This window comes from Aeromonas sp. S41-2 (assembly GCF_027705845.1).
GTDB lineage: Bacteria > Pseudomonadota > Gammaproteobacteria > Enterobacterales > Aeromonadaceae > Aeromonas > Aeromonas hydrophila.
This window is the reverse complement of record NZ_JAPDCG010000001.1, coordinates 173,015-604,673: the sequence shown is the minus strand read 5'-3', so window position 1 is coordinate 604,673 and position 431,659 is coordinate 173,015. Positions and strand designations below refer to the sequence as shown.

Annotated in this window: 389 protein-coding genes, 4 tRNA genes, 1 other RNA gene, 2 pseudogenes and 3 riboswitches (1 of these 399 only partly in view); of the genes and pseudogenes, 206 read left to right on the top strand and 190 right to left on the bottom strand. The window is 62.2% G+C overall.

Translation table 11 applies throughout. The features are described from left to right. From OKC44_RS02740 to OKC44_RS02715, 5 genes and pseudogenes are all read left to right on the top strand, one after another. Positions 1–194, top strand: a pseudogene (locus OKC44_RS02740) (hypothetical protein); the annotation flags it as partial. Positions 195–506: 312 nt separating this feature from the next. Further along, positions 507–1,118, top strand: coding sequence for an FKBP-type peptidyl-prolyl cis-trans isomerase (locus OKC44_RS02730; RefSeq protein WP_043124444.1), 612 nt, complete (start codon positions 507–509; stop codon positions 1,116–1,118). Between the two features lie 129 nt (positions 1,119–1,247). Continuing rightward, positions 1,248–2,129 (top strand): ABC transporter ATP-binding protein, encoded by an 882-nt coding sequence (locus tag OKC44_RS02725; RefSeq protein ID WP_252376707.1) that lies wholly within the window; start codon positions 1,248–1,250, stop codon positions 2,127–2,129. 73 nt (positions 2,130–2,202) lie between these two features. Beyond that, the gene (locus OKC44_RS02720; protein WP_270810899.1) at positions 2,203–3,216 is read left to right on the top strand and encodes an ABC transporter permease; all 1,014 of its coding nucleotides are present in this window, start codon (positions 2,203–2,205) and stop codon (positions 3,214–3,216) included. Beyond that, positions 3,201–3,527, top strand: a complete 327-nt coding sequence (locus OKC44_RS02715) for a DUF2845 domain-containing protein (RefSeq protein WP_029303666.1) — start codon at positions 3,201–3,203, stop codon at positions 3,525–3,527. The genes OKC44_RS02720 and OKC44_RS02715 overlap by 16 nt, the downstream gene beginning before the upstream one ends. 56 nt (positions 3,528–3,583) lie before the next feature. Here the strand turns inward: OKC44_RS02715 and OKC44_RS02710 are convergent, their stop codons facing one another. Beyond that, complete coding sequence (locus OKC44_RS02710; protein WP_016349931.1) at positions 3,584–3,799, bottom strand: DUF1107 domain-containing protein; 216 nt, start codon at positions 3,797–3,799, stop codon at positions 3,584–3,586. A 188-nt stretch (positions 3,800–3,987) separates the two neighbouring features. On the opposite strand from OKC44_RS02710, the gene yfcD reads away from it, so the two are divergent. Next, positions 3,988–4,491 (top strand): NUDIX hydrolase YfcD, encoded by a 504-nt coding sequence (gene yfcD, locus OKC44_RS02705; RefSeq protein ID WP_270810897.1) that lies wholly within the window; start codon positions 3,988–3,990, stop codon positions 4,489–4,491. Between the two features lie 63 nt (positions 4,492–4,554). On the opposite strand, the gene OKC44_RS02700 is transcribed toward yfcD, so the two are convergent. Then, on the bottom strand, positions 4,555–5,481 hold the full coding sequence (locus tag OKC44_RS02700; protein WP_270810895.1) for a phenylacetate--CoA ligase family protein: 927 nt from the start codon (positions 5,479–5,481) through the stop codon (positions 4,555–4,557). 126 nt (positions 5,482–5,607) lie between these two features. On the opposite strand from OKC44_RS02700, the gene OKC44_RS02695 reads away from it, so the two are divergent. Next, a complete protein-coding gene (locus OKC44_RS02695) occupies positions 5,608–6,081 on the top strand; it encodes a peroxiredoxin (protein ID WP_270810893.1) in 474 nt (157 codons plus the stop codon). A gap of 124 nt (positions 6,082–6,205) precedes the next feature. Beyond that, positions 6,206–7,174 carry a calcium/sodium antiporter gene (locus tag OKC44_RS02690; RefSeq protein WP_270810891.1) on the top strand — a complete coding sequence of 323 codons (969 nt, stop codon included), beginning with the start codon at positions 6,206–6,208 and terminating at the stop codon, positions 7,172–7,174. Between the two features lie 69 nt (positions 7,175–7,243). Here the strand turns inward: OKC44_RS02690 and OKC44_RS02685 are convergent, their stop codons facing one another. Beyond that, a complete protein-coding gene (locus OKC44_RS02685; RefSeq protein ID WP_011705184.1) occupies positions 7,244–8,395 on the bottom strand; it encodes a type III PLP-dependent enzyme in 1,152 nt (383 codons plus the stop codon). Between the two features lie 497 nt (positions 8,396–8,892). After that, a riboswitch (glycine riboswitch) is annotated at positions 8,893–9,003 on the top strand. Between the two features lie 249 nt (positions 9,004–9,252). Between OKC44_RS02685 and OKC44_RS02680 the strand changes: the two genes are divergently transcribed. Next, positions 9,253–10,629: an alanine/glycine:cation symporter family protein gene (locus OKC44_RS02680; protein ID WP_011705185.1), complete on the top strand. Its 1,377-nt coding sequence runs from the start codon at positions 9,253–9,255 to the stop codon at positions 10,627–10,629. Between the two features lie 107 nt (positions 10,630–10,736). Here the strand turns inward: OKC44_RS02680 and OKC44_RS02675 are convergent, their stop codons facing one another. Then, on the bottom strand, positions 10,737–11,438 hold the full coding sequence (locus OKC44_RS02675) for a lipoyl protein ligase domain-containing protein (protein WP_270810889.1): 702 nt from the start codon (positions 11,436–11,438) through the stop codon (positions 10,737–10,739). A gap of 99 nt (positions 11,439–11,537) precedes the next feature. Then, positions 11,538–12,935: a nucleobase:cation symporter-2 family protein gene (locus OKC44_RS02670; RefSeq protein WP_270810888.1), complete on the bottom strand. Its 1,398-nt coding sequence runs from the start codon at positions 12,933–12,935 to the stop codon at positions 11,538–11,540. A gap of 244 nt (positions 12,936–13,179) precedes the next feature. Here OKC44_RS02670 and OKC44_RS02665 point away from each other — a divergent pair, with 244 nt between their 5' ends. After that, a complete protein-coding gene (locus OKC44_RS02665) occupies positions 13,180–14,319 on the top strand; it encodes a GGDEF domain-containing protein (protein ID WP_270810886.1) in 1,140 nt (379 codons plus the stop codon). Between the two features lie 34 nt (positions 14,320–14,353). Here the strand turns inward: OKC44_RS02665 and OKC44_RS02660 are convergent, their stop codons facing one another. Both OKC44_RS02660 and OKC44_RS02655 read right to left on the bottom strand, forming a co-directional pair. Continuing rightward, positions 14,354–14,602 (bottom strand): YciN family protein, encoded by a 249-nt coding sequence (locus tag OKC44_RS02660; RefSeq protein ID WP_005298586.1) that lies wholly within the window; start codon positions 14,600–14,602, stop codon positions 14,354–14,356. Positions 14,603–14,754: 152 nt separating this feature from the next. Next, positions 14,755–16,134 (bottom strand): MATE family efflux transporter, encoded by a 1,380-nt coding sequence (locus OKC44_RS02655; RefSeq protein WP_139388629.1) that lies wholly within the window; start codon positions 16,132–16,134, stop codon positions 14,755–14,757. A 120-nt stretch (positions 16,135–16,254) separates the two neighbouring features. Between OKC44_RS02655 and OKC44_RS02650 the strand changes: the two genes are divergently transcribed. Both OKC44_RS02650 and OKC44_RS02645 read left to right on the top strand, forming a co-directional pair. Continuing rightward, positions 16,255–17,112, top strand: coding sequence for a helix-turn-helix transcriptional regulator (locus OKC44_RS02650; RefSeq protein WP_168756122.1), 858 nt, complete (start codon positions 16,255–16,257; stop codon positions 17,110–17,112). A gap of 68 nt (positions 17,113–17,180) precedes the next feature. Continuing rightward, on the top strand, positions 17,181–18,875 hold the full coding sequence (locus tag OKC44_RS02645) for an NAD-dependent malic enzyme (RefSeq protein ID WP_011705191.1): 1,695 nt from the start codon (positions 17,181–17,183) through the stop codon (positions 18,873–18,875). 140 nt (positions 18,876–19,015) lie between these two features. Here OKC44_RS02645 and OKC44_RS02640 read toward each other — a convergent pair whose 3' ends face one another. The 4 genes from OKC44_RS02640 to OKC44_RS02625 form a co-directional block, all read right to left on the bottom strand. Further along, positions 19,016–20,071 carry an OmpA family protein gene (locus OKC44_RS02640; RefSeq protein WP_011705192.1) on the bottom strand — a complete coding sequence of 352 codons (1,056 nt, stop codon included), beginning with the start codon at positions 20,069–20,071 and terminating at the stop codon, positions 19,016–19,018. 211 nt (positions 20,072–20,282) lie between these two features. After that, on the bottom strand, positions 20,283–21,284 hold the full coding sequence (gene ompA / locus OKC44_RS02635; RefSeq protein WP_016349943.1) for a porin OmpA: 1,002 nt from the start codon (positions 21,282–21,284) through the stop codon (positions 20,283–20,285). Positions 21,285–21,715: 431 nt separating this feature from the next. After that, positions 21,716–22,750 (bottom strand): OmpA family protein, encoded by a 1,035-nt coding sequence (locus OKC44_RS02630; RefSeq protein WP_011705194.1) that lies wholly within the window; start codon positions 22,748–22,750, stop codon positions 21,716–21,718. 308 nt (positions 22,751–23,058) lie between these two features. Beyond that, complete coding sequence (locus tag OKC44_RS02625) at positions 23,059–23,655, bottom strand: hypothetical protein (protein ID WP_073349322.1); 597 nt, start codon at positions 23,653–23,655, stop codon at positions 23,059–23,061. 258 nt (positions 23,656–23,913) lie between these two features. Between OKC44_RS02625 and OKC44_RS02620 the strand changes: the two genes are divergently transcribed. Then, positions 23,914–24,180 (top strand): helix-turn-helix domain-containing protein, encoded by a 267-nt coding sequence (locus OKC44_RS02620; RefSeq protein WP_005298604.1) that lies wholly within the window; start codon positions 23,914–23,916, stop codon positions 24,178–24,180. 205 nt (positions 24,181–24,385) lie between these two features. Next, positions 24,386–25,747, top strand: a complete 1,362-nt coding sequence (locus OKC44_RS02615) for a sodium-dependent transporter (RefSeq protein ID WP_011705197.1) — start codon at positions 24,386–24,388, stop codon at positions 25,745–25,747. 94 nt (positions 25,748–25,841) lie between these two features. Here the strand turns inward: OKC44_RS02615 and OKC44_RS02610 are convergent, their stop codons facing one another. Next, entirely contained in the window at positions 25,842–26,708 is an 867-nt protein-coding gene (locus tag OKC44_RS02610; RefSeq protein ID WP_011705198.1) for a patatin-like phospholipase family protein, read from the bottom strand. Between the two features lie 33 nt (positions 26,709–26,741). Beyond that, on the bottom strand, positions 26,742–28,295 hold the full coding sequence (locus tag OKC44_RS02605) for a sensor domain-containing diguanylate cyclase (RefSeq protein ID WP_270810880.1): 1,554 nt from the start codon (positions 28,293–28,295) through the stop codon (positions 26,742–26,744). Between the two features lie 208 nt (positions 28,296–28,503). On the opposite strand from OKC44_RS02605, the gene OKC44_RS02600 reads away from it, so the two are divergent. From OKC44_RS02600 to OKC44_RS02585, 4 genes are all read left to right on the top strand, one after another. Next, positions 28,504–29,553, top strand: a complete 1,050-nt coding sequence (locus tag OKC44_RS02600; RefSeq protein WP_164470736.1) for an efflux RND transporter periplasmic adaptor subunit — start codon at positions 28,504–28,506, stop codon at positions 29,551–29,553. Then, positions 29,553–32,672, top strand: coding sequence for an efflux RND transporter permease subunit (locus OKC44_RS02595; protein ID WP_270810877.1), 3,120 nt, complete (start codon positions 29,553–29,555; stop codon positions 32,670–32,672). Before OKC44_RS02600 ends, OKC44_RS02595 begins: the two co-directional genes overlap by 1 nt. A gap of 93 nt (positions 32,673–32,765) precedes the next feature. Further along, positions 32,766–33,134, top strand: coding sequence for a hypothetical protein (locus OKC44_RS02590; RefSeq protein WP_011705202.1), 369 nt, complete (start codon positions 32,766–32,768; stop codon positions 33,132–33,134). A gap of 137 nt (positions 33,135–33,271) precedes the next feature. Beyond that, entirely contained in the window at positions 33,272–35,671 is a 2,400-nt protein-coding gene (locus OKC44_RS02585) for a YgiQ family radical SAM protein (RefSeq protein WP_270810876.1), read from the top strand. A 54-nt stretch (positions 35,672–35,725) separates the two neighbouring features. On the opposite strand, the gene OKC44_RS02580 is transcribed toward OKC44_RS02585, so the two are convergent. Continuing rightward, positions 35,726–37,123 carry a hypothetical protein gene (locus OKC44_RS02580; RefSeq protein WP_270810873.1) on the bottom strand — a complete coding sequence of 466 codons (1,398 nt, stop codon included), beginning with the start codon at positions 37,121–37,123 and terminating at the stop codon, positions 35,726–35,728. A 398-nt stretch (positions 37,124–37,521) separates the two neighbouring features. Between OKC44_RS02580 and OKC44_RS02575 the strand changes: the two genes are divergently transcribed. Further along, positions 37,522–37,749 (top strand): hypothetical protein, encoded by a 228-nt coding sequence (locus OKC44_RS02575; protein WP_270810871.1) that lies wholly within the window; start codon positions 37,522–37,524, stop codon positions 37,747–37,749. A gap of 1 nt (position 37,750) precedes the next feature. Here OKC44_RS02575 and OKC44_RS02570 read toward each other — a convergent pair whose 3' ends face one another. Next, positions 37,751–38,791 (bottom strand): helix-turn-helix transcriptional regulator, encoded by a 1,041-nt coding sequence (locus OKC44_RS02570; protein WP_270810868.1) that lies wholly within the window; start codon positions 38,789–38,791, stop codon positions 37,751–37,753. Between the two features lie 191 nt (positions 38,792–38,982). Here OKC44_RS02570 and OKC44_RS02565 point away from each other — a divergent pair, with 191 nt between their 5' ends. Further along, on the top strand, positions 38,983–39,324 hold the full coding sequence (locus tag OKC44_RS02565; protein WP_029303648.1) for a DUF805 domain-containing protein: 342 nt from the start codon (positions 38,983–38,985) through the stop codon (positions 39,322–39,324). Continuing rightward, a complete protein-coding gene (locus tag OKC44_RS02560; RefSeq protein WP_270810863.1) occupies positions 39,321–39,803 on the top strand; it encodes a hypothetical protein in 483 nt (160 codons plus the stop codon). Before OKC44_RS02565 ends, OKC44_RS02560 begins: the two co-directional genes overlap by 4 nt. A 54-nt stretch (positions 39,804–39,857) precedes the next feature. Here OKC44_RS02560 and OKC44_RS02555 read toward each other — a convergent pair whose 3' ends face one another. Then, positions 39,858–40,292, bottom strand: a complete 435-nt coding sequence (locus OKC44_RS02555; protein ID WP_270810861.1) for a hypothetical protein — start codon at positions 40,290–40,292, stop codon at positions 39,858–39,860. After that, complete coding sequence (locus OKC44_RS02550) at positions 40,289–40,822, bottom strand: DinB family protein (protein ID WP_270810860.1); 534 nt, start codon at positions 40,820–40,822, stop codon at positions 40,289–40,291. Before OKC44_RS02550 ends, OKC44_RS02555 begins: the two co-directional genes overlap by 4 nt. A gap of 187 nt (positions 40,823–41,009) precedes the next feature. On the opposite strand from OKC44_RS02550, the gene OKC44_RS02545 reads away from it, so the two are divergent. From OKC44_RS02545 to aqpZ, 3 genes are all read left to right on the top strand, one after another. Further along, positions 41,010–41,918, top strand: a complete 909-nt coding sequence (locus OKC44_RS02545) for a Gfo/Idh/MocA family protein (RefSeq protein WP_270810858.1) — start codon at positions 41,010–41,012, stop codon at positions 41,916–41,918. 273 nt (positions 41,919–42,191) lie between these two features. After that, positions 42,192–42,713, top strand: coding sequence for a crossover junction endodeoxyribonuclease RuvC (gene ruvC, locus OKC44_RS02540; protein ID WP_005298649.1), 522 nt, complete (start codon positions 42,192–42,194; stop codon positions 42,711–42,713). Positions 42,714–43,038: 325 nt separating this feature from the next. Then, a complete protein-coding gene (gene aqpZ / locus OKC44_RS02535; RefSeq protein WP_270810856.1) occupies positions 43,039–43,725 on the top strand; it encodes an aquaporin Z in 687 nt (228 codons plus the stop codon). A gap of 255 nt (positions 43,726–43,980) precedes the next feature. Here the strand turns inward: aqpZ and OKC44_RS02530 are convergent, their stop codons facing one another. From OKC44_RS02530 to OKC44_RS02520, 3 genes are all read right to left on the bottom strand, one after another. Further along, positions 43,981–44,730, bottom strand: coding sequence for a lytic transglycosylase domain-containing protein (locus OKC44_RS02530; RefSeq protein ID WP_162275815.1), 750 nt, complete (start codon positions 44,728–44,730; stop codon positions 43,981–43,983). 172 nt (positions 44,731–44,902) lie between these two features. Next, the gene (locus tag OKC44_RS02525; protein ID WP_270810854.1) at positions 44,903–46,300 is read right to left on the bottom strand and encodes an alpha-amylase family protein; all 1,398 of its coding nucleotides are present in this window, start codon (positions 46,298–46,300) and stop codon (positions 44,903–44,905) included. Between the two features lie 193 nt (positions 46,301–46,493). Further along, positions 46,494–47,657, bottom strand: a complete 1,164-nt coding sequence (locus OKC44_RS02520; protein WP_270810851.1) for a M23 family metallopeptidase — start codon at positions 47,655–47,657, stop codon at positions 46,494–46,496. Between the two features lie 428 nt (positions 47,658–48,085). Here OKC44_RS02520 and OKC44_RS02515 point away from each other — a divergent pair, with 428 nt between their 5' ends. After that, complete coding sequence (locus OKC44_RS02515) at positions 48,086–48,565, top strand: GNAT family N-acetyltransferase (RefSeq protein ID WP_011705218.1); 480 nt, start codon at positions 48,086–48,088, stop codon at positions 48,563–48,565. Between the two features lie 4 nt (positions 48,566–48,569). On the opposite strand, the gene OKC44_RS02510 is transcribed toward OKC44_RS02515, so the two are convergent. Further along, on the bottom strand, positions 48,570–49,112 hold the full coding sequence (locus OKC44_RS02510; RefSeq protein ID WP_270810850.1) for a DUF1439 domain-containing protein: 543 nt from the start codon (positions 49,110–49,112) through the stop codon (positions 48,570–48,572). 97 nt (positions 49,113–49,209) lie between these two features. On the opposite strand from OKC44_RS02510, the gene cls reads away from it, so the two are divergent. After that, complete coding sequence (gene cls / locus OKC44_RS02505; protein ID WP_011705220.1) at positions 49,210–50,691, top strand: cardiolipin synthase; 1,482 nt, start codon at positions 49,210–49,212, stop codon at positions 50,689–50,691. Positions 50,692–50,786: 95 nt separating this feature from the next. Continuing rightward, the gene (locus OKC44_RS02500) at positions 50,787–52,049 is read left to right on the top strand and encodes a DUF945 family protein (RefSeq protein WP_270810848.1); all 1,263 of its coding nucleotides are present in this window, start codon (positions 50,787–50,789) and stop codon (positions 52,047–52,049) included. Positions 52,050–52,118: 69 nt separating this feature from the next. Here the strand turns inward: OKC44_RS02500 and purU are convergent, their stop codons facing one another. Next, positions 52,119–52,955 (bottom strand): formyltetrahydrofolate deformylase, encoded by an 837-nt coding sequence (gene purU / locus OKC44_RS02495; protein ID WP_270810846.1) that lies wholly within the window; start codon positions 52,953–52,955, stop codon positions 52,119–52,121. A 198-nt stretch (positions 52,956–53,153) separates the two neighbouring features. Beyond that, positions 53,154–53,311: riboswitch (FMN riboswitch) on the top strand. A 102-nt stretch (positions 53,312–53,413) separates the two neighbouring features. Here purU and ribB point away from each other — a divergent pair. Next, a complete protein-coding gene (gene ribB, locus OKC44_RS02490) occupies positions 53,414–54,067 on the top strand; it encodes a 3,4-dihydroxy-2-butanone-4-phosphate synthase (RefSeq protein ID WP_011705223.1) in 654 nt (217 codons plus the stop codon). 224 nt (positions 54,068–54,291) lie between these two features. Next, the gene (locus OKC44_RS02485; RefSeq protein ID WP_010634682.1) at positions 54,292–54,534 is read left to right on the top strand and encodes an Lpp/OprI family alanine-zipper lipoprotein; all 243 of its coding nucleotides are present in this window, start codon (positions 54,292–54,294) and stop codon (positions 54,532–54,534) included. A gap of 141 nt (positions 54,535–54,675) precedes the next feature. Here OKC44_RS02485 and OKC44_RS02480 read toward each other — a convergent pair whose 3' ends face one another. Together OKC44_RS02480 and OKC44_RS02475 are read right to left on the bottom strand one after the other, a co-directional pair. After that, positions 54,676–55,524 carry a tetratricopeptide repeat protein gene (locus OKC44_RS02480; protein WP_270810843.1) on the bottom strand — a complete coding sequence of 283 codons (849 nt, stop codon included), beginning with the start codon at positions 55,522–55,524 and terminating at the stop codon, positions 54,676–54,678. Next, positions 55,521–56,243 (bottom strand): 4'-phosphopantetheinyl transferase family protein, encoded by a 723-nt coding sequence (locus tag OKC44_RS02475; protein WP_270810841.1) that lies wholly within the window; start codon positions 56,241–56,243, stop codon positions 55,521–55,523. Before OKC44_RS02475 ends, OKC44_RS02480 begins: the two co-directional genes overlap by 4 nt. Positions 56,244–56,518: 275 nt before the next feature. Here OKC44_RS02475 and OKC44_RS02470 point away from each other — a divergent pair, with 275 nt between their 5' ends. The 3 genes from OKC44_RS02470 (at position 56,519) to OKC44_RS02460 (ending at position 59,102) form a co-directional block, all read left to right on the top strand. After that, a complete protein-coding gene (locus OKC44_RS02470; RefSeq protein WP_005298673.1) occupies positions 56,519–57,007 on the top strand; it encodes a C40 family peptidase in 489 nt (162 codons plus the stop codon). A 148-nt stretch (positions 57,008–57,155) separates the two neighbouring features. After that, entirely contained in the window at positions 57,156–58,112 is a 957-nt protein-coding gene (gene rlmF / locus OKC44_RS02465; protein ID WP_270810838.1) for a 23S rRNA (adenine(1618)-N(6))-methyltransferase RlmF, read from the top strand. Positions 58,113–58,382: 270 nt separating this feature from the next. After that, positions 58,383–59,102 carry a MaoC family dehydratase gene (locus tag OKC44_RS02460; protein ID WP_011705228.1) on the top strand — a complete coding sequence of 240 codons (720 nt, stop codon included), beginning with the start codon at positions 58,383–58,385 and terminating at the stop codon, positions 59,100–59,102. A gap of 151 nt (positions 59,103–59,253) precedes the next feature. On the opposite strand, the gene OKC44_RS02455 is transcribed toward OKC44_RS02460, so the two are convergent. Both OKC44_RS02455 and OKC44_RS02450 read right to left on the bottom strand, forming a co-directional pair. Beyond that, positions 59,254–60,252, bottom strand: a complete 999-nt coding sequence (locus OKC44_RS02455; protein ID WP_270810836.1) for a DUF481 domain-containing protein — start codon at positions 60,250–60,252, stop codon at positions 59,254–59,256. 27 nt (positions 60,253–60,279) lie between these two features. Then, positions 60,280–61,197 carry a L,D-transpeptidase family protein gene (locus OKC44_RS02450; RefSeq protein WP_270810833.1) on the bottom strand — a complete coding sequence of 306 codons (918 nt, stop codon included), beginning with the start codon at positions 61,195–61,197 and terminating at the stop codon, positions 60,280–60,282. 421 nt (positions 61,198–61,618) lie between these two features. Between OKC44_RS02450 and OKC44_RS02445 the strand changes: the two genes are divergently transcribed. After that, positions 61,619–61,708 (top strand) — tRNA-Ser (locus tag OKC44_RS02445). Positions 61,709–61,853: 145 nt separating this feature from the next. Here OKC44_RS02445 and OKC44_RS02440 read toward each other — a convergent pair. The 17 genes from OKC44_RS02440 to OKC44_RS02360 all read right to left on the bottom strand — a co-directional run bounded on the left by OKC44_RS02440 (position 61,854) and on the right by OKC44_RS02360 (position 76,831). Continuing rightward, a complete protein-coding gene (locus OKC44_RS02440) occupies positions 61,854–62,183 on the bottom strand; it encodes a DMT family transporter (protein ID WP_010634671.1) in 330 nt (109 codons plus the stop codon). Positions 62,184–62,200: 17 nt separating this feature from the next. Continuing rightward, the gene (locus OKC44_RS02435) at positions 62,201–62,614 is read right to left on the bottom strand and encodes a DMT family transporter (RefSeq protein WP_270810829.1); all 414 of its coding nucleotides are present in this window, start codon (positions 62,612–62,614) and stop codon (positions 62,201–62,203) included. Positions 62,615–62,633: 19 nt separating this feature from the next. Continuing rightward, the gene (locus OKC44_RS02430; RefSeq protein ID WP_270810826.1) at positions 62,634–63,326 is read right to left on the bottom strand and encodes a hypothetical protein; all 693 of its coding nucleotides are present in this window, start codon (positions 63,324–63,326) and stop codon (positions 62,634–62,636) included. A gap of 11 nt (positions 63,327–63,337) precedes the next feature. After that, complete coding sequence (locus OKC44_RS02425; RefSeq protein WP_270810825.1) at positions 63,338–63,958, bottom strand: phosphate propanoyltransferase; 621 nt, start codon at positions 63,956–63,958, stop codon at positions 63,338–63,340. After that, positions 63,955–64,407 carry a BMC domain-containing protein gene (locus OKC44_RS22175; protein WP_270810823.1) on the bottom strand — a complete coding sequence of 151 codons (453 nt, stop codon included), beginning with the start codon at positions 64,405–64,407 and terminating at the stop codon, positions 63,955–63,957. Before OKC44_RS22175 ends, OKC44_RS02425 begins: the two co-directional genes overlap by 4 nt. A 12-nt stretch (positions 64,408–64,419) precedes the next feature. Continuing rightward, positions 64,420–65,367: a choline TMA-lyase-activating enzyme gene (cutD, locus tag OKC44_RS02415; RefSeq protein ID WP_024946444.1), complete on the bottom strand. Its 948-nt coding sequence runs from the start codon at positions 65,365–65,367 to the stop codon at positions 64,420–64,422. Between the two features lie 113 nt (positions 65,368–65,480). Beyond that, positions 65,481–68,867: a choline trimethylamine-lyase gene (gene cutC / locus OKC44_RS02410; RefSeq protein WP_270810820.1), complete on the bottom strand. Its 3,387-nt coding sequence runs from the start codon at positions 68,865–68,867 to the stop codon at positions 65,481–65,483. 25 nt (positions 68,868–68,892) lie between these two features. Further along, positions 68,893–70,047: a 1-propanol dehydrogenase PduQ gene (locus OKC44_RS02405; RefSeq protein WP_270810819.1), complete on the bottom strand. Its 1,155-nt coding sequence runs from the start codon at positions 70,045–70,047 to the stop codon at positions 68,893–68,895. A gap of 15 nt (positions 70,048–70,062) precedes the next feature. Then, on the bottom strand, positions 70,063–70,320 hold the full coding sequence (locus OKC44_RS02400; protein ID WP_010634663.1) for a EutN/CcmL family microcompartment protein: 258 nt from the start codon (positions 70,318–70,320) through the stop codon (positions 70,063–70,065). Positions 70,321–70,346: 26 nt separating this feature from the next. Further along, complete coding sequence (locus tag OKC44_RS02395) at positions 70,347–71,933, bottom strand: acetaldehyde dehydrogenase (acetylating) (protein ID WP_270810817.1); 1,587 nt, start codon at positions 71,931–71,933, stop codon at positions 70,347–70,349. A gap of 53 nt (positions 71,934–71,986) precedes the next feature. Continuing rightward, a complete protein-coding gene (locus tag OKC44_RS02390; protein ID WP_017408466.1) occupies positions 71,987–72,268 on the bottom strand; it encodes a BMC domain-containing protein in 282 nt (93 codons plus the stop codon). A gap of 11 nt (positions 72,269–72,279) precedes the next feature. Continuing rightward, positions 72,280–72,564 (bottom strand): BMC domain-containing protein, encoded by a 285-nt coding sequence (locus OKC44_RS02385; RefSeq protein ID WP_011705244.1) that lies wholly within the window; start codon positions 72,562–72,564, stop codon positions 72,280–72,282. 16 nt (positions 72,565–72,580) lie between these two features. After that, positions 72,581–72,859 carry a BMC domain-containing protein gene (locus tag OKC44_RS02380; protein ID WP_010634659.1) on the bottom strand — a complete coding sequence of 93 codons (279 nt, stop codon included), beginning with the start codon at positions 72,857–72,859 and terminating at the stop codon, positions 72,581–72,583. A 724-nt stretch (positions 72,860–73,583) separates the two neighbouring features. After that, positions 73,584–74,099 (bottom strand): FidL-like protein, encoded by a 516-nt coding sequence (locus OKC44_RS02375; RefSeq protein ID WP_270810815.1) that lies wholly within the window; start codon positions 74,097–74,099, stop codon positions 73,584–73,586. Then, positions 74,099–74,908: a winged helix-turn-helix domain-containing protein gene (locus OKC44_RS02370; RefSeq protein WP_124252224.1), complete on the bottom strand. Its 810-nt coding sequence runs from the start codon at positions 74,906–74,908 to the stop codon at positions 74,099–74,101. The genes OKC44_RS02375 and OKC44_RS02370 overlap by 1 nt, the downstream gene beginning before the upstream one ends. A gap of 21 nt (positions 74,909–74,929) precedes the next feature. Next, positions 74,930–75,502 carry a TetR/AcrR family transcriptional regulator gene (locus tag OKC44_RS02365; RefSeq protein ID WP_270810811.1) on the bottom strand — a complete coding sequence of 191 codons (573 nt, stop codon included), beginning with the start codon at positions 75,500–75,502 and terminating at the stop codon, positions 74,930–74,932. Between the two features lie 414 nt (positions 75,503–75,916). After that, positions 75,917–76,831: a LysR family transcriptional regulator gene (locus OKC44_RS02360; protein ID WP_270810808.1), complete on the bottom strand. Its 915-nt coding sequence runs from the start codon at positions 76,829–76,831 to the stop codon at positions 75,917–75,919. Between the two features lie 148 nt (positions 76,832–76,979). Here OKC44_RS02360 and fdhD point away from each other — a divergent pair, with 148 nt between their 5' ends. Then, a complete protein-coding gene (gene fdhD, locus OKC44_RS02355; RefSeq protein WP_270810807.1) occupies positions 76,980–77,786 on the top strand; it encodes a formate dehydrogenase accessory sulfurtransferase FdhD in 807 nt (268 codons plus the stop codon). Next, a complete protein-coding gene (locus OKC44_RS02350) occupies positions 77,773–80,061 on the top strand; it encodes an FdhF/YdeP family oxidoreductase (protein ID WP_270810805.1) in 2,289 nt (762 codons plus the stop codon). Before fdhD ends, OKC44_RS02350 begins: the two co-directional genes overlap by 14 nt. Positions 80,062–80,177: 116 nt before the next feature. On the opposite strand, the gene OKC44_RS02345 is transcribed toward OKC44_RS02350, so the two are convergent. Further along, a tRNA-Thr gene (locus OKC44_RS02345) sits at positions 80,178–80,253 on the bottom strand. A gap of 85 nt (positions 80,254–80,338) precedes the next feature. Further along, on the bottom strand, positions 80,339–81,079 hold the full coding sequence (locus OKC44_RS02340; RefSeq protein WP_011705251.1) for a phosphatase: 741 nt from the start codon (positions 81,077–81,079) through the stop codon (positions 80,339–80,341). 469 nt (positions 81,080–81,548) lie between these two features. Here OKC44_RS02340 and OKC44_RS02335 point away from each other — a divergent pair, with 469 nt between their 5' ends. The 4 genes from OKC44_RS02335 to OKC44_RS02320 all read left to right on the top strand — a co-directional run bounded on the left by OKC44_RS02335 (position 81,549) and on the right by OKC44_RS02320 (position 88,870). Next, positions 81,549–82,202: a TetR/AcrR family transcriptional regulator gene (locus OKC44_RS02335; RefSeq protein WP_011705252.1), complete on the top strand. Its 654-nt coding sequence runs from the start codon at positions 81,549–81,551 to the stop codon at positions 82,200–82,202. 48 nt (positions 82,203–82,250) lie between these two features. Then, positions 82,251–84,575 carry an acyl-CoA dehydrogenase gene (locus tag OKC44_RS02330; protein ID WP_270810803.1) on the top strand — a complete coding sequence of 775 codons (2,325 nt, stop codon included), beginning with the start codon at positions 82,251–82,253 and terminating at the stop codon, positions 84,573–84,575. A gap of 170 nt (positions 84,576–84,745) precedes the next feature. Next, entirely contained in the window at positions 84,746–87,808 is a 3,063-nt protein-coding gene (locus OKC44_RS02325) for an efflux RND transporter permease subunit (protein ID WP_270810802.1), read from the top strand. Between the two features lie 15 nt (positions 87,809–87,823). Then, on the top strand, positions 87,824–88,870 hold the full coding sequence (locus OKC44_RS02320; RefSeq protein ID WP_270810800.1) for an efflux RND transporter periplasmic adaptor subunit: 1,047 nt from the start codon (positions 87,824–87,826) through the stop codon (positions 88,868–88,870). A 65-nt stretch (positions 88,871–88,935) separates the two neighbouring features. On the opposite strand, the gene pyk is transcribed toward OKC44_RS02320, so the two are convergent. Both pyk and OKC44_RS02310 read right to left on the bottom strand, forming a co-directional pair. Beyond that, positions 88,936–90,375: a pyruvate kinase gene (gene pyk, locus OKC44_RS02315; RefSeq protein ID WP_270810798.1), complete on the bottom strand. Its 1,440-nt coding sequence runs from the start codon at positions 90,373–90,375 to the stop codon at positions 88,936–88,938. Between the two features lie 163 nt (positions 90,376–90,538). Next, the gene (locus tag OKC44_RS02310) at positions 90,539–91,393 is read right to left on the bottom strand and encodes a MurR/RpiR family transcriptional regulator (RefSeq protein WP_005298732.1); all 855 of its coding nucleotides are present in this window, start codon (positions 91,391–91,393) and stop codon (positions 90,539–90,541) included. 349 nt (positions 91,394–91,742) lie between these two features. On the opposite strand from OKC44_RS02310, the gene glk reads away from it, so the two are divergent. Beyond that, complete coding sequence (glk, locus tag OKC44_RS02305; protein WP_011705258.1) at positions 91,743–92,711, top strand: glucokinase; 969 nt, start codon at positions 91,743–91,745, stop codon at positions 92,709–92,711. A 298-nt stretch (positions 92,712–93,009) separates the two neighbouring features. Here the strand turns inward: glk and OKC44_RS02300 are convergent, their stop codons facing one another. The 5 genes from OKC44_RS02300 to OKC44_RS02280 form a co-directional block, all read right to left on the bottom strand. After that, complete coding sequence (locus tag OKC44_RS02300) at positions 93,010–94,392, bottom strand: ATP-binding protein (RefSeq protein WP_016350039.1); 1,383 nt, start codon at positions 94,390–94,392, stop codon at positions 93,010–93,012. Further along, a complete protein-coding gene (locus OKC44_RS02295; protein ID WP_016350040.1) occupies positions 94,392–95,066 on the bottom strand; it encodes a response regulator in 675 nt (224 codons plus the stop codon). Before OKC44_RS02295 ends, OKC44_RS02300 begins: the two co-directional genes overlap by 1 nt. 138 nt (positions 95,067–95,204) lie before the next feature. Then, positions 95,205–97,364: a type I secretion system permease/ATPase gene (locus tag OKC44_RS02290; protein ID WP_270810796.1), complete on the bottom strand. Its 2,160-nt coding sequence runs from the start codon at positions 97,362–97,364 to the stop codon at positions 95,205–95,207. A gap of 2 nt (positions 97,365–97,366) precedes the next feature. Beyond that, complete coding sequence (locus OKC44_RS02285) at positions 97,367–98,731, bottom strand: HlyD family type I secretion periplasmic adaptor subunit (RefSeq protein ID WP_270810793.1); 1,365 nt, start codon at positions 98,729–98,731, stop codon at positions 97,367–97,369. Further along, the gene (locus tag OKC44_RS02280) at positions 98,728–100,791 is read right to left on the bottom strand and encodes a peptidase domain-containing ABC transporter (protein WP_270810791.1); all 2,064 of its coding nucleotides are present in this window, start codon (positions 100,789–100,791) and stop codon (positions 98,728–98,730) included. The genes OKC44_RS02285 and OKC44_RS02280 overlap by 4 nt, the downstream gene beginning before the upstream one ends. Before the next feature lie 332 nt (positions 100,792–101,123). Between OKC44_RS02280 and rtxH the strand changes: the two genes are divergently transcribed. The 4 genes from rtxH (at position 101,124) to OKC44_RS02260 (ending at position 116,956) form a co-directional block, all read left to right on the top strand. Next, entirely contained in the window at positions 101,124–101,522 is a 399-nt protein-coding gene (rtxH, locus tag OKC44_RS02275) for a protein RtxH (RefSeq protein WP_270810789.1), read from the top strand. 20 nt (positions 101,523–101,542) lie between these two features. Beyond that, positions 101,543–102,004 (top strand): RTX toxin-activating lysine-acyltransferase RtxC, encoded by a 462-nt coding sequence (gene rtxC, locus OKC44_RS02270; protein ID WP_161772470.1) that lies wholly within the window; start codon positions 101,543–101,545, stop codon positions 102,002–102,004. Between the two features lie 17 nt (positions 102,005–102,021). Beyond that, a complete protein-coding gene (gene rtxA / locus OKC44_RS02265; RefSeq protein WP_270810786.1) occupies positions 102,022–116,085 on the top strand; it encodes an MARTX multifunctional-autoprocessing repeats-in-toxin holotoxin RtxA in 14,064 nt (4,687 codons plus the stop codon). 376 nt (positions 116,086–116,461) lie between these two features. Further along, entirely contained in the window at positions 116,462–116,956 is a 495-nt protein-coding gene (locus OKC44_RS02260; protein ID WP_270810784.1) for a GNAT family N-acetyltransferase, read from the top strand. A 99-nt stretch (positions 116,957–117,055) separates the two neighbouring features. Here the strand turns inward: OKC44_RS02260 and rimO are convergent, their stop codons facing one another. Further along, positions 117,056–118,483: a 30S ribosomal protein S12 methylthiotransferase RimO gene (rimO, locus tag OKC44_RS02255; protein WP_270810782.1), complete on the bottom strand. Its 1,428-nt coding sequence runs from the start codon at positions 118,481–118,483 to the stop codon at positions 117,056–117,058. Positions 118,484–119,086: 603 nt separating this feature from the next. Between rimO and kduI the strand changes: the two genes are divergently transcribed. The 3 genes from kduI to OKC44_RS02240 are packed head-to-tail and all read left to right on the top strand — an operon-like array spanning position 119,087 to position 121,360. Beyond that, complete coding sequence (gene kduI, locus OKC44_RS02250) at positions 119,087–119,923, top strand: 5-dehydro-4-deoxy-D-glucuronate isomerase (protein ID WP_042020308.1); 837 nt, start codon at positions 119,087–119,089, stop codon at positions 119,921–119,923. Positions 119,924–119,950: 27 nt separating this feature from the next. Continuing rightward, positions 119,951–120,769: a 2-dehydro-3-deoxy-D-gluconate 5-dehydrogenase KduD gene (gene kduD / locus OKC44_RS02245; protein WP_255912564.1), complete on the top strand. Its 819-nt coding sequence runs from the start codon at positions 119,951–119,953 to the stop codon at positions 120,767–120,769. A 9-nt stretch (positions 120,770–120,778) separates the two neighbouring features. Next, positions 120,779–121,360 (top strand): YgjV family protein, encoded by a 582-nt coding sequence (locus tag OKC44_RS02240; RefSeq protein WP_255912562.1) that lies wholly within the window; start codon positions 120,779–120,781, stop codon positions 121,358–121,360. A 70-nt stretch (positions 121,361–121,430) separates the two neighbouring features. Here the strand turns inward: OKC44_RS02240 and kdgR are convergent, their stop codons facing one another. Then, on the bottom strand, positions 121,431–122,225 hold the full coding sequence (kdgR, locus tag OKC44_RS02235) for a DNA-binding transcriptional regulator KdgR (RefSeq protein WP_255912560.1): 795 nt from the start codon (positions 122,223–122,225) through the stop codon (positions 121,431–121,433). A gap of 249 nt (positions 122,226–122,474) precedes the next feature. On the opposite strand from kdgR, the gene OKC44_RS02230 reads away from it, so the two are divergent. The 45 genes from OKC44_RS02230 to OKC44_RS02010 all read left to right on the top strand — a co-directional run bounded on the left by OKC44_RS02230 (position 122,475) and on the right by OKC44_RS02010 (position 164,739). After that, positions 122,475–123,434, top strand: coding sequence for a sugar kinase (locus tag OKC44_RS02230; protein WP_042657844.1), 960 nt, complete (start codon positions 122,475–122,477; stop codon positions 123,432–123,434). After that, positions 123,418–124,038, top strand: a complete 621-nt coding sequence (locus OKC44_RS02225; protein WP_270810767.1) for a bifunctional 4-hydroxy-2-oxoglutarate aldolase/2-dehydro-3-deoxy-phosphogluconate aldolase — start codon at positions 123,418–123,420, stop codon at positions 124,036–124,038. Before OKC44_RS02230 ends, OKC44_RS02225 begins: the two co-directional genes overlap by 17 nt. A gap of 135 nt (positions 124,039–124,173) precedes the next feature. Further along, a complete protein-coding gene (locus tag OKC44_RS02220; RefSeq protein ID WP_255912558.1) occupies positions 124,174–124,647 on the top strand; it encodes a YhcH/YjgK/YiaL family protein in 474 nt (157 codons plus the stop codon). A gap of 63 nt (positions 124,648–124,710) precedes the next feature. Beyond that, the gene (gene kdgT, locus OKC44_RS02215) at positions 124,711–125,706 is read left to right on the top strand and encodes a 2-keto-3-deoxygluconate transporter (RefSeq protein WP_270810765.1); all 996 of its coding nucleotides are present in this window, start codon (positions 124,711–124,713) and stop codon (positions 125,704–125,706) included. Positions 125,707–126,233: 527 nt separating this feature from the next. After that, positions 126,234–127,325 carry an HD domain-containing phosphohydrolase gene (locus tag OKC44_RS02210; RefSeq protein WP_270810763.1) on the top strand — a complete coding sequence of 364 codons (1,092 nt, stop codon included), beginning with the start codon at positions 126,234–126,236 and terminating at the stop codon, positions 127,323–127,325. Between the two features lie 228 nt (positions 127,326–127,553). Beyond that, on the top strand, positions 127,554–128,330 hold the full coding sequence (befA, locus tag OKC44_RS02205) for a beta cell expansion factor BefA (protein WP_043124314.1): 777 nt from the start codon (positions 127,554–127,556) through the stop codon (positions 128,328–128,330). 201 nt (positions 128,331–128,531) lie between these two features. Further along, positions 128,532–128,849, top strand: a complete 318-nt coding sequence (fliE, locus tag OKC44_RS02200; RefSeq protein WP_011705271.1) for a flagellar hook-basal body complex protein FliE — start codon at positions 128,532–128,534, stop codon at positions 128,847–128,849. Between the two features lie 57 nt (positions 128,850–128,906). Then, positions 128,907–130,619, top strand: a complete 1,713-nt coding sequence (fliF, locus tag OKC44_RS02195; protein ID WP_016350050.1) for a flagellar basal-body MS-ring/collar protein FliF — start codon at positions 128,907–128,909, stop codon at positions 130,617–130,619. Continuing rightward, positions 130,612–131,673: a flagellar motor switch protein FliG gene (gene fliG / locus OKC44_RS02190; protein WP_011705273.1), complete on the top strand. Its 1,062-nt coding sequence runs from the start codon at positions 130,612–130,614 to the stop codon at positions 131,671–131,673. The genes fliF and fliG overlap by 8 nt, the downstream gene beginning before the upstream one ends. 64 nt (positions 131,674–131,737) lie before the next feature. Continuing rightward, entirely contained in the window at positions 131,738–132,544 is an 807-nt protein-coding gene (gene fliH / locus OKC44_RS02185; RefSeq protein WP_270810761.1) for a flagellar assembly protein FliH, read from the top strand. A gap of 72 nt (positions 132,545–132,616) precedes the next feature. Further along, positions 132,617–133,948 (top strand): flagellar protein export ATPase FliI, encoded by a 1,332-nt coding sequence (fliI, locus tag OKC44_RS02180; RefSeq protein WP_011705275.1) that lies wholly within the window; start codon positions 132,617–132,619, stop codon positions 133,946–133,948. 26 nt (positions 133,949–133,974) lie between these two features. Further along, positions 133,975–134,415 carry a flagellar export protein FliJ gene (gene fliJ, locus OKC44_RS02175; protein WP_011705276.1) on the top strand — a complete coding sequence of 147 codons (441 nt, stop codon included), beginning with the start codon at positions 133,975–133,977 and terminating at the stop codon, positions 134,413–134,415. Between the two features lie 91 nt (positions 134,416–134,506). Beyond that, positions 134,507–136,534 (top strand): flagellar hook-length control protein FliK, encoded by a 2,028-nt coding sequence (locus tag OKC44_RS02170; protein WP_270810758.1) that lies wholly within the window; start codon positions 134,507–134,509, stop codon positions 136,532–136,534. Between the two features lie 57 nt (positions 136,535–136,591). After that, positions 136,592–137,110, top strand: coding sequence for a flagellar basal body-associated protein FliL (gene fliL, locus OKC44_RS02165; protein ID WP_011705278.1), 519 nt, complete (start codon positions 136,592–136,594; stop codon positions 137,108–137,110). A 9-nt stretch (positions 137,111–137,119) separates the two neighbouring features. Continuing rightward, complete coding sequence (gene fliM, locus OKC44_RS02160) at positions 137,120–138,190, top strand: flagellar motor switch protein FliM (protein WP_011705279.1); 1,071 nt, start codon at positions 137,120–137,122, stop codon at positions 138,188–138,190. A gap of 51 nt (positions 138,191–138,241) precedes the next feature. Then, positions 138,242–138,634, top strand: coding sequence for a flagellar motor switch protein FliN (gene fliN / locus OKC44_RS02155; RefSeq protein WP_011705280.1), 393 nt, complete (start codon positions 138,242–138,244; stop codon positions 138,632–138,634). Between the two features lie 112 nt (positions 138,635–138,746). Continuing rightward, on the top strand, positions 138,747–139,130 hold the full coding sequence (fliO, locus tag OKC44_RS02150; protein ID WP_017778741.1) for a flagellar biosynthetic protein FliO: 384 nt from the start codon (positions 138,747–138,749) through the stop codon (positions 139,128–139,130). Then, the gene (gene fliP / locus OKC44_RS02145; RefSeq protein ID WP_016350054.1) at positions 139,117–139,896 is read left to right on the top strand and encodes a flagellar type III secretion system pore protein FliP; all 780 of its coding nucleotides are present in this window, start codon (positions 139,117–139,119) and stop codon (positions 139,894–139,896) included. The genes fliO and fliP overlap by 14 nt, the downstream gene beginning before the upstream one ends. A gap of 27 nt (positions 139,897–139,923) precedes the next feature. Beyond that, on the top strand, positions 139,924–140,193 hold the full coding sequence (fliQ, locus tag OKC44_RS02140) for a flagellar biosynthesis protein FliQ (RefSeq protein ID WP_011705282.1): 270 nt from the start codon (positions 139,924–139,926) through the stop codon (positions 140,191–140,193). Between the two features lie 67 nt (positions 140,194–140,260). Further along, complete coding sequence (fliR, locus tag OKC44_RS02135) at positions 140,261–141,052, top strand: flagellar biosynthetic protein FliR (protein WP_011705283.1); 792 nt, start codon at positions 140,261–140,263, stop codon at positions 141,050–141,052. Between the two features lie 134 nt (positions 141,053–141,186). After that, positions 141,187–142,317 (top strand): flagellar biosynthesis protein FlhB, encoded by a 1,131-nt coding sequence (flhB, locus tag OKC44_RS02130; RefSeq protein WP_270810756.1) that lies wholly within the window; start codon positions 141,187–141,189, stop codon positions 142,315–142,317. 107 nt (positions 142,318–142,424) lie between these two features. Next, complete coding sequence (flhA, locus tag OKC44_RS02125; protein ID WP_011705285.1) at positions 142,425–144,527, top strand: flagellar biosynthesis protein FlhA; 2,103 nt, start codon at positions 142,425–142,427, stop codon at positions 144,525–144,527. 16 nt (positions 144,528–144,543) lie between these two features. Beyond that, the gene (gene flhF, locus OKC44_RS02120; RefSeq protein ID WP_241870974.1) at positions 144,544–145,965 is read left to right on the top strand and encodes a flagellar biosynthesis protein FlhF; all 1,422 of its coding nucleotides are present in this window, start codon (positions 144,544–144,546) and stop codon (positions 145,963–145,965) included. Between the two features lies 1 nt (position 145,966). Beyond that, complete coding sequence (locus tag OKC44_RS02115; protein WP_010634619.1) at positions 145,967–146,842, top strand: MinD/ParA family protein; 876 nt, start codon at positions 145,967–145,969, stop codon at positions 146,840–146,842. Further along, on the top strand, positions 146,835–147,554 hold the full coding sequence (locus OKC44_RS02110; protein ID WP_017409955.1) for an RNA polymerase sigma factor FliA: 720 nt from the start codon (positions 146,835–146,837) through the stop codon (positions 147,552–147,554). The genes OKC44_RS02115 and OKC44_RS02110 overlap by 8 nt, the downstream gene beginning before the upstream one ends. Positions 147,555–147,677: 123 nt before the next feature. Continuing rightward, positions 147,678–148,049: a chemotaxis response regulator CheY gene (gene cheY, locus OKC44_RS02105; protein WP_005298814.1), complete on the top strand. Its 372-nt coding sequence runs from the start codon at positions 147,678–147,680 to the stop codon at positions 148,047–148,049. 12 nt (positions 148,050–148,061) lie between these two features. Then, on the top strand, positions 148,062–148,802 hold the full coding sequence (locus tag OKC44_RS02100) for a protein phosphatase CheZ (RefSeq protein ID WP_270810750.1): 741 nt from the start codon (positions 148,062–148,064) through the stop codon (positions 148,800–148,802). An 11-nt stretch (positions 148,803–148,813) separates the two neighbouring features. Continuing rightward, the gene (locus OKC44_RS02095) at positions 148,814–151,006 is read left to right on the top strand and encodes a chemotaxis protein CheA (protein WP_270810747.1); all 2,193 of its coding nucleotides are present in this window, start codon (positions 148,814–148,816) and stop codon (positions 151,004–151,006) included. A 32-nt stretch (positions 151,007–151,038) separates the two neighbouring features. Then, positions 151,039–152,154 (top strand): protein-glutamate methylesterase/protein-glutamine glutaminase, encoded by a 1,116-nt coding sequence (locus tag OKC44_RS02090; protein WP_270810745.1) that lies wholly within the window; start codon positions 151,039–151,041, stop codon positions 152,152–152,154. Positions 152,155–152,156: 2 nt separating this feature from the next. Beyond that, positions 152,157–152,894 (top strand): flagellar motor protein, encoded by a 738-nt coding sequence (locus OKC44_RS02085; RefSeq protein ID WP_024943899.1) that lies wholly within the window; start codon positions 152,157–152,159, stop codon positions 152,892–152,894. 2 nt (positions 152,895–152,896) lie between these two features. Next, the gene (locus OKC44_RS02080; protein ID WP_017409958.1) at positions 152,897–153,823 is read left to right on the top strand and encodes an OmpA family protein; all 927 of its coding nucleotides are present in this window, start codon (positions 152,897–152,899) and stop codon (positions 153,821–153,823) included. A 4-nt stretch (positions 153,824–153,827) separates the two neighbouring features. Next, positions 153,828–154,622 (top strand): ParA family protein, encoded by a 795-nt coding sequence (locus OKC44_RS02075; protein ID WP_011705294.1) that lies wholly within the window; start codon positions 153,828–153,830, stop codon positions 154,620–154,622. Continuing rightward, the gene (locus OKC44_RS02070) at positions 154,619–155,491 is read left to right on the top strand and encodes a chemotaxis protein CheW (protein WP_270810742.1); all 873 of its coding nucleotides are present in this window, start codon (positions 154,619–154,621) and stop codon (positions 155,489–155,491) included. Before OKC44_RS02075 ends, OKC44_RS02070 begins: the two co-directional genes overlap by 4 nt. A gap of 69 nt (positions 155,492–155,560) precedes the next feature. Beyond that, on the top strand, positions 155,561–156,049 hold the full coding sequence (locus OKC44_RS02065) for a chemotaxis protein CheW (protein ID WP_005298836.1): 489 nt from the start codon (positions 155,561–155,563) through the stop codon (positions 156,047–156,049). Positions 156,050–156,067: 18 nt separating this feature from the next. Next, complete coding sequence (locus tag OKC44_RS02060; RefSeq protein ID WP_270811303.1) at positions 156,068–156,454, top strand: DUF2802 domain-containing protein; 387 nt, start codon at positions 156,068–156,070, stop codon at positions 156,452–156,454. A 154-nt stretch (positions 156,455–156,608) separates the two neighbouring features. Further along, positions 156,609–157,244: a cytochrome c biogenesis heme-transporting ATPase CcmA gene (gene ccmA, locus OKC44_RS02055; protein ID WP_270810741.1), complete on the top strand. Its 636-nt coding sequence runs from the start codon at positions 156,609–156,611 to the stop codon at positions 157,242–157,244. Positions 157,245–157,249: 5 nt separating this feature from the next. Then, positions 157,250–157,918 carry a heme exporter protein CcmB gene (ccmB, locus tag OKC44_RS02050; protein WP_011705298.1) on the top strand — a complete coding sequence of 223 codons (669 nt, stop codon included), beginning with the start codon at positions 157,250–157,252 and terminating at the stop codon, positions 157,916–157,918. Positions 157,919–158,081: 163 nt separating this feature from the next. Beyond that, on the top strand, positions 158,082–158,822 hold the full coding sequence (locus OKC44_RS02045; RefSeq protein WP_011705299.1) for a heme ABC transporter permease: 741 nt from the start codon (positions 158,082–158,084) through the stop codon (positions 158,820–158,822). A gap of 2 nt (positions 158,823–158,824) precedes the next feature. Continuing rightward, positions 158,825–159,031 (top strand): heme exporter protein CcmD, encoded by a 207-nt coding sequence (gene ccmD / locus OKC44_RS02040; RefSeq protein ID WP_011705300.1) that lies wholly within the window; start codon positions 158,825–158,827, stop codon positions 159,029–159,031. Continuing rightward, complete coding sequence (gene ccmE / locus OKC44_RS02035; protein WP_011705301.1) at positions 159,028–159,519, top strand: cytochrome c maturation protein CcmE; 492 nt, start codon at positions 159,028–159,030, stop codon at positions 159,517–159,519. The genes ccmD and ccmE overlap by 4 nt, the downstream gene beginning before the upstream one ends. An 82-nt stretch (positions 159,520–159,601) precedes the next feature. Next, on the top strand, positions 159,602–161,557 hold the full coding sequence (locus OKC44_RS02030) for a heme lyase CcmF/NrfE family subunit (protein WP_045790303.1): 1,956 nt from the start codon (positions 159,602–159,604) through the stop codon (positions 161,555–161,557). Then, positions 161,554–162,084, top strand: a complete 531-nt coding sequence (locus OKC44_RS02025) for a DsbE family thiol:disulfide interchange protein (RefSeq protein ID WP_005298853.1) — start codon at positions 161,554–161,556, stop codon at positions 162,082–162,084. The genes OKC44_RS02030 and OKC44_RS02025 overlap by 4 nt, the downstream gene beginning before the upstream one ends. Positions 162,085–162,095: 11 nt before the next feature. After that, a complete protein-coding gene (locus OKC44_RS02020) occupies positions 162,096–162,575 on the top strand; it encodes a cytochrome c-type biogenesis protein (RefSeq protein ID WP_011705303.1) in 480 nt (159 codons plus the stop codon). Then, positions 162,572–163,846, top strand: coding sequence for a c-type cytochrome biogenesis protein CcmI (gene ccmI, locus OKC44_RS02015; protein ID WP_270810738.1), 1,275 nt, complete (start codon positions 162,572–162,574; stop codon positions 163,844–163,846). The genes OKC44_RS02020 and ccmI overlap by 4 nt, the downstream gene beginning before the upstream one ends. 80 nt (positions 163,847–163,926) lie before the next feature. Further along, positions 163,927–164,739 (top strand): MlaA family lipoprotein, encoded by an 813-nt coding sequence (locus OKC44_RS02010; RefSeq protein WP_016350065.1) that lies wholly within the window; start codon positions 163,927–163,929, stop codon positions 164,737–164,739. A gap of 125 nt (positions 164,740–164,864) precedes the next feature. Here OKC44_RS02010 and sodB read toward each other — a convergent pair whose 3' ends face one another. After that, positions 164,865–165,449, bottom strand: a complete 585-nt coding sequence (sodB, locus tag OKC44_RS02005) for a superoxide dismutase [Fe] (RefSeq protein WP_270810736.1) — start codon at positions 165,447–165,449, stop codon at positions 164,865–164,867. 286 nt (positions 165,450–165,735) lie between these two features. On the opposite strand from sodB, the gene OKC44_RS02000 reads away from it, so the two are divergent. Continuing rightward, positions 165,736–166,080 carry a Grx4 family monothiol glutaredoxin gene (locus OKC44_RS02000; protein WP_010673955.1) on the top strand — a complete coding sequence of 115 codons (345 nt, stop codon included), beginning with the start codon at positions 165,736–165,738 and terminating at the stop codon, positions 166,078–166,080. A gap of 77 nt (positions 166,081–166,157) precedes the next feature. Here the strand turns inward: OKC44_RS02000 and OKC44_RS01995 are convergent, their stop codons facing one another. Beyond that, the gene (locus OKC44_RS01995; RefSeq protein ID WP_270810734.1) at positions 166,158–167,369 is read right to left on the bottom strand and encodes an RsmB/NOP family class I SAM-dependent RNA methyltransferase; all 1,212 of its coding nucleotides are present in this window, start codon (positions 167,367–167,369) and stop codon (positions 166,158–166,160) included. Between the two features lie 209 nt (positions 167,370–167,578). Between OKC44_RS01995 and OKC44_RS01990 the strand changes: the two genes are divergently transcribed. From OKC44_RS01990 to OKC44_RS01965, 6 genes are all read left to right on the top strand, one after another. Beyond that, a complete protein-coding gene (locus OKC44_RS01990) occupies positions 167,579–169,558 on the top strand; it encodes a reprolysin-like metallopeptidase (RefSeq protein ID WP_270810732.1) in 1,980 nt (659 codons plus the stop codon). Further along, complete coding sequence (locus OKC44_RS01985) at positions 169,555–169,878, top strand: hypothetical protein (protein WP_270810731.1); 324 nt, start codon at positions 169,555–169,557, stop codon at positions 169,876–169,878. The genes OKC44_RS01990 and OKC44_RS01985 overlap by 4 nt, the downstream gene beginning before the upstream one ends. Before the next feature lie 172 nt (positions 169,879–170,050). Then, on the top strand, positions 170,051–170,689 hold the full coding sequence (pdxH, locus tag OKC44_RS01980) for a pyridoxamine 5'-phosphate oxidase (RefSeq protein WP_011705310.1): 639 nt from the start codon (positions 170,051–170,053) through the stop codon (positions 170,687–170,689). 29 nt (positions 170,690–170,718) lie between these two features. Then, positions 170,719–171,333, top strand: a complete 615-nt coding sequence (locus OKC44_RS01975; protein WP_270810729.1) for a glutathione S-transferase family protein — start codon at positions 170,719–170,721, stop codon at positions 171,331–171,333. Then, on the top strand, positions 171,333–172,949 hold the full coding sequence (locus OKC44_RS01970; RefSeq protein WP_270810727.1) for a GNAT family N-acetyltransferase: 1,617 nt from the start codon (positions 171,333–171,335) through the stop codon (positions 172,947–172,949). The genes OKC44_RS01975 and OKC44_RS01970 overlap by 1 nt, the downstream gene beginning before the upstream one ends. A 32-nt stretch (positions 172,950–172,981) precedes the next feature. Continuing rightward, positions 172,982–173,503, top strand: a complete 522-nt coding sequence (locus tag OKC44_RS01965) for a GNAT family N-acetyltransferase (protein WP_011705313.1) — start codon at positions 172,982–172,984, stop codon at positions 173,501–173,503. Positions 173,504–173,561: 58 nt separating this feature from the next. On the opposite strand, the gene OKC44_RS01960 is transcribed toward OKC44_RS01965, so the two are convergent. The 13 genes from OKC44_RS01960 to OKC44_RS01900 all read right to left on the bottom strand — a co-directional run bounded on the left by OKC44_RS01960 (position 173,562) and on the right by OKC44_RS01900 (position 186,949). Then, entirely contained in the window at positions 173,562–174,692 is a 1,131-nt protein-coding gene (locus tag OKC44_RS01960; protein ID WP_270810724.1) for a ribosomal protein uL16 3-hydroxylase, read from the bottom strand. 165 nt (positions 174,693–174,857) lie between these two features. Continuing rightward, the gene (gene purB, locus OKC44_RS01955; RefSeq protein WP_201354471.1) at positions 174,858–176,228 is read right to left on the bottom strand and encodes an adenylosuccinate lyase; all 1,371 of its coding nucleotides are present in this window, start codon (positions 176,226–176,228) and stop codon (positions 174,858–174,860) included. A gap of 126 nt (positions 176,229–176,354) precedes the next feature. Further along, positions 176,355–176,969 (bottom strand): high frequency lysogenization protein HflD, encoded by a 615-nt coding sequence (gene hflD / locus OKC44_RS01950; RefSeq protein ID WP_005334622.1) that lies wholly within the window; start codon positions 176,967–176,969, stop codon positions 176,355–176,357. Between the two features lie 212 nt (positions 176,970–177,181). After that, the gene (mnmA, locus tag OKC44_RS01945) at positions 177,182–178,288 is read right to left on the bottom strand and encodes a tRNA 2-thiouridine(34) synthase MnmA (protein WP_139749851.1); all 1,107 of its coding nucleotides are present in this window, start codon (positions 178,286–178,288) and stop codon (positions 177,182–177,184) included. 158 nt (positions 178,289–178,446) lie between these two features. After that, a complete protein-coding gene (locus OKC44_RS01940; RefSeq protein ID WP_044799537.1) occupies positions 178,447–178,914 on the bottom strand; it encodes an NUDIX hydrolase in 468 nt (155 codons plus the stop codon). 95 nt (positions 178,915–179,009) lie between these two features. Beyond that, the gene (locus tag OKC44_RS01935; RefSeq protein WP_270810719.1) at positions 179,010–179,954 is read right to left on the bottom strand and encodes a pseudouridine synthase; all 945 of its coding nucleotides are present in this window, start codon (positions 179,952–179,954) and stop codon (positions 179,010–179,012) included. 77 nt (positions 179,955–180,031) lie between these two features. Continuing rightward, positions 180,032–180,799, bottom strand: coding sequence for a PTS sugar transporter subunit IIA (locus tag OKC44_RS01930; protein WP_044799539.1), 768 nt, complete (start codon positions 180,797–180,799; stop codon positions 180,032–180,034). After that, positions 180,800–181,105, bottom strand: a complete 306-nt coding sequence (locus tag OKC44_RS01925; RefSeq protein WP_041217721.1) for a PTS fructose transporter subunit IIB — start codon at positions 181,103–181,105, stop codon at positions 180,800–180,802. A 312-nt stretch (positions 181,106–181,417) separates the two neighbouring features. Then, a complete protein-coding gene (gene uhpT, locus OKC44_RS01920) occupies positions 181,418–182,824 on the bottom strand; it encodes a hexose-6-phosphate:phosphate antiporter (RefSeq protein WP_043124246.1) in 1,407 nt (468 codons plus the stop codon). Between the two features lie 415 nt (positions 182,825–183,239). After that, positions 183,240–185,147, bottom strand: coding sequence for a PTS fructose transporter subunit IIABC (locus tag OKC44_RS01915; protein WP_270810715.1), 1,908 nt, complete (start codon positions 185,145–185,147; stop codon positions 183,240–183,242). A gap of 444 nt (positions 185,148–185,591) precedes the next feature. Next, the gene (locus OKC44_RS01910; RefSeq protein ID WP_270810712.1) at positions 185,592–186,068 is read right to left on the bottom strand and encodes a GNAT family N-acetyltransferase; all 477 of its coding nucleotides are present in this window, start codon (positions 186,066–186,068) and stop codon (positions 185,592–185,594) included. A gap of 45 nt (positions 186,069–186,113) precedes the next feature. Continuing rightward, on the bottom strand, positions 186,114–186,389 hold the full coding sequence (locus tag OKC44_RS01905) for a hypothetical protein (protein WP_043124233.1): 276 nt from the start codon (positions 186,387–186,389) through the stop codon (positions 186,114–186,116). A gap of 95 nt (positions 186,390–186,484) precedes the next feature. Further along, the gene (locus tag OKC44_RS01900) at positions 186,485–186,949 is read right to left on the bottom strand and encodes a MerR family transcriptional regulator (RefSeq protein ID WP_270810708.1); all 465 of its coding nucleotides are present in this window, start codon (positions 186,947–186,949) and stop codon (positions 186,485–186,487) included. Positions 186,950–187,161: 212 nt separating this feature from the next. On the opposite strand from OKC44_RS01900, the gene OKC44_RS01895 reads away from it, so the two are divergent. After that, positions 187,162–188,406, top strand: a complete 1,245-nt coding sequence (locus OKC44_RS01895) for an NADH:flavin oxidoreductase/NADH oxidase family protein (RefSeq protein ID WP_270810706.1) — start codon at positions 187,162–187,164, stop codon at positions 188,404–188,406. A 25-nt stretch (positions 188,407–188,431) separates the two neighbouring features. Here OKC44_RS01895 and OKC44_RS01890 read toward each other — a convergent pair whose 3' ends face one another. Next, positions 188,432–189,469: a Mal regulon transcriptional regulator MalI gene (locus OKC44_RS01890; protein WP_101617577.1), complete on the bottom strand. Its 1,038-nt coding sequence runs from the start codon at positions 189,467–189,469 to the stop codon at positions 188,432–188,434. Between the two features lie 275 nt (positions 189,470–189,744). Here OKC44_RS01890 and malX point away from each other — a divergent pair, with 275 nt between their 5' ends. After that, on the top strand, positions 189,745–191,331 hold the full coding sequence (malX, locus tag OKC44_RS01885; protein WP_270810702.1) for a maltose/glucose-specific PTS transporter subunit IIBC: 1,587 nt from the start codon (positions 189,745–189,747) through the stop codon (positions 191,329–191,331). Between the two features lie 73 nt (positions 191,332–191,404). After that, positions 191,405–192,607: a MalY/PatB family protein gene (locus OKC44_RS01880; protein ID WP_270810700.1), complete on the top strand. Its 1,203-nt coding sequence runs from the start codon at positions 191,405–191,407 to the stop codon at positions 192,605–192,607. Between the two features lie 64 nt (positions 192,608–192,671). Here the strand turns inward: OKC44_RS01880 and OKC44_RS01875 are convergent, their stop codons facing one another. Together OKC44_RS01875 and OKC44_RS01870 are read right to left on the bottom strand one after the other, a co-directional pair. Beyond that, positions 192,672–192,959: a hypothetical protein gene (locus OKC44_RS01875; protein WP_118881612.1), complete on the bottom strand. Its 288-nt coding sequence runs from the start codon at positions 192,957–192,959 to the stop codon at positions 192,672–192,674. Between the two features lie 201 nt (positions 192,960–193,160). Further along, positions 193,161–195,047: pseudogene (locus OKC44_RS01870) on the bottom strand (PTS fructose transporter subunit EIIC). Positions 195,048–195,782: 735 nt separating this feature from the next. Between OKC44_RS01870 and OKC44_RS01865 the strand changes: the two are divergent. Beyond that, entirely contained in the window at positions 195,783–195,932 is a 150-nt protein-coding gene (locus tag OKC44_RS01865) for a hypothetical protein (RefSeq protein ID WP_011705333.1), read from the top strand. Between the two features lie 76 nt (positions 195,933–196,008). Here OKC44_RS01865 and OKC44_RS01860 read toward each other — a convergent pair whose 3' ends face one another. Then, entirely contained in the window at positions 196,009–196,515 is a 507-nt protein-coding gene (locus tag OKC44_RS01860) for a hypothetical protein (protein WP_026080359.1), read from the bottom strand. A gap of 239 nt (positions 196,516–196,754) precedes the next feature. Further along, the gene (gene manA, locus OKC44_RS01855) at positions 196,755–197,954 is read right to left on the bottom strand and encodes a mannose-6-phosphate isomerase, class I (protein WP_270810697.1); all 1,200 of its coding nucleotides are present in this window, start codon (positions 197,952–197,954) and stop codon (positions 196,755–196,757) included. Between the two features lie 129 nt (positions 197,955–198,083). Between manA and OKC44_RS01850 the strand changes: the two genes are divergently transcribed. Both OKC44_RS01850 and icd read left to right on the top strand, forming a co-directional pair. Beyond that, positions 198,084–198,959 (top strand): helix-turn-helix transcriptional regulator, encoded by an 876-nt coding sequence (locus tag OKC44_RS01850; RefSeq protein ID WP_005298937.1) that lies wholly within the window; start codon positions 198,084–198,086, stop codon positions 198,957–198,959. A gap of 202 nt (positions 198,960–199,161) precedes the next feature. Further along, positions 199,162–200,415, top strand: coding sequence for an NADP-dependent isocitrate dehydrogenase (gene icd / locus OKC44_RS01845; protein WP_011705337.1), 1,254 nt, complete (start codon positions 199,162–199,164; stop codon positions 200,413–200,415). 87 nt (positions 200,416–200,502) lie between these two features. On the opposite strand, the gene OKC44_RS01840 is transcribed toward icd, so the two are convergent. The 3 genes from OKC44_RS01840 to dsdX form a co-directional block, all read right to left on the bottom strand. Next, on the bottom strand, positions 200,503–200,679 hold the full coding sequence (locus OKC44_RS01840) for a hypothetical protein (RefSeq protein ID WP_011705338.1): 177 nt from the start codon (positions 200,677–200,679) through the stop codon (positions 200,503–200,505). 333 nt (positions 200,680–201,012) lie between these two features. After that, positions 201,013–202,344, bottom strand: a complete 1,332-nt coding sequence (locus OKC44_RS01835; protein WP_270810695.1) for a D-serine ammonia-lyase — start codon at positions 202,342–202,344, stop codon at positions 201,013–201,015. A gap of 16 nt (positions 202,345–202,360) precedes the next feature. Beyond that, entirely contained in the window at positions 202,361–203,698 is a 1,338-nt protein-coding gene (gene dsdX, locus OKC44_RS01830; protein ID WP_187268259.1) for a D-serine transporter DsdX, read from the bottom strand. A gap of 221 nt (positions 203,699–203,919) precedes the next feature. Between dsdX and dsdC the strand changes: the two genes are divergently transcribed. After that, complete coding sequence (gene dsdC / locus OKC44_RS01825; RefSeq protein ID WP_270810692.1) at positions 203,920–204,873, top strand: DNA-binding transcriptional regulator DsdC; 954 nt, start codon at positions 203,920–203,922, stop codon at positions 204,871–204,873. A gap of 21 nt (positions 204,874–204,894) precedes the next feature. On the opposite strand, the gene OKC44_RS01820 is transcribed toward dsdC, so the two are convergent. Continuing rightward, positions 204,895–206,088: an ROK family transcriptional regulator gene (locus tag OKC44_RS01820; RefSeq protein ID WP_270810691.1), complete on the bottom strand. Its 1,194-nt coding sequence runs from the start codon at positions 206,086–206,088 to the stop codon at positions 204,895–204,897. Positions 206,089–206,207: 119 nt separating this feature from the next. Between OKC44_RS01820 and OKC44_RS01815 the strand changes: the two genes are divergently transcribed. From OKC44_RS01815 to OKC44_RS01805, 3 genes are all read left to right on the top strand, one after another. After that, a complete protein-coding gene (locus OKC44_RS01815) occupies positions 206,208–209,495 on the top strand; it encodes a DUF5107 domain-containing protein (RefSeq protein ID WP_270810689.1) in 3,288 nt (1,095 codons plus the stop codon). Positions 209,496–209,567: 72 nt separating this feature from the next. Beyond that, a complete protein-coding gene (locus tag OKC44_RS01810) occupies positions 209,568–211,022 on the top strand; it encodes a sugar porter family MFS transporter (RefSeq protein ID WP_270810687.1) in 1,455 nt (484 codons plus the stop codon). After that, positions 211,019–211,909 carry an aldose 1-epimerase gene (locus tag OKC44_RS01805; protein WP_270810684.1) on the top strand — a complete coding sequence of 297 codons (891 nt, stop codon included), beginning with the start codon at positions 211,019–211,021 and terminating at the stop codon, positions 211,907–211,909. The genes OKC44_RS01810 and OKC44_RS01805 overlap by 4 nt, the downstream gene beginning before the upstream one ends. Before the next feature lie 94 nt (positions 211,910–212,003). Here OKC44_RS01805 and ssrA read toward each other — a convergent pair. Together ssrA and smpB are read right to left on the bottom strand one after the other, a co-directional pair. Beyond that, positions 212,004–212,363: a transfer-messenger RNA gene (gene ssrA / locus OKC44_RS01800) on the bottom strand. A 119-nt stretch (positions 212,364–212,482) separates the two neighbouring features. Continuing rightward, positions 212,483–212,971: an SsrA-binding protein SmpB gene (gene smpB, locus OKC44_RS01795; RefSeq protein ID WP_011705343.1), complete on the bottom strand. Its 489-nt coding sequence runs from the start codon at positions 212,969–212,971 to the stop codon at positions 212,483–212,485. Positions 212,972–213,140: 169 nt separating this feature from the next. Between smpB and OKC44_RS01790 the strand changes: the two genes are divergently transcribed. Both OKC44_RS01790 and OKC44_RS01785 read left to right on the top strand, forming a co-directional pair. Then, a complete protein-coding gene (locus OKC44_RS01790; protein ID WP_011705344.1) occupies positions 213,141–213,575 on the top strand; it encodes an SRPBCC family protein in 435 nt (144 codons plus the stop codon). Next, positions 213,568–213,915 (top strand): RnfH family protein, encoded by a 348-nt coding sequence (locus OKC44_RS01785; protein ID WP_024943861.1) that lies wholly within the window; start codon positions 213,568–213,570, stop codon positions 213,913–213,915. Before OKC44_RS01790 ends, OKC44_RS01785 begins: the two co-directional genes overlap by 8 nt. An 89-nt stretch (positions 213,916–214,004) precedes the next feature. On the opposite strand, the gene OKC44_RS01780 is transcribed toward OKC44_RS01785, so the two are convergent. The 3 genes from OKC44_RS01780 to yiaY all read right to left on the bottom strand — a co-directional run bounded on the left by OKC44_RS01780 (position 214,005) and on the right by yiaY (position 216,388). After that, a complete protein-coding gene (locus OKC44_RS01780; RefSeq protein WP_270810682.1) occupies positions 214,005–214,640 on the bottom strand; it encodes an NAD(P)H-binding protein in 636 nt (211 codons plus the stop codon). 122 nt (positions 214,641–214,762) lie between these two features. Further along, positions 214,763–215,101, bottom strand: coding sequence for an outer membrane protein assembly factor BamE (locus OKC44_RS01775; RefSeq protein WP_011705347.1), 339 nt, complete (start codon positions 215,099–215,101; stop codon positions 214,763–214,765). A 135-nt stretch (positions 215,102–215,236) separates the two neighbouring features. After that, positions 215,237–216,388 carry an L-threonine dehydrogenase gene (gene yiaY / locus OKC44_RS01770; RefSeq protein ID WP_270810680.1) on the bottom strand — a complete coding sequence of 384 codons (1,152 nt, stop codon included), beginning with the start codon at positions 216,386–216,388 and terminating at the stop codon, positions 215,237–215,239. A gap of 392 nt (positions 216,389–216,780) precedes the next feature. Between yiaY and udp the strand changes: the two genes are divergently transcribed. Then, positions 216,781–217,536 (top strand): uridine phosphorylase, encoded by a 756-nt coding sequence (udp, locus tag OKC44_RS01765; RefSeq protein WP_011705364.1) that lies wholly within the window; start codon positions 216,781–216,783, stop codon positions 217,534–217,536. A 168-nt stretch (positions 217,537–217,704) separates the two neighbouring features. On the opposite strand, the gene OKC44_RS01760 is transcribed toward udp, so the two are convergent. Next, positions 217,705–218,433 carry an RluA family pseudouridine synthase gene (locus OKC44_RS01760; protein WP_270810678.1) on the bottom strand — a complete coding sequence of 243 codons (729 nt, stop codon included), beginning with the start codon at positions 218,431–218,433 and terminating at the stop codon, positions 217,705–217,707. Positions 218,434–218,584: 151 nt separating this feature from the next. Here OKC44_RS01760 and rihA point away from each other — a divergent pair, with 151 nt between their 5' ends. Continuing rightward, a complete protein-coding gene (gene rihA, locus OKC44_RS01755; RefSeq protein WP_019838592.1) occupies positions 218,585–219,520 on the top strand; it encodes a pyrimidine-specific ribonucleoside hydrolase RihA in 936 nt (311 codons plus the stop codon). Positions 219,521–219,554: 34 nt separating this feature from the next. Then, positions 219,555–220,025, top strand: a complete 471-nt coding sequence (locus OKC44_RS01750; protein ID WP_270810675.1) for a hypothetical protein — start codon at positions 219,555–219,557, stop codon at positions 220,023–220,025. 238 nt (positions 220,026–220,263) lie between these two features. Here OKC44_RS01750 and OKC44_RS01745 read toward each other — a convergent pair whose 3' ends face one another. From OKC44_RS01745 to OKC44_RS01735, 3 genes are all read right to left on the bottom strand, one after another. After that, entirely contained in the window at positions 220,264–220,560 is a 297-nt protein-coding gene (locus OKC44_RS01745; protein WP_270810673.1) for a winged helix-turn-helix domain-containing protein, read from the bottom strand. Then, the gene (locus OKC44_RS01740) at positions 220,557–221,087 is read right to left on the bottom strand and encodes a DUF1523 family protein (RefSeq protein ID WP_005298974.1); all 531 of its coding nucleotides are present in this window, start codon (positions 221,085–221,087) and stop codon (positions 220,557–220,559) included. Before OKC44_RS01740 ends, OKC44_RS01745 begins: the two co-directional genes overlap by 4 nt. Before the next feature lie 178 nt (positions 221,088–221,265). Further along, positions 221,266–222,888: a methyl-accepting chemotaxis protein gene (locus tag OKC44_RS01735; protein ID WP_270810671.1), complete on the bottom strand. Its 1,623-nt coding sequence runs from the start codon at positions 222,886–222,888 to the stop codon at positions 221,266–221,268. A gap of 164 nt (positions 222,889–223,052) precedes the next feature. Between OKC44_RS01735 and OKC44_RS01730 the strand changes: the two genes are divergently transcribed. Beyond that, positions 223,053–223,685 carry a LysE family translocator gene (locus OKC44_RS01730; protein WP_011705371.1) on the top strand — a complete coding sequence of 211 codons (633 nt, stop codon included), beginning with the start codon at positions 223,053–223,055 and terminating at the stop codon, positions 223,683–223,685. A gap of 249 nt (positions 223,686–223,934) precedes the next feature. Then, positions 223,935–224,723 (top strand): DUF1460 domain-containing protein, encoded by a 789-nt coding sequence (locus OKC44_RS01725; RefSeq protein WP_270810669.1) that lies wholly within the window; start codon positions 223,935–223,937, stop codon positions 224,721–224,723. Positions 224,724–224,844: 121 nt separating this feature from the next. Here the strand turns inward: OKC44_RS01725 and OKC44_RS01720 are convergent, their stop codons facing one another. The 9 genes from OKC44_RS01720 to OKC44_RS01680 all read right to left on the bottom strand — a co-directional run bounded on the left by OKC44_RS01720 (position 224,845) and on the right by OKC44_RS01680 (position 233,272). After that, the gene (locus OKC44_RS01720) at positions 224,845–226,053 is read right to left on the bottom strand and encodes a cation:proton antiporter (RefSeq protein WP_270810666.1); all 1,209 of its coding nucleotides are present in this window, start codon (positions 226,051–226,053) and stop codon (positions 224,845–224,847) included. 33 nt (positions 226,054–226,086) lie between these two features. Then, positions 226,087–227,190 (bottom strand): beta-N-acetylglucosaminidase domain-containing protein, encoded by a 1,104-nt coding sequence (locus OKC44_RS01715; RefSeq protein WP_270810664.1) that lies wholly within the window; start codon positions 227,188–227,190, stop codon positions 226,087–226,089. A gap of 42 nt (positions 227,191–227,232) precedes the next feature. Beyond that, a complete protein-coding gene (locus tag OKC44_RS01710; RefSeq protein ID WP_270810662.1) occupies positions 227,233–228,960 on the bottom strand; it encodes a potassium/proton antiporter in 1,728 nt (575 codons plus the stop codon). Positions 228,961–229,203: 243 nt separating this feature from the next. After that, positions 229,204–229,350, bottom strand: a complete 147-nt coding sequence (locus OKC44_RS01705) for a hypothetical protein (protein ID WP_005298986.1) — start codon at positions 229,348–229,350, stop codon at positions 229,204–229,206. Then, a complete protein-coding gene (locus OKC44_RS01700; protein ID WP_049049210.1) occupies positions 229,347–230,036 on the bottom strand; it encodes a M15 family metallopeptidase in 690 nt (229 codons plus the stop codon). The genes OKC44_RS01705 and OKC44_RS01700 overlap by 4 nt, the downstream gene beginning before the upstream one ends. Next, the gene (gene dapE / locus OKC44_RS01695; protein ID WP_270810657.1) at positions 230,033–231,160 is read right to left on the bottom strand and encodes a succinyl-diaminopimelate desuccinylase; all 1,128 of its coding nucleotides are present in this window, start codon (positions 231,158–231,160) and stop codon (positions 230,033–230,035) included. Before dapE ends, OKC44_RS01700 begins: the two co-directional genes overlap by 4 nt. 22 nt (positions 231,161–231,182) lie before the next feature. Continuing rightward, positions 231,183–231,533: an ArsC family reductase gene (locus tag OKC44_RS01690; protein WP_039213134.1), complete on the bottom strand. Its 351-nt coding sequence runs from the start codon at positions 231,531–231,533 to the stop codon at positions 231,183–231,185. A gap of 195 nt (positions 231,534–231,728) precedes the next feature. Continuing rightward, positions 231,729–232,640, bottom strand: coding sequence for a LysR family transcriptional regulator (locus tag OKC44_RS01685; RefSeq protein ID WP_005298997.1), 912 nt, complete (start codon positions 232,638–232,640; stop codon positions 231,729–231,731). Between the two features lie 317 nt (positions 232,641–232,957). Then, a complete protein-coding gene (locus tag OKC44_RS01680) occupies positions 232,958–233,272 on the bottom strand; it encodes a hypothetical protein (protein ID WP_024943845.1) in 315 nt (104 codons plus the stop codon). 286 nt (positions 233,273–233,558) lie between these two features. On the opposite strand from OKC44_RS01680, the gene dcuC reads away from it, so the two are divergent. Together dcuC and OKC44_RS01670 are read left to right on the top strand one after the other, a co-directional pair. Next, positions 233,559–234,935: a C4-dicarboxylate transporter DcuC gene (gene dcuC, locus OKC44_RS01675; RefSeq protein ID WP_270810654.1), complete on the top strand. Its 1,377-nt coding sequence runs from the start codon at positions 233,559–233,561 to the stop codon at positions 234,933–234,935. An 84-nt stretch (positions 234,936–235,019) separates the two neighbouring features. Then, positions 235,020–236,159 carry a M20 family metallopeptidase gene (locus tag OKC44_RS01670; RefSeq protein ID WP_270810652.1) on the top strand — a complete coding sequence of 380 codons (1,140 nt, stop codon included), beginning with the start codon at positions 235,020–235,022 and terminating at the stop codon, positions 236,157–236,159. Between the two features lie 91 nt (positions 236,160–236,250). Here OKC44_RS01670 and OKC44_RS01665 read toward each other — a convergent pair whose 3' ends face one another. The 3 genes from OKC44_RS01665 to asnS form a co-directional block, all read right to left on the bottom strand. Next, complete coding sequence (locus OKC44_RS01665) at positions 236,251–236,907, bottom strand: adenine nucleotide alpha hydrolase (RefSeq protein WP_270810650.1); 657 nt, start codon at positions 236,905–236,907, stop codon at positions 236,251–236,253. 135 nt (positions 236,908–237,042) lie between these two features. Next, positions 237,043–238,386 (bottom strand): anaerobic C4-dicarboxylate transporter, encoded by a 1,344-nt coding sequence (locus tag OKC44_RS01660; protein WP_017410023.1) that lies wholly within the window; start codon positions 238,384–238,386, stop codon positions 237,043–237,045. A 377-nt stretch (positions 238,387–238,763) separates the two neighbouring features. Continuing rightward, entirely contained in the window at positions 238,764–240,164 is a 1,401-nt protein-coding gene (gene asnS / locus OKC44_RS01655; protein ID WP_073349576.1) for an asparagine--tRNA ligase, read from the bottom strand. A gap of 193 nt (positions 240,165–240,357) precedes the next feature. Between asnS and OKC44_RS01650 the strand changes: the two genes are divergently transcribed. Further along, positions 240,358–240,708 carry a hypothetical protein gene (locus OKC44_RS01650; protein ID WP_270810649.1) on the top strand — a complete coding sequence of 117 codons (351 nt, stop codon included), beginning with the start codon at positions 240,358–240,360 and terminating at the stop codon, positions 240,706–240,708. Here OKC44_RS01650 and OKC44_RS01645 read toward each other — a convergent pair. Together OKC44_RS01645 and bioA are read right to left on the bottom strand one after the other, a co-directional pair. Continuing rightward, entirely contained in the window at positions 240,705–241,538 is an 834-nt protein-coding gene (locus tag OKC44_RS01645) for a HAMP domain-containing protein (RefSeq protein WP_270810647.1), read from the bottom strand. The two genes, OKC44_RS01650 and OKC44_RS01645, sit on opposite strands and share 4 nt — an antisense overlap. A 135-nt stretch (positions 241,539–241,673) precedes the next feature. After that, on the bottom strand, positions 241,674–242,948 hold the full coding sequence (gene bioA, locus OKC44_RS01640) for an adenosylmethionine--8-amino-7-oxononanoate transaminase (RefSeq protein ID WP_270810645.1): 1,275 nt from the start codon (positions 242,946–242,948) through the stop codon (positions 241,674–241,676). A 191-nt stretch (positions 242,949–243,139) separates the two neighbouring features. Here bioA and bioB point away from each other — a divergent pair, with 191 nt between their 5' ends. From bioB to htpX, 5 genes are all read left to right on the top strand, one after another. Further along, the gene (bioB, locus tag OKC44_RS01635; protein ID WP_270810643.1) at positions 243,140–244,240 is read left to right on the top strand and encodes a biotin synthase BioB; all 1,101 of its coding nucleotides are present in this window, start codon (positions 243,140–243,142) and stop codon (positions 244,238–244,240) included. Next, complete coding sequence (gene bioF / locus OKC44_RS01630) at positions 244,237–245,433, top strand: 8-amino-7-oxononanoate synthase (protein ID WP_270810639.1); 1,197 nt, start codon at positions 244,237–244,239, stop codon at positions 245,431–245,433. Before bioB ends, bioF begins: the two co-directional genes overlap by 4 nt. Next, entirely contained in the window at positions 245,423–246,226 is an 804-nt protein-coding gene (gene bioC / locus OKC44_RS01625) for a malonyl-ACP O-methyltransferase BioC (protein WP_270810637.1), read from the top strand. The genes bioF and bioC overlap by 11 nt, the downstream gene beginning before the upstream one ends. An 82-nt stretch (positions 246,227–246,308) precedes the next feature. Next, entirely contained in the window at positions 246,309–246,989 is a 681-nt protein-coding gene (bioD, locus tag OKC44_RS01620; protein WP_011705390.1) for a dethiobiotin synthase, read from the top strand. Positions 246,990–247,101: 112 nt separating this feature from the next. Next, a complete protein-coding gene (gene htpX / locus OKC44_RS01615; RefSeq protein ID WP_065017442.1) occupies positions 247,102–247,974 on the top strand; it encodes a protease HtpX in 873 nt (290 codons plus the stop codon). A gap of 59 nt (positions 247,975–248,033) precedes the next feature. Here htpX and OKC44_RS01610 read toward each other — a convergent pair whose 3' ends face one another. After that, positions 248,034–249,746 (bottom strand): methyl-accepting chemotaxis protein, encoded by a 1,713-nt coding sequence (locus tag OKC44_RS01610; protein ID WP_270810634.1) that lies wholly within the window; start codon positions 249,744–249,746, stop codon positions 248,034–248,036. A gap of 222 nt (positions 249,747–249,968) precedes the next feature. Next, on the bottom strand, positions 249,969–251,798 hold the full coding sequence (locus OKC44_RS01605) for a hybrid-cluster NAD(P)-dependent oxidoreductase (RefSeq protein WP_270810633.1): 1,830 nt from the start codon (positions 251,796–251,798) through the stop codon (positions 249,969–249,971). Positions 251,799–252,188: 390 nt separating this feature from the next. On the opposite strand from OKC44_RS01605, the gene OKC44_RS01600 reads away from it, so the two are divergent. Together OKC44_RS01600 and nifJ are read left to right on the top strand one after the other, a co-directional pair. Next, positions 252,189–253,835: an NAD(P)-binding protein gene (locus tag OKC44_RS01600; RefSeq protein ID WP_270810631.1), complete on the top strand. Its 1,647-nt coding sequence runs from the start codon at positions 252,189–252,191 to the stop codon at positions 253,833–253,835. Further along, positions 253,832–257,407: a pyruvate:ferredoxin (flavodoxin) oxidoreductase gene (gene nifJ, locus OKC44_RS01595; RefSeq protein ID WP_270810630.1), complete on the top strand. Its 3,576-nt coding sequence runs from the start codon at positions 253,832–253,834 to the stop codon at positions 257,405–257,407. The genes OKC44_RS01600 and nifJ overlap by 4 nt, the downstream gene beginning before the upstream one ends. A gap of 74 nt (positions 257,408–257,481) precedes the next feature. Here nifJ and OKC44_RS01590 read toward each other — a convergent pair whose 3' ends face one another. Then, entirely contained in the window at positions 257,482–259,983 is a 2,502-nt protein-coding gene (locus OKC44_RS01590) for a penicillin acylase family protein (RefSeq protein ID WP_270810629.1), read from the bottom strand. A 187-nt stretch (positions 259,984–260,170) separates the two neighbouring features. Here OKC44_RS01590 and OKC44_RS01585 point away from each other — a divergent pair, with 187 nt between their 5' ends. Beyond that, positions 260,171–261,286 (top strand): helix-turn-helix domain-containing protein, encoded by a 1,116-nt coding sequence (locus OKC44_RS01585; RefSeq protein WP_270810626.1) that lies wholly within the window; start codon positions 260,171–260,173, stop codon positions 261,284–261,286. Positions 261,287–261,362: 76 nt separating this feature from the next. Here OKC44_RS01585 and OKC44_RS01580 read toward each other — a convergent pair whose 3' ends face one another. From OKC44_RS01580 to OKC44_RS01555, 6 genes are all read right to left on the bottom strand, one after another. Beyond that, positions 261,363–261,578 (bottom strand): YdcH family protein, encoded by a 216-nt coding sequence (locus tag OKC44_RS01580; RefSeq protein ID WP_011705396.1) that lies wholly within the window; start codon positions 261,576–261,578, stop codon positions 261,363–261,365. 286 nt (positions 261,579–261,864) lie between these two features. Next, on the bottom strand, positions 261,865–262,455 hold the full coding sequence (locus OKC44_RS01575; protein ID WP_270810624.1) for a hypothetical protein: 591 nt from the start codon (positions 262,453–262,455) through the stop codon (positions 261,865–261,867). An 11-nt stretch (positions 262,456–262,466) separates the two neighbouring features. Continuing rightward, on the bottom strand, positions 262,467–263,813 hold the full coding sequence (locus OKC44_RS01570) for an MATE family efflux transporter (RefSeq protein WP_011705398.1): 1,347 nt from the start codon (positions 263,811–263,813) through the stop codon (positions 262,467–262,469). Between the two features lie 146 nt (positions 263,814–263,959). Then, complete coding sequence (locus OKC44_RS01565) at positions 263,960–265,783, bottom strand: SulP family inorganic anion transporter (RefSeq protein ID WP_017410037.1); 1,824 nt, start codon at positions 265,781–265,783, stop codon at positions 263,960–263,962. A gap of 70 nt (positions 265,784–265,853) precedes the next feature. Next, the gene (locus OKC44_RS01560) at positions 265,854–266,474 is read right to left on the bottom strand and encodes a nucleotidyltransferase family protein (RefSeq protein WP_270810622.1); all 621 of its coding nucleotides are present in this window, start codon (positions 266,472–266,474) and stop codon (positions 265,854–265,856) included. Next, positions 266,464–266,721: a GNAT family N-acetyltransferase gene (locus OKC44_RS01555; RefSeq protein WP_011705401.1), complete on the bottom strand. Its 258-nt coding sequence runs from the start codon at positions 266,719–266,721 to the stop codon at positions 266,464–266,466. Before OKC44_RS01555 ends, OKC44_RS01560 begins: the two co-directional genes overlap by 11 nt. Before the next feature lie 134 nt (positions 266,722–266,855). On the opposite strand from OKC44_RS01555, the gene cysM reads away from it, so the two are divergent. Both cysM and OKC44_RS01545 read left to right on the top strand, forming a co-directional pair. Next, positions 266,856–267,761 (top strand): cysteine synthase CysM, encoded by a 906-nt coding sequence (cysM, locus tag OKC44_RS01550; protein ID WP_270810619.1) that lies wholly within the window; start codon positions 266,856–266,858, stop codon positions 267,759–267,761. Positions 267,762–267,927: 166 nt separating this feature from the next. Beyond that, a complete protein-coding gene (locus OKC44_RS01545; RefSeq protein ID WP_017410040.1) occupies positions 267,928–268,209 on the top strand; it encodes a hypothetical protein in 282 nt (93 codons plus the stop codon). 33 nt (positions 268,210–268,242) lie between these two features. On the opposite strand, the gene OKC44_RS01540 is transcribed toward OKC44_RS01545, so the two are convergent. The 4 genes from OKC44_RS01540 to OKC44_RS01525 are packed head-to-tail and all read right to left on the bottom strand — an operon-like array spanning position 268,243 to position 271,984. Further along, positions 268,243–269,427: an iron-containing alcohol dehydrogenase gene (locus OKC44_RS01540; protein ID WP_270810616.1), complete on the bottom strand. Its 1,185-nt coding sequence runs from the start codon at positions 269,425–269,427 to the stop codon at positions 268,243–268,245. Between the two features lie 17 nt (positions 269,428–269,444). Next, positions 269,445–269,960 carry an SCP2 sterol-binding domain-containing protein gene (locus OKC44_RS01535; protein WP_270810614.1) on the bottom strand — a complete coding sequence of 172 codons (516 nt, stop codon included), beginning with the start codon at positions 269,958–269,960 and terminating at the stop codon, positions 269,445–269,447. Further along, positions 269,941–270,543, bottom strand: coding sequence for a TetR/AcrR family transcriptional regulator (locus OKC44_RS01530; protein WP_029301400.1), 603 nt, complete (start codon positions 270,541–270,543; stop codon positions 269,941–269,943). Before OKC44_RS01530 ends, OKC44_RS01535 begins: the two co-directional genes overlap by 20 nt. A 10-nt stretch (positions 270,544–270,553) precedes the next feature. Further along, positions 270,554–271,984 (bottom strand): coniferyl aldehyde dehydrogenase, encoded by a 1,431-nt coding sequence (locus OKC44_RS01525; protein ID WP_039213163.1) that lies wholly within the window; start codon positions 271,982–271,984, stop codon positions 270,554–270,556. Between the two features lie 211 nt (positions 271,985–272,195). Here OKC44_RS01525 and OKC44_RS01520 point away from each other — a divergent pair, with 211 nt between their 5' ends. Then, positions 272,196–272,489 carry a hypothetical protein gene (locus OKC44_RS01520; RefSeq protein ID WP_005299095.1) on the top strand — a complete coding sequence of 98 codons (294 nt, stop codon included), beginning with the start codon at positions 272,196–272,198 and terminating at the stop codon, positions 272,487–272,489. A 58-nt stretch (positions 272,490–272,547) separates the two neighbouring features. Here OKC44_RS01520 and OKC44_RS01515 read toward each other — a convergent pair whose 3' ends face one another. After that, entirely contained in the window at positions 272,548–272,997 is a 450-nt protein-coding gene (locus OKC44_RS01515) for a C40 family peptidase (RefSeq protein WP_011705408.1), read from the bottom strand. An 854-nt stretch (positions 272,998–273,851) separates the two neighbouring features. Here OKC44_RS01515 and ahh1 point away from each other — a divergent pair. After that, positions 273,852–275,717 carry a hemolysin Ahh1 gene (ahh1, locus tag OKC44_RS01510; RefSeq protein WP_270810611.1) on the top strand — a complete coding sequence of 622 codons (1,866 nt, stop codon included), beginning with the start codon at positions 273,852–273,854 and terminating at the stop codon, positions 275,715–275,717. A 66-nt stretch (positions 275,718–275,783) separates the two neighbouring features. On the opposite strand, the gene OKC44_RS01505 is transcribed toward ahh1, so the two are convergent. After that, the gene (locus tag OKC44_RS01505) at positions 275,784–276,692 is read right to left on the bottom strand and encodes a hydrogen peroxide-inducible genes activator (protein WP_011705410.1); all 909 of its coding nucleotides are present in this window, start codon (positions 276,690–276,692) and stop codon (positions 275,784–275,786) included. Between the two features lie 146 nt (positions 276,693–276,838). On the opposite strand from OKC44_RS01505, the gene OKC44_RS01500 reads away from it, so the two are divergent. Beyond that, positions 276,839–277,441 carry a peroxiredoxin C gene (locus OKC44_RS01500; RefSeq protein ID WP_005299113.1) on the top strand — a complete coding sequence of 201 codons (603 nt, stop codon included), beginning with the start codon at positions 276,839–276,841 and terminating at the stop codon, positions 277,439–277,441. A 208-nt stretch (positions 277,442–277,649) separates the two neighbouring features. Here the strand turns inward: OKC44_RS01500 and OKC44_RS01495 are convergent, their stop codons facing one another. The 6 genes from OKC44_RS01495 to OKC44_RS01470 form a co-directional block, all read right to left on the bottom strand. Then, a complete protein-coding gene (locus OKC44_RS01495; RefSeq protein WP_270810610.1) occupies positions 277,650–278,615 on the bottom strand; it encodes an alpha-L-glutamate ligase-like protein in 966 nt (321 codons plus the stop codon). Positions 278,616–278,618: 3 nt separating this feature from the next. After that, positions 278,619–280,157, bottom strand: a complete 1,539-nt coding sequence (locus OKC44_RS01490) for an inactive transglutaminase family protein (RefSeq protein ID WP_011705413.1) — start codon at positions 280,155–280,157, stop codon at positions 278,619–278,621. A gap of 3 nt (positions 280,158–280,160) precedes the next feature. Continuing rightward, positions 280,161–280,949 (bottom strand): ATP-dependent zinc protease family protein, encoded by a 789-nt coding sequence (locus OKC44_RS01485; protein WP_039213166.1) that lies wholly within the window; start codon positions 280,947–280,949, stop codon positions 280,161–280,163. A gap of 52 nt (positions 280,950–281,001) precedes the next feature. Continuing rightward, on the bottom strand, positions 281,002–281,979 hold the full coding sequence (gene cmoB, locus OKC44_RS01480) for a tRNA 5-methoxyuridine(34)/uridine 5-oxyacetic acid(34) synthase CmoB (protein WP_227289864.1): 978 nt from the start codon (positions 281,977–281,979) through the stop codon (positions 281,002–281,004). Continuing rightward, the gene (gene cmoA, locus OKC44_RS01475; RefSeq protein ID WP_146062362.1) at positions 281,976–282,722 is read right to left on the bottom strand and encodes a carboxy-S-adenosyl-L-methionine synthase CmoA; all 747 of its coding nucleotides are present in this window, start codon (positions 282,720–282,722) and stop codon (positions 281,976–281,978) included. The genes cmoB and cmoA overlap by 4 nt, the downstream gene beginning before the upstream one ends. A gap of 393 nt (positions 282,723–283,115) precedes the next feature. Further along, positions 283,116–283,964 carry a DUF72 domain-containing protein gene (locus tag OKC44_RS01470; RefSeq protein WP_270810605.1) on the bottom strand — a complete coding sequence of 283 codons (849 nt, stop codon included), beginning with the start codon at positions 283,962–283,964 and terminating at the stop codon, positions 283,116–283,118. Positions 283,965–284,396: 432 nt separating this feature from the next. On the opposite strand from OKC44_RS01470, the gene aspS reads away from it, so the two are divergent. The 3 genes from aspS (at position 284,397) to OKC44_RS01455 (ending at position 288,898) form a co-directional block, all read left to right on the top strand. Next, entirely contained in the window at positions 284,397–286,163 is a 1,767-nt protein-coding gene (gene aspS, locus OKC44_RS01465) for an aspartate--tRNA ligase (protein ID WP_223950981.1), read from the top strand. A gap of 95 nt (positions 286,164–286,258) precedes the next feature. Next, positions 286,259–286,999 (top strand): YebC/PmpR family DNA-binding transcriptional regulator, encoded by a 741-nt coding sequence (locus OKC44_RS01460; protein WP_011705419.1) that lies wholly within the window; start codon positions 286,259–286,261, stop codon positions 286,997–286,999. A 282-nt stretch (positions 287,000–287,281) separates the two neighbouring features. Further along, on the top strand, positions 287,282–288,898 hold the full coding sequence (locus tag OKC44_RS01455) for a phosphoethanolamine transferase (RefSeq protein ID WP_270810602.1): 1,617 nt from the start codon (positions 287,282–287,284) through the stop codon (positions 288,896–288,898). 98 nt (positions 288,899–288,996) lie between these two features. Here OKC44_RS01455 and nagC read toward each other — a convergent pair whose 3' ends face one another. From nagC to nagB, 3 genes are read right to left on the bottom strand one after another with little or no spacing between them, the layout of a single operon-like run. Continuing rightward, on the bottom strand, positions 288,997–290,211 hold the full coding sequence (gene nagC, locus OKC44_RS01450) for a DNA-binding transcriptional regulator NagC (protein WP_016350209.1): 1,215 nt from the start codon (positions 290,209–290,211) through the stop codon (positions 288,997–288,999). A 4-nt stretch (positions 290,212–290,215) separates the two neighbouring features. After that, complete coding sequence (nagA, locus tag OKC44_RS01445) at positions 290,216–291,361, bottom strand: N-acetylglucosamine-6-phosphate deacetylase (protein ID WP_024943812.1); 1,146 nt, start codon at positions 291,359–291,361, stop codon at positions 290,216–290,218. A 9-nt stretch (positions 291,362–291,370) separates the two neighbouring features. Then, entirely contained in the window at positions 291,371–292,171 is an 801-nt protein-coding gene (gene nagB, locus OKC44_RS01440) for a glucosamine-6-phosphate deaminase (RefSeq protein ID WP_011705423.1), read from the bottom strand. A gap of 273 nt (positions 292,172–292,444) precedes the next feature. Between nagB and nagE the strand changes: the two genes are divergently transcribed. From nagE to glnS, 3 genes are all read left to right on the top strand, one after another. Further along, a complete protein-coding gene (gene nagE / locus OKC44_RS01435; RefSeq protein ID WP_016350212.1) occupies positions 292,445–293,923 on the top strand; it encodes an N-acetylglucosamine-specific PTS transporter subunit IIBC in 1,479 nt (492 codons plus the stop codon). Positions 293,924–294,045: 122 nt separating this feature from the next. Next, positions 294,046–296,709 carry a beta-N-acetylhexosaminidase gene (locus OKC44_RS01430; RefSeq protein WP_270810598.1) on the top strand — a complete coding sequence of 888 codons (2,664 nt, stop codon included), beginning with the start codon at positions 294,046–294,048 and terminating at the stop codon, positions 296,707–296,709. A 350-nt stretch (positions 296,710–297,059) separates the two neighbouring features. After that, entirely contained in the window at positions 297,060–298,721 is a 1,662-nt protein-coding gene (glnS, locus tag OKC44_RS01425) for a glutamine--tRNA ligase (protein ID WP_270810596.1), read from the top strand. Between the two features lie 245 nt (positions 298,722–298,966). On the opposite strand, the gene fur is transcribed toward glnS, so the two are convergent. After that, positions 298,967–299,395 carry a ferric iron uptake transcriptional regulator gene (fur, locus tag OKC44_RS01420; protein WP_011705427.1) on the bottom strand — a complete coding sequence of 143 codons (429 nt, stop codon included), beginning with the start codon at positions 299,393–299,395 and terminating at the stop codon, positions 298,967–298,969. A 244-nt stretch (positions 299,396–299,639) separates the two neighbouring features. On the opposite strand from fur, the gene OKC44_RS01415 reads away from it, so the two are divergent. Continuing rightward, complete coding sequence (locus tag OKC44_RS01415) at positions 299,640–300,122, top strand: DUF4442 domain-containing protein (protein WP_024943809.1); 483 nt, start codon at positions 299,640–299,642, stop codon at positions 300,120–300,122. A gap of 60 nt (positions 300,123–300,182) precedes the next feature. Here the strand turns inward: OKC44_RS01415 and fldA are convergent, their stop codons facing one another. The 4 genes from fldA to OKC44_RS01395 are packed head-to-tail and all read right to left on the bottom strand — an operon-like array spanning position 300,183 to position 302,105. Beyond that, on the bottom strand, positions 300,183–300,707 hold the full coding sequence (gene fldA, locus OKC44_RS01410; RefSeq protein WP_011705429.1) for a flavodoxin FldA: 525 nt from the start codon (positions 300,705–300,707) through the stop codon (positions 300,183–300,185). Between the two features lie 39 nt (positions 300,708–300,746). Beyond that, positions 300,747–301,043: a LexA regulated protein gene (gene ybfE, locus OKC44_RS01405; protein ID WP_011705430.1), complete on the bottom strand. Its 297-nt coding sequence runs from the start codon at positions 301,041–301,043 to the stop codon at positions 300,747–300,749. A gap of 20 nt (positions 301,044–301,063) precedes the next feature. Beyond that, positions 301,064–301,285 (bottom strand): DUF2788 domain-containing protein, encoded by a 222-nt coding sequence (locus tag OKC44_RS01400; protein ID WP_011705431.1) that lies wholly within the window; start codon positions 301,283–301,285, stop codon positions 301,064–301,066. Between the two features lie 55 nt (positions 301,286–301,340). After that, entirely contained in the window at positions 301,341–302,105 is a 765-nt protein-coding gene (locus OKC44_RS01395; protein WP_130633414.1) for an alpha/beta fold hydrolase, read from the bottom strand. 291 nt (positions 302,106–302,396) lie between these two features. Here OKC44_RS01395 and seqA point away from each other — a divergent pair, with 291 nt between their 5' ends. Together seqA and pgm are read left to right on the top strand one after the other, a co-directional pair. Beyond that, complete coding sequence (gene seqA / locus OKC44_RS01390; protein WP_077095586.1) at positions 302,397–302,906, top strand: replication initiation negative regulator SeqA; 510 nt, start codon at positions 302,397–302,399, stop codon at positions 302,904–302,906. A gap of 57 nt (positions 302,907–302,963) precedes the next feature. Beyond that, the gene (gene pgm / locus OKC44_RS01385; RefSeq protein WP_270810593.1) at positions 302,964–304,613 is read left to right on the top strand and encodes a phosphoglucomutase (alpha-D-glucose-1,6-bisphosphate-dependent); all 1,650 of its coding nucleotides are present in this window, start codon (positions 302,964–302,966) and stop codon (positions 304,611–304,613) included. 76 nt (positions 304,614–304,689) lie between these two features. Here the strand turns inward: pgm and OKC44_RS01380 are convergent, their stop codons facing one another. Then, positions 304,690–305,571, bottom strand: a complete 882-nt coding sequence (locus OKC44_RS01380; RefSeq protein WP_270810591.1) for a DMT family transporter — start codon at positions 305,569–305,571, stop codon at positions 304,690–304,692. Between the two features lie 96 nt (positions 305,572–305,667). Here OKC44_RS01380 and OKC44_RS01375 point away from each other — a divergent pair, with 96 nt between their 5' ends. Then, positions 305,668–306,150, top strand: a complete 483-nt coding sequence (locus OKC44_RS01375) for a MarR family winged helix-turn-helix transcriptional regulator (protein WP_171280347.1) — start codon at positions 305,668–305,670, stop codon at positions 306,148–306,150. 24 nt (positions 306,151–306,174) lie between these two features. Here the strand turns inward: OKC44_RS01375 and OKC44_RS01370 are convergent, their stop codons facing one another. Then, a complete protein-coding gene (locus OKC44_RS01370; protein WP_270810588.1) occupies positions 306,175–306,765 on the bottom strand; it encodes a TetR/AcrR family transcriptional regulator in 591 nt (196 codons plus the stop codon). Between the two features lie 112 nt (positions 306,766–306,877). On the opposite strand from OKC44_RS01370, the gene OKC44_RS01365 reads away from it, so the two are divergent. Beyond that, positions 306,878–307,543, top strand: coding sequence for a peroxiredoxin-like family protein (locus tag OKC44_RS01365; protein ID WP_333563234.1), 666 nt, complete (start codon positions 306,878–306,880; stop codon positions 307,541–307,543). A gap of 77 nt (positions 307,544–307,620) precedes the next feature. On the opposite strand, the gene mltB is transcribed toward OKC44_RS01365, so the two are convergent. From mltB to OKC44_RS01325, 8 genes are all read right to left on the bottom strand, one after another. Continuing rightward, on the bottom strand, positions 307,621–308,724 hold the full coding sequence (gene mltB, locus OKC44_RS01360; RefSeq protein ID WP_270810584.1) for a lytic murein transglycosylase B: 1,104 nt from the start codon (positions 308,722–308,724) through the stop codon (positions 307,621–307,623). Positions 308,725–308,819: 95 nt separating this feature from the next. Further along, a complete protein-coding gene (locus OKC44_RS01355; RefSeq protein WP_270810582.1) occupies positions 308,820–309,422 on the bottom strand; it encodes a CDP-alcohol phosphatidyltransferase family protein in 603 nt (200 codons plus the stop codon). Between the two features lie 14 nt (positions 309,423–309,436). Next, a complete protein-coding gene (locus OKC44_RS01350) occupies positions 309,437–310,075 on the bottom strand; it encodes an ATP-binding cassette domain-containing protein (protein WP_270811295.1) in 639 nt (212 codons plus the stop codon). Positions 310,076–310,104: 29 nt separating this feature from the next. After that, a complete protein-coding gene (locus tag OKC44_RS01345; protein WP_270810580.1) occupies positions 310,105–311,775 on the bottom strand; it encodes an ABC transporter permease in 1,671 nt (556 codons plus the stop codon). Further along, a complete protein-coding gene (locus tag OKC44_RS01340) occupies positions 311,775–312,959 on the bottom strand; it encodes an ABC transporter substrate-binding protein (RefSeq protein ID WP_270810579.1) in 1,185 nt (394 codons plus the stop codon). Before OKC44_RS01340 ends, OKC44_RS01345 begins: the two co-directional genes overlap by 1 nt. Before the next feature lie 20 nt (positions 312,960–312,979). After that, a complete protein-coding gene (locus OKC44_RS01335; protein ID WP_270810577.1) occupies positions 312,980–315,133 on the bottom strand; it encodes an FAD-dependent oxidoreductase in 2,154 nt (717 codons plus the stop codon). Beyond that, on the bottom strand, positions 315,133–315,711 hold the full coding sequence (locus tag OKC44_RS01330) for a carboxymuconolactone decarboxylase family protein (RefSeq protein ID WP_270810576.1): 579 nt from the start codon (positions 315,709–315,711) through the stop codon (positions 315,133–315,135). Before OKC44_RS01330 ends, OKC44_RS01335 begins: the two co-directional genes overlap by 1 nt. Positions 315,712–315,722: 11 nt before the next feature. Further along, complete coding sequence (locus OKC44_RS01325; RefSeq protein ID WP_270810575.1) at positions 315,723–316,397, bottom strand: DUF1499 domain-containing protein; 675 nt, start codon at positions 316,395–316,397, stop codon at positions 315,723–315,725. Between the two features lie 51 nt (positions 316,398–316,448). Here OKC44_RS01325 and OKC44_RS01320 point away from each other — a divergent pair, with 51 nt between their 5' ends. Next, entirely contained in the window at positions 316,449–317,009 is a 561-nt protein-coding gene (locus OKC44_RS01320; protein ID WP_049049293.1) for a peptide-methionine (S)-S-oxide reductase, read from the top strand. Positions 317,010–317,023: 14 nt separating this feature from the next. Here the strand turns inward: OKC44_RS01320 and OKC44_RS01315 are convergent, their stop codons facing one another. Together OKC44_RS01315 and OKC44_RS01310 are read right to left on the bottom strand one after the other, a co-directional pair. Beyond that, positions 317,024–317,302 carry a peptidylprolyl isomerase gene (locus tag OKC44_RS01315; RefSeq protein WP_011705448.1) on the bottom strand — a complete coding sequence of 93 codons (279 nt, stop codon included), beginning with the start codon at positions 317,300–317,302 and terminating at the stop codon, positions 317,024–317,026. Between the two features lie 81 nt (positions 317,303–317,383). Continuing rightward, positions 317,384–317,758: a hypothetical protein gene (locus tag OKC44_RS01310; RefSeq protein ID WP_024943794.1), complete on the bottom strand. Its 375-nt coding sequence runs from the start codon at positions 317,756–317,758 to the stop codon at positions 317,384–317,386. A gap of 574 nt (positions 317,759–318,332) precedes the next feature. Here OKC44_RS01310 and tamA point away from each other — a divergent pair. Both tamA and tamB read left to right on the top strand, forming a co-directional pair. Further along, positions 318,333–320,108 carry an autotransporter assembly complex protein TamA gene (tamA, locus tag OKC44_RS01305; protein WP_024943793.1) on the top strand — a complete coding sequence of 592 codons (1,776 nt, stop codon included), beginning with the start codon at positions 318,333–318,335 and terminating at the stop codon, positions 320,106–320,108. A gap of 209 nt (positions 320,109–320,317) precedes the next feature. After that, positions 320,318–324,103 carry an autotransporter assembly complex protein TamB gene (gene tamB, locus OKC44_RS01300; protein ID WP_270810574.1) on the top strand — a complete coding sequence of 1,262 codons (3,786 nt, stop codon included), beginning with the start codon at positions 320,318–320,320 and terminating at the stop codon, positions 324,101–324,103. 124 nt (positions 324,104–324,227) lie between these two features. On the opposite strand, the gene OKC44_RS01295 is transcribed toward tamB, so the two are convergent. Together OKC44_RS01295 and OKC44_RS01290 are read right to left on the bottom strand one after the other, a co-directional pair. Continuing rightward, positions 324,228–324,312: transfer RNA gene (locus OKC44_RS01295), tRNA-Tyr, on the bottom strand. A 52-nt stretch (positions 324,313–324,364) separates the two neighbouring features. Further along, positions 324,365–324,449: transfer RNA gene (locus tag OKC44_RS01290), tRNA-Tyr, on the bottom strand. A gap of 125 nt (positions 324,450–324,574) precedes the next feature. On the opposite strand from OKC44_RS01290, the gene OKC44_RS01285 reads away from it, so the two are divergent. Next, positions 324,575–325,090 (top strand): VC2046/SO_2500 family protein, encoded by a 516-nt coding sequence (locus OKC44_RS01285; protein WP_270810573.1) that lies wholly within the window; start codon positions 324,575–324,577, stop codon positions 325,088–325,090. 81 nt (positions 325,091–325,171) lie between these two features. Here OKC44_RS01285 and hpf read toward each other — a convergent pair whose 3' ends face one another. Further along, the gene (hpf, locus tag OKC44_RS01280; RefSeq protein WP_011705453.1) at positions 325,172–325,510 is read right to left on the bottom strand and encodes a ribosome hibernation-promoting factor, HPF/YfiA family; all 339 of its coding nucleotides are present in this window, start codon (positions 325,508–325,510) and stop codon (positions 325,172–325,174) included. Between the two features lie 371 nt (positions 325,511–325,881). On the opposite strand from hpf, the gene OKC44_RS01275 reads away from it, so the two are divergent. The 5 genes from OKC44_RS01275 to yciA all read left to right on the top strand — a co-directional run bounded on the left by OKC44_RS01275 (position 325,882) and on the right by yciA (position 333,173). Next, positions 325,882–328,398, top strand: a complete 2,517-nt coding sequence (locus tag OKC44_RS01275) for a putative bifunctional diguanylate cyclase/phosphodiesterase (protein WP_270810572.1) — start codon at positions 325,882–325,884, stop codon at positions 328,396–328,398. 84 nt (positions 328,399–328,482) lie between these two features. Beyond that, positions 328,483–330,399, top strand: coding sequence for a transglycosylase SLT domain-containing protein (locus OKC44_RS01270; RefSeq protein ID WP_270810571.1), 1,917 nt, complete (start codon positions 328,483–328,485; stop codon positions 330,397–330,399). Positions 330,400–330,578: 179 nt separating this feature from the next. Further along, positions 330,579–331,577 carry a LacI family DNA-binding transcriptional regulator gene (locus OKC44_RS01265; protein WP_024943788.1) on the top strand — a complete coding sequence of 333 codons (999 nt, stop codon included), beginning with the start codon at positions 330,579–330,581 and terminating at the stop codon, positions 331,575–331,577. Between the two features lie 258 nt (positions 331,578–331,835). Beyond that, a complete protein-coding gene (locus OKC44_RS01260; protein WP_270810570.1) occupies positions 331,836–332,648 on the top strand; it encodes an NAD-dependent epimerase/dehydratase family protein in 813 nt (270 codons plus the stop codon). A gap of 129 nt (positions 332,649–332,777) precedes the next feature. Next, positions 332,778–333,173, top strand: a complete 396-nt coding sequence (gene yciA, locus OKC44_RS01255) for an acyl-CoA thioester hydrolase YciA (protein ID WP_005299258.1) — start codon at positions 332,778–332,780, stop codon at positions 333,171–333,173. Between the two features lie 6 nt (positions 333,174–333,179). Here the strand turns inward: yciA and OKC44_RS01250 are convergent, their stop codons facing one another. Further along, positions 333,180–333,404 (bottom strand): hypothetical protein, encoded by a 225-nt coding sequence (locus tag OKC44_RS01250; protein ID WP_005299261.1) that lies wholly within the window; start codon positions 333,402–333,404, stop codon positions 333,180–333,182. 111 nt (positions 333,405–333,515) lie between these two features. On the opposite strand from OKC44_RS01250, the gene OKC44_RS01245 reads away from it, so the two are divergent. After that, complete coding sequence (locus OKC44_RS01245) at positions 333,516–334,361, top strand: endonuclease/exonuclease/phosphatase family protein (protein ID WP_270810569.1); 846 nt, start codon at positions 333,516–333,518, stop codon at positions 334,359–334,361. 85 nt (positions 334,362–334,446) lie between these two features. Here the strand turns inward: OKC44_RS01245 and OKC44_RS01240 are convergent, their stop codons facing one another. Next, positions 334,447–335,994 carry a LysM peptidoglycan-binding domain-containing protein gene (locus OKC44_RS01240; protein WP_011705461.1) on the bottom strand — a complete coding sequence of 516 codons (1,548 nt, stop codon included), beginning with the start codon at positions 335,992–335,994 and terminating at the stop codon, positions 334,447–334,449. Positions 335,995–336,064: 70 nt separating this feature from the next. Then, positions 336,065–336,829, bottom strand: coding sequence for a hydroxyacylglutathione hydrolase (gloB, locus tag OKC44_RS01235; RefSeq protein ID WP_017409839.1), 765 nt, complete (start codon positions 336,827–336,829; stop codon positions 336,065–336,067). Between the two features lie 71 nt (positions 336,830–336,900). Here gloB and OKC44_RS01230 point away from each other — a divergent pair, with 71 nt between their 5' ends. After that, positions 336,901–337,623 (top strand): class I SAM-dependent methyltransferase, encoded by a 723-nt coding sequence (locus OKC44_RS01230; RefSeq protein WP_016350242.1) that lies wholly within the window; start codon positions 336,901–336,903, stop codon positions 337,621–337,623. A gap of 55 nt (positions 337,624–337,678) precedes the next feature. Here OKC44_RS01230 and rnhA read toward each other — a convergent pair whose 3' ends face one another. Further along, positions 337,679–338,143, bottom strand: a complete 465-nt coding sequence (gene rnhA, locus OKC44_RS01225; RefSeq protein WP_017409841.1) for a ribonuclease HI — start codon at positions 338,141–338,143, stop codon at positions 337,679–337,681. 52 nt (positions 338,144–338,195) lie between these two features. Here rnhA and dnaQ point away from each other — a divergent pair, with 52 nt between their 5' ends. Both dnaQ and OKC44_RS01215 read left to right on the top strand, forming a co-directional pair. Next, the gene (gene dnaQ, locus OKC44_RS01220) at positions 338,196–338,930 is read left to right on the top strand and encodes a DNA polymerase III subunit epsilon (RefSeq protein ID WP_011705465.1); all 735 of its coding nucleotides are present in this window, start codon (positions 338,196–338,198) and stop codon (positions 338,928–338,930) included. Next, positions 338,927–340,192, top strand: a complete 1,266-nt coding sequence (locus OKC44_RS01215; RefSeq protein ID WP_065478297.1) for a TIGR03503 family protein — start codon at positions 338,927–338,929, stop codon at positions 340,190–340,192. Before dnaQ ends, OKC44_RS01215 begins: the two co-directional genes overlap by 4 nt. Before the next feature lie 81 nt (positions 340,193–340,273). Here OKC44_RS01215 and OKC44_RS01210 read toward each other — a convergent pair whose 3' ends face one another. Then, entirely contained in the window at positions 340,274–341,791 is a 1,518-nt protein-coding gene (locus OKC44_RS01210) for an HD domain-containing phosphohydrolase (RefSeq protein ID WP_011705467.1), read from the bottom strand. Between the two features lie 166 nt (positions 341,792–341,957). Then, positions 341,958–344,414, bottom strand: coding sequence for an acyl-CoA dehydrogenase FadE (fadE, locus tag OKC44_RS01205; RefSeq protein ID WP_270810565.1), 2,457 nt, complete (start codon positions 344,412–344,414; stop codon positions 341,958–341,960). Between the two features lie 244 nt (positions 344,415–344,658). Here fadE and lpcA point away from each other — a divergent pair, with 244 nt between their 5' ends. From lpcA to OKC44_RS01190, 3 genes are all read left to right on the top strand, one after another. Continuing rightward, positions 344,659–345,237 (top strand): D-sedoheptulose 7-phosphate isomerase, encoded by a 579-nt coding sequence (lpcA, locus tag OKC44_RS01200; RefSeq protein ID WP_270810563.1) that lies wholly within the window; start codon positions 344,659–344,661, stop codon positions 345,235–345,237. 139 nt (positions 345,238–345,376) lie between these two features. Beyond that, positions 345,377–346,156 (top strand): class II glutamine amidotransferase, encoded by a 780-nt coding sequence (locus OKC44_RS01195; RefSeq protein ID WP_029301368.1) that lies wholly within the window; start codon positions 345,377–345,379, stop codon positions 346,154–346,156. Between the two features lie 321 nt (positions 346,157–346,477). Beyond that, complete coding sequence (locus tag OKC44_RS01190) at positions 346,478–346,813, top strand: Hpt domain-containing protein (RefSeq protein WP_270810562.1); 336 nt, start codon at positions 346,478–346,480, stop codon at positions 346,811–346,813. Positions 346,814–346,864: 51 nt separating this feature from the next. On the opposite strand, the gene OKC44_RS01185 is transcribed toward OKC44_RS01190, so the two are convergent. Further along, complete coding sequence (locus OKC44_RS01185; protein ID WP_039213739.1) at positions 346,865–347,776, bottom strand: gluconeogenesis factor YvcK family protein; 912 nt, start codon at positions 347,774–347,776, stop codon at positions 346,865–346,867. Positions 347,777–347,889: 113 nt separating this feature from the next. Here OKC44_RS01185 and OKC44_RS01180 point away from each other — a divergent pair, with 113 nt between their 5' ends. Then, entirely contained in the window at positions 347,890–349,074 is a 1,185-nt protein-coding gene (locus tag OKC44_RS01180) for an FIST signal transduction protein (RefSeq protein ID WP_270810561.1), read from the top strand. An 18-nt stretch (positions 349,075–349,092) separates the two neighbouring features. Then, the gene (locus tag OKC44_RS01175; protein WP_270810560.1) at positions 349,093–351,189 is read left to right on the top strand and encodes an ATP-binding protein; all 2,097 of its coding nucleotides are present in this window, start codon (positions 349,093–349,095) and stop codon (positions 351,187–351,189) included. A gap of 227 nt (positions 351,190–351,416) precedes the next feature. Here OKC44_RS01175 and OKC44_RS01170 read toward each other — a convergent pair whose 3' ends face one another. From OKC44_RS01170 to narQ, 3 genes are all read right to left on the bottom strand, one after another. Beyond that, positions 351,417–351,992, bottom strand: coding sequence for an LON peptidase substrate-binding domain-containing protein (locus OKC44_RS01170; RefSeq protein ID WP_011705475.1), 576 nt, complete (start codon positions 351,990–351,992; stop codon positions 351,417–351,419). A gap of 104 nt (positions 351,993–352,096) precedes the next feature. Beyond that, on the bottom strand, positions 352,097–352,735 hold the full coding sequence (gene narL, locus OKC44_RS01165; protein WP_011705476.1) for a two-component system response regulator NarL: 639 nt from the start codon (positions 352,733–352,735) through the stop codon (positions 352,097–352,099). Beyond that, complete coding sequence (gene narQ, locus OKC44_RS01160) at positions 352,735–354,447, bottom strand: nitrate/nitrite two-component system sensor histidine kinase NarQ (RefSeq protein ID WP_016350249.1); 1,713 nt, start codon at positions 354,445–354,447, stop codon at positions 352,735–352,737. The genes narL and narQ overlap by 1 nt, the downstream gene beginning before the upstream one ends. Positions 354,448–354,526: 79 nt before the next feature. Continuing rightward, positions 354,527–354,666: riboswitch (molybdenum cofactor riboswitch) on the top strand. On the opposite strand from narQ, the gene moaA reads away from it, so the two are divergent. The 16 genes from moaA to OKC44_RS01080 all read left to right on the top strand — a co-directional run bounded on the left by moaA (position 354,654) and on the right by OKC44_RS01080 (position 367,690). Continuing rightward, a complete protein-coding gene (moaA, locus tag OKC44_RS01155; protein ID WP_270810557.1) occupies positions 354,654–355,649 on the top strand; it encodes a GTP 3',8-cyclase MoaA in 996 nt (331 codons plus the stop codon). Its footprint overlaps the riboswitch before it by 13 nt. A gap of 249 nt (positions 355,650–355,898) precedes the next feature. Further along, positions 355,899–356,408: a ferredoxin-type protein NapF gene (gene napF, locus OKC44_RS01150; RefSeq protein ID WP_011705479.1), complete on the top strand. Its 510-nt coding sequence runs from the start codon at positions 355,899–355,901 to the stop codon at positions 356,406–356,408. Positions 356,409–356,437: 29 nt separating this feature from the next. Further along, the gene (locus OKC44_RS01145) at positions 356,438–356,701 is read left to right on the top strand and encodes a chaperone NapD (RefSeq protein WP_024943776.1); all 264 of its coding nucleotides are present in this window, start codon (positions 356,438–356,440) and stop codon (positions 356,699–356,701) included. 148 nt (positions 356,702–356,849) lie between these two features. After that, positions 356,850–359,339 carry a nitrate reductase catalytic subunit NapA gene (gene napA / locus OKC44_RS01140; RefSeq protein ID WP_016350252.1) on the top strand — a complete coding sequence of 830 codons (2,490 nt, stop codon included), beginning with the start codon at positions 356,850–356,852 and terminating at the stop codon, positions 359,337–359,339. Between the two features lie 16 nt (positions 359,340–359,355). Further along, complete coding sequence (gene napG / locus OKC44_RS01135; protein ID WP_270810555.1) at positions 359,356–360,090, top strand: ferredoxin-type protein NapG; 735 nt, start codon at positions 359,356–359,358, stop codon at positions 360,088–360,090. Continuing rightward, positions 360,087–360,962, top strand: a complete 876-nt coding sequence (gene napH, locus OKC44_RS01130) for a quinol dehydrogenase ferredoxin subunit NapH (protein ID WP_011705483.1) — start codon at positions 360,087–360,089, stop codon at positions 360,960–360,962. Before napG ends, napH begins: the two co-directional genes overlap by 4 nt. Further along, positions 360,962–361,417 carry a nitrate reductase cytochrome c-type subunit gene (locus tag OKC44_RS01125; protein ID WP_011705484.1) on the top strand — a complete coding sequence of 152 codons (456 nt, stop codon included), beginning with the start codon at positions 360,962–360,964 and terminating at the stop codon, positions 361,415–361,417. Before napH ends, OKC44_RS01125 begins: the two co-directional genes overlap by 1 nt. An 11-nt stretch (positions 361,418–361,428) precedes the next feature. Beyond that, the gene (locus tag OKC44_RS01120; RefSeq protein WP_011705485.1) at positions 361,429–362,019 is read left to right on the top strand and encodes a cytochrome c3 family protein; all 591 of its coding nucleotides are present in this window, start codon (positions 361,429–361,431) and stop codon (positions 362,017–362,019) included. A 262-nt stretch (positions 362,020–362,281) separates the two neighbouring features. Further along, positions 362,282–362,788 (top strand): molybdenum cofactor biosynthesis protein B, encoded by a 507-nt coding sequence (moaB, locus tag OKC44_RS01115; protein ID WP_011705486.1) that lies wholly within the window; start codon positions 362,282–362,284, stop codon positions 362,786–362,788. A gap of 9 nt (positions 362,789–362,797) precedes the next feature. Next, positions 362,798–363,322 carry a cyclic pyranopterin monophosphate synthase MoaC gene (gene moaC, locus OKC44_RS01110; RefSeq protein ID WP_016350255.1) on the top strand — a complete coding sequence of 175 codons (525 nt, stop codon included), beginning with the start codon at positions 362,798–362,800 and terminating at the stop codon, positions 363,320–363,322. Beyond that, entirely contained in the window at positions 363,319–363,564 is a 246-nt protein-coding gene (gene moaD, locus OKC44_RS01105) for a molybdopterin synthase sulfur carrier subunit (protein WP_024943771.1), read from the top strand. Before moaC ends, moaD begins: the two co-directional genes overlap by 4 nt. A gap of 2 nt (positions 363,565–363,566) precedes the next feature. Next, entirely contained in the window at positions 363,567–364,040 is a 474-nt protein-coding gene (gene moaE, locus OKC44_RS01100; protein ID WP_011705489.1) for a molybdopterin synthase catalytic subunit MoaE, read from the top strand. Positions 364,041–364,143: 103 nt separating this feature from the next. Beyond that, positions 364,144–364,872, top strand: coding sequence for a molybdate ABC transporter substrate-binding protein (gene modA / locus OKC44_RS01095; RefSeq protein ID WP_024943770.1), 729 nt, complete (start codon positions 364,144–364,146; stop codon positions 364,870–364,872). A 223-nt stretch (positions 364,873–365,095) separates the two neighbouring features. Next, complete coding sequence (gene modB / locus OKC44_RS01090) at positions 365,096–365,776, top strand: molybdate ABC transporter permease subunit (protein WP_016350259.1); 681 nt, start codon at positions 365,096–365,098, stop codon at positions 365,774–365,776. Further along, on the top strand, positions 365,773–366,849 hold the full coding sequence (modC, locus tag OKC44_RS01085; RefSeq protein WP_270810552.1) for a molybdenum ABC transporter ATP-binding protein: 1,077 nt from the start codon (positions 365,773–365,775) through the stop codon (positions 366,847–366,849). The genes modB and modC overlap by 4 nt, the downstream gene beginning before the upstream one ends. A 64-nt stretch (positions 366,850–366,913) precedes the next feature. Next, positions 366,914–367,690, top strand: coding sequence for an alpha/beta fold hydrolase (locus OKC44_RS01080; RefSeq protein ID WP_016350261.1), 777 nt, complete (start codon positions 366,914–366,916; stop codon positions 367,688–367,690). Positions 367,691–367,769: 79 nt separating this feature from the next. On the opposite strand, the gene moeB is transcribed toward OKC44_RS01080, so the two are convergent. Then, positions 367,770–368,525 carry a molybdopterin-synthase adenylyltransferase MoeB gene (moeB, locus tag OKC44_RS01075; RefSeq protein WP_270810549.1) on the bottom strand — a complete coding sequence of 252 codons (756 nt, stop codon included), beginning with the start codon at positions 368,523–368,525 and terminating at the stop codon, positions 367,770–367,772. Further along, positions 368,522–369,748 carry a molybdopterin molybdotransferase MoeA gene (gene moeA / locus OKC44_RS01070; protein WP_270810547.1) on the bottom strand — a complete coding sequence of 409 codons (1,227 nt, stop codon included), beginning with the start codon at positions 369,746–369,748 and terminating at the stop codon, positions 368,522–368,524. Before moeA ends, moeB begins: the two co-directional genes overlap by 4 nt. 305 nt (positions 369,749–370,053) lie before the next feature. Between moeA and folE the strand changes: the two genes are divergently transcribed. Together folE and OKC44_RS01060 are read left to right on the top strand one after the other, a co-directional pair. Further along, complete coding sequence (gene folE, locus OKC44_RS01065) at positions 370,054–370,710, top strand: GTP cyclohydrolase I FolE (RefSeq protein WP_011705496.1); 657 nt, start codon at positions 370,054–370,056, stop codon at positions 370,708–370,710. A gap of 411 nt (positions 370,711–371,121) precedes the next feature. Then, the gene (locus OKC44_RS01060) at positions 371,122–372,777 is read left to right on the top strand and encodes a methyl-accepting chemotaxis protein (protein WP_029301350.1); all 1,656 of its coding nucleotides are present in this window, start codon (positions 371,122–371,124) and stop codon (positions 372,775–372,777) included. A 131-nt stretch (positions 372,778–372,908) separates the two neighbouring features. Here OKC44_RS01060 and OKC44_RS01055 read toward each other — a convergent pair whose 3' ends face one another. Then, positions 372,909–374,639: a formate--tetrahydrofolate ligase gene (locus OKC44_RS01055; protein WP_270810546.1), complete on the bottom strand. Its 1,731-nt coding sequence runs from the start codon at positions 374,637–374,639 to the stop codon at positions 372,909–372,911. 66 nt (positions 374,640–374,705) lie between these two features. Between OKC44_RS01055 and OKC44_RS01050 the strand changes: the two genes are divergently transcribed. After that, the gene (locus OKC44_RS01050) at positions 374,706–375,122 is read left to right on the top strand and encodes a hypothetical protein (protein ID WP_270810545.1); all 417 of its coding nucleotides are present in this window, start codon (positions 374,706–374,708) and stop codon (positions 375,120–375,122) included. Between the two features lie 29 nt (positions 375,123–375,151). Here the strand turns inward: OKC44_RS01050 and OKC44_RS01045 are convergent, their stop codons facing one another. Continuing rightward, a complete protein-coding gene (locus OKC44_RS01045) occupies positions 375,152–376,054 on the bottom strand; it encodes a LysR family transcriptional regulator (protein WP_017409884.1) in 903 nt (300 codons plus the stop codon). A 110-nt stretch (positions 376,055–376,164) separates the two neighbouring features. Between OKC44_RS01045 and OKC44_RS01040 the strand changes: the two genes are divergently transcribed. The 4 genes from OKC44_RS01040 (at position 376,165) to OKC44_RS01025 (ending at position 379,119) form a co-directional block, all read left to right on the top strand. Beyond that, the gene (locus tag OKC44_RS01040) at positions 376,165–376,725 is read left to right on the top strand and encodes a YceI family protein (RefSeq protein WP_011705502.1); all 561 of its coding nucleotides are present in this window, start codon (positions 376,165–376,167) and stop codon (positions 376,723–376,725) included. After that, the gene (locus OKC44_RS01035; RefSeq protein WP_270810542.1) at positions 376,725–377,462 is read left to right on the top strand and encodes a hypothetical protein; all 738 of its coding nucleotides are present in this window, start codon (positions 376,725–376,727) and stop codon (positions 377,460–377,462) included. The genes OKC44_RS01040 and OKC44_RS01035 overlap by 1 nt, the downstream gene beginning before the upstream one ends. A gap of 186 nt (positions 377,463–377,648) precedes the next feature. After that, the gene (locus tag OKC44_RS01030) at positions 377,649–378,770 is read left to right on the top strand and encodes an adenosylhomocysteinase (protein ID WP_201975134.1); all 1,122 of its coding nucleotides are present in this window, start codon (positions 377,649–377,651) and stop codon (positions 378,768–378,770) included. A gap of 37 nt (positions 378,771–378,807) precedes the next feature. Continuing rightward, positions 378,808–379,119 (top strand): SelT/SelW/SelH family protein, encoded by a 312-nt coding sequence (locus tag OKC44_RS01025; protein ID WP_017781774.1) that lies wholly within the window; start codon positions 378,808–378,810, stop codon positions 379,117–379,119. A gap of 62 nt (positions 379,120–379,181) precedes the next feature. On the opposite strand, the gene OKC44_RS01020 is transcribed toward OKC44_RS01025, so the two are convergent. Together OKC44_RS01020 and pepT are read right to left on the bottom strand one after the other, a co-directional pair. Beyond that, positions 379,182–380,906, bottom strand: a complete 1,725-nt coding sequence (locus OKC44_RS01020) for a lysophospholipid acyltransferase family protein (protein ID WP_270810537.1) — start codon at positions 380,904–380,906, stop codon at positions 379,182–379,184. Positions 380,907–381,047: 141 nt separating this feature from the next. Further along, the gene (gene pepT / locus OKC44_RS01015; RefSeq protein WP_270810535.1) at positions 381,048–382,271 is read right to left on the bottom strand and encodes a peptidase T; all 1,224 of its coding nucleotides are present in this window, start codon (positions 382,269–382,271) and stop codon (positions 381,048–381,050) included. Positions 382,272–383,338: 1,067 nt separating this feature from the next. On the opposite strand from pepT, the gene speA reads away from it, so the two are divergent. Next, on the top strand, positions 383,339–385,240 hold the full coding sequence (gene speA, locus OKC44_RS01010; protein ID WP_270810533.1) for a biosynthetic arginine decarboxylase: 1,902 nt from the start codon (positions 383,339–383,341) through the stop codon (positions 385,238–385,240). Between the two features lie 273 nt (positions 385,241–385,513). Next, a complete protein-coding gene (locus OKC44_RS01005; RefSeq protein WP_011705509.1) occupies positions 385,514–385,702 on the top strand; it encodes a hypothetical protein in 189 nt (62 codons plus the stop codon). Positions 385,703–385,767: 65 nt separating this feature from the next. Here the strand turns inward: OKC44_RS01005 and OKC44_RS01000 are convergent, their stop codons facing one another. From OKC44_RS01000 to OKC44_RS00990, 3 genes are all read right to left on the bottom strand, one after another. Further along, positions 385,768–386,058 (bottom strand): hypothetical protein, encoded by a 291-nt coding sequence (locus tag OKC44_RS01000; protein ID WP_270810531.1) that lies wholly within the window; start codon positions 386,056–386,058, stop codon positions 385,768–385,770. Positions 386,059–386,344: 286 nt separating this feature from the next. After that, entirely contained in the window at positions 386,345–388,351 is a 2,007-nt protein-coding gene (locus tag OKC44_RS00995) for a methyl-accepting chemotaxis protein (RefSeq protein ID WP_270810529.1), read from the bottom strand. A 188-nt stretch (positions 388,352–388,539) separates the two neighbouring features. Next, positions 388,540–389,835 (bottom strand): aromatic amino acid transport family protein, encoded by a 1,296-nt coding sequence (locus OKC44_RS00990; protein WP_029303410.1) that lies wholly within the window; start codon positions 389,833–389,835, stop codon positions 388,540–388,542. Between the two features lie 248 nt (positions 389,836–390,083). Here OKC44_RS00990 and OKC44_RS00985 point away from each other — a divergent pair, with 248 nt between their 5' ends. From OKC44_RS00985 to OKC44_RS00970, 4 genes are all read left to right on the top strand, one after another. After that, complete coding sequence (locus OKC44_RS00985; RefSeq protein ID WP_005299455.1) at positions 390,084–390,467, top strand: Rid family detoxifying hydrolase; 384 nt, start codon at positions 390,084–390,086, stop codon at positions 390,465–390,467. 22 nt (positions 390,468–390,489) lie between these two features. Continuing rightward, positions 390,490–391,779 (top strand): L-cysteine desulfidase family protein, encoded by a 1,290-nt coding sequence (locus OKC44_RS00980; protein WP_270810527.1) that lies wholly within the window; start codon positions 390,490–390,492, stop codon positions 391,777–391,779. 58 nt (positions 391,780–391,837) lie between these two features. Next, complete coding sequence (locus OKC44_RS00975; RefSeq protein ID WP_005299461.1) at positions 391,838–392,491, top strand: helix-turn-helix transcriptional regulator; 654 nt, start codon at positions 391,838–391,840, stop codon at positions 392,489–392,491. A 141-nt stretch (positions 392,492–392,632) separates the two neighbouring features. Beyond that, a complete protein-coding gene (locus OKC44_RS00970; protein ID WP_024943748.1) occupies positions 392,633–393,220 on the top strand; it encodes a histidine phosphatase family protein in 588 nt (195 codons plus the stop codon). Positions 393,221–393,278: 58 nt separating this feature from the next. Here OKC44_RS00970 and OKC44_RS00965 read toward each other — a convergent pair whose 3' ends face one another. Further along, positions 393,279–393,956: an HNH endonuclease gene (locus OKC44_RS00965; protein ID WP_270810524.1), complete on the bottom strand. Its 678-nt coding sequence runs from the start codon at positions 393,954–393,956 to the stop codon at positions 393,279–393,281. Between the two features lie 256 nt (positions 393,957–394,212). Here OKC44_RS00965 and OKC44_RS00960 point away from each other — a divergent pair, with 256 nt between their 5' ends. Continuing rightward, on the top strand, positions 394,213–394,680 hold the full coding sequence (locus OKC44_RS00960; RefSeq protein WP_270811292.1) for a hypothetical protein: 468 nt from the start codon (positions 394,213–394,215) through the stop codon (positions 394,678–394,680). Positions 394,681–394,832: 152 nt separating this feature from the next. Further along, the gene (locus OKC44_RS00955) at positions 394,833–395,201 is read left to right on the top strand and encodes a VOC family protein (protein ID WP_270810523.1); all 369 of its coding nucleotides are present in this window, start codon (positions 394,833–394,835) and stop codon (positions 395,199–395,201) included. A gap of 123 nt (positions 395,202–395,324) precedes the next feature. On the opposite strand, the gene OKC44_RS00950 is transcribed toward OKC44_RS00955, so the two are convergent. Then, positions 395,325–396,908 (bottom strand): alpha/beta hydrolase, encoded by a 1,584-nt coding sequence (locus OKC44_RS00950; protein ID WP_270810521.1) that lies wholly within the window; start codon positions 396,906–396,908, stop codon positions 395,325–395,327. Between the two features lie 197 nt (positions 396,909–397,105). Continuing rightward, positions 397,106–398,452, bottom strand: a complete 1,347-nt coding sequence (gene gdhA / locus OKC44_RS00945) for an NADP-specific glutamate dehydrogenase (RefSeq protein WP_270810519.1) — start codon at positions 398,450–398,452, stop codon at positions 397,106–397,108. Positions 398,453–398,735: 283 nt separating this feature from the next. On the opposite strand from gdhA, the gene OKC44_RS00940 reads away from it, so the two are divergent. Beyond that, the gene (locus OKC44_RS00940; RefSeq protein WP_259231198.1) at positions 398,736–398,867 is read left to right on the top strand and encodes a hypothetical protein; all 132 of its coding nucleotides are present in this window, start codon (positions 398,736–398,738) and stop codon (positions 398,865–398,867) included. Between the two features lie 214 nt (positions 398,868–399,081). Further along, entirely contained in the window at positions 399,082–400,116 is a 1,035-nt protein-coding gene (gene rluF, locus OKC44_RS00935) for a 23S rRNA pseudouridine(2604) synthase RluF (RefSeq protein WP_270810517.1), read from the top strand. A 72-nt stretch (positions 400,117–400,188) separates the two neighbouring features. Here rluF and OKC44_RS00930 read toward each other — a convergent pair whose 3' ends face one another. Both OKC44_RS00930 and OKC44_RS00925 read right to left on the bottom strand, forming a co-directional pair. After that, entirely contained in the window at positions 400,189–401,424 is a 1,236-nt protein-coding gene (locus OKC44_RS00930; RefSeq protein WP_270810514.1) for a cyanate transporter, read from the bottom strand. Continuing rightward, entirely contained in the window at positions 401,417–401,920 is a 504-nt protein-coding gene (locus OKC44_RS00925) for a nucleoside deaminase (RefSeq protein WP_270810512.1), read from the bottom strand. The genes OKC44_RS00930 and OKC44_RS00925 overlap by 8 nt, the downstream gene beginning before the upstream one ends. A 111-nt stretch (positions 401,921–402,031) precedes the next feature. Between OKC44_RS00925 and OKC44_RS00920 the strand changes: the two genes are divergently transcribed. Further along, positions 402,032–402,880: a LysR family transcriptional regulator gene (locus OKC44_RS00920; RefSeq protein ID WP_016350286.1), complete on the top strand. Its 849-nt coding sequence runs from the start codon at positions 402,032–402,034 to the stop codon at positions 402,878–402,880. A gap of 22 nt (positions 402,881–402,902) precedes the next feature. On the opposite strand, the gene OKC44_RS00915 is transcribed toward OKC44_RS00920, so the two are convergent. From OKC44_RS00915 to OKC44_RS00890, 6 genes are all read right to left on the bottom strand, one after another. Beyond that, the gene (locus tag OKC44_RS00915) at positions 402,903–404,102 is read right to left on the bottom strand and encodes an MFS transporter (protein WP_270810508.1); all 1,200 of its coding nucleotides are present in this window, start codon (positions 404,100–404,102) and stop codon (positions 402,903–402,905) included. 111 nt (positions 404,103–404,213) lie between these two features. Continuing rightward, positions 404,214–404,681: a GyrI-like domain-containing protein gene (locus tag OKC44_RS00910; RefSeq protein ID WP_270810506.1), complete on the bottom strand. Its 468-nt coding sequence runs from the start codon at positions 404,679–404,681 to the stop codon at positions 404,214–404,216. A 39-nt stretch (positions 404,682–404,720) separates the two neighbouring features. After that, positions 404,721–404,876: a pleiotropic regulatory protein RsmS gene (gene rsmS, locus OKC44_RS00905; RefSeq protein ID WP_010634402.1), complete on the bottom strand. Its 156-nt coding sequence runs from the start codon at positions 404,874–404,876 to the stop codon at positions 404,721–404,723. An 81-nt stretch (positions 404,877–404,957) separates the two neighbouring features. Beyond that, positions 404,958–405,428 carry an acyl-CoA thioesterase gene (locus OKC44_RS00900; RefSeq protein ID WP_011705527.1) on the bottom strand — a complete coding sequence of 157 codons (471 nt, stop codon included), beginning with the start codon at positions 405,426–405,428 and terminating at the stop codon, positions 404,958–404,960. A gap of 20 nt (positions 405,429–405,448) precedes the next feature. Next, complete coding sequence (locus OKC44_RS00895; RefSeq protein WP_024943735.1) at positions 405,449–405,748, bottom strand: hypothetical protein; 300 nt, start codon at positions 405,746–405,748, stop codon at positions 405,449–405,451. Continuing rightward, positions 405,745–406,593, bottom strand: a complete 849-nt coding sequence (locus OKC44_RS00890) for an EamA family transporter (RefSeq protein ID WP_130632618.1) — start codon at positions 406,591–406,593, stop codon at positions 405,745–405,747. Before OKC44_RS00890 ends, OKC44_RS00895 begins: the two co-directional genes overlap by 4 nt. A 63-nt stretch (positions 406,594–406,656) precedes the next feature. Here OKC44_RS00890 and OKC44_RS00885 point away from each other — a divergent pair, with 63 nt between their 5' ends. Further along, positions 406,657–407,307 carry a tellurite resistance TerB family protein gene (locus OKC44_RS00885; RefSeq protein WP_270810502.1) on the top strand — a complete coding sequence of 217 codons (651 nt, stop codon included), beginning with the start codon at positions 406,657–406,659 and terminating at the stop codon, positions 407,305–407,307. A 36-nt stretch (positions 407,308–407,343) separates the two neighbouring features. On the opposite strand, the gene OKC44_RS00880 is transcribed toward OKC44_RS00885, so the two are convergent. Next, positions 407,344–408,783, bottom strand: a complete 1,440-nt coding sequence (locus OKC44_RS00880) for an aminotransferase-like domain-containing protein (RefSeq protein WP_270810499.1) — start codon at positions 408,781–408,783, stop codon at positions 407,344–407,346. A 120-nt stretch (positions 408,784–408,903) separates the two neighbouring features. On the opposite strand from OKC44_RS00880, the gene OKC44_RS00875 reads away from it, so the two are divergent. The 3 genes from OKC44_RS00875 to cydX are packed head-to-tail and all read left to right on the top strand — an operon-like array spanning position 408,904 to position 411,743. After that, positions 408,904–410,475, top strand: coding sequence for a cytochrome ubiquinol oxidase subunit I (locus tag OKC44_RS00875; protein WP_024943730.1), 1,572 nt, complete (start codon positions 408,904–408,906; stop codon positions 410,473–410,475). Further along, positions 410,475–411,602 (top strand): cytochrome d ubiquinol oxidase subunit II, encoded by a 1,128-nt coding sequence (gene cydB, locus OKC44_RS00870; RefSeq protein WP_270810497.1) that lies wholly within the window; start codon positions 410,475–410,477, stop codon positions 411,600–411,602. The genes OKC44_RS00875 and cydB overlap by 1 nt, the downstream gene beginning before the upstream one ends. Before the next feature lie 27 nt (positions 411,603–411,629). Next, positions 411,630–411,743, top strand: a complete 114-nt coding sequence (gene cydX, locus OKC44_RS00865; protein ID WP_005310033.1) for a cytochrome bd-I oxidase subunit CydX — start codon at positions 411,630–411,632, stop codon at positions 411,741–411,743. 62 nt (positions 411,744–411,805) lie between these two features. Here cydX and OKC44_RS00860 read toward each other — a convergent pair whose 3' ends face one another. The 7 genes from OKC44_RS00860 to OKC44_RS00830 form a co-directional block, all read right to left on the bottom strand. Then, entirely contained in the window at positions 411,806–412,978 is a 1,173-nt protein-coding gene (locus tag OKC44_RS00860) for an MFS transporter (RefSeq protein WP_270810494.1), read from the bottom strand. A gap of 473 nt (positions 412,979–413,451) precedes the next feature. After that, entirely contained in the window at positions 413,452–414,255 is an 804-nt protein-coding gene (dkgB, locus tag OKC44_RS00855) for a 2,5-didehydrogluconate reductase DkgB (protein ID WP_270810492.1), read from the bottom strand. Between the two features lie 47 nt (positions 414,256–414,302). After that, on the bottom strand, positions 414,303–414,599 hold the full coding sequence (locus tag OKC44_RS00850) for a putative quinol monooxygenase (RefSeq protein WP_270810489.1): 297 nt from the start codon (positions 414,597–414,599) through the stop codon (positions 414,303–414,305). A gap of 176 nt (positions 414,600–414,775) precedes the next feature. After that, positions 414,776–415,141 carry a VOC family protein gene (locus OKC44_RS00845; protein ID WP_270810487.1) on the bottom strand — a complete coding sequence of 122 codons (366 nt, stop codon included), beginning with the start codon at positions 415,139–415,141 and terminating at the stop codon, positions 414,776–414,778. A gap of 20 nt (positions 415,142–415,161) precedes the next feature. Then, positions 415,162–415,548, bottom strand: a complete 387-nt coding sequence (locus OKC44_RS00840; RefSeq protein ID WP_270810485.1) for a DUF6404 family protein — start codon at positions 415,546–415,548, stop codon at positions 415,162–415,164. A gap of 115 nt (positions 415,549–415,663) precedes the next feature. Continuing rightward, complete coding sequence (locus tag OKC44_RS00835; protein WP_270810483.1) at positions 415,664–415,885, bottom strand: hypothetical protein; 222 nt, start codon at positions 415,883–415,885, stop codon at positions 415,664–415,666. A gap of 57 nt (positions 415,886–415,942) precedes the next feature. Next, positions 415,943–416,329: a DUF6404 family protein gene (locus OKC44_RS00830; protein WP_270810480.1), complete on the bottom strand. Its 387-nt coding sequence runs from the start codon at positions 416,327–416,329 to the stop codon at positions 415,943–415,945. Between the two features lie 190 nt (positions 416,330–416,519). Here OKC44_RS00830 and OKC44_RS00825 point away from each other — a divergent pair, with 190 nt between their 5' ends. Next, entirely contained in the window at positions 416,520–417,422 is a 903-nt protein-coding gene (locus OKC44_RS00825; RefSeq protein ID WP_017409919.1) for a LysR substrate-binding domain-containing protein, read from the top strand. Between the two features lie 163 nt (positions 417,423–417,585). On the opposite strand, the gene glpK is transcribed toward OKC44_RS00825, so the two are convergent. Both glpK and OKC44_RS00815 read right to left on the bottom strand, forming a co-directional pair. Next, the gene (glpK, locus tag OKC44_RS00820; protein WP_139748598.1) at positions 417,586–419,088 is read right to left on the bottom strand and encodes a glycerol kinase GlpK; all 1,503 of its coding nucleotides are present in this window, start codon (positions 419,086–419,088) and stop codon (positions 417,586–417,588) included. Between the two features lie 54 nt (positions 419,089–419,142). After that, complete coding sequence (locus OKC44_RS00815; RefSeq protein ID WP_029301314.1) at positions 419,143–419,991, bottom strand: MIP/aquaporin family protein; 849 nt, start codon at positions 419,989–419,991, stop codon at positions 419,143–419,145. 487 nt (positions 419,992–420,478) lie between these two features. Here OKC44_RS00815 and glpT point away from each other — a divergent pair, with 487 nt between their 5' ends. From glpT to tyrA, 6 genes are all read left to right on the top strand, one after another. Then, the gene (gene glpT / locus OKC44_RS00810) at positions 420,479–421,834 is read left to right on the top strand and encodes a glycerol-3-phosphate transporter (protein ID WP_011705541.1); all 1,356 of its coding nucleotides are present in this window, start codon (positions 420,479–420,481) and stop codon (positions 421,832–421,834) included. Positions 421,835–421,935: 101 nt separating this feature from the next. Next, positions 421,936–422,694, top strand: coding sequence for a DeoR/GlpR family transcriptional regulator (locus OKC44_RS00805; protein WP_011705542.1), 759 nt, complete (start codon positions 421,936–421,938; stop codon positions 422,692–422,694). A gap of 321 nt (positions 422,695–423,015) precedes the next feature. Beyond that, the gene (gene glpD / locus OKC44_RS00800) at positions 423,016–424,503 is read left to right on the top strand and encodes a glycerol-3-phosphate dehydrogenase (protein WP_011705543.1); all 1,488 of its coding nucleotides are present in this window, start codon (positions 423,016–423,018) and stop codon (positions 424,501–424,503) included. Between the two features lie 102 nt (positions 424,504–424,605). After that, complete coding sequence (gene glpQ, locus OKC44_RS00795; protein WP_270810471.1) at positions 424,606–425,685, top strand: glycerophosphodiester phosphodiesterase; 1,080 nt, start codon at positions 424,606–424,608, stop codon at positions 425,683–425,685. Positions 425,686–426,004: 319 nt separating this feature from the next. Beyond that, entirely contained in the window at positions 426,005–427,078 is a 1,074-nt protein-coding gene (locus OKC44_RS00790; RefSeq protein WP_011705545.1) for a 3-deoxy-7-phosphoheptulonate synthase, read from the top strand. A gap of 118 nt (positions 427,079–427,196) precedes the next feature. Beyond that, entirely contained in the window at positions 427,197–428,336 is a 1,140-nt protein-coding gene (gene tyrA, locus OKC44_RS00785) for a bifunctional chorismate mutase/prephenate dehydrogenase (RefSeq protein ID WP_270810469.1), read from the top strand. Between the two features lie 71 nt (positions 428,337–428,407). Here tyrA and hdfR read toward each other — a convergent pair whose 3' ends face one another. The 5 genes from hdfR to OKC44_RS00760 form a co-directional block, all read right to left on the bottom strand. Continuing rightward, positions 428,408–429,283 carry an HTH-type transcriptional regulator HdfR gene (hdfR, locus tag OKC44_RS00780; protein WP_201903123.1) on the bottom strand — a complete coding sequence of 292 codons (876 nt, stop codon included), beginning with the start codon at positions 429,281–429,283 and terminating at the stop codon, positions 428,408–428,410. Then, entirely contained in the window at positions 429,283–429,645 is a 363-nt protein-coding gene (gene maoP / locus OKC44_RS00775; RefSeq protein WP_016350309.1) for a DUF413 domain-containing protein, read from the bottom strand. Before maoP ends, hdfR begins: the two co-directional genes overlap by 1 nt. Before the next feature lie 302 nt (positions 429,646–429,947). Beyond that, positions 429,948–430,430, bottom strand: a complete 483-nt coding sequence (gene eco / locus OKC44_RS00770) for a serine protease inhibitor ecotin (RefSeq protein ID WP_005299572.1) — start codon at positions 430,428–430,430, stop codon at positions 429,948–429,950. Between the two features lie 231 nt (positions 430,431–430,661). Beyond that, positions 430,662–431,219, bottom strand: coding sequence for an Lcl C-terminal domain-containing protein (locus OKC44_RS00765; protein WP_270810464.1), 558 nt, complete (start codon positions 431,217–431,219; stop codon positions 430,662–430,664). Next, a protein-coding gene (locus OKC44_RS00760) for an Lcl C-terminal domain-containing protein (RefSeq protein ID WP_270810462.1) crosses the window boundary here: on the bottom strand, positions 431,216–431,659 show its end. The gene runs 930 nt beyond the window's last position; the window shows 444 of its 1,374 coding nt (coding positions 931–1,374); its start codon lies beyond the right edge, outside the window; the stop codon is at positions 431,216–431,218. The genes OKC44_RS00765 and OKC44_RS00760 overlap by 4 nt, the downstream gene beginning before the upstream one ends.

Below are 431,659 nucleotides of genomic sequence, written 5' to 3'. Positions count from 1 at the left end.
GGCCGGGTCAATATCACCGACGGCGCCAAAGTCGCAGCGGTGCGGGCTCTGCTGGACAGGGCCTGATACAGGCCGCGCGGCGACATGGTGTCTCGTCATGGGACGTCAACATGGGCACCTCGGACGACGGCCGGGTCAATATCACCGACGGCGCCAAAGTCGCAGCGGTGCGGGCTCTGCTGGACAGGGCCTGATACAGGCCGCGCGGCGGCATGGTGTCTCGTCATGGGGCGTCAACATGGGCACCTCGGACGATGGTCGGGTCAATATCACCGACGGCGCCAAAGTCGCAGCGGTACGGGCTCTGCTGGACAGGGCTTGATGCAGGCTCGGCGAAGGAGATAAGCCTACGAAACAGAAGGGCGCCGCATGTCGACGCCCCTCTGCCAGCTAGTGTGAACTCTCTCCCACGGTGGGGGAAATCAGGCGCCAGGCTGGCAGCACCCGGCGCAAAAGTCTGATATTATCCCGTCTCTTTTACCCTCAGGACCCGGAGCAACTTCTCAATGTCCCAATACGACTCTATCGAACAGAAGGCCAGCTATGGCATCGGCCGCAACATGGGTGATCAACTGGCGCAGCAAGCCTTCGCCGGTCTGGATATCCCGGCCCTGCAGCAAGGTCTGGCAGATGCCCTGAATGGTCTGGAGTTCGCGGTCAGCCGTGACGATATCAACGATGCCTTCCAGGTCATCACCGCCCGCATGCAGGAAGAGCAGGAAGCCGTCGCCAAGGCTGCCGCCGCCGACGGCGAAGCCTTCCTGGCCGACAACGCCAAGCGCGCCGAAGTGAAGACCACCGAGTCCGGTCTGCAGTACGAAGTGCTGGTGGAAGGCAACGGTGCCGTACCGGTAGCCGGTCAGTCCGTGCGCGTGCACTACCACGGTACTTTCACCCACGGTGGCGTGTTCGACAGCTCCGTCGCCCGCGGCCAGCCGGCCGAATTCCCGGTCACTGGCGTGATCGCCGGTTGGGTAGAAGCGCTGCAACTGATGCCGGTTGGCTCCAAGTGGAAGCTCTACATTCCGCAGGATCTGGCCTACGGCGCACGCGGTGCCGGTTCCATCCCGCCGTACTCCGCGCTGGTATTCGAAGTGGAGCTGCTGGACATCCTGTGATCCGGCTGGCTTGATTGATACAGACGGCGACCCTCGGGTCGCCGTCTGTTTTTTTGCGCCGCGCACGGCGGGGCATGGGCAGCGCCTGCGCTTTTGGATATAGTCATGGCTCCTGCTGGGAGAGCGCCCATGGCTGCCATCATTGAAGTCGTCGATCTCGTCAAGCACTTCCCCGGCGTCAAGGCGGTGGATGGGCTCAGCTTTGCCATTCCCGCCGGCAGCTGTTTCGGCCTGCTCGGCCCGAACGGGGCGGGCAAGACCACCACCATCGAACTGCTGGAGGGGATCCTCACCCCGGACAGCGGCCAGATCCTGTTCCACGGTGCCCCCCGCGGCCCCGACTACCGCTCCCGCATCGGCATCCAGTTCCAGCACACGGCGCTGCAGGATTTCCTGACGGTGCGCGATACCCTGCGACTGTTTGCCAGCCTCTACCCGGCCCCCTTGCCCCAGGCTCAGCTCATCGAGCTGTGTGCGCTGGGAGAATTCATCGATAGGGACAGTCGCAAGCTCTCCGGCGGTCAGCGGCAACGGCTGCTGCTGGCGTTGGCGCTGCTCGGCGACCCCGAGCTTTTGTTTCTGGACGAGCCCACCACGGGGCTCGATCCTCAGGCCCGCCACCACTTCTGGCAGCGCATCGAGGCGATCAAGGCGCAGGGCAAGACGGTGGTGCTCACCACCCACTACATGGACGAGGCGCAGCAGCTGTGCGATCAAATTGCCATCGTCGATCACGGCCATCTGCTCAGCCTGGACACCCCGGTCGCCCTGTTGGCCCAGCATTTTGACGGCGTGCTGGTGCGCCTGGCGGCTCACCCGGCCCTCGCCAGTCTCGGTTATCCCCTGCGCCCGCTGGGCGAGCAGGTGGAGCTGAGCTGCCCCGACGTGGCCGCGTTGCTGCCTGCGCTGCTTGCGCTCGGCGTGCCGCTGACCGGCATGCAGGTGCGCTCCCCCAATCTGGAGGATCTCTTCCTCCACCTGACTGGTCACAGCCTGCGGAGCGGCGCATGAACGCGGCCCTGCGGTGCCTCACAACGACGCCTGCCGGCATGTCGTCCCAGCCTGCCAGCCCAAGGAGCACCAGATGACGGGATCCTTCAAGCGCATCGGGGCGCTCTTCTATGCCCGCAACCTGGAATTCGTGCGGGATCGGGCCGCGCTGATCTGGAACCTGGCCTTTCCGCTGCTGCTGGTGCTGGGGTTCACCCTCATCTTCTCCGGCCCGCCCAAGCCGCTGGTGCAGATGGGGGTGGTGGGGGAGCTGCCTGCAGCCTATGCTCCGCTGCGCGTCGTGCCGCTGCTCAAGATCATCCCCTATGACGAGGAGGAGAAGGGCCGGCTCAAGGTGCGCCACCATCAGCTGGATCTGCTGCTCTCGCCCGGCACGGGCCGTTACTGGATCAACCCGGACGCCCCCCAGGGAGCCATGGCCGAGTATCTGTTGCGCCAGGCCGTGCCGGCGCAGCTGGTGCGGGAGACCCTGAGCGGGCGCGCCATTCGCTACGGTGACTGGCTGCTGCCCGGGGTGATCGGCATGAACCTGATGTTCTCCGGCCTGTTCGGGGTGGGCTTCGTCATCGTCCGCTACCGCAAGAACGGGGTGCTCAAGCGGCTGCGGGCCACCCCGCTCTCGGCTGCCGAGTTTCTCTGCGCCCAGCTGCTGTCGCGCATCCTGATCACCCTGGTGGTGAGCCTGCTGGTGTTTCTGGTGGCCTACAGCCTGCTCGGGGTGCCGCTGTTGGGTTCGGGCTGGCTGCTGCTGTTGATCGCCCTGCTGGGCGGGGCGTCCATGGCATCCCTCGGCCTGCTGGTGGCGGCCCGCATCCAGAACGAGGAGCTGGCGAGCGGGCTGCTCAACGTCATCAGCATGCCGATGATGTTTCTCTCCGGTGTCTGGTTCTCGCTGGAAGGGGCCCCCGCCTGGCTGCAGCAGCTGGCGGCCTGGCTGCCGCTCAGCCAGATCATCGCGGCGGCCCGCGCCGTCATGCTGGAAGGGGCAGGCTGGGCCGAGGTGGTGGCGCCACTGGGCTGGGTCCTGCTGTTTACGCTCTGCTGCATCACCCTGGGCAGTGCCCTGTTCAAATGGAGTCACCGATGAAGTCACTACCGCTGGTTGGCGGGGCCCTGCTGGCCCTGCTGTTGAGTCTGCCGGCCAGTGCCGGCGCCATGCGCTGCAAGAATGCGCTGATCACCGAAGGGGACAGCACCGCCGAGATGCTGCTCAAGTGCGGCGAACCCATGCTGCGCGAGGAGCTGACCCGCAACGAGGAGAACCAGTTTGGCAACCTGATGCAGGTGAAGTATGGGGAGCGCTGGACCTACAACTTCGGCAAGAACGAGTTCATGCGCTTCGTCACCGTGCGCAACGGGGTGATCACCGACATCGAAAACGGCCCGCGCGGCGAGTAGCCGGCGGGCAAAGACGTGCATGGACGCAGACTACAAAACAGAAAGGACTATGGAAGTTACCCCAACAGCAGGGTGGTGTGACGCAGGCCGCGAACCTCCAGATTGATCTGCCGGGCCAGACTCAGGGTCTGACGGCAGGTCAGGCTCTCCAGATTGATCTCGCCGCCGCTGAACTCGAACCGCCCGTGGGCCTCCACCATGAAGCTGCCGTGATGGAAGCTCTTGATGTAGCGGGCAATCTGGCGGGGAGACAAGTTCTTGAACACCTTCATCACAAAACACCTGTTGCGTGGACAGGGCACACTATGGCCTTGCCAGGTGACACGGATGTGACAGTTTATGGAGGTTTGTATGAATCCGGTTTGTCCTCCGCCCGCATTGGCCGTCCGTGTGAGGCGGGAGTGAAAAAAGGCTGCCATGACAAGCCGTTACCCCGATATACTGCGGGCAGTTTAACGCCATGAACAAGAAGGGTCTGCGTGTGGAATGGGTGGATGTGGTGGATGGAAACAATCAGGTGGTCGGGGTTGCCGAGCGTGCCAAGGTGCGGCGGGAGAACCTCTGCCACCGTGCCAGCTATATCCTGGTGCTCGACGAGGCTGACCGCATCCTGGTGCAGCGTCGCACCCTCAGCAAGGACTTCTGCCCCGGCATGCTGGATGCCTGCGCCGGTGGCGTGGTCACCACGGGCGAGCTGATGGAGCCCTCCGCCCGCCGCGAACTGGCCGAGGAGCTGGGGATCCGCGATGTGCCGCTGCAGGCTTTCGGTGACTTCTATGCCGAAGGGGAGGGGTATCGGGTCTGGGGCGGTCTCTTCAGCTGCCGCTATCAGGGGCCGTTGCAACTGCAGGCCGAAGAGGTGAGCGAGGTGTGCTGGATGAGCCAGACGGAGATCGCCGCGCGGGCCGCCGAATTTACCCCCGACTCCCTGCTCGCCATCGCCACCTGGCAGGCGCGGCGCTGACGCGCACCCAGCATGCAAAACGGGCAGCCACTGGCTGCCCGTTTTGTTTCGGGGCGGGGGATGTTAGACCAGCCTGAGTCGGCGGTTGGTGCGCCCGCACGGACTGGCACCGGCGAGCCAGTGGCCCTGCCACTCGGTGACCAGACGCAGCAGCGGGTATTCCAGATCGAGCCGGGTCGCCACCAGCTGACCGACGCCATCGCCAATGACCGGCTCGCCACTGGCCAGATCGATGATCTCGACGAGGCAGCTTTCGTTGACGATGAAGCCTTGGCCGGGCTGGCTCTCATAGGCGATCACCCCCGCATCCTGCAGCAGCAGGCAGTTGAGCGCCCGGATGCCGTGCACCGCCTGCAGCGGCCGGGTATCGGGGTGGGAAGATTCGCACAGCAGGGCGCAGCGCAGGCTGTCGCTCGGTACTTCGGCTCGCTCTGCCGCCTCCAGCAGATCCAGCAGCACCGCCAGCGGCCCGACGAACCCGGTCGGCTCATAGCGCTGCAGTGCCTCCAGCTGGCGCCCGGTATCGTGGGGGCCGCAGGGCACCACGGGCGCACCCAGCTGGCGGGCGCCGTTGTCGAAAATGAAGGCGGTGGGGCTGATGTGGTAGTCGTGACCGTTGAGCAATACCTCCCCGGCCTTGAAACCGGCGGCGAACAGGGCGCGGGCCGCCCCCCACCAGTCGGCGCCGGCGTACTCGGGAATGGCCAGCTGGCCCGGACAGGCGAAGACCCGCAGCGCCTGGCTGGCGGGGCGGCCGGTGAGGCCGGCAAAGGGCGGGTGAGCCTGCTGGGCGGCGAACAGTTCGCTGGCGTTGAGCAGGGGCAGGCTGGTCAGCTCGCCCAGATCCTGCAGGCGACGCTGGCGGTAGGCACTGGAATAACCGGCGCAATACTGGCCGACATGGGTAAGCAGGTGATTGAGTTGATCCAGTTGTTGCTGCTCTCGCAAGGCGGAGGGGCGAATTTCCAGTCCATCGTAATAGTGCTGCATGAGGCCTCCTTGGTCGGCTGATCCTGCTCAAGGTTAGTCCAAAAGGCGAACGGGATTGGGGTCTGTGTCACATGGCGGGAGTGGGGTAGACTGGAGCCCCTGCCATCCAGTTGAGGACGAGAGATCATGATAGCGATTGGCCAAGCCCTGCCTGCGGGCGAATTCACCTTCATCACCGCCGAGGGCAAGCAGCAGCGGGATAGCCAAAGCCTGTTTGGCGGCAAGCGGGTGGTGCTGTTTGCGGTGCCCGGTGCCTTTACCCCCACCTGTTCCAACGCCCACCTGCCCGGCTATGTGGTGCTGGCGGACAAGTTCAAGGAGAGGGGGGTCGATGCCATCTGCTGTCTGTCGGTCAACGACGCCTTCGTGATGAAGGCATGGCAGGATGCCCAGAACGCCGAGGCCATCACCATGCTGGCCGATGGCGACGGCAGCTGGACCCGGGCACTGGGTCTGGCCAAGGAGACCGGGGCCTTTGGTGGCGTGCGTGCCCAGCGCTTTGCCCTCATCGCCAACGATGGCGTGGTTGAGCAGCTGTTCGTGGAGGCGCCCGGCAAGTTCGAGGTGTCGGATGCCCAGAGCCTGCTGGCGGCGCTGTAAAATATCAATCGGCGTTTGATTTCTTCTTGAAATGGAAAGTCGGCCCGTTACACTGGGCCCACTTCTGCAAAGAGCCGGGCCATCGCCTGGCTCTTGCGTTTGCTGGCGATGGAATGGAGATGTTATGACCCTGGCTTTTGTTGCCCTGATTGCCGGACTGGCGCTGCTGGTCTGGAGTGCGGACAAGTTTGTCGATGGCGCCGCCGCCACCGCCCGTTACGCCGGCATGCCACCGCTGCTGATCGGCATGGTGATCATCGGCTTTGGCACCTCGGCCCCCGAGATGGTGGTCTCCGCGCTGGCGGCCTCCCAGGGCAACCCCGGCCTCGCGCTCGGCAACGCCTATGGCTCCAACATCACCAATATCGCCCTGATCCTGGGGCTGACCGCCCTGATCAGCCCCATCGCGGTGGCCTCTCATGTGGTGCGCAAGGAGATCCCCATCCTGCTCGGCATCACCCTGCTCTCCGGCGCCCTGCTGCTGGACGGTCATCTGGACCGCACGGACGCCGTCATCCTCGGCGTGGTGTTCGTCGGCCTGATGGGCTGGTCGATCCGGGCCGGCATGCGCGGCAAGGGGGATGCGCTGGATGCGGAAACCGAGGAGAGCATCGACAGCGAGGGGATGTCTCTCAAGGCGGCCATCGGCTGGCTCATCGTCGGGCTGGTGCTGCTGATTGCGGCCTCCCGCCTGCTGGTGTGGGGGGCGGTGACCATCGCCCAGGCGCTCGGCATCAGCGATCTGGTGATTGGCCTCACCATCGTCGCCGTCGGCACCTCGCTGCCGGAGCTCGCCTCTTCGCTTATCGCCATTCGCAAGAACGAGCACGATCTGGCCCTTGGCAACGTGCTCGGCTCCAACCTGTTCAACACCCTGGCGGTGGTGGGGATCGCGGCGGGGATCCACCCGCTCGACGTGGCACCGGAAGTGCTCTCCCGCGACTGGAGCGTGATGATGGGGCTGACCCTGTTGCTGCTGGTGATGTGCCTGGGCCGCAAGGGGCAGGGGCGGATCAACCGGCTGGAGGGGGGCCTGCTGCTCGCCTGCTTCGTCGGCTACACCGGCTGGTTGCTGGCCAGCCAGTTCATCTAACCGTGTGGGCTGGATGAAACGAAAGAGGGGAAGCCGCGGCTTCCCCTCTTTGCATTCTGTCGATGGCGCTTAAGCGACTGCCACCAGCTTCTGTCCTTTTTGGCTGCTGTCCAGAATCAGGATGCTCGCCTTGGGGAAGAAGTTGAATGTGGAGGCCGAGGCCCAGGTGTAGGCCCCCATCACCCGGCCTACCACCAGCTCGCCGATGGCCAGATCCGGCAGCATGATGCCGTCACGGATCACGTCCACGCTGTCGCAGGTGGGGCCTGAGAGCACCGAGTTGTGCAGCTCGCCGCGAGCCAGCGGGGTGCTCACCGGGTAGGTGACGTGATCGTAGAGCTGGCCGTTGTAGCTGCCGTAGAGACCGTCATCCAGGTAGTACCAGATCTTGTCGCCGCGATGGGCCTTGCCCATCACGCTGGAAACCGAGGTCATGGCCGGCGCGCTGATGAAGCGGCCCGGCTCGGCAATCTTCTGCACCGTGGCTGGCAGCTTGGCCAGCGCCTCGCGGATCGGCGCGCAGAAGCCGTCGATGTCGAACTCGCCACCCTCATAATCCACCGGGAAGCCACCGCCGATATCCAGTACCCAGGGCTTGAGACCAAGCTCCCAGGCCTGCTCCATGATCTCGCGGCAGGCGTCGATGGCCTGCACGTGGCGGCGAGCGTGGGGCACCTGGGAGCCGACGTGGAACGACAGCCCCATCACCTTGATCCCCTTGGCGTGGGCCAGCTGCAGCAGCGGCAGCGCCTGTTCCGGGGTGCAGCCGAACTTCTTGGAAAGGTCGACTTTGGTTTCGGGGTTGGGGAAGCTGACTCGCAGCAGCAGTTTCACTTCATCCTTGTAGGGGATGAACTTCTCCAGCTCCAGCGGGTTGTCGTAGACAAACACGGTGCAACCGTACTCCAGCGCATAGCGGATGTCGCTGTCGCGCTTGATGGGATGGGTATGAATGCAGCGTCCCGGGCGGACACCCTGACTGCGCACCAGATCCACTTCGCCATTGGTGGCCAGATCGAAACAGGCCCCCTCTTCCTTCAAGACAGAGACCACTGCCTCGTGGGGCAGGGGCTTGAGTGCATAGTGCAATCGTACATCGGGCAGGGCGGCTGCCAGGGCCCGATACTGTTTGCGGACGGCTGCCTTGTCGAGCAGCAGCAGGGGGGAGCCGAACTGTTCAACCAGCTGACGGTAATCTTGTGCTACCAGGGTCTCGTTCATTCTCTTTTGGTCATCCTTAGGGGGCGTGATATGCCCAAGCCATATGGGGTTGAACCGGCGACGGCCGGCTCAGGCGAGCGGTCCGGAGGGACCAACCAGGCACATTGCATAACTCCATTGCAAAGTGCTTAGTTATGCGCGGGATTATCGGCTTATTGCGTTTGTGTGCAACCCTTTTGATTGGATATGTCGGCAAGTTTTTCTGGTCGAGACGAAATATCATCTTGATATGGCGGCCGTATCGGCTAGTGAAGCTGGGCCATCTGTAGCAAGTGGGAATAACTTATTGATAGTTAACGAACAAATAACAGATGGTTCGGTGCGAAAAAAAACGGCGGCCAGGGTGGCCGAGTGGGAGACAGCTCACACTTTTTGGATTACCATGCGCGCTTCCTAATCCAAACTAGTTCGGATGAAGGTAGCAGGAGAGCGATGGGCAACCATCCACCGAAGAAGTGAATCTTTCAGGTACCGGGCAACCGGTGTGGACTGCTACTGGACGATACTCTGGAGAGACCCGTTGAATCGGGCGCCGAAGGAGCAAGGCACCGTGATTGCATCGCAATCTGGCGCCGGAAACTCTCAGGCAAAAGGACAGAGGGGATGGGATGGTTGTACCTGGGCTTGGAACTGTTCACGATCTGTAACGAGAGGTCGTCAGCAAGGTAAAGAGCAGCGCAGGAACCGGAGTGTATGTAAATACATGAGGCTTCCGAGCAGCGCATGAGCCTTGATCACGGCCTCGCAGTAAGAGTGTGAACACGTTCTTGGCCTGCATCCGATCGCCTCTGGGGATCGCGACACCTATGGGAAGATCATCCTTCTCCTCCTTAATTTCTATTTCTTAAGGAGGATGCATGTCATCAATTCAATCGGCGCTCGCCGCCATCGATAGCTTTATCTGGGGTCCACCCCTGCTGATCCTGCTGGTCGGGACCGGTATCTACCTTACCCTGCGTCTGGGTCTGCTTCAGGTGGTGCGCTTGCCGCTCGCCCTGCGGCTGGTTTTTGGCCGCGATCAGGGTCAGGGCAAGCAGGGGGATGTCTCCAGCTTCGGCGCGCTTTGCACCGCCCTCTCGGCCACCATCGGTACCGGCAACATCGTTGGTGTGGCCACCGCCATCAAGCTCGGCGGCCCAGGTGCCCTGTTCTGGATGTGGATGGCAGCCCTGTTCGGCATGGCCACCAAGTACGCCGAGTGCCTGCTGGCGGTGAAATATCGCCAGCAGGACGCCAACGGTCAGATGGCCGGAGGCCCCATGTACTATCTGGAGAAGGGGCTCGGCTCCAGGCCGCTGGCCAAGCTGTTTGCCCTGTTTGGCATCGGCGTCGCCTTCTTCGGCATCGGCACCTTCCCGCAGGTCAACGCCATCAGTGACGCCATGAGCCTCTCCTTCTCGGTACCCCGTGAAGTGACCGCCGTGGTGCTGACCCTGATCGTGGCGCTGGTGACCCTGGGGGGTATTCAGTCCATCTCCAGCGTGTCGAGCAAGGTGGTGCCCTTCATGGCCATCTTCTACATCGTCGCCTGTCTGGGCGTGCTGGTGAACAATGCCGCCGCCCTGCCGGAGGCGATCGCCCTGGTGATCGGGAGTGCCTTCACCGGCCATGCGGCCACCGGCGGCTTCGTCGGTGCCGGCATCATGCTGGCGATCCAGTCCGGGGTGGCGCGCGGGGTCTTCTCCAACGAGTCGGGGCTGGGGTCGGCGCCCATCGCGGCGGCGGCGGCCAAGACCGATTCGTGCGTGGAGCAGGGGCTGGTCTCCATGACTGGCACCTTCATCGACACCATCATCATCTGCACCATGACCGGCCTGACCCTGGTGGTGACCGGGGTGTGGAGCGGCGATGTGAGCGGTGCGGCCATGACCAGTCTGGCCTTTGCCCAGGGGCTCGATGCCCATGTCGGCCAGTATCTGGTGAGCATCGGCCTGTTGTTCTTCGCCTTTACCACCATCCTTGGCTGGAACTACTACGGTGAGCGCTGCACCGAGTACCTGTTCGGGGTGAAGGCGATCAAACCTTACCGCCTCATCTATCTGGTGCTGGTGGCGAGCGGTGCCTTCCTGCATCTGGACCTGATCTGGCTGCTGGCCGACATCGTCAACGGCCTGATGGCGGTGCCCAACCTCATCGGCCTTATCGGCCTGCGCCACGTGGTGATTGCCGAGACCCGCGCCTACTTCAGCCGGGACCGGGATACGGAGTCCGAGCCCGAGCCGCAGACAGCCTGATGCCGCGACTATCCATCCAAACGAAAGCCACGACCCGGGTCGTGGCTTTTTTTATGGGCGTTTTTGATGAGGGGGCCGGTTGGGTGCCCGGCAGCAGGGCGCTGGGCTCACTCCTGGGTCAGCAGCGCGGTGAGCCGGGTTCGCACCCTCTCCACCAGTTCGCCCTCGCTCCCCTGCCAGTTTATGGCTTGCGCGATGGTGGTGGAGGTACCCGGGAGAAAGCGCAGCTCGCCGCCCGCCAGCTCGTAGAAGCGGCTCGCCATCCGGGTACCTTCGTCCACATTGCCGGCCACCAGCAGCATGGCCTGGGCCAGCACGGCGCCGTGGTGATCCTGGCCCGGTGCCAGCCAGCGCTGGGCTGTGCCGGTCACCTTGCGACCCCCGATCACCAGATTGTACTGGCCATCGCAAAACGAGCCGGGCACGAAGTCATAGCTGCCCGCGAGACCGTACTCCCCGAGCAGCACGAGCAGCGGCGCCCCCAGCAGCCGGTAGTAGTGAGCCAGATCCGTGGTGGTGCGAGGCAGCATGAGCGACAGATTGAGGATGCCGGCCCCGTGGGGCACGGCAGTGCCGCCGCTGTCGCGCACATGCACGGGCCAGCCCTCGGCGGCCAGCTGCTCGCAGGCAGCCTGGTAGCGGGGCAAACGGGTGTCCTTGCGGGTGACGATGAGGCATTGGGGCGCCTGCCAGAGGTGGGCGCGGGGCTGGCGGTCATGGGCGCATTCTCGCAGCCAGCGCTGCTCCTCGGCCAGGATCTGATCCGGGGTGTGGCTGCTGGGCAGGGGGGGAAGCAGGGTATAGGGCATGAAAGGCATCCTGAACAGAGGCTGCCCAGCACACTACCCGTGGCAGCGAAGGAGGTAAAGCCCCGCATGGCGGGGCTTTGGTGCAAGGATGGCGGAATGTCAGGCCTGTGCGGCGGTGCGCTTGGGCAGCAGCAGGTTCATGATGATGGCGGTGAGGCCGCCGGTGGCGACGCCGTAGGAGAGCACGCTCTTGGCCAGATCCGGCAGGTGCTGCAGCACTTCTGGCACCTGCGCCACCCCGAGCCCCATGGCCAGCGACACCGCCAGGATCATCAGGGCGCGGCGGTCGAGCTCCTCGCGGGAGATGATGCGCACGCCGGCGGCGGCGATGGTGCCGAACATGACGATGGTGGCGCCCCCCAGCACGGGTTCGGGGATCTGTTGCACCAGGCTGGCCACCGCCGGGAACAGGCCGAGCAGCGCCAGCATGGCGGCGATGAACAGGCCGACGTGACGGCTGGCCACCCCGGTCAGCTGGATGACGCCGTTGTTCTGGGCGAAGGTGGACATGGGGAAGGTGGAGAAGACCGCCGCCAGCATGGAGTTGGCGCCATCGGCCAGCACGCCGCCCTTGATCCGTTCCATGTAGACAGGTCCTTCCAGCGGCTCGCCGGAGATGTCGGAGGTGGCGGTCATGTCGCCGATGGCCTCGAGCGCCGTCACCACGAAGATGATGGCGAGCGGCACGAACAGCTGCCAGTCAAAGCCGAGCCCGTAGTGGAGCGGGATCGGCACCATTAGCAGCGGGCCGTCGAAGGTGGGGGCGTTGACCTTGCCCAGCAGCAGCGCCACCGCATAGCCCACCAGCATGGCGATCATGATGGCGGAGAGGCGCAACCAGGGGTTGCGGCTACGCTGCAGCAACACGATAAGGCCGAGTACCAGCAGGGAGAGGAAGAGGTTGGTGTGGCTGGCGAAGCTGCCGTCGGCCAGGGCGCCGTAGCCACCCCCCATGCTGATGAGGCCCACCTTGATGAGGGTCAGGCCGATGAGCAGCACGACGATGCCGGTCACCAGCGGGGTGATGATCCGTTTCACCAGATGGAGGAAGCGGCTCATCACCACGATAGTGAGGGCGGCCGCCAGCATGGTGCCGAACAGGGTGCCCAGCAGATCGTCGGTGGGCATGGCTGCCTGCTTGAGGGCGAGACCGGAGGCGATGATGGGGCCGAGGAAGTTGAAGCTGGTGCCTTGTACCGAGAGCAGGCCGGAACCGATGGGACCGAAACGGCGGGTCTGGATGAAGGAGGCGATGCCGGACATGACCAGCGACATGGAGACGATATAACGAGTGTCGGCGGCAGGGAGGCCGATGGCATTGGCGATGATGAGAGGAGGAGTGATGATGGCGACAAACATGGCGAGCATATGCTGCAGGGCGGCGAACAGGGTCTGGGGCAGAGGCGGGACATCCTCTATGCCATAGACCAGTTCGCTATGGGCTCGCCTGGGTGGATGGGCCTCTCGATTGGCGCGTGTGACTACTGCCTGTTCCATATGTACCTCGAATGTGTGGGGGAGGGGGAAAAATTGGGCGCTATTTTAGTGATTGAGAGCGGGCTGACCAGCGCTAATTCGGGTTGCAACGGGTTTATTTTTTGATGGGTTGAAACGTTTGCGCGTGGCGATTATGATCCGCCGGTTTGTGTGACGGCGCTCGCCCGGAAATGGGGCCGGTTGCATAGGATTTTGCCGCCGCACGGCGTAGAATGAGCCCTCTGTTGCGATTTGGAGGCTCTGGATGCTGAAGCTGTCGGAGTTCTGGAGTGCCCGTGCCCACTCCGAAGATTTTACCCTGACCCGCATGGGCTTTATGACGGTGCGTCTTCGGCTGCTCACCTGTCTGTTGATGGTGGGCCTGCCCGCCTGGGCGGTGGTGGACTGGCTGACCTTGCCCTCCGCCCAGTTCGATGAACTGTTTCAGGCCCGGATCTTCTGCCTGCTCGCTCTCTCCCCGCTCATCCCCTTCTCCTACCTCATCCACTTCAGACGCGAACGCATGAAGCTGGCGCTCGGTTACCTGATGGCGGTGATGATGCTCTTCTCCCTCATCTGCCTGCACAGCTTCGGCGCGGATCAGGAGCTGCAGGCGGGCTACATGGCCTTCCCCTACTTGCTCATCAGCCTGTTCGCCATCTTCCCCATTCCGCTCTCCCTCGGCCTGCAGCTGGCGGGGGGCATTCTGGTCACCATGCTGGCCGGCAACTGGCTGCTGGTGGGGCAGCCGCTCTGGAGCGTGCAGACTCTTAACCAGATCTGGCTGCTGGGGCTGTTTGTCCTGGCCAGCAGCTGGGTGCAGTGTGGCCAGCTCAACATGTTGCTGCAGCTCTACCGGGAGTCCACCACCGACGAGCTGACCGGCATGATGAACCGCCGCCTGCTGATGAAACAGCTGGAGAAGGCGAGGATGAGCATGATCCGCAAGCAGGCGCCGTTTGCTGTGCTGCTGCTGGATCTGGACCGCTTCAAGCGCATCAACGACACCTTCGGCCATCTGGCGGGGGATGCGGTGCTCAAGGAGGTGGCAGCGACCCTGGCGGAGCAGCTGGAGCCCGGCATGGTGCTGGGCCGCTACGGCGGCGAGGAGTTTGCCATCCTGCTGCCCAACTGCGCCGAGCTGGCCCAAGCCAAGCGGGTGGCCGAACGGCTGCGGGTGGCGGTGGAGGCGCGGCTGGTGAAGAGCCCCACCTCGGACGAACTGCTGGAGGTGACGGTGAGTATCGGCCTGACTCTGGCCCTGCGCGGCGAGGGGGTGGAGGATCTGCTCAACCGGGCCGACGAGTGCCTCTACATGGCCAAGATGGCCGGGCGCAACTGCGTGGTGGGGGAGCTGGGTGGCAAGCCGGCACAGCCTGCCGCCATACAGACAGATGCCGCCTGAGGGCGGCATCTTGCTTGAGCGGGGTTGAGCGGGCTCAGCCCAGCTGGTACTTGCCGGAGAGCTGCTGGGCCAGCAGCTTGAACATGTTGAACACCGCCATGGTCTTGCCGGTCGGGGTGCCATCTTCGGCCAGGAAGAACTCCCCCTTGAACACCAGGATCTCCCCCTTCTGCTCCACCGAATCGGCACGCATGCCGTGGATGAAGTCTTCGTGTTCCTTGATGATCTTGTTGGCCATCTCCAGCAGGGCAGTCTCGGTGATCAGCTCTTTTTGTGGTTGCATGCTCGTCTCCTTAAACGACTACTGGGCAGGGGCATAATGTCGCTGCACGCGGTGCGCCCTGCCTCTGATTGAAGAGGGGGCCAGCATACTGCAAACGGGGATTTTCTGTCATTGATATGACCCCGCATTTTCCCGCTTTGCTCTCTTCTCTTCTATCCCAGCACCAGATTTCTGAGCCAGCGGCGCTGGCGAATACGGCGCTGCACCAGCAGCACCTTGCTGAGCTCTTCCAGCAACACCACCGCCACCACCCAGGAGAGGGGCCAGCCGAGCAGGTTGACCGCCCCCCAGGCGAGCGGCAGGCCGATGCACCACATGCCGACGATGTCGATGAAGATGCTGTAGTTCACATCCCCGCCCGAGCGCAGCACCCCTATGATGCCCACCATGTTGAACACCTTGAGCAGCATGCCCAGACACATGATGGCGAGCACCTGGCCGGCCTCCGTCATCAGCTCGCCCGGCAGGTTGCCGACCCACTGCAGCAGGTGGGTCTGCAGCAGCCAGACCGCGATCCCCACCAGCAGGGCACCAATGGGGGCGAGCAGCAGAAAGAGCTGGGAGTGCTGCCAGGCAACCTCGTACTCTTCCGCCCCGAGCCGGTGGCCGAGTAGGGTGGAGCAGGCCACCGCCAGCCCGAAGAAGAGGGAGATGAGGATGCTCTCCAGCGTGCCGAGGGTGGTCATGATGGCCAGCGAGTCGGTGCCAAGGTGCGCGTAAAGAAAGCCGTAGAGCAGCATGCCGAAGGCCCAGAGCCCGTCGTGGAACAGGAGCGGCAGGGCGATCAGGGTGAAGCGCACCACCTCCTTGCGTTTGAAGGCGGCCAGCCAGTCATCCTTTCGCGGGATCAGGCGCGCCTCATAGCGTCTCACGTAGAGCAGCAGCAGGGTCGTTTGCAGCAGCCGTGAAAGGGTGGTACCCCAGGCCGAGCCGGCCACCCCCATCGCCTCGAAACCGAAATGGCCGAAGATGAGGGCGTAGTTGAGGATGACGTTGGCGATGATGGCGATGATGCCGATGCGGGTGGGGGCGGCGGCATTGCCGACCGAGCGCAGCGCCGACTCCAGCGGCACCACCACGGCGGTGCAGAGGATGGTGGCGCCGGTGATCATCAGAAACTGATCGGCCAGCTCGCGCAGCGCGGGCTCCTGGCTGGCAAAGCCGAGCACGCTGCCCGGTGAGAACACGTAGACGAGGGCAAACGGCAGGCTCACCAGCAGGGCGCCCACCAACGCCAGCGCCAGCGAGCGGCGCACCCCGGCCATCTCGCCACGACCGTAATATTGTGCCGCCAACACCGAGACCCCGCCCGAGAGTCCCGCTATCACCAGCAGATTGAAGAAGAAGACCCGGTTACCCAAGCCGACCGCCGCCACAGCCGTGGTGCCAAGCTGGCTCACCATCATGATGTCGATGAGGCCGAGCAGGGAGAACATCATGGATTGCAGCGAGACCGGCAGGGCCAGCCGCCACAATCGGGTCATGAACTCACGATCGGTGGTTTGTTTTAAAATCGCTTGCCAATAATTCATTTATGTTAACCGGGTAGATAAAAAGCAAGGTTCGTCATGGGTATGATAGGGGGAGTGGCGGGCGGCTTCACTGTGAGCCTCTCTCGGCTTTCTTGTGTAAAACTATCCTGTTGAGGTGTTATGCCGTTTGTCAGCGAGTGTCTGGAAATCGCCCCGGCCTGCGAGGAGCGAATGCTGGGGCGCGAAGGGCTGCCGCTGCTCGGCGAGGCGGGCATCTTCCTGACCGGGCTCTCGAGCATCCGCGATCACTACCTCATTCGTCGCAACCGGCCGGAGTTCCACATCCTGATGGTGAGTCACGACGAGGGGGGCGCCCTGCTCACCGATGGCGGCGAGCAGCCCATCCCGGCCGGTTCGCTCATCTTCTTGCCGGCGGCAGTGCCCGGTGGTCTCAAGCTGGTGGGGGGGAAGTGGCGCACCAGCTGGATCCTGCTGGATGACGTGCCGCGCTGGCAGCACCTGCACCGGCTCGGCCACCGCATCTGGCAGGGGGAGGAGGGGGAGCAGCTCTATCACCTGCTCAGCCTGATGCAGGGGGAGGGCACGCGTTCACCGCTGCAGCCCCAACTGCTCAGCCTGCTGCTGGCGCTCTTGGAACGCACCCTGCAGGGGGAGGTGCGGGGCACCCCGGAACTCAGGCTGCAGGCGCTGTTTCGGCGGGTGGAGGCACGCCTCGACGAGCCATGGAGCGTGGCGTTGCTGGCCGATCAGATGGCCTGCTCGGTGCCCCATCTGCATCGGCTCTGCCAGCAGGCGTTCGGCATGGGGCCCATGGCGAAGGTGACCGAACTCAGGATGAACAAGGCGCGCCAGCTGCTGCTCTACACCAACTGGCCCCTCGGCGAGCTGGCCGGCCGGGTCGGTTACAGCGACGGCGCCAACTTTGCCAACCGCTTTCGCCGGCTCACTGGTCTGACCCCCGGCGCCTTTCGTCGCCTGGGTCGCAAACCTTTTGCAACGGATGTGCAAACTCTTTGAAATTAATGGCGCAAGCCCATAGGATCGGCGGACTCCTTCGTCCAGGTCATCGTTTAGGTACCCGATCCATGTTTGAAGATAATAACCAGAAACGTCCCCTCTACATCCCCTATGCCGGTCCGGCCCTGCTGGAGACCCCGCTGCTCAACAAGGGCAGTGCCTTCACCAGCGAAGAGCGCAGCAACTTCAACCTCGAAGGTCTGCTGCCCCAGAATATCGAGACCATCGAAGAGCAGGCCGAGCGGGCCTACCGTCAGTTCATGGCGTTCGGCAACGACATGGACAAGCACATCTATTTGCGCAACATCCAGGACACCAACGAGACGCTGTTCTACCGGCTGCTGACCAACCACTTGACCGAGATGCTGCCGGTCATCTACACCCCGACCGTCGGCAAGGCGTGCGAGGAGTTCTCCAACATCTATCGTCGCGCCCGTGGCCTGTTCATCTCCTATCCGGACAAGGACAGGATCGATGACATGCTGCAGAACGCCACCAAGCAGAACGTCAAGGTGATCGTGGTCACCGACGGTGAGCGGATCCTAGGCCTCGGCGATCAGGGCATCGGCGGCATGGGCATTCCCATCGGCAAGCTGTCGCTCTACACCGCCTGTGGCGGTATCTCGCCGGCCTACTGCCTGCCGGTGGTGCTGGACGTGGGTACCAACAACCAGCAGTTGCTGAATGACCCCTTCTACATGGGCTGGCGCAATCCGCGCATCTCCGGCGAAGAGTATGCCGAGTTCGTCGACGCCTTCATTCAGGCGGTCAAACGCCGCTGGCCCGACATCCTGCTGCAGTTCGAGGACTTCGCCCAGAACAACGCCATGCCGCTGCTCAATCGCTACAAGAACGAGCTCTGCTGCTTCAACGACGACATTCAGGGCACCGCCGCCGTGACCCTCGGCAGCCTCATCGCCGCTTGCAAGGCCTCCGGCGCCAAGCTCTCCGAGAAGCGGGTCGCCTTCCTCGGCGCGGGCAGCGCCGGTTGCGGCATCGCCGAGCAGATCGTGGCGCAGATGAAAGCCGAGGGGCTGACCGATGCCCAGGCTCGCAGCCGGGTCTTCATGGTGGACCGGTTTGGCCTCATCACCGACAAGATCCCCAACCAGCTCGACTTCCAGCGCCGCCTCTCCCAGCCGGTGGAGCGTATCGCCGACTGGCCGGTGGGGGACAACATCTCCCTGCTGGAGGTGATGGAACACGGTCGCCCGGACATCCTGATCGGGGTCTCCGGCCAGCCGGGGCTGTTCACCGAAGAGGTGGTCAAGACCATGCACAAGCACTGTGCCCGCCCCATCATCTTCCCGCTCTCCAACCCCACCTCCCGGGTGGAGGCAACCCCGGCAGACCTCATCCGCTGGACCGACGGTCAGGCGCTGGTGGCCACCGGCAGCCCGTTTGCACCGGTGGAGTACAAGGGCAAGCGCTACGTCATCGCCCAGTGCAACAACTCCTTCATCTTCCCGGGGATCGGCCTTGGCGTGATCGCCGCCGGTGCCACCCGGGTGACCGACGCCATGCTGATGTCGGCCAGCCGCGCACTGGCGGAGTGCTCGCCGCTGGTGAAGGGGGAGGAGGGCTCCTTGCTGCCGGATCTGGCGGACATTCACCAGGTCTCCCGCTACATCGCCAAGATGGTGGCCAAGACCGCCATGCTGCAGGGCAAGGCGGTACAGACCCCGGACGAGGTGATCGATCAATCCATCGAGGCCAACTTCTGGCGCCCCGAGTATCGTCGCTATCGCCGTACCTCCTTCTGATTTCTGCGGGAAGGCGCAAAGCAAAAGGGATGCTTCGGCATCCCTTTTTTGTGCATCGCGTTGTGGGTGGGCTTGCTCACCACCTGTTGTTATCTGCACCTCTTCACACGTCTGGCGCTGTGCTCTCTTCGTAGCTGGAATTACTGCTCGGCTGGGGCGGCGGCTGCTTCAGGGGCACCCTGAGTGCCGGTGACCCTGACTTCCACCCGGCGATCCGGTGCCAGGCAGTCGATGAGGGCGGCCCTGGCCTTGATGGCATCACACTGGCTGCCGGTGACCGGGTTGCTCTCGCCATTGCCCTGGATGCTCACCTTGTCGGCGGGCAGCCCCTTGCCGATCAGGAAGTTGGCGACCGTGCTGGCGCGGGCCTCCGACAGCGCCTGGTTGTTGGCATCCGACCCGATGCGGTCGGTGTAGCCCATCACCACGGCGTTGCCATCCTTGGGCTTGACGTCGGCTATCTGCTGATAGAGCGACTCCAGCGCCTGCATCCCCTCCGGTTTCAGCTCCGCCTTGCCGAACGCAAACAGCACGTCCGAACTCAGGTTGAAGGTCTGATCCACCGGCTCGGGAGCGGGCGGTGGCGGGGGAACGACCATGGGGGCGGGGGCCGGTTCGACCGGTTTGCTGCGGTTGGGGTGGATCACCAGCTCCAGGGTGGCGGTGCTGATGTCACTGACCCAGCGTTGGGTACCGCTGCCCACCTTGTCATTGTCGGGATCGTCGCCGACCCGGACCATGTAGCGGTAGCGGGCCTGGATGTCGACCCAGTCGTGCAGCTTGGCGGTGAGGCCGAGCCCTGCCAGCGGTGCCAGGTTGTTGTCGCCGCCGTTGATGGACTTGACGTGGTAGACATAACCGCCGCCCTCGGCGAACACCGAGAAGATATCCCCCAGCGGCAGCCGACCAATCACCGACAGGGTGGCGCCCTGGCTGCTGAAGTCGTTGCCCTGCACGTCCCAGTCACCGGTCGACAGGTAGCCGAGCTCAGCCCCCAGATTCTCGGTGAAGTTGTAGCCGCCGAACAGGGAGAGCGCGGTGGCGTCCTTGCTCGCATCCTTGCCAAAGTCACCCAGATCGTGAGCGATGGCCCAGCCACCTCCCACCCCGGCGTACCAGTCGTTGTCCGGCGCCGCCTGTGCGCCCGTGGCTGCCAGTGCCAATGCAATCCAAACAGGTTTTACTCTTATGTTCATCGCGTATCCTCGTCGATGTCTGGTGTAGTAGGGCGCAAGCCCTGTTGTGTACAACCACCACTATTTATAGGCGATGCAGGGTTTTTAACCACTTAGGTGGTATCGAGGATGGCAATGAGCGGGGATCTGCTGGTCAGCCGAGGTACTCAGGGTGAGCACCAGGCAATAAAAAAGGAGGCCGGATGGCCTCCTTTTCGGTCACCAAGGTGACTTACTGGGTGACTTGCTGTACGCCGGTGACGCGCACTTCTACGCGACGATCCGGGGCCAGGCAGGCGATCAGCTGGGCCTTGGCCTTGATGCCGTTGCACTGGGTGCCGGTGACCGGGTTGGCTTCGCCACGACCTTCGATGGCTACCTTGCCGGCGGGCAGACCCTTGCCGACCAGGAAGTCGGCCACGGTGCGGGCACGGGCTTCAGACAGCTTCAGGTTGTAGGCGTCGGAGCCGATGCGGTCGGTGTAACCAACGACTACGGCGCTGCCATCTTTCGGCTGTACGTCGACGATCTGTTGATACAGGGTGTTCAGGGCGGCAACGCCTTCCGGTTTCAGGGTGGATTTGCCGAAGGCAAACAGCACGTCTGAACTCAGGGCGAAGTTCTTGTCGACCACGACCGGCTCAGGGACCGGCTCGGGGGCCGGGGCCGCTACCGGTGCCACGTAAGTGGAGCGGTTCGGGTGCATCACCAGTTCCAGGGTGGCCACACTCATGTTGGTTTCCCAGGTTTTCTGCTCGTCACCCAGGTTCCACATGTAGCGGTAACGGGCTTGCAGATCGATCAGGTCAGAGAGCTTGGCGGTGACGCCCAGACCGGCCAGCGGCGCGGTGCCGTTGTCGCTGCTGCCGTTGCCGTTGACGTGGTTGAAGTAGGCGCCGCCTTCTGCAAACACGGAGAAGATGTCGCCGAGCGGCAGACGAGCCAGACCGGACAGGGTTGCGCCCTGGGTCTTGAAGTCAACGCCATCGACGCCACCCTTGCCGGCGTAGAGATAACCCAGCTCGGCGCCGAAGTTATCGTTGAAGTTGTAGCCGCCAAACAGGGAGAGCGCGGTGGCATCCTTGTCGGCATCTTTGCCAAAGTCGTTCAGGTCGTGGCCATAAGCCCAACCAGCACCGATACCTGTGTACCAGTCGTTGGCAGCCTGAGCGGTGGAAGTCCCCATGGCCGCAATGGCCAGAGCAATCAGGGCGGGTGCCATTTTCATTTTCATCGTTTTATCCTCGTTGAGTTTGCCGTGCTAGGGCGTACTGCGCACTCTTCAGTTATACCGGTCACAAGTGACAATTCAGCTGCGACCGCCATGGTGAACCACGGTTGGCCTGAATGAAAAAAGAGATGGTTCCTGGATACTCACGAAGCCTTGGCTCCATGGACAACTAACCGGGCCGGAAGCACTTTTAATAGTTCATCCAATGCCTTACAAGCGGGATTACTGTATTCTTTTGACTCGCGTTGATCAAGTTTCTGTACAGATATCCAGCGCTGGCGCGGCTCTGCACTGGGTGCTAGAAAACTGGCGGAGGGAAACGATTTGACAGAAAGTGACGCGCCTTGCTGTGTTTTTGGTCAGTTGGTGGCGGGGAGACAAACAAAAGGGGATGCCGTGGCATCCCCTTTTCGCATCATCTGAACGGAGTCAGATTACTTCTGAACTTCTTGTACGCCGGATACGCGAACTTCAACGCGACGGTCCGGAGCCAGGCAGGAGATCAGCTGAGCTTTGGCTTTCACGCCGTTGCACTTGGTGCCGGTGACTGGGTTGGCTTCGCCACGACCTTCAACAGCAACCTTGCTGGCGGCCATGCCTTTGCTGACCAGGAAGTTGGCAACAGTGCGAGCGCGGGCTTCGGACAGCTTCTGGTTGTAAGCGTCGGAACCGATGCGGTCGGTGTAACCAACGACAACAGCGTTGCCATCTTTCGGCTGGAATTCAACGATTTGCTGGTACAGACCGTTCAGGGCAGCAACGCCTTCCGGCTTCAGGCTGTCTTTGCCAAAGGCAAACAGCACGTCGGAGTTCAGGGCGAAGTTCTTCTCGACAACCTGCGGAGCCGGAGCCGGAGCTTCTTCAACAACCGGGGCCGGAGCCGGGGCTACGTAGGAAGTGCGGAACGGGTGGTATACGGCTTCCAGGGTCGCAACGCTCTGGTTGGACTTGTAGCGTACGTCGTCCGGGGCATCGCCTGCGTGCAGGTCAGCCACGTCCCACATGTAGCGGTAACGAGCTTGCAGATCCAGCGCGTCGTTAACCTTGTAGGTCACGCCCAGGCCGGCCAGCGGGGATACTTTGGTGTCGCTGGTGCCCAGACCGTCGGTGTGAGCCCAGTAGGCGCCGCCTTCAGCGAAAGCAGAGAAGTCGCCGCCCAGCGGCAGACGAGCGATACCGGACAGGGTGGCGCCCTGGTTCTCGTAACGCAGACCGTCGGTGTTGCCGCGGCCAGCGTACTGGTAGCCGAACTCGGTACCGAAGTTTTCGGTGAAGTTGTAACCGACGAAGGCGTTGGCAGCAGCAGCGTCTTCAGTACCAGCGTAACCGCCACCACCGATCTTGTTCAGACCGTTGAAGTGGGCAGCACCGGCACCGGCACCGAAGTAGATGTCGTCAGCGGCGTGAGCTGCAGTTGCACCCATGGCAGCCATGGCGATGGCGATCAGGGAAGGAGCCATTTTCATCATAAAAAAATCCTCGTTGAGATGGCACGTTGTTCACGTGCTTCGCACTTTTTAATTTATGTAAGCTGCAGGCTCTGCCGAACAACAGCGTTGAGTCTGGCAGGGATCCCGGATCCATCCGGGAGGCACACATTCCTGGTGCACAAGCGAGCGGGTGGCAGCGTAAGCAATGCCTTCAACCCTTCACGAACAGCCGATGTCATTCCGATGACGTGGCGCACTCTATGCCGATTTCAAAACATGATCAAGCTCACACATAATCCATATGGCAAATTGTGTCGTGTGGATAACTGGCTGTTTATCCAAATTAATTAGTGATCCAAATAGGCTCGGTGCAGTCTCTTCTCGAGTTTCATATAGGCCTGAACCCAGTCAGATTGCGCCATGGCGGGAAATTCCCTCGCCTGGAACACGGCCAGGTAATCGGCCTCGGTTGCTTCGCACAGTAAGGGTGTAAAACTGCACAAAAAATGACGGGCCAGGTAGGGATCGAGCGGCCAGATGTTGAGGATGGCCCGCGCCACAGGCTGTACTGCAGCTGAACAGCAGAAATGCAGGTGGCCTGCTTCGAGCCAGTTGGCCATCTCGGCCAGCCCGTTGACGGGGACCAGGCCGCCATCGCCCGGCTCTTTGGCCAGTGCCAGGTGCAGACCATTACCAAGCAGCAGGGTTCCATTTTCCTGCATGACGCCATCGTGACTGCGCATTGGCAGCCCGGTTGCGGGCCGCTCAAGAAACAGGCTGCTCTTGTCATCGAGCGCAGCCAAAACTGCTGCCGCCTGATCGTGCAGCGCGGCGGGCAACCAGAAGGCCTCGGTACGAGTCTGCTGGCCTTGCTGCAGTTGACGAGCGAGTTCTGCGGAGGTGGTGACAGGGTGTAAACAGGAGATTATGCCGGGAAGCGCCATGAGTTCTTACTCTTAAGGGATAGCCGGCGAATTATACGAGTTATTCCTGTGGCAACAATAAAGGTTTCTTTTCGAGACTGTTTACCTGAGGCGGTTGAGCGATTACCATCCCCGATGTTTGCAAGGGTTGTCGTCGAAAGACGCTGATTAAAGATAGAGGCTCGACCATAACGAGTCCGTTCAAAACTGATACACTTGACTACGAGTCGTCGCGAAAAATAAAGGTGGAGTCAATCCGCCGTACGGAGTATGGAACACATGAATTCAAATATCGTAACTGTTGGCAAGAAGATCCGTCAGATCCGTGAAGCGGTCGGCCTGAGCCGTCCCAAGTTTGCAGATCTGCTGGGCGTTCCCCCGACCACCCTGAAGAACTACGAACTGGGTTATCGTGAAGTTGGTGGCGCCTTCCTGGTGGCCCTGGCTCATCACCCGGAACTGCACAAGTTCACCCTCTGGCTGCTGGCTGACAAAAAAGTCGCCGAAATCGGTCAGATCGGCCCGGACGATATTGCCAAGGCTTGATTTGATTGAGCTTTGACAAAAATGCCGCCATCGAGGCGGCATTTTTTTATCCATCAAATAACCCACGAAATTAATTAAATTTGGCTAATTGTGCTCTCACCAAGGCTTTTCACGAAAATACCTTGGCAAGCCGGATTAATCCTCAGAAAATTCTGACCGCTAAAATTAGCGGTATCCCTCGCATGATGCGCACAGTGAGACAAGCATGAGTCAAATCACCCCCAAGGCCAGAGATGGCTTTACCAGCAAATTCGGCGTCCTTGCCGCCACCCTGGGCTCAGCCGTCGGGCTGGGAAATATCTGGAAGTTTCCCTACCTGACGGGCGAAAACGGCGGCGCCGGTTTCCTGCTGGTCTATGTCATCGCGACGCTGCTGGTCGGCCTGCCGGTGATGATCTCCGAGATCATGCTGGGGCGCAAAGGCAAGTCCGATGCCGTCACCACCCTCAGCAAGCTGGCTCCCAAGGGGCAGCCCTGGTGGTTGATTGCGGCCATGGGTGTATTGGCCGCCTTCCTTATCATGTCTTTCTATTCCGAAGTGGCGGCCTGGGTCTTTGCCTACATCTTCAAGGCCGTTGACGGCTCCATCCTGTCGACCGATCCCAAGGTGACCGGGGCGGCCTTCGGGGCGCTGATAAGCGACCCGCTGCAGAGCCTGCTCTGGCAGTGGCTGGTGCTGGCCCTGATGGGCGGCATACTGCTGATGGGGGTCTCCAAGGGGATCGAGGCGGTGACCAAGAAGCTGATGCCGGTACTCTTCATCCTGCTGCTCGTTATCGGCATCCGCAGTCTGACCCTGCCGGGTGCGAGCCAGGGGCTGCATTTTCTGTTCTCACCGGATTTTTCCAAGATAACGGCCGGGGTAGTGCTGACCGCCATGGGGCTGGCCTTCTTCAAGCTCTCCATCGGCATGGGCTGCATGATGACCTATGGCAGCTACTTTCGGGATGATCAGAACATCCCGCTAACAACTTTCCGGGTGATGTGCGCCGACCTGTTCGTCTCCATGCTGGCCGGCATCGCTATCTTCCCGGCGGTATTCGCCTTCGGTTTTGAGCCCACCGCCGGTCCCTCCCTGCTGTTCATCACCATTCCGGCGGTCTTCGCCAGCATTCCGTTCGGCCACCTGTTCATGGTGCTGTTCTTCGTGCTCTCCGCCATCGCCGCCACCGGCGCCATGCTCTCGATTCTGGAAGTGCCGGTCTCGGTGGTGTCAGAACGATTTGGCATGAGCCGCCCCAAGGCGACCCTGCTCAACCTGCTGGTGCTGGGGGCGGTGGGGTCGACCTGCGCGCTCTCCAACAGCTCGCTGGCGGACGTTCATATTGCCGGAAAGACCTTCTTCGACCTGTTCGATTTCGTCTCCTCCAACGTATTGATGCCTCTTGGCGGCATCTTCCTCTGCCTGTTCGTGGGCTGGGTGTGGGGCTTTGAGCGAATGAAGGAGGCGCTGACCAACGGCGGCGAGCTGGAGCTGGCGATCCTCAAGCCGCTGTTCTTCATCATCCGTTACGTGTCGCCGCTGCTGATCCTGATCGTGATGCTCAAAGGGTTGGGGCTGTTCTAGCCAGCCGTGCTGGGTTCACCGTTCCCACAGCAAAAGAGCGCCGCAAGGCGCTCTTTTTATTGGGGATGTCCCGTCTTGCAGATGGTGAACCGCGCTAGAGCACACCGAGGCGGCCGAGCTCATCCTTGAGCTGGTCGAGGTTGCGCTCGACGCAGGCCTCGCCCTCGTTGATGGCGTCGCTGGCGCGGTGAAAATCCATGATGGAGAAGCTGCCAAGGCGCGGGCAGAGCTGGATCTCGGGCGGGTCGCCTGCCATCCGGGCGCGGGTGATGCGCTCCTGCATGATGTTGATGGAGCCGGTCATCACGCTCCACATGCCCGGCGTGTTGGGGCTGTCGCCCCGGTTGAACCACTGGCTGAAGCGGTTGCCGCCGCTCGGTTCATCCGGCTCGTCAGTCCAGGGCTGGTGCATGTCGGCGTTGAGGTTGACGGCGATCACCACCTCGGCCCCCATGGCGCGGGCCAGCGAGATGGGCACCGGGTTGACCACGGCGCCGTCCACCAGCCAGCGATCTTCGACCCGGGTCGGGGTCAGGATGCCGGGCATGCCGCAGGAGGCGCGCACGCACTGGCGCAGCGGCCCCTGCTGCAGCCAGATCTCGCGGCCGGTATCGAGCTCGGTGGCGACGCAGGCAAAGGGCAGCGGCAGCGTTTCTATGGCGGGATCGCCTAGGTGGTTGGCGGCGATGCCGAACACCTTCTCGCCGCGAAACAGGCCGCCGGAGAGGGCAGGATCGAGCAGGCTGACCACCTGCAAGCGGCTGAAGCCGCGTACCCAGCTCTCCAGCTTGTCCAGTTCACCGGCGGCATAGGCGGCGCCGACAAAGCTGCCGATGGAGCAACCCGCCACCAGATCCGGTTTGACGCCGAGCCGCTCCAGCGCCCGTATGATGCCGATGTGTGCCCATCCACGGGCTGCGCCGCTGCCAAGAGCCAGTCCCACACGGGGTTTTCGTGCCACTTTGTCTCTCCAGGAGTGAGTGAGAAAGCCAGCTTACCCGCAGTTGCCGGCGCCGTCATCCTGCCAGCGTTCGCTGCGATTGCGACCGTTGGCCTTGGCCTGGTAGAGCGCCACGTCGGCCCGCCGAATGGCCTCCTGCAACTGGGTATCGGTAGTGCTGTGGTGGTAACCCAGGCTGACGGTCACCGCCAGGGCCGGCGCCAGCTCCTGCCAGGGGTGGCGGGCGATGCGCAGACGCAGCTGCTCGGCCAGCTGGTCGAGTGGTTCGCCCCCTTTGGCCGCCAGCAGCAGAAACTCCTCGCCGCCCCAGCGGATCAGGGCGTCTTCCCGCCGTAGGTGCTGTTGGCACAGGCGCACCAGCTGGATCAGCACCTGATCGCCCACCTCGTGGCCAAAACGGTCGTTGACCTGCTTGAAGTGATCGCAGTCGAACATGATCACCCCGATGCTGCCCCCGCGCTGCTGATGGCGGCGCTCGAACTCGTCGAAGTAGTGGCGGTTGAAGGCGCCGGTCAGGGCATCGTGGCGAGAGAGATAGTCCAGCTGCCGGTTCAGGCGGCGGGACTTGAGATTGGCGAGTACGGCCCAGGCCATGAAGAACAGGGCGATCAGGGTCGGGGCGGACTGGCAGAGCAGGGCCCACAGCAGGGAGGGCAGGGGGATGCGGTGGAGCAGGGTGAGCTCGGTGTCAGGAATGGCGTATTGGAATTGAAACGCCCCCTGCTGCCAGTGGTAGCCATCCCGAGCCGTTGACGGCTTTGGGACGAAGTCGACCTCCTGATTGCTGCTGGCGAGGATCTGCTGATGCTGGTTGACCAGAAACAGGGTACCGATACCTGGAGTGGATTCGCGCAGCAGCTGCTCCAGCCGGGAGAGCAGCACGTCGATGCTGATGACGCCCACCAGCACCTGATCCTTCACGATGGGCTGTGACAGGGTGATCATCTGCCCCGCGCCGGCAAAGTCCTCGTAGGGGCGCGAGACGGTGGCGTGCAGGCTCTTCTCCTTCTGCTTGAGGGCATCCTGCCAATAGGACTTGAGATAGATGTTGCGCCGAAAGTGAAACTGGCTGGCGGGAACCCAGGGGTAGAGATAGACGAAGTCATCGACCCCGGTGAAGTAGAGCCAGCCGACCTTGTCCCCCAGCAGCTTGCTGGCGGTGGAGAGCAGGGGGGAGAGGCTCAGCGCCAGGTGCAACCTGGCGGCGCGCTGGCTGCCGGGGGCCGGCAGCGGCCCCAGTCCGGTCAGGTTGCCGCTCAGCCCTTTGGGCAGGTTGGCGGGCACCTTATCCAGCGCAAAGCCTTGGTCGCCATTCTTCTGCAGGGCGCCATAGAGCTGCTGGGTGAGGGCGGATTGCGGGTTGCTGCGCAGCCGCTCCTCTGCCTGACCGCGCATCGCCTCGAGAAAGGTTTCCATCTGCTGAAACTGGGATTTCAGACGGGAAGCGGTGCTGAGGGTATCGCTCTGATAATGGTCGGTGACCTGGGTCAGGGTTAGCTTGAGAGTGATGGCCAGCAGCAGGGCAACGAAGGCACAGAGCAGCCATTGCAGACGATAGGTAACAAAATGAGATCTGGGTTCAGGCATAGGCGTTAGGCGGGATCCGGACAGGTTCGGAGCATCAGTTTAGGGCACAATCGTGAAGCCCGTCTTCTGCTACTGCTATTTCAATCAAATATCGCCGTTTCTGTTACGTTTTGTCACATTTATACATAGTCACGGCATAGTCAGGGGGTAACATGGTGACCATCATTGATGAAGTGCCCTCTTTTCTCTTAATTTCATGGATTGCTTGATGAAAATGCGTATATGGCTGGTGCTTGCCTGCCTCTCTCTGCTGATTTCCGCCGGCTGGTATTACCGCCACTCCGCCCCTGCCGGCAAACCCCAGCCACGTCAGGTCAACATCAGGGCGCAGACGGTCAGCCAGAGCCTGGCCGAGCCCTCCATCAAGCTGGTGAGCAAGCTGGCCGCCAACCGCTCCGTGGTGATAAGCCCGGAGGTGACCGGCCGCATCGTCAAGATTGCGGTGCGCTCCGGCCAGCAGGTCAAGCAGGGGGATGTGCTGATCGCCCTCGACGCCGGCAAGCAGCAGGCGGAGCTGGCCGAGCAGAGCGCCAGCGTGCGCGACGAGAGCCGCAAGCTGCGGGACATGCGCCGGCTGGTGGCGCGTGGCGCCATCACCACCTCCGAGCTGGAGGGGCAGGAGGCCACGGTCGCCCAGGCTCAGGCCCGCGCCGATGCCGCCAAGTACGAGCTCTCCCTGCGCACCCTGCTGGCGCCGTTCGATGGTTCGGTCAGCCTCATCGATCTGAGCGAAGGGGCTCTGGTCAACAGCGGCGATACCCTGCTCCACCTGGACGAGCTGGCCAGGCTGCGGCTCGATCTGGCGGTGCCTGAGCGCTACCTCTCGCTGCTGCGCCCCGGCATGGCGGTGACGGCGACCAGTTCGGCCTGGCCGGATCAATCTTTCCGCGGCGTGCTGGAGACGCTGGACAGCCGCGTCTCCAACGATACCCAGAACATCAAGGCGCGGGTGATCATCCCCAATCCTGACGGCCAGCTGCGCCCCGGCATGTTGCTCAACGTCGAGCTCTCCCTGCCGCCACAGAAGATGACCCTGATCCCGGCCCAGTCGGTGGAATATGCCGGCGAGCAGCGCTTCGTCTATCGTCTCGAACCCAATGGCAAGGTCAAGCGGGTGCCGGTGGTGCTGGGGGATACCCATGGCGAAGAGGTGTGGGTGACCGAAGGGCTCAAGGTGGGCGATCGCATCGTGGTCGAGGGGCTGGTCAACCTGCGTGATGGCGTCAGCGTGCACGATCTGGCGGAGGTCAAAGGCTGATGTGGCTCTCCGATATTTCTGTCCGCCGCCCGCTGGTGGCGGTGGTGCTGAGCGCGCTGCTCACCGTGTTCGGTCTGGTGGCGTTTTCCAAGCTGACGGTGCGGGAGATGCCGGACGTGCAGACTCCGTCCGTCTCCATCACCACCATGTACGAGGGGGCCGCTCCCGCCGTCATGGAGAGTCAGGTCACCAAGCCCATCGAGGATCAGCTCTCCGGCATCAGCGGCATCAAGAACATCAACTCGGTGACCCGCAAGGGGCGCTCTGTCATCACGGTGGAGTTCAAGCTCGGCTGGAACATGGTGGAGGGGATCTCCGATGTGCGCGACGCCATCTCCCGCGCCCGCCCCAAGCTGCCGGACGAGGTGGATGAACCCCTGGTCACCAAGGACAACGGCAACGGCGACGTGGCGGTCTGGCTCAACTTCAGCAGCACCCAGATGGACCGCACCGCCATGACCGACTACGCCAACCGGGTACTGGTTGATCCCCTGAGCCTGGTGGACGGGGTGAGCGAGGTGTCGCTCTCCGGCGATCTGACCCAGGTGATGTACGTGCGACTGCGCCCAGCCGACATGGCGGCGCGCGGCGTCACGGTGGCGGATGTGCAGGACGCCCTCAAGCGCGAGAACATCGAGCTGCCGGGCGGCGAGATCCGCAACAACAGCATGACCATGGCGGTGCAGATCGCCCGGCTCTACCACACCGCCGCCGATTTCCAGGCGCTGCAGGTGCGCACTGCCACCAACGGCCAGAGCATCTATTTGGCCGACATCGCCGATGTGGAGGTCGGGGCCAAGAACGAAGACAGCGCCTACCAGCGCAACGGTCGCGAGAGCTTGGGGATAGGCATCGTCGCCCAGTCCACCGCCAACCCGCTGGCAGTGGCGCAGGGGGTCGAGAAGAAGATGGCCGAGATGCAGCGCTTCCTGCCGGAGGGGGCGACCCTGGAGGTCGATTACGACTCCACCATCTTCATCAAGCAGGCCATCGACGAGGTGTACGAGACCCTGGCCATCTGCGCCGTGCTGGTGGTGGCCGTGCTCTACCTGTTCCTGGGGCAGGGGCGCACCACCCTCATTCCGGCCATCACTGTGCCGGTCTCCCTTATCTCCGCCTTTATCGGCGCCTGGTATCTCGGCTTTTCCATCAACCTCATCACCTTGCTGGCGCTCATTCTCGCCATCGGCCTGGTGGTGGATGACGCCATCGTGGTGGTGGAGAACATTCACCACCATCTGCAGCGTGGTGAACCGCCCCTGCTGGCCGCCTGGCACGGCACCCGCGAGGTGGGCTTTGCGGTGATCGCCACCACTGCCGTGCTGGTGATGGTGTTCGTGCCCATTGCCTTCATGGATGGCATGGTGGGCCGGCTCTTTACCGAATTCGCCATCCTGCTGTCGCTGGCGGTGCTCTTCTCGTCACTGATCGCGCTCACCCTGACCCCGGCCATGGGCTCCTGGCTGATGCGCTCGGTGGATCGGCCCAACCGGCTGACGGCGGCGCTCGATCGTGGCCTCGGCTGGGTGGAGACCCACTACCGCCAGCTGCTCGGCTGGATGCTGCACCACTCGCGCTGGACCCCGCTGGTGCTGGTGCTCTGCCTTGGCGGCATCGGCGCCCTGTTTGCCCAGCTGCCCACCAGCCTGACCCCGACCGAGGATCGGGGCGTGCTCTACGTGTTCGTCAAGGGGGCCGAGGGCACCAGCATCGAGCGGATGAAGCGCAACATGCAGCAGGTGGAGGCGGCCATCATGCCGCTGCTCGGCAAGGGGGTGGTGCAGGCCATGAGCTTCAGCACCCCGGCCTTCGGCCGCGGGGGCGATCAGACCGGCATGGCCATCATCCAGCTCACCGACTGGGCCGAGCGGGATGAGACCGCCACCGAGTTCGCCAAGTCCCTGAGCGGGCGGCTGGCCGGCATTCCGGACGTGATGATCCGCACCTTCCAGCCGGGCTTTCGCGGTGGCTCCACCGCGGCGGTGCAGTTTGTACTGCAGGGCTCCGATTACGCCGAGCTCTATCAGCAGGGGCTGGCCCTGAAAGAGGCGGCAGCCCAGAGCGGTTTGATGGAGACGCCGGATCTCGACTATGCCGAGAAGACCCCGGAGCTGCAGGTGACCATAGAGCGGGATCGGGCCAACCAGCTCGGCATCCCGGTCTCCACCGTCGCGAGCTCCCTGCAGGCCCTGCTCGGCGGCATCAGCCAGACCACCTATGTGGACAGAGGGGAGGAGTACGACGTCTACCTGCGCGCCAACCAGCGCGACTTCAACGGCGTCTCCGACTTGAGCCGCATCTACCTCAAGGCGGCCAACGGCGAGATGGTGACCCTCTCGACCCTGGCTACCGTCAAGCAGGTGGCGAGCCCGCAGCGGCTCAACCACTACCAGCGTCAGAAGGCAGTGACCCTGACCGCGGATCTGGCGCCGGGCCACACCCTGGGCGAGGCGCTGGATTACCTCGACGGCTGGGCCAGCGCCAACCTGCCAAGCGGCATGACGGTGGATTATGCCGGCGAGTCCAAGGACTATCGCGACAACCAGGGCGAGATGGTGATGGTGTTCGCTCTGGCCCTGCTGGTGGTCTATCTGGTGCTGGTGGCCCAGTTCGAGAGCATGCTGACCCCGGCGGTGGTGATGGTGACGGTGCCGCTCGGCATCTTCGGCGGCCTGCTTGGCCTCTGGCTGACGGGGCAGGAGATGAGCATCTACAGCCAGATCGGCATGATCATGCTGATCGGCATGGTGACCAAGAACGGCATCTTGATCGTGGAGTTCATCAACCAGTTGCGCCAGCGCGGCGAGGGGTTCGACGAGGCCATCATAGCCGGCTCGGTGCGCCGTCTGCGCCCGATCCTGATGACCTCGCTCACCGCCATCATCGGGGCCGTGCCGCTGATGCTCTCCATGGGGGCGGGGTATGAAAGCCGGATGTCGGTGGGGACAGTGGTCTTCTTCGGGTTATCGCTCGCGACTCTGGTGACCCTGCTGCTGGTGCCCGCCATCTACCATCTGCTGGCCAAACGGGCCGGCATGACCGGGGCACGGGATCAGCTGGTGGACGAGGCGCTGGCGGCCAGCGAGGCCGCCTCGCAGCAGGACAAACCGGCGGCCTGATGCCTACACCCATATAGGTGAAAAGCACTGCAAGCTGATGGCATCCTCGGGTAAGCGGGTTAATATATAGCCAGTTTAACGTTGAGGTGAGCTATGTTGCCATCAGCAATTTATGAACCGCTGCCCTTTGCCTATATGGGCAGCGGTTTGCTGTTGTTGGGGATTGCCGATCAGCCGGGGCTGTTGCTGGCCGGGTTGGCATTCTATCTGGCCGGTTCGCTGGCCTGGTTTCGACGCGGCGCCTATCGCCGGCCCGACAAGCAGCAGCTGCGAAAGCAGGGCTGGCCGCTGTGGCTCTACGAGAGTCGGCCGTTCGCGCTGATCCTGCTGGGCCTGCTGATGTTGCGTCTGGCCACCCACCCGGTGTTCCTGGCGCCCGCCCTGGTCTGGTGCCTGCTGGGTGGTTATCAGCTGCTGCAGCGCCACTACAACCGCATCGTGCTGGCCCGCGTCCTGGCCTGAGCCGACAATCAACCCGCACTTTTCAGGCGAGCCCCGCTGGCTCGCCTTTTCCGCATCTATCGTAGGGGCAAAAAGCCGTCGCCCCCGCCTTGCTCTGCCGGTATAATGCGCGACCCGAATTGTTCCAGGTGGTCAAAATGCAGCCGGTTACCAACCTCTTCTCCTATCCCCGTTACTGGGCCGAGTGCTACGGCACGGCGCCCTTCCTGCCCATGTCCCGCGCGGAGATGGACAAGCTCGGCTGGGACAGCTGCGACATCGTGCTGGTGACAGGCGACGCCTATGTGGATCACCCGAGCTTCGGCATGGCGGTGATCGGCCGCATGCTCGAATCCCAGGGTTTTCGGGTCGGCATCATCGCCCAGCCGGACTGGTCATCGAAGGATGACTTCATGCGCCTGGGCAAGCCGAACCTCTTCTACGGGGTGACCGCGGGCAACATGGACTCCATGATCAACCGCTACACCGCTGACAAGAAGCTGCGCCACGACGATGCCTACACCCCGGGGGACGTGGGCGGCAAGCGGCCGGACCGCGCCACCCTGGTCTACACCCAGCGCTGCAAAGAGGCCTATAAAGAGGTGCCGGTGGTCATCGGTGGCATCGAGGCATCCCTGCGCCGCATCGCCCACTACGACTACTGGTCCGAGACCATCCGTCGCTCCATCCTGATCGACGCCAAGGCCGACATCCTCATCTACGGCAACGCCGAGCGGCCGTTGATCGAGGTGGCTCACCGCATCGCAGGCGGTGAGACCATCGACACCATGCAGGACATTCGCGGCACTGCGGTGATCCGCAAGGAGCCGCTGCCGGGCTGGCGCGGGGTGGATTCGAGCAAGCTCGACCAGATTGGCCGCATCGATCCCATCCCCAACCCCTATATGGAAGGGGCCCCCTGCTCCGATGACGAGGGCACTGCGCCGGTGGAGCAGGAGGCCAAGCCCATCCTGGTACAACCCCCTAAGCAAAAGCCGTGGGAGCAAACCTACGTCAAGCTGCCGGCATTCGAGCGGGTGAAGGAAGACAAGGTGCTCTACGCCCATGCCTCGCGCATCCTGCACCACGAGACCAACCCGGGCTGCGCCCGCGCCCTGTCGCAGGCCCACGGCGATCGCATCATCTGGGTCAACCCGCCCGCCTTCCCGCTCGAAACCGACGAGATGGACGGGGTGTTCGGCCTGCCGTACCAGCGAGTGCCGCACCCGGCCTATGGCAACGAGAAGATCCCGGCTTACGACATGATCAAGACCTCGGTCAACATCATGCGCGGCTGCTTCGGCGGCTGCTCCTTCTGCTCCATCACCGAGCACGAGGGACGCATCATCCAGAGCCGCTCGGAAGAGTCGATCTTGAAAGAAATCGAAGAGATCCGCGACAAGGTGCCGGGCTTTACCGGCGTTATCTCGGATCTGGGCGGCCCCACCGCCAACATGTACAAGCTGCGCTGCAAGAGCCCCAAGGCCGAGCAGACCTGTCGGCGCGCCTCCTGCGTCTGGCCGACCATCTGCCCGCACATGGACACCGACCACAGCCCGACCATCAACCTCTATCGCAAGGCGCGCGACCTCAAGGGCATCAAGAAGATCCTGATCGCCTCTGGCGTGCGTTACGACATCGCGGTGGAAGATCCGCGCTACATCAAGGAACTGGCCAAGTACCACGTCGGCGGCTACCTCAAGATCGCGCCGGAACACACCGAGGAGGGCCCGCTCTCCAAGATGATGAAGCCGGGCATGGGCAGCTACTACAGCTTCAAGGAGCTGTTTGACAAGTATTCCAAAGAGGCGGGCAAGCAGCAGTACCTGATCCCCTACTTCATCTCGGCCCACCCGGGCACCACGGATGAAGACATGGTGAACATGGCGCTCTGGATCAAGTCCAACCGCTTCAAGCTCGATCAGGTGCAGAACTTCTACCCGTCGCCGCTCGCCAACGCCACCACCATGTATTACACCGAGAAAAACCCGCTCAACAAGGTGAGCCGCCAGGGCGGGGACGTGTTCGTGGTGAAAGGGGAGCGTCGCCGTCGCCTGCACAAGGCGCTGCTGCGCTATCACGATCCGGCCGGCTGGCCGATGATCCGCGAAGCCCTGCTGGAGATGGGCAAGGGCCACCTGATCGGCAACGGCCCCGACTGCCTGGTGCCGCCGGAAGGCCGTGGCGAAGCCAAGGCCGAGCGCAGCCGCAGCAAGGGCCTGAAACCTGCCCTGACCCGCCACAGCAACATAGTTCACCAGCGTGGCAATGGGGTGGGCAACAAGGCGGCTGGCGGTAAGGGAGCTTCTGCTGCCGGTAAAGGCGCGGCACAGGGCGGCAAGGCGGGCAATGGCAAACCGGTCGGTAGCCAGTTTGGTAAAGGGGCTGGCGCTAGCGGCAAACCCTCAGCCCAAGGCGCAGGTCAGGGCAAGCCCGCAGGGCAGAGTAAACCTGCTCAGAATGGCAAGGCTCCCAGCCGTGCTGGCACAGCCAAACCGGCCGCTCAGGGTGGTAAGCCTGCCGCTAAAGGCGGGGCAGCCAAGCGACCGGCTCGGTGAAATTCCTGATTGGAAAGTGATTAAAATAAAAAGGCGACCGGATGGTCGCTTTTTTTAGTTGTATTTTTTTAATACTTCAGTATGTATCAGTTTTATACAGGCAGGCTCTTTACCTGCTTGTAAGACAATAATAGGCCCAGAGAATGTTAATGTGTTCAAAACTAGTTTTTGGAATAGATTCAAACATGAGGATACTTTTTCATGTTCTAATCTTTCGTTGGCTAGATTGGTTTCTTTAACCTTGGGATGAGCACTGGCATTACGAAGTTCTTGCCACAATTTTTTATCAGAGTTCGCAATCACTCCTTTTTCAATTAATTTACCTAAAGCTTTAGCTGCTGTAATGTTTTCCCAGTAGCTAACACTGCTCAGAAGTCTGCTGCGTTGGTCTTCGGTTAAATGGAGGGTATTAATTTGCTGCTTTACTTTTTCTATTTCACAATTTAGCCCTGTATTTTTATCATTAAGTTTGAATGCTGGAATATAGATGTCATTTAAAAGACCTTCGATAGCTACCGACAAAGTCAGCATCATAATGCTATTTTTCGATTGAAATGAGAACCATACCCTCTCCCACTGTGAGTAGATACTTTCAAAGTGCTTGGGGTTATTTTTATATAGGGCTATGATTCCTTCTAGCAGCTTGTAGTGATAAAGAGAGTTTCTATAATTTTCACCAGCAACATTCGCTACCATTGGGCTAGATGCCCGTTGGCGCGTTTGGGCTTTATTTATACTGGAAATGGTTTCTTGTTGACTTGTTCCCATGCGCTTTAGTACATAAACAAACTGAGGCATGGATGCGCTAGAAAACCCGATATAGAATTTCAAACATAACAGTAGTACTTCAGGTTCAAAAGACCCGGTAATACATACTTCTGTATAACCCGACTTTTTAACCATCGATATTGAGTAACCTTCCATATCTAGTACTGTCTGGTTCCAACTGTGTGATTCACTACCTAGACTAGACACCACAGAATTAGATTTATTTGCTGGTATATTGAAGTTTTCTGAAAATTCAAAGTACAAGTAGCCATTATCTGCTGACTCATGTTGTTCAGTTGTTGAGTAAGAGAGAATAGATGATAGAAATATATAGTAATGAGCTGGTGGGCATGATGAATTAAAATTTATTTGAATGGAAAATCCATCTGACAGATATATACATCCATCTATTGTTTGAGCGCGAAGATATAAAGTCTGCTCATCATTTAATGGGTCTTTAGGCAGTTGCTCATTAAAAAAAGCATCTGGTACGCGTTCACTGGTAGTACAAATAAACTCCATGTAGATCGTTCCGACACTGTTTATTTTAATCGTGCCGTGCCCCGACATCTTTAGACCATTATCCATTTGTTGAAACACTTCTACCTGGACACAATGTAGAACCAAATCACCAGTACGAAGCAGTTCAATCTGACTACCTATTGTCATATAAATACCAACCACTCGATCATTCTGAAAACACCAGCAGCAAAAAATAATAAGGAAAAACAGGGGCATTCACCCTTTCACATCGCAGATGTTGGACTTCTAAAGCCCAGCAGTATCTACAAAAACACACTACCGCTCGTGATTAAATACTTCCAATATGCATCATTGATCCGCGGAGATAGCAACCCATCGCAGTTCAGCAGGTTTTGGATGGCCATAGTAAGCCAAACGAAGCTGGGCCAGCGAGCACAAAGCGGAGGTAACCATCAGGAAATCATCGTTTTTTGAACTGCGTCATCAAAGCGCTTAAGCAGGTGCGATAAAGGCGGGCAAGCTGGTGCGGCTTTGCTATCTTGTTCGGCCTATGGATAAGGGGGGGCTGAATGGCCAGCTCCCTTGCACAGGAGCAATAGATGGCGGTGAAAGCGAGATCCAGAAGAGAGAAGGTGGGCAGCGGCCTTGGGCTGCTGCTCGGGATTATCGGCTTCAATCTGCTGGTGCCTTTTTTCTTTGAAAAGCAGGCGGGTTTTGATGGCAGCCAGATGCTCTGGGCCGCCGTGACGGCGCTGCTCTGCGCCGAGCTGGGGGCCAGGATAGGCAAGTGGCTGGATCGCCGGGAGCAGACGAGCGCCGGCGACTGATTCAGGAGGCAGCCGACAGGTCGCGGGTTGCTCTGAACTGGCTGGGAGTCAGACCGGTGATGCGCTGAAACTCGCGATTGAAGTTGGATTTGGTCTGAAAACCGGCGTTCATCAAGATCTGGATGATGCTCTCATCCGTGTTAAGCAGAGCCTGCCTGGCATGGGCAATCCGATATTCGTTGATGACCCTGGGGATGCTCTGCTGGCGCACCAGATTGACGGCACTGGAGATCTGCTTGGCGGGAATGCCCAGTTTGCGTGAGAGGCGGGCCAGGGTCAGCTCAGGATCCAGATAGCAGGCTTTCTCCTTCATCAGGTTATCCAGCAGGGCCACTATCTCCCGGGCGCGATCTTCGTTCAGCAGCGGCGCTTTCTCCGCAGGCTCGGGTTCGGAGGCTGGCATCTCCTCCTCTTCTGCGTCAGGGGTATTGACCCCTACCATCACCACGGCCGCCGCCAGCATGGGCACCAGCATCAGGTGACCCAGCGACAGGATATAGGGCGCCAGCTGGCCTTGGTTGAAGGCGAAGTCGAGGGAGACGGCGGCATCGATGGCCGCCGAAAACAGCAGCATCCAGCCTGCGATATGTTCCGCCCGTTTGACCCCCTCCCACTCATTGAACGAGACATAAAGCAGTAGTTGCGTCTTATCGGAAAAACGCACCAACGCGATGCCGTAGCAGAGATAGATGGCGGTCAGCAGGCCATCCAGCGGCAGTGGCAACCAGTTGTGGGTCAGCATGCCGAGGGCAACCAGCGCAGGGCCGACGCCGTGCAGCCAGGAGACGCGGGCCCCTGGCGTCTTGGCCCGGCTGAAGATATGCCAGGCGGCCACCGGGATAAGCGAGGCGAGGATCGGCTGCGCGAGACTGAGCAGCGCCAGATCGAAGGTCCAGCGCAGCCCCACCACGCCGGTGGTGATGGCGCACAGCAGCAAAAAGAGGGCGGTCGTTCTGGCCGCCCGGCCAAGGCGCGCCAGCAGCACGGCGGCCAGCAGAGCCAGCAGCAAGGAGACGATAAAGGGTATGGGTATGGCCAGCATCATATATCCCGTGTGCAAAGATAGGCCGTTGACCGGCGGCGGCATGCCAGCATAACGGCTTGGGTCAGGTGAATGAAGCCCATGATGGCGCAGGCGCGGTTCGAGGACGACCTGAAACCGGTTTGAGGACGCCTGGAGGGGCTTTGCTCCCCATGATAAGGGCTCTCAATCACCATAAAAGGCAGGTATCCATTTTCTCTTTCTATTGGCTGGCGTGGCAACGCGCCCTGGATTTTTCGGGTCGCGCCACCCGGGCCGAATGTGGGTGGTTCATGTTGGGCCATCTGCTGGTCACCCTGATCTGCATCTGGCTGGACGTGCTGCTTGCCAATCTGGGCTGGCTGGATCTGAGCTACGGCCTGGTGAGCAGCGTGCCCCTGATTGCACTTATCGTGCGTCGCTTGCACGACACCGGTCGCTCCGGTTGGTGGGGCTGGGTGTTTCTGGTGCCGGCCGTGGGGCCCTTGCTGCTCATCTATTTGCTGGCGCAGCAAAGCGGGGCAACCCATGTTGGCAAGGAGGCATCGGCATGAGACACGCACTCGGATTGTTTATGTTGTGCTGCTCGCTGACGGTGGCTGCCCTCGACAATCCCCACGATTTTCCCAAGGGGGCGCTGGGCCTGCTGCAGGTCGACAGCCTGACCCGTGGCGAGCTGCTGTGGATGCAAGGACGGGTGGGGGAGGGAACCTATACCACCACGGATGCCGAGGGGCGTCACTGCGCCATCCGGGTGCCGGTGGCGGTCGGCAAGCTGGCGAGCAGCGGCCTTGGCATCGACTCTGCCGCAGGGCTGGCCATCGTCGTCATGACGCCGCGGCTCGATGCGGCGCTCAGCAAGGGGGAGCTGGTGAACAGCAGCGACTTCACCTTCTCCCGCGAGCCGGCTGACCCGGCGGCCGATGCCTTTATCGTCAGCGGGATCGCGGCAGACGAAGGGTTTGTGCTGAACTCGCGGCGGCGCTGGATAGCCTGGCTGCTGGAAGACAAACCGGCGCTGCGCTGTCAATGAGGCCCCCTAGTCGGGAGGATGCGCCGGCCAAAGAAGGCCCACTGGCTGGTGCGCCTACTGCCACACTTCCTGCCCCTTGGCATTGAGCAGGGTGTGAAACAGATAGTGATCGTCCCGGTCGTAATAGACGGTGAGGGTGTGGCGCTGGGTATAATCCGCCGCCACGCCGGCCACCGTCATGGGTATCAGGATCAGCTCCCCCAGCCCCATAGTCACGGCGCTCGCCGTGGCCTGGCCATTGCCGTCAGCGCGCTTGTGGATCTTGCCGAGTACGGTAAAGCGATCGCAGCCCTGCACCTTATCCTCGGTCAGAAAGGCGGCCTGCTGGCAGAGCTGGGGCTCGCCCAGTTCGGCACGAATGGTTGCGCGGGTCTCCCCCGCTGCCAGGGTGTTGCGAAAGCGCCCCGAGTAGTGATCGATGGCGGCGGCGCAGCCGCTTAGCAGCCAGATCAGCAGCAACGGCGTGAGCCGCAGACAGGCGCGTTTCATGGGCGGGCCTCGCGATCTGTCAGGGGAACATCGCCCCGCCGCCCGGGTTCGCTGCGATGCAAAAAGGTGGTCAGGGTATCGCGCGGCGGCGTGATGCCGCACTGCACCAGAATGCGCCCGATGGCCCCCCTGTGATAGCCGCCGTGGGTCACCAGGTGCAGCAGCATCTCGGCGCGGCTCATCTGCCCCTGGTCGCCATCCACGAAGTTGAACGAGAGCACAGCCTCGCCATCTGCCTGGCTCAGGCCGGCAACGTACTTCAGATACCAGACATCCAGCTTGCCGATGGCGCTGCGCAGCGCCGCCAGGGTCGGCGTCTCCGGGGTATTGGTGGCACTGAAGCCGTGCCGTTCCCCCAGCAGATTGGCCTTGAAGATGGCATCGACCACATGGATATGGTTGAAGATGCGCAGGGCCGTGTGGTGAGCCTCGCCATATTGCGCGGCATCCAGGGTGGCGAGGGCATCGAGCAGTTCGCCATCGGCCCAGGCCTTGTAGCGAAACAGCGAGAGCAGGGTTGAGCTTGGCATGGCACTCCTTGGCGCGTCTTATGTCCAAAAGCGGGCATCTTAGCCAGATGGAGCCAAAAATGACACTCCCCGGGCAGAGGGCGGGGGGAGGCCAGCCACCGGCTGTGTCCGGGTCGGCGAGGATGCTACCCTGTCAGCCGTTGCCGGATAAAACGGCGCCCATAACCCGCCGCCACAAGGAGTCCCCATGCGCATTGCCCTCGTAGGTCTTGGTGATATCGCCCAGAAAGCCTATCTGCCGCTGCTTGCCAGCGACGAGCGAGTTACCCCGCTGCTCTGTACCCGCAATCCAGCAGTATTGGATAAGCTGGCTCGCCAGTACCGGATCGCCGAGTGTTTCACCGAGCTGGGCGACCTGCTGGCAAGCCGCCCCGATGCGGTGATGATCCACGCCGCCACCGCGGTGCACCTTGAGCTGGCCGCCCAGTGCCTGTGCGCCGGCATCCCCACCTTTGTCGACAAGCCGCTCTGCGACACTCTTGCCGGGGTAGAGGAGCTCGCCAACCTGGCCCTGGCGCAGAACCGTCCGCTGTTTGTCGGCTTCAATCGCCGCTATCTGCCCGCCATGAGCGCAGCCCGCGGCCAGCTGCTTACCGAGCTCAACTGGCAAAAGCACCGTCACGCCCTGCCGGGGGCACCGCGCGCATTTTTGTTCGACGATTTCATCCATGTGCTCGACAGCCTCTGCTTCTATGGCGGCGTGCCTGATGGGGATCTGCATGCGGTGCTGCGGCGCTGTGCCCGCCAGCCGACGCTGCTGGCCGGGGTGAGCGTGGCCTGGCAGAGCGGGCAGGTGGCGGTGAGCGGCAGCATGAACCGCAGCGCCGGTATCACAGAGGAGCGTATCGACGCCTATGGCGACAACCTCTCCCTGCACCTTGAGAACTGCACCCGGGGCACCCTGGCCCGCGATAAAACCGTGCAGACCCTGGTGCCGGACGACTGGCAGTCGGTGCTTACCCAACGGGGCTTTGCCGCCATGCTGGCCCACTGGTATCAGCAGATTGAGGCGGGGCGGGCCGACGGTGCGCTGATTGAGAGTTACCTGCACGGCCACCGGCTGGCAGAGCGACTGGTGGCTCTGGCGGGGGAGTGAGGGTGAGCACCGCGCCGGTTTGTTCGGGCCATGGGCGGGGCGGCGGGCGAAAAAATCGCCTGACCACTGTATGAGATGGCGCATCCCTGCGCAGTTGATTGGCGGGGGCGCTGCCGCGCAAGCCAAGCGGGCGCTTGTTTGCTATCTTGGCGGCCATGAACTGCCAGCAGAGCGACAGAGTGTGATGAACCAGCTATTGAAACGGGGTGGCCGGCTGGCTGCCCTTGCCAAATGGGAGCGGATCCCCGCCATGATGGCCAGGGTGGCCCGTCCATGAGCATCATTTTGGGGATAGACCCGGGCTCACGCATCACAGGTTACGGGGTCATTCGCATCGTGGCGGGCAAGGCGGAGTACCTGGGCTCGGGCTGCATCCGCACCGACTTGGGCGAGCTGCCGTCGCGCCTCAAGCAGGTCTATGACGGGGTGAGCGAGATCATCACCCAGTTCAAGCCGGACGAGTTCGCCATCGAGCGGGTCTTTATGGCGCGCAATGCCGATTCGGCTTTGAAGCTGGGTCAGGCTCGCGGCAGTGCCATCGTGGCGGCGGTCAATGCCCTGCTGCCGGTGAGCGAATACTCGGCCACCCAGATCAAGCAGGCGGTGGTGGGCACCGGTGGCGCCGCCAAGGAGCAGGTGCAGCACATGGTGACTCACCTGCTCAAGCTCTCGGCCACTCCCCAGGCGGATGCGGCGGATGCCCTCGGGGTGGCGCTCTGCCACTTCCATACCCGCCAGATCCTGATCAAGATGGCCGGGCGCAGCACGGGATCGGTGCGCGGTCGTTACCGCTGAGCCGATATTGCCGGTGTGATACCGGCAATCTCAGGCAAGCGGCCCTGTGCCGGTTGGTTGCCCCTCTGGTTGCGGCGGCTGTCGGCAAAAGCCTCAACAGAGTCACAAGCTGTCGCACTGCCTGCCTGCCGCAAGGCGCAGCCCGCCCGGGCACTAACGACAATCTTCTCAGTTAATCAACAACTTGTGACTCAAGTCACGTTTTTCGGCCTTCATCGCTTCCCTTCGCTTGCCCGATCGGGACTCCCATAATGTGCGCCGGCCGCGTGGTGCGGCCCGGTGAGCCGCTGGCTCCCGCTTCATCCATCATTGGGAGAGTTGAGAAGTGAAACCTTTTGCAGCTGAATTCATGGGCACCTTCTGGCTGGTGCTGGGGGGCTGCGGCAGCGCCGTGCTGGCCGCCGCCTTTCCGAACGTCGGCATCGGCCTGCTCGGTGTGGCGCTGGCGTTCGGTCTGACCGTGCTGACCATGGCTTACGCCATCGGCAATATCTCTGGCTGTCACCTGAACCCGGCCGTGACCATCGGGCTCTGGGCCGGCGGTCGTTTCCCGGCCTCCGGCGTGCTGCCCTACATGGTCGCTCAGGTATTGGGCGGGATTGCGGCAGCGGCGGTGCTCTATGTGATTGCCAGCGGTCAGGCCGGTTTCGATCTGGCGGCGGGCTTTGCCTCCAACGGCTATGGCGAGCACTCCCCGGGCGGCTACAGCATGCTGGCAGCGCTGGTGTGTGAAGTGGTGATGACCGGTTTCTTCCTGTTCGTCATCATGGGCGCCACCGACAGCCGGGCCCCGGCCGGTTTTGCCCCCATCGCCATCGGCCTGTGCCTGACCCTCATTCACCTCATCAGCATTCCGGTGACCAACACCTCGGTCAACCCGGCGCGCAGCACGGGCGTGGCCTTCTTCGTAGGGGACTGGGCTCTGGGCCAGCTGTGGCTGTTCTGGGTTGCGCCCATCGTCGGTGCCATTCTGGGTGCATTGGCCTATCGCGTGATCGCGACCAAAGCCTGATCCGTCAGGGCAACAAAGTGTGGTATCGACACGCCCCCGGGCGTGTTTTTTTGTTTCTGGCGGGCACGAAAACGGGCCACAAGGGCCCGCAGGGTTGCTTGGTCGCCGGCAAGAGGGGAGGGGCTACAACCCCTTGGCGCTCAGCATGTCCTTGTAGCGCTGGCGCAGCAGCTGTACCCGCTCCACACATAGGCATAGGTGCGGGTTTCGGCCATATTGGAGGGAGTGCCACCTTGTTTGTGGCTTGCCAAGGGCTTACAACCCCTTGGCGCTCAGCATGTCTTTGTAGCGCTGGCGCAACAGTTGCACCCGCTCTACGTAGGCGCGAGTTTCGGCATAAGGGGGGATGCCCCCATGTTTTTGCACCGCGCCGGCACCGGCGTTGTAGGCCGCGGTGGCCAGTGCCACGTTGCCGCCATACTGCTTGAGCAGCCCCGCCAGGTATTTCACTCCGCCAAAGATGTTCTGCTCCGCCAGCAGGGCGTTGCCCACTCCCAGCTCCCGCGCCGTGGCCGGCATCAGCTGGGTCAGCCCCATGGCCCCCTTGCGAGAGACAGCCAGCGGGTTGAAGGCGGACTCGGCGTGGATCAGCGCCCGGATGAGGGCTGGCTCCACCTGATAGGCCTTGGCTGCCGCCTGGATGGTGCTGGCGTAGTCATAGAGAAACAGGCCGGTAGTGTGCCAGTTGACCTTGGAGTCGGGGTCGCAGGCGTAGCAGTCGTTGAACAGCAGCAGCTCGTAGTGACCCTGCTCCGGCATCATGTCGGAGTAGCGCACCACGCCGTTTTTTTGCACCGACTTGTAGACCTGGATCTGGCGGGTGCCGGGCGGCAGCGGGGGGCTGGCCGGCTCGGGGGGTGGCAGCACCCCCGGGGTGTGCATGGTGACGGGGGGCGCCGCGGGGGGCGGTGCCGGCGGCTCGGCAGTGAGGATCACCACCTCGGCCGGGGCGGGTGTCTGACTCCAGCCGGGGGAGGAAAACAGCGGGATCAATCCCATCAACATCCATGCTTTCAACGGCTTGCTCCTTCAGCCTCGTTAGCCTTGTTGAGTAAAGCATCACGGCGCGGGCAGAACAAGCCCGCCCTGACCGGCCCGTGCACTCGGCCGAGAAAATAGCGGTGGCAGACCAAATAAAGAGGCCGCCCAGTGGCGGCCTCGCGCGGCAGTGGCCGGTTTACTCCTGCAGCCAGAGGCGGGCGCTGCGGGCGGGAATGGCGACCCGCACCCACTGGCTCTGCACATTGACCACGGCGTTTTGGTCGAGCACGTCCCGGTAGTTGCGATACCAGTTCATCTCGAACTTGGCGGTATCGAGCCAGTACTCCTGCTCGTAGTCGCACTTGTTGATGCCGACCAGCCCCTGCTTGCCGCGCTTGAACAGCACGAAGCAATCGCCGCTGCCGATCAGCTGCATGGGCTGGCCCTGCACCGCGTTGTGGAAGCGGATCATCCCCTTGAGGTCGCTGCGCAGGTAGTAATCTTGCCAGCGCAGCCCGTCCTTGGCCTGAGTCTCGCCATGATCCGAATAGACCAGCGGCGAGCCACCGTCGCGGCCGAGCAGGTAGGCATAGGCCAGCTTCTCGTCGGTCGGGTTCAGGATCTGGTAGCGAAAGCCATCGTTGGTGGGGATGTCGTGGGTGATGGCAAAGGTGACCGCCCGGCTGCCCGGTAGCGCCTGGCCGTAGGCCCCCGGATCCGCCAGCTGGTTCATGCTGCCGCCATAGCCGAGCGCCCCGCGCAGGGAGGCAAACAGCGGGAAGTCATAGGCGCCCTGACCGCTGCTGTCGAGATAGGGCTTGAGGAAGCGCTCGTAATCGTTGCTGCCGGCGCCGCCGGTGGTGATCACCTCGCCGAACACGTGCATCCCCTGCTTTATCTCGGGGGTGAACACGGCGTTGATCTGGTAATCGCTCATGTGTTTGACGGCATCGACCCGAAAGCCCTTGATCCCCATCCCCTTGAGCGCCTTGAGGTAGGCCTGCTGCTGGCTCACTACCCAGTTGTTGGGGTCGAGATCCGGCAACCCCTTGTCACCCGCGCCGCCGCACAGCCGCCAGTACTGCACGTTGCCCGGATCGTTCCAGTCGCTGATGCAGCCTTCCGGGTGGAAGTCCTGGCCGGCGAGCAAGTTCTGGCCCAGATCGCCAAACAGCTTCTGCCGCTCGAAGTAGCCGGGGTTGGCGGCGTAGCTTTGCAGCAGCTCGCTGCCGGGGTAGTTGAGATCGCTGCGCTTCCAGCTCTCGTTGGCCATGTGGTTGAGCACCACGTCCGCATAGACGGCGATGCCCCGCGCCTGCATGGCGGCGATCAGCTGTTCGAGATCCTGCTTGTTGCCAAGGGGGGTGTCGATGAGCCGCAGATCCTGCGGTTGGTAGCGTGCCCACCACTCGTTGCCCGATGACTTGAGGGGCGGCGAGATGAGCACCTGTTTGTAGCCGGCGGCCTTGATGAGATCGGCCTTGGCGGTGACTTCACTGTATTTCCAGTTGAAGGCGTGCAGTATGACGTCGGCATGTGCCAAAGGAGCGATCAGCATGCCTGCGATCGCCCAGATTCCCGCTGTGTGTTTCATTATTGTCAGTCCTTGTTTTGGGTGCCCAGATGGGCACCCAGAGCCTCACACCGGCCTGTCTTGCCAGCAATCGCCGGGCGGCGATTTTGTGAGCACTTTCAAAGCGGACTGTGCGGATCTGTGACGGCTTGCAAAAAACCGCGCAGGCCGCGTCATTACTGACTTTTCAATCACTTCACCGGGCTTTTTCGGCTCAGTCAATCCCGTTGTTGTAGAGCGCCTGCCAGGCGCAGTAGCGCTGGCCATTGCGCTGGTGGTAGAGCCAGAAGCGGTTGCAGTTGTCGTCGTAGTTGCTGGCGCCGACGTTGACGGCATAGCTGCTCAGCCGCTGCCCCTGCAGGGACTGGAACACCCCGTTGTAGAGCAGGGAGAAGTGCAGGTGCGGGCCGGTGGAGGAGCCGCCCTCGCACAGCGCCTCGTTGCGGTTGCTGGCATAGGTGCCGATGGGGGTGTCGGCAGCCACGTAGTCGCCGCTGCGCACCGAGATCCCGCTCATGTGGTAGTAGTTGGTGGCCCAACCGTTGGGGGCGGTGACGCGCACCTGGCAGCGGGAGAAGACGGTGACGGTGCCGCTGTTGGCGGCGGTGACCGTGTAGGTGGCGCCGCCCCAGCCCGGCCAGTCGTAGGAGACATCGATGGAGGAGTAGGGGTAGCCGGAGCCGGTATGGGAGTGGGCGCCATTGGCCTTCCAGCTGTAGCCCTGGCGCCAGGGCAGCTGAAACTGGCCGCCGGCCAGCGGCGCGGCGGGGGCGGCCGCGCCGCCCCTGGGAGAGGTCATGGCGTCCTGGCCGAACAGGGTCCGCCACTGTTCACCGAGTTGGCGCTGCACCGACGTGTTCAGCAGACTGGCAATGGCGGCCTGATGCGCGGCCTGCGGTGCCAGGGCGGGGGCGCTGCGCTGCATAAGCCGTTGCTGGGCGCGAGCCTGATAGAAGCGCTCGGAGAGCTGGCGCGCTATCAGCTCCAGCTGGTTGTCAAAGCCCCTGGCCTTGACCAGTTTGGCGAACGGCGCCGCCATGGCCTGCTCGGAGGGAGCCGAGATGAGCTGGCTGCTCGCCTCCATCAGGGCCAGCAGCAACTGGGGGTTGAGGCTGGTGATGCCGCTCCAGTGCAGGATCACCTCCTCCTTGGGCAACAGGTGGGGCGCCTGCTGCAGCAAAAAGTCGTGCAGATCGAAGGCCATGGCCGCCTTGCCGAACACGAAGTGGGCCTCATCCAGGGGGAGGACAGGGGTCTGATTGGCGGCAAGCTGCTGCGCCGTGAAGTGATAGGGGGCAAGCGGGGCATGGATGTCGCCGGCCCAGCTGGCGGCGGGAAGCAGGGCCAGCATCAGCAGGGAGGGGATCGGTCTGGACATGATAACTCCTTGGCAAAGTGGTGAGGTGTCGGTGTGGGGATGGACTCACGCGGGCAACAACAGCGCGAGGCTATGCCAAGGCTTCACCATAGGGGCAAATGCCAAAGTTGCTATTCAAATGGGGCTTTTTATACGGGGGGAGAGCGGCATTTGTTTGTTAACAAATGTTTACGAAAATGGTTTGTAGAGCCAAATCAGTGAGTTGCGGGTCATGAAATGGCGGGCAGCCGTAAAGGGCGGGGAAGAGGCGCAAACAGTGTCTGCCACTGGCTTGCCGTGATAGGATCGCCACTGGCCAGACCGGCTGACGGCATGTTAAAAATTATGCAACTCGGTGTGGTTATTGGCTTTTTTGTTATTAAAAGCCGTGATATCGTCAATCTGGTCGGATCTCTGCGACCGACATCAATGTATGAGGACCGGGCCGAATGGCCATGGATGGAACGGGTGTGATAGGCAAGCGGGCGATGGAACTCACGTTCGAAGAGTACTGTGATGCAGACCTTTCCCTGATCAGGGATTACTACGAAACCACTTTCTCCCACTATGTGCCGGATCTGGCCGAGCGGATCTTCGTGGTACGCGACGCCCACTGGCTGGTGGGGGCCGTGCGCCTGCGCGACGAACAGGATTACTACCACCTGTGCGGTTTTCGTCTGCTGCCCCACTACCAGTCGCTGGGACTGGGCTCGCGCCTGTTGCAGCACGCCTGCAACGATCTGCAGGACAAGCCGGTGGTGTGTCAGGCCTTGCCGTTTGAAAAGCCGTTCTACCTCAAGGCCGGCTTCGCCGACCTGCCCCTGCATGAACTGGAGGGGCCGCTCTTCTCGCTGTATGACCAGCAGCGCGAACAGGGTTACCAGATCGAGCTGCTGGTGCGCCAGGCCAAGGCCCCGGTCTACAACTGACGACTCACTGGGGCTTGGTCAGCAGGTGGATCTTGCCCGGTGACAGCTCCAGCCCCAACAGATTCTCCTTCAGCCAGGCCTGGTTCGGCTCCTTGTCGTTGAGCCGATAGACCGGCTGGGTCTCCAGCCGCTTCTCCATGCTCTGCAGCAGCATGCCGAGCATGAAACCGAACTTCTGCTGCGCCGCCTCCGGCTCCAGCTTGTATTCAATCAACTTCATGTTGTCGAGGAACAGCGCGCTCTGCGCCTTGTCGTAACGCGGTCTCGCCTCATAGGTCATGTTCAGCCGCGCGTCGTACTCGGTCTGATCCGGCAGGGCGATCTTGAGCTTGCCCTTGCCATAGACCCGGGCGGTGTCCGGGCTCTGGCGCCCGATCTGGACATCGCTCTGCTCGAGCTGCACATGAGCCTTGATGATGCCGGGCAGATCCAGCTGTTTGTTCACTTGCACCTGGGATTGCAGGTACTGGTTTATCTGTTGCTCATTGATGTCATATGAGCCTTGACCTAGCATGGCCAGACTGAGCAGCATAGATTGCAGGATCATGCTAACGACCTGATAGAATGGGTGTGTTTTACAGCATACCATCCTGGCTTCGCGGGATCTGCCCACCGCATTTCACTCGTCTGTAAAAGGAGTTCTCGTGATCAACGGTCTGGAGCACGACATCCAACTGCTGTTTTCCCAGTTCCTCGGCTGGTTGCTGCTGCTGTTTCACACCGTGATCGTGGCGGGGGTCTCATTTCGGGTGGTGATGAAGCGGCGCCCCATCGGGGTCTCGCTGGCCTGGCTGGCCCTCATCTATGCCATCCCGTTTGCCGGGGTCGGCTTCTACGTGTTGTTCGGCGAGATCCGCCTCGGCCGGCGCCGCGCCGAGCGGGCGCAGGCCATGTACCGCCCTTACGCCATCTGGATCCGCCAGCTGGCCCGGCTCTTTCCCCAACACTGCTGCGAGGTGGGGGAGAAGGCCCAGCCGCTGCACGATCTGATCCAGGGCCGGCTGGCCATGCCCATGCTCTCCGGCAACCGGATGACGCTGCTGAGCAAGCCGGAAGCCATCCTGCGCGAGATAGTGCGCGACATCCGCCAATCCTCCCAGTCCTGCTACCTGGAGTTCTACATCTGGCACCCGGGCGGCGACACCGACGAGGTGTGTGAAGCCTTGATGGAAGTGGCGGCGCGCGGCGTGGATTGTCGCTTGCTGCTCGATTCCATGGGCAGCAAGACCTTCTTCCGCTCGTCCTGGCCGAAAAAGCTGCGCAAGGCCGGGGTCAAGCTGGTGGAGGTACTGCCGGTCGGGGCCTGGCGCATCCCGTTCCAGCGCCAGGACCTGCGCATGCACCGCAAGCTGGTGGTGATCGACGACCGGGTTGGTTACACCGGCTCCATGAACATGGTGGATCCCCGCTTCTTCAAGCAGAACGCCGGGGTCGGCCAGTGGGTCGACATCATGATCCGGGTGCAGGGGCCCATGGTGCCGCTGATGTGGTCCATCTTCGTCTGGGACTGGGAGATGGAGACCGGCGAGCGGCTGCTCGACAGCCTGCAGCACGAGCCGGAGGCCTGGCCCCAGAGCAACTACCGGGCCCAGCTCATTCCATCCGGCCCCTTCGTCGGCGGCGACTGCATCCAGCAGAGCCTGCTGCTGGCCATCTACCAGGCCCGCCACCATCTGGTGCTGACCACGCCTTACTTCGTGCCGGACGATCCGCTGGCGGCGGCGCTCTCCTCGGCGGCGGCCCGCGGCGTGCAGGTGCAGCTGGTGCTGCCGGCGCGCAACGACTCCCTGATGGCCAATTACGCCTGCAACGCCTTCATGGAGGAGCTGCTGGAGGCGGGGGTAGAGGTCTATCGCTACGACGCCGGCCTGCTGCACACCAAGAGCGTGCTGGTGGATGACGACTTCGCCCTGGTGGGCACGGTCAACCTGGACCGGCGCAGCCTCTGGCTCAACTTCGAGGTGACCCTGCTCATCGACAACCCGGTGTTCGTCGCCGAGATGACCCAGCTGGTGCAGGGCTACATGATAGAGGCGACCCCCATGTCGCTGGCCAAGTGGCGGGCACGTCCCTGGTACAAGAAGGTGATGGAGAACATGTTCTACCTGTTCAGCCCCTTGTTGTGACATCACTTAATTGCGGCAGGCGCCGAATTGCGCTTGCCTAGCCCCAAGCTGGGCCCGTAGAGTGCGGCAATCACTCCCTGGAGAAACAGAAGAAGATGAAGAAGCGAGTAGCGCTGGCCGTCACGGCGGCCTTGGTGGTGGGTGGGCTGGGTGCCTGCTGGTACACGGGCAACACGTTCGATCGCATCATGGCCGAGCAGATCGCCAAGGTGAAACAGGAGAGCGGCGTCGAACTGAGCTGGCTGCCGAGCTCGAGCAACCTGTTCGCCCGCGATGGCGTGCTGAAGGTGGTGGTCACCCCGCAGACCCTGGCCAGCCTGGATGGACAGCTGGAGGGGAGTGAGCCGGTCGAGGCGCAGTTCATCGTCAACAGCCGCATCCTGCCGCTCTACATCAAGAGCCACATGCTGCTCGACACCAAGCAGGGTTCGCTGGCGCCGGTGTTCAACGCCTTCAAGATGGAGCAGTGGCAGTTCGGCATCGAGTCGGTCAGCAGCCTGTGGACCGCCAGCAACAGCAGCCGCTTCTGGGCCAACGAGTTCAAGATCAAGCAGGGGCTCGACGAGTTCAACTTCCTGCCGATGAAGGGCGACTATCACGGCGATCTGGAAGGCAATGGTCACGTCACCTTCCACTGGCAGGGCATGACGGTGCACGAAGAGCAGAACAAGATGGACATGGTGCTGGCCGAGCTCAAGGGCAGTGCCGACATGGCCGAGATCAGCGGCATCTGGCTCTCTCCGCGCAGCGACATGACCCTCTCCGCGCTGTCGGTGCAGCTGCCGGACAGCGTCAAGGTCTCCCTGCAGGGGCTGACCACCGAAACCCAGCTGGCGGGTGATGATGCCCAGACCCTCTCCAGCAGCTACCAGATGAAGGTGGACACCCTCAATCTGGAGAACGAGACCGACAACCTGGCGCTGACCCAGAGCAAGCTGGCCCTCAATCTGAAGGGGCTGGATCTGGAAGGCTATCAGGCGCTGCAGGCCTCCAGCGGCCAGGGCGTGGAAGAGGAGGCGATCCAGCAGGCGCTGGACAAGATGCTCAAGCGTGGCGCCACGCTGGAGCTGGTGGACTTGAGCTCCCACCTCAATGGCGAGCCGGTGGCCATGAAGGGTGACATCAAGCTGGCGGCGACCTCGCTCGAGCAGCTGTTCAACAGCGAAGAGGGGATGCACGCCCTCTCCGGCCTGCTGCACGCCAACCTGAGCGGCAAGCTGGGCAAAGCGGTGCCGCAGCTGGCGCCCATGCTGGATCAGTTCACCGCCATGGGTTACCTCAAGGCGGACAAGGAGCAGCTGACGGCCGAGCTCAAGCTCGACAAGGGCGCCATGACCGTCAACGGTCTGCCGCTCTGATTGACGTTGCTTTCGTGCACATAAAACAAAGGCTCCCGCGGGAGCCTTTGTTGTTTTCAGTGGTCGGGATTACTTGAATACCACCGTCTTGTTGCCGTAGACGAACACCCGCTCGTTCAGCACCAGCTCCAGTGCCCGGCTCAGCACCGATTTCTCCACGTCACGGCCAGCCTTGGCCATGTCGTCGGCGCTGAAGGTGTGATCAACGTGGATCACGTCCTGCTCGACGATGGGGCCCTCATCCAGATCGTCGGTGACGAAGTGGGCGGTGGCGCCGATCAGCTTGACCCCGCGATCGAAGGCCTGGCGATAGGGGCGGGCACCGATGAAGGCGGGCAGGAAGGAGTGGTGGATGTTGATGATCTTGCGCGGATAGGCCTCGACGAAACTCGGGGTCAGCACCCGCATGTACTTGGCCAGCACCACGTAGTCGGGCTGGTAGCCGTCGATGATGGCGCGCACCTGCTCTTCATGCTCGGTACGGCTCAGATCCTCGTGGCTGACGGTGTGGAACGGAATGTCGAACTTGCCGGTCAGCTCGGCGAGGATGTCGTAGTTGCCGATCACCGCGACTATGTCCATGTCCAGCGCACCGGCGTAGTTCTTCATCAGGATGTCGCCGAGGCAGTGGGTCTCCTTGGTCACCAGGATGACGATGCGCTTCTTGCCGGCCTTGACCAGCCGGCGCTGGGCGCCGGCGGGCAGGGCATCATCGAGGTCGGCCAGCAGGGTCTCGTCGTTGAAGCGTCCCTCCAGCTCGGTGCGCATGAAGAAGCGGCCGTTTTCGTGATCCACGAACTCGTCGTTCTTGTTGATGTTGAGCTGGTGCTTGTAGCAGATGTTGGTGATCTTGGCGATGAGGCCCTTGGCGTCCGGACAGTCCGTCAGCAGTATTTTCTTTTCCATCTCTGTCATGATTCCGTTTGTGTTGTTGGCGCCTGAGTCTGTGCAGGCAGCGCGTTTTTTCAGGCACTATGCCACAAACAAAATCAGAAAAGACAGTGCGCCGTGCGCCGTGATGCAATGCGGCCACAAGCGGTACGCTATTCATCTTTGATGAGTTTTGGGCTGGTGTCCGGCGTTTTTTTTCTTTACGCTGTATGCGCTTATTCTCAGGGCGGGGTGAAATTCCCCACCGGCGGTATCCCGATGTGACTCGGGGAGCCCGCGAGCGCCCGACCCGGTATTGCACCGGGACGGGGTCAGCAGATCCGGTGAGATGCCGGAGCCGACGGTCATAGTCCGGATGAAAGAGGATAAGACAGATATTGCAGGCAAGCCCCATGGGCCGGCCGCTGCATACCTATCTCTGTCTGCCTTTCCATGCCCTGATTCTGGTCCTTGTCTTGTTTAGGAGTCTTACCATGAATCAGTCTCTTCTCAGTGAATTTGGTGATCCCATTGCCCGTGTCGAAGCGGCGCTGGCGGCTCTGCGTGCCGGTCGCGGCGTGCTGGTGGCCGACGATGAAGATCGGGAGAACGAAGGGGATCTCATCTTCGCCGCCGAATCCATGACCAACGAACAGATGGCGATGATGATCCGCGAGTGTTCCGGTATCGTCTGCCTCTGTCTGACCGATGAGCGGGTACGCCAGCTCGAACTGCCGATGATGGTGGAGGCCAACTCCAGCCACTATCAGACCGCCTTCACCGTGACCATCGAAGCGGCGCAGGGGGTGACCACCGGCGTGTCGGCGGCCGATCGCATCACCACCATTCGGGCCGCCATCGCCGACGGCGCCAGACCATCCGACCTGCACCGCCCGGGCCACGTCTTCCCGCTGCGGGCCCGCACCGGCGGGGTGTTGACCCGTCGCGGCCACACTGAAGCCACGGTCGATCTGATGCAGCTGGCCGGACTCAAACCGTTCGGCGTGTTGTGCGAACTGACCAAGGAAGATGGCTCCATGGCGCGGCTGCCGGATCTGGTGGCATTCGGTCGCCAGCATCAGATGCCGGTGCTGACCATCGAGGATCTGGTGCAATATCGTCAATTGCTGTCAGAACGTTCAGCCTGAGCCTCATACGAAATTGTAATAAGCCCAAAATTTGGTTACGCTTTGTGCGAACCTCATCCAGAGACCCTCATTTTTGGCTTAACTTTGCACAAAAAGTGTACGTTTAAAAAAAAATGAGGGTTTTAATGCATTTATCTGTGATGGGGCCTATCCAAACTATGATTTTTTTGTGCCATAATCACGCCGCTTGCTAAACGTCTGGCGAGTTAAAGGGAGCTTTTAAAATGAAAAAAATGTTGTTGGTAGGTGTTGTTGGTCTGTCCGCTCTGCTGGGCGGTTGTGCAAACACCAGCGAACTGGAAACTTCCGTTCAGAATCTGTCTAACAAAGTTGACCAACTGGCTCAAGATGTTAGCGCTGTTCGTGCTGATCAATCCAAGATCGCTGCTGATGTTGCAGAAGCCAAGCAAGAAGCTATGCGTGCTAACCAGCGCATCGACAACATGGCTACTTCCTACAAGAAGTAATCCATGCGAAAAAAATGGCGCAGTTATGCGCCATTTTTTTTTGCCTGAAATTCGTCAAATTCCCGCGTTTTCCTCTCTGATACTCGCCTGACAAGGCAATGCCGAACGCTCGGCATCACCCCGTTTTCATTTCCGCATCGATCAGTAGAGCAGGCTGTAGAGCTTGCGACGGTAGCTCTGCGCCGCCGGGTTGCTGCCCATGGTGGTCAGGATGTCGAGGTAGGTCTTCTTGGCATCACCGAAGGCGAGATCCCGCTTGAGGATGGTAAACAGCAGCGTCAGCGCCTCTTCCTGCCGGCCGGCCTGGCTGTATTGCACCGCCAGCTCCTGGGCCAGGGCAAAGTTGTCCGGCTCCTGCTGGTGACGGGCTTCCAGCGCCCGCAGCTCCGGGCTGTCGGCGGCTTGTTGGGCCAGTGCCAGCTTGGATGTCAGGGTCTGGTAGTGATCGTCCTGGGCGATCATCGGGATTTTGCCCAGTCGCTCCTGCGCTTCGTCCAGCAGATTGAGGTCGAGCGCCGCCTGAATAAGCCACAGGCTGATGTCGTGGCGCTCCGGTGCCAGCTGATGGGCCTTGCCGAGATGGGCATAGGCAAGGTCAGCCTGACCCTCCGCCAGCGCCTGCTGTCCCTGTTCGAACAGCAACTCCTCCTCCTTGGGGGCGAAGGCGGCAAAGTAGTGGCGCAGGGTGGCTTCGTCCTGCGGGCCTTCCAGAATGGCCTGCTCGTCAGGGCGGCCCTGGTGGAACAGCACCAGCGCCGGCAGGGCGCGCAGGCCGAGCTGGCCAGCCAGTGGTTGCAGCTGCGGATTGTTCATGTCCACCCTGGCCAGGGTCACCTGGGGATTGGCCGGGCCGACCAGCGCTTCCACCTGCGGGGTCATGGCTTGACACTCCGGCATCTGGGGGGCGTGGAAATAGATGACGATCGGCTTTTTCATGGAAGCATCGATCAGGGCGCTTTGGAAATTCTGGGGATTGATGTCGACGATCATGAGGCTGACTCTTGGAAAATGGTGTGAGTTAACATGGGGTTGATGGGCACAGAATTCAAGCTGCTGTCGAGCTGCCAGCCGTTGACGGCGAGGGTCGGTGCGGCCAGGCTGAGCCAGCCCCGGCCGATGGGCCAATCCTGTACCCGGTAATCCTGTTCATCGAGTTGGTTGTCGAGCCGCCACGCTGCCTCTGGCACGAAGCGCACCTTGTCGAGGCCGGCGGCGATGCCGGCGCCGTGGGCCTTCAATACCGCCTCCTTGCGCGACCAGAACCGATAGAAGGCCGACTCTTGCTCCGCCTCGGGCAGGGCGAGCAGCCACTCATATTCACTCTGCGCATAAAAACGGCGGGCCAGTGGCAGAGTCTGGCGGCGCCGCTGGCCCATCTCTATATCCACTCCGAGCGGGCCGGCGGCACAGAGGGCGATCGCCAGCCAGTCACCGCTGTGACTGAGGTTGAACTGCCAGCGCTCGTCGCTCAGTGCCGGCTTGCCGTGCGGGTTGCTGCAAAACTGCAGCGCATCGGGGCGACACTGCAGGCGTTCGGCCAGCAGCCGTCGCAGCAAGCCACGGCTGAGCAGGTACTCCTGGCGGCGTGCCAGCTGACCGATGGACTGCCATGTCTGCCGTTCTTCGGGGGAGAGCAGGGTTTGCAGCAGGCTCAGCTGGTCGGCGTCCGTGTTTGCCGGTTTTAACAAATAGAGATCCACAGAGATCATAATTTTTCACTTAAAAAGCATGCTGAAACAGCGATAAAAGTCAGTTTGATCCGGCCTGGGTGGCCCCTTTCGAGATTGTATATTGTTTGGCCATGATCACATTAATCAGGAAAAATAATGCATTTCCTTGCAAAAATGTGATGTCGATAGGGATTTTCGCTTGCCTCGATAGAATTCTTGGATATAGTCGGGTGCTGTTGCCTTATAAATTGCCCGTTCGGGCCGTATTTTAACAAGTTTTACTATTTTGCGGGGATAAAGGATTGCGCCACCTGATGCTACTGCTGGTCGCGCTCGGAATGGTGGGTTGTGCCTCGGCACCCCAGCCCGAGGTCGCGAGCAAGATTGAAGTTTCCATGATGGAACCCGTTATTGAACCGGAAGCTTCGCAAACCCCAGATGTAAACGAAATCCTGACAGTATACAAAGAGTGGCGCGGTGTTCCTTACCGCATGGGCGGCAGCAGCCAGCGCGGCATCGATTGTTCCGCCTTCGCCCGTGAAGTGTTCCGCAACGCCGTCGGCATCGAACTTCCCCGTGATACCCGCTCCCAAGTCCATGAAGGCACCCGCGTTTCCAAGCAGGATCTGGTCGAAGGTGACCTGGTCTTCTTCAAGATCAATCGCCGTCTCAATCATGTCGGCATCTATGTGGGCAATGGTGAATTCATTCACGCCTCCACCCGCGCCGGGGTGACGCGCTCCAAGCTCGACAGCTCCTACTGGCGCAGCAAATTCTGGCAGGCACGCCGGATCGACATCTGAGTCAGGCTGGACAAACGGCTCGCAGTACGGACTGTTTTTCCAACCTCACTTGAACCGGGCTCGACAGCCCGGTTTTTTATGGCCGTCATTTAGACTTTCCGGGGCCAAGTCACTATAGTGTGGGCCCGTTTTCCTTGGCAGGCCCAGCATGAAGACCCATTCCGACCGCAAATCCGGATTGCATCCACGCAATCGCCATCAGGCTCCCTATGATTTCGATGCGCTCTGCCAGCGCACCCCCGAGCTGCAGTCCTTCGTGTTCGTCAACGAGCACGGCACCCAGACCCTGGACTTTGCCGATCCGGCCGCCGTCAAGGCGCTGAACAAGGCGTTGCTGGCGCTGCACTATGGCATTGCGCACTGGGATCTGCCGGCCGGCTATCTCTGCCCGCCCATTCCGGGGCGCGTTGACTACCTGCATCGGGTGGCCGATCTGCTGGCCGAGAGTGCCGGCAAGGTGCCAACCGGCAAGGGGGTGCGGGTGCTGGATATCGGGGTCGGTGCTAACTGCATCTATCCGCTGCTGGGGGCCCGCGAATATGGCTGGCGCTTCGTCGGTTCCGACATCGATCCGGTGTCGGTCAAGGCCGCTACCCTGCTGGCCAAGAGCAACGGGCTGGGCAGCCAGATTGAATGCCGCCTGCAGGGCAAGGCTGGCGACATCTTTCAGGGGATTGTGGCACCGCGCGAGCGTTTTGCGCTGACCCTCTGCAATCCTCCCTTTCATGCTTCACTGGCAGAAGCGAGCAAGGGAACGGAGCGCAAGCTGCGCAACCTGGGCAAGGCAGCGATGGCCAAGCCGGTGCTCAATTTCGGCGGCCAGAAGGCCGAGCTATGGTGTGAAGGGGGGGAGGCGGCCTTTCTGGCAAGCATGATCACTCAGAGCAAGGCATTCGCCAGCCAGTGCCTCTGGTTCAGCTCGCTGGTGTCAAAAAAAGAGAACCTGCCGGCGGCCAAGCAGGGGCTGAGCCGGGTCGGGGCCCGTCAGGTGCGGCTGCTCGAGATGGCCCAGGGCAACAAGATCAGCCGGGTCCTGGCTTGGTCTTTCCAAGGCGAGGCGGCCAGCAGGCAGTGGTGGTCGCCAATGACGCAGGATAACACCTGAGCCTGCTGAGGCGGGACGACGACAAGGGGCATGCCGATGGTATGCCCCTGTTTTTTGATGGGTGTCAGTGGACAGCCTGGGTCAATACCCGGCACCCATGACAATCGTTTTTCCCCTTGTGGCATCGGGGCTGGCGCCTGCATGTTAGTGATCACTTTCATCCTCGGTACAGTTGTACGCTGAGATTTTTTTGCACTTGCAGTTGAAACTTTCATAAAATAGGACTGGTTAGACCTCTTTACAGGCTTTGAATCGAATAGGGATCGGTACATGAAAGTTGTCGATTTTCTGAAGCGCAAGCGCGAAATACTGGCGCAGCACCCCTTTGAGCTCAAGGATTGGCTCTCTCCGGCGATCCGCGACTACTGGCGTGAGTTTCAGCAAAAGGCACACCTCCACCCTCTGCTGGGCCGGGTGCTGGACTTGCAGAGCGACAGCCAGTCGACGCAGCAACAGCAGGGCGCGGCGCAAGCCGTCAACGGCCAGCCCGTACCGCTGGATACCCCTGCCGTCGAACTCAGCGGCGAGGCAGCCGCTCTGTTTGCCACCTTGCAGGAGCGCATCGGCGAAGAGACCCATGTCGGTGAGTGGTTGCTGGTCAGCCAGCAGATGATCAACGAGTTTGCCGCCGTGACTGGCGACAACCAGTGGATCCACACCGATCCGGAGCGCGCAGCGGCCGAGTCACCGTTCAAGACCACCATTGCCCATGGCTTCCTGACCCTGGCGTTGTTGCCTCGGTTGACGGGCAGTATCAACGAGGCCGCCCCCGAGTTTCCGACCGCCCGCATGGTGGTGAACTTCGGCCTGGATCAGGTGCGTTTCCCGTACCCCATCAAGGTGGACAGCAACATCCGCGCCCGCACCAAGCTGGCTCGGGTTACTCCGATCAAGGGTGGGCTGGAGCTGCTCAAGGAGATCAAGGTTGAGATCGAGGGTATTCGTCGCCCAGGCTGCGTCATTGAATCGGTCACCCGGATCTACTTCTGACGGGGTGACGGTGTCACCCGCTGGCACGAATCGTATTGAAAAAACAGGCTCACCTCGGTGAGCCTGTTTTGTTTATGGCGGTTTGTTGCACTTGTATATGTTGTTGCCTCTAAGTCGCCGCCACTCGTGCATCCATGGCTTGCCCCGAGGGCTAGAAGCTGGCCCCCAGGCTTATCAGGTGGCGCCACTCTTTGTCTGATAAGGGGGTCTGAACACCTTGATACTCCATCCTGGCATCTTCCCAGTCGAGCTCGCTCGACCAGGAGAGGCGCAGGTGGTCATTGAAGTAGTAGCGCATCCCCAGGCTGCCTTTTACGGCCTGCTCCCGGGTGATGTAGGGCGAGGGCTGGTCCAGATAGCGCTTGTAGGTGCCCTTGCTGAACAGCTCCAGTTGCTCTGACCAGAGTGCAATGGGCTGCCGGTAGTCCCAACCAAGGCCCATCAGGGGATAGTTGATGATCCTGTCGTTGAAAATATCGGGGATGATGAAGTTGTCCCAATAACCTGGCCGGAAGTAGGAACGCTCCAGTCCGGCTTGGCTGATCAGCTCCAGCCGCCGCCGCTTGTCGTTCCAGAACCGGTAACCAGGTCCGGTCACATAACCCACATCCATGTAGTCGGGGTCCAGCATCTTGTATTCAAAGTCGACGGCGGAGCGCAGAAACCAGCGCTGATCGAAGAAGAAGTCCAGCATGGGCTTGAGCCGGTACTCATGGCTGTTGGTGACGTTGTTGGCAGTCTCGTAGATGTACTCCCCATCCAGCGTATAGCGCCAGTCGAGGTTGGCCACCTCGGTGGAGGCCTTCAGGTTGACGTTGTTGGTCTGCTTGTCGCTGTGCTTGAGCTTGACGTTCAGATCGCTGCTGCCGCTCCACAGCCAGGCTTTCTGGTCATCCGGCGTCAGGGCCAGCAGGGTAATGCCGGTCTTGACGGTCGGTTTGGGTTTGTCCTGCTTCTCGATGCGCCAGCGCTTGACCGCTTCGCGCTTGACGGTGATGGGGGCGCTGTAAGGGAGCGCGATGCGCACTTGCTGGTCGCCTATCTCCTCTATGGTGCCGGTCAGCCGGTCACCGTTGTCCATCCAGAGGATGTCGGCCGATACCGCCGGGCTCAGCAGCAGGGCCAGCAGACAAAAAACGCGGTAGCTCATGAAGATCCTCGTGAACATGGTTGGCCATCAGCCGCTGACGGAACGGGGGATACCGTTCTTGCTGTTTAGCACGCCGGCGGCCTTGTCACCATCGACTTCCGGTTTGGCGATGAAGGCTTCCACCTCAGGGGAGAGGATCAGCGGGGCGCCCTGCTCCAGCTCCAGTTCGGTGCGAGATAGCGGGGAGTGCACCTCCAGCCAGTGGCGGCCATCAGGCTCGATGGCGGTTTTGACCGGCTGGTTGATGACCTGCACCTGAGTGCCGATGGGGACGATCTTGAACAGGGCCTCGATGTCGTCGGGGCGCAACCGAATGCAGCCGGCGCTGACCCGCAGACCGACGCCAAAATCCTTGTTGGTGCCGTGGATGAGGTAGTCCTGCTTGCCATAACCGAGGCGCATGGCGAATTTGCCGAGGGGATTGTCGGGACCGGGTGGCACCACCGCCGGCAGGGTGATCCCCTTTTGCTCCAGCCAGGACTTGCGCACCATGGGGCCGGGCACCCAGGTCGGATTGGGGTTCTTGGCGATCACGGTGGTGGTCATCTCCGGCGTCTCCCGCCCTATGTCACCGATCCCGATGGGCAGCACCATCACCTCGCTTTTGCCTTTCGGGAAGTAGTAGAGGCGCAGCTCCGGCAGATTGATGACGATGCCCTCGCGAGGCACGTCCGGCAGCAGCATCTGGGTCGGCAGGGTCAGCCGGGTGCCCGGCTTGGGCAAATAGGGATCGACCCCCGGATTGGCTTCGAGCAGCGCCAAAAAACCAATCTGGGTGTGCTTGCCGATGAGCTCAAGATGTTCATCTGGCTGGACTATGTAGTCCTCCAGTTCGCCGAGCAGGCGGCTGCCAGCCGGGGGCAGCGGATAGGTGGTGGCGAGGACGGGAGCCGTCAGCAGGCTGGCGGCCAGCGCCAGCAATGAGAGGGTTCGTGCTATGAACATGTACTTCCTGTCTGATTGAGATGAGGGGGCCGCGAGGCGACCGCCCTGGGTAAAAGGGGGAAATTGTCAGTCAAACGAGTGACGATTGCCAGCTTGGTTGGCCAGGGTCACAGCCGGGTCCCGACATGGCAATCCATCATTTTGACTGTTTCTTGCCCGTTTTTAATGCAAGGCAGCATAACCTGCAATGAACAGCATGCTTGGCGGGTTGTGGGAGAGGGGATGAGTGGTGAGTAACGCTGGCAGCACCGGTGCAGGGGGAGTGTATCGGCGTGAGTGCTGCATCGACAGCAGACACGATAGCAGAGAACATCTCGCCACCGGGCATGCGTTCATCTGCTTGTTTTATGTGCAGTTGTTTGATCTTTAAAGAGATTCAAGTTGATTTCCAGAGGCGGCTCCGGTAACAATGATGCCCCGTGGAGAGATGCCGGAGTGGCCGAACGGGATTGACTCGAAATCAATTGTGGCAGCAATGCCACCCAGGGTTCGAATCCCTGTCTCTCCGCCATCTTCAAGGCCCAAGCTGCCAGCCAGCTTGGGCCTTTCTCTATTTGCACGCTTGCCGGCTTGTTACCCGGCAGGCGTGTCAGGGCTGGCATGTCGGCACGCCGGTGGCAGGGGCAAAGCGCCACTGCCAGGGTCTTGTTACGGCGCTACATGCTGGAGAAGACGTTCATGATCACCCCGCCCGAGATGATCAGCGCCATCGCCAGAATGGCGGGCAGATCCGGTTTTTGCTTGTAGAGGAGCATCGAGCAGATGGTGACCCCGACGATGCCGAAGCCGCACCAGAGCGAATAGGCCACCCCGACCGGAATGGTGCTCATGGCGCGGGTGAGGGCGAAGTAGCACAGGCTGTAGGCGCAGACGACCAGTATGGATGGCCCCAGTCTGCTGAAACCGTTGGTCTTCTTGATCATCGAGGTGCCGGTGATTTCAGAGCCGATAGAGAGCGCCAGCCATAAAAATCCGAAATTAAACATGGGTCATTCCTTTTGCGTCAGTTGGCGATGTTGTTGTTGATGGGGGGAGTGAGGGACTCGGCGGAGGCATCGCTGCCCTCTTCGCTGCCCATCTTGGAGAACAGGTTCATGATGACGATGCCGCTGGCGATGATGGCCATGCCGATCATGGCGGCGGTGTCCGGGTGCTGGCCGTAAAACGCCATCCCCAGCGTGGAGACCACCAGAATGCCGGTGCCGGACCAGGTGGCGTAGGCAAGCCCAACGGGAATGTCTTTTACCGCGCGGGAGAGGGAGTAGTAGCAGGTGCAATAGAGCAGCACGAGCAGACCGAGCAACAGCATCTTGGTGGTTCCTTCACTGCTGCCAAACATCTTGAGGGTGGAGGTGGCCGAGGTTTCGGACACGATCACCAGCAGCATCCATAGCCAACATTTTGTTTTTGAAGACATAAGTTAAACTCCGGGTTTGTTATTTAAGGTAAGGTTGTTGTTCTTTTCTTCTGCTTTTCAAAAAATCGATGGCGGCATCGGTCAGCTGGGCCTCGGCCGTCTGTGCCAGCGCCGGATCCTTCTCAACATCGCTGACCGTGAGATAACGCCGCGCCGTGCCCGCCGGCACCGGGGCCGCGTCGTTCGCCGGAGCCAGCCTCTCCAGCAGCTCATTCATGGTGCACAGCACCACACCGATCTCGCCCAGACAGTTGAGCGCCGCCTGCATGTGCCCGGCGTATGGCGTGCTCGGTTGCGCCCCCAGCAGCTGATTCAGTTCGCTGGCGGGATCGCAGTGATAGCGCAGCGCCAGCACCGGCAAGCCGCTCAGCAGGGCATCGTGCAGCCGCCGGGCGACGGGGCTTTGCAGCGAGCCGCTCAGCAGGTCCATCGCCAGCGGGTAGTCGAGAAAGGGCAGCACCAGCGCGCGATAGGGAGCGGGCGGCAGGGCCTGTTGCCAGACGTTGGCCGGCACTGTTTCTCCCAGCGGTTGCCACAGCGCGCCATCCTCGATGTCTGCTGCCAGCGCAAGCTGCAGGGGCTGCCCACAGCCGGCCAGACGATTTCGGATGGCCTGCCGATAGCCCTGGGCCGCGGTCACCATCACCAGCAGTGGCGGCTGCAGGCGCCTGAGCATCTGTTCGACCAGGCGTTCAATCTGTTCGTCGGTCATGGGGATCTCCGTTAGCCGAGCAGCCTGACCTGCGCGCCGTTTTTCAAGCCGGCGGCGTTGGCCTCTTCGGTATCGATGTGAAATTCCAGCGCGAAATCGTCGCGTACCCGCACCACCACCTCATCGAAAGTCAACTGGCGCTCGCCGTCGCTGCGCACCCTCACCTTCTGGCCGTGGGTCACGTTCAGCTGGCGAGCGTCGTGTGGCGAGAGGTGGATATGGCGCCAGGCGCAGATCACCTGGGAGCGCAACTCCACGTGGCCGGCGGGGCCGATGAGCAGGGCGCTGCCGGTATTTTCCAGCTGGCCTGACTCACGGACCGGCGCCTTGATGCCGAGGGTGAAACAGTCGGCACGGGAGATCTCCAGTTGTGAAATCGGCCGGATCGGGCCGAGTACCCGCACCCGGGTCAGCGAGCCCTTGGGGCCGACCACGGTGACGCACTCTTCGGCGGCAAACTGGCCCGGCTGGCGCAGCGGTTTGAGCGGCGTCAGGGTGTAGCCCTTGCCGAACAGGGCCTCCACATCCTGTTGTGCCAGGTGGACGTGGCGATTCGAGATGCCGACCGGGATCGCCGGGCTGACCAGGCTCAGACGGGCGGCGATCTTTTGATGCAGCTGGGGATCGATCATGCTTTCTTCCCTTTTCTTGCCGCGCCCTGTCGGTCTTCCGCCTGATCCGCGGCAGGCTGGCTGGCCGATGGAGTGGTCGGTTCGGTATCGGCACTGCTTTCCGGTGACAGGGCCGGCACAGCGCTTGTTGCGGTAGTCATCTCCTTCTTGGTGCTGGCCGGTGCGCGTGGCGGGTAGCCCTTGAGGTTGCCGAGCGCCGCTACCGCGCTTGGCTCCGGACGGGCAATCACCAGGGAATGGACCTGCTGGTCGATGGTGGCGGCCACCGCGACGCCACGCTCGATGGCGGTGTGGATGGCGCTGATCTCCCCTTCGAAGCAGACACTCACCAGCCCGGAACCCACCTTGCGATAGCCGATGCAGCTGACGCCCGCCGCTTTGCAGGCGGCGTCCACCGCCTGAATGGCGGCGACCAATCCTCGCGTTTCAATTACGCCCAAACTTTTCATCGTCGACTCCTGTTAATGGCGGACCAAGCGAATATCGAAATCAAATTGTGCAAAGAAGCTCTCCAGCCGATCCAATTCGTCCGGCGTGTAAGAGGGGTCCTGCGCAATCGGGTAGGGCATATCCAGCCGCTCATATTTCTTGCGGCCCAGCTGGTGGTACGGCAGCATGTCAATCCGCAGGATATTTCCCCGCTTTGCCAATTTCTGTACATATTCGATGGCGCCGGTAATGGCATCCCATGAATCGTTATGTCCACGGATGAGCGGCATGCGCACAATCACCTTGGCGCCGTAATCAACCAGCCATTCCAGATTGCGGCGAATACCTTCATTGCCAATACCCAGCATCGCCTTATGCTGTTCGCTGTTGATTTGCTTGATATCGAACAAAAAGGTATCGGTGACGGGTGCCAGCTGCTGGTAATTGGCCAGCGAGGTGGTGCCCTGGGTTTCGATGGCGGTATTGATCATCATCTTCTTGCATTCGCTAAACAGCGCGACGGCAAAGTCGGTCTGCAGGCTCATCTCGCCGCCGCCGATGGTGACGCCACCGCCGGAGGAGATGTAAAAGTCATAGTCCTGCATGATGATCTCCATCAGCTCGCTGACGGTGACATCCTTGCCCATGATGTCCAGCGCATGCTGGGTGCAGACCTCTTCGCATTTGCGGCAGCCGATGCAATCCTTATTGCGATCGACGAAGTGTTTCATGCTGCCGTTCTCTTCGGCCCGGTAATGGACTCCGGCCGGACAGACATTCACGCAGTCACCGCAGTTGATACATTTGTCGTGCGAAAACATCACCTGAAATTGGCTGCTGAGCCCTTCAGGGTTGGCGCACCAGGGACAGCGAAGGTTGCAGCCCTTGAAAAAAACCAGCGTGCGAATGCCATCGCCGTCATATATCGAATATTTCTGGATATTGAATATGCGGCCGGTTAATTCATTATTTGCGATCACGCTTGCCTCCTCTCCGGATGTGGCAGGCCGCAGTCACATTAGTTGCGACCTGCCATCACGGAGTACTTCCGGTTATTTTGGTGATTAAGAAAGACGGGTTATCAACGCATCGATCAGAACTTCTCAATCACGGTGCGGCTGATGATCTCGTCCTGCACCTCTTTGCACAGCTCGACGAAATAGGCGCTGTAGCCGGCGACACGCACGATGAGGTCGCGGTACTTCTCCGGCTCCTGCTGCGCCTTCTTCAGCACTTCGTTGTCGACATAGCTGAACTGCATCTGGCCATTGCCGAGGATGGAGGCTGTACGCAGCAGGGTGATGAGGCCATGGCGTCCCTCCTGGGTATCCAGCAGCCCCTTGAGAAACTTGAAGTTATGCACCATGCCGATGTTCATGGTCTCCACGTTCATCTTGCTGACGGACTTGATGATGGCCGTCGGCCCCTGCTTGTCCGCCCCCTGGGTCGGGCTGATGCCGTCGGAGAGCGGCATCCAGGCCAGGCGCCCGTTCGGCGTGGCGTTGGTCAGCTCGCCGATGGGGGTGTTGTTGGAGATGGAGAGGGTGCCGTGGCTCAGGGTGGAGTAGAGCATCTTGTACTTGCGGCACTCTCGCTCGGTCCACTCGGTGATATCCAGCGCGTACTGGTCGACGTAGTTGTCGTCGTTGCCGTACTTGGGCGCATTGAGGCAGTCGCGGCGCAGCGCTTCGAACCCTTCGAAGTTGGCCAGCAGGGCATCGCGAATTTGTTCGAGTGTGTATCTTTGCTCCTCGAACACCAGCTTGCGGATCGCCGCCATGGAGTCGACATAGGTCGCCAGCCCCGAGAAGATGAGACCCGGACCGTGGTTGACCACGGCGCCACCGGCGGCGACGTCCTTGCCCTTCTCCATGCAGCCTTCCACCAGCAGTGACATCAGCGGTTTCGGCGCCACGTCGCGGTGCACGCGCTGACTGATCACAGTGCCGATGGCCGACAGGCGAACGATGTGGGCAATCTGCTGTTTGACCGCCGCATCGAACTGCTCGAAGGTGCGCAGCTCGCGCAGGTCGCCGGTATCCAGCCCCTGATGGCTGTCGAACAGCACCATCCGTCCCCGGTTGAGCACGAACTCGATGGCGATGGGCCACTGGGTGTAACCGGTGGAGGTCCACTGATAGATGCGCCCCGATTTTTGCGGCTCGACGCAGCCCATCAGGCAGTAGTCGCGGGCGTCTTCAAAGTCGAAGCCCTTGCGCAGCATCATCTTGATGTGGGAGTCGTCGAAGTGGCAGGCCGGGAAGCCCATCCCCGCTTTCACGACGTCGACGATCTTCTCCATGTATTTCTGCGGTGACTGGTTGTGAATGCGGCAGGCCAGCGACGGCTGGTAGACCTTCACGAACCGCACGGCATCCATGATGAGGTAGGTCAGATCGTTGCAGGCATCGCCGCCGCTGCGCTTCTGGCCGCCCACGGTCAGGTTGATGAAGGGCTGGTAGCCGGCGAAGTATTTCGCCCCCAACTCGCTCGACATCCACATCAGCTCGGCACACTTGATGATGAAGGCCTGCATCAGCTCGAGCGCGCTTTCGTGGGTCAGACGACCCTCACGAATATCCGCTTCGAACATGGGATAGCAGTACTGGTCGACCCGACCGAGTGACAGACCGGTCTGGTTCTCTTCGATCTCGAACAGCGACTCCACCGTCCAGATGCTCTGCAGCGCTTCTTGCAGGGTCTTGGGCGGGTTGGCCGGCACGTTCTCGTTCACCTCGGCGATGGTCAGCAGCTCGGCGCGGCGCTGGGCATCCTGCTCTTTGGCCGCCAGTTCGCGGGCATGGGCCGCGATGCGGCGGGCGTAGTTGACCACCCCTTCACAGGTTTCGATCGCTGCCTTGTAGTAGTAGATGCGATCGATGTCGTCCGGGTTCTCCATGCTCAGCTGGTCGAGATGGGCCTGGGCGTCAGCCTTGATGCCGTTCATCCCCTTGGTGAACAGCAGCACGTCGTAGCCCGGGCAGGTGTCGCCGCCCCCGTTGATCTGGTGGTAGGAGAGGTCGCTGACGAAGGTCTCGCCGCTGAAGGCCCAGACGCCGGCTTCCCGGTATTGCGCTTCGCAAATCTCGTCCAGCGAGCGGCCTTCCCAGAACGGTACTATCTCTTCGCGGATGGTTTTCTTGTCCGCTTCGCTGATTTCAAAGGGATCTTGCGGACGGGTGCTCATGGTATCGAGCTCGTCGCGAACCCAGCGCCAGGCTATGTCCGGCGAGAAGGCGCCGGCGCGCGGCTTGCCGCACGGGTGGCCGACGATCAGCTCGTCGTTCTGGATAAGGATGGGGGCGGTTTCACAGGCGTGACGAAACGCCTTGGCCCGCAGCAAGATGGTCGGCATGCCGGGGTTGGCCTTGACGACCTCGGTAAAGGCCAGCGCCCGGTAGATGGAGACGCTGGGGCGCACGGTCAGATAGTGGTTGCGCAGGCGCTGCAGGCGCGGCGTCAGTCCCTCCATCACCGGCGTATCGGCACAGGCGGCAAACGGGGCGGCAGAGACGTGCTGCACTGTGCGAAAGAGGCGTACCGGCAGCTTGAGGGCGCTCAGGTTTTGCTGGGCGCAGAGGAACATCTCGGAGAGCGGGTTGATGCTCGCCTGCTCCAGGCTGGCGCCGTGCAGCAGGGCATCAAACATGGGGTAGCCGTCGATGGTGCAGGTGGCGCGCACTTCGCTCAGCTCTGCCAGCTTGAACCACAGGCACTCGACGATCTCGTACGCCTGCTGCTCGGTCAGCGCGCCGTTGGCGATGTCGCGCTGGAAGTAGGGCAGCAGCGCCTTGTCGGCCCCTTCCGGGTTGACCGCATAGCTGCCGTTGTCGAGTTGAAGCGCCAGCTGGAACAGGTAGAACGACTGGCAGGCCTCTTTGAAGTTGCGTGCCGGGTGGGCTGGTACATGGTGCAAAATGGCGGCGCTGTCGCGCAGTTCGGCCTGGCGGAACGGGTTGGTTTCGGCGGCGGCCAGGGTTTCGGCGCTGTTGGCCAGGTTCTGTGCCAGTGCCATCAGGGCGTCGCAGGCGTGGATGGCGGCGCGGCAGCCGTTGACCTCGTGCATGCCGCTGCGGCTGACGGCGCTGCCCAGCGCGCGGGTTTTCTCTTCCAGCTGCTGCTTGATGGCCAGCACGCCCTTCTCCACCACCAGCTTGTAGTCGGGGGAGTCGATGGCGCTGTTCAGATTCAGGAACTGGAAGGTGGACGGGCGCTGTCCGGCACTTTCGTCGTGGAAAATGGCGCCGTGCGGGGTGCGGGTCTGGTTGCCGACAATCAGCTCGTCGGCGCTGATGGTCAGCGGCAGCTGGCGCATCAGCTCGTAAAAGCGGCGTGCCGGTTTGACGGCGGCGGGAATGCCCGCGATGTCGCCATCCAGCCCGCTCAAAATCGTGGCGTGTTCAGTGCACAGGGTGCTGGTGTGCGCCAGTAAACGTTCAGCCAGCACGTTGACGCGCGGCGTTAAGCTGTAGTGTGCCATGAGGTAGGTTCTCCAGTTCTTGTTCTTAGTGGCCGGCGGCGAGAGTGCCGCACCATGCCTTGCGATAGAGTTCGGTCAATGCCCGGGCATCCGGTGCGCGCGGGTTGGTCGGGGTGCAGTTGTCGCGCAGCGCCTGGCTGACCATCTCCGCCAGCCGCAAGTCGAAATCGGCTGGGAGAAGGCCGGTATCGCCAATGCCGGCGGGCATCTTCATCTCCTCTTTGAGCGCCTGGATGGCCACCAGCAGGCTGTTGACCCCCTCGCGCGGCGTCTGGGCGGGCAGGTCCAGCAGGTGGGCCAGGCGGGCATACTTGTGGGCGGCCTGGGTATCACACTGCCCGTCGTGGTCGGCGTTCCATGCCACGACCTGCGCCATCAGGAGCGCGTTGGCACGCCCGTGCGGGACGCGGAACACGCCGCCGAGGGCATGGGCCAGGCTGTGGGTGATGCCGAGCGAGGCGTTGGTGAAGGCCATGCCCGCCATGCAGGAGGCGTTGTGCATCTTCTCCCGCGCCAGCAGATCGTGGCCGTCGCGCCAGCAGGCGGGCAGGTAGCGAAAGACCTGCTGCACCACCTTCTCCGCCAATGCGTCGGAAAAGTCGCTGGCCGCCCGGGAGACATAGGCCTCCAGCGCGTGGCACAGCACATCCATCCCGGTGTCGGCGGTGATGGCGGGCGGTACCGATGCCACCAGCGACGGATCGAGAATGGCGATATCCGGCAGCAATGACGGGTCGACCAGCACCAGCTTCTCGCTGCGGGCCTTGACCACCGAGAAGCTGGTCACTTCCGAACCGGTGCCGCTGGTGGTCGGGATGGCCACGAAGCAGGGGCGCTCGCGCCCCAGATTTGGGCGGGTTTGCGCCAGGGCGAACATGACCGCTTTGGCTGCATCAATCACCGAACCGCCGCCCAGCGCGATCACCAGATCCGGATAGCAGCTGTCCATGAGCTTCATGCCGCGCACGACCGTGGTGATGTCCGGATCGGCCACTACATCGTCCCAGCACTGGAACGGGATGCCGCGCTGGCGCAGGATCTGCGTCACCCGGTCGGCCAGGCCAACTTTCACCATCATCTGATCGGTGACCAGCAGCGCCTGGCGGGCGGGCACTTCGGCCAGGGCGGACAGGGCGTCCTGACCGAAGCGGATCCGGGGTTTCAGCAAAAATTCACTCATTGGGTCATTCACTCCTCAAGCGTCCCGAAACACCTTCTCGACAATGGCGACCACCGACATGGCCTTGTAGCGGTCTCTGTTGAGCGCGAGGTACTCCTCGGCCAGTACGACGTCGTGCATGCCTGCGCCGACGCTGTCGACGGCGACCCAGGAACGGTCCTTCATCGGTTGCTGCTGATCATCCAGCTGGGTGATCAGCAGCAGGTTGCTGCCACGCAGCTCATCGCATTTCTGCGTGGCGACGACATGTCCGGTTACCTTTGCGAGAATCATGGTTCTTATTGCCTTATCTCAATGGGTTACTTGCCAAGGCGCTCAAGCACCTGACGGATGACCCGCTCCACGTTCTGCTCGCTGATCTCGCCGCCGACCTCGGCGCTGGCGCCGGCAAAACGGTCGTCGGCACTGTGGCAGGCCGGCGTCGGGGCACTGAAGCGGGCATCGTCGAGGATGCTGCAGGGCTGGGGTACGGCCGGGGCGGCGCTGGCGGGCTGCACTGCAACCGGCTGGATGGGGGCGCGCAGCTCTTCGATGGTGCGCACGCCGTAACCCACCTTGCGGATGTTGAGCAGGTTCATCGGGCCGACGTTGTCGGAGCTGGAGCCGCCGCCGACGGCGCCGCAGCCGAGGGTCAGTGCCGGTGTGAGGTTGGTGGTGGCACCGATGCCACCGAGGGCGGCGGGGGTGTTGATCAGGATCCGGTTGACCGGTTTTTCCAGGCTGAACTGGCGGATCACGTCCTGGTTGCGGGTATGGATCACCAGGGTGTGGCCCAGCCCTTCGTTGGTCAGCAGCGCGACCACCCGATGGCAGGCGGCGCGCCACTCCTCTTCCACGTAGAGGCCGAGCACCGGGCAGAGCTTTTCACGGGAGTAGGGGTTGTTGTGGGAGACGGTGGTCTGCTCGGCCACCAGCACGCGGGTGCTGGGGGGGACGCTGAAACCGGCCAGCTGGCTGAGATGGAGCGCCGTCTTGCCCACCACTTTCGGGTTGATGGTACCGTTCGGGCGCAGCAGCAGGGCGGCCATCTTGGCGGCTTCGTCTTCGTTCATGAAGTAGGCGCCCTGGGCCGCCAGCTCGCGATGAACCTCGTCGTAGATGCAGCGTTCGACGATGATCGACTGTTCGGAGGCGCAGATCACGCCGTTGTCGAAGGTCTTGCTGGTGATGATGTCCTTCACCGCCTGGTGAATGTCGGCGCTGCGCTCGATAAAGGCCGGGCCGTTGCCCGGGCCGCCGCTGATGGTCGGGGTGCCGGAGGCATAGGCCGCGCGCACCATGCCTTCGCCACCGGTTGCCAGGATCAGCGACACGTCCTTGCTGTGCATCAGTTCGGAGGTGGCCTCCAGGGTCAGCTGGGTGACGCCGTCCACGATGCCCGCCGGGGCACCGGCGGCTTCGGCGGCGTGCTTGACGATCTCGATGGCTTTCCAGCTGCACTGGCGTGCGCCCGGGTGCGGTGAGAAGATGATGGCATTGCCCGCCTTGAGGGCGATCAGGGTTTTGTAGAAGATGGTGGAGGTGGGGTTGGTGGAGGGCACCAGTGCGCAGATCACGCCCAGCGGCACGCCCACGTCCATCACTTTTTTCGCCTGATCGTCATGAATGATCCCGACGGTCTTCATCTCTTTGATGGCATCGTAAACGTGCAGCGAAGCGAACCGGTTTTTCAGCACCTTGTCTTGCCAGTTGCCAAAGCCGGTCTCTTCTGCGGCCATTTTCGCCAGCGTTTCGGCATGGCGCGCGGCTTCTTCGGCCACGTTCTTCACGATGGCGTCGATTTTCTGCTGCGAAAAGGTGGCCATAATCACCTGCGCCTGTTTGGCGTTGCGCACCAGTTCTCTCGCGTTCTGGCGGGAGAGCAAATCGGTATCGAGTTCAATCATGAATCTATCCTTCATCAGACTAAAAAAGTGCGGGCGGGGCGTGCCCTCTCAGGTCATGCCTTGTGCTGCGCCGCGATTTTTTCGATGTCGTTGTGCGGGCGTGCGATGACGCGAGAGGTGACCACTTCGCCAATGCGTTTCGCCGCTTCCACACCGGAATCCACCGCCGCATTGACCGCGCCGACGTCGCCTTTCACCATGGCGGTGACCAGGCCAGAGCCGACGTTCTCATAGCCGATCAGCTCGACGTTGGCGGCCTTGCACATGGCATCTGCCGCTTCGATGCAGGCCACCAGGCCTTTGGTCTCAATCAGACCAAGCGCTTCTTTCATCATGTTCTCTCCCGTTATTCGGCAATTTTGTAGTGGGCGACAATCTTGCTGATGTCGTTGTGTGGACGGGCGATGACCAGCGAGGTCACCACTTCACCGATGCGCTGTGCGGATTCCACGCCGGAGTCCACCGCGGCTTTCACGGCCCCTACGTCACCTTTCACCATGGCGGTGACCAGGCCAGAGCCAACGTTCTCATAGCCGATCAGCTCGACGTTGGCGGCTTTGCACATGGCATCCGCCGCTTCAATGCAGGCCACCAGGCCCTTGGTTTCAATCAAACCCAATGCATCACCCATTTACGATCTCCCGGCCTCAAGCCTTGTGTTTAATGACGATTTTGTTGATGTCGTTGTGCGGACGGGCGATGACCAGCGAGGTCACCACTTCACCGATGCGCTGTGCCGACTCCACGCCGGAATCCACCGCCGCTTTCACCGCGCCGACATCCCCCTTCACCATGACGGTGACCAGGCCGGAGCCGATGTTTTCATAGCTGATCAGCTCCACGTTGGCGGATTTGCACATGGCATCCGCGGCTTCAATGCAGGCCACCAGACCTTTGGTTTCGATAAGCCCCAATGCGTCACCCATGGTGATCTCCTCAGAACAGATTGTGTGGTGTGGTTAAGGAACTCCGTCCGTGTCACGGCGTTGAGCCACGGTTGCGGCGTTCAATCGCCACTATAGGTACTGGCGGTATTTGTGGAATTTGAATCTGTAAAATTGAGATATTTAGTTTGTTGTTCTGAATTTATGATTTTTATAAGCCGTATTTATCTATTTATGCTGCGGCCACGAGGCTGTTTTCGCCTTGCATAAGGCCGAATTCAGGCCCGGGAAAAGATCGTTGGTCGATGTTAATGAGTTGTTGAGTAATGGGGGCCGAGAGGTAATTTGGCCGGCTGCTAACTGTGGCGGAGCTCATGTTTTGCCGGCGAGGCTAAATGTAAAAAGTGAGCCGGGTGTGATGGGAAGGAAAGATAAGGGCGGTGACGGCGGACCAGATGGGGGGAGGTGGCATTGAGAGCGGGGCGCGAGTCATGTGGATGCCGGCGCGAGGGGGATGGGGCGGGCTGGAAAAGTAGCGGGAACCGGTCCTGCCTGGTGATGCGCAAGGGTCGCCTTGCCGGTATAGGGGCCGCCGGAGGAAGGGGCCGGCAGACAGCCACCACGGCATTGCCTTCACGGCAAAAGGGCGGACAGGCCGAATCAGAGCTGAGTTATCAGGGGGCTTGCGCGGGTCAGCTTGTGGGAGCAGGGCGATATATGCGCGTCATCGGCGCTTGGGTTCGGGGCATCCGCCGTATTGCCGGGACTAGTTCAGTTCGCTACCGGATTTGAGGGTGCAGATCCAGAGCGGCGAGTTGATGGAGCTCAGCAGTATGGCCTGATGGTTGAGCCGCTGGGCACTCAGAAACAGCCCATCGTGACTGTCGGACATCTCGCGCATAAAGTAGTCGAAGATGACGTTCGGCGATTGATCGATGGAGGAGGCGCTCGCTTCCCATTTGTTGATGCGGTACTGACGCTCGGTGGCGGAGACCCGGTTGCTGCTGTAGGTAAACGTGACGTAGCGCTGGAGGTAGAGCCAGCCTGCGGCCGAATCGGTATAGCCTTCAACCACCATGGAGCCTTTCCCCTGACGGCCAAAATTGAAGTGGATGTTGCCGTTGACGTTCTCTTTGTTCATGTCCTCAAAGCGCATGATGCCTTTGGTGGCGCAGCTCATGACGCCATCATTTTCGGTCGGCAGCTGGTAGCAGGCATAGAGTGCCACGGCGAGAAACAGGGTGCAGGAGAAGAGAAAGAAGGGACGCGGCGCAAGTCTCATCACGGCTTCCAGGAGTAGTAGAAATAGTTGTCGCAATAGCTGAACGGGTTGTCTTCATGCATGGCGCAGTGAGCCAGAAATACCCGGCCCAGGCCGTTGGTTTCCAGTCTGTCCCCGTAGAAAAACAAAAAACGCTCGCCCGGTTTGCAGCTGATGTTCAAACGCTGGCGCACCTGCTCGAAATGCTCACCGTAGGTCGTGGCGCTGACCGAGCGCAGCATCTCGTCGCTGGCCAGCAATTCGCACTGGCTGTTGGGGATCCCGGTCAGGGTGACGGGGCGCGGCTCACGGCCATTCAACAGACCAAATGCCACCAGCATGAGGGCAAACGCGAGCATGCAGCCCCCCGCGATGTACCAGCAGATGCCGCGTGAACGGGGGGTGAGGGGAAGTGGCCATTCGGCAGGGTCGAATGCCGGCTCGGCTGCGGCCACCGTGGAGGGCGAAGGCACTATTTCAATGGATGGTGCAGGCACATGCTCAATAGGCTCGATAATGACCTCGGGATTGAGCTGCAAATAACCGCGCGACACCGTGATGATGATATTGTCGATATCGTAGTGGCGAAAAGCCTTGCGCAATATGCTCAGGTATTGGTTGAGGTTGCTGTTCGATGAGGTTAATCCGTTATCGTCCCAGACTTTTTTAAGCACTTCCTCGCGGCTGACAATTCCGGTATTTCGCAAGAAAAAATAAAACAGCGCATTGGCGGTGATGGATAATTGGCTGTCCGGCTCAACGCTTTCCCGCTGAGTCAGGGAACCATCGGTCGCGTCATAAATGAAGCGGGCATTGATGTGGTAGCGCATCTCGGCCTCAATCCATCAGCTTCACGTGGGGAGCGTCATAGTATGCAGGGTCCTGACCAGCGCCTGACGGTGCTCGGTGCTCATGGTGCGCCCCTCGGTCAATTCCGATAGCCAGATGCCGTCTGCGGCATAACGTACCAAGGTGCCGGTATGGCCATTATCCAGTTCATCCCCTTGTGCCAGATGCGCCAGCATCCAGTCACGCCAGCATTGTCGCAGCACCGGCTCATCCGGCATGGCCAGCGAGAGCACCATCAGCTGGCGGCTCTCCTGGGTGTCCGTCAATTCAGGGGCAGAGAGATAGTGCAGGTAAGCACGGGTAAAGCGACCGTAGGCGGTCTTGTCTGCCGCCATCAGTGCTGAGATGGCCTCTTCCATGATGGCCAGCAGACGCGCAAACAGGGCAAAGATCAGCGCCTGCTTGTTGGGGAAGTGGTGCAGCAAGCCCCCCTTGCTCACCCCGGCCTCATAGGCAACGGCGTTCAACGACAGGGCGGCGATACCATCCCGGCCGGCGATGGTGGCGGCCGACTCCAGCAGTTGTCGATAAAGACGTACAGGGTCTTTTTTTCTATGTTGGGTTTCTATGCTCATGGCCCAATCATACCGACCAGACGGTATGATCATTTTTGATCGCCATCAATATGAGGAAATGGGGAACGGGAGGAAAAGTCGTTATTGTGTGGTGCTTCACAAATAGCCTTTAAATAAAGATGGAAGCGTCGCTTTAAATATTAAAATTGGATTTGTCTGAGAACTTAATTTGTCAATGAGTCACGACTTGTTTATCTCCTGTTCAAAGTCTTTTTCAATAAGGAATAACTATTCCAAGGCGTCTGGATAGGGATTAAGTTGTCATTTGTTTACCTCATTGCAGCAATCATTTTCCTGAGTGTTTATCTCTTCTTGTTAACCAATGAGCGGTTGTTTTTTAGCGGGAAGGTATATATTTCTGCCACCTTTGGTCATGGCAGAAATATAAAAATAAGTGTGCCTGTTGGCGTCACCTTATTTTTCAAGGGGGGCGTCTGCCTCTTGCACCAGCTCGAGGAAGGCGCGCATGGCGGGGGTGACGCTGTGCTGGCGGGTGATGAAGGCGGTATGGCCGATGTCGCGTTGCGGCGCCAGCGGCAGGCAGACCAGATCCGAGAGCTTGCTGGCGGATCGGGCGAGGCCGGCACTGACAATGGCCCAGCCCAGCCGGTGGCGCACGGCACTCACCAGGTGAAACAGGGAGTCGGTTTCCAGCACCACGTCAAGCCGGATGCCGGCCCGCTCGGCGGTGCGGTCCAGATACTTGCGAAACTGCATGGTGCGGCTGGGCAGTACCAGCGGCCGCTGCTGCAGTGCCGTCAGGGTCAGCTCGTTGCCGGGGAGGTGCTGATCCGCCTCGTCGCGGTTCATCAGCACCGCCATCTGGTTGTTGCCCTGGGGATAGAGGTGGAAGGTCTGTCTGGCGGCGCCGGTGAGCGGCTCGTCAAACCCCAGCCCGATATCACACTGGTGCAGCTCCAGCTGTGACAGCAGGGCTTCGTTACTGAGCACCGAGAGACGGATGACGATGTCGGGGTAGCGCTGCTTGCAGCGGGCGATGAGCGGCATGATGTCGACATTGGACTGGGGCACGATGCCGATGCGCAGGGTGCCGGAGAGCTCGCCATGAAACAGCGCCAGCTCCTGCTTGAGCGCTTCCTGCTCCAGTAGCATCCGCTCGGCATACTGGCGCACCAGCTCGCCCGCTTCGGTGAGGGCGACGAACTGGCTGGTACGCACCACCAGATCGGTGCCGAGGTTCTTCTCCAGCGCCGTGATGCTGGCTGAGAGGGTCGGCTGGGTGATGTGGCAGGCCTTGGCCGCTCTGGCAAAATGCTGGTGTTTGGCCAGTTCGTGGAAATAGTGCAGCTGCTTGATGTTCATGATCATTCGGGAGGCGAGGATGAATCTAAAAATTAATCAATTGAAAAAACGCCGTCAATAGAACAACTCTATTGCCATATAGATTTATTTCATTGGTTTTGCGTCTGCCGCCTCTCTAAACTTGAATGCAGTTTGCATTTTTAGGCCAACCTGCATGCCTGCCTACACGCCCGTCGACATCCCCGTCAATTTGCCTGCCTCGCCCGCACTGGATCATCTGGTGGAGGAGGTAGCCGTCGCCATCAACATCAATGGCATCAACCATGCGGTGATGATGGCGACCCCGGACGATCTCGACGACTTTGCCGTCGGCTTTCTGTTTGGCGAGGGGATCATCCGGCACAACCACGAGGTCCATGACATCCAGATCGCGCCAGCCGAGCAGGGGATGGTGCTGGACATCACCATCGCCAACCGCTCCCTGGCCGCTCTGACCCAGCACAAGCGCCGGCTGACCGGGGCGACCGGTTGCGGCATCTGCGGTGTGGTGGCGGTGGAGCAGGCGTTGCCCGCACTGTCGGTGCTGCCACTGACGCCGCCGCTGGATGGGGCCTTGCTGGCGGGGCTGCGCCCGCAGATCGCCCAGTGGCAGCTCAAGGGTCAGCAGCATGGCGCCCTGCATGCGGCGCTGGCGCTGGATGCCGAGGGCCGGATCCTGCACTGCCGGGAAGATATCGGGCGCCACAATGCCCTCGACAAGCTGATCGGCCTGCTGCTGCGTCAGCACAGTGCGTGCTACACCCTGGTAGTGACCAGCCGCTGCGGCAGCGAGCTGGTGCAAAAAGCCGCCCGCTTCGGCGCCCGTCACCTCATCTGCCTGGCATCGCCCAGCCAGCTGGCGGTCAGGCTGGCCCTCAAATACAACCTCAACGTCGTTCATATTCCCAAATTTGATGCCCCGGTCAGCTATTCGAGCTATCGCCCGGCGGATCCCATCGGAGAGTGCCATGAGTCATATTGAAAAGCCCGCCAAAGCCGGCGGTTTTTCGTCCCTGCAATCCACCATGAAACAGGTGCTGCGCAGCCAGAAGACCCGTCAGAACATCAAGAACCTGTTGCGGGTCAACCAGACCGACGGCTTCGACTGCCCGGGCTGTGCCTGGGGGGACAACGACCACGGTACCTTCCAGTTTTGTGAAAACGGCGCCAAGGCGGTGGCCTGGGAATCCACCGGCAAGACGGTGGGGGCCGAGTTCTTCGCCGCCCACTCAGTGCGCCAGCTGGCCACCCAGAGTGACTACTGGCTCGAGTATCAGGGGCGGCTGACCGAGCCAATGCGCTACAACCCGGCGACCGACCACTACGAGCCGGTAAGCTGGGATGACGCCTTCGCCCTGATTGCCGACACCCTTAAGGGGCTGAATAGCCCGGACGAGGTGGAGTTCTATACCTCGGGGCGTGCCAGCAACGAGGCTTCTTACCTTTATCAGCTGTTTGGCCGCCTGTTTGGTACCAACAACTTCCCCGACTGCTCCAACATGTGCCACGAGGCGAGCGGGGTGGCGCTGATCCAGTCGGTCGGCATCGGCAAGGGGACTGTGGTGCTGGATGACTTCGACCAGGCCGATGCGGTGTTCGTCTATGGTCAGAATCCGGGTACCAACCACCCGCGCATGATGAATGCCCTGCGCCAGGCGGCGCGTGGCGGCTGCAAGATCGTCAGCTTCAACAACTTGAAAGAGGTGGCCCTTGAGCGTTTTGCCAGCCCGCAGAGCCCGCTCGAGCTGCTGACCCCGGCGGCCACCACCATCAGCCACCAGTACCTGACGCCGAAACTGGGGGGCGATATGGCCGCCATTCGCGGCATGGCCAAGTACATCCTGGAAGAGGCGCCAGAGGCGGTGGATCGCGACTTCATCGCCCGCCACACTCGCCACTTTGCCGAGTACGAGGCGCAGGTACGTGCCACCGACTGGGCGGCGATCGAGCAGCAATCCGGCTTGACTCGGGCAGACATCGTGCAGGCCGCCCGGGTCTTTGCCGCCAGCCAGCGCATCATCAGCTGCTGGGCCATGGGGGTGACCCAGCATCTGCACTCGGTCGATACCATCCGTGAAATCGTCAACCTGCACCTGATGCGTGGCCAGATTGGCAAGCCGGGGGCGGGACTCTGTCCGGTACGGGGCCACAGCAACGTGCAGGGCAACCGCACCATGGGGATCAACGAAAAGCCCACCGCTGCCTTTATCGACCGGCTCGAGCGTCACCTGCAAGTGAGCCTGCCACGGGCCCGCGGTCACAATGTTTACGAAGCGCTCAAGGCGCTGGACGAGGGCAATAGCAAGGTGCTCATCTGCCTGGGTGGCAACCTGGCGGCAGCGGCGCCCGATACCGACTTCACCTACGGGGCGATGAAAAAGGCCGAGCTCAACGTGCAGATCAGTACCAAGCTCAACCGCAGCCATCTGCAGGTGGGCAAGGCGGCGCTGATCCTGCCCTGTCTCGGTCGCACCGAGCTCGATATCCAGCGCACTGGCAACCAGAAGATCACAGTGGAGGACACCTTCAGCATGGTGCACGCTTCGACCGGCGCAGCCGAGCCGGTGTCGCCACTCTGCCTCTCCGAGACCGACATAGTCGCGCGGATGGCTCATGCCACCGTGGGCAGCGAGCGGGTCGATTGGCTGGCCCTGCGCGATGACTATGGCCGCATCCGCGATCTCATCGAACAGACCATCGCCGGCTTTGCCGATTTCAATGCCCGCATCCAGCAGCCGTGCGGTTTTCACCTCGATAACTCTGCGGCGCTGCTGACCTGGAATACCGCCAGCGGCCAGGCCGAGTTTCGTGCCAGCACCCTGCCGCAATCGGTGTTGCCGGAGTGTACCCGCCATGCCGAGCAGATGGTGGATCAGCCGGTACTGCTGCTGCAGAGCCTGCGCTCTCACGATCAGTACAACACCACCATCTATGGCATGGATGACCGCTATCGCGGCATCAAGGGCCAGCGCAACGTGGTGTTCATGAACGAGGCGGATGCTCGCCAGCTTGGCTTTGCCGAAGGGGATCGGGTCGACATGGCGGCCATCTGCAACGACGGGCGCGAGCGTAGCGTGACGGGTTTTGTGGTGGTGATCTACGAGATCCCGCGTGGCAACATCGCGGCCTACTATCCGGAAACCAACCCGCTGGTCCCCATCGACAGCATAGGGGCGGGCTCGTTTACGCCGACCTCCAAGTCCATTCCGGTGCTGGTGACTGCTTCCAATCGGCAGGACAATCTGTTGCTGCTATGAACCGAGAGGTTTGCAGGCGTGGGTCGGTTCAAGCTTGCCAGCCCAATGCAGCAGAGCCCGGACATTCTATAAACAACAACGCCGCATATCTTATGCGGCGTTGTTGTTTGCGTGATTGGTGCCGGTAAGAGGAGTCGAACCCCCGACCTTCGCATTACGAATGCGCTGCTCTACCAACTGAGCTATACCGGCGTGTCACTAGATTCCCGAAAACAGCAGGGCAAGTCAATGAGCTGTACTCAGTTTTATGAGTGGGCTCATGGAGTTACGGTCAATGTCAGAGGTCGGCGAACTCCGGAATATGGGCCCGGCCACGGCTTTCGAGAAAATCGAGCAGCGCACGGGGGGAGCGCGCCAGGATCCGCTCTGCTGGGAAGCCGGCCTCGGTCACCAGCCGGTGGCAGTGCTCGAAATCTCCGAGGCTGAAGGCCACGTGGGAGTCGGAACCGAAGGTGAGGTAGGCACCCATGTCCCGCGCCGCCTCGACGATGGCGCGGCAGTTGCCTTCACTGCCCGGGCGGGAGTGGCTGAAGGAGGAGTTGTTGAGCTCCAGCGCCACCCGGTACTCTGCAGCCGCCTTGACCACGGCCTGGATATCGATGGGGAAGGCGGGATTGCCGGGGTGGCTTATCATGTCGACCCGGCCGCTCTTGATGGCGTTGATCATGGCCTGGGTGTGGGTGGCCTGATCGCAAGGGGGAAACACCGGCTCGTGAAAGCCCGCCATGATCATGTCGAGGCGCGACTCGTAGCGCTCAGGGAAGTCTATTTCACCGTCGATGTTCTTGATGTTGGCTTCGATGCCGCGCAGGATGCCGACCCCGTCGACCACCCGTGGCAACACGTGCAGATTGACGAAGTGCCAGAAGTGAGGGGCATCGGCCATGTCGGGGCCATGATCCGTGGTGGCAAACAGCTTGATCCCCTTTGCCTTGGCGATGGGCAGGTAGTCATGGATGGTGCTGTAGGCGTGGGTGCTGGCGACGGTGTGGGTGTGGGTATCGACCGTGTACTTCATCTTATCTTCCCCTCTGGCGTGAGGCGCCAGCATAGCAAAGGCGGCGGGTCGAGACCATGTCGTGGCTTGTCATACTTTGTCACAAATTGGGGTCTGGCTGACAAAGTTTGAACACGCTTGGCGGTCATGATGGCGTCATCGATGAAAGCCTGAACTCGCATCGATGGGTTGGATCAGGATGGTGCAACCTCATTTCCCCGCCGTCGCGCCCTGCGACGGTTTTTTTTTGCCTGTTTGCCAGCGCGCTGCGCGGGTAACGGGCAAAAAAATGCCCAACTAGCATGAAGCAGGTTGGGCGAGACTTAATGTTTAATTGCAGTGGCATAGATATAGAGTCCGATTCGTCCGTGAAGTTCCCGCCTTGTTCCCCATTTTCAACAAAAACATTTCACTAACACCTGTTCACATTCTCTTGACACAAAAGGTTGTGAAACGTACTTTTTAAACATTCGTTTAAGTGAGGTGTCCTGTGAGTAAAATCGATACCAAAAACCGCATTCTCGATGCCGCCGAGGTGTTGTTTGCCGAACGGGGGTTCGCCGATACCTCTTTGCGTCTGATCACCAGCGAGGCCGATGTCAATCTGGCGTCGGTGAACTACCACTTCGGCTCCAAGAAGGAGCTGATCCAGGCGGTGCTCGATCGCTATCTGAGCCTGTTCATGCCCGAGCTGGATGCACGCCTGCATACCCTGATGGCGCAGGAGCAGCTGACCCTGCTGCAGGTGTTCGAGAGCTTCGTCGACCCGCTGATGAAGCTGGTGGCGGTGCGCACCAACGGCCCGGCTATCTTCATGCAGCTGCTGGGGCGTGGCTACATCGACAGCCAGGGCCACCTGCGCCGCTTCATCACTGCCCACTACGGCCCCATTTTGCAACGGATCACCCAGGCCATCTCCAAGGCCAACCCGGCCTTGTCGCCGGCGGATCTGTTCTGGCGGCTGCACTTCACCCTGGGCACCGTCGTGTTCACCATGGCCTCGGCCGATGCGCTGCGCGACATCGCCCAGGCTGACTTCGGCCAGCAGCTCGATGTGGAGGGGCTGGTGCGCAACGTCATTCCTTATCTGGCGTCCGGTGTCGGGGCGCCCGTGGAGTCGACCAGGCTCTCCCTGGCCGTGTAACAACCAACAATAAATCAACGGAAACAGTGAAATAGAAGGAACTTGAGTATGATCACATTGCTTATCCTGCTGGTGCTGGCGATAGCCGTCGTGCTCGGCGTGCCCTCCATCCGTAAAAAGGTGGTCACCCGCCCGGTGTTCGGCATCTTCAAGAAGATATTGCCGCCCTTGTCGGCCACCGAGCGGGAGGCCATGGAAGCCGGCTCCGTCTGGTGGGATGGGGAGCTGTTTCGCGGCAACCCCGACTGGAAAAAACTGCACGGCTACGGTAAAGCCGAGCTGACCGCCGAGGAGCAGGCCTTCATCGACAACCAGGTCGAAACCCTACTCGCCATGGTCGACGACTTCAAGATCGTCAACGAAACCAAAGACCTGCCGGAACCGGTGTGGGACTATCTGAAGAAGGAAGGCTTCTTCTCCCTGATCATCCCGAAATCCTACGGCGGCCGCGAATTCTCGGCGATTGCCAACTCCACCATCGTCACCCGCATCGCCACCAAGAGCCTGAGCGTGGCGGTCACCGTCATGGTGCCGAACTCCCTTGGCCCGGGCGAGCTGCTGATGCACTACGGCACCCAGGCCCAGAAAGATTTCTGGCTGCCGGGGCTGGCCAATGGCAAAGAAGTGCCCTGCTTCGCCCTGACCGGGCCGGAAGCGGGCTCCGATGCAGGCGCCATTCCTGACAAGGGGATCGTCTGCAAGGGGATGCACAAGGGTGAAGAAGTGCTGGGTATTCGCCTCAACTGGAACAAGCGCTACATCACCCTGGCCCCCCGTGCCACCGTGCTGGGGCTGGCGTTCAAACTCTATGACCCGGAAAAACTGCTGGGCGACAAGGAAGAGCTCGGCATCACCTGCGCGCTCATCCCCACCAGCCACCCCGGTGTGCGCGTCGGCGATCGCCACTACCCCATGGGGCTGGCGTTCCTGAACGGTCCGACCTTCGGCAAGGATGTGTTCATTCCGCTCGACTGGATCATCGGCGGCCCGGATTACGCCGGCCGTGGCTGGCGCATGCTGGTGGAGTGCCTCTCCGCCGGTCGCGGCATCTCGCTGCCTGCTCTGGGCACCGCTTGCGGTCACATGGCGAGCCGCACCGTGGGCGCCTACTCCTATGTGCGCAAGCAGTTCGGCATGTCCATCGGCAAGTTTGAAGGTGTGCAAGAGGCGCTGGCCCGCATCGGCGGCCTCACCTATCAACTGGAAGGGGCCCGTCGCATGACTGCAGGTTCCCTGGACCTGGGTCAGGCTCCGGCCATCGTCACCGCGATTTCCAAGTACCACATGACCGAAATGGCGCGCCAGATCATGGATGACTCCATGGATATCCACGCCGGCCGTGCCATCCAGCTGGGCCCGAAAAACTACACCGGCTACGCCTACATGGGCATTCCGGTGGCCATCACGGTGGAAGGGGCCAACATCCTGACCCGCAACCTGATGATCTTCGGGCAGGGTGCCACTCGCTGCCACCCGTACGTGTTTGCCGAGCTGGAAGCGGCGGCCGATACCGACGTGGAGCGCGGTCTCGAGAAGTTTGACGCTCTGCTGATGAAGCACATCGCCTTTGGTGCCGGCAACTTCTTTGGTTCCCTGTTCCAGGGGCTGACCCTGGGCCAGTTCAACGGCTCCCCGGTGAGTGGTGAGACCGCCCGCTACTACAAGCAGCTCTCTCGCATGAGTAAAGGGCTGGCCCTGTGCGCCGACGTCTCCATGTTGATGCTGGGTGGCGATCTCAAGCGCAAGGAGATGATCTCCGCTCGTCTGGGTGACGTGCTGAGCCACCTCTACCTGGCTTCCGCCACCCTCAAGCACTACGAAGATCAGGGCCGCATGGTCTCCGATCTGCCGTTCGTGCAGTACGCGGTGGAGCGCAACCTCTACCTGATTGGCAAGGCGTTCGAGGGCTTCTTCCAGAACTTCCCGAACAAGGTGGTGGGTGCCGTGCTCAAGCGGGTGGTGTTCCCGTTCGGCGTCGGTTACAAGATGCCGGCAGACGATCGCTGCCACGCCATCTGTCTGGCCATGATGAAGCCGGGCGAGTTCCGCGACCGTTTGACCGCTCTCTGCTACGTCGGCAAGGACGAGGCGGACCCGGTTGGTCTGATGGAGCGTGCCTTCCAGGCCATGGTCGCAGTGCAGCCCTACGAGAAGAAACTGGTGCAGGCCCAGAAAGAGGGCAAGCTGCCCCGCAAACTGGCGCTGCCGGAGCTGGTCGCCGCGGCGCTGTCCCAATCCATCCTGAGCAAGGACGAGGCGGACAAGCTGCTGGCCGCCGATGCCCTGCGCTACGAGGCGATCCAGGTGGACAACTTCGCCCCGGGCGAGCTGGAGGGATTATCCCAGCAAAATCCGGTGGTGCACGCCGCCTGAGAGAGCGCTCACTCCTGAACCTGAAACCGGCCATCATGGCCGGTTTTTTTGTTTGTTAGCCCTGCATTTACAACCTCGATTAATTCCAGTTTAATGCAATGGCCCCTCACCCTTGGGGCAGGAAGCAAGGCCAGCGGAATGGCCGACAACAACAAACTCAGGAAGAGTGAATGAATCTCGCCAAAACGGCGATCGAACGCCCCATCTGGGTGGCGGTCTCGATCGTGCTGATTTTTCTGCTGGGCCTGCTCAGCATCCGGGGGCTGCCGATCCAGCTGTTTCCCGACATCGATCGCCCGCACCTCAATATCTCGGTGGACTGGCGCTCGGCCTCGCCCCAGGAGATGGAGTCGGAGATAACCGACCCCATCGAACAGGAGATGCAGGGGGTGCAGGGGCTCAAGAACCTCACCAGCAACAGCTTCCCCGGCTTCACCGAAATCGACCTGGAGTTTGCCCTCGGCACCGACATGCAGCGGGCCCAGCTCGACGTCATCTCCCGCCTGAACCGGGTCTCCGGCCTGCCGGACAAGATTGGCGGCCCCTACGTCAACAACTACAGCAGCAACGACACCCTCACCTTCTTCTTCATCCAGCAGCTGCCCGGTGCCAAGGGGCAGATCGACGATCATCAGGCGCTGATCGACGCGCGGGTCAAGCCGGAGCTGGAGCGCATCCCTGGGGTGTCGACGGTCGACATCGAGGGGATCAACGAGCGCCAGATCCAGATCCGTTTCGACCCTTACCGCGCCGCCGAGCTGGGGGTGGAGATCCCGGTATTGGCCAGTCGGGCCAGCACCGGCTGGGACGTCTCCGCCGGCACCCTCGACATTGGCCGCTGGGAGTACAAGCTGCGCTTTGCCGGTCGCTACGACGTGGCGACCCTGGGGGACAAGGTAGTGGACTGGCGCGACGGCCTGCCCATCTACCTGCGTGATGTGGCGGAAATCAGGCTGGCCCGGGAGGAGAACCCGGTGCTGCGCATCCAGAACGGCAACACCGCCATCGCGGCCCAGATCTTCAAGGAGAGCGGCGCCAACGCCCTGGCGGCGCTGGAAGCGATCAAGCTCAAGGTGGGCGAGCTCAACCGCGAGGTGCTGGAGCCGGTCGGCCTGCACATGGAGCAGTCGTTCGACGCCTCCCTCTACATCAACCGGGCGGTGGGCATGGTGACTGCCAACCTGGGGCTCGGCGTACTGCTCTCCTGCGCCATCCTCTGGGTCTTTCTGCGCCAGCTCAAGGCGACCCTGATGATCGCGATCGCCATTCCCATCAGCATCATGCTCACCTTCTGCCTGCTCAAGGTGCTGGGGCGGACCCTCAACGTCATTTCGCTGGCGGGCATTGCCTTTGCGGTGGGCATGGTGCTCGATGCCGCCATCGTGGTGCTGGAGAGCATCTACCGGCGCCACGAGCGAGGGGATCTGAGCAAGGCGGAGGCGGCGCTGGAAGGCACCAGCCGGGTGTGGACCGCGCTGGTGGCTTCCACCCTGACCACGGTCGCCATCTTCCTGCCGGTGCTGCTGCTCAACGATGTGGAGGGGCAGCTGTTTGCCGATCTTGCGCTCACCATCGCCTGCGCGGTGAGCGTCTCCATGCTGGTGGCGGTGACCGTACTGCCGGCGGTGGCGGCGCGCTGGATGGGACGTGAGCGGCTGATCGATCCCTATGAGGGGCTGTGGCAGGGCACCACCCGACGGGTGATCCGCTGGACCGGCACCTCCCGCCAGCGCTGGACCGTCATCACCCTGATGATGAGCCTGCCGGCGCTGGCCACCTGGGCCCTGTTGCCGAAGATGGACTATCTGCCCGACGTGAAGCGCGATGCGGTGGATGTCTGGATGAACTTCACCCCGGGTTTCAACCTGCAGGCCCAGCGCGAGGAGGTGATCGACACCCTGATCGCCCGCCTCGCCCCTTACATGAAGGGGGAGCGGGAACCGGCCCTCAAGAACTACTACATCCTGCGCTACCCGGGCGGCGCCCAGATCGGGGTGCGGCCGAAAGAGGAGGATCAGATCAAGGTGCTGGAGCAGCTGCTGATGAAGCAGCTGCTGGTGGGGATCCCCGACACCCAGGTGTTTGGCGGCCAGGGTTCGCTGTTCGGCGGCTTTGACAGCGAGAACGGCATCTCCCTGCTGCTGCAGGGGGGCGATCTGGCCGAGCTCTACCAGGCGGCGCGGGCCGCCATGGCCATCGTCAAACAGGATCTGCCGGGTGCCCAGGTGAGGCCGCAGCCGGATCTCGATTTCACCGCCCCCGAGCTGCGGCTGGTGCCGCAGGACAGGCGTCTGGCCGAGGTGGGCTGGGATCGTACCCCCATGCCCGCCATCATCCAGACCTTCGGCGACGGGCTGCGGGTCGGTGAATATTTCGATGGGGAGGAGCGGCTCGACATCATGCTGATGGGGCAGACCTCGGCCAACCCGGACGAGCTCAAGGCGGTGCCGCTGGCGACCCCGTCCGGGCGCATCGTGCCGCTCGGCGAGCTGCTGCGGGTGGAGCACGACATGGGGCCGGCCAGCATCTTTCGGGCCGACGGCCGGCGCAGCATCAGCCTGCAGATCTCGCCCCCGGCGGGGATGAGCATGGAGCAGGTGCTCGATACCCTGCAGAGCAAAAGCTTTGCCGCCATCCGGCCACTGCTGCCCGCCGGCGGCGAGCTGCGGGTCTCCGGCAATGCCGACAGCCTGCAGCAGGCGCTCGGCAACCTGGGGGCCATCTTCCTGTTTGCCGTGATGATCCTGCTGATCCTGTTGTGGGGGGTCTTTGCCTCCCTCAAGGATGCCGTGCTGGTACTGCTGACCCTGCCGCTTGCCACCGTCGGCGGCGTGCTGGCACTGCACCTGAGCGGCCTCCTAGTGCCGCTGCCGATGGATCTGCTGACCATCATCGGCTTCGTCATTCTGCTGGGGTTGGTGGTCAACAACGCCATCCTGCTGGTGCATCAGACCCGCACCGCGGAGCGGGAGGGGATGAGCCGCCAGCTGGCGGTGGCCGATGCCCTGCAAAGCCGGATGCGGCCCATCGCCATGACCAGCCTCACCAGCATCTTCGGCATGCTGCCGCTGATGCTGAGCCCGAGCGAGGGCAGTGAAATCTACCGGGGGCTGGCCACCGTCATCGTCGGCGGCATGAGCTGCAGCACCCTGTTTACCCTGATCCTGTTGCCCGCCTTCCTGCGACTGGGAGAGCGGGTCGAATCACCGCTCGCCCTGCGCCAGCGGGCCTGAGCAAGGAGCTCATCGATGACACACGGTTTTACAAGGATGATAGTGGGCGCGGCGCTGCTGGCGGGTAGCGTGTTCCCCGCGCTGGCGCAGGGCAAGATGGTGACCCTGGCGGACGTGACCCGGGGGGAGGCGGCGGCCAGCATCTGGGTCAGCGGCACGGTGGCGAGCCGCCAGCAGGCGGCGCTCAGCGCCGAGGTGAGCGGCCGGGTGGAGTGGATAGCCGAGTTCGGCAGCCGGGTCAGCAAGGGGGATGAGCTGCTGCGCCTCGACAGTGCGGCGCTGCGGCTCTCGCTGGAGCAGGCCCAGGCCGAGCAGGCCAAGTGGGAAAGCAACGTGCGCTTCGCCCGCGCCGAGTTTGGCCGGCTGGCGACGCTGCACCGCCAGAAGAGCACCTCCCAGAGCCAGTATGACAAGGCGCGCTACGACGTGGAGCAGGCTGAACTGGCCGAGCGGCTGGCGCGGGTACAGGTGCGCCAGATTGAGGAGCAGCTGCGCAGAAGCCACATCTTCGCGCCGTTCGACGGGGTGGTGAACAACCACTTCATCCAGCCGGGGGAGCACGTGGATGCCGGCGAGCAGGCGCTGGAGCTGGTCAACCCCGATCAGCCCGACATCCGGCTGCAGGCCCCCATCGTCTGGGCCGGCCAGCTGGCGCCCCAGACCCGGCTGCGGGTGGAAGGGGAGCAGCTCAGCGGCCACGGGGTCTATTACCAGCGGGCGGCGAGCGCCGATCCCAAGTCGCGCCTCATCGAGCTGCGTCTCAAGCCCGAAGCGGGCCGCTTCATCATCGGCTCGCCGGTGCGGGTGGCACTGCCGCTGGCGGAGCAGCAGACCATGCTGCTGCCGCGCGATGCCCTGGTGCTCAACACCGAGGGGAGCGTGGTCTATCAGGTGGAGCAGCGCGGCGAGGAGCTGACGGTAAACCGGGTGCCGGTGACCGTGCTGTTTGGCGACAGCCGGCAGGTGGCGGTGAGCGGGGCGCTCAAGCAGGGTGACAGGGTGGTGGTGCGTGGCGCCGGCAGCCTGCAGGACGGCGACAAGGTCGAACTGTTTCGCGGCTGAGGCAGCGGTTTCGCCATAAAAAAACGGCTCCCGCGGGAGCCGTTTTTGGTGCCGGTGAAGGGCGATTACTCGACCATCATCACCTTGCAGGTGTTGGTACTGCCGACGGTTTCCATCTTGTCGCCGTGGGTCAGCAACACCATGTCACCGCTTTGCAGCAGCCCCTTGGCCTTGAGCACGTCCAGCGCGTCGCGGCACACCTCGTAGACCGGCTTGGTCTCGTCGCCGTCGAACAGCACAGGGGTGACACCGCGGTAGAGGTTGGTCCAGGCCAGGGTCTTGTTGTGCGGTGACATGGCGAGGATCGGCAGGCCGGAGCTGATGCGGGACATCAGCAGCGGAGTGGTGCCCGATTCGGTCAGCGCCACGATCGCCTTGACCCCTTCCAGGTGGTTGGCTGCATACATGGTAGACATGGCGACGGCTTCTTCCACCGAGGTGAAGGTGTAGCTCATGCGGTGGTTGGAGACGTTCAGGCTCGGGTGCTTCTCGGCACCGACGCAGACGCTGGCCATGGAGGTGACAGTTTCGATGGGGAACTGACCGGCAGCGGTTTCGGCGGAGAGCATCACCGCATCGGTACCGTCCAGCACGGCGTTGGCCACGTCCATCACTTCGGCGCGGGTCGGCAGCGGCGCGTTGATCATCGACTCCATCATCTGGGTGGCGGTGATGACGACGCGGTTCAGGCGACGGGAGTGGCGAATGAGTTTCTTCTGCACGCCGACCAGCTCGGGATCGCCGATTTCGACGCCCAAGTCACCACGCGCCACCATGACGGCATCGGAGCCGAGGATGATGTCTTCCATCGCCTCGTCGGTGGCGACGGTTTCGGCGCGCTCGACCTTGGCCACGATCTTGGCGTTGGAGCCGGCTTCGCGGGCCAGCTCGCGGGCGTAACGCAGGTCATCGCCGCAACGGGGGAAGGAGATGGCCAGGTAGTCCACGTTCATGCGGGCGGCGGTCTTGATGTCTTCCTTGTCCTTCTCGGTCAGGGCCGGGGCGGAGAGACCGCCGCCCTTCTTGTTGATGCCCTTGTTGTTGGAGAGCGGACCGGCCACGGTGACCGTGGTGTGGATGCGGGTGCCTTCGACCTGCTCCACCTTCAGCTGCACGCGACCGTCGTCCAGCAGCAGGATGTCGCCGGCGATTACGTCGCTCGGCAGGCTCTTGTAGTCGATGCCGACCTGCTCCTGGCAGCCTTCACCCTTGCCGAGGGCTGCATCGAGGATGAACTTGTCGCCGACGGCCAGATAGATCTTGCCGTCCTTGAAGGTGGAAACGCGGATCTTGGGGCCCTGCAGGTCGCCCATGATGGCGACGTGACGACCCAGCTTGGCGGCGATGTCACGCACCTGGTTGGCGCGCAGGATGTGGTCTTCAGCAGTGCCGTGGGAGAAGTTCATCCGCACCATGTCGGCGCCGGCACGGATGATCCCCTCGAGGATCCCTTCGCGATCGGTGGCCGGACCGAGTGTGGTTACAATCTTTGTACGTCTTGGCATGAAAGACTCCAGTTTTGAAGTTGATATGACTTGAGATACTGCCCCGTCAAGCGCATGACCCATTGCACCCGCTTGCAAGCCATCTGGGTGGCTTTTGTTACTAAATTACAATACTACACCAAGGAAGGTGGCAGAGACAGCCGGGGGCCGAGGCCCCCGCTGCTTACGAAGAGTGGGGTGTATCAAAGCGGGATTCGCGCAAACCTTCTTTGACTTTCTTCAGGTTTTCGCGAAATTTCATGCCGCGGCGCAGGGTGAAACCGGTCGCCAGCACGTCCACCAGGGCGAGCTGGGCGATGCGCGATGCCATCGGCATGTAGACATCGGTGTCTTCCGGCACGTCCATGGAGAGCACCAGGTTGCACTCGCGCGCCAGCGGGGAGTCCTTGGCGGTCATGCCGATCACGGTGGCGTCGTTCTCGCGGGCCAGCGCGGCAATCTCCACCAGCGCCTTGGTGCGGCCGGTGTGGGAGATGAGCACCACCACGTCCCCTTCGCTGCTGTTGATGCAGCTCATGCGCATCATGACGATGTCATCGAAGCTCACCACCGGGATGTTGAAGCGGAAGAACTTGTTCTGGGCATCGCGGGCGACGGCGGAGGAGGCGCCGAGGCCGAAAAAGCTGATCTTCTTGGACTGGGTCAGAATGTCGACGCAGCGATTGATGGCGGAGATGTCCAGGCTGTTCTTGGCGGCATCGAGGCAGGCCATGGTGGATTCGAAGATCTTGGCGGTATAGGTATCGGGCCCGTCTTCCGCCTCCACGTGGCGGTTCACATAGGGCGTGCCGTTGGCCAGGCTCTGGGCCAGATGCAGTTTGAAATCGGGAAAGCCTTTGGTATCGAGACGGCGGCAGAAACGGTTGACGGTCGGCTCGCTGACGTCAGCCATCTTGGCGAGGGTGGCGATACTGGAGTGGATGGCCGTCTGCGGGGAGGCCAGGATGACCTCGGCGACTTTACGCTCTGATTTACTGAAACTTTCCAAATTATTAGTAATTTTATCAAGGGTATTCATCATCACCACCAGGCGTTTTTGTAATTTAGCTTCAGTGTCTTTGCACTAAATTCATGGCTAAGCAGGTTTCCAATCAACTTGATGACTATACAAGACAAGCTCTTATCGAAACTAATCTCGGCCCTGCAAAGTATGACTCATGTCTAATTATTTCGTTGTTTTGGTTACAAACTTCCAGTCATTCCGTGAAAGCGCTTACAAATGTTGCAAAGCAACAACACTGTGAGCGGGCGCACAGTTGCACCCATCAAACGCGCCGCAAGGGGAGGGGCTCGGGTAGAATTGGCACCAAATAATAAGTGCGGGACGGTAACGGCCGCCCCGACCCCAGTAACGAAGGAGTTGTTTTATGCAGCATACCCATGCGCTGGTCGGCGACGTAGGCGGTACCAATGCCCGGTTGGCCCTGTGCGAGCTGGCAACCGGCACCATTTCCCAGGCCAAGACCTATTCCGGGCTGGCCCATCCCAGTCTGGAAGCCGTGGTTCGCCTCTATCTGGATGAGCACAAGGTGCAGGTGGGCGAAGCCTGCATCGCCATCGCCTGCCCCATCAACGGCGACTGGGTCGCCATGACCAACCACAGCTGGGAGTTTTCCATCAGCGAGATGCAGGCCAATCTGGGCCTGAGCCGGTTGCAGGTGATCAACGATTTTACCGCCGTCTCCATGGCGGTGCCGGTGCTGGACGCGGCTGACTGCATCCAGCTGGGGGGCGCGGCGCCCGTGGCTGGCAAGCCCATCGCCATCTACGGGGCCGGCACCGGCCTTGGGGTCGCCCACCTGGTGCACACCGGCGAGCAGTGGCTGAGTCTGCCAGGCGAGGGTGGCCACGTGGATTTTGCCGCCAACAGCGAAGAAGAGGATGCGGTGCTGCAGGTGATGCGCGCCGAGCTGGGCCACGTCTCGGCCGAGCGGCTGCTCTCCGGCCCCGGCCTCGTCAACATCTACCGTGGTCTGGTGAAATCCGACGGCCGTGAGCCGCAGGCGTTCGAACCCAAGGACATCACCGAGCGCGCGCTGGCGGGCGAGTGCCTGGACTGCCGCCGTACCTTGAGCCTGTTCTGCGTGCTGATGGGCCGCTTTGCCGGCAACCTGGCGCTCAACATGGGCACCTTCGGCGGCGTCTACATCGCCGGTGGCATAGTGCCGCGCTTTCAGGAGTTCTTCATCGGCTCGGGCTTTCGGGTGGCCTTCGAAGACAAGGGGCGTTTCAAATCCTACCTCAAGGATATCCCCGTCTTCCTCATCACCCACGAGGGGCCGGGTCTGCTCGGCGCCGGCGCCTATCTGCGTCAGTCGCTCGGCATCAAGTTATAAGCTGGCTGCTTGCCAGGGGACGGATCGGCCATGGTTCAGCCTTGATTCAGTGACCATGGCGTAGAGTGTCAACACGTACTCAAGAAGGCAGGGCACCATAAGGAGTTGGGACTTGTCTTCATCCGCTGGGTGCGTTTGTCACCTGACAAGCCTGAACTGTTTCACCGGCCCTCGCGGCCGGTTTTTTTATGCCTGCGGTTTGCCGGCTGGATGGAGATGCCGTCCTTTGCGAAAGGATCGACCTGCGCCACAATGCACTGCGCCTGCCGGGTGGCAGGCGCAGTGGGTAGGGATGGGCTCAGGGCAGGTCGAGGGTGAAGCGGGCGCCCCCGAGCGGGGACTCATCCACCATGATCTGGCCGCCGTAGCTGTGCACGATTTCGGTGACCACCGCCAGCCCGATGCCCTGGCCGGGGGAGCTGTCGGCGCGCACCCCGCGCTGGAAGATCTGCTGCGATTTGCCGGGGTCGATGCCGGGGCCGTCGTCCTCGATCTCGATCCGCAGCCGGTCGAGCCGGCGGCTCACCGTCACCTTGATCTCGCTGATGGCGAACTTGAAGGCGTTGTCGAGCAGGTTGCCCATCAGCTCCATCAAGTCCCCCTGTTCGCCGGCGAAGAAGACGTCGTCATCGAACTTGAAGCGGGTCTGCAGCTTCTTGTGGCGATAGACCTTGGCGAGGCTGGCCAGCAGCTTCTCGATGAGGGGCACTGGCTCGGTGCCCTTGCTGGCGAGGCGCTTGCGGCCGGTGACGGCGCGGCGCAGCTGGTACTGGATGATCTGATCCATGGTCAGGATCTGCTCATTGATGTTGTCGTGGATGTCGCGCCCCAGCTTGACCTCCTGCGCCGTCATCTGGATCAGCGCCAGCCTGGTTTTCAGGCTGTGGGCCAGATCGTTGAGGGCGTGCTGGTAGCGCTGGGTCTGCTGGCGTTCGTTCTCCAGCAGCTGGTTGACCGACTCGGTCAGCGGCGTCAGTTCCCGCTCATAGTCGTTGGAGAGGGCCTCCCGCTTGCCGGCCCGGATCTCGTCCATCTGGCGCGCCATGGTGCGCAGGGAGCCCAGGCTCCAGAAACTGGTGAGCAGCAGCAAGGCGCCGAGCAGGGAGTAGGCGAGCAGGGCCTGGCGGATGCACTGGTAGAGGTAATCGCGGGTCTGGGCCAGGTAGCGCTTGGCCGAATCGACCATCACCACGTAATAGGTGGTGGGGCCATCGCCGTGGTTTCGCAGAAAACGCAGGCTGTAGATGAAGTAGCTCTCGCCGTTCTTGATGGTGTGACGTTTGAAGAAGTAGTCCTGATCCAGCCCGCCCAGATACTTCATCAGATCCTGACAGATAGTGTCCCTGGCCTGGATCACCTCCGGCATGTGCATGCTGGACCAGCTCAGCTGGCCGTCGGCCCGGCAGATCAGGGTATCCAGATTGGGGTCGACGGCATCCGGGGTGATCCGGCCCAGATCCGTGGTGGCATGGGCATCCGGCAGCTTGGAGGAGAACAGCTTGGAGAGGTTCTCCTGCATGCGGGTGCTGGCCTTCTGGGCCTGTTCCTCGGTGTGACCCAGATAGAGGATGTAGACCGAGAAGGCCATGATGAGCGCGATGACCAGCATGGCGCTCAGCATCAGTTTGATGTGCAGCGAGCGGCGGATGAAGCGCATGGGGCGCAGCAGACGAACGTCCATCAGTTGCACGACAGGTTGAAGATGTAACCCTGGCGGCGGATGGTGGAGATGGGCTGGATGGTCCCCTCCGGATCCAGCTTCTTGCGCAGCCGGCTCACCATCACCTCGATGGTGTTGGGGTCCCCCTCGCCGTCGCCGTAGAGCTGGTCCAGCAGCTGCTGCTTGGAGACCACCTGACGGGCGTTGCGCATCAGGTATTCGAGGATCAGGTATTCAAAGCTGGTGAGCACCACCGGGGTGCCGGCGATGGTCAGCTCCTTGCGGGAGAGATCCAGCTCGTAGTCGCCGGCCTTGACCCTGGGGGAGATGAAGCCGGCACTGCGGCGCACCAGGGCGTTGAGGCGGGCCAGCAGCTCGTCCTTCTGGAACGGCTTGACCAGGTAGTCGTCCGCCCCGGCTTCCAGCCCCTCCACCTTGTCCTGCCAGTTGCCGCGCGCGGTCAATACGATGATGGGAAAGGGGATCTGCTGCTCGCGCAGCTGGCGGATGAGCTGCAGGCCGTCCATGTCGGGCAGGCCCAGATCGATGATGGCCACGTCGATGGGATAGTCGGCGGCGTAATGCAGTGCCACCTGGGCACTATCGGTGCTGTGTACCTGATTCTGGGCTTCGGTCAGCAGGGTGCTGAGGTGGTGATTGAGCAGCTTGTCGTCTTCGACCAACAATATTTTCATAAGGTGCGCGATCATGGGGATCCAGGCTGTCAATTAGAGGGCTTATGACGGGGAGAGTCAATCCGGATCCTAACAGCCCTGGCTGTATCGGGACTGAATCAGCCCGCCATTACTCACCACCCCATCATTAGCCACTCCCTAGCCTGTGTGAGCCAGGGCCTGACTCGCCTCAGCACCGGTCTGTTGACGCCACAGCCTGGCATAGAGCCCCTCGCGGGCCAGCAGTTCATCATGGCTGCCCGACTCCACTATTTGCCCTGCCTCCATCACCAGGATGCGGTCCGCCTCGCGCAGGGTATTGAGGCGATGGGCGATGCTGATGAGGGTGCGGCCGCGGCGGATAGCCGCCATGTTGGCCATGATGGCCGCTTCCGACTCATAGTCGAGGGCCGAGGTGGCCTCGTCGAGCAGCAGGATCCTGGGGTTGACCAGCAGGGCGCGGGCCAGGGCGATGCGTTGGCGCTGCCCGCCCGACAAGCGGGCGCCTTTCTCTCCCACCTGTTGCTCGAAGCCCTGGGGCAGCTCGCGAATGAAGGCGAGGGCACCGGCCAGCTGCGCCGCCTGCTCCAGCTCGGCCTGGCTGGCATCGGGGCGGCAGATGCGGATGTTGTCGGCGATGGTGCCGGAGAAGAGCACGCTCTCCTGCAGCACCACGCTCATGTTGCGGCGCAGGGAGACGGGGTCGGCGATGGCGAGATCCATGTTGTCCACCAGCACCTGACCGTGCTGGGGCACATAGAGCCGCTGCAGCAAACGGGTCAGGGTGCTCTTGCCGCAGCCGGACGGCCCCGTGATGCCGATGAACTGCCCCGGCTCAATGGTGAGGGAGAGGTTGGCCAGCACCTCAGGGGCATCCGGCTGGTAACGAAAGCGGATGTGGCGAAACTCGATGGCACCCTGGAGGGCGGGCACGGAGGCGAGCCCGTTGTTGCCATGCTCCGGCGTCTCGTCGAGGATGTCGCCGACCCGGCGCAGGGCGATCAGGGTGTGCTGAAAATCCTGCCACACCTGGGCCAGGCGCAGCACCGGCTGGGTGACGTGGCCGGCCAGCATGTTGAAGGCGACCAGTTCCCCCGGGCTCATGCGACCGTTCAGTACCTCGCCGACCCCGAGCCAGAGCAGCAGGGCGGCGGTGATCTTTTGCACCAGGTCGATGCCCTGGCCGGCCGCCAGCCCCACCTTCTTGGCCTGAAAGCCCCGTCTGAGCTGGCGTGCCAGCAGGCGCTGCCACTCCTGGTAGAAGCGGCGTTCGGTGGCCGTGGTCTTGATGGTTTCGATGCCGGTGACCGCCTCGGTCAGAAAGCTGGTGGCATCGGCATCCGCCTGATACTCCGCCTCGACCTTTCTGCGCACCAGCGGCCCTATCAGCAGCCAGAGCAGGAAGTAGATCAGCAGCGAGCCGAGCACGCAGGCGGTCAGGCGCGGGGCGTAGTGAAACATGACCCCGACGAACAGCAGGATGAACAGCAGATCCAGCACCAGCATCAGGGTCGAGCCGGTGAGGAACTGGCGGATCTGGGCCATCTCCTTGACCCGGGCGATGATCTGGCCGGTCTGGCGGGCCTTGAAATAGCCGATGGGCAGGCCGACCAGGTGGCGATAGAGCTTGCCGGAGAGCTCGGCATTGACCTGGTTGGCCAGGTGACCGAACACCTGGCCGCGCAGAAAGCCGTAGAGCGGCTCGGCGCAGGCCAGCGCCACCATGGCCAGGGCCAGCACGTGCAGACTGCCGAGGCTGCGCCCCACCAGCACCTTGTCGATGATGTTCTCGAACAGCAGCGGGCTGGCGAGGGCGATGAGCTGCAGCAAGATGGCGAAACAGAAGACGTCCCTCAGCTGTTTCTGCTGGCGCAGCACCGCCGGGCTGAACCAGCCCAGCCCGAATTTGACCTCGGCCGGGGTGAGATCCTGCTGGGCCAGCAACAAAAAGTGCCACTGCGCCGCCTCGGCCTGGCTCGGCAGCGGTTGCAGCCCGCTGCTGCCGCTGGCGGGATCAAACAGCAGCCAGCCCTCTGGCGTGATGGCGGTGATGGTGTACCAGCGGCCATCCCGCTTGAGCAAGGCCGGCAGCGGCAGCGCCGCGAGCGGGCAGCCAGGCCCCTGCGACAGGGCGCTGCGCAGGCCAAGACGGGCGGCGGCTTCCCGCACCGTCAGATCGGGCGGTGCCAGATCGCACCCCAGGGCGTGGGCCAGCTGCTCGGCATCGGCCGTCAGCATCAGCTGATGGGCCGCCTGGGTGAGGGCGGCGAGGGCGCCATTGGCGACAGGGCCGTTGTCGGCGGAGTGGGTCTGCTGCATCGTCATCGCTCCCGCAGCGCCTCGGCCTGATACTCGCGAATGGGGCTCAGCAGATAGTCGATGACCCGGCGCCGGTCGGTCTTGATCTCCGCCACCACCGACATGCCGGGGGTGAGCTTGACGGGCTGCTGGTCGATCAGCATCTCGCCCTGGCTCAGCTTGACCCTGGCGGCAAAGACCAGCCCCAGCTGCTCATCGGCGGTGGCGTCGCGCGACACGCTCACCAGCTCGCCATCTATGGTGCCGTAGCGGGTGTAGGGGAAGGCATCCACCTTGATGCTCACCGCCTGCCCCTCGTGCACGAAGCCGATGTCCTTGTTGAGGATCTTCACCTCGGCGAGCTGCACCCCCTCGTTGGGTACGATCACCAGCAGCTGCTGGGCCGGCTGCACCACGGCGCCCTGGGTGTGAATGGCCAGCTGCTGCACCGTGCCGGCCACCGGGGCGCGGATCACCTCCAGATGTTCCCGCTCGCGCAGTTTGGCGAGCTCCTGCTCGATGGCGGTCAGCTGCAGCCTGGCCTGCTGGCGTTTCTCGATCCACTCCCGCTGCTTTTGTGCCTTGAAGCCGGCCAGCCGCTCCTGCAGGCTCTGCTGCTGGGATTGCAGCACCTCGAGCTCCGCCCGCTGCTGGGCGAGCTGGCGCTGGGTTTCCAGCAGCTCTTTTTCCTGCTCCAGATACTCCACCCGGGAGATGGCATGGGACTGGCTCAGGGTCTGACGGGCCTGCAGGCGGGGACGGATGTTGGCCAGCAGGGTGGTGAGAGAAGCCATGTCGCCCCGCCTGGCGGCCTGGTTGGCCTGGTTGACCCCGAGCTCGGCCTGCAGGTTGCCGAGGGTGCTGTGAAATTCGTGCAGCTCGCTCTGGTAGTTCTCCACCAGCGCCTGCTGCTGCTCCGGCGTGAGCCTGACATAGTCCGGATGCTGGTCGGGGGCCTGATCACGGTAGAGCGACTGGTAGCGGATCAACGTCTGGTACTGGAACGCCTGCTGCTGGCGCAAGCGGCTCAGATCCTGACTGACCCCCAGGGTATTGAGGGTCAGCAGCGGCGCATCGGCGGCAACCGCCTGACCATCTTCCACGTGGATGTTCACCACTCTGGCCTGCTCGTAGGACTGGATCATCTGGCTGCGGCCAAGCACCAGCAGGCGGCCACTGGCGGTGGCCTGGATGTCGAGCTCGCCCCAGCAGGCCCACAGCAGGGTCAGCAGCACGCCGGTGCTGAGGGTCAGCGCCGTGATGCGGGCAAAGGGAGAGGGGGGCGTCTCGGCCAGCGCCAGGTGGGCCGGCAGAAAGCCATAGTGGGTATCCGCCTGCCGGGGTGGGCGGGGTTGGCGCAAGCGGGCCAGCCAGGTACGCAGATTCATGGGGTCTCCTCGTGCAAGTCCTGCTGCAGTCGCCACAGCCGGGCGTAGTGCTCCCCTCGCGCCAGCAGGCTGGCGTGGTCGCCCTGCTCGACGATCTTGCCGCGCTGCAGGACTATGATGCGGTCGCACTGGCGCACGGTGGAGAGACGGTGGGCGATGGTGATGACGGTACGGCCACAGGCGATCTGGCGCATGTTGCGCTGGATCAGCGCCTGGGATTCATCGTCGAGGGCACTGGTGGCCTCGTCGAAGATGAGGATCCTGGGGTCGGCCAGCAGGGTGCGGGCGATGGCGATGCGTTGGCGCTGGCCGCCGGAGAGCGAGCTGCCCCCCTCCGCCAGCACGGTGTCATAGCCAAGGGGCAGCCGCAGAATGAAGTCGTGGGCGCCGGCCAGGGTGGCAGCCCGGATGATCTGATCCAGGCTGGCATGGGGCATCGACTGGGCGATGTTGTCCCGTACCGATTTGTTGAACAGGTGGTTCTCCTGCAGCACCACGCCCATCTGTTGACGCAGGTGGTGGAGGGGAAGCTGGCGGATGGGCTGGCCGTCGATGAAGATCTCGCCCTGCTCGGGTTGGTAGAGGCGCAGCAGCAGTCTGGCCAGGGTGCTCTTGCCCGAGCCTGAGCCGCCGACCACCCCGAGCGTTTCGCCGGGCGCTATGGTCAGGGAGAGATCATCGATGATGAGGGGGGCGTCCGGCTGATAGCGAAACCGCACCCGCTCCAGCAAAATGGCACCGGCACTCACCTGACCCGCACCGTCACGCTGGTGCTCGGGGGGCAGGTTGAGCATGTCACCCAATTTGTCCACCGCGATCCGGGTCTGGATGAACTGGCCCCACAGCTCGACCAGCCGTGACAGGGGCTGGGCCACGTGGCCGGCCATCATGTTGAAGGCGATGAGCTGGCCGATGGTGAGCTGCAGGCTGATCACCTCGCTCGCGCCGAGCCAGAGCACGCCAGCGCTCACCAGCTTTTGCAGCCACATGACGCCGTGCTGGGAGGTGTTGTTGAGCTGTTGAACCCGGTAACCGGCGGTCACCATCTGGCTGGTCTGCTCATCCCAGCGCCGCACGAAGCGCGGTTCCAGCGCCAGGCTCTTGAGGGTCTCGGCGCCGGCGACCGTCTCGTTCAAGAAGGCGGTGTTGGCGGCGGCGTGGCCGAACTGCTGTTCGACCGCCTGCTGCATGCGCGGCGTGATCCACCAGGCGATCAGTACATAGGCGGGGATGGAGAGCAGGATCACCAGGGTCAGCATGCCGGAGAGGCTGGCCATGACCGCCAGGAAGACGAACATGAACAGCACGTCCACCGTCAGGGTGAACATGGTGCCGGTCAGGAACTCGCGGATGGTATTGAGCTCCTGTACCCGGGTCACGATGGCCCCCACCTGGCGGCTCTTGAAATAGAGCAGGGGCAGGGCAAACAGGTGCTGCACCATGCGCAGGCCGAGCTGGATGTCGATCCGGTTGGCGGTGTGGGCGTACTGGTACTCCCGCAATCCGCGCAGACAGACCTCCACCAGGGCGGTGATCAGCAGCCCGAACACCAGCACATCCAGCGTCGACCAGGCCTGATGCACCAGCACCTTGTCCATGACGACCTGAAAAAAGAGCGGGGAGATGAGAGCCAGGAGCTGCAAGACCAGCGAAAAGAGCAATATCTCCCCCAGCAGCCGTTTTTGCTGCAGGAAGGCCGGGATGAACCAGCGGATGTCAAAGCGGCTCTGCTGTCTGCGTACTTGATAGACTCGTCCGTTCCAGCGAGTCAGCAGCGCCTGCTGGTCGATGACCTGCGGGTTGCCGACGGCGGGGTCCAGGATCAGGGCCTGCTCCCCCTGCCGCTGGGCCAGGACGCAGGGGTTGCCGTTGTCACTGAGCAGGACCAGGGGGAGCGTCTGTTTGGCGAGTTTGCGGGGAGCAATGTGACGTTGGCGGATCCGGCTGTCGGTCTGCTGCTGCAGCCTGTCGACAATAATATCAAAGGGTTCGTCTGGCGTGATATCTATATCTTTAGGGGGACAGCCCAATAATCCGGTAATAATCTTCAAGCATGCCAAAACAGACTCGTCATGCGCAGTCATAATATACCCCGTTGCCGCGTTTAAACCCCTCCTGTTTATATGGGGCAAGGTGACCTGTTACAGGTAGGGCGCGCATACTAACGAGCCGATAATTATCTGTCAAATATTATGTGAGCTGACAAGATCAATAATAAATTCACTGAGTAAATATATCTAAAGGTAATCTCAAGTGTGGCCTCATTATTAACCTTAATGAGTTTGTTGATATTTATTTTGACGTAATTACTCTATTTTTGAATCATTGTTTAATTGAATCAAATAATATTTTCAAATATGGTAAATATAGCGAAAAATGAAATGTTAGCACCATGTTGATTTATCTTTGGTGGGATTTTTGTTTTTTGTTTTACCTTATATTTATTGATAATGGAATTTATATGACAGAGCAGTTTGTACAGACAGTATCCAGCGTCAACTACAACAAGGGGATTTTTTCCCTCTATTTCGTCGGCCAGGATCCGCTCAAGATGGCGCAGGGCGTCATGGCAGAAAGCGACAATGAGCTGGCGCTGAAACAGACGGTGCACATGCCGGCAGCTGGCTTTATGTATATGGTTTCAATGATAAAAAACATGCTTGAAGATCCGCGCATGGCGGCCGAGTTCGACAAGCTGATTGCCGCTGGCCTGATCCCGGCCGCCCCCGCCGAGGTGCAGGAAACCGCTCCTGCCGCCACTGCACAGGCTGCGCCGCGCAAGAAGAAATAAGTTTCCGGTGTGGGGAGTCAATGCACTTGGTATTGCAACCAACGGAACCTAACTGGCAACAAAAACAACATATGTTGGGAGGTGTCATGCTGCTCAGTCAGCACTCCTCCCTGCACCGGCGTTATTCCGTCGCCGAGTGGCAGCAACGTATATTGCCAGCATTTGAATTGAACCAGTTCTGCTATTACGAAGACTCATGTGGACGCCCGGTTGCATTTTGCAACTGGGCGTTTGTCTCTTTATCCATTCGTGACACCTTGCTGGCCGCCGAGCGGGAGCTGATCCGTGAGGATTGGCAATCCGGCGACCACATTTTTATTCCGGAGATGATAGCGCCATACGGACACGCCCGCGCCGTGGTGAGCGATCTGCGTCGCCGGATATTCTTGCCATGGAAAGGGCAGCGGGTCTGCACAGTGCGCGGTCATGTTCATGCCGAACTTGGCCATTGTGTGCGCAGGGTGCAGTGGTTTTCCATTTAATCATAATGAGTTAATACATGGGAAAGAGTGTATGGAGAAGTATTGAGTACTTCTTTACCGGTAATTACACGGCAGATGACGGAAACAATGATATCGATGCCTATGGCCTCGGTGGCGTCATCCATGCCTATGGTGGTGACGACACCATCAGGGTCGGCTCCATCGGCGCCACCGTCTATACCGGTACGGGCAACGACAGCGTCTATGGCGGTGCTGCCTACCTCAAGGTGGTTGACGACTCCGGCAACCTGACCGTCAAGGGGGCGGCGGGCTATGCCGACATCAGCAAGTCCCAGTCCGGCAATGTCCATTTCGCCGGGGCCAGCGGCGCCACCAACATCGATCACCAGGGGCGCGACGGCGACATCCGCTATCAGGGGGCGGCGCTGGCCAACTTCCTGACCCGCAAGGGGATCAGCGGCAACGTCAGCTTCGAGGGGGCCGGCGGCTACAACAAGCTCTGGCACCAGACCGACCGCGGCGATCTGAGCTACAGCGGCGCCGGGGCGGCCAACAAGCTGGACCGCACCTGGCACAGCCAGTATCAAGGCTCGCAGGGCAACATCCACTTCTCGGGGGCCGGTGCGGCCAACATCATCAGTTCCCAGGTGGAGTCCGGCAACGTCACCCTGAACGGCGCCGGTGCCTACAACAAGGTGTTCCGCAAGGGGCGCGAGGGGGACGTCAACTTCAACGGGGCCGGCGGCTGGAACGAGCTCTCCCGCTTGCGCAACGAACAGGATGAGTACCTGCAGACCCGTGGCGACATCCGCTTCAACGGGACCGGTGGCTACAACCGGCTGCTGTCGGACGTGGCCGAGGGCAACATCCACTTCAAGGGGGCGGGGGGTTACAACCATCTCTCCCGCAAGGGCTCGGACAGCGACAGCTCCCCCTTCGCCGGCGCCCGTGCCGACGAGATCGCGTTGACCACCGCCACCATGGGCGGCAGCTGGATCAACCAGTCCCAGGCCGTTACGGCCATCAAGTCCAGCCTGCAGCCCAATACCTACCTGTTTGCCTTCTTTGACGGCATGTACACCAAGGTCAACCGGGTTGAGCTCTCCAACGATGGCGCGAACGGTACCCTGCACTATCACGCCACCTCCTGGTACAAGGAGGGCAATCACCTCGATGGCTTGGCCGGTCGTCAAATTGATGCGGGCAACGGCTTCGTCTCGACGCAAACCGACGGCGCCTATCGGTTGAGCGATCTGGTGTTCGAACGGCGTCAGCGCATCAAGCTGGAGGCGGTGGAAGCGGATCTGACTGAAAACAGCTGGATCAACTACGGTGGCGGGGTGAACGTGGCGGCTGCCGACGTGACGCTCTCCAGCGCCAAGATGAGCGGCTACGCCATTTTTGAGGATGGCACCAAGGTCGACGTGAACGCGGTGAAATCCCGGGCGCAGGCCAACACCTATGTGTTTGCCAAGCAGCTTGGTCCCTACACCAAGATAGTGGTGGTGGAGCTGGCCAATGATCGGGAGACCGGGGCGCTCAAGTACCTCGCCAAGGCCTGGTACAAGGAGGGCAACCACCTGGCGGGGCTGGCCGATAAGGTCATTTCGGAGCATACCGGCTTCACCGCCATGGGGACGGGGGGCTACTCCCTGAGCGAGGTGCGCTACCAGCTCGATACCGTCACGGCCGTGTCGGATCGACTGCCGGCCACCCGCGAGTTCTCCAGCCAGCCGTTGCTGCCTCGCCAGCAGAGCGGCGGCAAGAGCAAGGGCGACATCTTCTTTGACGGCGCCGGTGGCGGCAACGTCATCGAGTCCGACGTGACCGAGGGCAACATCCATTTCAACGGCGCCGGGGCGGCCAACGTGCTGATCAAGCGCGGCCAGCGCGGCGACCTGGTGTTCCGTGGGGCGGGCCTGGCCAACGTGCTGGTTCATCAGGGTGCCCAGGGCCGGATGGATGTCTATGCAGCCGGTGCGGCCAACGTGCTGGTGCGCAGCGGTGACGGCGAGTACCTGGCCCGTCTGCTGGCCTATGGCAACATCTCGGTACAGCAGGGCCGTGGCGACAGCCAGGTGGTCATGCTGGGCGGTTACAACACCCATACCCAGCTGGGCGACGGCCGCGGTCTGTGGCTGGCGGGGGGCGGCTTCAACCTGCTGACCCAGGTCGGCAACGGCCGGCTCGACGCCATGTCGGTGGGTGGGGCCAACGTGCTGACCAAGCTGGGTGCGGGTCAACTGACCGCCGGCCTGCTGGGCGGCGCCAACGTGCTGACTCACGTCACTCAGGGCGAGAAGGCTGCCGATACCCGCGCCGTGCTGCTGGGCGGAGCCAACGTGCTGACCAAGAAGGGCAACGGCAAGGTACAGGCGATTCTGGGGGGCGGCGCCAACGTGTTGACCCAGATTGGTCAGGGGGATACCCAGGCGCTGCTGCTGGGGGCTGCCAACGTGCTGACCCGGGTCGGTGATGGCGATCTCTCTGCGGTGATGCTGGGGGGCGCCAACGTGCTGACCCATGTCGGCAATGGCGACACCCTGGGCGTGATGGGGGCCGCTGGCAACCTGTTTACCAAGGTGGGCGACGGCACGGCGATTGCCGCCATGATCGGCGCCGGCAACCTGTTTACCCAGATAGGCCAAGGCGATGCCTGGGCCCTGATGGGCGGGGTGGCCAACGTCTTCACCAAGGTTGGCGATGGCAATGCGCTGGCGCTGATGGTGGCCAAGGCCAACGTCTTCACTCATATCGGTGACGGCCTGACCGTGGCGCTGATGCTGGCCCAGGGCAACCTGGCGACCAAGGTGGGCAACGGCATGACACTGGCCGCCATGGTGGGCAATGCCAACGTCTTCACCCACGTCGGTGCTGGTGAAACCTTCGCCGCCATGCTGGGGCAGGCCAACCTGTTCACCAAGGTGGGGGATGGCCTGACGGCCGCACTGATGATCGGCAAGGCCAACGTCTACAGCCACATCGGCAACGGCACCAGCCTGGGGTTGTTTGCCGGCGAGCTGAACGTGATGACCAAGGTGGGCAGTGGCACCACGCTGGCAGCCCTGTTCGGCAAGGCCAACATAGTGACCCATGTCGGCGGTGGTCTGACCGGGGTACTGGCGCTGGGCAAGGCCAACATCATCACCAAGGTGGGGGATGACTTCCTCGGTGCCATCGCCAAGGCCGATGCCAACGTGCTGACCCACGTGGGCAATGGCACCACCGCCGGCGTGTTGTGGGGCAAGGGCAACCTGCTGACCAAGATCGGTGACGGCACCACGGTGGGTCTGCTTATCTCCGAGATGGGCAACGTGATGACCCACGTCGGGGCCGGCAGCACCATCGGCCTGGCAAAGGGGCGTGCCAACCTCATCACCAAGGTGGGTGACGGGCTGGTGGTACAGGGCGCCTGGGGCGACGTCAACCTGCTGACCCAGGTGGGCAACGGCGATCGTTACAGCTTCGCCAAGGGTCGTGCCAACGTGCTGACCAAGGTGGGGGATGGCCGGGAAGTGGCCGTGCTGCAAGGGGAGGCCAACCTGGTCACCGAGGTTGGCAACGGCGACGGCTACACCGGTGCCTGGGGCAAGGCCAACGTCATCACCAAGGTGGGGGATGGCCGTCAGGTCGTGCTGGCCAAGGGCGATGCGAACATGGTGACCCAGGTCGGGGAGGGCGATGGTTATCAGGCGCTGCTCGGCAAGGCCAACATCGTCACCCGGGTGGGAGACGGCATCCAGGTCACCCTCGCCAAGGGGGAGGTCAACCAGACCACCACGGTCGGGGACGGCCTGAGCGTGACGGCCGCCTACGGCAAGTTCAACAACAACGTCAAGGTGGGCGATGGCACCACCATCAACCTGGCGTGGGGTGACTACAACCTCAACACCAAGGTGGGAGACGGCCTCAACGTCGCGGTCATGAAGGGCAAGGGCAATGCCAATGTCCAGATCGGCGACGGGCTCGACATCACGGCGGCCTATGCCCGTCACAACGTGGCCATCAAGATCGGCAACGGCGATTTCTACAGCCTGGCCATCGCCAGCAGCAACACCAGCAGCAACAAGCTCGGCACCCTGTTTGACAACATCAAGCAGACCCTGCTCGGCAGCGCGGGCAACCAGGCCATCAACTATCTGGTGCAGGGGGACGAAGAGGGCCCGCTCAAGGCGCCGCAAGCGGCCAGCCTGGGCGAGGTGCAGGGGCTCAGCGGCTTTGGGCTGGACGAGATTGGCGAGGTGAAGTCCTCCCTGGCCGGCAGTCTGACCGGCAAGGTGAGCCAGGCCGGCGAGCGCGACGAGCAGGCCATGGACAAGGCGCTGCAGCTCGATGAGCAAGGCCTGGCAAGGGGCGGTGAAAACCTCATCGTCAACGGCGATTTCGAGCGGGGCGCCCACGGTTGGCAGCATGCCGGCGCCGGGATTGAAGCCGATTTTTCCGCCGCCACCTACGGGCTGGCTGCCGACGGGCACGGTGCCCGGGTCAGCGAACTGTCGACTGACCGCAATACCCAGATTTCCCAGGATCTTGCCGGCCTCAAGGCGGGCGAGACCGTCAACCTGACATTTGATTTTGCCCGCCGGGCGAATATTTCCCTGCAACACGGCATCGAGGTGCTGTGGAATGGTGAGCGGGTGTTTGCCAGCGAAGGGGACGCCAGCAGCTGGCAGAGCAAGGCGCTGACGCTGACGGCCCGCGAGGGTCGCAACACCTTGGCGTTCCGCGGTATCGGTGAGAGCAACGGCCTTGGCTACCTGCTCGACAACGTGGTGGCCACCGCCTCTGGCAAGGCCGAGATCGGCCAGGTCAGCGCCCAGCTGGCGCAAGACGACAACGCGGCCCAGGCGAGAGGCGATCAGGCGAGTGCCGACGCCGACAAGCAGCGACTGGAGCAGGAGAAGGGGCAGCAGCTGGCCGCCATTGCCGGCACCCAGACCCAGCTGGAGGCCACCGATCAGCACAAGCTGGCGCAAAATGGTCAGGATCAGCGTGCCGCCATCGAGGCCGAGTCCCGCGAGATGACGGCGCAGCTCGATACGCTGGCGCGCCGCTTCGAGCAGGTCAGAGCGTCCGACGCGGCGAGCGAGCCGTCCGGTCAGCACTGGCGCACCGGCTTTGCCGACCGCCTGCTGAGCACGGTCCAGGAAGATCTGGACGATGCCGGCAACACGGCCGGCACGGCGATCGAAGAGGCCAGATCCCGCCATGAGGCGCAGCACCAGCAGATAGACATGGCGCTGGCCAAGTCCCAAACGGGTCAGCAGCGCAGCGAACAGCTGCAGGGTGACGCCGAGGCGGCGGGCCAGCACAGGGCTGCGCAGGCAGAACAGCGTCGTCTCGACGCGCTGGTTCGCCAGGGGGAGGCGACATCGCGGCAGCAGCAGGGCGAAGCGAGTGCCAGCCAGGCACAGCTCGCCGGCGAGCAGGCGGCCAGTCAGGCCGGCTTGCAGGCCAACCAGGCCAAACAGAATGCGGCGAGCCTCAAGCAAAGCGGCGACAAGCCGACCCGCCAGGGCGTTCAGTCCGGCCCGTCGACGGCAGCCGGGCAGCCCCTGTTGCAGACCGGCGAGCTGGATGTGCCCGCTGTCGGTACCTTGTCGGCTCCTGATGAGGTTCCTTCTTCGGCCATCGAAAGCGCCACCGGACTGAGCGAGCAGGAGCAGTCCGTCCTCGACGGAGCGCTGGCGGCGGTCAACCGGCTGCAGATCAATGCAGGCTCCCGTCAACCGGTGGCCCCGACTCCAACGCCGACCTCAACACCGAGCCAGGTGCAGCAGGAGGTGCAGGCGACAGCCGCGGCGACCAAACCGGCGCAGCAGCATGAGGTACTGGCCACGGCGGCCGTGGATCTCACCGGTCTGCATGGCCCCCGCCCGGGCAGCAAGGCCGTGCCTGAGTTCAGCAGCCACTTCGACGGCTCTTCCATCGGCATCGAGAACGAGCTGACTGGGCTGGTGGTGGCGTTGCCGAAGAACTCGGCACAAAAGTTTGGTTATGTGCACGATGCGGCAGGCAACCCGCTGTTCATGCTGACCAAGGACATGAACCAGGGGGGGTACACCAATCCCGCCGGGATCAGCGATGTCAAAGGGATCAACCAGTGGCAGACCCATACCATCGAGCTGGTGACCTATCCAAGCGAGATGCAGGATCAGCAGGCAGTGGAAGCACGCAAGGAGGCCATGCTCTGGCTTGCCAGAGAGTTCACCCAGCACATCGGCCAGACCAATCACACCAGACTGTCCGATCTCGTGAGCGAGGATGGCCGTTTCACCCTGGTCATCTCCAATGCCAACCACGTGATCGCGGCCGGCAATGGCGCCGCCCGTGACGGTCAGGGGCAGACCATCGGCATGACGCCGAGCGGCCAGCAGGCGACCGTGGCGGTCAGCGCCAAGGCATTTGGTAGCGGCTCTTCCCAGGAGATCCGGCTGCTGGAGTCCGCTCCCTGGTATCACCCCGAGCTGAAGGATCTGCTGTTGTCCAACACGGCCAATGTGCAGTGGGAGGATGCGGCCACCGCACAGAATGTGTTTGCCTACCTCACCTCCATCTACGGCAAGACGGCCGATCTGGCCCGGGAATACGGCATTCACATCAATGACTGGGATCCGCTGGCCGAGGGGATCACGCCCAACGCCCAGGGGTTGACCGATCCCAAGGTCAAGAATGCCTGGGAAATCTTGCCAAGAACCAAGCCGGTGGCCATGTTGGCCCTGCTCAGTGCCCATGACCGCAAGCTGGTGTCCGAGCAGATCCTGGCGACCCTCAAGTCGGCCTATTCACCGGCGCTGGCACAGAACATCTATGACTACTTCAAGTTTGGTGGCGAGGTGGCCGGGCATGGCATCAACAATGCGACCACGGGGGACAGCAAGCACCCCGAGCCGGCCATCCTGTTCGAGTTCCGCCAGGTACCGAACGAGCTGAGCCAGTTTGTGCCGAAGTCGGAATCGACCGCCAGGGTGGAGGTGAAGACCCTCGACCAGTTCGACCCGGTCAGCCGCCGCACCATAGTGGCGGCAGTGAACAATCTGGTCGAGCAGAGTGCGGACTTCGACAGCTGGTATCAGGCCTATCGGGAGCGCCAGGGATTGCCGCCGGTCAAGAATGCCAAGAAGGTGGCCTCTGCCAACCACAAGGCCGAGTGGGTGATGGCCAACCATGCCGAGGCATGGAGCCAGCTCACCGCCGAGCATCAAGCAGAGGTGACGAGCGGACTGCAGGCCTTGGGCGGCCACAAACCGGGAGACCGGAGCCCGGGCGTGGCGGATGCCGATACGGCCCCGCTGGACAAGCAGCCGCTGAACCCGCTGACCCGCTTCCTCAACGACAACCTCTACGGCACCCGCGATGAGCGGCGCCAGGTGGGCGACATCACCCGCCAACTGCTCGACCATGCGGTGAGCAAGGGCGAGGCTGAGCAGGTCACCCTGCAAGGGGATGCCGGCCGTCTGTCCGGTTACCTGCACAAGGGGGCCGAGCGGCCGGGGACGCCGCAGGATGGCAAGCCCGAGGTGGTGCTGTTCCTGCATGGTTCGGGTTCTTCCGCCGAGGAGCAGGCCGATGCGGTTCGCAGCCACTACCAGAAGCAGGGCATCGACATGCTGGCGGTCAACCTGCGCGGCTATGGGGCCAGCGACGGCGGTCCCAGCGAGCAGGGGGTCTACCAGGATGCCCGCACCATGTTCCGCTATCTGGTGGAAGAGCGTGGGGTGGCGCCTGGCAAGATCCTGATCCACGGCTACTCCATGGGCGGCCCCATCGCCGCCGATCTGGCCCGTTATGCCGCAGAGCAGGGCAAGCCGGTGGGCGGGCTGCTGCTCGATCGCCCCATGCCCAGCATGAGCAAGGCGATCACGGCCCACGAGCTGCCCAACCCGGGCGGTCTGGTGGGAGCGATCGCCAAGGCGATCAACGGTCGTTTCTCGGTGGAGAAAAACCTCGACGGCCTGCCCAAGAGCACGCCCATCATGCTGCTGACCGACAACGAAGGGCTCGGCAGTGAAGGGGAAAAACTGCGGGCCAAGCTGGCCGTGGCCGGTTATCAGGTCAGTGGCGAGCAGACCTTCTATGGCCATCTGGCCAGCAACCGCCTGATGGGCCAGTACGCCGAGCAGATTGTGGATGACTTGTTCAACCGCACGCCGTCGGCTGCAGACATTGAGGCGCCGCTCAAGGGCATCGAGGGCATCAGGCGCGATCTCAAACGCTATCAGGAGGCGCTCGCCCCGCAGGTGGGCAGCAATGGGGCGACCAGAGACATCCGTACCACCAAGGCCTTCCTGGCCGGGTATCAGCAAGGGTTGGCCGGCAAGGTGGTCGAGGGCTTCCAGCCCGACATGAGCATGACCCAGCTGGTGGACCTGTTCGTCCAGCCGAGCCTGTCGCCACAGCAGCAGGGGGCGCTGGCCTGGGAGATCGAAAACCGGGCGCTCAAGAGTACCATCAAGCCCAGGATTGAGCAGTCCAACCGTCTGTTCCGCGACGTGGCCTCACAAGGTGGCACGGATCCGCATGCCAGAGAGCATCTGGCTCCCCAGCTGTTGCTGCTCAATCTGGCGGATGACGGCTTCGGTGGTCGCTGCGATCCCCTCTCCAAGCTGGTGCTGGTTGCCAAGCAGCTGGAGAGCGAGGGGCAGCCCGAGCTGGCGCGGCGCATGATGGAGAAGCTCTACTCCGCGGCGGCGGTCATCAACAACCCGGATCGCTACTCGGCAACCGAGCTGGGCAATGCCCGCAAGCTGGTGGGCAGCCTGGCGGAGATCCATACCAATACGCCTGCCGCCTACAACTACGACAGCCTGCGCAGCATCAAGTACGACATCGTCAAGGAGAAGTGGGAGGGCAAGAACGCCATCTCCCTCGACACCGTGCTCACCAAGCTGACCGCCAAGGGCAGCGATGCGCCCGTGTTGCTGGAGCTGGATGCACCGGGCCACGCCATGGCGGCCTGGGCCAAGCAGGGAGAGTCTGGCCGGATCTACGGCTTCTACGATCCCAATGCCGGCATCGTCGAATTCTCCTCCGCCGAGAAGTTTAGTCGTTACATGACCCGCTTCTTTGGCAAAGAGGGGCTGGACATGGCCAGCGGCTACCACCTTAAGCCGGGGCCGGACGGCAAGCCACTGTTCTTCAGGGTCAGCGAGATGAACGGCGCCGAGCTCGCCCGCTTCAAGCCGTCCAAGGATCTGGCCAACAAGGTCACCCTGCAGGAGATCCTGCAGTTGCCGGTATTTGACGAGAGTCCGATGGCGGAGCTGCCGGGCAAAACGGTGGTGACGGAGCGCACAGCCAAGCTGTTTGCCGACGTCTACAGCCCGGATGAGCTGAAAAAAGCCGCCCAGGTCTTTGCCAAGCCCATTGGCGAGTCTTATCAGCAGATCCTGGATCAGCTCGCCACGCTGCACGGTGCCAGCGGGCAGGCCAAGATAGAGGCCGCATTGCGGTTGAACAATCTGATCGACGACTACCTGGTCAAGCACGAAGGTTCCGGCAGAAACCCGGCGCTGAGCAAGCTGCAGAGTCAGCTTCACGGTAATCTCTATCACGGCGAGCTGGCCTCGTTGCAGACCGAGGTGACGGCGCTGGCCAAGACCCGCCCGGACCTGGCTGCCATTGTCATCGGCAAGGCCGCCGAAGAGGCGCAGGGCCAGCATCCGGGTCTCACCCAGATGGTGCTGCGCTGGGCGGCGCAAGACCCCTATCTGGCGGCCAAGGCTGGATACCAGGGGGGCGTGCCGGTGGATTTGCCGTTTGATGCCCGCTTCCACATCGCGCTGGGCGAACACCATGGTGACCTGAAGAAGTGGCTGACCGAGTCCCAGGGGAAAGGGCTGCTGAGCCGGGCCGTGCTGGACGACACCCGCAAGGTGCTGCATCTGGGTTACTCCTATCAGGAGTTGCAGGACATGACGGGGGAGCAGTCCGCCCAGATGGCGGTCTACTTCATCAAGGAGGCTGCCAAGCAGGCCGCACCCGGTTCGGAGCTCTCTGCCGAGCACATCATGCTGGACAAGTTCGGTGACCGCCGTTACCTCGGTGAGCTGGAGTCTCGCCGCATCGAGCAGATCGAGAACATCTATCACAGCAGCAAACAGGCCGATGCGGCTGCCTGGGATGCCCGCTATGGTGGCGACGCCCTGCGGACGCTGAACGCGCAGCTGGATGGGGATAGCACGCTGGCCGGACAACTGGCACGCCTGCTGGATAACCGCAATGGCCTGCTCATTGGTGAAACCCATGGCAGCGATGTCAACGGCCTGCGGTTTGTCAATGAACAGATGGATGCACTCAAGGCCCAGGGCGTGACCGTCATCGGCCTGGAGCATCTGCGTGGTGAGCTGGCGCAGCCGCTGATCGACCGTTATCTGGCGGGGGGGGAAATGTCTCCCGAGCTGGCGACCATGCTCAAGAGCAAGCACCTGGAGCCCTCCCTGTTCGAGCGGGCCCGGGAGCGGGGGATGCGGATCGTGGCGCTGGACGATGGCAGTACCGCCAGACCCGTCATCGGCGGGACCGAGCACGGCCTGATGTACCGGGCCGGGGCAGCCAACAATGTCGCCGTCGACGTACTGGGCCAGCTGCCAGCTGGTGAGAAATTCGTCGCCATCTACGGCAGTGCGCACCTGGCGTCCCACAAGGGGATCGAAGGCTTCGTGCCCGGCATCACCCATCGCCTGGGTCTGCCGGCCCTGAAGGTGGATGCGGGCAATCGCTTCCATCTGCAGGCGGATGATGTCAGTCAGCGGGTCGAGTACGCCGATGTCGGCAGGAAGTGGACGCCGCCGGCGGCGCTGGATGGCGCGGATCAGCCGGTTCGCAACCAGCGGGTCGAGCAGTGGCAGCGACCTGAGGTGGTGCCGGGCAGTGAAGGGGGCGAGACCCGCTTCACCAGCCAGATCATCATCCAGACCGAAGATGACCCGGTGGCCGCCAAGGCCGCGGCCAGCCTGGCCGGCAAGCACCCCGACCGCAGTCTGGTGGTACAGCTGGATGTGGATGGCAACTATCGGGTGGTGTATGGCGACCCTGCGCAACTGGCCGGCAATATCCGCTGGCAGGTGGTGGGGCATGGCCGCGATGCGGACGGGCAGAACAACAGCCGTCTCAGCGGCTACAGTGCCGATGAGCTGGCCGGGCATCTGCGCCGCCTGGGCGATCGTCTGCAGCAAGAGGCTGGCGTGACCACCAAGCCGAGCCACATCAGTCTGGTAGGTTGCTCCCTGGTGAGCGACGACCTGCAGACCGGTTTTGCCCGCCGCTTCATCCAGGCGCTGGATGGCGAAGGGATCCGTACCCAGGTCTCGGCCCGCAGCAGTGAAGTGGCGGTCGATCAGGGTGGGCGCAAGCATACCCGCAATGAGGCGGATGTCTGGGCCCGCAAGGTGGCAGCCAACAAGGTGGTGCTGACTCTGGATGACGCCGGCGAACCCGTGGTGCACAACGAACGGGTGCGCGGCGGTGTGGCCGAAGGGGATATCGTGCTGGCCAAGGTGGGAGAGAGCGAAAGCCGTGCCCGGGGCGCCATTGCCGACAACGACGAGACCTTCGTCGCACCCGACAAACAACGCCAGCCGGAAACGGCCTCGAGCCAGGCCGACAATGCGGTCAGCTACTCGGGCAACATCCAGGTCAACGTGGGGGATGGCGAGTTCACCGCCCTCAACTGGGGGACCACCAACCTGGGGGTCAAAGTGGGCACGGGCGGCATGAAGTCGCTGGCCTTCGGCGACAACAACGTCATGGTGCACATCGGGGATGGCGACAGCAAACACAGCGTCGACATCGCCGGCTACCGGGCGCTGGAAGGGGCCCAGCTGTTCGTGGGGCAACGCAACGTCAGCTTCAACCTGGGGCGCAGCAACGATCTCATCGTGATGCTGGAAAAATCCATCCCCACTCCGCCGCTGGTCAACCCGTTTGGCGGGGCGGCCCGCATTGCCGGCGCCCTCCAGCAGATCGCCGGTGACGGTGCCAAGCCGGATTGGGTGGCCAGCCAGTGGGATCAGTGGACCCTGGCCGGTGCTAACAAGTTCGTGGCCGACATGGCCGGTCTGGATCAGACCAGCAGCGTCGAATACGGCTCGCTCACGCGTCTGGACAGCGACCATGATCGCAGTAGCCGCGGGCTCAAGAGCGACCTGGAGGCAACCCTCAACAAGGAGTTCAACAAGCGGATCTCGGGCGGCGGTCAGGGCGAACAGGGACCGTTGAGCCGGGCGGACAAGCTGCGCCAGGCCAACGAGAAGCTGGTCTTCAACTTTGCCGTGGCCGGTCAGGGGGCCGATATCCAGGTCACCACGGGCAACTGGAACTTCGTGTTTGGTGACAACATCCAGGCGATCCTGGACACAAACCTGGGCTCCCTGTTCGGGCTGATGACCCAGGAGTTCACCGCAAGCGGGCAGGCGAAAACCACCTTTACCTTCACCCCGACCGATCTGCCGCGCCAGCTGCAGAACCGGTTGCTGGGGCGCCTGGCAGGGGTGGGGGCCGATACCACGCTGGCGGACATCTTCGGCGTGGATTACAACGCCCGTGGCCAGCTGGTGGCCCGGGATGGGGCGGCCATCGATGCACCGGCCCTGTTGCAGGAGATGTTGGGCGTCATCGCCGAGTTTGGTGGCGATCAGCTCAAGAGCCTGACCGATCCGGCCAAGTGGCTCGATCAGCTCAAAGCCGGGCTGGATCTGGGGGAGGATGCCCTCAGCAGCTTTGCCCGCAGCCACGGTCTGCAGGATGAGGCTCCCGAGGAGGCCAAGTCCGGTACCGTGACGGTGCAGCAGGGGAACGACGCCAAGCCGGCGGCGCTGCCGGCCGCCACCGAGGAGCGGGCCTTCGGCTTCAATGCGCTGAGTCTGCCCAACCTGTTTGCCACCCTGTTCAACCGGGACAAGCAGGCGGAGGTGGTGGCGCTGGCCAGCAACCTCAAGCAGAACCTGACGGCCGATCTGCTCAACATGAAGGAGCAGACCTTCGACTTCCTGCGCAATAGTGGTCACCTGCAGGGGGATGGCGACATGCATGTCTCCCTTGGCAACTACAACTTCAACTGGGGGGGAGACGGCAAGGATCTGGGGGCCTACCTCGGCGACAACAACAACTTCTGGGGTGGCCGCGGGGACGATGTCTTCTACGCCACCGGGACTTCCAACATCTTCACCGGCGGTGCCGGTCAGGATACCGGGATCATGATGGGCCGGGAGAACATGATGTTTGGCGGGCAGGGGGACGATGTCGCCGTGCTGGCCGGCCGTGTCAACCGCGCCTTCATGGGGGAGGGCAACGATCAGGCCTTCATCTTAGGGGAAGAGGGCATAGTGGAAGGGGGGGCCGGCCAGGATTATCTGGTGACCTCCGGCAACTACAACCAGATAGATGCCGGCGCGGATCAGGACTTCACGGTGACCATCGGTCATCACAACCAGATCCGGCTCGGAGAGGGCGACGACTTTGCCATGGTGTTTGGCAATCACAACCGCCTGCTGGCCGAACATGGCAACAACCAGGTCAAGCTGATGGGCTATCACGCCACCATTCGGGGCGGTGACGGCCAGGATCGGTTGATCGCCGATCAGGTCGCCAAGTTCAGCCAGCTCGATGGCGGCGCCGGCGATGACCTGCTGGTGCTGGGCGGTTACCAGAACCAGTTCAGCGGTGGCACCGGCGTCGACAGCTTCGTGTTCAGTGGCGCCGTGATAGAGAACCTGGTGCAGGACATCGGCAAGGAGGACTTCATCGTCTTCAACGACGTCAGCTGGCGGGATCTCTGGTTCAAGCGCAGCGGCTACGATCTGCAACTGCTGGTCAACCGTCACACCGACGGTACCAGCGAGCAGGGCAAGTTCGAGCAGCTGGGCAGTGCCACCTTCAGCAACTACTTCGCCGACAACCGGGCCCAGCTGGTGATCGGGCTTGGCGAGCAGCAGGCTGACGGCGAGCGCAGCTACAGCGCGCTCTCCCATCAGGCGGTGGACAAGCTGATCCAGGCCATGAGCAGCTTCGCCCCCGAAGCGGGCGACATGGGTCTGCTCAACCGGCTCGACAGCCAGGCCAACAGCCTGGTGCAGTCGGCCTGGGGTGATGTGATCCAGGGCAAGGGCCGGGTCGCCTGAGCGACCTGACTCCCTCCCGTTAGGTAAAAACCTGCTCTTCGGAGCAGGTTTTTTTATTGGAAAACGGTGGACGCGAGCCTCCTTGGCGGTGCGTGACGACGGGAAGGCGCGCCTGGGCTACCGGCTCCTTAGCGCAGCCTGCTCGACGCCCATCACAGGCTCTGCCAACGGATGGGGCTGCACCTGCCTTTTCAGGCATGGCCAGCTTCCGCTCCCCGGCTGGTTATGATATCCATTCGGTAACCTGGTCTGGGGCAGACGAGTCCTGGAGACTCGCTACCGCCGAGGCCGACGTCCGCTGGTGCGACCCTGGGTTTCGCCTTGCCGTGTTCATCCTTCCCCTGCTGGTCAGGGGTCATAGGCAAAAGAGGATTTTATGGAGCTGTTGTTACTGGCGGATGCGCCATCTGCCGCAGGCGTGGTTGCCTCATGGTATTTTGACGAATGGTGCCGCGACACTGGTCGCTGCACGCAAGACCAGGTACTGGCCAAGGTCACGGCGGCCACCCAGGTCGACCGGGCTCCGCTGATGGTACTGGCCCGCCTGGCCGGTGAATGGGTGGGGGCTGCCGAGCTCAAGATCCGCGAAATGGCGATGTTTCCCGAGTACGAGCATTGGTTGGGTGGGGCCTATGTGGTTGAAAAAGCACGCGGGCAGGGGGTCGCTTCCTTGCTGGTAACAGAGATCCTCAGCCGTGCTCGCAGGGCGGGGATCAGCAAGCTGTACTTGCAAACCGAGAACCTGACCGGTGGTGTTTATTGCCGTCATGGTTTCAAGGCCCTTGAGGAGGTCCATTATAAAGGCCTTCATGTGCTGGTGATGGTGGCGGATACCGGCGTCCCGTCCTCGTCAGAAAAGGTGGTCCAGTGATGCTTGATACTGCTGTTCTGCCGGTATAGCCAGTTCGCGCAATCAATAAAAAAGCCAGTCAGGGTCACTGACTGGCTTTTTTGTTGGCGCTTGTCGGGGTCAGTCGATGAGACTGGCCCACAGGTCATACTCGTCCGCTTCATCGATGCGGACTTTGACCATGTCGCCGGGCTTGAGGCCGGTTTCACCGTTCAGATAGACCAGGCCGTCGATTTCGGGGGCATCGGCGGCGGAGCGGCCAGTGGCGCCCTCTTCGTCCACCTCGTCGATCAGTACCAGCATCTCCTTGCCGACCTTGCGGGCCAGCTTGCGGATGGAGACCTGCTGCTGCAGCTCCATGAAGCGCTGGAAGCGCTCTTCCTGCACTTCTTCCGGCACCGGATCCGGCAGCTCGTTGGCCTTGGCGCCTTCGACCGGGCTGTATTTGAAGCAGCCGACCCGATCCAGCTCCGCCTTGTCGATGAAGTCCAGCAGCATCTGGAACTCTTCTTCGGTTTCGCCGGGGAAGCCGACGATGAAGGTGGAACGCAGGGTGATCTCGGGGCAGATCTCGCGCCACTTCTGGATCCGCTCCAGGGTGCGCTCGACGGTGCCCGGGCGCTTCATCAGCTTGAGGATGCGCGGGCTGGCGTGTTGCAGCGGGATGTCGAGGTAGGGCAGTACCTTGCCATCGCGCATCAGCGGGATGACGTCATCCACGTGCGGGTACGGGTAGACGTAGTGCAGGCGCACCCACATGCCGAGCTTGGCCAGCTCTTCGCACAGGGCCACCATGCTGGTCTTGACCGGCATGCCGTCGTAGAAACCGGTGCGGTGCTTGACGTCCACGCCGTAGGCGGAGGTGTCCTGGGAGATCACCAGGATCTCCTTCACGCCGGCCTCTTTCAGGCGCTTGGCCTCGGCCAGTACTTCGCCGATGGGGCGGCTCACCAGATCCCCGCGCATGGAGGGGATGATGCAGAAGGTGCAGCGGTGGTTGCAGCCTTCAGAAATCTTCAGATAGGCGTAGTGGCGGGGGGTCAGCTTGACGCCCTGGGCCGGCACCAGGCTGGTGAAGGGGTTGTGGGTCGGCTTCTCGACGTACTTGTGCACGTGGCCCAGCACCTCTTCATAGGCGTGGGGACCGGTGATCTCGAGCACCTTGGGGTGGATCTCGCGGATCTGGTTCTCTTTGGCACCGAGGCAGCCGGTGACGATCACCTTGCCGTTCTCGGCCAGGGCCTCGCCGATGGCTTCCAGGGACTCCTGTACCGCGCTGTCGATGAAGCCGCAGGTGTTGACCACCACCACTTCCGCATCGTCATAGCTGGGCACCACGTCGTACCCTTCGGTACGCAGCTGGGTTAGGATGCGCTCGGAATCGACCAGATTTTTGGGGCATCCCAAGCTCACAAAACCAATCCTTGGGTGATGAGACCTAATAATGCTGGAAGTCGCTTGTTGGACAGGTTGGTTGTCCAATGGCTGAGCCTGCGTGGTTGCAGGCGTCAGGCTGTCTGAGCTGGGGTCAAAACGGTTGACAGTCATAGGGGGTCGCTGGTCACTGATGCAAAAAAAGATGGCGGATTATACCTGATGAGCAGGAAAGAGGAAGAACATGGCTGGGTGTTTTTTAATCTACTTTTCCAGAGACTCATGGGTATTTCTAATATTTTTACGGGGGCGTTGGGGAGAGGTAGGCGAGTGCCTGATGAGCCAGACTGAAAACTCACCACAATGTTGCCTTGTTCTGGCCTGCATTATATGCGTCAACCATAAACAAATGAGTCTATCCTCCAACTGCAAAGTGGGGTTTGTACAAAACTCACTCGCTATCATCTTGGTACCCAAGAATCACCCGGATGGCACGAAGAAGGGTTCACTTTACAAAGAGAACTCAGCTCAGGGATGACTCCTGTGCTCTCAGCAGCTATTTCCATCCCCATATCGCTACTACTTACCGACTTGCCTTTGTGGCCTGACAAACACCCGAAGTGTCAGTTTCCCGGAATTAGCTCAAAATCACAAAATCAAAACAACGTTTCACTTTTAAATTGATGGTGTTTTCATTTATTGGTATCGTGCGTTCCACAAAGTAAAGCGTAAGTACGCAGTCATTGATGCCGTAAAGGCCCTGAATTGAGGTTCATTATGCAAATTCGTCAAAGCATCCATAGCGACCATGCCAAGCAACTTGATACTCAGGGCCTGCGCCGTGAGTTTCTGGTTGAGGAGATCTTCACCCCGAACAAGCTGACCATGACCTACAGCCACATCGATCGCATCGTGTTCGGTGGCATGATGCCGGTCAACGGCCCGCTTGGCTTCTCAGACGAGCTAGGTAAAACCTTTGGTGTCAGCTATTTCCTCGAACGTCGCGAGCTTGGGCTTATCAACATCGGTGGCCCCGGTGTGGTTACTGTGGATGGAACCACCTTTGAAGTCGGTAATGCCGAAGCGCTTTACGTGGGACAGGGCGCCAGGGAGCTAAGTTTTGCCAGCGTCGATGCCTCGCAACCGGCCAAGTTTTACTACAACAGTGCTCCGGCCCACATGCATTTCCCGACCCGCAAAGTCACCAAGGAGCAGGCTTCCCCCAGCACCATCGGTGACGCGTCTACCAGCAACCGTCGCACCATCTACAAATACCTGGTGCCGGATGTACTGCCGACCTGTCAATTGGTAATGGGCATGACCCAGCTGGAGGAAGGTAGTTTGTGGAACACCATGCCTTGCCACACTCATGAGCGTCGTATGGAGGTCTACTTCTACTTCAACATGAAAGAGGATGCGGCTGTATTCCACATGATGGGCAAGCCTGACGAGACTCGCCATTTGCTGATCCACAACGAGCAGGCAGTGATCTCGCCAAGTTGGTCCATTCACTCCGGAGTAGGTACCCAGGCTTATACCTTTATCTGGGGCATGGTCGGCGAGAATCAGGTGTTCGGTGACATGGATCATGTTGCCATCGAGGATCTGCGTTAATTCCCTTTATGTCCGGGCCCGCTTCAGATGGCCCGCATCACCACCATCAAGACTGTCACGCTGGGTGGCAGCAGAGGAAATAAGATGATTCTCAATGCATTCGATTTGAAGGGTAAGATTGCCATCGTGACCGGTTGCGATACCGGTCTGGGTCAGGGTATGGCGTTGGGCCTGGCTCAGGCAGGCTGTGACATCGTTGGTGTCAACATTGTCGAGCCTACCGATACCATTGCCAAGGTCGAGGCCATTGGCCGCCAGTTCCTTAGTCTCAAGGCCGATGTCAGCAAGGTTGATACCTTACCAGGACTGGTGGATCAAGCCGTCTCCCGGTTTGGTCGGGTCGACATCCTGGTCAACAACGCTGGCATCATTCGCCGAGAAGACGCCATCAACTTCAGCGAGAAGGACTGGGATGATGTGATGAACATCAACATCAAGAGCGTCTTCTTCATGTCCCAAGCAGTCGCGAAGCAGTTTATCGCTCAGGGCCAGGGCGGCAAGATCATTAATATTGCCTCCATGCTCTCGTATCAGGGCGGGATCAGGGTGCCTTCCTACACAGCCTCCAAGAGCGGCGTGATGGGGATCACCCGCCTGCTGGCCAATGAATGGGCAAGCCAAGGTATCAACGTGAACGCCATTGCTCCCGGTTACATGGCCACCAACAATACGACAGCTCTGCGTGCAGATGAGGATCGCAATGCCGCCATTCTGGAACGAATCCCGGCCGGACGTTGGGGTGTACCCGATGACATGATGGGCCCGGCAGTCTTCCTTGCCTCTGCGGCTTCCGACTACATCAATGGTTACACAATCGCTGTGGATGGTGGCTGGTTGGCCCGCTGATCTCTTAAGATGCAACAAGGCGCCAATGGCGCCTTTTTTGTTCAATCCTGTTACGGAATTTACCCTATGCATCTTGATGCACCTTGGCTGGCCCAGCTCCTTGGGTTGCTGGCTTGCGCTATCGGTGCCACCGCTTTTTTGCAACACCAGGATCAGAAATTGCGGCGGCACCTGACTCTTAATGGGGTACTTTTGGCTCTGCATTTTATGATGCTCGGTGCGACGGTCGCCGCCATAAACTGCCTGCTGTGTGCAGTCCGCACGTGGGTTTCCGGGTACCACCGAACGTTAAGTGTCATGTGGAGCTTTATTGTGTTCGTTTGGGTGCTGGTGCTTCCTCAGCTGGAACACCCCATGCAATTGCTCACCCTGACGGGGACCACGTTGAGTACCTATGCCCTGTTCAGATTGGATGGACTACCACTGCGAGGGTGCATGCTGGTCAGCAGTCTCTGTTGGGTTGTACACAACCTCTGGGCTGGTTCGATTGGCGGGAGTCTGTTAGAGGGGATGTTCTTCGTCATCAATGGCTACACCATGGTTTCCCTCTACCGACACCAAGGTGTAGCGCCGCTCGGTCGGGTTCGATAACCGGGAGCATTGAGTGGATGCCTGACTGGTATCCACTCATATGATGAGGCTAAGTAAGGCGCTTACGCTCTCAGTTTGAGGTAAAGGGATAGTCGTGATAGCCAAGCTCCGCCGAAATGCGGGCAGCAGCTTCATGTAGCAAACTAACAAGTTCGGCACGTTTGCTTTCTTCAAAACGGACTATCGGTAGTGACAAAGAGAGCCCGGTGATGATGCGCCCCATCCGGTTGTAGATAGGCACACCGAAGCAACGCAGCCCGTTCTCATTTTCTTCATTGTCTTCCGCATAGCCTTGCTCGCGCACCTGGGCCAGCTCCACCAACAGGGCATCAACATTGGCCAGGGTATGTTCGGTGAAGCGCTCAAACGTTACTCCGGCCAACATGCTCCGCACCTCTTCTTCTGGTAGCCAAGCCATCATTACCTTGCCAAGCGCGGTGCTGTAGAGTGGGCAGCGGCGACCGATACGGGAGTACATACGCAGATTGTATTCGGAGTCGATCTTGTGCAGATAGACGACACTGTTTTCATCTAGTGCCCCCAGGTGCAGCGTTTCTTTGGTCAACTTACCCAAACGGTGCATCTGGACATCAGCGATTTGGATCAAATCCTGGTGCTCCAGCGCTCTTCCACCCAGTTCGAAAAGCTTCAGACTAAGGGTGTACTTGTCAGTCTCCCCTTCCTGATTGACATAACCAAGCGTCTTCATTGTCTGCAAAAAACGATAAACAGTGCTTTTTGACATCATGATCCGCTGGGACAGCTCAGTCACTCCGATATCTTTTTGTTCACTCAAGGCCTGCAAGATACCGAACACTTTCAGTACTGACGAGACCGAATCCGGTGAGTTATCTACCGCTGACATCTATATCCCCTTATAAAATCTATCGTTTCATTATATTTGAAACAAGCGCGCAATCATAGCCAAGGTCGCAGCTACCTTACCTGATTACGGTATCAAACAGAACCATTTAAAACGCTTCTCACGCCGGGCATCCTCCTCAGGCTGAAGAACCTTTGCGTTCCGTCACAATTTAATGAAATGGCGTTTCAATTCATTTGATAGTTTCGTTTCATTAAATAGAATGAACCCATCATAAAAGTGGGAGGACATATGGCTATCAAGGTTGCCGTCATTGGCGAATGCATGATCGAGCTATCGGAGAGCAAGGTGAACATCGTCCGCCATTTCGGTGGAGATACGCTCAACACGGCTGTCTATCTGGCACGAGCCAACACTGAGCTGGCCGTACACTATGTGACCGCAATGGGAACCGATGCCATCAGCAATACCATGTTGCAGCAGTGGCAACAGGAAGGTGTCCATACCGATCTGGTGCAGCGTTTTGCTCACAAATTGCCCGGCCTCTACCTCATTGAAACTGACGAGCACGGCGAGCGGACCTTCCATTACTGGCGCAGCGATGCGGCTGCCCGTTACTGGTTGCAAGGCGATGAAGCGGAGCATATCTGCCAGCAATTGCACGAGTTCGACTACATCTATTTGAGTGGTATCAGCCTAGCCATCCTGTCCCAAGCGGACAGGGAAACCCTGCTGCAACGTCTTGCCGAGTGTCGCGCTGCCGGGGTGAAGATCGCCTTTGACAACAACTACCGGCCACGCCTTTGGGAAAGCCGCGAAGCGGCACAGCAGGCCTATCACGCCATGCTGACGCTGACTGACCTTGCTTTCCTGACACTCGATGACGAGTACGCCTTGTGGGGAGATAGCCAGGTTGATCAGACGCTGGCGCGGACTCAGGCCCTTGGAGTCAGTGAAATAGTTGTCAAACGTGGTGCAGAGTCCTGCCTCATCGTGCAGGACGAACGGTGCAATGAAGTTCCTGCCGTGTCACTGGCACAGACGCAGGTGATAGACACTACGGCGGCTGGTGACTCGTTCAGCGCAGGTTACCTTGCCAAACGACTGGCCAACGCCTCGGTAAACGACTCAGCACAATATGCCCATCGACTGGCGAGCACTGTTATTCAGCATCGCGGCGCCATCATCCCTTTGCTGGCGATGCCAGCCACCACCAATGCCAGTGAGGAATCCCATGTCAGTATTGCTTGAACAACTGTCCAGCCTGAAGATCATCCCCGTCATCGCTATCAAGAATGCCGATGATGCAGTGGCCCTTGGTCAGGCTTTGATGGACAACGGCATGCCGAGCGCGGAAATCACTTTCCGCACACCCGCTGCGGCCGATGCAATCCGTCAACTGCGAGCAGCCTTCCCCAACATGACCATCGGGGCGGGGACCGTGCTCACTACAGCCCAAGTGGATCAGGCTATAGAAGCAGGGGTGGATTTCATCGTCAGTCCAGGACTCAATCCACGGATCGTTCAGTATTGCCAGGCGCGAGGTGTACCTATCATCCCTGGAGTCAATAATCCCAGCCTGGTTGAGCAAGCAATAGAGCTTGGTCTGTATACACTCAAGTTCTTCCCGGCAGAGGCTTCCGGCGGGCTGGCCATGCTCAAGGCCCTAAGCGCCGTCTATCCCGTTACTTTTATGCCTACCGGCGGTATCAGCCCGAGTAATGTGAAGGATTATCTGGCCCAAGGGACAGTGTTTGCCTGCGGCGGTACCTGGATGGTCCCGGCTGATCTCATTGAGCGGCGGGAGTGGGACAAGATTGGCTCGCTTGCACGGGATGCCATGGCGGCACTTTAACCCTCATTCGGGCCTGGTGGCCGGGCCCATACCACAGATACGTAACGATAACTCCGATCTGACTCGCTCGATGGACGGCGCTCGCCTGCCTGTACCGACGATCAAGACGGACAACGCGACAAGGAAATCCGGCTCATGATCATCGGTAATATAAATCAACTCGCAATGGCGATGTTACCCACTCCGTTATTGCAGCTTTTACAAAGAGAAGAGTGCTCCCATCAGCATTTGCTGAGCCAGCAGGATGGAAAGTTCGAGATAATCGAGAATGACGTTTTTTATCTTATTTCAAGCCCAACAACTGCTCCTGAAGATTGTTTAAAAAGTGAATTTCATGATCAGTTTATCGATATTCAGATACTGTTGTGTGGCCAAGAGGTAATCGCTACCAGTGCAGCCATTACCTCTCCACATTCATATCAGGAAACCAAGCCTGACTTGATCTTCATTGACCAAGATGAGATTACCAATCGGATACTACTTGGAACGGGTGATTTTGCCATTTTTTATCCGGGTGAAGTTCATCGTCCGACTTGCCAAGTAAATACATCGAAAAAGATAAAAAAAGCCGTTTTCAAGGTCAGCAAAACGTGGCTGGCCAATCAATAAAACTATTAAAAATACAGAGTTGAAACTTTTTACGTTATTTCTTTTGTCATTATTGAGGTCTATATGAAAATCAAACAGACGTTGGATAAAATTCCGGGGGGGATCATGCTGATCCCGCTGCTTCTGGGCGCAACTTTAAATACATTTGCTCCCGGTACCGCAGAGTATTATGGCGGCTTCACCAAAGGGATCATCACAGGTACAGTGCCAATCTTGGCGGTCTGGTTCTTCTGTATCGGCGCTTCCATTAATCTCAAAGCCACCGGTACCGTGATCCGCAAATCCGGTGTACTGGTAGTCACCAAAATAGCAGTAGCCTGGTTGGTTGCTGTACTGGCATCCCAACTGCTACCCGAGCACGGTATTGAGGCCGGTCTGCTCGCGGGATTGTCCACTCTGGCTCTCGTCTCAGCTATGGATATGACTAACGGCGGTCTTTATGCCAGCCTGATGAACCAGTACGGCACCAAGGAAGAGTCCGGTGCGTTCGTGTTAATGTCTATCGAGTCCGGTCCTCTGATGACCATGGTTATCCTTGGTGCAACAGGGCTGGCCTCCTTCCAGGGACACCATTTTGTTGGGGCGGTCCTACCTTTCCTTATCGGTTTTGCTCTTGGTAATTTGGACTCTGATCTTAAGGAGTTCTTCAGTAAAGCCACCGGTACTCTGATCCCCTTCTTCGGTTTTGCACTGGGCAATACCATCAACTTCTCAGTCATCATAGAGACTGGGTTACTCGGAATTTTGCTTGGCTTGGCAGTGATTGTTATCACCGGGATCCCACTCATCTTCGCCGACAAGTGGCTGGCTGGTGGTAATGGTACTGCCGGGGTAGCGGCCTCTTCCACCGCCGGGGCTGCCGTTGCCAACCCGATGATAATCGCCCAGATGAACCCGGCGTTTGCACCGGTGGCTCAATCTGCAACCGCGCTGGTCGCAACCTGTGTGATCGTAACGGCTGTGCTAGTACCTATCCTTACTGCTATTTACAGTAAGAGGTTCTCGATTAAGGAAAATGTTATGGTCGACTCGGTTCAAGCTACATCACGCAGTGCCTGACATGACCATTTAACTGTACCAAGTTTATTTTGTATATAATAAAGCCTCTGACATACCTCATGTCAGAGGCTTTATTTATTTTCACTACGTAGTGAAAAATTGCTGATGATAACGTTGATCTGCGAACCCTAAACTTAATTGTAAGTGCCAATGTGGAAAGTTTATTTCCCCCCTAGTGGTGGCTATTAATAACCAAGCGCTTTTGGGCAACCCAAGGAGACGAATCCTACTTTGGGGGCCTGTTTTGTGTTGGACATCGCTCAATCACTCTTAGGTGGCTCTAGTTTTAGGGCGCGGATTTTACCGGAATGGCTAACCAAAAACTATACAGCCGGCACGGCGGAATCGAACAATATCTCCGGCGAGGCAGGATTGTGCCAAGGCAGGCCCGTTTTGAACCGATACGGGCCGATGGCGGTACCCTTGCTCCGTCAGCTCGCCGGCTGTTGAGTTTCAACTCAATTTTGCGAGAGCGGGAAGACGGGTGTCACTATACTCCCTGCAGGCAGACTGGAAGGAAGGACGGGATGGACAGCTCATTTGGCGAGAGAATGCAGAACGTGCACGCCACGCTCAGGCAGCGGTTTGACAAGTTGAGCCGGGTGGCCATCGCGATTTATGACCAGCACACGGACAGGCTCAAGACCTTTGCCCACAGCACCGAGGGAAGTTCCCCGCTGGTGCAGTACGAGGTCAAGCTGAGCGACGTCCCCTCCCTGCGCTATCTGGCCGAACACCGGCAAGCAAGGGTGCTCGACACGCTGGACTCGCTGCTGGGCTCCCCCTCCGAGCACAGCCGCAAGCTGCTGGCGGCCGGTTATGAATCCAGCTACACCGAGCCGCTGTTGTTCAACAGCAAATTGTTCGGTTTTCTGTTTTGCGATGCCAGGGAGCCTGGCTACTTCGACCCCGCCATCCGCGGCGAACTGGCGGCATACGCCCAGATCCTGGCGGCCATCATAGCTGTGGAGTTTTTCTCGATTCAGACCCTGAGCGGCGCGCTTACCACGGCGCGGGAGTTCAGCCGCTACCGGGATGAAGAGACCGCCAATCACCTGCACCGGATGTCGGCCTATTCACGGCTCATCGCCTGCGCCGTGGCCACCCGTTATCCCTTGAGCGACGAGGAGGTGGAGTTCATCTATCTCTTCTCTGAGCTGCACGACATCGGCAAGATTGCGGTGCCCGACGCCATCTTGCTCAAACCCGGTAAGCTGACGCCAGAGGAGTTCGGGGTGATGAAGATCCACCCGCTCAAGGGACGGGAGATGATCGCCCTGATGATCAGCGAGTTTGGTCTCGACGGCATCCATCACACCGACATGCTCAAGAACATCATCGCCTATCACCACGAGCGCTTCGACGGGCAGGGTTATCCGGAGGGGCTGGCGGGGGAGGCGATCCCGCTGGAGGCCCGCATCGTCGCGGTAGCCGACGTGTTCGATGCGCTCACCAGCGAGCGACCCTACAAGCAGGCCTGGACGTTCGAAGCGGCCTTTGCCTACCTTGAAACCCACGCCGGCAGTCAGTTCGACCCCGCCTGCGTCGCCGCGGCTCTGGGCAACAAGGAGGCGTTTCGCGCCATCCATCAGCAATACCGAGAGCCTGCTGCCAGCTAGGCGGCGGGCCTGGTGTCATGACTTGCCCTACCTCGTTTTGCCCTGTTGCGGCTCAGCCCGAGATAGCGTGAGAGCGGCGGCGGGCTTTGCCCCATCGAAGCCGCCAATCGGATGGAGCCCATCATGATGAGCGTCACTGATTGACCCGCCTCGTGCCATTGGGCTTATCCGGCTTAGGCCAGATCTGCTACTGTGACCATCAACTCATCACAAAGGGTGGAGCACAGCATGAAGATTCGATTCCTGGTGATAGCAACGGCCATGGCGCTGGCATCGGCTCCCAGCCTGGCTGACTGGGCCAAGGTGAAAGCGGCCGCGAGCGAGCTTGGCAGCGCGGTGAGCGACACCAGCAAGGAGGCGTGGCAGAGCGTCACCGACTTCTCCAAGGCGACCTGGGCATCGGTTTCCCAGTGGGGCTCGGAGGCGTTCAACACCGCCGGCGCCTGGACCGACAAGAGCGTGGCGACCGGCAAGGAGTGGCTGACGGTGGCCGACAAGAAGCTCGACGAGATGCTCGAGCCCAAGACGGCCGACGAGGCGCGGCTTGCCCTCGATACCATGGCCGATACCGCTCTGGTGCGGCTATTCAACCAGCAACCCTCGGCCAAGCTGTTGTTTGACAAGGCTTATGGCTATGCGGTGTTCGACTCGCGCAAGTTCTCCCTGATGCTGCACACCAACCAGGGGGCCGGGGTGGCGGTCAACCGCACGAGCGGCAAGCACACCTACATGAAGATGTTCGGTGCCGGGCTTGCGGCCGGGCTCGGCGGCAAGTTCTACCAGCAGGTGATCCTGTTTGAAGACAAGGCCAGGTTCGATGCTTTCGTCAGCCAAGGCTGGGAGGCCACCTCCGAGATGGGGGCCGTGGCGGGCAAGGAGAGCGCCGAGCTCAGCGCCAAGTACAACGGTGGCATGGCCATCTACCAGATCGGCGAGAAAGGCTTGCTGCTCGATGCCAACATCTCTGGCTCCAAGTACTGGGTGGACAAGGATCTGACCCGCTAGTCACCCGCTTTCCGGCCTTTTCCGTCGGCCCGCATCTTGCTGGCTGATGGGAAGGCCGTCACTTGGCAAATAATCTGCCCTCGCATCGCCTGTTACGGGCTGCTTACCCCCTCTCATCCCGCTTGTCTTGTGGTTTTCTACTTGTTGGCACCCTAATTGCTTACACCCTGACAGCGTCAATGATTTGTCTGGGGATGGAATATGGAAATTAGTGCAAGCAGCCTGATGCAAGAGATGCAGGCTCTCAAGGTCGAAGCCGGCGCCACGCCGCTGACCCAGCCCGGCCGCCAGGTCACGTCCGACTTTGGCCAGTTGCTGCAACAGGCCCTTGGCAACGTCAACGAGTTGCAGGGGGCCGCCAACGATCTGCGTACCCGTTTCGACATGGGCGACAACTCGGTCGACTTGTCCCAGGTGATGATCGCCGGGCAGAAATCCTCCATCGCCTTCGAGGCGACGGTGCAGGTACGCAACAAGATGGTCGATGCCTACAAGACCATCATGAACATGCCGGTATAAGCGCGCTCACCATGGCAACTGAACATCATGAACATGTCAGCAATAAGGACATAAATCGTGGCTAATGACCAAAATGGCGAACTGCTGATGAACGATGAGGGCAGTGCCGCCCTCGATGAGAATGAGCAGAAGAGTTCAGCACTCGGCTTTCTGTCCAACACGGATGTGCTGCGTCAGATCACCCTGATCCTGGGGTTGGCCATCTGTCTGGCGATCGCCGTTTTCATCCTGCTGTGGGGCAAGGAGCCGGACATGCGGCCCCTTGGCACCTACACCACCCAGGAGCTGGTCAAGACCCTCGACTACCTCGATCAGCAGAAGATCCCCTATCAGGTGGATGGCAAGAGCGTGCTGGTCAGTGCCGAGAACTACTCCAGCATCCGGCTGGCGCTGACCCGTGCCGGCCTGGCCAACGCCACCGACACCACCAGTGACGGGGAAGACATCCTGCTCAAGGACTCCAGCTTTGGTGTCAGCCAGCGCATGGAGAGCGAGCGTCTCAAGCTGAGCCGCGAGCGTCAGCTGGCCAGCGCCATCGAGCAGTTCCAGAACGTGGCCAAGGCCCAGGTACTGCTGGCCATCCCGAAAGACAACGTGTTTGCCCGCAACGAACGCAAACCGAGCGCCACCGTGGTGCTGAGCCTCAAGGGCAATGCCCTCGGTCAGGGGGAAGTGGACTCCATCGTCGACATGGTCGCCTCCGCGGTGCACGGTCTGGAGCCGACTCGCGTCACCGTGACCGACCAGAACGGCCGCCTGCTCAATTCGGGCTCCCAGGATCCCGTCTCTGCCCAGACTCGCAAGGAGTTTGCGATGCAGCAGAAACAGGAGCTGGAATACAAACAAAAAATTGACGCCATCCTGATCCCGGTGCTCGGCGCCGACAATTATACGGCGGAGGTTGATCTCTCCCTCGACTTCTCCCAGCAGGAGCAGACCCGCAAGACCTACAACCCGGACTTGCCGGCGGTGCGCTCCGAAATGACCATGGAAGAGAACAGCGCCAACGGCAGCAACGGTGGCGTGCCCGGCGCCCTCTCCAACCAGCCGCCTGCCGCCTCCAACATTCCGCAGCAGGCGACCGGCCCCAATGCCGAAACGACCGCCTCCTCTTCCGGCCGCTCCCGCAAGGAGGCGACCCGCAACTTCGAACTGGATACCACCGTCAGCCATATCCGGCGCCAGATGGGTGGCATTCGCCGCATGACCGTCTCGGTGGCGGTGGATTACAAGGCGTCTACCGCTGCCGATGGCAAGGTGACCCGCGAGCCCCGTACCCAGCCCGAACTCGATACCCTGCGCCGTCTGCTGAGCGGTGGCCTTGGCTTTGATGTGACCCGTGGTGATACTCTGGAGGTGGTCGCCATCCCGTTCAACCGGCCCGAGCTCGAAAGCGTGGCCGAAGCGCCGCTCTACGAGCAGCCCTGGTTCTGGCGTGCGGTGCGCATTGCCGCCTCCGTGCTGGTCATCATAGTGTTGATCGTCACCGTGGTGCGGCCCATGCTCAAGCGCCTGCTCTATCCGGATGCCAAGCCGGAAGGGGAACTGGACTTCGACAACCACACCGTCTTGGGTGGGGATGATGAGCTCAGTCTGCTGGCGGCTCAGGCTGAATCCGAGCCGGTGTTCGGGGTACGTGACGGCCATCTGAAACTGCCGGATCTGCACCGTGACGAGGACTTGCTCAAGGCGGTACGTGCGCTGGTGGCGAACGAACCAGATCTGGCCGCACAGGTCATTAAAGAATGGGTAGCGAACAAAGATGGCTGACGAAAACAAGACACAGGTCACCGGCAATGACATCACCGACAGTCAGCGCCAGATCCTGGATCAGATGAGCGGGATGGAGATGGCGGCGGTATTGATGCTGAGCCTCAACGAAGAGGATGCCGCTCAGATCTTCCGCCATCTCGAACCCAAGCAGGTGCAGCGGCTCGGCATGTCGATGGCCTCCATGTCGGATTTCAGTCACGACCGGGTGGCGGCGGTACACCGTCAATTCATCGACGACATCCAGAAGTACACCAACATCGGTATCGGCAGCGAAGATTTCGTACGCAAGGCGCTGGTGGCAGCCCTTGGCGAAGACAAGGCGAGCAACCTGGTGGACCAGATTATCCTGGGTTCAGGTGCCCGCGGCCTCGACTCGCTCAAGTGGATGGATGCCCGCCAGGTGGCCAGCATCATCCAGAACGAACACCCGCAGATCCAGACCATCGTCCTCTCCTATCTGGAGCCGGAACAGTCGGCCGAGATCCTGAGCCAGTTCCCGGAACAGGTGCGCCTCGATCTGGTGATGCGTATCGCCAACCTGGAAGAGGTGCAACCGGCGGCGCTGCAAGAGCTCAACGACATCATGGAGAAACAGTTCGCCGGTGCGGCGGGTGCCCAGGCAGCCAAGATGGGCGGCTTGAAGGCGGCAGCCAACATCATGAACTACCTCGACACCAACATCGAAGGCCAGCTGATGGACTCCATCCGCGAGTCGGACGAAGAGATGAGCCAGCAGATCCAGGATTTGATGTTCGTGTTCGAAAACCTCATCGATGTGGACGATCGCGGCATCCAGACCATGCTGCGGGAAGTGCCGGGCGATCTGCTGCAACGGGCGCTCAAGGGCTCCGACGATCAGATGCGTGAGAAGGTATTCAAGAACATGTCCAAGCGGGCCGCCGAGATGCTGGCGGACGATCTGGAGGCCATGGGGCCGATCCGGGTCTCCGAAGTGGAAGCCGCCCAGAAGGAGATCCTCTCCATCGCCCGCCGTCTGGCGGATGCCGGCGAGATCATGCTGGGTGCCGGTGGCGGCGAGGAGTTCCTCTGATGAGCGGTCACGTCGGCGTGAATAGCAGACCGGGCAGCATTATGGCAAGGAGTGCGGCAGGCAGATGAACAACAACAAGCTGCGCGGTTATGTCAGACCCGACGGGGATGAGAGCCAGGTCCAGACCTGGGGCTGGCCCGAGATGGAGGTCGAGGCCGAAGTCGAGACCAATGCCCTCGGGCTGACGCCGGACTGGTATCGGCAGGAAGAAGAGGTCCCGGTCGAAGAACCGGTGGAGGAGCCGGCCCCCAGCATCACTGCCGAGGAGCTCGAAGCAATTCGCCAGGCCGCCTGGGAAGAGGGCATGGCCGAGGGGCGTGAAGCCGGTTACGCCAAGGGGCTTGAGGAGGGCAAGCTGGAAGGCTTGCAGCAGGGCCATGCCGCCGGGCTGGAGCAGGGCAAGGAGGAGGGGTTGGCCCTCGGTCGCGAGCTGGTGGATCAGCAGATGAGCCACTGGCAGGGACTGATCGATCGCCTCGCCAACCCGCTCAAGGAGCTGGACGGCGCGGTAGAGCAGCAGCTTATCGCCCTGGTGCTGCAGCTGGCCCGCGCCCTTATCCGTCACGAGGCCGAAACCTCGCCCCGGCTGTTGCTCGAAGCGCTCAAGCAGGGGCTGGCGCTGTTGCCGGCTGCCGAACTGGGGGTCACCCTGATGCTGCACCCGGACGATCTGGCCCGGGTCGAGCAGGCGTTCGGCGCCGAGGAGTGCGTCAAGCGCCACTGGCGGCTGCAAAGCGATCCCACCCTCTCACCCGGCGATCTGCAGCTGGCCACCGAACTCTCCAGCATCGATCTGACCCTCGCGGGGCGCATCGATCAGCTGCTGCGCAACTTCCTGCGCGACAATGCATCGCAGGATGCCCGCGGCTAAGGGCGTGCGGGCCGCCAGGGTGCGGCCCGTCTGCTTTCTCTACCCATTCAACGTCATATCTCAGGAGGCCGGATGAGCGGCTCGTTACTCAATCGGTTGCAAGGGTATCGGGTGCGCGATATCGCCCCCAAACCGCCGGTGGCCGGCAAGCTGACCCGGGTGGTGGGGCTGACCCTCGAAGCCATCGGCTGCCGCGCCGCCATCGGGGCACTCTGTCGCATCGATACCCAGGATGGCTCGCTGGAGGCCGAAGTAGTGGGCTTCTCCGGCGATCGGCTGTTTCTGATGCCGAGCGAACAGCTCAAGGGGGTCATTCCCGGTGCCCGGGTAGTGCCCATCACCGAGGAGCATGGCATCCCGGTCGGTATGAACCTGCTGGGGCGGGTCATCGACGGCATCGGCCAGCCGCTGGACGGGCTCGGCCCCATCCTCTCTTCCCAGACGGTGCAGTTTGCCCAGCATCGCATCAACCCGCTCTCCCGCCGCCCCATCCATCAACCAATGGACGTGGGGGTGCGCGCCATCAACGCTGTGCTGACGGTGGGGCAGGGCCAGCGGATGGGGCTGTTCGCCGGCTCCGGCGTCGGCAAATCCGTGCTGCTCGGCATGATGACCCGCGGCTCGGTGGCCGACGTGGTGGTGGTCGGGCTCATCGGCGAACGGGGCCGCGAGGTGAAGGAGTTCATCGAGGAGATCCTGGGGGAGGAGGGGCGTGCCCGCTCCGTGGTAGTGGCGGCGCCGGCCGATGCCTCGCCGCTGATGCGGCTCAAGGGGTGTGAGACGGCGCTGGCCATCGCCGAGTATTTCCGCGATCAGGGGCTCAACGTGCTGCTGCTGATGGACTCGCTCACCCGTTACGCCCAGGCCCAGCGCGAGATCGCCCTGGCAGTGGGCGAACCGCCGGCCACCAAGGGTTATCCGCCCTCGGTGTTCGCCAAATTGCCGGCACTGGTAGAGCGGGCCGGCAACGGCAGCGACGGCCAGGGCTCGATAACGGCATTCTTCACCGTGCTGACGGAAGGGGACGATCTGCAGGATCCCATCGCCGACGCGGCGCGGGCCATCCTCGACGGCCACATCGTGCTGTCGCGCGAGCTGGCCGATGCGGGCCACTACCCGGCCATCGACATCGAAAAGTCCATCAGCCGGGTAATGCCCATGGTGACCTCGCCGGAACACATGGAGCTGGCGCGCACCCTCAAGCAGTTCTACTCCCTCTACCAGCAGAACCGGGATCTCATCACCATCGGTGCCTACAGCCAGGGCTCCGACCCCCGCATCGACCGCGCCATTATCCAGAAACCCTATCTGGATCAGTTCTTGCAACAGGGCATGCGCGAGGTCATTCACTACGATGCGGGCCTGCAGGCCCTGCAGCTGGTGGCCATGCCGCTGATGCGTTGACGAGAAGATAAGAGGGAGGCGTGCCCATGAGTAAAGGCTTGGTAATGTTGTCGGAGCGGCTGGTGGAGGCCGAACAGCAGGCGGCGCTGGCGTTGGCCAAGGCCCAGCAGGATCTGAAGATCTTCATGGAGCAGCAGGACGCGCTCAACCAGTACCGCCAGATCTACCACCAGCAGTGGACCGACCGCGGCCTGCAGGGCATAGGTGCCCAGCAGAACAGCCAGTATCACGCCTTCATCAACAAGCTCGAGCAGGCGGCCACCCAGCAGTACGAAGGAGTGCTGCAGGTACGCCAGGCGCTGGAATTGCGCCGCGAGGAGTGGCTGGCCGCCCAGCAGCGACGCAAGGCGGTGGAGTTGCTGCTGGCCAAACAGGCGGGACGCGAGCAGCAGAAAGCCCAGCGCCAGGAGCAGAAGATGCTGGACGAGTACGCCATGCTGCGCCGTTTCCACCATTCTGGCCTGTAACTTGCTTTCTTCTTGCCATCCCGTGTGCGCCTCACTTCCCCCGGGGAGCTGAGGATAAACCCGAAGCCGAATGTCGCCAGGAATCTTCACCATGATGCAGACACTGTTAACCAATTCTCCCGCCGCACCGACCGCTGCCGCTGCCGACAAGAGCGCTGTGCTGACGGCGAGCCAGGATGGCGGTGAAGGGGCCCTGCAGAGCGACGGCAAGGTCGGCTTTTCCGAGGTGATGAACCGGGTGCAGCAGGCTGACAAGGTCAATGCCAAAGCCGATGGCAAGGTTGCCAACGCAGATGGCAAGGCCCCCAACGCTGATAGCAAGGCTCCGGCGCGGCCCGGCGCCGAGCAGGGAAGCGCGGGTGCATTGGAGGGCAACAAGCCGGTGCCGACCACCAAAGGCGAGGCTGCCAAATCTTTGGCGAATGAGGCCGACGAGGCCGGTAGCGCCGACGACAAACCACAGAAGGGAAGTGAGCCCGACCCCGCTCTCGCCCCCAACGATTTCTTGCAGCGTCTGCAGGATGCCCTCAAACAGGACACCTCCCTGGTCGCCCCGCCGGCCATCAATCTGGTCGCCACCGCCCCCGTCGTCGAGACGGACGGCAAGATGTTGCCGCACAAAGACGCGGACGCCGAGTCGGCCGAGGCATCGGCCACCCTCACCCAGCCGCTTGCTGGCAGCAGCGACAAACAGGGGGCGACGACCAGTGCCGCCGCGTTGGCCCGCCAGTCTGCCAGCTTGCTCACGGGAGAAACCAGTACACCGGTTGATGCGAAAGCCGCGCAGCCGGATGCCGTGGTGACGGATGACGCCGCCCTGGCGGCTCAGCAGCAGGGCGCCGGGCCAGAGGGCGGTAGCAAGGAGAGCGGCGCCGGCGCCAATGCCGACCAACAGGCCGATAACAATGGCAAAGAGACCAAGGGGAGCAAAAGCGAGCTCTCCGCCGCCGAGCGGGCGGCCTTGCTCAGCAAGGTGCCCGCCGCCGCGTTAAGCGAACAGGGTGAGAATGACACCAAGATCCAGCTGGAGGGCGCCGACAAGGGGGCCAAGCCTGTGGTGCCGCCCATGGCGGGCAAGGAAGAGCCGGTAAAAACCGCTCCGCTGCAGGCCACCCACCAGGCCGTGGCCACTCAGCCCGGCGCCGCCAGAGCGTTTGAAGAGGGGATGACCCGCACCGATGGCGGCTCGAGCAGCGCCGCTGCTGACAAGGCGCCGGCGCAGACCACCGCCGAGGGGGATGGACAGTCCAAGCCGGTGGCTGCCAAGGCCGAGGGCCAGCCTGCTCCTGCCGCCAGCAGCGGCACACCGGCGCCGGCCACCGCTCCCGCCAGCGAACCCGTGCTGGTGGCACCGCAACAGGTGCTCGCCAGCAGCGAGCCACAGGGCCCGCAAGCGTCCCTGGCCAGCCTGTCAGCCGGGCTCAAGCAGATGGAAGCCACTGAGCGCAGCGACGCGCCCAGGGCCCGCAGCGAGGTGAAAGTCGACGTGAAGCAGAAGGTGACAGAGCTGGCTCGCGGTAGCGCCCAGGAGAGCAGCGAGACGACCGCCACCCCGGAGAGCAGCCGCAGCCAGCAGGTCCAGCAGAACAGCCAGCCCCAGGCGGTGGGTCATGACAACCGGCCGGCGGCCACCGAAGCGGCCGTGCGGCGCGAGCCCGCCAACCTGCCCCATCTCAAGCTGGCCGATCCGGAGGCGCCGGCCCAGTTGCATCAGAAGGTCAATCTGATGCTGGCGGACAAGCTGCAGCAGGCGGAGATCCAGCTCGATCCCCTCGGCCTTGGCAAGATGAAGATCCAGATCCAGATGGGGGCAGACAGCCAGGCCAACGTCCATTTCGTGGTGCAGCACGGCCAGACCCGGGAAATGCTGGAGCAGGCCATGCCCAGGCTGCGTGATATGCTGGCAGGGCAGGGCATCCAGCTGGGCCAGACCCTGGTGCAACAACAGCCGCAGCAGCAGTCACAGGGCCAGTCGGCGTTTGCCGGTCAGGGCCAGCAAGGCCAAAAAGGCAGCGGATCTTTTGCCGAAACAGGCCAAACTGAGGCAGAGGTCACGGGCGCCGGCATGCGTTTGTCGACGGAATCGACAAACGACAGTGGAATTGATTTCTATGCTTGATGCCAGCCCGAGTAAGTTTATGATATCGAACAAGTTTGAGACTAGGGTGGACAAGGGATGGCAGACGATAACGAACTGACGCTGAAAGACCCGGCGGCAGGCAAGAAAAAGAAGCTGATCATGATTATCGCCCTGGCCGTGATTGTGCTGGGTGGCGGTGGGGCCGGCGCCTGGTTCATGCTGTCCGGCGGCGACAAACCGGCGGCCGAGGCCGCAGGGGAGGGCAAAGATGCCAAGCCCAAGGAGGCGGCACCCCAGCCTTCGCTCTACGTGGGCATGCCGCGCCCCTTCGTGTTCAACGTCTCCGGTGGTCAGCGCGACCGGCTGGTGCAGATCAAGATCCAGCTGATGGTGCGCGGCACCGCCGACGAGACGCTGGCCAAGCAGAATATCCCCCTCATCGAAGGCACCCTGTTGCGGGTCTTCAGTGCGGCCACCAGCGAGCAGCTGATGACCTTCGAGGGCAAGGAGAAGCTGCGCAAAGATTCACTGGAAGAGTGCCGTCGGGTGCTCAATGACCTGGTCTCTTCCCCCGTTATCGAACAAGTGCTGTTTACCGGCTTTGTCATGCAATAAGGGTGAAGCGTGAGCGATCTGTTAAGTCAGGACGAAATTGATGCCCTCTTGCACGGGGTCGATGATGTCGAAGAGGAAGAGATAGGCGCGGCGGGGGATCCCGGCGTCGCCCAGTTCGACTTCTCCTCCCAGGACCGCATCGTCCGTGGTCGCATGCCGACCCTGGAGCTGGTGAACGAGCGTTTCGCCCGTCACATGCGGATCAGCCTGTTCAACATGATGCGCCGCACCGCCGAGGTTTCCATCAATGGCGTGCAGATGCTCAAGTTCGGCGAGTACGTGCACACCCTGTTCGTGCCGACCAGCCTGAACATGGTGCGCTTCCGCCCGCTCAAGGGGACCGCGCTCATCACCATGGAGGCACGGCTGGTCTTCATCCTGGTGGAGAACTTCTTCGGTGGCGACGGTCGCTACCATGCCAAGATCGAGGGGCGTGAGTTCACTCCCACCGAGCGGCGCATCATCCAGATGCTGCTCAAGCTGGTGTTCGAGGATTACAAGGACGCCTGGGCGCCGGTGATGGACGTGGGCTTCGAGTACCTCGACTCCGAGGTGAACCCGGCTATGGCCAACATCGTCAGCCCCACCGAGGTGATCGTGGTCAGCTCGTTCCACATCGAGCTGGATGGTGGTGGCGGTGACTTTCACGTGGCCATGCCTTACTCCATGCTGGAGCCCATCCGCGAGCTGCTGGATGCCGGCGTGCAGAGCGACAAGGGCGACACCGACGTGCGCTGGAGCAAGGCGCTGCGCGACGAGATCATGGACGTCAAGGTGGAGCTGCGGGCCAAGTTGCTGGAGACCGAGCTCACTCTGCGCGAGCTGATGGAGCTGCAACCCGGCGACATCATCCCGGTGGAGATGCCGGAGAACCTGCTGGTGTTCGTGGAGGACTTGCCCACCTTCCATGCCAAGATGGGGCGGACCAAGGACAATGTGGCGCTCAAGATCACCGACAAACTCAAGCGCCCGGAAGGGGTCAAGACCGAGATGCATCTGGTGACCCGGGGCGGTGTACGCATCGATGGTGAGGCCGAGCTGGAAGAGCTCGAGCGCAGCATCGAAGATCAACAACGATAAACGGCGATCTGCGTTGGCAGGCCGTCAAGAAAGCAGCATAAGGAATTCAAGATGAGCGGAACTGATGAAGAGGATCTGATGGCGGACGCCTGGGCAGCCGCGCTGGAAGAGCAGGTGACTGCCGAAGCCAAGCCCGCTCCCCTCGAAGAGCTCAAGGATGATGCCCCCATCAGTGCCGAGGAGCGGCGCAAGCTGGATACCATTCTGGATATTCCGGTGACCATCGCCATGGAAGTGGGCCGCAGCCAGATCAGCATCCGCAACCTGCTGCAGCTCAACCAGGGATCGGTGGTGGAGCTGGATCGGGTGGCGGGCGAGCCGCTCGACGTACTGGTCAACGGTACCTTGATCGCCCACGGCGAGGTGGTGGTGGTGAACGACAAGTTCGGCATCCGGCTGACTGACGTCATCAGCCAAATCGAAAGGATCAAGAAGCTCAAATGACCAGACTCATAGTGTCACCGTTTGAGGGGGCCCGGATGCTGACCAAGAAGTTCGGCATCCCTTCTGTGTTGGCCGACGTCATCAGTCAGATTGAAAGGATCAAGAAACTCAAATGATCCGCGCGTTCCCGTTACTGCTGTTGTCCCTCCCCGCACTGGCCGAACCCGGTGCGGGCGCCAATCCGCCCAGCCTCACCTCCTGGCTGCTCTCCAGCCTGATGGTGATCGGCCTCATCCTGGTGCTCGGTTTCCTGCTCAAGAAGAGCAAGATTGCCACCGCCATGGGGGGCGGCCAGATGCGGGTCATCGCCAGCCTGCCGGTGGGTTACAAGGAGAAGCTGCTGGTGGTCAAGGTGGGTGAGCAGCAGCTGTTGCTCGGGGTGACGCCGCAGCAGGTCAACTTTCTCTATCGCCTGGAAGAGCCGCTGGACGAGAGCCAGCCCCAGGCGTTCTCCCAGCAGCTTGGCAAATTGATGGGCAAGCATGAAAAAAGCTAACGGCTCACGGCCGCACGGTGGGCTGCTGGTCGGCCTGTTATCCCTCCTGATCCTCTGCTCGCCGCTGGCGCTGGCCCAGGACGGCATGTCGGCCGTCACCATCAAGACCATGGCGGACGGCAGTCAGGAATACAGCCTGACCCTGCAGGTGCTGGCGCTGATGACGGCGCTCTCCTTCCTGCCGGCCATGGTCATCATGATGACCTCGTTTACCCGCATCATCATAGTGCTCGGCATTCTGCGCCAGGCCATCGGCCTGCAGCAGAGCCCCTCCAACCAGGTGTTGATCGGCATCGCCCTGTTCATGTCGTTCTTCATCATGTCGCCGGTGCTGGATCGCATCAACAACGAGGCGCTGCAACCCTATCTGGCCGAGACCATCCAGGCCAAGGAGGCGCTGGAGAAGGCCGAGCTGCCCATCCACCAGTTCATGCTGGCCCAGACCCGGATCAAGGATCTCAACACCTTCATGGAGATAGCGAACGTGCAGGTGGACAAGCCCGCCGACGTGCCGCTGCGGGTGCTGATCCCGGCGTTTGTCACCAGCGAGCTCAAGACCGCGTTCCAGATAGGCTTCATGCTGTTTCTGCCGTTCCTGGTGATAGACCTGGTGGTGGCCAGTATCCTGATGGCGATGGGGATGATGATGCTGTCGCCGATGCTGGTCTCCCTGCCATTCAAGCTGATGTTGTTCGTCATGGTGGATGGCTGGAACCTGATCCTGGGATCCCTGGCCAACAGCTTCGGGCTGGGCGCCGGTGGTTAAGGGCGAGCAACGCAAGGAGCGAACGGCATGAGTCCTGAAACCTTTATCGACGTGTTTCGCGAGGCGCTCTGGCTGGTCACCATCATGGTGTGTGCCGTGATCCTGCCGAGCCTCTGCGTCGGCTTGCTGGTGGCCATCTTCCAGGCGGCCACCTCCATCAACGAACAGACCTTGAGCTTTCTACCCCGCCTCATCGTCACCCTGTTTGCACTGGGGGCGGGGGCGCACTGGGGCTTGCAGAGTCTGATGGACTTCTTCCTGCTGATGGTGAGCCAAATTCCGGAGGTGGTGGGATGAGGGGTCAGCTCGAGCAGAGCGCCCTTCTGCGCCCGTTGCCGGCCTCGATGGCCTGCAAGGTGCCGGGATGACCTACACAACCGCTCTCATCATGGAGTGGTTGTCTTCCATCGTCTGGCCGTTGGCGCGGGTGAGCGGGCTGCTGATGGTGATGGCGGTGTTTGGCAGCCGGCTGACACCGGCTCGCGTGCGCATCAGCCTGGCGCTGGCGCTGACCCTGATGATTGCCCCTTTGCTTCCCCCCATGCCCAAGATCGAGCTGTTTTCGGTCGGCAGTTTTCTGGTGCTGGGCCAGCAGTTGCTCATCGGGGTCGCGCTCGGTCTCATGACCCAGTTCCTGATGGAGAGCTTCGTGATGGCCGGCCAGATCATCGCCATGCAGACCAGTCTGGGTTTCGCCACTCTGGTGGACCCCATGAACGGCCAGTCGGCGCCGGTGGTGGGTCAGTTCTACCTGATGCTGGCGACCCTGGTGTTTCTGGCGGTGGATGGTCATCTCATCATGCTGCGCATGGTGGTGCTGAGCTTTGATACCCTGCCGGTGTCGGACAGCGGCCTCAGCCTGCCCTCCATTCGCGATCTGATCGGTTTTCTCGGGGTCATGTATCAGGCCTCGCTGGTGATGGCGCTCTCCGCCATCGTCGCCCTGCTGCTGATCAACTTTGCCTTCGGCGTCATGACCCGTGCCGCACCCCAGCTCAACATCTTCAGCATCGGCTTTGCGGTCAGCATGATGTCGGGCCTGCTGATCCTCTGGCTCACCATCGGTGGCTTCCTCGGCCATTTCGACAGCATGTGGGAGCGGGTGCAGGAGACCAGCTGCACCCTCATCGGCACCCAGTGCCTGGGGGGGCAGTAAGATGCCGGCGGCAGGTTGGGGGCTCCATTGCGCGGGGTGGACCACCTGGGTTTGCTCTGTTGGCTTCGTGCTGCTGAACAACGGCGCTCAGGCGGGTTGGATGCCTGATTGCCTCGACCTGTGCGGGGGTCAGCATGGCTGATACCGATCAGGAACGTACCGAACAACCCACGGGCAAACGACTGCAACAAGCCCGTGATAAAGGGCAGATTGCACGATCCAAGGAGCTGGGTACCGCCAGCGTCCTGCTGGCGGCCGTGTTTGGCCTGCTGATGGTCAAGGAGAGCCTGGCCGGTGCCATGGTCAAGGTGCTCACCATGGGCTTTACCTTGGATCGGGAGCAGGCGTTCGATCCCAATGCTATGATGACCATGCTGCCGGCCCTGCTGCGGGAGCTGCTGCAGCCCCTCGGTCTGCTGTTCATGCTGGTGGCCATCGCCGCCTTCGTCGGCAATATCCTGATGGGGGGGATGAACTTCTCCTCCGAGGCCATGCTGCCCAAGTGGAGCAAGCTGAGCCCGCTCAACGGCATCAAGCGGATGTTCGGGGTGCAATCCCTGGTCGAGCTGGTCAAGTCCATCGCCAAGGTAGTGTTCATCTCCCTGTTCGCCTGGTGGATGCTCTCCAGCCAGTTCAACCATCTGCTCAATCTCTCCCTCGAGGGCTACCCGGGCGGTATCATAGACGCGCTGGATCTGCTGCTGTGGATGCTGATCATCCTCTGCTGCGCCCTCATTCCCATCGTGGCCATCGACGTGCCGTTCCAGCAGTGGAACCACATGCGCCAGCTCAAGATGACCAAGCAGGAGGTCAAGGACGAGTTCAAGGACAGCGAAGGCAAACCCGAGGTGAAGGGGCGGATCCGCCGCTTGCAGATGGAGATGGCGATGCGCCGCATGATGGGGGATGTGCCCAAGGCAGACGTGGTGATCACCAACCCGACGCACTACTCGGTGGCGCTCAAGTACGATACCGCCAAGCCGGGCAGCGCACCCAAGGTAGTGGCCAAGGGTACCGATGAAATCGCGATGAAGATCAGAGAGATAGCCAGGGAGTACGAGATCCCGGTGATGCCGTCCCCGGCGTTGACCCGCGCCATCTACCACGCTACCGAGATTGGTCACGAGATCCCGGAAGGGCTGTTTGCCGCCGTGGCCCAGGTGCTGGCCTATGTCTATCAGCTCAAGAAGTTCCGTCGTGGCCGTGGTCGCCGCCCCAATCCGCTGGCCAAAGATCTGCCCATTCCAACCGAATTCCGCAAATGACAAACTTCTGACACAGTCAAAATAAAATCATTGTATTTCAATGTGTTGTATTGTTGGCTTGATGTTTGCTTTAATCTGGCATCAGCGGTTTGAGATTGAGAAAAACGATGAAACTCCAGGCATCATTGGGCCGAATCAAAGAGTACAAGTGGCTGTTGACCAAGGGCCTGGGGACGCCGCTGCTGGTGCTGGCCTCTCTTGGCATGGTGGTGCTGCCCATTCCGCCGCTGATGCTGGATATCCTGTTTTCTTTCAACATCGCGCTCTCCATCGTGGTGCTGCTGGTGGCCGTCTACACCCGCCGTCCGCTCGAATTTGCCGCCTTCCCGACCGTGCTGCTGATAGCGACCCTGCTGCGGCTGGCGCTCAACGTCGCCTCTACCCGGGTGGTGTTGCTGGAAGGGCACAACGGCAGTGCGGCGGCCGGCCACGTGATCGAAGCCTTCGGCAACGTGGTGATCGGCGGCAACTACACGGTCGGCATCATCGTTTTCATGATCCTGATGATCATCAACTTCGTGGTGGTCACCAAGGGTGCGGGCCGGATCTCAGAAGTTAGCGCCCGCTTCACTTTGGATGCCATGCCCGGCAAACAGATGGCCATCGATGCGGACTTGAACGCCGGCCTCATCAATCAGGAAGAGGCCAAGAAGCGCCGCCAGGACGTGACCCAGGAAGCCGACTTCTACGGCTCCATGGACGGTGCCTCGAAATTCGTGAAAGGGGATGCGGTGGCGGGGATCATGATCCTGTTCATCAACATCCTGGGCGGCTTCATCATCGGCATGGTGCAGCACCAGCTCACCTTCAGCGAAGCGGCCCAGATCTATACCCTGCTCGCCATCGGTGACGGTCTGGTGGCCCAGATCCCGTCGCTGCTGCTCTCCATCGCCGCCGCCATCATAGTGACCCGCCAGAACACGGATCAGGACATGGGCACCGCGGTGCTGGGCCAGTTGTTCGACAATCCCAAAGCCCTGATCATTTCGGCCGGTATCCTGCTGATGATGGGCAGCGTACCCGGCATGCCCCATCTGGCGTTCCTCAGTCTGGGGGCCATCGCCGCTGCCGGTGCCTGGTGGCTGCTGCGCCGCGAGAAACAGCTGGCGGCCAAGGCGGCCAAGGGCGAGCTGATGCCGGCGAGCACGGAGCAGACCCACGAGCAGAAAGACCTGAGCTGGGACGACGTGATGCCGGTGGACATCATCGGGCTGGAGGTGGGTTATCAACTCATCCCGCTGGTGGATCGCAACCAGGGCGGCGAGCTGCTCAACCGGATCAAGGGGGTGCGCAAGAAGCTCTCCCAGGAGCTGGGTTTTCTGGTGCCTGCGGTGCATATCCGCGACAACCTAGATCTCGCCCCGAACCAATATCGCATCACCTTGATGGGAGTCAGTACCGGCGAGGCCAATGTTTACCATGATAAGGAAATGGCCATCAATCCTGGCCAGGTGTTTGGCCAGATCCAGGGGGTTGCGACGCGGGATCCCGCTTTCGGACTGGAGGCGGTGTGGGTTGCCAAGGAGCAGGTCTCCCAGGCGCAGACCCTTGGCTACACAGTGGTGGATACCGCGACCGTGGTCGCCACTCACCTCAGCCAGATCCTCTCCAATCATGCCGCCCTGTTGCTGGGCCATGATGAAGTACAACAGTTGCTCGACATGATTGGGAAGCACCAGAACAAGCTGGTGGAAGGGTTGGTTCCTGAGGTCATCACCATGGGTAACCTGGTGAAGGTATTGCAGAATTTGCTTAATGAAGGCGTGCCAATCCGCGATATGCGCACTATCCTGCAGACCCTGGTGGAATATGCCCCGCGCAGCCAGGATCCGGAAGTACTGACGGCGGCCTGCCGTATCGCCTTGCGCCGGCTGATCGTGCAGGAGATTGCCGGCCCGGATCCCGAACTGCCGGTGATCACCTTGGCACCGGAATTGGAACGTATATTGCATCAATCCCTGCAGGCAGGGGGGGGTGATGGCGCCGGCATCGAGCCGGGTCTGGCGGAGCGGATGCAACGCTCGCTGGTGGAAGCCACTCAACGACAAGAACTGGAAGGCCAACCGGCCGTGCTTCTGACATCAGGGATACTGCGCAATACCCTGGCGAAATTTGTCAAGAATGCCATTCCTGGATTGCGCGTTCTGTCTTATCAGGAAGTGCCTGATGACAAGCAAATCCGCATCGTCAGTGCGGTAGGGCAGAACTAGTTAGCGGAGATGACGGGTGAAGATTAAGCGGTTTTTTGCCAAGGACATGCGAACGGCTCTGGCCGAGGTCAAGGAGACTCTCGGGCCTGATGCCGTCATCATGTCCAACAAGAAGGTCACCGGTGGGGTGGAGATAGTCGCCGCTGTCGATTATCAATCCCAGGTTCCGGGACCCAAAGATGCGCCGGTTCGCCGTCAGTTGAACGATGAGAGCGTCAATATCTCGTCTGCCGGACGGCAGATGACCCGCCCTGCACCGAGTCCGGCCCAGGAGCAGAACGAACATTATGCCGACACCCTGGCCGCCCTGCTGGCCCGCCAGCAGAAGCTGAACCCGGCCCAGAACGGTCAGGCGGGCCAGAGCGGCGCCCAATCGGCCGCTGCCAGCGGGGCGCCCCGCACTCTGGCCGAACAGGGACAATGGGGAGCAGCTCCCGAGCCCGCCAAACCGAAGGCGAGAGCCGCCGCGCCCGGCCGTGCTCCCCAATCCCCCCAGCGGGATCAGGAGATGGAGGGGATGCGCAAGGAGATGGCCAGCATCCGCAAGCTGCTGGAGCACCAGATCTCCGGTCTGATGTGGCAGGAGGTGGAGCGTCGCGAGCCGATGCGTGCCCTGCTCATCAAGGAGCTCAAGAAGATAGGGTTTGACGATGCCTTTGCCGATCAGTTGGCCGGCCTTATCCCCGAGGATATGTCCATTCATCAAGCTATGGCCCAGTTGGCCGAGGTGTTGACGGCCCAGCTCAAGATCAGTGAAGACGAAATTCTGCGGCAGGGTGGGGCGGTTGCCCTGCTCGGGCCGACCGGGGTGGGCAAGACCACCACCATCGCCAAGCTGGCGGCGCGGTTTGCCATGAAGTATGGCGCCGAGCAGGTGGCGCTCATCACTACCGACAACTATCGGATCGGTGCCCATGAACAGCTGCAGACCTATGGTCGCATCATGGGCTGCCCGGTGCGGCAGGTGCGGGATGCCGAGGAGCTGGCCAATGCGCTCTATCAGTTCCGTCACCGTCGGCTGGTGCTCATCGATACCGCCGGGGTAGGGCAGCGGGATATCCGGCTGACCGAGCAGCTCGATACCCTGGTCAAGAATGCCAAGGTACGCATCCGCAGCTACCTGGTGATGTCAGCCACTTCCCAGCGTCGGGTGATGCAGGAAGCGGTGGACCATTTCCGGCGTATTCCATTGAGCGGCTGCATACTTACCAAATTGGATGAGAGTCTGAATCTGGGCGAAGTGATTAACGTGTGTATCCAGAATGCATTGCCCATCAGCTATATCACTGATGGACAAAGGGTTCCGGAAGATATTCAGGTCGCCAATGCGGCACAGCTCGTCGGAGCTGCCATGGGCTCGCTGGAGCGGGAAACAGAAGAACCCTATTTCTGGGGCACAGGCTTTGGCGAGGCCGAAGATTCGGAGTTTTATGAGTAACATGTATATGGATCAGGCGAGTGGTCTGCGCAAAATGCGTCAAAACAATCGAGTAAAAGTGATCGCCGTGTCTGGTGGCAAGGGTGGCGTCGGCAAGACCAACGTGACCCTGAACGTGGCGGGAGCCATGGCCGCCCAGGGCAAACGGGTGATGGTACTGGACGCCGACCTTGGCCTGGCCAACGTGGACGTCATGCTGGGACTGCGGGTGCATCGTAACCTGTCCCACGTGCTGGCCGGCGAATGCACCATCGACGACATCATCGTCGAGGGGCCTTACGGCATGATGATAGTGCCGGCCACCTCGGGTACCCAGTCCATGGTCGAGCTCTCGCCGGTGCAACACGCCGAGCTTATCCGCGCTTTCAGCGAGATGAAGACCCAGGTTGACATCCTGCTGGTGGATACGGCGGCCGGCATCTCCGACATGGTGCTGAGCTTCACCCGTGCGGCCCAGGACATCATGGTGGTGGTGTGCGATGAACCGACCTCCATCACGGATGCCTACGCCCTCATCAAGATCCTCTCCAAGGAGCACGGCGTCTTCCGCTTCAAGGTGGTGGCCAACATGGTTCGTTCCTTGCGCGAAGGGCAGGAACTCTACGCCAAGCTGACCCGGGTCACCGACCGTTTCCTGGATACCTCGCTGGAGCTGGTTGCCTGCGTCCCCTACGACACCAATCTGCGAGCCGCCGTGCGCAAGCAGAAGCTGATTGTCGAAGCCTTCCCCAAGTCCCCGGCCGCGCTGGCGTTCAGAGCGCTGGCCAACAAGGCGGCAAGCTGGCCCATTCCTAACCAACCCGGCGGTCATCTCGAATTTTTCCTGGAAAATTTGCTGCAAAAGCCGGTCATAGCACAGGAAGGTTCCCGTGAATAAAGCCCAAGCGTACTTGCGTCATCAGGATTCCTATGTGCTGGTCGAGCGTCATGCTCCGCTGGTGAAACGGATCGCCCAGCATTTGTTGGCTCGCCTGCCAAGCAGTGTCTTGCTGGATGACCTGATCCAGGCAGGTATGATTGGATTGCTCGAAGCCTCCCGCAATTTTGACGGCAGCAAGGGGGCGAGCTTTGAAACCTACGCCGGGATCCGAATCCGCGGTTCCATGCTCGACGAGATCCGGCGGGGTGACTGGGTGCCGCGTTCGGTACACCGCAACAGCCGCACCATCGCCGAAGCCATCGAAAATGTTGAACAAGCCCATGGCCGTGATGCTCGCGATAGCGAGGTAGCCGCCCAGATGGGGGTCAGCCTTGGTGAGTATCACGCCATGCTGCAGGATGTCTCCTGCGGCAAGATCATCGGCATCGAAGATCTTGGCGTCAGCGAGGATGTCATTGGCCACCCCGATGACGAGCCGGGCAGCAACGGGTTTGATGAACTGGCCGCCGAGCGTTTTCAAGGGGCGCTGGCCGAACACATCGGCCGCCTGCCGGAGCGGGAAGCGCTGGTGCTCTCCCTTTACTACGATGAAGAACTGAACTTGCGTGAAATAGGCGAGGTATTGAACGTCAGCGAGTCTCGCGTGAGCCAGATACACAGTCAGGCGATGCACAGATTACGCGCGCGTTTAAGAGATTGGCATGTATAAGTGTTTGTACTGGCTACACTGAAACAAAACTCTAAGGCATAATCCGCAAAACAAAACCTGCGATCTGCATCATGTAAGTGAGCCGCTCTGGCGGCTATTTAGGAGGGAATTTTGGACAAGAACATGAAAATCCTCATTGTTGACGATTTTTCAACGATGCGCCGGATTATCAAGAACTTGCTGCGTGACTTGGGATTCAACAACACCCACGAAGCAGACGATGGCAACACGGCCTTGCCAATGTTGAAAAACGGTGATTTTCAATTTGTCGTGACCGACTGGAACATGCCGGGCATGCAAGGCATCGACCTGCTCAAGGCTATTCGCGTCGATGACAAACTCAAACACCTGCCGGTGCTGATGGTGACAGCCGAAGCGAAACGCGAGCAGATCATTGAAGCTGCCCAGGCCGGCGTCAATGGCTATATCGTCAAGCCTTTCACTGCTGCAACGCTCAAAGAGAAACTCGACAAAATCTTTGAACGAATCGGCTAAGGAGCAGCAGGGATGAAGGCCAAAACGAGTGCAATGATTTCGCTCGATCAGGCAAGGATGCTTGTTGCCCATCTTGAGCAAGGTGAATTTGAACAGGCCGATACTCTCATCGCCGATGCGTGTGCTCCCAATGCGGCGGCCCTGTTTGACAAAGTGGGTCAGTTGACCCGACAACTGCATGATTCCCTACAAGATTTTCGGCTAGATCCCCGGATCCCCGATCTGGCCACCCATGAAATCCCCGATGCGCGGGAGCGGCTCAGTTATGTCATCGACATGACGGACAAGGCTGCCAATCGCACCATGGATGCAGTGGAAGCCAGTCTACCGATTGCCGATCGACTAAATGACAATATTCAGCTTGTTCTGCCCAACTGGAATGCCCTGATGAGCAGAGATATGAGTGTTGGGCAGTTCAAGTCTTTATGTCACCAACTGGATGATTTCATTAAGGCTTCTGAATCTGATGCCGATAAATTACGGCAACTGCTGACAGAAATCCTGATGGCGCAAGATTTTCAGGATTTGACCGGCCAGATGATCCGCAAGGTCATCAAGTTGGTTCAGGAAGTTGAAACTAAATTAATAGAAATGCTGACTATGTTTGGTGAGGCATCTGCTGAGCATTCTTCTCGCAGCCTTCCTGTAGGCGGGATTGAAGCTGAAGGCCCCATCATGAACCCTGAGACTCGTTCCGATGTGGTCAATGGTCAGGATGATGTGGACGATCTGCTGTCTAGCCTGGGATTTTAATGGAGTGACGCATGGCCTTCGAAGTTGATGAAGACATACTGCAAGACTTTTTGGTCGAAGCATCCGAAATATTGGAACAGTTGTCTGAACAACTGGTCGACTTGGAAAAGCGACCCGATGACAAGAATCTGTTGAATGCCATATTTCGCGGCTTCCATACCGTCAAAGGCGGTGCCGGCTTTCTCTCGCTGACCGAGCTGGTGGATGTTTGTCACGGTGCTGAAAACGTGTTCGATATCTTGCGCAATGGCAAGCGGACCGTTACCGCCGAGTTGATGGATGTCATTTTGCAGGCGCTGGATGCCATCAATGTGATGTTTGCCCAGGTGCAGAATCGGGAACCGCCAAGCCCGGCTTCCGCTGAAATCCTGCACGACCTGCATGAGCTCTGCAAGCCTGAAGGGGAAGAGCAGCTGTTGACCGCTTCTGCGGGTGGCAATGTAGCGTCCGAAGAGATGGCTCCTGCCGTTGAAGAGGTAGTCGAGGTGGCCGCTGCCATCCCGGAACCTGTCGCCGATCCCGTCCCCGCTTCTTCCGTCGTCAGTGGTGGGGGATCCATCGATGAGATCTCCGCCGATGAATTCGAACGCCTGCTCGATGAACTGCATGGGGTGGGAGGCGCACCGACTGCTGCCACCAGCCCGGTGGTGGCAAGCTCCGGAGATATTACCGATGATGAGTTCGAGGCCCTGCTTGATCAGTTGCATGGTCAGGGCCAACATGGTGGTGCCCCTGAAAGCAATCCATTGAAATCAGTACAAAAAGAAGTCGATGAACTGATCGATGACGATGAATTCGAGCGTCTGCTGGATGAACTGCACGGTCGTGGCCAGGGGCCGCAAACCAGTATTACGCCGCCGCCAGCCGCGCCTGTACAGGCAGCGGTAGCACCCGCGGCCGCCACGCCAACTCCGGCAGCCAAGCCAGCCCCGGCACCGGTCGCAGCCAAACCGGCTGCGGCACCGGCAAAAGCGGCACCAGCCCCTGCGCCAGCCAAGCAACCGGCCCCCGCTCCTGCAGACAACGCAGTACAAAGCGATACCACCGTACGGGTGGATACCAAGACGCTGGACGTCATCATGAACATGGTGGGTGAGCTGGTATTGGTGCGTAACCGTCTGGTCAGCCTTGGTATTGCCAGCAACGATGAAGACATGTCAAAAGCGGTTGCCAACCTGGATGTGGTGACGGCAGACCTGCAAGGTGCGGTGATGAAAACCCGCATGCAGCCCATCAAGAAAGTGTTTGGTCGCTTCCCGCGCGTCGTTCGTGATCTGGCTCGTACCCTCAAGAAAGAAATCGAGCTGGTGATGGTCGGGGAAGAGACGGATCTGGACAAGAACCTGGTTGAAGCGCTGGCTGACCCGCTGGTTCACCTGGTGCGCAACTCCTGTGACCATGGGGTTGAAATGCCGGATGTCCGCGAGAAAGCTGGCAAACCACGGCAGGGTACCATTACCCTGAGCGCTTCCCAGCAGGGCGATCATATCTTGCTGTGCATCGAAGATGATGGTGCCGGTATGGACCCCGAGAAGCTCAAGTCCATCGCCATCAGCCGTGGTGTGCTGGATGCCGATACGGCGGCGCGAATGAGTGACAACGATGCCTACAACCTGATCTTCGCCCCCGGTTTTTCTACCAAGTCCGAGATCTCGGATATCTCCGGCCGTGGTGTCGGGATGGACGTGGTGAAGACCAGTATCGTCAGCCTCAATGGCTCGGTGCATATCGATTCGACCTGGGGCAAGGGCACCCGTCTTGAAATCAAGGTGCCGCTGACTTTGGCCATTCTGCCGACCCTGATGGTGGAGGTGGGTGAGCAGACCTTCGCGCTGCCGCTGGGCTGTGTGAACGAGATTTTCCATCTGGATCTCAAGAAGGCCAACATGGTGGATGGGCAGCTCACCATCATAGTGCGCGAAAAAGCCATCCCGCTCTTCTATCTGTACAACTGGCTGGTCAGGGGCAAGCACAAGAAGTCACGGCAGGATACGGGTCATGTGGTCATCGTGCAGATTGGCACGCAGCAGATCGGTTTTGTCGTGGATAACCTGATTGGCCAGGAAGAAGTGGTGATCAAGCCGCTGGACAGCCTGTTGCAAGGTACCCCAGGCATGGCGGGAGCCACCATCACCAGCGATGGTGGTATTGCACTCATTCTGGATGTGCCGAGTCTGCTCAAGGCGTATGCCCGTAGACATTGATAGCCCAGGCCCAAGGAGTTAGAAAAATAACAATGGCAGTCAAGGTATTAGTTGTCGACGATTCGAGCTTCTTCCGTCGTCGGGTCAGCGAGATCATCACTCAGGATCCCATGCTGACGGTGATCGATACGGCTCAAAATGGACGCGAAGCCGTGGACAAGGCGATCCAGCTGCGCCCGGATGTGATCACCATGGACATCGAGATGCCCGTGATGGATGGCATCAGTGCCGTACGCGAGATCATGGCCAAGTGTCCGACTCCGATCCTGATGTTCTCCTCTTTGACTCATGAAGGGGCCAAGGCGACGCTGGATGCGCTGGATGCCGGGGCGCTCGATTTCCTGCCCAAGAAATTTGAAGATATCGCCCGTGACAAGGATGAGGCCGTTCGCTTGTTGCAGCAGCGAGTCAAGGAGATTTCTCGCAAGCGTTTCTTGATGGCGGCACCTGCTCGTCCCAAAGCACCTGAGCCCGCCGCTCGTTCCCCGCTGGGCAGCTCAATCGCCCGGCCAGCAGAGCGTCAGACCGAGCCGCCGCGAGCCATGCCTGCGGCAGCCTTCAAACGCAGTGGCAAGAGTTATCAGCTGGTGGCCATCGGTACCTCGACGGGTGGCCCGGTTGCGCTGCAGAACGTGTTGACCAAATTACCCGGTGATTTCCCTCATCCCATCTTGTTGATCCAGCATATGCCGGCAACCTTTACCGCTGCGTTTGCCGCTCGCCTCAACGGTCTGTGCCAGATCGGGGTCAAGGAAGCGGAAGATGGCGATGTGCTCAAACCTGGTCATGCCTACCTGGCTCCGGGCGGCAAGCAGATGCTGCTGGAAGGGCGTGGTGCGGGTGCCCGTATCCGGATTGTCGATGGCAATGACAAGGTGAATTACAAGCCTTGTGTGGACATCACCTTTGCCTCTGCCGCCAAAACCTATGCCGACAAGGTGCTCGCCATCGTGTTGACCGGGATGGGGGCGGATGGTCGGGATGGTGCGCGTCTGCTCAAGGAGCAGGGCTCTACCATCTGGGCACAGGATGAAGCCTCCTGCGTGGTATATGGCATGCCGCAAGCGGTTGCCAAAGCCGGCATCGCCACGGAATCACTGCCGCTTGATCGGGTTGCACAACGAATCCTGGTTGAGCTGGGCCGCTAACGATGGGCATGTTCGGCCTGATCCTGGCACTGGGAGCCATCGCCATTGCCCAGTTATGGCATGGCGGCAACCTGCTCACCCTGCTTGATGGGCCTGCTTTCGTCATCGTTGTAGGAGGAACCTGGGGGGCTGTCATTTTGCAGACGCCACGCAAGTTTCTACTGGAAGCGATAAGACAGACCCGTTGGATGCTGTTACCTCCCGCCTGGGATCTGGTCGCACAAGCTGAACGACTGCAAGCCTGGGCCGTGTTTGCACGTCAGCAGGGGTTGCTGGCGCTGGAGAACCAGGCTGATCAGGAGAGCGACGAATTTACCCGGCAGGGGCTCACCATGATAGTGGACGGGGTGTCGATAGATGATATTCGCATGTTGCTCGAAGCGGATATCGACATCGAGCAGGAGCGAAACGAACACTCTGCCAGAGTCTTTGAGGCCATGGGGGGTTACAGTCCGACCATAGGTATCATCGGTGCCGTGATTGGACTGATCCAGGCCATGTTTCATCTGGAAGAACCTGCCTCGCTGGGGGCCGGTATCGCCGTTGCGTTTGTCGCCACTATTTACGGGGTTGGCTTTGCCAACCTGTTATACCTGCCGATTGCCAACCGGTTGCGGGCTTTTCACTATCATTACGCCCTGTTTCAGGAGATGACGCTGGAAGGCTTGATGGCAATCGCCCACGGCGAAAATGGTCCTCAGGTTGAACGGCGGTTGAAGGCTTATCTGAAGGGAGAATAGCCATGCGCAAGCGCTACCGTTTGCATCTGCAAGGTCGGGAACATCTCGACCGCTGGCTGGTTTCCTACGCCGATTATATGACGCTGATCTTCGCCCTGTTCGTGGTGCTCTATTCGGTGGCGCTGGTCAACAAGGACAAGTATCGCGCGGTCATCGATGGTATGACCCAGGCATTCAACGTCATGCAGCCACGCAGCGACGGTTTGCTGGAAGGGCAGGGAAAGTCGTTGTTGAACAACGAGGTATCTGCCGCCTCCTCGGTTCTGGAGAGCGCCACAGCCCGCTCACCCTCTTTGGCTCCCATCTCAGGTGTTCCCATCGCGCAAGATGGTATGACTCTTGCGAAGATCGATACGCAATTGCAGGAGAGCATGGGTTCTCTGGTCGATGCCGGGGTAGTCAAGTTGACGCTTAATGATAACTGGTTGACGGTCGAGTTGAGCTCAGGTTTGTTGTTCGGCAGCGGCAGCGCCTTCATGAGTACCAATGCCGATCCCGTGCTAAATACTCTTTCAAGTATTCTAAAGCAGGTCGATAACTATGTAAGAGTGCGCGGTTATACCGATAACCAGCAGATAAATAATGAAATTTTTCGTTCCAACTGGACGTTGTCTGCGGCAAGGGCGGAAGCCGTACTCACGGCGCTCATCGCCAAAGGGATAGCGCCGCAGCGGTTGGCTTATGAAGCTTACGGGGAGTTTTCTCCCTTCACGGACAACAGTACCGAGCAGGGGCGTTTACAGAATCGCAAGGTGGTGGTCGCTATTTCCAAGTTCGCCTGGGTGCCACCTGCTCCGGTATCAACTCCTCCGGTACAGGCTGTAACGGAGACGCAAGTGCCGGCAGTGCAACAGGCGGTCGAGGCTGGAGAGGTCAAGGTGATCACGCTGCCAGGTGGTGGCATACGCATAACAACGAGGCAGGATTGATACAGTGATTGTTTGGACGGTTGCCAACCAAAAGGGTGGGGTCGGTAAAACCACCACAGTGGTCTCGCTGGCCGGTATTCTGGCCCAGCGCGGTCAGCGGGTGCTGTTGATTGACACCGACCCTCATGCCTCCCTGACCTCTTATCTCGATTTTGATTCCGACCGGCTGGATGGCACTCTTTATGAGCTGTTTCAGGCGGTCAAACCAACGGCAGAGCTTGTCAATAAACTGACGCTGCGCACCAAGTTTGACAACATTCACCTGCTGCCCGCATCAATCACCCTGGCGACCCTGGATCGGGTGATGGGCAATCGGGAAGGGATGGGGCTGGTGCTCAAGCGAGCACTGCTGCGCATTCAGGATCAGTACGATTATGTGCTGATCGACTGCCCGCCCGTCTTGGGGGTCATGATGGTCAATGCGCTGGCGGCGTGTGACCGGATCCTGGTGCCGGTGCAGACCGAGTTTCTGGCGCTCAAAGGGCTGGAGCGGATGATGAAGACGTTTGAAATCATGCAGCGCTCCAAGCGGGAGAAGTTCCGTTATACCGTCATTCCCACCATGTTTGACAAGCGAACCCGTGCCTCGCTGATGACTCTGCAGTCCATCAAGGAGCAGCACGGCAATGCGGTATGGAATGCCGTCATACCCATAGATACCAAGTTCCGGGATGCCAGTTTGCTTCACATTCCCCCCTCCATCTATTCGCCGAGCAGCCGTGGCACCTATGCCTATGAGACCCTGCTCAACTATCTTGATGCGCAAGAGCGTCAGCGTGCTCATGAGGTGACATCATGAGAGATACCACCCAAGTTCGGGCCATGGATGATTACTTCCACTCCCTGTTGCTGGATGATGCGCTGCTGCTGGATTCGCCTGACGAGTCTGACTCTGCCCCCGTCATCCAGTTGCAGCGTCAGCCCCAGCCTGTTGCCGATAAGGCAGTGCAACCCTATCTGGAAGCGGATCAACGGCTGGAGCAGTTGAGTGAATTGCTGGCTCAGGTCGGTCAGGTTCAGTTTGAAATCGATGCGCTGAGCCATGAAGAGGTCGTCAGCGAGCCGCTCCAGATTGAGGCAGAAGATGCCCTGCTGCCCGTCGAGCCAGTCTGGCCCGAGGTGATGCCCGAGCCCGCAGCTGCGGATCCTGCCACGCTGGTGGTGACGGAGACCGATGTTGCATTGGCGCTGCAGGAGGAGGTTGCCCCCTCCACCTGGGAGAATATCGATACCGGCAAGGAGTTTCAGGCGCTGTTTTTTGAGGTTGCCGGTGTCACCTTTGCGGTGCCGTTGACCGAGCTTGGCGGTATTCATCAACTGGGAGAAGTGAACACCCTGTTTGGTCAGCCAGGCTGGTACAAGGGGATCATGACTTCCCGCGAACAGAAGATGAACGTGGTGGACACGGCGCAGTGGGTCATGCCCGGCCAGCATCTGGAAGTGCCTGATTACAAGTATTTGATCATGTTGGGTGAATCTCCCTGGGGACTTGCCTGCCATCATCTGAAGGGAACGGAGTTGTTGCATCGTGACCAGGTCAAATGGCGCCATCAGGAGGGCAAACGCCCCTGGCTGGCGGGCATGGTCAAGGAGAAGATGTGTGCTCTGCTGCACGTGAAGGAATTGCTCCTGTTGCTGGAGCGCGGGGTCAACATAGAAGGTCGCTGATAACTTCTGCACTCGGGCTGTTTTATTGCTAGTTTTACCAGTAGACGTTTTCATAAAAGGAATAAAAACATGACAGAAAAGCGCAATATTGCACAGAATCTGGCCGAAGATGAAGTGCTGCAATGGGTCACCTTCCAGCTGGAAAATGAAACCTACGGCATCAACGTGATGCAGGTGCAGGAGGTGCTGCGCTATACCGAGATCGCTCCTGTGCCCGGTGCGCCCGAGTATGTACTGGGCATCATCAACCTGCGCGGCAACGTGGTCACCGTCATCGATACCCGTTCCCGTTTCGGCCTGCCCTCCGGCGATGTGAGTGAAAACTCGCGCATCGTCATCATCGAGGCGGAGAAGCAGGTGATCGGCATCATGGTCGACAGCGTGGCCGAGGTGGTTTATCTGCGCTCCTCCGAGATCGACGCGGCCCCGGCGGTGGGTACCGAAGAGAGTGCCAAGTTCATTCAGGGCGTCAGCAACCGCGATGGTCAGCTGTTGATCCTGGTCGATCTGAACAAGCTGCTCTCCGATGAAGAGTGGGAAGATATCGGTTCCCTCTGATAGGAAGATAATGTGTTGATGATTGAAATTGCCGCCTTGGGGTTGTCCTTGCTGGCGTTGGTGCTGGCCCTGTATGGGGTGATTGGCAGCCGACGTGGCCAGCGAGAGTCCGAGGCCAGGGTGGAGACGCTGCAAGGGCAGCTCGAGAGCCTGCGCAAGCAGATGATGGAGCTGCATACCGGGGCCATCGGCATGGGCCAGCGTCTGCAGTCCGTCGAAGGGGCCATGCAGCAGATCAACGATCGCCAGCAGGAGCTGACCCTGCAGGATCCTGAACGCCGCCTGTACAGCCGCGCCGCCAAGATGGTGGAGCTCGGCGCCGACCTCGATGAGGTCATGAATGAATGTGAATTGCCTAAGGCCGAGGTTGAACTGTTGATTTCATTGCGAAAAGGCCGCTCATGAATGTTCGGGAAGGCATCCGCCTTCCTGATTTTCTTCCCCTCTCTTCAAGGCGGGATCTCCCCCACAAATCCTGCTGATAATTGGCATCTTTGAAAAGACGCTTCCCGATACTGTGTTAATATGCAGGCCGCTTCTTTTCACTGATTACATCCTCATGCTGCTTCAAATTCACAATCTGAGCTGCGTGCGTGAAGATCGCACTCTGTTTGAACATCTCTCCTTTGCGGTGGCTCCCGGAGATCTGGTGCAAATTGAAGGCCCCAACGGGGTAGGGAAGACCAGCCTGCTGCGCTTGCTGACCGGCTTGTCCCAACCATTTGCCGGTGAAGTGTGCTGGAATGGCGAAAATATCCGCAATTGTCGCGATGAATATCACGCCAATCTGCTCTATCTCGGTCATCAGCCTGGCGTCAAGGCTGCCCTGACACCGCTCGAAAACCTCGCCTTCTACCAGAAACTGCATCATGCGGCCGACACCTGCGTGGATCTGTGGCGGGTACTGGCCCAGGTCGGTCTGGCCGGGTTTGAAGACAACCCCACCGGTCAGCTCTCTGCCGGCCAGCAGCGCCGTGTCGCGCTGGCCCGCCTGTGGCTCAGCGACAAGCCGGCGCTCTGGATCCTGGATGAGCCGTTCACCGCCATCGACAAGCAGGGGGTGAAGGTGTTGGAACGGCTGTTCCTGACCCACGCCGAGCGAGGGGGCATGGTGATCCTCACCACCCATCAGGACATGACCCTGATGCAGGGACGGTTGAAGACCCTCTCTCTCACGCCCTTGCTGCAGGAGTAGTTCTGATGTTGCGCGCCGTAATGCACCTGATCCACCGCGAGTTGTTGATGGCCTTGCGCCAGCGCTCCGACATCCTCAACCCGCTCTGGTTTTTCCTCATCGTCATCACTTTGTTTCCGTTAGGGATCGGCCCCGAGCCCAAGCTGTTGGCCCGCATCGCCCCTGGCATCATCTGGGTGGCCGCCCTGCTGGCGGCCATGCTGTCGCTGGAGCGGCTGTTTCGCGACGATTTTGGCGATGGTGCGCTGGAGCAGATGATGCTGATGCCCCATCCGCTGGGTTTGCTGGCGCTGGCCAAAGTGATCGCTCACTGGTTGCTGACCGGCCTGCCGCTGCTGCTCATCTCCCCGCTGCTCGCCATTCTGCTGTCACTGGACATGAACACTTATCTGGCGGTGGTCGCCACCCTGGCGTTGGGGACGCCGGTGCTGAGCCTGCTCGGGGCGGTCGGCGTCGCCCTGACGGTCGGTTTGCGCAAGGGGGGCGTACTGCTCAGCCTGCTGATCCTGCCGCTTTATATTCCGGTACTGATTTTTGCCACCTCCGCCATCGATGCGGCGGGGATGGGGCTGCCCTATTCGGGGCAGCTGGCGATTCTGGGGGCCATGCTGGCCGGTGCGTTGACCCTGACCCCGCTGGCGGTCTCGGCGGCGCTGCGAGTCAGCGTGAATTGACGAAAGCGTCTGAAAAAGTGGCCATGGAAGGGCCGTTATAAAAAATATAATTGAGATAGATCAAGAGGATGGCTGCTTATTGCTTTCGGGGGATGTGATGTTTTCCGGCAGTGGGTATGGTAGGCCTCGCCACGATATTAATAACAGAAAGGTTTTGTGAGCTATGTGGAAATGGTTGCACCCTTACGCTAAACCCGAGCGCGCGTACCAGCTGGCAGGGACCCTGCTGCCCTGGTTTGCCGTGACAAGCCTGCTGGCATTCATCATCGGCACCCTCTGGGGGCTGGCCTTTGCACCTGCGGATTATCAGCAGGGCGACTCCTTCCGGATCATCTACATCCATGTTCCGGCCGCGATCCTCTCCATGGGGGCCTACTCCACCATGGCTGTGGCTGCTTTCATCGGTCTGGTGTGGCAGTTGCGGATGGCGGACATGACGGTGGCCGCGGTCGCGCCGGTCGGCGCCGTGTTCACCTTCATCGCACTGTTTACCGGCGCCGCCTGGGGCAAACCCATGTGGGGCACCTGGTGGGTGTGGGATGCACGACTCACCTCCGAGCTGATCCTGCTGTTCCTCTACCTCGGTGTCATCGCCCTCTACAACGCCTTCAGCGACAAGGTGCTGGCCGGTCGCGCCGCCGGCATCCTGGCGCTGGTGGGGGTGATCAACCTGCCCATCATCCACTACTCGGTGGAGTGGTGGAACACCCTGCACCAGGGCGCCAGCATCACCAAGTTTGACAAGCCTTCCATCTCCCCCGAAATGCTGTGGCCGCTGCTTATCATGATCCTGGCCTTTGCCGCCTTCCTCGGGGCTCTCTCCCTGATGCGTTTTCGAAACGAGCTCTTGATGCGGGAGTGGCACCGCCCCTGGGTCAAAGAGATAGCCGAGCAGGAGAAGTAAGCATGCACTTTGCCTCATTCAGTGACTTTCTGGCGATGGGCGGTTACGCCTTCTACGTCTGGCTCTCTTTCGGTCTGACCCTGCTCTGCCTGGTCGGCATCGTCATTTCCACCCGTATGAAAACCCGCGCCCTGCTTGGTGAACTGCGCAACAAGCAGGCGCGCGAGGCCCGCCGCAAGGCGGCCCAGCAGATGGAGAACACCCTATGAACCCGAGACGCAAGAAACGCCTCACCATCATCCTGGCGATCAGTGCCGGGCTTGCCGCGGTGATCGGCCTGGTGCTCTATGCCCTCAGCCAGAACATCGATCTCTTCTATACCCCTAGCGAGCTGGTGGAGGGCAAGGGGCCGGACAAGATCAAGCCGGAAGAGGGGCAGCGCCTGCGCATCGGCGGTCTGGTGGTACCGGGCTCGGTACAGCGGGATCCCCAGAGCCTCAAGGTGGCCTTCAAGCTGGTGGACAACGGCGGGCATCTGGTGACCGTCGAGTTTGACGGCATCCTGCCGGACCTGTTCCGCGAGGGGCAGGGCATCGTTGCCCAGGGCACCCTCAAGGATGCCACCACGGTCGCCGCCTTCGAGGTGTTGGCCAAGCACGATGAGAACTACATGCCGCCGGAAGTGGCCGATGCCACCAACGGCATGCACTTCAAGCCGGAATATACCGAGGCGCAGCTGAAGGGGAGCAAGCAATGATCCCGGCAGCATTCGCACCGTTTTCACCTTTTCAAGCCGGTTTACAGGTTCGTGCTGCGGCTCATTTGAAAGGAGTTCAGCCATGATCCCTGAATTGGGACAGTTTTCACTGATCCTGGCCTTCGCCACTGCCCTGCTGCTGGGCAGCTATCCGTTGCTCGGGGCCAAATGGGGGCGCCTTGGCATGATGTCGGCGGCCCGCCCGCTCGCCTATGCCCAGTTCCTGCTGCTGTTGCTGTCATTCCTGTGCCTGACCTGGGCCTTCATCGACAACGACTTTACCGTGCAGTACGTGGCCACCAACTCCAACAGCCTGCTGCCGCTGGCCTATCGCATCTCCGCGGTGTGGGGCGCCCACGAGGGTTCCTTGCTGCTGTGGGTGCTGACCCTGGGGGGCTGGACTGCGGCCGTCGCCATGTTCAGCCGTCGCCTGCCGCTCGACGCGGTGGCGCGGGTGCTCGGCGTGCTCGGCCTCATCTCGGTCGGTTTTACCGCCTTCGTGCTGTTTACCTCCGACCCCTTCATCCGCACCTTGCCCTACTTCCCGGTGGATGGGCGCGACCTCAACCCGCTGTTGCAGGATCCCGGTCTCATTTTCCACCCGCCGATGCTCTACATGGGCTATGTGGGCTTCTCGGTGGCCTTCGCCTTTGCCATCGCGTCCTTGATGACTGGCCGGCTCGATGCCACCTGGGCGCGCTGGTCGCGTCCCTGGACCATGGCGGCCTGGGTCTTCCTCACCCTGGGTATCGTGCTGGGCTCCTGGTGGGCTTATTACGAGCTCGGCTGGGGCGGCTGGTGGTTCTGGGATCCGGTAGAAAACGCCTCCTTCATGCCCTGGCTGGCGGGTACCGCCCTGCTGCACTCGCTGGCGGTGAGTGAAAAGCGCGCCACCTTCAAGGCCTGGACCGTGCTGCTGGCGCTCTCCGCCTTCTCTCTGAGCCTGCTGGGTACCTTCCTGGTGCGCTCCGGCGTGCTGGTGTCGGTGCATGCGTTTGCCTCCGACCCGACCCGTGGCCTGTTCATTCTGGGCTTCCTGCTGGCGGTAATCGGTTCATCCTTGCTGCTGTTTGCCTTCAAGGGCTCTCAGGTGAGAAGCCACGGCAAGCACGAGTTGTGGAGCCGTGAGACCCTGCTGCTGTGCAACAACATCATGTTGGTGGCGGGCTTGCTGACCGTGCTGCTCGGCACCCTGTTACCGCTGGTGCACAAGGAGCTGGGGCTGGGTAGCATCTCCATCGGTACTCCCTTCTTCAACCATATCTACAGCTGGCTGATCATTCCGTTCGCCCTGTTGCTGGGGGTCGGCCCGCTGTTTCGCTGGCGCCGCCAGGAGCTGGGCGAGCTCAAGGGCAAGGTGGTGCTGGCGCTGGTATTGAGCCTGGCCGCCGCCATTTTGCTGCCGCTGCTGCTGGCCGAGGAGTTCAAGCCCTGGGCTGCGCTCGGTATCGGGCTTGGCGCCTGGATCATCGTGACCAGCGTGCAGGAGACCTGGGTGCGTGCCACCCACAAGCACAGCTTCACCGTCGGCGTACGCCGCCTTGGCAACAGCCACTGGGCGATGATCCTGGGCCACGTGGGCCTTGCGGTGAGCATCATCGGCATCGCCTGTACCCAGAACTACAGCATCGAGAAGGATCTGCGGATGCAGGCCGGCGATCGGGTCCAGTTTGCCGACTACGAGTTCGTCTTCACCGGCATCAAGGAGAAGAACGGCCCCAACTACGACGGCTTCAAGGGCGTGCTGGAAGTGCACAAGGACGGCAAGCAGGTCGCCCTGCTCAAGCCGGAGAAACGCATGTACAAGGTGACCCGGATGCCGATGACCGAGGCGGCCATCGATGCCGGCTTCACCCGGGATCTCTACGCGGCGCTCGGCGAGCAGCTCGACAGCGGCGCCTGGGCGGTGCGGATCTACTACAAACCCTTCGTGCGCTGGATCTGGTTCGGCGGCGTCTTCATGGCCATCGGCGGCGTGCTGGCGATGCTGGACAAGCGCTACCGTTTCGGTCGCCGTGACGAGGAGGCCAAGGCATGAGCAAGAAGACCTGGTTGTTTCTGATCCCCTTCATCGTGTTTCTGCTGGGGGCCGTGTTTTTGTTCAAGGGGCTCTACTCCGATCCCACCAAGCTCGAGTCCGTGATGGTGGGCAAGGAAGTGCCCGTGTTCACCCTGCAGGACATCTACGACCTCAATAAGCAGCATGACAGGAGCATCCTCAAGGGGCGCCCCATGCTGCTCAACGTCTGGGCCACCTGGTGCCCGACCTGCTATGGGGAGCACACCTACCTCAAGCAGCTGGCGGGGCAGGGGATCTACATCGTCGGCATGAACTACAAGGATGAACGCGCCAAGGCCATCAACTGGCTGGCGGAGCTCGGCAATCCCTACCAGATCAATCTTTATGATCCCGACGGCATGCTGGGGCTGGATCTGGGGGTCTACGGCGCGCCGGAGACCTTCTTCATCGACAGTCAGGGCATCATTCGCTATCGCCACGTGGGGGACGTCAACCCCGAGGTGTGGGCCAGCACCCTCAAACCCATCTATGACGCCATGAAGTGAGGGAGAGCCTGATGAGAATGTTTATTGCGTCCCTGCTGCTGCTGGCAGGACTGGGCGGGGCGGGCCAGGCGCTGGCCGCCATCGATGTCTACACCTTCGACAGCGACGCCCAGGAACAGACCTTTCGCGAGCTGACCAAGGAGCTGCGCTGTCCCAAGTGTCAGAACCAGGATATCGCCGACTCCAACGCGGGCCTGGCCAAGGACTTGCGGGACAAGACCTACCAGATGGTGCGCGAGGGCAAGGACAAGCAGGAAGTGGTGGACTACATGGTCGCCCGCTACGGCAACTTCATCCTGTACAACCCGCCGCTGATGGCATCGACCCTGATCCTCTGGCTCGGCCCTCTGCTGGTGATCGTCATCGGTGTCGTCATGGTGGTGGTGCGCAGTCGCCGTCGTCCCGCGGCTGCCACGCCGGCGGATAGCGCCCTGAGCGCGGAGGAGCAGCGTCGTCTGGCTGCCCTGCTCAAAGAGGAAGAGAAACAATGACCGCATTTTGGATAGTGATCGCGGCCCTGCTGGCGCTGGTTAGTCTGGCGCTGGTGCTGCCGTTGTGGCGGGGTGAGGGCAAGCAGAGCATCAGCCGCTCGGCCCTCAACAAACAGCTCTATCGCCAGCGTCTGCTGGAGATCGGGGAAGAGCGCGAGCAAGGGGTGCTGGCGGAAGAGCAGGACTCCCTGATTGAGCTGCAACGCAGCCTGCTGGACGACATCCCCGACGTGGAGCAGACCGCCCGCGGCGGCAAGAGCATGATCTGGATCCCGGGTGTGCTGGTGCTGCTGGTGGTGAGCCTGGGGCTCTACTACAAGCTCGGCTCCTGGCAGGAGGTCAGCCGCTGGCAGGATGCCAACAGCCGGCTGGGCGAGCTCAGCAACCGCATCCTGGTGGAGCGGGACGCCGAGGTCACCGAGCAGGATCTGCTGGACTTCACCCTGGCCCTGCGCACCCGTCTGAAGGACGAGCCGAACGATTATCGCGGCTGGCTGCTGCTGGGTCGGCTGTCACTGGATGGCAATGATCCCGAGATGGCCCGCGAGGCGCTGGAGCGGGCCTACGGGCTAGCCCCGCAGAAGGCGATGGTGGCGGTGCCCTACGCCCAGGCGCTGATGATGACAGGGGATGACGCGCAGGCCGATCAGCTGCTGCGGGTAGCCATTGCCCAGGAGCCGGCCAATATCGAGGCGCGCTCCGTCTACGCCTTCATGGCGCTGCAAAAAGAGGACTTCAAGACCGCCCTGCAACGCTGGCGCGAGATGTTGCCGCTGATGGAGAAGGGCTCGACCCGTTACACCATGGTGGAGCGCTCCATCGACTATGCCGAGCAGCAGTTGAAGAAGCGCGGCATGGCCAGTGCCACTGTGCCGGCTGAGGCGAGCGGGCAGAACGCGGCCTCTGACCAGGTGCTGGAGGTGAAGGCCGGCGAGTTCCCGCTCAAGGTGACGTTGGCCGATGGCATTGCACTGCCGGAAGATGCCCATCTGTTCGTGTTTGCGGTGATCCCCAACGGACCGCCCATGCCCATCGCGGTCAAGCGTATCCCGGGGCCGCACTTCCCGCTGACCCTGTCGCTGGGTGACGGTGACGCCATGATGGAAGGCAACAAGCTGGCTGCCTACCCCGAGCTGCAGTTCAAGGCGCGCCTCTCCCGTGGCGGCAACGTCATGAACAAGGAAGGGGCGTTTGAAGGCGTCTCCGTTCCGGTCGCCACCGGTTCGATTCCTTCAGCGCCGATTGACATCCGCATCGATCACGCCCTCTAATACGCCTTTGGCCCGGCCCCTCGATGGGGCCGGGCTGCCTATAATTCAGATTAATCACAATAAAAAGCTAGGACTTCCATATGTATGTGCGTGTAGGGGCATTGATGGTGGCCTTGTTGCTGGGCGGCTGTGCTGGCGGCCCGCCCAAGCAGGGGCCTGAGAGCCTTGACCTCAAGGAGACGCCGAGCCGGCCCGGTGCAACCAGCACGGCCAGCGATGGTCGTGACCCGTTCCAGGGCGCCAACCGGGCCATGTGGGCCGTCAACTACGATGTGCTGGAGCCCTATGTGGCCCGTCCCGTGGTGCATGGCTACGCCCGCTATATCCCGCAGGGAATGAAGGACGGCATCGAAAACCTGGTGGAAAACTTCAACGAGCCGAGCAGCATGGTCAACCATCTCATCACCGGCGATTTGAAGGGGGCGGGCACCAACCTGGGTCGCTTCACCCTCAACACTACCGTGGGTCTGCTGGGTATCTTCGATGTGGCCAAGCATGCCGGTCTGGCGCGCAACAAGCTGGAGCTCAATACCGTGCTGGGCCGCGCCGATATCGGTGATGGCGCCTACCTGATGGTGCCGGTCTACGGCCCGACCACCACCCGCAAGCTGGTGGGGGATACCGTGGATACATTGTATTTCCCTTATGCCTTGCTGACTTTCCCGTTGAAGGTGGTGCATTGGGCGCTGGATGGGCTGGGTACCCGCTCCAAGCTGATCGATCAGGAGCGGATCATCGACAACGCGCTCGATCCTTACGCCCTGACCAAGGACTTCTATCTGCAGTACAACCAGAACAAGGTGACCGGCCGTCAGACCGAGCTCAAGCAAGAGCAGCAGGAGAAGCAAGACGACAGCAATCTGGACGACTATCTGGATGAAATCGACCAGTGATGCCAGCGCATCCTGCTCGAGTGATGTAACAAAGGCGCCTGCGGGCGCCTTTTTCGTCTCTACTGTTGCACAGGCATAAAAAAACGCCCCGCAAGAGCGGGGCGTTTTAGCTAGAACGGGAGCTATCAGGCAGCCAGGTTCTTGGCCACGAATTCCCAGTTGACCAGGGTCCAGAAGGTTTCCATGTACTTCGGACGCAGGTTGCGGAAATCGATGTAGTAGGCGTGTTCCCACAGGTCGACGGTCAGCAGCGGAGTGGTACCGGCTTCGGTCAGCGGGCAACCGGCGTTGGAGGTGTTGACGATGGCCAGGGAGCCGTCAGCCTTTTTCACCAGCCAGGTCCAGCTGGAACCGAAGTTGCCGATGGCGGACTTGGTGAACGCATCCTTGAACTCGACGAAGGAGCCGAAGGCCTTGGTGATGGCATCGGCTAGGGCGCCAGTGGGCTCGCCACCGCCGTTCGGGGAGAGGCAGTGCCAGTAGAAGGTGTGGTTCCAGATCTGGGCGGCGTTGTTGAAGATGCCGCCAGTGGAGGTCTTGATGATCTCTTCCAGAGACTTGCCTTCAAACTCGGTACCCGGCACCAGGTTGTTCAGGTTGACCACATAGGTGTTGTGGTGCTTGCCGTGGTGGTATTCCAGAGTTTCCTGGGAGATGTGCGGTTCCAGAGCATTGATTGCATAGGGCAGAGCGGGAAGTTCGAATGCCATTTTCTACTCTCCATTGGCTGGCCGTGCGAAGGCGACGGTTGCAAGACATTGCGTACTCTTTTCTATCTTGAAAAGAATTGTTCTTGAAATAAGGGGGCCAGATGGCCCAAAGCCCATCGATTGTACCAGCATCAAAGATGGGCTAACAACTCTTGATTCTCGCCATGATCCGGATCAAGCTGCGGCGTATTGATTCATCACTTCTTGCATCCGAGGTGGTTTGCCAGTTTGTGGTCTGCCCGGATTGCAGTAGAATGGCCGCCGAAATCGCTCTAGTGAGGCACCTATGGAAACTATTGAAAAGATCAAACAGCAGCTGGCTGAAAACCCCATCATTCTGTACATGAAGGGCTCCCCCAAGCTACCCAGCTGCGGTTTCTCTGCCCAGGCCTCCCAGGCCCTGATGTCCTGTGGCGAGCCGTTTGCTTACGTCGACATCCTGCAAAACCCGGATATCCGCGCCGAATTGCCGAAGTTTGCCAACTGGCCGACCTTCCCCCAGCTGTGGGTGGAAGGTGAGCTGGTCGGTGGCTGCGACATCATGATCGAGATGTTCCAGGCTGGCGAGCTGCAGACCCTGATCAAGGAAACTGCCGCCAAACACAAGCAGGATGACGCCGCCGCCGAATAAGGCAGCAGCTGCATCATGCAAAAAGGGGAGCCAGTGGCTCCCCTTTTTTATTTCACAGCTTTATTTCACTACAGGCATTAGGCGATGCGTTCGATGCGTGCCATGTAGAAGCCATCGAAGCCGGTGGCGGCCGGGCTGACGGTGTGGTCATCCCGCAGGCGGTAGTTTTCATTGGCGGCGAGGAACTTGTCCACCTGCTGACGGTTCTCTTCCGGCAGGATGGAGCAGGTTGCATAGACCAGCAGACCACCCACCTTCACCATCTGGCTGTAGCGCTGCAGGATCTCCGCCTGCAGGGCAACCAGTACCGACAGCCGCTCGGCGGTGTCGCGCCACTTGGCATCTGGATTGCGCTTGAGCACGCCGAGGCCGGAGCAGGGCACGTCCAGCAGCACGCGATCCGCACTCTCTTTGAGGCGCTTGACGGTCTTGCTGCTGGTGATCACCCGGGTCTCCACGTTGTGGGCCCCGGCGCGGCGGGCACGCTGTTTGAGGTTTTCGAGCTTCCACTCTTCCACATCCATCGCCAGCAGGCGGCCCTTGCCCTCCATCATGGCGGCCAGATGCAGGGTCTTGCCGCCGGCACCGGCGCAGGCATCGATGACGCGCATGCCAGGGCTCACTTCCAGCGCGGCCGCAACCTGCTGGGAGCCGGCATCCTGCTGCTCGAACCAGCCATCGGCAAAGGCCTTGGTACGAAACAGGGCGGCATCCGAGGTCACTTGCAGGGCCGAATCGACCCCTTCCACTGGAATGGTGGTGACCTGTTCTTTGGCCAGTGCGGCCTGCAGCTCTTCACGGGTGCACTTGAGGCTGTTGACCCGCAGGTAACGCTTGGGCATCCAGGCCAGCGCGGCACGCTCGGCAGGCCAGGCTTCGCCCAGTTGCTCGCTGCCAAGTTTTTCCAGCCAGGTCGGGCAACCATCCATCAGCACCGGGTTCTTCTTGGCTTCGGTCAGACGGCGACGAAACGCCTCTTCATTGAAGCGATCCAGTGTCGGATGGTTGGGTTGGGCTATCTTGTGAAAAGCGTGCCAGCTGTGCAGCAGTGGCCAGACGTTCTTCTCGGCCTGACGGACCTGGATGCCGGTCAGGGCGCAATAGAGGCTGAGGCGACGCAGCAGATCGCCGGTGACCAGGGCAATCCTTGCCTGTTCTTGCGGTTTGAGTTCGATGCCGGAGAAGTGACGGGCATAGGCGCGGTCCAGGGTGAGACCCTGGCCCAGCACATCGTCAACAATGGCAACGACCAGGTCCCCGAAACGGGGCAACAGTGGGGATTTGAGCATGAGATTAACCTTGGTCAGATAAAGACGAACCGTCGTCATGGTGACGCGGCTCAAAAACTGATAAATCCGCGCAATGATAGGGGCTAGACAGGGTTGGTGCAACACTCCCCATTCGGGGAATATCCGCTAGCTGGTGCTGGACTAAGCAGGGCGGCAGGCAAATGATGCCAGTTGCAGTTTGGGTGAGTGCATTTAAAAGGACTAAAAAGATGCAGTTGATGAAATTTTCTCCCTTGGCGCTGGTGGTGGCCAGCCTGATGAGCTCGAGTGGCCTCGCGGCCAAGGAGTGGGACACGGTGGCGGCGCGCGCCAGCGCCGCCGACGGCTATGAAGTGCGGGCCAACCAGTTTCGGGTCGCCAAGGTGCCCATCGATTATTTTGCCGGCCTGCAGGCCGGGGCCCGTTCGCTGACCCTGCCGTTGCCCGACGGGGGAGAGGTGACCTTCACCCTGCAGGCCTATGATCTGCTGCCGGCCGATCAGGCGGCCAAATTCCCCGAGATCCTGACCTTCAAGGGCCATAACCCGGCGGCACCGGTAGAGACGGGACGTTTTGACCTGGGGCCGCTGGGTTTTCACGCCATGTTCACCCATCAGGGCAAGACGGTATTCGTCGACCCGCTGCGCAATGCCGACGGTTATGCCGTCTATTACCAGCAGGATGCCTACAGCCGGCTGGAGGAGGACGCGGACAAGGTTATCGGCAGCGAGGCCAGCAGGGCGCTGGCGCACAAGGTGCAGGTGGATGGCAACGTGCGCAAGCGTTACGTCATCGCCATCTCGGCGGCGGGGGAATACACCCGGTTCCACGGTGGCTCCAAGGTGCTGGCCACTGCGGCCATCGCCACCCTGCTCAACCGGGTCAACGAGGTGTACCAGCGTGACGTGGGGGCCGAGTTTCAGCTGGCCAGCGGCAACGACAACATCATCTTTACCGATCCGGCCAGCGATCCCTTCACCAATGGTGATGCCGACGTCGACATCAACAGCGTGGTGCAGGCCAATGCCCAGACCCTGCCCAGTGCGCCGCTTGGACAGTTCGACATCGGCCATGTGGTCAATACCGGGGGCGGCGGGCTGGCCAATCTCGGTGCGCTCTGTACCGCCACCCGTTCGCAGGGCATGACCGGCTCAGCCACCCCGGTGGGGGATGCCTTCTTTATCGACTACGTGGCCCATGAGATTGGCCACCAGTTCGGCGCCGACCACACCTTCAACGGCACCACCAACAGTTGTGGCAGCGGCAATCGGGAGGGGACCCAAGCCTGGGAGCCGGGCAGCGGCACCTCCATCATGGCCTATGCCGGGATCTGCGGGGACGAGAACATCCAGCCCCACAGCGACCCCTATTTCCACAGCAAGTCCATCGAGCAGATGCGGGCGCACATGGCGACCGTGCCGGCCTGCGGCACCACCCTCAACCTCGTCAACAATGCGCCCCAGGCGGCGGCCGGGGCCAGCCGCATCATTCCGGCCAATACGCCGTTCGTGCTCAAGGGGGCCGGCGCCGATCTGGACGGGGATCCCCTGACCTACACCTGGGAGCAGATCGATCTGGGCACGGAGTCGAGCAGCCCGGCCACCATGGTGGACGACGGCAGCCGGCCGCTGTTCCGTTTCGTGTCGCCGACCGGCTCGCCGGAGCGGATCCTGCCGAGCCTGCCCTCCCTGCTTTCGGGCACGCTCGCCAAGGGCGAGGCCTGGCCCACCACCAACCGGGATCTCAACTTCCGGCTGACGGTGCGTGACGGCAAGGGCGGTGTCGCCAGCGACGACATGAAGGTCCAAGTGGTCAACACCGGCAGCGCTTTTCGGCTGACCGCCCCGCTTGGGGTGGCATTGACGCCGGGGGCAAGCCAGGCGGTCAGCTGGGATGTGGCCGGCACCACGCTGGCGCCGATCAGCTGCAGGAAGGTGGATCTGTTCATCACCCAGAACGAGGGGGCCAGCTGGAGCAATCTGGCGGTCAGCCAGCCCAACAGCGGCGCCGCCACCGTCACCCTGCCGGCGGATCTGGCCAGCGCCGCCCGCCTCAAGGTGGCCTGCAGCGACAACATCTTCTTTGCCATCAGTCCGGCCAAGCTGCCTGTCGCCCAAAGCGGCGGCAGCTCGGGCGGTGGCGGCGGTGGTGCCCTCGGTCTCTGGACTCTGGCGCTGGCCCTGCTGGGTTGGCAACGGAGGCGCGGATGAGGGCTGGCTGGCTGGTGCTGGTGTCTCTGCTTAGCGGCTGTCAGGCCGATGCCGATACGCTGGAGCAGGCGGTCAGCGCCAGTCTGGCCAAGCAGGATTACCGGTTGATCGTGCGGGCCGGGCGCGGCGAGGTGGCGCCCGGCATCGCGCCGGAGCAGCAGGCCTCGGCCAAGACCCGCTGTGGCGTGCGCTACCTCGATGGCCTGGGGGATGTCATCAAGCCCGGGCAGGAAGAGGCCCAGGCCAAGCTGGCGGCCTACGCGGCGGATTACAACCGGCGCATGCTGGCGCATTGTCCCGCGGCCTCTGGCAAGCAATAAGCCTGCGCGTAGCAAGAGCGTACGAAGGGCATACCAAGGGAGGGAGGCGTGAGCCTCCCTCTTTTTTTGCAGCCGCCATTTGCCGGTCACAAGGCTTGTACCCATGGCGTGCTCGTCGCACAATGCCAGCACGCATGGCCGCATGGGCGGCAAAGAGAGAAGGAAAATCAAGATGATGGATGTAGCCGATCTGCGCCGCGAATACACCCGGGGTGGGTTGCACCGGGCCGATCTGCCGGCCGAGCCCCTCGCCCTGTTCGAGAAGTGGCTGGCCCAGGCGTGCGAGGCCAAGCTGACCGATCCCACCGCCATGGTGGTGGGCACCGTCGATGCCGACGGCCAGCCCTGGCAGCGCACCGTGCTGCTCAAGCATTACGATGCCGAGGGCATGGTGTTCTACACCAACATGGGCAGCCGCAAGGCGCATCAGCTGGAGGGCAACCCCCGCATCAGCCTGTTGTTTCCCTGGCACACGCTGGATAGACAAGTGCATGTGACCGGCCGGGTGGAGAAGATGAGCACCTTCGAGGTGATGAAGTACTTCCACAGTCGCCCCAAGGACAGCCAGATCGCCGCCTGGGTTTCCCAGCAGTCGACCCGCATCTCGGCGCGCGGCGTGCTGGAGGCCAAATTCCTCGAGCTCAAGCAGAAATTTGCCAATGGCGAAGTGCCGCTGCCAAGCTTCTGGGGCGGCTTTCGAGTGCGGATCGACACGGTCGAATTCTGGCAGGGGGGTGAGCATCGCCTGCACGACCGTTTCTACTACACCCGCGAGGGGGAAGGCTGGCACATCGAGCGGCTGGCGCCCTGAGTGCCCGCTGCCGCTGACAAGGAGTCTGTATGCGTCTGTATGGCGATCTGAAGTCCGGCAACTGCTACAAGCCCTGGTTGCTGGCCCGCTGGCTTGAACTGCCCCTCGACTGGGTGCCGGTGGATGTGCTGGTGGGGGAGACCCATACCCCCGATTTTCTGGCCATCAACCCCAACGGCAAGATCCCGGTGCTGGAGCTGGCCCACGGCGATACCCTGGCGGAATCCAACGCCATCCTCTTCTATCTGGCGCAGGGCTCGCCCCTGTGGCCGACCGAGCCGCGTCAGCAGGCCGAGGTGCTCAAGTGGCTGTTCTTCGAGCAGTACAGCCATGAGCCCTATATCGCGGTAGCCCGTTTCATCGTGCATTATCTGGGGCGGCCGGAGTCTCAGGAGGCGCGCCTCGACGGGCTCAAAGCCGGCGGCGAAAAGGCGCTGGCGGTGCTGGAGCAGCAGCTCAAGCAGAGTCCCTACCTGTGCGGTGAGTCCCCGACCATCGCCGACATCGCGCTTTACGCATACACCCATGTGGCGGAGGAGGGGATCTTCTCGCTGCAGGGCTGGCCAGCTATTCGCGACTGGATCGCCCGCCTCGAGGCGCATCCCCGTCACCTGAGCCTGCCGGCAGCCTGTCAGGCCGGCTGATGGAGCTGCTGATCGAGCGTGCTCTGTGGCAGCCCCACTGGGCGCCGGTGCTGCAGGCCTGGCAACGGCAGGGCGGTCGCTGGCTGCTGCTGCAGAGCAAGGCCGATGAGCGTTTGCCGAGCGACACCGGCGGACTCTGGTCCTGTTGTCCGCCCGATGGCGTGCGTTCGGCCAGCGCGCTGCTGGCCGCCTGGCTGGATGGTGACTTGCCTGCCCAGCCCGCGAGGGATCCGAGCCGCCAGATCCTGATCAGCGGCTCTGCCTCCCTGCTGACCTTGGCCCGGGAGGAGGGACTGCTGACGCTGGGGCCACAGGGCGCCGATCTGACGCTGACGGCGTCAGACGATCTGGGCGCCGTACTCAACCGCCTGCTGGCCCGCCGCCTGACGATGCCAGTGCTGGCCGAGCCCGCCTCGCCGTCGGGGCCTGCCCTGCAACTGCGTCCCCTGCTGGCGCGCGATGAGGCCGATGTGGTGCGTTATTGCAGCGATGCGGCGCTCGCCCGCTACACCCTCAACATCCCCCATCCCTACCCGCCGGAGGCGGCTCGCGACTGGCTGGCCGGCTGCTGGCGCAAGGCGGCGCTCGGGCTGGGCTGGAGCTGGGCGCTGACCCTGCCAGCGGGGCAGGGCCATGCACCGCTGGTGGGGGTGATCTCGCTGCACTGGAACGGCGAGCTCGCCTGGTGGGTGGGTGTGCCCTGGCAAAATCGCGGGCTGGCGACCCGGGCCGCCCGGCTGGTCAAGGCCTTTGCGTTTGACCGGCTGCAACTGCCGGTGCTGACCGCCCGCCATATGCCAGGCAATCTGGCCTCCGGCCGGGTGATGGCCAAGCTTGGCATGCGCTATTGCGGTCGGCGTGAGCTGAGTGGTCAGCCGCCGTGCGAGGTGAGCTACTGGCAGCTGGAGCGAAGCCAGACGCTGGCGGTGCCGCTGACACGGCAGTTAGCCCCTCTGCTGGCCGACGAACGGGTGGTGGCGGCCATCCTGCAAGCAGGCGCCGAGGAGGGTGAGCCGAGGCGGCTGGCCCTCTTTCTGGCGCAGCCGGAGCCAGAGAGCGGACTGGCTGTCGACTCCCTGCCCGAGCGGGAGGGCGACGGGCCACTGGCGCTGGAGTATCACGATCAGGCTGTGCTGGCGCAGGCCGAGCCGGACCAGCTCTACTTGTACCGGGGGCTGCTGCTCAAGGACCATGAAGAGCAGGGGCTGGCCTATCTGCAGCAGCTGGCCAGCCTGCAGCGCCAGGGGCCGGCACCGCTCACGCTGGCGGAGCGGCGTCAGCGGCTCGGCTGGCTGGGCACCTTGGCCCGCCGGGCGAGCGGCGAGAACACACAGGGGAATGGCGTCAGCCGCCGTTATCACCAGCTCTGGCTGCTGGTGGAGTTGCCCGCCCTCATCGACGAGCTGGCCGGACGCTGGCATCGCGGGCCTGACCAGACGCTGAGCTGGCTGGAGCAGACGGATGCCGAGCTGTTTGCGGCCTATCGGGTGGCCATCACCACCCTGCAACCGAGCGATCTGCAAGCACTGCTGCGCCTGCTGGCCGTGCGGTTTCCTGAGTCCACCCTCCCATTTCTCGACAAAGGTGCTCAGGGCGGCGGTCAGTTTGTGGAATAATGCCCGCTCTGCTGTACGAGGAGTAACGCTGTATGCTGAGAACCGAGCGCCCCGGCGACATGCTGCCGGTCTATGACCTGGTGAGCGCCGCCTTTGGCCGTTCCGACGAGGCCGAACTGGTCAACCGCCTGCGCGAATGTGGCGCCGCCGTGGTGACCATGGTCGAGGAGGAGGAGTACGAGTTCATGGGGCACCTGATGCTGAGCCCGATCACCATTAACGGCATGGAAGGGCCCTGGCTCGGTCTTGCGCCCGTGGCGGTCCATCCCGATTGGCAAGGGCAGGGCATAGGGTCGGATCTGGTACGCGAGGGGCTGGACACGGCGCTGGAAATGGACTGGAAGGCGGTGGTGGTGCTGGGTGACCCGACCTATTACAGCCGCTTCGGTTTTCGCCCCGCCAGCGAGTTCGGCCTGCACTGCATCTACGAGGTGCCCGCCGACTGCTTCATGGCGATGGAACTGCAGGAAGGCGGTCTGACCGGGATGCAGGGCGAAGTGCTCTACCACCCGCTGTTTGACGAGCTACCTGACGAAGCGCCGCTCGAGGCATGAATGGTCATATCTGTGAAAAAGGCGCCCTCGGGCGCCTTTTTTATCTCTGTCCGTCAGCTCAGCTGAAGAACCAGTAACCGCGGTTGACCAGCCGGGTCAGCAGCTGCAGGAAGCCGGCCTGATCGGCAAGCTCCACCATGTCGGCCTGGGTAACCATGTCCTTGTCGCACAAGAGCGAAATGGCGGCCGCATCCTCGCTTGGCATGGTCCAGGCTTCGCCGTCGATGTAGCACTGCTGGCTCTCGCCGCTGAACCAGACGGTGCGTAGACCCGGCACCTTGATGGCGGGCTCGCCCTGTGTCAGCAGGTCGGCCACTTCCTCGGCGCTGTAGTCCGGCTCCACCGGATTGACGTCCAGATCGTGCTTGGCCTCGGAGATCATGGTGCCGAACCACTCCTTGAACAGGGTCTCGTCATCGAGGGCCTGCTGCATCAGCTCGCGCAGACGGTGCAGCTCGTGGGGCTGGATCTCGCCGTGACGGGCGCAAGGCTTGAGGTCGGCATCGCCGTAACGCTCGGTTCGCACCTCGTTGTCGATCAGGTGATCGGCAAAGGAGGAGATAAGCGCCTTGGCATCCGGCGCGCGGAAGCCTACCGAGAAGTTCAGAGAGGGCTCGATGGCGTAGCCCTCGTGGGGGAATCCAGGCGGGATGTAGAGGATATCGCCCGGCTCCATGATGACGTCGATGATCGCCTCGAACGGCTCGCAGTGCAGCAGGGCCGCGTGGGCGGCGAACTCGCTTCGCGGCGTTGCATCGCCGACGCGCCAGTGGCGCTTGCCCTGGCCCTGGGTGATGAAGACGTCGTAGTTGTCGATGTGGGGACCGACCCCGCCGTGAGGGGTGGAGAAGCTCACCATCACGTCGTCAAAACGCCAGCCGGGGATGAACTGGAACGGCAGTGCCAGCTCGTTGACCTCGGGAGCCCAGTGGTTGCAGGCCTGTACCAGCACGGTCCAGTTCTCTTCACCCAGGTGATCGTAGGATTCGAAGGGGCCGTGAGCTGCCTCCCACTTGTTGTTGAAGCGGGTGACGAGGCGCGATTCAATCACCTCTTCCATGGCCAGACCCGCCAGCTCGTCCGGGCTGATGGGATCCTGAAAGTCGGTGAAGCCGCCCTTGATGAGCAGTGGGCGCTTCTGCCAGTAGTGCTCGAGGAAGTGAGCGATATCCAGATTGAGTTGGTACATAGATCTTCTCGTCAAAGGGTTCGACAAAGGTCAAGAGAGGTCTTGCCGGAGGCGGTGGCTGGCCTCGGGCAAGACCTCTTGCAAAGGGTGTATAGGGTGCCACATAAAATAACCGGGGCCCTGTTGCAGATCATGCACAGGGCCCCGGTGGTGTCACTTATCCGCTTATTTCAGCAGATCGACCAGACGCTGGGCGTCGCCGATGTAGTTGGCCGGGGTCAGCTTCTTCAGCTCGACTTTCACGGCTTCCGGCAATTCCAGGGTGTCGATAAAGGTACGCATCCCTTCGGCATCGACGCGGCGGCCACGGGTCAGCTCCTTGAGCTTCTCGTAGGGCTTCTCGATGCCGTAACGGCGCATCACGGTCTGGATCGGCTCGGCCAGCACTTCCCAGTTGGCATCCAGATCGGCAGCCATGGCGGCGTCGTTGGCTTCCAGCTTGGAGATACCCTTGAGGGTCGCCTGATAGGCAATCAGGGAGTAACCCACCGCCACCCCCAGGTTGCGCAGCACGGTCGAGTCGGTGAGATCACGCTGCCAGCGGGAGATAGGCAGCTTGCTCGCCAGATGCTGGAACACGGCGTTGGCCAACCCTAGGTTGCCTTCGGAGTTCTCGAAGTCGATGGGGTTGACCTTGTGCGGCATGGTGGAGGAGCCGATTTCGCCGGCGATGGTGCGCTGCTTGAAGTGGCCCAGGGAGATGTAGCCCCACACGTCGCGGTCGAAGTCGATCAGGATGGTGTTGAAGCGGGCCATGGCGTCGAACAGCTCGGCGATGTAGTCGTGCGGCTCGATCTGGGTGGTGTAGGGGTTCCAGGAAAGGCCGAGGGAAGTGACGAACTCCTCGGAGAACTGGTGCCAGTCCACATCCGGGTAGGCGCTGATGTGGGCGTTGTAGTTGCCGACCGCGCCGTTGATCTTGCCGAGGATCTCCACCGCCATGATCTGCTTGTACTGGCGCTCCAGCCGGTAGGCGACGTTGGCCATCTCCTTGCCCATGGTGCTCGGGGTCGCCGGCTGACCGTGGGTACGGGACAGCAGCGGCATGTCACGGTACTCGTGAGCCAGACGCTTGAGCTCGGAAATCAGCTTCTCGCAATAAGGCTTGATGACCTCTTCGCGGGCGGTTTTCAGCATCAGGCCGTGGGAGTTGTTGTTGATGTCTTCCGAGGTGCAGGCGAAGTGGATGAACTCGCTGATGGCGGCCAACTCCGGGTTCACTTCGACTTTTTCTTTGAGGAAGTACTCCACCGCTTTCACATCATGGTTGGTGGTGCGCTCGATCTGTTTGATGCGGGCGGCATCCTGCTCGTTGAAGTTGCTGACGATGCCGTCGAGCAGGGCACTGGCGGCCGCGCTCAGGGCAGGGACTTCCGGGATCCCGGCGTGGCTGGCCAGTTTTTGCAACCAGCGCACCTCGACTTCGACGCGAAAACGCAGCAGGCCGAATTCGGAGAAGATAGGGCGCAGGGCATCGGCCTTGTCGCCATAACGACCGTCAATCGGGGAAACAGCAGTCAGCGCGGACAGCTCCATGGGGTGAACTCCTGATGATTGGTGTGGGGGATCCGTATCCACTCGCGCGTGGGCCCGGGTCGTCAGCAAGGGGATGTGCGGCTGCCCGCCTTGCTGTGATCCCTCGGCCCGCGCGCGAGCCGATGATTAGTAACGTTTGGCCAGCTCCACCATCTTCTTGCGAGCGAAGATGATCTGGGTGCGGCTGCCGCCGAGCTGACGCCACAGCACGCAGGCCCGGATGCCGGCCAGCAGCAGGGCGCGCACCTTGTGCTGCACCAACGGCTGCTGCAGGAACAGCGGGGTACCCGCCACCTGGATTCTGGGGCCGATCGGGCTGATAAGGTCGCTGTAGATGCTCGCCATGTTGGCCAGGATCTGCTCGTCGAGCAGATCGAAGTGCTGTTGCTGGCGGCCAATCTGGCTGATCCGCTCACCCAGCATGTTGAGGATGTCCTTGCGCTTGGCCAGCTTGCGCTCCAGCGCAATCAGGCTCACCACGTAGCGGGTCAGCTCGGCATTCTTCTGGCTGCCGTCGGCGCCCAGCTGCTCGACCAGCGCGCGGTAGCCGTCGCGAATGGCCAGATGGGTGTTGTTGAACACCTCGAGCGGCTGGCTCGGGTTGGTCACCAGAATGCTGGAGAGGCTCTCGCGCAGGGCCGCCTCGTCGCAGCTGCCATCACGGGCCACCTTCTGCACCAGATAGGCGGCCTGGCAGATGCCGGCAAAGGCCATGGTTCTGTCTTGGAATTTGTCGCTCATATCTTCACAGCCCTGTTCTGTTCATTCACTGGCCGATGCCATGATTCGGCCTGGAAGTTGCCAATCATGTATCGCTGCCTTGTGCTGTTTTGTCTTTGTCCCCTCTCCCTCAGGGAGAGGGTCAGGGTGAGGGGGGTTATCCCCTCATCCCCAACCCTTCTCCCGCGAGGGGAGAAGGGAGTGCAGCGCGGACGCTCGTGAGCGCCCAGCCCTTAGACCGGATGGCTGAAACGTTGTTCGATGATGCCGCCGCCCAGACACACTTCCCCGTCGTAGAAAACGGCGGATTGACCCGGGGTGACCGCAGCCTGCTTCTCGTCGAAGATGACCCGGATGGTCTCATCGTCGATGGGCTGGATCAGGCAGGGGATATCTTCCTGCCGATAGCGGGTCTTGACGGTGCAGCGGCGCGGCGCGCGAATGGGGGTGCGATCCACCCAGTGCAGCTGGCTCGCAATCAGGCCATCGGAGTAGAGACGGGGATGCTCGCCCTGCGCCACGACAAGCACGTTGCGCTCCACCTCTTTGTCGACCACGTACCAGGCCTCTTCGGTGGCATCTTTGCGACCACCGATGCCAAGTCCCTTGCGCTGGCCCAGGGTGTGGTACATCAGCCCCTGATGCTCGCCGATCACCTTGCCGTCCACGGTTTCGATGGGGCCGGGCTGGGCGGGCAGGAACTTGGCCAGGAAGTCCTTGAATTTGCGCTCACCGATAAAGCAGATACCGGTGGAGTCTTTCTTCTTGGCGGTGATGAGATCGAGCTGTTCGGCGATGCGGCGCACCTCCGGCTTCTCCAGATCCCCGACCGGGAACAGGCTTTGACCCACCTGAGCTTCGCTCAAGGTGTAGAGGAAGTAGCTCTGATCCTTGTTGGTATCGAGACCGCGCAGCAGGCGCGGGCGGCCGGTGCTGTCGTCACGGCGCACATAGTGGCCGGTGGCGATGTAGGTGGCCCCCAGCTCTTCGGCGGCAAACTCCAGGAACGCCTTGAACTTGATCTCCTTGTTGCACAGGATATCGGGGTTCGGCGTACGGCCGGCCTTGTACTCTTCGAGGAAGTGCTCGAACACATTGTCCCAGTACTCGGCGGCGAAGTTGATGGTGTGGAGTTTCATCCCCAGCTTGTCGCAGACGGCCTTGGCATCAGCCAAATCCTGGGCGGCAGAGCAGTACTCGTCCGTGTCGTCTTCTTCCCAGTTCTTCATGAACAAGCCTTCGACCTGATAGCCCTGCTGCTGGAGCAGGTAGGCCGAGACGGAAGAATCCACGCCGCCGGACATGCCGACGATCACCTTGATTTGGCTGTTGTCTGTCATTAGTCGAAGTTACCAGTTCGTTTAAACGGGGCGTATTCTACCAGAATTTCGCGCCCCCGGTCACATATCCATGCCGCCGTTCCCATCAGGAACCCGGCAGCAGGAAATCGTTTTTCTTGTCTCGGCCCGATCGCGTCAAAAAGAGCTTCCAACGGCTCTTAAATGAAAGCTTTGAGGGCCGACAGCGGCAGCCTGGTGCCGGCCAGATAGTCCTGAATGCACTGCCACACCAGGGGGCTGCGCAGGGCCGGTTTGCACTCGGCGATCTCCGCCAGGGTGAGCCAGTGGCAGGCCAGCACGTCGCCATCAGGATCCTCTGGATGGTGCTGACCCGGCGCCTTTTCAAGGTCGAAGATGACGGCAGTGCGCACAAAGGTGGCCTCGCTGTCCGCCGGCTTGTAGAGATAGACCCCGAGCCAGCCGGTGGGGGCTGCGGTGAGCCCGGTCTCCTCCTTCAGCTCGCGGCAGGCCGCCTGGATGAGATCTTCCCCCGGCTCCACATGGCCGGCAGGCTGGTTGAAGCGGCGCTGGCCCTTGATCTCCTCTTCCACCAGCAGGAAGCGGCCCTGCCAGTGTACCAGGGCGGCCACGGTGAGGCGGGTGGGCAGCGGTGGGTGATCGCTCATAGGGACTCCTTGTCTGGTTGGCTGTGCCCCGGCGGGGCGCTGGATTCAACTGCGCTGTTCAGGTGATGGCACGCTGGCCAAATGGCTTACTCGTGTTATTCCGCCGGCTTGCTGCGGGCCGGGCGACGGGCAGTGCCGCGTCCGCCGCTGCGATTGCCAGGGCGCGGCTCGGCCTCGCGGCTGCCCAGCCCTTGGCCGGGTGCCTGCTCTTGGCCCTGATGCTGGGGGCGGCGGGCCGCTCGTGGTGCACTGTGGCTGCCTGTTCCCTGTGGCTTGGCGGATGTGCGCGGCTTGCCGTGTGCTGCATATTGCCGTGGCGCCGCTGCCAGTTCGGGGGCGGGCAGGGTGCGGCTCTCCCCCGGTGCCAGCGCGTCGAGGGTCCACTCCCCGATGGCGTAGCGGATAAGGCGCAAGGTGGGGTGACCGATGTGGGCGGTCATCCGCCGCACCTGGCGGTTGCGCCCCTCGACAATCTTGATCTCCAGCCAGCAGGTGGGGATCTCTTTGCGCTCGCGAATGGGCGGGTTGCGTGGCCACACGGCCGGTTCATCCATGATGCGCGCCCCGGCGGGCAGGGTCATGCCGTCGTTGAGCTCCACGCCGGCGCGCAGGGCTGCCAGCTTCTCCTCGCTCGGCACTCCTTCCACCTGCACCCAGTAGGTCTTGGGGGTCTTCTCCCCCGGCTGGGTGAGGCGCGCCTGCAGCTTGCCGTCGTTGGTGAGCAGCAACAGCCCCTCGCTGTCGCGGTCTAGCCGGCCCGCGGCATAGATGCCGGGCTCTTTGATGTAATCCTTGAGGGTCTCTCGGCCCGCCTCGTCGGTGAACTGACAGAGCACCATGTAGGGCTTGTTCAACAGCAGCAGCTTGCGATCGGCCGGGGCGGGGGCCGGTTTGCGCTCACCCTCCTTGTCTCTCATGGCGTGTTGCGCCTCCCGGCGTTGGGATGGACGCGCCGTGGCGGCGGGTCCGCTGGCCGAACGTTCGGCGTCGGGACGGGCGGAGAGGGAGAGACGGGGGCGGGCTGATTTCATCGCATGCATACCAAAAACAGGGGAAGGGCGAGTGTACCACAGGGGGCTGTCGCGGGCATGAACGACGGGGACGGGAGGCTAGCCGCTCAGCCGAGCAGGCCGTCGATGACGATGGCTTGACGGGCGGGGGCGGAGCCTGCGTGCAGCAGCGCTGTGCCCACCTGATCGTCCATCAATGCGCGGGCCAGCCGGGTGAGTGGGCGCAACTGCTCGGGAGCCAGGCCGGCGGGCACCGCCAGCAAAATCAGGGTCTGCACCGGCCCGAGTGCGGAGCCCCACTCGATGGGCTCGCTGCTGCTGAGCAGCGAGAGCGCGGGTCGGCGGATGGCGGGGCAGATGACGTGGGGCATGGCGAGTCCGGGCCGGATAATGGTGGCGGCCAGTTGCTCGCGCGCGGCGATGGCCTGCTCCAGCATGGGCCTGTCGTTTATCAGCGCGGCGGGCAGCAGATCCACCAGCACCGCCAATGCCTGGCCCTTGTCGAGGGGCGCCGTGGCATGGCCAAGTTGAGCCAGGGTGAAGCAATAGTCGGGCAGCGCCTGACTGAGGCGCTGCTCGGCCAGGGCGGCGCTGCCGGGGCGCCCCAGTGGCTGGCCCAGCTCCACGCACCAGCAGGTGAAGGCCATGTGGGCGAGCTCGGCATCCAGCCCCTCTATCAGCAGCAGGCAGAGATCGCCGGGCTGGGTGGCCAGGGTGAGCAGGGAGAGCTGGTTGGTTGCCTCTACCGCCTGACGGCGGGTGACGTTGATGAACTGGATATGGGACTTGAACAGCCCGGCCAGCCGGCTCAACTGCTTGGCCTGGGTGATGGTGAGCCCCAGCCGGCAGTGAAAGGAGATCTCGCGGATCAGCATTCAGACGCCGGGGGCGGCGGCCTTGAGCACGGCCACCGCATCGAGCAGCACCGCCTCCAGCGCCACCTGGTGGATGGGACAGCCGAGGAAGCGATCTTTTTGCTCAATCTCGATATCGGAGGCGATCAGCACCAGATCGGCACCGGCGATGTCGCGGGCGGTGAGGATGTTCTCCAGCCCCATGGCGCCCTGGGTTTCGACCTTGATCTTGAGCCCCAGCTTGTCGGCGGCTTTTTGCAGCGCCTCGGCGGCCATGTAGGTGTGGGCGATGCCGGTGGGGCAGGCGGTGACGGCGAGGATCTTCATGGGCTCTCACGGCAAATTCGGGTGGGGCAACAAGATAGCGCCAAGGGGCGGCCTTGCCAAAGGGGCGGAGGCAAAAATGGGATCCCGACTGCGCTCTGTTGAAGGGATGGGCAAGGGATGAGCGCTTTTGCGGCCCCAAAAGGGACAAGTGGGGAAAAGAGGGGATAAAAAACGGCCCGCCAGAGGGCGGGCCGAATGCACACTACAAAGTGAAACCGTGCGACCGGGCAGTGACTGCCCGGTCTGCTTGGGCGGATGCCGGGGCTCAGGCGGACTGGGTCGCCAGGGTGGCGGCTTTCAGTTCGCGCTGGTTCAGACGGACTGGGTCGCCAGGGTGGCAGCTTTCAGCTCCCGCTTGATGCGGCGGATCTTGCGCTCTTCGGCAACCGCGACGCAGGCCATCAGCACCAGACAGGCGGCGGCAGCCATGTCCAGCGCCGCGAAGGTGCCGGTCCAGCCGGTCAGGCCGAAGATGGGGGTGCCGTCGGCAATCATGCCCAGACCCAGCTTGGCGAAGCTGTCACCGATGAGGTAGGCGAAGGTGCCCTTGACGCCATCGGCCACGCTGATGCCCTGCTTGGGCACGAAGCCCACGGCGGCCACGCCGATCAGCAGCTGCGGACCGAACACCAGGAAGCCCAGCAGGAACAGGGAGCCCAGGAACATGAACTGGGTGGTGGCATGCTGGTAGAGCCCCAGGGTGGCGATGATCAGCGCCAGCGCCACGCAGGCCACCAGACCACGGCGACCGTTGGCCAGATCCGAGAGGTAACCCCACATCAGGGTACCGACCAGGGCGCCCACTTCGAAGAAGGTAAAGCCCTGGATGGCGATTTCCTTGGAGAAACCGAGCTCCTGGTGGGCATAGACGGTGGACCACTGGTCGATACCGATACGCACCACGTAGAGGAAGATGTTGGCAAAGCAGAGCAGCCAGATCACCTTGTTCATCAGCACGTACTTGACGAAGATCTGCCACTTGGTCAGCTGCTGCTCCTCGGTGGCGATATCTTCTTCGCTAGCCACTTCGTCAAACAGCTCTTCCACCTTGCCGAGGCCATAGGCTTCCGGCGAGTCGCTACCAAAGCGCAGGCCGATGAAGCCGACGATCAGCGCGATGATGGAGGGGAAGATGAACATGCCGAGCACGTTGCCATCGAACAGGTAGTTGGCACCGAACAGCGCCACCCCGGCCGCACCGGCGCCGCCCACGTTGTGGGAGAGGTTCCACATGCCCAGATAGGTGCCGCGCTTGTTGCGGGGCGTCCACTTGGTGATGGTGGAGTAGCTGCAGGAGCCGCCGCAGCTCTGGAAGAAACCGCTGGCCGCATAGAAGAAGATCATCAGGTAGAGGCTGAAACCGGTACCGCCCATGCTGGCACTGAAGCCCAGCATGCAGAGGGAGGAGAGGATCAGCATCAGTGGCAGGAACTGCTTGGTGTTCTTGCCATCGGCATAGTAGGAGACGATGGTCTTGCCCACCCCGTAGGTGATGGAGAAGCCAAGGCCGATCATGCCGAGCTCGGTCATGGAGAGACCGTACTCCTGGATCATGTCGTTCTGCGCAATGTTGAAGTTCTTGCGGATCAGATACATGGTCAGGTAACCGATGAACACAACCAGATAGGATTGCATAAACGGTTTGAACCAGAGCTTGCGCCGGGCTTCGACCGGCAGGTTCAGGGTGGGGACCCGGACCTGTTCGAGCAGTTTAAACATCTTCGTTCATCCTCTGCGAGATAGACGCTGTTTCCGCCGCGTTCCTCCCTTTTTGATTGGTGTTGGAGGTCACGCCACGGAAAGAACAACAGGAAGCGGGCGCGGTGCGCGGCGAGCCCCTGTCGATTGAACCCATGCCCGTCCCTTGCGCCATGGCGCGGGTCGGGTAACCACATCAGGTAGCGTGACTTTAATGAGGCGCGCTGCAAATGGCGTGAGAGCCATCCCTAGGGGGGGTAGGAAAATTTCCTAGTTTGGCGGGTTCCGGCCGCGAAGCGTGAAGAGGATCACAAGCCGGCGTCGTACTGCAGAGGTGGACGGGCTCTCTCGAACCCGACAAAAGAGGAGGCCACCCGCAGGTGGCCTCGTCCGGTTTGGTCGCCACCCCGCGGGGGATGGCTTGGTTGGGCAGGGATCAGGCGGCCTTGGCCAGCGTCACCTCGTCACCCTTCTTGACCCGCAGTTTTTTCAGGGCAACCGCCACCACGCCGGTGACGATGGCGCCGCAGATCATGCAGAGCAGCGCCAGCAGCGGCTTGTTGACGGCGCCAAGCAGGGCCACGATGGGGCCACCGTGGGCGACGCTGTTGGTGATGCCAAACAGGAAGGCCATCACGGCGGCGGTCATGCTGCCCAGCACGTTGGCCGGGATGACGGCGAGCGGATCACGGGCGGCAAACGGAATGGCACCCTCGGAGATCCCCACCAGACCCATGGCACCGGCGGCTTTGCCCGCTTCAATTTCGGTGGCGTCGAAGATGCCGAGCTTGCGACCGAGCACGGTAGCCAGCGACATGCCAAGGGGGGCGGCCGGGATGGCGCAGGCCATAGCGCCCATGAACTGGGTCTGGCCGGAGGCGATCATGCCCACCGAGAACAGGAAGGCCACCTTGTTGACCGGGCCACCCATGTCAAAGCCGGCCATGCCGCCCAGCACGATCCCCAGCAGTACCAGGCTGCCACCGCTCATGGAGAGCAGCATGGCATTCAGACCCGTCATCATGTCGGCAATGGGGGCACCGATGATGAAGATGAAGACGGCAGCGATAAAGAGCGACCCGACGATGGGGGCGATCAGGATCGGCACCAATGGCTGCACCATCTTGTGGTAGTGGCGGGTCGCAATCCAGCGCACCAGATAACCGACCAGGAGGCCCGCGATGATGGCACCGATAAAGCCGGTACCGGCGTCGGCGCCGTAGAAGCTGCCGTTGTTGGCGATCCAGCCGCCGATAAAGCCCGGTGCCAGTGCCGGACGATCACCGATGGCGTAGGCGATGTAGCCCGCCAGAATGGGGATCATCAGGGTGAAGGCGGCCACGCCCACGTTGAGGATCTGGTTCCACATGCTCCCTGCCGGGATCTGCATGCCGCTCGGGGTCGGATCGCCGCCGATGGCCAGTGCCAGGGCGATCAGCAGACCCCCCGTGACCACAAACGGGATCATGTGGGAGACGCCGTTCATCAGATAACGGTAGAGATCCGAGCTGCCGCCTGAGCTCTTCTCCTCGCTCTTGCGCTCATCCTTGTCCGCCACGTAGGCGGGGGCCTTCAGCGCCTGCTCGATCAGCCCCTTGCCATCCTTGATGGGGGCCTTCACGCCGGTCTTGATGAGCGGCTTGCCGTTGAAGCGGGCCATGTCCACCTGCTTGTCACAGGCCACCACGATGGCGCTGGCACGGGCGATCTCGGCCGCAGTCGGGCTGTTCTTGACGCCGATGGAGCCGTTGGTCTCCACCTTCACCTCAAAGCCCAGCTCCTTGGCGGCGCGCTCCAGGGATTCCGCCGCCAGATAGGTGTGGGCAATGCCGGCGGGGCAGCCGGTGACGCCGATGATCAACCCCTTGTCGGCGGCCGGGGCGGCCACTTGCGGCGCTTTCTTCTCGAGCAGCAGCGCCAGCGCATCGGTAGGCGTCTTGGCTGCCAGCAGGGCATCGATAAAGCCCTCTTCAATCAGCTTGGCGGAGAGCTCGGCCAGCACCTCGATATGCTGATTGGCGCCACCGGCCGGGGAGGCAATCATGAAAAACAGCCGGGAGGGCTTGCCATCCTCGGCGCCGTACTCGATGCCGGCGCGGCTGATGCCGATGGCCACCGCCGGGGTGCTTACCGCCGCACTCTTGGCGTGGGGCAGGGCGACGCCCTCTTCAAAGCCGGTGTTGTCCAGCTCTTCCCGGGCCCACAGGTCCTTGATGAACTGCTGCTCGTCGCTGACCTTGCCTTGCGCCGCGAGCAGACGGGTCATCTCGGTGAAGACCTCCTCCTTGCGCGTGGCCTTTAAATCGAGCGCGATCAGCTGCTCGTTGATAAGGGTGGTGATCATGGCGTTCTCCCTGCTCCTGGCCGGAGCCTGTTGGCATCTTTTCCTGGGCTACCGCCCAGGACATGCAGACAAAAGTGACCCCACTATTATCCCGCCCGCTGAGCTGCGTACCTAGCGGACAAAACTGCGAAATACTGGATTTTTGTGCGATATGACCTTGAGTGTGATCCTGATCGCATAGCAGACCAGCTGACAAAATGGGTCTGGATTGAATCGAAGAATGATTTTTTGTCTTTAATAATCAGTATCTTGATGTTGGTTCTTTCAACGTGCTTTTATGATGGAGGGTGATGTTATCCGGCCAGGAATCGGTGCAAAACTGTAAATTTGTGAGGTGAAAAGAGCGGGCGGGGTGTGAGCTGTCGCACATAAATGGCGGTAACGGGGGGCTTGGTAAGGGGAGGCCGGAAAGGTAGAGGTGCAATGCGCTGCGCTTATTGCCCCCTACCTAACGGGTTGCATAGGAATACCGTGATCCAGCATCAGCGAGAGCCGCAGCATATCCTTGTGCTGGATGCCGTGCTCCATCAGGGGCTCGGAGTAGTGGATAAGGAAGTGATCCTTTACGACGCTATCTACGCGAAAGCCGTGGCGCTGGTAATAAGTGAGCTGGTGGTCGAAGCTGCCGGTGCCGAGTTCGACGCGGCATACCCCTTTCCCGGCCAGGCTGGTCAGTACGAAGCGCAGCAGGCTGGATCCGATGCCTTGCTGCTGGCGTTTGGGGGCTACGGCGATATTGAAGATCTCGGCCATTTGCTCCCCCACCAGACCCGCCACGCAGGCGCCCACTACCTCGTTGCCCGCCAGGGCGGCAAAGCCCCAGGCGCCGGGCAGATAGGCGGCAATGCGCTGCTCTGCGGGATCTGCCTCCAGCAGCAGTGCCAGCGGCAGTTGGTTGGGGTCCATCTCGACAAACGTCATCTTTTATCTCGCTGTGACGGTCCGGGGAGCGCCGTCCTCTGGGCCTCAATACTCCAGAAACTTCTCGCCGCAGCGCTCGCAAATCAGGTGCTTTACATGGGTGGCCTGGTAAGCCAGCGTTTCGCCAAACGCCCAGTTGGTGATGCTGCTGGAAGTAAAGGCTTGCCAGAAGGCTTTGCGGGGGTCCTTGGGCATGATGTCCTGAGTGTGATCGCGGGCGACCAGCACCACGATATGGCGGGTGCGCTCCCGGCATTTGTCACAGCGATGGATTTCGCTTGGTGGCTCGCTTTGGGGTTGGGCGGTGCACTCTGTTGTCATGATGATGACCTGTTATGGATGGCGCGCCCATCATAGTCTTCTTCAGTTGGCTCTCAATCCCCCATGCTGGGGGCGTGTGCTGGTTGCGAGCGGGATCACTTTTTGGGGTGCGTAACGGGCTTGGTTGCGATGGTTTTTTTTGCGATGCCCTCGGGGGAGGGAATACCCATGCTGGCCAATACCCGGGCGGCGTTCTCTTCACACGGCATCTCGTCGGGTTTGGACTCCACCAGCCGGATCAGGGCCTGCAATTGCTGCTTGCTGTGGGCAAGTCTTGCCTCCAGCGCTTCTATGTCGCTCACCTTGGCCTCGAGCGCCGCCAGTAGCGGGGCGTGTTGCCAAGAACTGATATCTGCGGGCACCAACTGCTTGATCTCGTCGAGGGAGAAGCCTGCCTGTTGCGCCTGGCCGATGATGGTCAGCAAGGGTACCGTCTCGGGCGGGTAGTCGCGATAGCCGTTGGTACGCCGCCGTACCTTGCTGAGCAGGCCTCTGGCTTCGTAGAAACGGATGGCCGAGGCCGCCATGCCGGTCTGTTTGGCCAGTTCACCGATCTTCATCTTGTCTCCTGGGCTGTGGGTTGGCGGGTCTGCCCGCCGAAAGGGGGGCTCAAGGGGAATTCTAGGGTTAAAGCCCGCTTGAATGTCAACGGTCCTATGGGCTGTGCGGGTGGATACCATTTCTCCCATCGCGATGGCATCCCGATAAAGGGGCTTGACCTTCAAGTCAGCTTCAAACTTATGGTGGGGTCCTCACTACCGAGGAGATCGCCATGAACCCATTTACTCCCCTGACCCTGCCCAATGGCAGCCAGCTTATCAACCGCCTCGCCAAGGCCGCCATGGAAGAGAACATGGCCGACCGTGACCATGCCCCCTCAGAGGCGCTGATCCAGCTCTATCGTACCTGGGCAGAGGGTGGCGCCGGCCTGCTCATCACCGGCAATGTAATGGTGGACGGCCACGCCATGACGGGGCCGGGGGGAGTGGTACTAGATTCCCACGATCTCTCCCCAGCGCTGGCCGGGCGTTTCAGTGCCTGGGCCGAGGCGGCCAAGAGCGGTGGCGCCCAGATCTGGATGCAGATCAACCACCCCGGTCGCCAGATGCCGGCGGCGCTGGGTCAGCCCACCCTGGCCCCTTCCGCCGTACCCATGGCGCTCGGCAGTTTCTCGAGGCAGTTCTCTCCGCCCAGAGCCATGAGCGAGGCCGACATTGCCGAGGTGAAGGCGCGCTTCATCAACACGGCGCTGCTGGCACAGCGTGTCGGTTTTGACGGGGTACAGATCCATGCCGCGCACGGCTATCTGCTGAGCCAGTTCCTCTCGCCACTTACCAACCAGCGCCGCGATCGTTGGGGCGGCAGCCTTGAGAATCGCGCCCGCTTGCTGCTGGAGATAGTTGAAGGGATCCGCCAGCAGGCGGGCAGCGGCTTCGCACTGTCGGCCAAGCTCAACTCCGCCGACTTTCAGCGTGGCGGCTTCAGCACCGAGGATGCAAAGGCGGTGGTGGAGATGCTCAACCCGATCGGGGTGGATCTGGTGGAGCTATCCGGCGGCAGTTACGAGGCGCCCGCCATGCACGGCCAGGCCCGCGATGGTCGGACTCTGGCGCGGGAGGCCTATTTTCTGGCGTTCGCTCGGGAGATCGTCTCTGTTGCCCATATGCCCGTGATGGTGACCGGGGGAATTCGCCGCTACCCGGTGGTGGAGCAGGTGCTTGGCAGCGGGGTGGCGGTCGCCGGCATGGCCACTGCGCTGGCCATCGCCCCGGATCTGCCTGCCAGATGGCACCGTGAACAGGCGGCAAGTGCCGAGCTCAGGCCCATCCCCTGGCGCAACAAGGTGCTGGCCTCGGTAGGTTACATGGCGATGGTGAAATACCAGTTGCGGCGGCTGGGGCGCGGGCAGCCGAGCCGCCCCAAGATCGCGCCCGCCCTGGCGCTGGCCTGCCAGCAGTGGCAGACCCTGCTTGGCAACGCCCGCTATAGACACTGGATCAAGGCGCAGGAAAAGTGAAGGGGGGGCTTGCCACCCAGCGAACTCAGGCCGATGCCCGCTTTTGCAGGCTGGGGATGATGAGATGGCGGGTGGGGGCGAGCTCGGGTTGCTGCAATCGGGTCAGCAGGCGCAGGGCCGCTTGGCGGCCGATGTCGCGGGCCGGCGAGCTGACGAAAGTGAGGGCGGGGAAGGTGAGCTCGGCCTCCGCCACATCGTCAAAGCCGAGCAGGGCCACCTGCTGGCCGACGTAGTTGTCCTTGCCTACGCTACGTCCGCTCGCCTCGACGCCGTAGATGGCGCCGAGGGCCACCTCCGGGTAGTGGCAGAGCACGGCGGTCACCTTGGGGTGCCGGTGCAGTAGCTGGGCGATGGTGTCGGCGGCGCTGCGCTGGGTGCGCTCGCACTCCAGTACCCACTCCGGTTTGAAGGGGAGGCCGTATTGCAGCAGGCTGGCACAGTAGCCGCCGATGCGCTCGGCGCGGGTGAGGGAATCGGCCCGCCCGCCAACGTAGGCGATATGGCGGTGGCCCTGCTCGATGAGATAGGTGGTAGCCTGCTGGGCGGCGTGGGTGTTGTCCGGGCCGATAAAGTCCACGTCGTCCCGATAGTAGGAGCGGGCGGCGCACACCAGCGGCAGCGCCGAGCCGAGCAGGTTTTCCAGCGGCTTGGCGGCGGCGCCGCGCACCGGGTTGAAGATGATGCCCGCCACCCCCTGGCGCGACAGGGACTGGATGCTCTGCTGCAACCGCTCCGGGCTGTGGCCGCACTGGGTCAGAAACAGCAGATAGCCCTGTTGCTCCAGTACCTCGCTCACCCCGGCGGTCACCTCGGTATAGAAGGGGTCGGTGATGTCGCGCAGGATCAGCCCCACCAGGTTGGATTGCTGGCTGCGCAGGTTGGCGGCGGCGCTGTTGGGTACGTAGTCGAGCTCTTTTATCGCCTGCTGGACTCGCTCGGCGGTGGCCGGCGAGATGCGCCCCTTGCCGCGCAGCACCATGGAGACAGTGGTGACCGAGACCCCGGCCAGCCGGGCCACATCGGTGATCTTGGGGTTGTTGGCGAGCAGCGGTTTGGGCGACATAGGCAGGCGGTGGCGATCAAGGCGAAGAGACGAGGTGCACAGCATACCCGCTTGGGTTGCCGAGTGAAACGTTACATCCCGCGCCCATGGATCTGCCTCACAAATTTGAGGAACAGTGTCCAGCAGGGCGGTTGAACTGTGATCCTGTCGGCACTTGTGAGTTGATAAAACGTTTTATCATTCAGCAAAACCAGATACGGCTCGCCGTCGCCATCCGTCAGGGAGGCTACCGGGCAGGCGTATCGAATGACCCTCACCTCACAAGGATCTGACACATGGCCAAGTCCCCCGCCAAATCCACCGTATGGGAGTTTCTGCAGAGCCTCGGCAAGACCTTCATGCTGCCGGTCGCCCTGCTGGCCTTCTCGGGCATTCTGCTCGGTGTCGGCAGCTCGCTCACCAGCGATGCGGTCAAGCAGAGCATGCCCTTCCTCGACAATACCGTGCTGCAACTGCTGTTCCTCTGGATGACCAAGGTGGGGCTGGTGGCTTTTATCTACCTGCCGGTGATGTTCGCGGTGGCCATTCCGCTGGGCCTGGCGCGGGAAGAGAAGGGAGTGGCGGCCTTTGCCGGTTTTGTCGGCTATGCGGCGCTCAACCTCTCCATCAACTTCTACCTCACGGTGGCCAACGTCATCGGTGACGGGGCGGCGGAGAAGGCCTACGGGGTGCAATCCATCCTCGGCATCAGCTCCATCGACACCGGCATTCTGGGGGCCATCATCGTCGGGGTGATCGTCGCCAAGTTGCACGCCCGTTTCTACACCTACCAGATGCCCGATGCGCTCGCCTTCTTCGGCGGTGCCCGCTTCGTGCCCATCATCACCGCCATCGTGCTGGGGGTGGTCGGTCTGGTGGTGCCCCTGGTCTGGCCCTGGTTTGCCGCCGGCATCAACGGCATCGGGACGCTCATCTCCCACGCCGGCCCCTTCGGTCCCTTCCTGTTCGGTACCGGCGAGCGGCTGCTGCTGCCGCTCGGCCTGCACCACATACTGGTGGCGCTGATCCGCTTTACCGAGGCGGGCGGCACATCGCTGGTGTGCGGCAACGAGGTGAGCGGCGCGCTCAACATCTTCTACGCCGAGCTCTCCTGCGCCGACACCACCCAGTTCTCGGTATCGGCCACCTCCTTCCTCTCTCAGGGCAAGATGCCGGCCTTCCTCGGCGGCCTGCCGGGAGCGGCGCTCGCCATGTATCACTGCGCCCGCCCGGAAAATCGCGGCAAGATCAAGGCGCTGCTGGTCTCCGGTGTGGTGGCCTGCGTCATCGGTGGCATCACGGAGCCGCTGGAGTTTCTGTTCCTGTTCGTGGCGCCGGTGCTCTACGTCATTCACGCCATCCTGACCGGTCTGGGCTTTATGACTATGGGGCTTTTGGGTGTCACCATCGGTAACACCGACGGCAACCTCATCGATTTTCTGGTGTTCGGCGTACTGCAAGGCACCGCCACCAAGTGGTATCTGGTGCCGGTCGCAGCCGCCATCTGGTTTGCCATCTACTACGGGGTGTTTCGCTTCGCCATCGTACGCTTCAACCTCAAAACCCCTGGCCGTGAAAAAGAGAGCCGCGAGATTGAGGCCAGCGAGGCTGCCCAGCCCGCGGGCAAGAAGGCAGGCAACAGCGGTTACAACGGCGAGGTGATCCTCAACGCCTTGGGCGGCGCCGACAACATCCTGGCGCTCGATAACTGCATCACTCGCCTGCGGATGTCGGTGCAGGACATGAGCCGGGTCGATGACAAGGTATTGAAGGCGAACGGCGCCATCGGGGTGATCAAGCTCGACGAGCACAACCTGCAGGTAGTGATCGGGCCCCAGGTCCATCTGGTGAAAAACCAGCTGCAGAGCCTGATGGGGGCCTGAGTCGGCCCTCTGTTACCCTACCTCGGGGGCGCCATGCCCCCTTGTTCATTGCTGTTTTACTGGTGAGAAAGAGATGCCCAATACCGAATCCTTTGATTTTGATCGCGTCGTCGATCGCCACGGCACCTACTGCACTCAGTGGGACTATGTGGCTGACCGATTCGGCCACGCTGACTTGCTCCCCTTTACCATCTCCGACATGGATGTCGAGACAGCGCCTTGTATTCGCGCGGCCCTGGCCAAGCGCCTTGAGCACGGCGTCTTTGGCTACAGCCGCTGGAATCACGACGACTTCAAGGGGGCGGTGAGCGACTGGTTTGCCCACCGTTACGGGGCGCAGCTTGATCCAGCAACCCTGGTCTACGGCCCTTCGGTCATCTACATCATCGCCCAGCTGGTGAGCCTTTGGTCTGCGCCGGGCGAAGGCGTGCTGGTGCATACCCCCACCTACGACGCCTTCGGCAATATGCTGGCTGCCAACGACAGGGTGCTGCTGCCTTGTCCGCTCAAAAAAATAGAGGGAGGTTACCAAGTCGACTGGGCCTGCTTCGAGCAACAGGCTGCTCGCCCCGATTGCCGGATTTTGCTGCTCTGTAGCCCCCACAATCCTACCGGTCGGGTCTGGACGCGGGATGAGCTGGACCGGATGGCCGCCATCTGCCAGCGCCACGGAGTAAAGGTCATCTCGGATGACATCCATATGGATGTGAGCTTTGCCCGCTACCTGCCGTGGAGCGAGGTGGCGCCGGACGAGAGCTGGGCGCTGGTGAGCTCGGGTTCCAAATCCTTCAATATTCCGGCCCTTGGCGGCGCCTACGCCTTTATTGCCAACGCCGAGGCGCGGGCCGGCTATCTGCAGCGGCTCAAGGCGGCCCATGGCCTCTCATCGCCGCCCATTCTCGGGGTGCTAGCCCATATCAGCGCCTATCGGGACGGCGGTGCCTGGCTCGATGCCCTGAAAAGCTATCTGCATAGCAACCTCACCCTGGTGGCGGCGCGGCTCAACGCCGCCTTCCCCGCCATCGACTATCGGGTGCCCGAGGGGACCTATCTCGCCTGGATTGATCTGCGCGGCCTTGGCATCGACACCACCGAACGGATGGATGCGCTGCAAACCTTGCTGGTGGAAAAATACCGGGTCGCCATCATGCGCGGCGACACTTATGGCCCGGAAGGCACAGGCTATCTTCGCCTCAACGTCGGCTGCCCTCGCTCGAAAGTAGATAAAGGCCTCGACGCCTTGATCAGCGCACTGCAAGAGCTGCTGGCCGGATAGCGCGCCGCCGCCCGAGGGCGGCTTGCTTATTGCGAGGTGGTGAGTTGTCGGTGCTTACCTTGAGTCAGAGAATGGCGCGGCTGCGAAACAGCACCTTGCCGCAGGCCAGGCAGGTGTGGCGCAGACGGTAATCGCCGACGCCGGTCAGCGGCTGAAATAGCACCTTGTGCGAACCGCAGGCACAGCAACTGGCGTTTTCACTATCGTTGGTGGCACATTCGGGATGGCGGGCAAGGTACTCGGGCAGGGTAGGCAGCTTGTCCCAGTCGGGCTGGGTCACCGCGCGGTTCTTGAGAATGATGCCGGCGGTTACCAGACCCGCCAGGGTGAGCAGTACGTCCGTCAATTCCATGTTTTGCAAGGCTCCGTCCAGGTGCGGTCGCCAGGCCGGCTGGCAGGCGAAGGCACAATATGGCTCCTATCTTATCGATTCTGAGGGGGAGGACGCTATCCCCGTTCGGGCGGCTGACGAAGGGGGGTTGCTGTTGCCTGATGCCGAGATAAAAGAAGGGGCCCAGGGCCCCTTTTGTCATATCTCTCTCAACTGCCGTTGTCAGGCCACCTGGCGTCCCGGCTGGGTGCGGGCCAGCAGCCCTTCCGGGTTATGGATGGCCTCCCGGGTCTTGACGTCGATGACATCGATATTAGCGAAGCGCTCCTTGTTCTTGATGGCCACATCGTGGGCAAAGATCACGCAGCGGGCGTTGGCCACGTCCTTGGCGCTGATGCGGTTGATGATGCCGTTGGCGCCCTGGGTTTCCACTTTGAGCTTGATGCCGGCCTTGGCGGCCGCTTTTTGCAGGCTCTTGGCGGCCAGGAAGGTGTGGGCCACGCCGGAGGGGCAGGCGGTGATGGCCAGCACTTCGGCTTCCCCTTCCGCCTCGATGATCTGGTACTCCTCCTGGCGCTCGTTGCTCTCTTCGGTGTCGCTGACCGGCTTTTTCAGCAGGTTGACGATAAGGGCCGTGGTCAGGGCGCCGAGCAGGGTGCCGAGGATATAGCCCATCTTGCCTTCCACCACCGGCAGCACGATCCAGCCGCCCCAGGGGGCGTGGTTGATGCTGTGCATCATGAAACCGGTGATGTTGCCGACGATGCCGCCTGCGACGATGGCCGGGATGACGCGCACCGGGTCGGCGGCGGCAAACGGAATGGCCCCCTCGCTGATGCCGATCATGCCCATGATGGCGGCCGCCTTGCCCGCTTCACGCTCCTCTTTCTTGTAACGCTTGGGCGAGAGCAGGGTGGCCAGCGCCATGCCGAGCGGCGGCACGCAGATGGCGATGCCGACCCCGCCCATCAGCCAGGGCTGGGTGTTGACCTGGGTCTGGGCGAACAGGGTGGCCACCTTGTTGATGGGGCCGCCCATGTCAAAGGCGGTCATGCCACCGAGGATGGCCCCCAGCATCACCTTGCCTGAGCCCGCCATGCCGGAGAGCCAGTGGTTCATCCCTTCCATCATGGCCGCGATGGGGGCGCCTATCACCCACATGACGATGCCGCACACCAGGAAGGTGCCGATGAGCGGATAGATGAAGATGGAGCCGAGCGAACTCATGGAATCCGGCAGCTTGATGCGTTTGAGCTGGTTGACGATGAGGCCGGCGATAAAGCCCACCAGGATGGCGCCGAGAAAACCGGTATGAAACTGCTGCACTGCAATTCAGGAGCCGATCATGCCGGGGGCCAGGCCCGGTTTGTCCGCCATGGAGTAGGCGATGTAGCCGCCCAGCACGGCGGTAAACAGGGTGAGCCCGGCGATGCCCATGTCGGCCATGTCCTTGAGCACGCCCGCCTCGGGCACGGCGCCCTTGCCGCTGATCATCACCGACAGCGACAGCAGCACGCCCCCCGCGACGATGAAGGGGATCATGTGGGAGGTGCCAAACAGCAGGTGCTGCTTGAGGGTGTTGAGCTGTGCCTTGATGCTGCGATCCTGGGGTTCCGCCGGCTGGGCAGGTTGCGCCTGAGGGGCGGCAGGGGCTACGGACGGCCCTGGTGCGGCCAGCAAGGCGAGTACCTCGGCGCGGCTGGTGGCCGCCTGCATGCTGGCGATGAAACCGGGTTCCAGCAGCTTGGTGGAGAGCTCGGCCAGCACCTCGATATGGTGGTTGGCGCCGCCCGCCGGGGAGGCAATCATGAAGAACAGCTTGGAGGGCTCGCCATCTTCGGCGCCGTAGTCGATGCCCTGGCGGCTGATGCCGACCACGATGGCGGGCTCTCGCACCGCCTCGCTCTTGGCGTGGGGCAGGGCGACCCCCTGCTCGAAGCCGGTATTGTCCAGCTCCTCCCGCGCCCAGAGGTCGCGGACAAACTGCTCCTGACTGGCTATCTTGCCGCTGGCCTTGAGCCTGGCGGCCAGTTCGACAAACAGCGCCTGCTTGTCGCGGGCCGCAAGATCGAGGCAGATCAATCCTTCATCTATCAGGGTGGTGAGCATGGTTCTCTCCTGGCTGGTGCCGTCCGAATGGAAATGGTCCTGTTGAAAACGGTGGTGCAACGGGTTGACCTGCCTATTGTTTCTCCCAAGTGCCGCGGCCGAAATCGGACATATGTGCCCTTTACTGGATTTTTGTGCCGACGGTGCTTGCCTGTGACCCTGCTCGCATTTTGTCCTGCCTGAATGAATGATCTCGTTTTTATAGAAATACATTTAAAAACAGTCGGTTATTTTTAATCTGCGTACGGCTGATGACCAATAAGTAGTGAGCCTGAATGCTGTCGGCAGGCGGTGGGATGGAGATTTGTGCGCTCGAGCAGGCGAGAAAATTGTGAGCCGGTCGGCAAAAGCGGTGGCCTGGCTTTGGGGGATGCTCATGGTGGCGGGGTGGCAGGAAACGCAAGAAGGGGGGATGAAAAATCAGTGCATAATCGGCCGATTGAAAAGGGTATGCAGACTTGCAGTGGAGTGGATGTAAATATTTGATAATTAATGGGATGCATTTTCTTGGTTGGAGTAATAAGAGGCGGTTTTGACCTACTTTTGACGGCCTGGTGGGAGACGTTTAATCATTTTTTAGATTGCTTTTTGCATATCCAATCGTTTATTTAGTTGGACAGTTTTGGCAAACCGGAAGTCAAACCTGATGAACCGACAGGCCAGCGCCCTTGATGCGGAGTGTGCCGTCAACCCGTTTTACTTGTCATGTTCACCCAGATGTAAGGAGACATCCCGATGGAAAAACTGGTCCAAGAGATCGACACCATGCGCGAAGAGTTCAAGCAACAGGAGCGCAAACAGGCCCACGACAAATGGCAGGCCAGGGTCGAAGAGCTGCAGCAGATCCGCGCTGAAGAGCCTCAGCCGGAGGCCGTGGAGGAGTGACCTCGTGGCCAGCCCGGCGCTGAGGCGCACGCGGCCCGGCAGAATGCAAAACCCCCGCCAGCACGGCGGGGGTTTTTTATTGCGGTTCGATGGCGTTGTGGCTCTGCCACTGGCGCAGGCGCTGCTTGAGCGAGCCGTCGCCGGGGGGGATGAAGTCATCCATCAGGTAGCAGCGGTTGTCGCCGCTCTTTTGAAAGTGGAGGCTGACCGTCTGCGGCTCTTTCTGGGTGTCGGAGAGGGCGAACAGATACTGCATCCTCACCGTTACCCCTTGCTCTTGTGCGTTGGCCAGGGTGAAGCTGACGGGTTCGCTCACCTCGCCATCCTGAGCGTTGATCCAGGGATCGGCATCGATGGCGCACACCTCGCCATCGGCGTTGCAGGCGGCCTCGCTGCTCAACACGGCGAAGAAGTCGGGGGTGAGCAGTGCCTTGAGCGGCGCCGGGTCGGCGTAATAGAAATCCTTGTGCTCGTTCCAGAACGCCTTGGCCAGCCTGAGCGCCACCCCCTTGTCACAGGCGGCATGCACCGGGCTGCCCAGCAGCGCCAGCAGTAAAACGGATAGTCCGCAGTAGCCTTTCATGATGTTCTTCCTGAACTGGTGCCGGGTGACTGTGGTGGCGCCGGCGAGGGTCAAGGCGCAGTGATAGCCAGACGGGCATGATAGCCAACCCGGCAGAGGACGACAGCAGGATCTGATGAATTTATGCCGCACATCAAGAAATTTGTCGGCAGAGAGCAGGGGGGCGCGGTGGCTGAGACCGCCAAAAAACAAGGGCCATCCTGGATGGCCCTTGCGGTCATGGGTCGATTTGAATCGGCTTAGCAGCGGTTGCCAGCGCGGGCGACCCGGCCCTCGGCCAGCAGCTGGTAGCGGCCGGTGGCGGCCGGGATGAAGGCGGACTGACCCTTCTCGAGGCGCAGGGTGTCGTCACCGCGCTTGAGGATCACGGCCTCGTCGATGGCAAACAGGATCTCGGCGCTGGCGGTGGTGAGCTGGTGCTCGCCCGCCGGGTAGACGCTGAAGGTGAAGTCCGGTACCGGCACCTCAAAGTGCTGCACCGCCCCTTCCATGCGGGGGGCAAGCAGGATCTGGTCGTCCGGCTTGGGTAAGCAGCGGGTGCAGGCCAACAGCTCGGCCACGTCTATGTACTTGGGGGTGAGCCCGGCGCGCAGCACGTTGTCGGAGTTGGCCATGATCTCGAGGCCAGTGCCGCGTACATAGGCGTGCGGGGTGCAGGCGTCCAGATACATGGCCTGACCGGGCTGCAGGGTCACCACGTTGAGCAAGAGCGGCGAGAACAGCCCCACATCCCCCGGGTACTGGGCGGCCAGACTGGTGATCAGCGCAAAGGTCTCTTCATCCTGATGGGCGGCGGCAAAGGCCAGCAGGCCCGTCAGTGCCTCTTCCTTGCGCGCCCCTTCCAGCACCAGCAGCTGGTGGAAGAAGTGCTGCAGACCCGCTTCATTCTGGCTGGCGGCGAGGGCGGCGACCAGCTCGGCAAGGGCGGGCAGCTTGACCCGCTCGAACAGCGCCAGGATGGCCGGGATGGCGCGAAAGCCGTTCATCGCCTGATAGGGGGTGAGGGCAAACACCAGCTCGGGCTTGTGGTTGGGATCCTTGTAATTGCGATTGGCTGCCTTGGGCGAGATGCCGGCGGCCTCTTCCTTGGCAAAGCCGGCTTCGGCCTGCGCCTTGCTCGGGTGCACCTGAATGGAGAGGGCCTTCTCGGCGCACAGCACCTTGAACAGGAACGGCAGGCTGCCGAAACGGGCCTGGGTGGCCTCGCCCAGCACGGCGGCGGGGGCGCGCTCTATCAGGGTCGAGAGCTTTTGCGCCTGCCCGGCCAGCACTACCTCGGAGCAGCCATTGGGGTGGGCACCCATCCACAGTTCGGCCTGGGGCTTGCCCGCCGGATTAGGGATGCCAAACAGGGTGGTGAGGGCGTCATGGCTGCCCCAGTCGTAGCCTTGAATCGGATTTTGCATTGACAAAAAAGAGGGCAGATCGCGACTGCTCATAAGGGATGCCTCATTTGGTGTGCAGAAAATCGGGTGCAGAAAAGGGTGGCATTGCTGCCGTGGACCGGACTATAACATGGGCGGTCGCGGGCACCGCAACCGCTTGCCTCTCTCTTGATCAGGATCAGCATGTCTCTTGTCTTCAGCCAGTTGCTCGATGGCGCCCTCCACGAGCAGGCCCCCTTCGACCAGATCTGGTTTGCCCAGGATCAGGGGGTGCCGCCCGGTTTCAGCTATCAGGTCAACTTTCCCCGCCTCGAGCTGGTGTTCAGCGGCGAGTACCGCAACCAGATCTGGGACAGGGAGCAGGGCTGCCAGGAGATCTGCATCGCCCCGGGGCAGGCGCTCTACATCCCCCCCAACGGCTGGAACAAGCCACTCTGGACCACCGATTGCTCGGTGCTGAGCCTGCTGTTCGGCAAGCGTCAGCTCGGCTTCAGTCTGGTGAGCAAGCGGCGGGAAGACCCCGATTTCTTTGACGTGCAAAAGCACAGCATCATGGCTCGGGCCGGCCATGTGAACGAACACATACTGGCGGCACTCAACGTGCTGACCGAGGATCCCGCTCGCTCCCCCACCGACAATCACCTGCTGCAGGCGCTGCTCACCAGCGTGCGCCAGCTGCTGGCCGAGTCCACCTTCGAGCGGCCGCGGGGGGCCGAGCTGTTTCACGGGATCTGCATCTATATCCAGGAGAACTTTCACCGCCCCATCAGCCGGGATTCGATCGCCCATCGCTTCAACGTCTCGGCCAGCCACCTGTCGCACCTGTTTCGCGAGCAGGGGCACATGCGCCTGGCCGATTACATCAGCTGGGTGCGCATCGATCGGGCCAAGTTCATGCTCAAGAAATACCGCTTTCGCCTCGAAGAGGTGGCCAGTCGCTGCGGTTACAGCGATGTGAACTATTTTTGCCGGGTGTTCAAGCAGAAGACCGGGCTGACCCCCTCCCAGTACCGGGCACTCAGCCAGCCGCAGGGGCAGGCCGAGGGGCTGGCGGGATAAGCAGGGATGCTGCTGGAGCCTGTCCGAGTCAGGCACCGGCGGGGCTGCTTCGGATCCGGAGCAGGCCGAAGGGACGCATTGTGATCCAGTGCGCGACTATGGTCTGACATGCGTGCTCGCCATTTGATTCTGCAAATGGATGGGCTTAAGATGGCCGCGCGCAACTTACAGATTGATAACAAACGGAAGTTAGGAGATGCCGATGGAAAGCAAAGTAGTTATCCCGACCCAGGGCCAGAAAATCACAGTCGATGCCAACGGCAAGCTGCAGGTTCCCAACCATCCGATCATTCCGTTTATCGAAGGGGATGGCATCGGTGTGGACGTGACCCCGGCCATGTTGAATGTGGTGAATGCCGCGGTCGAGAAAGCCTACAAAGGCGAGCGCAAGATCGCCTGGATGGAGATCTACACCGGCGAGAAGTCGACTCATGTCTATGGCGAAGGTGCCTGGCTGCCGGCCGAAACCCTGGATTTCATTCGTGAATACTGCGTGGCCATCAAGGGCCCGCTGACCACTCCGGTCGGTGGCGGTATTCGCTCCCTCAACGTGGCCCTGCGCCAGGAGCTGGATCTCTACATCTGCCTGCGCCCGGTCCGTTACTACGAGGGCACCCCGAGCCCGGTCAAGCGTCCTGATCTGACCGACATGGTGATCTTCCGCGAGAACGCCGAAGACATCTACGCCGGCATCGAGTGGAAAGCCGACAGCGACGAAGCCAAGAAGGTGATCGCCTTCCTGCAAAACGAGATGGGCGTGAAGAAGATCCGCTTCCCCGAGACCTGCGGCATCGGCATCAAGCCCATGTCCAAGGCCGGCACCGAGCGTCTGGTGCGTGCCGCCATCGAGTATGCCATCGACAACGATCGCGACTCCGTGACCCTGGTGCACAAGGGCAACATCATGAAGTTCACCGAAGGTGCCTTCAAGGATTGGGGCTACGCCCTGGCCCAGAAAGAGTACGATGCCCAGCTCATCGACGGCGGCCCCTGGTGCTCCTTCAAGAACCCGAAAACCGGCAAGACCATCGTGGTCAAGGACGTCATCGCCGACGCCTTCCTGCAACAGATCCTGCTGCGCCCGGCCGAGTATGACGTCATCGCCTGCATGAACTTGAACGGCGACTACATCTCCGACGCGCTGGCGGCCCAGGTGGGCGGCATCGGCATCGCACCGGGTGCCAACATCGGCGACGGCGTGGCCCTGTTCGAAGCAACCCACGGCACCGCGCCGAAATACGCCGGTCAGGACAAGGTCAACCCAGGCTCCCTCATCCTCTCCGCCGAGATGATGCTGCGCCACATGGGCTGGACCGAAGCGGCCGACCTCATCATCAAGGGGATGGAAGCGGCGATCCGCAACAAGACCGTCACCTATGACTTCGAGCGTCTGATGGAAGGGGCCACCCTGCGCTCCTGCTCCCAGTTCGCCCAGGACATGGTCGACCAGATGTAATTTGGTCCCTGAAATGCAAAACCGGCGCCATGAGCGCCGGTTTTTTTATGGGTGATGGGCGGGTGCCGATGGGGGGCACCCAATGGGTCAGGTGGTCTTTTCCACGTGCTGCTGGTAGATCTGCTGCCATTTGCTGAACTCGGCCTCGTCTCCCTGGGCCTGCCAGAACTCGCAGATGGAGCTGGCGAGTTCGGATGCCATGGCGTGATCCCCATCGCGGCGACTCATCAGATATTGTCCCAGCCAGCTTTGATATTGTTTCATTGCCCGATCTCCTTATCTCGTGTGTCTTGCTGACCGCCGCCAAGCTTTGTGCCGGACGGGGCCATCAGGCCACGGTTTTTCTGCATGCCCGTGATGGTTGTGATCGACGGATTGGGTCGCGATCTCGCCGGATCAGGGCGCCAACGTGGGTGCAGATGTCAAAAAACGGCCACTATCGTATCACAAAATAACCAGCTTGGGGGGATTGTCGGCAATTCAAGGTGTCCAGCTGTCTGGCCGTCTGATGTGTGGGATGGTGAGCAGGGGCGCCATCTTGCTGATCCCACACGAGAAAAACCCGCCAATCTGGCGGGTTTTATGGCTGAAAAAAGATCAGAGGCGGGCGCTGGCCAGGTACTTTTCCATCTCCTCGGCGGGCACCATACCACCGCCGGTGGCCCATACCAGGTGGGTGGCCCGGGCCATCTTGGCTGCATTCAGCCCTTGGCTGGCCTGCCACTCAAGGTTGGCCGCGACGCGCCACGGACCTGCCATGCCGGCCAGTGCCGAGGGTTCGAGCTTGATCTGCTCAGCGCGGGCCAAGAGTCCGAGCAGGTCATACATCTCCTGATCGCTCAGGGTGTAGAAACCTGCCAGCAGCCGCTCCATGGCGCGGCCGACAAAGCCGGAGGCGCGCCCCACCGCGAGGCCGTCGGCCGCGGTGAGGTTGTCAATGCCAAGGTCTTGCACCGCAATGGCATCGTGCAAGCCGGTGTGCACCCCGAGCAGCATGCAGGGGGAGTGGGTCGGTTCGGCGAACAGGCAGTGGACGTGGTCCCCGAACGCGAGCTTGAGGCCAAAGGCCACCCCGCCGGGGCCGCCACCGACGCCGCAAGGCAGGTAGACAAACAGCGGATGGTCGGCGTCCACCACAATCCCCATGTCATCAAACTGCTTTTTCACCCGCTCACCGGCCACCGCGTAGCCGAGGAACAGGGTGCGGGAGTTCTCGTCATCGATGAAGAAGCAGGCGGGATCGCGCTCAGCCTCCTTGCGGCCCTGTTCCACCGCCACCCCGTAATCCTCGGCGTATTCCACCACGATGGCGCCATGTTCGCGCAACTTGCGCTTCTTCCACTCCCGCGCATCGGCCGACATGTGGACGGTGACGCGAAAGCCGAGGCGGGCGCTCATGATGCCGATGGACATGCCAAGGTTGCCGGTAGAGCCCACCGCGATGCTGTACTGGCTGAAGAAGTGGCGGAGATCGTCTGTGAACAGCTTGCGATAATCGTCCTCTTCGCAGAGCAGACCGGCCTTGATGGCCAGCTGCTCGGCATGGGCCAGCACCTCGTAGATGCCGCCGCGGGCCTTGATAGAGCCGGAGATGGGCAGATGGCTGTCTTTTTTGAGCAGCAGCCGGCCGCTCACATCGACTCCGTAACGGGCATTCAGCGTGCGCTGCATGGCTGGAATGACGGCGATGTCGGATTCGAGAATGCCCTTGCTGGCGCGGGTCTCGGGGAAGGCTTCACACAGGTAGGGGGCGAAGCGGGCGAGTCGGGCGGAGGCATCCGCCACATCGCGGCCATCCAGTCCCACATGGGGCAGACCTTCCTTCAGGGTAGTGGCCTTGGGGTTGAACCAAGTCACCGGTTCCAGCACGATCAGGGATTGCAGCAGCGGAAACTGCTGGGTGAGTTGTGATACGTCGATGTTTTTCATGGTGTTCTCGGCCTCGTTACACGATACAGGAGAGCAGGAAAGTGCCGGCCAGCGCCATCAGGGAGGCGACGAAGGTGGCGGTAGTGTAGTACTTGAGCGTTTCGTTCAGGGTGGCGCCGCAATACTGCTTGACCAGCCAGAACAGGGAGTCGGTGACCATGGTGCAGCCAATGGCACCGGAGCCGATGGCGAGCGTCATGATCTCCGGGCTGATGTTCGGGTAGTGCACCATGATGGGGGAGACGATGGCGGTCGCCCCCATCATGGCGACGGTGGCTGAGCCCACGGCGGCGTGTAGCACGATGGCCACCAGCCAGGCCAGCAGGATGGGATGCATGTCGAGCTGGGAGAGGATGGTGGCCAGGCCGTCCCCCAGGCCGCTGGCCTTGAGTACCCCGTTGAAGGCGCCGCCGGCACCGATGATCAGCAGTATGTTGGCGATGGAGGAGAAGCACTGCTCGGTCTGGTCCAGCAGCCCTTCCATCTGCATGCGCCGGCGGATCCCCAGTACGTAATAGGCGGTGAAGGCGGCGATGAACATGGCGGTGATGGGGTTGCCGATAAACTCCAGCAGGGTATAGAGGTGGCTGGCGTGATCCATGTTGAGCTCGGCCACCGTCTTGACCAGCATCAGCAGGATGGGCAGCAGCACGGTGAAGAGAGAGGCGCCCAAGGTGGGTAGCTCGGCCTCGTTGCGGGCCTGGATGTCGGCAAAGGCGGCAGGCACCTCCTTGAACGGTACCCGCTTGCCCAGCAGCTTCAGAAACAGCGGGCCGCCTACCAGCGAGGCAAACAACCCGACCGCGAGGCCATAGACGATGACGGATCCCACATCGGCGCCCAGCTGATTGGTGACATAGAGGGCGGCGGGGTGGGGTGGCACTATGCAGTGCACGGCCATCAGGGCGGTACAGAGCGGAATGGCCAGGGTCAGCAGCGAGGTGTTGGTCTTGCGGGCGATGGAGAAGGCCAGCGGAATGAGCAGTACTACCCCCACCTCCACAAACAGGGTTATACCGCACACCAGCCCGACCAGCACCATGGTCACCTGGGGCGACAGCCAGCGGCATTGCTGCAGGGCGAGGCCGATGCGCTCGGCGGCGCCCGACACCTCCATCATCTTGCCGAGTATGGTGCCAAGGCCGATGACAGCGGCCAGAAAGCCCAGCGTGCCGCCTATGCCTTCCTCCATGGCATTGACCATCTTGAGCGGGTTCATCCCCATCAGGGTGCCCACATAGAAGCTCGCCAGCAACAGGGCGAGGAAGGGGTGGACCTTGCCCTTCACTATGGTGACGACGATCAGCAGTATGCTGGTCAGCAGGGTTCCGACGATCCACATTTCTGAATTCATGGCGTGCCTCTGTCATGGGAATGATGTTGGCGCTATTGAATGAAAATGCAGGTTCCCTGACAAATGATGAAATCGGCAGTTTGGGTGAGCTGGATTGATGCAAAGGTGCCACATTCATCACATTTATGTTGTGAAGGTGGTTTTGCATGGTGTGAGCTGATGCAAGAGAGCGCTTTTTCGGTATCATCGGCGCACGTGTGGAAGGGGGCAATGGGGGCGTCATGTACCAGCAGGATCATCAGGTGGCCAGAAGCCGCATCGCGGGAAACAAACTGCTCAACGGCTATCAGCTGGCCAGGCTGCACACCTTCGAAGCGGCAGCCAGACACGGCTCCTTTGCGCTGGCGGCCGATGAGCTGGCGCTCAGCCCGAGTGCGGTGAGCCACCGGATAAGCGCGCTGGAGGAGGATCTCGGCTTCAAGCTGTTCCAGCGCTTTCACCGCAAGGTGGCGCTGACGGCAGACGGGCAGCGGGTGTTCTGGGCGCTCAAGTCATCGCTGGAGTTCATCAACCAGGAGATCCTGGAGATCCGCCATCAGGAGCTGTCGGGCACCCTGACCGTCTACTCGCGCCCCTCCATCGCACAGTGCTGGCTGGTGCCTCGGCTGGCGGACTTCTCCCGCCTGCATCCCCAGATCGAGCTCAACATCATGACCGGCAACGAGAACATCAACCTGCACGGTTACGGCATCGATCTCACCCTCTATTTCGATGACAAGACGCCTACGCGGTTCGCCATCCATCCGCTGATGGACGAGTACATGGTGCCGGTGTGCAGCCCGGAGTATGCCGAACAGCACGGGCTGCTCGGCAACCCGGCCAACTTGGCGCACTGCCGCCTGCTCCATGATCGGCAAGCCTGGGGCCATGACTCCGACGGCGACGAGTGGTCCAGCTGGGCCGAGCAGTCCGGCGTGTCGCTTTCGGCATGCAGGGCCAGCATGGGGTTTGATCGCTCCGATCTCGCCATCATCGCCGCCATGAACCACGCCGGGATCGCCATGGGACGGCAGAACTTGGTGAGCAAGCGGCTGGCGCGGCGCGAGCTGGTGGCCCCCTTCCCGGACATGGCGGTGCGCTGCGCCCAGCGCTACTACATCGCCACCCTGCCCAATTGCCAGAACCCCAAGGCACAAGCCTTCATCGACTGGGCCTGCCAGCAGGCGCGGGACTGAGTCAGCCCTTGCGCAAACAGGCTAGCGAGGCTGTGCCAGGACATTTTCCACATAGAGATAGCCAATCCCCATCACCTGCTGGGCGCGGCTGAGCTGGCCAAAACGGATGTGGGTGGCGTTGACGGCGTCGCTGCAGTCAAACGGGTTGGCACCGGTCTGATGGATGATGGTCTGCAGCCACTCCTCGCCAAAACCGCAGCTGCGGCCATAGAGCCAGATACGGTTGATGTTGAGGATGTTGAGGAAGTTGTAGAGGCTCAGGCCAATGGCGCGGGCTCCTTCGTCCACCATGGCCCGGATCATGGGATCCCCCTGATGGTAACGTGCCAGCAGCTGGGCTGTGCCGACACGCCCCTCCGCCAGCGCAGCGGGATCCGCCCCCTGCTGCTTGAGAAAGACCCGGGCCCGCTTCTTGATGGCCGAGAGGGAGGCGACCGTCTCCAGGCAGCCGTAGCGGCCACAGGCACAGGCGCTGCCATCCGGGTTGATGATGGTGTGGCCGATCTGGCCGCTGCCAAACAGGGCTCCCCGGTAGATCTGGCCGTTGATGATGAAGGCTGAACCGATCCCGTAATCGACGTTGATGACGCAAAAATCGCCGACGTTTTCCGCCCCCTGCCATTTCTGGGCCAGCGCCAGCATGATGCAGTCGTTGTCCACCATCACCTCGCAGCCGAGGCGCTCCTCCAGCAGATATTTGAGCTCGACCGGCGCGTGCCAGGGGGCTTGCGGCATGGTCTGCGACACCCCGCTGGCCGGGTTGACCTGACCGTGTACCGCAATGGCCAGCCGGATCGCCAGCCCCTTGTGGCGGCGCTTGTGCTGGTAGTAGCAGGCCTCAATCAGACGCAGCAGCTCGTCCGGGGTTTGCGGCGCAATTTTCTGACCGGCGTAGTCATCGAGGGGGGTGATCAGGTTGTCCACCAGAATGCTCTCCAGACTGGTGGGGCTGATATTGAGGCAGAGGATTGCCCCCTGACCGCTGGCGATGCGGTAGCTGCCACCATTGATGCCGCGCTGGGAGAGGTTCTGGTCGCTGTGGCTGATGGCCCCTTCGGCGACCAGTTCGTCGAGGATCTTGCTGACCGCCGGAATGGAGAGCTCGCAATGGCGTGCCAGGGTGGACTTGCTCGCCTCCTTGAGCTGGTAGAGCAGGGCCAGCAGCACCTGCTTGTTGTGGTGGCGTACCTTCTGGTTGTTCAACCCTGTGCTCATCACTTCACTAAACTCCGCTTACTGTATTGCGTGATCTTTAGGCAATTAATGGTGGTTTAACCATTCTAATCTGGTCTCACTGAAATTTTTACTAACAAGTATTAAGTGAGGCGAGAGTGATGAGAGCTGATGTCAAGGTCTGGGTCGAAACCATCACCCTGCCGACCTACGAGGTGGGCGCCGAAGATCCCAACCCCATGTTTCTCGAGAAGCGGGTCTATCAGGGCTCCTCGGGGGCCGTCTATCCCTATGGGGTGATCGATACTCTTACCGGCCAGAAGCAGATGAAGCCCTATCGGGCGGTCTGGCTGGAGAACGACTTCATCAAGGTGATGCTGTTGCCGGAGCTGGGAGGTCGCATTCACCGTGCCTATGACAAGGTGATGAATCGCGACTTCGTCTATTACAACGAAGTGATTAAGCCGGCGCTGGTGGGGCTGGTGGGGCCCTGGATCTCCGGCGGCATCGAGTTCAACTGGCCGCAGCACCACAGACCCACCACCTTCATGCCGGTGGACTTCACCATCGCGGAGCAGGAGGGTGGCGCCAAAACCGTCTGGCTGGGTGAGGTGGAGCCGATGCGTGGTTTGCAGGTGATGGCGGGTTTCACCCTCTATCCCGACAGGGCGCTCATCGAAATCACCGGCAAGGTGTTCAACGGCAACGACACGCCGCGCCATTTCCTCTGGTGGTCCAACCCGGCAGTGAAAGGGGGCGATGCCCACCAGAGCGTCTTCCCGCCCGATGTCACCGCCGTCTACGACCACGGCAAGCGCGACGTCAGCGCCTTCCCTATCGCTCGCGGCACCTACTACAAGGTGGACTACTCCGCCGGGGTCGATATCTCCCGCTACCGCAACATTCCGGTGCCCACCTCCTACATGGCGGACAAGTCTGACTACGACTTTGTCGGTGCCTACTGTCATGACGAGCAGGGCGGCCTGTTGCACGTGGCGGATCACCACGTCTCGCCGGGCAAAAAGCAGTGGAGCTGGGGCAACTGTGACTTTGGTCTGGCCTGGGATCGCAACCTGACCGACGACAACGGCCCCTACATCGAGCTGATGACCGGGGTCTATACCGACAACCAGCCCGACTTCACCTGGCTGGATGCCGGTGAAGAGAAAGTGTTCGTGCAGAACTTCCTGCCCTACAACACCCTGGGCACCCTGCAAAACGCCAACACCCGCGCCGCCATCAAGCTGGAACGCAGCGATGACGGCCTCGTCTGCGGGGTCTATGCAGTAGCGCCACTTCTCGGGGGCAGCTTCGAGGTAAGCGACGAGGGGGGCGTGCTGTTTACGCAACCTCTGGATCTGCAGCCGGGTCAGGCCTGGCTGGAGCTGTTCGCCATTACCGGCGAGGGGCGTTTGCAGGCCCGTCTGCTGGATGAGCAGGGTCAGTGCGTGCTGAGCTATCTGGAGCATCAGCCCGCAGGCGAGGCTCTGCCGGATCCGGCCACCGCACCAGAGCCCGCCGTCAACCTCGACTCGGTCGACGAGCTCTACTTCATCGGCCAGCATCTGGAGCAGTATCTGCACGCCAGCCGCTCGCCCTTTGATTACTACCTGCGGGGGCTGGAGCTGGATGGCGGCGACTATCGCTGCAATCTGGCACTGGCGACCCTGGAGTACAACCGTGCCAATTACGAGCAGGCGCTGCTTTATGCCAGTCAGGCGCTAACCCGTGCCCATCGCCTCAACAAGAACCCCCAGTGTGGCAAGGCGAGCTTGCTGCGCGGCCATATCGAGGAGCGACTCGGCCAGTTCGATGCCGCCTTCGATGACTTTTACAAGGCGACCTGGAGCGGCAACTGTCGCGATGGCGGCTTCCTCGGGCTGGCCCGTATCGCCATGGTGAGCCGCGATGCCTTGCAGGCGCTGCAATTTGTCGAGCGCAGTCTCGCCGTCAACGGCACCCACTACGGCGCCATCGCCCTCAAGGGATTGGCCCTGCTGGAGTCTGGTGAGCCGGAGGCAGCCATCGCCTATATCGACGAGCAGCGAGTCCGCTATCCACTCCACTATCAGCTGGCCTTCCTGCGCTGGCTGGCAAGCGAGCAGACCGCCGATCGCGACGCGCTGGTACATCTCTGCAACGGGCGTGGCACCAACCTCTGCTTCCTCGTCAGCGAACTGCTGAGCTGGCGGCGCCCCGAATTGGCCAGCAAGCTGCTGGCAGCCCTGCCGATGGAGGAGACCCTGCCGCTGCTGTTCGAGGCGAGCTTGTTGGCTGCGGGGCCGGAGCAGGAGGCGCTGCTGCAACGGGCCGAGCAAGCGTTTGGCCGCAAGGTGCGCTTCCCCAACACCTTGGGCGAGGTGGCCATGCTGGCGCAGCTTTCCCACAGCTGGTTTGCCAGCTATCTGCTGGGCTGCTTTCACTACAGCAAGCGCAACTACGGGCAGGCGATTGCCCTGTGGCAGCGGGTGTGCGAGCAGGCACCGGACTTTGCCCCGGTCTGGCGCAACCTCGGTATCCACCAATTCAACAAGGCGGGTGATATGGCGGCGGCCGAGCAGTGCCTGCGCCGCGCCTTTGCCCTCAAGCCGGACGATGCACGGCTGCTGTTCGAGCTGGATCAACTGCACAAACGTTGCGCCATGGCCCCCGCAGAGCGGCTGGCCCTGCTGGAGGCGCACCGGGCGGTCGCCCTCAAGCGTGACGATCTGACCGCCGAGCTGCTCAGTCTCTATCACATCACCGGCCAGCTGGAGGCGGCGGCGGAGATCTTGCGGCTGCGCGAATTCCACCCCTGGGAGGGGGGCGAGGGCAAGGTGACTGGCCAGTACCTCATCAACCAGCAGCGCCGGGCGTTGGTGTTGATGACTGAGGGACGCCACGAGCAGGCTATTCCGTTGCTGCAACAGGCGTTGAACTATCCCCTCAATCTGGGGGAGGGGCGTCTGGTTGGGCAAACCGACAATGACATCCACTTCCTGCTGGCGCTCTGCCATCTGGCCTGTGACAACCAGAGTCTGGCGGCCCAGTGCCTGCAACAGGCTTGTCTGGGCCAAGGATCGCTCGGGGCCAGCCGCTACTACAACGATCAGCCGGTGGATTATCTCTTCTATCAGGGTATGGCGCTGGCTCGTCTTGGACGGGTTGCCGAGGCGCAGCGTCTGTTTGAAGGGATGGTCGGCTGGGCCGAGCAGGCAATGGGCGAGTCGGTCGAGGCGGACTTTTTCGCCGTCTCGCTGCCGGATCTCATCGTGCTGGATGACGACCCGCAGCACAAACACCGTCAGCACTGCCTGCTGGTCCGGGCCCTCGGCCAGTTGGGGCTGGATCAGCGTGCAGCGTGTGCCCAGACCCTGCGCGAGCTGCTGACCCTCAACCCGGCCCACGACAAGGGGCAGCTGTTTGCCCTGATCTGCCGTGAGCTGTCACTCAATCCATCACAGCCATAACAACAACGGGCGCCCCGCCACGGTACGGGGCGCCACTGCACCCTACAATCGACAAGATAATAAGGATGAGTCATGGAACACACTCAACATCGCTCGGATACGCACCGGCTCAACATGGGCTACGTCTGGATGATCTGCCTGGTGGCCGCCTGCGGTGGCCTGTTGTTTGGTTACGACTGGGTGGTCATCGGCGGGGCAAAGCCCTTCTATGAGGCCTATTTCTCCATCACCGATCCGGCCCAGTCCGGCTGGGCCATGAGCTCGGCGCTGGTGGGCTGCGTGCTGGGGGCCGCCATCTCCGGCTGGTCGGCGGATCGCTTCGGCCGCAAGAAGCCGCTGATCCTGGCCGCCATCCTGTTTACCATCTCGGCATGGGGCACCGCTGCGGCCAGCAACTTCGATCTGTTCGTGGTCTATCGCATCGTGGGGGGGATCGGCATCGGTCTGGCCTCCGCCCTCTCGCCCATGTACATCGCCGAGATAAGCCCAGCCGACAAGCGAGGCAAGTTCGTTGCCATCAACCAGCTCACCATCGTCATCGGCGTGCTGGCTGCCCAGCTGGTCAACCTGATGATCGCTGATCCGGTCGCGAGCAACGCCACCCAGGCCGATATTCTGGCGACCTGGAACGGCCAGTCCGGCTGGCGCTGGATGTTCGGGGCCGAACTGGTACCTGCGCTGGCGTTTCTGGTGCTGATGTTCTTCGTGCCGGAGTCACCGCGCTGGCTGGCCAAAGATGGCCAGTATGAGAAGGCGGCCCGCATGCTCGGCAAGATTGGTGGTGATGGCTATGCCAAGCAGACGCTGGCCGAGATCCGCCAGACCCTGGTGGGGGAGTCGGCGCACAAGGTATCGCTGGCGGAGCTGGGCAAGCCCTCGGTGCGCCCCATCCTCATCATCGGCATGGTGCTGGCGGTGTTCCAGCAGTGGTGCGGCATCAACGTCATCTTTAACTACGCGCAGGAGATCTTTGCCTCCGCCGGGTTTGACATCAACAGCACCCTCAAATCCATCGTCGCCACCGGCCTTATCAACCTGCTGTTTACCCTGATTGCATTGCCCATGGTGGACAAGCTCGGCCGCCGCAAGCTGATGCTGATTGGCTCGGCTGGTCTCACCATCATCTACGGCATGATGGCCGCGGCCTATGCCAGTGGCGTGTTGGGCTTGCCGGTGTTGCTGCTGGTGCTGGCGGCCATCGCCATCTATGCCCTGACGCTGGCACCGGTCACCTGGGTGCTGCTCTCCGAAATCTTTCCCAACCGGGTACGGGGGCTGGCGATGTCGGCCGGAACCCTGGCGCTCTGGATAGCCTGCTTCGTGCTGACCTACACCTTCCCGCTGCTCAATGCCGGGCTGGGGGCCGCGGGCAGCTTCCTGCTCTACGGTATCATCTGTTTCGCCGGTCTCATCTTTATCTATCGCAAGGTGCCCGAGACCAAAGGAGTGACGCTAGAGGCACTGGAAGCCCAACTGGCTCAGGGGAAGGTCGAACTGACGCCGACCAAGGCGAGCGCCTCGGCATGACGGTTTACACATTGAGCAACCCGCATCTTAGGATGCGGGTTTCAACACAAGGAGCCTGTGTGCTGGATCTTGAGGATGACAAAGGGCGCCCGTTGCTGCGCGATAGTGACCCTGATGCTCCTTACGATCCCGGGCAATGGCATCCCGGCGAAAGCGCCCTCTTTCCCATGGTGCCGCTGGCCAACCGGGTGGCAGGCAACCGTTTTGAGTTGTGGGGGAAGGAGTATGGCTTGCCAGAAAGCCCCGTTGATCCCGACTTCTTCCTGCATGGCGATGGCTGGTTGCTGCCATGGCAGCGGGTGGCGGGCTCAGTCAGTTCGGTGACGCTGCAACTTGCTAGCCAGTGCGGCCTTTTTCACTATCTGGCCGAGATTGACTATCGGCTGCAGGGTGTGAGTCTGTTGGCACGCATCAGTCTGACCCATCTGGGAGAGGCGCCTTGTCTCTACGGCGCGGGTTTTCACCCCTTCTTCTGGCGCGACGAGCAGACCAAGATTCGCTTTCTGGCGAGCGGCGCCTGGCAGGAGGGGCCGGAGCATCTGCCGACCGATTGGTCGAGCCGGCTGGCGCCCCACCTTGACTTTCGCCAGTGGCAGCGCCCGCAAGGGTGGTTCAACCACTGTTACGGTGGCTGGCATGGCACGGCTGAGCTGGTGCACCCCACCCGCCGTCAACGGTTGAAGGTGGTCAGCGATGCCTCCTTCCTGATGCTCTACCAGCCGGATGACGCGAGCGGTTTTGTTTGTCTTGAGCCCCAGAGCCACGCCGCCAATGCCCACCATATGGCCGGTCACCCCGGCCTGCGACTGCTGCAGCGCGGTGACACCATGAGCATCGCGATGACTATCACTCTGATGCCAGCGTTGATAGATAGTTGCGAGGCGTAACGGGATAAGCGGCGAGATTGTGCGGTTGGGTGTTTGCTGAAAACAGAGGAATAAAAAAGGGCCACCTCTTGCGAGGTGGCCCTTTCCAAACGTTTGGTGGAGCTGGGGGGATTTGAACCCCCGTCCAAAATTACTACATCCTTGGCACTACATGCTTAGTCACTCTTTACATTCGCCAACCCGCTGCGGAGAGACACGCCACGAATTGACTAGCTCGATTGGTTTTAATGCTTCCGCCCCGAGCAGGACTTCCACACGATCCTGTGAAGGATGACCTTCCGATTCCCTAGGACACAGGCAAGCTAGGGTAGAAGGGCTCAGCGCAGGTTATTAAGCTGCGAGTGCGTAGTTTTCGTCGTTTGCGACTATTTTTTTGCGGTTTATTAACGAGGCCTACCGCACCTCGGCATGCACCTTGGGTTTCGTGAATCTTGTCGAATCCAGAATCAGCCCCAAGTTGTTAAGAGCGATTGTACGCAAAAATCCTGTCATGGCAAGGCGTTGATGGCAATCGACCGGCCTTGGCCGGTCGATTGCTGGTTTATTGGGCGACGCCCGGCAGGCGGCGTACCATCAACCGCGGTGCTTGTTCTTCATGATGCGCGCTTTTTCCCGATCCCATTCGCGGGCCTTGGTGTCTTCGCGCTTGTCGTGCTCTTTCTTGCCCTTCACCAGGCCGATCTCGACCTTGACCCAGCACTGTTTCCAGTAGAGGGCGAGGGGAACGACGGTGTAGCCCTGGCGGGCGATCAGGCTCTCGAGCTTGTCGAGTTCACGACGGCTCAGCAGCAGTTTGCGAGTCCGGGTCGGGTCACATACCACATGGCTGGAGGCCGCTTGCAGTGGCAGGAAGCTGGAGCCGAACAGGTAGGCCTCACCATCGCGGAAGATGACATAGGCTTCGCTGATGTTGGCCTTGCCCGCCCGCAGAGATTTGACTTCCCACCCTTGCAGGGACAGACCCGCCTCGATCTTCTCTTCGATGAAGTATTCGTGGCGCGCGCTTCTGTTGAGTGCAATGGTGTTGGACCCGGCTTTGTTTTTACTGTTTTTTTTGCTCATGACGGGCGATTTCCGGCAATGACTGGGAGGAGGGCATTATACGTGGGCAAGGGCGGCTGTAAAACGCGCAGCGGGTCAACTGATGGCTTTATGAGCAGTTTGGCCGAGGTTTTACCTCCACAAGATGAAACATGATGATAAAATCGCGGCGATTGGATGAGGAAAAGCCATGCCCCGTATTACTCGCAGTGCCCTGGTGATGTTCAGCGCCGAACAGATGTTCAGGCTGGTCAATGATGTTCACGCTTATCCGGAGTTCCTGCCCGGTTGTGTCGGCAGCCGTGTCCACGAAACCGGCGATGACTATATGACGGCCTCGGTCGATGTTGCCAAGGCCGGGATTGCCAAGACCTTTACCACCCGCAATCTGCTCGATGCCAACCGGCAGATCAAGATGGAGCTGGTGGAGGGGCCCTTCAGCAAGCTGGCGGGCTGGTGGACCTTCACGCCGCTGGATGTGGATGCCTGCAAGGTGGAGTTTGATCTCGACTTCGAGTTCACCTCCAAACTCATCGAGCTGGCCTTCGGCCAGATCTTCCGCGATCTGGTGAGCTCCATGGTGCTCGCCTTCTCCAACCGCGCCAAGGTGGTGTACGGTGCCTGATCAACTCAACATCGAAGTGGTCTACGCCCTGCCCGAGCGGCAGACGGTGCTGCGGCTGCGGGTGCCTGCACAGACCTCGGTGCTGGCCGCTCTCGAGCAATCCGGCATAGTGCAAAAACACCCCGAGATCGATCTGGCGGTCAACAAGTTCGGCATCTACAGCCGACCGGTCAAGGGTTCCGAGCTGCTGCAAGATGGCGATCGCATCGAGATCTACCGTCCGCTCATCGCCGATCCCAAGGAGATGCGCAAGAAGCGCGCGGAAAAGGCCAAGGAAGAGGGGCGTGCCGATGTGGTCACGGGTGGTCGTCCCAATGCCAATCGCAAACAGTCTGACTGAATGCCTGCATTGGCATGCACCTCATATAAAAAAGGCGCCTTGGCGCCTTTTTTGATCCCGTCATCTACCCGCCAAGTCGAGGGGCTTCACTACAGCTGGAGCAGTCGCTCGTTCTCAACCACTTCGCAGCCGGCGGGCTGGCGGGAGAGGGCGATCATGGCGCGGGCCACCTGGCCGGCCTCGATGGCGCGCCAGCGGCGCAACCTGCCAACCAGCAGCGGCTTCAGCAACGGGTAGATGGCCTGGAAAAACTGCTCCGAGCGGCGCGGTGGCTGGCGGTCTCCCAGCAACATGGCGGGGCGCACGATGGCGAGTCGCGGCCAGGACTGGGCCAGCAATGCCTGCTCCATCTCCCCCTTGGTGCGCGGATAAAGGGCAGGGGAGTGCGGGTTGGCCCCCAGGCTCGAGACCACCACCAGTCGCTGGCAGCCGTGGCGGCGGGCCAGCTCGGCAAAGGCCAGCACATAGTCAAGATCGACCCGTCGAAAGGCCTCGGCCGAGCCGGCTTCCTTGCGGGTGGTGCCAAGGCAGCAGAAGGCGAGATCCACCGGTTCGGGCAGATTCACCTCGGCCAGCATATCGAAATTGACCGGTAGCCAGTGGTGGGCGGGTTGCGGCTGCCCGGGCTTGCGGCAGAGCAGGGTCAGTTGGTGCTCCGCTGGCAGTTGTCGCACCAGCTCGCGGCCGATGAGGCCGCTGGCTCCGGCGATCAGGATCCGGCTCATGCTGCTCTCCCTGTGTGATGAAATTGACGTCCGCATCCGTTGAGGGGCGGTTCTGCAAGCGGGTTGTCCGCGGCTGGCGGCGCTAAAGCAAAACCGGCGCGAGGCCGGTTTTGTTGATGGGATCAGAGCGGGGTATGGAAGGCCGCTGGCAGCGGGAAGTCGCCGGTGACCGTGGCCAATCTGTCGTTGGCAAAGGTCAGGGTGAGCTCCTTGCGCTCTTTCTCGCCGCGCCCCGGCTGGAATTCATAGAGGTAATACCAGGTGTTCGGGTCAAAGCCGTCGCGCAGCATGGCGGAGCCCAGCACGAACTCGACCTGCTCGCGGGTCATGCCCTGGCGCAGTTTGTCGACCTGTTTTTGTTCCACATAGTTGCCCTGAGGAATATCGATGCGATAGACCAGGCTGCAACCAGACAGGGTGAGGGCGGTCAGGGCCGCGGCAATCAGGTGTTTCATCCGCATATCGAGTTCAGATCATCCATTCAAGTCTTTTTAAGCTCGGCAAATCATACCGGCTCCCTCTACGGAAGTAAAAAGCCATTGATCCATCAGCCAATAAAAAGGGCCGCCATGCGACCCTTTCTGCCGATTGCGCCCTTACATGGCGGCGCGGAAGATGGCGACTATCTCGTCGTGGCTCGCCTGTTTCGGGTTGGTGAAGCCGCAGGCATCTTTCAGGGCGTTCTCGGCCAGCAGGTTGAAGTCATCGGCCTTGACGCCGAGCTGCTCCAGCCCAGCCGGGATCTTGACGTCGCGCGCCAGCTGCTGGATGGCGGCAATGGCGGCGGCGGCCCCTTGCTCGTCATTCATGGCGCTCACGTCGACCCCCATATGACGGGCTACATCCTTGAGCCGGCCGGCGCACACCTGGGCGTTGTAAGCCTGCACGTGGGGCAGCAGCACGGCGTTGCACACCCCGTGCGGCAGGTCGTAGAAGCCGCCCAGCTGGTGGGCCATGGCGTGCACGTAGCCCAGGCTTGCGTTGTTGAAGGCCATGCCGGCCAGGAACTGGGCGTAGGCCATCTGCTCGCGGGCGTGCAGATCGTCCCCCTGATTGACCGCGGTGCGCAGGTGCTTGGCGATGAGCTGGATGGCCATGATGGCGCTGGCATCGGTCACCGGGGTGGCGATGGTGGAGACATAAGCCTCGATGGCGTGGGTCAGCGCATCCATGCCGGTGGCGGCGGTGAGGCCGGCCGGCTTGGCCAGCATCAGCTCGGGGTCGTTGACCGACATCAGCGGGGTGACGTGCTTGTCGACGATGGCCATCTTCACGTGGCGGGCCTCGTCGGTGATGATGCAAAAGCGGGTCATCTCGGAGGCGGTGCCGGCGGTGGTGTTGATGGCGATGAGCGGCAGTTGCGGCTTGGCGGAGCGATCCACCCCTTCGTAATCCTTGATGCTGCCACCGTTAGCGGCCACCAGGGCGATGCCCTTGGCGCAGTCGTGGGGCGAGCCGCCGCCCAATGAGATGACGCAGTCGCAGCCATTGGCCTTGAGCATGGCCAGGCCCGCTTCCACGTTGGTCATGGTCGGGTTGGGTTTGGTCTCGTCGAAAACTGCGCTTTCAATGCCATGTTCTGCCAAGAGGGCGGCAACCTTGGTGACCACGCCGATCTGATTGAGGATCTTGTCGGTGACGATCAGCGCCTTGCGATGGCCATAACCCTTGATATCGGCTGCCGCCTCTTGCAGACAGCCTGCTCCCATCAGGTTGATTGCGGGAATGTAGAACTTGAATGTCGCCATGATGGACTCCGTTTTATTAGCCATTAAGTGGTATACGGGCGCCAACATAACATCGTCAGAGGGGATGAAAAGGGGTCAATGGTATCTGCTTTGCAACTTTATGGACTCGATCACGTACCGGAAACATGGGGCGCGACAGGGATTGACAAGGGCCCTTGCCCGTTCGCGGGAAGAAAAACGTTTTTCAATTAATTCATCAGGTTAGCAAACGTTTTGCGCCGAATTTGTCACTGTCAATGCAAGGAAGTGTGAGATGCTTCAAGGAATTGGAAAGCGCTTTCGACCATAGTTGGCGCCTCCCCGACGAGGGGAGTGAAGGCTTGAAAGTACCATAAAGAATCATCTTAACTTGCGCCCTGACCATGCTGGTGGGGAGCAACCAGGAGTCCACTATGTCTGATGTATTTCACTTGGGTTTGAAGAAAGCGGATCTGCAAGGCGCCACCCTGGCGATCGTCCCTGGTGATCCCGAGCGCGTGAAGCGCATCGCAGAGCTGTTGGATAACCCGGTGCACCTGGCCAGCCATCGTGAGTTCACTACCTGGCGCGGCGAGATGGACGGCAAGGCCGTGATCATCTGCTCCACCGGTATCGGCGGCCCGTCCACTTCCATCGCGGTGGAAGAGCTGGCTCAGCTGGGCATCCGTACCTTCCTGCGCATCGGCACCACCGGCGCCATCCAGCCGCACCTGAACGTGGGCGACGTGATCGTCACTACCGGTTCCGTGCGCCTCGACGGTGCCAGCCTGCACTTCGCGCCGATGGAGTTCCCGGCCGTGGCCGACTTCGACTGCACCACCGCGCTGGTCAACACCGCCAAAGAGCTGGGTTCCAAGCTGCACATCGGTGTGACTGCCTCCTCCGATACCTTCTACCCGGGTCAGGAGCGTTACGACACCGTATCCGGCCGCGTCGTGAGCCGTTTCCAGGGTTCCATGAAAGAGTGGCAGGCCATGGGCGTGCTGAACTACGAGATGGAATCTGCCACCCTGCTGACCATGTGCACCAGCCAGGGCCTGCGCGCCGGTATGGTGGCTGGCGTCATCGTCAACCGTACCCAGCAGGAAATCCCGAACGCCGAGACCATGGCGAAGACCGAATCTGATGCCATCAAGATCGTACTGGGCGCTGCCCGCAAGCTGATCTGATAGCCCTCTTTGTAACAAAGAGTACCGAGTGGGGGGTGGGGGCCGTTGCGAAAGCACGGCCCCTATCTTTATCCGCCGTTTACCGCTTTTCTTCTCCCGTCACCCCTTTCACTATTCCCGCCGCACTCGCGTCTATTGCCATCTACTGACGGCCTCTACTCATTGCCCCTAAAAATGGGGCTCGCAGCGGATCTGCATCGGCTCACCGCTCACAGGATGTGCAAAATCCAGCTCGCTGGCATGCAACATTAGCCGCAGCGCCTGCTCGCAGCCAGGCGACAGCAGGCCGCCATAGAGATCGCAGCCGAGAATGGGATGGCCCAGCTGCTGGCTGTGGATGCGCAGCTGATGGGTGCGGCCGGTTTCCGGCACCAGTCGCACCCGGGTCAGCGGCACTGTCTGTCCCTGCATCTGCTGCGCCAGCCGCTCAATCACTTGATAGCGGGAGCGGGCGGGTTTGCCGTTGATGGCGCAGATGCTCATCAGCGGAAACAGCGCCGGATCCTTGGCAATGGGGGCATCGATCACCCCTTCGTCTTCGGCCAGGTGGCCGCACAGCAGGGCGCTGTAGGCCTTGCTCACCGCCCGCTGGCTGAACTGGCGGCAGAGCAGGGCGTTGATGGCCTTGTTCCTGGCCACCAGCATGATGCCTGAGGTGCCAAAATCGAGGCGATGGACCAGGGCGCAGCCGGGGTAATCCTGCACCAGCCGATGGTGCACCGAGTCGAGGTTCTGCGGGTTCTTGCCCGACAGGCTCAGCAGGCCGCTTGGCTTGTTGATGAGCAGCAGGTGCTCATCCTCGAACAGGATCTCGATGGTGGCCGCACAGGGCGGGGCGATGAAGGTGTCGACGATGACGGACATGGGGCGCACGGTCTGAAAAGGGAGGGGGATCATACCCGAACCGGCGAAGCGCGGCGAATCGGTGTGAGTGCCACAGGCAAGTGATTGATCTGTTTGGCCAAGGCGTTTTGTGACTCCCTCCAGAGTTAATCCTGCCACAGCTTGCTAAGGTATGGCTCCCTGTCATGTTGTAAGGAGTCCGTCCATGGCGTTGCCCGTTATTCTCGATTGCGATCCCGGCCACGATGATGCCATCGCCCTCATCCTGGCGCTGGCCAGCCCCGAACTCAAGGTGCTGGCGGTCACCACCAGCGCCGGCAACCAGACGCCGGACAAGACCCTCAACAATGCCCTGCGTATCCTCACCCTGCTGGGGCGCGACGACATTCCGGTAGCGGCGGGGGCTCCCAAGCCGCTGGCCCGCGAGCTTATCATCGCCGACAACGTCCACGGCGAATCGGGCCTCGATGGCCCCAAACTGCCTGATCCGGCCTTTGCCCCCGTGGCCATGACAGCCCTTGAGCTGATGGCCAAGTGCCTGCGCGAGAGCCCAGAGCCCGTGACCCTGGTGCCGACCGGCCCGCTCACCAACATCGCCCTGCTGCTGGCGGCCCACCCCGAGCTCAAATCCAAGATCGCCCGCATCGTGCTGATGGGCGGCGCGGCGGGAGCCGGCAACTGGACCCCGGCGGCGGAGTTCAACATTTATGTGGACCCGGAAGCGGCCGATATGGTGTTCAAGTCGGGGCTCCCCATCACCATGTGCGGGCTGGACGTGACCCACCAGGCGCAGGTGATGGACGAGGATATCGAACGGGTTCGCGCCATCACCAATCCGGTGGCCCAGTGCGTGGCCGGGCTGCTCGACTTTTTCATGATCTACCACCGGGATCCCAAGTGGGGATTTGCTGGCGCGCCGCTGCACGACCCCTGTACCATTGCCTGGTTGCTGGCCCCCGCGCTGTTCCACGGGGTCGAGTGCCGGGTCGATATCGAGACCGGCGGCACCCATACTAGCGGCATGACGGTGGTGGATCGCTACGGTCTGACCGGCAAGCCGGCCAATGCGCTGGTGCTGCTGGGGCTGGATCGGGCTGGCTTTATCGATCTGCTGGTCACGCGGCTGCGGGCCTTTGACTGAACGCAGTTCCACTCTTGCAAGAAGGGGCGAAGCGATGTGGAAGACAGGGCTGGCACTGCTGGCCGGGTTGCAACTGACGGGGTGTGCCACGCCGTTCGAGTCGATGTGGCAGGGGCTGGCGACCTGCGAGCTGGATGATCTCTATCTCGACAGCGAGACCGGCAAGCCGGCGCACCCACAGCTCAACCACTACACCCCCTACAAGGTGGCGGACGGCTTCGCCTGGTACAAGACCCGCCAGGAGCTGCACGGCCTGCCCATCAGCGGTTTTCTTATTCCGGCCTCCACCTTCGAGGTGCACGCCCTGTTCGTGGATACCCCCATCGCCAATGCGCGCCGGCTTACCCACAACGCCTACGGCAGCGAGTTTTCCGACGAGCAGAAGCACGACGCCGGGCTGGCGCCCCTGCTGCTGCGCGATCCCAACAACCCCAAGCGCTCCATCATCGACTGCACCAAGGGGGAGACCCAGGATCCCTTGCCGGAGGAGCCTTTCCCCGAGTGAGTGCTCCGTCGGCCGGGCCACTGCCAGGCTGACAAGATAGAAGAAGGGCCAGCCTGGTCGGCTGGCCCTTCTTTATTTGACGGATTGGATCCTGTTTCAGGCTGGCTTGCTCAGCCTGCCCCAGTCACAGACGACCTCAGGGGTAACCCAATGTCTCCTTGATGGTCGGCAGCTGGGCCTCGATCCAGGCAGGATTGCTCGGATTGTCCCCCAGTCACAGACGATCAAGTCTGTGGCTTCAGGGATACCCCAGCGTCTCCTTGATGGCAGGCAATTGCGCCGCGATCCAGGCTGGATTGATGGGCCCCCAGTCACTGATGCGATAGTGCCCCTGCAGATGGCGAGCCCCCTCGGTCTGCTCGAAGCCGCAGCTGATGTCCAGCTCGGCCAGGGCGCTGAGCGTATCCTGCGCGGTGCGGCGCGGCATGCCGGTCGACTCCATGATGGCCGGTACCGTATCCGTGCCCTGGCTGATGAGCCAGGCCACGTAGAGCCGCCGATAGAAGCTGGTGCGCGTCTTGCTCGGCTCACTCATATCTCGTCCTCGAGACGATCGAAGTAGCGCCAGGTGGCGATGGCAGCCTTGCCCATCACCAGGGCCCAGATGCCGAACCAGAACCAGCGGAAGAAGCTCCAGGTGGAGGCGTCGGGTTCGGTGCTCTCAATCTTGGTGACGTTGGGGAACATGGAGAACATGTTGATGCGCCAGCCGTAGGAGGTGATGATGGCCAGCCGTTTTTCGAACTCCATCGACTTGGCCTTGGCCTGCACGTCGGCGGCGTTGAACTTGAAGTAGAAGGGCCAGCCCCACTCGGTATCCTCGTTGCGGAACACGCGGATCTTCTCGCCGGGACGCTCGGTATAGATGTAGTAAACGTCGGTGGTGGGGCCGTCGGCCGGGTTCTTCTGGCTGATGGGGCCATCCTTGTCGGTGCGTTTCACCTCCACCCCTGTGATGGTGGCGATGGTGTGTTCCGGCAGATAGAAATCGAGCCAGATGGCGGTGACGAGGGCGATGAGCCCGAGGCCGATGAAGGCCGGTTTCTTGAAGGACAGCTTCATGATGATCTCGCATGAGGGGGAGTGACGTGCCTCTACCATACCCATATTTGGTGAGGTAGCCCAGCCCCCAATGAAGCCTGATCATAAAAAATAGCGTTTAAAACAATAACAAGTCGTCAGCGTCATTAACAGAGAGGCCCCGCGTGCGGGGCCTCTCTGTCTGGTCAGCGGGTTGGCGTCACAGCTGGAACTGGGACAGCTGCTTGCGCTGCTGCTCGGCGAGCTGTGACAGTTCGTGACTGGCGGCGGCACTCTGGCTGATACCGGCCGCGTTCTGGTTCACGATCTCGTGGATGTTGGTGATGTTGCGGTTGATGTCAGCGGTGACGCAGGACTGCTCCTCGGCGGCGGTGGCCACCTGGGCGTTGGCGCCGTTGATCTGGTTGACCGCCTCCGTGATGCCGCCCAGCAGCTCCTGCACCTGGCCGGAGAGCTGCTGGTTGTGGGCCAGGATGGCCAGGGTATCCTGCACGCCGCTGTTGGCGGAGAGAGACTGGCTCTGCAGCTGCTCGATGATGGCCTGGATCTCCTTGGTGGAGTCCTGGGTGCGGGCCGCCAGCATGCGCACCTCGTCGGCCACCACCGCAAAGCCGCGACCGGTTTCGCCGGCGCGGGCGGCCTCGATGGCGGCGTTGAGGGCCAGCAGGTTGGTCTGCTCGGAAATCCCCTGGATGACCTCGATCACCTTGCCGATCTGCTCGGACTGGGACTTGAGGCTGGCCACCACGGAGGCGGCGCTCTCCAGGCTGTTGGCCATGCGGCTGTTGGCCTGGATGCTCTCGGCAAACAGCGCCAGCCCCTCTTCGACCCGCTGGTTGGCATCGCGCGCCAGCTCATCGGCCAGGGCGGCGTTGTGGTTGACGTTGTCGGCGGTGCTGGCCAGCTCGGTGACGGCGGAGGCGACCTGCTCGGTTTCGCTGCGCTGCTGCTGGGCGTTGGCTTCGGACTGGGTCATCACGGCGGCGAGCTCGGTGGCGGCGGAGGCCACGTTGCCGCTGATGCCGGTCAGGGTCTGGATGGTGTTGCCAAGCTGGGTCAGGGTCTGGTTGATGTCGGCGGCCAGCTGGCTCAGTTCGTTGTCGCCGTCGGCGGTGGCGCGCACGTTGAAGCGGCCCTGGGCCACGGCGCGCATCACCTGCTGCAGCTGACCGATGGGACGCACGATGCGGCCGGACAGCCACCAGCCACCAAACAGGGCAGCCAGCAGGGCCGCGCCCATCAGCAGCAGGGTGCGCAGCAGGGTGGCGTGGTAGTGGGCCTGCTCCTGGGCGATCTCATCCTGGATCAGCTGGTTGATGTGGGCGGACATGGCATCGATCTGCTTGATGAGATCTTCCCCCAGCTCGCGAAAGCGCAGGCGGGCCTGCTCGTAGGCGGCGGGATCGCCGCTGCCCTGGTGCTTGGCGGCCAGCAGCGGCAGCATGTTGTTGCGGGTGTGGCCGAGGTAGGCCTGCAGGGCGGCAGCCACCCGGCTGTTGTCCTGCTCGGCGCCGGTGATGACCAGTCTGGCCAGAATGGAGCCGATCTCCTGCTCGGCGGCGGTCAGGTCGCCGGGCAGCGTGGCAAAGCGTTCGGGGTCGTAGAGGCCATAGATGGCGGTGGTGCGCAGCCGGTAGGTGGCGTGGATCAGGGTGGCGATGTCGTCCTTGTGACGGGTCACGCTGACGGTGGTGTCGTTCATGTCGCCGATGGCGCTGTCGATGTCCTGCTTGCCGATCCCGATCATCAGGATCATCAGCAGGCTGGCGAGCAGGAGAGGAATGAGTACTTGCAGACGGATAGAGAGATTATTCAATGACATGAAAGATCCTGACCCAGAAGAGGAACAAGGCGGCATCTTACACAGGCGCGACAAACCTTGTCACAGGTTTTTATGGCTGAAATCATGCTGAACGAAAAGGTTTTTTCTTGTGTTAAATGAATGTGATAGGCAAGATCATCGGTCTGTTACCATGGAGGTGTAGTGTGTCCGACTGGATCGATCCCGCCATTCTGGCGCTGTTTATTCCCACGTTCTTTTTTGTCTCCGTGACCCCCGGCATGTGCATGACCCTGGCGATGACCCTCGGCATGAGTCTGGGGGTACGCCGCACCCTGCACATGATGTGGGGGGAGCTCATCGGGGTCGGCCTGGTGTCGGTGCTGTCGGTGATCGGGGTGGCGGCCGTCATGCTCAACTACCCGGCGCTGTTTGCCGCCTTCAAATACGTGGGCGGCGCCTATCTCATCTGGCTCGGCATCCAGATGTGGCAGGCCAAAGGCAAGCTGGCGATCCCGGCGGATCTGTCGGCGGCCCAGGAGACCCGTCCCCTGGCGCTGGCCATGCAGGGGTTCGTCACCGCCATCGCCAACCCCAAGGGGTGGGCCTTCATGGTCTCCCTGCTGCCCCCCTTCATCAATGCGGCCAAGCCGATGGCCCCGCAGATCAGCGCCCTGGTGGCCCTGATCCTGGTCATCGAGTTCTCCTGCCTGCTGCTCTATGCCAGCGGTGGCCGCACCTTGCGCCACTTCCTCGCCAAGAGTGGCAATGTCACCCTGATGAACCGGATCGCCGGCTCCCTGATGTTTGGCGTCGGGGTCTGGCTGGCGCTGGGTTGATTCGTTTGTCAGTCGACTTGAACCTGCCGAAAAGCCCCGCCCTGCGGGGCTTTTTCGTGATGCCTGCGGCTACAAGGAGCGACCATGGATGCGGTCGCCGGGACGGGATGGGGGAGGCTGGCCACATTTGCTTACATTTATCCGGTTTGCAAACGGTTGCAACATCGTCAGTCTCGAATGGCATTCGCTTGCAGCCCCAAGAGGGTGCGAGCGGTCCGTTTTTAACATTCTGAGCAAGGAGAATTAAGGATGATGAGGCTAACCAGCGTTGCATTGCTGCTGTTTGCCGGCGCGGCGGTCGCCGGCAAAGAGAGGAACCTCGATTTTTACAACATCGAGGAGCCGCAGCTTATCGAGTTGTTTGCCCGGCAGCAGGGCTCGCCGGGTCAGTCGATCAAGGATTTCTCCGGGCTCTTTCTGGGCAATCCCTACGTCGCCAACCGGTTGGTCGGCTCGAGCGATACCCAGGAGCAGCTGGTGGTGGATTTTGGCGGGCTCGATTGCTTCACCTATCTGGATTACGTCGAGTCACTGCGTCGCGCAACGAGTGTGCATCACTTCATCGAGAACGTGATGCACACTCGTTACGTGAACGGCGAGGTCAACTACCTGACCAGAAAGCACTTCTTTTCTGACTGGGTGCATGGTGACAACCGGGTGCGTGACGTGACCCATCTGGTGGGCGGGGCCGTGGTGACCACGGCCAAGCAGCTCAACCAGAAGGCGGACGGCGGCCACTACATTCCGGGACTAGGGGTGACGGCGCGGGACATCACCTACATTCCCTCCGCCAGCATCGACGAGAACACCCTGAGCCTGCTGGAAGAGGGCGACTACATCGGCATCTATACCGATCTTGCCGGGCTCGACGTGACCCACACCGGCATCTTCATCCGTGGCGAGAACGGCCCCGTGCTGCGCAATGCCTCCTCCCTCTCGAGCAACATGCAGGTGGTGGACTCCCCCTTCCTGGAGTATGTGCAGAACAAGCCGGGGATCCTGGTCTACCGGGCCGAGGCCGAGAGGGGGAGCTCCTAGGGCTGGTTTGGCTATGGTCGGCACGGGTGCGCCTGGTGCCTGATAGCCTCATAAAGAAAAGCCCCGGGGTAATGCCCGGGGCTTTTTCGTTGGCGGCGCATCCCTTCAATGGGTCAATGGGTCACTGGGGCTTGAAGCGGGCTACCCAGGGGTTGGCGGTCAGGCCATGCAGGATGACGCTCAGTATGATGGTGCAGAGCACGGTGGCGATGATGGGGCGCTGGCCGAGGAGGGCCGGCTCGTGCTGCAGCACCATCACCGCAAAGACGATGCTGGCCAGCCCCCGCGGGCCGAACCAGCCGATAAAGAGCTTGAGCTCGGGCTTGAGGCCGGTGCCGAGCAGGCTCAGCCAGACCGGCAGCATGCGCAGCAGGGTGAGGCTGGCGGCGGCATAGAGCCAGTATTGCCAGTGCAGCAGCTCCGTCAGCATGGGCATCAGGGTGGCGCCGAACACCATCCAGATCACCACCGAGAGCAGATCACCGTACCCCTCGCAGCTGTCCATATAGGCGTGCTTGTGCTCCCCCAGTTTGCGGCCGATCAGCAGGCCGCCGACGAAGGCGGCGATGAAGCCGCTGCCGCCCAGGGTCTGGGCCAGCGCGAAGCAGAGCAGGGCCAGCCCCGGCATGGTGAGCTGGCGCCAGAGCGGCAGCTGCCAGCCGTTGAGGTAGGAGGTCTTGAGCAGGCGCAGGGTGAGGCTGGTCAGCCCCCAGGCTACCAGCAGGCCAATGCCGATCTCCTCCAGCAGCAAGGTGAGAGCCAGCAGGCCGGTGCCAGTGTGCTCCTCGGTGGGGGCGATGAGGGCGAGCAGCAGGAGCAGCACGGGTACGCAGATGCCGTCGTTGAGGCCGCTCTCCTGGTTGAGCCCCTCCCGGATGGGGGCGGGCACCGCCGGGTTGCTCACCACCGCCTTGCCGAGCGCCGCATCGGTGGGGGCGAGTATGGTGGAGAGGATCGCCATCTCCAGCAGCGGCAAATCGGGGAAGAGCCAGTGACCGAACAGGGCGCCGGCCGCCAGGGTGAGCGGCAACCCGATCAGCAGCAGCCGGATGGGCAGGGCGCGGTTGGCCAGCAGCACCTGCCAGTTGGTGTTGGCCGCGTCGCTGAACAGCACGATGACCAGGGTCAGCTCCGCCAACAGCTTGATGCCGTCGCTGTCGATGGAGAGGGAGAGCAGCTCGATGCCGCCCGGCCCAAGCAGCCAGCCCATCAGCAGAAACAGCAGGGGGCCGTTGACGAGGCGCGATTCAAAGCGCCCGGCGATCAGGCTGTAGACCAGCAGAAAGGCGGCGATCACCGCCAGGTTCTGGTAAATCAGGGACGCATCCATGCAGCCTCCTGTGGCAGGGTCTCTGTGGTGGGGTCAGTCGGTCAGGCAGTCCGGGTCGAACACGTATTCGCCATCCAGCCAGCGCAGGATCTCGCCGACGCAGGATTGGTCGCGAAACGGCAGGTAGCGAGCCTTGAGATGGGCCACTTGCTCAGGGGTCAGCTGGGCCAGCCCTATGTCCTGAAACAGCGGCAGATCGGCCTGGATCATGGCAGAGATCTGCGGGCCGCAGGTGGCATTGAGGGAGGCGTGCAGCGCCTTGTCCGGATCGTACTGTTTGCCGAGCTTGTAGCTCATCGGCAGGGTGGCCAGCGGCAGTACCGACAGCGCCGCCTGCTTCATGGGGTTGACCGCGTGGCCCGAGGTCAGCTCGGCGAGTTCTGCCGGACGGTTCTCGAAGGCGCGCAGGTGCAGGAAGCTGCTGGCCTTGCTGCCGTCGTTGACCGGGTAGTTGTCCCACAGGAACGGCTTGCGATGCAGCCACTCGGCCACCTGCTTGAGGTGGGCTACCGGATAGTCGCTGGAGCAGACTTTGGGGCCGGTCCAGAAGATGTCGAAGCGCTTGTCCAGCCCCTGCCCCAGATCCTGCAGATAGTGGGGCGGCATGGCGCCGAACACCTTCTCCAGCACGGGGTCTGTGCTGTAGTAGCTGGGGCAGAAGAGCAAGCGGCCTGCGCGGGTGTGGGCCGCGATGTCGTGGGCGATGGTGAGCTGCCAGTGGGCGAGATCCGGGGTATCCCCCTTCATGTCGTCAAACAGCACGGCTAGGATGTCGGGTTTGAGCTCATCCTCGATGAGCCGCACCTTTTCCAGCAAGGCGGGCCGCTGGCGGGCATAGTCGTGGTGCGCGCCCATGGGGCTCAGGCCCACCCCGAAGGCGAGGCCGTTGTCGCGGCACTGGCGGGCGAGCTGGCGCAGCGCCTCGAGCTGGGCGGCAGGCCAGGGCTTGGCCCAGTGCTTGCGCAGGTAGCCATCTTCCTTGGGGGCATAGAGATAGAAGCCGTAACCGTGGCGGGGCAGCCACTGGGCATAGCGGGCGCGGGCTTCCCAGCTCCAGCCCTTGCCAAAGAAGCCCTCGATCACCCCCAGCTGGGGCGAAGGGGGTTGCAAGCCGGACAACAGGGTTTGGTAAGGCATAGGTAACTCCCTTCTCGCAGAGGACGAGGCAGACAACGACGATCAGACCGGATCTTCTTCCAGAAAGCGCACCCCGATCTTGCGGGGCTCACCCTCGTCCATTTCGGCCACGGTCCAGATCAGTCCCTGCCATTCGACGTGGTCGCCGACCACCAGATTATCGCCCAACTGGTGGGCAATGAAATGGCCAAGGGTCTGATCCGCCACCTCGCTCACATCCAGCCCATAGAGCGGGGCGAGATCCACCAGGTTGGCGGCCGCCTCCAGCAGGAAGTCGCCGAAGAAGCGCGGGCCCAGATCCTGCTCCGGCGCCTGGCTGAACAGCTGGCCGAGGGCGGGCAGGTCGCGCTCGTGGCCGATGACGCAGAGGATGTCATCGGATTGCAGACAGGTACTGCCCGAGGGGTGCAGCAGTTCCTGATCCCGGAACAGGGCGCAGATGCGGGTACCCTTGGGCATGCGCAGATCCCGCAGCGGCGAGCCGATGCACCACTTCTCGTCGCTCAGGCGATAGATGAAGGTCTCCCACTGGCTGTCGAGATCGATCTCGAGCCCGGAGCGGTTGATGGGCGAGGGAGGCGCCGGCACTTCGACCCGGGCGAGGCGGGAGGCCAGCGGCAGCGAGCTGCCCTGCAAGATGAGCGAGACCAGCACCACGAAGAAGGCGACATTGAAGTAGAGCTGGGCGTTGGGCAGCCCCGCCATCATGGGGAACACCGCCAGAATGATCGGCACCGCGCCGCGCAGGCCGACCCAGGAGATGAACCAGCGCTCGCGGGGGGCGAAGTTCTTGAATGGCAGCAGCCCGATCCAGACCGAGATGGGGCGGGCGAACAGGATCATCCACATGGCCAGCGCCAGCGCCGGCAGGGCGATGGGCAGCAGTTTGTGGGGGGAGGCAAGCAGCCCCAGCACCAGAAACATGCCGATCTGGCTGAGCCAGGTCAGGCCGTCCAGCACCGACAAGGTGGTGCTGCGACTGCGCAGGGAGAGGTTGCCGAGCAAGAGGCCGGTGAGATAGATGGCGAGGATGCCGCTACCCCCCACCGCCGTGGTGAGGGCGAAGATGAGCAGGCCACCGCTGACGGTGAGCAGCGGGTAGAGGCCGGGGGCCAGCTTGGCGCTGTTGATGAGCTTCCACAGCAGCCAGCCGCCGCCAAGGCCGATGCCGGCGCCCAGCCCGAACTGCTTGAGCAGCTGCAGCAGCAGAAAGCCGGCGTTGAGGTCTTGCTGGGCGCTGGCGAGCACCTCGATCAGGGTGACGGTGAGAAACACCGCCATGGGATCGTTGCTGCCCGATTCTATCTCCAGGGTGGCGCTGACCCGCTCGTTGAGGCTGCGCCCGCCGAGCAGGGAGAACACCGCCGCCGCATCGGTGGAGCCGACGATGGCGCCGATCAGCATCCCCTGCATCAGGTTGAGGTCAAACAGCCAGGCGGCGGCGAGGCCCGTGAGGCCAGTGGTGATGGCCACCCCGACCGTGGCCAGCGACAGCGCGGGCCAGAGCGCCACCCGAAACGAGGAGACCCGGGTGCGCATGCCGCCGTCGAGCAGGATGATGGCGAGCGCCAGGTTGCCCACCAGATAGGCAATGGAGTAGTCGGCGAAGTGGATGCCGCCGGGGCCATCTTCACCGGCCAGCATGCCGACGGCGAGGAAGATCACCAGGATGGGGATACCGAGACGGGAGGAGAGCGCGCTCAACAGGACACTGGCGCCCACCAACAAGGCCGCGACGAGGAAAAAACTGTTGATGGTGACGGCATCCAATGGCGAACTCCTTCTGTCAAAATGCAAATCAGGCACATTATATGCAGTTTGTTGGGCTCGGTGTGGCTTAATTGTGCATTTATTTGCAGTTTTTTACATTTTTGGTGTCATTGCTGCGAAGGGTTCTGGCCATCAAAAGGGGGGCGCCGGCGTCGCCAGCGCGATGAGCAACGTGACCATGTTCACAAAGTGGACAGATAGCGACAGGGGCACCCGTGGGTGCCCCTGTCTGGCGGACTCGAGTCAGTCGTCCTCGTCGTCCTTCACTTCCCGGATCTTGTCCTTGTAGCGGGGCAGCTCTTTCTCCAGTCGCTTCATGTCCTTGATGGCGTTGAGAAACAGGCCGAGCAGGAAGAGCAGTGGCAAGCCTATCCAGAGCCAGAGGTTCATGTGCTACTCCTTTCGTCGGTGGCCAGGGTGACATAGCGGGCCAGGATCTCGTCGAGGTTGGCCAGTATGGTCGCCTTGCCTTCAATATCCGCCTGTTGCAGGCAAAGTGCCAGCGCGGCCGGGTCGAGCCGCTGCTCACGGGACTCAGGCGCAAAGCTGATGTGCCAGGGCTCGTAGGCGACGCCGCTGCCGGCACCGGCCGGTTTGGCATAGGGCAGGAAGAAGCCGAAGTCGTTCATGCGATCTTCAAGCCACTCGCTCAGGTCGGCGAACCAGCCACCGGCTTCATACTCCCAGGGCTCCAGCGCCAGCCTGGTGCCGGCGGGCAGGCAGTCCGGATCGTAGATGTCGAGATCGGTGCCCCAGTGGTGGCGACTGGTGCCGGGCAGGGCGCTCCAGCGCAGGATGGCGTGGAGGCGCTCCTCGTCGCTCAGTTGCAGGGCGTCGATGGGCTGGCTGTGGGCATCGAGCAGCGGTCGTTCGCCGCGCCACTTGCCGTTCCAGATGGCGAGCTGGCGATCAAAACCGCGCCAGCTGGAGGCGGGCTGCAGGTTGAAACCGGCGTGGGCGGCGGCCACCTGCATGTCGTTGAAGGCCGCCGCGGTGGCGGCCGTCAGCCGGTGCGGGCCTTGCCCCACCAAAATGAGGTGACCTTCATCCAACCCCAGCAGTTGCTCCTGGGTCATGCCAGCAACCTCGCGAGCACCCCTTGGTACATGTCTGCCAGCAGATCCAGATCGTCCGCCTTCACGCACTCGTTCACCTTGTGGATGGTGGCGTTGACCGGGCCCAGCTCGATCACTTCGGCGCCGGTGGGGGCAATAAAGCGCCCGTCCGAGGTGCCGCCGGTGGTGAGCAGGGCCGGCTGCTGGCCGTTGACCGCCTCGATGGCGGAAACCGCCGCCGCCAGCAGCTTGCCGGTGTCGGTGAGGAAGGGCTGGCCGGAGAGGGTCCAGTCGATCTGGTAATCCAGACCATGCCTGTCCAGCAGGGCTTCGACCCGCTCGCGGATATCCTGGTCGGTCAGTTCGGTGCTGAAGCGGAAGTTGAACTGGACGTGCAATTCGCCGGGAATGACGTTGGAGGCACCGGTGCCCGCCGAGATGTTGGCGATCTGGAAGCTGGTGGGGGGGAAGTAGGCGTTGCCCTCATCCCACACGGTCGCGGCGAGCTCGGCCAGCGCTGGCGCGGCTTTGTGAATGGGGTTGTCCGCCAGATGGGGGTAGGCGACGTGGCCCTGCACCCCGCGCACCAGCAGATCGCCGGTGATGGAACCGCGGCGGCCGTTCTTCACCACGTCCCCCACCACGGCGGTGGAGGAGGGTTCGCCGACGATGCACCAGGTGATCTTCTCGTGGCGCGCTTCCAGGGTGTCGATCACCCGGGTGGTGCCGTTGATGAAGGGCCCCTCTTCATCGGAGGTGATCAGGAAGGCGATGGAACCGGAGTGATCAGGGTTGGCAGCCACGAAGCGCTCGACCGCCACCACCATGGCGGCCAGCGAGCCCTTCATGTCAGCGGCGCCACGGCCGTAGAGTACGCCATCCTGGATGGTCGGCTCGAACGGCGGGGTATGCCATTTGTCCAGCGGGCCGGCGGGCACCACGTCGGTGTGGCCGGCGAAGCAGAACAATCGCCCCTCGCTGCCGCGGCGGGCCCAGAGGTTGGTGGTGTCTTCGAACACCATGGGCTCGATGACGAAGCCGAGCTTGGCGAGGCGCTCCGCCATCAGGGTCTGGCACCCTTCATCCAGCGGGGTAACGGAGGGGCGGCGGATCAGATCCTTGGCCAGTGCGATGACATCCGACATCAGCGTTCCTTAGCAAAAAAGTTTAACGAGAGAAGAGGGATTGGTAGTGATCGGCCTTGAAGCCCAGGGTCAGCTCGCCGTCCCGGTCCAGCAGCGGGCGCTTGATCATGGCCGGGTGCTCCAGCAACAGGGCGCGCGCCTTGGCGGTGTCGAGCCCCTGCTTGGCCTCGTCCGGCAGGGCGCGAAAGGTGGTGCCGCGGCTGTTGAGCAGCGCCTCCCAGCCGAGCTGGCTCAGCCAGCGGTCGAGATCGTCCGGGTTCAGGCCGTCGGCACGGTGGTCGTGAAAGCGGTAGTCGATGCCGGCCTGCTCCAGCCACTTGCGGGCTTTCTTGATGGTGTCGCAGTTCTTGATGCCATAGAGGGTGGTGGCCATGGGGAGTCCTTGTCTGCGGGCATGGGCCCGGAAAGCCGAAACTTGAATCCTGAAACGGGAAATCAAGAAGAGGCCCGATTCTGGCATTGTGGCGATCTCAAGGCAACGCCGATGCGCATGGGGGAGGTGGGGCGAGGCGCTGGTCGGGCCTGGGGGGAGGGGAAAAGTACCCGGCGCAGGACGCGCCGGCGGGTATCAGAGTTCGCTCTGGGTGCGACACCAGAGGTGCAGTTCGGATTCGAACCAGTTGAGCATGGCGTTGTTGTCGTCGCGACGATGACGAATGAGGCTCACTTCGAAGGTGGGCAGGGCGAAGCGGGTTTCGTACTCCACCAGATCCAGCAGCGGCATCAGCGGGCGCAGCACCCGGGCGGGGGAGGTGAGCAGCAGAGGCGCGCACGGCAGGATGAAGGGGGCAGCCAGAAAGCTTTGTACGATCAAGGGGGTGTGCCGGGTCATGCCGTGGGCGGCCAGCAGATCATCGACGATGCCCCCTTCGCTGCCGCGGGGCGCGACCAGCAGGTGCTGGGCCTGGGCGAAGGATTCGATGCACAGCACCTGGCCCTGCAGCGGGTGGCTGCGGTGGGCGGCGCAGATCAGCTTGTCTTCGAACAGCGGGATGCGGCGAAAACGGCCGGGCACCTCGTCCTGCTTGCTGATCACCATGCTGATGACCCCTTCATCGAGCTGACTCTCGTAGTCCGCATTGAGCGGCACCATGTGGATGCGCAGGTTGGGCGCCTGTTGTTGCAGCCGCGCCAGCAGGCTCGGCATCATCACATACTCCACATAGGTGTGGGCCCCGATGCGAAGCACTCCCTCGAACTGGGCGGGGTCGAGCTGCTCGGGGGGGCTGAAGGTCTGCTCGATGTCGTGCAGGATCTCCCGCAGCGGCAGCAGCAAGGCCTCCGCCCGGGCGGTGGGTTCCATGCCCTGGGGGGTGCGGATCAACAGGGGATCGTCATAGAGCAGACGCAAGCGGGCCAGTGCCCGGCTGACGGCCGGCTGGCTCATAGCGAGCCGTTCGGCGGCCTTGGTGGTGTTGCGCTCCTCCAGCAGTGCCTTGAGCACCACCAGCAGGTTGAGGTCGACGCCTCGTAAATTCATTCTGTGCATAATGGAATACTAATAAATCATTTCCTTAAGCAGGGCCTTCACTTTAGTCTCATTTCCCGTCGATGGTCAGCATGAAGCTTGGATAAATCAGCGATTTATGCAAACCCATGTTGTCCTGTTACCTCTTTCGCGTAGTGCCGGAGGTGGCAAGATTCGACAGCCTGAACTCTTTACTCTGGTCATCCAGAGCGTTGCTTGCTTAGTACCCGCCGTCTCGGCGGGTTTTTTTTTGCCTGCGGTTCAGGAAAAGGGGGCCCAAAGAAGTACAAAACGCGCCGGCGGGCGCGTTATTGTGAGGGGTGGATGACTCAGGGCGCAACCGGCCACTGGTAGTCAAACACCTTGGCACGCTCCCAGGGGGCGTCCGGCAGACTGGAGGAGAGGCCGGTGTATTTGCCCACATCGTCCACCACGATGGCGGAGAGGATCGGCAACTGGTGCTCGGTGCAGTACATGCGGATGCGTTGCAGCAGCGTGCGCAGCTCATCCTGGCAATTCTCCAGCCCGGCCTGCCTGGCCAGCTTGGAGTAACGAATGGTGGTGCGTTCCTTTGCAGACTCGACGAGGATGTCCCATAGCTTGTAGTCGCAGGTCGTCATGCCTGCGTTGGCTCGGTCTGTCATAACTCTCTCCGGCGCGAAACGGTCGCTGTGTGTCGATGCGCATCTTGGCCAGTTCACTGGCCCCTGACGTTGATCCAAAGCAAAAAAGCCTGAGGTTATTCGCCAGAACGCGTGGCAAAGGGATTCTAAAGGTTTGCCTTTAGTTTAAATTGCTGTTTTTTGTTAAGTGTGTAGCATTTTGTTTCATTGGGGTGCGGTCAAGCCATCTTTCTTGACGGGGATCAATGGGAAAGCGCGGTCAGACCACTAGATTCCGCTCCTCGATAACTTTATCAGGAGTGAATGTTTGGAACTCGTCTTCGTCTTGCTCGTACTGCTGGCCGTGGTCTACGGCATCGTCAAGGATTACAACCCGCAGGCGGTGCTGGCGCTGGCCGGCATGGCCATCTTCACCGTCGCCTACTGGCTGGGACTGCACCCCATTCTGCCCGCCGACAAGAGCACCGGCTTCGCCCTGTTCGACCTGTTCGAGGTGTTCAAGGGGATCTTCTCCTACCGGGCGGCGGGCCTCGGCCTCACCATCATGGCGGTGGCCGGCTTTGCCACCTACATGTCCCATATCGGTGCCTCCCAGGCGCTGGTGCGGGTGGCGGTCAAACCGGTGGCGGGCATTCAGTCCAGCTACCTGATGCTCTCCATCTGCTATCTGGTGGCGGTGTTTGTCTCCCTGTTCGTCACCTCCGCCACCGGCCTTGGCCTGCTGTTGATGGTCACCATGTACCCGGTGATGCGCAATCTCGGCATCAGCCCGGCCTCCGCCTGCGGCGTCATCGCCACCTCCCAGGCGTTCGAAATCGGCCCGACCCAGACCAACGCCATCTTCTCCGCCGGCCAATCCGGCATGGATCCCACCAGCTATTTCGTCGACTACCAGATCTGGCTGGTGGCCCCCATGCTGCTGGTGACCATGGTGCTGCACTTCTTCTGGCAGCGGCACTGTGACCGCCAGGATGGCTGGGATCCGGCCCAGCATCGCGGCGAGCACGCCGAGCTGGACGAGCAGGGTATCGACGCGGTAGCGGCGCCCACCTGGTATGCCCTGCTGCCCATCATTCCCTTTGTGCTGATGATGACCTTCTCCAAGCTGCTGGTGACCACCATCAGCGTCAGCGTGGAGGTGGCCATGCTGCTGTCGGTCTTTATCGGCATGCTGTGCGAGCTGCTGCGCACCCGCTCGGTGCGCACCGCCTTCGCCGGGCTCTCCAGCTTCCTCGACGGCATGGGCAAGGTGTTCGGCCCTGTGGTGGCGCTCATCGTCTGTGCCGAGCTGTTTGCCGAATCCCTCAAGGCCATCGGCGCCATCGACACCCTGCTGCACTCGGCCAGCAATGCCGGCATCGGCAGCGGCCTGATGACCCTGGTGATGGTGGGTCTCATCATGGTGGCGGCGGTCATCATGGGCTCGGGCAATGCGGCATTCTTGAGCTTCTCCACCCTGGCCCCCGCGGTGGCGGCCAAGTTCGGCGTACCGGCGGTGACCATGCTGCTGCCGATGCAGCTCGCCTCCAGCATCGGTCGCACCGTCTCCCCCATCGCGGCGGTGCTGATCGCCTGTGCGGGCATCGCCAAGGTCTCCCCCTTCGTGGTGGTCAAGCGCACCTGCGTCCCCATGGCCGGCGCCCTGGTGACCGCGCTGACCCTCAACTATCTGCTGTTTATGTAACCGGGCGGCGGACGGCCCGGGTCGTCCGCCCCTTTCATTCGGCCGTCGGGCGGGAGGAGTGTCCTCCCGTCCCAGGAGATGACAATGACAGACTCTCGCAACGCTTTTTCTCTGGACGCCTACCTGGTGGATCTGGCCCCCCTCATCAATCTCGATTGCGGCACCCGCACCCCGGCCGGGGTGGCGAAAGTGGCCGACATCATGACCGAGAAATATGAGGCCATCGGCTGGCAGGTGACTCGCCACCAGTTTGCCGCCGAGTGCGGACCCTGCCTCGAGGCAACCAATGCACCGGGGGCGGATCACTACGATGTGATGCTGGTGGGCCACATGGACACCGTCTTCCCCGTGGGGACAGCCGCCAAGCGCCCATTGAAAATCGAAGGCAATCAGGCCTTTGGCCCCGGTGTGTCGGACATGAAGAGCGGCTTGCTCTCCACCTGGTATGCCTTGAAAGAGATGGACCCGGCCGTGTTGGCCAAGCTCAAGGTGCTGGTCTGCTGCAACTGCGACGAGGAGATTGGCTCCCCCTGGTCCAAAGAGTGGCTGGTGGAAAAAGCCAAACAGAGCGGCTGCGTGCTGGTGGCCGAGGCGGCCCGCCCCAACGGGGATCTCATCAGCGCCCGCAAGGGCAATGCCAAGTACCGCATTACCTTCCATGGCAAGGCCTCTCACGCTGGCTCGGCGCTGAGCGAGGGGATCTCCGCCATCACTGAGCTGGCCCACTGGGTGCTCGCCATCAACGAGCAGGTCAACCTCGATACCGGCACCACCATGAACGTGGGGGTAGTGCAGGGGGGCACCGGCGTCAACGTGGTGCCGGATTTTGCCGAGGCGATCGTCGACTTGCGCTTCTGGAGCAATGACGAAGCAGCCGCCGTGCACGAGCGGCTCACCTTCATGGCCAACAACCCCTTCCGCGCCGGTTGCCGGGTCGAGGTGGATCGCCAGAGCTTCAAGCCGGCGATGCGCCCGAGTGGCGACACCGAGGCGCTGATGGCGTTGGTGGCTGCGGCAGCGAAAGAGGAGGAGATCTCCTTCAACTGGCTGGAGGCCGGTGGCGGCTCGGATGCCAACTTCACCGCCGCCGCGGGTGTGCCGTCGCTCGATGGCTTCGGCCCCATGGGCGGCGGTTTCCACTCGGAGGCGGAGTTCCTGCTGCTGGATAGCATAGAATCGCGCATCCGCCTGCTGCAGCGGGTGCTGGGCAAGCTGGCCAAATAGGCCAGCGTCAAAGAAAAGCAAAACGGGAGGCCATCGCCTCCCGTTTTTTATCAGCCTTGCCAGTGCATAGAGATCGAACGGCGCTGCGTCGCTACCTCTCATCCTCCAGCAGATAGGCAAGCCGTTCCTGACGGGCAACCTGCCAGTGACCGAGCACCAGCGGCGCCGAAAAGCCGGGGCCGTCGGTCACCATGGTGTGGTACTCCCCCTGCTCGCCGCAGGCATCGAAGCCCCGGCTTGCCGCCAGCTGCTGCAACTCGGCCAGGGTGGCGGTATCGAGGGTGCGCCCCACCCACTCGGGGGCCAGCACATGGGTGTCGACGCAGGAGAGATGGGCGACGATGCCCCGGGTCAGCAGGTCTGCCAGCAGCGCCTCGCGGCTTTGCTGCCAGAGCGGGGTGTGAACGGCCAGATCGAGCGGGCGGCAGCGCTCGCGGATCCAGTTTGGCGCGCCGCCCACGCTGTCGATGTCGCCGGTGACCACCCCATCCAGGCGCCACTCCTCTTTCAATGCCGCCAGCGCCCGCTCATAACCGAGATCGAACGGCGCTTTTATGGTGATCAGCAGATGGGGCAGCCCGAGAGCCGCCGCCTGCCGACGCACCTGTGACAGGGGATGGGCCAGAAAGCGGGGTTCGGGCGGGGCAAAGGTGGCCAGTGCCACTACCTGATGACCCGCTTCGCGGGCATGGCAGAGGGCCTGCATGGCATCCTTGCCGCCGCTCCAGAGCACGATGACGCGAGACATGGGGGAGATTCCGCAAAGAAAAGAGGGGTCATGCTACCCAGAGTGCGGGCGGTTGGCAAAACGGGATGGGGCAGGGGGCAAAACAGCAGGCCCCCGGGTGGGGGCCTGCTGAACTGGCTAAGCGGTGCGTGTTGCTTAGAGCAGTATGCTGGTCAGCAGATAACCCAGGGTACAGGAGGTGGCGACCCCGATCAGACCCGGAATGATGAAGCTGTGGTTGATGATGAACTTGCCGATGCGGGTGGTGCCGGAGCGGTCGAAACCGATGCAGGCCAGATCGCTCGGGTAGGTCGGCAGCACGAAGTAGCCGTAGCTGGCCGGCAGGAAGGCGATCAGCAGTTTCGGCTCTACCCCCAGCGCCAGCCCCATGGGAGCGATGGCGGTAAGGGCAGCTGCCTGGCTGTTCACCAGCTTGGAGATGAGGAACAGCACCAGGGCATAGGTCCAGGGCTGGGCCTGCACCACGTGGGCCAGGGTTTCTTTCAGCAGCGGCATGTGGGCCTGGAAGAAGGTTTCGCTCATCCAAGCGACCCCGAATACCGAGAAGATCGCCACCATGCCGGCCTTGAACACGGCGCCGTTGGAGATGTCACCCGGTTTGACCTTGCAGCGCATCAGGATGATGGCGCCGGCGATCAGCATCATCATCTGGATCACCAGGTTCATGGAGAGCGGGCCAGTCTTGCCACCCATCTCGAACACCGGGCGCAGGGAGGCGTCGGCCCCCAGCACGACCACGGCGGCGATGGCGGCGAAGAAGATCCAGGTAGACCAGTAAGCCTCTTTCGGGAACTTGGTGTTGAGCAGGGTCTCACCGCCGCCGTAGACGAAGGCACGCTGCTCCGGATCCTTGATCTTGGCCTGGAACTCTTCGTCCTTGTCCAGATCCTTGCCGCGACGCAGGCTCCACAGGGCTGCGACTATGACCCCGGTGAGCGAGGAGGGGATGGCTACCATCAGAATGTCGAGCAGGCTGTAGGCCTGACCGATGCCGTGACCGGCCGCCAGAATGGAGACCATGGAGACCACGGCCACCGACACCGGCGAGGCGCAGATCGCCATCTGGGAGGCGACGGAAGCCACCGCCATCGGCCGTTCCGGGCGGATGTTCTTCTGCAGTGCGATGTCGGCGATGATGGGGAACATGGTGTAGACCACGTGGCCGGTACCGCACAGGAAGGTGAGGGTCCAGGTGGTGAGCGGCGCCAGCAGGGTGATGTACTGGGGGTGGCGGCGCAGCAGACGCTCGGCCACCTGCATCATCAGGTTGAGACCGCCGGCGGTCTGCAGGGTGGCGGCGCAGCCGATCACCGCCAGTATGGTTAGCATCACCTGCACCGGTGGTTCGCCCGGGGTGAGACCGAACACGAAGGTCAGCAGGAACAGACCGATGCCGCTGATGAGACCCAGCCCCATACCCCCAAACCGGGTACCCAGCAGCAAGCAGCCGAGTACCACCAAAAATTCCATCAAGATCATTCCATTACCTCGCGTTATTTAATCCATGTCTGTGCTGTGTTGGGCTCATGGACCGGGATTGTCTGTTTTTTATTTAGCCCTAAAGGGTTAGTGGTTATTGTGCCTGCCAAAAAAGGGCAAAAATTTGAGGTACTTCAATAACTCATCGCTTTTTGATTTAACGTCATAAAAACCACGTATTAACGTTTTTGTTATTTTGCGGGCAATAAGTGGCAGCGTATGGGGCTCAACGGCTGGCGCGGGGCGGGTGTGTCAGCAAGGGGGCGTGACGGAGGGCGGCAAGAGTGATTAATTGTGGTGCTGGCAAGGCCGTCCGGCCGCCGGACGGGCAACAAAAAGCCGACCCTGAGGTCGGCTTTTAAGGCAACGTCCTGTAATCAGAACTCGGCGGTGCGCGGGGTGCGCGGGAAGGGGATCACGTCGCGGACGTTGCCCATGCCGGTCACGTAAACCACCAGGCGCTCGAAGCCCAGACCGAAGCCGGAGTGCGGCACGGTACCGTAGCGGCGCAGGTCGCGATACCACCAGTAGTCTTCCTTGTTCAGACCCATCTCGGCCAGACGGGCATCCAGCACGTCCAGACGCTCTTCACGCTGGGAGCCGCCGATGATCTCGCCAATGCCCGGGGCCAGTACGTCCATGGCGGCGACGGTCTTGCCGTCGTCGTTGAGGCGCATGTAGAAGGCCTTGATGTCTTTCGGGTAGTTCTTCACTACCACCGGGGACTTGAAGTGCTCTTCGGCCAGGTAGCGCTCGTGCTCGGAGGAGAGGTCGATACCCCAGGAGACCGGGAACTCAAACTTCTTGCCGCAGTTTTTCAGCACTTCGATGGCATCGGTGTAGTCAATCTGGGCGAAGTCGGAGGCGACGAAGCGCTCCAGACGACCGATGGCGTCCTTGTCCACGTGCTGGGCGAAGAACTCCAGATCGTCGCGACGCTCGGCCAGCACGGCGTTGAAGACATACTTCAGCATGGCTTCGGCCAGGGCGGCGTTGTCTTCCAGATCGGCGAAGGCCACTTCTGGCTCAACCATCCAGAACTCCGCCAGGTGGCGGCTGGTGTTGGAGTTTTCGGCGCGGAAGGTCGGCCCGAAGGTGTAAACCTTGGACAGTGCGCAGGCGTAGGTTTCGACGTTGAGCTGGCCGGATACGGTCAGGAAGGTCTCTTTGCCGAAGAAGTCCTTGTCATAATCCACCTTGCCTTGCGGGGTGCGCGGCAGGTTTTCCATATCCAGGGTGGAGACGCGGAACATCTCGCCGGCGCCTTCGGTGTCGGAGGCGGTGATGAGCGGCGCGGCGATCCACAGATAGCCCTGTTCGTGGAAGAAGCGGTGGATGGCCTGGGAGAGGCAGTTGCGTACCCGGGTCACGGCGCCGACCACGTTGGTACGAGCGCGCAGGTGGCCCTGCTCGCGCAGGTATTCGATGCTGTGACGCTTGGCAGACATGGGGTAGGTGTCCGGATCTTCGACCCAGCCTACTACCTTGACGTCGGTGGCCTGCAGTTCGAACGCCTGGCCGCTGCCCTGAGACTCGACCACCAGGCCAGTCACTTCCACCGAGCAAGCCGTGGTCAGACGCAGCACTTCATTCTCGTAATTGGCCAGGGTATTGGGGACGACTGCCTGTACCGGATGGAAACAGGAGCCATCGGAGATGGCCAAAAATGAGATCCCCGCCTTGGAATCGCGGCGGGTCCGGATCCACCCTTTGACTGTCTGGGTGGTGCCGACCGCATACTTACCGGTCAGCACATCTACTACGGATGCGTGCGTCATCGAAATATTGTCTCCAGCTTGTTCTTGCAGCGCTATTTGCAACACTTGGGGTCTGGCCCGGGCAATCTTGGCCCATCATGGCAGACTAAGCCGTCAATCTTACCCGCGCAGGTTTGATAAACAAGCAAAAATGTCGGACTCTGGGGGGGATTTCGGCGCCTATCGGTGGATTGGCGGGCCAATGTAACGGGGGATGGACGTGAAAGAGCGGCGACGGGGGCCGGACCGGCTGACACGGGTGTTGCAGGGGCTGGTGATGCTCTGCTGGGGCGGCTTCATCGGCCTGCTCTCCCTCTACCACTTCGCCAGACCGCAGACGGCCTACGGTTTTCTGGTCTATGGCGGGGTCAGGGTACGCCAGAGCTGGGATCCCCTGCTCACCCCCTGGCTGCTGCACTGGCTCTGGGGTTGCTGCCTGCTGACCCTGGCGGTGCTGCTGGCAGAGCGCCGACGCTGCCGGCGGCAGGAGGACACGGGGCGGGTGCACCTGACCATCTTGCTGCTGATCCTGATCGCCACTCTGCTGTTCTACTACCTGGGCTAGCCCTCTTTTCTTCTCTCTGTCGCCTTCTGCTCGCTCCCCTCCATCGGCGCGGCGGGCCGTTTGCCGAGCTGACGCTCCACGCTGTCGAGCATCTGGTTGTAGGCGAGCGCCACCCGGCCAATCTCGTCCCCTTCATCTCCTTCCAGCCGGTGGCCGAAGTCGTGCAGGTCGGTGGCCTCCTCCATGGAGCGGGTCAACTGGTTGAGGGGGCGGACGATCCAGGTGCGGATGACCCAGAGGGTCAGCAACAGCCCCAGGCCGAAGATGACGGTGAGGCTCAGCGCCGAGGTGAGGATGTTCTGCTCGACCCGGGTAAACAGGGTGTCGAGGGAGTAGTCAAAGCGCACCGCCCCCAGCACGGTATTCTCCGGCACCAGGTGGCAGCTGGTGCAGTCGGTGCCGCGAAAATCCTTCTTGGCCAGCAGCGGGCGGGTCACCACCAGCTTGCTGTGCATGCCGTCGTGCACCACCTCCAGGCTGCCCTTGCCGGCCAGTGCCAGCTCATCGAACCTGTCCTTGGGCTGCTCGCTCTGGTGGCCAGCCCCGTACTGCTTGCTCACCGCCTCGCTGCGCACGATGCGGGCATCCTCCACGTGGGCGTGCTCGAGAAACTTGCTGCGCAGGGTGTCGCGGGCATCCATCTTGCCGGTCAGCATCAGCATGTTGAGGCCGTCGAAGTAGGCCTCGGTCTGCTCGCGGCTCTGCTCTTTGATGAGGGTCAGGATCAGGTCGCGTTCGCGCACCGCCTGGTAGGCGGCGGAGAACACCAGCACCATGGAGAAGATGAACAGCAGGAAGAAGTTGATTTTGGCAGCAATGGAGAGGCGCATGGGAACGGTACATCTGTTGGGTAAAACCCGCGCAGTCTACGCGTCTTGGCCGCCCGGGTCTGGTGTCTTGCTCACATTCTGATGAAAAAGAGTCAAAAGACCCTGCCTGGTCGGGCAGGGCCTGCCACGTCTGACTCAGAACTCGCCGCTGTGGATGGCGGCGGTGATGGCGTTGGTCAGCACGGTTAATTGTGCCGGGCTGATGACGAAGGGGGGCATCAGATAGACCAGCTTGCCAAACGGGCGGATCCAGGCTCCCAGTTCGACGAACTTGCGCTGGATGCGCGCCACGTCCACCCGCTCCCTCATCTCTACCACCCCGATGGCGCCAAGCACCCGCACATCCGCCACCGCCGGGTGCAGGGTCAGCTCCACCAGTTCGGTTTTGAGTTGATGCTCGATGGCCTGCACTCGCTCGGCCCAAGGTGATGCCAGCAGCAGATCGATGGAGGCGTTGGCCACCGCGCAGGCCAAGGGGTTGCCCATGAAGGTCGGCCCATGCATGAAGACGCCGGCTTTCCCATCACACACGGTGCGAGCCACATGCTCGGTCGTGAGCGTGGCCGACAGCGTCAGGTAGCCGCCGGTGAGCGCCTTGCCCAGACACATGATGTCGGGGCTGATGCCGGCCCAGTCACAGGCAAACAGCTGGCCGGTGCGGCCAAAGCCGGTGGCGATCTCGTCGGCAATCAGCAGCAGACCGAACTCGTCGCACAGGGCGCGTACCCACTGCAGGTAGCGGGGATGATAGAAGCGCATGCCGCCGGCGCCCTGCACGATAGGCTCGAGCACGATGGCGGCGATTTCCTCGTGGTGGTCCGCCACCAAGGTGGCGAGCTCCACCACACACTGCTCGTCCCACTCGGCGTGGAAGCGGCAGCTGGGCGCTTCGACAAAATGGTGCTCGGGCAGGAAGCCCTTGTAGAGCTCGTGCATGCCGCCATCCGGATCGCAGACGCTCATGGCGCCGAAGGTGTCACCGTGATAGCCGCCGCGCAGGGCGACAAATTTGGCCCTGGGCGTCCCCTTGGCGTGCCAGTACTGCTGCGCCATCTTGAGCGCCACTTCCACCGCCACCGAGCCCGAGTCCGCCAGAAACACCCGATCCAGCCCAGCCGGGGTGATCTCCACCAGCTTGCGACACAGATCAACGGCGGGGGCGTGGGTGAGGCCGCCAAACATCACGTGGGACATCTTGCCGAGCTGGGCTGTGGCGGCGGCATCGAGCTCCGGCACCTGATAGCCGTGCACGCAAGCCCACCAGGAGCTCATGCCATCCACCAGCTCGCGGCCGTCGCTGAGGGTGAGGGTCACTCCCTTGGCACTGGCCACTTCATAGCAGGGCAGGGGATGGGTGAGGGAGGTATAGGGGTGCCAGACGTGGTGCAGGTCGAATTCTTGATTGGTCATTTTATGTTCTGTTGTCAATTGGTTTGATCTGGTCGGTGTTGACAGTCTACGCGCGCTCTCTACACTAGCCAACAATTTCAGCCACTTGGCTGCGTGCAGCCCGACTCGGGTGCAGGCCGGGTGGCGGCTTCTGTGTTTGCCCATGCAAGCTGGCGGCGCAGGATCCCACTTATAACAATTGGAAGCCATGTATGAATGCTGTCACCGCGGGCGCTCACGCCCTTCGTCACGACTGGACCCTCGCCGAGGTTCAAGCCCTGTTTGCCCTGCCATTCAACGATCTGCTGTTCCAGGCCCAGACCGTGCACCGCGCCCATTTCGATCCGAACGAAGTACAGGTGAGCACCTTGCTCTCCATCAAGACCGGTGCCTGCCCGGAGGATTGCAAGTACTGTCCCCAGAGTGCCCGTTATCACACCGGCCTTGAGGCCGAGCGGCTGATGGAGGTGGAGAAAGTGCTGGAGCGGGCCCGCGAAGCCAAGGCCAACGGCTCGTCCCGCTTCTGCATGGGGGCGGCCTGGCGCAACCCCAAAGAGAAGGACATGCCCTATATCCTGCGGATGATCGAGGAGGTGCGTGGGCTCGGCATGGAGACCTGCATGACGCTCGGGATGCTCACCGCCGATCAGGCGTCACGCCTCGGCGCCGCGGGCCTTGACTACTACAACCACAACCTCGATACCTCGCCGGAGTTTTACGGCGACATCATCACCACCCGCACCTATCAGGACCGGCTCGATACCCTAGAGCATGTGCGCGGCGCCGGCATGAAGGTCTGCTCCGGCGGCATCGTCGGCATGGGTGAGCAGGCAAAAGATCGGGCAGGCCTCTTGATGGCGCTGGCCAACCTGCCGCGCCACCCGGAGAGCGTGCCCATCAACATGCTGGTCAAGGTGAAGGGCACGCCGCTGGAGAACCAGGAGAACCTCGATCCGTTCGAATTCATCCGCACCATCGCCGTAGCACGCATCATGATGCCGGCTTCCCACGTGCGCCTCTCCGCCGGACGGGAGAAGATGAACGAGCAGATGCAGGCCATGTGCTTTATGGCGGGAGCCAACTCCATCTTCTACGGCTGCAAACTGCTGACCACTCCCAACCCGGATGAGAACAGCGATATGCAGCTGTTCAAGCGGCTCGGCATTCGCCCCGCCCAGCGGGCCCAGAAGCCGGATGTGGTGCAAACATTGGAACTGGAAGCCGAGCTGCTGGCCGAAGTGAGCCGCCAGAGCGAGCCCGCCGAGCTGTTTTATGACGCCACCCGCCCCCGTGCCGGGGCCGCGCGGTCATGAACGGCCCTGCAGTAACGGGCCCTTTTGGGTTGAGCGCGGCGCTGGCCGAACGCGAGCAGGCAGGCCTGCTGCGCAGCCGCATCGCGACCGACGGGGCGAGTGGCGGACGGCTCAGGGTGGCGGGGCGCTATTACCTCAACTTTTCCGCCAACGACTATCTGGGGCTTGCCGGTCATCCCGCCATCAAGACCGCCTTCCAGGAGGGAATTGACCGCTATGGTGCAGGTGCCGGCGCCTCGCCGCTGGTGACTGGTTACAGCCGGGCCCACCAACAGCTGGAAGAGACGCTAGCCGACTGGTTGGGGGTGGAGGCGGTGCTGCTGTTCAACTGCGGTTTCTCGGCCAATCAGGCGGTGCTCAAAGCCCTGCTCGGCAAGGATCACCTGCTGTGGCAGGACAAACTCAACCACGCCTCCCTGCAGGAGATGGGCAGCCAGCTGCCCTGCAAGATGAAGCGCTTCGGTCACAACGACATGGCGGCCCTTGAGCGTCAACTCGAGCCAAGTCGAGGCTTGATCATCTCGGAGGGGGTGTTCAGCATGGACGGGGATCAGGGCCCCTGGCGCGAGCTCGCAGCCCTGGCTGCCCAAAGCGGCAACTGGCTGATGATCGACGATGCCCACGGCCTCGGCGTGCTGGGGCCACAAGGGCGCGGCACCCTGGCGGCGCAGGGGGTTGCTCCTGCCAGCGTGCACATCCAGATGGGCACCTTTGGCAAGGCGCTCGGGGTGGCCGGGGCCTTTGTGGGGGGCAGCCGCGAGCTGGTGGCGTATCTGGTGAACTTCGCCCGCCACTACGTCTACAGCACCCATATGCCCGCCGCCCAGGCTTGTGCGGTGCGCCAGAGCATCGCGCTGGTGCGCGCCGCCGACGAGGCCCGCGCCCAGCTTGGTCAGCTGATCACCCGTTTTCGGCAAGGGGCACAGGCGCTGGGTTGGCAACTCGGTGCCAGCGCTACCCCCATCCAGCCGTTGCTGGTGGGGGAGAGCGGTGCAGCCCTGCAACTGGCCGAGCAGCTGCGCGAATGCGGCGTCTGGGCCGGCGCCATCCGCCCGCCCACGGTGCCGGTCGGCACGGCGCGGCTGCGCATCACCTTGAGCGCGGCCCACCGTGAACAGGATGTGGATCGTCTGCTCGATGCCCTCGGCCCCTGCCCGGTGGACGACGAGAGAGGAGGCCCCCATGCTTCATGAGCGTTTTCAGGCGGTCGACAAGGCCCAGCTTGCCCGCCGTTTCGGCGCCGCCGCCCGTCACTACGACGCCCACGCCCGCTTCCAGCAGGAGGTGGGGCAGGCGCTGCTGGAGCGGATGCCGGACAGGCAGGTTGGCACAGATCTGACAGTGAGCGGGCTGGATCTCGGCTGTGGCACCGGCTTCTTCCTGCCGGCGTTGGCCGGGCGTTGCAACGAGCTGACCGGGCTGGATCTGGCCCCCGGCATGCTGGCGCAGGCCGCCCTTCGCGGCAGCGGCGCCCGTCTGCTGTGCGGCGATGCCGAGCAGCTCCCCTTTGCCGACGAGACGTTTGACTGGGTCTTCTCCAGCCTGGCGCTGCAGTGGTGCGAGCGACCGGCCCAGGCCTTTGCCGAGCTGCACCGGGTGCTCAAACCCGGCGGCCGGCTGCTGTTCTCCACCCTGCTGGTCGAGTCGCTCTGGCAATTGCGTGAGGCCTGGCGCACGGTTGACGAGTGTGATCATGTCAATCGCTTCCTCAGCCTGCCACAATTGCAGCATGCCATCGCCGCTGGCGGTTTTGCCGCCCCGGCGCTGGAGAGCCTGACCTGGTCGCTCGGCTACCCCGAGCTCAACGGCTTGCTGCGCGATCTCAAGGGGATCGGCGCCAGCCAGGTCAATGACGAGCGTCATACCGGACTGAGCAGTCGCCAGCGTCTGCTGCGCCTGAGCCAGGCCTATGAAGCCCATCGCCAACCGGACGGCCTGCTGGCCGCCAGTTATCAGGTGTGCCTCGGCCAGCTGATCCGCCGCTAACCGGCCTCATGGGCCGAGAGAATTGAGAAGCCGCTGCCCGCCATCGCGAGCCTGGGCCGCGGCCCCGTATTGAGGAGTCATCATGGTCAAATCCTTCTTCGTCACCGGCACCGATACCGATGTGGGCAAGACGCTGGTCGCCCGCACCCTGTTGCTGGAGTTCGCCGCGCACGGTCTGCGCTGCGCCGGTTACAAGCCCATCTCCGCCGGCTGTGCCCGCACCCCGGACGGGCTGCGCAATCTTGATGCCGTGCTGCTGCAGGAGGCGGCGAGCCTGCCGCTGCCCTACGATCTGGTCAATCCCTACGCCTACGAGCCGCCCATCGCGCCCCATATCGCCGCCAGCGAAGCGCGCGATGCCATTACCCTGAAGGGGTTGTCGGACGGGCTGCGTCAGATTGAACAGGCGGGGGCCGAGCTGGTGGTGGTGGAGGGGGCGGGGGGCTGGTTCCTGCCGCTCGATCGCAAGCATCTGCTGTCGGACTGGGTCAAGCAGGAGAACATGCCGGTCATCATGGTGGTGGGGGCCAAACTGGGCTGTCTCAACCATGCCCTGCTCACCTTCGCCGCCATTCGCAACAACAACCTGCCGGTGGCGGGCTGGGTCATCAACCGGCTGCACGGCTCCATGAGTCACTATCAGGAAAACCTGGACACCCTGCGGGGCTTGCTGCCGGCTCCGTTTTTGGGTGAAATACCCTTTGTAAACAATCCGCTCGAGGCTGATCTGCGCGGGCGACTCGACATTTCGCCCCTGCTCTGAATCCGACATTCAGCGAACATTCATAGAAACTGTCTATTATGCGTGACAGGTGTGGCCCGACCGGCAGCGAACTGGTGACGGGCCACGCGTCCATATCTCACAAGGAGTCAATATGAAGCGAATTATGCTATTCCTGGTGACCAACCTGGCCGTCATGCTGGTGCTGGGGGTGGTACTCAATATCCTGTTCTCGGTTCTGGGGATCAACAAGTCCAGCATTTCCGGTCTGTTGGTGTTCTGTGCCGTGTTCGGTTTTGGGGGTTCCTTTATCTCCTTGCTGATGTCCAAGTGGATGGCCAAGCGCAGCTATGGCGTCCAGGTCATCGAGCAACCCCGTAATGAGACCGAGCACTGGCTGGTCAGTACCGTGGCTCGTCAGGCCCGTGAAGCGGGCATCAAGATGCCGGAAGTGGGGATCTACGACTCCCCCGAGATGAACGCCTTCGCCACCGGCGCCCGCCGTGACGACTCGCTGGTCGCCGTGTCGTCCGGTCTGCTCTACAGCATGAGCCGTGACGAGGCGGAAGCCGTGCTGGCCCACGAGGTGAGCCACGTGGCCAACGGTGACATGGTGACCCTGACCCTGATCCAGGGGGTGGTGAACACCTTCGTGATGTTCTTCGCCCGCATCGTGGCCGGCGTCATCAGCAACTTCTTCAGCTCCAATAATGAGGAAGAGAGCAGCAGCACCGGCGGTTTTGCCTACATGATCACCGTGTTCGTGCTGGAGATGCTGTTCGGCGTGCTGGCTTCCATCATCGTCATGTGGTTCAGCCGTCAGCGTGAATTCCGCGCCGACGCCGGTGCCGCCAAGCTGGCTGGCCGCGACAAGATGATCGCCGCGCTCCAGCGCCTCTCCCGCGGTGCCGAGCCGCAGCTGGAAGGCTCCATGATGGCGTTCGGCATCAACGGCAAGCGCTCCATGAGCGAGCTGTTCATGAGCCACCCGCCCATCGAGCAGCGCATCGCCGCCCTGCGCGGTTAAGCGTACCGTACCAATGAAAACGGCTGCCCTTGGGCAGCCGTTTTGCTTTGTGCGCTTAGCTACAGCTTGAAGTGGGCCATCTCCTGGCGCAGCAACCGTGACAGCTGCTTGAGCTTGGCCGCCTCCTGCGAGACGTGGCGGGCTGCGTCCCCCGACTGCTCGGAGAGGGAGGTGATGTTGCCGACGGTGGAGACCACCTCGTTGGCGGCGGTGGACTGCTCGCGCAGGGTGTGGCTGATCTCCCCCATCAGGCCGGTCAGGTTGGCGGCGTGGTTCTGGATGCTGGCGATGGCCTCGCCGGTCTGGCTGGCCAGGCTCACCCCGCGGGAGACGTTGTTGACCGTGTTCTCCATGCTGCGGATGGAGGCATCCGCCCCGCTCTGGATCTTGCCGATCATGCCGGTGATCTGCTGGGTGGAGGCGGCCGAGCGGCTGGCGAGGTTGCGCACCTCGTCGGCCACCACCGCGAAGCCGCGGCCCTGCTCGCCGGCCCGGGCCGCCTCGATGGCGGCGTTGAGCGCCAGCAGGTTGGTCTGATCGGCGATGCCGCGGATCACCTCGATGATCTCCGAGATCTGCTGGGTGTGGCTGTTGAGATCCGCGATGCTGCTGGCGGCATTGGAGACGGTATCCGAGATGCTCTGGATGCTGTCGAGGGTCTGCTTGATGACCCCGGAGCCTTCCGCCAGGGTGTTGGCGGAGACCTTGCTCAGCTCGTCGGCGTGGGTGGCGTTGTCAGAGAGATGGCTGATGCTCACCACCAGCTCCTCGATGGCGGCCGCCATGGTCTGGGTGCTGGTCTGCTGGGAGGTGGCGAACTGGGCGGTCTGCTCCGCTATCTGGGCGATGCTGTCGGCCGAGCCGGAGAGCTCCTCGCTGGAGTGGGAGACCTGGGCGATGATCCCCTTGAGGGTGCCCTGCATGGTGGCGAGCAGGCCGATCAGGCTCTCCTTGGCACCGGCCGGCACCTTGATGGGCTGGGAGAAGTCCCCCTCGGCCAGGTGGTTGAGATCGCTTCTGAGCTGGTCGACCGAGGTGCCGACTAGGTCGAGCAGCGCCTTGTAGGTGCGCCAGAGGAAGAACATCAACACCAGGCCGAGCGCGATGAACAGATAGCGCAGCATGGCGGACTGGCTGGTGGCATCGTCCACCGCCTGCTGGGTGCGGTGTTCCATCAGGACGTAGAAGTCGTCGATGGGGGACATGATGCGCCCCTTGTTCTGGTGATAGGCCTTGTCATGCATCATGGCGATGGCCTTTTGCTGGTTGGCGGCCAGATCGCCGTCTGTCTGCTGCACCAGCTTGAAGGCGGCCACCTCGGTGTTGACCAGGGCATCCGAGTTGTTCTTGGCCTCGTTGAGCTTGGCCAGCTCCTCTTCGGTAAAGCCGGTCTCCTTCATCAGGTCGATGAGGCCACGACGAACCTGGCTGTCGGGCCGCGGGTTCTGGCCGTTGGCGGCGACGAAGTCCCAGTAGATGCGGTTGTAGCCCTGCGGCCGGTTCTGCTCCCCGTTGCGAATGGCCAGGATCCGCATGTACTGCTGTTCGTAGGCCGGATCCTTGGTGATCACGTAGGTGCGGCCGAGGCGGGTCAGATCGTCGGAGGATTGCCGCAGTTCATCGGCCAGCAGATAGGATTGATAGCGTTGCTGATAGCTCTGCTCGAGTTGCGTTCCTGACCAGCTGTAGGCAAAAAATACCAGCGACAGCAGGATCAGGGTGACGACGGAGAGCAGCAGGTTGAGCTGAAAGGCGGGTCTGTTCTGTTCCATGGTTTGAGCGTCCTTATTCTCACCGGATAACCCCCTTGGTCAGACGGCAAAGGCCGCTACGTCGGAGGGGTTTTGTTGTTGTTGCTGTGAGTATAGGAGCGGGGCTCGGCAAGGTTGCGGGGGTTTGGAGAAAAGGTGGAGGCGAGGGAAAACGTACCGAAACAGGGAGAAAACGGCCGGGAGCGGGCGCCCGGCCGGTGGGGTTATCGCTGCTCGATCACCTTATTTGATGACAAGGTCGGTGAGCGGCACGGCGCAGCAGGTGAGGATCTTGCCCTCGGCCCGTTCGGCGGCGGTGATGGCCGGGGCGTCAGGATGATCCACCTCACCCGCGAGCAGGGTCTGCTTGCAGCTGCCGCAGATGCCGGCGCGGCAGCTCCAGGGCAGATCCACCCCTTGCTTGTGGGCCTGATCCAGCACGGTGCCCTGATTGTTGCCGGCAAAACTCTGCTTGCCGATGCGCAGTTGCACCGCCTGGTGGGGGCGCGCCACCGAGAGGATGGCGCCGCCAAAGCTCTCCTGGCGGATCCGCTCGGCGGGCACGCCAAGGGCGGCCAGTCTGGCGGCCGCATCGGCCATAAAGCCGTGGGGGCCGCAGATAAACACCTCCCGTTCGGCGAGCTGCTTGACCTGCTTGAGGTGCTCATCGCCGAGCCGCCCCTTGAGCCCCTGCCAGTGCGTATCGGGTTGGCTCAGGATCAGGGTGAGGGTCATCCCCTGCTGGGCCAGGGCGTGCAATTCGGCGGCGGCGGGAATATCCGCCTCGCTGCGGCACAGGTGCATAAAGTGCATGTCGCCGAGCTCCCCGCGCAAGGCCAGAGTGCGGGCAATGGAGAGCATGGGTGTGACCCCGGAGCCTGCCGAGAGCAGCAGCAGGGTGCGCCCGGTGCCTAAGTGAAACTCGCCTGCCGGCGCTGCGGCCAGCAACCGGTCACCGGGTTGCAACTGCTGGTGCAGCCAGTGGGAGATGTGACCGCCCCCCACCTTCTTGACGCTGATGCTGTAACGCTCGGGCCGCTCTGGCGTGGAGCTCAGGGTATAGCGGCGCTGCAGACGCTCGCGCCGCAGACGCTCGCGCCGCAGACCCAGGCCAATGTCCAGGCTGATGGGCAGATGCTGGCCCGGCAGATAGTCTGGCAGGGGCTCGCCATCGGCCGCCTCGAACCAGAAGGTCTCCAGATCCCGCGCGAGCGGCTCGCGGGCCACGCACACCAGCTCCCGTTTTTTCGGGGCCGCGTTGGGGTAGACGGAGGCGCGGGCGCGCTCCAGCACCTCGATCTCGCTGCCCGCCTCAATCCAGCCCTCGTTGAGGGCCACCAGGTTCTGGCCGAAGTAGACCTCGCCATCCTCGCCGCGCCGATAACGGGTCAGAGTAGCCAGCGGCTCCTTGAGGGCATTGAAGCGATCCGTGCCCGGCTCCACCGTGGTCATGATGCAGCGGCTGCAGGGCTTGGCGACTCGAAACTCCACCTCGCCGATGCGGATCCGTTTCCAGCCGTCCTCCTCGAAGGGGAGGGTGCCGCTCGCCACCAGGTTGGTGCGAAACTGGCTCATCTGGTGCAGCGCGTCGGATCTCAGGTTGAGATCCTCCAAAGAGGCCTGGCTTATCAGCAGCAGCGGATAGCCGTCGGCAAAGCTGACCCGGGTGCCGGTCTTCTCCCGAAAACGGGCAGACTCTTCACCGAGCCAGAGCAGCTGAACCGGCTCCCCCGCCACCTGGCTCAGCCACTGATCGGCCTGGGGCTGGGTCTGCAGGGCGCTGAAGCTGTCACTCCAGACCCCGGTAGCCCGAGGGGTGCGGGAAAACTCCCGCTCTTGCAGGATGAGGGGGTCAAGGCCGGGATAGCGCAGTTGCAGACCGCCCTCGATGGGGGTGGCCACCACCTGCTGCAACTGGGGATGGGTGCGGGCGGTGATGAAGCTGCCGTCCGGCTTGACCACCATGTAGCGGCGATCCCCCTGCAGCCCCTCTTCGGTGACCAGGGCGCGGGTCAGTGGCATGCCTGCCGTCGACTTGATGGGATAGAGATGAATGCTGGCGAGCTTGGGCATGGCCGGGTCCTTGTGCTGTGGTGGTTCCAGTGCAGGAGACAAGATAACGGGAGCTGTTCCGTGCAGCAATCGTTGCAGGTGGGCGGCCTGATGCGCCTGGCTCACGGGGCCAGAGAACGGCGAAGCGTTGCTTGCGGGGCGCGAGCCCAAGCGGTGACTCCTGCAGACGGGCAAGATGTTACACGGGTCACGTTGTGCACTCCATACCTCATAAAGTGCAACATTTTTTGATCCTGATCCGTCATTCGGTACACAAATCAGTCCATCATCGAGTCAGCTTCCAGTTTCTAACGCTTTCGCTTCTTCCCCCTCCGGCCACCGTCTGCCCAGGCAAAACGGTATCAAGCGCATTCGGATGGGGCCTGTCACACAAAAAGAAGAAAGCAATGTATGAGCAAACAACTGGATATGACCCCACAGCCGGATCTCTCCCAGAAAACGGGAACAGGCCCGGTCCGTACTCGGCTACCCGTTTGGCGGCCGGCCCTGCCACCTTGCAACCATGCCTGCCCGGCTGGCGAGAACATCCAGGCCTGGCTTGCCCTGGCCGAAGCGGGCCGCTTTGAGGCGGCCTGGCAACGACTGATCGAAGAAAATCCCCTGCCTGCGGTCCACGGGCGGGTCTGTTATCACCCCTGCGAAACGGCCTGCAACCGCGCTCAGGTGGATGATGCCGTCTCCATTCACGCCATCGAGCGTTTTCTCGGCGACGAGGCGCTGGCCCGTGGCTGGCAGCCTGCGCCCCCCGCGCCCGCCAGCGGCAAGAGGGTGCTGGTGATCGGTGCTGGCCCCTCCGGCCTCTCTTGTGCCTGGCACCTCAACCGGCTCGGCCATCAGGTAGAGATCCGCGAGGCGGGCCCGCTCGCCGGCGGCATGCTGCGCTTTGGCATTCCCGCCTACCGCCTGCCCCGCGAGATGCTGGACAGGGAGGTGGCCCGCATCGTCGCTGCCGGGGTGACGCTGACTCTCAACCACAAGGTGGAAGACGTGCTCAAGGCGCGTGACGAGGGGGGCTTTGACGCCGTCTTCATGGCCATCGGCGCCCATCTGGCCAAGCGGGTCGACATTCCGGCCCGCGAGGCGGGCAAGATCCTCGATGCGGTGAGCTTCCTGGAGCAGGCGAGCCTGGCGGAGGAGAAAGGCTTGCCGCCACCCAAACTGGGACGACGGGTGGCCATCTACGGTGGCGGCAACACCGCCATGGACGCGGCCCGCACCGCCCGCCGCCTCGGTGTCGAGGAGGCGATGATCATCTACCGCCGCGACCGGGATCATATGCCGGCCCACGCCTTCGAAGCCGACGAGGCCGAGGAGGAGGGGATCAAGATCAACTGGCTGCGCACCATCCGTCAGCTCGACAGCACCAGTATTGAAGTGGAGGTGATGGCGCTGGATGCCGAGGGTAAGCCGGTGCCCACCGGCCAGTTTGAAACCCTCGAAGCGGACTCCCTCATTCTGGCGCTCGGTCAGGAGGTGGACTTGAGCGTGCTGGAGAGCATCCCCGGCGTGCGGGTCAACAAGGAGGGGGTGGTGCAGGTTGGCGAGAACCTGATGACGGACGTGCCGGGTCTGTTTGCCGGCGGTGACATGGTGCCCTCCGAGCGTACCGTCACCATCGCCACCGGCCACGGCAAGAAGGCTGCACGCCATATGGATGCCTGGCTGCGCGGTCGCCTCTACCACAAACCGCTCTCCTACCCGCTGGTGGGGCCCGAGCAGTTGCAGCTCTGGTTCCAGACCCATGCTCCCGCCAGCAGCCAGCCGGTCAAACCACCTTCGGCGCGGGACGACTTTGGCGAGATCATCGGTGGACTGGACGAGACGGCGGCCCGCTACGAGGCGGCGCGCTGCTACTCCTGCGGCAACTGCTTCGAGTGTGACGGCTGTTATGGCAGCTGCCCCGAGCAGGCCATCGCCAAGCTGGGGCCGGGTCTGGGGTATCAGGTGGATGCCGAACTCTGCACCGGTTGCGGTGCCTGTCATGACCAGTGTCCCTGTCACGCCATCGAGCTGCGCCAACCGGAGGAGTCCCAATGAAACATGAATTGAGCATGGTCGACGGCAACGAAGCCGCGGCCCGGGTGGCGTATCAGCTGAGCGAAGTGTGTGCCATCTACCCCATCACCCCGAGCTCGACCATGGCCGAACTGGCCGACGCCTGGGCGGCGGAGGGGCAGACCAACCTGTGGGGCAACATCCCCACGGTGGTGGAGATGCAGAGCGAAGGGGGCGCGGCCGGCACGGTGCACGGCGCCCTGCAGGCGGGGGCGCTGGCCACCACCTTCACCGCCAGCCAGGGGCTGATGCTGATGCTGCCCAACATGTACAAGATCGCAGGCGAATTGACCTCGGCAGTGTTCCATGTGGCGGCCCGATCCTTGGCGGCGCAGGGGCTGTCGATTTTTGGCGACCATCAGGACGTGATGGCGGCGCGCAGCACCGGTTTTGCCATGCTCGCCTCCGGCTCGGTGCAGGAGGCGCAGGACCTGGCCCTGGTCGCCCACAGTGTCACCCTGCAGTGCCGGGTGCCCTTTATCCACTTCTTCGACGGCTTTCGCACCTCCCACGAGGTGAACAAGATCACTGCGCTGCACAAAGATGAAATTCGGGCGCTGATCGACAACGACTGGGTGCGCGCCCACCGCGCGCGGGCCCTCAACCCGGATCATCCGGTGATGCGCGGCACCGCCCAGAACCCGGATACCTATTTCCAGTCCCGCGAGAGCGTCAACCCCTTCTACGAGGCGGTGCCGGCGCGGGTGCAGCAGTGCATGGAGAGCCTCGGCGAGCTGACCGGCCGCCACTACCGGCTGGTGGAGTATCACGGCGCCCCGGATGCCACCGACGTCATCGTGCTGATGGGCTCGGGGGCGGCCACCGCCCGTACCACCGTGGATTGGCTCAACCGGCAGGATCGCAAGACCGGGGTGCTGGTCATTCGTCTCTATCGCCCCTTCCCGGTACAGGCGCTGCTCGATGCGCTGCCTGCCAGCGTGCGCCGCATGGCGGTGCTGGATCGCACCAAGGAGCCGGGCGCTGGCGGCGAACCGCTGCTGCTGGATGTGCAGAGCGCCCTCATCGACGGCTTGCAGCGCGGTCTGATCAAACGGCTGCCCTGGCTCAGTGGCGGTCGCTATGGCCTCTCTTCCAAGGAGTTCACCCCCGCCATGTGTGCGGCCGTGTTCGAGGAGCTGGCCTGTGACGCGCCGCGCCCGCGCTTTACCGTGGGGATAGTGGATGACGTGTCTGGCCTCAGTCTGGCCTGGCACCCCATCGGCGATCTGGAGCCTGCCAGTCGGGTGCGGGCGCTCTTCTTCGGCCTCGGCGCCGACGGCACCGTGGGTGCCAACAAGAACAGCATCAAGATCATCGGCGAGCTGGAGGGGTTCCACGCTCAGGGCTACTTCGTCTACGACTCCAAGAAGTCGGGTTCGCGCACCGTCTCCCACCTGCGCTTTGGTCCCGAGCCCATCGACGCGCCCTGGCTTATCGAGCAGGCGAGCTTTATCGGTTGCCACCAGTGGGGCTTTGTCGAATCTGTGGATCTGCTGGAGTTCGCCGCCGAAGGGGCGACCCTGCTGCTCAATGCCCCCCATGAGCCCGACCGGGTCTGGGCCGAGCTACCCGAGCGGCTGCGCGCCCGCATCCGCGTCCTCAATATCCAGCTCTATTGCATCGACGGCGATCGGGTGGCCGAGCGCAACGGCATGGGCAATCGCATCAACACCATCATGCAGACCTGCTTCTTCGCCCTGGCCGGCATCTTGCCGCGGGACGAGGCGATCGCGCTGATCAAGGAGAGCATCGAGAAGAGCTATGCCCGCAAGGGGCCCGAGGTGGTGGCGCGCAACTTCGCGGCGGTGGACGACACCCTGGCCCATCTACACCGGGTGGCGATCCCGGCCGGTGAGGAGCAGATCAGCGATTATCCGCTGCCGCTGGCACCGGGGGGCAGCGAGTTTGTCCAGCGCGTCACCGGCGAGATGCTGGCGGGGCGCGGCGATCGCATCCCGGTCTCCATGCTGCCGGTGGACGGCACTTACCCCACCGCCACCAGCCGCTTCGAGAAGCGGGATATCGCCCGCGAGATCCCGATTTGGCATTCGGATATCTGCATCCAGTGCGGCAACTGCGTCTTTGTCTGCCCCCACGCGGCGCTGCGGGCCAAGTTCTACCATCAGGACTGGCTGGCGACCGCCCCCGAGGCGGCGCAGTCGGTGCCCGTCACCGCCAAGGGCTTCCCCGACAGCCGCTACACCCTGCAGCTCTACCCGGAAGATTGCACCGGCTGCGGCCAGTGCGTGCAGGCCTGTCCGGTGCGGGCTGGAGCGGATGAGAGCCATGAAGGCGAGCGGGCCATCGCCATGATGGACAAGGCGCCACATCTGGCTGGCCAGAAGCAGGCGCTGCGCTGGTTCGAGAGCCTGCCGTGGCCTGCTCGCGAGCGGGTGGATTTCTCCACCGTGCGCGGCACCCAGTTCCTCGAACCCCTGTTCGAGTTCTCCGGCGCCTGCGCCGGCTGTGGCGAGACCCCTTACCTCAAGCTGCTGACCCAGCTGTTTGGCGATCGCATGCTGGTGGCCAACGCCACCGGTTGTTCCTCCATCTACGGCGGCAACCTGCCGACCACCCCGTGGGCCAAGAATGGCGAAGGGAAGGGGCCGGCCTGGTCCAACTCGCTGTTCGAGGATAACGCCGAGTTTGGCTTTGGTTTTCGTCTCACCGCCGATCAGCATCACGGTCAGGCGGTGGCAGCCTTGCAGGCGATGAAGGGGGAGATCGGGGTCGAGCTGGTGGAGACACTTGTCAGCGCCCCGCAGCGGCTGGAGTCAGAGATCCGTGCCCAGCGCACCCGGGTGGCGCAAGTGCGGGAGCGGCTGGAAGAGGTGAAATCCGGCAAGGCTCGCGAGCTGCTCTCCTTGATTGATCAGCTGGTGCGCCGCTCCGTCTGGATCATCGGCGGCGATGGCTGGGCCTATGACATCGGCTCGGCGGGGCTCGATCACGTGCTCGCCTCCGGCCGCGACGTGAACGTGCTGGTGATGGATACCGAGGTCTACTCCAACACCGGCGGCCAGATGTCGAAATCGACCCCGCTCGGTGCCGTCGCCAAGTTCGCGGCGGGAGGCAAGACGCTGGCCAAGAAGGATGTGGCGCTGCAGGCCATCTCCTACGGCAACGTCTATGTTGCCCGCATCGCCTTTGGTGCCAATCCGCAGCAGGCGCTGCAAGCCTTGCGTGAGGCGGAGGCCTATCCGGGCCCGTCGCTCATCATCGCCTACAGCCACTGCATTGCCCACGGCATCGATATGGAGTTTGGCCTGACCCAGCAAAAACGCGCTGTGGCCTCCGGTCACTGGCCGCTGATGCGCTACAACCCGGTATTGCGCAGTGCGGGGCAGAACCCCTTCAGCCTCGACAGCCTGCGCCCCTCCATTCCGCTTGCCGAATACCGGCAGGAGGAGACCCGTTATCGGGTGCTGGCACAGAGCCATCCACAGGAGGCTGAACGGCTGATGCAGGTGGCGCAACAAGTGGCGTGGCAGAAGTGGGCCACCTACGAGGAGATGGCCACCCGCGAAGCCAGTCATTTCCATCCGCCGGTGTGAGGATTGGGTTAACTCTGCATAAAACGAAGCGGGCCACTGGCCCGCTTTTTTATGACTGGATTGACTGGGTTCGCTCAGGGGCTGGTGGTACGCAGTACCTTGAGGTGCAGGGTGCGCTCCTGGTGGGCCGCTATCTCCTGCTCGGTGAAGCGCATGGGCTGCCACTGCTGACGGGCGAACTGCTCGGTCTGATCGGTGAAGTGCGGGCTTTCGGGGTCATGGGACTGGCCGTAGCTCAGGAAGCGCTCCGCCTTGGGGCCGGCAGCATCAAACTGCAGGGCCAGCACAAAGCTGGAACCGTAGTTGGCGCGATACCGCAGCTCGGGCTGGCCGTCACCGTCGTCATCCAGGCTGCGCAGCGTGGTGCCTGCCACGGCCTTGCCGGTCACTATGTTGGCGAGATCCGAGCTGCTGCGCGAAGGCAGATTGGTCTGCACCATGTTGAACATGCCCTCGAACGAGTTGCCTCCCGGCAGCGCGATGGGGGTCAGCCCGGCTGCCTTTTGCACGAACTGCAGTGCACCGAGTTCGGCATCGGGCGCGATACCGGCCGCCTGCAACCGCTGCTGGGCCTGGGCCAGCGCCAGCAGGGCGGGATCCTGGTCCGGCGCGCCGCTCCAGGGGGCCAGCCCGCTCGGCGTGGTGGCGCCTTGGGCTGGATCGAAGGGGATGGCGAACAGGGCATCCTTGATGTCTCTGTGGCCGCTGGTGCGAAACGCCGTCAACCATTCCCGCATCAGGTGGGCGCCGCGGCTCTCCAGCTGATATTCGCCATCCCAGTTGGCGAGTGCATTGCAGCTCGGGGTCAAATCCAGCGGGCCGCTGGTCAGCTGGATCAGCGGATGTGCCTGGCAACGGGCCAGCAGGGGATCTCTGAGCTCACGGGCAAACAGGGAGCCGTTGTGGGTCAGTACCCGTTGCAGCGACTGCAGGGTGAAACGCCGATCGCTCCCGGTCAGTCCCATGGTGTCGGGGGTGCTGATGAGCTGGGCGTTGTAGCGGGTTCGCGGGCTGCGCACCGTCTGCTCCGGCCCGTAGAGGATGGAGTAACCCTCGAGCGGGGCCGCCAGGTTGGTTAGCCAGTGGCTGCTGTTGGCGTTGTAGAGGTAGTCGCTGCGAGTCTGGCGGGGGGCCTGGCTCAGGGGGACAAGGCCGGCAACGCGGGTCTGGCCGCTGTCGACCCACTCGAAATCGGGGTCGTTGCCCGGCAACAGCACGCTGCCCTCGCCATCCAGCCAGATGGGGGCCAGTTGTGGCGTCTGGGAAGCTGCTCGCCACCAGGCTTCTGCCTTGGTGCCGAGGCGGGGCACCTGGGTGGCATCCACATAACTGGCCTGGCCCGTCTTGTCGATCAGCAGTGTATTGACCCAGGGCACCCCCTGATGCTCGGCCAGCGCATCGAAGAAGGCCGGGGTGCTCTGGGCCCTGGCCATGGCCAGCCACTGTTCCAGCATCTTGTAGTTGCCGGCGTTGGCATCGCGGAAGCTGATGGCGCTGCTGCTGGTCCAGCCCAGGCTGGGCGAGAGGGAGGCGAGGTTGACCATGGGGCCGAAGTGGCTGGCATAGACGGTCTGTACATAAGGTTGCAGGCTGCCATCGGCCTGGCGTACCTGTACGGTGATCGCTTTCTGGCTCATCTCCCGCCACTGGTCGCCGTAGCGGTAACGCAGCGGATTGGCGGGGTCCAGGGTGAGCTGATAGAGGGTGAAGCGTTTGGACTGGGAGACGGTGTGGGTCCAGCCCAGTTGCTCGTTGAAGCCGATCAGGATGGCGGGAAAGCCCATCATGGTGGCACCGGTCACGTTGAGCTCCCCCGGGATCTGCAGGTGCTGTTCATAGAATCTGAGTTCGCCATCCCAGGGGAAGTGGGGGTTGCCGAGCAGCAGGCTGTTGGCGTTGCTGCTGCGATCTGCCCCCAGCGCCCAGCCGTTGCTGCCGATCCCCTCCGAGGTCAGCAATGCGGCGGGATCCTGCTCGGGCACAGGCAGGGCGGTGCGCGCCCGTGCGCCGCTGCCGGGGGGCTGGGCACTGGCCATGGCGCCGATGAAGCTGCGGCCGCTGGCCAGCTGGGCGAGATCCAGGTGATAGGCCAGCAGCTGGGTCGGGGTGATGGGTTCGACCCACTCGGCCCCGCGACAGGGAGAGGGGTAGTCCGCCGGGCCGGCTCGACCGCTGAGGGAGTGGTTGAACCCCGCCACGTAACCTTCGATGAGATGACGGGCACCCGGCGCCAGCCTGCCATACAGGGCGGCAGCCTGGGCTGGCAGGTCGAGCGAACGATAGCCCACGTCGGAGAGCAGGTTGCGCTGCTGCTCCCCCGCCCCCAGCCAGCGGGATTTTTCTCCCCGCAGCTTCATGATCTGCTCGCTCAGGGTACAGAGGTTCTCTTCGGCATGGGCATAGCCGGCGCCAAAGCCCAGGCTGGCGTAGTCGTTCGCCTTGATGTGGGGAACACCCTGCTCCGTATAGGTGAGGGTGACGTCGTAGTGGCGAGCGGGATCCGGCTCGCTGCTGTTCTCTTGGCAGCCGGCCAGTACGAGGCAGCCGAGCAGGGTAAGGGGGAAGGGCGTTCTCATCTTGGTTCCTTCTGTGGTCCTGACTTGTTATGGTTCTGTTGCTTTTCAGCCGCAGGTGACGGTATTTAAGAACAGCACCGGTTTGCTGTCGCCCCGCTGGATGGAACCGGTCGAGAGTTGAAAAACACAATAAAAACAAGGATAAGCAGGTACGGTTCGATGGAGCCGCACCTGCAGGAGGACGCATATGCAGTGGGAAGAAGTGGCCGCCGTGCTCAGTCTGAGCCTGACCGGCATGTTGCTGCTGGCCACGCTCGGCTGGCTGCGCCGCATGCGGCGGGATGCCGCTGCCGGTTATCTGTTGGCCCTGCTCAGCCTGAGCGGCTTGCAGGCGCTGGAATATCTCTATCACCAGCAACAGTGGTTCCACCATTGGCCCCACCTGCTCAAACTGGCGGATCCCCTGGTGGTGATGCTGCCGTTTTGTCTGTATGGCTATATCAGGGCTCTGCAGGGGGAGGCGGTACTCGGTGGCTTGCGTGACCGGCTGGTGCACGGTTTGCCCATGCTGCTGGTTGCAGCTCTGGCGCTGCCCTACTGGTTGTTGCCGGGGGCCGACAAGGTGAGCTGGATCCTGCTTGGCAAGCAGGGGGATGCGCTGTGGCCCGGGGTGACCCTCTATGGCAACCGCTATCTGGCCTGCATCGCCCTGCTGGGGCTGGCTTACTGGTGGCAGCAGCAGCGTCTTGGGGTGGTCAGCCGCAAGCCGGCGCTGCGGGCCTGGGTGGCTCAGTTGCAGGGGCTGCAACTGCTGGTGGCCTTGCTGTTGCTCGGCCGCATCGCCTTGAGCTGGCTCGGCTGGCCGCTCTCTACCGTCTATCTGCAGGCGCCCGTTACCGCCTATCTGCTGCTGCAGGTGCTGGCCCATGCCCGCTTGCCCCAGCAGGGCGGCGCGCCGGAGGGAGGCGTGCGCGAGCGAGCCACTGACACCGCTTCTGAGCCGGTGCGAGATGATGGTCTGCGCCCCCTGTTCGAGGAGCTGGAACGCCAGCTCGGGCGTGGTGCCTACCGGGATCCCGCGCTCTCCCTTGGCAAGCTGGCCGAGGAGTGCGGTCTGAGCCTTCATCAGGCATCCAGTGCCATCAACGCCTGTTCAGGGGGCAACTTCTACGACTGGCTCAACCGCCATCGGGTGGAGGAGGCCAAGCGGCTGCTGCAGGCGAGTGACGAGACGGTGGCCAATGTCTGCTACCGGGCCGGTTTCAACAGCAAGTCCACCTTCAACAGTGCCTTTCGCCGTCATACCGGCCAGACCCCCAGCGAGTTTCGACGCCAGGGGGCGCAAGCAGTGGTCGCCTCCTGATGAGCGGGCAACAAAAAGCCCGGCGTCGGGCCGGGCTGGCAGGATAAGTTGCTTATCCAGGTATTCGTCGAGGCGTCTATTGTGGATGTTGTTTGAGGATGTCGTAGATCTCCTCTTTCAGTTTAAGTTTCTGTTTTTTCAGATCCTTCACCTCGGAGCTGTAGTCGCTGGCGTGATGCTTTTCCAACTTTCTAATCTCCACATCCAGGTCGTTGTGCAAGTCAAACTTCTTTTGGAAATGGACATCACTGCTCTTCAGTTGCGAGATGAGCTCTCTGTACTCTGGGAACATGTAATGCGGCCTCCTTGGTTTCGTTTGATTGTGCCTGCAAGACCAAACTACCGCGTCCCCCGCGAGATAAATGTGATCCGGCTCCAATTCGGGACCAATGATTTGCTGTATTCGACGGGCGATTTTTAACTGTTTGAATCACAAGCTGATAAGGCTTTTATCGGTAAGCAGAGAGTCTGAAAAGTGCCGGATGGATCACAATTGTGACGGCCGGATGACAGCTTGTGGCCGCCAGGCGGGCAGCAAAAAGGGGCGCAGGGCCCCTTCTTGGTAACAGGTGCGGCGTTTACTCTTTTTTCTTTTTCTTCTCGGGCAGCGGCTTGCCGTCGCGGGCGATCACCTTGCCCACCTCGAAGCCGATCTGCGCCGCCAGTTCTTCCAGATCCGCGGCCTTGGCTTCGTTGCCGATGGCGTACTGATAGTTGGCGATGGTGATCTTCTCGGCCACCGGAGTACCCGGGACGATGGGCTCGCGCCAGCCCTGACCCACATGGGCCACCAGGGTGCCGTTCATGATGAGCTCGCCGACGATCTCCTGGGTGGGGATGCCCTTGCCGTAGGTGAGGCCCTGCGGGTGCTTCTTGCCGACCAGCGGTTCGGTGCTGGCGGGCATCAGCTTGGTGCGGATCAGCCACTTGGGCGACTTAGTCTTGCCCACCGCCTTGCCGGTCTGGTACTCGTTGATCTTGATGGTCTTGATCATCTGGGCCATGAAGTCCTTGGTCAGCGCTTTTTGCGCTTCGCTGGTTTCATCGATGACGATGGGGGCCACGTACCAGGTCTGGGCCGCCTGTGCCTTGGGGGCGGCGGGGGCGGTTTGCGCCATGGCGAGCGGGCTGAGCAGGATGGCCGCCAACAAGAGTCCTATCTTCTTCATTGTGATTCCGCTTATGTTTCAACAAGAATTTTGTTTTGCCAGCGACGACTGCGCCAGCGCCAGAACATGGCCAGACCGCGCACCCACTCGTCGCAGGCGAGCGCCAACCAGATACCGACCAGTCCATAACCCTGCATGATACCAAGGAAATAGGCCAGTGGAACGGCAATCCCCCACATGGAGACGAGCGCCATGTAGAGCGGGAAACGGGCATCCCCGGTGGCGCGTAGGGCGTTGATCACCACCAGATTGAAGGTACGACCGGGTTCCAGAATGAGGCTTATCAAGAACAGCTGCGCCACCTGGGTGATGATGTCGGCGTCATCGGTGAACAGGCTGATGATGGTGCGGCCGTTGAGGGCCGCCAGCAAGGCGATGAAGGCGGTGACGATGAGCCCCAGCTTCAGGCTTTTGAGCAACTGGCGGTAGGCCTGCTCGAAGCGGCGAGCCCCTGCCAGGTGGCCGATGATGATCTCGTTGCCAAGGCCGATGGAGAGGCCGAACAGCAGGATGAACAGGCAGATCTGGAAGAAGTAGGACTGGGTCGCCAGCGCCTTGTCGCCGAGCAGGCCGACGAAGGCGGTCACCACCATGAACTGCAGCATCCAGGAGAGGTTCTCGCCGGCGGCCGGCAGGCCGATGTGCAGCACCTTGCCCAGCATCAGCCGGCTGGGTTTGACGATCTCCGGCAGGCGCAGCCGGATGCCGGTCTTGCGTGCCACCAGCCACACCAGCAACACCACCCCGACGATGCGACCCGCCACCGTGCTGATGGCGACCCCGGCCACCCCGAGCTGGGGCAGGCCGAACCAGCCGTAGAGCAGCAGCAGGTTGCCGACGAAGGTGATGAGGTTGACGATGAGGGTCACGTACATCGCCTGACGGGTGTGGCCGTGGGCGCGCAGGGTGGCGGCCAGGCAGAGCGCCGCCGCTTCCGGCAGCAGGCACAGGCCGATGATCTGCAGGTAGAGAGTGGCATCGCTCATCAGGTTGGCGGGCAGGTTCATCAGCGCCAGCATGGTACTGGCCCCGGCGATGACGCCGACGGCGGCCACCAGCCCCACCAGCAGGTTGAAACCGATGGCGGTGTGGATGACGACGCGCGCCTTCTCCTTGTCACCGGCCCCCAGATACTGGGTGATCACCACGCTGGTGCCGATGCTGACGAAGCTGAACAAGGTGATGGCGAGATCGAACACCTGGTTGCCGACTGCGAGCGCCGCTACCCCCTGATAGGAGACATGACCCACCATGAAGGTGTTGAGGGCCCCGGTCAGAAAGTGCAGGGCGAGATCGATAAACAGTGGCCAGGTCAGGGAGAAGAGGGTACCCGGACCTGCGTGGGATTGAGTTTGCATGGGGTGTCCAAATACTGGGGATGGCCCTCGTCAGCGCCATCTGGACGGGCATTTAACACCAAGCGGGGGCGAGGCGCAATCGTGGCGGTGACCAAGAGGGGGAAGAGAGCGCGGGCCCTGCCGCCATGGGCAGGGCCCGCACTGGATCAGGCCGGGGTGGCGCCCGCCTCCTGTTCGCTGGGCAGGGTGAGGCGCGCCGAATCGGGCAGGGCGTCATCCTGGGGCCAGCGCGAGAGAATGGCTTCGGTGGTGCTCTCCACCACCTCGTCATCCTTGAACACCGGCTCGCGGTAGCAGCGGGTCATGCGCAGCGCCTGATACATGTCGGGGCAGAGGATGATCCCCTCGTCACCGACCCGGATCCCGGCTTGCTTGAGCCACAGGCTCATCTGGCCGTGGCGGCCGGCCATCACCATGTGGATGCCGCGCCGTTTCAGATCCTTGTGCAGCTCCCCCAGCATGCTCATCACGCTGATGTCCTGATGGGTGAAGCAGGCCACCGCATCCACCACCAGGCATTTGGGGCTGTGGGGATCCTGCACCAGCAGCGCCAGCACCCGCCGCTTGAAGTAGGGGGCGTTGAAGTAGGTGAGCGGTGAGTTGAAGCGATAGACCAGGATGCCGGGAATGGCCTTGGCCTGCTCGTTGTCCCCCAGGGTGCGCACCACGCCCTCATCGTCCATGCCGAGCAGCTGGTCGGTGGGCCGCATCACGTTGCGCAGGAACTGGAACAGCCCCAGCAGCACCGCGAGGGTGATGCCCGGAATGACCCCCATGGCCAGCACGCTGATGAAGGTGATGAGCGCCAGCCAGAAGGCGGAGCGATCGGAATGGCGCAGAGCCCACAGGCCGCGAAAGTCGGTGAGGGACAAAGACGCCATCACCAGCACCACGCCGAGGGCGGCGGTGGGGATGTATTGCAGCGGCGCCGTCAGATAGAAGGTGACCAGGGCGATGACGGCGGCGGCGATGATGGAGACCAGCTGGCTCTTGCCGCCGTTGGCGTCGTTGACCGCGGTGCGCGAGTCCGCGCCGCTGATGGCAAAGCCCTGGGAGGCTGCCGCCGCCAGGTTGGCCATGCCGAGGGCCCGAAACTCCTTGTCCGCATCTATCTCGTAGCCGTTCTTGGCGGCGAAGCTGCGGGCGGTCAGCATCATGGAGACGAAGCTCACCATGGCCAGGTTGAGCGCCGGCAGCACCAGTTCCCGCATCAGGCCGGGGGGAAACTCCGGCATCTGGAAGGCGGGCAGGCCGGAGCCGATGGCGCCCAGGGTGGCGATGCCGAACTGGCCGAGATCGAGCGCCCACACCAGTCCCGCCGTCACCACCATGGCCACCATGGAGGAGGGCCAGGCCGGCTTGAAGCGCTTGGCCAGCAGCAGGGTGAGCAGGGCGGTCAGGCTCATGGCCAGGGTGGGCAGATGGGTCTGGGTGATGTAGCTGGCACCGCCGGCGATCCGCTCGATGAGGTAGCGCTCGCTGAAGGTGAAGCCGAAGATCTTGGAGAGCTGGCCCACCATGATGGTGATGGCCACCCCGTTGAGCAACCCCATCAGGATCGGGCGGGAGAGAAAGTCCGCCAGCACCCCCAGCTTGAAGCGGCTGGCGATGAGGCACCAGAAGCCGGTCATGGCGGTCATGGTCATCACCAGCTGCCAGTGGCGGGTGGCATCCCCGGCGGCGAGCGGGGTCACCACGGCGGCGATCACCGCGCAGGTGGCGGCGTCCGGGCCGACGATGAGCTGGCGGGAGGTACCGAACAGGGCGTACACCAGCATGGGCAGGATGCAGGAGTAGAGGCCGACCAGCGGCCCCACCCCGGCCAGCTCCGCATAGGCGATGGCCACGGGCAGGGCCACGGCGGCCACCGACAATCCAGCGCGCATATCCGGCATCAGCCAGGCCCGCTGGTATTGCAGCAGGGCGGCGAGGCCCGGTAGCCAGCGTTCGAGTGAGAAGAAGTCGCGCATTATTTAACCCATTGAGTTACAAACAGCTTTTCCTTAGTGTGCCCAAGGTTATCGAAACATTGCAATCAGGTTATGGCCAGTTCACCACCAGGTCAGGCCAGAGTTGTTGCCACCCCTTGGCCTTGACCCGCTCGGTAAAGACCCGGCGCTCCTGGCGGCAGCGCGGGTTGGGATCCACCTGCAGGGACCAGTTGGGGGCAAAGCCGTAAGGGGCCAGCCACTCGAATGAATCGTCTGCCAGCAGCCGGACCCCGATGCAGGTGGGCACCTCCACCCAGTGGCTGAGGGCCGAGAGCGAGCTGGTGAACGGGGGCACCAGCTGGCGCACATGCATGCGGGCCTGATTGCGCACCTCCCACTGCTGGCCCGGCATCCTGGCAGCGAGCCAGGCTTCGTGATCGGCCTCCTGCAATCCAGTGGGATCAGCACTGTCCAGATAGATGAGATCGATGTCGTTGAGGGCGGTTGGCACCGCTTTGCGGTGCAGGTGATCCCAGATGAGGTTGCGGATAAAACCGGCCCCCAGCGCCCAGTCGGGCAGTGCCAGTTCACGAGCTGCCCGCAGGCAATCCATGCGCTGATCATCGGCCCGCAGCAGGGCTTCGGTCTGTGCCTGCAGGTCGGCTTCCAGTGCGCCTTGGCGAGCGTGCGAGGCTGGCGTGCTGTGACGCGTCTGGGTGTCAGCCGGCATTGCGGCGCAGCCAGACGTCGATGTAGCTGCAGCTCGGCACTATGGTGAGCCCTTCTGCCTGGGTCCAGCTGTAGAAGGTGCGAGCCAGCTGATCGGCGATCCCCTGTACCCTGAGCTCGGGCGGGACGAAGGTGCTGTAGGCGTCGATGGTCTTGGCGTCGAGCCGCCGGTAACGCAGCCTGGACTCCTTGCCATCCACCACACAGATGAATTGCTGCTGGTTGGCCTGATGAATGATCTCGCTCATGCTTGCTCCTCGGTACGGGGGATGGGGTTATCTGACCATGTTGGCGCCCCTTTGCCAACTGTTCGGGGTCGCTTACACTGCGAGCCCGGCCGGGTATATACCCGCTAGCCAAGGTATAGAACAGTTCACGAAGGATGGATCCCATTATGGCTTTTGCCACGCTGGAAGAGTTGATCGGCAATACCCCCCTGCTGGCGCTGCGTCGCATCAATCCCCACCCCGGTGTCACCCTGCTGGTGAAGCTGGAGGGCAACAACCCGGCCGGCTCGGTCAAGGACAGGCCGGCGCTGAACCTCATCAAGTGCGCGGAGGCGAGCGGTCACTTAGCGCCAGGGGCCCGCCTCATCGAGGCCACCTCCGGCAACACCGGCATCGCGCTGGCCATGGTGGCGGCGGCGCGAGGCTACCGGATGCGACTCATCATGCCACATACCATGAGCCAGGAGCGGCGCGATGCCATGCAGGCCTACGGCGCCGAGCTGGTGCTGGTGGAGGGGGGCATGGAGGCCGCGCGCGACCTCGCCCTGGCGATGCAGGCACGGGGCGAGGGGCTGGTACTCGATCAGTTCAACAATCCGGCCAACCCGGATGCCCATTACCTCTCCACCGGTCCCGAGATCTGGCGCCAGAGCGAGGGGGCGGTCACTCACTTCGTCTCCGCCATGGGCACCACGGGCACCATCATGGGGGTCTCCCGCTACCTCAAGGAGCAGAACCCGGCGGTGCAGGTGATCGGTCTGCAACCGGCCGAGGGGAGCCAGATCCCGGGGATCCGGCGCTGGCCCGCGGCCTATCTGCCGGCCATTTTCGAGCCTGCCCGGGTCGATCGGGTGCTGGACGTGACCCAGCAGGAGGCGCTCGTCATGATGCGCCGGCTGGCGCGGGAGGAGGGGATCTGCTGCGGGGTCAGCTCGGGGGGCGCCGTGGCCGGCGCGCTGCGGGTGGCGGCAGAGATCAAGCAGGGGGTGGTGGTGGCCATCATCTGCGATCGAGGGGATCGCTACCTCTCTACCGGTGTGTTCAGCGACGAGCAGGTGTAAGAGCACTGCGCCAGCGCGATGATTAACGTGATATGTATCAACAGCTTACTGATACATTTCGTGATGTACCGCTTGTAACAATCAACCCTGCTGGCAGGGTTGATTCCATTTGCCTCCTGTTTGACACTCGGCGCCCTTGGTTGACCGATGCAAACAGGAGCGTCCCATGATCTTGCCTTCCTCTCTTCGTCTTTCTCTGTTTGGCCTGTGTCTGGCCACGGCGGGTTGTACCGTCGAACCCTATGCCTATCAGTGCGGCGACAAGCAGTGCTCGGTGATTGATCATCAGGGGCAGAAACACGAGCGGCCGCTGGACGAGGTAAAACCTGTCTGGGAGCGCAAGCAGGAGCGGGAGGAGGCTGTGCGCCGCAACAAGGAGTCCATCTGGCGCGAAAAGACGCCCGAGGAGCGCGGCAACTACGGCGCCGGCGCCACCATCAGCTGGTAACAGGAGGCCCCGCGATGCGGGGCCTCTGTCTGATCACTCCCAGGCCAGCTCGAGCAGGCCGAGTAGCTGGGTGCGGTCGGCATCCTTGCGGTTGTAGAGCAGGGCGCCGTCGTTGATGGCGAGATCGCGGATCTCGGGCAGCAGCGCCTTGTCGGTGACGCCGGCCTCGCGCAAGGTGCGCGGCAGTTTGACCGCCTGCCACAGGGTATCGCGCAGCGCCTGCAGCGCCTCGATGGCGGCCTGGGCCCGTGTGGCGGCCGGGGTCGCGGCAAAGCGCTCGGCCCCCACCAGCGGCAGCAGCAGGCGGGCCAGCTCGGGATCGATGCCCGGCCGGTTGTAGTCGAGCACGGTGGGCAGGAAGAGGTTCATGCACAGGCCGTGGGGCAGGTGGCAGCGGGCCCCCAGGCTGTGGCCGAGGGCGTGCACCAGCCCCACCATGGAGTTGGAGAAGGCCATGCCCGCCAGGGTGGAACCTTCCGCCAGCTGCAGTCGCAGCCGTTTGTCCTGCGGGTTGTTCAGTATCTGGGGCAGGGCACTGGCGATCTTCTCCACCGCCATCAGGGCCAGGGCGTCGCTGACCGGGTTCTTGGCATTGCCGATGAAGGCCTCGATGGCGTGGGTCATGGCATCCATGGCGGTGGCGGCGGTGATGTTGAGCGGCAGCCCCTGGGTGAGGCGCGGATCCAGCACCGCCAGCTGGGGCAGCAGGAAGGGGGAGGTAAAGGGCACCTTGCGCCCGCTCGCCTCGTCCTTGATCACCGCCACCAGGGTTACCTCCGAGCCGGTGCCCGCCGTGGTGGGCACCACCGCCAGCGGTTGCAGCGGCCGGGTCAGGCAGCCGGCGCCGGCGTAATCGAGCAGCCGCGTCCCCCCCATGGAGGCGAGAATGTTGACCGCCTTGGCGGTGTCGATGACGGAGCCGCCGCCCAGCGCCACCAGGCTGTCACAGCCAAGCTCCCGGTGCCGGGCCGCAATCCGCTCCACCACGGCGGTGGAGGAGTCGGCCGGGATCTCGTCCCAGATGGCGGCCACCGGCAGCTCCCCTTCGGCCAGCACCCCGGCCAGCAGGGTGGCGAGGCCAGTGCCACTGACCCCCTTGTCGGTGAGCAGCAGCGGCCTGCGCGCCCCCAATCCCGCCAGTTCGCCGGCCAGTTGCTCCAGCGCCTGCTCGCCCGCCATCAGTTTGACCGGGCAGAAAAAATCGTAATAGCGACTCATGGTGCTCATCCTCTCGTTCAGCCGGTCAACAGACCCAGGTAGATGTGGCAGGCCCGGCTCAGCTTGTGGCGTGGGCTCGGATAGTGGCGCAGCAGTGGCCGCGCGATGAAGGCGGGCAGGATCAGCGCCTGCAGCTGTTCCAGCGCCCGTACCAGGTGCATGGCGACGGTGAGATCCCCTTCCACCAGCAGGCGGTTCTCGCTGAACGCCTGATTGACCCCGAGCCGAAAGCTGAGGGCGCGAAAGGCGATGGCGGGATGCTTGAAGCGCACCCGCAGCGGATGCAGCCCGCCGGTGTCGGGTGCGGGGCCGCTCTGCCAGCGGCCGGCCGCCTTGTGGATGGTCAGGCCGTGGGCCATGCCGCTCACCTCCAGCCGGATGGTGAGCCCGTCCGGCAGGGGGGCTAGCTCCTGGCGCACCGCCTCGTCGATACGGGCGGCGCGGCACAGGGTGCGGCCGATGATCCAGAGCAGGCCGCTGATCCACAGGCGGCGACCCAGCGCCACCAGGGAATCAAGGTGTCGGTTGTGCATAAGCGTGAACTCCCGAGATGGCGGACCAGAACAGGGCGAAGGCGCTGGCTTGCCAGTGGCCGTCCCGTCCCAGTTCAGGTTGGTCGACAAACAGCGAGGCGCAGGCCAGGAACTGGCCCTGGCACACCTCCAGCATCAGAGCCGGTGGAGCTTGCATCAATTCGCCGCTGGCCTGGCCCTGGGCCAGCAGGCGGGGTAGAAAACGCAGGGTGTCGCTCAGGATCTGGCTGCGCAGCGGGCGAGCCAGCAGGGGGGAGTGAAAGAAGCCCAGCACGAACTTGAGCTCGTGGGGGTGGGCCTGCATCCAGGCCATCGCCTGGCTCCAGTAGTGGTGTGCCTGCTCCTGGAGGGGCAGGGCGGCGTCAGCCTCGGTGATGGCGGCGCCAAGGCGCAGCTTGATGTCCTGATAGAGGCTCTGGATCAGCACCTCCTTGCTGGGAAAGTGGTGAAACAGGGTGCCGTTGGCCACCCCGGCTGCCTTGGCGATGCGGGCGGTGGCGGCACCCTGCAAGCCATCTTCGGCGCACAGGGCAAGGGCGGCATCCAGGATCTGGCGGCGCTTGTCGGTCACGGGTGTGTTCATGCTGGTCTCGTCAGCGCAAAAACAGGGCCATCATCAGCCGCTGGTGCCAGCGCCGATAGGGAGGGTGCACCATGGTGCCGGTGCTGAAGCGTCCCCGGCTCAGCACGGTCTTGGCCTTGGAGAAGGTGAGAAACCCCTCGTGGCCGTGGTAGTGGCCCATGCCGGAGGCACCGATGCCGCCAAAGGGCACGTCGTCGGCTGCCACCTGGAACAGGCTGTCGTTGATGGCCATGCCGCCGGAGTGGGTCTCCCGGATCACCTTGTGCTGCAGGGCGGGATCCAGGCTCATCAGGTAGAAGGCGAGCGGACGGGGCCGCGCGGCTATGTAGGCGAGCGCCTCGTCCAGCGAGTCATAGGGCACGATCGGCAGCAGCGGGCCGAAGATCTCCTGCTGCATCAGCTGGCAGTGGTTCGGCACCTCGGTCAGCAGATGGGGCAGCAGGCGGTGGGCGCCATCGTCCCGGGCCGGGCTGCCACAGGGGTGTATCTGGGCGCCTGCCCGCTCGGCTTCGGCCAGCCAGCTGGTGAGCCGTTCATACTGGCGGCCATTGATGATGGAGCCGTAATCCGTACTGGCCAGCCCCTGGGGATAGAGGCGGGCGAAGTGATCGCGATAGGCCTCGACAAAGGCCTGCTCCTGACCACGCGGCAGCAGCACATAGTCGGGGGCGACACAGATCTGGCCGGCGTTGAGGCTCTTGCCGAAGATCATCCGCTCCACCGCCAGCGCCAGCGGCATGTCGGGGGCGATGAGGCAGGGGCTCTTGCCGCCGAGCTCCAGGGTGAGCGGGGTGAGCTGGGGGGCCGCCGCGGCCATCACCAGCCTGCCAACGGCGGTGGAGCCGGTAAACAGCAGGTGATCGAAGGGGAGGGCACTGAAGGCGGCCGCCACCTGGGCGTCACCTTCAATCACCATCACCTCGCGCTCGTCGAAGACGCCGTCCAGCAGTTCGCGCAGTACCCGGTTGGTGTGCGGGGTGAATTCGGAGAGCTTCAGCATGGCGCGGTTGCCGGCGGCGATGGCGCTGATGAGGGGGCCGAGGCTCAGCATCACCGGGAAGTTCCAGGGCACTATGATGCCGACCACCCCGAGCGGCTGATAGAACACCTCCACCCGGGCCGGCGCCAGCAGCAGGCCGGTGTGGCGGCGGTGCGGGCGCATCCAGCGCTTGATCCGTTTCTGGGTGTAGTTGATCTGCATGACGCAGGGGAGGATGTCGGCAATCATGCTGTCGTAGTCGCTGCGCTGGCCATAGTCTTTGGCTAGGGCATCGCACAGCGGTTGCTTGTGGGCGATCAGGGCGCGCTTGAGCTGGCTGAGGTGGGCTCTACGCTCGCTCAAACTCGGCATGGGATGTTGCTGACAGGCGTCTCTGAGTCTGGCCAGTCTGGCCGGCAGCGACAACTTGTCGGTGGCCTCCTGCAACTGCATTGCTTCCATGGCATACCCCGCTGGTTAGGGACCGACTGATTGGTCGGTCTAAATCTAGCGTCTTGTTAACTGGCTGTAAAGTTTTGCCCGTTGGCTTAGGATGGGGCGCGGATGACTCACCCGGCGACTGTGCTGGCCTCCACACTTTCGTGGATTTGGGGTTGGTGAATTATCCAATAAGGGGTAGTTTTTGGCTATCAACCGACAAGGAGAGAGTGTTATGACCAGGGAACTGAACAGCTTGTTGGCCCGCCTGGAAGATGTGGTCGAGCGGATGCCGGATTGCTTCAACACCTATGAATTTGCCCAGAAGCTGGCGTTGCAGCATCAGCGCGAGTTTTTTGCCGCGGGTCACTCCCTGGCCGAACAGGAGGGGCGCCTGCTGCGGGTGCTGCACGAGAAGATTGCCGAGGCCCTGGCCGGCAGCGACAAGGTGATCGAAGGGGCGCTGTTGCCCTGCGTGACCCCCTGGGGCGAACGGGCCACCTCGCCGCGCTGGCATCGCAAGCACTGAGCCATCCGTTGAATCAACAACAACAGGGCCCGTCGCGGGCCCTGTTGTTTTGTGGTGGTCACTGGGTGAGGCGGCGCGCCTGCCAGTAGCGGCTGTTCCAGTAGACGTTGTCGAGGCGCGAGCGGATCACCCCCTTGCTGGTGGAGGCGTGGATGAACTCCCCGCCGCCGGTGTAGACACCGACGTGGTATTGCTGCCAGCCGGTCTTGAAGAAGACCAGATCGCCGTGCTGCAGCCGGTAGCGATCGACCGGCCGGCCCAGATTGGCCTGGGATTCAGTGGTTCTGGGCAGGTTGAAACCCATCACCTGCTGGTAGGCGAGCTGGGTGAAGGCGGAGCAGTCGAGGCCGGCCCGATCCGAACCGCCCATGCGATAGGGCACGCCGCGCCACTGCTGATAGAAGCCTTCAAAGGCGCTGCTCTGCTGGCGTGGCGGGGCAGGCTCGGGTGTGCTGGAACAGGCGGCCAGCAACAGGGCCAGCAGGGGTAGCAGCCATTTGCAATCCATGGGGGCTCCTTCGAGACGACAACGTCTCCATCATAAACGGGGTTCGGGGCTCGAACATAGCCTTGCTTGCAAGAAACAGCCTCCGGCTACCTCAAAAGAGGCGCAACAGCAGAGGGTCATAATATTGTTTGTATTCATTTGAATAATATTTGGCGATTATCTTGAATGAGTATTTCAATATTAAAGTAGTTATTCCAATCAGCCCTGTCATGAAATGATAATTAACCTTGTTGACGCCGCCCCGTGATCTGTGTCACGTTCTGTCTCAGGGTTAATTCGTTATGATGGCGCCATCAAATAAATGGCAAGGGACCCCGCCATTTTCACCGCCAATATGATGGCAGCACCACAAGATATCTCTGGGTATATTCCCGCAACTGGTTCACATAATAATATTCGGCCAATGACTGGCGTCGGCTGACAATATCACCAGACAGAGGAGGGCCATCCCATGATATCCGGTCCATAGCAGTGAGTGTTCCCTCGCACCAGAGGGCCTGCGGCATCAGGCTGTCGCATCATCGTTCAGGCCGATGGGCGCTACCGCCAAGCCAACGGGCACAGTGCGAGATGCAAGGCGCAGTCAGGCGACCTTGAGGGAAGATTGCCATCAGCGCGCGACTCCCGTGTAATAGCCTCGGCGGATGCCGAATCATCCACCTTAGATCGCATCGCGATCCTTGTTCTGTCAACAATAAATGCATTCGCCGCCACGCTGTTAATTCACGGCGAGAATAATGAATGTCATGACAGGCAAGCAGAATAACGCCCCGAAATATAACCGTGAATGATATGGTTATGCCGTATTCGTTCATTGTTTAAATAGCTTGGCGTGATTCGACAAGGAGATAACAATGAAAAACAAAAAACCACGCAAATTCATCACGCAAGCCCCCACTCTTAGTCTGCTCGCGCTGGCCTTGTTGGCAGGCAGCGTGCAAGCCGAAGATATTGGCGAACGTACTGACCAGGGCACCGCCATGCTGGCCAGCCTGCAATCCGAACAGGGTCTGATTTATCTCAATGCCGATGTCTGGCTGAAGGGGCAGGGGGCGACGCCGCCCATGACCCGGGATCAGCTGCGCGAGCGGGTGCTGGCACGGGGCGAGCGTCTGTTCATCGATTTCAGCGCCGTCACCGACAAGATCGAGCGACAGCAAGCCAGAAAAGCCATGGAGCAGCTGGCCGGTATCTCTTTTGATGCAGACTGGGTGCTGGTGTCCGGCTACAAGGGGGAGCTGCTGTTCACCCCGCTGGGAGGCGTCGATGACCCGGCCTTCTATCAGGTGATGGAGCGGGTCGAGAGCCTGGAAGGGCAGGGCAAGCGCCACAAGCGCTCTCTGACCCAGCCCCCTGCCGCCGAGGCTGGCTTGCCCCACGTAGCCTTCTACCTCAACGTCAACCGCAAGATCAGCGATGCCGAGTGCACCTTCCCGCGCTCGCGCACCTGGAGCCGGGGCAATCGGTTGTTCTGCGATTCACCGAACATCTCGCTGGTCTACCGGGTCAACCTGGAGCGCTCCCTGCAATTTGGCAACACCGGCTCCGCTACGCCGGATGCCAAGATTGTGCGGATCTCGCTGGACGAAGAGTCGGCCGGTGCCGGCATCCAGCTCAACGAGGATCTGAGCTGGAGCGAGAACATCGCGGACTACCTGCTGCTGGATGGCTGGGCCCGCGACTATGCCACCGATGCCATCGCCCAGGATTATCGCTTCAGCATCGAGGCGTCCAACACCAAGGCGGCGGTGCTCAAGAGCCTGCCGACCAACCTCAACAGCAAGTACGAGCATCGCGAGATCTCGGGTTTCGAGGTGGGGGTCACCGGCGGGGTCGAGGTGAACAAGGATGGGCCCAAGGCCAAGCTGGAGGCGTCGGCCAAGTTCAGCCAGCAGCGCCAGCTCGCCTACAACACCCAGGATTACCGGGTTGAACGCTCGGCGCCGAGCGCCCAGAAGGTGAGTTTCAGCTGGGTGCGCGATCAATACGCGACCGCGGAGTCCCTGCTCTCTTCCAAGACGGCCACCGTCTGGGGCATGGGCTACGACGTGGATCACAACCGCATCCAGCCGCTCAGCTACAAGGGGTTTGTGCCGAATCTGGACGTCATCTACAAGGCGGCACCGGACGAGACGGGCAGCACCGAGTTCAAGATCGACTCCTCGGTCAACATCCGCCCCATCTACACCGGCATCTACAAGCACTATTACGTGGTGGGGGCCCATGTCTCCTTCCAGGGCTTTGAAGATACCGACAAGCGTAGACGGGTGACGGCGTCCACCAGCTTCAAGGTGGACTGGAACCACCCGGTGTTTACCGGCGGTCGCCCGGTCAACCTGCAGCTGGGGGGCTTTGACAACCGCTGCCTGAGCGCGGATGCCAACCATGGTCTGAGCGCGGTAACCTGTGACGAGACCTCGGCCGCCCAGTCTTTCATCTATGACCAGTACGGCCGCTATGTCAGCGCGCAGGATACCCGCCGCTGCCTGGACGGCAACAACCTCGGCCAGTTGCAGAGCTGCAGCCTGAGCCTGGGTCAGCGCTGGGAGTGGAAAGCGGACAGCGATGCGCTCAGCAACCTGAGTGCCCATCAGCTGCTGGGTCATGACAAGCAGAGCGGGTCGCTGGGGCTCTACGACGAGAACGGCAATCCGCAGAATGTGAGCGTACGGACCCTGACCTCCTACACCCGCATCTTCGGGCCACCGGCCAGTCACTGACAGAGCAGGGCCTTGCGGCCAAGACAACAACGCCGGCAAGTGCCGGCGTTTTTTATGGGTGGCGGATCAGGCCTTGTTCTCGATAAGCGGGGCGAGCAGCTCGGCCAGCTTGTAGAAGGTCTGCACCCGGGTGGTGCTGGGGCGCCACACCAGCCCTATCTCGCGGTAGGGGTGCTCTCCCGGCAGCGGAATGGCCACCAGATCCGTGTTGTCGAGGATGCCGGCATCGATGGCCATCTGCGGCAGGAAGGTGGTGCCGAGCCCGGCGCCGACCATCTGCACCAGGGTGTGCAGGCTGGTGGCGGCAAACGGGTTGATCTTGCTCTTGTCCCGCAGCCGGCAGGCGCTCACCGCGTGTTCGGTGAGGCAGTGCTCCCGCTCCAGCAGGAAGATGCTCTGGTTGGGCAGCTCCTTGTAGTCGAACGGGGTGTGCAGGCTGGCCGCCATGCTGGCGGGCATCACCATGTGGAAGGGATCCTGGCCGACCGTCTTGCAGTGAAAGCCGCCGATCTCCACCGGCAGCGCCAGGATCAGCAGGTCGAGCTGACCCTGCTCCAGCTGCTTGAGCAGGTTGGTGGTGGTGTCTTCACGCAGCAACAATTCCAGCTCAGGATAGGTCTTGCCGCATACCTGCAGCAGCTTGCTGAGCAGGAAGGGGGCGATGGTGGGAATGCAGCCCAGGCGTACCGTGCCGTGCATGACGCCCCCCTGATGCTGGCCGAGTTCCATCAGATCCCGCGCATCGGAGAGCAAATTGCGAGCTCGCTCGACGATTTCCATGCCGACCGGGGTCATAATGAAGCTCTTGTGGTCCCGTTCCACCAGTTGCAGGTTCATCATGTCCTCCAGCGTCTGGATCCCGGTACTCAGGGTCGACTGGCTGACATGACAGGCCTTGGCGGCGCGGTTGAAGTTCTTGTGCTCGTCGAGAGCAACCAGATATTGCAGCTGTTTCAGGCTGGGCCAACGTTGCATAGGAAAACCCGATTAATGCTATCTATTTAATTTGATTTAACTAATCTACCATCGGGGCTATAGTTTGTCGCTTTAATTAGACGGACTTGGCTCTAGGTAGCCTGATCCTGACAGGATTGTTCACTTCACATAAAGAGGAATTGAATATGGTATTGGTAGGCCGTCCCGCACCCGATTTCACCGCTGCTGCCGTTCTGGGCAATGGCCAGATCGTTGACTCCTTCAACCTGGCATCCCACATCAAGGGCAAGGCAGCCGTCCTGTTCTTCTATCCGCTCGATTTCACCTTCGTCTGCCCGTCCGAGCTGATTGCCTTCGATCACCGTCTGGAAGAGTTCAACAAGCGTGGCGTGGAAGTGATCGGTGTCTCCATCGACTCCGAGTTCTCCCACAACGCCTGGCGCAACACCAAGATCGAAGACGGCGGCATCGGCCCGGTCAAGTACCCGCTGGTTGCCGACATCAAGCACGAGATCTGCAAAGCCTATGACGTCGAGCACCCGGAAGCCGGTGTTGCATTCCGTGGCTCCTTCCTGATCGACAAGAACGGTGTCGTTCGTCACCAGGTTGTCAACGATCTGCCGCTGGGCCGCAACATCGACGAGATGCTGCGCATGGTCGACGCCCTGCAGTTCCACGAAGAGCACGGCGAAGTGTGCCCGGCTCAGTGGGAGAAAGGCAAAAAAGGCATGACCGCTTCTCCGGACGGCGTTGCCAAGTACCTGTCCGAGAACGCAGCTTCCCTGTAATCGGGTCAGCAAACCAGATAGTGAAAAACCGATGCCCAGGCATCGGTTTTTTTATGGCCGTTATTCGGCCTCTCGTTTCGCAACGGTGTCCAGCAACCCTTGTCCAGAAACCCATGCTCAGCAGGATTGTGGTTACCGGCTATGTGCCGATAAACGGCAGGCATAAAAAAGCGCGCCCTTTGGCGCGCTTTTGTCATGGATGTCCGGACTACTCGTCAAAGATGCCGAAGTGATCCTTGGCAAAGTTGACCCGCTGCTCCACGTTCATCTTCACCTGGCCCAGCTTCTCGATGGTCTTGAGGTTGGGCACCAGACCGCAGCCGTTGGCGATCTGGATGGCAAGACCGGGACGGGCGTTGAGCTCCAGCAGCATGGGGCCACGGAACTTGTCCAGCACCATGTCGGTCCCGATATAGCCCAGGCCCGACATCTCGTAGCAGGAGGCCGCCAGGGTCAGCAGGGTGTCCCAGTGGGGCACCTTGAGCTCATAGAGATCGAGGCCGGTGTCCGGGTGGTGGCGCAGCGGATTGCCGAACTGCACCGCCCGCAGCGCACGGCCGGTGCGCAGGCACAGACCCACCCCCACGGCGCCTTGGTGCAGGTTCGCCTTGCCGTCGGATGCAGCGGTGGAGAGGCGCATCATGGCCATCACCGGGAAGCCCTTGAAGATGATCACTCGGGCATCGGGGACCCCTTCGAACGAGTAGCCGTCGAACACGTCATCGAAGTTGATGAGGCCTTCCACCAGCGCCACGTCGGGCTTGCCGCCGAGCGAATAGAGCCCGGCCAGGATGTTGGAGACATGGCGCTCCAGATCCTGCCCGTTGGAGGCGCTGCCGTTGGGCTTGTAGAACAGGCCCTCTTCCTGGCGCAGGATCACCAGGATCCCCTTGCCGCCGGAGCCGCGTGCCGGCTTGATGCAGAAGCCTGGCCAATCCTTCACCAGCTCGGTGATGCGGCTCACGTCGTGCTGGGCACGAATGGTACCGATCAGTTCCGGTACCGTGACACCGGCATCCAGCGCGATGCGCTTGGTCTGCAGCTTGTCATCCACCAGCGGATAGAGGCTGCGCGGATTGTAGCGGCTGATGTAGGAGTGGTTGCGCTTGTTCATGCCGAGGATGCCTGATTGGGACAGGCTCCACGGGGTGGTGTACTTTTCCCAGAACCACATCTGTTACTTGTCCTTACCCGGAGTGGCACCCGATTTGATCTCGTCCACCAGCGGCTTGAAGCGCTTGAGTTCGCTCAGCTTGTAGCCGGTGTAGTTACCCATCAACAGCACGGTCGCCATCAGCACCAGCTGCAGGCCGAGGAAGTTGAAGGTGAGGTGACGGATCAGTTCGTTATCCATGGCCAGATAGGCGATGACGGCCACCAGCAGGGAGCCGCCACCCTGGCGGAACACCTCTTTCGGGCCCTCTTCTTCCCACAGGATGGACATCCGCTCGATGGTCCAGGAGAGGATGATCATCGGGAAGAAGGTGATCTTCATGCCGTCGGTCAGCCCCAGCTTGAAGGCAAACGCGGAGAAGATGCCGATCATCGAGATAACCATGATGATGATGGCCGATATTCGGGCGACCAGCAGCAGGTTGAGCCGCGACAGGTAGGAGCGGATCACCAGACCGGTGCCGACGATCAGCAGGAAACCGATGAGACCGGTGACCAGGGAGGTCTGGATGAAGGCGACCGCGATCAGCACCGGCATGAAGGTGCCCGAGGTCTTGATCCCCACCAGTACCCGCAGGAACACCACCATCAGCACGCCGATCGGGATCAGCAGCAAGCCCTTGAACAGGGTCTGCTCTTCCAGCGGCAGGCTGTGGATGGAGAAGTTCATCATCTCCGATTTTTCAAACTTCTGGGCCAGCGCCACGCTGACCGGCTGTTCCTGCTCGATCATCGAGAAGCTGACGCGGGAGTTGTGACCACCGGTCACGTCCAGCAGGGCGCCGGAGTTGTACTCCCACAGCAGCAGGTTGGCAGGGCGGCCCTGTTCACCGGTTTGCGGGTTGAACAGCTTGTAGTCGGTCGGGCTGTTGAACACTTGCAGGTAATCCACCAGCTCCTGACGACGGCGACCATCTTCCAGGCTCAGCGCGTGGACGACACGGGTCGGTACGTCGGCGTTGTTGAGCAGCTCGGCGATCAGGTTGGCGCGGCTCTTGTGCTTCTTCAGCAGCTCGGCGTTCTGCTCCTGCTTCTCGATCTCCTTGATGATCTCGCGGGTCAGGGTATAGCCGTCGGCGGAGCGCTCCTGGGCACGTTCCAGGATCTGCTTCATGGCAGTGGCGTAGGGCTCGCTCTCGATCTGCTTCTCGATGGCCGGCGGCAGCGGGTTGGCAGCCGGTTTGGCATGGGCATCGGCCATCATGTCGACGCGGTAGTAGAGCTCCTGACGGCCGGAGGCACTGCGAATGGACCACTCGGCGCGGGCATCGCCATCCTTCTCGACGAAGGAGAGGCCGTAGCCCGGGCTGGCGGCGTTCTCATTCATCAGAGTGAAACCGGGCTGGGTGCCCGGAATGGCCAGGGAGGCGATCACCGGCTCGCCGGTGGCCTCGAACTCCAGCTTGGCTTCGATGGACCAGATCTGGCGTTTTTCACCCGGCGTGAGCGGTACGTCCAGCGCGATGTGGTGATAGAACGTCATCCCCAGGCCGACAATGTACAGCAGGGCTACCAGCAAATAGAACGGCTTACGGGAAACCATGGATTATTTCACATCCTTGAGCTTGGGTTTGGGTTGGATATATTCGCGGGCCACATCAACCACGGCGATGTCTTTCAAAAATTCGCGACCCAGCAGCACGGGGAAGGCCATGTCGCTGCGGTCCTTCAGGGTAAATTCTGCCTTCTCGGTCATGTCGCCGATGCGTACCGCGAGGCGCACCACCGGACGGCGGTCGAGATCGTCGGCGGAGGCCTGACGCACCCGCACGTGGCGCACCAGCGGCGCTTCAATCTGGATCTTGTCGTCCATCTCCTGATGGCTCAGGAAGAAGCGCACCCAGTTCTTGCCGTTGCGCTCGAAGATGGTGATGTCCTGGGCGCTGATGGAGGAGGTGGTGGCACCGGTATCGACCCGCGCCTGGAAGGCGTCGTTGGCCGCGTCGACCCAGATCCACTCCGCCTCGCCGACCAGCAGCTTGCCGTCGACCGTGTGACCCTGGCTCGGGGCCTGGCACTTCTCGGTCGGGATCGCCATGGGCTTGGGTGGCTCGGGCGGCAGGGATTCGAGCTTGCTGCCGACTTTGTTCACGGACTCTTTCATGTTGTTGACATCAGTGTTGAGCTGAACCAGCAGGTGCTGTTGCTGCACATACTGCTTCTGTTGCTGTTCCATGGATGTTTGCAGGCGCTGCTCGCTCAGATTGATCTCGTTGCGAAGCTCGGCCAGCGTCAAGGTAGGTACCGGGGGCGCTTTCTCCATACTGACACACCCGCCGAGACTGAGCAGGGAGAGCAGGGTCATTCCTTTTAATTTGCTTTTCATGTCATTCATTTAACTGTGCTTCCTGGAATTGGGTCAGTGTAACTTCCACAGCCGCCATCGGCTAGTCTTTGGCCTTTCTGGCAATCAGTACGGCACGTTTGGGTGCCGGGTGTCCTTCTACCGTGAGTGCGGGATTGGTTGGATCCAGATAATCACTCAGGGATTCATTAATCATCCAGTCGGTACGACGCTGTTCGTCGGTGCTGGTCATATTCTCGTCGACAATCCGCACATCGGTAAATCCGCAGCGCTCGACCCACAGCTTGAGGGCCGCGCTGGAGGGGATGAACCAGACGTTGCGCATCTTGCCGTAGCGATCGGTGGGCACCAGCACGTCGTTGACGCCGCCGTCGATCACCAGCGTCTCCAGCACCAGCTCGCCATCGTCTTTCAGCTGGTTGCGCAGCTGCTCGATGTGCTCGATGGGGGACTTGCGGTGATAGAGCACTCCCATGGAGAAGACGGTGTCGAACGCCCGCAGCTCCGGCAGCTCCTGAATGCCGAGCGGCAGCAGGTGGGCACGCTGGTCGGTGCCGGCGAAGTGGCGGATGGCCTCGAACTGGCAGAGGAACAGCGGGCTCGGGTCGATGCCGACCGCCAGCTTGGCCCCTTCACCTACCATGCGCCAGAGGTGGTAGCCACTGCCGCAGCCCACGTCCAGCACGTAGCGACCGGCAAGCGGGCTGATGTGGGGCAGTACCCGATCCCACTTCCAGTCGGAGCGCCATTCGGTATCGATGTGGATGCCGTGCACCGTGAACGGCCCCTTGCGCCAGGGCATGAAGTGGCGCAGCAGGCTCTCCACCTTCTTGCGCTCCCCTTCGCCGAGGCTCTCGGCCGAGCCGATTTCGACCCGGCTGTGCAGCTCGATGTGGCCGGGGGCCACCTGCGGCAGCTTGTTGAGGGCGCGGTTCCAGCGCGGCAGATCGCCGTGCTGGTTGTCGTGCTGCCAGGCGTGCAACTGGGCGGGCAGGGTATGCAGCCAGTGGCTCAGCCGATTCTTGGCGATCAGCTGGTAGAAGTTGGCAAAGTCGATCATGGCTGGGCGTCGCTGGATTTGATGGCAATCATGGAGCCGAAGTTGAAGCACTGGAACCAGAGATCCTGATGGGCGAAGCCGGCCTCCCGCAGGCGGGCCTGATGCACCGGCAGGCTGTCGGTGCGCATCACGTTCTCAAGGGCGGTGCGCTTCTGGCTGATCTCCAGCTCGCTGTAACCGTTGGCGCGCTTGAAGTCGAGGTGCAGGTCGATGAGCAGCTCGTTGACCGGTGCATCTTCGAAACGGAACTTTTCGCTCAGGATCAGGATCCCGCCCGGGCGCAGCCCATCAAAGATGCGCTGGATCAGGGCGGCCCGCTTTTCGGGCTCGACGAACTGCAGGGTGAAGTTGAGCACCACCACGGAGGCGTTCTCGATGGCGATGTCGCAGATGTCCGCCTCCACCAGCTCCACCGGCACCTCGGATTTGAAGCCTGAGAGGTGGGCGCGGGCGCGCTCGATCATGGGGTGGGAGAGATCCACCGCCGTGATGTGGCAGCCGGGCTGGGTGACGTGGCGACGCATCGCCTGGGTGGCGGCGCCGAGCGAGCAGCCGAGGTCGTAGAGCCGGCTCTGTGGCTGGGCGTAACGGGCGGCCATCATGCCGATGGCGGAGATGATGTTGCTGTAACCCGGCACCGAGCGCTGGATCATGTCGGGGAAGACATCGACGACCTGTTCGTCAAAGCAAAAATCCCCCAATCGAGCGATAGGGGCGGCAAAAATCTGATCTTTGGTATGCATGCTGGCGCAACCTGACAGCCGGTGCGCGAACCGACTGTTTTGTTCAATTGAATCGTTGGGTGACACCGATCCGGGCCGGGTCGTCACCGGTTCACGAACGGGGTGGCGGGCCTTGAGATCCATCGGGCCGGTTCCGTTCGCAATGGACCATCATCCTGGTCCTTTCTGAGGGCGGCACCATCTGCGGCAACGAGTTGCAGCGCACTGGCGTCAGGGCCCTGTTTATGGCGCCGGACACCTGCCTGCATCGGATTGTGCTGGGCTGGCGGTCCGGGTCCTTACTTGGGGCGCTAGTGTAGAGGAAAGGTCGGCGTTTGTCTTGACGCCAAGCCCCGTCCAGCCACAAAAAAACGGCTTTTTTTCACGGTGGGGAAGACGGGGTGAGGCGGCTGACTAAAAGGGCAGCACGCCCTGGTGCGCGCGATCGTTTTCCCCCGGCCAGGGGGCCATCTCTTCCCCCAGCAGGCGGGCAACCTGACGGGCCAGCTCGGGGGATTGGGCGTTGTCAGCCGTATGTATAAAGAGGTAGAGATCTTTGCCCTCTGCCAGCCACTGGCGCCAGTGGGGCAACCAGCCTGGCAGGAAGGGGTGGTTGGCGGCCGGATCCGGCAGGCCGATAAAGCGCACCACGGGAGCATTGGCGGTGGCCAGCAGGTGCACCGGCAGCCTCGGCTTCTTGCCCTGGGCATCGATCATGGCCGCCGTGGTGGCCGGCGCCGAGAACAGCGGCCGGCTGTCGAGCATGATGCGGTTGATGCCTCTCTCCATCAGCAGCCGGTTCAACTGCCGCTCCGCCTCGCCCTTGGCGAAGAAATCGGGGTGGCGCACCTCGAGGGCATAGCGAAACGCCGGCGGCAGCCGTTCGAAAAAGGCCGCCAGACGGGGCAACCCCTGTGGGCCGAAGCGGGCGGGCAGCTGCAGCTTGAGCAGCCCCAGCTTGTCATGCAAGGGCTCCAACAGGCGGATGAAGTCGCTCACTTGCTTGTCGGCACTTACCAGATCGCTCTGGTGGCTGATGGTTTGCGGAAACTTGAAGCTGAAGCGAAAGTGGGCAGGCACCGCATCGGCCCAGCGCTGTACCGTGTCCGGTGTCGGCGAGGCGTAGAAGGTGGTATTGCCTTCCACCGTGTTGAATACCCGAGCATAGTGGGCGAGGTGCTCGGCGGGCTTGGCGCCCACGCCCAGCAAGTGACCTGGCCAGGCCGGGTGAGACCATTGTGGCAGGCCCAAAAAGAGGCTCATGAGGGATCCTGTCTGCGGGTTTATCTCGTTTTATCCTCCTTTTTTGCCCCGGGATGTAAAAAACAGGGCAAAGGAGGCTGCTGGCCATTTTACCCAAATGGGGGTTTTCCTCTATAATGCCAGCCCTTTTGTTTGCCAATTTGTTGTGACTCACGCCGCTGTACGCATATTGTGACGACGGCAGCGGCCATGATGCGGCCAAACAACAATCGCTTGCCGATGCCCTCCGCCCGACACCCCGGCCGCTTGCCAGCCGCCTCTGGTCGAGCCGATATCGGCGGCAGGTGTCCGATCCCGGCGGTCGGACGGTACGAGACAGATTTCAAACCGGGCAAGAACAGGATCTGGCCAGCTGTGAGACAGACGGTGCTTGCCAGTCGTGCCCGGCGACCCAGGTTAACCGTCTCTCTACAAATTCGAAGGAAGAAGTCCATGCGCTCTATCTATTGCGGACAGGTCAATGAGGCCCATGCAGGGCAGACTATTACATTGTGCGGTTGGGTCCATCGTCGTCGCGATCTGGGCGGCCTCATCTTTATCGACATGCGCGACCGGGAAGGGATCGTGCAGGTGTTCTTCGATCCGGACAAACCGGACGCCTTTGCCCTGGCCTCCGAACTGCGCGGCGAATTCTGCATTCAGGTCTCCGGCGTGGTGCGCACCCGTCCCGACTCCCAGCGCAACAGCGACATGGCCACCGGTGCCATCGAGGTGTTTGCCCACGAGCTGACCATCATCAACCGTGCCGAGCCGCTGCCGCTGGACTTCAACCAGGTCAACAGCGAAGAGGTGAGCCTCAAGTATCGCTACCTGGACCTGCGTCGCCCCGAGATGGCCAAGTACCTGAAGACCCGCGCCAAGGCCAGTGCCTTCGTGCGCCGCTTCATGGACGAGCACGGCTTCCTCGACATCGAGACCCCGATGCTGACCAAGGCCACCCCGGAAGGGGCTCGTGACTACCTGGTGCCGAGCCGCGTGCACAAGGGCAAGTTCTACGCCCTGCCGCAATCCCCGCAGCTGTTCAAGCAGTTGCTGATGATGTCCGGCTTCGATCGCTACTACCAGATCGTCAAGTGCTTCCGCGACGAAGACCTGCGTGCCGACCGCCAGCCGGAATTCACCCAGATCGACGTGGAGACCTCCTTCATGACCGCACCCCAGGTGCGTGAAATCATGGAAGAGATGATCCGCAAACTGTGGCTGCACATCCTGAACGTGGATCTGGGCGACTTCCCGATCATGACCTTCGACGAAGCCATGCGTCGCTACGGCTCCGACAAGCCGGACCTGCGTCTGCCGATGGAGCTGGTCGATGTGGCAGACCTCTTGACCGCGGTCGAGTTCGCCGTGTTCGCCGGCCCCGCCAACGATCCGAAAGGCCGCGTGGCAGCCCTGAAAGTACCGGGTGGCGCCGAGCTGTCTCGCAAGCAGATCGACGAGTACACCAAGTTTGTCGGCATCTACGGTGCCAAGGGCCTGGCCTGGATGAAGGTCAATGAAGTCGCCAACGGCATCGAAGGGGTACAGTCCCCGGTGGCCAAGTTCCTCTCCGACGCCATCGTGCGCGAGATCCTGGCCCGCACCGGCGCTGCCGACGGCGACATCATCTTCTTCGGCGCCGACTCCAAGAAAGTGGTGTGCGATGCCATGGGCGCCCTGCGTCTGAAAGTGGGCCGCGATCTGGGTCTGCTGGAGAACAGTTGGAAGCCGCTGTGGGTCATCGACTTCCCGATGTTCGAAGAGGATGGCGAAGGCGGTCTGGCGGCCATGCACCACCCGTTCACCGCGCCGAGCGGCCTGAGCCCGGAGCAGCTGAAAGCCAACCCGGTAGGCGCTTACGCCAACGCCTACGACATGGTGATCAACGGCTACGAAGTGGGTGGCGGTTCTGTCCGTATCCACAACAGCGAGATGCAGGCCACTGTGTTCGACATCCTGGGGATTACCCCGGCCGAGCAGCGTCTGAAGTTCGGCTTCCTGCTGGACGCCCTGAAGTACGGTACCCCGCCGCACGCCGGCCTGGCCTTCGGCCTGGACCGTCTGAGCATGCTGCTGACCGGTACTGAAAACATCCGGGACGTGATTGCCTTCCCGAAAACCACGGCGGCCGCCTGTCTGATGACGGACGCCCCCAGCTTTGCCAACGCCGCCCAACTGGGCGAGCTGGCGATTGCGACCACCGTCAAGGGTGATGAATAAGCCGTTACCGGCAGCAAAGGCCGCAGCAATGCGGCCTTTCCCTTGCATTAGTCATGACCAGTGTTACTGAAATTCAAAAATAACGGAGAGTCCCTATGGCAGGTCACAGTAAATGGGCCAACATCAAACACCGCAAGGCGGCGCAAGACGCCAAGCGCGGCAAGATCTTCACCAAGCTGATCCGCGAAATCACCACCTCCGCGCGTCTGGGTGATGCCGATCCTGCCAACAACCCGCGCCTGCGTGCGGCGGTGGCGGCTGCCCTGACCGGCAACATGACCCGCGACACAATCAACCGTGCCATCCAGCGTGGCGCCGGCGGTGGCGATGGCGAACAGCTCGAGACCATCGTGTACGAAGGTTACGGCCCGGCCGGCTCTGCCGTCATGGTGGAGTGCCTGACCGACAACCGCAACCGTACCGTTGCCGAAGTGCGTCACGCCTTCAGCAAATGCGGTGGCAACCTGGGCACCGATGGCTCCGTTGCCTATCTGTTCAGCAAGAAAGGGCTGCTGACCTTCGTGGGTGTCGATGAAGATGCCCTGATGGATGCCGCCCTAGAAGCCGGTGCCGACGACGTGGTGACCGAAGAGGATGGCTCCATCGAGGTGTATACCACCCCGAACGATTTCGGCACCGTGCTCGATGGTCTGGAAGCCGCCGGCTTCAAGCCCCAGAGCGCCGAAGTGACCATGATCCCGTCCACCGAAGCCGAGCTGGATGCCGAGACTGCGCCCAAGCTGATGCGCCTCATCGACATGCTGGAAGATCTGGACGACGTGCAGGAGGTGTACCACAACGGCTCCATCTCCGACGAAGTCGCCGCGACCCTGTAACCCGGTTCGTGAACACTCAGGTGGCGACGCTCTGTTCGCCTCCGCTGAAACGGCAGCCTCGGCTGCCGTTTTTCTTGTGATGACCTGACGCCTGAAGGCCGTGCCGGCCATGGCATTGCCCGCCTTAATTTTCCCTTAAGTTTGGCTTTTTAAGCTGCCTGCCGTGTCCGGGCCTCGCTGCCCCTTGCCGCCGTCACCTCGGGAGGAGGGATCGGCAAGTGAGACTGCAACAAGAGGTGCCCTGTGTGGCCCCTGTCCTGCCTGGTTTGTCGGAGTATCGTTATGCGCATCACCCTGAGTGTGATGAAGGTGAATCTGTTGCTGGTGCTGTTGTTTGCACTGGTATTCAACTGGCCCATTTTCCTGCACTTTTACACCATTCTCACCAAGCTGGAACACGTCAAGACGGGCTTCGCCCTCTCGATCCCCTTCGTGCTGCTGGCCGCGCTCAATGCGGTGTTCCTGCCTTTTACCTTTCGCTATCTGCTCAAGCCCTTCTTCGTGCTGCTGATCCTGATGGGATCCGTGGTCAGCTACGCCATGCTCAAGTACGGCGTCATCTTCGACGTGAGCATGGTGCAGAACATCGTCGAGACCAACACGGGGGAGGCGGCCTCCTACTTCAATGCCTCCATCCTGCTCTGGTTCGTGCTGACCGGCCTGCTGCCGGCGCTGGCCCTGCTGTGGGTGAAGATAGAGTATCCCCGTCCCTGGTATAAGGGACTGGGCCTGCGGCTCGGCTCCATCGCCCTGTCCCTGCTGTTTCTGGTGGGGGTGGCGGCGCTCTATTACCAGGATTACGCCTCGGTCGGGCGCAACAACAAGTCCCTCGGCAAGGAGATAGTGCCCGCCAACTACGTGCACGGCCTCTATCGCTACGCCACCGACATCCTGTTTGCCACTCCGATCCCGTATCAGCCGTTGGGCACCGATGCCAGGGTGGTGGGGCAGGGCGGCAAGCCGACCCTGATGTTCCTGGTGGTGGGGGAGACGGCGCGCAGCCAGAACTACTCCCTCAACGGTTACGGCAAGGCCACCAACAGCTTCACCGCGCGGGAATCGGGCATGGTCTCGTTTCGCAACGTGCGCTCCTGCGGTACCGCCACCGCGGTCTCGGTGCCCTGCATGTTCTCCAATCTGACGCGGCGCGGCTATGACGACACCCTGGCCCAGTCCCGTGACGGCATGCTGGATGTGCTGCAGCACGCCGGCGTCTCCGTGCTGTGGAAGGAGAACGACGGCGGTTGCAAGGGGGTGTGCAAGAACGTGCCCACCATCGAGATCGAGGCAAAGGATTTTCCCCAGTACTGCCAGAAGGGTTCCTGCTACGACGAGGTGATGCTGGAGGGGCTGGATCGGCAGATCGCGCAGATGAAGGGCAACAAGCTGGTGGCCTTCCACCTGATGGGCAGCCACGGTCCGACCTACTATCGCCGCTATCCCGCCAGTGAGCGGACCTTCGTGCCGGACTGCCCGCGCAGCGACATCGAAAACTGCACCAATGAAGAGCTGGTCAACACCTATGACAACACCATCCGTTACACCGACAAGGTGGTGGCCCGTCTCATCGACAAGCTCAAGACGCTGGGGCAGGATTACAACGTGGGGCTGGTCTATCTGTCGGATCACGGCGAATCCCTCGGGGCCATGGGGCTCTACCTGCACGGCACCCCCTACAAGTTCGCCCCGGACGATCAGACCCGGGTGCCGCTGATGACCTGGTTCTCCCCCCAGTTGCAGGCGGATCGGCGGCTGAACATGGATTGCCTGCAGCAGGAGGCGGCCAGCAAGCGCTTCTCCCACGACAATCTGTTCCACTCGATGCTGGGGATCATGGATGTGCAGACCCAGGTGTATGACGGTGCGCTGGATCTGTTCAAGCCTTGTCGGGCGGGGTGAATCACGCCGCTATGCGGTTAATCGAACCTACGTGTGAAGAGTTCATCAATAAAAACGGCAGCCACTGGCTGCCGTTGTTGTTTCGCAAGGCCTCGGCCCTACTTCTGCTCCATGATGATCTGCAGCAGATCCCCTTCCAGCAGGGCCCGCTTCACCAGGGCGAAACCGCCGACGGTGGGCTGATTCTGGAAGCGTGCCTTCACGATGGGCAGGCCACGATGGAAGCTTGGCAGCGACTGGTGCTCCACGCAGCGGCGAATGGCCGGGAACAGGATCTCTTCGGCGGCGGTGATTTCGCCCGCGATCAGCACCTTCTGCGGGTTGAACAGGTTGACCGTGATGGCCACCGCCCGTCCCAGATGCTCACCCACGTTCTCGATCACGCTGCGGGCCAGCTCGTCACCGGCCATGGCCGCCTTGCACACCTCCTGGATGGTGATGTGCTTCTCCTGCAGCGAGCTCAGGTGGCCGCGGCTGATGAGCTCCTTCACCTTGTCGACGATGGCCTCGTTGGAGGCGATCGTCTCCAGGCAGCCGAAGTTGCCGCAGTGGCAGCGCTTGCCGAGCGGCTCGACCTGGATGTGGCCGATCTCGCCGACGTTGCGGTTTTGGCCGAGGAACACCTTACCCTTGGTGATGATGCCAGAACCCGCCCCCTGATGGACGCTCACCAGGATGGAGTCCATGCAGTCGCGGGACTCGCCGAAGAAGTGTTCGGCCAGTGCCAGCGAGCGGGTGTCGTTGCCCACGTAGCAGGGCAGGTTGAAGTGGTTTTCCAACAGCTTGGCCAGCGCCAGATTGCGGATCTGGTACTTGGGGGTGTAGATGACCATGCCCGATTCCGGATTAACCAGACCCGGCATGGTCAGCGCGATGCTGATGAGGTTGCGGCTGCGATCCTGCTGGGAGTCGATGAAGGCACCGATCTCCCGCAGCAGCATGTCGACCACCGGCTGTTGCTCGATCTCGGTCACCTGGGTGATGTGCTGATCGAGCTCCTTGCCGTCGAGGTCATACAGGGCGAGCTGCAGGTAGCCGCGGCCGAGCTTGGCGGACACAAACTGGAAGCGATGCTTGATGGTGGTCAGGGAGATGGCGCGCCGTCCGCCGGTGGAGGCTTGCGGCGAGGTCTCCTTGATCAGGCCATGCTCGATCAGTTGCCGGGTTATCTTGGTCACGCTGGCCGGGGCCAGCTGACTCAACTCGGCAATTTTGACCCGCGAGATGGGCCCCTGCAGGTCGATGAGCCGATACACGGCTGCACTGTTGACCTGCTTGATAAGATCTACGTTTGCTATTTGTCCGCCAGTCATAGTGTCACTGTGTTGTGTAGTGTCCGTTAACCACGGTCCCGCAGACCGTGAAGGCCTGATCAAAGACAGTCAGGTTGGCTATTTTTCCGACCTGGATACTACCGAGACGTGAGTCCCATCCAATGGCGCGAGCAGGGTAAAGGGTGGCCATTCTCAGTGCTTCATCGAGCGGTAATCCGACCTGTTTGACCAGATTCTCCACCCCCTCAATCATGGTGAGGGCAGAGCCGCCGAGTGTACCATTCTCGTCGACGCACTGACCATCGCGGAAATAGACGGTTGCGCCACAAAAATCAAACTTCTCAAAGCCTTCCGGTGCCCCTGCCGGTGCGGTCGCGTCGGTGACCAGCACCAGTCGCTCTCCCAGCATCTTGTGTGCAAGGCGCACGTTGGCCCAGTGCACGTGATGACCGTCGACGATGACGCCGGCGTAGACATCCTTGCGATCGTAGATGGCACCGACCACGCCTGGCTCGCGACCGTTCACGGTCGGAGTCATGGCGTTGTAGAGGTGGGTGGCAAAGCGGATGCCGTTGTCGAACCCGGCCATCGCCTGGTCATAGTTGGCGGCGGTATGGCCCGCGGAGACCAGAATGCCGGCCTCCACTAGCCGGCGGATGTGCTCCGGCTTGTTGCGCTCCGGCGCCAGGGTGATCTTGGCGATGGCATCCGCGTTGGCGCAGAAGAAGTCGATCATCTCGTCGGCGGGCTGGCGGATCTGCTCGGCCGGGTGGATCCCCTTGCGCTTGAGGTTGGTGTAGGGCCCTTCCAGATGGACGCCCAGTACCTCGTTGGGGTGCGCAGCCATGTAGTCGCGGGTGACGGCGACGGCCTGCTTCATGTCTGCGTCTGGACTGGTGATCAGGGTCGGCAGGAAGCTGGTGGTACCGGATTTGAGGTTGGCGGCCTGCATGGTCGCCAGGGTCTGGGTGGTGATGTGGCCGTTGAACATGACGCCGCCACAGCCGTTGAGCTGGACGTCGATGAAACCGGCGCAGAGGTTGGCACCCTTGAGATCAATGCGTTCGATGCCTGCCGGCAGTTCGGCCAGGCGGGAGATGGCGACAATCTTGTCGCCCTCGATGACCACCCCGTAACCGGTCAGCACGCAGCTGCCGGTGTAGAGGGTGCAGTTGGTCAATGCGTACATGGTGACTCCTTACAGACGGCCGATGTTGGCGGCTTCGAGCTGCTGGAAGTAACGCACGGTCTTGACCTTGAGCTCCATGGTGGAGGGCTCGTCACACACCATCATTCCCTTCGGATGCAGCTGCAGGGTGGAGATGGTCCACATGTGGTTGACGCTGCCTTCCACCGCGGCCTGCAGGGCCTGGGCCTTGCCGTGACCGGTCACCAGGATCATGATCTCCTCGGCATCCATCAGGGTGCCGACACCCACGGTCAGCGCCAGCTTGGGCACCTGCTCCATGTCGCCGCCAAAGAAGCGGGAGTTGGCGATGCGGGTGTCTTCGGTCAGGGTCTTGACCCGGGTGCGGGAGGAGAGGGATGAGGCCGGTTCGTTGAACGCGATGTGGCCGTCGTTGCCGACACCGCCCATGAACAGATGGATCTTGCCGTAGGACTTGATTTTGTCTTCATAGCGCTTGCACTCGGCCACCAGATCCGGCGCGTTGCCGTTGAGGATGTTGATGTTCTCGGGGCGAATGTCGATGTGGCTGAAGAAGTTGTTGTGCATGAAGCTGTGGTAGCTCTCCGGGTGATCTTCCGGCAGGCCGACGTACTCGTCCATGTTGAAGGTAACCACGTTCTGGAAGCTCACTTCACCGGCTTTATGCAGTTCAATCAGGCGCTTGTAAGTGTTGAGCGGGGTGCCGCCAGTGGGCAGGCCCAGTACGAAGGGGCGCTCGGCAGTGGGTTTGAACCCATTGATACGGTCAACGATGTAACGGGCAGACCACAGGCCCACTTGGCTGGCAGATTTCAACGGGATCAGGCGCATTGTAGATACCTCTGTACGGGTTGCTGCCGGGATGTCGGCGGCAAATAGACTGGGACGGATTCAAGTTGTTTTATAGCGTAAATAAAGATTGCGAACTAAGCCACATCTATCCGCCACCTTTATCTCGTTTGGGTGATAATGATCACGATTATAGGTTTATTAATTTGCGCAGCGAAATAAAAGCCCTAGACTGCCAATCAAGCCTTGATGGCTTATGCGTCAAACGTGATAAGCACTTAATTTCTAGAAAAACATTAACTAAGGAGAGGAACCGTGAACATTCTCGGTTATTTGCAAAAGATCGGCCGTGCCCTGATGGTGCCGGTAGCGGTATTGCCTGCCGCCGCGATCCTGATGGGGGTTGGCTACTGGATTGACCCGAATGGTTGGGGTGGTGACAGCGCGCTGGCCGCCTTCCTGATCAAGGCGGGTTCAGCACTGATCGACAACATGTCCACGCTGTTTGCGGTCGGTGTTGCCTATGGTATGTCCAAAGACAAAGACGGTTCTGCCGCGCTGGCCGGTCTGGTCGGTTTCCTGGTGGTGACCACGCTGCTGAGCCCTGGTTCTGTGGCGATGATTAAAGGCATCCCTGTAGAGCAGGTTCCGGCAGCCTTTGCCAAGATCAACAACCAGTTCGTCGGTATCCTGTGTGGTGTCATCGCCGCCGAGCTCTACAACCGTTTCAGCAGCGTGGAACTGCACAAGGCGCTGGCCTTCTTCTCCGGCCGCCGTTTGGTGCCGATCGTAACCTCCGTGGTGATGATCGTCGTCTCCTTCATCCTGATGGCCGTTTGGCCGGTCATTTACGGTGGTCTGGTGAGCTTTGGTGAATCCATTGTCAGCCTGGGCTCCACCGGCGCCGGTATCTACGCCTTCTTCAACCGCCTGCTGATCCCGATTGGTCTGCACCACGCCCTGAACTCCGTGTTCTGGTTCAACGTGGCCGGTATCAACGACATCCCGAACTTCCTGGGTGGTCAGGCTACCATCGATGCTGCTCTGGCTGCAGGCAAGAGCCTGGATCAGGTGAAAGGCGTGGTAGGCATGTACCAAGCTGGCTTCTTCCCGATCATGATGTTCGGTCTGCCGGGTGCCGCACTGGCCATCTACCACTCCGCCAAGAAAGAGAACAAGGACAAAGTTGCATCCATCATGATCGCAGCTGCCTTTGCCTCCTTCTTCACCGGGGTGACCGAGCCGCTCGAGTTCTCCTTCATGTTCGTGGCACCGGTACTGTACGTCATTCACGCTTTCCTGACCGGTGTTTCCGTGTTCATCGCAGCCTCCATGCACTGGATGGCCGGCTTTGGCTTCAGTGCCGGTCTGGTGGATATGGTGCTCTCCAGCCGCAACCCGCTGGCGACCAACTGGTACATGCTGATCCCGCAAGGTCTGGTGTTCTTCGGTCTCTACTACGTGGTATTCCGCGCTGTTATTGCCAAACTGGGTCTGAAAACTCCGGGTCGTGAAGATGATGAAGCTGCTGCTCCGGCTGCTGCCCAGACCACCGACCGTACCGAACTGGCACGCCAGTATCTGGAAGTGCTGGGCGGTCAGGAGAACCTGGTGACCATCGATGCCTGCATCACCCGTCTGCGTCTGACCCTGAAAGACCGCAGCATCGTTGACGAGCGCAAGCTCAAAGCCCTGGGCGCGGCAGGTGTGGTCAAGCTCGGTGAGCAGAACCTGCAGGTGATTCTGGGCCCATTGGCCGAAATCATCGCCGGTGAGATGAAGGCCCTGCGTTAATCGGGCGCCAAGCTCGCCTCAAGTCTAAGTCCATTGTTGACATAACTAAGGGCCCCGCCTCGGGGCCCCATATAAAAAAAGCCAAGAAAATCCAACCTTTACTTCAAATGAGAGCAGCAGTTATGAACTTGAAACATTCTCTGTTAGCCATTGCCATGTCTACCGTTTTTGTCAGCCAGGTACAGGCAGCCGATGCCGCCAAGCAAGCCGTGGTCGACGCCCTCGCCAGCAACCTCGTCGTCAAGTACGAAGTCGTCACCAACGACGGTGCCGGCGCCGGCCTCGACTGCCAGGCGCTGGGCTCCGAGTGGGCGAGCTGTGGCGTTGCCAAGCTGCACCTGACCAATACCGGTGCTGACGTCACCTCCAAAGACTGGAGTATCTATGTCTCCTCCATCCGTCGCATCCAGCGGGTGGACAACGACCAGTTCACCATCACCCACCTGACCGGCGACCTTTATCGTTTGACGCCAACCGAGAAGTTCCAGGGCTTTGCCAAGGATGCCACGGTCGAAGTGCCGCTGGTGGTGGAGTACTGGGTACTGTTCGAATCTGACATCATGCCGAACTGGTATGTCGCCAGCGAAGGGGCCGAGCCGAAAGTGCTGGCCAGCATGAGCAACATCGACGATGCCACCACCTACGAGAAGCTGATGCCGGCCGATGGCTGGAAGCGTACCAAGGATGACAACAACATCCTGATGAACAGCGAAACCCGTTTCGCCGCCAACCAGACCAGCACCTTGCTGCCGGCTGGCAAGGTCGACAACCAGATCCTGCCGACCCCGATGAAGCAGGTGGTCAAGGCCGGCCCGCAGGTCGACTTCTCCACCATCAAGCTCAATGCCCTGGACCTGCCGAGCGATCGCGCCGAAGCCCTGAAGGCTCAACTGACCAAGCTGGGTGTTACCCTCTCCGACACCGGCTACCCAGTGACCATCAAGCTCGGCAGCAAGCTCAAGCAGGCCGAAGGCTACGACATGACCATCGGCCAGAAAGGCACTGTGGTGCAGGGTCACGACATCGAAGGCGCCTTCTGGGGGGCCCAGTCCCTGATCTCCCTCCTGGGTGTCAACGACAAGCTGGTCAGCCAGATGCACGTTGAGGATGCGCCGCGCTTTGAATACCGTGGCATGCAGACCGACGTGGCACGTCACTTCAGAAGCCCTGAGACTCTGAAGAAGCTGGTTGACCAGATGTCCGCCATGAAGCTCAACGTGCTGCACCTGGGGCTGACCAACGATGAAGGCTGGCGTCTGGAGATCCCGGGCCTGCCAGAGCTGACCGACGTCGGCAGCCAGCGTTGCCACGACGAGTCCGAAACCAAGTGCCTGATGCCGCAGCTGGGCTCCGGCCCGACCAGCGACAACCAGGGTTCCGGTTTCTACAGCAAGGCCGACTACATCGACCTGGTACGCTATGCCAAGGCCCGTGGCGTGACCGTGATCCCCGAGATCAACATGCCGGCGCACGCCCGTGCCGCCGTGGTCTCCATGGAAGCGCGTTACAAGCGCCTGATGGCTGAAGGTAAAGAGACCGAAGCCAACCAGTTCCGTCTGACCGACCCGGCCGATACCTCCAACGTCACCTCGGTGCAGTTCTACGACAAGATGTCCTTCATCAACCCCTGCCAGCCGGGCGCCGCCACCTTCGTGGCCAAGGTGATGGACGAAGTGGCCCAGATGCACCAGGCCGCCGGTCAGCCGCTGACCGCCTGGCACTACGGTGGTGACGAGGCGAAGAACATCATGCAGGGCGGTGGTTACCAGGATCCGGCCGTCACCAAGAAAGAAGAGCTGGTCGCCTGGAAGGGCAACGTCGACTCCAGCAAGCAGGACAAGCCGTTCGGCAAGTCCCCGATGTGCCAGAAGATGATCGACGATGGCAAGATCAAGGACGTGGCCGAGCTGCCGGTCTACTTCGCCAAGGAAGTGAGCGAAATGGTCAAGGGCCACGGCTTCTCCACTCTGCAGGCGTGGGAAGATGGTCTGAAGTACGCCAAGGATGCCAGCGTGTTCGCCACCGACAAGACCCGGGTCAACTTCTGGGAAACCCTCTACTGGGGTGGCTTCAACGAAGCGATGAAGTGGGCGCACAAGGGCTATGACGTGGTGCTCTCCAACCCGGATTACCTCTACTTCGACTTCCCGAACGAGGTACACCCGGCCGAGCGCGGCTACTACTGGGCCACCCGCTTCAACGACACCCGCAAGGTGTTCGCCTTCGCCCCGGAAAACCTGCCGCAGAACGCCGAGACCTCGGTTGACCGCGACGGCAACGCCTTCGTGGCCAAGGGTGACCAGGATCCGGTCAAGTTCAAGGGGATCTCCGGTCAGCAGTGGAGTGAAACCGTGCGTACCGACGCGCAATACGAGTACATGGTCTACCCGCGCATCTTCTCCATGGCCGAGCGTGCCTGGCACAAGGGCGGCTTCGAGCTGGACTACGTGAAGAACCGCGAGTTCTCCGGCACCACCAAGTTCGTCAACAAGGCCACCCTGAACAAGGAGTGGAACCAGTTCGCCAACGTGTTGGGTCAGCGCGTGCTGCCGAAACTGGACCAGGCCGGGGTGGAATACCGCCTCTCCGTACCGGGCGCCAAGGTGGTGAACGGCGTGCTGGAAGCGAACGTGGATCTGCCGGGTCTGCCCATCCAGTACAGCCTGGATGGCAAGAGCTGGAGCGCCTACGACGCTGCCGCCAAGCCGACCGTGGATGGCAAGGTCTACCTGCGTACCACCAGCTTCGATGGCAAGCGCACCAGCCGCGTCACCGAGCTGAACTGATAGTCGTCAATCCATAATGCAAGGTGGGTCGCAAGACCCGCCTTTCCCAAGGGCGATGGCCATCGGGCTTGGGAAAGGTTGACTGTGCGTGTGAGCCTTTGTTGTGTGTGTGTGTATTGTCTGTTTTTGTTTTTCATCACCTTGAACCCCGCCTCGTGCGGGGTCTTTTTTTTCGCCAGTCAGTCAAACCGGCCACCAGTGCAGGGCGTTTTGCGGCGCCAGTACCCCGAAACGGGCAAATTCAGGTTGAGACAGGGCGCGTAATGAGGGATCATATCCGGCTTGACGGCGGGGGTATGAGGGTGCCAGCCGGCACAACTTCCGCCAGTGACGCATTTTTGAGGTGAGCCATGAGTCAGGCGAACAGCCCAACTAACTTTATTCGTCAGATCATTGATGAAGATCTGGCCAGCGGTAAGCACAGCAGCGTGCATACCCGTTTTCCGCCCGAGCCGAACGGTTATCTCCATATCGGTCACGCCAAGTCCATCTGCCTGAACTTCGGCATCGCCCGCGACTACCAGGGCCAGTGCAACCTGCGCTTTGACGACACCAACCCGGTGAAGGAAGATATCGAGTACGTTGAGTCCATTAAGCAGGACGTGCAGTGGCTCGGCTTCCAGTGGAACGGCGAGATCTGCTACTCCTCCGACTATTTCGACAAGCTGCACGGCTATGCCATCGAGCTCATCGAGAAGGGCCTGGCCTACGTGGACGAGCTCTCTGCCGAGCAGATGCGCGAATACCGTGGCACCCTGACTGCGCCGGGCAAGAACAGCCCGTTCCGCGATCGTTCGGTGGCCGAGAACCTGGCCCTGTTCGAGAAGATGAAGAACGGCGAGTTTGCCGAAGGCTCCGCCTGCCTGCGCGCCAAGATCGACATGGCATCCCCCTTCATGGTGATGCGCGATCCCGTCATCTATCGCATCAAGTTTGCCCACCACCACCAGACCGGTGACAAGTGGTGCATCTACCCGATGTATGACTTCACTCACTGCATCTCGGACGCCCTGGAAGGGATCACCCACTCCATCTGTACGCTGGAGTTCCAGGACAACCGTCGCCTGTACGACTGGGTGCTGGACAACATCACCATCGACTGCCACCCCCGTCAGTACGAGTTCTCCCGACTGAACCTCGAATACACCGTCATGTCCAAGCGTAAGCTGAACCTGCTGGTGACCGAGAAGCACGTGGACGGTTGGGACGATCCGCGCATGCTGACCGTCTCCGGTCTGCGTCGCCGTGGCTACACTCCAGCCTCCATCCGCGAGTTCTGCAAGCGCATCGGCGTGACCAAGCAGGACAACATCGTCGAGATGAGCATGCTGGAAGCCTGCATCCGCGAAGATCTCAACGAGAATGCCCCGCGCGCCATGGCTGTGCTGCACCCGGTCAAGGTGGTGATCGAGAACCTGGCCGCCGACGAAGTGCTGACTGCCCCGGCCCACCCGAACAACGCCGAGATGGGTACCCGTACGCTTCCCTTCACCCGCGAGATCCTCATCGATGAAGCGGACTTCAAAGAAGAAGCCAACAAGCAGTTCAAGCGACTGGTGCTGGGCAAGGAAGTGCGCCTGCGCAATGCCTACGTCATCAAGGCCGAGCGGGTCGAGAAAGATGCCGATGGCAAGGTCACCTGCATCTACTGCTCTTACGATCCCGAGACCCTGGGCAAGGATCCGGCCGATGGTCGCAAGGTGAAAGGGGTGATCCACTGGGTCAGCGCCACTCACTCCCTGCCGGCCGAAGTGCGCCTCTACGACCGTCTGTTCAAGGTGCCGAACCCGGGCGCCGAAGAGGACTTCGAAGCGGCTCTGAATCCGGACTCCCTGGTGATCATCGAGGGTGCCCGTGTCGAGGCTTCCCTGAAGAACGCCAAGCCGGAACAGGCTTACCAGTTCGAGCGTGAAGGTTACTTCTGCGCCGACAACAAGCTCTCCAGCCCGGAGCATCTGGTGTTCAACCGCACCGTGGCCCTGCGCGACGTGTGGGGCAAGGCCGAGGCCTGATAACAGAAGAGGGCAGGGGAGGCCCTGCCCTCTCTTGATCTGGGAACCTGTTTACGATCTGTGATGAGAGGTTGTCAGCAAGGTGAAGCGGCACAGGAACCGGCGCGTATAGAGATACGTGAGGGGTTTGAGCAGCAGATGAGCCTTGATCACGACCTCGGAGCAAGATCGTAAATGGGTTCTAAATGACGGACACAAAAAAGCCAGCATCACGCTGGCTTTTTTTATTGTCTCTGTCTGGCGGGTCAATCTTCGTGCTTGCACTCGCCGGCGGCGCAGTGGCCGTACAGATAGAGGCTGTGATTGGTCAGCCGGATGTTGTGCTGCTGAGCGATATCGCGCTGGCGCTGCTCGATCACCTCGTCGGAGAACTCGATCACCTTGCCGCAGTCGAGGCAGACCAGGTGGTCGTGGTGTTCCTGGGTGGCCAGTTCGAACACCGACTTGCCCCCTTCGAAGTGGTGACGGGTAACAATACCGGCATCATCAAACTGGTTGAGAACGCGATATACGGTAGCGAGACCAATCTCTTCACCCTGGTCGATCAGTCGTTTGTACAGATCTTCCGCACTGGTGTGCTGGCAGTCCGGCTGTTGCAGGATTTCCAGGATTTTGACACGGGGCAAGGTGATCTTGAGCCCGGCCTTTTTTAACGCTTGGTTGTTGTCTGCCATATTCTATTTATTCGCATTCTCGAAGGTGTGGTTATTCTGATTGACTGCCGCTGGAATGGCAACCACGAACTCGCTTGGCCTGTCATTATAGGTCGTAGCTCACCTAAAAATAAACCCAGTAATTCAAGGGCTTTAGCGCAGATGGCACCATCCGGTGGAATTGGACGGATTCTCGTGACGGCTTGCTCGTTTGGTGAATGTTGATAAAATGTAACCTTCTTCACTGTCTGGTCGGATGAGATCCATGGATTGGCTTTTTGACAATGCGGCCTGGGTGCGCCGCGCCCTCAACGCCTGGCCCCCCTTTTGGGGCGCCGGCATCAAGATAGAGACATTGAGCGATGATTTTCGCTTCTGCCGGGTCACCCTCAAGTCCCGCTGGTGGAACAAGAACGCCAACCGTACCCAGTTTGGCGGCAGCATGTTTGCGATGACCGATCCCATCTATCCACTGATGCTGATGGGCTATTTCAAGAACCGCTATTACGTCTGGGACAAGGCGGGCAGCATCAACTACATCAAGCCGGGCAAGGGCAAGCTGGTGGCCGAATTCAACCTGACCGACGGCAAGCTGGCTGCCATCGTGGCGGCGACCGATGGGGGAGACAAGCATTTCCCCGAGTTCGAGGTGACGGTGCAGGATCAAAGCGGTGAGCTGGTGGCCCAGGTCAAGCGCACCCTCTATGTGCGGGCCAAACCGGAACACCGAAGTGGCGAAAGAGGCTGAGTCAGAAACAACAAGGGCCCCGCGGGGGCCCTTGTTGTCAGAGAGGCTGGCGAGCCTGGATCACTCCAGCTCGGCCAGGCACATCTCTTCGTGCAGCTGCTTGCACCAGCCCTTGACACGCTCGGCGGTCAGCTCCGGCTGGCGATCTTCGTCGATGCCCAGACCCACGAAGTGCTTGTCGTCCACCAGTGCCTTGGAGGCTTCGAATTCGTAGCCGGCGGTTGGCCAGTTGCCGATGACGATGGCGCCTTTGGCTTCGACGATGTCACGCAGGGTGCCCATGGCGTCGAGGAAGTACTCGGCATAGTCTTCCTGATCGCCGCAACCGAAAATGGCGACCAGCTTGTTGGTGAAGTCGATCTCTTCCAGCTCGGGGAAGAAGTCGTCCCAGTCGGCCTGGGCTTCGCCATAGTACCAAGTCGGGATACCGAACATCAGCAGATCGAAGCTGTCGATGTCGGCCTTGCTGCTCTTGGCAATGTCACGGACTTCAATCAGTTGTTTGCCCAGTTCTTTCTGGATCATCTTGGCGACAGCTTCGGTATTACCGGTATCGCTGCCGAAAAACAGACCTACACTAGCCATAGTGTTTAGTTACCCGTATCTGGTGTTAATGCTTAACGGTCAGATTGTGATGCCTGCAGCATGTGCAGACTCAATCTGTTGCTTCAGGATAGATTGGATCAGCTCGGCTCGGCTGACGTTCTGTTGTAACGCAAGTTGGTTCAGGCGTTCCAGCAACTCGGCCTCCACCTTTAACTCTACCCGCTTCAAACCGTTCTCCCGATCGCGCTTGAGCTGGTTGCGCTTGTTGATCTTGAGCTGGGTCTCACGGGGGAGTGGGTTGGTCTTTGGCCTGCCGGGGCGCTTCTCATTTGCGAACAGATCCAGTGTTGTTCGATCAGTTTGCTGTTTGGCCATACATCACAGATGAAAATAAGTTAGCCGATGCCTGAGCCTTCCCAGCCCAGTTCGATCAGCCCCTTGGCGACAAAACCTGCACAACCCAGGAAGAGTACCAACCAGACGATGAGTCGGCCAAAACGGGGCACGTTGCCGCGTTTGAGCACGTCCTGAATGGCCAGGCCAATCAATACGAAAATGGCCACAAAGAATAACTTCAGGCCCAGACTCTCAATCAGGTCGATATGTTCACTTAGCATGGATTGCGCACACTCCTTATGACGGGCGCACTATATCACAAAGGATTTGAAACTGTTAACCGCCTGTCGACAGGAAATCCACAACCAGTTTGTTGAACAAAACCGGCTTTTCCGCGTGCAGCCAGTGACCGGTACCGGCGATGACCCGGGCCTTGGCGGCGGGGAATTGCGCCATCACCGTCTCGGTATGCTCGGGCTGCATGTAGTCGGAATCCCCCCCCTTGATGAAGAGCGCTGGGCCCTCGAAACGGCTCTGTGCATCGGGCCAGCCCATGATGTTGGCGTAGTTGCGCTCAAGGGCCGGGACGTTGAAGCGCCAGCCCCAGCCGTGCCCGGTTTTGGCAAACGACTTGAGCAGGAACTGGCGCACGCCGGCGATCTCGATGTGCTGCGCCAGGATGGCTTCCGCCTCGCTGCGGCTTTGCGGAGCCTGTTCGAGGGTGGCGTTGAGGCCGGCAAACACATTCTGGTGGCGGGCGTGGGGGTAGGCGACCGGCGCGATATCGGCCACCACCAGCTTGGCAACGCGCGTTGGCGCGAGCTTGGCCAGCTGCATGCCCACCTTGCCCCCCATGGAGTGACCCACGATGGCCACCTGCTCAAGCCCGAGCCGATCCAGCAGGGCGAGCAGATCGGCGGCCTGGGCCGGGTAGCTCATCTCGTCGGAGTGAAAGGAGGCGCCGTGGTTGCGCAGATCGACGCTGATGACCCGGTATTGTTCGCTCAGCGGGCGCGCCAGCAGGCCGAGGTTGTCGAGGCTGCCGAACAGCCCGTGGATCAGCACGACGGGTTGGCCCTGGCCCTGCTCCTTGAAGTTCAATAATGGGTTTTGTTGCAAAATGACACCTTGTCGGTCGTGAGTGCGTTGCACGTTGTGATTTAACACACTGGAAAGAAAAGGATTTCACTCATTGCGGAGCAAAAAAGTGTGGTTTTTTTTCTAAAAAAGTCTGCCAGATCGGCTATCAGTGCGACGGATCACACACTTGGCCCGCTATTATGCCGTATTCTCGATGAGATTCATGCACATCTGTCCGCCCCTTGCTTGGGCTGCCGGGTTTGCCTATGTATAATCGCCGCATCCGAATTTCGACGAGTCCAGCGCATCCCTATGAAAACCATCGAGCTTGATGACGATCTCTACTTCTATATCGCCAGCCAGACCCGGCACATCGGCGAGAGTGCCTCCGATATCCTGCGCCGCCTGCTGGAACAGCCCGCCAACCAGGCTGCGCCTGTGGCCGAGCCGGTGACGACGGCCCAGCCGCACGCCGTGGCCGATGCCATGGGGCTGGAGGCGCTGCTCGACTCCGGCGAGCTGCAAAAAGAAGAGAAGTCCATCAACCGCTTCATGCAGGTGCTCAGTACCCTCTACCGGGATGACCCGGTCGGGTTTACCCAGGCCACCGAAATCAAGGGGCGCAAGCGCGTCTATTTCTCGCGGGATCCCGATGCCCTGCGCGCCAGCGGCAGCACCACCAAGCCCAAGCCGGTGCCACAAACCCCGTTCTGGGTGATCACCAACACCAACACCAGTCGCAAGCAGAACATGGTGGCCCAGCTGATGACCAGCATGGGGTATGGTGACGAGGTGATCGCCCGGGTGTGCGGCGCAATTTAACGGTTCATCAGACTCAGGCCTTGCCGGGCAAGGCCGCCATCAAGCAAGGACAACGCCATGGCACAGCATTCCCACGCCGGTCAGCCGGCCCGTTTGAGCGACCTGACCAACATCCCCCGTCTGGTCAGCGCCTACTACCTCAACAAGCCCGACATGAGCCGCCCCGAGCAGCGGGTTGCCTTCGGCACCTCCGGTCACCGCGGCAGCGCCCTGCACAACGCCTTCACCGAATCCCACATCCTGGCGGTGACCCAGGCGCTGGTGGAGTATCGTCAGCAGGCCGGCATCACGGGTCCGCTGTTTGTCGGCATGGATACCCACGCACTGTCTGAATCCGCCTTTGCCAGCGCGGTGGAAGTGCTGGCGGCCAACGGCGTCGAGACCCGCATTCAGGCCGGCCTCGGCTTCACCCCGACCCCGGTCATCTCTCACGCCATTCTGCGCCACAATGCCAGCAAGCCTGCCGCGCGCGCCGACGGCGTGGTGATCACCCCGTCCCACAACCCGCCGGAAGACGGTGGCTTCAAATACAACCCGCCCCACGGCGGTCCCGCCGAAGGGGAGATCACCAAGTGGGTGGAGGATCGCGCCAACGCGATTCTGGAAGCGGGTCTGGCCGGGGTGAAGCGCATGCCGTTCGCCGAGGCGCTCAAGAGCCCGTTCGTGGCCCTGCACGACTATGTCACTCCCTATGTGGATGACCTGAAAAACGTGCTGGACATGGAGGCCATCAAGCAGGCCGGCATCAAGATCGGTGTCGATCCGCTGGGCGGCTCCGGCGTCGCCTACTGGGACGTCATCGCCAAGACCTATGGTCTGAACATCGAAGTGGTGAACTACAAGGTCGACCCGACCTTCTCCTTCATGACCCTGGACAAAGACGGCAAGATCCGGATGGACTGCTCCAGCCCGTTCGCCATGGCCAGCCTGATTGCCCTCAAGGACAAGTTCGACATCGCCCTTGGCAACGACCCTGACTACGACCGTCACGGCATCGTCACCAAGTCGGGCCTGATGAACCCGAACCACTATCTGGCGGTGGCGATCCAGTATCTGTTTACCCATCGCACCGGCTGGTCTGCCGATGCAGCCGTTGGCAAGACGCTGGTCTCCTCTTCCATGATCGACCGGGTGGCCGGCGAGATTGGCCGCACCCTCAAAGAGGTGCCGGTCGGCTTTAAGTGGTTCGTGGATGGCCTCTACAGCGGCGAGTTCGGCTTTGGCGGCGAGGAGAGCGCGGGCGCCTCCTTCCTGCGCAAAGACGGTACCGTCTGGACCACCGACAAGGATGGTTTCATCCTGGCGCTGCTGGCAGCGGAAATTCTGGCTGTGACCGGCAAGGATCCGCAGGCCCACTACGACGCACTGGAAGCCAAGTTCGGTCGCTCCAGCTATCGTCGCATCGATGCCCCGGCCAACAGCGCCCAGAAGGCGGTGCTCTCCAAGCTGGATCCGGCGCTGGTGGAAGCCTCCACCCTGGCCGGCGAGCCCATCATCGCCAAGCTGACCAAGGCGCCGGGCAACGATGCCGCCATCGGCGGCCTCAAGGTGGTGACCGAGAACGGCTGGTTCGCGGCGCGCCCCTCCGGTACCGAGTCCATCTACAAGATCTACATGGAGAGCTTCAAGGGCGAGGCGCACCTGGACCTCATCCAGCAGGAAGCCCAGCAGATCGTCTCCGCCGCCCTGGCCAAGGCCGGGGTCTGAGTTCGACTCAAGCACCCGCGGAATGTGAAAGAGGAGCCTTGATGGCTCCTCTTTTTTATTGCGCTTGAGCTGGATGTCACGGCCTGCTGCACTGGCCGGTGCTCGCCCGGCGGGCCTGCCAGCGTTTGAAGAAGGGGCGAGCAGGCAGCTTCATCAGGAACAGGGAGAGCAGGATCACCCCGATGCCGAGCCATTGGCGAGCATCCAGCGTTTCCCCCACCATCAGCACACCGCAGGAGACTGCCACCATGGGGTTGGTGAGGGCCAGCATGCCCATCACCTCCGGGCCGTGGCGCTTGAGTCCCCACAGCCAGGCCCAGTAGGCCAGCGCCGTGTTGAGCAGGATCAGCCAGAGCAGGCCGGTAGCGCTTGCCGGCTGCGGCATTGGCATGGGGCCGGCCAGCCACCAGGCGAGCGGGATCAGCATCAGGCCGCCCAGCAGCAGCTGCCAGGCGGTCAGCGCCAGCAGATCGCTGACCGGCCAGCGCTGCATCCAGCGGCTGGACTGGCCGATGAGCAGGGTGGCCAGCAGGGCGCAGGTGACGCCGACAGGGTCCAGATTGGCGGAAGGGTTGAGCAGCAACAAGACCCCGCCCAGCCCCATCAGGCCCAGCAGCAGCCATTTCAGGGTCGGCCTGACGCCATCTTGCAACCAGGCCAGCAACATCAAGACCAGCGGCAGAGTGGCCCCCAGGGTGCCCGCCACGGCTCCGGGCAGCCGGAAGGCGGCCACGAACAGCAGGGCAAAAAACGCAGCGATGTTACAAAACGCCAGCAGGCACTGCTTTCCCCAGGGCAGGGGCGGCAGGCGCGGGCGTACCAGCAACAGGAGCAACCCGGCCGGCAACGCCCGCCACACAGCCACCCAGTAGGGGGAGTAGTCGGTCAGAGAGAGGCTGACGACGGCATAGGTGCTGCCCCAGAGCAAAGGGGCCAGCAGGGCGATCAGCATGGGCATGAACTTGTCTCTTTATAAAGTATCTTTAAGTAAAGATAAATTAGCCTCAAATTGGTTTACCATCAAGTATCTCGATGAAAAGATAAGTGGCCGAAGATGGAATCAGATCATGTAGACCTGCTGCTGGCCCAGTGGGCCCGGCAGCGACCGGATCTCGACTGCTCTCCCATGGGCGTGCTGGGACGGGTGGCGCGAATGGCGGCGATCGCCGGACGGGAGGTGAGCGAGGAGCTCAAGGAGTGCGGCCTGCTCGGCAGCGATTTCGACATTCTGGCGACCCTGCGCCGGGCCGGTGAACCGCTCACCCCGACCGTGCTCTATCAATCCGCCATGTTGAGCTCGGGGGCCATGACCGCCCGCCTGGACAAACTGGCAGAGCGAGGCTTGGTGGAACGTCAGGCCGCCCCGAGCGATCGGCGCAGCCTGCTGGTCTGCCTGACCGACGCGGGACGGGAATTGGTTGACCGGGCGGTGGAGCGGCACGTGGCCAACGAGCGGCGCCTGCTGGCGCCATTGACCCTGGCCGAGCAGGAGCAGCTGGCCGTCCTGCTCAAGCGCTGGCTGCTGGAAAACGAGTGAACCCCGTAGCCTGGTGAGCGGTTGTCATGCGTCCGCAGACAGAATGGCCCGCATCTGGGCCAGTACCGCGTTCACCTTGGTGGCGGGCGGATGGGTGCGGCCCAGTACGCGCAATCCCCACACCATGGTCATCAGCAAGGCGGCGGTGGCGTCGACGTCGCGCCCGGCGGCCAGCTCCCCTGCCGCCTGCGCCTGGCGCAAGGCTGCGCTGACCCGCAGCTCGACCTCGGCGAGGTGGCTGCTGGCGGTCTCCTGAATGAACGGGTGGTGGCGGCCGATCTCCAGCAAGGTGTTGACCAGCAGGCAGCCACGGTGCGCCTCGCTGGCAATGGCATCCCGGGCCACTGCATCGAGCAGGGCCTGCACGCCCGCCAGCGGGGAGGCAGCCGAGTTCAGGATCTGCTCGATCTGCGCCAGGCTCTGCGCCGAATAGCGCTGCAGCACCTCCATGAACAACCCCTCCTTTGAGCTGAAGGCGCCATACAGGCTGCTGGGCTTGAGCCCCATCCGTTCGACCAGCGCGGCAATGCCGGTGTTGCTGAAGCCGGTATCCCAGAAGGCGTTGAGGGCGATTTCCAGTACCTGTTCTCTGTCAAATGATGCGGGTCTTGCCATCTCGAGTCCTGCCTTGTGAAACTCCATTTTGGAGTGATCGCTAAAAAACAACTTGACCATGGGGTGTGGTCCGCTTGATATTGTAGCGACCACTACAAAAAGGATGGTCATGATGCACACACTCGAGCAAAAAATCAAAGCGTACGATGAGCAGAAGCAGCGCCAGGTACCGGCCCCGGTACTGGCCCTGATGGAGGAGGCGACCCGCAGCCTGCAGGCAAGCGGGTTGGAGCAGGGGGCGCTCGGGCGCGGAGAGCGGATGCCCGATTTCGCCCTGCCGGATCAGCACGGGGTGGTGCGCCCGCTCTCCCACTATCTGGCGGAGGGCCCGGTGCTGCTCAACATCTATCGCGGTGGCTGGTGTCCCTACTGCAACATGGAGATGCAGGCGCTCAACGCCGTGTTGCCGGCGCTGCGCGAGCGCGGCGTGAACCTCATCGGCATGACGCCGGAAACCCCCAGTTCGGCGCAGGATACCCTCACCGCCAACGGGCTGGCGATCACCGTGCTGAGCGACGAGGGCAACCGGGTCTCGGCAGAGTTGGGACTGGTGTTCGAGCTGCCGGAGGCGCTCAGGCCCATCTATGCCGGCTTTGGCATTGACATCCCGGCGAGCAACGGCGACGAGAGCTTCACTCTGCCGGTGCCGGCCAGCTACATCATCGGTCAGGACCGCACCGTGCTCTACCACTTCATCAACGCCGATTACACCCGTCGGGTCGAGCCGGCCGCCCTGCTTGCCGAGCTGGATCGTCTGGCGAAGGTGGGGGCACTGTAAACGCACACTGCGCCCAAAGGCGCAGTGTGGATGGTTGACGAGGCGGCCCTGAGGGCCGCCTTTTTTATCCGACCGACTTAGTAACCGCCGCGGGCATCTTTCACCGCCAGTCCCAGCTTCCACACCGCCATGGCGTAGTGGGTGCTGTGGTTGTAGCGGGTGATGGTGTAGAAGTTGGGCAGGCCGTACCAGTACTGATAGCCGGTGCCCACATCCAGGCGCAGCAGGCTCGCCTCGCTGTGGTTGCCAAGGGTGCTGGTGGGGGTCAGCCCGGCGCGGCGCAGGGAAGCGACCGGGTAGCGGGTCTGGAAGCCGTGCTCGTAGCCGGGCAGTTGGCCCTGACCGCGCACCGCCACCGGTTGCCCTTTCTCCCAGCCGTGGGCCTTGAAGTAGTTGGCCACGCTGCCGATGGCATCCACCGGATCCCACAGGTTGGTGTGGCCGTTGCCGTTGAAGTCCACCGCGTAGCGCTGGAAGCTGGAGGGCATGAACTGGCCGTAGCCCATGGCGCCGGCGTAGGAGCCCTTGGGTGCGGTAGGATCCATCCCCTCGTCGCGGGTCATCACCAGGAAGGATTCCAGCTCGCTGGTGAAGAACTCGGCCCGGCGCGGGTAGTCGAACGCCAGGGTCGCCAGCGCATCCAGGATGCGGGTCTTGCCCATCACCCGGCCCCAGCGGGTCTCCACGCCTATGATACCGACGATGATCTCCGGCGGCACCCCATACACCTGCTGGGCACGGTTGAGCTCGTTCTCGTACTCACGCCAGAAGCTGACGCCGTTCTGTACGTTGTCCGGGGTGATGAACTTGGCGCGGTAGCGATTCCAGGCACCGGTCGGGCCGGTGGGCGGCGTGGTGGTGGGGGCCTGGGCATCCATCAGGCGGATGATCCAGTCATAGCGCTCGGCCTGGGCCAGCACCCGGTGCAGCTCGGCGCCGTCGAAGCCGTGTTTTTGCACCATCCGCTGCACGAAGTTGTCCACGTTGGCGCGATTGGCGAAGTCCCCCTTGCTGACACCCGGCTGGCTCACCTGCCCGTAGAAGGGTTTGCTCGGCGGCGTCTGGTTGATGAAGGCGCTGTTGGGCTGGGGCTTGACCACGGGCTTGGCAGCCGGCGTGCTGCTGCAGCCATAGAGCATGGGAAACAGGGAGAGGGTGAGCACGGAGACAAGGCGACGCATAAGGTTCTCATGAGCCTGAAAAAGAGTGTCGCCATGGTAAAACATTGTCGTCCATGCGCAAGTGTTCCGTAGCGGGCTCTTCCTGCCGTCCTGCCTCAACGCAGGGTGTGGTAACCGCTCCAGAGTCGGGTGAGGGTGGTGATGGCGCAGAGCAGGGCAAAGCCGTAGGCGAGCGGGGCGAAGGCGGCGGGCCACAGGCACATCAGCACGAACAGGGCGATGGTCTCGCTCCCCTCGGTGAGGCCGCCCAGATAGTAGAGGGACTTGTGGTGGTAGACCGGATTGTCGATGCCCCGCTTGCCGGCCATGATGGCAAACGCCAGAAAGCTCGAGCCGGTGCCCATGAAGGCAAACAGCAGGGTGGCGGCGGGCAGCGCATTGGCGGGGGCGGCGAGGGCAAAGCCCAGTACCACGGCGGCGTAGAAGATGAAATCGAGCGTGATATCGAGAAAGCCGCCGCAGTCAGTGATGCCGGTTTCCCGCGCCACGGCGCCATCGAGCCCGTCCAGCAGCCGGTTGAGCAGGATGGCCGCCAGCGCCCATTGATAGCAGCCAAAGGCCAGCAGCGGCAACGCCAGCATGCCGATGGCAAAGCCGGTGAGGCTTACCTGGTTGGCGCTGATCCCAACGCGGCAGAGCGGTCTGGCGAGCCGGGTGAGGGGGCTGCGGATAACGGGGATCAGGTGGCGGTCAAACAAGGTGAACTCCTCGGTCAAAAACAGGATTCGGTGAGCTGGAGTATGGTGCCCGGCGCGTCGTCTTCGTCGTGGGTCACCAGCATGGCGGGGATGGCCAGTGCCTTGATCTGCGCGAACACCAGTTCGCGAAAGGCGGCCCGCAGCTGCTTGTCGAGGCGGGAGAAGGGCTCGTCCAACAACAATGCCTCGGGCTCGGCCAGCAGCGCCCGCAGCAGGCTGACGCGGGCCTTCTGGCCGCCGGAGAGCTGTTGCGGCAGCTTGTCAGCCTGATCCGCCAGCGCGACCTGTGCCAGCGCGGCCACCGCCTTTTCCAGCCGCGCCCTGTGCCCCTTCACGCTGGCCGGCATGCCAAACATCAGGTTCTCCGCCACCGTCAGGTGGTCGAACAGCAGATCATCCTGAAACAGCATGCCGATGCGCCGGGCCTGGGGCGGCAGCTGGGTGAGCCGGCGTGCGCCGAGGGTCACGTCCCCCTCCAGCCGGATGGGGCCGCTTGCGGGCAGCACCCCCGCCAGCGCCGCCAACAGCGAGCTCTTGCCACAGCCACTGGGGCCCATCAGGGTCAATACCTCGCCCGGCGCCACCTGCAGGGCGGGCAGCGAGAGCAGCAGGTTCTCCTCCAGATAGAGGCGAAGAGGCGTGGTGCTCAGCATGGGGCTGTTGTCATGGTTGTTGTTCATCGTTAGCCGCCCCCTTTGAGCGCCGGGTTGAGTCGCGCCGGCAGCCAGAGCGCCAGCAGATAGATGACGAGCGGCAGCAGCAGTTGCAGCAGGCCGTAGAGGCCCGCCAGCCGCCGGTTGAGGCCGCTGCCGATGGCCACCGCCTCGGTGGTGATGGTGACCACCCGCCCTGCGCCAAACAGCAGGGTCGGCAGGTATTGGGCCAGACTCACAGCGGCTCCGACGCCGAAGGCAAACAACAGCGGACGGGCCAGCAGCGGCCCTTTCACCTGCCACCAGGCTCGCCACGGGGTCGCCCCCAGCAGCAGGGCACTCTGGGTGATCCGCGGGTCGAACTGGCGATAGGGGCCGTGCAGACACAAATAAACGTAGGGAAGGACAAACAGCAGCTGGCTCCAGAGTACCCAGCGCCAGCCGATGCTATTGCCCCCCCACCCGAGGCTGAACCAGTCCACCCCGAGCCGAATGCCAAACAGCAGGCTGGCCTGGGGCAGCAAGAGCGGCAGGCAGATGAGCCAGAGCGGCCAGGGGCGGCGGCCGGCCTGCGCCTCCAGGCTCAGCACCGCCATCACCAGCGCTATCGCCCCGCTCGCCAGCGCCAGCAGGATGCTGGTGGTCAGCAGCGGCGACAGGGTCGGCAGCAGGTCGAGCCAATAGCGGCCGCTCCACTGGCTTGGCCAGAGGGCGGGAAAGGGCCAGCGCCGGGTCAGCGACCAGAGCAGCAGGGCGGCCAGCACCGCCAGATTGAGGACGATCAGCGTCACCACGCTGCCGGTGGCAAGGGTGCGGCCAAGAGTGCTTGGGTTTGCTCGCCTGCCATCGAGCCAGCCGGGTTTGCCAAGGGTTCGATGGGCCAGCTCCAGCAACCGCAGCAGGGCCAGCAGCAGCCCGGTGATGGCGAGCAGCAGCAGGGCGCCGCTGGCGGTGGCGCCGCGCCAGACCAGATCCGGGTCCTGATACCAGAGCCACAGGCGCACAGCCAGCGGAGCGGGGGCATCGGGTCCGAGCAACTGGGCCAGATCCACCACCGCCACCCCGTAGGCAGCCACCGCATAGAGGGGCAGACGCAAGGCGGGCCACAGCGCCGGCAGCAGCAGGCGCCACCAGATCTGGGGGGCGCTGAAGCCAAGGTTGGCCCCCAACCACTGCTGGCGCGCCACCCTGGCGGGGTCTTGCGCGCCGAGCGCCATCAGCAGCAGGAAGGGGGTCTCCTTGAGGGTCAAGGCGAGAATGAGCCCGAGCCCGGCGGGATCGCGCAGGGTCTGCCAGTCGGGGGGCAGCTCGAACCCGGTGAGGGTCGGCGAGAGCAGACGCAGCAACCAGCCGGAGGGGGCGAGCAGAAAGGCAAAGCCGATGGCAAAGGCGACGTGAGGCAGCGCCAGCAAGGGCGAGAGCAGCCGGCGCAGCCAGCCGACGGCCCGGCTGTCGCTGTGGGCCAGCAGCAGGGCGGTCAGCAGCAGGCTGGCCAGGGTCGAGGCGGCGCCAATCCACAGGCTCAGCAGCGCCGAGTGCCAGAGGCCCGGTTGGGTCAGCAGCAATTGCAGGTGGGGTCGGGTCAATCCCTCAGCCAGCAGTTGCCAGCCCCCCGCCAGCAGCGGCAGGCCAAAAACCAGAGCGCACCCTGCCGTGAACAGGGGGCGCCAATCAAGCGAAGAGTGGCCGAACCGGCTCATCAGTGGCCGTAACGCTCGGCCCAGGCCGCTTCGAGCCTGAGCTGCCAGCTGGGGTGAGGTTCGGCCACCGCCTTGAAGCGCAGCGCCGGTACCGGCTGCTGGGTGGCGGGCAGGGCATCGGCCCGCAGCACGCTGGGATCGCCCCAGAAGGCGGGTTCGGCCTTGCGCGCCTGGGCGGCGGGGCTCAGCAGGAAGTTGGCCACCACCTTGGCGCCGGCGCGGGCGTTGGCGTTGAAGGGGATGGCGAGGAAGTGGCTGTTGGTGAGCGCCCCTTTCGCCATGGCTACCGCCACAACGCTGGGGGGCAGGGTGCCGTTTTGCACCGCGCTCTGCGCCTCTTGCGGGTTGAAGCTGATGGCCATCGCCAGCTCGCCGTCATCGAGCTGCTGGCGGGTCTCGGCGGCGCTGGTGGGGAACAGCTTGCCCTTGCGCCAGAGCGTCGGGTGCAGCTCATCCAGCCAGGCCCAGAGCGGGGCGGTAACCCTGGCAAAATCGCTCTCGGTCGCCTCCCGATAGAGGGGGGCGGGGTCCGGGGTCAGCTCCAGCAAGATCTGCTTGAGGAAGCTGGATCCGTGGAACTGGGGCGGCTTGGGATAGGTGAAGCGGCCGGGGTGGGCCTTGGCCCAGGCGAGCAGGGCCGCCGCCGAGGTGGGCAGCTGTTTGACCTCTTCGCCGTTGACCATCAGGTTGAGCTGGCCGATACCCCAGGGGGCTTCCAGCCCCTCCACCGGCACGGTGAAGTCCTCACTCACCGGCAGGGCGCCGTCGACCAGCGCCATGTTGGGCAGCTCACGGGTAAAGGGGGCGCCGAGCAGCCCCTGCTCCTTGAGCGCCTTGAAGTTCTCGCCGTTGACCCAGAGCAGGTCGATGGGGCCGCCACTGTGCTTGCCGGCCTGCTTGTTGGCCAGCAGTTGGCTGACGCTCTGGGCGATGTCGTCCACCTTCACCTGCACCAGCTTGACCTGGTATTCGCGCGCCAGCTCCTGGCCGGCCCACACCAGATAGGCGTTGATCTCCGGGCTGCCGCCCCAGGCGTTGAAGTAGACGGTCTGCCCCTTGGCCTCCTCGAGAGTTTGCTGCCACTGCGGGTTGTCGCCGGCGTTGGCCTGAGTAAAGAGAAGGCTGCCTGCCAGCAGGGGCAGGGTGCGCAGCAGCTGTTTGAACGAGGGCAATGAGTGTCGCATCTGGGTTACCTGGAGTTGGGTCAGGCGCCGCGGCGCCAGCGGTGATAACGGGTCAACAACGCCAGCAGGGTGGCGGGCTGACGGGCCCGTCGCCACTCGCCCGCCAGATACTTGTTCCCCTCCATCAGGGTGGGGTAGGCGTGGATGGTGGCGAGGATCTTGCCAAGGCCGAGGCGGTGGCGCATGGCGAGCACGAACTCTGCGATCCGCTCGCCGGCGTGAGTGCCCACTATTGTGGCCCCCAGGATCTGATCCTTGCCGGGTACGGTGAGCACCTCGATAAAGCCCTGACGCTCGCCGTCGGCGATGGCCCTGTCCAGCTCGGCCAGCTCGAAGCGGGTCAGCTCGAAGGGGATGCCCTGCGCCCTGGCCTCTTTCTGATTGAGGCCGACCCGGGCGATTTCTGGGGTGGTGTAGATGGCGGCCGGCATGACCCGATAGTCGGCCCGAAAGCGCTTGAACGGACTGAACAGGGCATTGACCGCGGCATACCAGCCCTGATGGGCGGCGGCATGGGTGAGCTGGTAAGGGCCCGCTACGTCCCCCACCGCCAGAATGCTGGGGTAGTTGGTGGTGAGGAAGCCATCGACCGCCACCGTGCCGCGCGGCGCCAGCTCCACCCCCAGCGCTTCGAGCCCGAAGCCGCTGACGTTGGCGACCCGGCCCAGCGCCAGCAGCAGTTGATCCCCTTCCACCACCTGCATTTCTTCGCCTCGGCGCAGTTGCAGCCGGATGGAGAGCTCCCCCTCGGCCGCAGGCAGATAGTCGGCTCGTTCGGCGCGCCAGCCGGTGAGCACCCGCACGCCATCGCGGGCCAGCTGCTCTGCCAGCAGCTCGGCCACTTCCCGCTCTTCGCGGGGCAGCAGCTGATCCGAGATCTCCACCAAGGTAACGGGAATGCCGAGCAGGGCAAAACTCTGGGCCAGCTCGCAGCCGATGGGGCCGCCGCCCAACACCAGCAGCTGGCGCGGCGCAGTGCGCAGTTGCCAGAGGGTGTCGGAGGTGAGCCAAGGCACCTGCTCAAGGCCCGGCAGCGTGGGCACCAGCGGCCGGGCGCCGGTGGCGAGCACGATATGGCGGCTGGCAAGGCGTTGGCCGTTCACCTCCACCTCCCAGGGGGAGACCAGCCGCGCCTCCCCTTCGATGCACTCCACTCCGAGTCCTTCATAGCGCTCTACCGAATCGTGGGGTTCGACCTCCTTGATGACGCGGGCGACCCGCTCCATCACGGCGGCGAAATCGGCGCTGGTTTGGCTTGGGCCAAAGCCCAGCTCACTGGCCCGGCGCTGCTCGGCGGCAAAGCGGGCGCTTCGGATCAGCGCCTTGGAGGGGACGCAGCCGCTGTTGAGGCAATCGCCGCCCATCTTGTGCTTCTCGATGAGCGCCACCTTGGCTTTCACCGCCGCGGCGATATAGCTGGTCACGAGGCCGCCTGCCCCGGCGCCAATCACCAGCAGGTTGTAGTCATAGCGGGTTGGCTTGCGGTAGGGGGCGTGCAACCGATGCAGGGCGAGGCGCCGCTGCAGACCTTTGAGCAGCACCGGCATCAGCCCGAGCAGGGTCAGCGCCACCATCAGACCGGGGGAGAGGATATTGCCGGTGCTGGTGAGGTTGGCGAGCTCGCTGCCCGCCAGCACGTAGACGAAGGTGCCGGGCAGCATGCCGAGCTGGCTCACCCAGTAGTAGGTGCTGACTCTGATGGGAGTGAGCCCCATCAGCAGGTTGACCAGAAAGAAGGGGAAGATGGGGATGAGGCGCAGGCTCAGCAGATAAAGCGCTCCTTCCTTCTTCATGCCAGTCTGCAAGCTGGCTAGCTTGTCGCCAAAGCGCCGCTCGACCCAGTCGCGCAGCAAAAAGCGGGCGCTGAGAAAGGCCAGGGTCGCGCCAATGCTGCTGGCAAAGGAGACCAGCAGCAGCCCCCAGGCAACGCCGAACACGGCGCTGCCAGCCAGGGTGAGCAGGCTGGCGCCGGGCAGGGAGAGAGCGGTGCTCACCACATAGACGGCGACAAACAGCAGGGCGGCGCTGACGAAATGGCGGTCGACCAAGGCGGCCAGCTCGGCCTGACGGGCCTGCAGCTGGGGCAGGCTCAGGTAGTGGCCAAGGTCGAAGGCGAAAAAGGCGCCGATGAGGCAGCCCATCACCAGCACCAGCAGCAGACGGGAGCCGCTCATCAGGCGTCCTTGTTATCCGGTTGCGGACGCACTGGCTGCACCGGCAGTTGGCAGAAGCCCTGCGGGGCGATATCGAGGGCGGCGTTGAACTTGGCCGACATATTCTGGAAGGCGATGAGGCCGGTCAGTTCCACCATGGCGTCGTCGTCAAACCAGGGCTTGAGGCGGGCGGCCTGCTCATCGCTGACTCCATCCAGCCCCGTCATTGCCTCGGTGTAGTCGAGCACGGCCCGCTCCCGCTCATCGAACAAGGGGCTTTCGCGCCAGTTGGCGAGCGCCTCCACCTTCTCGCTGGAGCCCGCCCGCTTGATGAGGGTCATGGCGTTGATGTCGACACAGAAGCGGCACCAGTTGAGCTGGGAAACCCGCACCGTCACCAGAGAGCGCAGCACGGGGTCGATGGGGGAGCGCTTGCGGTTGATGACGCCATAGAGGGTGGCGACGGCGGCAAACAGGCGCGGCGAGCGGCCCCAGCACTTGCCCGGAATGAGCACCTGGCCGTAGTTGCGCTGTTGCAGCCAGAAAAAGGGGCGGATGAACCAGGCATATTCCCGATCGGGCTTGACCTCGACGCGCATGGATGACCTTCTTATTGCTTCAAATTGGGTTTGTAGGCCTGACCCAGCCGCTCGTTGAGGCGGATCAGAAACTCTTCTATGCGGGCCCGGTTGGTGCCCAGGTCGCTCTGCCCCTGACGGGAGGCGGAGCGCATGTCGATGCGGGTCTCCTTGGGCCCGGCAAAGACTCGCAGCGCCACGTCATCCTGAAAACCGAACCAGCCGGTGGTGACCACCGCCTCGAGCCCTTCCGGGCTTGGTCGCACCTGCCAGCCGAGCTGCTCCATCAAGGCGTGTGCCTCGGTGATCACCTCGACCGGGGAGGAGCTGGTAAAGAGAGGACCGGGTTTACCCTCAAATGCTTTCAAGGGGGCCGGATTAATCGGCAGATCCTGCGCCGTTCTGAGCTCGCTGGCCCAGTGCAACTGGGGCGGGTTGTTGGGATCCGTGCTCACATCGTTGACCAGCGGCGTGCGCAGTGCCTGCACCACGAAGGCCAGGGGCAACAGCAGTGGCGCGGCGCCCCAGCCATTAGCACAGCGGCTGCGAGACCAGGGCAGGCGAGCCAGCAAGACGAGGGAGACGAGGGCCCCGAGCAGGCTGATGGCGAACCCCAGCCACCAGGGCCAGAGGTGAACACGGCTGCCGAGGGCGCCGGCGAGCGGCAGCAACCAGGCCAGAAGCGGCCACCACAAATATCTGGGCATAACGGGGATCCACTGGTTATGATGGACAAGTGCCCAGAAGGATAAACTTAATTGACTGATAACGTTAGTAAATTTATCTCAATCTTGCTGCTTTTCCCAAGCGTTCCGCTGTGGGCGGACAGTGCCGTGCTGGCAGCGGGGGACATGTGGCGCGCCGAAGCCGTCTACGAGACCCTGCCAGGGGTCAGTCGGGTGGAGCCGGGCTACGTCAGCCAGCTGGCGGCGACGGGGTCGAGCTGGCGGGAAGTGCCGCCGCGGCGCCAGGCGGTGCGTATCGACTATGACCCGGTCAAAGTGGGTTATGGCGATCTGCTCAACGTGTTCTGGCAACTGGTGGATGGGCGCGATGGCGAGGGCCAGTATTGCAATCGGGGCCTGGCATTTGCGCCAGCCCTGCTGCCGAAGGATGACTATCAGTGGCGCTTGGCCCAGGTGAGCCTGACACGCTGGCAGGCCCTGCACGGGCGGCCGAGCCGGGTTGCGCTCTGGCCGCAGAGCCGGTTCACCCCGGCGCCCGAGATGGAGGACTGGGCGGCGCGCCACCCCTGGCGTTTTGGCTTCTATGCCCGCCGCTGCGGCGGCTGGCCGGTGGAGCTGACCCCAGAACCCTGAACCGGGCCCTGAACTCAGTTGCGGTAGAGCACCTTGATAAGGTGAAAGCCGAACTTGGTGCGCACCGGGCCGAGCACGGTCAGCAGTTCGCCCTTGAACACGGCATCGTCAAACGCCTTGACCATGTCGCCTTTCGAAAACTCCCCCAGATCGCCGAAGCGCTTGCTGGAGGCGCAGGTGGAGAAGCGCTTGGCCATCTGGCCGAAGTCGGCTCCCTTGGCAATCTTCTCCTTGATCTCCAGACACTCTTTCTCGGTCTTGACCAGGATGTGCTGGGCACAGGCTTTTCTCATCGGGACGCTCCTCGGCGGTGGGCAAATCGGGGGCGCAAAGAGTACTCCAATTCCTGTCGCGCGTCAGCCGTCATGGCAAATTCAGCTGCGGGCACGGGCAGCAAGCCGGGTTCTGGGCCGTGCCTGCCAGAGGATCTCCAGCCCGAGCAGGGCATGCAGGCTCCAGATGGCCAGCGGATTGAGCCAGTTGCCCCCCAGTTGCAGGGTCGCCAGGGCGCTGCCCGCCAGCAGCAAGGTGATGCCCGGCAGGCGCCAGTGGGTCGGCAGCGGTGCCAGCATGGCCATGCCCAGCAGGATGGCGAGCCCGAACGGCAGGTTCAGCGCGGTGAAGGCCAGCGCCTGCTGGCCGTTCATGCCGGTCAGCAGGGCCAGCAGGGCGCTGCAACAGGCGAGAAAGGTGATGAATTCGAGTCTATCGGCGATGTAGTCCGCCATCTGTTCGCTGCGTGCGTGCATGCGGTGTCTCCTCTGGTGGGATGCGAGCCTTGGTGCAATAAGCCCAGTGTGGGCGAGAAGTGAGCAGGGGGGCAGCGGGATAAATCGATTGGGTTGAACGAGGCTTTGATTGGGCGATGGCAACTGTTTGATCCTGCAAGATAAAATGCACTACCTCTGCGGGAGTGGGGCAAGGCGGGCGGCCCAGTGGCAGCCAGAATGCAGCTGGCGGGCCCGCTGAGAGAGGGAATTGCCGCTATCTTGACCAGTTGCCGACAGTTGATGTCGCGCCCATCGGCCAACAAGGGATGGCGCGATACCGGGCCGGATGGGCTGGCAGGGGCCATATGGCATGGCCGTGCTGGTCATGGATTGCCCTTTTTGGCCCGCAGTGGCATAAGTCTGCGGGGGAAAGTGTGAAAAATGCGCAGCCTACGCGGGCAAAGGCTTCAATAATATGGCGAAATTCGCTGTCACCCCGCTCTGATGTCGGGCCGGGGATATGCTAGGATGAGGCGCGTTTGCGATCGAGTGAGCCTCATATTCGTTCTGAATATCGCATTATTTTAATCATGTTCTTCGGGGAAATTGACGTTTGACAGGATGCAATCCGCCCCTGCCTGCAGGGATCTCACCGCCCGCACGGGCCTTTCGTCGTGGGCTTCGCGCGCTGGGACTGAGCCTCTGTCTGCTGCTGTTCGTCACGCCTGCCATGGCGGCCAAACTCACCTATCAGATCAAGGGACTGAAGGGGGAGAACAAGGACAACGTCGAGGCCTACCTCAATGCCCTGCCGGTCTATCAGGAGCGCCAGTACCGTCCGGCCCGCGCCAAGATCACCGAGAGCGTGCAAAAGGCGCTGCAGGTCTATGGCTACTACCAGCCCAAGATCACCCTGAGCCGCGACAAGAAGGCGCCCGCCAAAGTGATCATCGAGGTGGAGCCGGGCAAGCCGGTCATTATCTCCCGTCTCGACATCCTGCTGGAAGGGGATGCCAGCAGCGACGAGCTCTACAGCGAGCTGTTGGACAAGCTGCCCCTGAAAGAGGGGGATCCCCTCAACCACGGCAAATACGAATCCATCAAGGCGGATCTGGGCAGTCTGGGGCTGGCCCGCGGCTACTTCGACGCCAAGATCAGCAAGAGCCAGGTCAAGGTGTTCCCGGATCAGGGCACTGCCGAGATCTACATCCTGTTTCGCTCCGGCCCGCGCTACCACTTCGGCGAGATCCACTACGACGCCACGCCGGAGGCGCTGCGCCTCATCCGCCCGCTCATCAACATCAAGAGCGGTGACCCCTATCTGGCGATCCGGCTGGCGGAGATGTCGCAGGATGTCTCCTCCACCAAGCTGTTCAAGCAGGTGGACATCAAGCCGCTCATCAGCCAGGCCGAGGGCAACCGGGTGCCGGTGCAGGTGACTCTTTCCAACCGGGTCGATCACGAGATTGAAACGGGTATCGGCTATGCCACCGACGTGGGGCCGCGCATGAGCGCCACCTGGGAGAAGCCCTGGGTCAACCGCTACGGCCACCGGCTCAACGCCACCGCCAAGGTCTCCCAGCCCGAGGCCGAGCTCAGCTTCGACTACCAGATCCCGGTGGGCAATCCGCTGCGGGACTACTACTCGTTGCAGGCCGGTTATCAATACAAGGACAACAACGATACCCGCTCCGACCTGACCACCCTCAGCGTGCACCGCTGGAAGCGGCGGCCGGAGAGCTGGGACCGGGACGTGTTCATCCGGCTGGAGAACGAGATCTATACCCAGGGCGCCGACGAGGGCAACAGCTTGCTGCTGATCCCCGGCGTCTCCTGGTCGCGGCTGCGGGTGCGCGGTGGTCTGGTGCCCGACTGGGGCGATCGCCAGCAGCTCACCCTGGAGTTTTCCGACCCCTACTGGGGCTCCGACATCAGCTTCGTGCGGGTGTGGGGGCGCAGCAAGTGGCTGCGCACCCTGGGGGAGGATCACCGCTTCCTGCTGCGGGCTGAACAGGGCGCCATCATAGGGGACAGCTTCTCGCTGGTGCCGCCTTCGCTGCGCTTCTTTACCGGTGGTGATCAGACGGTGCGCGGCTACGGCTACGAAACCATCTCGCCGCGCGGCAGCGACGGCAAGCTGCTGGGGGGTCGCTACGTGAGCGTCGCCAGCGCCGAGTACAACTACCGCTTCAGCGACAAGTGGCTGGGGGCCCTGTTCGTCGACAGCGGTACCGCCACGGTCGACTACAGCGAGGCCTGGAAGATAGGCACCGGGGTCGGCGTGCGCTGGGTGACCCCCATCGGTCAGGTCCGGCTCGACCTGGCGGTGGGCATTTCCGAGGAGGAGAAGCCGCTGCGACTCCACTTCGCGCTGGGGCCTGAACTATGATCCGGCCGCGCTCCACTCCTCTTCTCTTCTGTTCTCCTGACCGGCCGCTGCGGCTGCATCTTTCGCGGGGGTCTGCACTGTGAACTGGGTAAAACGCATCTTTCTCTGGCCGCTGCGGCTGCGTCTTTCGCGGGGGTCTGCACTGTGATCTGGGCAAAACGTATTTTTCTCTGGCCGCTGCGGCTGCGTCTTTCGCGGGGGTCTGCACTGTGATCTGGGTAAAACGTATTTTTCTCTGGCTGATGGGGCTCATCTTCCTGCTGCTCATCGGCGTCAGCCTGCTGGGCTTCACCCATCAGGGCAACAAGTGGCTGTGGCAGCAGGCGAGAGCCGCCTTGCCTTCCCTCAAGGGGGAGCTGGTGGCGGGCCAGCTCGGCTATGGCTGGACCCTGGAAGGGGTCGGCTGGCAGGACGAGCTGGTGGACGTCACGGTGGATCGCGCCGTGCTGGACTGGGATCTGGGCAAGCTGCTGCAGGGCAAGCTCTGGATCAAATCCCTGAACGTCACCCACCCGGTGGTCAAGGTCGCCGACTCCGAGCCGACCCCGGAAGAGCCGTCAGAGCCCTTCGTCTGGCACCCGCTGCCCCTGAAAATTCAGGTTGACAGCCTCCAGGTGGCGGATCTCGATGTGACGGTGCCCGGGGTGGGGGTGAGCCTCAAGTCCCTCGATATCGGCGCCACCCTCAGCCGCAAGGGGCTGATCGTGCAGGGGCCGGTGCTGGATGGCCTCAAGGTGACCCTGGCCGAGACGCAGGCCACCGAGGCTGCCAAACCAGCTGCCGCCAAGGCAAGCTCCCAAGACAAGGCTGCGGCCAAGTCGCCTGTCATCGCCAAGGCGAAGCCGGCGGATGAGAGCAAGGCGCAAAAGACAACCAAGGCGACCCCCATCGAGCTGCCCGCCATCCGGCTGCCGTTCCCCATCCAGCTGGAAGGATTGCAGGTCACGGCGTTTCGCTATCAGCAGGGTGAATTGGTGGAAGGGCTCGACAAGCTGCTGCTGTCGGCCAGTGCCGAGGGGAGCGACATCGCGCTGCGCGAGCTCTCCCTGCGCCATGCCATGGCGGATCTGGCGCTCAAGGGCAAGATCCAGCTCAAAGACGATTATCCGCTCGCCCTGACCCTGGATGCCAAGGCCCGCAAGGGGCTGCTGGATGGCGAACTGCAGGGGCAGCAGGCCAGCCTGACTCTCGGCGGTTCGGTGGGCAAGCTGGCATTGGCGCTGCAGGCCAAGGGGCCGGTTGCGGCCAACCTCAAGGGGTCCTTGGCGGCCCTCGATCCCGACTTGCCCTTTGATGCGGGGCTGGAGTGGAAGAGCCTGGGCTGGCCGCTGCACAAGCCCGCCAAAGATGAGCCCAGCTACCGGCTGGACAAGGGCAGTTTGAGTGCCAAGGGCAAGCTCTCCGGCTACCAGTTTGCCTTGAATACCGCCGGCAAGGGCACGGATGTGCCCCCCTTCAAGCTGGCGCTGACGGGCAAGGGGGATCTGACGCAGCTGAACCAGATCAACCTGCTGCTCAACGCCCTCAAGGGGGAGCTCAAGCTGGACGGCAAGCTCGCCTGGGACAAGGGGGTACGCTGGCAGGGCACCACGGAATTCAAGGGGATCAACCCGGCCGAGCTGGTGCCCGAGCTCAAAGGGGCGCTGGCGGGCAAGATTGCCAGCCGTTTCGAGCTCGATGAGGCGGGTCACTGGCAACTGCAACTGCCCGAGCTGAAGGTGGATGGCAAGCTCAACCAGTATCCGCTGGCCATCAAGGGCAGCGCGAGCGGCAACGACCAGCTGGAGTGGACCATCCCGGCGCTGGTGCTGCAAAGCGGCCCCAACCAGCTGCAGGCCAAGGGCAGCCTGAGCCAGCAGGCGTGGAAGCTGGATGCGGATCTCAATGCCCCCAACCTGGCGGGGCTCTACCCCGGGCTCAAGGGAGACATCAAGGGGCAGGTGCGCCTGACCGGCAATCAGCAGGCACCACGGGTCACCACAGAGCTGGCTGCCAGCCGCCTCTATTATGCCGGCACCGATCTGAAGGGGATCGCCATCAAGGGCAATGCCCTGGTCGGTGACAAGCCGGCAGGGGAAGTGGCCCTGACGGTGGCCAGCCTGGTACAGGGGGCGACCAGCCTCAGCCAGCTGGCGCTCAACCTGAGCGGCGATCTCAACCAGCACGCCCTGTCGCTCACCATGAAGGGCGACCCGGTGGCGGCCAACCTCAAGCTGAGCGGCGGTCTGCGCGGGGAGCGCTGGCGCGGTGCCCTCAGCGAGCTCAAATTGAAGACGCCGCTGCGGCGCTGGGAGCTGAGCGCGCCCTGGGCCCTCGACCTCGACCTGCCGCGTCAGCGGCTGACCATGGGGGATCTCTGCCTCGGCTCCCAAGGGGCCAGCCTCTGCGTCAAGGGCAGCCAGGTATCGGCTCAGCAGGGCAGCCTGGAGTTTGCCCTCAACCAGTTTGACCTCAAGCGCCTGCGGCCCTGGCTGCCGGACAACTTCCGCTGGCAGGCGGTGCTCTCCGCCGACGGACGGGCCAGCTGGCGCGGCAATCAGCCGACCCTGCACGCCACCGTGCGCACCACGCCGGGCACCTTCGTAGCCGACGAGCTCAAGACCGACTATCAGCGTCTCGAGCTCGGGGTGGACTTCGAGCGCCAGCAGGCGGCGATCCGGCTCGATTTTGCCTCCGAGCAGATCGGCAACATCGACACCAAGCTCTATATCCGGGATCCGTCCGGTCGCGGCAATCTCTCCGGCCAGCTCAAGTTTGACGACCTCAAGCTGACCACCTTCGCCCCGCTCATCCCCGAGGTGCGCTCCCTGCAGGGAGTCATCTCGGCCGATGCCCGTTTCGACGGTACCCTGGCCTCGCCGCTGCTGTTTGGCCAGCTCAACCTGCTGGATGGGGAAGTGCAGACCCACTCCGACATGGTGACCCTGTCCAAGCTGGTGACCCGCCTCAAGATTGAAGGCAACCGGGCCGAGCTCGATGGCACCATGCTGGTGGGCAAGGGGCCGCTGGCACTGGGGGGCTGGCTGAGCTGGGCGCAACTGCCGGTCACAGGCAGCCTCACCATCCAGGGCAAGGAGCTGGAAGCCCAGTATCCGGGCATGGGCCGGGTGCGGGTCTCCCCGGACATCGCCATCTCGCTGGGGGAGGAGACCCGGATCACCGGTCAGGTCGACATCCCCTGGGCGCGGATCCTGGTCAAGAGCCTGCCCGAGAGCGCGGTGGCGGTGTCGGACGATGTGACCGTGGTCTACGACGATCTGCCGCCGGTGCCCAAGGCGGCGCCGCTGCCGATGGCGATCAAGCTGGCCATCCGGCTGGGTGACGACGTGCGGCTGGAGGCGATGGGGCTCAAGACCAAGGTGGGGGGCGGCATCAACATCCGCCAGGATCCCTCGCGGCCGCTGGCGGGCAACGGTCAGCTGGTGCTCAACGATGGGCGCTTCAAGGCCTATGGCCAGAACCTCATCATCAAGGATGGCCGCATCCTCTTCTCCGGCCCCCTCGATCAGCCGTTCCTCAACATAGAGGCGTATCGGGATCCCGATACCATAGAAGACAAGGTGACGGTGGGGGTGCGGGTGACCGGGCCGGCCAGCAAGCCCAAGATCACCGTCTACTCGGAGCCGCAGCTGGCCCAGTCCGAGCAGCTCTCCTACTTGCTGCGCGGCAAGGGGCTGCAGACCAGCGGCGAGGATGGCGGCTTCAACGGCCTGTTGGTGGCGGGCGCGGTCAGCCAGGCCAACGGTGTGGTCTCCAGTCTGGGGGAATCCCTCGGCATGAGCGACGTGGCCCTCGATACTGCCGGCAGTGGTGACAACACCCAGGTGACCTTGTCGGCCTATCTGCTGCCGGGGCTGCAGTTCCAGTACGGGGTCGGGGTGTTCAGCCCCATCGCCGAGTTCAAGCTGCGCTACGAGCTGATGCCCAGGCTCTACCTGCAGGCCATGAGCGGGGTGGCCCAGGCGGTGGATATCTTCTATCGCTTCACCCTGTAGCGGGCAGGAAGAGAGAAGAACGGGAGGCACAAGCCTCCCGTTTTTATTGGCGGCGTTGATGCTGATGAACAGAGGGGGGGCTGAAAAGCGAAAACCCGGCGCGAGGCCGGGTTTTCTTGAATGATGGTGGAGGGAGAAGGATTCGAACCTTCGAAGGCAGAGCCGTCAGATTTACAGTCTGATCCCTTTGGCCGCTCGGGAACCCCTCCACGGGGTATTGCCAATTTTTATCCACGGCGGGTGCCGTGACTGCACTTGAAATGGTGGAGGGAGAAGGATTCGAACCTTCGAAGGCAGAGCCGTCAGATTTACAGTCTGATCCCTTTGGCCACTCGGGAACCCCTCCACAAGTGCGAGGCGCATACTAACAGATCTGCCGGGGTTGTGAACCCCTTGGCGGGATTTTTCCTGCTTAAAGGATCGGATTTGCGGCCGATAAAGGATGAAACCACCGTTTCCAAGAGTTATCTCATGCTACCCAGCGCCATTCGTGAGCAGTGGCTGGTGGACGAGGCCCAGCTGGGGCAACGTCTCAACCAGGATCTCCAGCACGGAGACAGGGCTGACTTTCGCCTGCATCTGGCCCTGCTGACCGATGCGGTGGAAGAGCAGCCCTGGTTCGACCCCAGGCAGCCAGCAAAGGCTGAGAGCCGGGTCTGGCGCAGCCGCTTTGAGCTGCCGCCAGCCACGCCCTTGCAGGGCAGTGCAAATGATGAAGAGGCCGCTTTGCTCAACGAGCGGCTGCAACAGGGAGGCTCCATGGTGGATGTGCGGCTCTGGCTGGCGCTGCGCTCACCGCCGCTGCTCGGCGCCCCGCCTGCGCTGGAGCCTGCCGTGTATGACAACCTCTCGCCGCTTGGACGGGAGCGCTGGCAGGGCAAGCTGGCGGATCAGCCCAGACGCGACGATCCCCTGCTGATACTGCCGATCCTCGATACGCTCAAGGCGGGAGTGGATGCCAGGCTGCACTGGCTCAGTGGTTGCTGAAGGCGGCAAGCGCCGGCATTCGGGCAGCAAAAAGGCGGGGAGATCCCGCCTTTGTCGTTGTTGGCTGTGCCGTGGTGCAGTTTAGGCGTCGGCTTCATCCTCTTGCGGCACTTCCTTGCCAGCCGCTGCGGCGCGACGGGCGATGGGTTTTTCGGTGTGGCGGTTGAGCTGGCGTTCCAGCTTTTGCCCCAGTTCGGTGATGGCGGCGTACAAGTCCTCATGTTCTGCCTGGGCAAACAGCTTGCCGTTGGGGATGCCAGCAGTGGCTTCAACGATGAACATCAGACGCTCTTTGGAGACAATCACATGGGGTGTGATAAGAGGCACCTGAAGACGCTCGAGCTTGTCAAAACGGGATTCAATGCGCTCGCGGATAGCCGGGGTGATGTCGATGATTTTGCTGGTAATTTCGATTTTCATATTGGCCCCCTTCGGGTCGTCTTGCTTGTGTCTTCACCTTCAGATTACTCATGGCTGAACATTAAAATGTGATCTGCGTCACGAACTGTGGCCTTGCTTCCGAGGGGAGGAATAAATTGTGATCTTTTCCCGTTCTGTACCAAAAAGCGCTTGAGCTCCACGAAACTGGCAGGCAGTATGGAGAAACTTGGATCGTTTCTGTCCCTTCGTGGCAGCGCCGCATGTCGACCTCATGTCCGGTTTTCACCGCTTAGTCTCGCATCTTTTGCACTTTCTCCCCGCACCGCCCTTGCCGACGTGCGCGCTGTGAATGTGGGCGCCGCCAAGTCGTCAGGGACTTGAACGTGGTTGTTGTGGTGTTGGAGTAGTACATGAAACAGCAGGCCACTCAGATGATGTGGTTTTATGATCGGCAACACGCCCAGTGGAGTCTGTCCGATCATGCCTCCTACCAGCTCTGGCAAGGAGAGGGGGCTCACCCCTGGTTCGGGCAATTGGCGGCAGATGACGAGGCCGGCTTTGCCGACTTTCTCGCCAGACTTTACCACTCACAGCAACCGGCCCAGTTCATCGGTCACCTCTGCGAGGAGGGCGGCGAGGTGCGCCATGTGCTCTGGAGCGGCCAGTACGTGCCGGCCCAGCAGATGTGCTGCGGCTGGATTGCGCCGCTCGACACCACCCGCAGTACCCAGCTGCCTGCCGACCTCTCCCAGCAACTGCCGCTGCTGCAAGACTCCTTGTTGACCCAGCTGGCGCAGGCGCTCTCTGCCCGGACCGGGCTCGATTTCTTCAATACCCTGGTCAATCAGCTCGCCCACATCCTGGTGGCGGACGCGGTCTGGCTGGCGGAGCGTACCGGCAGCGGACGACTCAAGGTGCTGGCCTGCCATGGCATCGACCTCAAGGAGTACGAACTCGACGGTATGCCCTGCCAGCAGGTCTATCTGGCGGGGGAGGCCTGCGTCATTCCCCTGGCGAACGAGCGGCCCTGCTGTACCGGTTTCAAAGGGGGGCAAGGCTACTACGGTCTGCCGCTGTGTGATCGCAACGGCCAGATCCTGGGCCACCTGGCGCTGCTTTTCTCCGATCAGAGCGCGATCCCCAATTTGGGCTCGGTGCTGACCACCTTCTCCATGCGCATGGTGGCGGAGCTGGAGCGGCTGCAGAGCGATGCCCAGCTGCGCCTGTCTGCCGTGGCGTTTGAAACCCATGAAGGGATCATCATCACCGACCCCGATTTCAAGATTTTGCGGGTCAACCACGCCTTCAGCCAGATCACCGGCTTTGACAGCCAGCGGGTGATCGGCCTGCATCTGGGCAACGATCTCTGGTGCGGGCTGGGGGGACTTGGCTACGAGCTCGGCACCCTGAGCCGCTGGCAGGGGGAGACCCAACGACTGCACGCAGACGGCTACCCCTATCCGCAGTGGGAAATAGTCACTCCGGTGCAGGATGACAGGGGGGAGATCAGCCACTTCGTCATCTGCTTCGAGGATATCTCCGAGCGCAAGGAGGCCGAGCGACGCATCCAGGATCTCGCCTATTACGACGAGCTGACCGGCCTGCCCAACCGCCGCCAGCTGCACGAAACCCTGGCCCACGCCTTTGGTGAGGCGAGTCGCGACTATCTGATCGGCGCCCTGCTGTTCATCGATCTGGATCACTTCAAGACCATCAACGACTCCCTCGGCCACGCCACCGGCGACTGGCTGCTCAAGGAGGTCGCCAGCCGGCTCAAGCGGCTGGTACGCCAGGGGGATTGTCTGGCACGGCTCGGCGGCGACGAGTTCGTGCTGCTGCTACCCTCGCTCTCGGCGAGCCCGCCCCAGGCGGAGATGCAGGCCGACCTCATCGCCGAGCGGCTCATCAGCGAGATTGCGGCTCCCTACAACCATGCTGGCCAGGTGCTGCACATCGGCGCCAGCGTCGGCATCACCCTCTTCCCCGGCCGGGAGCAGGGGGTGGACGATCTGCTCAAGCAGGCGGACACCGCCATGTATCAGGCCAAGTCGGCCGGTCGCAAGACCCGGCGCTTCTTCGATGCCTCCATGCAGCTGCAGGCGGATCGCCGGCTGCTCATCCACAACGAGCTGCGCAGCGCCCTTAACCAGCAGGAGCTGACCCTCTACTACCAGCCCCAGCACATGGTGGAGGGGGGGGACATCATCGGCGTCGAGGCGCTGATCCGCTGGCAGCCGCCAGGCCGGGCTCTGGTGTCGCCCGCCGAGTTCATCCCCATCGCCGAGGAGACGGACCTTATCGTCGACATCGGCAACTGGGTATTGTACGAGGCCTGCGCCCAGTACGTGCGCTGGGAGGAGAACGGCATTCACATCCCGCAGCTGTCGGTCAACGTCAGTGCCAAGCAGTTTCACGCCACCGATTTCGTCGACCGGATCCACGATGTGCTGGCCTCCACCGGTATGGATCCCGCCAGCCTGAATCTGGAGATCACCGAGTCTGTGGTGCTGGGGCATGCGGAAGACACCATCAGCAAGATGAGCGAGCTCAAGGCACTCGGCATCAGCTTTGCCATCGATGACTTCGGCGCCGGTTACTCCTCCCTGAGCTACCTCAAGCGGTTGCCGGCGGACGAGCTCAAGATCGATCGCTCCTTCATCCAGGATATCCCGCGCGATGGCGACAACATGGCCATCGTCGAGGCGGTGATCGCCATGGCGCGCCACATGGGCTTCAACGTGACGGCGGAAGGGGTGGAATCGCGCCAGCAGCTGGAGTTTCTGCAGGCCCAGGGCTGCCACTTCTACCAGGGCTACCTGGCTTCCAAGCCGCTGCCGGTGCCCTATCTGGAGCGCTACGTGCAGCGCCTTGCCCGCAGCGAAAGCCCGCTGGCCGGGGGTAAAAATAGTCTCGCCGGCGAGCTGTAGCCCCTCGGGTTAACGGGTAGAATGAGGGAATATGACACCACCGCCAACGGGCGGTGGCATTGCCTCTCAATGGAGACGTCTCTCGTGAAAGCCGTGCAGGGAATCATTTTATCGGCGCTGTGCGTGCCGGGGCTGCTGACGCAGGTTGCGGCGCAGACTCTGGAACAATCTCTCTATCGCCAGGCTTATGACGCGGTGCGGGCCGACGATCAGGCCCGTTTTCAGCAAATTCGCGCCCGTTTGACCCATTATCCGCTGCTGCCCTATCTCGATTACTACCAGCTGGCCTTTCGGCCCGGGGCGGCGGAGTATGACGACGTGACCCGCTTCATCCGCGAGCACGGTGACACCCCCCAATCCAACCGGCTGGAGCGCAGCTACCTCACCTATCTGGCCCAGAGCCAGCAGTGGTCCCAGTTCCTGCGCTTCTATCCGGCCAAGCCGAACTCCACCGATCTGCTCTGCATGCACTATCAGGCGCGCTACTACACCGGCCAGCAGAGCCAGGCACTGCAGGAGGCGGGCAAGCTCTGGCTGAGCGGCCAGTCCCGCCCCGATGCCTGCGATCCCCTGTTCCAGCTCTGGCAACAGGCTGGTTTGCGCACCCAGGAGAAGATCTGGACCCGCATGACCTTGGCCTTCGAGGCGGAGAACCCGAACCTTATCCGCCACCTCGGCGCTCAGCTTGGCAGCGGCATGAAGGCGTACGGGGATCAGATGATTACCCTGTTCGAGCAGCCCGCCAAGGCGATGAACACGGCCTATTTCACTACCGCCGCGCCCTCCAAAAAGTTGCTGTTGCTGGGGCTGGCCCGCTATGCCAACCAGCAGCCGGAAGCTGTGCTGGGACAGCTCGGCTATCTGCGCTCGCGTTTTGCGCTGAGCACCGCCGAACTCAAGCCGGTGGAACGGGCGGTGGCCAGACGGCTGCTGCTGGATCGCTCAACCGCCCAGCGCAACTGGCTGGATGCGACCGTGGTGCGCCAGGCCGACCCGGATCTGCTGGAGCTGCGGGCCCGGCTCGCCATCTGGGAGCAGGACTGGAAAGGGCTCTCCGGCTGGGTCAAGCGGATGCCCATGGCCCTGCAGAAGGAGGATCGCTGGCGCTACTGGCTGGCGCGCTCGCTGGAGGTACAGGGTCAGCAGAAACCGGCGCGGGATCTCTATCTGGAGACCGCCAATCTGCGTGGCTTCTATGGCTTCATGGCAGCGCAGCGCAGCGGCGTGCCCTATCGGATGAAGAATCAGAGCGTGGCGAAGAAGGTGCCGGACTGGCGCACCGCCAGCAGCCGCTGGCCCTTCCTGCTGCGGGTGCGTGAGTTGCTCGACATGAACGAGATCACGGTGGCGCGGGCGGAGTGGATCCACAACATGGACCGCAATCCGGTGGCCCAGCGCCTCGAGTTCGGCCACATCGCCCTCAACCAGGGCTGGCATGAACTGGCCATTCTGGCCAGCATCCGGGCCGAGGCCTGGGATGCCCTCGATTTGCGCTTCCCGCTGCCGCTCAAGCACACCTTCTCCCAGATGGCGCAGGAGCGGACCATGAACACCAGCCTGCTCTACGCCATTTCCCGTCAGGAGAGTGCGCTCTACCCGCTGGCACAGTCGCCGGTCGGGGCGAGGGGACTGATGCAGCTGATGCCGACCACCGCCAAGGAGACGGCCAGCAAGCTGGGGGTGCCCTATCGCAACGAACAGCAGTTGTTTGATCCTGCCATGAACATCCGCCTTGGCAGCGCCTATCTCAAGCGGCTGCTGGATGTGTACGACGGCAACCGGATCCTGGCGGCGGCGGCCTACAATGCCGGCCCCGGCCGGGTCAAACGCTGGCGCGATCAGAGTGCGGACAAGCCGATGGATGTCTGGGTCGAGAGCATCCCCTACAAGGAGACGCGCAACTATGTGCAGAACGTGCTGTCGTTCGATCTCATCTATCAGCACAAGCTGCAGCAGCCGCTGCGCTTCATGTCCGAGCGCGAGCTGAGTCACGCTTATTGAGACGGCTGCCGCCCTGGCGGCAGCCGGATTCCCATTCCCTCCCCAAAATGGTTATTATCCCATAAGGTTTTGTTACAAAAGGAAACCTGCCAGGTGATCGGGCGCCATCTCTTGGTCTGGCAGGTTCGTTATAATCGCCCGTTCAACACAGACAGGCTCCCCCAACAAAGGAATTGATAGTGGCAACGATTAAAGACGTTTCCCGGTTGGCTAATGTGTCCATTTCAACTGTGTCGCGAGTCATCAACAACACGGCGCAGGTGGCACCAGAAAAGCGTGAGGCCGTCATGGCGGCCATGAAGGAACTCAATTTTCGTCCCAACAGCTTTGCCCAGGCGCTGGTCAGCAAGCGCTCCAACTGCATCGGTGTGCTGGTGGGGGATCTGTGTGGTGGCCCCTTCTTCGCCCAGATGATGCGCGGCATCGAGAGCGTGGTGGACAAGGCGGACAAGTTCACCATCGTCATGTCCGGCAATCACGACGAGGTACGCGAGCGTCACGCCATTCAGGCGCTGCTGCAGCGCCAGTGCGATGCGCTGATCCTGCACAGCAAGGCGCTGCCCGACGAGGAGCTGAGCGAGCTGGTGGCGGGCAGCACCCCGGTGGTCTTCATCAACCGCCAGGTGCCGGGTGCCGAAGATCGCTGCGTCTGGCTGGACAACCAGGCCGGCATCACCACCGCCTGCCAGCACCTGCTGGATGCGGGCCATCGCAAGATTGCCTTCGTCACCTCGGACGATGAAGAGTTCGTCGATGGCCAGCAGCGGATGGCGGGGTATCATCACGCCCTGCAGCGGGCCGGCATCGCTCTTGATCCTGCCCTCATCGGCCGCGCCTTTGCCGACGAGAACGGCGGTTACGTGGCGATGGGCGAGCTGCTGGATCGGGGGGTTGAGTTTACCGCCGTGCTCGGTTTCAACGACGCCATGGTGGCGGGGGCCATCTCCTGTCTGCTGGAGCGGGGATACAAGATCCCGCAGCAGATCTCGGTGGTGGGCTTCGATGACATTCCCTATGCCCGCTACATCTATCCCAAGCTCACCACGGTGCGCTACCCCATCGAGGAGATGGGCGGCCGGGCTGCCGAGCTGGCGCTGAGCCTGCTGGATCACAAGCCGGCCGAGGGGCTGGAGCTCAAGTTCGAGGCCGAGCTGGTCAGACGGGAATCCGTCGCCTGAGTAGCCGACATTGGCCCTGAATGGGCCAATGTTGCTTCCCTATTTTGCGGAAAAATTGAAAGCGTTTTCAGAAATCCTTTTCAACTGTGATCCGCTTCAAAGCTTTTTGGACTGCCTGCCACTAGCATAGGCCCCACGAATTAGGAGCCTGTGCTCCCGATTTTCCCGCTGTGGGAGGTAACTGGTTAATCCAGCTATTTCCTTCGTTACTTTCGACGGTCATCATGGATGGCCGTTTTTTTTTGCCAGGATTTTGTCATGACAACAGAGAGTGAATACCAGACGGGGATCGTGGGCGCTGGCTGGCTGGGGTTGCCGCTGGCCCGGGCGCTGCAGGCCGAGGGCCGCGAGGTGGCGGTGACGGTCAGCTCGGCCCAGAAAGCCGCGCAGCTGAACGCGGAGGGGTTGCAGGCCTGGCCACTGCACCTGGGCACCGAGCTGACCGCCCTGCCGTTTCGCTGCCGCGAGCTGGTGATCTGCGTGCCGCCGAGCAAGGTCGAGGATTACCCGGCCGCCATCGGGCGGGTGGCCAAACTGGCGCAGGCCGCCGGCGTGCAGCGGCTGCTGTTCGTGAGTGCCACCTCGGTCTGGGCGCCGGGGCAGGGGGAGGATGAACAACCCATGCCTGCCCACGAGCGCGGGATGCGAATGCTGGCCGCCGAGCAGGCGGCGATGGGGGCCGGCATTCCCTGTGCCATGGTGCTGCGCCCGGCCGGGCTGTACGGGCCACAGCGCCATCCCGGCCGCTTCCTGGCGGGCAAGACCCTGGAGGGGGGCGGCCAGGCGGTGAACCTGGTGCACCTGGATGACGTGGTAGCCGCCTGTCAGCTGTTGCTGGCGCACGGAAAGGATGGCGATGCCTACAACCTGAGTGCGCCGGTGCACCCGCGCCGGGAGCAGTTCTACCCCTTTGCCGCGCGCCAGCTGGGCCTGCCGGCCCCGGTCTTCATCGAGCCGGCCGGCCAGTTTGTCCCCGTAGAGGGGCTGCGCATCTGCGAGCAGCTCGGTTTTGTCTATCGCTGGCCCGATCCGGCGCACTGGTTTGCCGAGCTGGCGGCCCAGGGTCACTGAGCATTCCGCACTGTGCTATAGAGTGGGGCACAGGTGGCTCCAATGGTGCGGCGCGGCGGGCAATTGAGGTTTGCCAAGGGGGGGCTCGCCCCCTATCATGCCGCCATCCATACAGAGAGAGCGGTAAAGATGGTAGATACAAGACGTCACCCCGATGGGGAACTGTTGCTGAGAACCCTGGCAATGCCAGCCGATACCAACCCCAATGGCGATATCTTCGGGGGCTGGATCATGTCCCAGATGGATATAGGTGGGGGCATCATGGCCAAGGAGCTGGCAAAAGGACGTATTTGTACCGTATCCGTCGAGGGCATGACCTTTCACAGCCCGGTCAAGGTGGGCGACGTGGTGTGTTGCTACGGGCGCTGCCTGAAGATCGGTCGCAGCTCCATGCGGCTGAAGCTGGAGGTGTGGGTCAAGCCGGTGCTGCGTGAAAACGAGGCCCAGCGCTACTGCGTGACCGAAGGGATCTTCACCTATGTCGCCATCGACGAACAGGGAAAATCCCGTCCGGTACCGGTCTGATCCGGCTCAGATAAGCCGGGCGTTGATGATGGATATTTCCTGCTCAAACCCGGTTTTTTGCCGTATCATGCGTTCCAGCATCTCTTCCGAGCCGACGCACTGCTGGGTGTCGAACAGGCAGAGATCGCACTGGGGATCCCGTCTGATCTGATAGACGGTGGAAAGCTCCACTTGATGACAATTTCCTTGTTGATCATAAAATGTCACGCGGTACTGGTGCTGTCTCGCCATCGTTGAATTCCTTCTGGATGAGCCGGGCCGGACACGAGCTATCAGCCTAGTCGGCAGCGATGACATTTGTGATGGTCAGGACACAATGCAGAGGCAGGTGGTTGTTAGCCAATGAAAAATAGTTATCGCATTCTGGGTACGTCGCTGCTGACGTTGGGACTGGTCGGCTGTTTCGAGGTGCCGGATCAGGATCACCTGGTCACGGCGCAGGGCATCATTCCCGGCGCCAACTGCCAGAAGCCGCCGCTGGTGGCGCTGGCCTCCACCGCCTTGCCACGCGAGTTCGGTATTACCGTCTGGAATCTCTACAAGGGTCAGCGTAAAAACTGGCGCGAGGGGCTGGACGAGTATGCCAAATCCCAGGATCTGGTACTGCTGCAGGAGTCGGCGACCCGCCCCGACATGCTGGAATGGCTGAAGGCCGGAGATTTCCAGTGGCAGCAATTGCAAGCCTTTACTCAGGGCGGCGTCTCCTTCGGCGTGATGACGGTCGCCAAGACGCCACAGGCGTTCGTGTGCGGCGTGCGCTCCCCCGAGCCGCTGCTGCGCATCCCCAAATCCGGTCTGGTCAGCCTCTACCCCTTGCAGGGGGATCCTGACGGCGTGCTGGTGGTGAACCTGCATGCGGTGAATTTCGAGCTGGGAATGGCGACCTTTCGCGAGCAGCTCAACGATCTGACCGCCCTGATCCATCGCCATCAGGGCCCGGTCATTCTGGCCGGGGATTTCAACACCTGGAGCGACAAGCGCGAATTCTGGCTGAACAAGCTGGTGGGCGAACTGGGGCTGCAGGAGGCGATCCCGGTGCCGGATCTGCGCCGGACCGCCTTCGGCCGACCGCTCGATCACCTCTACTATCGCAACCTGGACCTAGTGGAAGTGAGCAGCCCGGCGACCAATGCCTCGGATCACAACCCCATCATGGCCCGCTTTGCGGCTCAGGCCATCACTCCCTGAATCCTTACAGGCCACCAGGGTAGCCTGTGCCAGATAAAAAAATACCCCGCATTTGGCGGGGTATTTTTTATGAAGCGATGAACGATCAGCTGTTGTTCTTCACGAACAGGGTCAGCTCCTGACCCGGCTTGAGGTAATCGCTCTTGCCCAGCTGATTCCAGCGCATCACATCCATCACGGCAACCTGAAAACGGGCGGCGATGGAGGAGAGGGAGTCGCCGCGGCGCACCTGATAGACCATGGACTTGTTGCTGCTCTTGCCCTGCTTGGGCCAGACCACCAGCTTCATGCCCGGCTTCAAGGCCGACTTGGCGTTGAGACCGTTCCACTTGGCCAGCTCGTCATGGGTGACCCCGTGCGCCTGGCTGATGCTCCACAGATTGTCACCGGCACGCACCTTGTACTGGATCTTGCCGGCACTGCGGCTGGCGAGCTGCTGTGGCTTGCTCTGGGCGCTCTGACTGACCACCGGCTTGCTGCCGCTGGTCGGGATCATCAGGGTCTGGCCACGACGCAGGTGGTTGCCACTCAGGTTGTTGGCCAGCTTGAGCTGCTGCACGCTCACCCCATGATTCTGGGCGATGCGGGAGAGGGTGTCGCCGCTGGTGACCTGATAGGAGCGGGTGCGGATGCGCTCGCTCTGGGGCAGATCGGCCAGGGCCAGCTCCAGGGTATCGGCATACTCGACCGGTACCAGCAGGCGATAGGGCCCCTTGGGTGAGGTCGACCAGCGAGTCAGGGCCGGATTGACCTCTTTCAGCTGAGCCGGACGCAGGCCTGCCAGCTGGGCTGCCACGTTCAGATCGATCTGGCCGCCGGTGTTGACCACCCGCAGCTGAGGCTTGTTGGCCAGTACCGGCAGGGTGACATTGTACTTGTCCGCATTGCGGATCATGTCGGCCATGGCCAGGATCTTGGGCACATACATCCGGGTTTCGCGGGGCAGATCGAGTGACCAGTAGTCGGTCGGTCGGCCTGCCTTCTGATTGCGGGTGATGGCGTTGCGCACCCGTCCTTCACCGGCATTGTAAGCCGCCAGCGTCTGCAGCCAGTCGCCGTCGAAGAAACGGTTTAGGTACTCCAGATAATCCAGCGCGGCATTGGTGGAGGCCAGTACATCGCGGCGGCCGTCGTACCAGTTGTCGTGGCGCAGGCCGAAGTTCTTGCCGGTCGCAGGAACGAACTGCCACAGACCCACCGCATTGCTGCGGGAACGGGCGTGGGGATCGAACATGCTCTCGATCATGGGGATGGTAATAAGCTCCATTGGCAGCTCACGCCGTTCGATTTCCTCTACCATCAGATACAGGTAGGGCTCAGCCCGGCTGGCAATGGTCGCCAGATGCTTATCATTGCGCAACAACCAATCACGCTGCTGGCGGACACGGTCGTTCTCCTGCGGATCAAACTGCATATCATCGCTGATACGCACCCACAGGTTATCGGTGTCATCCAGTTCGTCGATCTGTTCGTCTCCGAACAGGAAGCGCGCCGAATGCTTTTTATACGCTTTTTTGTTGACTTGGGGGGACTTGATCGGCTCGATTGCCGTTAGCGCCCGGTCATCCTGATGGCTCAGGTTTTGGCAGCCGCTGAGAAACAGCGCCGCCAATAAGGCCGTTCGTACCTTCATCTCGCTCAGGTCATCTTTAGGAAAAACAGCTCGCATCATAAGGGGCAATGGCCCCCTGATCAAGGTTTGTTCAAAAAACGTCCTTCCAGGATCGCAGCACGGTGAAGGTATCCTCTGGATTTTCCAAGCATTTTAAGGCGTGTTTCTCAGCAGAAAATTTCACGGAATCCTGTTCGCATCGCAGAAAAACGTTGAACTCCCGCTCATCCCCCAGCCGTGATGGCAGACTCGGCAGACCCTGCTGGCGCAGCTTGCTGATCAGCCCGATCCGCTGCTGGATCGCCTGGTTGTCCGGCTCGACCGCGTAGGCGAAACGCAGGTTGGAGAGGGTGTACTCATGGGCACAATAAATGAGGGTGTCGTCGGGCAGGGCGGCGAGCCGCTGCAGTGAGGCGTGCATCTGGGCCGGGGTGCCTTCGAACAGGCGGCCACAACCGGCACTGAAGAGGGTATCGCCACAAAACAGCATGCCATGGCCGTAATAGGCGATGTGGCCATGGGTATGGCCGGGCACATGGATCACCTCAAGACTCAGCCCATGCCAGTTGATCTGATCCCCGTCATCGAGCCATTGGCCGTGATGAGCGGGCATGGGGTCAAGTTTGGGGCCATAGAGTCTGGCGTGGGGAAAGTGGCCGAGCAGGGCGGTGACGCCTCCCACATGATCGTGGTGGTGATGGGTCAGCAGAATCGCGTCGAGCTGCAGGTCCAGCGCGGCCAGTCGTTCCAGCACGGGTTCGGCATCGCCCGGGTCGACGACCAGGCAGTGATTTTCGTGTCGGATCAACCAGATGTAGTTGTCGTTAAAGGCAGGAACTGTGATCACTGGATACATGAGTCTGCTTCTCTTTATGGAGGGTATCTTATATAACTGGATGGCGTTCGAACCCCAAGTTGAGCCCTATTATGCAGGTGGCACGTACCGAACAACAAATCGAGATCCCGACCAGCTGGTCGGCACTGCCCATGGGGGACTGGGTAGCGGCCGAGATCCAGGAGCGGCTCGACAGCTGGTGCCCACATCTGTTTGGTTATCATCTGCTTAAAGTCGGGGCGCTGAGCGCCGAACTCTCCTGCGGCTGCTCTTCCATTCGCCATCAGATAGGGGTTGCCCCCAGCGGCAGATTGCTGGATCTCAAGGGCGATCCACTGGCCTTGCCGGTGCGCACCGGCAGCGTGGATGCCTGCCTGCTGGCCCACTGTCTCGACTTTTCGCCAGACCCCCACCAGGTTCTGCGCGAGGCGGAGCGGGTACTGACCGACGATGGCTGGCTCATCGTCAGCGGCTACAATCCGCTCAGCCTGGTCGGCATCGGCCACTGCCTGCCTTTCCTGCGTCAACATCTGCCCTGGTCGGCCCGCATGTTCACTCCGGCGCGGGTCACCGACTGGCTGCAGCTGCTCGGGTGTGAAGTGATGTTTGACGAGCGCTTTGGCTACTCGTTCATGGGCAAGCAGAGCCGGATCGGCTGGTGGCGGGAGAGTGTGGGGCGGGATTATTGCAGGCCGTTTGCGTCCGTCTACGTGATAGCGGCGCGCAAACGGCGCTTCCCCCTGACGCCGGTGCGCCGCCGCTGGCGCTTGCCCGAGTCGATAGCGACGCCGGGCATGGCGCGTCAGGGTTGGTAGCCAGTCTCGGGCGCCCTGGCTGGCGAGCGGTCCTGACGGGTGAGGCAGCCTTGGATCAGGGCTGGTAGCCGGTATCCTCGGCCAGCTGCTTGCCGCTGGCGGCCTCGCGGGCCAGCTCGTCGCAACGTTCGTTTTCCGGGTGACCTGAGTGCCCCTTGACCCAGAGCCATTCGATCTGATGACGCGCCACTTCCGCATCCAGCGCCTGCCAGAGATCGACGTTCTTGACCGGCTGACGGCTGGCTGTCACCCATCCTTTCTTCTTCCAGCCGATGATCCACTGGGTGATCCCCTGGCGCACATACTGGCTGTCGGTGGTGAGTCTGACCTGGCAGGGCTCGTTCAGGGTACGCAGCCCCATGATGGCGGCCATCAGCTCCATCCGGTTGTTGGTGGTGAGGCGAAAACCGGCGGCGAGCTCCTTGCGGTGCTTGCCATAGACCATGACGGCACCATAGCCGCCAGGGCCCGGGTTGCCGAGACAGGAACCATCCGTATACAAATCGATCTTTTTTAGCATGAGTCTTGGGGTAAACTAGCGGGTAAAGCCGAAGTTTGACATAGATTGGATCATGAACACACCCCAACTGAATCGCCAGATCATTCTGGATACTGAAACCACAGGTATGAACACCGCCGGTGGCCCCGTCTATCTGGGACACCGCATCATCGAGATCGGCTGTGTGGAGGTGATCAACCGCAAGCTGACCGGTAACCACTTCCACGTCTACATCAAGCCGGATCGGCTGGTGGACCCCGAGGCCATTCAGGTTCACGGCATCACCGACGAGTTCCTGCGTGACAAGCCGTCGTTCAGCCAGATCGCCGACGAGTTCATCGAGTTCATCCGCGGTGCCGAGCTGATTGCCCACAACGCGCCGTTTGACGTGAGCTTCATGGACTATGAGTTCGGCAAGCTCGGCCTCAATTTCAAGACTGCCGACATCTGCGGCATCACGGATACCCTGGCGATGGCGCGGGACCTGTTCCCGGGCAAGCGCAACAACCTCGACGTGCTGTGCGATCGCTACGGCATCGACAACTCGCACCGTACCCTGCACGGGGCTTTGCTCGATGCGGAGATCCTGGCGGACGTCTACCTGCTGATGACGGGTGGCCAGACCAAGTTGAATCTGGCTACCGAGAGCAGTGAAAATGAGAGCAATCAGGACACCAGCATCCGCCGGTTGGAGAGCAATCGCCCACCGCTCAAGGTGATCCGTGCCAGTGCCGAGATTGAGGCGGTGCACGAAGCGCGGCTGGATCTGGTGCAGAAAAAAGGAGGAGCCTGCCTGTGGCGGCAATGAGCAAGCTATGGAGCGGCCTGCTGTTATTGGCCTCGCTGACGGCCTCGGCCAACGAGGTGTTTGCCCCCTCCGACATTCCCCTGCTCGACAATCGCTTTCGCATCGATTACGGGGTGAAAGAGATCACCTTCATCGTGACGCGCAAGCCGGGCACCCCCTCGGTGATCCTGGTGCGTCCGGACGGCAGCAAGCTCTATGTGGGCAAGGTGACGCCCCCCGATGTGGGCTGGCTGGCGCTCAAGGATCAGGATCTCATCACCATCCGTGATCCCATGCCAGGCCCCTGGCAGGCCATCGGCGAGGTGGACCCGGACAACCGGGTGCGCCTGCTGTCAAACATCAGGCTGGAAACCGATCAACTGCCGACCCAGCTCTATCAGGGGGAAAGGGTCAAGCTCAAGTCCTGGCTGCTGATCGACGATGCACCACCCAAGGCCGGTTATTACCTGACCGACCTTGGCATGACGGTGCGATTGCAGCGTTTCAACGACGCCAAGCAGGAGGGAGAGCCCATCGTTGACGAAGTGCTCGGCCACTATCGTGACGATGGCAAGGGGCTCGACGAGGTGCCGGGTGACGGCATCATGACCGCCGAGGCGGTGCTGGATGTGGCTGCGGGAAAATACCGGGCCATGTATAGCACGGGCAATCAGGTGTTCTCCCGCGCTCGCTATCAGGATGTGCTGATCTACCCGTTGCCGGTCAGCTATACCCTGGCGCCTCCCTCGCAGGAGTTTGGCGCCAAGCTCTCCTTCCTGATAGATGCCGATGAGCTGGATCCGGCCTCCGTGGTCATTGAGGGCAAGGCGACCAATACGGTGGGAGCCAGCATGGCGTTCAATGCGGTGGCGACTGAACCCCGGGTGGAAGTGGATCTCTCTGCCATCAAGGAGGTTGGCCAGTATGAGGTGAACGCCACCCTGTTTGGCACGACCCGGCTGGGCCGCGAGATCCAGGTCACGCTACCGGTGAAATCGTTCAATATCTTCCCGGTGCTGGCGGCTGAGCCATCGGCGGCCTCTGCGGCTTCTGAAACCTCGGCTGCAGTGCCTAACCAGGTGAAATTCGAGGAAAAACAGAGCAGCGGCTGGCTGATCTGGTTGCTGGGTGGGGTCGGCATCCTGCTGGTCTTGCTGGGCGGGGTTGGTTTCATCTTGCTGCAAAAGCGGCGAGCACTGAAAAAAGCGATGGCGGCGCAGAAAGCCGAGAGTGAAAGCGCCAAGCCGGAAGCCAAACTGGATCTGAACCTGCCCGAACAATAACCGGGCAACCGCATGAAAAAGCCGCCCATCAAGGCGGCTTTGTTATTCATGGGCAGACGGGTTAGCTGCAACCCTTCAGCATCAATGTTCCCCGACGTAGATGTCCTTGTGTTGATCGCGGATCTCGAGGAATTTGTCGAGGTTGGCCAGCATCAGTTCTACCAACTGGGGATCGAAGTGCTGACCTTTCTCCTCCTGGATCAGTGCCAGTACCTTGTCCAGCGGCCAGGCCTTCTTGTAGCAGCGATCCGAGCCGAGCGCATCAAACACGTCGGCCAGCGCCACCACCCGCCCTTCCAACGGAATGGCATCACCTTTGAGGCCACGGGGATAGCCGCTGCCATTCCACTTTTCATGGTGGTTGCCGGCGATGGTGGCGCCAATCTGGAACAGCGCCAGATCGCTGCCGGAGAGCATATCTTGCCCCAGCTGGGCGTGGGTCTTCATGATCTCCCACTCCTCGGGGGTCAGCTTGCCCGGTTTGTGGAGGATGGCGTCGGGGATGCCCACCTTGCCGATGTCGTGCAGCGGGGAGGCGCGCTTGATGAGCTCGCTCTGCTCCTCGCTCATGCCGAGCAGCTGGCAGAACAGTTCGGTGTAGAGGGCGACCCGTTTCACGTGCAGGCCGGACTCCTTGGAGCGGGTCTCCACCAGTTCGCCGATCCGATAGATGATCTCGCGCTGGTTGTCGGCGATGACCTCGTTGAGCCGGATGTTCTCCAGTGCCACTATGATGTTTTCGGTAAACAGGCTGAGCAGCCCCATGTCCATCTGGCTGAGCTGGCGAGTGGTCTCGATATGAAACAGCAGGTGATGACGGGGGTTCTGGCAGTAGAGCACCATCTGGTTGCCATCATAGACGTTGGCACGATTGGCCATGGCCTGGCGCAGAATGGAGGGTGCATCTGCCAGTCGCAGTGACGGGTGGCCCGGCAGCAGGGGCTCCAGAATTTGATCCCGTACTTCGTAGGCGAACTGCTTCACGTCGTAGATTTGCGACTCTTCCAGACTGAGCAGGGCCCCGAGCTGTTCCTGAGCCCCTTCGACAAACTGGCGCAGGGCCCGTTTCTCGAAGATCCCCTTGGAGGCCTCAATGACTTTTTCCAGCCCCTGGCGATTGCTCTCCAGCGTGCGGATGTCGCGGTATGAACGCAGGCTGGCCCGCAGCAGGGTGCGCAGCTTCTGGGAGGTGAGCTCGGTCTTGTCCTTGTAGTCGTTGATGTCGTAGTTGGTGACCACGTCATCTTCCGGGGCCTGACCGGGTTGGCCGGTACGCAGCACGATGCGCACCATCTTGTTTTGCAGATCCTCGCGCACGAATTTGACCACATCGAGACCGGCGTGATCGACCTCCATGACCACGTCCAGCAGCAGCAGTGCTACGTCCGGGGTCTTGGCGAGCAACTCCCTGGCCTGGGCGGCTGAATAAGCATGCAAAAATTCAATGGGTCTATTATCGAATTCAAACTTGCTCAGGGTGATCTTGGTGATGCGATGAACCTCGGGTTCATCGTCCACAATCATCACCTTCCATCCAGCCTGCTGGTCATCGAGAAGGGGCAGATCGTCATCGTCAATAATCAGGATTTGGTCATCCATCATGCAATCCTGTTTGGGATCCTGTGCTTACATTAACTGCTTCACTAAGGATAGGAAACTTATTGAGAAATAAAATTTGATCTGTGAAATCTCTTTGTCGTCATCCTGCTTCAGCCCCATAAAAAAACGCCTCCACATGGGAGGCGTTTGACTATTAGCGTGTCTGTCAGGCGGCTCTGTGATAGGCCGATGGCTCGAACAGTGTCTTGTTGGCCACCAGATCGATGGGATCAAAATCATCAACGTTGATGGTGCGCAAGCGGCTCTCTTCGGCGCGGCGCAGCAGGTCCGCTTCGGTCTGGTTGAGAACTCCCTGCGCCAGGCCGATCTCTGCCACCTTGTCCAGTTGCATAAACGGACGCTTGATGCCGTCAGCCTTGCATACTTTCTCAAACAGCGGCTCGGCAGAGAGCACGTCGTCCAGCGCCTGCTCCAGCAGGCCGAAGGGGTTGCCCTCTTCGCGGGTGAGATATTGCCCCTGGGCCAGACGGCTGCGGGTTTCACTCGGGGTTTGCAGCATGCGGGCGACCTGGCTGTCCAGCTTGTCGCTCGGGCGTTTCAGGTCGCGACCCAGCGGCAGCACGATGATGCGCAGAGCAAGACCAATCCAGCGATTCGGGAAGTTGCGCAGCAATTCGTCGATGGCTTCCTGCGCCTTGAACAGGGCATCTTGCAGTGCCCAGTGCAGCAGCGGCAGGTCGGCGTGCTGACGACCCTCGTCCTGATAGCGCTTGAGGGCGCTGGAGGCCAGATAGAGCTGGCTCAGTACGTCGCCAAGACGGGCGGAGACCCGCTCCTTGCGCTTGAGTTCGCCACCCAGGGTGCCCATTGCCATGTCTGACAGGAAGGCCAGGTTGGCAGAGAGGCGGGAGAGCTGCTGGTAGTAGCCCTTGGTCTGATCCTTGAACGGCGCGGCGGCGAAGCGGGCACCGGTTAAACCTAACCAGAAGCTGCGTACCAGATTGCTGATGGCAAAGCCGACGTGGCTGAACATCGCCTTGTCAAAGTCCTTGAGGGCCTGTTCCTGATCCGGGTGGCTGGCGGCCAGCATCTCCGGCAGCACGTACGGGTGGCAGCGGATGGCGCCCTGACCGTAGATGATCATGCTGCGGGTCAGGATGTTGGCTCCTTCCACCGTGACGGCGATGGGGGCACCCTGATAGCCGCGGGCCAGATAGTTGTTGGGGCCCATGCAGATGGCCTTGCCGCCGTGGATGTCCATGGCATCGATGATGCACTTCTGGGCGCGGTCGGTGAGGTGATATTTGACGATGGCGGAGATGACCGAGGGTTTCTCGCCCAGGTCGATGCCGGTCACGGTCAGGTTGGCGGCGGCCCCCATGATGTAGGCGTTGCCACCGAGACGGGCCAGCGGCTCTTCAATCCCTTCCATTTTGCCGATGGGCAGCTTGAACTGGCGACGGATACGGCTGTAGGCGCCGGTCGCCAGGGCCAGCATCTTGACGCCGCCGGTGCTGTTGGAGGGCAGGGTGATGCCGCGCCCGACTGACAGACACTCCACCAGCATGCGCCAGCCCTGACCGGCCATGGCCGGGCCGCCGATGATGAAGTCGAGCGGGACGAACACGTCCTTGCCGCGGGTCGGGCCGTTCTGGAACGGCACGTTGAGCGGGAAGTGGCGGCGGCCGATGTCGACTCCCTTGATGTGGGTCGGAATGAGGGCGCAGGTGATGCCAAGCTCTTCTTCGTCACCCAGCAAGTGATCCGGGTCGCGCAGTTTGAAGGCCAGACCGAGAACGGTGGCAATCGGGGCGAGAGTGATGTAGCGCTTGTTCCAGGTGAGGCGCATGCCGAGCACCTCTTCTCCTTCCCATTCACCCTTGGCGATGATGCCGAAGTCGGGGATGGAGCCGGCGTCGGAACCCGCTTCCGGGCTGGTCAGGGCGAAGCAGGGGATCTCCTTGCCAACCGCCAGGCGGGGCAGGTAGTAATCCTTCTGCTCGTCGGTGCCATAGTGTTGCAGCAGCTCACCCGGGCCCAGCGAGTTGGGTACGCCGACGGTGGAGGCCAGCACGGCGCTGGCGCCGCACAGCTTTTGCAGCACGCAGGATTGGGCATAGGCGGAGAATTCCAGCCCGCCGTATTTCTTCTTGATGATCATGGCGAAGAACTTGTGGTCCTTCAGGTATTGCCACACTTCGGGAGAGAGGTCGGCTCGCTCGTGGGTCACTTCCCAGTCGTTGACCATGCGGCACACTTCTTCAACCGGACCGTCCATAAACGCCTGCTCTTCGGCAGACAGCGTGCTGACCGGAATGGCGTGCAGCTTCTTCCAGTTTGGGTTGCCGGCAAACAGGTCTGCTTCCCACCAGGTAGTGCCCGCTTCAATGGCCTCTTTCTCGGTGCGGGACATCTCCGGCATGATGGATTTGTAGAGTTTGAACAGCGGCTTGGTCAGCTGGTTGCGACGAAAATCTACCAGGTTGAGGGGGATGGCGATCACGGCAAACAGCGCCCAGACCAGCAGGGGAACGTGGCCATAGAGGGTGCCGACAATCAGGGCTGCCGCGGTGGCAAGCGTGGAGGTGAACAGAGACGCCCGGCGATAAGCCATGGCGCCGATCACCAGGATCACTCCGAGCAGAGTGAGGGTCGTCGTCATTTTTCGCTCCTTGCATGAGTTGCCGAAGTTGGGTGAATATGGTTGAACTGATCCAGAGGTCTGACCTGTTGGATATGGTCCCTGTTGTAATTCATACGCACAAACTTATCAAGCTGTTTACAAGCCTGTTACCTTGGCTCTGTGATCGGCATAACGTCCTGCAGAGGGGCGCGTGACGGGCAGGGGGCGACTCCGGGATTGGCTTGTGCGACAATGGCGCGGCCCATATTTTGGAAGAGACATCATGTACCAAGAACTGATCCGCAATGAATTGACCGAAGCTGCCAGCGTGCTCCAGGCGTTCCTGGCAGATGAGCAAAATCTCAAGGACATCGAAGCGGCCGCCAAGCTGCTCGCTGACTCCTTCAAGCAGGAAGGCAAGGTACTCTCCTGTGGCAACGGTGGCTCCCACTGCGACGCCATGCACTTTGCCGAAGAGCTGACCGGCCGTTATCGCGACAACCGCCCCGGTTATGCCGGTATCGCCATCTCCGATCCCAGCCACCTCTCCTGCGTATCCAACGACTTTGGCTATGACTACGTCTTCTCTCGCTACGTAGAGGCAGTCGGCCGTCGCGGTGACGTGCTGCTCGGCATCTCCACCAGCGGCAACTCCGGCAATATCCTGAAAGCCATTGAAGCTGCCCATGCCAAAGGCATGAAGGTGATTGCGCTGACCGGCAAGGACGGTGGCAAGATGGCCGGTCTGGCCGATGTCGAGATCCGGGTGCCGCACTTTGGTTACGCCGACCGCATTCAGGAAGTGCACATCAAGGTGATCCACATCCTGATCCAGCTGGTCGAAAAAGAGATGGCCAAGTAAGGCAGGGATCTCGAGCCGGGATAGTCGTGCCTTGTCTGGCCGTGTCCCGGCGGGATCTTGCGCAAGCGGCCGGTGTCAGCGCAGGCTGAACCGGCCGATTGGCAATGAGATGGTCAAGTAAGCAAGGAGCCCGCAGCCTATGTGCGAACTGCTCGGCATGAGTGCCAATGTGCCGACCGATATCTGCTTCAGCTTCACCGGCCTGATGCTGCGCGGCGGCAAGACCGGGCCTCACAAGGATGGCTGGGGCATCACTTTTTACGAAGGGAAAGGCTTTCGTACCTTCAAGGATCCCGAGCCCAGCGCCCAGTCGCCGATTGCCAGGCTGGTGCAGGCGCTGCCCATCAAGAGCCGCGCCGTGGTCAGCCATATTCGGCAGGCCAACCGCGGCTGCGTCTCGCTGGAGAATACCCACCCCTTTACCCGCGAGCTGTGGGGCCGTTACTGGACCTTTGCCCACAATGGCCAGTTGACGGGTTACAAAGGGTTGGCCACCGGCCGCCATCGACCGGTGGGCGACACCGACAGCGAACACGCCTTCTGCTGGCTGCTCGATCGGCTGGAACAGAAATATCCCCGACGCCCTGCCAACTTTCCCGCCATGTTTCGCTACCTGGCGACCCTGTGCGACGAGCTGCGCGGCCTGGGGGTATTCAACATGTTGCTGTCGGATGGGGAATTCGTGATGACCTACTGCAGCAACAACCTCTACTGGCTGACCCGGCGAGCTCCGTTCGGGGAGGCCCGTCTGCTAGATGAAGATGTCGCTATCGACTTTCAGAGCGAGACGACACCGGACGATGTGGTAACCCTGATTGCGACCCGGCCGCTGACCGGTAATGAAGACTGGGTAAAAATGGCGCCAGGCGAGTTCAGTCTGTTTCGACTGGGTGAGCGGGTTGGTGCCAATCAGCTGTGATAATCAACTGATCCAGAGATAAAAAAATACCAGGGTAGAATCCTACCCTGGTTCTTCGCAGCAGCCATACAGGCAAAAGGGATGAGAGAGGTGTTGCTGAGTCGCATCATTCTCACGGTCGCCATTGTTATTTAATTGTTAATTTAATGGCAACATTTATGTTGCAACTTGGCCATCTATTGTCTGGTTAGGCGATCCTGATCACGCTTTTCTCATGTACATCCCGTTTGAGTTCGATTTTCTGACGGCGATGAGACGTGACTGAGTCGTGCCGGGCATCTATAGTATGGTCTGTTTGAATACCATCAGGAGGATGACGGAATGGAGTGGCTGGATCAGAAGGTGTTGCGACAGCTGGCGGAAGATATCGGCCAGGAGATGATGCCGGTGGTGATCTCGGTCTTCATCGAAGAGGTGGGGGAACAGCTTGCCCAGCTGCGCCCACTCTATGAACAACAGGACTGGCCCGCATTGGCCCGGCTTGCCCACAGCATGAAGTCCTCCTGTGGCAGCTATGGCGCCCAGCTCAGCTACCAGCAGGTGGTGGCGCTGGAACAAGCCTGCAAACATGAAGATGGCGAGCAAGTCGCCCGTTTGCTGGCCGAGCTGGAGAAATCCCTGCCCCAGGTGCTCTCCCACCTCGCCAACTATCACTGAGTCCCTGCAGCCGGCGCATCGGCGCCGGACTTGCCATCCTCTACCCGTCCGCTAGCGTTGATTGACCAGTTGCTGGATAACCCTGTCCAGTGCCAGCTTCAATTTCAGGCGATCGTGCCGATGGGGGAGGGCGGCCTCACCCAGCTCGGCCAGGATCAATCGGCCAGCCAGCTCTGCCGGGTATTCCCCCGCCGGGGCCAGAATGGCATCGACCCGACCCGCGCCAACCCGTGACTCCAGCCAGCGCCATTGATTGTGCAGGCTGAGCTGGCTGGCAGGGCCGTTTTCGGCGACCAGATTGCAGATGAACACCAGCATGGCATCGCTCTCGTTGATGGCCTGGGCCACCTCAGCCAGCAGCAGGGGCGGCATGATGGAAGTAAGAAAGCTGCCGGGGCCGAGGATGATCATGTCGGCCTGTGCCAATGCCTGCACCGCCTCGCGGGTGGCCGGTACCTCCGGGCTCAGGCTGAGGGAGAGCGGTGGGGTGTCGAGCTGATCGATGGAGACTTCCCCCAGGATCTGGTTGCCACAGGCCGTGTGGGCGCACAGGTCGGTGGGAAATTCAGACATGGGTAACAATTGTGACTCTATTTTCAGCATGTCGCTGATGAGCTTGATAGCATCAAGAGGGCGCACGCAGAGGTTGTCGAGCGCCAGCAGCATCAGATTGCCGAGGTTGTGGCCTGCCAGTTCGCCGCGACCGGCGAACCGATATTCGAACAGCAGGCTGCCGATACTGGGATCGGTCACCAGTTGATTAAGGCAGTTGCGCAGATCCCCCCAGGCGATACACTCCTGGCTCTTGCGCAGTCGTCCGGTAGAGCCGCCATCATCGGTGGTGGTGACGATGCCGGTCAGGCGCGATCCCAGAAACGAGAGTGAAGAGAGCACGCGGCCCATGCCGTGGCCGCCACCGATGGCGACGACCCGGTCAAAATCATTGATGTTCTTCTGCCACATGCCGTTTTCCTGTGGTTGGGCTCAATTGAATGTGATTCTAATCGATAAGACGGGATAATTGTTTGATTAAGGTATGATTTTTGCTTACCCCCAGCATCATGAACAACTAGGAGATGGTGTTGAACTTCCTGACGGCTCACTCTCTTGAAGAGACCTCCCTGCTGGCTGCCCGGCAGGTCAGTGAGCGGCTGCTCGCTCAATCACCTCATCCCCCTTCGCTGTTACTGGTCTATTTTACTCAGGCTCACGATGCCGAGGAACTGCGCCATCACTTCAAACAGCAGTTCCCGTCGTCTCGGATGATAGGTTGCAGCTCATGTGGCGGGGTCATGACCCAGACCGGCCATCATGCCCGCCAGGGGATCGGTCTGGCAGTGGCGGCGATCTACGATGACAAGGGAGCCTACGGCGTGGCGGGCCAGGCGGGGGATGCGGTGGATGTGCGCCAGCTGCTGCGCAGTGCCATCGCCGACGGGGGGCGCCCCGGCGAGCTGCCACAACTCATCTTGCTGCATGCAAGCCCGGGCCAGGAGGAGGCGATGCTGGAGAGCATCGAGGCCGAGCTGGGCACGACGGTCCCGGTCGTCGGGGGCTCCGCCGCCGACAACAGCGTCAGCGGTGACTGGCAGCTGTGCTGGGATGAGGGCAGTACCCGCGAAGGCGTCGCGTTGGCCGTGCTCTATCCCGATTGCCAGCTGGCGTTCCAGTTTCACTCCGGCTATGTCCCCACCGAATATCGCGGCACCATCACGGCCCTGTCGGGACGGGAGATCCTCACCATCGATCATGAGCCCGCGGCCGAGGTCTATGCTCGCTGGAGCGGACGGACAACCCCCTGGCCGGTGGGCCCCATCCTGCGGGATACCACCCTTTCACCGCTGGCCAGACAGGTGGGCACCCTGGATGACATGCCCTATTACAAGCTCTCCCACCCGGAGGCCGTGACAGAAGGTGGCGGATTGCGCCTCTTTACCGATACTCAGGTCGGGGAGCGGTTGCTGCTGATGTACAGCAGTCAGGAGGGCTTGCTGCAACGCAGTTTGAATGCAACCCGCATCGAACCCGAGTACGGCATGGCCACCGAGATGCAGCCGTTTGGCGCCCTTGTGATTTTTTGTGCTGGTTGTCGCTTGGCTCTTGGTGATAGCTTATGCCAATTTGTCGATCAATTTCATACCCGGCTGGGGGACATCCCCTTCATCACCCCGTTCACCTTCGGCGAGCAGGGCCGCCTGCCCCATGGTGAGCTGGCGCACGGCAACCTGATGGTCTCGAGCGTGATCTTCCTCGACAGCTGACATTGCGCTGGAAACAAGATGATAGGTAACTCGGAACTGGAAGCCCTCGGCGACAAGCTGCAGACCACCCTGGTGGAGCTGGTGCGTTGCCGGGAACGCGAGGCCAAATACCGCCAGGAGTCGCAGACCCTGTTGTGCGGGGTGGCGACGCTGGCCGATGCCCAGACGCTGGAACAGGTGCTGGACAGCCTCATTCAGGTGCTCAAGCCCTTCATCGGCTTCGAACATGCGGATGTGGTGGCCTGGGAAGGAGAAGGTGGCATCACCCACCTCAGCACCCAGGATGGCGAAGTGGGGCACAGCTGGCAGCTGACCCCGCTGTTCTCTCGCGCCATCGAGGGAGAGACCCTGGTCATCTATGATCCGACCCAGTTGCCCGAACTGGCGCCGTTGGCCGATGTTGAGGGCTGGGCCAGCGTGATGATGACGGGCTTGCGCGCTCCCGGTTTTTCCGGTGTGCTCATCTGCCGTCACGCCGTGATGGGGACCTTCGATCTCAAGAGCAAGGCGGCCATGCAGCGCTGTCGTCCGCTCATCTCCCAGGCGCTGGTCAACATCGCCTATCGAGCCCGCCTGCAGGAACAGGTCGAGCTGAAAACGCTGGCGCTGCAAGCGGGCGAGCAGCGTTTTCGCAGCTTTGCCGGCATGGCGTCCGACTGGTTCTGGGAGACGGATACCGAGCACCGGCTGAGCTATGTATCGGCCCCCGGCCAGCAGGGAGACATGCTGGTGCATCAACCCGGCCAGAGCCTCTATGATTACGCCCATGACAGGCGCGACCCCGAATGGGGCAAGTATCGCCGGCTCATCGGCCTGCACCTGCCGGTGCGGGCGGTGCGGGCCCAGGTCAGCCTGGCCAAGGGGCCACGCTGGATGGAGATCAACGCCGAACCCTGTTTCGATGCGGCCGGTGTCTTTATCGGTTACCGCGGCACGGCGCGGGATGTGGGCAACCAGATCCGCCGTGAGCAGGAGCTGGCCAGGGCGCGGGACGAAGCGGAAGCGGCCAACCGCGCCAAGTCGCAGTTCCTGGCCATGATGACCCACGAGATCCGCTCTCCCATGAATGCGGTGCTGGGCATGCTGGACCTGCTGCAACACGCCCAGCTCGAACCCCAGCAACAGACGCTGCTGGGCCACGCCACCCATGCGGCTCGTCTGCTGCAGACCATCATCGACGACGTGCTCGATTTCTCGAAGATTGAATCCCATACCCTGGAGTTTCACTGCGAGACGCTGCAGCCGGCCCAGCTTTGTCAGTCCCTCATCGAGCCGCTGCTGGCGCAGGCGGGCAGCAAGGGTATCGACCTTGATTGGCGGGTGGACGACGCCGTACCCGCCCAGTTGCAGGGGGATCCGGTGCGCCTCTCCCAGGTGATCAGCAACCTGCTCGGCAACGCGGTGAAATTCACCAGTCAGGGCCGCGTGTTGCTGCAACTGAGCTGGCATGAACAGCAGTTGAGGGTCTCGGTGACCGACAGCGGGATCGGTATCTCGGCCGAGGATCAGGCGCTGCTGTTCGAACCCTTCTCTCAGGTCGACAGTTCGGCCACCCGCCGCTTCTCGGGCACCGGGCTGGGGCTGGCCATCAGCAAGCGGCTGGTGGAGTTGATGGGCGGCAGCATTCAGCTGCGCAGTGCCCCCGGTGAGGGGAGCTGCTTCTGGTTCGATTTGCCGGGCATGGCACTGCCATGTGAATGCAGCAGCCGGCCCGAGCCGGATCAGCAGCCCATTCAGGATCTGGATGTGCTGGTGGTGGAAGACAGTCCGGTCAATCAGCTGGTGGTATCGCTCATGCTGCAAAAGCTGGTGAGCCGGGTCAGAGTCGCGGCCAACGGGCTGGAGGCGCTGGCCCAGGTGGCGGAGCAACGGCCGGATCTCATCCTGATGGACATGCGGATGCCGCAGATGGATGGACTGGAGGCGACCCGGCGTCTGCGAGAACTGGGTTGTAGCGTGCCCATCGTGGCGCTGACAGCCAACGCCATGGCGGAAGACAGGGCTCGTTGCCTGGCCCAGGGGATGGATGACTTTCTGGCCAAACCGATAAGTCTGATGCGGCTGCGAGAGTGTCTGCAACGCCATTTTCAACCCGCAGCGCCGGATCGCAGCTAAAAAAAATGGTCAACCTGGGTGGTTGACCAATTCTTCAGCAAATACTGAAGAGAGCACGGGATAAATCGGGTTGTACGATTCTATATGAAAAAGTCGTGCCAACTTTTCAGAACCAGTTTATGCGGCTTGCAGCGCGGTTATTGATTTCTATTGGGCGCTTCATTTGCAAAATGCGAAACTCTTGTTTTCATTATCGGAATATTCGCATTTTGCAATACACTTCTGACTCACTGTGCGATCAGTCGGCGCAAGAATTGACGGGCCGCTTCGCTATTTTGTTTAGCAATCAACATCTGCTTTTCATAGATCGGCATCGGCAGAATTTCGAGCCAGCGTTGGCAGAGCCAGGCCGCATCGTCAAACTGCTTGTCCGGGTAAAGTTCATCCAGTTCCGGATACTGTTCAAACACTTCCCGCAGCCGGGTCACCAGCGGCTTGTCGCTGAAGTCTGAATGGGTGCTCGGCCAGTTGGGCAGGGCTTCGACTCTGGCCCGGCGCAGACCCAGCTCGTCCGTTTCCATCTCGTGGATGCAGAAACGCTCCATGCCGAGTACGGTGACGCCGAGCAGGCCGTCATTCAGGGTGTAAAAGTCGGTGACTTTGACCCGGGTGCCGACCGGCAGGATCCGCCCGGACTTGCCAGTTGTCGTCGCCTCTTCCATCACGATGCCAAAGCCCTGGTCATCGATGAATGACTCTTTGAGCATCTGCAGGTGGCGCGGTTCAAACAAACGCAGAGGAAGCTTGCCACCAGGCAGTATGTGGGAAGGCAAGGGGAACAGTGCCAAGGGTTGAAGTTTCATGTTCCATCCTCCATTGAGTAGTTGCTGAATAGGACAATGCAGCGACTGTGCCAGAGAATGAAAAAAGCCACCGGAAGGTGGCTTTTTGCTGGATGGGAGGGCGTTTAGTTGCGCTGCTCCAGGTACATGACAGCAGCTTCCACGCGGCTTTGCGCCTCGAGCTTCTTGAGCAGGCTCTTGACGTGTACCTTGACCGTGCCTTCGGAAATATGGAGCACGGAGGCGACCTGTTTGTTGGAGAGGCCCTTTGCAATTTCGCGCAGGATTTGCATTTCGCGACGCGTTAAGCTCTCCAGCTTCTGCTGCAGGTGATCCAGCTCGTAGATGTTCTCGAGGTAGGGACGCAGCGGCTCGCTCAGGATCTGCTTGCCGGTCATCACGTCCGCCAGCTGGGCCAGCAGCATCTCTGGCTCGGTATCCTTGAGCAGGTAGCCGTCGGCGCCGGCCTTGAGCAGCGCCACCACGTCCTGACGGGCGTCGGACACGGTCAGGATCACCACCCGGGAGGTCACTTCCTCGGTGCGCAGCGCCTTGAGGGTGTCCAGACCGGAGAGGCCTTTCATGTTGAGGTCGAGCAGGATCAGATCCGGTTCGGACTCCTTGGCCATGGCGACGGCATCGGTACCGTTGGAAGCTTCACCGACGACTTCGATGTTCTCCTCCAGGGCCAGCAGCTGCACAATCCCTTTGCGCATGAGGGGATGGTCATCCACGACCAGAACACTATATTTCATCTCGTCCATCAGGCATCTCTTGTTAGGCTGGTGGGAAAGGTCAGATGTACGCAGGTGCCTCTGGGCGGCCTTTCGCTGATGGTCAGCAGACCATGCAGCTTGCTGGCACGCTCGTTCATGATGCTCAGGCCATAGTGGTTGACCGCCGAGCTTGCGATCCCTATTCCGACACCATCATCTGAAATCTGAACCTGGATGTTACCATCGGCGAGGGTCTCACAGCTAACATCAATCACTTGCGCACTGGCATGTTTGATGGCATTGAGCACTGCCTCACGGATCAGCTGCAAGATGTGGATATGCTGACCGGCTTCGAGATCGGTATCGGCCAGACCGTAATGGAGCCTGATGTCGGCCTGGGTCTGCGGCTTGAGCTGCTCCAGCATCACCTTGATGGCTTCACCGAGGTTGGCGTCGCCAATGCTGAGACGGAAGGTGCCGAGCAGCTCGCGCAACTGGGTATAGGCGCTGCCAAGCCCCTCGTCGATCTGCTGCATGGCGGCTTCGGCTTTGACCGTATCCCCCTTGGCGAAGGAGCGCTTGAGCAGAGTGGACTGGATTTTGAGATAGGAGAGGGCCTGGGCCAGCGAGTCGTGCAGCTCGCGGGCGATGACGGCCCGCTCTTCCATCAGCAGCAGGCGCTGGTGTTGCAGCAGGGTCTGATCCTTGTGCAGCACCTGGGCCAGCAGCATGGAGAAGTTTTTCATCAGCCGCTCGTCGATGGGGTGGCTGCTGATGACGTCGAGCCGGCCATACTCCTGCTCGTCCATCTGCAGATAGAAGCTGACCACGGCATCCAGATCGCCGGGCCAGCCCTTGCGGCCGGTGATGTAGTCCGGCATGGCATTGTGCTCGAAGCGGGTCAGCCGGATGTAGTCGATGTGCTGGTGGGCCGCCGCCCGCTCCAGCAACTTGAGCAGGGTACGCCGGCTCAGCGGCGCCGCGTGCAGCTTCTGGGCTGTGCTGTAGAGGAAGGAGAGGGTGTCGTTGGCCTGCTGCAGCTTGGCGGTCTTCTCTTCGACCTTGCTCTCCAGCTCCCGGTAGAGCTTGCCGAGCTCGTCGGCCATGGTGACGAAAGCCCCCGACAGCTCCCCCAGCTCGTTTTCGCAGTGGGGAGGCAGGGTCAGGTCGAACTCCTGGCGCTGGATCTGGCGGGCGCAATAGACCAGCTGGTTGAGCGGAGCCACCACCTGCTGGCGGGTAAAGCGCACCGTGAACCAGGCGATGGTGATGATGGAGAGCAGCCCCAGCCCTTCGGCCAGCGCCAGCATGCGCACCTTGAACTCCACGTGGTACTGCATCTGGTTGACGAAGTCGTCGATGGCCGCGACGAACTGCTCGGTGTTGTCGGTGTAGCGCCGCGGGGTAGCGTTCTCGATGTGCTCGCGCATTACCTGCCACTGCTGCAGCACCTCGCCATAGGTGCGGCGCAGGGAGGCGGGGGTGATCCAGCGCTGGGTCTCCTGCAGTTCGGCGGCGTGCAGGGTCTGCTCGAACTGATCGAGCCGGCTCAGCACCTGCTGGCCCTGTTCAATCTCGTAGGCCATCCGATAGGCCTGCATCCGCAGGGAGCCGGAGAGGTTGATCGCCTTGGCGTCAGGCACCGAATAGAACAGGGTCACCATGGCCACCACGGCGATCAGGCTTGCCATGAACAGGATGAGCACCATGGAGCGCCCGATGGCGCTGCTGACCGAATGTACCTTGAACCACTTTCCCATGCCGGCTCTCTTCCTTCACTTCAGACAATAACCCCACAAAGTAGCATGGGAGTGTACTCCAACTTGTGCTAGCATCGAAAAACTAGATGAACTCCGAGCGGTTTTGCCTAAGTCCTCATGATAGGGGGAAACCGCCGTCAGCCGATGTTCGAGCTGTAAGGGTCAGGAAAGAAATGCCCTGGCCTCCCGTATTTGGAAAGGTGTTTATGTCGCCACTGCAAGATGGTTTTTCCCGTCGTTTCTACTATTTGCGCCTGTCGATCACCGACGTGTGCAATTTTCGCTGTACCTACTGCCTGCCCGATGGTTACCGCCCACCGGTCGGTGACAAGGCGGGGCGTCAGCCATTCCTCTCTCTGGAAGAGATCCGCCGCGTCGTATCCGGATTTGCCGCCATGGGCACCCGCAAGGTGCGCCTGACCGGTGGGGAGCCCTCCCTGCGCCGGGACTTCACCGCCATCATAGATACGGTGGCCAATACCCCCGGCATCGAGAAGGTGGCCATGACCACCAACGGTTATCGTTTGAAAGAGCGAGCCCAGGAGTGGTTCGATGCGGGCCTGACCGCCCTCAACGTCAGCGTCGACAGCCTGGATCCGCGCCAGTTTCACCAGATCACCGGTGAGAACAAGCTGGCGGAGGTGATGGATGGCATCGAAGCGGCGCTGGCCGCCGGCTTCAAGTCGGTCAAGATCAATGCCGTGCTGCTCAAGGGACTCAACGATCATCAGCTGGATGCGTTTCTGGCCTGGATCCGGCACAAGCCCATCGAGCTGCGCTTCATTGAGCTGATGCAGACCGGCGAGATGGATACCCTGTTTCGCGATCATCACGCCAGCGGGGCGCTCATCAAGCAGCGTCTGCTCGATGCCGGCTGGCTGCAGCAGCTGCGTGGTGCCGACGATGGCCCCGCCCAGGTGTTCATGCACCCGGAGTCGATGGGCGGGGTTGGGCTCATCATGCCCTACAGCAAGGATTTCTGTGCCGGTTGCAACCGGCTGCGGGTCTCTTCCCTTGGCAAGCTGCACCTTTGTCTGTTCGGCGATCACGGGGTGGAGCTGCGGGATCTGTTGACGGCCGACGGCCAGCAGGATGAATTGCAGCAGCGGATCCGCAGCGCCCTTGTCGGCAAGGCGGCGACCCATCGACTGCACGAAGGCAATGCCGGCATGACCCCGCATCTGGCCTCCATCGGCGGCTGATCCACGGCAGCCGACAAAAATAGCCATCGATTAATAAGCAATCCTCAAATGGGGGTATTTTGCCTTTCCCCCATTGTTCTTTATTGCGCCAAGGGTTTGATCCAGCGCAAGAATCCCCCCTGATTATCTCCCTGGTGGTATATCCCTGAACTTGTCAGGGCCGCAATATACACCCACTCTTATAATAGGTATTGAAAATACCTGTCATGGGACTCACTCGTGCGCCATTATCAGCAGCAAGGAGCCGTTATGCCGGATGGGGTCAACCTGTCGCGTCGCAGTCTGTTTCGGGGTCGTCTGACATCGAATGAGCCTCGGGTGCAACTGCCCTGGTCCGTCGCCTGGTCCGATTTTGCCGCCGACTGCACCCGTTGTGGTGACTGCCTCACGGCTTGCCCGGAGCAGATCTTGGTCAAGGGCGATGGTGGTTTTCCAAGCGTGGATTTTCTGCGCGGCGAGTGCACTTTTTGCGGGGAATGTGTCGCCGCTTGCAAAGTGCCGATATTTCGCCCGACCACGGAGGCACCCTGGCAATACATCGCCCATATTGAAGCCAACTGTCTGGCCCATGGCCAAGTATTCTGCCAGCGCTGCCAGGACAGTTGCGAGCCCCGGGCGATCCGTTTCTCCCCCGTGCTGGGCCGGGTGCCGACCCCCAGCATCGATGCGGCAGCCTGCACCGGTTGCGGTGCCTGCGTGATGGATTGTCCGGTGGGCAGCATCCGGGTGGGGGCACCCGCTGGCGAGGAGTCCAGATGAAGCAGGATCTGTGTGAAGCAGGAGTCACAATGAAACAAGAGTTCCATGTATCGAGCCTGGTGGTGCTGACCCAGCCCTCCTTGCGTCACCAGCTCGCAGACGAAATAGCGACCCTCGAGGGGGCCGAGATCCATGCCGTCAGTGATGAGGGCAAGCTGGTGGTGACCCTGGAAGGTCCGAGCCAGCGTCCCATCATGGCGGCCATCGACGCCATCAATGCGATGCCGGGCGTATTGTCCGCCGCCCTGATTTACCACCAGTTTGATGAGCTCGAGGCCCAGTGCAAGGAGTAGCGCCATGAGGCCGAGCCTGCGTGACTCATCGTAATGGCCGCCATGGATGCAAAGATAAAGCGATGCCGGGGTACGAGTTCGCCGCCCTGAGCCAAAACCAGTTCGATACACTCGACAACTTACGCGATAAGCAATGTGAGGATATGCCATGAAGCTGAGTCGACGCGACTTTATGAAGGCCAACGCGGTGGCGGCAGCCGCTGCCGTTGCTGGTGTCAGTGCCCCTACGCTGGCGGCCAATCTGATCACCAGTACCGACAAGACCGCCATCACCTGGGACAAGGCACCGTGCCGTTTCTGCGGTACCGGCTGTTCCGTGCTGGTGGGTTCCCAGGATGGGCGCGTCGTGGCGACCCAGGGCGATCCCGATGCACCGGTCAACCGCGGCCTTAACTGCATCAAGGGTTACTTCCTGTCCAAGATCATGTATGGCCAGGACAGGCTGACCCAGCCCATGCTGCGCATGACGGACGGCAAGTTCGACAAGAACGGCAACTTCGCCCCCATCAGCTGGGATCAGGCCTTCGACATCATGGCCGAGAAGTTCAAGGCCACCCTCAAAGAGAAGGGGCCGACTGCGGTTGGCATGTTCGGCTCCGGCCAGTGGACCGTGTGGGAAGGCTATGCCGCCGCCAAGCTGATGAAGGCGGGTCTGCGCACCAACAACCTGGATCCCAATGCCCGTCACTGCATGGCTTCCGCGGTGGTGGGCTTCATGCGTACCTTCGGCATGGATGAACCCATGGGCTGCTACGACGACATCGAGCAGGCCGACGCCTTCGTGCTGTGGGGCTCCAACATGGCTGAGATGCACCCCATTCTCTGGTCACGCATCTCCGATCGCCGCCTGTCCCACCAGGATGTGCAGGTGCACGTGCTCTCCACCTTCGAGCACCGCAGCTTCGAGCTGGCGGACAACGGCATGGTGTTCACCCCGCAGACCGACTTGGCGATCCTCAACTACATCGCCAACTACATCATCCAGAACGACAAGGTCAACTGGGAGTTCGTCAACAAGCACACCCAGTTCCGCAAAGGGGTGACCGACATCGGTTACGGCCTGCGTCCCACCAACCCGCTGCAGCAGAAGGCCAAGAACCCGGACAGCGGCGACTCCACCCCGATGAGCTTCGACGACTTCGCCAAGTTCGTGGCGGATTACGATCTGGAGTCCGTCTCCAAGCTCTCCGGCGTGCCGAAGGACAAGCTCGAGAAGCTGGCCCAGCTCTATGCCGATCCGAGCAAGAAAGTGGTCTCCTACTGGACCATGGGCTTCAACCAGCATACCCGCGGTGTCTGGGCCAACAACCTCTGCTACAACATCCACCTGCTGACCGGCAAGATCTCTACCCCGGGCTCGGGTCCGTTCTCCCTGACCGGCCAGCCCTCCGCCTGCGGCACTGCCCGTGAAGTGGGTACCTTTGCCCACCGCTTGCCGGCCGACATGGTGGTGACCGAACCCAAGCACCGCGCCATCGCCGAGAAGATCTGGAAGCTGCCGGAAGGCACCATCCCGGAGCAGGTGGGTTATCACGCCGTGCTGCAAAACCGCATGCTCAAGGACGGCAAGCTCAACGCCTACTGGGTGATGTGCAACAACAACATGCAAGCCGGCCCGAACATGAACGAAGAAGGGCTGCCCGGTTATCGCAACCCGGCCAACTTCATCGTGGTGTCCGACCCTTATCCGACCGTGACCGCCCAGGCGGCTGACCTCATCCTGCCGACCGCCATGTGGGTGGAGAAAGAGGGGGCCTACGGCAACGCCGAGCGCCGTACCCAGTTCTGGCACCAGCAGGTCAAGCCGCCGGAAGGGGCCAAGTCCGACCTGTGGCAGCTGATGGAGTTCTCCAAGCGCTTCAAGGTGGAAGAGGTGTGGCCAGCCGAACTCATCGCCAAGATGCCGGAAGTGAAGGGCAAGACCCTGTTCGACGTGCTCTATGCCAACGGCCAGGTCAACCAGTTCCCGAAAGAGCAGAGCAAGGGGGCGCTGAACGACGAGGCCGAGCACTTTGGTTTCTATGTCCAGAAGGGGCTGTTCGAAGAGTACGCCACCTTCGGTCGCGGCCATGGCCACGATCTGGCACCGTTCGATCAGTATCACGAAGCCCGCGGCCTGCGCTGGCCGGTGGTGGACGGCAAGGAGACCCTGTGGCGCTATCGCGAAGGGTTCGACCCTTACGTGAAAGCGGGCGAAGGGGTGCGTTTCTACGGCAAGCCCGACGGCAAGGCGGTCATCTTCGCGCTGCCCTATGAGCCGGCCGCCGAGGCACCGGACAAAGAGTACGACATGTGGCTCTCCACCGGTCGCGTGCTGGAGCACTGGCACACCGGCACCATGACCCGCCGGGTCCCCGAGCTCTATCGCGCCTTCCCGGATGCGGTGCTGTTCATGCACCCGGAAGATGCCAAGGCCCGTGGCGTGCGCCGTGGTGAAGAGGTGATCGTCTCCTCCCGCCGAGGTGAGGTGAAGACCCGGGTCGAGACCCGCGGTCGCAACCGTCCGCCCAAGGGACTGGTGTTCATGCCCTTCTTCGACGCGAGCCAACTGGTCAACAAGCTGACCCTGGACGCCACCGATCCGCTCTCCAAAGAGACGGATTACAAGAAGTGCGCCGTCAAGGTCGTCAAGGCATAAGGCGGGGGAGCGCGAGATGAGTCGTAGTCGGCGCCAGTTTCTGGCCGACATGGCCAAGGGGGCCTGCGGTGTGGGCCTGCTTGGCGTGGGGCTCGGCGGCATGGCGCGCCAGCAGGTGCAGGCGGTGCCTGCCCAGGCGCTGCGCCCGCCGGCCGCCCTCGACGAGGCGCAGTTCCTCAGCGCCTGCGTGCGCTGCGGGCTCTGCGTTGAGGCCTGCCCCTACGACACTCTCAAGCTCGCCCGGCTGTTTGAACCCGTGACCACCGGCACCCCCTACTTCAAGGCGCGCGCCGTCCCGTGCGAGATGTGTGAAGACATCCCCTGCGTGGTGGCCTGCCCGAGCGGGGCGCTGGATCAGACCATGACCGACATCGATCAGGCGCGGATGGGAGTGGCAGTGCTCATCGATCACGAGACCTGCCTCAACTACCTGGGGCTGCGCTGCGACGTTTGCTACCGGGTTTGTCCACTGATCGACAAGGCAATCACCCTGGAGCTGCAGCACAACCAGCGCACCGGCAAGCACGCCATGTTCCTGCCCACGGTGCACAGCGATATCTGCACCGGTTGCGGCAAGTGCGAGCATGCCTGCGTGCTGGAGGAGGCGGCCATCAAGGTGGTGCCTCGCCAGCTCGCCAAGGGGGAGATCGGCCACCACTACCGGCTCGGCTGGGAAGAGAAGGCGAAGGCGGGCAAATCGCTCATCGGCGACAGGCTCACTCTGCCAACCCGCAAACCGGAGGGGCTATGAGTCGTTATCCGGGAGCCGAGGCTACCGCCAGGCTGGGCTGGTGGCGGTCACACCGCTTCCTGCTGCTGCGCCGGCTCTGCCAGTTCGGTGTGCTGACGCTGTTCCTGCTGGGGCCGCTGGCGGGCATCTGGATCCTCAAGGGCAATCTCTCCAGCTCGTTGTTGCTGGAGACGGTGCCGCTCACGGATCCGCTGACCCTGCTGCAGTCGTTGGCGGCGGGCCACTGGCCCATCCCCACCCTCTGGCTGGGGGCAGTCATCGTGCTGCTGGGTTACTGGCTGGTCGGGGGACGGGTTTTCTGCTCCTGGGTCTGTCCGGTCAACCTGGTCACCGATGCCGCGGCCTGGCTCAGGGGTCGTCTTGGCCTCAAGGGCAACGGTCAGTTCAGCCGCACCACCCGCTACTGGCTGCTGGCCATGGTGCTGGTGGCACCGGCCATCGCCGGTGTACTGGTGTGGGAGCTGGTCAATCCGGTGTCGCTCACCCTGCGCGGCCTGCTGTTTGGCATGGGGGCAGGCTGGGCCTTGCTGGCGGTGCTGTTCCTGTTCGACCTCTTCGTGGTGGAGCGGGGCTGGTGCGGTCACCTCTGTCCGGTGGGGGCCTTCTATGCCCTGGTCAACCGGGTCGGGTTCATCAAGATTTCTGCCAAGGGGCGCGAGCGGTGCAGCAACTGCATGGATTGTTATGCGGTCTGCCCGGAACGTCCCATCCTGCGCGGCCCCGTTCACGGTGCCAAGCGTGGTCACGGGCCCTTGATTGTGGCTCAGGAGTGTACCAACTGCGGCCGTTGCATCGATGTCTGCGCGGAGCAAGTTTTTGAAATCACTGTAGGTTTTGCCGTCAAGGCAGAGAAAACGTCGGAGAACACATAATGAAGAAGCTGATTGGAGCAATGCTGGCCTGTCTGATGGCAGGTTCCTTGATGGCGGCAGTCCCCGAAATCACCAACAGCACGGGGGGCATCAAATCGGAGCGGGGGAACACGGATCTGGTGACGGATGCCGATGCGGCCCCCATGAAGAACTTTCGCAAGGATGGTGACCTCTACGATCGCCAGTACATGCATCAGCCCCCGCTGATCCCCCACGACACCCGCAACTATGAAGTGGACAACAAGGTCAACAAGTGCCTGGCCTGTCACAGCTTCAAGAACGCCAGCGCCATGAAGGCCCCCAAGATCAGCCCGACTCACTTCGAGACCCGTGACGGCATGACCCTGGGCGAGGTCTCGCCGCGTCGCTACTTCTGCCTGCAGTGCCACGTGCCGCAAGCGGATGCCAAGCCGCTGGTGGAAAATACGTTTAAACCAGTTGAAGCGCTGAACTGAGGAGCCCATAGATGAAATTACCCGGTTTTGTGCAGCGTCTGTGGACCACCTTCAAGTCTCCCTCGAAGGCCGCCCTCTGGGTGCTGCTGTTGATGGGATTCTTCGGCGGGGTCATCTTCTGGGGCGGTTTCAACACCGCCATGGAAGCCTCCAACACCGAGAAGTTCTGTACCGGTTGCCACGAGATGAAGGACAACGTGTTCGTGGAGTACCGCGACACCATCCACTACGCCAACCGTTCTGGCGTGCGCGCCAGCTGCCCGGACTGCCACGTGCCGCATGAATGGACCTACAAGATCATTCGCAAGGTGCAGGCGTCCAAGGAGCTGTGGGGCATGCTGACCGGCAAGGTGGATACCCGCGAGAAGTTCGAGTCGCACCGGCGCGAGATGGCCGAGCGGGAGTGGAAGCGGATGAAGGACACGGATTCGAGGGAGTGTCGCAACTGCCATAACTTCGAATACATGGACTTCTCCCTGCAAGGCAAACGGGGTGCCCAGATGCACTCCACCAGTCTGGCCAGCGGCGAGAGCACCTGTATCGACTGTCACAAGGGTATCGCTCACCAGCTGCCCGACATGACGGGCGTGAAGGGCTTCTAAGCCCACCTGATGCAGGCCGGGTTCGCCCGGCCTGTTCATATTCCGTCCGGTCAGGGCAAAAGCGCCGTCGGGCGCCCTTTTAATCCCCCCTCTGGCGCGAGTTTTGGTAGAATCGGCCCGCCGTGAGTCGCAGCGCGTGACCGACTGGTCAAGGTTTGGTCCTGACGGACACGAGCCTCTCCTCGCAATCGAGCGCTGCCAGCCGGGATCCTGGCCACTTTTCTTCTCTTTGCTCACGGTCCTTTACCATCAGGAGCTGCCCATGGGACAGAAAAACAACGCATTCATTCCCCTCAAGATCGCCGTGCTGACGGTCTCCGACAGCCGTACCGCCGCCGATGACAGTGCGGGCGACTATCTGGTTTCTGCCCTGACCGATGCCGGCCACGTGCTGGCCGACCGGGCGCTCTGCCCCGACAACCTGTTTCGCATTCGCGCTCAGGTGAGTGACTGGATCGCCGATGAGGGGGTGCAGGTGGTGCTCATCAACGGCGGCACCGGCTTCAACGAACAAAACCGGGTGCCCGAGGCGGTCGGCGTGCTGTTCGAGCGCACCGTACAGGGCTTTGGCGAACTGTTCCGCCAGCTCTCCTTTGCCGAAATCAAGGGCTCCGCCATGCAGAGCCGCGCACTGGCGGGGCTCGCCAATCGCACCCTGATCTGCTGTCTGCCAGGCTCCCCCGGCGCCTGCCAGCTGGGATGGGAGAAGCTTGTCCAGGACCAGCTCGATGCCCGCACCAAGCCGTGCAACTTTGTCTCCCATCTTTGAGGGCCTTTGATGAACCCGACCGAACCCAAGCAGACTCAGCCCAACCTGACCCATCTCAACCAGAGCGGCGAAGCCCACATGGTGGATGTGACCGACAAGCAGGTGACCGAGCGTGAGGCTCGCGCCGAGGCATTTGTCGCCATGGCCCCCGCGACCCTGGCCCTGATCCTGAGCGGTCAGCACCACAAGGGGGACGTGTTCGCCACCGCCCGCATCGCCGGCATCATGGCCGCCAAGAAGACCTCGGATCTCATTCCCCTCTGCCATCCGCTGGCCCTTACCCGGGTGGAGGTAGAGATAGAACCCCAGGCGGAGCAAAATAGGGTCCACATTCGCACCCTCTGCAAGCTGGCCGGCAAGACCGGGGTCGAGATGGAGGCGCTGACCGCCGCCTCGGTGGCGGCGCTGACCATCTACGACATGTGCAAGGCGGTACAAAAGGACATGGTGATCGAACAGGTGCGGCTGGTGGAGAAAAAGGGCGGCAAGTCCGGCCATTTTCAGCTGGGTGTGACTGACGGAGAGCAAGCATGATCAAGGTACTCTTTTTTGCCCAAGTGAGAGAGCTGGTGGCCTGCGACGAGCTGAGCCTGCCGTGCGACTACGCGAGTGCCGAGCAACTGCGCAGCGCCTTGAGCGAGCGCGGCGACAAGTGGGCGCTGGCGCTGGAGGCGGGCAAGCTACTGGTGGCGGTCAACCAGACCCTGGTGCCGCTGGATACGCCCCTTCATGATGGCGATGAGGTCGCCTTCTTCCCGCCGGTGACCGGAGGTTAAGGATGAGCGAGGCAACCATGACCGATCGCATTCTGGTGCAGCGGGATGACTTCTCGCTGGCCGACGAATATGCCCGCCTCGCCGCCCGGCAGGATACCGGCGCCGTGGTCAGCTTTGTCGGCAAGGTACGCGACTTCAATCAGGGGGAGCAGGTGAAGGGGCTGGCCCTCGAGCACTACCCCGGCATGACCGAGAAGGCGCTGACGGACATAGTGGCCGAGGCTCGCAGCCGCTGGCCCCTGCAGGAGTGCACTCTGATCCACCGCATCGGCGAGCTGCTGCTCGGCGATCAGATCGTGCTGGTGGTGGTGAGCAGTGCCCACCGCGAGGCGGCCTTCGAGGCCTGCCACTTCATCATGGATTTCTTGAAAACCCGGGCGCCGTTCTGGAAAAAAGAGCTGACCGCCGAAGGGGTACAACGCTGGGTCGAGGCCAAGGAGAGCGACAACACTGCCGCCGCCCGCTGGCAAGCTTGACCTGTTCAAGGGGGCTGGCTCATCGGGAGCCGCGGCCCCTGTTTTCGGGGCTGCCCCCTTGGCTGGGGATGCATAAACGCGGCCCCAGTCAGGAGGTAAAGGAATGAAACCGCTGTTATCCGTTGTCATCGCCGGGGTCTGCGCCAGTGCGCTGCAGGCAGGTGCCGTGCAGGCCGACGAGGTCAAGGTGGCCGTGGCCGCCAACTTCAAGGGCACCATAGAGCGCATCGGCAAGGAGTTCACCGCCAAGACCGGCCACACCCTGGCCATCTCCTCCGCCGCGACCGGGGTGCTCTACACCCAGATCAGCCACGGCGCCCCGTTCGATCTCTTCCTCTCTGCCGACGTGAAAACCCCGCAGAAGCTGGAGCAGGAGGGCAAGGGCAGCGAGCGTTTCACCTACGCCATCGGCCAGCTGGGTCTGTGGCAGAAGGGCGGGCCGGCTCCTGACGAGGCAACCCTGCGCAGCTGGAAGGGCAACCTCGCCATCGCCAACCCGAAAACCGCTCCCTACGGCACCGCCGCCATGGCGACCCTCGACCATCTCAAGATCGATCCCAAGCAGTACCGCCTGCTGACCGGCACCAACATCGGCCAGACCTGGCAGTTTGTCGACACCGGCAACGCCGAACTGGGTTTCGTCGCCTGGGCCAACCTGGTGGAAGCGGGCAAGACCGGCGAAGCCTGGGCCGTGCCGGCCGACTTCTATCCGCCCATCGAACAGCAGGGGCTGGTATTGAAGAAAGGGGCGGCGGTCGAGGCGCTGGTGGCCTGGCTCAAGGGGCCGGGTCAGGCACAGATCAAGGCGGCAGGTTATGCGTTGCCCCATTGATGGCGCAATCACACACCTGCCTGATGAGTGGCCGGCCCTCGGGTCGGCCCACTTTTGTGATAAGGATGCGCACCATGCCGTTGCCTGAATTCACCCGAGAGGTGGGCGATGAGTACTGAAAGAGATCTGCTGGCAATGATTCGTCTCACTCGGGATCAGCGCTACCGGGAGTGCGGCTCATTCGCCGTGTCTGGTGCTGGAGCTGGCGTTGGGAGTGAGTCCGATGAGTGAAGGGGATCTGCTGGCGGTCTGGCTCACCCTGAGACTGGCAGCCAGCACCACCGCCATCCTGCTGCTGCTCTCGCCGCCGTTGGCCTGGTGGCTGTCGCGCAGCCAGCACAGGCTCAGACCCGTGGTGGAGGCCCTGGTGGCGCTGCCGCTGGTGCTGCCGCCAACGGTGCTCGGTTTCTATCTGCTGCTTGCCTTTTCCCCCTCTTATGGCCTGGGCGCCTGGTGGCGCGACACCTTCGGGGCGCCGCTCGCCTTCAGTTTTACCGGCCTGCTGCTCGCCTCCATCCTCTACTCGCTTCCTTTCGTGGTACAGCCGCTCACCTCCGCCTTCGTCAACATGGGCAACAAGGAGCTGGAGGCTGCTGCCACCCTGGGGCTCGGGCCGGTGGAGCGCTTCTTTCACATCATCTTGCCGATGACGCTGCCCAGCTTCGTGATGGCGGCGGCGCTCGGTTTTGCCCACACCCTGGGAGAGTTCGGGGTGGTGCTGATGATTGGCGGCAATATCCCCGGCGAAACCCAGGTGCTCTCCATCGCCCTGTTTGATCACGTGGAGACGATGGACTATCAAAATGCCCACCTGCTGGCGGGTGGCCTGATGGGCTTCTCGCTGGTGATGCTGGTGCTGGTGTACGGGGTGCTGCAGCGCCGGCAACGGAGGCTGTTCGGATGAGTGACACCCGCAAGGCGCAACCGTTGCTGCTCAAGGCGAAGCGGGCGTTTGGCGCCTTTACCCTCGACTGCGAACTGGCGCTGGAGCTGGGGGGCATCCTCGGTCTGTTCGGCCCCTCCGGCTGCGGCAAGAGCAGCCTGCTGCGCATCATCGCCGGGCTGGACAGGGCGCCGGGCGACAAGCTGAACTGGCAGGGCAGGGCGCTGAGCGATCTGCTGCCCGAGGCGCGCCGCATCGGGCTGGTGTTTCAGGATTCGCGCCTCTTCCCCCATCTGAGTGTGCTCGGCAACCTGCAACTGGCGGCTCGCAAGGGGCGAGGGCGCTGGCAACCCGAAGCGCTGGCGACCCGGCTCGGCTTTGCCGAACTGCTGCCCCAGCCGGCCCATGGCCTCTCCGGCGGCCAGCGCCAGCGGGTGGCATTGGCCCGGGCCCTGTTGGCCGAGCCTGATCTGCTGCTGCTGGATGAACCTTTTTCTGCGCTGGACAGACGCAGCCGCATCCATCAGGCCCACGTGCTCAAGGGCTTGCAGCAGGAGAGCGGCATTCCGATGATCTTCGTCAGCCACGCCATGGAGGAAGTGAGCCTGCTGTGCGATCAGCTGGTGCTGCTGGCGGATGGCCGGGTGGAGGCACAAGGCCGGCCGAGCGAGATCTTCGCCCGCACCGATCTGTCGCTCGCCAGTCGTGACGACGCCGGGGTGATGCTGGCGGCGGCCCTCTCTCACTACGATGACGACGAGCAGATGGCGACCCTGCAGCTCGGCGAGCAGCAGTTGCGGGTCACCATGACCCAGGTGCCGGACGATGGCGGCCCCTTGCAGATCAAGGTGGCCGGGCGGGACGTGGTGATCGCCACCGCCCCCATCGAACATTCCAGCCTCTCCAACTGCCTCACCACTCGATTGCTGGCCGAACGCGAAGTGCGTCCCGGCCAGACCCTGTTGCAGTTGGCGCTGGGTCAGCAGATACTGCTGGCCCGGATCACCAGCCGTTCCGCCAGACGGCTGGCACTCGCCCCAAACCAGCAGATCTACGCCTACATCAAGGCGGTGAGTTTGGTCAGCGAGGGTTGAGCGGGTTGCAGAAGAGGCAGAAAATCAGGATGGTTCAGCGGATGAGTCGAGAGGCAATGAACTGATGCGCCGCAATCAGGTGATGAAATCCAACGGTCTTGCCCTGCGCAGCGCGGGGGAGGGCCCCTTGTTGCTGCTGCTGCACGGGCTGGGCTCCTCCAGCCTCGACTGGCAGGCGCAGATCGAACGCTTTTCCGAGCACTACCGAGTGGTGGCGCTGGATCTGCGCGGCCACGGCCAGAGCATGCAGGAGGGGCCGTTCGACGTGGCGACCCTGGCGGCGGACGTGGTGAACTGGCTCGACGAACAGCCTGAGCCCGCCTGGGTGGTGGGATTGTCGTTGGGGGCCATGGTGGCGCTGGAGCTGGCGCTGCAACTGCCCCACAAGGTGCAGGGGCTGGTGCTGGTCAACGGCTTCAGCGAATTTCTGCTGGAGACGCCAAAAGAGCAGGAACGCTTTGCCCAGCGCCTCAAGTGGCTGCGCTGGTTCGGCCTGCGGCCGCTCGCCTGGTGGCTCGGCCGCGAGCTCTTTCCCGGCCCCGACCTTGCCCAGGTGCGTCACACCTTCCGGCTGCGTTTCGTGCGCAACAAGAAGAAAACCTACAAGGCGCTGCTGGAGGCGCTGCCCGGCTGGTCGGTGCGCGCCCGGCTCGGCAACATCTGGCAGCCGGTGGCCATCATCTCCACCAGTCACGACTATCTGCCACTGGCCAAACGGGTGGAGCAGTTTGCCTCCCTGCCCAACGCCACCATCCACACCCCCAACGGCCACCACGCCTGGCCGGCGGAAGATCCCTCCGGTTTCAATCATCTGTTGCAGCGGATCCTCTCAACCCATTGAGGGGGGGGAGGTAGTAAAGGTGGATAAAAAGCCGACCCAAGGGTCGGCTTTTTATTGGCGAAAAGGCTGCTGAGGCGGTTCATCCGTGCGAGCAGACCGGGCAGTCGGGGCGTTTGGGCAGCTTCATTTCGCGAAAGGTGCCGCCAAGGCCGTCGATCATCAGCAGGCGGCCGCTGTAACTGCGGCCCATCCCCGCCAAGAGCTTGATGGCTTCCAGCGCCTGCAGACTGCCCACCAGACCCACCACAGGTGCCAGCACCCCTGCCTCGACGCAGGTGAGCGCTTGCTCGCCAAACAGGGCGCTGAGGCAGGCGTAGCAGGGTTCCCCCTCCTGCCAGGTGAAACTGCAGATTTGTCCCTCCAGCCGGATGGCGGCGCCGCTGACCAGCGGCACGCCGTGCTGGCGGGCCTTTTGGTTGAGCAGGTTGCGAATGGCCAGGTTGTCGGTGCAATCCAAGACCAGCTGGTACTGTGGCAACAGGGCATCGAGCAGCGCCTCGTCGGCCACGGCGGCGTGGGTCTCCACCTTGAGCCAGGGGTTGAGGGCGCGCAGGGACTGGGCGGCGGAGTCTACCTTGTAGTGGCCGATGCGCTCATCGGTGTGCAGCACCTGGCGCTGCAGGTTGGAGAGCTCCACCCGATCGAAATCGACCAGGGTGAGCTGGCCGACCCCGGCCACCGCCAGATACTGGCTGGCGGCGCAGCCGAGGCCGCCGGCGCCGATCACCAGCACATGAGCCTGCTTGAGCGCCTCCTGCCCCTCGAAGTCGAAGGATTTGAGGATGATCTGGCGGTTGTAGCGCAAGAGCTCGGCGTCGCTCAGGATCTCGCTCACAGCAGCAATCCCCCGAATGGTTCGACGGTGACCGTCTCGCCTGCCGCGACACGACCCCGCTCGCGCTCCAGGACGATGTAACAGTTGGCCCGCGACAGGGAGCTGAACACGGCGGAGTCCTGCGAGCCGGTGCTGCGTACCTCCAGGCCGTTTGGTCCCTGAGTCAGGATGCCGCGCTGGAAGTCGAGCCGGCCCGGCGCCTTCTTGAGCGGCTCAGCCGCGATGGCATTGAGCTGGAGCGGGCGCTCGAAGCGTTGGCCGGCCAGCTTGGCCAGCGCCGGTTGCACCAGCTGATCGAAGGTGACCATGGCGGAGACCGGGTTGCCCGGCAGGCCGAAGAACCAGGCGTGGGGCAGACGACCGAAGGCAAACGGCTTGCCCGGCTTGATGGCCAGCTTCCAGAAGCCGATCTCACCGAGCTCCTCCAGCAGCTGTTTGGTAAAGTCTGCTTCCCCCACCGAGACGCCGCCGGTGGTGATGAGGGCGTCGGCCTCGCGGTCGGCCTTTTGGAAGGCGGCGCGCAGCTGGGCCGGATCGTCCGGGATGATGCCAAGGTCGAGGCAGTCGCAGCCCATGCGATCCAGCATGGCCCGCACGCCGTAGCGGTTGGAGTCGTAGATGTCGCCGTGGGCGAGGGGAGTACCGATTGGCTTGAGCTCGTCACCGGTACTGAAGATGGCCACTTTCAGCGGCCGACGTACCGGCACGCTGGCAATGCCGAGGGAGGCCAGCAGCGGCATCTCCCGGGCGGTGAGGCGAGTACCGGCAGCGAGCACGCTGGCGCCCTCACGGATGTCTTCGCCGCGGCGGCGAATGTTCTGGCCGGGCACCGGCGTGGTCAAAAAGGTGATCCTGGCGCCGTCGGCCTGCGTTTCTTCCTGCATCACCACCGCATCCGTCCCGGCCGGCACCGGAGCGCCGGTCATGATGCGCACGCAGTGGCCGGCGGGCCACTCCCCCTGATAGGGCTGACCGGCAAAAGCCTTGCCCGCCATGATGAGGGGGGCGCCGCCGGCGAGATCCGCCAGTCGCACCGCATAACCATCCATGGCGGAGTTGTCGAACGGGGGCACGGAGAGGGGGGAGGCGATATCCATGGCGAGTACCCGGCCAAGGGCCTCTGGCAGGGGCAGCTGTTCGCTGTCGCAGCAGCCGTCAAGCTGTGCCAGCATGCCCTGCAGGGCGTCGCTCAGGGGGAGTAGTCCGCTGGTATCAAATCCCATGTCATGACCTCATTGTGTGATGGAGGGGGAGTAGAGGGCGGATTATCCCAAAAATCCAGCTGGATGGGCAGGTTGCCGCGGGATAAAACCGACTGGCTGCACAGATAGGCAGCGACCGGAGCGAAAGGGTACCCCCGTATGGGGAGCGCCGGCGGGGTAAAATTCGCCGGATTGGCATAAAGTCAGGGAACGGGCTTGAGTTAGCTTGAATTATGACAATAATCGCCGTTTACTATTGCGCCAAAACAGAATGCCGTCATAGACAAGGCGGCCATCACAGTCCCTGAGCGTGGGAGAGGAACAAGATGACGAGCTTAAGTCGGGAAGCCCTGTTGGTCAGGGCCGCCCTCGAGGCCGAGGGCCTCGAAACACCTCTGGTGGCCAATGCACTGGATGGTCAGCAGAAGCGGGAGAAGATCGAAGGCCACATGCGCGCCATCATGGAGACGCTGGGGCTGGATCTGGCCGATGACAGTCTGGCGGAGACGCCGCACCGCATCGCCAAGATGTACGTCAACGAGATCTTCTCCGGCCTCGATTACGCCACCTTCCCCAAGGTGACGGTGATCGAGAACAAGATGAAGGTGGACGAGATGATCATGGTGCGGGACATCAGCCTCACCAGCACCTGCGAGCACCACTTCGTCACCATCGACGGGCTGGCCCATGTGGCTTACATCCCCCGTGGCAAGGTGATCGGGCTCTCCAAGATCAACCGTATCGTGCAGTTCTTTGCCCGCCGCCCCCAGGTGCAGGAGCGGCTGACCCAGCAGATCCTGCTGGCGTTGCAGACCCTGCTCGGCACCAAGGATGTGGCCATCAGCATCAAGGCGACCCACTTCTGCGTGAAGGCCCGCGGCGTGATGGATTCCACCTCCTACACCACCACCACCTCCCTCGGTGGGGTGTTCAAGACCCAGCCCGATACCCGCGCCGAATTCCTGGCCGGCCTGAAGCGCTGATCTGCCCGGAGACGTGCCGCCGCTGCGGCATGTCTCCTCGCTCTCCCCTCCTTTTTCCTTCTCCTGACTGCCCGCCGGTCGCCCCGACGATTTTCCTCAAGGGATTGGTAGACCCGGTCGATATACCTTTTCATGGCTTGGGTGCGCTCTTTGGGAGTGCAGGCAAGCCAGCAAGGTGCCTGTTCCGGCGGCTCTCTCGACCGGGGTCTTGCTGCTGTTTCCCTGCCATGCGCCATCGCGGCTTGGGCTCGGCGCTTGGGCAGATCGGCACTTTGGCAACACTGTTCGCCTCGTTCATGCAAGGACATAGATTCATCAAGGCTGGATGAGCCGCCATGAAGGCGGTGACCGCGGATCGTATCGCTACGGTCCAGACGAGCGTTATCTGTTCACTCATATCCAGGACATGCCATGAATACCAGTACCATGACCATTGGCAAGAAACTCACCGCCGGCTTTGCCGTGCTCGGCCTGATGATGGCCTTTATCGGCGGCTTCTCGTTGCTGCAGTTTGGCAACATGAACCGGGCGGCCATCGGCTTTACCGACAGCATACTGCCCGCCGTGGTGCGCACCAGCACCCTGGGTGAGACCATCAACACCCTGCGCCGCTATGAACTGGATGTGTTTCTGGTGGCGGCCGATCCGCAGCAGCGGGCCCACTATCGGGATCTCAGCGAGCAGAGCCTGCAAGAGGTTGCCCGGCAGGTCAAAGCCCACGATGCCACCATCTGGGCAGAGGATGTGGAGGAGCGTCGCACCTTCGATATCGTCAAGCAGGATTGGGACAAGTACGTCGCCCTGCACCAGCGGGTGCGGCTGATGCAGGATGGCGGCCAGCTGGCCGAGGCCCAGCAGCTGTTCATGAGCGAGGGGATCACCCTCTATACCAACCTGGCCAAGTCGGTGGCGGACCTGATCCGCATCAACCACGGCTACTCCGTGGGCTCCCGTGCCCAGGTGGTGGAGGCGTTTGACAGCGCCAAGCTGAGCATCATCATCGCCCTGCTGCTGGGTCTGGGGTTGGCGGCCGTGCTCTCCACCGTGCTGACCCGCCAGATCCGCGATCCCTTGGTGATGCTGGCCCGTCAGGCGCAGCGCATCGCGAGCGGTGATCTGGGCAAGGGCGAACTGCAGGAGTGGATCCGCGGCAGTCGCTTCAAGCGTGACGAACTGGGCCAGCTCGGCGCCGCCATCGATCGCATGCAGGGTTCGCTTGCGGATCTGGTGAGCGAGATCGCCGGCTCGGTGAGCCAGCTCAGCAGCGCGGTGGAGGAGGTGAGCGCCATCTCCGAGCAATCCGCCACCGGCATGGCTCGCCAGCAGAGCGAGGTTTCCCAGGTCGCCACCGCCATGAACGAGATGCAGTCCACCGTCAACGAGGTGGCCCGCAACACCACGGATGCCATGAGTGCCGCCAAGGATGCCTCCCGCACCTCGACCCAGGGCAACCAGGTGGTGCGCAGCGCCATCAGCAGCATCGAGGAGGTGTCGGTCAAGATTGAGCAGGCGGGCGCCGTGGTGCAGCAGCTGGAGCAGGACAGCAACAACATCAGCATGGTGCTGGACGTCATTCGCGGTATCGCCGAGCAGACCAACCTGCTGGCGCTCAACGCGGCCATCGAGGCGGCCCGTGCCGGCGAGCAGGGTCGCGGCTTTGCGGTCGTTGCCGACGAGGTACGCTCTCTGGCCCAGCGTACCCAGAACTCCACCGCCGAGATCAGCAAGATGATCGAGGTGTTGCAGGAGCGCACCGCCGAGGCGGGCAGCGCCATGCAGCTGAGTCGCCAGCAGATGCAGGAGAGCGTGGGGCTGGCCCGGGAAGCGGGCAGCAGCATCGACACCATCAACGGTGCCGTCACCCAGATCACCGACATGAACACCCTGATCGCCACCGCCACCGAGGAGCAGAACGCGGTGACCGAGGAGCTCAACCGCAGCATCGTCAACATCCACAATGCGGCCGACGAGAACGCCCTGGGGGCCCAGCAGACCGCCCAGGCCTGCGTGGAGCTGAGCAAGCTGGCCAATACGCTGCACCATATGACCCAGCGTTTCACCCTCTAAGGCTGCCCCTTGGTCACTGATAACAGAAGGCCCCGTCCATTGGCGGGGCCTTGTTGTTTCTGGCAGGTTTGCTGATCGCAGGGTCGATGAGCGCAGCGCCATCGGCCGGCGCCAGACCCTTATCCGGCCATTTAGCTCAGCCCGACGATATCGCCGTTATCGTCGATGTCGATGTGACGGTAGGCCGGCAGGCTGCCAAGGCCCGGCATGGTCATGATGGGGCCCGCTAGGGCATAGACAAAACCGGCACCGGCGCACAGCTTCACCTCCTCGATGGGCACCTCGAAGTCCGTCGGCACCCCCTTGAGGGCGGGATCATGGCTGATGGAGAGCGGCGTCTTGGCCACACAGACCGGCAAGTGATCCCACCCCTCGGCAGAGAGTTGTGCCAGCTGCCGGCGCGCGCGCTCAGAGAGCTGCACGCCGCGCCCACCGTAGCCGCACTCCACCAGAGTCGCTAGCTTGGCGTCGAGGCTCATCTCGTCGGGATAGAGCAGTTTGACCTTGCCCGGTTGCTCACAGGCGGCCACCACCGCCTGGGCCAGCTCGCTGGCACCGGCCCCACCCTGGGTAAAGGCGCTGGAGATGGCGCAGCCACAAGCGCCGGCCCGCACTGCCGCGTGGGCCAGCAAGGCCAGCTCGGCCTCGCTGTCGGTGGGGAAGCGGTTGATGGCGACCACCACCGGCACCCCGTAGCGGCGAGCATTGGCGATGTGCCAGCCGAGGTTGGCGCAGCCCTGCTCAAGGGTGGGCAAGTCTTCCCCCAGCAGGCTCTCCGGCAGCGGCTGACCCGGGCGGATATCGAGCAGGCCGCTGTTGGCCTTGAGGCCGCGCACCGTCGCCACCAGCACCACGCAGGCCGGCGTGATGCCGGACTGGCGATGCTTGATGTTGAAGAACTTCTCCAGCCCCATGTCGGAGCCAAAGCCCGCCTCGGTCACCACGTAATCGGTGAGGCCGAGGGCCATGCGATCGGCGATCACCGAGGAGTTGCCGTGGGCGATGTTGGCAAAGGGGCCGGCGTGCACCAGCACCGGAGTCTGCTCGGTGGTCTGCATCAGGGTCGGCTGCAGAGCCTCTTTGAGCAGCACTGTCATGGCGCCCGCCACTTCCAGCTGCTCGGCGGTGATGGGCTTGCCGTGCAGGTCGCGGGCCAGCTGGATGCGGCCGATGCGCTGGCGCAGGTCTTTCAGATTGCTCGCCAGCGCCAGAATGGCCATCAGCTCGGAGGCGGCGGTGATGACGAAGCGATCCTGGCGCTCGATGCCATCGGCGGCGGCGCCCTGGCCGACGGTGAGGTGGCGCAGGGCGCGGTCGTTCATGTCGAGGGTGCGCGGCCAGAGGATGTTGTCTGCATCGATATCGAGGCGCTGCAGGCCGGTTCTGGCGCTGAACTGGTCACCGAGCTTGCGCTCATGGAACAGGCGGGCATCGAGGGCCGCCGCCGCCAGGTTGTGGGCGGCGGTGAGGGCGTGAAAGTCGCCGGTGAGGTGGAGGTTCATCTCCTCCATCGGCACCACCTGGGCGTGACCGCCACCGGCGGCGCCCCCCTTGACCCCGAACACCGGGCCCAGGCTCGGCTGGCGGATGGTGGCGATGCTGGGCTGGCCGATGTGGTTGAGCCCCATGGAGAGGCCGAGGGTGGTCACCGTCTTGCCCTCGCCAAGCGGGGTGGGGGTGATGGCGCTCACCAGCACCAGCTTGCCCGCCGGTTTGGGGAGAGACTTGAGCAGCTCGAGGCTGAGTTTGCCCTTGTAGTGACCGTAAGGATGGAGCTGGTGCGAAGGGATGGCGAGGCGTTCGGCCAGCGCGTGAATGGGGAGACGGGGGGACTGGCGGGAGATCTCGATATCGCTTAGCATCAGCACCTCGTTGGCATGTCAGGTCAAATATGCGGCGCAGTCTAGTGGAATCAACAGGGTTATCCAATGAGTAATAATATTTTGTCCGGCAATCGTGAGCTGCATCTAACGCCCATCGAGCTGGATCTCAACGCCCTTTATCACCCGCCCAAACAGCCGTTGACCGCGCTGGGGGTCGTCAGCGCCTTCATTCCGCTGTTTGGTTATGGCTGGCAGGCGATGACCCAGGATCCCGAGACCCACTTTCGCCACGAACTGGGCAAGCGCATCAACAAGCACAAGACCGATGAAGCCAATCTCATCCTGACCCTGCAGCTGGCCGGCATGCTCGACTGCCACTGCCTGCACATCACCCTGCCCTATGCCTTTGACGAGGCGCAGCTGGCGACCCTGCGCCAGCGCCTGCCGCGCTGGCAGCTGAACTTGCGCGACTTGCAGCTGGTGGCCGAGCTGCCGCTGCCTGCCGATAGCGCCGCCTCATAGTCATCCCGTCACCTCGGCCGCAGCAAGACTTAAGCCTTGCGATCCCAGTAGTGGGGGGCGAGATAGCGCTCCTGCACGAATTCGATGAAACAGCGCACCTTGGCCGAGACGAAACGGCGGTGCGGATAGAGGGCATAGAGCCCCACCTGCCCCTTCTCCCACTCCGGCAGCAGTGACACCAGGGCGCCGGAGCGCAGCGCATCGCCGACGATGAAGGTGGGCTGCAATATGATGCCCTGATCGTCGCAGGCCGCCCTGGTCAGGGCCACCCCGTTATTGGCCCGCAGCGGCCCCTGCGGGCGCACGCTCAGCTGTTCGCCATCCCGTTTGAACACCCAGTCCGGCTGGGTCAGGGTGTAGAGCAGGCAGTCGTGCTGCTTGAGATCCTCCGGGGTGCTCGGCGTGCCTCGGCGGGCCAGATAGGCCGGGCTGGCACATACCTCCAGCCGCATCATGGCCAGCGGCTTGGCCACCAGGGAGGAGTCTGGCAGGTTGCCGATGCGCAGCGCCAGATCGAACCCCTCTTCCACCAGCGCCACCCGTCGGTCGCTGTACTCTATCTCCAGCTTCAGATCCGGGTAGCGTTCACGAAACAGCGGCAGGGCAGGGGAGAGGTGCAGGTAGCCGAAATCCATCGGCACCGACAGCTTGAGGGTGCCCTGGGGTTGCTGGTTGTTGCGGGTGAGCTGGCTGTGGGTCTCTTCGAGCTCCGCCAGCAGCGCCTGGGAGCGCTGGTAGTAGAACTGGCCGGCCTCGGTGGGGTTGACCTGGCGGGTGGTGCGCGACAGCAGCCGGGTGGAGAGCGACTCCTCCAGTTGCTGCATCAGCTTGGAGGTCATGGCGACCGAGATGCCGAGCTGGTTGGCGGCCTTGGTAAAACTTTGACACTCCACCACCTTGATGAAGGTGCGCATGGCGGCTATCTGGTCCATCTTTCACTCTCAGTTGATAATTATTTTAATAAATCGCTGATTATCTATTCCGATATGGAGGTTAGCATCTTGGCTGTTGTTGTGAACCCCCAATATGAAGGAACGAACGGATGAAAATGACCAAGGCCCTGCTGGCCTCCTGCCTGTTTATGGCGGCTCCCCTGATGGCAGCCGATTACGACGTCGATGCGGCGCACACCACGGTGCAGTTCAAGGTGGGTCACCTCGGCTTCTCCGAACTGGTGGGCCGTTTCAATACCTTCAGCGGCACCTTCAGCATGGACGACGCCAACCCGGCGGCGGCCAAGGCGAGCTTCGAGATCGATGCCGCCAGCGTGGACTCCAACCACGAGCCGCGCGACAAACACCTGCGCAGCCCCGATTTCCTCGACGTGAAGCAGTTCCCCAAGATGACCTTCGTCAGCTCCGGCTATGAGGGCACCAAGGATAAGGGCGTACTGAAAGGTACCCTGACCCTGCACGGCGTCTCCAAGGAAGTGGCCTTCGATCTGGTCCACATCGGTGAAGGCAAGGATCCCTGGGGTGGCTACCGCAGCGGCTTCAACGCCACCACCACCATCAAGCGCAGCGATTTTGGCGTGAACTACATGGTGCCGAACATCCCCGACGAGATGAGCATCAATCTGTTCGTCGAAGGCGTGCGCAAGTAATGGGCGCGGCACTCCTGCTGCAAACCCTGGCGGCTCCTTTGGGAGCCGCTTTGCTGTCGTGGCGCTGGCCGCGGCTGGGGTATCTGTGGGGCGCCCTGGCGCTCTGGTTGGTGGGCTGCCTGCTGGGCGGTGCCTACGGGCTGCCGGTCAAGGCGTGGCAGTGGCTGCCGCTGACTCTGCTGGTGCCCGCCCTGGCGGCGCAGCTGGCCGACCAGCGGGCCGCGCTTGCGCTGTTTGCCGCTCTGGGGGCGCTGGTGTGGTGGCAGGGGCTGGCCTCTGTGCTGGCGAGCGAGCCTGCCATCTGGCTGGCGTTGCTGCCTGCCATCGCCTGGCTGGGATGGACCGGGATGCGCGGTGACAGCCGCGAGGGGCTCGGCTTTGCCCTCGGCTTCATCTGGCTGGCGCTGGTGATCGGCATCGACGGCAGCCTGCTGATTGCCCAGCTGGCCGGCGCGCTGGCGGCGTTCGCCGGTTTCCGCGCCCTGCTCGGGGCCTTTGCCGGCAGCCAGGTGGCGCCCGCGGCGCTCGGGTTGGCGCTGGCCTTTGTCCAGATGCTCGCCTGGCAATACGTGGAAGTGCCGCTGCTGGTGCTGCTGCCGGTCTGGCTGCTGCCGCTGCTGGAGTGGACCTTGCGCAGCAAGCCCTGGATCCAGCGCTGGGCCCTGCTGATCCTGCTGGCGGGGGTGGGGGCCGGACTCAGCCTCTGGAAGGTGTGGCCGGAAGCCTCGTTGTACTGATTTTTAGCATAAAAAACAGACAATTAACCTGAAAGTTGCCGACTTCGTCATAGTCTGCACAGATAAAGATTGAGCCCCATAGTGCTTTCAGATAAAAAGGATTTTCAATTATCTGGACACACACAGAACCCGGTCTGACCGGGTTCTGTTTGCCTGCTTGTTTGCGGCGCGCTAAGGAGGCCACAGTTGCGCAGTCAAGGATCTGAGCATCTGTTTTTTCGCCATTTCACCGAGCAGGGACGTCTCGACGGGCTCTGCATCCTGCTGGTTACCCATCTGCTTCCCGATCGCCCCGAGTTTATCCAGGCCCTCGATCAGATCGGGCGGATCGGCGCCATCCTGCCCAAACCCAAGTCAGTGCATGGACCGACCCTGACCTGGGCCCAGCAACACTATCCGGTACTGCCCCTCAATCGCCAGTGGACCAACACCCCGCAGGGAGTGATCGAGCACATAGCCCCGCTGGTGGCGCCCCATGAGCGGCTGATCATCCTCGATATCGGGGGCTATTTCGCCAGAACCCAGGTCACCCTCAGCGAGTATTTCGGCCCCCGCTTCCTCGGGGTGGTGGAGATGACCGAAAACGGCCATCAGCGCTACGAGCAGGAGGTGCTGGCCACCCCGGTCATCTCGGTGGCGCGCAGCCCCCTCAAGCAGGCCGAGGATATCCAGATTGGCCTGAGCGTGGTCTACTCCGCCGAATCCCTGGCCCGCACCCTCAACCGTACTTTCAATGTCTGCCAGGCCGCCCTGTTCGGCTACGGCAAGGTGGGGCGCAGCATCGCCCGTGAGCTCAGGTGCCGCAACCTGCATCTGGAGCTGGTGGAGACCGACGTGTTGCGCCAGGTGGAGGCGCTCTCCCACGGCTTCAAGCTGGTGGGCAAGGCCGAAGCCCTCGGTCGGGCCGAGCTGGTGATCTGCTCCACCGGCAACGGCGCGCTGGACTTGGCGGATCTGCAGCAGCTGCGCCCCGGCACCATGGTCGCCTCGGTCACCTCGGCGGACGACGAGTTTGCGTTCTGCCTCGCCCAGCTGCCCTGGCCGAGCGAGGAGGTGTGCCCCCACGTGCTGGCACTGACCCGCCCCGATGGCAGCACCATCTTCTTGCTCAACCGGGGCGAGGCGGTCAACTTCGTCCACGGCGCCGTCATCGGCGAATATGTCTATCTGGTGCTGGCGGAGATCATCGAAGGGGTGCGTCAGCTGGCGTTGCAGCCGCTGGCCCCCGGCCTGTTCGACCTGCCGCAATCGACCATGCGTACCATTGCCCGTCACTGGCTGGCCGACTTCCACGGGGTCGCCCAGTGAGTGCCTTTTTCTTAGCTGCCATTGATGGAGTGACCACATGAGCGACACGACGCTGCCCACCCCCAAACCTCGCATCGAGATCCGCTACTGCACCCTCTGTCGCTGGATGCTGCGCGCCGCCTGGCTGGCCCAGGAGCTGCTCTCCACCTTCGACAGCGATCTCGGCGAGGTGGCGCTGGTGCCGGCCAGCAAGGGGGAATTTCGCATCCTGGTGGACGGGGTGCTGGTATGGGATCGGGTGGCCGATGAGGGCTTCCCCGAGGCCAAGGAGATCAAGCAGCGGGTGCGTGATGTCATCGCCCCCGAGCGCGACCTGGGCCACGCCGATCGCAAGCCGGCCGCCGAGTAGGCCACAGCATCAATGACAGAGAGAGGGAGGCACAGGCCTCCCTCTCTCGTTGTGGCATTCGGTCAACGGTCGGCAGCTGTGCCTGGCTCATCTTCGGCGGGAAGGCCGATATAGCGGGCCCGCTTGTGGGGTTTGAGGCGGCTCACATCCACCCACACCAGGCCGTCGATGCAGTGGTTGAAGTCGGGGTCTATGCCAAAATCCATGAACTGCACGCCGCCCGGCTCGCACAGCTCGGAGTACTGCTTGTAGAGGGTAGGGATGGCGCAGCCCAGGTTGTCGAGACGGGCCTTGAGCTCCCGCAGATCGGCGCCGTAATCCAGCCCGGTAAACAGCGGCGGCGTGGCGGGGTAGGGGCGGCGCGACGGGGCGAGCGCGAGCTCGGGGGAAAAGTGCTGGCGATAGAAGCTCACCAGCAGATCCTTGGCCGCCGCCGGCAGGCTGCCGGAGAGCGACACCGGCCCGAACAGGTAGCGATAGCGGGGATAGCGCGCCAGATAGGCGCCGATGCCGAACCAGAGATAATCGAGCCCCCGCTTGCCCCAGTAGGCGGGCTGGATGAAGCTGCGGCCAAGCTCGATGGCAAGCTCCAGCCTGGGCAGCAATTTCTCTTCAAAGCCGAACAGGGTGTGGCTGTAGAGGCCGCCGAGCCCCTTGCTGGCCAGCAGTTCGGCCACCGGCGCGAAACGGTAGGCGCCGATGATCTCGAGCCGGGCCGGATCCCAGAGAATGAGGTGGTGGTAGTCATCGTCGAAGGCGTCGAGATCCCGCCGCCTGCCGGAGCCTTCCCCCACCGCCCGAAAGGCGATTTCCCGCAGGCGTCCCAGCTCGCGCAGGATCACCGAATGGCTCAGCTCGTGGCGTCGGTAGAGATAGATCCCCTGGCCATCCGGGGTATGGCCGAGCGCCTCGCAGGTGTCGATGGCCTGTTTGAGCTGACGGCGCTCCTCCGGCAGGGCGATGGGGGCCTCGGTGGCCAGCAAACCCCGCTTGCCGCGCCCGACTCGGTAGAGGTGGCTGCGCACCAGCCGGGCCGCGCTCTTGGCTGGCAGCTCCTGCACTCCGCTCACCGGGATGCGGGCACCGATGGTGACGCCGATGCGTTTCCCTTGCTGGCGAAACAGCTGCTTGACCAGCAACAGCCCCGCCCAGTCGTTGTGGAGCCAGGCGGCGAGATAGAAGGAGAGACCGTTGCGCCCGTCCAGGTGGATGGGCACCAGCGGGGTACGGGTGCGCTGGGCCAGCTTGATGAAGCCCACCTGCCAGGGGCCGTCCTTGACCCCCTTGGGGCCGAGGCGCGACACCTCGCCGGCGGGAAAGATCACCAGCGCCCCTTCGCTCGCCAGGTGTTCCCCCATCGCCAGGATGGCGCGCCGGTCGGTCTTGCCGCCCAGGTTGTCCACCGGCAGCAGCAGGGGGCGCAGCGGCGTCAGCTGGGCCAGCAGCTGATTGGCCACTATCTTGACGTCCGGCCGGATGCGGCCGAGCAGGCGCAGCAGGGCCAGCCCGTCGAGGGAGCCGATGGGGTGGTTGGCGACGATGATGACCCGGCCGCTGGCCGGAATGTGCTCGAGCTGGGCCTCGCTCACCCGGTAGTCGAAGTCGAGCTCGGTCAGCGCCTGCTCGACGAAGTCGAGTCCGCGCAGGTGAGGATGACTCGTGGCGAAGCGTTGAAACGCCTGCTCGTGCAGCAGCCAGCGCAGCCCCTGCCGGAGCAGGGGGCGCAGCAGGCCGTGGGCCGAGAGGCGGGGCAGGTGTTGTTGTAGCAGGGCATCGACACTGAACATGGGCTGGGCTCCGATGAGTCGTTGCCCTAGCGTGACGCTCTTCTGTTCCCGCCCCATGGCAGCGGCATGACAGTTTGATGGCAAAGAGGGGAGCCGGTTAACCGGCTCCCCTCTTTGGTCATGGCGGCGACGATGGCCGGTCTAGTCGCGCCAGGCCGAAGTCAGGCGTATCAGCTCCACCAGGGTGGTGACCGCTTTTTCCATGGACTGCAGCGGGATGAACTCGTGCTTGCCGTGGAAGTTGTGGCCGCCGGTAAACAGGTTGGGGCAGGGCAACCCCATAAAGGAGAGCCGCGCGCCGTCGGTACCGCCACGAATGGGCTTGATCCGCGGGGTGACGTCGGCGGCCAGCATGGCGGCCTTGGCCAGCTCGACGATGTGCATGTGCGGCTCGATCTGGCTGCGCATGTTGCGATAGCTGTCGGTCAGGGTGAGCTCGATGCGTGCCCTGGGCGCCTCCAGCTGCAGCGAGGCGACCCGCTCCTTGAGCTGGGCCTTGCGGGCGGCGAAGCCCTCGTCGTCGAAGTCGCGGATGATGTAGTGCAGGCTGGTCTCTTCCACTGTGCCGTTCATCTGGGCCAGGTGGAAGAAGCCCTGATAGCCGTCGGTCGCCTCCGGGGTCTGCTCGGCGGGCATGGCGGCGTGGAAGCGGGCGGCCAGGGTCTGGCTGTTGATCATGCTGCCCTTGGCAGTGCCGGGGTGCACGTTGTTGCCGATAAAGCGCACGGTGGCGCCGGCGGCGTTGAAGTTCTCATATTCGAGCTCACCCAGCTCGCCGCCGTCTACCGTATAGGCCCATTTGGCCGGGAAGCGGTCCAGCGGGAAGCGGTCGGCGCCGCGGCCTATCTCCTCGTCCGGGGTAAAACCGACCCAGACATCGCCACGGGGGATCTCGGGGTGTGCCAGCAGGTGGTCGATGGCGGTGAGGATCTCGGCGATGCCCGCCTTGTCGTCGGCCCCCAGCAGGGTGCTGCCGTCGGTGGTGATGAGATCCTGCCCCAGGTAGTTTTTCAGGAAGCGGTAATCGCGAATGGCCAGCACCTCATCCCCCTTGCCCAGACAGATGTCGCCGCCCTGATAGTTTTCGATGATCTGGGGCACCACGTGCGCCGCCTCGTAGTCGGCGGTATCCATGTGGGCGATGAGGCCGATGGCCGGCGCGTCCGGCTGGTTGCCCGGCAGACAGGCGGTGAGGTAGCCGTATTGGTCCAGGGTGACCCGGCTCAGTCCCATCTGCTGCATCTCGTCGCACAGGGCGCGGGCGAAGACGAGCTGCCCTTCGCTGCTGGGACAGGCGGGATTGGTCACATCGGAGCGGGTATGAAAAGTCACGTAACGCAGAAAACGCTCAAGCAAGGTATCCATTGGCAAGCCTCGTACCGGTGGGGAGGGGCCATTGTGGCCAATCTGGCGGCGCGGCTTTTTGCGTCAGCGCAGTTTTTGCCGCATTTTTTGGCGAAGATCTGGCGGTAAACGTGTAAGGTGGTTCAGGCTGTGGTTGTTGATATCAAGCGCAGCATAAAATATCAAATAACCGACATTTTTAAGCGGCTTGTGATATGGCTCGGCAGGCGCGCAGCACTGAGGGGGTCGGGGGCGACAACGGATGGCGCAAACCGGCGTTATTTTCAGGGTGGAAAAGAGGGGGTGGACGGACTTCTCCCCCCGCTTGCCAGGCCTGCTGGCAGCAAGATTTGATCGCCTTATTAAAAGCAGTTTTTGAACACTATTTTTTATTGTCACCGCTGGCGGTAAGTGTGTACACTCCGCGCCGATCCAAGGGTAACCCTGAGCAGGCAGAGGCCGCCAGACTCCCGGAGGATCAGACGCCTATAGGGCGAGGCACGCAGCAACGACAGACACTGCTAGGGTATGGTTTCTTTAATACCGGTTAGGCTCCGGTATCAGGGAGAACAACGGACACTCAATGTCCAGCTGACCGAGTGAGCCAACGGCTCATCATCTTCCCTTGTCATGGGCGGTCACTGGTGCTGAGCTGGCTGTGGTTGTTGTCGTCTATCAACACGCACGCGTGCTGACGCCTTCGCTTCTCTTCCTTGAAACCTTCCCTTGCTGTCGTGATGGCTGCCGAATGATGAACGGACCGCGTGGCTGATGCTGTCCGTCATCAAAGTACCGCGGCGCTGTGAGCGCAGCACCGCATACCGTTGAGCTTGATGTAAAGCCACCAGCCCCACATCAAGACTCGTTACTTCCCCAAGATCCACCAGGCAGCCTAGGCTTGCCGCGATGTGCAAGGGATGTGACGGAAGGGCCCGGGTCAACCCGCCGCGTAGTGCGCGCAGGTTGCAGGAGTCGCCCTTCCCGAGCCGGCAGGCCGCCTCGGCGCGCCGCACCTTGTCATCGATGGTCTGGATGTGATTGAGGGTAACGAAGGCGACTTCCCGTCGCTCATTTGCGAGGCATAGCCCATGACTAACTGGTCCAGCAAGGACTCCTTGAAGGTCTACAACGTTCCCTACTGGGGTGCGGGTTTTTTCAATATCAATGACGCCGGTCATGTGACCGTTGCTCCCGACAAGTCACGCCCTGACGCACAGATCGTGCTTTCTGACGCCATCGAACAGTTGCGTCAGTCCGGGCTGACCACCCCCGTGCTGCTGCGCTTCCCCGACATCCTCAAGAGTCGGGTCGATGCGCTGTTCAATGCCTTCGGTCAGGCCATCGAAAAGTCAGGCTATGAAGGGGACTACCTCTGCGTTTACCCGATCAAGGTAAACCAGCAGCGTCGTGTCATCGAGACCATCAGCCAGTCCTACAGCGACAAGCCCCGGCTTGGCCTGGAAGCTGGTTCCAAACCGGAACTGCTGGCCGTGCTTTCCCATCACCATGAGCAAGGCTCGGTGATCGTCTGCAACGGTTACAAAGACCGCGAATATATCCGCCACGCTCTGCTCGGCAACCTGATGGGCCACAAGGTCTACATCGTGGTAGAGAAGCCCTCCGAGCTGGAGATGGTGCTGGACGAATCAGCTCGTCTCAACATCAAGCCCAATATCGGCGTGCGTGCCAAGCTCGCGTCCACCGGCTCCGGCATGTGGGAATCGAGCGGTGGCTCCATGTCCAAATTCGGCCTGTCAGCCTCCCAGATCCTGGCGCTGATCGAGCGTCTGCGCAGTGTCGGCAAGCTGGATTGCCTGCAACTGCTGCACTTCCATCTGGGTTCCCAGATCGCCAACATCCGCGACATTCAGGGCGGTATCCGCGAGTGCGGCCGTTTCTACGCTGAACTGCGTCGCCTTGGTGCCAACATCGAAGTCGTTGACGTCGGTGGCGGCCTGGGGGTGGACTACGAGGGAACCCGTTCCCAGAGCCACTGCTCCGCCAACTACAGCCTCTCCGAGTACGCCAACAACGTGGTATGGAGCATCGGCGATGTCTGCCGCGAGTTCGACCTGCCGCACCCGACCATCATCAGCGAGTCCGGCCGTGCCCTGACCGCTCACCACGCCGTACTGGTCACCAACATCATTGGTGCCGAAGGGGTGGAGATGAACGATATCAGCGCGCCGGGCGAAGATGCGCCGACCATTCTGCAGAACATGTGGAAAGGGTGGCAGGATCTGAGCGGTGAAGATCCCTCCTTGCTGGAGATCTTCCACGACTCGGTTGCCGATCTGGCTGACGTCAACACCCAGTACACCATGGGGCTGCTCAACCTCGAACAGCGTGCCTGGGCCGAGATGCTGCATCAGAACACCTGTCTGGCGCTCAAAGAGCTGCTCAATCCGGTCAACCGCAACCACCGAGCGCTGGCTGACGAACTGAGTGAAAAGCTGGCTGACAAGTGCTTTGCCAACTTCTCCCTGTTCCAGTCCCTGCCGGATGCTTGGGGTATCGGTCAGGTATTCCCGGTGATGCCGCTCTCCGGTCTCGAGCGTCCGCTCAGCCGTCGCGGCATCCTGATGGATATCACCTGTGACTCCGACGGTCAGGTCGAGCACTACGTCGACGGTCTGGGGGTCGAGAGCACCCTGCCGATGCCGGTTTACGGCGAGAACGAAGAGTGCCACGTCGGCTTCTTCCTGGTCGGTGCCTATCAGGAGATCCTGGGCGACCTGCACAACCTGTTCGGTGACACCCACTGCGCGGAAGTGTGGCTGGACGAAGAGGGCAAGATGGACATTCGCAACGTGGTGCGCGGCGATACCGTCGACCAGCTGCTGCGTTACGTCAACATCGACCCGTCCGTCATTCGCGAGAACTATCAGCGGATCGCCTCCCACCCGGCGCTGGACGACGCGACCCGCAAGGCTTTGCTCGACGAGCTGGAGCTGGGTCTGCAAGGCTACGCCTATCTGGAAGACGAATAAGCCCAAGGCTTGTTCATCCGCACCGCGAGACCACGTGGCGCGGGCATAAAAAACGGCGCCTGCGGGCGCCGTTTTTGTTGCGCACGGATCCGCCGCCGCGGTGAGACTTGAACTGGGGGCTGCTGAGTGGATGTCGGTTTTGGTCCCATGGGCCGCAGATCCGGCAGATATCCGCGTCGGCCGTCGCTTCCCTTGATCTGCATCAAGTTTGCAGCGGCCGGGTTATCTTACGGTCAGAGTGATGTTGAAGGGATGTAACAAAAGGATGTGCGTATGGAACTTGAAAGGGACCCGAGATGCTATACCGACGTCTGTATCGACGGTAAGTGGTATCACTACGATCACTGCAGCACCCACGTCTACATGTTGATGGGGGGGGCCGCGCCGAGCCTGCAGCTGGCCTATGAGCCCAGCAGCGAAGAGGAGCTTATCGAGATGCTCCGCCAGCTCGCCCGCTGCTGAACTACATTGCCAGCATTGCCTGAGGCCATCGGCAGCTTGCCGCTGGCCTCACTTCATTTATCAGCTCAATTGCCCCGCTTCTGCCCCAGCAGTCCCTTGCCGAGCTCTTGCAGGGCGATGGCCGTGGCGTAACCGGCGTCCGACTTGCCTAGCTCATCGGCCACGTAGAGGAAGTTGGAGCGATACTTCTCCACCGCCTCGCGCGGGTTGGCCGCGTCGATGAAATCCTCTTCCACCTCGAACCCCTGCGCCAGCAGCGCCTCTTTCTCGGGCAGGAAGGTGGGGGAGGCCATGTCGATAAAGGTGTACTGCTGCCGGTTGGAGGCCGGGATAGAGAAAAACTGGTACTTCGCCATTTGCGATACCTCGCCTGAACGGTTGTGTCGTGATGCGAGCTTCCTCTCGCCGAACTTTCGTCGAACTGTTTCTCGGGCGTCGAACTGATCCCCGGGCCTGTTGCAGGCAATAAAGGTAACGTTCGAATCTTGTTGTGGCTGAAGATTACCCCGCTTTATCCTCCGCGCACAATGGGCAGTTGATACTTTTTTCGCCAAGAAAAACAATGCTGCCCGATCGTCTGAATTGGCAAAAAAAACCAGCCCCGGCAGGGGGCTGGCGATGGTGTGGGTGATGGGCGCTGGCTCAGAGCACGAAGCTTTGCACCATGGCACGCAGCTGCTCGGTGAGCAGGTGGATCTGGCGGGCGGCGTCGCGGGCGGCGTTGGCCACCTGCAGCGCTTCGTCGCTGCCATCGGAGATGCGCACCACGTTGCGCTCTATTTCGTTGACCACGGCGCCCTGCTGCTCGATGGCGCTGGCGATCACCGAGTTGGTGTCGACCATGCTGCCCACCCGCTCGGTGATGGCACCAAAGGCCTGCTGGGCCTCCTGGGCCAGGCCGACCCCCTCCTGCGCCTCGCGGCTGGCGGCGGACATGGCGCTGACCGAGGCACGGGCGCCGGTTTGCAGCTGCTCGATCATCTGCTGGATCTCGACCGTGGCCCGCTGGGTGCGGTTGGCCAGCGAGCGCACCTCGTCGGCCACCACCGCGAAGCCGCGTCCCTGCTCGCCGGCGCGGGCCGCCTCGATGGCGGCGTTGAGCGCCAGCAGGTTGGTCTGCTCGGCGATGCCGCGGATCACCCCGATCACGCCACCAATCTGGCTGCACTGCTGCTCCAGCTGGCCGATGGTCTCGGCGGTGCGCAGCACCTCGCGATTGATGTGGTCGATGGCCTTGATGGTACGCTCGACCACCGCCTCGCCCTGACCCACCACGGCCTGCGCCTCCTGGGTCATGCGGGCGGCCTGCTGGGCGTTGCCCGCCATGTCGTGGGAGGTGGCGGCCAGCTCCTTGATGGCGGTGGCCACCTGATGGGTCTCCCCTTGCTGATCGGCGATCACTTCCTGGGAGCGGCAGGTCCGCGCTTCGATTTCGGTGGCGCTCTCCACCACGCTGACGCCGTTCTCCCGCACCCGCAGCATCAGGGTGCGCAGGGTCTGCAGGGTCACGTTGTAATCCCGGCTGATGGCGGCCAGCTCATCCTGGCCGACGATCTCGATCTGCTGGCTGAGATCCTGGGCGTTGACCCGGGCGGCGATCTCCCGCACCCGGCCCACGGTGCCGCGCAAGGAGAGATAGGCGCCGATCATCAGGTAGAGATAGGCCAGCAGGATGGCGGTCAGCGGCCCGGTCACCCACCAGAAGTGACGCTGGTTGGCGGTCATGCGCTGGTGCAGATCCGCCTCCAGCCGCTGGCGCACCTGACCGGCCAGCGCCGTGATGGCGGCATCCAGCCCATCCCCCAGCGCCAGCACCTCCTTGCTGGAGAGCTGCACCTGCTGATCCTTCATCATCTTGTTTTCCAGGGTGTCGACCCCCTGATGGGCCTGCTGCAACAGGGCGTTGGTCTGCTGGCCCAGCTCGCTGCGATAGGCGGGGGCCATCTTATAGAGCAGGGTCAGGTCGGCCTCCAGCTCTTGCAGGGTGGCGTTGATGAGGTCGAGGCGAAAGCGCAGCGCGCTGTAGCCCTGGGCCTGAAACAGGCCGAAGTCGGCGATGGTGGCGGCCCGATCCCGCACCTGGGCCAGCAGATCGCGCAGCTGGGGCAGCCGCTCGCTGGCGAGCACCACCATGTAGTAGGTGCCGAGCGCGGGATCCTGCACCAGGCTGCTGGCGGCGGTGGTGCTCTTGTAGAGGTGGCGTACCTCGGTCAGCAGCTTGTCGTGGCGCAGGTTGCTCTGATCCACCTCGAGCCCGAGCGCCTCGTTTTGCAGGCTGGACCACTCCTGGGCGAGGGTATCGAACACGGGGTTTTGCTGTTTGGTGGCGGCAAAGGCGGCCAGGCTTGCATCGACGGCCCGGGCCGCGGCCTTGACCTCCTCCTCGCCGACCGGGTTCTGTTCATAGCCGTGCCGGGTGACCAGGTTGCGATGGGTCAGCAGGGCCTGCTCGATGGCGGGCAGCGGCGCCAGCTTGACCACGCCGGCCAGCTCCTTGCGGGCCTGAGCGTTGTCGTCCTGCAGCCGACCCAGCAGGTTGGTCATGCTGTAGGCCAGCGGCAGCAGCATCAGGCAGGACCAGAGCAAAAACTTGTACTTGAAGGAGAGCTGATTGCCGAGCCGGATGGCGGGCGTGAATATCCATTTCATATGAAGCCTCGGGCCCCGACGGGGCGTGTAGCGGGATGGCTGGATATTACTCCTCGCCGGGTGGCTCGGCTGGGGGCGGGGTGGAAGTTGTGATCCCCTTGGCTTTTTCCCGTGGCGAGGGGGCTGAATGGGTCAGAAAAACGGGCCACCCTCAGGGTGGCCCGTTGCCGATGGGAGAAGGTTGCGGCTCAGTTGAACGCCAGGAAGGGCGAAACGCAGAGCAGCAGGCCGGTGACGATGATGATGTAGAGGGAGACCCCTTTGTACTTGTGCAGCGCCGGCACCTGATAGACCAGGTAGGCCGGGATGAGGCACCCCACCATGCCGAAGATGGGGCTGCAGATGGAGGTGAAGCTCAGCACCGGGGCGTTGAGCACGATGGCCCCCCAGGAGAGCAGCACGGTGAACAGCATGATGCCCTTGCCCACCAGCCCCTTGTTGATGCGATCTTCCGGCATCACCCGGCGCAGCAGGTTCATCGCCAGCCCCTGGCAGGCCTCGCGAAAGCCGAGATAGACGCCGAAGTAGGCGGTCATCACCGCGAAGATGTTGAGGGTGAGGCTGAGCAGCTTGAGGGTTTGGCCCGGCATGCCCTGGGCCACCATGGCCAGCGCCGAGATGTTCTCCTCGGAGGCCTTGACCGCCTGCTCGTGGCCCATGGCCAGGGTGAAGGAGACGGCGTAGAAGAACACCACCACGAACAGGATGCCGAAGGCGATGTTCATGGCGCGCATCGCCTTGAAGCGGGCCACTTCCAGGGATTTTTCCCGCGAGCGGTAGGAGATCACCATGGGGCTCAGACTCTGGATGAAGAGAATGGAGGTGAGGGTGAAGGGGAGCATGACGATGGCATCCTTCAGCCAGTCACCGCTGGCCGGCATGGCGGTGATGTTGGCGGCATCCCACTTGCTCACCATCATCAGGCCGAGTACCGCCACCACGCTGATCTTGGTCAGCACCATGAAGGTGGAGATCTTGAACAAGAGGTTCTCGCCGCGCGACGCCAGTGCCACCAGGGCGCAGATCAGCACCAGCCCGTAGAAGGGATTCTCGGAGAGCAGTTGCTGGGTGACCCCGAAGCTTTGCAGGAAGGAGGCGCTGTCATTGGTGATGGCGGTGGAGTAGACGAACACCCAGATCACCAGCATCACGAAGTAGAGGGCGCCGAGCAGTACGCCCCAGTTCTTGCCGAGGTAGCCGCTGATGACGCTGGGGTAGTCCTTGCACTCGGGCGAGGTGGCCAGGGTATTGATGAAGAGGCGCTGGAACATGTACATGGCCGGGTAGCCGATCACCGCCGACAGCAGAAACACCCACAGCCCCATCAATCCCACCTGCACCGGCAGGAAGACGATCCCCGCCCCGATGGCCATGCCGATGCTCATGATGACCCAGCCCCAGTCGGTGCTGTCAAAACGAACCGCTTCTTTCCATTCCAGCGTGCCCATCACGGGCCGGGTGAGTGTCGTACTGTGCGCGTCCATAAAATACCTTGTTTTTGTAGGGGTAAAAATCAGACGCAAATATAGTTGAATAAAAAGAGGCAAAACAATGCTTTTTATCGCTCTTCTACCTAAAGAGGGAGACAGATCACGCTTTCAATTTGCACCTGCTACCGAATTTATCGCTGTTTTTGCAGGTTTTAGTTGAATGGAATGCCTAATAAGCAAATAATGTTGAACAAGACGAGACTATTGATTGCAAAAATAATTGCATTTTAAGGAGTGGCGATATGAAAAAGATCATCGTGGCGGATGCCGCACCCGATGCCATCGGTCCCTACAGCCATGGCACTGCCTATGGCGACCTCATCTTTACCTCCGGCCAGCTGCCGGTGTGCAAACAGCAGGGCGGCGTGGTGGAAGGGGGCATCGAAGCCCAGAGCCGTCAGGCGCTGGAGAACCTCAAGCATGTCTTGGAAGCCGCCGGCGGCAACCTGGATACCGTGCTCAAGACCACCTGTTATCTCGCCGAGATCAGTGATTTTGCCGCGTTCAACGAGGTTTATAAACGCTATTTCCTGAAAGATTGCCCGGCCCGCAGCTGCTTTGCGGTGAAGGATCTGCCGATGGGTGTCAGGGTGGAAGTGGAAGCGATCGCTCACATCGCTGGTTAATGTTGATAGAAAGGGTGTTCTGATGAAGCAAGCGTGGCAGCAGTATCTGCAGATTATTCAACAGGTTGTCAAACCGGCGCTGGGTTGTACCGAGCCCATCGCCGCCGCTTATGCCGCCGCCGTCGCCGCCCGGCAACTGGGCTGCAAGCCCGTCCGGCTGGAGGTGGTGGTGTCGGACAACCTCTACAAGAACTCCATGGGGGTCTATGTGCCGGGCACCGGCAAGATTGGGCTGGCCATTGCCGCTGCCGCCGGCGCCATCGGCGGTAACGCCGAGGCCGGGCTGGAGGTGCTGGCCGCTATCACGCCGGCCCAGGTCGCAGAGGCGCAGGAGCTGATCGATGCAGGCCAGGTGCAGGTGAGCCGTACCTCGGCCCCCGAGTTCATCTATTGCCGGGTCCGGCTGCTGGGCCTTGATGCAGAGGGCACCGAGCACAGCGCCGAGGTGACCCTGTGCGGCGGCCATACCCGCATCGTCGAGCAGCGCCGCAATGATGACGTGACCTTCACGGCCGAGCAGGGCCAGGGTGGCGCCACCGGTGCCATCTGCGACGGGGTCGACATCAGCATCGCCGCCATTCATGAGTTCGCCACCCAGGTGGAGTTCGAGCAGATCCGCTTTATCCTGCAGGCCTCCGAGCTCAACGGCAAACTCTCCGACGAGGGGATGAACAACCCCTACGGCCTCGAGATCGGCCGCACCATGCAGCAGAACATCCAGGCCGGCCTCATCGGCGAGGACGTGATGAACCGCATCGTGATGCGCACCGCGGCGGCCTCCGATGCCCGCATGGGGGGCGCCAGCCTGCCGGCCATGAGCAACTTCGGCAGCGGCAACCAGGGCATCGCCGCCACCATCCCGGTGGTGGTCATCGCCGAGCGCTTCGGTGCCAGCGAAGAGCAGCTGGCCCGCGCCCTCATCATGAGCCACCTGGGGGCCATCTACATCAAGTCCCACTATCCGCCGTTGTCGGCCTTTTGCGGCAACACGGTCACCAGCGCGGCGGCCGCCATGGCCATGGTCTATCTGGCAGGCGGCAGTTTCGAGCAATCCTGCCACGCCATCCAGAACGTGCTGAGCGACAGCGCCGGCATGGTGTGCGACGGCGCCAAGGCCTCCTGTGCCATGAAGGTGAGCACCTCCTCCGGGGCGGCGGTGCGCGGCTTCCTGATGGCGCTCAACAGCCATGCGGTATCGGGGCAGGGGATCGTGGCGGGCAATGTGGAGCAGACCATTCGCAACGTGGGCCAGATGGTCAAAGACGGCATGTCTGCCACAGACAGCACCATTATTGATATCATGTCCGCCTGAGTGTCCCTGTCGGCTGCTACCCTTGCCCGGGTCGGCGGCCCTTTTATAAGGTTTCAATGTGAAGCTGCAAGAGCTGAGTCAGACCGATTTCGAGATCCTCAAGGCGATGGAGATCATCGTGGACGGCATCGCCGCCATGTATGGCCAGCACACCGAGGTGCTGCTGCACAGCCTGGATGCGCGCAATCCGTCGATCATCAAGATTGCCAACGGCCATATCACGGGGCGCAGCGTCGGAGCCCCCATCACCAACCTGGCGATGATGAAACTCAAGAGTGGGCAGGATATCTCCAGCCCCTACATGACCAAGTGCGCCACCGGCAAGACGCTGCGCTCACTCACCACCGTCATTCGTAATGGCGAGGGGCAGGCCATCGGTTTGCTCTGCATCAACACCGACATGGATGCCCCGCTGCAATCCGTGCTGCGCACCATGATGCCGGAGTGCCTGCACGGCCACGATGGTCATGCCACCCCGGAGGTGTTTGCCCGCAACATCGACGAGGCCCTCAACAGCACCATCGACACCGTCAGTGCCGAGGTGCGCGGCAACGAGGCGGTGCCCCCGTCCCAGAAGACCCGGGTCATGGTCAACCAGCTGCATGAGCTCGGCATCTTCGAGCTCAAGGACAGCGCCCAGATAGCGGCCCGCCAGCTCGGTATCTCGGTTCACTCCATCTATCGCTATCTGCGGGAGATCAAGAAGGGCTGAGCGCGGCGCCAGCCAGCATTAACGGGTCAGCATTGACCCGTTTTGTTTTTTTACGCCCCCGCCTGCGCCTTGGCTGCCCCGGCGCATCTGTTATCATGCCTCTTCTGTTTTTGTTATCTCATTGAACCTGCTGGAGAAACCATGTCCCGTACCCTCTATCTGCTGCGCCACGGCCAGACCCGTTACAACGCCGAACTGCGGCTGCAGGGGCGCTGCAACTCCGAACTGACCGCCAAGGGGGAAGCCCAGGCCCTCGCCATGGGAGCTCGTCTGGCCAAGCTCCTGGCCGAGCCCGCCGACTGGACCCTTTACGCCAGCCCCCTCGGCCGGGCGCGCCAGACCGCGGAGCGGGTGTGCCAGCAGCTTGGCTTGGACCAAGCGCGTATCGTCTGGGACGAGCGGCTGGTGGAGTTGGGGATGGGGGAGTGGGAGAGTCGCCGGGTGCCCGAGCTGCTGGCGGCCCACCCCGAGCTGGATCTGGAGCAGCCAGACTGGTATCTGCAAGCCCCCGCGGGGGAGAGTTTTCAAAGCATTCAAGGCCGGGCCCTGAGCTGGTTGCAGGATGAGCGTATCGCCGAGCGCGCCATCGTGGTCTCCCACGGCCTGTTCGGCGCCATGCTGCGCGGCGCCTATGCGGACTTGGATTACACCACCACCTGGCTGCAGGAGTTGCCGCAGGATGCCTTCTTCAAACTGAGCGGCGGCCGTATCGAGCGCATCCCCTGCTGATCCCGACCAAAACGGCTCGCCACTGGCGAGCCGTTTTTTTATGAGCGCAGCAGGCGCGTTATTCTCGCACCAGCCTGGGTAGCGCCTGGTAAAGGGCCTCACGTTTTTGTGCCTGGTTGACGCCATAGTGCAGCTCACGGTGGCAATTAGGGCAGAGCGCCACCGTGTTGCTGATGGTATCCGAACCCCCTTCGGCGAGTGTGCGCAGATGATGCACCTCTAAGAAGGCGTCCCCCGTGGTGGCATGAAAAGGGGCCGGTTGTGCGCAGCTTTCGCAGTGGCCCGCCGCCGTCATCAATACCCAAGCCTTCACCTTTGGATCCCGCCCATAGCCAGGGTTGGCTCCATAACGCTGCTGTGGTTCTTGGATGCCGATGGGCGTGGGGAGTACTGGCTTGATCTTGTAGCGGCTCACTTGATGCTCAAAGGCAGCCTTGCCGGTATAGGGTTGGCCATCGAGCTCACAGAGCAGGCGCTCTATGATGGGGGCATTGTGGGGGCCCACGTTTTTAGCCGGCTTGAGACCTGATACCCAGGTCCGCCCTAGCAGGGCGCAGATATAGGAGATGTTCTGCATTCGATACTCGAATGCCTTCTCGGTGCGGCCAAACTGGTTAGCGAGTTCGGTGTAATAGCGCTTCTTGACGAAGGGGATGCCATTTTGCTCCATGGTGCGCATCGCCAGGTAGGCGCCGACAGTCGCCCTTAATTCCTCTTCTGTCCATGTCCCGCGCAAAACTGGCTCCTCAGCACTGTTTCTCGGTCGCCTTGAACCCCGACATGATCGGGATGGCCCCATCCGAGTTACCTGATATGGCGCGCATCTTAATCCAATCGACACCTTATTTCAGCTGTATCGGTACAATAATGTGTGCATCATCAAGCAATTAGCTGATAGTAAGCAGTAGGCTAGAGTGGGTCCTTTCGTTAAGGACTTAGAGTAGGGGAGTTACAAACGTCAATTCACCCAGGTCAACCACAAGGAGGTGGTGATGGATCCGGTTTCTTATCTTTTCTCGGCTTATCTCAATCTGGTACAGCAGCAGGTAGCGGATATTTATGGCACTGAGCTCAAATCGCTGGTGGTGGAGTATGAGGGGGAACAAATCCCCTTTGCCTTCCAGTTTTGGCAGCTGCAGCCGAAAAGCGTCTGCCGCAGCTACGAGCAGGATGCACGGCGCTTCAGCCAATGCACCGTCAAGGCGGCGGCACTATTTAACAAGCTGTGCGATCAGTTGTCGCGCCAGGACGACAGCCACTCGCAGCAGCCCCAGTATCGCGCCATGTATTGCGCCGCTTCAGTTAACTACCGCCCCATGATCGCCGACATTCGCGAGAGCAAACCGAATGCGGCTCGGCAGGCTGAGCGCGCCTGCAATCAGGCCATTCTGGCCGCGATGGGTAGTGATGATGAAACCCTGCTGGCCCAGCGTGACCAGGCGTGTCGCACCCAACAGTAAGGCCACCGCCGCCTTCACTCAGCTAGCGGCTTTGCTCAGCCATCTTTGCGCCATTCGGCACACTTGCCAGGTGGGGAATTGAGTATGATGAGGGCGCCCACAGGTCAGTCTGTCGGGCCAGCGCTATCGACACACAGCAGCCAGGAGGGGACATGATCAGCCATATCGACCATCTGGTATTGACGGTCAATGACATCGAGCGGGCCGTCGCGTTTTACAGCTCAGTGCTCAATATGGAAGCCATTACCTTTGGGGCGGGGCGCCGGGCCCTGCGCTTTGGCAACCAGAAGATCAATCTGCAACTGCTGGGGCAGGAGCCGCGCAACCGGGCGCAGGTGGGCTCGGGGGATCTCTGCCTCATCACCCGCTGGCCGCTGGAACAGGTCATCGCCCAGCTCCATTGCCACGGGGTGGAGATAGTGGAGGGGCCGGTGACCAAGAGCGGAGCCTGCGGCCCCATCGAGTCGGTCTACTGCCTGGACCCGGATCAGAACCTGATTGAGATCAGCCGCTATCCCTGATGGCGCTTGGCATCGGGTGACGGCCAGTTGATGCCGCCCTGCCGGGGCGATTGGGGCAAGTGGTGAGAGGCTCCGCGCTAACCCCATCCTGACGCACAGCCGCAACGGGCCCTGGCAAGGGCCCTAGAAGGGAGCCTCGCTCTCCTGCGCATCCTGTAGAAACTGTTCCCGCTCCGCCTGATAGGCGGCTTCGTCTTCGCTGTCCCAGACCGGGGTTGGCTGTTTGCCGGCCGGCGGTTGGGCTGGCGCCGTCAGCGTCTCTATCACCTTCTCCTGCAGATAGGGGAAGAAGGGGTTGGAGGAGGTGCGGGTGAGGGCGCCGGGGTTGACGATCAGTACCCCGCGCTCACCGCGCAGGGCCAGCCCTCCCAGATTGATGCCGTATTGCTCGCGCTGCTCGGGCCGTGGCGCCATGCCATAGAGGGGGTCATCCATCGGGAAGGGCAGGGCCACGTGGGAGAGGGAGTAGATCTCCCTGGGGTAGTCGATGTCGAGGGGCTGGATCTGCTCAGGCCCACCACCGGCCGGCAAACTGCTGGCCTGGGTGCGGGTGCTGGAGGGTGCCTGGTTGCCCACCACCGTCAGCCGGTAGGAGAGCGGCGGGCGTGGCAGCAGGTGGCTCAGCGCCAGCTCGGAGGCGCTGCTCAGCAATGGGCCGAACAGGGTGCCGCGGTTGATGTCGAACAGCACCAGCTCGCTGCCGTTGGCAGGCAGGAAGTGGTAGAGATCGGCGATGATGGAGCGGGTACTGACGGTGTAGTCCATCACCGACTGGAAGGTGAGGGTGGGCGGGAAGGCCGCCAACTCGCCGCTGGCGGCCTGCTCACGCACCTGCTGCTGGATGGCGTGGGTCAGCCGGTAGGACTGGCGCGCGCCGTTGACCGGAAACGAGTTGTACTTGAAGGGGTTGAACTCCGGCATGGTGTCGAGCCAGGCGGCGCTGGCAAAGGCGGGCAGCAGGGCGGGCACCGCCTTGAGGCCGGCGAAGCGGGCAAAGCGGGTCACCCCGATCATGGGGGAGATGAGCACCAGCCGATCCGGTCTTGCCAGCGTGCCCGTCTTGTCACCTTCCGCATCGAGCGCATATTTCACCGCCAGCGCGCCGCCGTTGGAAAACCCCACCAGATGCAGCGGCAGCGGGCTGGGCGCCAGCACCCTGGCCTCGCGCACCGCCAGCCGGGTGGCGGCCAGCCAGGTCTCCCAGTCGATGTCGACCAGCCCGGCCGGCACGGTGCCGTGGCCCGGAATGCGCAGCCCCAGGGCGATAAAGCCCTGCTTACGGTAGCGCTGGGCCAGGTGGCGCAGGCTGTAGGGGGAGTCGGTCAAACCATGCAGGAACACCGCCACCCCTTTCACCTCGCCGCTCGGGCGCAGCAGATAGGAGCGGTTCCAGTCGGTTGCAAAATGAGCCGGATTGATGGGGGCATCCTGATAGTAGCGATTGCTGTCTAGCTGCTGCTCCGGCGGCGTTCTGGCGATCACCTCCTTGGTCACCAGCTCGAACAGCTGCTGCTCGTGGGCCAGATAGGCCTGCCAGTCGCTGTCATCGAGCTGCTCGGCGCTGAGCTCGGGTGGCACCAGGGTGTGCCAGGGCTGCAGCGGCGCCGCCTGCCAGGCGAAGTAGGCTACCAGGGCCCAGCCGAGCAGCAGCAAGCCCAGCAGGCTGAGAAGAAGGCGGCGAACGAGGCGGCGGGTGCGAGCCAGCATGGGAGAGTCCTTGGCACTGATAAAAGAGGGGCGACCCCGCGTCCACGGTGGCCGTACTAAGGGTCGAAAGCTGGCTTAAAGCCTAAGGGAAACAAGGTGATAAGTACAGACAGTGAGCGGCTCATCCGAGCAAACAGAGGGCAGCCCCGGGGCTGCCCTCTGTGGTAAGGCTGTCCGTCTTCGTGGTCGCTGGCGCGTCAGCAGACCCCCTGGGCCAGCATGGCGTCGGCCACCTTGACGAAGCCGGCGATGTTGGCGCCGCTTTCGTAGTTCACGTGACCCGTCTCATCCTGACCATAGTGCACACAGGTGGCGTGGATGCTGGTCATGATCCCCTTGAGGCGGGCATCCACTTCCTCCCGGCTCCAGCAGAGGCGCTGGGCGTTCTGGCTCATCTCGAGGCCCGAGGTGGCGACCCCGCCAGCGTTGGCGGCCTTGCCCGGGGCAAACAGCACCTTGGCCTCGTGCAGGCGACGGATGGCGGCGGCGCTGCTCGGCATGTTGGCCCCCTCGGCCACCAGTTGCACGCCATTGGCAATCAAGGTGACGGCGTCCGACTCATCCAGCTCGTTCTGGGTGGCGCAGGGCAGCGCGACGTCCGTCGGCAGGTGCCAGGGGGTGCGGCCGCTGAAAAACTCCAGCCCCTCCTCATGGGCGTAATCGGCGATGCGCTTGCGCTGCTCGTTTTTGAGCGCCATCAGCCGCGCCAGTTTCTCGGGGGTAAAGCCCGCCGGATCGTAGACGGTGCCGCCGGAGTCGGAGGCGGTGATGACCCGGGCGCCGAGGGCCATCGCCTTCTCGATGGCGTACTGGGCCACGTTGCCTGAACCCGACACAGAGACCGTCATGCCGTTCAGGGATTGCCCCCGGTTGGCCAGCATGGCCTCGACGAAATAGAGCAGGCCGTAACCGGTGGCTTCCGGGCGGATCAGGCTGCCGCCAAAGGAGAGCCCCTTGCCGGTAAAGACGCACTCGGCGCTGTTGGTGAGCTTCTTCATCATGCCCGCCATGTAGCTCACCTCGCGCCCGCCCACCCCGATGTCGCCGGCCGGTACGTCGGTGTCGGCGCCGAGGTGGCGATGCAGCTCCAGCATCAGCGCCTGGCAAAAACGCATCACCTCACCCTCGCTCTTGCCCTTGGGATCAAAATCGCTGCCCCCCTTGCCACCGCCCATGGGCAAGGTGGTGAGGGCATTCTTGAAGGTCTGCTCGAAGGCGAGGAACTTGAGCACCGAGGTATCCACCGAGGGGTGAAAGCGCATCCCCCCCTTGAAGGGGCCGATGGCAGAGCTGTGCTGCACCCGGTAGCCCCGGTTCACCTGCACCTGGCCTCGATCATCCACCCAGCTCACCCGAAACTGGATCAGCCGCTCCGGCTCCACCAGCCGCTCCAGCAGGCCGTGCTGCAGATAGCGGGGGTGGCGCGCCACATAGGGCCAGATGGAGGCGATCACCTCGCTCACGGCCTGAATGAACTCCGGTTGGTGGGGATTGCGGCTGGCGACCTGGGCCAGAAAATCCGCCTGGGAGAGGGAATGACTCATCTGTAACTCCTGTAGTGAAGGGTAAAAGTGGCCTCTTGCCAGAGAAAAGTGCGCACCCTGCAGCCAAATTTATGGTTTTTGTCAGGCCTGGATGCAGGTGAATATTTGGTGTTTTTCGCAATTGGGCGAAAATTGTTGTGCGAATCGCCGAAAACAGCAGAAAAGAGTGCCGGAAGGAGCAGATAATTCGCGCGAATCAAAATCTTTTTATGCATTTTTGATTAATAAATAGCAAGAAAATGTTGCTGTCATTTGGCTTGGATTATCGTTAGCTGCATATTTCATGCATCTTTATGGCGTAGTGAGAAAACCCCGCACAACGGCGGAAGTGGCCATTGCCATGCTGATTTCGGTGGCGCTGGTGGCAATCGAACGGCCGCGCATGGCGATGCAATATCGGGGGCTGACCGCGTGACAGGGTGCGCATTTTGCGAGAAGGGGACGGGCCGAGTGCAACTATCCGGCGTGTGTCAGGGGGCAATATGTTAATGTGTCGGCGCTTTTTGCCGGACAGGTCGGTAGCGGCCTTTTTTGAAGATGGAATGATATGCACAATTTTGAGTTAGTGAACCGGCAGCGTGCCGCCCTGATGACCCGGATCCAGGCCGCAGGCCAGTGGCAGGTGACCCATGCTGGCTGATGAATCCATGCGCCTGAACAAATACATCAGCGAGAGCGGCATCTGCTCGCGCCGCGAGGCCGACCGCTTTATCGAGCAGGGCAACGTCTTCATCAACGGCAAGCGGGCCGGGGTGGGGGATCAGGTGTTTGCCGGGGATCTGGTCAAGGTCAACGGCCAGGTGATCGAGCCGCGCGAGGCGGACAGCCTGGTATTCATCGTCCTCAACAAGCCGGTGGGCATCGTCTCCACCACCGAGGCGGGCGAGAAGGACAACATCGTCGACTTCGTCAATCACAGTACCCGCATCTTCCCCATCGGCCGGCTCGACAAGGACTCCCAGGGGCTCATCTTCCTGACCAACCACGGCGATCTGGTCAACAAGATCCTGCGGGCGGGCAACGATCACGAGAAAGAGTATCTGGTGACCGTGGACAAGCCGGTCACCGACGAGTTTATCCGGGGCATGGGCGCCGGCGTGCCGATCCTGGGTGCCGTCACCAAGAAGTGCAAGGTGAAGAAAGAGGCGCCGTTCGTGTTTCGTATCACCCTGGTGCAGGGGCTGAACCGCCAGATCCGCCGCATGTGCGAGCACTTCGGCTTCGAGGTGACCAAGCTCGAGCGTATCCGCATCATGAACGTCAGCCTCAAGGGGTTGCCGGTGGGCGAGTGGCGCGATCTCACCGACGACGAGCTGATCGAGCTGTTCAAGCTGATTGAAGACTCCTCCTCCGAGGTGAAACCAGCCAAAGGCGGGCAAGCTGCCGCCGGGCAGGGCGGTAAACCCAAGGCATCCGCCGCACAAGCCGGCAAGCCGGCTCCGGGCAAAAAACCGCGCCGGGATGATGACCACGAGATTGGCGGGCGTCCCAACGTGCCGGGGCCGTCGGCATTTGAAAGCAAGAGCCCGGCCGGCAAAGGTGGCGCGGCAAAAGGCGGCTCGGCAAAAGGGAGCACAGGCAAAGGTGCCCCAAGCAAGGGGGCCAAACCGGCCGCCGGCAAACCGCGCGCCGGTCAGGGTGGGCGGCAGAAGAAGGGGCGCTAAGCCCCCCTCACTCCCCGCGTTGACATTAAAAAACACCGGCCACAGGCCGGTGTTTTTGTTTTGGCGATTGAGCTAGGCGGAAGGGGTGTTCCGCGTCAGCGGGGCAGTAGTTTCGTTGCTGGATTGTCGCATCGCCCTCGGGTAGTAACGCGGGTCGAGGCGTAGGACCAGCAGGCTCATCAGCACCAGGCCGGCCAGCTGCCACTGCCAGGCTGCGGCGAAGTCACCGCTCAGGTGATGCAGGCGGGCCGCCACCCAGGGGCCGGTGGCCGCCAGCATGAAGCCGAACCCCTGCATCAGGGCGCTGAGGGTGCCGGCGCGGCGCGGATCCGGCAGGTGATCGAGCGCGATGACCATGATGAGGGAGAAGCTGCCGCCAAGGCCGGCGCCGCACAGCATGCACCAGAGGATGGGGGCGGCAGTCGGCGCCAGCCAGAGGCCGCCAAAGCCCGCCAGTTGCATGGCGATGGCCAATCCCATCCAGGGGCGGCGATCGAGCCGACGGGCGGCCAGCAGCGGCAGGCCGAGGCCGCTCACGGTCTGGGCCAGCGCCAGCCAGGCCACCAGCTCGCCGCCTTGCTGGGGGCTCCAGCCCTGCGCCATGTAGGCCGGCGCGAGCCAGGCCACGACGATGCCGTAACCGCTGTTGATGATGCCAAAGCAGCTTATCAGCAGCCAGCTGCGGGGCAGGCTGATGAGGCGCTGCTCGCCGCCACCGGACACTGCCACCGGCGCTGCGGGCAGCCGTACCCGCCAGCCGAGCCAGCCCATGGCCAGCAGCACCGGCAGGCTCCACAGCGCCAGCGCCTGGGACCAGTCGAGCCGGGCGGCGAGCTGCGGGGTGAGGCTGGCACCCAGCGCCCCGCCCCCCATCATGCAGGCCGAGAAGATGCCCATCACCAGCGGCACCTTCTGCGCAAAGGCCTGCTTGATGAGGCCGGGCAGTACTCCCTGCACCAGAGCCGAACCCAGCCCGCAGAGGGCGGCACTGGCGATGAGCAGGGCACCGCTGGCCGCCTCGAAGCGCATGGCGCTGCCCATTCCCAGCAGCAGCAGGGCAGCCCCCAGCAACTGGCGCGGCCCGGTGCGACTGCGCAGGGCCGGGGTGAGCAGCACGCCGCCGCCGATGAGCCAGAGCGGCAGCAGGGTCAGCCAGGCCAGGGTATCCATGCCAAGCCCGAGCGCCTCGGCAATGTCGCGGCTCAGGGGGCCGATGGCAGTGAGAAACGGCCGCAGGTTGAGCCCGATCAGGATCACCAGCACCAGCAGGGCCTGCTGCTGGCGCGCATCGATGCGGGCCTCAACCATGGTCTGGTGCACCGTAGAACTCGGCGGCGGCCAGCGGGCTCGGCAGCTTGATAAGCGGCAGGGGGGCAGGGGCGAGGGGCAGGCCCAGTTTTTGGTAGGCGGCCGTGCTGTCAAAACCGAACGGGGCCGCATCCTCGTTATCGAAGGCGTAATAGACGGCGGCAATGCCGTTCATCACCAGGGCGCTCAGGCACATGGGGCAGGGGTGACCGCTGGCGTAGACGATGGCGCCCGCCAGCGGCCCGACCTGGCTGGCCTGGCGCAGGGCTTCCAGTTCGGCGTGGCGGGTGGGGTCGCCATCCAGGTGCATGCCGTTCACGGCGCTGGTCACCAGCTGGTTGTCTCGCACCAGCAGGGCGGCAAAGGGGCGGCCTCCTTGCCGGCGGTTGTGGAGGGCCAGCTGCAGCGCCTGCTCCAGCCACTCCTGATGGCTGGGATTGGCGGTCAGCGACGCGATCAGGCGTGAGCCGGCGGGTTCGGCAAGGGAGTGGGGCATGACGGATCCTCGAGGCAAAGGGGATGGGAGGAGACCAGCCTAGCGGGGGAATCAGTCATGGGGAAATTAAATGATAGAATGACATCCAGTGGTTTTGTAAATGGAGTCGCCATGCTGGATCCCCTCTTGCTGCGCAGCTTTGTCGCCATCGTCGACAGCGGCAGTTTTACCCGCGCCGGTGAACGGGTGCACCTCACCCAATCCACCATCAGCCAGCAGATGCGACGGCTCGAACAGCAGCTCGGCTGCCCGCTGCTGGACCGCTCCGGTCGCCAGGTGGTGACCACGGCAGAGGGGGAGAAGCTGCTGGGGCTGGCCCGCAGCATCCTGGCCCTGCTGGCCCGGGCCGAGGAGCAGGTGGCCGAGGCCAGCCTGCAACTGAGTCTGGGGGTACCGGAGGATTTTGCCGCCGGCGCCATCGCCCCGGTGCTGGCAGCCTTTGCCCGCGATTACCCGCAGGTGCGGCTGGAGGTGCACAGCGGCCTCAGCCACGAGATCTGGCAGCGCTTCGAGGCTGGCGAGCTGGATCTGGCGCTGGTCAAACAGGCGCGGGGACAGGGGGCGCCGCGCGCCTGCTGGCGCGAGCCACTGGCCTGGGTCGACAGCCGTGCCTGGCCCGCCAGCGAGCGGGATCCCTTGCCGCTGGTGGTGTTCCCGAGCGAAGGGCTCTATCGGCGGCAGGTGACCGAGGCACTCGACGGGATGGGGCGGCGCTGGCGCATCGCCTACGTCAGCGCCAGCCTGGCCAGCCTGCAGGGGGCGGTGAGCGCCGGGATCGGGGTCAGTTTGTTGCCAAGACGGCTGTTGCAACCGGATCAGCGGGAGCTGACCCACTGGCCGGCGGTGGCGCCGGTGGAGCTGGCGCTGCACCTGGGGGCGGAGCGCGGCGAGCCGCTCACTCGGCTCTGCGAGGCCCTCATCAGTCTGTGTGATCGGGTGATGGGGCCCGCTGAGCGGTGAGGAGACGCAGGCAGGGGCCTGCTTAGCGCACCCTGGTGCGCACGATCAGCAGGGTGATGAGCGCCAGGGTGAAGACGAGCGGGGCCCAGGCACCGTGATGGCTCACCAGAGTGGCGCCGGCGGCTGCCAGCCCGGCCACTCCCTGCTGCAGGAAGCCGCACAGGGCCATGGCGTAGGCGCCGTGCTCGCGGCCATCGCTCACCGCCAGCGCCATGCTGTTGGGAAAGAGCACCGCCTGCCCGAAGATGATGAGGCAGTAGCAGGTCATCATGGCCACCAATCCACCGCTGCCCTGCAGGGCGCCCAGTGCCCAGAGCAGCAGCATGCCGCCGGCCGCCAGCAGTATGAGCGCGGCCCCCTGGCGCATCAGCTGGCGACCTCCCACCCGGGCGACCCGCCGGTTGACCGTCATGGCGCCGGCGAAGTAGGCGACCCCGATCAGCAACCCCAGGCTGCCGAAGGTGGTGACCTCGAGGGCAAACCCCTGTTGCAGCACGAAGGGGCTCACCTCCTGCAGGGTCACCGTGATGGCAAAGCCGATGCCACCGGCGCAGGCCGGCCAGAAAAAGCCGGGGCGGCGCAGCAGGCTGGCGTAACGGGCCCACATGCCGCCGCCCGCCGCCGCCGGATTGGGCCCCTGCAGCGGCAGGCTGCTCATCAAGAGCAACGCCAGCACACCGACCCCGGCCATCAGCACGAATCCCAGCTGCCAATGGGCATAGCGGCTGATGAGGCCGCCGATCCACTGACCGCCGCCGAGGGCGGTGATGAAGGCGATGGAGAGCACCGAGAGGCGGCGCGCCAGCTCATCGCCGTGCCAGTGATCCCGCACCAGGATGCGGGCGATGATGGCCGCCCCGCCGGCCGCCACCCCTTGCAGGGTGCGCAGGATCAAGAGCAGCGGCCCCTGGCTGGTGGTGGCCAGCAGCAGGCTGAGGCCGATAAACAGCAAGAGTGACAGGGCGAGGGGCAGCCGGCGACCGTAGCGATCGGCGGCGGCGCCCCAGAACAGCACCGGCAGGGCGGCGCCGATGACGAACAGCGAGATGGAGAGCTCGGCCCCTTGCCGGGTCATGGCGAGATCCGTCATCACCACGGGCAGGGAGGGAAGGTAAACGGTGGTGGCCATCTGGGCCATGAAGACGATGAGGCAGGCCAGTGTCATGATGCGGGCGGAGCGGCTCCAGAGACCGGCCTGGTCGAGACATTCCTGGTTATCCATAACAACTCTCGGGCAGTAAGGGAGCCATATCCTTGCACTGCCCGAGCGCCGAGTCAGCCCCTCGTCTGGGTTAAACCTTGCCGGTTTATCAGGACAGGGAGCACTGGATGCTCAGGCAATGGCCTGGCGCGGCAGCACGGCGAGCCAGAGTTCGACCTCGCCGCTGCCGGTCTCCGGGTCAAAGGCGGTGCCATAGCGCTCGAAATCGGGCTTGTGGGCCGACTGGTAAGCGGACTGCGCCAGCCAGTCCAGCGCCTGTTGCCAGGTGTGCGGCATGGTCGAGACATGCCCCTGATGCAGGAAGACGGCATAGGTCTGGGGCTCGATGCGCATCCGCCCCAGCGTCCTGGGCAGCACCTCCAGCGCGGCGACCTCCACCGCACACATGTATTCGCACTCGGTGGCGGTCACGCCGCAGATGACGCCATAGGCATGCTCGCCCAGCTGGCCCGGCAGCGGGCCGAGGGCGCTGAAATCGCGCCATTGGCCGCCGAAGTCGGCGTGGGCGAAGGCATGGTGACGACGCAGGCCGCCTAGCAGCATGGGGCGGCCGGTTTCAAAACGGATGGGATCTGTCATGACACCTCCTGGGCAAAATGGGGTGGCAGCGCTGCGCGCTCAGCACTCCTTGCCTTCGCTGAGCTTGCGTTGATAGTCCGCGGAGACGATGGCCAGCGCCGCCAGGGCGAGGGCCGGCTCAATCCGGTTGGTCTCCAGCAGTTCGATGAGATCCACCGCGAGCTGGACCTCGGGCGGGGCAGTTTCCAATGACATGACAGACTCCATAACGGGGAAAACGCCATTATACAGGGCCGCTCCCGGATGGGGACCTGTCTGGTGTTGCGGGCGACCCGGCTAGAGGTGCTGGCGCATCTCCTGCTCGATCTGCTCGCGCAGGGCCATCAATTTGAGGGCGTACTGCTGCAGCTGCCGATCGCTCTCGTTTTGCGGTTGCCACTGGGGCACCGGAGTCGGTTTGCCGCTCTCGTCCATGGCCACGAAGATGATGATGCAGTGGGTGGTCTTGTGGCGCTCCCGGCTGGCCGGGTGGCGGCTGTAGACATCCACCGCCAGGTGCATGCTGGTGGTGCCGGTGTGGATCACCTGGGCGTGCACCTCCACCAGCTGGCCTATCTGGATGGGGCGCAGAAAACGGATCCCCCCCACGTAGACGGTCACCGCGTAGCCGCCGCACCAGCCGGCGGCGCAGGCGTAGCCCGCCTGATCGATCCACTTCATCACCATGCCGCCGTGTACCTTGCCGCCGAAATTCACATCGGCGGGCTCGGCCAGAAACTGCAGGGTCAGCTCGCGGGGTGGGGTCATGGGTGCTCCTTGATTGAGGGTCATTGCCGGTAGCTCTTGCGATAGGCGTCAGCCTGCTGGCAGGGGGCCAGGTTGTTGAGATCGGGCCGCTTGTTGCCCTCGCGCTGACCGAAGCTGGCGAACTCCTGCTGGCATTTGGCGGCCTTGCCACCCGCCTTGATGCAGGCGTCGATCCGCTGTTGCTTGCCCTGCTCGACCAGCTGCTGCTGGGCCTGCTGGCAGGCGGCATCCAGCTTGGCCTGTTTGGCATCCCTGTCTTCTACCGCGGCCAGCAGGCTGGCCGAGAGGCTGCAACCGAGCAGCAGTATGGCAATTTTCATGGCTTTTCTCCTGAAGGGGGGCGTCCCGCGATGACCAGGGCTATCCCCCCCAGAATGCCCAGTGATGACAATAACAACCGCAGCGACCAGGACTCATCCAACCAGATGAGCCCGGCCAGGGCGGCGAGCAGAGGCACCAGCAACTGCACGCTGGCGGCCAGGGTGCGACCAAGGTGGGGCAGCACCAGATACCAGAGCGCATAGCCAAGGCCAGAGGCCAGTGCACCGGAGGTCAGGGCATAGCCGATGGCGGCGGGGCTGGTCTGCAACTGCCCGAGCAGCAGATAGAGCAGGGCGGCTGGCAGGCTGGCGCGTAGAAAGTGGCCGGCGTTGGCGGCGATGGGATCGGCAAAGCGCGAGGCCCGCAGGGTATAGCTGGCCCAGGCGATGCCGGCCAGGATCATCAGAGCCGCCCCGAGCGGATCCGGCGCACTGAGGCCGGGCAGCAGCAACACCAGCAAACCCGCCATGGCGAGCAGCAGGCCGAGCCACTGACACTTGGGCAGGGACTCCCCGCGCAGCAAGGGCGGTGCCAGCATGCTGAGCTGGACGGCGGCAAACAACAGCAGGGCGCCGGTGCCCGCCGTCAGGGTGAGGTAGGAGAACGAAAAGGCGGCGCCATAGGTGACCAGGGCCAGGGCGCCCCCCCAGTCTCCCTGGCGGGGCGACTGCTTGCGCGCGCCGCACAGCAGCACCAGTACCAGGGCGCCGCTGGTCAGGCGCAGCAGGGTGAAGAGGGCGGGATCCATCCGTTCTTCGAACAGGGCCAGCCGGCAGAGCACCGAGTTGGCGGCAAACGCCATCAGGGTCAGCAGGGTCAGCAGCAACAGGCGTGGCAGTGGCATCCATTCACCTTGAGTTCAGTGGGCGCAGCCCAGCATGGAAAATCATGCAAAAGAGGAGGTCTTATGAAACAAATGCTGGAGCAATTGATGGGCGCTGGCAAGGGCTGGCTCAACGAAGGCGGCGACAGCCGCAAGGCGCAGATGAAGGGGATGGCGCAAGGGGGTCTCGCGGCCGGTGCCATGGCCCTGCTGCTTGGCAACAAGAAGATGCGCAAATATGGTGGCAAGGTGGCGGCGGTGGGCGGCGCGGCGGCGCTAGGCGGACTGGCCTACAAGCTCTATCAGGATTGGCAGGCCCAGCAGTCAAGCCCGGCCCAGCCGACCCAGCCCCTCGATACCCTGCAGGGCAATGCGTTGGATGCCAGAGCTACTCTGCTGGTGCGCGCCATGGTGGCGGCAGCCCGGGCCGACGGTCATATCGACGGCGACGAGCGCCAGAAGATCCAGCAGTACCTGACCGAACAGGGCCAGAGTGATGCGGCCCGCTGGATCGATGTCGAGCTGGCCCGCCCGCTCGACCCCCACGCCCTGGCGCGGGAAGTGACCGACATGGAGCTGGCGACCGAGGTCTACCTCGCCTCCCTGCTTGCCATCGACGTGGATCACTTCATGGAGCGCGGCTATCTGGACGAGCTGGCGCGCGCCCTCAAGCTCGATGACAACCTCAAAGGCAGCATAGAGCGGCAGGTGGCCCAGCTGGATGCCCCCGCCTGACCCCCGCTCAGTACATGGATTGTCGATAAGGCCCCGTCACGGGGCCTTGTTGTTTTTGGTGGGGACAACGGCCAGTTGCCGATGGATCAGCTCGGCCAGCCGGACCAGGGCGGCCTCCAGCTGCTCGCTCCAGGGATGGGAACTGTTGAGGCGCAGGCAGTGGTTGTGCAGCCCCTTGCTGGAGAAAAGGGCGCCGGGGGCCAGTGAAAAACCGCTGGCCAGCGCCTGGGCGTGCAGGGCGCGGCTGTCGAGGTGCGGGTCAAATTCGAGCCAGAGAAAGTAGCCGCCATCGGGGGAGGAGATGCTCACTTCCCCCGGCAGCAGGCGCAGCAGGGCGGCCCGCATCTGTTGCTGGCGCTGGGCCAGGGTGTGGCGCAGCCGGCGAAAGTGGGCATCCACCCCGCCCTGGCGCAGCATCTCGGCCAGCGCCAGCTGGCTTGGCACATTGGTGGAGAGGGTCGACATCAGCTGCAGTCGCTGTACCCGCTCGGCGTGACGACCGGCCACCACCCAGCCGACCCGAAAGCCGGGCGCCAGGCACTTGGAAAAGGAGCTGCACAGCAGGCTGTCGCCACTGGTATCCCAATACTTGATGGGCCTTGGCCGCTCGCGGCCGAAGTAGACCTCGGCATAGACGTCGTCCTCCACCAGCGCGACTCCGCGCCGGTTGAGCAGCGCCATCAGCGCCTGCTTGTGGTCATCCGGCATGGTGTGACCGAGCGGGTGCTGGACATTGCCCATCAGCCAGCACGCCTTGATGGGGCGCTGGGCGAGGGCCTCCTCCAGCAGGGCGAGATCGATGCCCACTCCCGGGATCACCGGGATCTCCACCGCGTTCAGCTTGAGTCGCTCGATGGCCTGCAGGGCGCCGTAGAAGGTGGGGGATTCCACCACCACCCAGTCGCCGGGCTCGGTCAGTACCTGCAGGCTGAGGGAGAGCGCCTCCATGGCGCCGGTGGTGATGATGATCTGCTGGGGATCTACCGCCAGCCCCTCGCCGGCGTAGCGCTGGGCGATGGCCCGGCGCAGCGCCTCGTTGCCGGGAGGCAGATCTGCCACCGTGCTGAAGGGATCGAGCCGGCGCATGCTGCTGGCCAGCGCCCGGCCGAGCTGGGGGTGGGGGAACAGGGTGGGATCGGCCACCGCCATGCCGAGCGGCACCAGTTCCCGCGACTTGCTCGCCTGCAACACCTCGAACACCAGATCGTTGATGTCCACCGAGCCGCTGTAGTGGGCCTGCTGGGGCAGGCTGGCGGCCGGGCGGGAGGGGGCGGCCTTGACGTAGTAGCCGGACTGGGGCCGCGCCAGGATGAGGCCGCGGCTTTCCAGCAGCTGATAGGCCTGCAACACCGTCATGGGGCTGAGGCCATGGGTCTTGCAGCTCTGGCGGATGGAGGGGATGCGCTCCCCCGGCTGCCAGAGGCCGCTCGTTATCTGCTGTTGCAGCTGATCTGCCAGCTGGCCGTATAGGGACATGGGATTGTTAAACTGTTATAGGTGTATTTCACTATAACTGCATCTGTTATAGGTGTCATGGACCGTGATGTACTTAACGGGCGAAAACCTGTCTGTTAAATGCAACATAGAGAGTCATGCATGATAAGCCTGGATGATGTGGTCAGCCTCTCCCGAATGCAGTTCGGGGCGACGGCGATGTTCCACTTTCTGTTTGTGCCCCTCACCCTGGGGCTGTCCTGGATCCTGGTGATCGCCGAGTCGGCCTACGTGATGACCGGCAAGGTGATCTACAAAGACATCACCCGTTTCTGGGGCAAGCTGTTTGGCATCAACTTCGTGATGGGGGTGACCACCGGCATTACCCTGGAGTTCCAGTTCGGTACCAACTGGGCCTACTACTCCCACTATGTCGGCGACATCTTCGGCACGCCGCTGGCGGTGGAAGGGCTGATGGCCTTCTTCCTCGAGTCCACCCTGGTGGGTCTGTTCTTCTTCGGCTGGGACAAGCTCTCCCGCGGTCAGCACCTGCTGGTGACCATGCTGGTGGCGCTCGGCTCCAACCTCTCCGCGCTCTGGATCCTCATCGCCAACGGCTGGATGCAAAACCCGGTCGGTGCCGAGTTCAACCCGATGACCATGCGCATGGAGCTGGTGGACGTGGCCGCGGTGATCTTCAACCCGGTGGCTCAGGTGAAGTTCGTGCACACGGTGGCGGCGGGTTATGTGGCGGCCTCCCTGTTCGTGATGGGGGTGAGCAGCTGGTATCTGCTGCGCCGCATGGAGGTGCGCTTCGCCCTGCGCTCCTTTGCTATCGCCTCGGGCTTCGGTCTGGCGGCCATCCTCTCGGTCATCGTGCTTGGCGACGAGTCGGGCTATCGCACCGGCGAGGTGCAGCAGGTGAAGCTGGCCGCCATCGAGGCGGAGTGGCACACCGAGCCGGCGCCGGCCTCCTTCACCCTGTTCGGCTTTCCGGATCAGGCCGCCGAGACCACCCACGCCGCGGTGAAGATCCCCTATCTGATGGGCATCATCGCCACTCGCTCCCTCGATGAGCAGGTGACGGGCCTCAAAGATCTCAAGGCGCGGCACGAGGAGCGCATTCGCAGCGGCATGCTGGCCCACGAGGCGCTGGAGACGATGCGGGCGGACGGCAGCAACCAGGCGGCGCGAGCCACCTTCGAGCGTCATCGCCAGGATCTGGGCTACGGCCTCTTGCTCACCCCCTATGCCAAGGAGATTGGCAAGGCGGACGAGGCGGCCATCGCCAAGGCGGTGGCGGACTCCATCCCTCAGGTGGCGCCGCTGTTCTGGAGCTTTAGGCTGATGGTGGGTATCGGCGTGGTGCTGCTGGCGCTGTTTGCCGCCGCCTTCCTGCAGCTGTGCCGGGGCAAGCTGGTGCAATCCCCGCGTCTGCTCAAGGCCCTGTTCTGGTCTATTCCGCTGCCCTGGATTGCCATCGAGGCGGGCTGGTTCGTGGCCGAGTTCGGTCGCCAGCCCTGGACCATCAGCGACGTGCTGCCGGTGTCGGCGTCCGTCTCCTTGCTGACCCCGGGCCAGCTCTGGTTCAGCCTGATCTCCATCTGTCTCATCTACACCAGCCTGCTGGTGGTGGAGTTGTTCTTGTTGCGTCATGTGATCCGCAAAGGGCCCGCCAGCCTGCAGACGGGTCGCTATCAAGGTGAAGTGTTGCAAAACGGGAGTCCTGCCTGATGGATTACGAAACTCTGAAATTGATCTGGTGGGGGCTGGTGCTGTTCATGCTGGTCGGCTTCGTGGTGATGGATGGCTTCGATCTCGGCGTGGCCATGCTGCTGCCGGTGGTGGCCAAGAACGACGAGGAGCGGCGGGTGCTGCTCAACAGCGTGGGGCCGGTGTGGGAGGGCAACCAGGTGTGGCTCATCGCCGGGGCCGGCGCTCTGTTCGCCGCCTGGCCGCTGGTCTATGCCGCCGCCTTCTCGGCGCTCTACGTGCCCTTCATGTTCCTGCTGTTCGGCCTGTTCCTGCGGCCGGTCGGTTTTGACTATCGCAGCAAGCTGGCGGACCCGGTCTGGCGCCGCTGGTGGGATCGCGCCCTGGTGGTGGGCGGCCTGCTGCCGACCCTGGTGTTTGGCGTTACCCTCGGCTTTTTGCTGCAGGGGCTGCCGTTTCGCTTCGATGCGGCCCTTCGCATCCACTACGGTGCCTTTGACTTCCACTGGCCGCTGCTGTTGACCTGCATGGGGACGGCGCTGGCGCTGTTGTTGCTGCACGGCGCCAGCTTCCTGCAGTGCAAGACCCAGGGAGAGATCGCCCGGCGCTGCGCCCGCCAGAGCCTCTGGCTCGGCCCGCTGGCGAGCGGCCTGTTTGCCCTGGGCGGCGTCTGGCTCAGCCAGATGGCCGGCTACCGGGTGCTGGAGATAGGGGATATCAACGGGGCGCTCACCCCGCTGATGAAGGAGGTGGGGGTGGCCCAGCAGGGCTGGCTTGCCAACTTTGTGGCCCATCCCTGGCTCTGGTGCGTGCCGGCGCTCGGCCTGGTGCTGCCCATGGTGAGCAGCCTGGCCAGCGCCCGCGAACTGCCGCGCACGGCCCTGCTCGCCAGTGGCGGCGCTTGCGCCAGCATGATGCTGACCATCGCCATCGCCCTGTTCCCGTTCGTGCTGCCCTCGTCGCTGGATCCGTCCAGCAGCCTGACCCTGTGGGACAGCACCTCCAGCGAGCGCACCCTCTTCATCATGCTGGGGATTGTCGGGGTGCTGATGCCAATCAACATCGGCTACACCCTCTGGGTCTACCGGGTGGTGCGCGGCAAGATGAGCGCCCAGCAGATCCGCCAGCACGGCCACAGCCTCTACTAACCCTCTTCAACCAAAGGATCATGCGATATGTGGTATTTCACCTGGATTCTGGGGCTGGGCTTCGCCCTGTTGTGCGGGTTGGTCAACCTGCTCTGGCTGGAGGCGCGCTGGGCCGCCGATGAGGATCTCAAGGAGTCTTGAGACGCAGCCATGAAAAGGCCGACACAGGTGTCGGCCTTTTTGCATCTGGTAGGGAGGCTCGCTTAGGCGGGGAGGGCGACCCGGGCGGCCTGCCGCTCGCTGACATGGGTGAGGCCGTAGGCCAGCAGCACGATCAGCGCCCCGATCCAGGGGGTGTGCATCAACCCCAGGTGTTCCACCACCAGGCCACCAACGACGGAGCCCAGCGCAATGCCGACGTTGAAGGCGGCAATATTGAGGCCCGATGCCACGTCCACCACCCTGGGGGTGTGCCGCTCGGCCTGTTTCACTACCAGTACCTGCAGGCCCGGCACGTTGCCAAAGGCAAAGGCGCCCCACACCAGCACGGTCAGCACCGCCAGCACCGGGTGCGGCGCGGTGAAGGTGAGTACCAGCAACACCAATGCGAGACCGGCAAACAGCAGCTTCAGCGCAGGCAGCGGGCCCATCTTGTCAGCCAGCTTGCCACCCCAGATATTGCCGACGGCGACCGATACCCCGTACACCAGCAGAATGAGGCTCACCGCACCGGCGCTAAAGCCGCTCACCTGCTGCAGGATGGGGGCGAGGAAGGTGAACGCCGTGAAGGCACCACCGTAACCGAGCGCCGTCTTGGCGTAGACCAGCAGCAGCGGCTTTTTGGTGAGTACCGAGAGCTGCTCGCGAAGGGTCGAGGCCGCCCCCTTGGGCAGGTTGCTCGGGATCAGCAGCAGGCTGCCCACCATGGCGACGAGGCCAAGCAGGCTCACCACCAGAAAGGTCTCGCGCCAGCCGAAGACCTGACCAATCCAGGTGCCGAGCGGTACGCCGGTCACCAGCGCGATGGTGAGGCCGCTGAACATGATGGCGATGGCGCTGGCCGCCTTCTCCTTGGCCACCAAGCCGGTGGCGATGGTGCTACCCACCGAGAAGAAGACCCCGTGGGCCAGCCCGGTCAGGATGCGGGCCACGATCAGGCTCTCGTAACCGGGGGCCTGCCAGGCCAGCAGGTTGCCGGCGGTGAAGAGTGCCATCAGCCCCACCAGCAGCCACTTGCGTGGCACCTTGCCGGTGAGCGCCGTTAAGATTGGGGCGCCGATAGCCACCCCAAGGGCATAGAGGCTGACCAGGAGGCCCGCCGAGGGGAGCGAGACATTCAGCTGTTCGGCGATGGTGGGGATGAGCCCCACGATCACGAATTCGGTGGTGCCGATCGCAAAGGCACTCAGAGTGAGGGCAAATAACGCCAGTGGCATAACAACTCCTTGGATAGGGACTCCCGACGGGAGAATGGCGCCAGTATGCCGAGGGCGTTTGTTGGTAAAAATGACGACAACATCAAATTACTTTTGCCAAATCAGCAGCAATGGTGTCGTGGAAGGAGGAGTGGCTGAGGCAACGCGGCAAAAACAGGTCGTAGCGCGCGAGGGGGGGGGGGGCGTCACAGGCGGCTGTGCCGTGGTGTTGGAGACAAAAGAGCGGGAGGCATGATGCCTCCCGCTGGTGCTGAAGAATGTCATTGAGCGTTAATTGCTCCCTTCTCCCCTTGCGGGAGAAGGGCTGGGGATTAGGGGGCTATCTGGTTGAAGGCCTGATGACCTAATAAGAGGTGCTTGCCCCTCACCCTAACCCTCTCCCGCAGGGAGAGGGGATAGCTCGTGGCTGCAATAGGCTAGTGAGAGTTGCCGGTACCCGCCGCCGAAGCGAGAGGGGCCATGCATCCCCCCGTTTAATCCCAATCCGGCGCAAAGTCCGGGTTGGCGCAGCGCTCGCCTCGCTCCAGGATCGCGATGGCGGCCATCTCATCGCGACTGAGTTGCACCTTCAATGCCGTCAGGTTGGCGGCCAGATTCTCCCGTTTGGTGGAGCTTGGGATCACCGTCATGCCCTGGGCCAGCAGCCAGGCCAGCGACACCTGGGCCGCCGAGACGCCGTGGCGCTGGCCAATTTCCATCAGCAGCGGCTCGGTGAGCACCTTGCCATAGGCGAGCGGCATATAGGCGGTGATGGCGATGCCGTGGGCCTGGCAGAACGCCACCACCTTGCGGTTTTGCAGCAGCGGGTGGATCTCCACCTGCTGATGGGCGATGACGCCCGGCCCCAGAATATCGATGGCTTCTTTAAGCTGGGCCACGGTGAAGTTGGAGACCCCGATCTCGCGGGTCAGGCCCCGGGCCTTGGCTTCGGCCAGCTGCTCCAGATAGACCGCCATCGGCACCTCATTCTTGGGGGAGGGCCAGTGAATAAGCGCCAGATCCAGATAGTCGGTGCCCAGTTTTTCCTGGCTCACCTCCAGGCTCGGGATCACCTTGCCCGGCCCGAACTCGCTGGTCCACACCTTGGTGGTCAGGTAGATATCCTGGCGTGGTACGCCGCTCTCGCTCATCAGTTGGCCCACTTCGGCCTCGTTGGCGTAGATCTGGGCGGTGTCGATATGGCGGTAGCCAAGCTCGAGCCCCTGCAGCAGGGAGTCGCGCAGGGGCTGGCCGGTCAGGCGAAAGGTACCAAGACCCAGGTTGGGCATCTTCATCATGTTGTTCCTCAAATAGGTTGCAAAAGGGCGCTCAGCGGCGCGGCAAATCAGGCGTCCAGCGGCTGATAGCGGCGAATGGTGCTGCCGGCAAACCAGGGCTCGGCCCTGGCGACAAATTCGGTAAAGTGGGGCTGGCCCTGATGGGCGCGAAGGGCGGCCTCGCTCTCCCACCCCTCGTAGAGCATCCAGCTATGGGGATTGTCCAGATCCTGATGCAGCTGGTAGCGCAGACAGCCAGCCTCCTGCAAGGTGGCCGCGATCAAGGGATCCAGGGCGGCGCGAAACTGGGCGGTGAATTCGGGTTTGGCCTCAAGCTGGGCAATCACAATCACGGGTGAAGACATCTGAACCTCCTTGCAAAAACGAAGGGTCAGTATGCCCACCGAGACTTGCCCGAAACAGGGCCGCTGTCGCAAAACACTATTGAGATAAGAGCAGCAATGAATGGATCGGTGCGAGGTGGCGATGAGAAAGTCAGGGCGGTAAAAGGAGCAGGGAGCGCCGGGGCGCCCCCTTGCCATCAGGCATTGGCCGGCTCGGACCAGACCGCAAATTCATTGCCGCTGGGCTCGACAAAGTGAAATCGGCGGCCACCGGGAAAATCGAACAGGGGGCGAACTATGGTGCCCCCGGCGCCGGCTACCTTGCTCTGGGTCGCCTCAATATCGGTGCTGTAGAACACCAGCAGGGCGCCGCCTTGCGCGCTCTGGCTGCAGAGATCGGCGCGATAGAAACCACCATCCAGCCCTTCCCCCTCGAAGGCGCAATAATCGGGGCCATAATCGGCAAATTGCCAGCCGAAAGCGGCCTGAAAGAAGGCCTTGGTAGCGGCAAGATCCCTGGCCGCAAACTCCACATAGTTCAGTTTTTCATGGGCCCTGGTCATGAGGATCTCCTTGTCGATGATTATTTCGGTTGCCAGCGTTTTTGCGTGCGGCTCGTGGAGTGGGGCAAAGCGTCCCAAGGGGTCAGCTTGAGCTGCTTGCGCCGAAACCAGAGCCAGGTCGCCATCAGCAGACCGAACCCTATGCCAAACAGCAGGCTCTGGCGCAGGGCGAATGCTGGCGTTACCTCATGTTGCCAGCCGAAGAACCACATCAATACCCCCCAGATAGCGCCAGTGGGGATCCCCAGAGCAAGGACATTGACCAGAAAGCGTTCGTAGTGGGGCGGTCTGATGGTGAACCCAGCCTTTCGCAGCAGCCAGGCGATCGGCGGGTTGTAGTTGAGCGTCTGCACGCCCTTCTCTGCCAGCTCCCGGTGGGCGGCGGCCAGCCTGCGTTCGAACTCCATGATGTTTTTCCTTGAGGTGTTTGGTGTCATACGATGCCACCTTGCCGCATTCTACTGGCAAACCATCGACGCGATGTGGGCTCGTGGTCACGTTATTTATCTATACGCTTTCCAATCACTCCAGGGCCGCCATGATGGCCGGATGAAATCTTCTTGCTACCACCATACCAAGGATAATGGAATAGAATAGAGGAAGAAGGTCACGGCTGCGTTGATAGCTGCGCCAGTTGCCATTGTGGTAGCGGAAAAGTCGGTAGGTGAGAACCAACAAGCCAATGGCCATTGGAATGACGCAGTAAACTGAAAAACTGATCATGAATTTAACGAAATCGGGCAAGGTGGGGGTCCGTATCTGTAGCCTGTATTACATCTGCTGCCATTTTGCGGCGGGGTTTCAGCCTTTTCCTGCCGCGCTTTCACGGATGGATTGGTGTGCTAGCTGTTCCCATGGGGTCAAATCAAGCTGCCTGCGCTTCAGCCAGAGCCTGATTAAGGTAACGAGGCCAAACAGGCCAGCGAATAGAGCTGTGCTGAACAAGGATGATACGAAAGATCTTCCCTCTGGGTGCCAGACGAACGTCCACATAATCAGACCCCAGATCGGCGCGATACTGAGGCTGGCACAAAGAAAATTGACCAGCCCGCCCGCGTAATAAGGTGGCTTGACGGTGCAGCCGAGTTTGCGCAGCAGCTTGAACATCCATGGGTTGTAGTCATATTCCTTGATGCCTTGGTCAGCCAGAGTCTGATGGGCGATGGTTAGCCGTTCTTCAAATGTCATTGATTTGCCTTATATCGCAGCGGCGTCATATGGTGCTTTTTTGCGGCATTCTACGGATTAGGCAGGCTGAGGGATAGCAGCCATCTCAGATTATTTCTCTGCTAAATACCAGCACAACTACCAGAGCGTCCTTGCCAATCCAGGGCCCCCGTGCCTATAAAGGCCCGTTACTCTTGTCTGGATTGCAGCAATGAAGACCCATTCTGATGAACTGACCCTGTTTGTGGCGGTGGTGGAGGCGGGCAGTTTTCGCCAGGCGGCGGAGAACCTCGGCATGGACAATTCGGTGGTGAGCCGCGGCATCAAGCGGCTGGAAGAGAAGCTCTCGACCGTGCTGCTCAACCGCACCACGAGACGGGTCAGCCTGACCGAGGAGGGGAGCTGGTTCTATCAGCGGGCGGTGAAGATCCTGACCGAGATGAGCGAGGCGGAGGGGCTGCTGCTGATGCGCCGCGAGCAGCCGGAGGGGGTATTGCGGGTCGATGCCGCCACCCCTTTCATCCTGCACCGGCTGGTGCCCATCATCGGCGAGTTTCGCCGCCGCTATCCCGCCATCGAGCTGCAACTGCACAGCTCCGAGGGCTTTATCAACCTGATGGAGCGGCGGGTGGACATGGCCATTCGCATCGGCGAGCTGACCGACTCCTCCCTGCGGGCGCTGCCGCTGGGCCGCTCGCGGCTGCGGCTGCTGGCATCCCCCGACTATTTGCGTGAGCGCGGCACCCCGCGCCAGCCGGCGGATCTGCTGAGCGGGCACGAGCTGCTCGGTTTTTTGCACCCCGATCACCTCAACCACTGGCCGCTTTTGAGCCAGGAGCAGGGGGATCGCTTTCCCATCACCCCGACCCTGCGTGCCAGCAGCGGTGAAACCTTGCGCCAGCTGGCGCTGCGGGGGCAGGGGATCGTCTGTCTGTCGGATTTCATGACCGGGCAGGATCGGATGAGCGGCGCGCTGGTGGAGGTGCTGGCCCGCAGCAACAGCGGTGCCTCGCGCCCCATCAATGCGGTGTTCTACTCCGATGCCCAGCGCGACATCCGGCTGCGGGTCTGGCTCGATTTCCTTAAAGAGCAGCTCGGCAGCGAGATGCTGTAGCCCTGCGCTCTGACCGGGCTGCCCGGTAGAAGGGGCTCGCCGCGCATAGGCGCTATTCAAGGAGGATAGGGGGCGTCATTATCGGGGCGGCGCTAAAACAGAGAGGCCGACATCGCTGTCGGCCTCTCATGTTTTTCAGCTCAAGACTGGGTCGGTTGCCCGATCACTCCTCTTCTGCCCAGCGGCGTGAACGTTCCACCGCCTTCTTCCAGCCGTTGTAACGCTTGGCGCGATCGTCGCGGTCCATCTGCGGGATGAACTCGCGGTCCACGCTGAACTTGTCTTCCAGCTCTTCCGAGCTCTTCCAGAAGCCGACGGCGAGGCCAGCCAGGAAGGCAGCGCCCATGGCGGTGGTCTCGATACGGGTCGGACGCACCACCGGGGTGTGCATCATGTCAGCCTGGAACTGCATCAGGAAGTCGTTGGCTACCGCGCCACCGTCCACCTTGAGGGCCGCCAGCTTGATGCCGGAGTCCTGCTGCATCGCATCCAGCACATCGCGGCTCTGATAGGCGATGGATTCCAGCGCGGCACGGATGATGTGGTTGCGATTGGCGCCGCGGGTCAGGCCGACCATGGTGCCACGAGCATACGGATCCCAGTAGGGAGCACCCAGGCCGACGAAGGCCGGTACCAGGTAGACGCCGTTGGTGTCGCCAACCTTGGAGGCGAAGTAGTCGGTGTCGCGGGCATCGTGAATGATCTTCAGCTCGTCACGCAGCCACTGGATGGTGGCGCCGCCCATAAACACCGCACCTTCCAGCGCGTAGTTCACTTCCCCTTTCGGGCCGATGGCGACGGTGGTCAGCAGGCCGTTGCTGGAGCGAACCGGCTCGGTGCCGGTGTTCATCAGCATGAAGCAGCCGGTGCCGTAGGTGTTCTTAGCCATCCCTTTCTCGAAGCAGAGCTGGCCGAACAGGGCAGACTGCTGGTCACCGGCGATACCGGCGATGGGGATGCGGGAGCCGCCGCCACGGGTGGTGTAGCCATAGACCTCGGAAGAGGGTTTCACTTGTGGCAGCATGGACATGGGGATGCCCAGCTCGTCCAGCATCTTCTGATCCCACTTCAGGTCGCGGATGTTGTAGAGCATGGTACGGGAGGCGTTGGTGGGGTCGGTGACATGCACTTCGCCGTTGGTCATCTTCCATACCAGCCAGGTATCGATGGTGCCGAACAGCAGCTCGCCGTTCATCGCCTTCTCGCGGGCCCCTTCGACGTTGTCGAGGATCCACTTCACCTTGGTGCCGGAGAAATAGGCGTCCAGCACCAGACCGGTATTGTCGCGCACGTACTCTTCCAGGCCGCGCGCTTTGAGCTCTTCACAGATGGCCGCGGTACGGCGGCACTGCCAGACGATGGCGTTGTAGATGGGTTTGCCGGTGGCCTTTTCCCACACCACTGTGGTTTCACGCTGGTTGGTGATGCCGATGGCGGCGATCTCTTCGCTGCGAAGGCCGCTCTTGGCCAGCACTTCGGTGAAGACGGAGGACTGGGTTGCCCAGATCTCCATCGGGTCGTGCTCCACCCAGCCCGCTTTCGGGTAGTGCTGGGTGAATTCGCGCTGGGAGGTCGCGACGATATTCGCATCCTGATCAAACACGATGGCACGGGAAGAGGTAGTTCCCTGGTCCAGAGCGACGACATATTTCTTTTCAGCAGACATGATGTTCTCCACGTTTTTATTTTCCACGTTTTTACACGTTGGGGAGGGCCGCTCTTAAGCGGCGGCCTCTTCTTTGGCGGTTTGGGCAGCTTGCTCGGTGGCGGCAACACGGTTGCCCGGCACACAAGGAGCCAACACTTTTACATAGAGGGCAGTACCGATCTGGGCACCGACGATGGGGCCGAGGATGGGAACCCAGAAGTAGGGGTTGTCACGACCACCGGTCATGGCCACATCACCCCAGCCAGCCAGGAAGGCGAACAGTTTGGGGCCGAAATCACGGGCCGGGTTCATGGCGAAACCGGTTAACGGGCCAAGGGAGGCGCCGATCACCGCGATCAGGATACCGATCAGCAGAGCGGCGGCGAAGCCTTTGGGGGCACCGTTGTTGTTGTCACCCAGTGCCATGATGCCCAGCATCAGCACGGCGGTGATCACCATCTCGACCGCAAAGGCCTGCATGTTGGAGAGCAGGGCGTTCGGGTAGGTAGAGAAGATGCCGGCGCTGCCGAGGCTCTCGACGCTGCCGCGCACCACGTTGTGGGTCACTTCCCACTGGGTGAAAAGGTTACCATAGAGGAAGTAGACCAGCGCTGCGAAGCAGAAGGCGCCGGCAACCTGGGCAATGATGTAGGGCACCACTTTGCGCTTGTCGAACCCGCAGAAGGTCATCAGCGCCAGGGTCACGGCCGGGTTGAGGTGGGCACCGGAGATACCGCCGGTGACATAGATGGCGATGGCGACGCCCAGACCCCAGGTAATGGAAATTTCCCATTGCCCGAAGTTAGCTCCCGCCAGCACTAGTGCGGCCACGCAGCCGACGCCGAAAAATATCAGCAGGCCGGTTCCGATAAACTCGGCAATGCATTCGCCAAGCAGGGTATTGGGTCTTTGTATGCTCATACCGTTATTCCTTATATCCACCCAGAGTAGGTTTGATGTTCCGTTTTGTTGTTTTTCATTCCCATTATTGCGTCCGAAAACGTTTCTTCTTGTTTTTTGAGCTGACGCAAACGTTATGCTCGTTTGCGCTCGTTCTCGGACGAGAGAGAAAATAAACCTAAATCGCCCATTCACCACTCCCTCCCCGCAGGAAATGTGGACAAGATCCCACTCATTGCTAAGAAAATGTGACGGAAAGCAAGTTGATACAGTGGTTATACCACTTAGTGGGTAGCCAAAAGCCTTGCTACACAAGGGATTGCGGCTGATGAGTGATTGCTCATTTGGTACTTTCTTTTGTAATAAAACTGCAATATTTCAGCCTCCATCACAGATTAAATGTTCACATATGAGCACAATAGGCTCGCTTTCGAATCAGGACTCATCTGATTGGTCAGCATGGACAGGGCACCCTCAACCGCCCACAACAACAATAAGGAAGCAGAACATGCTTAGTCTCTTCAGGCCTGCACCACACATAGACAGGCTCCCGGCCGACAAGGTCGACCCCTTCTACAAACGCATGCGTTGGCAGGTGTTTTTCGGGATCTTCTTCGGTTATGCCGGTTACTACCTGGTACGGAAAAACTTCAGTCTGGCGATGCCCTATCTGATCGAGCAGGGCTTCTCCCGCGGTGATCTGGGTCTGGCGCTGTCTGGCGTCTCCATCGCCTACGGTCTCTCCAAGTTCCTGATGGGGAACGTGTCGGACCGCTCCAACGCCCGCTACTTCCTCTCCGCCGGTCTGCTGCTGTCGGCCGGCATCATGTTCATGATGGGGACCATGCACTGGGCCACCTCCAGCATCGCCATCATGTTCGTGCTGTTGTTCCTGAACGGCTGGGCACAGGGCATGGGCTGGCCGCCCTGCGGTCGCACCATGGTGCACTGGTGGTCACAGAAGGAGCGCGGCGAAGTGGTTGCGGTCTGGAACGTGGCTCACAACGTGGGTGGCGGCATGATAGGTCCGCTGTTCATTCTGGGGATGGGCTGGTTCAACGACTGGCGCAGTGCCTTCTATGTGCCGGCTGCTGCCGCTGCCGCCATCGCGGTGATCGCCTTCTTCGTGATGCGCGACACCCCGCAATCTGTCGGTCTGCCTCCCATCGAAGAGCACAAGAACGACTATCCGAAGGACTATAACGAAAGCCACGAGCAGGAGTTTTCCGCCAAGGAGATCTTCGTCAAGTACGTGCTGCACAACAAGCTGCTGTGGTACATCGCCATTGCCAACGCCTTCGTTTATCTCATCCGTTACGGTGTGCTGGACTGGGCGCCGACCTACCTGAAAGAGGCCAAGGACTTCAGCGTCGACAACTCCTCCTGGGCGTACTTCCTGTACGAGTGGGCGGGTATTCCGGGCACCCTGCTGTGCGGCTGGATCTCTGACAAGATGTTCCAGGGCCGCCGTGCACCGGCCGGCATCCTGTTCATGGTGCTGGTGACCGTGGCCGTGCTGGTCTACTGGTTCAACCCGGCCGGCAACCCGACCGTCGACATGATGGCGCTGGTGGCCATCGGCTTCCTGATCTACGGCCCCGTCATGCTGATCGGCCTCTATGCCCTGGAGCTGGCGCCGAAGAAGGCCGCCGGTACTGCGGCAGGCTTCACCGGTCTGTTCGGTTATCTGGGTGGCGCGGTCGCGGCCAACGCCATGCTGGGCTACACCGTGGACCACTTCGGCTGGGATGGCGGCTTCATGGTGCTGACCGCTTCCTGTGTGCTCTCCATCATCCTGCTGGCGATGACCCTCAAGCACGAGAACCAGTCGATTGCCGCCAAAGCGGCTGCCCATAAGGCATAAAACGTGATCCTGCCCTTATCGATTGGAAAAGGGATCAGGTAAACTCCCCAAGGCCCCGCATCTGCCGGGGCCTTTTTTCGTCTCATCATCGGAGTTCAAGCGTGAAGCAAACCCAACGACATCTGGAGATCCTGGACGTCCTGACGCGGCAGGGCTTTGTCTCGACCGAGGATCTGGTGACCCACTTTGACGTCAGCCCCCAGACCATTCGCCGGGATCTCAACGATCTCGCCGAGCAGAACAAGATCCGGCGCCACCATGGCGGGGCCTCCCTGCATTCGAGTACCGTCAACACCGCCTACAGCGCCCGCAAGGTGATGCAGCTCAAGGAGAAAGAGCGCATTGCCCGTGAAGTGGCCGCCAATATTCCCGACGGCTCGTCGCTGTTCATCGACATCGGCACCACCACCGAAGCCATCGCCCGTGCCCTGCTCGATCACCGCGAGCTGCGCATCGTCACCAACAACCTCAACGTGGCCAGCATCCTCACCGCCAAGGATGACTTCACCGTCATCATCGCCGGTGGCGAAATTCGCAACCGGGATGGCGGCATCGTGGGGGAGGCGACCCGCGACTTCATCGGCCAGTTTCGCATGGACTACGGCGTCATCGGCATCTCGGGCATCGACAGCGACGGCTCATTGCTCGACTTCGACTACCACGAGGTGAAGATTGCCCAGGCCATCATCGCCCACTCCCGTCAGGTGTTCCTGGCCGCCGACCACACCAAGTTCGGCCGCAACGCCATGGTCAACCTCGGCAACCTCAGCCAGATCCACGCCCTGTTCACCGATCAGGAGCCGCCGGAGAAGCTGATGCGGCTGATGTCCCAGCATCAGATCGAGTGCCACATCTGCTGAGTCGCCGCTAACCCGTTCCAGCACCAGGCCGCCATCGGGCGGCCGCTTCGTTTTCAGCCTCCCCGCACTTCTGCTCACCCTCATTCCACCGCCAATGTCGTGCTGATGTCCCAAAAAGCGCGATCTCGCTCACAGCATTGCCCCTGTTTTCCCCAGGCTGCGCCGCTTTATCACCGACCGGCAGCATTTTTAGCATTGCCAAAACAATCGCGATCACATTTTCTCCATAAAATGTTCGTTTATCATTTTTTCATGCCCTAATATGAGCGAAATCAAACATTGCGACGGTTTCGCAAGGTCAAAATAAGAAAGTAGGTGAACATGAGCGAACATTATGATCTGGTCGTCGTCGGCGGCGGCATCAACGGGGTAGGCATTGCGGCTGATGCAGCGGGGCGGGGTCTGAAGGTTGCCCTGTTCGAGGCGCGCGATCTTGCCTCTGCCACCTCTTCCAACTCCAGCAAGTTGATCCACGGCGGCCTGCGCTACCTCGAACATTACGAATTCCGGCTGGTGAAAGAGGCGCTGGCGGAGCGGGAGGTGCTGCTCGGCATGGCCCCCCACATCGCCCGTCCCATGCGTTTTCGGCTGCCCCATCGCCCGCACCTGCGCCCGGCCTGGATGATCCGTGCCGGCCTGTTCCTCTATGACAACCTGGCCAAGCGCGACAAGCTCAAGGGCAGCTGCGGCGTGCGCTTCCTGCCGCAGGATGGCCTCACCGCCGGCATCAGCAAGGGGTTCGAGTATTCGGACGCCTGGGTCGACGACGCCCGGCTGGTGGTGCTCAACGCCATGATGGCCCGCGACAAGGGCGCCGACGTGCAGACCCGCACCCGCTGCGTCAAGGCGGTGCGCGGCTCCAAACATTGGACCCTGACCCTGGAGCGGGAAGGGGGCGAGCAGTTCAACGTCACCTGCCGCGGTCTGGTCAATGCAGCCGGCCCCTGGGTCAAGACCTTCTATGACGAGAGCCTGCACGAGAAATCCCCGCGTGGCATTCGCCTCATCAAGGGCAGCCACATGATAGTGCCGCGCATCCATGAGCGCGAAGAGGCCTACATCCTGCAAAACGAGGACAACCGCATCGTCTTCGTCATCCCTTATCAGCAGGACTACTCGCTGATCGGCACCACGGACGTGGAGCACAAGGGCAGCCCGCGCGAAGCCAAGATCAGCGACGCCGAGATCAACTACCTGTGCAAGGTGGTCAACGCCCACTTCACCCGTCAGATCGCCCCCAAAGACGTGATCTGGACCTATGCCGGGGTGCGCCCGCTGTGCGACGACGAGTCCGACTCGCCGCAGGCGGTGACCCGCGACTACACCCTCGAACTGTCCGGTGAATCCGACGGCGCGCCGCTGTTGTCGGTGTTTGGCGGCAAGCTCACCACTTACCGCAAGCTGGCCCAGGCTGCCTGCAACAAGCTCAAGCCCTGGTTCAGCCAGATGGGGGATGACTGGACCGCCAACAGCCGGCTGCCCGGTGGCGAGTTCGACTGCTCGGTTCGCGAGCTGGCGCGCGCCTTTGCGCTGGAATTCGACTGGCTCGATGATCGCAGTGCCCTGCGCATTGCCGAGGCCTATGGCGCCCATGCCCGTCTCTGGCTGCATCAGGAGCGTGGCCAGCATTTTGGTGCCGGACTGTACGAATCTGAGGTGCGCTACCTTATCGAGCGGGAGTGGGCCTGCAGCCTGGAAGACATTCTGTGGCGCCGCAGCAAGCTGGGGCTACGTCTGTCCGAAGCCGAGCAGCAGCAACTGGCTGCCTGGCTCAGCGAACACCACCACGCCCTGCCCGAAGCCTGCTGATCATCCCCGGTGGGCGGCCCTGGCCGCCCGCCGTGAAAATACAATAAACCTCTGTTATAACAATAACCTACATCCCATAAACAATAACAAAGAGCACCGCGCATGAAAAAACACACTCTCTCCCTGCTTGCCCTTGGTCTGGGGGCCGCCTTGGCATTGCCCGCACTGGCGGTCGATGAAGGCAAGATAGTGATCGCTCACCGGGGGGCCTCCGGCTACCTGCCCGAGCATACCCTGGAGTCCAAGGCATTGGCCTATGGCATGGGAGCCGACTATCTGGAGCAGGATCTGGTGATGACCAAGGATGACCAGCTGGTGGTGATGCACGATCACTTCCTCGATGGCATCACCGATGTGGCCGAGCGTTTCCCCGGCCGGGCCCGCCCGGATGGTCGCTACTATGTGGTGGATTTCACCCTGGATGAGGTGCGCTCCCTGCGCATGACCGAGCCGTTCCAGCTGGTGGACGGCAAGCAGGTGCCGGTCTATCCGGCCCGCTTCCCGCTGTGGAAGTCGAGCTTCAAGATTCATACCTTCCAGGAAGAGATCGAGATGATCCAGGGGCTCAACAAGAGCACCGGCAAGAACATCGGTATCTACCCGGAGATAAAAGCCCCCTGGCTGTTCCGCCACGAGGGCAAGGACATCTCCAAGGCGGTACTCAAGGTACTGAAGGAGTACGGCTACACCAGCAAGAGCGACAAGGTCTATCTGCAGTGTTTCGATACCAACGAACTCAAGCGCATCAACAGCGAACTGATGCCCGCCATGGGCATGGACTTGAAGTTGGTGCAGCTGATGGCCGAGACCGACTGGAACGAGACCATGGTCTATGACGCCAAGGGCAAGGCGACCCCCTACAGCTATGACTGGATGTTCAAGCCGGGTGCCATGAAGGAGATCGCCGGCTATGCCGAGGGGATCGGCCCCTGGAAGCCGATGATAGTGCCGGAGCCGGGTACCTTGGGCAAACCGACCTTCACCGGCATGGTAAAAGAGGCCCACGCGGCCGGCCTCAAAGTGCATCCTTATACCTTCCGTCAGGATGAGGGCCAGATCCCGGCCTATGCGAAAGACTTCACCGACCTGCTCAACATCTTCCTCTATCAGGCGGATGTGGACGGGGTATTCAGCGACTTCCCCGACAAGGCGGTCGAGGTGATCAAGGCTCACGGCAAATAATAAAAGAAGAGCAACACGGGAATGCAAGCGGGGCCTGGTGCCCCGCTTTTTTATGTCGGTGGGCAAGGAAAGATAGAAGGAGTGTAATCATATGTTTACGATTATAGTGTGATGAGCATGCGCGGAGCACTACTTTCTGGCCGAAAGGCTCTCTTTTGTGGTCATTTATCCATCTGTCAGCGAATAAATCCACTGGTTTCACTTGATTGTTTGTTTTTAATTGGTAAGGTGAGGGCGGTTGCGTAACAAAGCGCTGACTTGTGTAAACAAAAGTGAACAATCAGCGCAGTTGGCTTGAAACAGTAGAGAGAATGAGAACATGCAAAGAGATCCCCTGAACAACATCCATATCCAGTCCGAACAAGTGATGATCACGCCTGCCCAGCTCAAGGAGAAACTGCCCATCTCCGATCGCGCGCTGGCATTCGTGCAAGGGGCCCGCAATACCATCGCCGACATCATCCACCGTCGCGATCACCGCTTGCTGGTGATCTGTGGTCCCTGCTCGATCCACGACATGGACGCCGCCAAAGAGTACGCAACCAGACTCAAAGCGCTGCATGACGCCTATCAGGACTCTCTCTACATTGTCATGCGGGTCTACTTTGAGAAGCCGCGCACCACGGTCGGCTGGAAGGGCTTTATCAACGATCCGAACCTGGATGGCACCTTCGACGTGGAGCTGGGTCTGCACCGCGCCCGCGAGCTGCTCTGCTGGCTGGCCGAGCTGGAGCTGCCGCTGGCCACCGAGGCGCTCGACCCCATCAGTCCGCAATACCTGGCGGAGCTCTTCTCCTGGTCGGCCATCGGTGCCCGCACCACCGAATCCCAGACCCACAGGGAGATGGCCTCCGGCCTCTCCATGCCGGTCGGCTTCAAGAACGGCACCGACGGCAACCTGGGCACCGCCATCAATGCGCTGCAGGCAGCCTCCAGCCCCCACGCCTTCATGGGGATCAATCAGCAGGGACAGGTCGCGCTGCTGCAGACCCAGGGCAACCCGGATGGTCACGTGATCCTGCGCGGCGGCAAGCACCCGAACTACGACTCGGTCAATGTGTCGCTGGCGGAAGAGGCGTTGGAGAAGGCGGGCCTGCTGCCCGGTCTGGTGGTGGATTGCAGCCACGGCAACTCCAGCAAGGATCACCGGCTGCAGCCCAAGGTGGCGGACAACGTGATCCACCAGATCCAGGAGGGTAACCGCTCCATCATCGGGGTGATGCTCGAATCCAACCTGTTCGAAGGCAATCAGTCGAGCGAGCAGCCCAAGTGCGAGATGCGCTACGGTGTCTCCATCACCGATGCCTGCATCGACTGGGAGACCACGGATGCGCTGCTGGCCCGCTGCCACAGCCAGCTGGCGGCACCACTTTTGGCCAGAACCAAGGCATAAGCCGTGGTATCTTGTCAGCACTGATTGAACAATCGAGGTGTCACCGGCCGAGGCGGTGACACCTCGTTGCCTCTTGAATCACAGGGCGTCGCTGCGGGCGGCGCCGCAGGGACCGGATATGGCTGAAGAGTTGAATGCCCTCAGGGACAAAATCGATGCGGTGGACAAGCAGCTGATTGATCTGCTGGCTGCCCGCCTCGCCCTGGTGGGGGAAGTGGGGGAAGTGAAGAGCCGGCACGGCCTGCCCATCTATGCGCCGGATCGGGAGGCGAGCATGCTGGCCCGCCGCCGCGCCGAGGCCGAGGCCTTGGGGGTGCCGGGAGATCTCATCGAGGATGTGCTGCGCCGGGTGATGCGCGAATCCTATATTCTGGAGTCCGCCAGCGACAAGGAGCACCACTTCAAGTGTATGAAGCCTGAGCTCGGCAAGGTGGTGATCATCGGTGGCGAGGGGCAACTTGGCCGCCTGTTCGGCAACCTGTTCAGCCTCTCGGGCTACCGGGTCGAGACCCTGGGTCAGGCCGACTGGCCGCGCGCCGACGAGATCCTGCACGGGGCCGGACTGGTGATGGTGGCGGTGCCCATCGACGTGACCTGCGAGGTGATCGATCGGCTCGGCAACCTGCCAGCGGACTGCCTGCTGGTGGACGTGACCAGCGTCAAGAGTGAACCGCTTGCCCATATGCTGGCGGTACACCAGGGGCCGGTGCTGGGGCTGCACCCCATGTTCGGGCCGGATGTGGCGAGCCTCGCCAAGCAGGTGATCGTCTGCTGTCAGGGGCGCGAGCCCGCCGCCAGCCAGTGGCTGCTGGAGCAGATGACCATCTGGGGGGCGCGTTTGCAGCAGGTGGAGGCCAAGACCCACGACGAGGCGATGACCTTTATCCAGGCGCTGCGCCACTTTGCCACTTTCGCCTACGGCTGGCACCTCTCCCGCGAGCAGGCCAACATCGACCGCCTGTTGGCGTTGAGCTCCCCCATCTACCGGCTGGAGCTGGCCATGGTGGGACGGCTGTTCGCCCAGGATCCCCACCTCTACGCCGACATCATACTGTCGTCGCCGCAGAATCTGGCGATGATCCGCCGCTACTACCAGAACTTCGGCGAGGCGCTGGGCCTGCTGGAGCGGGGGGACCGGGAGGGTTTCATCGAGGCCTTCAGCCAGGTCTCCGGCTTCTTCGGCGAGCGGGCGGACGAGTTCCTGCGCGAAAGCCGCACCCTGCTGGCCCAGGCCAACGATCGTCGCCATCACGGCTGAGAATGACTAAAAGCAAAAGGGGCCTGTCGGCCCCTTTTGCTTTTGCATTCAGCTTGCGCGCTGTACCGCCTCTATTCTGGCTGCGGCAAGCGCAGATCGGCGCCATCCCAGCCCAGCGGCAGGGTCAGCAACTGATCGATCAGCTCCCGCCGATCGGATTTTTCCAGATAGGCGAGGTAGAGCGGGCGACTCAAGGCCTGGGCGCCTTCCACCAGGTGCAGGCGCCCCTGCTCCAGGAAGGGGCTCACCATGCGCCTTGGCAGATAGGCGGCGCCGCCGTTGGCCAGCACGAACTGCAGCGCCATGTTGGCGGAGCTCGAATGCAGCACCGGGGTCTTTTGCAGGCTCTGCAGCCGGCTGGGCTGGGGTTCGAAACTGGTGCCCCAATCCAGATGAATGTGCGGCATCTGCATCAGGCTGTCGGCGTTGGCGGCGGGATCCCGGCTCACCAGCTCGAACACCAGCTCGCCGATGGGGTGCAGGGCAATCTCGTCGATCTTGGTCGGCTCGGAGAGCAGGGCGAGATCGAGGGAGCGCTCCAGCAACTGGCGGCACAGGTGCTCGCGGGAGGCGGTCTCGAGCCGCACCGCCAGGCCTGGGGCCAGGGCATAGACATGGTTGAGCCAGTCGTTGAAATCGAGCTCCCAGAACACCGCGGGGGCACCGATGGCGAGCTGCTGGCTGAAACCGGGGGAGAGTGCCACATCCTGCTTGGCACGGCCCAGAGTATGCAAGATGGCGTCTGCGTAGGGCAGCAGACGCTCACCGGAGGCGGTCAGGCGGATGTTGTTGCGATGGCGGGCAAACAGACTGACCCCGAGTTGCTGCTCGAGCTGGCGGATCCGAAAGCTTACCGCCGACTGGGTCAGGTAGAGATTTTCAGCTGCCCGGCCGAAGTGCCGGGTCTTGCTGACCTCGATAAACGTCCGAAGCAGTTCGGTATCCATTAATCGATGGACTCGTCACTGCCACCACCGCTGCCACCTTCAAAGCCGCCACCGCCGGTCTCCTCGTTGGCACCGCCAGCGACGGTGCACAGCCGGTGCACGCGCTTGGGACCGATCACCTTCAGATACTTGAACCACACCTTGGCGTGGGGGTTGCTGCCGGCGGCACCGGATTTGACCTGTTCGATAAAGGCGCTTTCTACGTCATCACGCGGGGCCAGATTGCCCTGATAGAGCGCGAGCATGGCGGTGCCGTATTTTTCCAGACTGTCCGCTTCGGCCACAGTGAATTCGCCACTGCGACGCAGGCCACGGGGAAAATGTTTGAAGTCGTTGAAACGCTTGTCTGATTCGAAGCTCATAGTGCTCTTTTTCTGGTTAGTTTGACCTTTGCGGGCAAGTATCATCAGGCCGTCGCAGAGTGCAAAATCAATTTTTTCACTATATGGATAAATATCTTTAATCGAAAGCGGTTTAGCCATGATCCAGTGGGTCTGAGCCGGGGAGAAGGGCAAAAAAGTGAGAAAAAAAGCGGAGTTATGTCAGGTTCTGTAAAGGTTCGAGCCTCTGGTCAGACGACATTTGGCTAAAAATAAAGCGCCATTCGGCGCTCTATTTTGTTGTATTCATGAACCAAAGCGGGAGGTTTGGTCTCGATGGAGACTCACTCTATCATGGCTGGCTGAGCCAGGGTGTCGGCACGCCACAGACGGTAGCGTACTTCATATTCCTGCGGTACGTAGAGCACGAACGGCAGCTTGGAGTTGTAGTTCACGAAGAAGCCCTGACCGTAGATCTGGACGAAGGTCTCTTTCTTCTGGCCATCCGGGCAGGCCATCAGGGTGCTGATGGGATCGGACACCTTGCCGAGCATCAGGTAGTTGTAGCCCCAGCCTTTGACGCTGTGCTGTTCCAGGTTGCCGGCAAAACGCGGCACATTGCAATCGACCATCATTTTCTTGCCGACCTGCAGCTCGACCATCATGTCGGCTTCGTTCTCGACTTCCGGCAGGCGGATCACCACACGTTCCTGGTTCACTTCGGCGGCCGGGAACATGCTGATATCAAATTTTTTCGGTTCGGCGGCGAAGGCATGGCCGCCCAGCAACAAGGCGCCCAGCAGGCTAAAACGCAATACGGTTTTCATCTGTACCTCATGGGGTTGGTTCAACGCCGCTAGACTAACCGCTCTGCCCGTTTCATGCCAGCGATCTGCTACGTAAAAACTGCGTAAAATGACGCAGATCCGGCACACAATGACGTGTTCTGGCTATTTTCTGACAGGACGGAAGAGAGGCTAAGCGACAGGCCGGGTGGCAAACGCGGGTGGCCAGTCGGGATCCTGTGCTCATCGGGATCCCCTGGCCACCCGGCTTCATCAGCGCACCAGCAACACCTGCTTGGCCCAGGCGCCGGGCGCCCGCATGCCGACGGCGCCGCTGGTGATATCCAGATAGGCGACCCCCTTGCTGGCCGGTACCGGGGTCGAGGACCAGAGATAGACGTAACCGTCGTTCACCTCTTTTCCTTCGCCGGCCATGGCGCGGGGGAAGATGGTTTCGTTGAGCGCCGGCTTGTAGCAGGCGGACTCCAGCACGCTGGCCAGCTCCTTGATGGTGGGCAGCCGCCAGCCGCCGTAGCCACCGAAGTGGTAGAGGGCATGGCTCGGCTCGGTGCGGATCCGCTCGGCGGTCAGCAGGGCCTGCTGCCAGTAAAGCCGGGTCGGCTCGCCTTGGCAGCTCTGGTTGCGCCAGGTCTGGCCGAGCTGGCAGCGCATCCAGGTCAGGCCGGTGGAGCGATCCGTGACGGTGCCGTTGCCGCGGTCGATGAAGCGGGCGGTGGGGCTGGTTCTGGGCATGTTGTCATCACAGATGGCGGTGGCCAGGGCGAGGGGGCTGCCAAGGGTCAGCAGCAGGGTCAACATCAAGCGGTTCATCGGGTTACCTCCGCCACCAGTCGCAGTTGCAGACCGTTGGCATCATCGCTGTTTTGAACTGTGGTGGCGTAGTCGGTGCCGGCATCATCGCCAAGGAAGATGTGGGCAATGGCGCTGATGGGGGCGCTCTCCAGCCGGCGCGAAGGGGTCAGGGTCTGGCTCCAGTAGTAGCCGCTGAAATCCTTGCTGGTGGTGCCGACATCGGGGAAGTAGCGCACGTCCATGCTCACCGTCTGGCCGTCCTGGCGGGCGAGGGAGCCGTAGTGCTGCAGGCTCATCAGCTCGCGCGAGTGGGGCATGCGCCAGCTGGTGATGCCGCACAGCTGCTGGGCGTTGAGCCACTGGCGGTACTGCTCCGTGGTGCAGATGGCCTCGCCCTCGGGGCAGGCGTAGTCACGTTCCTCCTGAGTGGGGTGATAGTCGCCAAGCTCCCAGGCGAA

Excerpts from the sequence above, each read along its gene's own strand:
- OKC44_RS00940 (WP_259231198.1), top strand. The coding sequence starts at position 398,736 with ATGCATCTTTATGGCGTAGTGAGAAAACCCCGCACAACGGCGGAAGTG.
- OKC44_RS01375 (WP_171280347.1), top strand. The coding sequence starts at position 305,668 with ATGGAATCAGATCATGTAGACCTGCTGCTGGCCCAGTGGGCCCGGCAG.
- pdxH (WP_011705310.1), top strand. The coding sequence starts at position 170,051 with ATGATGGATGTAGCCGATCTGCGCCGCGAATACACCCGGGGTGGGTTG.
- OKC44_RS02595 (WP_270810877.1), top strand. The coding sequence starts at position 29,553 with ATGTGGCTCTCCGATATTTCTGTCCGCCGCCCGCTGGTGGCGGTGGTG.
- OKC44_RS00895 (WP_024943735.1), bottom strand. The coding sequence starts at position 405,748 with ATGAAAATTGCCATACTGCTGCTCGGTTGCAGCCTCTCGGCCAGCCTG.
- OKC44_RS01545 (WP_017410040.1), top strand. The coding sequence starts at position 267,928 with ATGATCTTGCCTTCCTCTCTTCGTCTTTCTCTGTTTGGCCTGTGTCTG.
- OKC44_RS02470 (WP_005298673.1), top strand. The coding sequence starts at position 56,519 with ATGCTACTGCTGGTCGCGCTCGGAATGGTGGGTTGTGCCTCGGCACCC.
- glnS (WP_270810596.1), top strand. The coding sequence starts at position 297,060 with ATGAGTCAGGCGAACAGCCCAACTAACTTTATTCGTCAGATCATTGAT.
- OKC44_RS01960 (WP_270810724.1), bottom strand. The coding sequence starts at position 174,692 with ATGTACCAACTCAATCTGGATATCGCTCACTTCCTCGAGCACTACTGG.
- OKC44_RS02170 (WP_270810758.1), top strand. The coding sequence starts at position 134,507 with ATGATGCAGACACTGTTAACCAATTCTCCCGCCGCACCGACCGCTGCC.
- OKC44_RS01580 (WP_011705396.1), bottom strand. The coding sequence starts at position 261,578 with ATGTTCCCAGAGTACAGAGAGCTCATCTCGCAACTGAAGAGCAGTGAT.
- OKC44_RS01515 (WP_011705408.1), bottom strand. The coding sequence starts at position 272,997 with ATGGATTGCAAATGGCTGCTACCCCTGCTGGCCCTGTTGCTGGCCGCC.
- OKC44_RS02030 (WP_045790303.1), top strand. The coding sequence starts at position 159,602 with ATGATCCCTGAATTGGGACAGTTTTCACTGATCCTGGCCTTCGCCACT.
- dsdX (WP_187268259.1), bottom strand. The coding sequence starts at position 203,698 with ATGAATTCAGAAATGTGGATCGTCGGAACCCTGCTGACCAGCATACTG.
- OKC44_RS01125 (WP_011705484.1), top strand. The coding sequence starts at position 360,962 with ATGAAGAAGCTGATTGGAGCAATGCTGGCCTGTCTGATGGCAGGTTCC.
- napA (WP_016350252.1), top strand. The coding sequence starts at position 356,850 with ATGAAGCTGAGTCGACGCGACTTTATGAAGGCCAACGCGGTGGCGGCA.
- napF (WP_011705479.1), top strand. The coding sequence starts at position 355,899 with ATGCCGGATGGGGTCAACCTGTCGCGTCGCAGTCTGTTTCGGGGTCGT.
- modB (WP_016350259.1), top strand. The coding sequence starts at position 365,096 with ATGAGTGAAGGGGATCTGCTGGCGGTCTGGCTCACCCTGAGACTGGCA.
- OKC44_RS00850 (WP_270810489.1), bottom strand. The coding sequence starts at position 414,599 with ATGTCTTCACCCGTGATTGTGATTGCCCAGCTTGAGGCCAAACCCGAA.
- OKC44_RS01260 (WP_270810570.1), top strand. The coding sequence starts at position 331,836 with ATGACAACAGAGAGTGAATACCAGACGGGGATCGTGGGCGCTGGCTGG.
- hdfR (WP_201903123.1), bottom strand. The coding sequence starts at position 429,283 with ATGGATACCGAACTGCTTCGGACGTTTATCGAGGTCAGCAAGACCCGG.
- mnmA (WP_139749851.1), bottom strand. The coding sequence starts at position 178,288 with ATGACAGACAACAGCCAAATCAAGGTGATCGTCGGCATGTCCGGCGGC.
- OKC44_RS01535 (WP_270810614.1), bottom strand. The coding sequence starts at position 269,960 with ATGCACAACCGACACCTTGATTCCCTGGTGGCGCTGGGTCGCCGCCTG.
- OKC44_RS02520 (WP_270810851.1), bottom strand. The coding sequence starts at position 47,657 with ATGTCCAGACCGATCCCCTCCCTGCTGATGCTGGCCCTGCTTCCCGCC.
- OKC44_RS02585 (WP_270810876.1), top strand. The coding sequence starts at position 33,272 with ATGCAGCCGGTTACCAACCTCTTCTCCTATCCCCGTTACTGGGCCGAG.
- OKC44_RS02380 (WP_010634659.1), bottom strand. The coding sequence starts at position 72,859 with ATGGGTGACGCATTGGGGCTTATCGAAACCAAAGGTCTGGTGGCCTGC.
- OKC44_RS01215 (WP_065478297.1), top strand. The coding sequence starts at position 338,927 with ATGAGCAAGCTATGGAGCGGCCTGCTGTTATTGGCCTCGCTGACGGCC.
- OKC44_RS01555 (WP_011705401.1), bottom strand. The coding sequence starts at position 266,721 with ATGAGCGAGATCATTCATCAGGCCAACCAGCAGCAATTCATCTGTGTG.
- OKC44_RS00880 (WP_270810499.1), bottom strand. The coding sequence starts at position 408,783 with ATGTCCCTATACGGCCAGCTGGCAGATCAGCTGCAACAGCAGATAACG.
- OKC44_RS02485 (WP_010634682.1), top strand. The coding sequence starts at position 54,292 with ATGAAAAAAATGTTGTTGGTAGGTGTTGTTGGTCTGTCCGCTCTGCTG.
- OKC44_RS02060 (WP_270811303.1), top strand. The coding sequence starts at position 156,068 with ATGATTGAAATTGCCGCCTTGGGGTTGTCCTTGCTGGCGTTGGTGCTG.
- fliE (WP_011705271.1), top strand. The coding sequence starts at position 128,532 with ATGGAAATTAGTGCAAGCAGCCTGATGCAAGAGATGCAGGCTCTCAAG.
- OKC44_RS01590 (WP_270810629.1), bottom strand. The coding sequence starts at position 259,983 with ATGAGAACGCCCTTCCCCCTTACCCTGCTCGGCTGCCTCGTACTGGCC.
- OKC44_RS02630 (WP_011705194.1), bottom strand. The coding sequence starts at position 22,750 with ATGATGAAAATGGCTCCTTCCCTGATCGCCATCGCCATGGCTGCCATG.
- OKC44_RS22175 (WP_270810823.1), bottom strand. The coding sequence starts at position 64,407 with ATGAAAAGTTTGGGCGTAATTGAAACGCGAGGATTGGTCGCCGCCATT.
- kduD (WP_255912564.1), top strand. The coding sequence starts at position 119,951 with ATGGCCCGCATCACCACCATCAAGACTGTCACGCTGGGTGGCAGCAGA.
- OKC44_RS02645 (WP_011705191.1), top strand. The coding sequence starts at position 17,181 with ATGTTTGAAGATAATAACCAGAAACGTCCCCTCTACATCCCCTATGCC.
- bioA (WP_270810645.1), bottom strand. The coding sequence starts at position 242,948 with ATGACCAATCAAGAATTCGACCTGCACCACGTCTGGCACCCCTATACC.
- OKC44_RS00915 (WP_270810508.1), bottom strand. The coding sequence starts at position 404,102 with ATGGATAACCAGGAATGTCTCGACCAGGCCGGTCTCTGGAGCCGCTCC.
- OKC44_RS02290 (WP_270810796.1), bottom strand. The coding sequence starts at position 97,364 with ATGCAGCAGACCCACTCCGCCGACAACGGCCCTGTCGCCAATGGCGCC.
- OKC44_RS01330 (WP_270810576.1), bottom strand. The coding sequence starts at position 315,711 with ATGCGCGTCGAGGTCAAGCCCGATCGGGAATATGCCTGGTTCATCCGC.
- icd (WP_011705337.1), top strand. The coding sequence starts at position 199,162 with ATGGAAAGCAAAGTAGTTATCCCGACCCAGGGCCAGAAAATCACAGTC.
- smpB (WP_011705343.1), bottom strand. The coding sequence starts at position 212,971 with ATGAGCAAAAAAAACAGTAAAAACAAAGCCGGGTCCAACACCATTGCA.
- glpD (WP_011705543.1), top strand. The coding sequence starts at position 423,016 with ATGAGCGAACATTATGATCTGGTCGTCGTCGGCGGCGGCATCAACGGG.
- OKC44_RS01865 (WP_011705333.1), top strand. The coding sequence starts at position 195,783 with ATGGAAAAACTGGTCCAAGAGATCGACACCATGCGCGAAGAGTTCAAG.
- fdhD (WP_270810807.1), top strand. The coding sequence starts at position 76,980 with ATGCCTGCCTACACGCCCGTCGACATCCCCGTCAATTTGCCTGCCTCG.
- OKC44_RS01080 (WP_016350261.1), top strand. The coding sequence starts at position 366,914 with ATGCGCCGCAATCAGGTGATGAAATCCAACGGTCTTGCCCTGCGCAGC.
- OKC44_RS02730 (WP_043124444.1), top strand. The coding sequence starts at position 507 with ATGTCCCAATACGACTCTATCGAACAGAAGGCCAGCTATGGCATCGGC.
- OKC44_RS01880 (WP_270810700.1), top strand. The coding sequence starts at position 191,405 with ATGCCCAATACCGAATCCTTTGATTTTGATCGCGTCGTCGATCGCCAC.
- OKC44_RS02085 (WP_024943899.1), top strand. The coding sequence starts at position 152,157 with ATGGGCATGTTCGGCCTGATCCTGGCACTGGGAGCCATCGCCATTGCC.
- OKC44_RS02390 (WP_017408466.1), bottom strand. The coding sequence starts at position 72,268 with ATGATGAAAGAAGCGCTTGGTCTGATTGAGACCAAAGGCCTGGTGGCC.
- OKC44_RS01345 (WP_270810580.1), bottom strand. The coding sequence starts at position 311,775 with ATGAGCCGGTTCGGCCACTCTTCGCTTGATTGGCGCCCCCTGTTCACG.
- glk (WP_011705258.1), top strand. The coding sequence starts at position 91,743 with ATGCAGCATACCCATGCGCTGGTCGGCGACGTAGGCGGTACCAATGCC.
- OKC44_RS01670 (WP_270810652.1), top strand. The coding sequence starts at position 235,020 with ATGACAGACTCTCGCAACGCTTTTTCTCTGGACGCCTACCTGGTGGAT.
- yfcD (WP_270810897.1), top strand. The coding sequence starts at position 3,988 with ATGAACAAGAAGGGTCTGCGTGTGGAATGGGTGGATGTGGTGGATGGA.
- OKC44_RS01835 (WP_270810695.1), bottom strand. The coding sequence starts at position 202,344 with ATGAAAAACATCGACGTATCACAACTCACCCAGCAGTTTCCGCTGCTG.
- OKC44_RS00930 (WP_270810514.1), bottom strand. The coding sequence starts at position 401,424 with ATGGTTGAGGCCCGCATCGATGCGCGCCAGCAGCAGGCCCTGCTGGTG.
- OKC44_RS02095 (WP_270810747.1), top strand. The coding sequence starts at position 148,814 with ATGGCCTTCGAAGTTGATGAAGACATACTGCAAGACTTTTTGGTCGAA.
- pyk (WP_270810798.1), bottom strand. The coding sequence starts at position 90,375 with ATGCCAAGACGTACAAAGATTGTAACCACACTCGGTCCGGCCACCGAT.
- OKC44_RS02025 (WP_005298853.1), top strand. The coding sequence starts at position 161,554 with ATGAGCAAGAAGACCTGGTTGTTTCTGATCCCCTTCATCGTGTTTCTG.
- OKC44_RS02655 (WP_139388629.1), bottom strand. The coding sequence starts at position 16,134 with ATGAATTATTGGCAAGCGATTTTAAAACAAACCACCGATCGTGAGTTC.
- bioB (WP_270810643.1), top strand. The coding sequence starts at position 243,140 with ATGAATGCTGTCACCGCGGGCGCTCACGCCCTTCGTCACGACTGGACC.
- OKC44_RS02010 (WP_016350065.1), top strand. The coding sequence starts at position 163,927 with ATGTATGTGCGTGTAGGGGCATTGATGGTGGCCTTGTTGCTGGGCGGC.
- OKC44_RS00890 (WP_130632618.1), bottom strand. The coding sequence starts at position 406,593 with ATGCCACTGCCACGCCTGTTGCTGCTGACCCTGCTGACCCTGATGGCG.
- OKC44_RS01895 (WP_270810706.1), top strand. The coding sequence starts at position 187,162 with ATGAACCCATTTACTCCCCTGACCCTGCCCAATGGCAGCCAGCTTATC.
- OKC44_RS02450 (WP_270810833.1), bottom strand. The coding sequence starts at position 61,197 with ATGTTCATAGCACGAACCCTCTCATTGCTGGCGCTGGCCGCCAGCCTG.
- OKC44_RS00955 (WP_270810523.1), top strand. The coding sequence starts at position 394,833 with ATGATCAGCCATATCGACCATCTGGTATTGACGGTCAATGACATCGAG.
- fliJ (WP_011705276.1), top strand. The coding sequence starts at position 133,975 with ATGAGTAAAGGCTTGGTAATGTTGTCGGAGCGGCTGGTGGAGGCCGAA.
- fliR (WP_011705283.1), top strand. The coding sequence starts at position 140,261 with ATGACCTACACAACCGCTCTCATCATGGAGTGGTTGTCTTCCATCGTC.
- OKC44_RS01860 (WP_026080359.1), bottom strand. The coding sequence starts at position 196,515 with ATGAAAGGCTACTGCGGACTATCCGTTTTACTGCTGGCGCTGCTGGGC.
- OKC44_RS01720 (WP_270810666.1), bottom strand. The coding sequence starts at position 226,053 with ATGGATGCGTCCCTGATTTACCAGAACCTGGCGGTGATCGCCGCCTTT.
- OKC44_RS01245 (WP_270810569.1), top strand. The coding sequence starts at position 333,516 with ATGAAAAATAGTTATCGCATTCTGGGTACGTCGCTGCTGACGTTGGGA.
- moaC (WP_016350255.1), top strand. The coding sequence starts at position 362,798 with ATGAACCCGACCGAACCCAAGCAGACTCAGCCCAACCTGACCCATCTC.
- OKC44_RS02545 (WP_270810858.1), top strand. The coding sequence starts at position 41,010 with ATGCGCATTGCCCTCGTAGGTCTTGGTGATATCGCCCAGAAAGCCTAT.
- pepT (WP_270810535.1), bottom strand. The coding sequence starts at position 382,271 with ATGGATACCTTGCTTGAGCGTTTTCTGCGTTACGTGACTTTTCATACC.
- OKC44_RS02640 (WP_011705192.1), bottom strand. The coding sequence starts at position 20,071 with ATGAACATAAGAGTAAAACCTGTTTGGATTGCATTGGCACTGGCAGCC.
- dapE (WP_270810657.1), bottom strand. The coding sequence starts at position 231,160 with ATGTCGGATGTCATCGCACTGGCCAAGGATCTGATCCGCCGCCCCTCC.
- maoP (WP_016350309.1), bottom strand. The coding sequence starts at position 429,645 with ATGAGCTTCGAATCAGACAAGCGTTTCAACGACTTCAAACATTTTCCC.
- OKC44_RS01665 (WP_270810650.1), bottom strand. The coding sequence starts at position 236,907 with ATGTCTCGCGTCATCGTGCTCTGGAGCGGCGGCAAGGATGCCATGCAG.
- OKC44_RS02230 (WP_042657844.1), top strand. The coding sequence starts at position 122,475 with ATGGCTATCAAGGTTGCCGTCATTGGCGAATGCATGATCGAGCTATCG.
- OKC44_RS01055 (WP_270810546.1), bottom strand. The coding sequence starts at position 374,639 with ATGCTAAGCGATATCGAGATCTCCCGCCAGTCCCCCCGTCTCCCCATT.
- rlmF (WP_270810838.1), top strand. The coding sequence starts at position 57,156 with ATGAAGACCCATTCCGACCGCAAATCCGGATTGCATCCACGCAATCGC.
- OKC44_RS02405 (WP_270810819.1), bottom strand. The coding sequence starts at position 70,047 with ATGAGTGAATTTTTGCTGAAACCCCGGATCCGCTTCGGTCAGGACGCC.
- fliG (WP_011705273.1), top strand. The coding sequence starts at position 130,612 with ATGGCTGACGAAAACAAGACACAGGTCACCGGCAATGACATCACCGAC.
- OKC44_RS02685 (WP_011705184.1), bottom strand. The coding sequence starts at position 8,395 with ATGAACGAGACCCTGGTAGCACAAGATTACCGTCAGCTGGTTGAACAG.
- OKC44_RS02080 (WP_017409958.1), top strand. The coding sequence starts at position 152,897 with ATGCGCAAGCGCTACCGTTTGCATCTGCAAGGTCGGGAACATCTCGAC.
- OKC44_RS01045 (WP_017409884.1), bottom strand. The coding sequence starts at position 376,054 with ATGGACCAGATAGCCGCCATGCGCACCTTCATCAAGGTGGTGGAGTGT.
- OKC44_RS01780 (WP_270810682.1), bottom strand. The coding sequence starts at position 214,640 with ATGAGCCGGATCCTGATCGCCGGAGCCAGCGGCCTCATCGGCCGCGAG.
- OKC44_RS00840 (WP_270810485.1), bottom strand. The coding sequence starts at position 415,548 with ATGGAGTTCGAACGCAGGCTGGCCGCCGCCCACCGGGAGCTGGCAGAG.
- OKC44_RS02045 (WP_011705299.1), top strand. The coding sequence starts at position 158,082 with ATGTGGAAATGGTTGCACCCTTACGCTAAACCCGAGCGCGCGTACCAG.
- OKC44_RS01900 (WP_270810708.1), bottom strand. The coding sequence starts at position 186,949 with ATGAAGATCGGTGAACTGGCCAAACAGACCGGCATGGCGGCCTCGGCC.
- cheY (WP_005298814.1), top strand. The coding sequence starts at position 147,678 with ATGAAAATCCTCATTGTTGACGATTTTTCAACGATGCGCCGGATTATC.
- fliQ (WP_011705282.1), top strand. The coding sequence starts at position 139,924 with ATGAGTCCTGAAACCTTTATCGACGTGTTTCGCGAGGCGCTCTGGCTG.
- nagB (WP_011705423.1), bottom strand. The coding sequence starts at position 292,171 with ATGCGCCTGATCCCGTTGAAATCTGCCAGCCAAGTGGGCCTGTGGTCT.
- fliL (WP_011705278.1), top strand. The coding sequence starts at position 136,592 with ATGGCAGACGATAACGAACTGACGCTGAAAGACCCGGCGGCAGGCAAG.
- OKC44_RS01680 (WP_024943845.1), bottom strand. The coding sequence starts at position 233,272 with ATGACAGACCGAGCCAACGCAGGCATGACGACCTGCGACTACAAGCTA.
- OKC44_RS01005 (WP_011705509.1), top strand. The coding sequence starts at position 385,514 with ATGGAACTTGAAAGGGACCCGAGATGCTATACCGACGTCTGTATCGAC.
- ccmA (WP_270810741.1), top strand. The coding sequence starts at position 156,609 with ATGCTGCTTCAAATTCACAATCTGAGCTGCGTGCGTGAAGATCGCACT.
- OKC44_RS00925 (WP_270810512.1), bottom strand. The coding sequence starts at position 401,920 with ATGCCCCACTCCCTTGCCGAACCCGCCGGCTCACGCCTGATCGCGTCG.
- cmoA (WP_146062362.1), bottom strand. The coding sequence starts at position 282,722 with ATGCATACCAAAGATCAGATTTTTGCCGCCCCTATCGCTCGATTGGGG.
- htpX (WP_065017442.1), top strand. The coding sequence starts at position 247,102 with ATGAAGCGAATTATGCTATTCCTGGTGACCAACCTGGCCGTCATGCTG.
- OKC44_RS01775 (WP_011705347.1), bottom strand. The coding sequence starts at position 215,101 with ATGCGGATGAAACACCTGATTGCCGCGGCCCTGACCGCCCTCACCCTG.
- OKC44_RS00900 (WP_011705527.1), bottom strand. The coding sequence starts at position 405,428 with ATGACCCCACCCCGCGAGCTGACCCTGCAGTTTCTGGCCGAGCCCGCC.
- ccmE (WP_011705301.1), top strand. The coding sequence starts at position 159,028 with ATGAACCCGAGACGCAAGAAACGCCTCACCATCATCCTGGCGATCAGT.
- OKC44_RS02455 (WP_270810836.1), bottom strand. The coding sequence starts at position 60,252 with ATGAGCTACCGCGTTTTTTGTCTGCTGGCCCTGCTGCTGAGCCCGGCG.
- OKC44_RS01540 (WP_270810616.1), bottom strand. The coding sequence starts at position 269,427 with ATGAGTCGCTATTACGATTTTTTCTGCCCGGTCAAACTGATGGCGGGC.
- OKC44_RS02220 (WP_255912558.1), top strand. The coding sequence starts at position 124,174 with ATGATCATCGGTAATATAAATCAACTCGCAATGGCGATGTTACCCACT.
- OKC44_RS01180 (WP_270810561.1), top strand. The coding sequence starts at position 347,890 with ATGGTGTTGAACTTCCTGACGGCTCACTCTCTTGAAGAGACCTCCCTG.
- OKC44_RS01500 (WP_005299113.1), top strand. The coding sequence starts at position 276,839 with ATGGTATTGGTAGGCCGTCCCGCACCCGATTTCACCGCTGCTGCCGTT.
- nagC (WP_016350209.1), bottom strand. The coding sequence starts at position 290,211 with ATGACTGGCGGACAAATAGCAAACGTAGATCTTATCAAGCAGGTCAAC.
- OKC44_RS02625 (WP_073349322.1), bottom strand. The coding sequence starts at position 23,655 with ATGGCGCTTCCCGGCATAATCTCCTGTTTACACCCTGTCACCACCTCC.
- OKC44_RS00860 (WP_270810494.1), bottom strand. The coding sequence starts at position 412,978 with ATGCCACTGGCGTTATTTGCCCTCACTCTGAGTGCCTTTGCGATCGGC.
- OKC44_RS01240 (WP_011705461.1), bottom strand. The coding sequence starts at position 335,994 with ATGAAGGTACGAACGGCCTTATTGGCGGCGCTGTTTCTCAGCGGCTGC.
- mltB (WP_270810584.1), bottom strand. The coding sequence starts at position 308,724 with ATGCGTCGCCTTGTCTCCGTGCTCACCCTCTCCCTGTTTCCCATGCTC.
- rtxC (WP_161772470.1), top strand. The coding sequence starts at position 101,543 with ATGCACTTGGTATTGCAACCAACGGAACCTAACTGGCAACAAAAACAA.
- OKC44_RS01760 (WP_270810678.1), bottom strand. The coding sequence starts at position 218,433 with ATGATCCCCCTCCCTTTTCAGACCGTGCGCCCCATGTCCGTCATCGTC.
- OKC44_RS02360 (WP_270810808.1), bottom strand. The coding sequence starts at position 76,831 with ATGATCATGAACATCAAGCAGCTGCACTATTTCCACGAACTGGCCAAA.
- moaD (WP_024943771.1), top strand. The coding sequence starts at position 363,319 with ATGATCAAGGTACTCTTTTTTGCCCAAGTGAGAGAGCTGGTGGCCTGC.
- rsmS (WP_010634402.1), bottom strand. The coding sequence starts at position 404,876 with ATGTCATTGGAAACTGCCCCGCCCGAGGTCCAGCTCGCGGTGGATCTC.
- OKC44_RS02430 (WP_270810826.1), bottom strand. The coding sequence starts at position 63,326 with ATGACCGACGAACAGATTGAACGCCTGGTCGAACAGATGCTCAGGCGC.
- ccmB (WP_011705298.1), top strand. The coding sequence starts at position 157,250 with ATGTTGCGCGCCGTAATGCACCTGATCCACCGCGAGTTGTTGATGGCC.
- OKC44_RS01735 (WP_270810671.1), bottom strand. The coding sequence starts at position 222,888 with ATGTCATTGAATAATCTCTCTATCCGTCTGCAAGTACTCATTCCTCTC.
- fur (WP_011705427.1), bottom strand. The coding sequence starts at position 299,395 with ATGGCAGACAACAACCAAGCGTTAAAAAAGGCCGGGCTCAAGATCACC.
- OKC44_RS02530 (WP_162275815.1), bottom strand. The coding sequence starts at position 44,730 with ATGTTGATGGGATTGATCCCGCTGTTTTCCTCCCCCGGCTGGAGTCAG.
- cmoB (WP_227289864.1), bottom strand. The coding sequence starts at position 281,979 with ATGATCGACTTTGCCAACTTCTACCAGCTGATCGCCAAGAATCGGCTG.
- OKC44_RS00970 (WP_024943748.1), top strand. The coding sequence starts at position 392,633 with ATGTCCCGTACCCTCTATCTGCTGCGCCACGGCCAGACCCGTTACAAC.
- modC (WP_270810552.1), top strand. The coding sequence starts at position 365,773 with ATGAGTGACACCCGCAAGGCGCAACCGTTGCTGCTCAAGGCGAAGCGG.
- flhA (WP_011705285.1), top strand. The coding sequence starts at position 142,425 with ATGAAACTCCAGGCATCATTGGGCCGAATCAAAGAGTACAAGTGGCTG.
- OKC44_RS01745 (WP_270810673.1), bottom strand. The coding sequence starts at position 220,560 with ATGAGTGAGCCGAGCAAGACGCGCACCAGCTTCTATCGGCGGCTCTAC.
- OKC44_RS02435 (WP_270810829.1), bottom strand. The coding sequence starts at position 62,614 with ATGTCTTCAAAAACAAAATGTTGGCTATGGATGCTGCTGGTGATCGTG.
- OKC44_RS01750 (WP_270810675.1), top strand. The coding sequence starts at position 219,555 with ATGTGGAAGACAGGGCTGGCACTGCTGGCCGGGTTGCAACTGACGGGG.
- OKC44_RS01850 (WP_005298937.1), top strand. The coding sequence starts at position 198,084 with ATGTCTCTTGTCTTCAGCCAGTTGCTCGATGGCGCCCTCCACGAGCAG.
- OKC44_RS00910 (WP_270810506.1), bottom strand. The coding sequence starts at position 404,681 with ATGACAGATCCCATCCGTTTTGAAACCGGCCGCCCCATGCTGCTAGGC.
- napG (WP_270810555.1), top strand. The coding sequence starts at position 359,356 with ATGAGTCGTAGTCGGCGCCAGTTTCTGGCCGACATGGCCAAGGGGGCC.
- OKC44_RS02260 (WP_270810784.1), top strand. The coding sequence starts at position 116,462 with ATGGAGCTGTTGTTACTGGCGGATGCGCCATCTGCCGCAGGCGTGGTT.
- napH (WP_011705483.1), top strand. The coding sequence starts at position 360,087 with ATGAGTCGTTATCCGGGAGCCGAGGCTACCGCCAGGCTGGGCTGGTGG.
- OKC44_RS01035 (WP_270810542.1), top strand. The coding sequence starts at position 376,725 with ATGGGCGCGGCACTCCTGCTGCAAACCCTGGCGGCTCCTTTGGGAGCC.
- OKC44_RS00825 (WP_017409919.1), top strand. The coding sequence starts at position 416,520 with ATGAAGACCCATTCTGATGAACTGACCCTGTTTGTGGCGGTGGTGGAG.
- OKC44_RS02650 (WP_168756122.1), top strand. The coding sequence starts at position 16,255 with ATGCCGTTTGTCAGCGAGTGTCTGGAAATCGCCCCGGCCTGCGAGGAG.
- bioF (WP_270810639.1), top strand. The coding sequence starts at position 244,237 with ATGAACGGCCCTGCAGTAACGGGCCCTTTTGGGTTGAGCGCGGCGCTG.
- purB (WP_201354471.1), bottom strand. The coding sequence starts at position 176,228 with ATGGAGCTGTCCGCGCTGACTGCTGTTTCCCCGATTGACGGTCGTTAT.
- OKC44_RS02340 (WP_011705251.1), bottom strand. The coding sequence starts at position 81,079 with ATGAAGTACACGGTCGATACCCACACCCACACCGTCGCCAGCACCCAC.
- OKC44_RS02525 (WP_270810854.1), bottom strand. The coding sequence starts at position 46,300 with ATGAAACACACAGCGGGAATCTGGGCGATCGCAGGCATGCTGATCGCT.
- modA (WP_024943770.1), top strand. The coding sequence starts at position 364,144 with ATGAAACCGCTGTTATCCGTTGTCATCGCCGGGGTCTGCGCCAGTGCG.
- moaE (WP_011705489.1), top strand. The coding sequence starts at position 363,567 with ATGAGCGAGGCAACCATGACCGATCGCATTCTGGTGCAGCGGGATGAC.
- purU (WP_270810846.1), bottom strand. The coding sequence starts at position 52,955 with ATGGAAAAGAAAATACTGCTGACGGACTGTCCGGACGCCAAGGGCCTC.
- rnhA (WP_017409841.1), bottom strand. The coding sequence starts at position 338,143 with ATGCTAAAAAAGATCGATTTGTATACGGATGGTTCCTGTCTCGGCAAC.
- OKC44_RS02090 (WP_270810745.1), top strand. The coding sequence starts at position 151,039 with ATGGCAGTCAAGGTATTAGTTGTCGACGATTCGAGCTTCTTCCGTCGT.
- nifJ (WP_270810630.1), top strand. The coding sequence starts at position 253,832 with ATGAAACATGAATTGAGCATGGTCGACGGCAACGAAGCCGCGGCCCGG.
- gdhA (WP_270810519.1), bottom strand. The coding sequence starts at position 398,452 with ATGAGTCATTCCCTCTCCCAGGCGGATTTTCTGGCCCAGGTCGCCAGC.
- OKC44_RS01685 (WP_005298997.1), bottom strand. The coding sequence starts at position 232,640 with ATGAATTTACGAGGCGTCGACCTCAACCTGCTGGTGGTGCTCAAGGCA.
- OKC44_RS02615 (WP_011705197.1), top strand. The coding sequence starts at position 24,386 with ATGAGTCAAATCACCCCCAAGGCCAGAGATGGCTTTACCAGCAAATTC.
- OKC44_RS01815 (WP_270810689.1), top strand. The coding sequence starts at position 206,208 with ATGAGAGCTGATGTCAAGGTCTGGGTCGAAACCATCACCCTGCCGACC.
- rluF (WP_270810517.1), top strand. The coding sequence starts at position 399,082 with ATGCTGGCTGATGAATCCATGCGCCTGAACAAATACATCAGCGAGAGC.
- OKC44_RS02210 (WP_270810763.1), top strand. The coding sequence starts at position 126,234 with ATGGACAGCTCATTTGGCGAGAGAATGCAGAACGTGCACGCCACGCTC.
- aspS (WP_223950981.1), top strand. The coding sequence starts at position 284,397 with ATGCGCTCTATCTATTGCGGACAGGTCAATGAGGCCCATGCAGGGCAG.
- OKC44_RS01610 (WP_270810634.1), bottom strand. The coding sequence starts at position 249,746 with ATGGAACAGAACAGACCCGCCTTTCAGCTCAACCTGCTGCTCTCCGTC.
- OKC44_RS01020 (WP_270810537.1), bottom strand. The coding sequence starts at position 380,906 with ATGTTCAGTGTCGATGCCCTGCTACAACAACACCTGCCCCGCCTCTCG.
- OKC44_RS00995 (WP_270810529.1), bottom strand. The coding sequence starts at position 388,351 with ATGAAATGGATATTCACGCCCGCCATCCGGCTCGGCAATCAGCTCTCC.
- OKC44_RS01210 (WP_011705467.1), bottom strand. The coding sequence starts at position 341,791 with ATGGATGACCAAATCCTGATTATTGACGATGACGATCTGCCCCTTCTC.
- OKC44_RS00920 (WP_016350286.1), top strand. The coding sequence starts at position 402,032 with ATGCTGGATCCCCTCTTGCTGCGCAGCTTTGTCGCCATCGTCGACAGC.
- narL (WP_011705476.1), bottom strand. The coding sequence starts at position 352,735 with ATGGACGAGATGAAATATAGTGTTCTGGTCGTGGATGACCATCCCCTC.
- OKC44_RS02680 (WP_011705185.1), top strand. The coding sequence starts at position 9,253 with ATGTCATCAATTCAATCGGCGCTCGCCGCCATCGATAGCTTTATCTGG.
- OKC44_RS01325 (WP_270810575.1), bottom strand. The coding sequence starts at position 316,397 with ATGCCCAGATATTTGTGGTGGCCGCTTCTGGCCTGGTTGCTGCCGCTC.
- OKC44_RS02720 (WP_270810899.1), top strand. The coding sequence starts at position 2,203 with ATGACGGGATCCTTCAAGCGCATCGGGGCGCTCTTCTATGCCCGCAAC.
- eco (WP_005299572.1), bottom strand. The coding sequence starts at position 430,430 with ATGAAAACCGTATTGCGTTTTAGCCTGCTGGGCGCCTTGTTGCTGGGC.
- OKC44_RS01915 (WP_270810715.1), bottom strand. The coding sequence starts at position 185,147 with ATGATCACCACCCTTATCAACGAGCAGCTGATCGCGCTCGATTTAAAG.
- OKC44_RS01275 (WP_270810572.1), top strand. The coding sequence starts at position 325,882 with ATGAAACAGCAGGCCACTCAGATGATGTGGTTTTATGATCGGCAACAC.
- OKC44_RS02570 (WP_270810868.1), bottom strand. The coding sequence starts at position 38,791 with ATGCTGGCCATACCCATACCCTTTATCGTCTCCTTGCTGCTGGCTCTG.
- OKC44_RS02330 (WP_270810803.1), top strand. The coding sequence starts at position 82,251 with ATGATCACATTGCTTATCCTGCTGGTGCTGGCGATAGCCGTCGTGCTC.
- OKC44_RS01185 (WP_039213739.1), bottom strand. The coding sequence starts at position 347,776 with ATGTGGCAGAAGAACATCAATGATTTTGACCGGGTCGTCGCCATCGGT.
- fliH (WP_270810761.1), top strand. The coding sequence starts at position 131,738 with ATGAACAACAACAAGCTGCGCGGTTATGTCAGACCCGACGGGGATGAG.
- OKC44_RS01975 (WP_270810729.1), top strand. The coding sequence starts at position 170,719 with ATGCGTCTGTATGGCGATCTGAAGTCCGGCAACTGCTACAAGCCCTGG.
- OKC44_RS02660 (WP_005298586.1), bottom strand. The coding sequence starts at position 14,602 with ATGCAACCACAAAAAGAGCTGATCACCGAGACTGCCCTGCTGGAGATG.
- OKC44_RS01530 (WP_029301400.1), bottom strand. The coding sequence starts at position 270,543 with ATGAACACACCCGTGACCGACAAGCGCCGCCAGATCCTGGATGCCGCC.
- OKC44_RS02725 (WP_252376707.1), top strand. The coding sequence starts at position 1,248 with ATGGCTGCCATCATTGAAGTCGTCGATCTCGTCAAGCACTTCCCCGGC.
- narQ (WP_016350249.1), bottom strand. The coding sequence starts at position 354,447 with ATGGGAAAGTGGTTCAAGGTACATTCGGTCAGCAGCGCCATCGGGCGC.
- OKC44_RS02000 (WP_010673955.1), top strand. The coding sequence starts at position 165,736 with ATGGAAACTATTGAAAAGATCAAACAGCAGCTGGCTGAAAACCCCATC.
- ybfE (WP_011705430.1), bottom strand. The coding sequence starts at position 301,043 with ATGGCCAAACAGCAAACTGATCGAACAACACTGGATCTGTTCGCAAAT.
- OKC44_RS01490 (WP_011705413.1), bottom strand. The coding sequence starts at position 280,157 with ATGGTTTCCCGTAAGCCGTTCTATTTGCTGGTAGCCCTGCTGTACATT.
- hflD (WP_005334622.1), bottom strand. The coding sequence starts at position 176,969 with ATGAGCGACAAATTCCAAGACAGAACCATGGCCTTTGCCGGCATCTGC.
- OKC44_RS02460 (WP_011705228.1), top strand. The coding sequence starts at position 58,383 with ATGAAAGTTGTCGATTTTCTGAAGCGCAAGCGCGAAATACTGGCGCAG.
- udp (WP_011705364.1), top strand. The coding sequence starts at position 216,781 with ATGTCTGATGTATTTCACTTGGGTTTGAAGAAAGCGGATCTGCAAGGC.
- OKC44_RS02600 (WP_164470736.1), top strand. The coding sequence starts at position 28,504 with ATGAAAATGCGTATATGGCTGGTGCTTGCCTGCCTCTCTCTGCTGATT.
- OKC44_RS01790 (WP_011705344.1), top strand. The coding sequence starts at position 213,141 with ATGCCCCGTATTACTCGCAGTGCCCTGGTGATGTTCAGCGCCGAACAG.
- OKC44_RS02115 (WP_010634619.1), top strand. The coding sequence starts at position 145,967 with ATGTATATGGATCAGGCGAGTGGTCTGCGCAAAATGCGTCAAAACAAT.
- OKC44_RS01525 (WP_039213163.1), bottom strand. The coding sequence starts at position 271,984 with ATGGAAGCAATGCAGTTGCAGGAGGCCACCGACAAGTTGTCGCTGCCG.
- yciA (WP_005299258.1), top strand. The coding sequence starts at position 332,778 with ATGGTAGATACAAGACGTCACCCCGATGGGGAACTGTTGCTGAGAACC.
- OKC44_RS01340 (WP_270810579.1), bottom strand. The coding sequence starts at position 312,959 with ATGCGACACTCATTGCCCTCGTTCAAACAGCTGCTGCGCACCCTGCCC.
- kdgR (WP_255912560.1), bottom strand. The coding sequence starts at position 122,225 with ATGTCAGCGGTAGATAACTCACCGGATTCGGTCTCGTCAGTACTGAAA.
- OKC44_RS00830 (WP_270810480.1), bottom strand. The coding sequence starts at position 416,329 with ATGACATTTGAAGAACGGCTAACCATCGCCCATCAGACTCTGGCTGAC.
- OKC44_RS02555 (WP_270810861.1), bottom strand. The coding sequence starts at position 40,292 with ATGAAACGCGCCTGTCTGCGGCTCACGCCGTTGCTGCTGATCTGGCTG.
- yiaY (WP_270810680.1), bottom strand. The coding sequence starts at position 216,388 with ATGGCGACATTCAAGTTCTACATTCCCGCAATCAACCTGATGGGAGCA.
- OKC44_RS01905 (WP_043124233.1), bottom strand. The coding sequence starts at position 186,389 with ATGACAACAGAGTGCACCGCCCAACCCCAAAGCGAGCCACCAAGCGAA.
- fldA (WP_011705429.1), bottom strand. The coding sequence starts at position 300,707 with ATGGCTAGTGTAGGTCTGTTTTTCGGCAGCGATACCGGTAATACCGAA.
- OKC44_RS01000 (WP_270810531.1), bottom strand. The coding sequence starts at position 386,058 with ATGGCGAAGTACCAGTTTTTCTCTATCCCGGCCTCCAACCGGCAGCAG.
- moaA (WP_270810557.1), top strand. The coding sequence starts at position 354,654 with ATGTCGCCACTGCAAGATGGTTTTTCCCGTCGTTTCTACTATTTGCGC.
- sodB (WP_270810736.1), bottom strand. The coding sequence starts at position 165,449 with ATGGCATTCGAACTTCCCGCTCTGCCCTATGCAATCAATGCTCTGGAA.
- OKC44_RS02065 (WP_005298836.1), top strand. The coding sequence starts at position 155,561 with ATGACAGAAAAGCGCAATATTGCACAGAATCTGGCCGAAGATGAAGTG.
- OKC44_RS00790 (WP_011705545.1), top strand. The coding sequence starts at position 426,005 with ATGCAAAGAGATCCCCTGAACAACATCCATATCCAGTCCGAACAAGTG.
- OKC44_RS02440 (WP_010634671.1), bottom strand. The coding sequence starts at position 62,183 with ATGTTTAATTTCGGATTTTTATGGCTGGCGCTCTCTATCGGCTCTGAA.
- OKC44_RS01370 (WP_270810588.1), bottom strand. The coding sequence starts at position 306,765 with ATGGCAAGACCCGCATCATTTGACAGAGAACAGGTACTGGAAATCGCC.
- OKC44_RS01195 (WP_029301368.1), top strand. The coding sequence starts at position 345,377 with ATGTGCGAACTGCTCGGCATGAGTGCCAATGTGCCGACCGATATCTGC.
- OKC44_RS01570 (WP_011705398.1), bottom strand. The coding sequence starts at position 263,813 with ATGCAAACTCAATCCCACGCAGGTCCGGGTACCCTCTTCTCCCTGACC.
- OKC44_RS02240 (WP_255912562.1), top strand. The coding sequence starts at position 120,779 with ATGCAACAAGGCGCCAATGGCGCCTTTTTTGTTCAATCCTGTTACGGA.
- OKC44_RS01415 (WP_024943809.1), top strand. The coding sequence starts at position 299,640 with ATGGATTGGCTTTTTGACAATGCGGCCTGGGTGCGCCGCGCCCTCAAC.
- OKC44_RS01505 (WP_011705410.1), bottom strand. The coding sequence starts at position 276,692 with ATGCAACGTTGGCCCAGCCTGAAACAGCTGCAATATCTGGTTGCTCTC.
- OKC44_RS01575 (WP_270810624.1), bottom strand. The coding sequence starts at position 262,455 with ATGAAGAAGATAGGACTCTTGTTGGCGGCCATCCTGCTCAGCCCGCTC.
- OKC44_RS02365 (WP_270810811.1), bottom strand. The coding sequence starts at position 75,502 with ATGAGCATAGAAACCCAACATAGAAAAAAAGACCCTGTACGTCTTTAT.
- OKC44_RS01285 (WP_270810573.1), top strand. The coding sequence starts at position 324,575 with ATGCTACCCAGCGCCATTCGTGAGCAGTGGCTGGTGGACGAGGCCCAG.
- OKC44_RS01840 (WP_011705338.1), bottom strand. The coding sequence starts at position 200,679 with ATGAAACAATATCAAAGCTGGCTGGGACAATATCTGATGAGTCGCCGC.
- OKC44_RS01935 (WP_270810719.1), bottom strand. The coding sequence starts at position 179,954 with ATGCATGCGATGAAATCAGCCCGCCCCCGTCTCTCCCTCTCCGCCCGT.
- moaB (WP_011705486.1), top strand. The coding sequence starts at position 362,282 with ATGGGACAGAAAAACAACGCATTCATTCCCCTCAAGATCGCCGTGCTG.
- OKC44_RS02575 (WP_270810871.1), top strand. The coding sequence starts at position 37,522 with ATGGCGGTGAAAGCGAGATCCAGAAGAGAGAAGGTGGGCAGCGGCCTT.
- ahh1 (WP_270810611.1), top strand. The coding sequence starts at position 273,852 with ATGAAAAACAAAAAACCACGCAAATTCATCACGCAAGCCCCCACTCTT.
- speA (WP_270810533.1), top strand. The coding sequence starts at position 383,339 with ATGACTAACTGGTCCAGCAAGGACTCCTTGAAGGTCTACAACGTTCCC.
- OKC44_RS00980 (WP_270810527.1), top strand. The coding sequence starts at position 390,490 with ATGAAGCAAGCGTGGCAGCAGTATCTGCAGATTATTCAACAGGTTGTC.
- OKC44_RS02020 (WP_011705303.1), top strand. The coding sequence starts at position 162,096 with ATGAGAATGTTTATTGCGTCCCTGCTGCTGCTGGCAGGACTGGGCGGG.
- fliN (WP_011705280.1), top strand. The coding sequence starts at position 138,242 with ATGAGCGGAACTGATGAAGAGGATCTGATGGCGGACGCCTGGGCAGCC.
- OKC44_RS02300 (WP_016350039.1), bottom strand. The coding sequence starts at position 94,392 with ATGGACGTTCGTCTGCTGCGCCCCATGCGCTTCATCCGCCGCTCGCTG.
- OKC44_RS02515 (WP_011705218.1), top strand. The coding sequence starts at position 48,086 with ATGGCCATGGATGGAACGGGTGTGATAGGCAAGCGGGCGATGGAACTC.
- OKC44_RS00815 (WP_029301314.1), bottom strand. The coding sequence starts at position 419,991 with ATGAGCATACAAAGACCCAATACCCTGCTTGGCGAATGCATTGCCGAG.
- OKC44_RS01930 (WP_044799539.1), bottom strand. The coding sequence starts at position 180,799 with ATGCTGATCCGCGAGATCTCCTTTCACTGCCGGCTGGGGCTCACCATC.
- dsdC (WP_270810692.1), top strand. The coding sequence starts at position 203,920 with ATGTACCAGCAGGATCATCAGGTGGCCAGAAGCCGCATCGCGGGAAAC.
- OKC44_RS01875 (WP_118881612.1), bottom strand. The coding sequence starts at position 192,959 with ATGGAATTGACGGACGTACTGCTCACCCTGGCGGGTCTGGTAACCGCC.
- OKC44_RS01335 (WP_270810577.1), bottom strand. The coding sequence starts at position 315,133 with ATGAGCGGCTCCCGTCTGCTGCTGGTGCTGGTGATGGGCTGCCTCATC.
- kduI (WP_042020308.1), top strand. The coding sequence starts at position 119,087 with ATGCAAATTCGTCAAAGCATCCATAGCGACCATGCCAAGCAACTTGAT.
- OKC44_RS01230 (WP_016350242.1), top strand. The coding sequence starts at position 336,901 with ATGCAGGTGGCACGTACCGAACAACAAATCGAGATCCCGACCAGCTGG.
- glpQ (WP_270810471.1), top strand. The coding sequence starts at position 424,606 with ATGAAAAAACACACTCTCTCCCTGCTTGCCCTTGGTCTGGGGGCCGCC.
- OKC44_RS02550 (WP_270810860.1), bottom strand. The coding sequence starts at position 40,822 with ATGCCAAGCTCAACCCTGCTCTCGCTGTTTCGCTACAAGGCCTGGGCC.
- ribB (WP_011705223.1), top strand. The coding sequence starts at position 53,414 with ATGAATCAGTCTCTTCTCAGTGAATTTGGTGATCCCATTGCCCGTGTC.
- OKC44_RS01175 (WP_270810560.1), top strand. The coding sequence starts at position 349,093 with ATGATAGGTAACTCGGAACTGGAAGCCCTCGGCGACAAGCTGCAGACC.
- OKC44_RS00990 (WP_029303410.1), bottom strand. The coding sequence starts at position 389,835 with ATGGACGCGCACAGTACGACACTCACCCGGCCCGTGATGGGCACGCTG.
- cysM (WP_270810619.1), top strand. The coding sequence starts at position 266,856 with ATGGATCCCATTATGGCTTTTGCCACGCTGGAAGAGTTGATCGGCAAT.
- OKC44_RS02605 (WP_270810880.1), bottom strand. The coding sequence starts at position 28,295 with ATGCCTGAACCCAGATCTCATTTTGTTACCTATCGTCTGCAATGGCTG.
- OKC44_RS01025 (WP_017781774.1), top strand. The coding sequence starts at position 378,808 with ATGAGCGACACGACGCTGCCCACCCCCAAACCTCGCATCGAGATCCGC.
- glpT (WP_011705541.1), top strand. The coding sequence starts at position 420,479 with ATGCTTAGTCTCTTCAGGCCTGCACCACACATAGACAGGCTCCCGGCC.
- cydX (WP_005310033.1), top strand. The coding sequence starts at position 411,630 with ATGTGGTATTTCACCTGGATTCTGGGGCTGGGCTTCGCCCTGTTGTGC.
- OKC44_RS02070 (WP_270810742.1), top strand. The coding sequence starts at position 154,619 with ATGAGAGATACCACCCAAGTTCGGGCCATGGATGATTACTTCCACTCC.
- OKC44_RS01970 (WP_270810727.1), top strand. The coding sequence starts at position 171,333 with ATGGAGCTGCTGATCGAGCGTGCTCTGTGGCAGCCCCACTGGGCGCCG.
- bioD (WP_011705390.1), top strand. The coding sequence starts at position 246,309 with ATGGTCAAATCCTTCTTCGTCACCGGCACCGATACCGATGTGGGCAAG.
- OKC44_RS01740 (WP_005298974.1), bottom strand. The coding sequence starts at position 221,087 with ATGAAGCTGTCCTTCAAGAAACCGGCCTTCATCGGCCTCGGGCTCATC.
- OKC44_RS01315 (WP_011705448.1), bottom strand. The coding sequence starts at position 317,302 with ATGAGAAAAGCCTGTGCCCAGCACATCCTGGTCAAGACCGAGAAAGAG.
- ompA (WP_016349943.1), bottom strand. The coding sequence starts at position 21,284 with ATGAAAATGAAAATGGCACCCGCCCTGATTGCTCTGGCCATTGCGGCC.
- ccmD (WP_011705300.1), top strand. The coding sequence starts at position 158,825 with ATGCACTTTGCCTCATTCAGTGACTTTCTGGCGATGGGCGGTTACGCC.
- OKC44_RS01040 (WP_011705502.1), top strand. The coding sequence starts at position 376,165 with ATGAAAATGACCAAGGCCCTGCTGGCCTCCTGCCTGTTTATGGCGGCT.
- OKC44_RS01495 (WP_270810610.1), bottom strand. The coding sequence starts at position 278,615 with ATGTGGTTCTGGGAAAAGTACACCACCCCGTGGAGCCTGTCCCAATCA.
- folE (WP_011705496.1), top strand. The coding sequence starts at position 370,054 with ATGACGAGCTTAAGTCGGGAAGCCCTGTTGGTCAGGGCCGCCCTCGAG.
- OKC44_RS01400 (WP_011705431.1), bottom strand. The coding sequence starts at position 301,285 with ATGCTAAGTGAACATATCGACCTGATTGAGAGTCTGGGCCTGAAGTTA.
- fliI (WP_011705275.1), top strand. The coding sequence starts at position 132,617 with ATGAGCGGCTCGTTACTCAATCGGTTGCAAGGGTATCGGGTGCGCGAT.
- OKC44_RS01120 (WP_011705485.1), top strand. The coding sequence starts at position 361,429 with ATGAAATTACCCGGTTTTGTGCAGCGTCTGTGGACCACCTTCAAGTCT.
- OKC44_RS02225 (WP_270810767.1), top strand. The coding sequence starts at position 123,418 with ATGTCAGTATTGCTTGAACAACTGTCCAGCCTGAAGATCATCCCCGTC.
- OKC44_RS01565 (WP_017410037.1), bottom strand. The coding sequence starts at position 265,783 with ATGCGCGACTTCTTCTCACTCGAACGCTGGCTACCGGGCCTCGCCGCC.
- OKC44_RS02590 (WP_011705202.1), top strand. The coding sequence starts at position 32,766 with ATGTTGCCATCAGCAATTTATGAACCGCTGCCCTTTGCCTATATGGGC.
- OKC44_RS02375 (WP_270810815.1), bottom strand. The coding sequence starts at position 74,099 with ATGAGACTTGCGCCGCGTCCCTTCTTTCTCTTCTCCTGCACCCTGTTT.
- flhB (WP_270810756.1), top strand. The coding sequence starts at position 141,187 with ATGGCTGATACCGATCAGGAACGTACCGAACAACCCACGGGCAAACGA.
- OKC44_RS02385 (WP_011705244.1), bottom strand. The coding sequence starts at position 72,564 with ATGGGTGATGCATTGGGTTTGATTGAAACCAAGGGCCTGGTGGCCTGC.
- OKC44_RS02350 (WP_270810805.1), top strand. The coding sequence starts at position 77,773 with ATGAGTCATATTGAAAAGCCCGCCAAAGCCGGCGGTTTTTCGTCCCTG.
- OKC44_RS01805 (WP_270810684.1), top strand. The coding sequence starts at position 211,019 with ATGACGGTTTACACATTGAGCAACCCGCATCTTAGGATGCGGGTTTCA.
- OKC44_RS01560 (WP_270810622.1), bottom strand. The coding sequence starts at position 266,474 with ATGCCGGCTGACACCCAGACGCGTCACAGCACGCCAGCCTCGCACGCT.
- gloB (WP_017409839.1), bottom strand. The coding sequence starts at position 336,829 with ATGTATCCAGTGATCACAGTTCCTGCCTTTAACGACAACTACATCTGG.
- OKC44_RS01690 (WP_039213134.1), bottom strand. The coding sequence starts at position 231,533 with ATGGCCACCACCCTCTATGGCATCAAGAACTGCGACACCATCAAGAAA.
- fliO (WP_017778741.1), top strand. The coding sequence starts at position 138,747 with ATGATCCGCGCGTTCCCGTTACTGCTGTTGTCCCTCCCCGCACTGGCC.
- OKC44_RS01190 (WP_270810562.1), top strand. The coding sequence starts at position 346,478 with ATGGAGTGGCTGGATCAGAAGGTGTTGCGACAGCTGGCGGAAGATATC.
- ccmI (WP_270810738.1), top strand. The coding sequence starts at position 162,572 with ATGACCGCATTTTGGATAGTGATCGCGGCCCTGCTGGCGCTGGTTAGT.
- ruvC (WP_005298649.1), top strand. The coding sequence starts at position 42,192 with ATGAGCATCATTTTGGGGATAGACCCGGGCTCACGCATCACAGGTTAC.
- befA (WP_043124314.1), top strand. The coding sequence starts at position 127,554 with ATGAAGATTCGATTCCTGGTGATAGCAACGGCCATGGCGCTGGCATCG.
- OKC44_RS01725 (WP_270810669.1), top strand. The coding sequence starts at position 223,935 with ATGATGAGGCTAACCAGCGTTGCATTGCTGCTGTTTGCCGGCGCGGCG.
- seqA (WP_077095586.1), top strand. The coding sequence starts at position 302,397 with ATGAAAACCATCGAGCTTGATGACGATCTCTACTTCTATATCGCCAGC.
- OKC44_RS01650 (WP_270810649.1), top strand. The coding sequence starts at position 240,358 with ATGGACGTGAAAGAGCGGCGACGGGGGCCGGACCGGCTGACACGGGTG.
- tyrA (WP_270810469.1), top strand. The coding sequence starts at position 427,197 with ATGGCTGAAGAGTTGAATGCCCTCAGGGACAAAATCGATGCGGTGGAC.
- OKC44_RS02500 (WP_270810848.1), top strand. The coding sequence starts at position 50,787 with ATGAAGAAGCGAGTAGCGCTGGCCGTCACGGCGGCCTTGGTGGTGGGT.
- cutC (WP_270810820.1), bottom strand. The coding sequence starts at position 68,867 with ATGGCACACTACAGCTTAACGCCGCGCGTCAACGTGCTGGCTGAACGT.
- OKC44_RS02710 (WP_016349931.1), bottom strand. The coding sequence starts at position 3,799 with ATGAAGGTGTTCAAGAACTTGTCTCCCCGCCAGATTGCCCGCTACATC.
- OKC44_RS02100 (WP_270810750.1), top strand. The coding sequence starts at position 148,062 with ATGAAGGCCAAAACGAGTGCAATGATTTCGCTCGATCAGGCAAGGATG.
- OKC44_RS02400 (WP_010634663.1), bottom strand. The coding sequence starts at position 70,320 with ATGATTCTCGCAAAGGTAACCGGACATGTCGTCGCCACGCAGAAATGC.
- OKC44_RS02320 (WP_270810800.1), top strand. The coding sequence starts at position 87,824 with ATGACACACGGTTTTACAAGGATGATAGTGGGCGCGGCGCTGCTGGCG.
- uhpT (WP_043124246.1), bottom strand. The coding sequence starts at position 182,824 with ATGTTTAAACTGCTCGAACAGGTCCGGGTCCCCACCCTGAACCTGCCG.
- OKC44_RS02695 (WP_270810893.1), top strand. The coding sequence starts at position 5,608 with ATGATAGCGATTGGCCAAGCCCTGCCTGCGGGCGAATTCACCTTCATC.
- OKC44_RS01485 (WP_039213166.1), bottom strand. The coding sequence starts at position 280,949 with ATGAATGACATGAAAAGCAAATTAAAAGGAATGACCCTGCTCTCCCTG.
- OKC44_RS02560 (WP_270810863.1), top strand. The coding sequence starts at position 39,321 with ATGAGACACGCACTCGGATTGTTTATGTTGTGCTGCTCGCTGACGGTG.
- OKC44_RS01430 (WP_270810598.1), top strand. The coding sequence starts at position 294,046 with ATGAACTTGAAACATTCTCTGTTAGCCATTGCCATGTCTACCGTTTTT.
- OKC44_RS00985 (WP_005299455.1), top strand. The coding sequence starts at position 390,084 with ATGAAAAAGATCATCGTGGCGGATGCCGCACCCGATGCCATCGGTCCC.
- OKC44_RS01940 (WP_044799537.1), bottom strand. The coding sequence starts at position 178,914 with ATGAGCGATCACCCACCGCTGCCCACCCGCCTCACCGTGGCCGCCCTG.
- OKC44_RS02425 (WP_270810825.1), bottom strand. The coding sequence starts at position 63,958 with ATGATCGATCCCCAGCTGCATCAAAAGATCGCCGCCCGTCTGAGCCTG.
- OKC44_RS02475 (WP_270810841.1), bottom strand. The coding sequence starts at position 56,243 with ATGATCTCTGTGGATCTCTATTTGTTAAAACCGGCAAACACGGACGCC.
- rtxH (WP_270810789.1), top strand. The coding sequence starts at position 101,124 with ATGTTGATTTATCTTTGGTGGGATTTTTGTTTTTTGTTTTACCTTATA.
- OKC44_RS01250 (WP_005299261.1), bottom strand. The coding sequence starts at position 333,404 with ATGGCGAGACAGCACCAGTACCGCGTGACATTTTATGATCAACAAGGA.
- dnaQ (WP_011705465.1), top strand. The coding sequence starts at position 338,196 with ATGAACACACCCCAACTGAATCGCCAGATCATTCTGGATACTGAAACC.
- OKC44_RS02690 (WP_270810891.1), top strand. The coding sequence starts at position 6,206 with ATGACCCTGGCTTTTGTTGCCCTGATTGCCGGACTGGCGCTGCTGGTC.
- OKC44_RS01890 (WP_101617577.1), bottom strand. The coding sequence starts at position 189,469 with ATGTCGCCCAAACCGCTGCTCGCCAACAACCCCAAGATCACCGATGTG.
- OKC44_RS01820 (WP_270810691.1), bottom strand. The coding sequence starts at position 206,088 with ATGAGCACAGGGTTGAACAACCAGAAGGTACGCCACCACAACAAGCAG.
- OKC44_RS00875 (WP_024943730.1), top strand. The coding sequence starts at position 408,904 with ATGATAAGCCTGGATGATGTGGTCAGCCTCTCCCGAATGCAGTTCGGG.
- OKC44_RS02395 (WP_270810817.1), bottom strand. The coding sequence starts at position 71,933 with ATGATTGAACTCGATACCGATTTGCTCTCCCGCCAGAACGCGAGAGAA.
- OKC44_RS01715 (WP_270810664.1), bottom strand. The coding sequence starts at position 227,190 with ATGCCTTACCAAACCCTGTTGTCCGGCTTGCAACCCCCTTCGCCCCAG.
- OKC44_RS01705 (WP_005298986.1), bottom strand. The coding sequence starts at position 229,350 with ATGAACCTCTGGCTCTGGATAGGCTTGCCACTGCTCTTCCTGCTCGGC.
- OKC44_RS01310 (WP_024943794.1), bottom strand. The coding sequence starts at position 317,758 with ATGCACGCACGCAGCGAACAGATGGCGGACTACATCGCCGATAGACTC.
- OKC44_RS01455 (WP_270810602.1), top strand. The coding sequence starts at position 287,282 with ATGCGCATCACCCTGAGTGTGATGAAGGTGAATCTGTTGCTGGTGCTG.
- OKC44_RS01925 (WP_041217721.1), bottom strand. The coding sequence starts at position 181,105 with ATGAAGATCCTCGCCGTCACCGCCTGCCCCACCGGCATCGCCCACACC.
- cydB (WP_270810497.1), top strand. The coding sequence starts at position 410,475 with ATGGATTACGAAACTCTGAAATTGATCTGGTGGGGGCTGGTGCTGTTC.
- OKC44_RS02325 (WP_270810802.1), top strand. The coding sequence starts at position 84,746 with ATGAATCTCGCCAAAACGGCGATCGAACGCCCCATCTGGGTGGCGGTC.
- OKC44_RS01170 (WP_011705475.1), bottom strand. The coding sequence starts at position 351,992 with ATGAAACTTCAACCCTTGGCACTGTTCCCCTTGCCTTCCCACATACTG.
- OKC44_RS01585 (WP_270810626.1), top strand. The coding sequence starts at position 260,171 with ATGCAGTGGGAAGAAGTGGCCGCCGTGCTCAGTCTGAGCCTGACCGGC.
- OKC44_RS01350 (WP_270811295.1), bottom strand. The coding sequence starts at position 310,075 with ATGCTGAGCACCACGCCTCTTCGCCTCTATCTGGAGGAGAACCTGCTG.
- OKC44_RS01995 (WP_270810734.1), bottom strand. The coding sequence starts at position 167,369 with ATGCTCAAATCCCCACTGTTGCCCCGTTTCGGGGACCTGGTCGTTGCC.
- OKC44_RS01050 (WP_270810545.1), top strand. The coding sequence starts at position 374,706 with ATGAGTAATAATATTTTGTCCGGCAATCGTGAGCTGCATCTAACGCCC.
- OKC44_RS02670 (WP_270810888.1), bottom strand. The coding sequence starts at position 12,935 with ATGGAACAGGCAGTAGTCACACGCGCCAATCGAGAGGCCCATCCACCC.
- rtxA (WP_270810786.1), top strand. The coding sequence starts at position 102,022 with ATGGGAAAGAGTGTATGGAGAAGTATTGAGTACTTCTTTACCGGTAAT.
- OKC44_RS00765 (WP_270810464.1), bottom strand. The coding sequence starts at position 431,219 with ATGAACCGCTTGATGTTGACCCTGCTGCTGACCCTTGGCAGCCCCCTC.
- pgm (WP_270810593.1), top strand. The coding sequence starts at position 302,964 with ATGGCACAGCATTCCCACGCCGGTCAGCCGGCCCGTTTGAGCGACCTG.
- OKC44_RS01645 (WP_270810647.1), bottom strand. The coding sequence starts at position 241,538 with ATGCGCCTCTCCATTGCTGCCAAAATCAACTTCTTCCTGCTGTTCATC.
- glpK (WP_139748598.1), bottom strand. The coding sequence starts at position 419,088 with ATGTCTGCTGAAAAGAAATATGTCGTCGCTCTGGACCAGGGAACTACC.
- OKC44_RS01810 (WP_270810687.1), top strand. The coding sequence starts at position 209,568 with ATGGAACACACTCAACATCGCTCGGATACGCACCGGCTCAACATGGGC.
- OKC44_RS02620 (WP_005298604.1), top strand. The coding sequence starts at position 23,914 with ATGAATTCAAATATCGTAACTGTTGGCAAGAAGATCCGTCAGATCCGT.
- OKC44_RS01060 (WP_029301350.1), top strand. The coding sequence starts at position 371,122 with ATGAATACCAGTACCATGACCATTGGCAAGAAACTCACCGCCGGCTTT.
- OKC44_RS02510 (WP_270810850.1), bottom strand. The coding sequence starts at position 49,112 with ATGATCCTGCAATCTATGCTGCTCAGTCTGGCCATGCTAGGTCAAGGC.
- OKC44_RS01990 (WP_270810732.1), top strand. The coding sequence starts at position 167,579 with ATGCAGTTGATGAAATTTTCTCCCTTGGCGCTGGTGGTGGCCAGCCTG.
- OKC44_RS02480 (WP_270810843.1), bottom strand. The coding sequence starts at position 55,524 with ATGATCGTCGACATCAATCCCCAGAATTTCCAAAGCGCCCTGATCGAT.
- OKC44_RS00845 (WP_270810487.1), bottom strand. The coding sequence starts at position 415,141 with ATGACCAGGGCCCATGAAAAACTGAACTATGTGGAGTTTGCGGCCAGG.
- nagA (WP_024943812.1), bottom strand. The coding sequence starts at position 291,361 with ATGTACGCATTGACCAACTGCACCCTCTACACCGGCAGCTGCGTGCTG.
- OKC44_RS01145 (WP_024943776.1), top strand. The coding sequence starts at position 356,438 with ATGAAACAAGAGTTCCATGTATCGAGCCTGGTGGTGCTGACCCAGCCC.
- OKC44_RS01910 (WP_270810712.1), bottom strand. The coding sequence starts at position 186,068 with ATGACGTTTGTCGAGATGGACCCCAACCAACTGCCGCTGGCACTGCTG.
- OKC44_RS02285 (WP_270810793.1), bottom strand. The coding sequence starts at position 98,731 with ATGAATCTGCGTACCTGGCTGGCCCGCTTGCGCCAACCCCGCCCACCC.
- rihA (WP_019838592.1), top strand. The coding sequence starts at position 218,585 with ATGGCGTTGCCCGTTATTCTCGATTGCGATCCCGGCCACGATGATGCC.
- OKC44_RS00950 (WP_270810521.1), bottom strand. The coding sequence starts at position 396,908 with ATGCTGGCTCGCACCCGCCGCCTCGTTCGCCGCCTTCTTCTCAGCCTG.
- OKC44_RS01965 (WP_011705313.1), top strand. The coding sequence starts at position 172,982 with ATGCTGAGAACCGAGCGCCCCGGCGACATGCTGCCGGTCTATGACCTG.
- fadE (WP_270810565.1), bottom strand. The coding sequence starts at position 344,414 with ATGACGACGACCCTCACTCTGCTCGGAGTGATCCTGGTGATCGGCGCC.
- OKC44_RS02665 (WP_270810886.1), top strand. The coding sequence starts at position 13,180 with ATGCTGAAGCTGTCGGAGTTCTGGAGTGCCCGTGCCCACTCCGAAGAT.
- OKC44_RS01520 (WP_005299095.1), top strand. The coding sequence starts at position 272,196 with ATGACCAGGGAACTGAACAGCTTGTTGGCCCGCCTGGAAGATGTGGTC.
- OKC44_RS01985 (WP_270810731.1), top strand. The coding sequence starts at position 169,555 with ATGAGGGCTGGCTGGCTGGTGCTGGTGTCTCTGCTTAGCGGCTGTCAG.
- OKC44_RS00885 (WP_270810502.1), top strand. The coding sequence starts at position 406,657 with ATGAAACAAATGCTGGAGCAATTGATGGGCGCTGGCAAGGGCTGGCTC.
- OKC44_RS00960 (WP_270811292.1), top strand. The coding sequence starts at position 394,213 with ATGGATCCGGTTTCTTATCTTTTCTCGGCTTATCTCAATCTGGTACAG.
- OKC44_RS02700 (WP_270810895.1), bottom strand. The coding sequence starts at position 5,481 with ATGCAGCACTATTACGATGGACTGGAAATTCGCCCCTCCGCCTTGCGA.
- OKC44_RS02370 (WP_124252224.1), bottom strand. The coding sequence starts at position 74,908 with ATGCGCTACCACATCAATGCCCGCTTCATTTATGACGCGACCGATGGT.
- malX (WP_270810702.1), top strand. The coding sequence starts at position 189,745 with ATGGCCAAGTCCCCCGCCAAATCCACCGTATGGGAGTTTCTGCAGAGC.
- rimO (WP_270810782.1), bottom strand. The coding sequence starts at position 118,483 with ATGACTGTCAACCGTTTTGACCCCAGCTCAGACAGCCTGACGCCTGCA.
- bioC (WP_270810637.1), top strand. The coding sequence starts at position 245,423 with ATGCTTCATGAGCGTTTTCAGGCGGTCGACAAGGCCCAGCTTGCCCGC.
- OKC44_RS02295 (WP_016350040.1), bottom strand. The coding sequence starts at position 95,066 with ATGAAAATATTGTTGGTCGAAGACGACAAGCTGCTCAATCACCACCTC.
- OKC44_RS01470 (WP_270810605.1), bottom strand. The coding sequence starts at position 283,964 with ATGAGCCTCTTTTTGGGCCTGCCACAATGGTCTCACCCGGCCTGGCCA.
- kdgT (WP_270810765.1), top strand. The coding sequence starts at position 124,711 with ATGAAAATCAAACAGACGTTGGATAAAATTCCGGGGGGGATCATGCTG.
- OKC44_RS01660 (WP_017410023.1), bottom strand. The coding sequence starts at position 238,386 with ATGATCTTGATGGAATTTTTGGTGGTACTCGGCTGCTTGCTGCTGGGT.
- OKC44_RS02675 (WP_270810889.1), bottom strand. The coding sequence starts at position 11,438 with ATGCCCTATACCCTGCTTCCCCCCCTGCCCAGCAGCCACACCCCGGAT.
- OKC44_RS01700 (WP_049049210.1), bottom strand. The coding sequence starts at position 230,036 with ATGACCCAGGAGCAACTGCTGGGGTTGGATGAAGGTCACCTCATTTTG.
- OKC44_RS01365 (WP_333563234.1), top strand. The coding sequence starts at position 306,878 with ATGCACACACTCGAGCAAAAAATCAAAGCGTACGATGAGCAGAAGCAG.
- manA (WP_270810697.1), bottom strand. The coding sequence starts at position 197,954 with ATGAGCAGTCGCGATCTGCCCTCTTTTTTGTCAATGCAAAATCCGATT.
- OKC44_RS01380 (WP_270810591.1), bottom strand. The coding sequence starts at position 305,571 with ATGCCCATGCTGATCGCCCTGCTGGCCCCTTTGCTCTGGGGCAGCACC.
- OKC44_RS02715 (WP_029303666.1), top strand. The coding sequence starts at position 3,201 with ATGGAGTCACCGATGAAGTCACTACCGCTGGTTGGCGGGGCCCTGCTG.
- asnS (WP_073349576.1), bottom strand. The coding sequence starts at position 240,164 with ATGACGCACGCATCCGTAGTAGATGTGCTGACCGGTAAGTATGCGGTC.
- OKC44_RS01605 (WP_270810633.1), bottom strand. The coding sequence starts at position 251,798 with ATGCCCAAGCTCGCCAGCATTCATCTCTATCCCATCAAGTCGACGGCA.
- fliP (WP_016350054.1), top strand. The coding sequence starts at position 139,117 with ATGAAAAAAGCTAACGGCTCACGGCCGCACGGTGGGCTGCTGGTCGGC.
- OKC44_RS02310 (WP_005298732.1), bottom strand. The coding sequence starts at position 91,393 with ATGAATACCCTTGATAAAATTACTAATAATTTGGAAAGTTTCAGTAAA.
- OKC44_RS01460 (WP_011705419.1), top strand. The coding sequence starts at position 286,259 with ATGGCAGGTCACAGTAAATGGGCCAACATCAAACACCGCAAGGCGGCG.
- hpf (WP_011705453.1), bottom strand. The coding sequence starts at position 325,510 with ATGAAAATCGAAATTACCAGCAAAATCATCGACATCACCCCGGCTATC.
- lpcA (WP_270810563.1), top strand. The coding sequence starts at position 344,659 with ATGTACCAAGAACTGATCCGCAATGAATTGACCGAAGCTGCCAGCGTG.
- moeA (WP_270810547.1), bottom strand. The coding sequence starts at position 369,748 with ATGGGATTTGATACCAGCGGACTACTCCCCCTGAGCGACGCCCTGCAG.
- dkgB (WP_270810492.1), bottom strand. The coding sequence starts at position 414,255 with ATGATGAAGATGCCCAACCTGGGTCTTGGTACCTTTCGCCTGACCGGC.
- OKC44_RS01600 (WP_270810631.1), top strand. The coding sequence starts at position 252,189 with ATGAGCAAACAACTGGATATGACCCCACAGCCGGATCTCTCCCAGAAA.